This window comes from Chryseobacterium sp. AG363, assembly GCF_003610675.1.
Lineage (GTDB): Bacteria > Bacteroidota > Bacteroidia > Flavobacteriales > Weeksellaceae > Chryseobacterium > Chryseobacterium cucumeris.
In genome coordinates this window covers 1,333,545-1,794,917 of record NZ_RAQF01000002.1, presented here as the reverse complement: position 1 = coordinate 1,794,917, position 461,373 = coordinate 1,333,545, and the positions used below count along the sequence as shown (strand labels likewise).

General features: G+C 35.9%; 444 protein-coding genes, 6 tRNA genes, 1 other RNA gene and 2 pseudogenes (2 of these 453 running past the window's edge). 240 read left to right on the top strand and 213 right to left on the bottom strand.

All coding sequences use genetic code 11. The annotated features are described in order from the left end of the window. Positions 1-2,237: the 3' portion of an aminomethyl-transferring glycine dehydrogenase gene (gene gcvP / locus DEU39_RS08170; RefSeq protein WP_120231578.1), read on the top strand. It extends 622 nt beyond the left edge of the window; only the last 2,237 of its 2,859 coding nucleotides appear in the window; its start codon lies beyond the left edge, outside the window; the stop codon is at positions 2,235-2,237. A gap of 87 nt (positions 2,238-2,324) precedes the next feature. On the opposite strand, the gene DEU39_RS08165 is transcribed toward gcvP, so the two are convergent. From DEU39_RS08165 to DEU39_RS08155, 3 genes are all read right to left on the bottom strand, one after another. Continuing rightward, on the bottom strand, positions 2,325-3,149 hold the full coding sequence (locus DEU39_RS08165) for a hypothetical protein (RefSeq protein ID WP_120231577.1): 825 nt from the start codon (positions 3,147-3,149) through the stop codon (positions 2,325-2,327). A gap of 1,008 nt (positions 3,150-4,157) precedes the next feature. Continuing rightward, positions 4,158-4,898 (bottom strand): YggS family pyridoxal phosphate-dependent enzyme, encoded by a 741-nt coding sequence (locus tag DEU39_RS08160; protein ID WP_120231576.1) that lies wholly within the window; start codon positions 4,896-4,898, stop codon positions 4,158-4,160. After that, positions 4,895-5,614, bottom strand: coding sequence for an AAA family ATPase (locus DEU39_RS08155; protein WP_120231575.1), 720 nt, complete (start codon positions 5,612-5,614; stop codon positions 4,895-4,897). The genes DEU39_RS08160 and DEU39_RS08155 overlap by 4 nt, the downstream gene beginning before the upstream one ends. 1,102 nt (positions 5,615-6,716) lie before the next feature. Between DEU39_RS08155 and DEU39_RS08150 the strand changes: the two genes are divergently transcribed. Beyond that, positions 6,717-7,052: a DMT family transporter gene (locus DEU39_RS08150; protein WP_120231574.1), complete on the top strand. Its 336-nt coding sequence runs from the start codon at positions 6,717-6,719 to the stop codon at positions 7,050-7,052. Here DEU39_RS08150 and DEU39_RS08145 read toward each other — a convergent pair. The 3 genes from DEU39_RS08145 to DEU39_RS08135 form a co-directional block, all read right to left on the bottom strand. Continuing rightward, positions 7,049-7,705 carry a glycosyltransferase family 32 protein gene (locus DEU39_RS08145; RefSeq protein ID WP_062675250.1) on the bottom strand — a complete coding sequence of 219 codons (657 nt, stop codon included), beginning with the start codon at positions 7,703-7,705 and terminating at the stop codon, positions 7,049-7,051. The genes DEU39_RS08150 and DEU39_RS08145 overlap by 4 nt on opposite strands. Positions 7,706-8,065: 360 nt before the next feature. Then, a complete protein-coding gene (locus DEU39_RS08140) occupies positions 8,066-8,290 on the bottom strand; it encodes a hypothetical protein (protein ID WP_120231573.1) in 225 nt (74 codons plus the stop codon). Positions 8,291-8,297: 7 nt separating this feature from the next. After that, positions 8,298-8,669 (bottom strand): hypothetical protein, encoded by a 372-nt coding sequence (locus tag DEU39_RS08135; protein ID WP_228436703.1) that lies wholly within the window; start codon positions 8,667-8,669, stop codon positions 8,298-8,300. Positions 8,670-8,918: 249 nt separating this feature from the next. On the opposite strand from DEU39_RS08135, the gene DEU39_RS08130 reads away from it, so the two are divergent. Both DEU39_RS08130 and DEU39_RS08125 read left to right on the top strand, forming a co-directional pair. Continuing rightward, on the top strand, positions 8,919-9,995 hold the full coding sequence (locus DEU39_RS08130; protein ID WP_120231571.1) for a sensor histidine kinase: 1,077 nt from the start codon (positions 8,919-8,921) through the stop codon (positions 9,993-9,995). After that, the gene (locus DEU39_RS08125; RefSeq protein WP_120231570.1) at positions 9,995-10,717 is read left to right on the top strand and encodes a LytR/AlgR family response regulator transcription factor; all 723 of its coding nucleotides are present in this window, start codon (positions 9,995-9,997) and stop codon (positions 10,715-10,717) included. Before DEU39_RS08130 ends, DEU39_RS08125 begins: the two co-directional genes overlap by 1 nt. A gap of 188 nt (positions 10,718-10,905) precedes the next feature. Here DEU39_RS08125 and DEU39_RS08120 read toward each other — a convergent pair whose 3' ends face one another. After that, positions 10,906-11,640 carry a DNA-formamidopyrimidine glycosylase family protein gene (locus DEU39_RS08120; RefSeq protein WP_120231569.1) on the bottom strand — a complete coding sequence of 245 codons (735 nt, stop codon included), beginning with the start codon at positions 11,638-11,640 and terminating at the stop codon, positions 10,906-10,908. A gap of 89 nt (positions 11,641-11,729) precedes the next feature. Then, positions 11,730-12,359 carry a class I SAM-dependent methyltransferase gene (locus tag DEU39_RS08115; protein WP_120231568.1) on the bottom strand — a complete coding sequence of 210 codons (630 nt, stop codon included), beginning with the start codon at positions 12,357-12,359 and terminating at the stop codon, positions 11,730-11,732. A 203-nt stretch (positions 12,360-12,562) separates the two neighbouring features. On the opposite strand from DEU39_RS08115, the gene DEU39_RS08110 reads away from it, so the two are divergent. Then, on the top strand, positions 12,563-13,918 hold the full coding sequence (locus DEU39_RS08110) for a deoxyguanosinetriphosphate triphosphohydrolase (protein WP_120232222.1): 1,356 nt from the start codon (positions 12,563-12,565) through the stop codon (positions 13,916-13,918). A gap of 7 nt (positions 13,919-13,925) precedes the next feature. Here the strand turns inward: DEU39_RS08110 and DEU39_RS08105 are convergent, their stop codons facing one another. The 6 genes from DEU39_RS08105 to DEU39_RS08080 all read right to left on the bottom strand — a co-directional run bounded on the left by DEU39_RS08105 (position 13,926) and on the right by DEU39_RS08080 (position 17,698). Beyond that, on the bottom strand, positions 13,926-15,017 hold the full coding sequence (locus DEU39_RS08105; RefSeq protein WP_228436701.1) for an NAD(P)H-dependent flavin oxidoreductase: 1,092 nt from the start codon (positions 15,015-15,017) through the stop codon (positions 13,926-13,928). Between the two features lie 12 nt (positions 15,018-15,029). Continuing rightward, positions 15,030-15,482, bottom strand: a complete 453-nt coding sequence (locus tag DEU39_RS08100; protein ID WP_120231567.1) for a nuclear transport factor 2 family protein — start codon at positions 15,480-15,482, stop codon at positions 15,030-15,032. Continuing rightward, positions 15,479-16,213, bottom strand: coding sequence for an SDR family NAD(P)-dependent oxidoreductase (locus tag DEU39_RS08095; protein ID WP_120231566.1), 735 nt, complete (start codon positions 16,211-16,213; stop codon positions 15,479-15,481). Before DEU39_RS08095 ends, DEU39_RS08100 begins: the two co-directional genes overlap by 4 nt. Positions 16,214-16,220: 7 nt before the next feature. Further along, on the bottom strand, positions 16,221-16,439 hold the full coding sequence (locus DEU39_RS08090; RefSeq protein ID WP_120231565.1) for a tautomerase family protein: 219 nt from the start codon (positions 16,437-16,439) through the stop codon (positions 16,221-16,223). 27 nt (positions 16,440-16,466) lie between these two features. Continuing rightward, entirely contained in the window at positions 16,467-17,000 is a 534-nt protein-coding gene (locus tag DEU39_RS08085; RefSeq protein WP_120231564.1) for a YceI family protein, read from the bottom strand. A 107-nt stretch (positions 17,001-17,107) separates the two neighbouring features. Further along, positions 17,108-17,698, bottom strand: a complete 591-nt coding sequence (locus tag DEU39_RS08080; RefSeq protein WP_228436699.1) for a Crp/Fnr family transcriptional regulator — start codon at positions 17,696-17,698, stop codon at positions 17,108-17,110. Between the two features lie 181 nt (positions 17,699-17,879). Between DEU39_RS08080 and DEU39_RS08075 the strand changes: the two genes are divergently transcribed. After that, positions 17,880-18,818, top strand: coding sequence for an SPFH domain-containing protein (locus DEU39_RS08075; RefSeq protein WP_062675312.1), 939 nt, complete (start codon positions 17,880-17,882; stop codon positions 18,816-18,818). Between the two features lie 120 nt (positions 18,819-18,938). Here DEU39_RS08075 and DEU39_RS24680 read toward each other — a convergent pair whose 3' ends face one another. Beyond that, the gene (locus DEU39_RS24680) at positions 18,939-19,553 is read right to left on the bottom strand and encodes a DUF4377 domain-containing protein (protein ID WP_228436696.1); all 615 of its coding nucleotides are present in this window, start codon (positions 19,551-19,553) and stop codon (positions 18,939-18,941) included. A gap of 156 nt (positions 19,554-19,709) precedes the next feature. On the opposite strand from DEU39_RS24680, the gene DEU39_RS08060 reads away from it, so the two are divergent. The 3 genes from DEU39_RS08060 to DEU39_RS08050 all read left to right on the top strand — a co-directional run bounded on the left by DEU39_RS08060 (position 19,710) and on the right by DEU39_RS08050 (position 22,786). Beyond that, on the top strand, positions 19,710-21,719 hold the full coding sequence (locus tag DEU39_RS08060) for a hypothetical protein (protein ID WP_410493184.1): 2,010 nt from the start codon (positions 19,710-19,712) through the stop codon (positions 21,717-21,719). Between the two features lie 122 nt (positions 21,720-21,841). Then, positions 21,842-22,297: a lipocalin family protein gene (locus DEU39_RS08055; protein ID WP_120231561.1), complete on the top strand. Its 456-nt coding sequence runs from the start codon at positions 21,842-21,844 to the stop codon at positions 22,295-22,297. Between the two features lie 24 nt (positions 22,298-22,321). Beyond that, the gene (locus DEU39_RS08050) at positions 22,322-22,786 is read left to right on the top strand and encodes a hypothetical protein (RefSeq protein ID WP_120231560.1); all 465 of its coding nucleotides are present in this window, start codon (positions 22,322-22,324) and stop codon (positions 22,784-22,786) included. 335 nt (positions 22,787-23,121) lie between these two features. Here DEU39_RS08050 and DEU39_RS08045 read toward each other — a convergent pair whose 3' ends face one another. From DEU39_RS08045 to DEU39_RS08030, 4 genes are all read right to left on the bottom strand, one after another. Further along, positions 23,122-23,460: a DUF962 domain-containing protein gene (locus tag DEU39_RS08045; RefSeq protein WP_120231559.1), complete on the bottom strand. Its 339-nt coding sequence runs from the start codon at positions 23,458-23,460 to the stop codon at positions 23,122-23,124. A 161-nt stretch (positions 23,461-23,621) separates the two neighbouring features. After that, entirely contained in the window at positions 23,622-25,304 is a 1,683-nt protein-coding gene (locus DEU39_RS08040) for an APC family permease (RefSeq protein ID WP_062675235.1), read from the bottom strand. Positions 25,305-25,408: 104 nt separating this feature from the next. Further along, positions 25,409-27,673, bottom strand: coding sequence for a CocE/NonD family hydrolase (locus tag DEU39_RS08035; RefSeq protein WP_120231558.1), 2,265 nt, complete (start codon positions 27,671-27,673; stop codon positions 25,409-25,411). Positions 27,674-27,854: 181 nt separating this feature from the next. Continuing rightward, positions 27,855-30,092, bottom strand: coding sequence for a CocE/NonD family hydrolase (locus DEU39_RS08030; RefSeq protein ID WP_120231557.1), 2,238 nt, complete (start codon positions 30,090-30,092; stop codon positions 27,855-27,857). A 257-nt stretch (positions 30,093-30,349) separates the two neighbouring features. Here DEU39_RS08030 and DEU39_RS08025 point away from each other — a divergent pair, with 257 nt between their 5' ends. The 9 genes from DEU39_RS08025 (at position 30,350) to DEU39_RS07985 (ending at position 40,131) form a co-directional block, all read left to right on the top strand. Then, on the top strand, positions 30,350-33,313 hold the full coding sequence (locus DEU39_RS08025; protein ID WP_120231556.1) for a tetratricopeptide repeat protein: 2,964 nt from the start codon (positions 30,350-30,352) through the stop codon (positions 33,311-33,313). Positions 33,314-33,316: 3 nt separating this feature from the next. Beyond that, on the top strand, positions 33,317-33,808 hold the full coding sequence (locus DEU39_RS08020) for a hypothetical protein (protein ID WP_120231555.1): 492 nt from the start codon (positions 33,317-33,319) through the stop codon (positions 33,806-33,808). A gap of 35 nt (positions 33,809-33,843) precedes the next feature. Next, entirely contained in the window at positions 33,844-35,607 is a 1,764-nt protein-coding gene (locus tag DEU39_RS08015; protein ID WP_120231554.1) for a TonB-dependent receptor, read from the top strand. A gap of 69 nt (positions 35,608-35,676) precedes the next feature. Further along, positions 35,677-35,748: transfer RNA gene (locus tag DEU39_RS08010), tRNA-Arg, on the top strand. A 700-nt stretch (positions 35,749-36,448) separates the two neighbouring features. Then, positions 36,449-36,721 (top strand): hypothetical protein, encoded by a 273-nt coding sequence (locus DEU39_RS08005; protein WP_131797530.1) that lies wholly within the window; start codon positions 36,449-36,451, stop codon positions 36,719-36,721. 88 nt (positions 36,722-36,809) lie between these two features. Continuing rightward, entirely contained in the window at positions 36,810-38,078 is a 1,269-nt protein-coding gene (locus DEU39_RS08000; protein ID WP_120231552.1) for a hypothetical protein, read from the top strand. Between the two features lie 121 nt (positions 38,079-38,199). Continuing rightward, positions 38,200-38,640, top strand: coding sequence for a transposase (locus tag DEU39_RS07995; RefSeq protein ID WP_120231551.1), 441 nt, complete (start codon positions 38,200-38,202; stop codon positions 38,638-38,640). A gap of 10 nt (positions 38,641-38,650) precedes the next feature. Next, a complete protein-coding gene (locus tag DEU39_RS07990) occupies positions 38,651-38,977 on the top strand; it encodes a hypothetical protein (protein ID WP_062675227.1) in 327 nt (108 codons plus the stop codon). Positions 38,978-39,147: 170 nt separating this feature from the next. Beyond that, positions 39,148-40,131, top strand: coding sequence for a helix-turn-helix transcriptional regulator (locus DEU39_RS07985; RefSeq protein ID WP_228436694.1), 984 nt, complete (start codon positions 39,148-39,150; stop codon positions 40,129-40,131). Between the two features lie 542 nt (positions 40,132-40,673). Here the strand turns inward: DEU39_RS07985 and DEU39_RS07975 are convergent. The 3 genes from DEU39_RS07975 to DEU39_RS07965 form a co-directional block, all read right to left on the bottom strand. Continuing rightward, positions 40,674-41,309, bottom strand: coding sequence for a response regulator transcription factor (locus DEU39_RS07975; protein WP_062675225.1), 636 nt, complete (start codon positions 41,307-41,309; stop codon positions 40,674-40,676). Beyond that, positions 41,302-44,292, bottom strand: coding sequence for a two-component regulator propeller domain-containing protein (locus tag DEU39_RS07970; RefSeq protein WP_120231549.1), 2,991 nt, complete (start codon positions 44,290-44,292; stop codon positions 41,302-41,304). Before DEU39_RS07970 ends, DEU39_RS07975 begins: the two co-directional genes overlap by 8 nt. Before the next feature lie 548 nt (positions 44,293-44,840). Next, positions 44,841-45,263 (bottom strand): lipocalin family protein, encoded by a 423-nt coding sequence (locus DEU39_RS07965; RefSeq protein ID WP_120231547.1) that lies wholly within the window; start codon positions 45,261-45,263, stop codon positions 44,841-44,843. A gap of 467 nt (positions 45,264-45,730) precedes the next feature. Between DEU39_RS07965 and DEU39_RS07960 the strand changes: the two genes are divergently transcribed. The 3 genes from DEU39_RS07960 to DEU39_RS07950 all read left to right on the top strand — a co-directional run bounded on the left by DEU39_RS07960 (position 45,731) and on the right by DEU39_RS07950 (position 49,501). Beyond that, positions 45,731-47,254 (top strand): catalase, encoded by a 1,524-nt coding sequence (locus DEU39_RS07960; protein ID WP_183037393.1) that lies wholly within the window; start codon positions 45,731-45,733, stop codon positions 47,252-47,254. Between the two features lie 5 nt (positions 47,255-47,259). Further along, positions 47,260-47,769 carry an ankyrin repeat domain-containing protein gene (locus DEU39_RS07955; RefSeq protein WP_120231546.1) on the top strand — a complete coding sequence of 170 codons (510 nt, stop codon included), beginning with the start codon at positions 47,260-47,262 and terminating at the stop codon, positions 47,767-47,769. A 592-nt stretch (positions 47,770-48,361) separates the two neighbouring features. Then, positions 48,362-49,501 (top strand): hypothetical protein, encoded by a 1,140-nt coding sequence (locus DEU39_RS07950; protein ID WP_147367569.1) that lies wholly within the window; start codon positions 48,362-48,364, stop codon positions 49,499-49,501. A gap of 134 nt (positions 49,502-49,635) precedes the next feature. Here the strand turns inward: DEU39_RS07950 and DEU39_RS07945 are convergent, their stop codons facing one another. Continuing rightward, the gene (locus tag DEU39_RS07945; protein ID WP_062675219.1) at positions 49,636-50,274 is read right to left on the bottom strand and encodes a response regulator transcription factor; all 639 of its coding nucleotides are present in this window, start codon (positions 50,272-50,274) and stop codon (positions 49,636-49,638) included. Beyond that, complete coding sequence (locus DEU39_RS07940; RefSeq protein WP_120231544.1) at positions 50,267-53,257, bottom strand: two-component regulator propeller domain-containing protein; 2,991 nt, start codon at positions 53,255-53,257, stop codon at positions 50,267-50,269. Before DEU39_RS07940 ends, DEU39_RS07945 begins: the two co-directional genes overlap by 8 nt. Before the next feature lie 423 nt (positions 53,258-53,680). On the opposite strand from DEU39_RS07940, the gene DEU39_RS07935 reads away from it, so the two are divergent. The 4 genes from DEU39_RS07935 to DEU39_RS07920 all read left to right on the top strand — a co-directional run bounded on the left by DEU39_RS07935 (position 53,681) and on the right by DEU39_RS07920 (position 55,957). Next, positions 53,681-54,613: a hypothetical protein gene (locus DEU39_RS07935; RefSeq protein WP_120231543.1), complete on the top strand. Its 933-nt coding sequence runs from the start codon at positions 53,681-53,683 to the stop codon at positions 54,611-54,613. A 111-nt stretch (positions 54,614-54,724) separates the two neighbouring features. After that, on the top strand, positions 54,725-55,195 hold the full coding sequence (locus DEU39_RS07930) for a hypothetical protein (RefSeq protein ID WP_062675216.1): 471 nt from the start codon (positions 54,725-54,727) through the stop codon (positions 55,193-55,195). 34 nt (positions 55,196-55,229) lie between these two features. After that, on the top strand, positions 55,230-55,649 hold the full coding sequence (locus tag DEU39_RS07925; protein ID WP_062675215.1) for a helix-turn-helix domain containing protein: 420 nt from the start codon (positions 55,230-55,232) through the stop codon (positions 55,647-55,649). Continuing rightward, positions 55,625-55,957 carry a hypothetical protein gene (locus tag DEU39_RS07920; protein WP_062675214.1) on the top strand — a complete coding sequence of 111 codons (333 nt, stop codon included), beginning with the start codon at positions 55,625-55,627 and terminating at the stop codon, positions 55,955-55,957. Before DEU39_RS07925 ends, DEU39_RS07920 begins: the two co-directional genes overlap by 25 nt. A 321-nt stretch (positions 55,958-56,278) precedes the next feature. Here the strand turns inward: DEU39_RS07920 and DEU39_RS07915 are convergent, their stop codons facing one another. Together DEU39_RS07915 and DEU39_RS07910 are read right to left on the bottom strand one after the other, a co-directional pair. Beyond that, on the bottom strand, positions 56,279-56,764 hold the full coding sequence (locus tag DEU39_RS07915; RefSeq protein WP_120231542.1) for a hypothetical protein: 486 nt from the start codon (positions 56,762-56,764) through the stop codon (positions 56,279-56,281). A 293-nt stretch (positions 56,765-57,057) separates the two neighbouring features. Further along, positions 57,058-59,451, bottom strand: coding sequence for a DEAD/DEAH box helicase (locus DEU39_RS07910; RefSeq protein ID WP_120231541.1), 2,394 nt, complete (start codon positions 59,449-59,451; stop codon positions 57,058-57,060). A 793-nt stretch (positions 59,452-60,244) separates the two neighbouring features. Between DEU39_RS07910 and DEU39_RS07900 the strand changes: the two genes are divergently transcribed. After that, positions 60,245-62,044, top strand: coding sequence for a hypothetical protein (locus tag DEU39_RS07900; protein ID WP_120231538.1), 1,800 nt, complete (start codon positions 60,245-60,247; stop codon positions 62,042-62,044). Positions 62,045-62,252: 208 nt separating this feature from the next. Next, a complete protein-coding gene (locus tag DEU39_RS07895; protein ID WP_131797528.1) occupies positions 62,253-62,822 on the top strand; it encodes a hypothetical protein in 570 nt (189 codons plus the stop codon). Between the two features lie 80 nt (positions 62,823-62,902). On the opposite strand, the gene DEU39_RS07890 is transcribed toward DEU39_RS07895, so the two are convergent. The 7 genes from DEU39_RS07890 to DEU39_RS07860 all read right to left on the bottom strand — a co-directional run bounded on the left by DEU39_RS07890 (position 62,903) and on the right by DEU39_RS07860 (position 71,894). After that, a complete protein-coding gene (locus DEU39_RS07890; RefSeq protein ID WP_120231537.1) occupies positions 62,903-63,361 on the bottom strand; it encodes an organic hydroperoxide resistance protein in 459 nt (152 codons plus the stop codon). A gap of 48 nt (positions 63,362-63,409) precedes the next feature. After that, positions 63,410-64,708, bottom strand: a complete 1,299-nt coding sequence (locus DEU39_RS07885) for an epoxide hydrolase family protein (protein ID WP_120231536.1) — start codon at positions 64,706-64,708, stop codon at positions 63,410-63,412. Between the two features lie 271 nt (positions 64,709-64,979). Further along, on the bottom strand, positions 64,980-65,786 hold the full coding sequence (locus DEU39_RS07880) for an SDR family NAD(P)-dependent oxidoreductase (RefSeq protein ID WP_120231535.1): 807 nt from the start codon (positions 65,784-65,786) through the stop codon (positions 64,980-64,982). Positions 65,787-65,877: 91 nt separating this feature from the next. Beyond that, positions 65,878-66,465, bottom strand: a complete 588-nt coding sequence (locus tag DEU39_RS07875) for a TetR/AcrR family transcriptional regulator (protein WP_062675205.1) — start codon at positions 66,463-66,465, stop codon at positions 65,878-65,880. Positions 66,466-66,707: 242 nt separating this feature from the next. Continuing rightward, the gene (locus DEU39_RS07870) at positions 66,708-67,301 is read right to left on the bottom strand and encodes an outer membrane beta-barrel protein (protein WP_120231533.1); all 594 of its coding nucleotides are present in this window, start codon (positions 67,299-67,301) and stop codon (positions 66,708-66,710) included. Between the two features lie 7 nt (positions 67,302-67,308). Beyond that, positions 67,309-68,541: a PKD domain-containing protein gene (locus DEU39_RS07865; protein ID WP_120231532.1), complete on the bottom strand. Its 1,233-nt coding sequence runs from the start codon at positions 68,539-68,541 to the stop codon at positions 67,309-67,311. Positions 68,542-68,894: 353 nt separating this feature from the next. Further along, on the bottom strand, positions 68,895-71,894 hold the full coding sequence (locus DEU39_RS07860; RefSeq protein ID WP_120231531.1) for a reprolysin-like metallopeptidase: 3,000 nt from the start codon (positions 71,892-71,894) through the stop codon (positions 68,895-68,897). Positions 71,895-72,089: 195 nt separating this feature from the next. Between DEU39_RS07860 and DEU39_RS07855 the strand changes: the two genes are divergently transcribed. Next, positions 72,090-73,529 (top strand): helix-turn-helix transcriptional regulator, encoded by a 1,440-nt coding sequence (locus DEU39_RS07855; protein ID WP_062675201.1) that lies wholly within the window; start codon positions 72,090-72,092, stop codon positions 73,527-73,529. A 785-nt stretch (positions 73,530-74,314) separates the two neighbouring features. On the opposite strand, the gene DEU39_RS07845 is transcribed toward DEU39_RS07855, so the two are convergent. Genes DEU39_RS07845 through DEU39_RS07835 form a run of 3 tightly spaced genes read right to left on the bottom strand, consistent with a single transcriptional unit; the run spans position 74,315 to position 82,161 of the window. Then, on the bottom strand, positions 74,315-74,752 hold the full coding sequence (locus DEU39_RS07845) for a hypothetical protein (protein ID WP_147367568.1): 438 nt from the start codon (positions 74,750-74,752) through the stop codon (positions 74,315-74,317). A gap of 27 nt (positions 74,753-74,779) precedes the next feature. After that, entirely contained in the window at positions 74,780-77,602 is a 2,823-nt protein-coding gene (locus tag DEU39_RS07840) for a T9SS type B sorting domain-containing protein (RefSeq protein WP_120231528.1), read from the bottom strand. Positions 77,603-77,652: 50 nt separating this feature from the next. Then, positions 77,653-82,161, bottom strand: coding sequence for a GEVED domain-containing protein (locus DEU39_RS07835; protein WP_120231527.1), 4,509 nt, complete (start codon positions 82,159-82,161; stop codon positions 77,653-77,655). 774 nt (positions 82,162-82,935) lie between these two features. Between DEU39_RS07835 and DEU39_RS07830 the strand changes: the two genes are divergently transcribed. Further along, the gene (locus DEU39_RS07830; protein WP_062675197.1) at positions 82,936-83,661 is read left to right on the top strand and encodes a response regulator transcription factor; all 726 of its coding nucleotides are present in this window, start codon (positions 82,936-82,938) and stop codon (positions 83,659-83,661) included. 161 nt (positions 83,662-83,822) lie between these two features. Here the strand turns inward: DEU39_RS07830 and DEU39_RS07825 are convergent, their stop codons facing one another. Further along, positions 83,823-84,182: a hypothetical protein gene (locus DEU39_RS07825; RefSeq protein ID WP_034696561.1), complete on the bottom strand. Its 360-nt coding sequence runs from the start codon at positions 84,180-84,182 to the stop codon at positions 83,823-83,825. Between the two features lie 252 nt (positions 84,183-84,434). On the opposite strand from DEU39_RS07825, the gene gndA reads away from it, so the two are divergent. The 5 genes from gndA (at position 84,435) to DEU39_RS07800 (ending at position 90,770) form a co-directional block, all read left to right on the top strand. Then, positions 84,435-85,853 carry an NADP-dependent phosphogluconate dehydrogenase gene (gene gndA / locus DEU39_RS07820; protein ID WP_062675196.1) on the top strand — a complete coding sequence of 473 codons (1,419 nt, stop codon included), beginning with the start codon at positions 84,435-84,437 and terminating at the stop codon, positions 85,851-85,853. A gap of 13 nt (positions 85,854-85,866) precedes the next feature. Continuing rightward, positions 85,867-87,348 carry a glucose-6-phosphate dehydrogenase gene (zwf, locus tag DEU39_RS07815; RefSeq protein ID WP_120232218.1) on the top strand — a complete coding sequence of 494 codons (1,482 nt, stop codon included), beginning with the start codon at positions 85,867-85,869 and terminating at the stop codon, positions 87,346-87,348. A 28-nt stretch (positions 87,349-87,376) separates the two neighbouring features. Beyond that, complete coding sequence (gene pgl, locus DEU39_RS07810; protein ID WP_120231526.1) at positions 87,377-88,087, top strand: 6-phosphogluconolactonase; 711 nt, start codon at positions 87,377-87,379, stop codon at positions 88,085-88,087. A gap of 690 nt (positions 88,088-88,777) precedes the next feature. Then, a complete protein-coding gene (locus DEU39_RS07805) occupies positions 88,778-89,416 on the top strand; it encodes a TetR/AcrR family transcriptional regulator (RefSeq protein ID WP_120231525.1) in 639 nt (212 codons plus the stop codon). Between the two features lie 715 nt (positions 89,417-90,131). After that, a complete protein-coding gene (locus tag DEU39_RS07800; RefSeq protein ID WP_062675193.1) occupies positions 90,132-90,770 on the top strand; it encodes a TetR/AcrR family transcriptional regulator in 639 nt (212 codons plus the stop codon). Between the two features lie 63 nt (positions 90,771-90,833). Here the strand turns inward: DEU39_RS07800 and DEU39_RS07795 are convergent, their stop codons facing one another. From DEU39_RS07795 to DEU39_RS07780, 4 genes are read right to left on the bottom strand one after another with little or no spacing between them, the layout of a single operon-like run. Beyond that, positions 90,834-92,360, bottom strand: a complete 1,527-nt coding sequence (locus DEU39_RS07795; RefSeq protein ID WP_120231524.1) for a peroxidase, FMP-type — start codon at positions 92,358-92,360, stop codon at positions 90,834-90,836. A gap of 18 nt (positions 92,361-92,378) precedes the next feature. After that, positions 92,379-93,833 carry a ferritin-like domain-containing protein gene (locus DEU39_RS07790; RefSeq protein WP_147367567.1) on the bottom strand — a complete coding sequence of 485 codons (1,455 nt, stop codon included), beginning with the start codon at positions 93,831-93,833 and terminating at the stop codon, positions 92,379-92,381. Between the two features lie 4 nt (positions 93,834-93,837). Further along, positions 93,838-95,913, bottom strand: a complete 2,076-nt coding sequence (locus DEU39_RS07785; RefSeq protein WP_120231522.1) for a GMC oxidoreductase — start codon at positions 95,911-95,913, stop codon at positions 93,838-93,840. Then, complete coding sequence (locus tag DEU39_RS07780; protein WP_120231521.1) at positions 95,910-96,356, bottom strand: hypothetical protein; 447 nt, start codon at positions 96,354-96,356, stop codon at positions 95,910-95,912. The genes DEU39_RS07785 and DEU39_RS07780 overlap by 4 nt, the downstream gene beginning before the upstream one ends. 449 nt (positions 96,357-96,805) lie before the next feature. Here DEU39_RS07780 and DEU39_RS07775 point away from each other — a divergent pair, with 449 nt between their 5' ends. Further along, positions 96,806-98,122 carry a M20 family metallopeptidase gene (locus DEU39_RS07775; RefSeq protein WP_120231520.1) on the top strand — a complete coding sequence of 439 codons (1,317 nt, stop codon included), beginning with the start codon at positions 96,806-96,808 and terminating at the stop codon, positions 98,120-98,122. On the opposite strand, the gene DEU39_RS07770 is transcribed toward DEU39_RS07775, so the two are convergent. Then, complete coding sequence (locus tag DEU39_RS07770) at positions 98,119-98,535, bottom strand: RidA family protein (RefSeq protein WP_120231519.1); 417 nt, start codon at positions 98,533-98,535, stop codon at positions 98,119-98,121. The genes DEU39_RS07775 and DEU39_RS07770 overlap by 4 nt on opposite strands. A 157-nt stretch (positions 98,536-98,692) precedes the next feature. Continuing rightward, positions 98,693-99,295 (bottom strand): FMN-dependent NADH-azoreductase, encoded by a 603-nt coding sequence (locus DEU39_RS07765; RefSeq protein WP_120231518.1) that lies wholly within the window; start codon positions 99,293-99,295, stop codon positions 98,693-98,695. A gap of 118 nt (positions 99,296-99,413) precedes the next feature. On the opposite strand from DEU39_RS07765, the gene DEU39_RS07760 reads away from it, so the two are divergent. Both DEU39_RS07760 and DEU39_RS07755 read left to right on the top strand, forming a co-directional pair. Continuing rightward, positions 99,414-99,770, top strand: a complete 357-nt coding sequence (locus DEU39_RS07760; protein ID WP_120231517.1) for a winged helix-turn-helix transcriptional regulator — start codon at positions 99,414-99,416, stop codon at positions 99,768-99,770. Positions 99,771-99,880: 110 nt separating this feature from the next. Continuing rightward, positions 99,881-100,477: a Crp/Fnr family transcriptional regulator gene (locus DEU39_RS07755; RefSeq protein WP_120232217.1), complete on the top strand. Its 597-nt coding sequence runs from the start codon at positions 99,881-99,883 to the stop codon at positions 100,475-100,477. A gap of 29 nt (positions 100,478-100,506) precedes the next feature. On the opposite strand, the gene DEU39_RS07750 is transcribed toward DEU39_RS07755, so the two are convergent. Both DEU39_RS07750 and DEU39_RS07745 read right to left on the bottom strand, forming a co-directional pair. Next, positions 100,507-101,349 (bottom strand): universal stress protein, encoded by an 843-nt coding sequence (locus DEU39_RS07750; protein WP_120231516.1) that lies wholly within the window; start codon positions 101,347-101,349, stop codon positions 100,507-100,509. Further along, positions 101,346-101,822 (bottom strand): MarR family winged helix-turn-helix transcriptional regulator, encoded by a 477-nt coding sequence (locus tag DEU39_RS07745; protein WP_062675183.1) that lies wholly within the window; start codon positions 101,820-101,822, stop codon positions 101,346-101,348. The genes DEU39_RS07750 and DEU39_RS07745 overlap by 4 nt, the downstream gene beginning before the upstream one ends. Positions 101,823-102,088: 266 nt before the next feature. Here DEU39_RS07745 and DEU39_RS24675 point away from each other — a divergent pair. Continuing rightward, positions 102,089-102,178, top strand: a pseudogene (locus DEU39_RS24675) (DUF488 family protein); the annotation flags it as partial. Between the two features lie 12 nt (positions 102,179-102,190). On the opposite strand, the gene DEU39_RS07735 reads toward DEU39_RS24675, so the two are convergent. The 3 genes from DEU39_RS07735 to DEU39_RS07725 form a co-directional block, all read right to left on the bottom strand. Continuing rightward, positions 102,191-103,396 (bottom strand): MFS transporter, encoded by a 1,206-nt coding sequence (locus DEU39_RS07735; protein WP_120231515.1) that lies wholly within the window; start codon positions 103,394-103,396, stop codon positions 102,191-102,193. An 88-nt stretch (positions 103,397-103,484) separates the two neighbouring features. Then, positions 103,485-104,399, bottom strand: coding sequence for a helix-turn-helix domain-containing protein (locus DEU39_RS07730; protein ID WP_062675181.1), 915 nt, complete (start codon positions 104,397-104,399; stop codon positions 103,485-103,487). Between the two features lie 169 nt (positions 104,400-104,568). Beyond that, positions 104,569-105,084, bottom strand: a complete 516-nt coding sequence (locus DEU39_RS07725) for a hypothetical protein (protein ID WP_120231514.1) — start codon at positions 105,082-105,084, stop codon at positions 104,569-104,571. A gap of 117 nt (positions 105,085-105,201) precedes the next feature. Here DEU39_RS07725 and DEU39_RS07720 point away from each other — a divergent pair, with 117 nt between their 5' ends. The 4 genes from DEU39_RS07720 (at position 105,202) to DEU39_RS07705 (ending at position 110,226) form a co-directional block, all read left to right on the top strand. Continuing rightward, complete coding sequence (locus DEU39_RS07720; protein ID WP_120231513.1) at positions 105,202-106,617, top strand: PLP-dependent aminotransferase family protein; 1,416 nt, start codon at positions 105,202-105,204, stop codon at positions 106,615-106,617. A 306-nt stretch (positions 106,618-106,923) separates the two neighbouring features. Next, positions 106,924-107,100 carry a histone H1 gene (locus DEU39_RS07715; RefSeq protein ID WP_002978882.1) on the top strand — a complete coding sequence of 59 codons (177 nt, stop codon included), beginning with the start codon at positions 106,924-106,926 and terminating at the stop codon, positions 107,098-107,100. Between the two features lie 217 nt (positions 107,101-107,317). Then, complete coding sequence (locus DEU39_RS07710; RefSeq protein WP_120231512.1) at positions 107,318-108,466, top strand: carboxypeptidase-like regulatory domain-containing protein; 1,149 nt, start codon at positions 107,318-107,320, stop codon at positions 108,464-108,466. 188 nt (positions 108,467-108,654) lie between these two features. Then, positions 108,655-110,226, top strand: coding sequence for a M28 family peptidase (locus DEU39_RS07705; RefSeq protein ID WP_120231511.1), 1,572 nt, complete (start codon positions 108,655-108,657; stop codon positions 110,224-110,226). Positions 110,227-110,520: 294 nt separating this feature from the next. Here the strand turns inward: DEU39_RS07705 and DEU39_RS07700 are convergent, their stop codons facing one another. Next, positions 110,521-110,859 carry a hypothetical protein gene (locus DEU39_RS07700; protein WP_062675177.1) on the bottom strand — a complete coding sequence of 113 codons (339 nt, stop codon included), beginning with the start codon at positions 110,857-110,859 and terminating at the stop codon, positions 110,521-110,523. A 497-nt stretch (positions 110,860-111,356) separates the two neighbouring features. Between DEU39_RS07700 and DEU39_RS07695 the strand changes: the two genes are divergently transcribed. The 4 genes from DEU39_RS07695 to DEU39_RS07680 all read left to right on the top strand — a co-directional run bounded on the left by DEU39_RS07695 (position 111,357) and on the right by DEU39_RS07680 (position 114,755). Further along, positions 111,357-111,551 (top strand): hypothetical protein, encoded by a 195-nt coding sequence (locus DEU39_RS07695; protein ID WP_120231510.1) that lies wholly within the window; start codon positions 111,357-111,359, stop codon positions 111,549-111,551. Positions 111,552-111,641: 90 nt separating this feature from the next. Continuing rightward, positions 111,642-112,061, top strand: a complete 420-nt coding sequence (locus tag DEU39_RS07690; RefSeq protein WP_120231509.1) for a hypothetical protein — start codon at positions 111,642-111,644, stop codon at positions 112,059-112,061. A gap of 87 nt (positions 112,062-112,148) precedes the next feature. Continuing rightward, entirely contained in the window at positions 112,149-112,823 is a 675-nt protein-coding gene (locus DEU39_RS07685; RefSeq protein WP_120231508.1) for a hypothetical protein, read from the top strand. 93 nt (positions 112,824-112,916) lie between these two features. Next, positions 112,917-114,755, top strand: a complete 1,839-nt coding sequence (locus DEU39_RS07680; protein WP_120231507.1) for an acyltransferase family protein — start codon at positions 112,917-112,919, stop codon at positions 114,753-114,755. A gap of 11 nt (positions 114,756-114,766) precedes the next feature. On the opposite strand, the gene DEU39_RS07675 is transcribed toward DEU39_RS07680, so the two are convergent. From DEU39_RS07675 to DEU39_RS07585, 20 genes are all read right to left on the bottom strand, one after another. Then, positions 114,767-115,918: a hypothetical protein gene (locus DEU39_RS07675; RefSeq protein WP_120231506.1), complete on the bottom strand. Its 1,152-nt coding sequence runs from the start codon at positions 115,916-115,918 to the stop codon at positions 114,767-114,769. Between the two features lie 3 nt (positions 115,919-115,921). Continuing rightward, positions 115,922-117,289, bottom strand: a complete 1,368-nt coding sequence (locus tag DEU39_RS07670; protein WP_120231505.1) for a hypothetical protein — start codon at positions 117,287-117,289, stop codon at positions 115,922-115,924. Positions 117,290-117,291: 2 nt separating this feature from the next. Further along, a complete protein-coding gene (locus tag DEU39_RS07665; RefSeq protein WP_120231504.1) occupies positions 117,292-118,053 on the bottom strand; it encodes a hypothetical protein in 762 nt (253 codons plus the stop codon). Then, the gene (locus DEU39_RS07660) at positions 118,040-118,507 is read right to left on the bottom strand and encodes a hypothetical protein (protein WP_120231503.1); all 468 of its coding nucleotides are present in this window, start codon (positions 118,505-118,507) and stop codon (positions 118,040-118,042) included. The genes DEU39_RS07665 and DEU39_RS07660 overlap by 14 nt, the downstream gene beginning before the upstream one ends. Then, positions 118,497-119,336 (bottom strand): nucleotidyltransferase, encoded by an 840-nt coding sequence (locus DEU39_RS07655; protein WP_120231502.1) that lies wholly within the window; start codon positions 119,334-119,336, stop codon positions 118,497-118,499. The genes DEU39_RS07660 and DEU39_RS07655 overlap by 11 nt, the downstream gene beginning before the upstream one ends. Beyond that, positions 119,333-119,629, bottom strand: a complete 297-nt coding sequence (locus DEU39_RS07650) for a hypothetical protein (protein WP_120231501.1) — start codon at positions 119,627-119,629, stop codon at positions 119,333-119,335. The genes DEU39_RS07655 and DEU39_RS07650 overlap by 4 nt, the downstream gene beginning before the upstream one ends. Beyond that, on the bottom strand, positions 119,607-120,149 hold the full coding sequence (locus tag DEU39_RS07645) for a phage holin family protein (protein WP_120231500.1): 543 nt from the start codon (positions 120,147-120,149) through the stop codon (positions 119,607-119,609). The genes DEU39_RS07650 and DEU39_RS07645 overlap by 23 nt, the downstream gene beginning before the upstream one ends. Next, positions 120,146-120,433: a hypothetical protein gene (locus DEU39_RS07640; RefSeq protein WP_120231499.1), complete on the bottom strand. Its 288-nt coding sequence runs from the start codon at positions 120,431-120,433 to the stop codon at positions 120,146-120,148. Before DEU39_RS07640 ends, DEU39_RS07645 begins: the two co-directional genes overlap by 4 nt. Before the next feature lie 2 nt (positions 120,434-120,435). Then, positions 120,436-120,639 (bottom strand): hypothetical protein, encoded by a 204-nt coding sequence (locus DEU39_RS07635; protein ID WP_120231498.1) that lies wholly within the window; start codon positions 120,637-120,639, stop codon positions 120,436-120,438. Further along, on the bottom strand, positions 120,639-121,133 hold the full coding sequence (locus DEU39_RS07630) for a hypothetical protein (RefSeq protein WP_147367566.1): 495 nt from the start codon (positions 121,131-121,133) through the stop codon (positions 120,639-120,641). The genes DEU39_RS07635 and DEU39_RS07630 overlap by 1 nt, the downstream gene beginning before the upstream one ends. After that, on the bottom strand, positions 121,109-121,642 hold the full coding sequence (locus DEU39_RS07625; protein WP_147367565.1) for a hypothetical protein: 534 nt from the start codon (positions 121,640-121,642) through the stop codon (positions 121,109-121,111). Before DEU39_RS07625 ends, DEU39_RS07630 begins: the two co-directional genes overlap by 25 nt. Continuing rightward, positions 121,572-122,648: a hypothetical protein gene (locus tag DEU39_RS07620; protein WP_120231495.1), complete on the bottom strand. Its 1,077-nt coding sequence runs from the start codon at positions 122,646-122,648 to the stop codon at positions 121,572-121,574. The genes DEU39_RS07625 and DEU39_RS07620 overlap by 71 nt, the downstream gene beginning before the upstream one ends. Further along, positions 122,648-123,265, bottom strand: coding sequence for a DUF6046 domain-containing protein (locus DEU39_RS07615; RefSeq protein WP_120231494.1), 618 nt, complete (start codon positions 123,263-123,265; stop codon positions 122,648-122,650). The genes DEU39_RS07620 and DEU39_RS07615 overlap by 1 nt, the downstream gene beginning before the upstream one ends. Then, on the bottom strand, positions 123,265-123,405 hold the full coding sequence (locus DEU39_RS24325; RefSeq protein WP_183037391.1) for a hypothetical protein: 141 nt from the start codon (positions 123,403-123,405) through the stop codon (positions 123,265-123,267). Before DEU39_RS24325 ends, DEU39_RS07615 begins: the two co-directional genes overlap by 1 nt. Before the next feature lie 41 nt (positions 123,406-123,446). Next, positions 123,447-123,770: a hypothetical protein gene (locus DEU39_RS07610; protein WP_120231493.1), complete on the bottom strand. Its 324-nt coding sequence runs from the start codon at positions 123,768-123,770 to the stop codon at positions 123,447-123,449. A 68-nt stretch (positions 123,771-123,838) separates the two neighbouring features. Further along, positions 123,839-124,252, bottom strand: a complete 414-nt coding sequence (locus DEU39_RS07605; protein ID WP_120231492.1) for a hypothetical protein — start codon at positions 124,250-124,252, stop codon at positions 123,839-123,841. Then, a complete protein-coding gene (locus DEU39_RS07600) occupies positions 124,252-125,493 on the bottom strand; it encodes a DUF2586 family protein (RefSeq protein WP_120231491.1) in 1,242 nt (413 codons plus the stop codon). Before DEU39_RS07600 ends, DEU39_RS07605 begins: the two co-directional genes overlap by 1 nt. Beyond that, positions 125,481-125,816, bottom strand: a complete 336-nt coding sequence (locus tag DEU39_RS07595; RefSeq protein WP_120231490.1) for a hypothetical protein — start codon at positions 125,814-125,816, stop codon at positions 125,481-125,483. Before DEU39_RS07595 ends, DEU39_RS07600 begins: the two co-directional genes overlap by 13 nt. 11 nt (positions 125,817-125,827) lie before the next feature. Further along, positions 125,828-126,751 carry a hypothetical protein gene (locus tag DEU39_RS07590; RefSeq protein WP_120231489.1) on the bottom strand — a complete coding sequence of 308 codons (924 nt, stop codon included), beginning with the start codon at positions 126,749-126,751 and terminating at the stop codon, positions 125,828-125,830. Positions 126,752-126,753: 2 nt separating this feature from the next. Further along, on the bottom strand, positions 126,754-127,923 hold the full coding sequence (locus DEU39_RS07585) for a head maturation protease, ClpP-related (RefSeq protein ID WP_120231488.1): 1,170 nt from the start codon (positions 127,921-127,923) through the stop codon (positions 126,754-126,756). Positions 127,924-128,046: 123 nt separating this feature from the next. Here DEU39_RS07585 and DEU39_RS07580 point away from each other — a divergent pair, with 123 nt between their 5' ends. The 7 genes from DEU39_RS07580 to DEU39_RS07550 are packed head-to-tail and all read left to right on the top strand — an operon-like array spanning position 128,047 to position 136,159. After that, positions 128,047-128,490 (top strand): hypothetical protein, encoded by a 444-nt coding sequence (locus tag DEU39_RS07580; protein WP_120231487.1) that lies wholly within the window; start codon positions 128,047-128,049, stop codon positions 128,488-128,490. Continuing rightward, positions 128,490-130,085: a hypothetical protein gene (locus DEU39_RS07575; RefSeq protein ID WP_183037390.1), complete on the top strand. Its 1,596-nt coding sequence runs from the start codon at positions 128,490-128,492 to the stop codon at positions 130,083-130,085. Before DEU39_RS07580 ends, DEU39_RS07575 begins: the two co-directional genes overlap by 1 nt. Before the next feature lie 3 nt (positions 130,086-130,088). Further along, positions 130,089-130,508 carry a phage protein Gp36 family protein gene (locus tag DEU39_RS07570; RefSeq protein ID WP_120231486.1) on the top strand — a complete coding sequence of 140 codons (420 nt, stop codon included), beginning with the start codon at positions 130,089-130,091 and terminating at the stop codon, positions 130,506-130,508. 56 nt (positions 130,509-130,564) lie between these two features. Further along, positions 130,565-133,081: a DUF935 family protein gene (locus DEU39_RS07565; protein ID WP_120231485.1), complete on the top strand. Its 2,517-nt coding sequence runs from the start codon at positions 130,565-130,567 to the stop codon at positions 133,079-133,081. Positions 133,082-133,085: 4 nt separating this feature from the next. Further along, the gene (locus DEU39_RS07560) at positions 133,086-135,086 is read left to right on the top strand and encodes a phage tail tape measure protein (RefSeq protein WP_120231484.1); all 2,001 of its coding nucleotides are present in this window, start codon (positions 133,086-133,088) and stop codon (positions 135,084-135,086) included. A 6-nt stretch (positions 135,087-135,092) separates the two neighbouring features. Continuing rightward, positions 135,093-135,647 carry a phage virion morphogenesis protein gene (locus DEU39_RS07555; protein ID WP_120231483.1) on the top strand — a complete coding sequence of 185 codons (555 nt, stop codon included), beginning with the start codon at positions 135,093-135,095 and terminating at the stop codon, positions 135,645-135,647. Further along, positions 135,647-136,159 carry a hypothetical protein gene (locus DEU39_RS07550; protein ID WP_120231482.1) on the top strand — a complete coding sequence of 171 codons (513 nt, stop codon included), beginning with the start codon at positions 135,647-135,649 and terminating at the stop codon, positions 136,157-136,159. Before DEU39_RS07555 ends, DEU39_RS07550 begins: the two co-directional genes overlap by 1 nt. Here the strand turns inward: DEU39_RS07550 and DEU39_RS07545 are convergent. The 21 genes from DEU39_RS07545 to DEU39_RS07445 all read right to left on the bottom strand — a co-directional run bounded on the left by DEU39_RS07545 (position 136,156) and on the right by DEU39_RS07445 (position 146,335). After that, positions 136,156-136,467 carry a hypothetical protein gene (locus tag DEU39_RS07545; RefSeq protein WP_120231481.1) on the bottom strand — a complete coding sequence of 104 codons (312 nt, stop codon included), beginning with the start codon at positions 136,465-136,467 and terminating at the stop codon, positions 136,156-136,158. The genes DEU39_RS07550 and DEU39_RS07545 overlap by 4 nt on opposite strands. 11 nt (positions 136,468-136,478) lie before the next feature. Continuing rightward, a complete protein-coding gene (locus DEU39_RS07540) occupies positions 136,479-136,808 on the bottom strand; it encodes a hypothetical protein (protein WP_120231480.1) in 330 nt (109 codons plus the stop codon). Then, positions 136,786-137,151, bottom strand: coding sequence for a hypothetical protein (locus DEU39_RS07535; RefSeq protein ID WP_147367564.1), 366 nt, complete (start codon positions 137,149-137,151; stop codon positions 136,786-136,788). Before DEU39_RS07535 ends, DEU39_RS07540 begins: the two co-directional genes overlap by 23 nt. Positions 137,152-137,155: 4 nt before the next feature. Next, positions 137,156-137,629 (bottom strand): M15 family metallopeptidase, encoded by a 474-nt coding sequence (locus DEU39_RS07530; RefSeq protein ID WP_120231478.1) that lies wholly within the window; start codon positions 137,627-137,629, stop codon positions 137,156-137,158. 4 nt (positions 137,630-137,633) lie between these two features. Continuing rightward, positions 137,634-137,873: a hypothetical protein gene (locus DEU39_RS07525; RefSeq protein WP_120231477.1), complete on the bottom strand. Its 240-nt coding sequence runs from the start codon at positions 137,871-137,873 to the stop codon at positions 137,634-137,636. Between the two features lie 66 nt (positions 137,874-137,939). Further along, the gene (locus tag DEU39_RS07520) at positions 137,940-138,407 is read right to left on the bottom strand and encodes a hypothetical protein (RefSeq protein WP_120231476.1); all 468 of its coding nucleotides are present in this window, start codon (positions 138,405-138,407) and stop codon (positions 137,940-137,942) included. Positions 138,408-138,448: 41 nt separating this feature from the next. After that, on the bottom strand, positions 138,449-138,715 hold the full coding sequence (locus tag DEU39_RS07515) for a DUF1145 domain-containing protein (RefSeq protein WP_120231475.1): 267 nt from the start codon (positions 138,713-138,715) through the stop codon (positions 138,449-138,451). Then, entirely contained in the window at positions 138,712-138,921 is a 210-nt protein-coding gene (locus DEU39_RS07510) for a hypothetical protein (protein ID WP_120231474.1), read from the bottom strand. The genes DEU39_RS07515 and DEU39_RS07510 overlap by 4 nt, the downstream gene beginning before the upstream one ends. A 58-nt stretch (positions 138,922-138,979) precedes the next feature. Further along, a complete protein-coding gene (locus DEU39_RS07505; protein ID WP_120231473.1) occupies positions 138,980-139,324 on the bottom strand; it encodes a hypothetical protein in 345 nt (114 codons plus the stop codon). A gap of 23 nt (positions 139,325-139,347) precedes the next feature. Next, positions 139,348-139,551: a hypothetical protein gene (locus tag DEU39_RS07500; protein WP_120231472.1), complete on the bottom strand. Its 204-nt coding sequence runs from the start codon at positions 139,549-139,551 to the stop codon at positions 139,348-139,350. A gap of 10 nt (positions 139,552-139,561) precedes the next feature. Further along, complete coding sequence (locus DEU39_RS07495; RefSeq protein WP_120231471.1) at positions 139,562-139,813, bottom strand: hypothetical protein; 252 nt, start codon at positions 139,811-139,813, stop codon at positions 139,562-139,564. A 67-nt stretch (positions 139,814-139,880) separates the two neighbouring features. Beyond that, positions 139,881-140,468, bottom strand: a complete 588-nt coding sequence (locus tag DEU39_RS07490) for a hypothetical protein (protein WP_120231470.1) — start codon at positions 140,466-140,468, stop codon at positions 139,881-139,883. Between the two features lie 17 nt (positions 140,469-140,485). After that, on the bottom strand, positions 140,486-140,809 hold the full coding sequence (locus DEU39_RS07485) for a hypothetical protein (RefSeq protein WP_120231469.1): 324 nt from the start codon (positions 140,807-140,809) through the stop codon (positions 140,486-140,488). Between the two features lie 66 nt (positions 140,810-140,875). Further along, positions 140,876-141,145: a hypothetical protein gene (locus DEU39_RS07480; RefSeq protein WP_120231468.1), complete on the bottom strand. Its 270-nt coding sequence runs from the start codon at positions 141,143-141,145 to the stop codon at positions 140,876-140,878. A gap of 185 nt (positions 141,146-141,330) precedes the next feature. Continuing rightward, the gene (locus tag DEU39_RS07475; RefSeq protein ID WP_120231467.1) at positions 141,331-142,047 is read right to left on the bottom strand and encodes a DUF3164 family protein; all 717 of its coding nucleotides are present in this window, start codon (positions 142,045-142,047) and stop codon (positions 141,331-141,333) included. A 2-nt stretch (positions 142,048-142,049) separates the two neighbouring features. Further along, the gene (locus tag DEU39_RS07470) at positions 142,050-142,256 is read right to left on the bottom strand and encodes a hypothetical protein (RefSeq protein ID WP_120231466.1); all 207 of its coding nucleotides are present in this window, start codon (positions 142,254-142,256) and stop codon (positions 142,050-142,052) included. Beyond that, positions 142,253-142,534 carry a hypothetical protein gene (locus DEU39_RS07465; RefSeq protein WP_147367563.1) on the bottom strand — a complete coding sequence of 94 codons (282 nt, stop codon included), beginning with the start codon at positions 142,532-142,534 and terminating at the stop codon, positions 142,253-142,255. Before DEU39_RS07465 ends, DEU39_RS07470 begins: the two co-directional genes overlap by 4 nt. Further along, positions 142,509-142,880: a hypothetical protein gene (locus tag DEU39_RS07460; RefSeq protein ID WP_147367562.1), complete on the bottom strand. Its 372-nt coding sequence runs from the start codon at positions 142,878-142,880 to the stop codon at positions 142,509-142,511. Before DEU39_RS07460 ends, DEU39_RS07465 begins: the two co-directional genes overlap by 26 nt. A 3-nt stretch (positions 142,881-142,883) precedes the next feature. Continuing rightward, positions 142,884-143,807 (bottom strand): AAA family ATPase, encoded by a 924-nt coding sequence (locus DEU39_RS07455; RefSeq protein ID WP_120231463.1) that lies wholly within the window; start codon positions 143,805-143,807, stop codon positions 142,884-142,886. Positions 143,808-143,810: 3 nt separating this feature from the next. Then, on the bottom strand, positions 143,811-145,940 hold the full coding sequence (locus DEU39_RS07450; protein WP_120231462.1) for a DDE-type integrase/transposase/recombinase: 2,130 nt from the start codon (positions 145,938-145,940) through the stop codon (positions 143,811-143,813). A 212-nt stretch (positions 145,941-146,152) separates the two neighbouring features. Continuing rightward, complete coding sequence (locus DEU39_RS07445) at positions 146,153-146,335, bottom strand: XRE family transcriptional regulator (protein ID WP_120231461.1); 183 nt, start codon at positions 146,333-146,335, stop codon at positions 146,153-146,155. A 120-nt stretch (positions 146,336-146,455) separates the two neighbouring features. On the opposite strand from DEU39_RS07445, the gene DEU39_RS07440 reads away from it, so the two are divergent. From DEU39_RS07440 to DEU39_RS07430, 3 genes are all read left to right on the top strand, one after another. After that, positions 146,456-147,208, top strand: coding sequence for an XRE family transcriptional regulator (locus tag DEU39_RS07440; protein ID WP_120231460.1), 753 nt, complete (start codon positions 146,456-146,458; stop codon positions 147,206-147,208). A gap of 172 nt (positions 147,209-147,380) precedes the next feature. Next, a complete protein-coding gene (locus DEU39_RS07435) occupies positions 147,381-148,238 on the top strand; it encodes a helix-turn-helix transcriptional regulator (protein ID WP_228436692.1) in 858 nt (285 codons plus the stop codon). A gap of 151 nt (positions 148,239-148,389) precedes the next feature. Continuing rightward, a complete protein-coding gene (locus DEU39_RS07430; protein ID WP_120231459.1) occupies positions 148,390-149,133 on the top strand; it encodes a hypothetical protein in 744 nt (247 codons plus the stop codon). Positions 149,134-149,325: 192 nt separating this feature from the next. Here the strand turns inward: DEU39_RS07430 and DEU39_RS07425 are convergent, their stop codons facing one another. Further along, positions 149,326-149,763: a transposase gene (locus DEU39_RS07425; protein ID WP_120231458.1), complete on the bottom strand. Its 438-nt coding sequence runs from the start codon at positions 149,761-149,763 to the stop codon at positions 149,326-149,328. 1,052 nt (positions 149,764-150,815) lie between these two features. Between DEU39_RS07425 and DEU39_RS07420 the strand changes: the two genes are divergently transcribed. Continuing rightward, on the top strand, positions 150,816-152,156 hold the full coding sequence (locus tag DEU39_RS07420; protein WP_183037389.1) for a LuxR C-terminal-related transcriptional regulator: 1,341 nt from the start codon (positions 150,816-150,818) through the stop codon (positions 152,154-152,156). Positions 152,157-152,241: 85 nt separating this feature from the next. Here DEU39_RS07420 and DEU39_RS07415 read toward each other — a convergent pair whose 3' ends face one another. Together DEU39_RS07415 and DEU39_RS07410 are read right to left on the bottom strand one after the other, a co-directional pair. Then, on the bottom strand, positions 152,242-152,877 hold the full coding sequence (locus tag DEU39_RS07415) for an HAD family hydrolase (protein WP_183037388.1): 636 nt from the start codon (positions 152,875-152,877) through the stop codon (positions 152,242-152,244). Positions 152,878-152,923: 46 nt separating this feature from the next. Continuing rightward, positions 152,924-155,047, bottom strand: coding sequence for a Tex family protein (locus DEU39_RS07410; RefSeq protein ID WP_120231455.1), 2,124 nt, complete (start codon positions 155,045-155,047; stop codon positions 152,924-152,926). Positions 155,048-155,359: 312 nt separating this feature from the next. Between DEU39_RS07410 and DEU39_RS07405 the strand changes: the two genes are divergently transcribed. Both DEU39_RS07405 and DEU39_RS07400 read left to right on the top strand, forming a co-directional pair. Continuing rightward, positions 155,360-155,557: a hypothetical protein gene (locus DEU39_RS07405; protein WP_120231454.1), complete on the top strand. Its 198-nt coding sequence runs from the start codon at positions 155,360-155,362 to the stop codon at positions 155,555-155,557. A 112-nt stretch (positions 155,558-155,669) separates the two neighbouring features. Continuing rightward, the gene (locus DEU39_RS07400) at positions 155,670-156,347 is read left to right on the top strand and encodes a YceI family protein (RefSeq protein ID WP_120231453.1); all 678 of its coding nucleotides are present in this window, start codon (positions 155,670-155,672) and stop codon (positions 156,345-156,347) included. Positions 156,348-156,436: 89 nt separating this feature from the next. On the opposite strand, the gene DEU39_RS07395 is transcribed toward DEU39_RS07400, so the two are convergent. Continuing rightward, entirely contained in the window at positions 156,437-156,793 is a 357-nt protein-coding gene (locus DEU39_RS07395; RefSeq protein WP_120231452.1) for a hypothetical protein, read from the bottom strand. 204 nt (positions 156,794-156,997) lie between these two features. Here DEU39_RS07395 and DEU39_RS07390 point away from each other — a divergent pair, with 204 nt between their 5' ends. The 7 genes from DEU39_RS07390 (at position 156,998) to DEU39_RS07360 (ending at position 164,483) form a co-directional block, all read left to right on the top strand. Next, a complete protein-coding gene (locus DEU39_RS07390) occupies positions 156,998-157,252 on the top strand; it encodes a DUF1294 domain-containing protein (RefSeq protein ID WP_120231451.1) in 255 nt (84 codons plus the stop codon). Between the two features lie 106 nt (positions 157,253-157,358). After that, positions 157,359-157,565: a bacteriocin-like protein gene (locus DEU39_RS07385; RefSeq protein WP_062675163.1), complete on the top strand. Its 207-nt coding sequence runs from the start codon at positions 157,359-157,361 to the stop codon at positions 157,563-157,565. Between the two features lie 136 nt (positions 157,566-157,701). Next, entirely contained in the window at positions 157,702-159,507 is a 1,806-nt protein-coding gene (typA, locus tag DEU39_RS07380; RefSeq protein ID WP_062675162.1) for a translational GTPase TypA, read from the top strand. A 130-nt stretch (positions 159,508-159,637) separates the two neighbouring features. After that, positions 159,638-161,254, top strand: a complete 1,617-nt coding sequence (locus DEU39_RS07375; protein WP_120231450.1) for a glycoside hydrolase family 10 protein — start codon at positions 159,638-159,640, stop codon at positions 161,252-161,254. Positions 161,255-161,497: 243 nt separating this feature from the next. Continuing rightward, positions 161,498-162,049: a ferritin gene (locus DEU39_RS07370; RefSeq protein ID WP_120231449.1), complete on the top strand. Its 552-nt coding sequence runs from the start codon at positions 161,498-161,500 to the stop codon at positions 162,047-162,049. Positions 162,050-162,228: 179 nt separating this feature from the next. Further along, positions 162,229-163,320: a redox-regulated ATPase YchF gene (ychF, locus tag DEU39_RS07365; RefSeq protein ID WP_062675159.1), complete on the top strand. Its 1,092-nt coding sequence runs from the start codon at positions 162,229-162,231 to the stop codon at positions 163,318-163,320. 83 nt (positions 163,321-163,403) lie between these two features. Then, positions 163,404-164,483: a hypothetical protein gene (locus tag DEU39_RS07360; RefSeq protein WP_120231448.1), complete on the top strand. Its 1,080-nt coding sequence runs from the start codon at positions 163,404-163,406 to the stop codon at positions 164,481-164,483. Between the two features lie 344 nt (positions 164,484-164,827). Here the strand turns inward: DEU39_RS07360 and DEU39_RS24320 are convergent, their stop codons facing one another. Genes DEU39_RS24320 through DEU39_RS07345 form a run of 3 tightly spaced genes read right to left on the bottom strand, consistent with a single transcriptional unit; the run spans position 164,828 to position 165,439 of the window. After that, positions 164,828-164,986 carry a hypothetical protein gene (locus DEU39_RS24320; RefSeq protein ID WP_167348781.1) on the bottom strand — a complete coding sequence of 53 codons (159 nt, stop codon included), beginning with the start codon at positions 164,984-164,986 and terminating at the stop codon, positions 164,828-164,830. 36 nt (positions 164,987-165,022) lie between these two features. Then, positions 165,023-165,220, bottom strand: coding sequence for a hypothetical protein (locus DEU39_RS07350; protein ID WP_062675157.1), 198 nt, complete (start codon positions 165,218-165,220; stop codon positions 165,023-165,025). A gap of 30 nt (positions 165,221-165,250) precedes the next feature. Continuing rightward, positions 165,251-165,439, bottom strand: coding sequence for a hypothetical protein (locus DEU39_RS07345; protein WP_120231446.1), 189 nt, complete (start codon positions 165,437-165,439; stop codon positions 165,251-165,253). Positions 165,440-165,716: 277 nt separating this feature from the next. Here DEU39_RS07345 and DEU39_RS07340 point away from each other — a divergent pair, with 277 nt between their 5' ends. The 3 genes from DEU39_RS07340 (at position 165,717) to cls (ending at position 169,056) form a co-directional block, all read left to right on the top strand. Beyond that, positions 165,717-166,655 (top strand): helix-turn-helix domain-containing protein, encoded by a 939-nt coding sequence (locus DEU39_RS07340; RefSeq protein WP_062675155.1) that lies wholly within the window; start codon positions 165,717-165,719, stop codon positions 166,653-166,655. Positions 166,656-166,744: 89 nt separating this feature from the next. Beyond that, positions 166,745-167,509: an SDR family NAD(P)-dependent oxidoreductase gene (locus tag DEU39_RS07335; RefSeq protein WP_120231445.1), complete on the top strand. Its 765-nt coding sequence runs from the start codon at positions 166,745-166,747 to the stop codon at positions 167,507-167,509. Positions 167,510-167,589: 80 nt separating this feature from the next. Further along, positions 167,590-169,056, top strand: a complete 1,467-nt coding sequence (gene cls, locus DEU39_RS07330) for a cardiolipin synthase (RefSeq protein ID WP_120231444.1) — start codon at positions 167,590-167,592, stop codon at positions 169,054-169,056. Positions 169,057-169,147: 91 nt separating this feature from the next. On the opposite strand, the gene DEU39_RS07325 is transcribed toward cls, so the two are convergent. Beyond that, positions 169,148-170,296, bottom strand: coding sequence for a methionine aminotransferase (locus tag DEU39_RS07325; RefSeq protein ID WP_120231443.1), 1,149 nt, complete (start codon positions 170,294-170,296; stop codon positions 169,148-169,150). A gap of 224 nt (positions 170,297-170,520) precedes the next feature. Here DEU39_RS07325 and DEU39_RS07320 point away from each other — a divergent pair, with 224 nt between their 5' ends. After that, the gene (locus tag DEU39_RS07320) at positions 170,521-171,060 is read left to right on the top strand and encodes a DUF2867 domain-containing protein (protein WP_120231442.1); all 540 of its coding nucleotides are present in this window, start codon (positions 170,521-170,523) and stop codon (positions 171,058-171,060) included. Positions 171,061-171,156: 96 nt separating this feature from the next. Here DEU39_RS07320 and DEU39_RS07315 read toward each other — a convergent pair whose 3' ends face one another. The 4 genes from DEU39_RS07315 to DEU39_RS07300 all read right to left on the bottom strand — a co-directional run bounded on the left by DEU39_RS07315 (position 171,157) and on the right by DEU39_RS07300 (position 176,923). Continuing rightward, positions 171,157-172,872, bottom strand: coding sequence for a hypothetical protein (locus DEU39_RS07315; protein WP_120231441.1), 1,716 nt, complete (start codon positions 172,870-172,872; stop codon positions 171,157-171,159). A 116-nt stretch (positions 172,873-172,988) separates the two neighbouring features. After that, positions 172,989-173,186 carry a hypothetical protein gene (locus DEU39_RS07310; RefSeq protein ID WP_147367561.1) on the bottom strand — a complete coding sequence of 66 codons (198 nt, stop codon included), beginning with the start codon at positions 173,184-173,186 and terminating at the stop codon, positions 172,989-172,991. Positions 173,187-173,295: 109 nt separating this feature from the next. Then, positions 173,296-174,027, bottom strand: coding sequence for a LytR/AlgR family response regulator transcription factor (locus DEU39_RS07305; protein ID WP_183037387.1), 732 nt, complete (start codon positions 174,025-174,027; stop codon positions 173,296-173,298). Then, the gene (locus DEU39_RS07300) at positions 174,017-176,923 is read right to left on the bottom strand and encodes a histidine kinase (protein WP_120231438.1); all 2,907 of its coding nucleotides are present in this window, start codon (positions 176,921-176,923) and stop codon (positions 174,017-174,019) included. Before DEU39_RS07300 ends, DEU39_RS07305 begins: the two co-directional genes overlap by 11 nt. Positions 176,924-177,065: 142 nt before the next feature. Here DEU39_RS07300 and DEU39_RS07295 point away from each other — a divergent pair, with 142 nt between their 5' ends. From DEU39_RS07295 to DEU39_RS07265, 7 genes are all read left to right on the top strand, one after another. Then, positions 177,066-178,952, top strand: coding sequence for a DNA topoisomerase IV subunit B (locus tag DEU39_RS07295; RefSeq protein WP_062675146.1), 1,887 nt, complete (start codon positions 177,066-177,068; stop codon positions 178,950-178,952). A 112-nt stretch (positions 178,953-179,064) separates the two neighbouring features. Further along, the gene (locus DEU39_RS07290) at positions 179,065-179,571 is read left to right on the top strand and encodes a hypothetical protein (RefSeq protein WP_065119656.1); all 507 of its coding nucleotides are present in this window, start codon (positions 179,065-179,067) and stop codon (positions 179,569-179,571) included. Next, positions 179,546-182,137 (top strand): DNA gyrase/topoisomerase IV subunit A, encoded by a 2,592-nt coding sequence (locus DEU39_RS07285; RefSeq protein ID WP_120231437.1) that lies wholly within the window; start codon positions 179,546-179,548, stop codon positions 182,135-182,137. Before DEU39_RS07290 ends, DEU39_RS07285 begins: the two co-directional genes overlap by 26 nt. A gap of 44 nt (positions 182,138-182,181) precedes the next feature. Continuing rightward, positions 182,182-182,823, top strand: coding sequence for a rhomboid family intramembrane serine protease (locus DEU39_RS07280; RefSeq protein ID WP_034696498.1), 642 nt, complete (start codon positions 182,182-182,184; stop codon positions 182,821-182,823). Positions 182,824-182,854: 31 nt separating this feature from the next. Further along, positions 182,855-183,943, top strand: coding sequence for a helix-turn-helix domain-containing protein (locus tag DEU39_RS07275; protein WP_120231436.1), 1,089 nt, complete (start codon positions 182,855-182,857; stop codon positions 183,941-183,943). 159 nt (positions 183,944-184,102) lie between these two features. Beyond that, a complete protein-coding gene (locus DEU39_RS07270) occupies positions 184,103-184,888 on the top strand; it encodes an SDR family NAD(P)-dependent oxidoreductase (RefSeq protein WP_120231435.1) in 786 nt (261 codons plus the stop codon). Further along, positions 184,885-185,874 carry an NAD-dependent epimerase/dehydratase family protein gene (locus DEU39_RS07265; RefSeq protein WP_120231434.1) on the top strand — a complete coding sequence of 330 codons (990 nt, stop codon included), beginning with the start codon at positions 184,885-184,887 and terminating at the stop codon, positions 185,872-185,874. The genes DEU39_RS07270 and DEU39_RS07265 overlap by 4 nt, the downstream gene beginning before the upstream one ends. Positions 185,875-185,890: 16 nt before the next feature. Here the strand turns inward: DEU39_RS07265 and DEU39_RS07260 are convergent, their stop codons facing one another. The 7 genes from DEU39_RS07260 to DEU39_RS07230 all read right to left on the bottom strand — a co-directional run bounded on the left by DEU39_RS07260 (position 185,891) and on the right by DEU39_RS07230 (position 191,878). After that, the gene (locus DEU39_RS07260; protein ID WP_228436690.1) at positions 185,891-187,432 is read right to left on the bottom strand and encodes a lectin-like domain-containing protein; all 1,542 of its coding nucleotides are present in this window, start codon (positions 187,430-187,432) and stop codon (positions 185,891-185,893) included. A 7-nt stretch (positions 187,433-187,439) separates the two neighbouring features. Next, positions 187,440-188,012, bottom strand: a complete 573-nt coding sequence (locus DEU39_RS07255; protein WP_062675138.1) for a hypothetical protein — start codon at positions 188,010-188,012, stop codon at positions 187,440-187,442. A gap of 535 nt (positions 188,013-188,547) precedes the next feature. Beyond that, entirely contained in the window at positions 188,548-188,907 is a 360-nt protein-coding gene (locus DEU39_RS07250) for a DUF4180 domain-containing protein (RefSeq protein WP_062675137.1), read from the bottom strand. Between the two features lie 15 nt (positions 188,908-188,922). Next, the gene (prmC, locus tag DEU39_RS07245) at positions 188,923-189,771 is read right to left on the bottom strand and encodes a peptide chain release factor N(5)-glutamine methyltransferase (protein ID WP_120231433.1); all 849 of its coding nucleotides are present in this window, start codon (positions 189,769-189,771) and stop codon (positions 188,923-188,925) included. Beyond that, complete coding sequence (gene yaaA, locus DEU39_RS07240; protein ID WP_120231432.1) at positions 189,772-190,530, bottom strand: peroxide stress protein YaaA; 759 nt, start codon at positions 190,528-190,530, stop codon at positions 189,772-189,774. A 4-nt stretch (positions 190,531-190,534) separates the two neighbouring features. Further along, positions 190,535-191,239: a CPBP family intramembrane glutamic endopeptidase gene (locus DEU39_RS07235; RefSeq protein WP_120231431.1), complete on the bottom strand. Its 705-nt coding sequence runs from the start codon at positions 191,237-191,239 to the stop codon at positions 190,535-190,537. A gap of 27 nt (positions 191,240-191,266) precedes the next feature. Next, the gene (locus tag DEU39_RS07230) at positions 191,267-191,878 is read right to left on the bottom strand and encodes an L-threonylcarbamoyladenylate synthase (protein ID WP_034696488.1); all 612 of its coding nucleotides are present in this window, start codon (positions 191,876-191,878) and stop codon (positions 191,267-191,269) included. A gap of 101 nt (positions 191,879-191,979) precedes the next feature. On the opposite strand from DEU39_RS07230, the gene DEU39_RS07225 reads away from it, so the two are divergent. The 5 genes from DEU39_RS07225 (at position 191,980) to DEU39_RS07205 (ending at position 192,496) form a co-directional block, all read left to right on the top strand. Then, positions 191,980-192,052, top strand: a tRNA-Met gene (locus tag DEU39_RS07225). Positions 192,053-192,090: 38 nt separating this feature from the next. After that, positions 192,091-192,163: transfer RNA gene (locus tag DEU39_RS07220), tRNA-Met, on the top strand. 38 nt (positions 192,164-192,201) lie between these two features. Then, a tRNA-Met gene (locus DEU39_RS07215) sits at positions 192,202-192,274 on the top strand. Between the two features lie 38 nt (positions 192,275-192,312). Then, positions 192,313-192,385 (top strand) — tRNA-Met (locus DEU39_RS07210). A gap of 38 nt (positions 192,386-192,423) precedes the next feature. Further along, positions 192,424-192,496 (top strand) — tRNA-Met (locus DEU39_RS07205). 58 nt (positions 192,497-192,554) lie between these two features. On the opposite strand, the gene DEU39_RS07200 is transcribed toward DEU39_RS07205, so the two are convergent. Next, entirely contained in the window at positions 192,555-192,794 is a 240-nt protein-coding gene (locus DEU39_RS07200; protein ID WP_120231430.1) for an Ada metal-binding domain-containing protein, read from the bottom strand. An 18-nt stretch (positions 192,795-192,812) separates the two neighbouring features. Beyond that, positions 192,813-193,526, bottom strand: coding sequence for a 2OG-Fe(II) oxygenase (locus DEU39_RS07195; RefSeq protein ID WP_120231429.1), 714 nt, complete (start codon positions 193,524-193,526; stop codon positions 192,813-192,815). Positions 193,527-193,717: 191 nt separating this feature from the next. Here DEU39_RS07195 and DEU39_RS07190 point away from each other — a divergent pair, with 191 nt between their 5' ends. After that, positions 193,718-194,164, top strand: coding sequence for a GNAT family N-acetyltransferase (locus DEU39_RS07190; protein WP_120231428.1), 447 nt, complete (start codon positions 193,718-193,720; stop codon positions 194,162-194,164). A gap of 345 nt (positions 194,165-194,509) precedes the next feature. On the opposite strand, the gene DEU39_RS07185 is transcribed toward DEU39_RS07190, so the two are convergent. The 7 genes from DEU39_RS07185 to DEU39_RS07155 form a co-directional block, all read right to left on the bottom strand. Then, positions 194,510-195,091, bottom strand: coding sequence for a hypothetical protein (locus DEU39_RS07185; protein WP_062675130.1), 582 nt, complete (start codon positions 195,089-195,091; stop codon positions 194,510-194,512). Positions 195,092-195,365: 274 nt separating this feature from the next. Then, positions 195,366-195,932 carry a glutathione peroxidase gene (locus tag DEU39_RS07180; protein ID WP_034695630.1) on the bottom strand — a complete coding sequence of 189 codons (567 nt, stop codon included), beginning with the start codon at positions 195,930-195,932 and terminating at the stop codon, positions 195,366-195,368. 33 nt (positions 195,933-195,965) lie between these two features. After that, entirely contained in the window at positions 195,966-196,184 is a 219-nt protein-coding gene (locus tag DEU39_RS07175) for a helix-turn-helix domain-containing protein (protein ID WP_228436687.1), read from the bottom strand. A gap of 149 nt (positions 196,185-196,333) precedes the next feature. Continuing rightward, entirely contained in the window at positions 196,334-197,101 is a 768-nt protein-coding gene (locus DEU39_RS07170; RefSeq protein WP_120231426.1) for a LytR/AlgR family response regulator transcription factor, read from the bottom strand. Continuing rightward, on the bottom strand, positions 197,076-198,128 hold the full coding sequence (locus DEU39_RS07165) for a sensor histidine kinase (protein ID WP_120231425.1): 1,053 nt from the start codon (positions 198,126-198,128) through the stop codon (positions 197,076-197,078). The genes DEU39_RS07170 and DEU39_RS07165 overlap by 26 nt, the downstream gene beginning before the upstream one ends. A 217-nt stretch (positions 198,129-198,345) precedes the next feature. Next, complete coding sequence (locus DEU39_RS07160; protein ID WP_120231424.1) at positions 198,346-198,819, bottom strand: hypothetical protein; 474 nt, start codon at positions 198,817-198,819, stop codon at positions 198,346-198,348. 3 nt (positions 198,820-198,822) lie between these two features. After that, positions 198,823-199,773 carry a heme-binding domain-containing protein gene (locus DEU39_RS07155; RefSeq protein ID WP_120231423.1) on the bottom strand — a complete coding sequence of 317 codons (951 nt, stop codon included), beginning with the start codon at positions 199,771-199,773 and terminating at the stop codon, positions 198,823-198,825. 463 nt (positions 199,774-200,236) lie between these two features. Between DEU39_RS07155 and DEU39_RS07150 the strand changes: the two genes are divergently transcribed. The 4 genes from DEU39_RS07150 (at position 200,237) to DEU39_RS07135 (ending at position 204,173) form a co-directional block, all read left to right on the top strand. Then, positions 200,237-200,602: a BlaI/MecI/CopY family transcriptional regulator gene (locus DEU39_RS07150; RefSeq protein ID WP_034695620.1), complete on the top strand. Its 366-nt coding sequence runs from the start codon at positions 200,237-200,239 to the stop codon at positions 200,600-200,602. 5 nt (positions 200,603-200,607) lie between these two features. Further along, entirely contained in the window at positions 200,608-202,491 is a 1,884-nt protein-coding gene (locus DEU39_RS07145) for a M56 family metallopeptidase (RefSeq protein ID WP_120231422.1), read from the top strand. 64 nt (positions 202,492-202,555) lie between these two features. Next, positions 202,556-203,446, top strand: coding sequence for a GLPGLI family protein (locus tag DEU39_RS07140; RefSeq protein ID WP_120231421.1), 891 nt, complete (start codon positions 202,556-202,558; stop codon positions 203,444-203,446). A gap of 163 nt (positions 203,447-203,609) precedes the next feature. Further along, positions 203,610-204,173: a sugar O-acetyltransferase gene (locus DEU39_RS07135; RefSeq protein ID WP_120231420.1), complete on the top strand. Its 564-nt coding sequence runs from the start codon at positions 203,610-203,612 to the stop codon at positions 204,171-204,173. A 79-nt stretch (positions 204,174-204,252) separates the two neighbouring features. Here DEU39_RS07135 and fsa read toward each other — a convergent pair whose 3' ends face one another. Continuing rightward, on the bottom strand, positions 204,253-204,906 hold the full coding sequence (fsa, locus tag DEU39_RS07130) for a fructose-6-phosphate aldolase (protein WP_120231419.1): 654 nt from the start codon (positions 204,904-204,906) through the stop codon (positions 204,253-204,255). Positions 204,907-205,122: 216 nt separating this feature from the next. Here fsa and DEU39_RS07125 point away from each other — a divergent pair, with 216 nt between their 5' ends. After that, on the top strand, positions 205,123-205,611 hold the full coding sequence (locus DEU39_RS07125; RefSeq protein ID WP_120231418.1) for a YdeI/OmpD-associated family protein: 489 nt from the start codon (positions 205,123-205,125) through the stop codon (positions 205,609-205,611). Between the two features lie 237 nt (positions 205,612-205,848). Here the strand turns inward: DEU39_RS07125 and DEU39_RS07120 are convergent, their stop codons facing one another. Further along, positions 205,849-206,379 (bottom strand): tetratricopeptide repeat protein, encoded by a 531-nt coding sequence (locus tag DEU39_RS07120; protein WP_228432525.1) that lies wholly within the window; start codon positions 206,377-206,379, stop codon positions 205,849-205,851. 196 nt (positions 206,380-206,575) lie between these two features. Here DEU39_RS07120 and pepE point away from each other — a divergent pair, with 196 nt between their 5' ends. The 4 genes from pepE to DEU39_RS07100 all read left to right on the top strand — a co-directional run bounded on the left by pepE (position 206,576) and on the right by DEU39_RS07100 (position 210,784). Further along, a complete protein-coding gene (gene pepE, locus DEU39_RS07115; RefSeq protein ID WP_120231417.1) occupies positions 206,576-207,268 on the top strand; it encodes a dipeptidase PepE in 693 nt (230 codons plus the stop codon). Then, positions 207,268-208,119, top strand: a complete 852-nt coding sequence (locus DEU39_RS07110; RefSeq protein ID WP_120231416.1) for a hypothetical protein — start codon at positions 207,268-207,270, stop codon at positions 208,117-208,119. The genes pepE and DEU39_RS07110 overlap by 1 nt, the downstream gene beginning before the upstream one ends. Before the next feature lie 109 nt (positions 208,120-208,228). Next, positions 208,229-209,602, top strand: a complete 1,374-nt coding sequence (gene dacB, locus DEU39_RS07105; protein WP_120231415.1) for a D-alanyl-D-alanine carboxypeptidase/D-alanyl-D-alanine-endopeptidase — start codon at positions 208,229-208,231, stop codon at positions 209,600-209,602. Between the two features lie 6 nt (positions 209,603-209,608). Next, entirely contained in the window at positions 209,609-210,784 is a 1,176-nt protein-coding gene (locus DEU39_RS07100; protein WP_120231414.1) for a sensor histidine kinase, read from the top strand. A gap of 141 nt (positions 210,785-210,925) precedes the next feature. Here the strand turns inward: DEU39_RS07100 and DEU39_RS07095 are convergent, their stop codons facing one another. The 6 genes from DEU39_RS07095 to DEU39_RS07070 form a co-directional block, all read right to left on the bottom strand. Further along, positions 210,926-212,782 carry a PDZ domain-containing protein gene (locus DEU39_RS07095; protein WP_062675115.1) on the bottom strand — a complete coding sequence of 619 codons (1,857 nt, stop codon included), beginning with the start codon at positions 212,780-212,782 and terminating at the stop codon, positions 210,926-210,928. Between the two features lie 134 nt (positions 212,783-212,916). Continuing rightward, on the bottom strand, positions 212,917-214,548 hold the full coding sequence (locus DEU39_RS07090; RefSeq protein WP_120231413.1) for a M1 family metallopeptidase: 1,632 nt from the start codon (positions 214,546-214,548) through the stop codon (positions 212,917-212,919). Between the two features lie 132 nt (positions 214,549-214,680). Beyond that, positions 214,681-217,641 carry a reprolysin-like metallopeptidase gene (locus tag DEU39_RS07085; RefSeq protein WP_120231412.1) on the bottom strand — a complete coding sequence of 987 codons (2,961 nt, stop codon included), beginning with the start codon at positions 217,639-217,641 and terminating at the stop codon, positions 214,681-214,683. Between the two features lie 225 nt (positions 217,642-217,866). Beyond that, positions 217,867-218,694 (bottom strand): twin-arginine translocase subunit TatC, encoded by an 828-nt coding sequence (gene tatC, locus DEU39_RS07080; RefSeq protein ID WP_183037386.1) that lies wholly within the window; start codon positions 218,692-218,694, stop codon positions 217,867-217,869. Between the two features lie 66 nt (positions 218,695-218,760). Further along, positions 218,761-219,288 (bottom strand): hypothetical protein, encoded by a 528-nt coding sequence (locus DEU39_RS07075; protein WP_147367559.1) that lies wholly within the window; start codon positions 219,286-219,288, stop codon positions 218,761-218,763. A 69-nt stretch (positions 219,289-219,357) separates the two neighbouring features. Further along, positions 219,358-220,317, bottom strand: coding sequence for an SIS domain-containing protein (locus tag DEU39_RS07070; RefSeq protein WP_120231410.1), 960 nt, complete (start codon positions 220,315-220,317; stop codon positions 219,358-219,360). Positions 220,318-220,475: 158 nt separating this feature from the next. Between DEU39_RS07070 and recQ the strand changes: the two genes are divergently transcribed. The 7 genes from recQ (at position 220,476) to DEU39_RS07035 (ending at position 228,337) form a co-directional block, all read left to right on the top strand. Next, entirely contained in the window at positions 220,476-222,680 is a 2,205-nt protein-coding gene (gene recQ, locus DEU39_RS07065) for a DNA helicase RecQ (protein WP_120231409.1), read from the top strand. A 196-nt stretch (positions 222,681-222,876) separates the two neighbouring features. After that, entirely contained in the window at positions 222,877-223,962 is a 1,086-nt protein-coding gene (locus DEU39_RS07060; protein WP_062675108.1) for a glycosyltransferase, read from the top strand. Between the two features lie 76 nt (positions 223,963-224,038). After that, on the top strand, positions 224,039-224,383 hold the full coding sequence (locus DEU39_RS07055) for a hypothetical protein (RefSeq protein ID WP_062675107.1): 345 nt from the start codon (positions 224,039-224,041) through the stop codon (positions 224,381-224,383). Between the two features lie 30 nt (positions 224,384-224,413). Continuing rightward, the gene (locus DEU39_RS07050; RefSeq protein ID WP_120231408.1) at positions 224,414-224,800 is read left to right on the top strand and encodes a cupin domain-containing protein; all 387 of its coding nucleotides are present in this window, start codon (positions 224,414-224,416) and stop codon (positions 224,798-224,800) included. A gap of 130 nt (positions 224,801-224,930) precedes the next feature. Further along, positions 224,931-226,334 (top strand): dihydrolipoyl dehydrogenase, encoded by a 1,404-nt coding sequence (gene lpdA, locus DEU39_RS07045; protein ID WP_047429636.1) that lies wholly within the window; start codon positions 224,931-224,933, stop codon positions 226,332-226,334. A gap of 120 nt (positions 226,335-226,454) precedes the next feature. Continuing rightward, on the top strand, positions 226,455-227,318 hold the full coding sequence (locus DEU39_RS07040) for a DUF4476 domain-containing protein (protein ID WP_120231407.1): 864 nt from the start codon (positions 226,455-226,457) through the stop codon (positions 227,316-227,318). Positions 227,319-227,512: 194 nt separating this feature from the next. Then, the gene (locus tag DEU39_RS07035) at positions 227,513-228,337 is read left to right on the top strand and encodes a S1 RNA-binding domain-containing protein (RefSeq protein ID WP_120231406.1); all 825 of its coding nucleotides are present in this window, start codon (positions 227,513-227,515) and stop codon (positions 228,335-228,337) included. Between the two features lie 40 nt (positions 228,338-228,377). On the opposite strand, the gene DEU39_RS07030 is transcribed toward DEU39_RS07035, so the two are convergent. Next, entirely contained in the window at positions 228,378-231,443 is a 3,066-nt protein-coding gene (locus DEU39_RS07030) for a T9SS type B sorting domain-containing protein (RefSeq protein WP_183037385.1), read from the bottom strand. A gap of 288 nt (positions 231,444-231,731) precedes the next feature. On the opposite strand from DEU39_RS07030, the gene DEU39_RS07025 reads away from it, so the two are divergent. The 4 genes from DEU39_RS07025 (at position 231,732) to DEU39_RS07010 (ending at position 238,034) form a co-directional block, all read left to right on the top strand. Further along, positions 231,732-232,325, top strand: coding sequence for a TetR/AcrR family transcriptional regulator (locus DEU39_RS07025; RefSeq protein ID WP_062675102.1), 594 nt, complete (start codon positions 231,732-231,734; stop codon positions 232,323-232,325). An 89-nt stretch (positions 232,326-232,414) separates the two neighbouring features. After that, positions 232,415-233,767 (top strand): TolC family protein, encoded by a 1,353-nt coding sequence (locus tag DEU39_RS07020; RefSeq protein ID WP_062675101.1) that lies wholly within the window; start codon positions 232,415-232,417, stop codon positions 233,765-233,767. Between the two features lie 9 nt (positions 233,768-233,776). Continuing rightward, complete coding sequence (locus DEU39_RS07015) at positions 233,777-234,838, top strand: efflux RND transporter periplasmic adaptor subunit (protein ID WP_120231404.1); 1,062 nt, start codon at positions 233,777-233,779, stop codon at positions 234,836-234,838. 7 nt (positions 234,839-234,845) lie between these two features. Then, complete coding sequence (locus DEU39_RS07010) at positions 234,846-238,034, top strand: efflux RND transporter permease subunit (RefSeq protein WP_062675099.1); 3,189 nt, start codon at positions 234,846-234,848, stop codon at positions 238,032-238,034. A 311-nt stretch (positions 238,035-238,345) separates the two neighbouring features. Here the strand turns inward: DEU39_RS07010 and DEU39_RS07005 are convergent, their stop codons facing one another. The 12 genes from DEU39_RS07005 to DEU39_RS06950 form a co-directional block, all read right to left on the bottom strand. Continuing rightward, entirely contained in the window at positions 238,346-238,792 is a 447-nt protein-coding gene (locus DEU39_RS07005; RefSeq protein WP_047429652.1) for a KTSC domain-containing protein, read from the bottom strand. 148 nt (positions 238,793-238,940) lie between these two features. Continuing rightward, positions 238,941-239,837: a retropepsin-like aspartic protease gene (locus tag DEU39_RS07000; RefSeq protein ID WP_120231403.1), complete on the bottom strand. Its 897-nt coding sequence runs from the start codon at positions 239,835-239,837 to the stop codon at positions 238,941-238,943. A gap of 186 nt (positions 239,838-240,023) precedes the next feature. Next, entirely contained in the window at positions 240,024-240,788 is a 765-nt protein-coding gene (locus DEU39_RS06995; protein ID WP_120231402.1) for a hypothetical protein, read from the bottom strand. Positions 240,789-240,997: 209 nt separating this feature from the next. Further along, positions 240,998-241,378 (bottom strand): VOC family protein, encoded by a 381-nt coding sequence (locus DEU39_RS06990; RefSeq protein WP_120231401.1) that lies wholly within the window; start codon positions 241,376-241,378, stop codon positions 240,998-241,000. 284 nt (positions 241,379-241,662) lie between these two features. Next, positions 241,663-242,325 carry a DUF2306 domain-containing protein gene (locus DEU39_RS06985; protein ID WP_120231400.1) on the bottom strand — a complete coding sequence of 221 codons (663 nt, stop codon included), beginning with the start codon at positions 242,323-242,325 and terminating at the stop codon, positions 241,663-241,665. Between the two features lie 13 nt (positions 242,326-242,338). Next, entirely contained in the window at positions 242,339-242,797 is a 459-nt protein-coding gene (locus tag DEU39_RS06980; protein ID WP_120231399.1) for a DUF2750 domain-containing protein, read from the bottom strand. Positions 242,798-242,836: 39 nt separating this feature from the next. Beyond that, on the bottom strand, positions 242,837-243,211 hold the full coding sequence (locus DEU39_RS06975; protein ID WP_228436685.1) for a hypothetical protein: 375 nt from the start codon (positions 243,209-243,211) through the stop codon (positions 242,837-242,839). Positions 243,212-243,298: 87 nt separating this feature from the next. Continuing rightward, positions 243,299-243,880: a GDP-mannose pyrophosphatase NudK gene (gene nudK, locus DEU39_RS06970; RefSeq protein WP_120231398.1), complete on the bottom strand. Its 582-nt coding sequence runs from the start codon at positions 243,878-243,880 to the stop codon at positions 243,299-243,301. Positions 243,881-243,945: 65 nt separating this feature from the next. Continuing rightward, the gene (locus tag DEU39_RS06965) at positions 243,946-244,851 is read right to left on the bottom strand and encodes a TIGR01777 family oxidoreductase (RefSeq protein ID WP_062675091.1); all 906 of its coding nucleotides are present in this window, start codon (positions 244,849-244,851) and stop codon (positions 243,946-243,948) included. Positions 244,852-244,875: 24 nt separating this feature from the next. Next, positions 244,876-245,220 carry a hypothetical protein gene (locus DEU39_RS06960; RefSeq protein ID WP_062675090.1) on the bottom strand — a complete coding sequence of 115 codons (345 nt, stop codon included), beginning with the start codon at positions 245,218-245,220 and terminating at the stop codon, positions 244,876-244,878. 5 nt (positions 245,221-245,225) lie between these two features. After that, entirely contained in the window at positions 245,226-245,819 is a 594-nt protein-coding gene (locus DEU39_RS06955) for an HPP family protein (protein WP_062675089.1), read from the bottom strand. Continuing rightward, positions 245,820-246,725, bottom strand: coding sequence for an arginase family protein (locus tag DEU39_RS06950; RefSeq protein ID WP_120231397.1), 906 nt, complete (start codon positions 246,723-246,725; stop codon positions 245,820-245,822). It abuts the gene before it with no gap. 317 nt (positions 246,726-247,042) lie between these two features. Here DEU39_RS06950 and DEU39_RS06945 point away from each other — a divergent pair, with 317 nt between their 5' ends. From DEU39_RS06945 to DEU39_RS06935, 3 genes are all read left to right on the top strand, one after another. After that, on the top strand, positions 247,043-247,834 hold the full coding sequence (locus DEU39_RS06945) for a hypothetical protein (RefSeq protein WP_062675087.1): 792 nt from the start codon (positions 247,043-247,045) through the stop codon (positions 247,832-247,834). Between the two features lie 428 nt (positions 247,835-248,262). Then, positions 248,263-248,463 (top strand): hypothetical protein, encoded by a 201-nt coding sequence (locus tag DEU39_RS06940; RefSeq protein ID WP_120231396.1) that lies wholly within the window; start codon positions 248,263-248,265, stop codon positions 248,461-248,463. Between the two features lie 61 nt (positions 248,464-248,524). Next, a complete protein-coding gene (locus DEU39_RS06935) occupies positions 248,525-249,310 on the top strand; it encodes a GLPGLI family protein (protein WP_120231395.1) in 786 nt (261 codons plus the stop codon). 73 nt (positions 249,311-249,383) lie between these two features. On the opposite strand, the gene DEU39_RS06930 is transcribed toward DEU39_RS06935, so the two are convergent. Beyond that, positions 249,384-249,758 carry a helix-turn-helix domain-containing protein gene (locus DEU39_RS06930; RefSeq protein ID WP_228432521.1) on the bottom strand — a complete coding sequence of 125 codons (375 nt, stop codon included), beginning with the start codon at positions 249,756-249,758 and terminating at the stop codon, positions 249,384-249,386. Between the two features lie 350 nt (positions 249,759-250,108). Here DEU39_RS06930 and DEU39_RS06925 point away from each other — a divergent pair, with 350 nt between their 5' ends. From DEU39_RS06925 to DEU39_RS06890, 8 genes are all read left to right on the top strand, one after another. Continuing rightward, the gene (locus DEU39_RS06925) at positions 250,109-250,441 is read left to right on the top strand and encodes a single-stranded DNA-binding protein (protein ID WP_047429680.1); all 333 of its coding nucleotides are present in this window, start codon (positions 250,109-250,111) and stop codon (positions 250,439-250,441) included. Positions 250,442-250,455: 14 nt separating this feature from the next. Further along, a complete protein-coding gene (locus tag DEU39_RS06920; RefSeq protein WP_228436683.1) occupies positions 250,456-250,911 on the top strand; it encodes an HRDC domain-containing protein in 456 nt (151 codons plus the stop codon). Between the two features lie 122 nt (positions 250,912-251,033). Beyond that, positions 251,034-252,404, top strand: a complete 1,371-nt coding sequence (gene hisS / locus DEU39_RS06915) for a histidine--tRNA ligase (RefSeq protein WP_120231393.1) — start codon at positions 251,034-251,036, stop codon at positions 252,402-252,404. Positions 252,405-252,592: 188 nt separating this feature from the next. Next, a complete protein-coding gene (locus DEU39_RS06910) occupies positions 252,593-253,453 on the top strand; it encodes an SHOCT domain-containing protein (RefSeq protein WP_120232213.1) in 861 nt (286 codons plus the stop codon). Between the two features lie 11 nt (positions 253,454-253,464). Beyond that, positions 253,465-254,313: a PH domain-containing protein gene (locus DEU39_RS06905; protein ID WP_120231392.1), complete on the top strand. Its 849-nt coding sequence runs from the start codon at positions 253,465-253,467 to the stop codon at positions 254,311-254,313. An 18-nt stretch (positions 254,314-254,331) separates the two neighbouring features. Then, positions 254,332-254,925 carry a GNAT family N-acetyltransferase gene (locus DEU39_RS06900; protein ID WP_228436681.1) on the top strand — a complete coding sequence of 198 codons (594 nt, stop codon included), beginning with the start codon at positions 254,332-254,334 and terminating at the stop codon, positions 254,923-254,925. A gap of 115 nt (positions 254,926-255,040) precedes the next feature. After that, on the top strand, positions 255,041-255,577 hold the full coding sequence (locus DEU39_RS06895; protein ID WP_120232212.1) for a PH domain-containing protein: 537 nt from the start codon (positions 255,041-255,043) through the stop codon (positions 255,575-255,577). 60 nt (positions 255,578-255,637) lie between these two features. Next, positions 255,638-256,429, top strand: coding sequence for a class I SAM-dependent methyltransferase (locus DEU39_RS06890; protein WP_120231391.1), 792 nt, complete (start codon positions 255,638-255,640; stop codon positions 256,427-256,429). Positions 256,430-256,525: 96 nt separating this feature from the next. Here DEU39_RS06890 and DEU39_RS06885 read toward each other — a convergent pair whose 3' ends face one another. The 3 genes from DEU39_RS06885 to DEU39_RS06875 form a co-directional block, all read right to left on the bottom strand. Further along, on the bottom strand, positions 256,526-256,762 hold the full coding sequence (locus DEU39_RS06885; protein ID WP_034695510.1) for a YtxH domain-containing protein: 237 nt from the start codon (positions 256,760-256,762) through the stop codon (positions 256,526-256,528). 99 nt (positions 256,763-256,861) lie between these two features. Further along, positions 256,862-257,704: an isoaspartyl peptidase/L-asparaginase gene (locus DEU39_RS06880; protein ID WP_120231390.1), complete on the bottom strand. Its 843-nt coding sequence runs from the start codon at positions 257,702-257,704 to the stop codon at positions 256,862-256,864. A gap of 257 nt (positions 257,705-257,961) precedes the next feature. Continuing rightward, a complete protein-coding gene (locus DEU39_RS06875) occupies positions 257,962-258,852 on the bottom strand; it encodes a cyanophycinase (RefSeq protein WP_034695508.1) in 891 nt (296 codons plus the stop codon). 198 nt (positions 258,853-259,050) lie between these two features. On the opposite strand from DEU39_RS06875, the gene cphA reads away from it, so the two are divergent. The 3 genes from cphA to DEU39_RS06865 all read left to right on the top strand — a co-directional run bounded on the left by cphA (position 259,051) and on the right by DEU39_RS06865 (position 262,869). Continuing rightward, a complete protein-coding gene (gene cphA / locus DEU39_RS06870; RefSeq protein WP_120231389.1) occupies positions 259,051-261,681 on the top strand; it encodes a cyanophycin synthetase in 2,631 nt (876 codons plus the stop codon). A gap of 396 nt (positions 261,682-262,077) precedes the next feature. Next, positions 262,078-262,227: a hypothetical protein gene (locus DEU39_RS24315; protein ID WP_157885777.1), complete on the top strand. Its 150-nt coding sequence runs from the start codon at positions 262,078-262,080 to the stop codon at positions 262,225-262,227. Between the two features lie 228 nt (positions 262,228-262,455). Further along, positions 262,456-262,869 (top strand): N-acetylmuramoyl-L-alanine amidase, encoded by a 414-nt coding sequence (locus DEU39_RS06865; protein ID WP_120232211.1) that lies wholly within the window; start codon positions 262,456-262,458, stop codon positions 262,867-262,869. A gap of 242 nt (positions 262,870-263,111) precedes the next feature. On the opposite strand, the gene DEU39_RS06860 is transcribed toward DEU39_RS06865, so the two are convergent. The 10 genes from DEU39_RS06860 to DEU39_RS06815 form a co-directional block, all read right to left on the bottom strand. Then, positions 263,112-263,570, bottom strand: coding sequence for a hypothetical protein (locus tag DEU39_RS06860; protein ID WP_062675078.1), 459 nt, complete (start codon positions 263,568-263,570; stop codon positions 263,112-263,114). Positions 263,571-263,593: 23 nt separating this feature from the next. Next, entirely contained in the window at positions 263,594-264,772 is a 1,179-nt protein-coding gene (locus tag DEU39_RS06855) for a hypothetical protein (protein ID WP_120231388.1), read from the bottom strand. A 227-nt stretch (positions 264,773-264,999) separates the two neighbouring features. Beyond that, entirely contained in the window at positions 265,000-265,833 is an 834-nt protein-coding gene (locus DEU39_RS06850) for a type 1 glutamine amidotransferase (RefSeq protein WP_120231387.1), read from the bottom strand. A gap of 32 nt (positions 265,834-265,865) precedes the next feature. Then, positions 265,866-266,987, bottom strand: coding sequence for a carboxylate-amine ligase (locus DEU39_RS06845; protein ID WP_062675075.1), 1,122 nt, complete (start codon positions 266,985-266,987; stop codon positions 265,866-265,868). A gap of 31 nt (positions 266,988-267,018) precedes the next feature. Then, positions 267,019-267,972: a RimK family alpha-L-glutamate ligase gene (locus DEU39_RS06840; protein WP_120231386.1), complete on the bottom strand. Its 954-nt coding sequence runs from the start codon at positions 267,970-267,972 to the stop codon at positions 267,019-267,021. 56 nt (positions 267,973-268,028) lie between these two features. Next, positions 268,029-268,742 (bottom strand): alpha/beta hydrolase-fold protein, encoded by a 714-nt coding sequence (locus DEU39_RS06835; RefSeq protein ID WP_120231385.1) that lies wholly within the window; start codon positions 268,740-268,742, stop codon positions 268,029-268,031. Between the two features lie 27 nt (positions 268,743-268,769). After that, positions 268,770-269,048 (bottom strand): hypothetical protein, encoded by a 279-nt coding sequence (locus DEU39_RS06830; RefSeq protein ID WP_110010302.1) that lies wholly within the window; start codon positions 269,046-269,048, stop codon positions 268,770-268,772. A 2-nt stretch (positions 269,049-269,050) separates the two neighbouring features. Continuing rightward, positions 269,051-270,265 (bottom strand): acetyl-CoA carboxylase biotin carboxylase subunit family protein, encoded by a 1,215-nt coding sequence (locus DEU39_RS06825; RefSeq protein WP_120231384.1) that lies wholly within the window; start codon positions 270,263-270,265, stop codon positions 269,051-269,053. Between the two features lie 141 nt (positions 270,266-270,406). Continuing rightward, positions 270,407-271,822 carry a M17 family metallopeptidase gene (locus DEU39_RS06820; RefSeq protein WP_062675070.1) on the bottom strand — a complete coding sequence of 472 codons (1,416 nt, stop codon included), beginning with the start codon at positions 271,820-271,822 and terminating at the stop codon, positions 270,407-270,409. A gap of 91 nt (positions 271,823-271,913) precedes the next feature. Continuing rightward, positions 271,914-273,035, bottom strand: a complete 1,122-nt coding sequence (locus DEU39_RS06815) for an alpha/beta hydrolase (RefSeq protein WP_120231383.1) — start codon at positions 273,033-273,035, stop codon at positions 271,914-271,916. Between the two features lie 199 nt (positions 273,036-273,234). Here DEU39_RS06815 and glgB point away from each other — a divergent pair, with 199 nt between their 5' ends. The 8 genes from glgB to apaG all read left to right on the top strand — a co-directional run bounded on the left by glgB (position 273,235) and on the right by apaG (position 284,419). Further along, positions 273,235-275,181, top strand: coding sequence for a 1,4-alpha-glucan branching protein GlgB (gene glgB / locus DEU39_RS06810; RefSeq protein WP_183037384.1), 1,947 nt, complete (start codon positions 273,235-273,237; stop codon positions 275,179-275,181). Positions 275,182-275,184: 3 nt separating this feature from the next. Continuing rightward, a complete protein-coding gene (locus DEU39_RS06805; protein WP_120231381.1) occupies positions 275,185-276,591 on the top strand; it encodes a glycogen synthase in 1,407 nt (468 codons plus the stop codon). Positions 276,592-276,595: 4 nt separating this feature from the next. After that, positions 276,596-277,132: a hypothetical protein gene (locus tag DEU39_RS06800; RefSeq protein WP_147367558.1), complete on the top strand. Its 537-nt coding sequence runs from the start codon at positions 276,596-276,598 to the stop codon at positions 277,130-277,132. A 14-nt stretch (positions 277,133-277,146) separates the two neighbouring features. After that, positions 277,147-278,415 (top strand): glucose-1-phosphate adenylyltransferase, encoded by a 1,269-nt coding sequence (locus DEU39_RS06795; RefSeq protein WP_062675062.1) that lies wholly within the window; start codon positions 277,147-277,149, stop codon positions 278,413-278,415. Positions 278,416-278,673: 258 nt separating this feature from the next. Beyond that, on the top strand, positions 278,674-279,714 hold the full coding sequence (locus DEU39_RS06790; RefSeq protein ID WP_120231379.1) for an SRPBCC domain-containing protein: 1,041 nt from the start codon (positions 278,674-278,676) through the stop codon (positions 279,712-279,714). Positions 279,715-279,839: 125 nt separating this feature from the next. Beyond that, positions 279,840-282,656: a 2-oxoglutarate dehydrogenase E1 component gene (locus DEU39_RS06785; protein ID WP_062675058.1), complete on the top strand. Its 2,817-nt coding sequence runs from the start codon at positions 279,840-279,842 to the stop codon at positions 282,654-282,656. A gap of 39 nt (positions 282,657-282,695) precedes the next feature. Continuing rightward, positions 282,696-283,949 (top strand): 2-oxoglutarate dehydrogenase complex dihydrolipoyllysine-residue succinyltransferase, encoded by a 1,254-nt coding sequence (gene odhB, locus DEU39_RS06780; protein ID WP_110010291.1) that lies wholly within the window; start codon positions 282,696-282,698, stop codon positions 283,947-283,949. An 80-nt stretch (positions 283,950-284,029) separates the two neighbouring features. Further along, positions 284,030-284,419 carry a Co2+/Mg2+ efflux protein ApaG gene (apaG, locus tag DEU39_RS06775; RefSeq protein WP_062675055.1) on the top strand — a complete coding sequence of 130 codons (390 nt, stop codon included), beginning with the start codon at positions 284,030-284,032 and terminating at the stop codon, positions 284,417-284,419. A 67-nt stretch (positions 284,420-284,486) separates the two neighbouring features. Here apaG and DEU39_RS06770 read toward each other — a convergent pair whose 3' ends face one another. The 3 genes from DEU39_RS06770 to DEU39_RS06760 form a co-directional block, all read right to left on the bottom strand. After that, the gene (locus DEU39_RS06770; RefSeq protein ID WP_120231378.1) at positions 284,487-285,041 is read right to left on the bottom strand and encodes a 3'-5' exonuclease; all 555 of its coding nucleotides are present in this window, start codon (positions 285,039-285,041) and stop codon (positions 284,487-284,489) included. A 205-nt stretch (positions 285,042-285,246) separates the two neighbouring features. Continuing rightward, on the bottom strand, positions 285,247-286,224 hold the full coding sequence (locus DEU39_RS06765) for a glycosyltransferase family 2 protein (RefSeq protein ID WP_120231377.1): 978 nt from the start codon (positions 286,222-286,224) through the stop codon (positions 285,247-285,249). Positions 286,225-286,230: 6 nt separating this feature from the next. Beyond that, positions 286,231-287,115, bottom strand: a complete 885-nt coding sequence (locus tag DEU39_RS06760; protein WP_062675049.1) for a lysophospholipid acyltransferase family protein — start codon at positions 287,113-287,115, stop codon at positions 286,231-286,233. An 80-nt stretch (positions 287,116-287,195) separates the two neighbouring features. Here DEU39_RS06760 and DEU39_RS06755 point away from each other — a divergent pair. Next, a pseudogene (locus DEU39_RS06755) lies at positions 287,196-287,769 on the top strand (thioredoxin family protein). 106 nt (positions 287,770-287,875) lie between these two features. On the opposite strand, the gene DEU39_RS06750 reads toward DEU39_RS06755, so the two are convergent. Next, positions 287,876-289,237 carry an aldehyde dehydrogenase gene (locus DEU39_RS06750; protein ID WP_120231376.1) on the bottom strand — a complete coding sequence of 454 codons (1,362 nt, stop codon included), beginning with the start codon at positions 289,235-289,237 and terminating at the stop codon, positions 287,876-287,878. A gap of 190 nt (positions 289,238-289,427) precedes the next feature. Here DEU39_RS06750 and DEU39_RS06745 point away from each other — a divergent pair, with 190 nt between their 5' ends. Then, positions 289,428-291,107: a hypothetical protein gene (locus DEU39_RS06745; RefSeq protein ID WP_120231375.1), complete on the top strand. Its 1,680-nt coding sequence runs from the start codon at positions 289,428-289,430 to the stop codon at positions 291,105-291,107. Positions 291,108-291,124: 17 nt separating this feature from the next. Further along, entirely contained in the window at positions 291,125-291,634 is a 510-nt protein-coding gene (locus DEU39_RS06740; RefSeq protein ID WP_120231374.1) for a hypothetical protein, read from the top strand. A gap of 2 nt (positions 291,635-291,636) precedes the next feature. Here DEU39_RS06740 and DEU39_RS06735 read toward each other — a convergent pair whose 3' ends face one another. The 3 genes from DEU39_RS06735 to DEU39_RS06725 all read right to left on the bottom strand — a co-directional run bounded on the left by DEU39_RS06735 (position 291,637) and on the right by DEU39_RS06725 (position 295,856). Then, positions 291,637-293,199 carry an MFS transporter gene (locus DEU39_RS06735; protein WP_120231373.1) on the bottom strand — a complete coding sequence of 521 codons (1,563 nt, stop codon included), beginning with the start codon at positions 293,197-293,199 and terminating at the stop codon, positions 291,637-291,639. Positions 293,200-293,469: 270 nt separating this feature from the next. Beyond that, positions 293,470-294,516, bottom strand: coding sequence for an HlyD family secretion protein (locus DEU39_RS06730; RefSeq protein WP_120231372.1), 1,047 nt, complete (start codon positions 294,514-294,516; stop codon positions 293,470-293,472). Positions 294,517-294,521: 5 nt separating this feature from the next. After that, a complete protein-coding gene (locus DEU39_RS06725) occupies positions 294,522-295,856 on the bottom strand; it encodes a TolC family protein (RefSeq protein WP_228436679.1) in 1,335 nt (444 codons plus the stop codon). 136 nt (positions 295,857-295,992) lie between these two features. On the opposite strand from DEU39_RS06725, the gene DEU39_RS06720 reads away from it, so the two are divergent. After that, positions 295,993-296,796: a helix-turn-helix domain-containing protein gene (locus DEU39_RS06720; protein ID WP_120231370.1), complete on the top strand. Its 804-nt coding sequence runs from the start codon at positions 295,993-295,995 to the stop codon at positions 296,794-296,796. A gap of 292 nt (positions 296,797-297,088) precedes the next feature. On the opposite strand, the gene rplI is transcribed toward DEU39_RS06720, so the two are convergent. The 7 genes from rplI to DEU39_RS06685 form a co-directional block, all read right to left on the bottom strand. Next, on the bottom strand, positions 297,089-297,586 hold the full coding sequence (gene rplI, locus DEU39_RS06715) for a 50S ribosomal protein L9 (RefSeq protein WP_047429787.1): 498 nt from the start codon (positions 297,584-297,586) through the stop codon (positions 297,089-297,091). Positions 297,587-297,696: 110 nt separating this feature from the next. Continuing rightward, positions 297,697-297,999, bottom strand: coding sequence for a 30S ribosomal protein S18 (gene rpsR / locus DEU39_RS06710; RefSeq protein WP_002979091.1), 303 nt, complete (start codon positions 297,997-297,999; stop codon positions 297,697-297,699). A gap of 32 nt (positions 298,000-298,031) precedes the next feature. After that, a complete protein-coding gene (gene rpsF / locus DEU39_RS06705; protein WP_034695444.1) occupies positions 298,032-298,373 on the bottom strand; it encodes a 30S ribosomal protein S6 in 342 nt (113 codons plus the stop codon). Between the two features lie 100 nt (positions 298,374-298,473). Further along, positions 298,474-299,859 carry a chloride channel protein gene (locus DEU39_RS06700; RefSeq protein ID WP_120231369.1) on the bottom strand — a complete coding sequence of 462 codons (1,386 nt, stop codon included), beginning with the start codon at positions 299,857-299,859 and terminating at the stop codon, positions 298,474-298,476. 41 nt (positions 299,860-299,900) lie between these two features. Then, entirely contained in the window at positions 299,901-300,536 is a 636-nt protein-coding gene (locus DEU39_RS06695) for a hypothetical protein (protein WP_147367557.1), read from the bottom strand. A 260-nt stretch (positions 300,537-300,796) separates the two neighbouring features. Continuing rightward, positions 300,797-302,104 (bottom strand): dihydrolipoamide acetyltransferase family protein, encoded by a 1,308-nt coding sequence (locus tag DEU39_RS06690; protein WP_120231367.1) that lies wholly within the window; start codon positions 302,102-302,104, stop codon positions 300,797-300,799. A 63-nt stretch (positions 302,105-302,167) separates the two neighbouring features. Then, a complete protein-coding gene (locus tag DEU39_RS06685) occupies positions 302,168-302,995 on the bottom strand; it encodes an S-adenosyl-l-methionine hydroxide adenosyltransferase family protein (RefSeq protein ID WP_062675025.1) in 828 nt (275 codons plus the stop codon). A 133-nt stretch (positions 302,996-303,128) separates the two neighbouring features. Here DEU39_RS06685 and DEU39_RS06680 point away from each other — a divergent pair, with 133 nt between their 5' ends. The 6 genes from DEU39_RS06680 to DEU39_RS06655 all read left to right on the top strand — a co-directional run bounded on the left by DEU39_RS06680 (position 303,129) and on the right by DEU39_RS06655 (position 308,094). After that, positions 303,129-304,088: a PhoH family protein gene (locus tag DEU39_RS06680; RefSeq protein ID WP_002979097.1), complete on the top strand. Its 960-nt coding sequence runs from the start codon at positions 303,129-303,131 to the stop codon at positions 304,086-304,088. A gap of 117 nt (positions 304,089-304,205) precedes the next feature. Further along, positions 304,206-304,868, top strand: coding sequence for a porin family protein (locus DEU39_RS06675; protein ID WP_120231366.1), 663 nt, complete (start codon positions 304,206-304,208; stop codon positions 304,866-304,868). A 133-nt stretch (positions 304,869-305,001) separates the two neighbouring features. Then, on the top strand, positions 305,002-305,502 hold the full coding sequence (locus DEU39_RS06670; protein WP_079241869.1) for a hypothetical protein: 501 nt from the start codon (positions 305,002-305,004) through the stop codon (positions 305,500-305,502). Between the two features lie 459 nt (positions 305,503-305,961). Then, entirely contained in the window at positions 305,962-306,618 is a 657-nt protein-coding gene (locus DEU39_RS06665) for an outer membrane protein (protein ID WP_062675019.1), read from the top strand. Between the two features lie 75 nt (positions 306,619-306,693). Next, entirely contained in the window at positions 306,694-307,356 is a 663-nt protein-coding gene (locus DEU39_RS06660) for an outer membrane beta-barrel protein (RefSeq protein ID WP_120231365.1), read from the top strand. A 75-nt stretch (positions 307,357-307,431) separates the two neighbouring features. Continuing rightward, the gene (locus tag DEU39_RS06655) at positions 307,432-308,094 is read left to right on the top strand and encodes a porin family protein (protein WP_120231364.1); all 663 of its coding nucleotides are present in this window, start codon (positions 307,432-307,434) and stop codon (positions 308,092-308,094) included. 72 nt (positions 308,095-308,166) lie between these two features. Here the strand turns inward: DEU39_RS06655 and ffh are convergent, their stop codons facing one another. Next, positions 308,167-309,528, bottom strand: coding sequence for a signal recognition particle protein (gene ffh / locus DEU39_RS06650; RefSeq protein WP_120231363.1), 1,362 nt, complete (start codon positions 309,526-309,528; stop codon positions 308,167-308,169). A 177-nt stretch (positions 309,529-309,705) separates the two neighbouring features. Here ffh and DEU39_RS06645 point away from each other — a divergent pair, with 177 nt between their 5' ends. The 31 genes from DEU39_RS06645 to DEU39_RS06495 all read left to right on the top strand — a co-directional run bounded on the left by DEU39_RS06645 (position 309,706) and on the right by DEU39_RS06495 (position 338,264). Continuing rightward, positions 309,706-310,077 carry a hypothetical protein gene (locus DEU39_RS06645; RefSeq protein WP_041461471.1) on the top strand — a complete coding sequence of 124 codons (372 nt, stop codon included), beginning with the start codon at positions 309,706-309,708 and terminating at the stop codon, positions 310,075-310,077. A gap of 59 nt (positions 310,078-310,136) precedes the next feature. Further along, positions 310,137-311,234 (top strand): F0F1 ATP synthase subunit A, encoded by a 1,098-nt coding sequence (gene atpB, locus DEU39_RS06640; RefSeq protein ID WP_120231362.1) that lies wholly within the window; start codon positions 310,137-310,139, stop codon positions 311,232-311,234. A gap of 47 nt (positions 311,235-311,281) precedes the next feature. After that, complete coding sequence (atpE, locus tag DEU39_RS06635) at positions 311,282-311,476, top strand: ATP synthase F0 subunit C (protein ID WP_002979108.1); 195 nt, start codon at positions 311,282-311,284, stop codon at positions 311,474-311,476. An 83-nt stretch (positions 311,477-311,559) separates the two neighbouring features. Continuing rightward, positions 311,560-312,057, top strand: a complete 498-nt coding sequence (locus DEU39_RS06630; protein WP_002979110.1) for a F0F1 ATP synthase subunit B — start codon at positions 311,560-311,562, stop codon at positions 312,055-312,057. 2 nt (positions 312,058-312,059) lie between these two features. Further along, a complete protein-coding gene (gene atpH, locus DEU39_RS06625; RefSeq protein WP_062675009.1) occupies positions 312,060-312,599 on the top strand; it encodes an ATP synthase F1 subunit delta in 540 nt (179 codons plus the stop codon). 16 nt (positions 312,600-312,615) lie between these two features. Continuing rightward, positions 312,616-314,193, top strand: a complete 1,578-nt coding sequence (gene atpA, locus DEU39_RS06620) for a F0F1 ATP synthase subunit alpha (RefSeq protein ID WP_062675006.1) — start codon at positions 312,616-312,618, stop codon at positions 314,191-314,193. Positions 314,194-314,269: 76 nt separating this feature from the next. Further along, positions 314,270-315,133 (top strand): ATP synthase F1 subunit gamma, encoded by an 864-nt coding sequence (gene atpG / locus DEU39_RS06615; protein ID WP_062675004.1) that lies wholly within the window; start codon positions 314,270-314,272, stop codon positions 315,131-315,133. A 272-nt stretch (positions 315,134-315,405) separates the two neighbouring features. Beyond that, a complete protein-coding gene (locus tag DEU39_RS06610) occupies positions 315,406-316,764 on the top strand; it encodes a hemolysin family protein (protein ID WP_062675002.1) in 1,359 nt (452 codons plus the stop codon). A gap of 10 nt (positions 316,765-316,774) precedes the next feature. Then, positions 316,775-317,080 (top strand): ATP-dependent Clp protease adaptor ClpS, encoded by a 306-nt coding sequence (locus DEU39_RS06605; RefSeq protein ID WP_099049883.1) that lies wholly within the window; start codon positions 316,775-316,777, stop codon positions 317,078-317,080. 209 nt (positions 317,081-317,289) lie between these two features. Next, positions 317,290-317,904, top strand: coding sequence for a uridine kinase (gene udk / locus DEU39_RS06600; protein WP_120231361.1), 615 nt, complete (start codon positions 317,290-317,292; stop codon positions 317,902-317,904). Positions 317,905-317,907: 3 nt separating this feature from the next. Beyond that, positions 317,908-318,264, top strand: coding sequence for an FtsB family cell division protein (locus DEU39_RS06595; protein WP_002979124.1), 357 nt, complete (start codon positions 317,908-317,910; stop codon positions 318,262-318,264). Positions 318,265-318,368: 104 nt separating this feature from the next. Further along, positions 318,369-319,532, top strand: a complete 1,164-nt coding sequence (locus DEU39_RS06590) for a methylmalonyl-CoA mutase family protein (protein ID WP_120231360.1) — start codon at positions 318,369-318,371, stop codon at positions 319,530-319,532. A gap of 15 nt (positions 319,533-319,547) precedes the next feature. Then, complete coding sequence (locus DEU39_RS06585; RefSeq protein ID WP_120231359.1) at positions 319,548-319,997, top strand: hypothetical protein; 450 nt, start codon at positions 319,548-319,550, stop codon at positions 319,995-319,997. Positions 319,998-320,006: 9 nt separating this feature from the next. Next, positions 320,007-320,447 carry a DinB family protein gene (locus tag DEU39_RS06580; RefSeq protein ID WP_120231358.1) on the top strand — a complete coding sequence of 147 codons (441 nt, stop codon included), beginning with the start codon at positions 320,007-320,009 and terminating at the stop codon, positions 320,445-320,447. Between the two features lie 144 nt (positions 320,448-320,591). After that, the gene (locus DEU39_RS06575; RefSeq protein ID WP_228436677.1) at positions 320,592-321,752 is read left to right on the top strand and encodes a class I SAM-dependent methyltransferase; all 1,161 of its coding nucleotides are present in this window, start codon (positions 320,592-320,594) and stop codon (positions 321,750-321,752) included. A gap of 137 nt (positions 321,753-321,889) precedes the next feature. Next, the gene (locus DEU39_RS06570) at positions 321,890-322,162 is read left to right on the top strand and encodes a hypothetical protein (protein ID WP_120231357.1); all 273 of its coding nucleotides are present in this window, start codon (positions 321,890-321,892) and stop codon (positions 322,160-322,162) included. A 158-nt stretch (positions 322,163-322,320) separates the two neighbouring features. Continuing rightward, positions 322,321-323,700, top strand: coding sequence for a dipeptidase (locus tag DEU39_RS06565; protein ID WP_120231356.1), 1,380 nt, complete (start codon positions 322,321-322,323; stop codon positions 323,698-323,700). 200 nt (positions 323,701-323,900) lie between these two features. Further along, positions 323,901-324,821, top strand: a complete 921-nt coding sequence (locus tag DEU39_RS06560) for a T9SS type A sorting domain-containing protein (RefSeq protein WP_120231355.1) — start codon at positions 323,901-323,903, stop codon at positions 324,819-324,821. A gap of 211 nt (positions 324,822-325,032) precedes the next feature. After that, on the top strand, positions 325,033-325,956 hold the full coding sequence (locus tag DEU39_RS06555; RefSeq protein WP_062674989.1) for a T9SS type A sorting domain-containing protein: 924 nt from the start codon (positions 325,033-325,035) through the stop codon (positions 325,954-325,956). Positions 325,957-326,035: 79 nt separating this feature from the next. Next, positions 326,036-326,743: an SDR family oxidoreductase gene (locus DEU39_RS06550; protein ID WP_120231354.1), complete on the top strand. Its 708-nt coding sequence runs from the start codon at positions 326,036-326,038 to the stop codon at positions 326,741-326,743. A 150-nt stretch (positions 326,744-326,893) separates the two neighbouring features. Further along, positions 326,894-327,640, top strand: a complete 747-nt coding sequence (locus tag DEU39_RS06545; RefSeq protein WP_034697635.1) for an electron transfer flavoprotein subunit beta/FixA family protein — start codon at positions 326,894-326,896, stop codon at positions 327,638-327,640. Positions 327,641-327,680: 40 nt separating this feature from the next. Then, positions 327,681-328,628 carry an electron transfer flavoprotein subunit alpha/FixB family protein gene (locus DEU39_RS06540; RefSeq protein WP_062674983.1) on the top strand — a complete coding sequence of 316 codons (948 nt, stop codon included), beginning with the start codon at positions 327,681-327,683 and terminating at the stop codon, positions 328,626-328,628. Between the two features lie 191 nt (positions 328,629-328,819). Continuing rightward, the gene (locus DEU39_RS06535) at positions 328,820-329,419 is read left to right on the top strand and encodes a bifunctional nuclease family protein (protein WP_062674981.1); all 600 of its coding nucleotides are present in this window, start codon (positions 328,820-328,822) and stop codon (positions 329,417-329,419) included. A gap of 22 nt (positions 329,420-329,441) precedes the next feature. Next, the gene (locus tag DEU39_RS06530; RefSeq protein WP_062674979.1) at positions 329,442-330,824 is read left to right on the top strand and encodes a nucleoside permease; all 1,383 of its coding nucleotides are present in this window, start codon (positions 329,442-329,444) and stop codon (positions 330,822-330,824) included. Positions 330,825-331,122: 298 nt separating this feature from the next. Next, the gene (locus DEU39_RS06525; protein WP_062674976.1) at positions 331,123-331,527 is read left to right on the top strand and encodes a hypothetical protein; all 405 of its coding nucleotides are present in this window, start codon (positions 331,123-331,125) and stop codon (positions 331,525-331,527) included. 2 nt (positions 331,528-331,529) lie between these two features. Further along, positions 331,530-331,940, top strand: coding sequence for a hypothetical protein (locus DEU39_RS06520; RefSeq protein WP_062674975.1), 411 nt, complete (start codon positions 331,530-331,532; stop codon positions 331,938-331,940). A 57-nt stretch (positions 331,941-331,997) separates the two neighbouring features. Beyond that, complete coding sequence (locus DEU39_RS06515) at positions 331,998-333,176, top strand: acetyl-CoA C-acyltransferase (RefSeq protein WP_120231353.1); 1,179 nt, start codon at positions 331,998-332,000, stop codon at positions 333,174-333,176. Positions 333,177-333,473: 297 nt separating this feature from the next. Continuing rightward, positions 333,474-334,964, top strand: coding sequence for an MFS transporter (locus DEU39_RS06510; protein WP_062674972.1), 1,491 nt, complete (start codon positions 333,474-333,476; stop codon positions 334,962-334,964). 203 nt (positions 334,965-335,167) lie between these two features. Next, positions 335,168-336,094: a mevalonate kinase gene (locus DEU39_RS06505; protein WP_062674970.1), complete on the top strand. Its 927-nt coding sequence runs from the start codon at positions 335,168-335,170 to the stop codon at positions 336,092-336,094. A 10-nt stretch (positions 336,095-336,104) separates the two neighbouring features. Continuing rightward, on the top strand, positions 336,105-337,034 hold the full coding sequence (locus DEU39_RS06500; RefSeq protein ID WP_120231352.1) for a UbiA family prenyltransferase: 930 nt from the start codon (positions 336,105-336,107) through the stop codon (positions 337,032-337,034). A gap of 63 nt (positions 337,035-337,097) precedes the next feature. Then, on the top strand, positions 337,098-338,264 hold the full coding sequence (locus tag DEU39_RS06495; protein ID WP_120231351.1) for a proline dehydrogenase family protein: 1,167 nt from the start codon (positions 337,098-337,100) through the stop codon (positions 338,262-338,264). Between the two features lie 446 nt (positions 338,265-338,710). On the opposite strand, the gene DEU39_RS06490 is transcribed toward DEU39_RS06495, so the two are convergent. Beyond that, positions 338,711-339,247, bottom strand: a complete 537-nt coding sequence (locus DEU39_RS06490; protein ID WP_120231350.1) for a helix-turn-helix domain-containing protein — start codon at positions 339,245-339,247, stop codon at positions 338,711-338,713. Positions 339,248-340,215: 968 nt separating this feature from the next. Here DEU39_RS06490 and DEU39_RS06485 point away from each other — a divergent pair. Next, positions 340,216-341,325 (top strand): M14 family zinc carboxypeptidase, encoded by a 1,110-nt coding sequence (locus DEU39_RS06485; protein ID WP_062674961.1) that lies wholly within the window; start codon positions 340,216-340,218, stop codon positions 341,323-341,325. Between the two features lie 52 nt (positions 341,326-341,377). After that, positions 341,378-341,782: a hypothetical protein gene (locus DEU39_RS06480; RefSeq protein ID WP_228432515.1), complete on the top strand. Its 405-nt coding sequence runs from the start codon at positions 341,378-341,380 to the stop codon at positions 341,780-341,782. 203 nt (positions 341,783-341,985) lie between these two features. On the opposite strand, the gene DEU39_RS06475 is transcribed toward DEU39_RS06480, so the two are convergent. Further along, positions 341,986-342,483 carry a DUF4920 domain-containing protein gene (locus tag DEU39_RS06475; protein ID WP_062674957.1) on the bottom strand — a complete coding sequence of 166 codons (498 nt, stop codon included), beginning with the start codon at positions 342,481-342,483 and terminating at the stop codon, positions 341,986-341,988. 142 nt (positions 342,484-342,625) lie between these two features. Between DEU39_RS06475 and DEU39_RS06470 the strand changes: the two genes are divergently transcribed. The 7 genes from DEU39_RS06470 to DEU39_RS06440 all read left to right on the top strand — a co-directional run bounded on the left by DEU39_RS06470 (position 342,626) and on the right by DEU39_RS06440 (position 351,566). Continuing rightward, a complete protein-coding gene (locus tag DEU39_RS06470) occupies positions 342,626-344,038 on the top strand; it encodes an APC family permease (RefSeq protein ID WP_120231349.1) in 1,413 nt (470 codons plus the stop codon). A 162-nt stretch (positions 344,039-344,200) separates the two neighbouring features. Next, complete coding sequence (locus DEU39_RS06465; RefSeq protein WP_120231348.1) at positions 344,201-344,641, top strand: GPW/gp25 family protein; 441 nt, start codon at positions 344,201-344,203, stop codon at positions 344,639-344,641. Positions 344,642-344,665: 24 nt separating this feature from the next. Further along, complete coding sequence (locus DEU39_RS06460; protein ID WP_062674952.1) at positions 344,666-346,549, top strand: type VI secretion system baseplate subunit TssF; 1,884 nt, start codon at positions 344,666-344,668, stop codon at positions 346,547-346,549. Positions 346,550-346,632: 83 nt separating this feature from the next. Continuing rightward, positions 346,633-347,520: a class A beta-lactamase, subclass A2 gene (gene bla / locus DEU39_RS06455; protein WP_120231347.1), complete on the top strand. Its 888-nt coding sequence runs from the start codon at positions 346,633-346,635 to the stop codon at positions 347,518-347,520. A 289-nt stretch (positions 347,521-347,809) separates the two neighbouring features. Beyond that, entirely contained in the window at positions 347,810-350,641 is a 2,832-nt protein-coding gene (uvrA, locus tag DEU39_RS06450) for an excinuclease ABC subunit UvrA (RefSeq protein WP_120231346.1), read from the top strand. A 271-nt stretch (positions 350,642-350,912) separates the two neighbouring features. After that, positions 350,913-351,317 carry a hypothetical protein gene (locus DEU39_RS06445; RefSeq protein ID WP_120231345.1) on the top strand — a complete coding sequence of 135 codons (405 nt, stop codon included), beginning with the start codon at positions 350,913-350,915 and terminating at the stop codon, positions 351,315-351,317. A gap of 114 nt (positions 351,318-351,431) precedes the next feature. Next, entirely contained in the window at positions 351,432-351,566 is a 135-nt protein-coding gene (locus tag DEU39_RS06440) for a bacteriocin-like protein (RefSeq protein WP_120231344.1), read from the top strand. A gap of 31 nt (positions 351,567-351,597) precedes the next feature. Here DEU39_RS06440 and DEU39_RS06435 read toward each other — a convergent pair whose 3' ends face one another. After that, a complete protein-coding gene (locus DEU39_RS06435; protein WP_120231343.1) occupies positions 351,598-352,143 on the bottom strand; it encodes a DUF3828 domain-containing protein in 546 nt (181 codons plus the stop codon). Between the two features lie 117 nt (positions 352,144-352,260). On the opposite strand from DEU39_RS06435, the gene DEU39_RS06430 reads away from it, so the two are divergent. From DEU39_RS06430 to DEU39_RS06415, 4 genes are all read left to right on the top strand, one after another. Beyond that, positions 352,261-352,773, top strand: coding sequence for a DUF421 domain-containing protein (locus DEU39_RS06430; RefSeq protein ID WP_120231342.1), 513 nt, complete (start codon positions 352,261-352,263; stop codon positions 352,771-352,773). A 5-nt stretch (positions 352,774-352,778) separates the two neighbouring features. After that, positions 352,779-353,270 carry a GNAT family N-acetyltransferase gene (locus DEU39_RS06425; protein ID WP_120231341.1) on the top strand — a complete coding sequence of 164 codons (492 nt, stop codon included), beginning with the start codon at positions 352,779-352,781 and terminating at the stop codon, positions 353,268-353,270. A gap of 208 nt (positions 353,271-353,478) precedes the next feature. Beyond that, positions 353,479-353,658 (top strand): quinol oxidase subunit 4, encoded by a 180-nt coding sequence (locus tag DEU39_RS06420; protein WP_120231340.1) that lies wholly within the window; start codon positions 353,479-353,481, stop codon positions 353,656-353,658. 75 nt (positions 353,659-353,733) lie between these two features. Then, on the top strand, positions 353,734-353,994 hold the full coding sequence (locus DEU39_RS06415) for a hypothetical protein (protein WP_081906509.1): 261 nt from the start codon (positions 353,734-353,736) through the stop codon (positions 353,992-353,994). Positions 353,995-354,036: 42 nt separating this feature from the next. Here the strand turns inward: DEU39_RS06415 and DEU39_RS06410 are convergent, their stop codons facing one another. Continuing rightward, positions 354,037-354,351 carry a DUF4286 family protein gene (locus tag DEU39_RS06410; RefSeq protein WP_062674931.1) on the bottom strand — a complete coding sequence of 105 codons (315 nt, stop codon included), beginning with the start codon at positions 354,349-354,351 and terminating at the stop codon, positions 354,037-354,039. A gap of 150 nt (positions 354,352-354,501) precedes the next feature. On the opposite strand from DEU39_RS06410, the gene gyrA reads away from it, so the two are divergent. The 6 genes from gyrA (at position 354,502) to DEU39_RS06380 (ending at position 361,569) form a co-directional block, all read left to right on the top strand. Next, positions 354,502-357,102 carry a DNA gyrase subunit A gene (gyrA, locus tag DEU39_RS06405; protein WP_120231339.1) on the top strand — a complete coding sequence of 867 codons (2,601 nt, stop codon included), beginning with the start codon at positions 354,502-354,504 and terminating at the stop codon, positions 357,100-357,102. Positions 357,103-357,131: 29 nt separating this feature from the next. Then, a complete protein-coding gene (locus DEU39_RS06400; protein ID WP_120231338.1) occupies positions 357,132-358,163 on the top strand; it encodes a tetratricopeptide repeat protein in 1,032 nt (343 codons plus the stop codon). A gap of 299 nt (positions 358,164-358,462) precedes the next feature. After that, positions 358,463-359,299, top strand: a complete 837-nt coding sequence (locus tag DEU39_RS06395) for a 1,4-dihydroxy-2-naphthoyl-CoA synthase (protein ID WP_034697698.1) — start codon at positions 358,463-358,465, stop codon at positions 359,297-359,299. 72 nt (positions 359,300-359,371) lie between these two features. Continuing rightward, positions 359,372-360,301 carry a 1,4-dihydroxy-2-naphthoate octaprenyltransferase gene (menA, locus tag DEU39_RS06390; RefSeq protein WP_062674924.1) on the top strand — a complete coding sequence of 310 codons (930 nt, stop codon included), beginning with the start codon at positions 359,372-359,374 and terminating at the stop codon, positions 360,299-360,301. A 16-nt stretch (positions 360,302-360,317) separates the two neighbouring features. Next, positions 360,318-360,764 (top strand): SRPBCC family protein, encoded by a 447-nt coding sequence (locus tag DEU39_RS06385; protein WP_120231337.1) that lies wholly within the window; start codon positions 360,318-360,320, stop codon positions 360,762-360,764. Between the two features lie 118 nt (positions 360,765-360,882). Continuing rightward, a complete protein-coding gene (locus DEU39_RS06380; RefSeq protein WP_062674920.1) occupies positions 360,883-361,569 on the top strand; it encodes a metal-dependent hydrolase in 687 nt (228 codons plus the stop codon). A gap of 117 nt (positions 361,570-361,686) precedes the next feature. Here the strand turns inward: DEU39_RS06380 and ffs are convergent. Beyond that, positions 361,687-361,784: signal recognition particle sRNA small type (gene ffs / locus DEU39_RS06375), an RNA gene on the bottom strand. Positions 361,785-361,914: 130 nt separating this feature from the next. On the opposite strand from ffs, the gene DEU39_RS06370 reads away from it, so the two are divergent. The 14 genes from DEU39_RS06370 to DEU39_RS06305 all read left to right on the top strand — a co-directional run bounded on the left by DEU39_RS06370 (position 361,915) and on the right by DEU39_RS06305 (position 373,904). Beyond that, a complete protein-coding gene (locus DEU39_RS06370) occupies positions 361,915-362,517 on the top strand; it encodes a DUF4199 domain-containing protein (RefSeq protein ID WP_062674918.1) in 603 nt (200 codons plus the stop codon). Positions 362,518-362,534: 17 nt separating this feature from the next. Then, positions 362,535-363,485, top strand: coding sequence for a glycosyltransferase family 2 protein (locus DEU39_RS06365; RefSeq protein ID WP_120231336.1), 951 nt, complete (start codon positions 362,535-362,537; stop codon positions 363,483-363,485). After that, positions 363,485-363,877 (top strand): hypothetical protein, encoded by a 393-nt coding sequence (locus tag DEU39_RS06360; protein ID WP_120231335.1) that lies wholly within the window; start codon positions 363,485-363,487, stop codon positions 363,875-363,877. Before DEU39_RS06365 ends, DEU39_RS06360 begins: the two co-directional genes overlap by 1 nt. Positions 363,878-363,990: 113 nt before the next feature. Further along, positions 363,991-364,380, top strand: a complete 390-nt coding sequence (locus DEU39_RS06355; protein ID WP_120231334.1) for a hypothetical protein — start codon at positions 363,991-363,993, stop codon at positions 364,378-364,380. A 187-nt stretch (positions 364,381-364,567) separates the two neighbouring features. Continuing rightward, positions 364,568-365,269, top strand: coding sequence for a GIN domain-containing protein (locus DEU39_RS06350; RefSeq protein WP_120231333.1), 702 nt, complete (start codon positions 364,568-364,570; stop codon positions 365,267-365,269). A 65-nt stretch (positions 365,270-365,334) separates the two neighbouring features. Continuing rightward, positions 365,335-367,050: a phospho-sugar mutase gene (locus DEU39_RS06345; RefSeq protein WP_120231332.1), complete on the top strand. Its 1,716-nt coding sequence runs from the start codon at positions 365,335-365,337 to the stop codon at positions 367,048-367,050. Between the two features lie 17 nt (positions 367,051-367,067). Continuing rightward, entirely contained in the window at positions 367,068-367,979 is a 912-nt protein-coding gene (locus DEU39_RS06340) for a hypothetical protein (protein WP_120231331.1), read from the top strand. Positions 367,980-368,001: 22 nt separating this feature from the next. After that, on the top strand, positions 368,002-369,255 hold the full coding sequence (locus DEU39_RS06335; RefSeq protein WP_062674905.1) for a pyridoxal phosphate-dependent aminotransferase: 1,254 nt from the start codon (positions 368,002-368,004) through the stop codon (positions 369,253-369,255). A 121-nt stretch (positions 369,256-369,376) separates the two neighbouring features. Continuing rightward, entirely contained in the window at positions 369,377-369,967 is a 591-nt protein-coding gene (locus DEU39_RS06330) for a hypothetical protein (protein WP_120231330.1), read from the top strand. A 127-nt stretch (positions 369,968-370,094) separates the two neighbouring features. Further along, positions 370,095-371,081: a phosphatase PAP2 family protein gene (locus DEU39_RS06325; protein WP_062674903.1), complete on the top strand. Its 987-nt coding sequence runs from the start codon at positions 370,095-370,097 to the stop codon at positions 371,079-371,081. A gap of 139 nt (positions 371,082-371,220) precedes the next feature. Next, positions 371,221-371,943: a 3-deoxy-manno-octulosonate cytidylyltransferase gene (kdsB, locus tag DEU39_RS06320; RefSeq protein WP_062674902.1), complete on the top strand. Its 723-nt coding sequence runs from the start codon at positions 371,221-371,223 to the stop codon at positions 371,941-371,943. 98 nt (positions 371,944-372,041) lie between these two features. Beyond that, the gene (locus tag DEU39_RS06315; RefSeq protein WP_062674900.1) at positions 372,042-372,704 is read left to right on the top strand and encodes a hypothetical protein; all 663 of its coding nucleotides are present in this window, start codon (positions 372,042-372,044) and stop codon (positions 372,702-372,704) included. Between the two features lie 34 nt (positions 372,705-372,738). Continuing rightward, on the top strand, positions 372,739-373,314 hold the full coding sequence (locus DEU39_RS06310) for a glutathione peroxidase (protein WP_062674898.1): 576 nt from the start codon (positions 372,739-372,741) through the stop codon (positions 373,312-373,314). A 74-nt stretch (positions 373,315-373,388) separates the two neighbouring features. Continuing rightward, a complete protein-coding gene (locus DEU39_RS06305; RefSeq protein ID WP_317041204.1) occupies positions 373,389-373,904 on the top strand; it encodes a VOC family protein in 516 nt (171 codons plus the stop codon). 109 nt (positions 373,905-374,013) lie between these two features. Here DEU39_RS06305 and DEU39_RS06300 read toward each other — a convergent pair whose 3' ends face one another. Beyond that, positions 374,014-374,670 carry an NAD(P)H-binding protein gene (locus tag DEU39_RS06300; protein ID WP_120231329.1) on the bottom strand — a complete coding sequence of 219 codons (657 nt, stop codon included), beginning with the start codon at positions 374,668-374,670 and terminating at the stop codon, positions 374,014-374,016. Between the two features lie 115 nt (positions 374,671-374,785). Here DEU39_RS06300 and DEU39_RS06295 point away from each other — a divergent pair, with 115 nt between their 5' ends. Beyond that, complete coding sequence (locus DEU39_RS06295) at positions 374,786-375,139, top strand: MmcQ/YjbR family DNA-binding protein (protein WP_062674894.1); 354 nt, start codon at positions 374,786-374,788, stop codon at positions 375,137-375,139. Between the two features lie 82 nt (positions 375,140-375,221). Beyond that, entirely contained in the window at positions 375,222-375,713 is a 492-nt protein-coding gene (locus DEU39_RS06290; RefSeq protein WP_228436674.1) for a hypothetical protein, read from the top strand. A 39-nt stretch (positions 375,714-375,752) separates the two neighbouring features. On the opposite strand, the gene DEU39_RS06285 is transcribed toward DEU39_RS06290, so the two are convergent. Next, positions 375,753-376,673, bottom strand: a complete 921-nt coding sequence (locus DEU39_RS06285) for a bifunctional riboflavin kinase/FAD synthetase (protein ID WP_062674889.1) — start codon at positions 376,671-376,673, stop codon at positions 375,753-375,755. A gap of 289 nt (positions 376,674-376,962) precedes the next feature. Between DEU39_RS06285 and atpD the strand changes: the two genes are divergently transcribed. The 3 genes from atpD (at position 376,963) to DEU39_RS06270 (ending at position 379,738) form a co-directional block, all read left to right on the top strand. Further along, entirely contained in the window at positions 376,963-378,471 is a 1,509-nt protein-coding gene (gene atpD, locus DEU39_RS06280) for a F0F1 ATP synthase subunit beta (RefSeq protein ID WP_120231328.1), read from the top strand. Positions 378,472-378,559: 88 nt separating this feature from the next. Further along, on the top strand, positions 378,560-378,841 hold the full coding sequence (locus DEU39_RS06275) for a FoF1 ATP synthase subunit delta/epsilon (protein WP_062674884.1): 282 nt from the start codon (positions 378,560-378,562) through the stop codon (positions 378,839-378,841). A 78-nt stretch (positions 378,842-378,919) separates the two neighbouring features. Then, a complete protein-coding gene (locus tag DEU39_RS06270; RefSeq protein WP_120231327.1) occupies positions 378,920-379,738 on the top strand; it encodes a hypothetical protein in 819 nt (272 codons plus the stop codon). 340 nt (positions 379,739-380,078) lie between these two features. On the opposite strand, the gene DEU39_RS06265 is transcribed toward DEU39_RS06270, so the two are convergent. From DEU39_RS06265 to DEU39_RS06245, 5 genes are all read right to left on the bottom strand, one after another. Beyond that, positions 380,079-382,268: a B12-binding domain-containing radical SAM protein gene (locus tag DEU39_RS06265; protein WP_120231326.1), complete on the bottom strand. Its 2,190-nt coding sequence runs from the start codon at positions 382,266-382,268 to the stop codon at positions 380,079-380,081. Between the two features lie 157 nt (positions 382,269-382,425). Then, positions 382,426-383,187, bottom strand: a complete 762-nt coding sequence (locus DEU39_RS06260; protein ID WP_120231325.1) for a hypothetical protein — start codon at positions 383,185-383,187, stop codon at positions 382,426-382,428. 215 nt (positions 383,188-383,402) lie between these two features. Continuing rightward, positions 383,403-384,281 (bottom strand): DMT family transporter, encoded by an 879-nt coding sequence (locus DEU39_RS06255; protein WP_120231324.1) that lies wholly within the window; start codon positions 384,279-384,281, stop codon positions 383,403-383,405. Between the two features lie 66 nt (positions 384,282-384,347). After that, on the bottom strand, positions 384,348-385,619 hold the full coding sequence (locus DEU39_RS06250) for an aminotransferase class I/II-fold pyridoxal phosphate-dependent enzyme (protein ID WP_174525202.1): 1,272 nt from the start codon (positions 385,617-385,619) through the stop codon (positions 384,348-384,350). Positions 385,620-385,707: 88 nt separating this feature from the next. Then, a complete protein-coding gene (locus DEU39_RS06245) occupies positions 385,708-386,745 on the bottom strand; it encodes a PLP-dependent cysteine synthase family protein (protein ID WP_062674872.1) in 1,038 nt (345 codons plus the stop codon). A gap of 222 nt (positions 386,746-386,967) precedes the next feature. Here DEU39_RS06245 and DEU39_RS06235 point away from each other — a divergent pair, with 222 nt between their 5' ends. From DEU39_RS06235 to DEU39_RS06200, 8 genes are all read left to right on the top strand, one after another. Beyond that, on the top strand, positions 386,968-390,453 hold the full coding sequence (locus tag DEU39_RS06235) for a DUF2723 domain-containing protein (protein ID WP_062674869.1): 3,486 nt from the start codon (positions 386,968-386,970) through the stop codon (positions 390,451-390,453). An 89-nt stretch (positions 390,454-390,542) separates the two neighbouring features. Beyond that, positions 390,543-392,036 carry a hypothetical protein gene (locus DEU39_RS06230; RefSeq protein ID WP_120231323.1) on the top strand — a complete coding sequence of 498 codons (1,494 nt, stop codon included), beginning with the start codon at positions 390,543-390,545 and terminating at the stop codon, positions 392,034-392,036. Between the two features lie 133 nt (positions 392,037-392,169). Then, positions 392,170-392,694: a DUF1697 domain-containing protein gene (locus DEU39_RS06225; RefSeq protein ID WP_120231322.1), complete on the top strand. Its 525-nt coding sequence runs from the start codon at positions 392,170-392,172 to the stop codon at positions 392,692-392,694. Positions 392,695-393,142: 448 nt separating this feature from the next. Continuing rightward, complete coding sequence (gene kdsA / locus DEU39_RS06220; RefSeq protein WP_120231321.1) at positions 393,143-393,952, top strand: 3-deoxy-8-phosphooctulonate synthase; 810 nt, start codon at positions 393,143-393,145, stop codon at positions 393,950-393,952. A 43-nt stretch (positions 393,953-393,995) separates the two neighbouring features. After that, on the top strand, positions 393,996-396,233 hold the full coding sequence (locus tag DEU39_RS06215; RefSeq protein WP_062674861.1) for a TonB-dependent receptor plug domain-containing protein: 2,238 nt from the start codon (positions 393,996-393,998) through the stop codon (positions 396,231-396,233). Positions 396,234-396,366: 133 nt separating this feature from the next. Further along, positions 396,367-396,747 carry an HYC_CC_PP family protein gene (locus DEU39_RS06210; protein ID WP_228436673.1) on the top strand — a complete coding sequence of 127 codons (381 nt, stop codon included), beginning with the start codon at positions 396,367-396,369 and terminating at the stop codon, positions 396,745-396,747. A 115-nt stretch (positions 396,748-396,862) separates the two neighbouring features. Further along, positions 396,863-397,336, top strand: a complete 474-nt coding sequence (locus DEU39_RS06205) for a DUF3347 domain-containing protein (RefSeq protein WP_120231320.1) — start codon at positions 396,863-396,865, stop codon at positions 397,334-397,336. Positions 397,337-397,425: 89 nt separating this feature from the next. After that, complete coding sequence (locus tag DEU39_RS06200) at positions 397,426-400,083, top strand: multicopper oxidase domain-containing protein (RefSeq protein WP_228436671.1); 2,658 nt, start codon at positions 397,426-397,428, stop codon at positions 400,081-400,083. 180 nt (positions 400,084-400,263) lie between these two features. Here DEU39_RS06200 and DEU39_RS06195 read toward each other — a convergent pair whose 3' ends face one another. The 6 genes from DEU39_RS06195 to DEU39_RS06170 all read right to left on the bottom strand — a co-directional run bounded on the left by DEU39_RS06195 (position 400,264) and on the right by DEU39_RS06170 (position 405,878). Next, positions 400,264-402,297, bottom strand: a complete 2,034-nt coding sequence (locus DEU39_RS06195; protein WP_120231319.1) for a S9 family peptidase — start codon at positions 402,295-402,297, stop codon at positions 400,264-400,266. 21 nt (positions 402,298-402,318) lie between these two features. Beyond that, a complete protein-coding gene (locus DEU39_RS06190) occupies positions 402,319-402,528 on the bottom strand; it encodes an FAD-dependent monooxygenase (protein WP_228436669.1) in 210 nt (69 codons plus the stop codon). A gap of 22 nt (positions 402,529-402,550) precedes the next feature. Next, complete coding sequence (locus DEU39_RS06185; protein WP_120231318.1) at positions 402,551-403,051, bottom strand: GNAT family N-acetyltransferase; 501 nt, start codon at positions 403,049-403,051, stop codon at positions 402,551-402,553. A gap of 13 nt (positions 403,052-403,064) precedes the next feature. Next, positions 403,065-403,673 carry a hypothetical protein gene (locus DEU39_RS06180; protein WP_120231317.1) on the bottom strand — a complete coding sequence of 203 codons (609 nt, stop codon included), beginning with the start codon at positions 403,671-403,673 and terminating at the stop codon, positions 403,065-403,067. A gap of 187 nt (positions 403,674-403,860) precedes the next feature. Then, positions 403,861-404,727: an RNA polymerase sigma factor RpoD/SigA gene (locus DEU39_RS06175; RefSeq protein WP_002979276.1), complete on the bottom strand. Its 867-nt coding sequence runs from the start codon at positions 404,725-404,727 to the stop codon at positions 403,861-403,863. A 359-nt stretch (positions 404,728-405,086) separates the two neighbouring features. After that, positions 405,087-405,878, bottom strand: a complete 792-nt coding sequence (locus tag DEU39_RS06170; RefSeq protein ID WP_120231316.1) for a S1/P1 nuclease — start codon at positions 405,876-405,878, stop codon at positions 405,087-405,089. A gap of 461 nt (positions 405,879-406,339) precedes the next feature. Between DEU39_RS06170 and DEU39_RS06165 the strand changes: the two genes are divergently transcribed. The 4 genes from DEU39_RS06165 (at position 406,340) to DEU39_RS06150 (ending at position 410,680) form a co-directional block, all read left to right on the top strand. Beyond that, complete coding sequence (locus tag DEU39_RS06165) at positions 406,340-407,281, top strand: type VI secretion system baseplate subunit TssG (protein WP_062674851.1); 942 nt, start codon at positions 406,340-406,342, stop codon at positions 407,279-407,281. A gap of 54 nt (positions 407,282-407,335) precedes the next feature. Next, positions 407,336-408,238: a TssN family type VI secretion system protein gene (locus tag DEU39_RS06160; RefSeq protein ID WP_062674849.1), complete on the top strand. Its 903-nt coding sequence runs from the start codon at positions 407,336-407,338 to the stop codon at positions 408,236-408,238. 26 nt (positions 408,239-408,264) lie between these two features. Beyond that, positions 408,265-409,404 (top strand): hypothetical protein, encoded by a 1,140-nt coding sequence (locus tag DEU39_RS06155; protein ID WP_062674847.1) that lies wholly within the window; start codon positions 408,265-408,267, stop codon positions 409,402-409,404. A 100-nt stretch (positions 409,405-409,504) separates the two neighbouring features. Then, positions 409,505-410,680 (top strand): aminotransferase class V-fold PLP-dependent enzyme, encoded by a 1,176-nt coding sequence (locus tag DEU39_RS06150; RefSeq protein WP_228436668.1) that lies wholly within the window; start codon positions 409,505-409,507, stop codon positions 410,678-410,680. 52 nt (positions 410,681-410,732) lie between these two features. Here DEU39_RS06150 and blaIND read toward each other — a convergent pair whose 3' ends face one another. Together blaIND and DEU39_RS06140 are read right to left on the bottom strand one after the other, a co-directional pair. Next, complete coding sequence (blaIND, locus tag DEU39_RS06145) at positions 410,733-411,461, bottom strand: IND family subclass B1 metallo-beta-lactamase (RefSeq protein ID WP_062674843.1); 729 nt, start codon at positions 411,459-411,461, stop codon at positions 410,733-410,735. Between the two features lie 362 nt (positions 411,462-411,823). Next, entirely contained in the window at positions 411,824-412,477 is a 654-nt protein-coding gene (locus DEU39_RS06140; RefSeq protein ID WP_062674841.1) for a metal-dependent transcriptional regulator, read from the bottom strand. 85 nt (positions 412,478-412,562) lie between these two features. On the opposite strand from DEU39_RS06140, the gene DEU39_RS06135 reads away from it, so the two are divergent. Beyond that, positions 412,563-413,591 (top strand): threonine aldolase family protein, encoded by a 1,029-nt coding sequence (locus tag DEU39_RS06135; protein WP_120231314.1) that lies wholly within the window; start codon positions 412,563-412,565, stop codon positions 413,589-413,591. Positions 413,592-413,750: 159 nt separating this feature from the next. On the opposite strand, the gene DEU39_RS06130 is transcribed toward DEU39_RS06135, so the two are convergent. Then, positions 413,751-414,254 carry a hypothetical protein gene (locus DEU39_RS06130; protein WP_120231313.1) on the bottom strand — a complete coding sequence of 168 codons (504 nt, stop codon included), beginning with the start codon at positions 414,252-414,254 and terminating at the stop codon, positions 413,751-413,753. Positions 414,255-414,575: 321 nt separating this feature from the next. On the opposite strand from DEU39_RS06130, the gene DEU39_RS06125 reads away from it, so the two are divergent. Further along, positions 414,576-415,820 (top strand): site-specific integrase, encoded by a 1,245-nt coding sequence (locus DEU39_RS06125; RefSeq protein ID WP_120231312.1) that lies wholly within the window; start codon positions 414,576-414,578, stop codon positions 415,818-415,820. A 14-nt stretch (positions 415,821-415,834) separates the two neighbouring features. Here the strand turns inward: DEU39_RS06125 and DEU39_RS06120 are convergent, their stop codons facing one another. From DEU39_RS06120 to DEU39_RS06110, 3 genes are all read right to left on the bottom strand, one after another. Continuing rightward, a complete protein-coding gene (locus DEU39_RS06120; RefSeq protein ID WP_062674832.1) occupies positions 415,835-416,119 on the bottom strand; it encodes a helix-turn-helix domain-containing protein in 285 nt (94 codons plus the stop codon). A 4-nt stretch (positions 416,120-416,123) separates the two neighbouring features. Then, on the bottom strand, positions 416,124-416,399 hold the full coding sequence (locus DEU39_RS06115) for a helix-turn-helix domain-containing protein (RefSeq protein WP_120231311.1): 276 nt from the start codon (positions 416,397-416,399) through the stop codon (positions 416,124-416,126). 642 nt (positions 416,400-417,041) lie between these two features. Next, positions 417,042-417,539, bottom strand: a complete 498-nt coding sequence (locus DEU39_RS06110; protein WP_120231310.1) for a DUF421 domain-containing protein — start codon at positions 417,537-417,539, stop codon at positions 417,042-417,044. A gap of 373 nt (positions 417,540-417,912) precedes the next feature. Between DEU39_RS06110 and DEU39_RS06105 the strand changes: the two genes are divergently transcribed. Next, on the top strand, positions 417,913-418,686 hold the full coding sequence (locus DEU39_RS06105) for a helix-turn-helix domain-containing protein (RefSeq protein ID WP_120231309.1): 774 nt from the start codon (positions 417,913-417,915) through the stop codon (positions 418,684-418,686). A 90-nt stretch (positions 418,687-418,776) separates the two neighbouring features. Here DEU39_RS06105 and DEU39_RS06100 read toward each other — a convergent pair whose 3' ends face one another. Beyond that, positions 418,777-420,078 (bottom strand): chloride channel protein, encoded by a 1,302-nt coding sequence (locus tag DEU39_RS06100; protein WP_120231308.1) that lies wholly within the window; start codon positions 420,076-420,078, stop codon positions 418,777-418,779. 625 nt (positions 420,079-420,703) lie between these two features. On the opposite strand from DEU39_RS06100, the gene DEU39_RS24825 reads away from it, so the two are divergent. Both DEU39_RS24825 and DEU39_RS06095 read left to right on the top strand, forming a co-directional pair. Beyond that, positions 420,704-420,898: a hypothetical protein gene (locus DEU39_RS24825; RefSeq protein WP_341456377.1), complete on the top strand. Its 195-nt coding sequence runs from the start codon at positions 420,704-420,706 to the stop codon at positions 420,896-420,898. 1,173 nt (positions 420,899-422,071) lie between these two features. Continuing rightward, positions 422,072-422,515, top strand: coding sequence for a RadC family protein (locus DEU39_RS06095; protein ID WP_120231307.1), 444 nt, complete (start codon positions 422,072-422,074; stop codon positions 422,513-422,515). Between the two features lie 114 nt (positions 422,516-422,629). Here the strand turns inward: DEU39_RS06095 and traN are convergent, their stop codons facing one another. From traN to DEU39_RS06050, 9 genes are read right to left on the bottom strand one after another with little or no spacing between them, the layout of a single operon-like run. Beyond that, positions 422,630-423,511: a conjugative transposon protein TraN gene (gene traN, locus DEU39_RS06090; RefSeq protein ID WP_120231306.1), complete on the bottom strand. Its 882-nt coding sequence runs from the start codon at positions 423,509-423,511 to the stop codon at positions 422,630-422,632. A gap of 35 nt (positions 423,512-423,546) precedes the next feature. Then, positions 423,547-424,839: a conjugative transposon protein TraM gene (traM, locus tag DEU39_RS06085; protein WP_120231305.1), complete on the bottom strand. Its 1,293-nt coding sequence runs from the start codon at positions 424,837-424,839 to the stop codon at positions 423,547-423,549. Continuing rightward, positions 424,820-425,110 carry a hypothetical protein gene (locus DEU39_RS06080; RefSeq protein WP_120231304.1) on the bottom strand — a complete coding sequence of 97 codons (291 nt, stop codon included), beginning with the start codon at positions 425,108-425,110 and terminating at the stop codon, positions 424,820-424,822. Before DEU39_RS06080 ends, traM begins: the two co-directional genes overlap by 20 nt. Positions 425,111-425,120: 10 nt before the next feature. Beyond that, the gene (gene traK / locus DEU39_RS06075) at positions 425,121-425,744 is read right to left on the bottom strand and encodes a conjugative transposon protein TraK (protein ID WP_120231303.1); all 624 of its coding nucleotides are present in this window, start codon (positions 425,742-425,744) and stop codon (positions 425,121-425,123) included. Between the two features lie 15 nt (positions 425,745-425,759). Beyond that, on the bottom strand, positions 425,760-426,752 hold the full coding sequence (traJ, locus tag DEU39_RS06070) for a conjugative transposon protein TraJ (RefSeq protein WP_120231302.1): 993 nt from the start codon (positions 426,750-426,752) through the stop codon (positions 425,760-425,762). 1 nt (position 426,753) lies between these two features. Continuing rightward, a complete protein-coding gene (locus DEU39_RS06065) occupies positions 426,754-427,386 on the bottom strand; it encodes a DUF4141 domain-containing protein (protein WP_120231301.1) in 633 nt (210 codons plus the stop codon). A 24-nt stretch (positions 427,387-427,410) separates the two neighbouring features. After that, a complete protein-coding gene (locus DEU39_RS06060) occupies positions 427,411-429,921 on the bottom strand; it encodes a TraG family conjugative transposon ATPase (RefSeq protein WP_120231300.1) in 2,511 nt (836 codons plus the stop codon). Continuing rightward, positions 429,918-430,250, bottom strand: a complete 333-nt coding sequence (locus DEU39_RS06055) for a DUF4133 domain-containing protein (protein WP_120231299.1) — start codon at positions 430,248-430,250, stop codon at positions 429,918-429,920. The genes DEU39_RS06060 and DEU39_RS06055 overlap by 4 nt, the downstream gene beginning before the upstream one ends. A 10-nt stretch (positions 430,251-430,260) precedes the next feature. Then, positions 430,261-430,557: a DUF4134 domain-containing protein gene (locus tag DEU39_RS06050; protein WP_120231298.1), complete on the bottom strand. Its 297-nt coding sequence runs from the start codon at positions 430,555-430,557 to the stop codon at positions 430,261-430,263. Positions 430,558-430,863: 306 nt separating this feature from the next. Between DEU39_RS06050 and DEU39_RS06045 the strand changes: the two genes are divergently transcribed. After that, a complete protein-coding gene (locus tag DEU39_RS06045; RefSeq protein ID WP_120231297.1) occupies positions 430,864-432,246 on the top strand; it encodes a T9SS type A sorting domain-containing protein in 1,383 nt (460 codons plus the stop codon). A gap of 305 nt (positions 432,247-432,551) precedes the next feature. Here DEU39_RS06045 and DEU39_RS06040 read toward each other — a convergent pair whose 3' ends face one another. From DEU39_RS06040 to DEU39_RS06030, 3 genes are read right to left on the bottom strand one after another with little or no spacing between them, the layout of a single operon-like run. After that, positions 432,552-433,184 (bottom strand): conjugal transfer protein TraD, encoded by a 633-nt coding sequence (locus tag DEU39_RS06040; RefSeq protein WP_120231296.1) that lies wholly within the window; start codon positions 433,182-433,184, stop codon positions 432,552-432,554. A gap of 3 nt (positions 433,185-433,187) precedes the next feature. Continuing rightward, the gene (locus DEU39_RS06035; protein WP_183037383.1) at positions 433,188-433,586 is read right to left on the bottom strand and encodes a DUF3408 domain-containing protein; all 399 of its coding nucleotides are present in this window, start codon (positions 433,584-433,586) and stop codon (positions 433,188-433,190) included. Between the two features lie 15 nt (positions 433,587-433,601). Next, positions 433,602-434,366 (bottom strand): ParA family protein, encoded by a 765-nt coding sequence (locus DEU39_RS06030; protein WP_120231294.1) that lies wholly within the window; start codon positions 434,364-434,366, stop codon positions 433,602-433,604. A 599-nt stretch (positions 434,367-434,965) separates the two neighbouring features. On the opposite strand from DEU39_RS06030, the gene mobA reads away from it, so the two are divergent. Both mobA and mobB read left to right on the top strand, forming a co-directional pair. Beyond that, the gene (mobA, locus tag DEU39_RS06025) at positions 434,966-435,397 is read left to right on the top strand and encodes a conjugal transfer protein MobA (protein WP_120231293.1); all 432 of its coding nucleotides are present in this window, start codon (positions 434,966-434,968) and stop codon (positions 435,395-435,397) included. Positions 435,398-435,404: 7 nt separating this feature from the next. Beyond that, on the top strand, positions 435,405-436,688 hold the full coding sequence (mobB, locus tag DEU39_RS06020; protein WP_120231292.1) for a conjugal transfer protein MobB: 1,284 nt from the start codon (positions 435,405-435,407) through the stop codon (positions 436,686-436,688). An 18-nt stretch (positions 436,689-436,706) separates the two neighbouring features. Here the strand turns inward: mobB and DEU39_RS06015 are convergent, their stop codons facing one another. Continuing rightward, positions 436,707-437,714, bottom strand: coding sequence for a YhcG family protein (locus DEU39_RS06015; protein WP_120231291.1), 1,008 nt, complete (start codon positions 437,712-437,714; stop codon positions 436,707-436,709). A gap of 179 nt (positions 437,715-437,893) precedes the next feature. On the opposite strand from DEU39_RS06015, the gene mobC reads away from it, so the two are divergent. Beyond that, positions 437,894-439,891: a conjugal transfer protein MobC gene (gene mobC / locus DEU39_RS06010; RefSeq protein WP_120232206.1), complete on the top strand. Its 1,998-nt coding sequence runs from the start codon at positions 437,894-437,896 to the stop codon at positions 439,889-439,891. 172 nt (positions 439,892-440,063) lie between these two features. Here the strand turns inward: mobC and DEU39_RS06005 are convergent, their stop codons facing one another. The 4 genes from DEU39_RS06005 to DEU39_RS05990 all read right to left on the bottom strand — a co-directional run bounded on the left by DEU39_RS06005 (position 440,064) and on the right by DEU39_RS05990 (position 444,831). Beyond that, on the bottom strand, positions 440,064-442,136 hold the full coding sequence (locus tag DEU39_RS06005; RefSeq protein ID WP_120231290.1) for a type IA DNA topoisomerase: 2,073 nt from the start codon (positions 442,134-442,136) through the stop codon (positions 440,064-440,066). Positions 442,137-442,160: 24 nt separating this feature from the next. Beyond that, positions 442,161-443,561 carry a DUF3945 domain-containing protein gene (locus DEU39_RS06000; RefSeq protein WP_120231289.1) on the bottom strand — a complete coding sequence of 467 codons (1,401 nt, stop codon included), beginning with the start codon at positions 443,559-443,561 and terminating at the stop codon, positions 442,161-442,163. 241 nt (positions 443,562-443,802) lie between these two features. Next, entirely contained in the window at positions 443,803-444,021 is a 219-nt protein-coding gene (locus DEU39_RS05995) for a hypothetical protein (RefSeq protein WP_120231288.1), read from the bottom strand. 30 nt (positions 444,022-444,051) lie between these two features. Next, positions 444,052-444,831 carry an XRE family transcriptional regulator gene (locus DEU39_RS05990; RefSeq protein WP_120231287.1) on the bottom strand — a complete coding sequence of 260 codons (780 nt, stop codon included), beginning with the start codon at positions 444,829-444,831 and terminating at the stop codon, positions 444,052-444,054. A gap of 61 nt (positions 444,832-444,892) precedes the next feature. On the opposite strand from DEU39_RS05990, the gene dinB reads away from it, so the two are divergent. Genes dinB through DEU39_RS05975 form a run of 3 tightly spaced genes read left to right on the top strand, consistent with a single transcriptional unit; the run spans position 444,893 to position 449,749 of the window. Further along, positions 444,893-446,041, top strand: a complete 1,149-nt coding sequence (dinB, locus tag DEU39_RS05985; protein WP_120231286.1) for a DNA polymerase IV — start codon at positions 444,893-444,895, stop codon at positions 446,039-446,041. Positions 446,042-446,057: 16 nt separating this feature from the next. Then, positions 446,058-449,111: a DNA polymerase III subunit alpha gene (locus tag DEU39_RS05980; protein WP_120231285.1), complete on the top strand. Its 3,054-nt coding sequence runs from the start codon at positions 446,058-446,060 to the stop codon at positions 449,109-449,111. A 29-nt stretch (positions 449,112-449,140) separates the two neighbouring features. Next, a complete protein-coding gene (locus DEU39_RS05975; RefSeq protein WP_120231284.1) occupies positions 449,141-449,749 on the top strand; it encodes an alpha-ketoglutarate-dependent dioxygenase AlkB family protein in 609 nt (202 codons plus the stop codon). A 100-nt stretch (positions 449,750-449,849) separates the two neighbouring features. Here the strand turns inward: DEU39_RS05975 and DEU39_RS05970 are convergent, their stop codons facing one another. After that, a complete protein-coding gene (locus DEU39_RS05970) occupies positions 449,850-449,990 on the bottom strand; it encodes a bacteriocin-like protein (RefSeq protein ID WP_110010354.1) in 141 nt (46 codons plus the stop codon). A gap of 420 nt (positions 449,991-450,410) precedes the next feature. On the opposite strand from DEU39_RS05970, the gene DEU39_RS05965 reads away from it, so the two are divergent. The 10 genes from DEU39_RS05965 (at position 450,411) to DEU39_RS05925 (ending at position 457,627) form a co-directional block, all read left to right on the top strand. After that, a complete protein-coding gene (locus tag DEU39_RS05965) occupies positions 450,411-451,841 on the top strand; it encodes an exodeoxyribonuclease VII large subunit (RefSeq protein ID WP_120231283.1) in 1,431 nt (476 codons plus the stop codon). Positions 451,842-451,855: 14 nt separating this feature from the next. Beyond that, entirely contained in the window at positions 451,856-452,218 is a 363-nt protein-coding gene (locus tag DEU39_RS05960; RefSeq protein WP_120231282.1) for a hypothetical protein, read from the top strand. 353 nt (positions 452,219-452,571) lie between these two features. Further along, positions 452,572-452,757, top strand: coding sequence for a hypothetical protein (locus DEU39_RS05955; protein ID WP_047433500.1), 186 nt, complete (start codon positions 452,572-452,574; stop codon positions 452,755-452,757). Between the two features lie 252 nt (positions 452,758-453,009). Continuing rightward, the gene (locus DEU39_RS24670) at positions 453,010-453,231 is read left to right on the top strand and encodes a Crp/Fnr family transcriptional regulator (RefSeq protein WP_228432241.1); all 222 of its coding nucleotides are present in this window, start codon (positions 453,010-453,012) and stop codon (positions 453,229-453,231) included. Between the two features lie 73 nt (positions 453,232-453,304). Beyond that, the gene (locus tag DEU39_RS24665) at positions 453,305-453,607 is read left to right on the top strand and encodes a Crp/Fnr family transcriptional regulator (RefSeq protein ID WP_228436666.1); all 303 of its coding nucleotides are present in this window, start codon (positions 453,305-453,307) and stop codon (positions 453,605-453,607) included. Between the two features lie 199 nt (positions 453,608-453,806). After that, on the top strand, positions 453,807-453,986 hold the full coding sequence (locus DEU39_RS05945; protein WP_120231281.1) for a hypothetical protein: 180 nt from the start codon (positions 453,807-453,809) through the stop codon (positions 453,984-453,986). Between the two features lie 251 nt (positions 453,987-454,237). Continuing rightward, on the top strand, positions 454,238-455,065 hold the full coding sequence (locus DEU39_RS05940) for a helix-turn-helix domain-containing protein (RefSeq protein ID WP_120231280.1): 828 nt from the start codon (positions 454,238-454,240) through the stop codon (positions 455,063-455,065). Between the two features lie 211 nt (positions 455,066-455,276). Further along, complete coding sequence (locus tag DEU39_RS05935; protein WP_116032918.1) at positions 455,277-456,098, top strand: alpha/beta fold hydrolase; 822 nt, start codon at positions 455,277-455,279, stop codon at positions 456,096-456,098. A 116-nt stretch (positions 456,099-456,214) separates the two neighbouring features. Further along, complete coding sequence (locus DEU39_RS05930) at positions 456,215-457,123, top strand: alpha/beta fold hydrolase (RefSeq protein ID WP_120231279.1); 909 nt, start codon at positions 456,215-456,217, stop codon at positions 457,121-457,123. 63 nt (positions 457,124-457,186) lie between these two features. Next, positions 457,187-457,627, top strand: a complete 441-nt coding sequence (locus tag DEU39_RS05925; protein ID WP_120231278.1) for a Rid family detoxifying hydrolase — start codon at positions 457,187-457,189, stop codon at positions 457,625-457,627. A gap of 368 nt (positions 457,628-457,995) precedes the next feature. Here DEU39_RS05925 and DEU39_RS24660 read toward each other — a convergent pair whose 3' ends face one another. Both DEU39_RS24660 and DEU39_RS05915 read right to left on the bottom strand, forming a co-directional pair. Next, positions 457,996-458,286: a hypothetical protein gene (locus DEU39_RS24660; RefSeq protein WP_228432237.1), complete on the bottom strand. Its 291-nt coding sequence runs from the start codon at positions 458,284-458,286 to the stop codon at positions 457,996-457,998. Between the two features lie 77 nt (positions 458,287-458,363). Continuing rightward, positions 458,364-459,080 carry an NADH:flavin oxidoreductase gene (locus tag DEU39_RS05915; protein ID WP_228436664.1) on the bottom strand — a complete coding sequence of 239 codons (717 nt, stop codon included), beginning with the start codon at positions 459,078-459,080 and terminating at the stop codon, positions 458,364-458,366. 379 nt (positions 459,081-459,459) lie between these two features. Here DEU39_RS05915 and nrdD point away from each other — a divergent pair, with 379 nt between their 5' ends. Both nrdD and nrdG read left to right on the top strand, forming a co-directional pair. Then, the gene (gene nrdD / locus DEU39_RS05910; protein WP_120232205.1) at positions 459,460-461,253 is read left to right on the top strand and encodes an anaerobic ribonucleoside-triphosphate reductase; all 1,794 of its coding nucleotides are present in this window, start codon (positions 459,460-459,462) and stop codon (positions 461,251-461,253) included. Continuing rightward, on the top strand, positions 461,240-461,373 hold the beginning of the coding sequence (nrdG, locus tag DEU39_RS05905) for an anaerobic ribonucleoside-triphosphate reductase activating protein (RefSeq protein WP_120231276.1). It continues 337 nt past the right edge of the window; only the first 134 of its 471 coding nucleotides appear in the window; the start codon lies at positions 461,240-461,242; its stop codon lies beyond the right edge, outside the window. The genes nrdD and nrdG overlap by 14 nt, the downstream gene beginning before the upstream one ends.

Genomic DNA, 461,373 nt, shown 5'->3' with positions numbered 1-461,373 from the left:
ATTACGGTATTTTATTACAGTATCCTGGTAAAAACGGAATCGTTTTAGACTATACAGAAGATATTGTAGAATATAAAAAACTTGATCTTCAGGTAGCGGTTGCTTGTGATCCGATGGCTTTGGTTAAGCTAAAGTCTCCTGCAGAAATGGGTGCTGACTGTGCCGTAGGAACTACGCAGAGATTCGGTATTCCATTAGGATACGGAGGTCCTCACGCAGCTTTCTTTGCTTGTAGAGAAGATTATAAAAGAGATATTCCTGGAAGAATCATCGGGGTTTCTCAGGATATGTATGGAAGACGTGCTTTAAGAATGGCATTACAGACAAGAGAGCAGCACATCAAAAGAGAGAAAGCTACTTCAAACATCTGTACAGCTCAGGTTCTTTTAGCAGTAATGGCCGGTATGTATGCTGTTTACCACGGACCAAAAGGATTAAACTATATCGCTGATCAGATTCACTTTAAAGCAAATGCTTTGAAAAACGGTCTTAAAGCATTAGGATATCAGGTAGTAGAAGAGCCAATATTCGATACTGTGAAAATCACTATGGCTGAAGATGAGAAAGCAAGATTGGTAAGACTGATGCTTGATCACAGATTAAACTTAAACTATTTCACAGAAGGAGTAGTAAGCATTGCGATCAACGAAAGTACAACATTAGAGAAATTAAACTATCTGATGGCTTCTTTCGCTCAGTTCAAAGACAAGCAGACTTTCAAATTAGAAATCAAAGAAGGATACAGTATTCCGGAAGAAAACTTAAGAAAAGACGAAATTCTTACAGAATCAGTATTCAACAAATACCATACGGAAACAGAATTGATGCGTTACATCAAGCGTCTTGAGAGAAAAGATTTATCATTGACTCATTCAATGATTTCTTTAGGATCTTGTACCATGAAACTAAACGCAGCCACTCAGATGTTACCACTTTCATGGGAAAACTGGGGCGCAATTCACCCATTCGTACCTGTAAACCAGGCTGAAGGATATCAGGAAATGATCCGTGAACTGGAGAAAGACTTAGCAGAAATTACAGGTTTTGCAGGAACTTCACTTCAGCCAAACTCCGGAGCACAAGGAGAATACGCAGGATTAATGGTGATCAGAGAATACCATATTTCAAGAGGAGACCACCACAGAAATGTAGTATTGATTCCTCAGTCTGCGCACGGTACCAACCCGGCTTCTGCTGCAATGGCAGGAATGAAAATCGTAGTGGTGAAAAACCTTGAAAACGGAGAAATCGACTTCGAAGATCTTAAAGCTAAAACAGAACTTCATTCAGCGAATTTATCTGCTGTAATGATCACTTATCCTTCTACGTACGGATTCTTTGATGCTAACATTAAAGAAATTACCAACCTTATCCACGAGCACGGAGGACAAGTATATATGGATGGTGCAAACATGAACGCTCAGGTAGGATTTACAAGTCCTGGAAACATCGGAGCAGACGTTTGCCACCTTAACCTTCACAAAACTTTCGCAATTCCTCACGGAGGCGGAGGTCCTGGAGTAGGTCCAATCTGTGTTGCTAAACACTTAGTACCTTTCCTTCCTTCTAACGCGAACATCAGAATCGGTTCCAAAGAAGCTATTGAAGGTATTTCTGCTGCACCTTACGGTTCAGGATTAATCCTTAATATTTCTTACGCTTACATCAAGATGTTAGGAACAGAAGGTCTTAAAAAGGCTACAGGACATGCCATCATGAATGCTAACTACCTGAAAGAAATTTTAGCAGAGCATTTCCCAATCTTATATTCCAACGAAAACGGAAGAGTAGCTCACGAATGTATCGTAGACTTCCGTCAGTTCAAGTCTTTAGGAATTGAAGTAGCTGATGTGGCGAAGAGATTAATGGATTATGGTTTCCATGCTCCTACCGTTTCTTTCCCGGTTGCAGGTACATTAATGATTGAGCCTACAGAATCTGAAAGCAAGGCTGAAATTGATCGTTTTGCAGAAGCGTTGATCTCTATCAAAAAAGAAATCGATGAAATTGCAAACGGTGAAGCAGATGCTACCAACAACGTATTGAAAAATGCTCCTCATACAGAACAGCTGGTAATCTCTGATTCTTGGGATAAACCATACAGCAGAGAAAAGGCAGCTTATCCGTTAGAGTGGGTAAGAGACCACAAATTCTTCGCTTCTGTATCAAGAGTAGACGAAGCATACGGAGACAGAAACCTGGTATGTACTTGTGAGCCGATTGAAGCTTATATGTAATCTCAGTTTTTTAACGATAAAAAAATCCCTTTCAGTAATGAGAGGGATTTTTGTTTTTATAGTCATTGCGAGCGTAGGGAAGCTGTCTCAATTTTCTATTTCTCTATAATCTCCTTTTGGCTTAAAATGTCCTGTTTTTTGATCGTAAAGAAAAATATATTCTATAGGAATTTTTTTGTAAGGATTATCAACAGAATATTTGATTTTTCTGCCATCTATTGTTAGATTGTCATACCAGAATCCATCCGGTGTTCGCCTCTGGATCAATACAAGTTTTCCTGTGAAAGCAATATCATTAAATCCGTCATTATTGTAGTCTTTAATTTTTAATTGCAGCTCATACGGTTCATAAATTTTGTTGTCTTCATGAGCATCATATGTTCTGACGTTACCCCTATAGATATCTTCTAAAGAGTCTGCTGTTATTTTGTAAATTTCATGACCTCCGTTTCCATGTGCTGTGACCGAGGTTGCCAGTAAGTATGGATTTTGTTTTGGGAAAATAGAAACAAATTCATACCGTTCTGCTGATAAAATTTTAACAAGCTTCCCTTCTTGTGTCAATAAGAGTTGATTTTTCCAGGGATATCCAGAATTTGGTCCTGTCTTCCAGTCGTATTCAACAAAGTAATACTCCTGATCTGAACCATTGATTTTCACCTTTTTGAATACCGTTATCTTTTCAACTTTTTTCTGAGCAGGACTTTCATGAACATGGAGATCAAAAGCTTGCTGAAGATTTTTGATAAATTTTGAAGAGTCTTTAATTAAAGGATAATCCACAAGATATTCAAGCGGGATAGACATTGTAAGGTTGGGATTCTCTTTGTCTGTCTGTTGAACATTTTCTTTTTTGTGAGTACAATTTAAAATGAGCAAAGGTAAAAATGCTGATAGGAATGTTCTTTTCATTAGGGTTATTAGTTACGAAAGAGAAATTTTTTGAAATTTATTATATTTTAATGAAATGCCAATCATTTAATTAAAATTTTTAAAACAAAATCACCTCCCAAAAATCGAGAGGTGTCTTAGTATTTAAATTCCGGTTTGTTATCTTCTTTTAAAGCTATAAGCAAGCAAAATAGCTACGCCCATAGTAACGCAGGTTATAATTGAAATGGTTTCAATGGAAATTCCACTTTTCATCTGTGTGTTTTCTTTTTCACATGAAAAAAAGAATAATAATGTCATGAACAGACATACCGATAGTAATTTTTTATCCATAAATGTATTTGTTTGGTTACGAAATATTTACAGCAAAAAGTATACCGAATTTGTAGACTAAGGAATGGGTTTATTGACTTGTCCTTATAGTTAATACCTGGGATTAATGAGTAACAAAGGTTTTTCTTATTACTAGCCCTTCGACAGGCTCAGGGGGACAACTGAATACCTACCGAAATTTTTAAGCGTTGTCAGACTGAGCCTGTCGAAGCCGGTATTTTACTAAAGAGATAGGTTTTTACTGCTTAATTTTCGGTTAAATTTTGGAAACGTTATCTATTACCAAAATATAATGACAATAATGTATAATGATACCGGCAATGAAAAGAAGAGAAGCTATTAGTATCTCAGTAGTCAGGTGATTTAGGATAAAATGCAGGATCAGGAAAAGTACAGCGGAATAGATCAGGGAAAATACTATAGAATAAAATGCTTTTGTTTTGTAGGTAAGAATTCTTGTATGTTCGTTGTAGTAGAAGTATTCTTTGCCAGGTGAGAAAACTAATGGGGATTTGTTGGCAAAATCAAGTTTAACATTTTGTTTTCACCTATGATGGTGCCGTAAGCAGGAACAATATCAGTTAAGCCCCTTTCTGTGATTGAATGACATACTGCATCAGTGACATTTTTAAACGTTTTGCTATCTTTTATTTCTCTCTCAAAAGTATAAGTAAATGGGAACATGTAGTTGTAAGCTTAGTTATTTGTTTTTCCTTCATCCCAATAATAACTGTCCGGGTAGATTCTCGCTCCAAAAACGGCAGTTCCCACCCGTACAATGGTGGCGCCTTCTTCAATGGCTGTTTCCAGATCGCCGCTCATTCCCATAGAAAGTTCCTTCATTTCTACGTTGGGGATATTTTCGGTGATGATGTCCTGCTGAAGATTTTTCAGGATTTTAAAGCATGCTCTTACTTTATCGGTCTCAGCACTGAACAGACCGATGGTCATCAATCCCTTTATCTTTAAAGTAGAGTAATTGGAAATCTTTCGGGTAAGTTCAATAGCCTGATCAGGATCAACTCCAAATTTGCTTTCTTCATTGGATGTGTTCACCTGAATTAAAACATCCATCGTTCTTTTTTCACTCAAAAGTCTTTGATGAAGTTTTTCAGCAAGTTCCAGTCGATCCAGAGACTGGACGCAGGTAACATCGTATTTCAGGATATCTTTGATTTTATTGGTCTGAAGATGGCCGATAAAATGATTTTCATGGGGAATGTCTTTCAGGTTTTCATATTTCTCCTTCAATTCCTGTACCTTATTTTCTGCGATTAATTCCTGTCCGTTTTCCAAAGCAATTTTGATACGGTCTGCAGAAACAGTTTTCGTAGCCAGTAATAATCTGACTTCATTACTGTTTCTTCCGGATTGCTCACAAGACTTTCTTATTCTTTCATTGATCAAAGCGAGATTGTGGAAGATATCTTCTTTCATGATGAGATGGTTTCTTTGGCTTCCAGTTTTTTAATTAAAGCAGCTTTCACGGCTGTTAAAGCATAATCTTTAGCTTCAGCAAAAGAAATAGCGTATTTTCTTTCAATCGTTCTCAAGTCTTCCGGAAACTGTGCTAATAATTGATTGTAGTACGAATCCAGAATTTCTGCGGAAGGCATTTCATAATTAATTTTTAGCTGGAAACGTCTTAGAAGAGCGGTGTCAATAATCTCAGGATGATTGGTGGCACAGATTAAAAGCGCATTTTCAGGATAATAATCAATCAGCTGAATCAAAGTATTAACCAATCTTCTCATTTCGCCCACATCTTTATCATCGCTGCCCCTTGCTTTCCCGATCTGATCCAGTTCATCAAGAAAAAGTACCGATCTTTCTCTGGCGGCTTTATCAAAAATCATTTTAATATTCTGTGACGTTTCTCCAATGCGAGACGAAACAATATTACTAAGATTTAAAATAATAATATTTTTTCCAAGGGCATTAGCAATTGCTTTTGCCGTCATTGTTTTTCCACATCCGGAACTTCCTTCAAGTAAAATCTTATGGTTAACCGGCAAGCCATACTCCTGGAGCTCTTTAACGTAATTATGCTCTTTAATGAGCTGTACTAGCTGTTCTCTGTTGTTGGCATTAAGAAATACTTCGTTAAGATTTACCTGTTCTTTATCTTGAATAATAAGGTTGTACAGATTCATGATGATTAATGATTATTGAATAAACAAAGATAAAGCTTTATTGAATGTTAAAAAGAATCCTGAAAAATAATAAACACCTGGTCCACCGGATACTGAATGATAAATAATAAATAATAAATGATGCTGGTATTTGGTATTAGAAACAATCTGTGAAATCTGTGGGAAAAAGACTATATAAAAAAGAAAAGCCGGACTTGCGACCGGCTTTTCTCATTGGATATTAAAATTTGTTATGAAACTAAGATCTTTCTGCTTATGTTTTTGGGCCCTTTTACCCGATGGTAAAAGAGCAATCCGATCTCTCAGACTAAAAACATAAAACAATATAATTAGTATAGATATTCTATAGGCTTGTTTTATTTTAAGATTAGTTTCTTTCTCTTCTTACTGTCATAAAATATGAAGTGATTACTACTAAACCTGTTACGATACCGATATAAGTTACCATTTTGTATTATTTTTAATTATTTGACTTTTTTTTATCAATCTTTCAATTGCAATATTACTACTTTCAAATCATGTGCCAAAGTAAAATACTATGATGTTTATCAGTGTATTACGGGGTTTTGTGTTCATGTATTAGTGAATTTTTGTTTACAATAAATTAATGTATTATTTGAAATTTATTAATACTTTTATTATTCTATCTGTAAAATCATGTGAATGTGTTAATCGTTTGTTGACTTCTATATTGGAGTTGATAAAACAAATAATAAATAATGCGTAGCATAATATTAGTGTAAGGTGTAATTTTTGAACTTTAATTTTTCACTTTAAATAGATGTTTATGTTAATAAAATTTATTTTTAACACTTGTTTTTACACTGGAATTTTTGTCAGTTGTCACATTTCATGTCATAGAGAAATATTATTTTATGCCAGAAATGAAAATAAAGTTGTCTGCTGACCGATTATTTTGAGGCAGTAGAATCCAGACAATGAGAATAAATGGGTTTGAAAATAAGAAGCTTATGAAAATTATTGAAGTTTCGAAGGAGCTGGATAACAAAACATTGCTTATCCCGGGAATAGAGTGGTGTGAAAGAATTTTCTTTTTGAATTCCCCGGGGGCTTTTACTACTTTTGCAGAAAGAATGAATTTATGGGACGCAGTTATATTTTTCTTGCACTGGCAATTGTATTTGAGATTATTGCCACGACTTTTCTGAAAAAGTCTGAGGAATTTTCTAAACTCTGGCCATCAGTAGTGACAGTTGTTGGTTATGCCTGTGCATTTTATTTTTTGAGTCTTACCCTTCGCCACATCCCCGTAGGAATTACCTACGCCATCTGGTCCGGAGTAGGTATTATTTTTATAACGATGATTGGAGTGATAGCATTCAAGCAGGTTCCAGATCTGCCTGCCATTATCGGGATTGCCCTGATTGTAATTGGTGTGATTATTATTAATGTGTTCTCAAAGATGGGAACTCATTAAAAAATAATTTCCTGATGCTTCTGCTTCTGTTTCCAGTGCTGGGATCTTGTTTTGTATAAAAAGAACTTTCCCAGTTTATATTTGAATTTTAAATATCCTCTGAACTCAATGCCGTTAAATAATGTAAAAGGAATGGTCGGATTTTCCTTTAATGATTCCCTTATTCCTTTACTGAATACGGTAGGACCTGTAGTAGCATGGATATTATGTGGATAGCGGTGAGTGTCTATGTTATCAATCATCAATTCTAATGTCTTCTTAAGAAAAGGATGGTTTTTATTGAAAATAAGAGCCCATTGAACATACAGGTTTTCGTGTCTTTCTACACTGATCACAGCTTCATCATCTTCCTGAATAAGTTTTTCAAACGGTTTGATAGTGCTGCTGTCTATATCCAGGTATATTCCTCCTTTTTTATATAAAATAGCATACCTGAAGAAATCTGCTTTTGCCGCTCCAATAGTCAGTTTACGGTAGCTTTTGATATATTCTGGAGGAAATTCTTCGGTGATAAACTTCTCTATATCCTGGTCATCATAGAAAAAATAGCGGTATTCCGGATTTTTCCTTTTCATATTCCAGATGTGATACCTTGTAATCAAAGGAAGTTTTTTAGTTATAAAAGTCTGAAATATTTGTTTGGGTACTGCCATTTTCTTTTTTTAAAGTATATTCTTATGTAAAAACCGAAATCATTTTTTCATCAGCAATGTGTAGCAGTAATAAGATTTTTCCTGAAATAGAGAGTTACCTATCTTTGAAATAGCTTATGCTTAGCTGGAGATTTGATTCTATTTTAGACGAATGGTTAAATAATGTGGAGAATAATTTTAATTTTTTTTTAATCTCTCGATGGAGGAAGTTCAGGAATAAGGTGTGATATTGTAAAATCGGATGGTATTTTAAATTTATTTTGCCCTCGGTCTTTCAAAAGGGTTATAAGAAATTCCAATATTGAAATAGAGTGAAGGTTTCGTTCCTGATCGAAGTATAACGGTAGCTCAATGCAGTACTCAAAAACCAGCCTCCGGCAAATCCTGACCTTGTAACTGTGAAGAAAAAGAAGATGGGGTTATCAAAGTCAAAGTATATTCAATATTGAAGTTCCGTGACTGCGGGATTTTATCCGCAAAGAATGCACGGACCTTCAAAAGGAATACTATCCTTTTTTGAGCATAAATAATGTTTTTAAAAGGAAGAATTGCCAGGGGAACAATTACTCTTCTCAATGTTTTCATCGGTAGTTTATTTTAAAGGCTGAATAATAGATTGGAAAAAGCTGAAGGTAAAAATTCTCTCATAGAAGATATCCAGACTGTTTTCAATAATGGCATCCGTATAGCACGCAGTATCCTGAACAAAGGTTTCCTCTACAAAAACAAACCAGAGTTCTGACAATCTGTATCTTCTTCTAAACTCTTCAGAGGCATTGCTGTCAGGTACAGCAGAATGTTTAAGGTCACAAAACAGAATACCTTTTTTCTCTCCTTCATGTTCTACAATATTAATAGAATGGTGGAGGTAGCTGAGAATTTTCATTTCCGAATCAAAACATTCTATAAAATGATGCAGATCAATGAGCTGTATTACTTTTTCTTCCTGTTGAGATTCTGTCATAAAAAAGCATTCTAGAGATATTTCCTGAGTGAGTTCTTGAAAGACTGTTAATTCCATATGTGTCATTTTATGGTACAAAGGAATAGAGAAAAGAAGTGTGTAAATTTGTTTTTATACAAAATGGCTGGTATTTTATACAAAATCCCCGAGTGTGATAATTGGTATAATAAAATACAGGTTTTGTATAATAAAATAGTTGTAATTTACGTTATTGACTATTTTTGTTAATCATAAAATGAGCCTAATCATATGAAATACAGTCCGTGGAAATTTGAAGAAACCTTTGTCATGGATTTTCTGGTGGAAGCCAAGTACGGACTCCGAAGACATCTGCTGTTTCTGATCTTCTTTTTCATTTTGATCTACAGTGCAAGGTTCTGGCATTGGTATTCAGGGATCTATCAGTATTATGTTTTGTTTTTTGTGTATACGATTCTGATTGCGATGGTATACATTAATATATATGTATTGGTTCCCAGATTTTTCTTTAAAACCAAATATGTCACCTATCTGGCATTGCTTGTTCTGATGGGGGTTGCAGGACTCAATTTTATCGGATATGGCTTTAAAATGTTCTTTGAAGAATTCAGAGTGAAAAATATTCTCAGAGAAAATGAAAAGGGAGGAATCTATGAAGGGGTTCTTATGTGCATACCCATTATTATGACAACAACTACGATCAAGCTTCTGCAGAAATGGATCAGTGATAATAAAAGGATCAATGAGCTGAGCAATCTTACCCTGAAGATGGAACTGAATGAACTGAGAAATCAGATCAATCCGCATTTTCTGTTTAATATGCTGAATAATGTAAAAGCACTCATCAGAACAGATCCGGCAAAAGCTTCAGTAGTACTTGTAAAACTTTCAGAGTTTCTCAGATACCAGCTCTACGAAAACAGTGAAGAGAAAACGTTGCTGACTTCAGAGATTGATTTTCTGTCCAATTTTTTAAACCTTGAAAAAATAAGACGTGACAATTTCTCTTTTGATATTCAGGTCAATGTGGAGAAAAGAATAATGAGCAGTATTTTTATTCCTCCCAATCTGTTTACCACTTTTGTGGAAAATGCGGTGAAGCACAGTGTAGATCTCAGTGGAGGAGAGTCTTATGTAGAAATAGACATCAATATTGAGAATAAACAGCTTTATTTCAGGTGTGTGAATTCACGGAATGCAGGTTATGTAGTTTCAGACCGTAAAAATAGCGGGTTGGGGCTTGCTAATATTACCAGAAGACTAGAGCTTCTTTACGGTGATACCTTTGATCTGAAGGTGGAATCAAGTGATAAAGAATATGTTATAAATTTAAAAATTCCCGTGTGATGAATTGTATTATTGTTGATGATGAACCGCTGGCAAGAGCCGAAATGAGATCGCTGATCGCTGAAATTTCCAGTATGGATGTCCTGGGCGAATTTTCCAATGCTCCGTCTGCCCTTGAGTTTCTTAAAGATAATGAGGTAGATCTTATTTTCCTCGATATAGAAATGCCCATGGTGACAGGTCTCGAATTTGCAGAAATGCTTCCGAAAAAATCACTGATTATTTTTACCACCGCCTATTCTCAATATGCATTGAAAAGCTATGAACTGGAAGCAGTAGACTACCTTTTGAAACCTATTGATCCCCAAAGGCTGAAAAAAGCAATTGATAAAGCGGTACTTTATACAGAGCTTTTATCTAAAGATACCGTTAAAAATACCGTGGAATCTAATACGGCAGACTTTTTATTCATCAAAGCAGAACGAAGATTCTATAAAATCAGTTTTTCGGATATTAAATTTATTGAAGGGCTCAAAGATTATGTCGTTATTCATACAAAGCAGCAAAAGCTGATCACAGCAATGAATTTAAAAACCATTCATCAGAAGATTTCCGGGGAAACCTTTATCAGAGTAAGCAAATCCTACGTAGTGAACATGAATTTTATAGATTCATTCGACAATCATAATATATACATTGAAGATTCCGAAATTCCTCTTGGTGAAGTATACAGAGCAGATTTTTTTACAAAATTTGCCGGAGGACTTCTCAACTCAGACTAATACATGAGTACTAGGTAATGAATAATGAGTAATAATCAATATCAGTCAAATGATTAGAAAATCTGTGTAAATCCGTGTAATCAGTGGGAAAAAATATAATACTATGATTCAATAGCAACGGGCTTTAGCCCGTTAAATAAATAAAAACAATCAACGGCTTCAGCCAAAACATGAGAATAGCGGTTTATTCAATAAAGCTTCTGATCCTTTTCACAATAAAAACTTCTTCTTTTTCCCACACCCGTTTGTTTCTTGACCAATTTTTGTCCACAAACCGGGCACACCGATTTTGTATGGACCAGCCAGTGCTTTTTCAAGACAAATTCTCTTTTCCATTTCAAAAAATCAAAACTGTAATTCCTGGCTTCAGCAATGAGCTCTTTTCTTTTTTTAGCAGGAAGATTACCCAGTAAACTTTCAGGCTGCACACCAATTCTGAAAAGAACCTCATTCTTAATAATATTGCCTACACCTGAAAAAATATCCTGATTCATCAATGCATCACAAACCATCATTTTCGGATTGGATTTTAATTTTTCTTCGGCTTTTTTGGGGTTCCATTGGTCGCTCATTACATCAGCTTCCCAATCAATTGCTGAAAGATATTCAATAGGTACGGATTTTACGGAACAGGTATAAAAATAAATGTTTCCGGTAGAGAAAAACAAGGCCAAACGCAAACTTTTATCCGGTTTGGTCTGCTCATCAACACTGTAAGAACCGAACATTAATAAGTGAATTCTGATAGCTGCCTTTTCAAAAACTAGGTAAGTCTGTTTTCCAAAAGTACGGATTTCGAGAAGAGTCTGGCCAATGAAAGAATCTTTCTCAAACTGGGCATTCCCTGAAACTTCTGTCACTTGCTGCCCTGCAAATGGCTGCAAGGTTTCTTTCATTAATATGATGGATGGACCTTCAGGCATACGTTTGTTTTGAGATAAAGATTCAAATAATATTCCATAGCTGCATAAAACCTGATTTTTATCCCAAAACAACCCTGTTTAAAATATTTTTAGGCCAGTTTTTGTCCTACAAAACGAATGACGGAACCTGTCCCGTTATGGAATAGTCCCTCATTGAGCTCTATTTCTGTTTCAGCTAATTCAATAATATCATAATCCGGAAAATCAGCTTTGATTTCTTCAATAGAGAATAAAGACTCAATATCTTTTGGACCACCTACTTTTTCGTTTTTTGCAATATATTCAATATGATTTTTGCTGAAAGCTTCGAAAATAATGAAACCACCTTTACGGAGATATTGATTTAACATCTGATGAATAGAAGATTTGATCGCACCCGGAAAATGAGCGTAGATAAGCGCAATGGCATCAAACTGCTCTTTCTGATAATCCAAAGTGGAAAGTTCTCCCACCTGATAATCAATAATAACCTGCTGTTGCCCTGCCAATTGTAACGCTTTATCTCTTCCGTTTGCACTGATGTCGAAAGCAGAAACCAGCCATCCTTGTGTGGCTGCAAAAACAGCATTTCTTCCTTCGCCTTCTGCGGGGAAAAGTATTTTACCTGGAGTTAATTGTGATAATTGTTCTCTTAGATAATTGTTGGGTTCTGTTCCATACGCAAATTCTTCGCTGCTGTACCTTTCGTCCCATCTGTTGAGCCATGTGTTGTCTGTCATTATATTAAGAATTTAAAATTGACATGAAGAAGAATCATTCATAATCTTCAATGTATTAGTTACACCAAATGTAAAATATTTCATCAAGTTTTCCGATCCCTAAAAAACGTTTACTGTCATAGATTTTTTGAATGAAAGATCTCACTAATAAAAATCTAAATACTATTCCATACAATTAAAATTTGGAGTAATTTTGAAAAATGATGAATTTAAACCAGATTTTCACCAATCAACGTACAGGAAACAATCCACAGACCAAAGCTTCACGAACTGATTTTCAAAGGGATTTCGACAGAATTATCTTCTCTTCTGCCTTTAGAAGACTGCAGAATAAAACGCAGGTTTTTCCTCTTCCGGGAAGTGTTTTTGTGCATAACAGACTTACGCATTCTCTGGAAGTATCATCCGTAGGAAGAAGTTTAGGAAGTATTATCGGTGAATTTATTGCTGAAGATTTTAAAAATGAACTCACTGAAGACTCAAAGAATTTTTATCTCTATAATTTAGGAAATGTAATTGCGGCAGCCTGTTTGTGTCATGATGTGGGAAATCCTGCATTCGGACATTCCGGAGAAGATGCCATTGCAAGCTATTTTGAACGAAATGAAAAGGATCTGAAATCAAAATTCAATGAAAAGGAGTGGGCAGATCTGGTTAATTTTGAAGGAAATGCAAACGCCATCAGAGTATTGGCACAGCAGCAACAAGGAAAAGATGCAGGAGGTACCCAGCTGACATTTTCTACACTGGCAAGTATTGCAAAATATCCGTGTGAAGCGGTTGCAAAGAAAAAAGGAGTCATTCACAGAAAGAAATTCGGTTTTTTCCAGAATGAGAAAGATATATTCCTGGAAATTGCTAAAGAAACCCAGCTTATTTCTGAAAGTGAGGAACCTCATATTTTCAAAAGGCATCCTTTTGTGTGGCTGGTAGAAGCGGCTGACGATATCTGTTACAACATCATTGATATGGAAGATGCCCACAGATTGGGAATTGTTTCTACAGCAGACTGTAAAAACCTGTTTTTCGAGCTCGTAAAATCGGAAACGGATGATGTTCAGAGAATTGAAACAAAGTTACGTTCTATATCCAATGAAAATGAACAGATATCTTATCTGAGAGCAAAAGTTATCAATGCATTAATCAACAAATCGATTGAGATGTATAAGCATAACTTTGAAACAATTCTTGAAGGAAATCTTAGTAATGGATTACTTGATATTTATAAAAAAGAAAATAAAGCACTGCAGGATATCGAAAGTTTCTCGGTAGAAAAAATTTACAATCATAAAGCTGTTGTTGAGATTGAAAATGCCGGTTACAACGTAATGTATGAATTGCTGGATCACTTTATTCCTTCCATTCTGAAACCTGATGACCAAAGAAAATCCTATGATGTAAAAGCTTTGAAATTAATTCCAAAGCAATTTATTTACAATGACGGAACCGATTATCAGAAAGTTCTTGGGGTGATTGATTTCGTTTCCGGAATGACAGACAATTACGCTACCGATTTATATAGAAAAATAAAAGGAATAGACATCGGAATGACCGTGTAGATTCTATTTATTGTAATAATTCAGAAGCCTCTTCGATTAATGACTGCATTAAAGTGGAGGCTTTTTTATGCTTTAAAAGAGGCGCAATCTGACCGGACCAGAAGAAAACCAGATCATTTTTTTGCTGTTCCAAAGCCGCTTTTCTTAATGCCCCCATAAAATGCGTCTGCAATGGGAACGGTAATGTTTTTTCTGTTGCAGCTAATAGATCTCTTGTGATTTTTGTCGTAATTCCACGTCCTAATCTTCCGGTATAAGCTCTGGTTAAAGTAGTGGATTTAGCAGCTTCAGAAAATAAAAACTCTTTGTGTATCGGTAACGCTCCGGATTCTTCAGTTGCCAGAAATGCCGTTCCGATCTGTACAGCATCAGCGCCCAGTTTGAAAGCCCCCGCAATTCCACGGCCGTTGGCAATACCTCCTGCAGCCACCACAGGAATTTTTACACGATCTTTAATTAATTGAATCAAAGCAAATGTTCCCGTAGTAGAAAGTTCTGCCTGATCCAGAAATGAAGGTCTGTGACCACCGCTTTCAAAACCGGAAGCCACAATAACATCCACGCCTGTTTTTTCCAAAGCAATCGCTTCATCAAGTGTTGTTGCATTTCCCAAAACAACCGTTCCCTGACGATGAAGATCTTCGATGAGGTTTTCACCAAGCAGTCCAAACATAAAGCTGAAAACTTTAGGCTTTATATCCAAAACCACCTCCAGCTGATTTTGAAATCTCGATTCAAAAGGGAGTGGTGTTGAAGGAATATCCGTCTGCAGAAGATCAAAATAAGGTTTGAAAGTCTCAACAGCCTTTTGATATTGTTCTTTTGTATATTCTTCGTTAATGATATCGTGATCACTTACCCAGAGATTGAGATTGTAAGGTTTATCCGTTTTGGATTGTATCGCTTTGTGAACGTCAAAGATTTCCTGCGGTGACAAAGTATACGCTCCGAAACCTCCCAATCCGCCAAGATTACTCACTGTTGTTGTCAGTTCAGCGGTGGAAAGGCCTCCGCCAAAAGGTCCCTGCAGAATAGGATATTCTATTCCCAGTAATTCCGTAATTCTATTTTTATTCCACATGATTGTATTGGTTTTCATTAAAAATCTGAATTAAGGCTGTACATTGGTCAAAGTCTTGTTAACGATCATCCATTGCCCGTCTATATGATTGAAAGTTATGAAATTATAATAATTAAAATCATACATCCTTACATTTAATTTTGCAACAGCAATCGAATTAATGATATCTATTGAGATAATTACAGCATTAAATTCCTTTCCTGATTTTTCCGGGCTTACACGGCTTCCGACTCCTTCAATATATTGCTTAGCAGTTTTGAAATAGGGAACTCCGTTAACGTCTCCGAAAAGCAAAGCATCTTTATAAAAAGCTTTGGCAAGAATATCGGTATTTCCTTCATAAATCCCTTTGAAATAATAATTCTCTATGACATTTCTTATTTCAGTTTCTGAGGTCTGATTGGTTTTCATATCCTTTAGATTTTGTGCAAGGCTACTCAGCGGAAAGCTGAGCAGCCATGCTATAATTAATGATAGTTTCATGATAAATGATGCCCGGCACCCATTCCGCCGTCAACATTGATGATGGCTCCTGAGATTAATGTGTTCTTAGCAATCGCATGAATCATCTGAGCAACTTCTTCAGGTTCTCCAATACGATTGATCAAATGAATTCCTGAATTATTGTCAAGGTCTGCACCATGCATTGGAGTTCTGATCAATCCCGGAGCAACGGTATTGACTCTGATATTATCTTTTCCAAACTCTGCAGCCAGCTGTAAAGTCAGTGCATGAATCGCTCCTTTACTCGAAATTGGTGCTGTAGAAGGAGACTCTGCAATGGCATGATATACCAATGGCGTTCCTACATTAATTACCACACCGTCTTTTTGTTTGATCATTTGAGGAATAACAGCCTGTGTAGTGAAGAATGTTCCTTTCAAATTCGTTGTTAAAAAACGATCCAGATAATCTTCGGTAACGTCCAGAAATGCTTTATTTTCATAAATTCCTGCATTATTAATAAGAACATCAACAGATCCGAATCTTTCTAAAGCTGTTTTTACCAGCGCTTCACCTGTTGCTTTGTCTGAAACATTTCCGGCAACCATTGCCAGATTTTCACCGGCTCCAAGTTCATTATAAACATCCTGTAGTTTAGATGCCGTTTGGGAATTGATTATGACATTATCATCTCGGTCTAAGAAATAACGTGCTGTTTCCAATCCTATTCCTGAAGAGGCTCCTGTTATTATTACGGTTTGTTTTTTCATTGATGATTTATTTTTTTCCTGTTGAAAATCCCTGTTCTTTTAATATTGAAACCTGTTCTCCGGCATATCCCCAGTTATCATCTTCAATCTTGTTAATGACAATATGGGTTAAGTGAGGATCCTTATTCAAAACTGAAGTGACAGCTTCACTTATTTTTCTGATTAATTGTTGTTTTGTTTCGCGGTTAAGATCTTCGCGAAGCACATCTACTTTGATGAATGGCATGATGGTAAAATTTTTAAGGTTATAGAATTAATAAGCTTCCGCTACAAGATGGATGTTTAAGTCAAAATTGTTGTAGATCAGCGTATCACCAAGGTTGGTGAAGAAATTGGAAGATCTGAATTTGATGTTGAACTTTGTTCTGTCAACCACTATTTTAGTATCCAAAACAGCAACGTTTTCCGTTTTTACAATGTGTAGACTTGTATCGATAGGATGGGTAATCCCTTTTATCGTAAGATCTCCTTTTGCATAATAGAGGTTTTCATCACCCGGTTCAGCATGCGTGATTTCGAAATAAGCTTCAGGAAACTGTTCAGAATTAAAGAAATCATCAGAAGCCAGATGATTGGCAAACTGGGTGTTGGTCTCAGTATCCTCAATATCAAGGATTTTGATGGCTCGGGTATCAATGATGAACTTTCCGGAGACAGGTTTCCCTTCTCCAAATGTGAAGTTTCCATCTTTTATACCGATAGTTCCATTGTGAGCACCGGTTACTTTTCTTCCGATCCAGTCGATAGTACTGTTTTCTGTATTGACTTTAAAATTTTTTGTGTCCATTTTTATTGGCTTTAAATATTGACACAAAGTTCAGCCGACTGGAGGAAAAAATTACGTGATGTACCTCACAAAATAGAGGAAGAGATTAATTGTTTTAAAGAGGTTGATTACTGGTGCAGCCTGCTCAAAGTTTCTCTGGTTACTCCCAGATAAGATGCAATCAGATGTTTCGGAACCAGATTGTACAATTGAGGATACATGGATAGAAGTTCTTCATACCGGAATCTGGCATCATTATTCATAAAAGATAACAAACGTTTCTGGGCGGCTACATACCCTTTATTGGTTCTCCATCTGAAAAAATGTTCAACTTCATGAATTTCATTACAGATCTTTTCCCTGTCCTCGTTGGAAATAGAAAGGATGCTGGCATTGGTGATACAGTCTACATTGATGGTTGCCCTTGTTTTACTGTAAAGTGCATCAAAATCTGTCACCCACCACGTAGGCATGGCAAACTGAAGGATAAACATTTTCATGCTGTCATTAAGATAAAAAGCTTTCAGACAGCCTTCCAGAACAAAATATTCATGATTCACAAAATCGCCTTCCGAAATAAGACTTTGCCCTTTTTTTAAAGAGATCAGGTTAAAATGTCTGAAAACATAATCCAATTGCTCTTCAGTAATTGAAGTGAATTTAGAGATGTGATCTTTTAATATTTCTTTTGAATTGACCATGATGTAATGAATATTCAAAAGTAAGTCTTTTTCAGAATAATTTTGGTTTTAAAAAAAAATATGATATCATCAAGTCTGATTTCCCGGGGATTATATTCCGGATCTTACATTTATTTTTCTTATATTTAAGCAGCTACTTACAAAAAATGTTTTTAACAAAAACAGGTGGTGTAACGACATATTAATAAAAATTAAAACTATGAGTATATATTTTGCACCCGTTATTTTCTTCGGGCTTATCATTTTATTCGCTTCGTTTTTTGTCGTTAAGCAGGAAACAGCAGCGATTATAGAGCGTTTCGGGAAATTCCGTGCGGTAAAGCATTCAGGTCTTCACCTTAAGTTACCCATCATAGATCAGATTGCTAAAAGACTTAATCTGAGAATTCAGCAGTTGGATGTACTGATTGATACCAAAACATTAGACAATGTTTTCATCAAAATGAAAATTTCTGTTCAGTATCAGGTCATTAGAAGTCAGGTGGGAGATGCTTATTATCGTTTGGAAAATCCTGAAAATCAAATTACTTCTTTTGTTTTTGATGTGGTAAGAGCAGAAGTTCCCAAGTTGAAGCTTGATGATGTTTTTGTAAGAAAAGATGATGTGGCCATTGCAGTGAAAAGCGAGCTTCAGGATGCCATGAACAGTTATGGTTATGATATTATCAAAGCTTTGGTAACAGATATTGATCCGGATGAGCAGGTAAAACATGCCATGAACAGGATCAATGCAGCAGAAAGAGAAAAAACGGCTGCTGAATACGAATCTGAAGCACAAAGAATCAGAATTGTTGCGGTTGCAAAAGCAGAAGCAGAATCTAAGAAATTACAAGGGCAGGGAATTGCCGACCAGAGAAGAGAAATTGCAAAAGGACTTGAAGAGTCTGTAAGAATGCTGAATAATGTGGATATCAATTCTCATGAGGCTTCAGCGCTTATTGTAGTAACACAGCATTATGATACTTTACATTCTGTGGGCGCCAGCAACAGAAGTAATCTTGTACTCCTTCCCAATTCACCCACTGCAGCCAGCGGAATGCTGAATGATCTTGTGGTAGCGATGACTACAGCCAACACAGTAGGAGAAGCTACTAAAGGAAAATATCCTGATCCTCCACAAAAAGAGACTGGGTTTTAAGATAAAAAGGAAAATGAAGATATAATGGTTAACTTTTCCGGATTGACCAAAAAGTAACTTCTGACTTCCTTCTTCCCGCAAAATAAAAAACCGCTTCTGAATTTTCAGAAGCGGTTTTTATTATTTCTTCGTTTTAGAAACCTGTTCTACCAATGTATATTTGATGGAAGAAGCATCTGCCGGAGGATTTTCGATTTTTTCTGTTTTTACTTTTAAAACATATTCGTAACCCGGCTCATAAGTAAAGCCTTCAATGTGGCTGTAGAAATTCGTCCAGGCTGCAGAAGCGCTTTCTTTTACCTGCATGCATTGCATACGACCGGCTCCAGCAGAACACTCTACGGTTTGCGGCCCTACGATAATTGTCTTTTCATTGGCTGCCATTTCTGCTTTTTTCGTTTTAGAAACCTGCTTTACCAAAGTGTATTTTATGGAAGATCCGTCAGCCGGCGGATTTTCAATTTTTTCTGTTTTTACTTTTAAAACATATTCATACCCCGGTTCATAAGTAAATCCTTCGATATTGCTGTAGAAATTGGTCCAGCTTGCGGAAGTGTTTTCTTTTACCTGCAGACATTTCATAGGAGCTACTCCTGTACAATCTGCTGTTTGTGGTCCTACGATGAATGTTTTTTCATCACCTGCGGATGCATTGGCTGTGGTTGTACATTGCGTCATTGCGAATAATGCTAATGCGGGTGCTGCCCCTTTTAGAATTGTTGCTATACTTTTCATAAACTTGATTTTCCCCATACCTCGCAATTACTGTGCCGAAAAAAAATACTGAATTTGTAGTACTTCTGCTATTGTTTTTTACTTTTTTAATTGTTTAATTTGAATTTCTTAAACACTAACCAAAATATAATTCTTATAATAAATATGGATAATCAAATGCAAGTTGAAAATTACAGGATTCAAAAACCTGAAATGTGGGCAGGAAATATCGGGGATGAGGAAATAAAAAACCGAATCAAAGACTCCGAATTTGCCAGAAGACAAATTGATGAAGGTCGCGATTACTGCTATTTTTTAGACAAAAAATACTATACAAGCAATACGGAAAACAGTGAGTACGTATGCATGGCTTATACTCTGAACGAACCGGGAAACCTGGAAAGGGCTTCTGTTTCTGATGTGATTGTTGAGGAAAATGAAGTTTACCAGATTCACAGGATCAGTGTGTTGAGGGATGGAGTGCTGATCGATAAGATTCCGGACACAAAAATAAAGGTTCTTGACAGTGAAAACCAAAGCAGTGGAGGGGTTCTAAGCAGTAATAAAAAAATCAATATTACCATTAAAGATCTCAGGCTGTATGATGTTCTGATTTTAGAAGATTCAAGAATCAAAGAATTTACAGACCGCGATTTTCTTAGAAAGGAGTTCTCAAAATATGTCTGGGTAAGTCCGGATAACTATTGGGCTTATGGCAGTTTTAAATTCACGTTTATCAATGAGCGTGAAGAGACTATTGCTTACAAAAAAACATTTTTCAGAGATGAACAGGGCAATGTTCTTGAGCCGGAAATCAGTTATCTGAAAAAAGGAGACAGATTTGTCATTGAAGAAGAGAATTATATCAACCCTGTAGATTCAGGCCGTGAAATTTTCCCTTATGTAGATTTTGCTACAGAAAGCAACTGGAAAGATCTTTCCAACTATATTGTACCGTTCTATGAGGAGATTTTCAACAAATCTTCTTTAAAGGATTTTGCTCCCAACCTGGTTGAAAAACTGGATGCCATTGCTGATCAGGATGAAAAACTGCAGTTTGCCATAGAATATGTACAAAATCATATTTATTACGTCTTCAATGCAGATGAAATGAATGGACATAAACCACAGGAGCCGTCAGTAACCTATGAAAATAAACAGGGTGATTGTAAGGCAAAATCGGTTTTATTGAAAGTAATCCTTGATTATATAGGAGTAGACGCCTCTGTAGTTCTGGTTAATTTTAATACGGATTATTATATTAAATACTATCTGCCGTCCCTGTTAAGTTTCAATCATGTTGTCGTAAAAGTGAATTATAAAGGTGAAGAATATTTCATTGATGCAACCATTCGTGATGAATTCGGATTGATTGAAAACAGAGGCTTTATCTATTTTATGCATTTTCTGGAAGTTAAGAAAGATCAGGAGCTTCAGGTAAGAAAATCTTATAAATTCCCTTACTTCTGCATTGATGAAAGAGTTGATTTAAATGCACAGGGCAATACAGGAAAGCTTACTCTGTCAACGACTTATAAAGGAAACAGAGCCAATGCTATGAGAAGGTATTTTAAAAGTACCAATAAAAGAGAAATCATAGACAGCTGGAACAGCTTTCTTTTCTATGCGCTTAATTATTCAGGTGACCGCAATGGTACAGATGTTCGAAACGTATTCAAAGATGCTGCTATTGATGTAGTCAGTGATGATAAGAAACTGAATGAAGTTAAGATCCAGTATACCGCAACCATTGAAAATCCTTATTTTGTGGATCCGCAGAAAAACCGTTTTCTAATGTACTTTGACCGAAATGTAGTGAAGGCGAGTGCAAGAGATTTCATCCACAAAGATTTACCTTTCTGGCATAATTTCGACAGTGAGAAATATGAAATCAATTTGCAGACGGATCAGAAAATTGATGTTGAAGAAAAATATACAGTTCAGGAAAGTACAATATCCAACCCATATTTTGATTATAAAAGTCGAAAAAAAGTAAACAAAAATGGGGCAAGTGTGTACATTGAATACAATCCTCTGATTAATATTGAAATTCCACAAAGCGAGTTTGAACAATTCCGAACAGATCATCATACTGTTGCTGACAGTAATTTCGGACTGGGAATTGATATCATTGAACCGGGACTCATGAATATGCTTAAATTCAACTTTAAGAAAAAATTCAAATAGAATCCTTTAAGTTCAAAGTTCAAAGTTTAAGGTTTAGAATTACGGCGGGCGGCGAAGCCGCCCGCCGTAATTCTTTACTATGATTATTATATTAGTTTACAATCAAAAAACACAAATTCATTATGTCTAAAATATTTTTTCTCGCTTCCTGTATGACCTTTTCTCTGGTCAGTGCCCAAAAACTAACCAAAGAAAACGTTACTGGATTCTGGAAACTAAAGGAAGCCGGATTTTATGAAGGTAAAAAGAAAGTGATAAAAGAGTTCGATAACTGCCGCCTGATGAGAAATTATGCGATCAGGGAAGATGGTTTCGCCATTTATAATTATGTAGAAGGGAAGTCGGGTGACTGCAGTCCATCTGAACCAAGACTTTCTTTCTGGAGAGTTGTAGAAAACAGGATCCAGTTTTATGTAGATGATAAAAATATCCTTGAAGAAGTGGAAGTAACAATCAATAAAGATCATACGATAACCTTTTCAAGCTATATTCCTGAACCGAAAAAAGTAGATGGAGACATCCTTGCAGAGAAGATAGTAAACACGGTTCATTACGACATACTTGAAAAACAATATTAACCGTAAACACAAAATTTTTAAGGTATGAATTATGTAACGGTCATCTATCTCGGAAATCAGGTATTGTATGCCATGTATTTCTTTGGAAGAATGGGTAGTGAAGTTGATGTTTCAGGACTGGATTATACCGTTTCCGGAATTTTATCTTTATTTCTGATCTTCGCCGGATATCTGAATGCAAAAAAAGGAATGATCTACAGAACCGTCCTATGGATGTTTTTTGTGAATGTCTTCTTATTCGTTTGCTCCGGTTTGTTTGATCAGTTTGGAAGCGATTTTAATATTCTTTCTACAGGTAATAGTGACAGTTTTCTTTTTACATTGGCACTGCTTGTTTATAACGGATATCTTTTTCCTTTAACGATTATCCTTGACGGATCAGGTCTGGCTTTGATAGTTCCGGTTGTATTATCATGTATTCTGCCTTCATTGGGTTATCTGATTGGGAAGAAACTCCCTCAGAATAAACAGAATTCTACCAACATATAGTCATTGCGAACCGAAGGTGAAGCAATCTCAATCTAAAAGTAAAGGTCGGAAAACGCAAAGGCGCAAGTATTATTAGAAGGAATGCTTTTAAGGCGCAAAGATTTTATCTCCGATAAAATTTCAAAACTCTGTTTTGTCATTCCGGGAAAAGCAAGGAATCTAAACTTTAATATCCTCTACAGCTCTTGAAAACTAGGCAGATATTATTAAAAAAAATCTGCGAAATCTCCACAATCTGCGAGAAAAATAATATCATCATTTGCTGAAAATCTCACATTGTGCTAAGTCGAAATGCTCTTGCGTCTTCAAAATTAAGAAAGAAAAGAAACTAAAGGCTATTCCTGATTTTGAGGCTGGTTATTGGACGTAAAGAATTTCTGCTTCCCGATCAACAGTTCAAAAAACAGTCTGAAATCTGAGATTAAAGACCATAAAGGATATTTAAAAGTAGCCGGCTTATTCTTCTCAATCACGGCGTGGCTGAACCAGGCAAATCCGTAGCCTACAATTGGAATATACCATAGAAATCTTTCTTTTCCGGAACTGATGACATAACATATTACGAAAAATACGAGAAACGTTCCGATGAAATGGAAAATGCGGGTACCTGTTTTACTATGCTCAGTAAGATAAAACTGATAAAACTCTCTGTATGTTTTGATTCTTTCAGACATGGCGGGTTAGTTTATTGGTTCAATTGAGTTGAAAGCAATAATTCTGCCGATTTTTAAAAGAGCCCAAAAAAGTAAAAAAGCAAAATAACAAATCAGGTCTTTCCATCAGGTGTAACCTATTTGCTATTTTGCCTTTCCGCAATTTTATTAAATGCTTATATTTAGCTGTCTTTTAACTCTTTTCCAAGCTTACTGTTTTTGTATCCGTAGCAGAAATAAATAACCATACCGATCAGGAACCACATTCCGAACCAGAACCAGTTCTCATGGCTCATTCCTGTAAGAAGATACAGACATGAACTTAAACCAATCAATGGAATTAATGATAAATTCTTGATAAAAGCTACAATACATAGAATCAGGTTGATGATGATAAAAAAGAAAATAGAAGCTCTGAATTCTCCTTCATTAGGATCTGACCAGTTCATCAGATTATCAAAAAACTCAGGCTGCCACTGGTAGAAAGCCAGTAAACCTCCAATGAAAATGACAGGGAAAATGATTTTACCATTCACGTAAGGAAGGTGGAATCTGCCTTTAATTTTTTCTTTAGCTGGAAGCATTAGTACTCCGGCACATACCAGTACAAAAGCGAAAATAGTTCCGATACTTGTAAAGTCAAGAATAAAAGTTTTATCTGTAAACAGGATAGGAATACCTACCACAATCCCAGTAACGATAGTTGCGTATGATGGTGTTTTATACTTAGGATGTACTTTTTGAAATCTTGCAGGCATCAGTCCGTCACGGCTCATGGCATACCATATTCTTGGCTGTCCCATCTGGAAAACCAATAATACGGTAGTAATGGCAACAATTGCAACGAAGGAAACTACAAGCTCCATCCAGGCTACATTGGCATTCGTTTTTTCAAATATAAATGAAAGCGGATCTCCCACACCATCAAATTTTTTGTAATCTACCATACCTGTTAATACCAATGTCAGAGCAATATAGATCACGGTACACAATACAAGGGAGATAATCATTCCTTTTGGTAAAGTCTTTTGTGGGTCTTTAGTCTCTTCAGAAAGAACACTTAAAGCATCAAATCCGATATAAGCAAAGAATACTCCGGATACGGCACTCATTACCCCTGCAAAGCCATTTGGCATAAAGGATGGTGTTCCCGTTGTAGGACTTACCGGAGTCCAGTTTTCAGTATTGATATACGCAAAACCAACCAGTATAACCAATATAATTACTCCAAGCTTTAAGATAACCAGAGAGTTATTGAAGTTTTTACTTTCTTTTACTCCTACATAACAAAGCCATGTAATTAAACCATTGATCACCAACGCCGGAATATCTACAATGAATTTCAAACTTCCGATTAATGGAGCGGTCTTCCATGCATTTAAGAGTTCCTTGTTTTCTGAACCATATTGAACGGCTTTTCTGGCTTCGGTATAGCTGCAGGTAAGATAATCAGGGATATGCATTCCGAGACGTCCTAAGAAACTGGTGAAATAATCTGACCAGGAAAAGGCTACGTAAATATTCCCGAAAGAATATTCCATGATCAGAGCCCAGCCGATAACCCATGCAATCAATTCCCCAAAACTGGCATAAGCATATGTGTAGGCAGAACCTGCCGTAGGAATTCTGCTGGCAAATTCAGCGTAGCATAAAGCGGTAAACCCACAGGCAAAGCCACAAATCAAATAGAGTAGTATTACACCGGGACCGCCTCTGAAAACGGCTTCTCCCAAACTGCTGAAACTCCCAGCTCCAATAATGGCCGCAATACCAAAAAATACAATGTCCCATACCCCTAAGACTCTTAAAAGCCCTGTTGATGTATCTGTATCTGAATAGATTTTTCTTCTAAAAAGTTGACTCATTCAATAACTATATTTGATTTGAAAAAAAGCAAATGTAATGATTTTTTATTTTGATGTTAACAGTTGTTAAAAACATTTGGGGAAAAATGCGCAAACAAAAGAATTTACTCTTTATAAATGGGAATTTCCACATAACTGTCGTTGTACCATTTTATTTCCAAAGGCTCACCTGCATCTTTTATAGTTTCATCACTTACATTTTTTCCTGTGCCATAATTGACCTGCCAGTTCTTATTTTTATTAACTCCTACCAGTAAGACCAGTTTACTTCCTTTTTCTATTTTTTTGCTGATGAAAAATGAATTTTTGATTGGGATCTGCTCCTTTTTGCCAGGTTTAAGCAGATGACGTTTGGAATTGTTTTTTGCATAGCTGGCTCGGGTAAGATGTGTAGACAGTAAAAATATCTTACCATCAGGCTGTACCTGATATAATAGGGTTTTGGGATCAAAATCCTTTTTGTTGATGGAAACGTTGAATATTCCGGATAAATTTCCGCTTATTGTAATATCCTTTTCCAGAATTTCACTTTCAAAATAAACAGAATTGGTTACATACACACTATCCTGTTTGCTTACTGTATGATAAAGATATTTCGGATTTCTGTCTTTAAAGTCAATGGTCTGTTGGGTAAATTGTTCAGTTCCGGGTTTCTCAAAAACTGAAGAACCGTTTTTACGGTCCTGAAGATAAAATTTAAGAGAAGATGAGTGCATTTTATCAAGAGTAGGAACATGTTTCCATGTATTACTGTTCATGATCTGAAAATTGACTTTATCTTTCAGAAGGTCCGGTTTTTTGCCATCCTTCAGAATATAATCGAACCATGAAAAAGCAAGTTTATCAATACTTATTCTGGCTACAGGATCTATGAGTAGATTCCCATAACCGAAAACATAAACATAATTATTTCCATAGCTTTGAGCTGCTGCATGATCATAAGGTCCTATCACTAAATAATGGTTAGGATTTTTGTTGTATTTGTGATGTTCTTTATAATAATACAATGCTCCGATCTGATCAGCATCATAATAGCCTGTAGTCGTTAAAACAGGAATGTTTATTTTGGCAAATTCTTTTTTGTAAGGGACCATGTTTTGCCAGTATTTATCATAACCGGGATGATCCAGCCATCTTTGGAATATTGTATTGGGCTTCCCGCTTAAAGAATCAAGGGCTCTGAATGATCTGCCGCTTTTGTACCATGCTGTATTGATAGAATCCCATTTTGTATCATTATTAAAGCTTGCTTCATCAGTCAGCTTATTATTGGTGACATATTGAATCCACTGGAGCATATAGCCCTTGAAGACATTATTCTGAGAAGGATAATCTATTCCGATCCCTACCGAAACCTGAGGCACAATGGTTTTCAAAGCCGGGTGCAGTTTTTTGGCAGCTGCCCATTGGCTGAATCCTAAATAACTTCCGCCTATCATTCCTACTTTACCATTGCTCCACGGTTGCTTGCTTACCCAGTCTATGACTTCATAAAGATCCTGCGCTTCATCTTCAAATGGATGATTGGGGTCATTGCTGTCTCTCTTTCCCCGAGTATTAACCACGGCTCCTACATAATTGTAAACAGCTGCTCTTTTCCCCATCCCTGCATCTACAAATTCTCCGGCATAAATATTATTGGTAAGTATAACAGGAAGAGGAGACGTGTTTTCTTTTTTTCTTACAATTGTAATGGTGAGTTTTGTTCCTTTTTTTAAAGTAAGGATTTTGGATTCGATGATGAATTTCTCCTTCTCCTTTACTTTAAAAAGCTGCATAATCTGGGGTTTGATGCTGGAGTAGGTCTTATAATTGGCATAGTTTTTACATAAAGCCAGAGCGGAAGCATAGTCAATACTATCCTTATCTTTTTGTTTGTCAAGTACTGTTTTCAGTCTTTTTTTATGATCCCCTACATCTGAATCAATATCCAGGGTGGGTCCTACTTTGGCCGTCAGTGGCCCGGATAAACTTTCATATCTTGTAGTAAAGGCCGCTTGAAGAGCATCTGGAAACGGAATATTTTTATCCTTTTCAATCAGCCTGGCTATACTGTAGATTTCATGAGCAAGATATTTGTTCCCTGCCATATTATGATCTGCATATTCCTTACGGTAATCGGTTAAACTTGTAATGGAATTTTTGTAATCCTTTGCCGCAAGTTGTAAACGGAACAGATTATCTAAAAACGTGAGTATATACTTCGGTTTGTTCTTAGGAGACTGATATTCAGTAATCACCTTTAAAGCAAGTTCGGGAATTTGTTTTTCCAAAATCACAGAATCTGTAGTTGCTGCTTTCGGAAAGTAAAACTTCTGTGCCTGCATTATATTGACAAAAAATAATGCTAAGAGTATCTTAAATTTCATTAATGGTATTTTTTGAGCTGGTGATGAAAAGTATCACATCAAAAAATGTTCTTAATCATCGTATTGCTCAATTGGTTATTTTTTAGCGGGCTAAATTAAGAATTTTTATCAGTAAAGAATGAAATGATCTTATTATTATTTTATTGCATAAAGCCCGCTGAAATATATTTAGAAAAGGTTTTTAGTCTTTATAAACAGGAATTTCCACATAGCTGTCATTGTACCATTTTATCTCCATGGGTTTACCGGAGTCCTTTACTGTTTCATCACTTACATCTTTACCGGAACCATAATTGATCTGCCAGTTAGGACTTTTATTCACTCCGACCAATAAAAGAAGTTTGCTTCCTTTCTCTATCTTTTTACTCATGAAATAGGAATTGTTAATCGGGATTTGTTCCATTTTATTCGGTTCAAGAAGCTGCCGTTTTTCATTGTTCTTCGCATAGCTGGCCCTAACAATGTGAGTGGAGAGTAACGAAGACTTTCCATCCGGTTGAATTTGATATAAGGAAGTATCCGTATCAAAATCTCTTTTATTGATAGAAACATTGAAGACTCCGGAAAGGTTTCCACTCATGATGATATCCTTATCAAGAACTTCACTTTCAAAAGCGACAGAATTTGTCATTTTTATGCTGTCTTTTTTACTGACTTTATAATAAGTGTCTTTCTGGTCTCTGTTTTTAAGATCAACAATTTGTGTTGTGAAATTTTTGGTTTCAGGCTTATTAAATACAGAAGATGTGTTTTTTTTGTCCTGAAGGTAGAATTTCAAAGACGAATTATGCATTTTATCAAGATGGGCTACATGCTTCCATGTATTGGTGTTCATTACCTGAAAATTGATTCTGTCTTTTAAAATTTCAGGTTTTTTTCCTCCTTTAAGAATATAATCAAACCATGAGAAAGCAAGATCATCGATGCTTATTCTGGCCACCGGATCAATAGGACTGCCATTCACGTAAGTAAATCCGAAACTTTGTGCACCGCCGTGGTTATAAGGGCCTATTACCAGATAATGATCTGCGTTTTTATTGTATTGATGATGCTGTTTAAAATAATACAATGCGCCAATCTGATCATCATCATAATATCCTGTCGTGGTAAGAACAGGAATGTTAATTTTAGAAAAATCTTCTTTGTAAGGAACCATTTTCTGCCAGTACTCATCATATCCCGGATGATCCAGCCATCGCTGGAATATTTTGCTGGGTTTCCCGCTTATTTTATCTAACGACCTAAATGATTTCCCGCTTTTGTACCATTTTGTAAAAATAGAATCCCATTTTACAGCATTGGTAAAATCTGCTTCATCGGTAAACTTATTATTGGTAACATACTGTATCCACTGAAGCATATAGCTCATGAAGATATTATTCTGAGCCGGATAATCAATCCCGATTCCCACGGCAACCTGAGGAACAATCGTCTTTAATGCCGGATGCATTTTTTTTACGGCTGCCCACTGGCTGAAGCCTAAATAACTTCCTCCGATCATTCCTATTTTCCCGTTGCACCAGGGCTGTTTGCTGACCCAGTCTATCACTTCATAGATGTCTTGCGATTCATGTTCAAAAGGATTATTGGCATCATTGCTGTTTCTCTTGCCTCTCGTATTCACAACAACCCCTACGTAATTGTATGTAGCAGCTCTCTTTCCAAAGAAACCATCAATAGGGCCTGCATAGATATTATTGGTTAAAATAACAGGAAGCGCGGAAGTATTTTTCTTTTTGCGGACTATAGTGATCGTTAACGTGTTTCCGTTGATCTTAAGATCTTTCGTTTCGGTAATGAATTTTTCATTGTCTTTTGAAGCCAGCAGCTGCATGACCTGAGGTTTGATGCTGGAGTAGGTTTTATAATTCAGATAATTTTTACATAGAGCCAGTGCCGTTTTGTAATCGATGCTGTCCTTATCTTTTTGTTTATCAAGAAGATTCTTCAACAGTTTTCTGGATGCGTTCACATCTCCGTTAAGAGCGAGTTCCAGTCTTGGAATCAGTTTTTCCGGAAGGCTTTCGTATTTTTGATTAAATACTTTTTGAAGGGCATTGGAAAATGAGGTATTGTTTTCTTCTTGCTCCATTTTTGCAAGGGCATATAGTTCAAATCCGATGTATCTGTAGTCTCCCATATTGTGATCTGCAAAGAGCTTACGGTTTTCGAAAAGGGAGGCCAATGAATTTTTATAATCATGAGCCACCAGCTGCAAGCGGAAAAGATTATCCATAAGGTCAACCGTATTTTCAGGTTTATACTTTGCAGGCTGAAGGAGGGGAATCACTTGTTGCGCAAGTCCTGGAATCTGTTTTTCCAATATAACAGAGTCATTTACAGCTGTCTTTGGAAAATAAAACTTTTGTGCCTGCAGGAGGTTTACAAAAATTAATGCTAAAAGAATCTTAAATTTCATGAGATGGTGTGTTTATGGTATGTTTTTAGCTGCTGTTGAAAAAGTATCAAATTAAAATATGTTTTTGATAACTGTTTATTAAAATTGTTTATATTTTATCAAACGAATGTAGTAAATTTTATCATTGTATGGTGAGAAAATTTACATTGTTATCAAATAAGAATTAACTGTCATTAACACTGTTAAAACTTGCTTAAACAATAAGTTTTTAATATTTTCGTTAACTTATTTAGACTAATTTTCTTATATCAAGAAGAATGAAATCAAAAAAAATACTTTTAGCGGCTGCTGTAATTTATTTCGGAATCTCCGATGCTCAACAGTCCCAATATTTTACCCAGAAAGAAAATTACAGGTTCAATCTAGCCGAAAATCTTTATCAGACCAAAATATACAATGCTTCTCAATACGAATATGCAAGACAATATTTCTACAATCAGAATTTGTCCCGTTCGAAAAAGGAAGGCGCCCAGTTTTTTGATAATGTGATCGGTGTGATTCTTCAGAAAAATCATGCTGAAGAAGGGTTAACGGCTTTCATGAAAGAATATCCTAATTCTGCTTATTTTGCTCAGTCTAATCTTCCACTGGCAGATTACTATTTAGCAAAAAAAGATTTCGATAAGGCGCTGGAGACTTTGAAAAAAGTAAACCAGTATCAGCTTTCGAAAGAGGAGAATACCGAGTATATTCTGAAGCTTGGATATGCAAAATTCATGACGGGTGATTCCAAGGGAGCTACTGATGCCCTTGAAGAAGCTTATAAATCAGCAGATCAGTCCCAAAAAGGAGATATTGCTTATATGCTTGGGCATTTGTATTACAGCAACAGACAGAATGATAAAGCTTTCCAGTATTTTGATTCGATAAAGGATCAGGATAAGTTCTCCAAACTGGTACGCCCTTATTATGTACAGATGTATTATAATGATAAGAATTACGACCAGGCGATCACGGAAGGAACAGCTTTGTTGAACGAAAATATTTCAGATTCTTATAAAGCAGAAGTTCATAAGATCATTGGGGAGAGTTATTTCATGAAGAATGATTACACTTCTGCCTATCCACATTTAAAAGATTATCTGAGTGTACAGCAGAATCCATCTGAAAACGATTTGTATGAGATGGGATTTGTGGCTGCACAGCTAAAGAAATATGATGAAGCGGTTTCTTATTACAACCAGCTTCTGAACAGTAATTCTGCTTTAGCTCAAAATGCTTATTACCAGTTAGGAAATGCTTATCTGGCCGTAGATAAAAAACAGGAGGCTCTTTCTGCATTCCGCTCTTCTTATCAGATGGATTATGATGCGAAAGTGAAAAAACTGGCTCATGAGCAGTACGCTAAATTAAGTTACGATATCGGTAACCCGTTTGAAAGTCCTTCGGCGGTAATTCAAAGTTATATCAACGAAAGTCAGAACGGAGCCAATGCCACAGAAATGAGGTCATTATTGGTGAAATCTTATCTGTATTCCGGAAACTATAAAGAAACGCTGAATGCGATTGACAGATTACAGAGTTCAACTCCTGAGATCAACAAAGTAGACCAGGAGGTTTCTTATTTATTAGGAACGGAGGAATTCAACAAAGGAAACTATGACGAAGCTGAGAAATATTTCTTAAGAAGTCTAGGCTTTAATATCAATAAAGAATTCAACAGCAGAGCTTTATACTGGCTGGCACAGGTATATTATCAGAAAGGAAATTATCCATCTGCCATTGTTCGTTATGAAAAGCTTCTTACGGAAAACTTCCCTGAAAAGCAGCAGCTTCCTTATGATTTGGGATATGCCTATTTTAAATCTAAGAAATTTGATCAGGCGGCTACTTATTTCAAACAATATCTTGCCAATCCGAAACCGGAATTTAAAAATGATGCAGAACTTCGTCTAGCAGATATCCATTATGCCAACAATGATCTGAACGAAGCCATTGCTATCTATGATAAAAACGAAGATGCTACGGATTATACTTTGTATCAAAAAGCAATGGCTCTGGGATTCAAAGGAGATACACAGGCGAAGATTAACAACCTTAAAAACCTTTTATCAAAATATCCGGATTCAGAATATTATGATGACGCTCAGTACGAAATAGGAACAGCCTACGCTGCTCAGGATGATTTTGCCAACTCCAATGATTATTTCGGAAAAGTAATCAAAGGTTCTTCTGACAAAGATCTGATTGCTAACGCATCTATTTACAGAGCACAAAATTATATAGACCAGAATCAGAATGATAAAGCTCTTTCTGAACTGAAATCTCTGGGTGAGCAGTATAAAAATACGGCCTATGCTCAGAAAGTAGTTCAGGCTGCAAAACCTATCTTTACGAAAAACGGAGACGTTTCAGGTTATGAGACTTTCGCTAGAAATGTTGGGGTAAATGTAGATGCTGCTGAAATTGATGAGATCAATTTATCTACAGGGAAGCAGCTGTTCGCGAAGAAAGATTATAAGAATGCAATTTCTTACTACGAAAAGTATCTGACACAGAATCCTACAGGTGAAGGATTGTACCAGGCTAAGTACGAATTAGGAGAAAGTTATTATCAGACTAACAATTCAACTAAAGCTTTACTTGTTCTTCAGGAAGTTGCTGTAATTCAGAATGATTACCAGGATGATGCACAAACTCGTTTAGCTCAGATCTTCCTTGCACAGGGGAATACTACAGAAGCTAAAAAGTACCTTGAAGGCATTAAAAATTCTTCCAACATCAGCATTAAAAACTATGCGAATGTGGAATTGATGAAACTGTATGCAGAAGAAAATAATTTCTCTGAAGCGGAAAAATTAGCCAATGCAGTGATTGCTAATTCTAAAAACTCGGCAGCCGTTATTGAAACTGCGAAAGTGATCAAAGCAAGAAGTCTGATGAACTCAGGAAAAGATAAAGATGCACAGACTGCCTATTCTTCTCTTGAAAAATCATCCAATACTTCGGTAGCTGCAGAAGCTTTATATGCAAAAGCCTATTATCAGAACAAAGGAAAAGCTTTCAAGTCTTCTAATGAGACGATCTTTAAGCTTGCCAACAACTATGCTTCAGAAGAATTCTGGGGAGCAAAAGCGTTGGTATTGATGGCTAAAAACTATATCGGCCTGAAAGATAACTACCAGGCAAGCTATACCTGTGATCAGATCATTGCAAACTATAAGGACTTCCCTCAAATTGTTGCAGAAGCAAAAGAAGTTAAAAAACAGATTAAGAAATAGTACATGAAGGTTTTTAAAATTACCATATATTCTTTTTTAATTTCTGCTTCACTCTGGAGCTGCATTCCTTCGTACAGTGCCTATCCAAAAGAGTATAACCAAGCAAAAGCTGACTTCCAAAAACAAAAGGCTTTTGTAGTGAATAAGGATCTTAAGAAAGAATTTGAGATTTTAAAACATTCTGATATTTATGAAATTGTAGAAGACAGTACCAATGTATCTAAGATAACACTGCATCCGATGAAAACCTATACTCCTCCTTGCGGAAACCCAATGATTGGAAGTATGATTACAGTCGGGTTACTGCCTTCAGCATTTCCTTATGATATTTTTTACAGTTATGATGTAGCTGAGAATAGTGCAACAAAAAATTATCAATACAAATTACAAGTTTATCAAAGCCTTTGGCTGTTTAATATATTCAGACTGGGGAGAACTTTTTCAAAACAGTCGGGGAAAGCTTTATTAGGCAGTTATATTGCTTCCAATAAATAAAAGCCCGTTATATATTTTTTTCAAATAAAGAAAATATGAACAAGAAAATTCAATTATTATCCATATTATTTTTAGGGTTCTCGTCGGTGGCGTTTTCCCAGATCAAGGAGGAAAAGCTGGTTCTTAACAAAAAAAGAGAGCCGGAAGTGAAGAAGATCGAGAAGAAAAAAACTTCTGTGGAAACTATCAAGAATTATCCGCCGGAAGAGAAATCGCAGACTCCTGTGAAGTATACCATCACGGATGTTCCTGCTGTTTCAGATTTTAAAACTTCAACTATTCAGGGAGAAGATGTAGCACCCAAATTTGACGGAACCGCTCAGAATAACTATTTTCAGTTTGGAATGGGTAATTATGGAAAAGTTCTGGTAGACGGAAACGTTTCAAAAACCCTTGAAAATAAGCTTGAAGTAGGAGCTGATGTTCATGTTTTGTCTACGAATGGTCTTAAAAAAGATTATGACTGGAAATCCGGGCAGACTTCTGCTAATATCGGAGCTTTCTTAAACTCTTACGGAGAAAAAGGGAAGTTTAACCTTAACGCTGAATATGGTTTAGACAGCTATAATTATTATGGAATCTACGCCATGCAGCCTACGGGAGAGCTTGATCTTAAACAAAAAGTAAATCAGTTTAAAGTAAACGGGTACTATGATTTTTATTCCAATGAAATCTTAAATGATGTAAGGGTAAAATCATCATTCCTGAAAGATCATTTTGATGCTTCGGAAAACCAGGTTTCCATTCTTGCAAACTTCTCCAAGCATGCTGTTGAATTAGGAAAATCAGGAATCAACCTGAATGCAGATTTGGGAGTAGGATTGGATGCTGTGAAGACAGATTTTGCCATCAGAGATAAAAACTCTTCCAACTTCTTCAATACCAGCCTGACCCCGAAAGTAACATTCAGCAAAGGAGATTCTTATTTGATGTTAGGATCTTCATTCTCTTTCCTGAATGCTAAAAATTCAGCAGAACTGGTTTCTCAGCAGAAAAACAATAAAACGTATTGGTTCCCGCAGGCGGAGTTCCAGTTTGCAGCTGCCAAAGAATTTAAATTCTACGGAGGGGTAGACGGAGGTCTGAAGCTGAATACCTATGGAGATATGTTGCAGACGAATCCATTCATCCTTTCTGACCAGTTTTTAAAGCCAACGGAGACGAAATATCATTTTTATGTAGGATTGAGAGGAGATATTGATGAAACGTTGAAATACGACTTCTCTGCAGGTTATGGAAAGATGAGAGATATTATGTTCTTCAAGGGCAACGGTCTTTTCGATAATACATCTGTAAACCGTTCTGCATATAATTTTGCCAATACATTCTCTGCAGTGTATGATGATGGAAACGTAAGTGATATCAAAGGGAGTGTACAATATTTCCCATTGGCCAATCTTATTATTGATGGAGAGTTAAGGTTTACAAAGTATGATCTTAAGAACTATGAAAATATTTATAACGTTCCTTTATTCAATGCAAGCATCGGGGCAAAATATACAATGCTTGACAAAAAGCTACTGTTAGGATTTAAAGGAATCTTTGCAAGTGACAGAACGACAAACTCTTATGCGATTGAAGGAGTAGGTGCTCCGAATGTAATTTACCAATCTACGGAGAATACAAACGATAAAGTAGGTGGATATGCTGATTTAAATCTTTCTGCAGAGTATAAAATTCACAAAAATTTCAGTATTTTCGCACTCGGAAATAATCTTCTGAGCTCAAAATACCAGACGTACAAAGGATATAAAGTCCTGGGTGCACAGATTCTGGGAGGAGTGAAAATTACTTTCTAAAACATGAAAGGCAATGATGATAAGTAATCAGGTATTACTTATTACTTATCATTCATTACTTATGAATACGGCTGCATAGTTTAATGGATAGAACTTCGGATTTCGGCTCCGACAGTGAGGGTTCGAATCCTTCTGCGGTCACAAAGCTCCTTTTTTAGGAGCTTTTTTTTATATTATGCCCTACACAACCCCTACTTACTATTTAATATAGATACCCTCAGAATTAGGGTGCTTTTGGTAATCCAGCCTGTTACTATTTTTATTGCTATTATTTCATCGTTATCTCTAATTCCTTTGTCTTTTATAGGTTTACCATTTCAACAACCGCTATGAACATCAAACAGTATTGAGAAACATGACAAACAAAATTTACACGACTGTAATTTATATCTACAGAATTGCTTTGTTATTGTTAGCATATCATTATAAATTGCACCATACAACAGACTCATTTTTATTTGAGTTTTCATGGTTATTAGTTTTTTTTCCTCAGAGAGATCTGAGGATTTTTTTACGGGTTATTTTCAATATAGAATTAGACGTTTTGTAATGTATTGTCAGATCATTGTAGGAATTGACAAGAGAACTTCTGTTGTTTATATCATCTTTAAGAGTGTATTAAATATTCAGAATTAAAAATGAATCTTACTGTTTTAATGGTTTAAAAATCAGCTTTTTATATTTGTTTTGTTGATGTTGATGGTATCTATGTCGTATGCTACAGCATACTGATGAGGTATCTGTAGCGTATATAATTTCTTTATTTCAACTTAAAATAAGATCAATTTTACCACATAATTTCAATGAGGTGAAAATGTATTTTAAGAACATCCGTTACACTATGGCAAAGGCATCAGGTATGTTTCTTTTGCTATGTTGTTTTTCTAATATGTATGCTCAGTTATACTTTGGGAAAGGTTATGATCTCAATATCAAAGACAGTGGTTCTTTCAAAGAAAATCAGGGCATATTACGAACTAAAGATAAGATGCTTGTCCCATTCAAAAATAAAATTTATCCAGAACAATCTCTCAAATTAAAGGAATTGGAAATGGCTTCTCTAATAGGAATGCAAATTCGGTCTCCTCCTTCTTTCAAATATATTTTATACTAAAATAATATAAACACAAATTTAAAATATAGTAACTCAGGAAAAGAGTAATTATAAGACTCTTTTCCTTTTTTCCAAATTATTGAACAAAATGAAAAGTAAATTTTACACAATTTTTGCCTTGGCAATTGGTACATTATCCTTCGCTCAAGTAGGCATTAATACACAAAATCCACAAGGAGTATTTAATATCGATGGTGGAAAAAACAATGCAGTAACAGGAGTTCCAACGGCAGCACAGTTAGCTGATGATTTTATTGTCACGACATCAGGATCTGCAGGCATTGGTGCAATTCCCGACGCTTCTGCTATTTTAGAGCTTAATGTAAGCCAGCTTGCATCAGGGAGCCAAAAGGGATTTTTAGGTCCAAGAGTAGCTTTAACAACGTATAATGATGCGTCTACAATTCCCAATCCTGCACTTGGTTTATTAGTCTATAATCTGGGAACTCAGGCTACCTTTACTTTTAAGGGATATGTTTATTGGGACGGAACCCAATGGAGACCTTTGGACGGCCGTTCGTTACAGACGGGAACAATAAGCAGTTTGAGATGTACTGACGCAACACTAAGCCCACTTACCTATACTGCCGGAACTCCTTACCAAGGTACCATGTCGATTCCTTATTCAGGAGGCAATGCAGGAATATATGGTTCACAAACGATAGGACCTGTAAACGGTCTTACTGCAACACTTCCACAGGGTAATTTTGCGCAAGGATCAGGTACTTTAAACTATACTGTTTCCGGAACACCAACAGTATCCAGTCCCACTACAACAACATTTCCCATTTCGATAGGAGGGCAGAGCTGTAGTGCAACAGTAGGCGTTGGGAAAGTTCTTGCACCTGGAGAATATCAGTTCTTTAATTATACATTACCAGCGACGTATGTAGGATTGCTGAGCACACAGGTTGGCGGAACTTATGATGCTATTTTAGGTGGAAAATTAAAATTAGACCTTAATTTTAATGCAAGTTCCAATCAGGGTTCAGGAGCTGTTACCTACAATCCTCGTTTGGTAAATGCCTCCAGTTCTAATATTAAAGTATGGTATTCTGCATTATCAAGTGTAGACCGCTTCCGCCGTTCGAACGTTTTATTAGCGCCTGGAGGTTATATGGAAACGGATAACGGAATTTATCTTAACTGGGGAGACAATATGAATAGTAGTTCTACTCCTGTAGCAGCTACCAGTTCCAGTGATGATTCTCAGGAGATAGAAACGGTAGATGTAATTGTTGATGGAATCTGGTATAGAATAATCGTTTTTGTTTCTGTAGATAATTTAAATGATACTGATCCCAACAATAATATCCGACGTGTTTTTATGACAGCACAAAGAATGTCTGCCTATTGATTTGATATGAAAGTATAAAATAGAACAGATGAATGCACCTTAATTCATCGTATCCGGCAGATGATTCTGTCTGCCGGTTTATAAAATATCCTCAATTCAACGATTCTAACAATACAGACTAATGAATTTTAAAGAGATTCCAATAGGACCATTAATTGAAAAAGAAGTTGCAGAGTGTGATATAGAACTATCCCGTATCTGTAGCTTTATGAAATGTACAGAGCAGGAAATACGAAGAATGTACAAGGCTACAAGCATAGAAACAGAAAATCTGTTGAAATGGAGTAAATTATTAGAATATGATTTTTTCAGACTGTATTCACAACATCTGATATTATATGCTCCTGCAATAGCAGGTAAAAACACAGAATATAAACAGAACAAAAAAACAGGTTTACCCCAGTTTCGTAAAAATATTTATACGAAAGAAATCATTGATTTTATTCTGAGACAAATAGAGTCGGGAGAAATGTCAAAAACAGAAGTAATAGAACATTATAAAATTCCGAAAACAACACTGTATAAATGGATATGGAAGTATAAAGACGAAGAAAATAAATAATAAACATCTTATGGGAAAATTAATACCTGATTATAAAAGAATCTATAATGATATCATTGTAAAAGAATTTCCGGAAAAAAAAGATTCCTGTCAACGGTTATTACAGAAAGAAAGCTTATCAGTTGTGGATATTATGGAACTGAATGAAAAAATTTTTGGAACTCCGGATAGGGAAGCTTTTGCTGCCAGCCAGAGACATCGGTCATTTAGAAAAAAGGATATACTTAAAATACTTGATTATCAGAAAAAAAATAAACTCAACAATATCCAGCTTGCCTCTCACTTTAAATTAAGTCGTAACACAGTAACTAAATGGAGAAAAAATTTTCTAATCTAGAAATGTGTTATAACAATAGATCAACCCAAAATATGTTAGCTTTTTAGCTATGAGAGATATAAAAGATAATAATAGGAGGTCTGAAAAGGAGCTCCTTTTCTGTATACCTAAAAACTTATCGTTTGTTTTTTTGTTGTTTTTAAGAGTAATTAAAAAATATTAATTTTTATATGGATAATTATTATCTTTTGAGTAATTATTTATTAGTAATGTTGCGTAAAATATTGAATTATATAAAAGACCTGCATATTGATCCTGATACGGACATGCTTAAGTGTATTGATGCTCAGAGATTAAATTTGTTTGCATTTTCTATCGGAGTTGTTTTGCTTCTGAGTGGATTAAGAGATTTGTTATTTGGCTTCAAAGCTTTTTTTGGAGGACTATTTGTGCTCGGTGGAATTTTTCTTCTTCTTTTCTTTTTTACGAAAGCACGCCAGAATATTTTGATATGCTTTACTGTTATTGAGCTTTCTATGATATTGGTTTTTTATTTTTCATCCACATCAGGCTTCGAAAATGGTTTGTCTTTATATTATTTTTTGCTTCTTAATACTTCATTATTTGTTTTTAATACAAGGGAAAACTCGAAGTATATCGTCGTGGTTTTTGCTACTGCATTTATTCTTTTTCTGATAAGCCATTATTATGATTTTAGGATATTCAGGGTTGCAGGAACGGAAAATTTAGAGTTTTCAAAAAATCAGAGATTCTTTACTTTTATCAATGTGTTTGTATGGTTTGGAATTCTTGGCTATTTTATCCTGTCAAAGCACTTTATGATTTTGAAATTATACCAGAAGGTCCTTCATGGTGAAAAAATAATGGCGGGTATGCGTGAAAAGCTCAACAGAAAAGATGATATAGATTTGGAAAACCTGGTGAAATTTGCCATGAATGATGATATCGCTTTTATACCCAAAATGAAATCTTCATTTCCCAACTTATATGATAGCCTTACTGAGATAAACCCGGATATTACAGCAGATGAGTTCAAACTATGTGCTCTTCTTAAGCTGGGTTTCACTACAAAAGATATAGCGGAATACAATTGTATTTCGGTGCGGACAGTTCAGACGAGAAAAAGCAGACTTAGGAAATCATTCAGAATATCTTCTGATACAGATCTTTATAAATGGATAGATACTTTATAGTGGGAAATATATCAGTAATTTATAAAATCATAATGGAATGAAAAAAGAAAGATAAGCATATTGCCCATCTTTCATTGTACACTTAAATACAAATAATACTCAATATCGCTAAAAAAGCTACTTGATTATATCTGGTTTGTTGTATCCTTCACTACCTTTCTCATTTATTAAGATATAGTTTCTTGAAGTGACTGCCTTTACTATCGGAAGAGCCTGTCGCTGATGCCTGATCATGAGCTGAAACACTTTTATGATTAGATTTGAATAACCACATCCCTGCTACTATCATCCCAATGGGGATGAAGAAAAATAAAACCAATCTTTTTACATTATTCTTTTTCATAAAGCAAAGCTATACAATAAGGTAACTTGAAAAATCATCACAGCTGTAGTAATTAAACGATAGGACTGACAATTTTTATTGTGATTAAGAAGGGTTCATAGCCAAAAAAACTCTTCTTAAACTTTAAAATACCACCAGGACAACATATCTCAAAACAGCAAAACCCCTGCAAATTGTTAACTACACAATAATTTTTAATTTATTTTTTATGTACCTGATTTCGATCTCCTAACCTGACAAGATCAACAGTGTTTTTAATATTCAGTTTTTTGTAAATTCTTGCCTTGTAAGTGCTTACTGTGGAAAGATGGAGGCTTAATTCATTTGATATTTCAATATTCCCATACCCCTTAACCAGCAGATCAAATATTTCCTTTTCTCTTTCGGATAAAGTTTCCAATGGATTTATTGGGGCATCTTTTTTAGCAGAAGAAACCAGTTTTTTCACAATCTCAGGAGAGTAGTAGGTTCCGGTTTCAAAGATTTGCTGAACTGCTTCCAGAATATTGTTTTCATCTGATAATTTATTGATATATCCATCGGCACCTTCAATGATATACTGTACTGCGATATCATTGTCATATACAGAGAAAACCAGAATTTTAAGATTGGGCTGTATTTTTTTTAATTCGCCAATCATGCTTAGATATTTGCTTTCCGGCATATTGATGTCCAGGATAAGCAGATCGAATTCTTCGGCATATAATTTATCCGTGAGTTCTGTATAAGATTCTGCACATGAGATTTTTACGTCTTTGTAGTGGGATTCCAAAATCAGAGTTGTACCTAGTCTTACCACAAAATGATCATCAGCAATAATAATTTTTCTAGTCATATTTTTGTTTTTTTATTTTAATGGATACAATGGTTCCATTGGGGATGTTATTTTTAAATTCAATTTTACCATTGATCATCATAAGGAGCTGAAGGATGAGGTGCAATCCTAAGCTGTATTTTTGCAGCACGAGCTTCTCATTTTCGATATTATCCTGAAGCTTTTCATAATAGGTCATCTGTTCTTTACTCATTCCTTTACCGGTATCCCTAACTTCCAGAAAGAAGATACTCTCATCCTCAATGGTAGAAAGCTCGATCATTCCATTGGTGGTATTTTTAATCGCATTGTCTATGAGGTTATGGATGATAACGGCTACTACATTCTGATTGATCTTTGAATAAGTGGGATCTTTAATATTGCTGACAATAAGAGTATTTTGTTCTTTGGCAGCCACTTCAAAAAGTGCTTTTTTGGCTTCTACAACTTCATAAACATTATAAGTTTCATTCTTTTCAGAAATATTATAAATTTCTGCATACTCCTTTAAGGTTTTCACGAAATTGTAAAACTCTACTGAAGATTTGTAGAAACTTTCAAAATGTTTCTTTTGAATATAACGGTCATGCTCATCAGTTTCATACAGCTTTTTGGCAGTTATAGACAAGAATTTGATGGGCGTAATAATATCATGACTGATTGTTTCCAGGAGTTTTTTCTGTTGCACGCTTTCTTTTCGAAGCTGTTCTTTGGTATATTCTAATTTTGAGACTGTTTTTGATAATTTCCGGGTCCTTGTTTCAATGATGTCTTCAAGTTCCTTCTTTTTTAATATTTGTCTTTTTATTCTAAGCTTTATCAGCTTTAATGCAAAGACAGATATAAACAGAATAGCAAAAAACTTAAAGATGAGTATCTGATAAAACAGGTGTTTTACATTGATATTAATTGATTTATAAATATATTTTCCCTTCGGAGAAGTTAACACCCTCACAATAAGCTGATAGTGGCCTGGGGCAAGATTTGAAATACTGTATTTGCCATCACTATTTACTCTTTCCCATTTTTCATTCTTAGATCCCTTCAGTTTTGCTTCGATTACCAGATTGGCCCTGTTGGCATAATACGGTACATCTACCCAAATTGTTGCTTTATAGAAATTATTTTCCAGGTTAATATTTTGCCCCTCTATACTGCTTTTTGAATCATAAAAAACAACCCGTTCCAGAAAAAAGTTTTTAGGATAATAACTTCTTATTTTCTGGGGGTCGAAAAATACCAGGCCTTTAATGGAAGGGAATACAAAATTTCCATTCTGAATAACCGAAGCACTGGGTGAGCATCCTCCGTTAAATTCATTTGTATTAAAGCCGTCTTCCTTGCTGTATCGGTAATAGTTGGGCAAAGTTTTTCTGTCTTTGGCATATTGCAGAAGATTGTTTTTCAGTACCTGAAACAGTCCGTTATTAGTGCTGATCCAGAGAAATCCTCTTGGGTCCTCCAGAATGGTATGTGAAAATAGAAGATAGTCGTTTTTATCTTCGGGCATTGTAATAAGCTCTTTATTCTTATAAAGGAAAAATCCATTTCCCTGGGTCATGATCCATAAATTGCCATCTTTTGTTTTTGTGATTTCTCTTACATGTAAAGAGCCGACAGATATCTTTTTAGGAACAAAAGTAGGAGCTTCTATTAAAAACAGTGCGTCTCTTGTTCCTACCAGCCATTTATCATGCCGATATTGATATACAGTGGTTACAATATTAGGGAAGGAAAATTGTAAGAATGGGGTTTTAAAATCTGAGTCTCTGTAAAAGGTAAGGAGAGATTTCAGAGTAGGTTTGTGAAATGTTACCATGAAGTAATTTCTTACTTTCCATACATAAGAAGGTTCATTTTGGAAACTGAGGTTTTCTTTTTTAGAATAATCAGACCTCTTAAGAAAGCGTAGTAAACCAGATTCTCCCTGAACAAGAATATTCTGTTGATGATCATACAAGGAAAAAAAGCTGCTTGTGGTATTAAAATGATACTGCTTTACCAATCCGTTTTCATTGTATACATCACCTAAGGAAGTGATTACCTTATCATCTTCAAAAGGAAGTATTGAATAAAAAATATTTTCATAGGATTTATCTGATTTGTTGGCAACATGAAAATTGTTGAATTTTATTACATTTAACCCATCAGATAATGTTCCAAGGTAGAGTTTATTGTTTACTTCATCATGATAGATGGCAGATAGGGAGTTTTTATTAAGGTCATAATCTTCTAGTTTTTTTAAACTAAAAGTATTACGTTCATAGCCTATTTTATACAGTGTATGATTCAGGATAATAAAAGATTGGTTATTGATCTGACTCCAGTACACTTCTATACCATTTTTAAAGAAAATATCAGGAGCATCCAGATAAGTTATTCGGGTAGGAGAGATTTTAATTATTTTTTGTAATGATCTTGAAATGATAAAAATAGTCTGATCAAAACAAAATGTATCTGAAATATAGTTTTTAGGCAGGTCCTTCAGTGTTGTAATTATATGATCCTTGTACTGTACGGTTCCGTCATGCAATAAGTGATAATAGTTTTTTTTATCAAAATAAATAAAGAAATCTTTATTTTCAAACTGATCTGATAAAGCATTCTTTGTAAAAATAAAGTTCGATTTGCTTTCACGTAATACCCTTTGCAGGCAGCCTGATTTACGAGTAAGAACACTTACATTTCTTTTAGATATTAATGCTGTATTTTCATCAAAAGCTGTGTTATTGTAAATTGTATCTTTCTTTGAATTTCCAAAAAAAGAGGTAAACCTGTTATTCTTAAAGTTGAGATGATTATAAGTGACAAAATTATTTCCGTCATACCTCACCAATCCGTTTTCTGTACTGATCCAGATAAATCCGTATTGATCCTTGGTAACGTCTTTTACACTGTTCTGAGGAAGTCCTTTATCTGTATCATACCATATAGAAGCGGACTGCTGGCTGTTGTACAGTTGTATATTGATAAGAAATAGGAATATAAGTTGCTTATAAAACATTTTTAATACTTGTAATTATAAAGTATTCATGGAATTAGTATTCTAAAGATTATCAAATTTTAACAGCCGGCAGAAGTGTTGAGCATCGTTTTAAAACTACATGCTTTTACATTTATAATAATAGTTGTGTTAATTATCAGGGCTGTCAGAATGAGCACGATGTGTAAATCAAATGCTTGCCAACCTTTGTATTGTGTAATGAATCTGAAAGTATTTGTGCTGAAAGGAATTTTGTTAATAATGATATGATAAACAGTATTTTTTCTCTTTATGATAAAAGAAAAATAAGTAGACGTCAGACGAGTATAAAAAGCTGATTTTTATATTCTAAAGAACGGGTAGAGTTCTTAAATATACCATCGGAAATATCAGGATCATGAAACAATTTGTAATTTCTAATTATAAACAGTTGAAATAAAATAATATGAACGGACCAATTATCAGTAGGAAAAATGGACTTGAAAATCTATTTTCTTTCTTATAAGCTTCTTCAATAGTAGAATTATACTAAAGAAGAAACTTTACTGTTGATGATCAGGGTTGAGAACTTATTTTTCCTTGTTGTAAGTTTGGGCAAGGTTATTTTTTTGATCCCCAATTAAAGAGACTACTGTTAACGATTTATGATCAAGCTTTTGAATAAGTAATGTATCAATATCGCTACTGGCAGAGGGTTGTGCTACTCCTACAGTGCGGCTCCATAGAAATAGGGTATCATGGGAAACTTTCCATTGTTCATATAACAACGTGTGCATATTTATTGATACAGCAATACCATTGTCACGAAGCTCAATACCTTGCTTTTCATTTTCCTGCCCTGGAATAGGCTGTACCCATTTTCCTATAAGTTCCGCCCTTTTGGAATTAGGGTCTGATGTTGTGTTGGGATCTGTCTTTATATTTTCCTTTTTTGGAGAGGTACATGCTGCCAAAATACTAAGGATAATTATTGAAATTGTCTTTTGCTTCATAATTTTATGTCTTTGTTTTACGTATGTATATGTTTGTTATATAGGTTGTTATGTGTGATATCGGTGTGTGATCTGTAACTGATTCTCTCTATATATTGGCTGAGCCTTAAAGTTGCTGCTATAATGGATTTTAGTAAATAATAAGTTAATTTTTTTTCAAAAATTAATATCGTATTTCCATTATTTTTACTAATATAAGGTCAATAAAATATTATTCGCAAAAGTACATAAATGTTCTTAATAAGAGGTTTTTAAATCTGTAGTTATAAAACTACATAAGCCACAATTTTAATTGGCAGACAGAAAGTTGATGTATATTTCTGCAATATTTATTTTATAAAATATAGTAGATGTTGTCTATTGATTATTGCGTTAACGATAGATTAGGTAAATTTAAGTGATTGAATTTATTAAGATCAATTCAGTAAATCATCTTTCTATATTTGCCCCACTATAAAAGAAAAATTATGAAAAAAAATGTTTTACTAGTGGGTATTCTGATCACATCAACACTTTACTCTCAACAGTTGACAACCAATACAGGAAGCCCTGTTGGGGATAACCAGAATTCTAAAACAGTTGGTAATAATGGACCTGTATTGTTGGAGGATATTCATTTAATTGAGAAATTGGCTGCTTTTGACAGAGAGCGAATTCCTGAAAGGGTAGTGCATGCAAGAGGAGCCGGAGCCATCGGTGAATTTGTTGCAGATGCCGATTTTTCTGATGTTACAATGGCTGATTTTTTATCAAAGGCCGGTAAGAAGACGCCTGTATTGGTAAGGTTTTCTACTGTTGTACATCAGCAGGGATCTCCGGAAACCTTCAGAGATCCAAGAGGATTTGCTGTTAAATTTTACACAGATCAAGGGAATTATGATTTGGTAGGTAACAATTTACCGGTGTTCTTTATCAGAGATGCCATTAAGTTTCCAGATATGGTTCATGCATTTAAACCTTCTCCGGTTACCAATAATGCTTCGGATAATAACAGGGTTTTTGATTTTATGGCTAATATCCCGGAGGCTACCCATATGCTGACATGGTTGTTCTCTGACAATGGAATTCCTGCCAATTACAGAGAGATGCAGGGAAACGGAGTACACGCTTTCAAATGGGTTAATGCAAAAGGAGAAATAACTTATGTGAAATATAAGTGGGTTCCAAAACAGGGAGAAAGAAATCTTACTCAGGAAGAGGCTGATAGAATCCAGTCTACACAAATAGAACATGCAACAAGAGATTTATATAATTCTATCCAGAATAAAGACTTTCCAAAATGGGATTTATATGTGCAGATGTTGAAAAAGGATGATTTTGAAAAGCTTGATTTTAATCCGGTTGATGTGACCAAAGTTTGGCCGGAATCTATCGCAAAATCAGTGAAAGTAGGAACGATGATCCTTAATCAAAATCCGACAAATTATTTTCAGCAGGTAGAACAGGCTGCTTTTTCTCCCGGAACTCTTGTTCCTGGAATTGAGCCGTCAGAAGATAAATTGCTCCAAGGAAGACTGTTCTCCTATTTTGATACCCAAAGACACAGAATTGGCGGAAATTTTCAGCAGTTACCAATTAATGCTTCAAAAAATAATGTGACAACATATAACCAAAACGGTTATATGTCTATGAGAGCTCAGAATGGAGAAGTAAACTATCAGCCTTCAATCGCTAAGTCTGAAGTTATCGACAATAAAAAATTCAAATACTCCCAAACTGTTTTCCCTGCTGGTACAACAACAGTACAGGCTAAAATAGACAAGGAAAACAACTTTAAACAAGCTGGAGAACTTTATCGTTCTTTCTCAAAAAAAGACCAGGATAACCTGATTAAAAACCTGGGTAGTGCTCTGAACAGTGTAGAAAATAAAAAAGTAGTGGCTAAAATGATCTCTTATTTCTATCAGGCAGATGCAGAATACGGAAAACGACTGGCACAATATGTTAAAATGGATCGTCAGCAGTTGGAATCTTTATTATCTTCAAAATAGAAATAATGAAGTATCTTTTTTCTACCATCATGCTGCTTCTGATGACGAGCAGAGTGAGCGCACAGGATATTTTTGCTTATGCAAAGACAGATAATGTAGAAGCTATTGCTCAATTCAAAAAAGAAATTAATTCTAAAAATGAGGAAGGCTATACTCCTTTGATACTTGCGGCATATCATAATCAGGAAAAAACGGCAAAGTGGCTTCTTGAAAATGGAGCTCTGCCTGATCTGCAGGATAACAGCGGGAATACTGCACTGATGGGCGCTACCTTTAAAGGATATAAAGAAATGATTGTACTGTTGATTTCTCATAAGGCGAACATAAACATCAAAAATTATAATGGTGCAACGGCTCTTATTTATGCTGCGGTTTTTGCAAGAACAGAAATTATAAAACTGCTTTTAGACAATGGAGCAGATAAAAATGTTAAGGATAGCAGAGGCAATACAGCTTTGCAGCATGCTGTGATGCAAAATAATGAAGAAGCTGTAAAACTGCTTCAGCCATCATAATTTCATAAAAGAGTTTTTATTTTTTGTCAACTTCCGTAATAATCCTTCTGTCAGTATGATAGGAGGATTATTTATAATGTGTTGTCAGGCTGTGCAGCAGTAAAAGCCGGTTTATTTATATTTTCACGATTTACAGAGATTTGTAATTTTTAAACTACATAAGTGGGATGCAATACTACACGCACGGCAATTTGTTTTTACACGGTAAAGCTGAATTTTTCACATCTTGTATTTTAAATTTGTACCATCAAAATGAATAAGTTCAATTCTTGAAAATTAGAGAACTATTAATTTGATAATGATAAAATGCAAATAAAGAATAATAAAATATATTTAGACTCTCAAACAACGTAGTAATGAAAAATCATCCGTAGAAGAATATATTTATCTCAGACTGTACAGCTTCTATGAAGATTTTAATTGTGCTTTTTGTTTATCCTTAAACAAAAAACATCATTTTCCTATTCCATTTTTAAGTAAAGGAATATTTATCAGTCTTGTGCCATCTGTGCACAAGTGGATATGAGAATCATATTTGCTGGATTATCCCATGTTTTTCACTTCAAAAAGTTTAAATACTAAAATTAAAATAATGAGAAAAAATTTAACAACCTTATTAACAGCAGTCCTGTTGGTAACTTCTGCGGGTATTTTTGCACAAACAGCAGGTGTAGGGATTGATACTACAACACCTAATTCCACACTGGATGTCAATGGAAAACTGGGGGTTACTGATATTGATGGGCTTCAGGCACCGAGACTTACCCGCGCTCAGCTTTCTGCAAAAGGAGATGCTCTTTATGGAGCCAGTCAGAAAGGAGCATTGATATATATTACAGATATTTCAGCGGGTGACAACACAGGACCAAGAGTGAATATTAATGATGTTGGATACTATTATTTTGATGGAACGATATGGCAAAAACTGATTAATAATTTTAGCAATCTTTATAATGCAGACGGAACTCTTACCAGTAAGAGAACAGTTACACAAAATGGAAAGGATTTAAAATTTGTGAATCAACAAACTACAACTATTAATAATAGTGTGGGGCTGGGTATCGTACAGGATTCAGGAACGGGAACAAGATCTTCAATGGGATTTTCCAATGGTGGAAATTATTCATTGTTTATTTATTGTGATACCAACTCAGAATCACAAATTTCAGCTACAGGAAACAGTACCGGACTTTCTATTGGAACAGGTTTTACAAATTCACCTACAGGTATTAATTTTGTGACTACCCCAGTGGCGGGAGCTAATGGAAGTGCACAAGTAAGTATTGAACCAAATGGGGATACCTTTTTTGTTAAAAATGTAGGTGTTGGATATTCTACTACTACTTTTGCGCCAGGTGAAAAATTAAAAGTAAGCGGAAGTATTACGACAGCAACAACTACCTATCCCGATTATGTATTTGATAAGTATTATAATGGAAAATCTTTATTGAATTCTAAATATAAATTTTTAAATATTTATGATACAGAAAAATTTATTAAAGAAAACAATCATTTACCTGGGGTAACTTCTATTAATGATTTAGCAAAAACGGAAAATGGACTTTACTCATTTAATTTATCAGAACTTTCAACCCAGACATTAGAGAAGGTTGAAGAACTTTACTTGCATGTTATAAAACAACAAGCGCAGATTGACGCTCAAAAAGAACAGATCAATAAACTACTTGACTTAACCCAAAAATTACAAATAAAAATAAAGTCCAGAAAATAATAATTGTAACCAGAACTTGACGATTCTGATAGAATACAGATGATTAAAAAAAACGGAATATATTAATTCCGTTTTTTTAATTTTACCTACATTAATAGGTGTGTTGATATTTTTTTATACCAATTACCAGTTGATTACTTGTGTTTGTGTGTTTGGTTTTTATCACCTAACCTTACAAGGTCAACAGTATTTTTAATATTCAGTTTTTTATAAATTCTTGCCTTGTAGGTACTTACTGTGGAAAGGTGAAGATTTAATTCATTTGATATTTCAATGTTTCCATACCCCTTAACCAGCAGGTCAAATATTTCCTTTTCTCTTTCGGATAATGTTTCGAGTGGATTTACGGGATTATTTTTTTTAGCTGAAGAAACCAGTTTTTTCACAATCTCAGGAGAGTAGTAGGTTCCGGTTTCAAAGATTTGCTGAACTGCTTCCAGAATATTGTTTTCATCCGATAATTTATTGATATATCCATCGGCACCTTCAATGATATACTGTACTGCGATATCATTGTCATATACAGAGAAAACCAGAATTTTAAGAGTGGGCTGTATTTTTTTTAATTCACCAATCATGCTTAAATATTTACTTTCCGGCATATTGATGTCCAGGATGAGCAAGTCAAATTGTTCAGTCTGTAATTTTTCTGTGAGTTCTGTATAAGATTCTGCACATGAGATTTTTACGTCTTTGTAGTGGGATTCCAAAATCAGGGTTGTTCCTAATCTTACTACAAAATGATCGTCGGCGATAATAATTTTTCTAGTCATTTTTTTGTTTTTTTATTTTAATTGATACAATCGTTCCAATAGGGGTGTTATTTTTAAATTCAATTTTACCATTGATCATCATGAGCAGCTGAAGGATGAGGTGCAATCCTAAGCTGTATTTTTGCAACACGAGTTTTTCATTTTCGATATTATCCTGAAGCTTTTCATAATAGGTCATCTGTTCCTTACTCATTCCTCTGCCGGTATCTCTTACTTCCAGAAAGAAGAAGGTGCTATCCTCACTAGTAGAAAGTTCTATAACTCCATTGGTGGTATTTTTAATTGCATTGTCTATGAGATTATGGATGATAACGGCAATCACATTCTGATTGATCTTTGAATAAGTAGGATCTTTAATATTGTTAACGATCAGGGTATTTTGTTCTTTGGCAGCAACTTCAAAAAGTATTTTTTTTGCTTCTACAACTTCATAAATATTATAGGTTTCATTCTTTTCAGAAATATTATAAATTTCTGCATACTCTTTTAAGGTTTTTACGAAATTGTAAAACTCTACCGAAGATTTGTAGAAACTTTCAAAATATTTCTTTTGAATATAACGGTCATGCTCATCAGTTTCATATAACTTTTGTGCTGTAATGGATAAAAATTTTATAGGCGTAATAATATCGTGGCTTATGGTCTCCAACAATTTTTTCTGTTGGACACTCTCTTTTCGAAGCTGCTCTTTGGTATATTCTAATTTTGAGACTGTTTTTGATAGCGTTCGGGTTCTAGCTTCAATTATTTTTTCAAGTTCTCTTTTTTTCTGTTCCTGTCTTTTTATTCTTATTTTAAGGAGGGTAAATACAATGAGAGCTAATAATAAAACAATACAGGATTTAAAAATAAGCGTCTGATAAAATAGATGTTTTACGCTGATATTGAGTATTTTATAAATGTATTTGCCTTCAGGTGAAGTTAACACCCTTACAATGAGCTGATATTCTCCGGGCTCAAGATTTGCTATATAATATTTACCATCATTGTTTACTCTTTCCCATTTTTCATTCTTGGAATTCTTTAATTTTGCCTCGATAACCAGATTGGCCCTGTTAGCATAATAAGGAATATCGATTAAAATAACCGCTTTATAGAAGTTATTTTCCAGATTAATATTATGACCTTGTATACTGCTTTTGGATTCTGAGAATACTACCCGTTCCAAAAAGAAGTTTTTAGGATAATAGCTTCTTATTTTCTGAGGATCGAAAAATACCAGGCCTTTGATGGAAGGAAACACGAAACTGCCATTTTGAAGAGCCGCTGCACTTGGCGAACATCCTCCGTTAAACTCATTCGTATTAAAGCCGTCTTCTTTGCTGTATCGGTAATAGTTGGGTAAGACTTTTGGGTCTTTAACAGATTGAAGCAGATTGTCTTTGAATACCTTGAATAAACCGTTATTAGTACTGATCCATAGAAACCCGTTTTTATCCTCCAGAATAGTATGTGAAAATAAAAGATAGCCGTTTTTATCTTGAGGCATTTTAATGAGCTGCCCATTTTTATAGAGGAAAAAGCCGTTTCCCTGAGTCATAATCCAAAAATTTCCATCCCTTGTCTTTGTAATTTCTCTAATATGTATGGGGCTTACAGATATTTTTTTAGGAATAAAAGAAGGAGCTTCTATCGAATACAAAGCATCTCTGCTCCCTACCAGCCATTTATTATGACCCAGTTCCTGTACTGAAGTCACAATATTAGGAATCGAAAAATGTAAAAAAGGATTTTCAAAACTGGAGTCTTTATAGAAGGTGAGTTCAGATTGTAACGAAGGGATGTGAAACGTTATAATATAGTAATTGTTGATATTCAGTACATAAGACGCTGTTTTGTCAAAATGATGTGATTCGTTTTTAGTATAATCAGAACTCTTTAAAAAACGGACTAGTGTCGTGCCATTTTGAACAATAATATTTTTTTGGCTGTCATACAGTAAGAAATATTTGGTTGTTGTATTAAAATGATACTGCTTTAGCAGTCCATTTTCATCGTACACATCTCCTGAAGAGGTAATTACTTTATCATTATCAAAAGGAAGTATTGAATAAAAAATATTTTCATAGGATTTATCAGATCGGTTGGCTACATGGAAATTGTTAAACTTAATGACGTTCAATCCATCTGATAAAGTGCCGAGATACAATTTATTGTTGATCTCATCATGATAAATGGAAGCCAAAGGGTTTTCATTAAGATCATAATTGATCATTTTTTTTAATCCGATCACATTGTCTTGATAGGAAACTTTGTACAAAATATTATCATGTAGGATAAAACATTGATTATTGATCTGGCTCCAGTAAATTTTGACATTCTTTTGGAAGAAAATGTCTGAAGCATCCAAATAACCAACTTTACCTGACGAAATTTTGATAATCTTTTTTAATGTTCTGGAAACAATAAAAATATCTTGCCCAAAACAAAATGTGTCTGCTATATAATTATCATGCAATTCCTTTAAAGCAACTGTGCTGGAATCATTATACCATATGGTTCCATTGTTCAGTAAATGGTAGAAATTCTTTTTGTCAAAATAGATAAAAAAATTTTTATTATTTATTTTTTCCGGGGTTCCGCTTTTTACAAATAATCCATATGATTTACTTTCATGCTGCACTTTTTTCGTACAATTGGTCTGCTGATGCAAAACATTTATATTTCTTTTAGTAAGGAGAACTATGTTTTCAGTATATGCTGTTATATTATAAATAGAATCCTTTTTTATACTTCCAAAAAATACTGAAAACCGGTTATTCTTAAGGTTGAGATGATTATATGTTACAAAATTATAGCCGTCATAGCGTACTAATCCATTTTCTGTACTGAGCCAAATAAAACCATATTTATCTTTAATAATGTCTTTTACACTATTCTGTGGAAGGCCGTTATCTGTGTCATACCATACAGAAGCTGCCTGTTGGCTATAACAAAACTGTATACAGACCGAGATTAGGAATATGAGGATTTTAGAAGACATGGGTAGGTTATTAAAGATAATTTTTCATTCCGCATTGAATTATTAGTAACATAAATGTAGTAAAAATTAATGATTGTTAAAATTTTAAAATGTCGTTTATAAACTACAACAAAGCCAATTAAAAATGACAATATTGATAATCTATCTTTACAGTAATTATTTTAGTGTTTATCAAGGTTATCAGATCTTTGCACTATAAATTTATTACTTGATTTTAACCATTAAAGTTAAATATGTTCCCAAGCATTTTAAACTTGACTTCAAGGTCATTTTATACAGGGGAGTAGCTTCTCCTCTGTATTTATAGAGATAAATAAATCTATTTTATACAAGTTTTTTAAGTGAAAATTATACAGATTTTCATTGAAAAATATTTTACATAAATAAATTATGAATTAAATATCTGTTTCTAAAAAACAAAAGATGAATAATAAACAAATGAATGTGAAAAAATTAAACCCAAGTGCTATTAAAAACACAAAAATTACATCTTTAACAGCAGTTCTGTTAGGCTTATCATCCAGCATTTTTGCACAAACTGGAAATGTAGGGATCAACACAACATCACCAACAAAAACGCTAGATGTAAATGGTCAGTTACGTGTGAGAGATTTACCAATTATTCCAGCCGGAACTCCTATGGTTGCTGATGGTAATGGAAATATAGGAATGTTTAAGACTGTTGACCCAAACGATTTTATTTTGTACAATGTTGATAGTAATGTTAGACAAAATACGAGTGTAAATGTACCCTTAACATCTATATTAAACCCACTGCAAACGAATGCACAGGATGGTGGCTCAGGGACTACTATACAGCCAGCTAACTGCTGGGTGATACCTAATTCACAGGTTATATTTAAGTTTCCTGCAGGCTCCATAAGGAGAGGTACAGCAACATGGAGTACCTGGTTTGAAATGGCCTATGGATTTGACTGGTCTCAAATAAATATAATTGGAGGAACTGGGAGAATTAGATTGCCCCTTTTTTTTCATAGCAGAGCCTATGCCAGACTCTATAAAAAAACGGGAACTACGTGGTCTGTTGTTGACGTAGTTACAGTAACAATGCAGACCACTCAGATTTCACCATATCTTCAAGAATCGACAACCAGAGATAATACAGGAAATCTATACACAACACCAGGGAGTACCAACCAGAATTTCAGATATTTTTTATCTGCTTTTTATAGTATCGGAGATGGTACGACAGTGAATGTTGATCCTGATAGCGAATATAAAGTAGAATTGTTATATGGAATAGAAAACTTTTCATCAAGAGAAACCCTTACGAATCCTGGTCTTTTACAAAACTGGGGAGTACAATCCGTAGGATATAGTTTTTATAAAAATTAAGATTATTAATTACATTTTTGAATGAGCGGGATAGCGATATTCCGCCATTTGAATTCAAGGATGTATGCGGATAAAATGAATAAGAATAAACACTTTTAATATTGGAGAGGAATGAAAATAAATAATAAGAAAAAAGTAAGCCGATACATGATTTTTCAGTTAGTTGTATTGGTGCTGCTTTTTTTGAACATTATTATTCTTATGTATTTTGGTTACCCTTTATTTTCAGGAATATTTTTCGTGACAGCCTTAGCTGTGCTCGCATACGGAGCATTGAAAAAACGTTTTGTATTCGAATATGAGAATTCCGGGCAGGTGGTTTCCATTAAAAACTATCAATGGTTTTCAGGTGGGAAAAAATTGCCGGTCTTTGAAATGCCTCAAAAAAAAATTGTACGGATAGAAGTAAAAAAAAGAGGCTTTCGAAAATATTTAATTATTCTTTTTTCAAATTCTTCAGGAAAGGTATTAAGACGAAATATTGATATTACTTTTTGTAATGAAAATGAAACCTGCCAGCTTTTGGGAGATATAACCAACAATTTGGTAAAGAAAGACCAGAAACTTTCTTCTGATCAATAATGTTGCTTTTTGAATAAAGACAAATTAGTTTAAGATGGAAAATTTAAAAGATATTCATATTGGTGCTTTGGTATATGAGCGTGTAAATGAACAGGATATTGATATGGGCAGAATCTGCAGATTCTTGCAATCGACAGAAAAAGAGATCCTGGAAATGTATTCTATGAAATCCTTAGATGTGGATGTACTTCTAAAATGGTCAAAGTTATTGGAATATGATTTTTTCCGTCTCTACTCCAATCATTTAATATTATACGCTCCCGTTGCCAGTCAGAATAAAAATGTGGTAAAATCAAAATTACCCCAATTCCGGAAGAGTTTATATACAAAAGAAATTATAGACTATATGCTGGAGCTCCTCGAAAATAAACAGAAGACTCAAGTTGAAATCATTAATCATTACGGAATTCCCAAATCAACATTGAATAAATGGATAAGCAAGTACAAGCAATAAATACGGGACCTAATTATAAAAGAATTTACCATGATTTCATAGAATCTAAATGTCCGGATAAAAGAGAATATGTAAAGAAATATCTATCAAAAGATACCCTGTCTTTATCCGATGTTTTGAAGATTAATAATATTATCTTTTTTGATGGATTCTCTGAAAGTCAGAAATTCAAATCCTATGATAGACAGACTATTTTTGAAATTCTTGATTATCAGAAAACACATAAATTAAATAATAGCCAGCTAGCCAAACATTTTAAATTAAGCAGAAATACGGTTACAAAATGGAAGAGGATATTTTTAGTATAATCTGCATTTTTCCATTATAAAAAAGTAGTAAGGGGAGTATTACTTCGTTTTTTTTCTAAGTTTTTAAGAGTATATCCATCGGATATACTCTTTTTCCTCTTAATTCCCAAAAGTCTGATATAGAATGCTTTCTGTGGAATGTAGTTTTTTATCTACAAATATTGGTTTTTATTATATCTGTGGTCTTTTATCTTTGCGAACTATTTTTATCTACGGTAATAATTATGGGAAGTTTAAATCCGATTTATTCTTTAGAGATTAAAGCATTTCTGAAACAAGAGGTAAACGTTTTTTTATGAGTAAAAAATAAAGCTAAAGTCTCTATTTCTTTGCCTGTAGATAAAAATTATCCATATAAACCGCCTGATGTACTCCACTTAGCATAACTTTCAAACCTAAATGTGAATCTTTTTTCAAAGAAACAGTAAATGTTTTTTTGTCACCTGTTATTTTGGAAGGTTTAGTAATTGAAACATAGGTTTTTACATCAGAAGGGTTGTCTACTGAAAAAAGTTCTAAGGTAGTTTCTCCTCCATTATCAGAAAGATCAAGAGACAGTGTATAGATTCCAGCTTTGATTTCCGGTGTTACCAGATACATGTTTTCTCCAGGATTGTTCATTGAATAGAATATAATTCTTTTATCACTTGCATAAAGCATAGATTTTCCGGGTTGAGCCATCCAGCATTTATTGATGTCTTTCCAGGTATCAAAACTTTCTCTAAGAGTGGCTACAGGTTTACATTGTGCATGTGCTGTTAGAAACCCTCCTATAACTGCTATTCCCGTAAGTACAATTTTTCTCATGTGTTATTTTTATTTATAATGAGTAAAAATAATTAAAAAAGTTTAGACCGGATGCTATTCTTTTATGATTTAAGTTAGCTTCCACTAATAATTGGTGCAGAGAAAATCAAAATAAATTCATAAAATGCTGTAAAATAGTTTGATAGAGGGTGTGCGTTTTGCAGAATTTATGATTTAAAATTAAAATAAGCTTTCCGATGGCAGAAAGCTTATTCAGTTTTAAGCAAAATATAATTATAAACAAGACTTAAAAATAAAATAATTCTATTCCTTCGGTTATGAGTGAGATCATATTAATTTTTTATCTCTTTTCCGCAATTGATAAGTTCGGTGACAAGCTGCCCACTTTGCACTGCCCAATAATTTTTGTCACACACTACAATTAAATTCCGTTTAGCTCTACTCACAGCAGTATTAACCAGATTAAGGCCTTTGGAAACAGGAATAGTAGTGTCAACAAACCATTTATCATAGGTGTCAACAATACTTAAAATTACAGTATCCCATTCTCTGCCCTGAGAACCGTGAACAGTGAGGATTTTCAAATCATTTCTTTCTTGTGGCAAAGAATTGTTGAGTAATCTTATTTGTTTTTTATACGGGGTTAAAATGACAAAATCCTCCGTTCCATTTTTTTTAAGGTTATGAACAAGCTTGCTTATTTCTGAAACTTCATTCATTGATACTCTTGATTTTGGTCCTTCATTTTTTTTAGCATTAATATACTGTATCTGGGTTTCTCCTTCCGGATTATTGGAGCTAAAGTTGTTTTCATAAACATATTTAGATAGAATCTGAGCCAGATTATTTCCGAACCTATAGGTAGCATTTAAAGAAGTCTTGGAAATATGTTCAGATTTGAATTCCGAATTGTCCAGGTACTGATTTCTGGAGAAATCCTTTGATTTCGAAAAAAGAGTGTCCAGGAAAATGGCTGACTGAGCCCATAAAAACATATTATAAAACTTGCCATCCCTTTCAATACTGCTGTCGTTAATTTCACAAACCGGAGGTAATTGCTTGTGATCCCCCAGAAATGAAATGGGCGTTGAATGATTAAACAATGTCAAAGCTTTAATAATATTGGCATATCCTGCTTCATCCAGAAAAATATGCTCAACATTTAACTTTGATTCTGTGTAACGTCCAATATAGCCATCTAAAGTGCATCCAATGATATTGACGGACTTCAAACGTTCTTCAGTAGAGGAAATAGCTAGTTTAGCTCTTAAATCAACATATCTTTCCAATTCAGATTCTATTACGCCCGGGCTGTGATTTTTGTATTCTGAAAATAGATGCGTGTCAACTTCTAACTTATCTCTTTTTTGAAGGAGTATGGTATCTGCCTTTTTTTTAGTTTCTTTTATATTTGTGACAGACAGTTTAGAAAGAACAGACTGAACTTCCGGAAGAAATTTGGTCTGGTTAATCAGATTAGTGATTTTTATAGATACTTTTTTCTGAATCTCAGCTAAATCTCTCTCTTGAACCGTTCTTTTCTCACTGATTTCAGAGAGTTCATATTTCAAATATTCCAGATCTTTATTGAAATCATAAATTCTCTTTCTACTCTCATAAACTTCCTTTTCTGCACGCGTTGGTTTACTGCTGAATGCTTTGATAATCTTATGGGAAATAGAATTTATTTTAGCAATATTTTTTTCCAGCTGTTGAGTTTCTTTAATGCTGTTTTCAGAGAGTAACTTAACCTCTATCTCCTTTTTTCTGAATATGATATTCACCTCAGCCAATGAGTCTGTATCTCGTTTTATACGCGCAGAAAATTCAATTAAATCATCAAATTCAGGAGTTAAGTCTATAAATCTGTCAATGGCTTGCTGCTGATTTTTAAAATTTAGCATTCGTTCCAGAATATCAATTTGTTTATCTATTTCAGCCAGCTTTTTTTGAACCCCTTTTTCTTCACAGACTTCGGGAAATTCTTCCGCAAATTTTTTGGAGGGCGTTCCCAGGCGTATAATTTTTTTTCTGTCGATCCCAGCCTTATCAGTCATTTTAATGATCCCTTTTAAAACTTGCTCAATCGCATTATTGGTGGGAGCTAAAATGGCAATTGTATCCCCTTTTCTGATATAATGGAGCACTGCATAGGCAAGAACAAATTGGGTTTTCCCTGTGCCGGGAGCTCCCCAAACATAAGAAAAGGGATTCGTGAAAATATTTTTTAATGACTGTTTTTGGTTTTCGGAAGGCAGAAGATTTTTCTCAGGAAAAAAGTCAATATTCTGAAAGTCCTCTGAGTATTTCGAAGTTCTCGTAGGTAGGGAGAGATTGCTTCCATTATGTACGTACCAGTATTTCACTCTTTCAACCAGGAACTTCAGATCAGAGACCACTTTAAGGTCATTTCTTTGTAGCCCAATGAAATCCGGGGATATTTTGTCAGAAGGTTTAATTAAAAGTATATTTTTATCATTGTCGTATTCAATAATTTTAATTTCTGTGGAATCATAATCTTTACCATTGCGGAAATTCCTGAAAAAAACAGCTTCTGTATCAAAAAGCTTTGCAGACAAACGAAGCTTAATCACAGTATACCTGCCTGGCAAATATTCTAAATCAAAAACATCAACTTCCTGGATGCCTTTATTGTTATTCTGTAGATATTCATAATAGTTTTGGCAACTGTCTATTGCTATTTCTCTTATTTCTTCTGCTGTCATTTATTTGACATTTATAAATATTATTCTGCTATTTGCGGGTTGGTGTTTGTAAAATTAACTTGTAATGGGGTTATCTCATTATGGTTTTCCGTAAAAACAAAACTAATGATCTTCTTAAAAGTAAGAATAAGTATTACTATATTTATTAAGGTTCTGGAGTTTTTTAAAAGAATTTGAACGAGTTAAAAAAAAGAAATAGAAAAAATAATATTCTTTATAATCACGGTTACAGAAAGATTGGGTGGCAGTGATTTATTTCTTTTTTAAGCTATAGAAGGAAAATTTTTATAATTTTAGCTTATTATTTTATAATCTGAATGGAATACACCTATAAAACAAACACTTTTTTTCTTTTAAAAACTGTAATTTATACCATTGGATTTCTAAGCTTAATAGCAATGTCAAGACTTTGGATAGGGTCAAATGAAAATTGGAATCAAATGATAGAAAATGATTTTATTCCGGCATTAATAGTCAGAAGTATTTTTTTTACATTGGCAGGATTACTATTTTTAGGATTATCTTCAATAGTAAGCAAAATTTACAGGAAAGAAAGCCCTTTTTTGAAAGAACTGGTTATTCTGCTGTTGTTTTCTTTCACGCTGAATGTAATACTGATGTTAGGCTTAATCTGACATGAATTTATAATAAAATACAGACACTCTTTTATTTATAAAATGAGACTATCGAATAAAGTGGGCTTTATATAGAAAAATTTCTGAAATGTGGTAGGTATTGAAGCTTTATTGGCGTATTAATTGATACAAGAAACTTTATTGAATTTTGATGACTAATGGCTAGAACGACTGTAACTCTGATTTTCCTTTTAAGTGGTTTTTTCTTTTTAAATGCACAGGAAAAGAAAGATTCGCTGTATTACAAAATAGAAGAATTTTCAGATAAGAGAAAAGTTACTAAATTCATTCACCGTTTTATATTTCGTAGAGAGCCGGATTCCACTTCCGTGAAGTCCAATACTGAAAAGCTTTTACAAAATACTTATAACAAAAAAATTATCAGAAATGTCAGGATAGAAACCATTGACCCTTTTGGATACAGTTCTAAAGACGGTAAGGAAATAGGCAAATGGTATGATTGGGTAAAGGATCACCTTCATTCCAGTACCAGAAGATCAACAATCAATAATTTTTTGCTTTTTGAGGAAGGAGAAGAGTATAACGCCCAAAAGCTCTATGAATCAGAGCGTTTGTTGAGAACAATGCCTTTTATCAACAGAGTTAATATCAGTGTTTCCGACAGCACTTCCAGTAAAGATTCTATAGATGTTGTCGTAAAGGTATTGGATTCCTGGAGTCTGAAGCCGAGAATCAGTTATTCCGGAAGTAAAATTGGTTTGGGAGTTACTGAAGAGAATGTACTGGGACTGGGACACACCCTGGATTTCCTTTACAGAAATGATTCAAAAGAAAAGCAGGATTATCTCTTAGGAAGCTATACCACTTATAATCTTTTTGGTACTTATATCAATGCCCAGATTCTTGGAGAACGGGACTTTTCGAGAAATGAGAGAATTAATTTCAGCCTCAGAAGAGACTTTTTCTCTCCTTTAACGAAATGGGCGGGAGGTTTTACATTTGAATATTTTATGCGAAAGGTTTTACTTCCGACAGAAACGGATACTGCTTTTCCTGAAGTTCAGATTAAAGTATACAGTCAGGATTTATGGGGAGGTTATCAGATTCCGGTTTCATCTGATCCCCGTGAGAAGGTATCCAGCAATATTGCCATCATAGGAAGATTTCAGAACTATCAGTACAAAGACAGTCCGGGAATTGATCAGTATCAATATTTCAGTTCTTACAACAGTTTTCTGATGTCTGTCGGATTTATTCAGAGAAACTTTTCAGTTCAGAAGAATATTTTCCAATATGATTTGCCGGAGGATGTTGCTTATGGCAATTCTGTAAACGTCATTGCCGGAGGATTATCAAGAAATAAAGAAGTGAATCCGTATGTGGGAATTTCAGCATCTTATGGGCGTTTTACAAAACTGGGATATTTTACAGTGAAAGCACAGTTTGGAAGGTTTTTTAATGAAGACAGTCAGAACAGGGAATCTTTCCGCTTTGATGGAACTTATTTCACCAACCTTATGGACTGGAAATTTGCCAAAGCAAGACATTTCTTTTCTCCAACATTAGCCTTGGGAAATCCACAGCATAATTACTCGTATAAGGATAGGATCAACCTTTCTTCTGCAGATGAATTTCCTGTTTATAATTCTGATTATATTGGCACAAAAAAAATAGTGTTAAGGTATCAGCTTCAATTGTTTATCAATAAAACCTGGAAGAATTTCCATTTCAGCCCTTATTTAACTACTGCAGTGGGTTGGCTGGGAATGCCCGATGATAAACTATTGAAGACCAAAGCCAATACAAAAATCGGAATAGGTGTTTTAATTAATAATCCCTATCTTGTTTTCAACAGGATTCAGATTTCTTTCATGTATTATCCGCGTGTTCCTTTTGATAATAATTCTGTTTTTGATTTTAACAGTAACAGAAATAATCTTTTACCAATGAACAGTTTTGCAACGGATGTTCCTCATTTTGTCAATTTTGGAAATTAATAATAGAAGATCAATTGGTGCTTAATATCCTGAAAATAAGTCGTTTTTCAGATATTATATACGGTGATTCTTTTTGATATAATATTACCCATTTGGGTAATTGACAGGTTGTTATATTATCACAAAATTTGTGATAAATAGACTGTATGCTGTAAAGTATATTCAGATGTAGTTTAAAAAAATCATAACAACTTCAAAACTAACCCCTATGAGACCTTTGAATTTTCTTTTATTATTGACCGCACTCTTTACATCTGTTGTGATGTATGGACAGCAGACTAACACGATACCGACTGTACCAAAGCCAATTCCTATAACCGATGCTGAAAAATGGATTGCAATTTCTCCTATTCTGCTCTTCCTTTTAATTACCTGTCTTGTCTTTTTTAAACTTAAAAAAGATAAAGTCTCTTTAAAAGATCTCCTTTTGGATAAGGATGCGAATGTTCAGATAGAGGTAGAAAAAACAAAACAAAGAGTGGCTTTTTTATCTGCTTCTACTGAAAGTCAGCAGGCAATGAAGGCCGCAGATGCAACAGCTGGCAATGGTGAAGATCCCAATGCCTCAAAACCTAATACGAGTGTAAGCCGTTTTCTTGCATTTATAAGCGGTTTGGTGTCTGTAGGTCTGGCATGTGTTCTCACCACCTTTGCCATCTGGAATTATTTTGATGTAAGCAATTTTCCCAACCTGAATAATCTCGTTGGTGTTTTACTGACCCTGGGGATTGGAGTGGTGCCTTATGCGTTTAACAAAATCACTACAGCAGCTAAATAGACAGATTTTAAAACAATAAAAAACCTTCCTTGCTTTTGACAGGGAAGGTTTTAATCAAATTGCAATAAACATTCTGAAAACTAAACTACTACATCTATTTTTACATTGATATTTCCACGGGTTGCTTTTGAATAAGGACATGTTGCATGGGCTGTTTCCACAACTTTTCTGGCTTCGTCTATTGCAAATCCCGGTAAAAGTACCTGTAAATGGGCTTGCAGGAAAAATCCATTATCATTGGTGGCCAGATCTACAGAGGTATTGACAGATAAGTCCGGAGGAAGGGTAACTCCCATTTTTACCGCACCTAAATGCATCGCACCGATAAAACATGCCGACCATCCTGCTGCTAACAACTGTTCCGGATTGGTTCCGTTTCCCTTTGAACCGGGAGAAGTTAGTTCAATACTAAGTTTGCCATCACTGCTTTTTGCTTCTCCGTTACGGCCTCCCGTTACAACGACATTACCGGAATACAGCACTTTACTGATATTGACTACGGTTGTATTTTCTACTTCCTGAATGGTATTTAATTCCATATTTTTATTATTTAGATTAAACGATTCTGTTGATTGATCCTATTATTCTTAAAGTTTTTTTCTTAAATCTTTGAAAGCGGCTCTAAGCTCTTCTGTAAAGATCTGCGGCTGTTCCCAGGCTGCAAAATGTCCGCCTTTTGAAGCTTTATGATAATAATATAAAGTAGGATAAGCTTGCTTCGACCAGCTTTCCGGAGCCTGATAAATTTCGTGAGGAAATACCGAAACAGCTACAGGAACTTTAATGTCTTTGGTCTTCTGCGCCTCCGCACTGAAATTATTCTTGTTATTTTCCCAATAGAAACGTGAAGAAGACGCTCCGGTATTGGTAAGCCAGTAAAGGGTAATATCATCCAGGATGGCATCACGGCCAATGATATTCTCAGGATGAAGATCACTTTCACTCCATTCGGCAATTTTTTCGTAAAGGAATGCTGCTAAGGCTGTTGGAGAATCAGAAAGCAGATATCCTGTTGTCTGTGGACGTGTTACCATCATTTCCCCGTAAGCTGCATTTCTTCCAAAGAATGTACTCATTGCATTGTATGCTTTTGCTTCTGAGGCAGAAAGTCCTGACGGGGCGGGATCACCGGCATTGATTGGTTTTACAAGTTCGGCAGGAATGGTAGCCGGCATGGTAAGGTGGATTCCCAAAAGACCTGAAGGAGCCTGTTTTGCTAATGCATCAGAAATAACAGAACCATGGTCACCACCTTCAGAAACATATTTTTTGTAGCCGAGTCTTTTCATCAGTACATCCCATGTACGGGCAACGCGGTCAGGGTTCCAACCAAGCTCAGCAGGAATCTCTGAAAAACCATATCCCGGAATGGCAGGTATAATTACATCAAAAGCATCACTTGCTTTTCCTCCGTATTTTACAGGATCAGTCAAAGGATCTATTGCATTGATAAACTCCAGCGGAGAACCAGGCCAGCCATGGGTAAGAATTACAGGCATTGCATTAGACTCCTTTGAACGTACATGGATAAACTGGATATCAAGTCCGTCAATTTTTGTTACAAATTGGGGAAGCGCATTCAGCTTATTTTCTACTTTTCTCCAGTCGTATCCGTTGCCCCAATAGGTGATAAGTTCTTTTAACTGCTCAAGCTGGATTCCCTGAGAAGCATCTTTCACAGTCTCTTTATCCGGGAAGCGGGTTTCGGAAATACGTTTTTTAAGATCATCCAGCTGAGATTGTGGAATATTGATGTGAAAAGGACGGATACTGGTATCATTTTTTGATAATAGAGTAGCAGTATCATTTTTTTGCGCCTTAGAAATAGCAGGTGTACCTAAGATAAAAGTTGCTGCTAAAAGAATTGTTGAAATTGTTGTTTTCATTGCTTTACTGTATTAGATTTTAAATCTGTTTTTTCTTTTTGATGAGACAAAATTATACCCTGAGATACACCTGGGAAACGAGTAATGTGTTCAAGTAGTCATATTTCACAGTGAAACAGACATTGCAGATGGTGAACAGGAAACAATATGAAGCAGATGAAAAGTAATGCTAAGAAAAGTGACTGAGATATTGATCTCAAAAAGGATAAAAAAATAAGCTCCGTTCTTCTATAAAAACGGAGCTTATTTTGTGAAAACATTTTTTTCGATGTTATCCGTGAGCTTCTACAGATACATCATTCCATTCTTCCCATACTTTTAAGCGCTGTTCGTAATTTTGTTTTACGAAAGGAAGTGCTACTTTTCCAAGCAATAAACGCAATGGAGGATTTTCAGTTTCTGCTAACTTTATCAATGCAGGAGCTGTAGCTGCTACGTCACCAAAAGAAGTTTCAGATTCTGAGAAAGCCTTTTTAACACCATCGTAAACAGGATTACTTTGTGTATTAATTCCTGTATGCCAGATATTGGAAGCATAGCCATTAGGTTCTACCAAAGTTACATTAATTCCAAAGCCTTTTACTTCTGTTGCTAAAGTTTCGCTTAATCCTTCCAGTGCAAACTTAGATGCATTATAAAGTCCCATGGTTGGTAAAGTAGCCAATCCTAAAATAGAAGAAACCTGAATGATATGACCACTTTTCTGATCTCTCATAATGGGAAGCACCGCCTGTGTAAGCCATAAAGTTCCAAAGAAATTCGTTTCAAACTGTGCTCTTGCTTCCTGTTCGTTGGTTTCTTCCACCGCACCTGTTAGTGCATATCCTGCATTATTAATCAGAATATCAATGCTGCCGAAGTGTTGGTGTACTTTCTGAACTACTGATAATGATTCCTCTCTTTTATCTACATCTAAGGTTAAAGGCAATACGGAATCTCCATATTTTTCTTTTAAATAATCAAGCGTTTCTACATTTCTGGCTGTTGCAGCCACATTGTATCCTTTGGCTAAAAAGGCTTCTGCCCATGCTTTTCCGAAACCTTTTGATGCACCTGTAATTAAAACTGTTTTTGACATTGTTCTGTTTTTTAAATTGTTATGATTATATTTTTTAAAAGAATTATTTCATATGTAAATGACCGATCGGTCATATTTTGGATAAAAAAAATTACACTGTATTTTCTTCAATCATTTTTTTAAGATTTTTGACGATAGTTATCATTTTATCGTTATTACCAGCCATTCTTGACATTAAGTGTCCACCTTCAAGCATGGCAAACAAAACTGTTGCAAAACCTTCCGCATCCCATTCCGCTCTGAATTCTTTATTGGAAATTCCTTTTTCTATAATACCGGAAATTAATTTTTCTCCCTGTTTTATTCCATTGTTTATTTTTCCTTTAACGACTGGATTGGTATCATCAGCTTCTGTTCCAAAGTTTAGCAGGGGACACCCGCCAACTACAGGCGGATGATTGGGATCACTAAAAAAATCAATATAGGCGAATAACTGTTCCCTGGAAGTTTTAAATCTGCTTAAAGTTTTTTGAAGTTGATCAGTCAGCATTTGCATATTATGCTCAACAGCAGCACAGGCAAGTACTTCCTTATTTTCAAAATGAACGTACATACTGCCTTTAGACAACTTGGTGGCCTCCATAATATCACTCATAGAAGTAGCTGCAATCCCTTTTGTATTAAAAATAGGTGCTGCTTTTTCTATAATGAACTGTCTGGTTTCCTCCCCTTTTGCCATAATAATAGTAAATAATGATGCAAATATATGACCGATTGGTCATAAAAACAAATTTTCTTTGATTTAATTCTGAAAAAATTATCAGTTAATAACAATAAAACAGCCAGAACCTCTATGATAAGACATTTTGTTTCTATTTATCATACATTTATCTTTACTATTTGTTTTTAACTTGAAATAAGGTATACAAGGTTAAAATCTTATTCTGTTTTACTGATGATACAACAGAATAAGATTAACAATTAAAGCTGATAGCTGATCCCTAAATTAATTATACCTTTATATCCAAAGCCTAATTCTGCAAACCCTGCAATTTTTCCACCTATTCTTACACCTGCTCCTATCACCTGAAAGTTGAAAGAACTGCTTTTGGAAGATACACTTTGAACATCTGACTGATTAGGACTAAGTTTTTCATTTGAAAAAGTATATCCTAAACCAACCCCTGAATACATTCTGAACTTGGGTTTCGAGATATAGGAATAAGTACTATTGACAGCGAGTGTATATATATCATTCTTCTGGCTCGCTACAGTAAGGTTTTGTTTATTAACAGAAGCTGTATATCTTTCATAAACAAGATCTGTACCGATGGTCCAATTATCTTTAACTGCATAATTGTAACCAATAAAAAGAGCTCCGGAATGTTTTTCATCAGTAGTTTTCGTTTCAGTAAATGGTGTTATTATAATATCTGTGAAGACTTTGCCGATTTCGTTGGAAGAAAGAACACCATAACCTGCCTTGATCTCTGAAGTGCCTTTTTGCTGGGCATTGAGCAGAACTACATTAGAAATTAAAAAGCAAATTAGAGTTTTGTTTAGATTGTTTGTCATAAAGTTATTACTTAAATATTTTGATGTTTTTTTGTTGATTGTTTTGGAAAATGATGTTTACGATATACATTCCTTTCTGATACTGTGAAAAATTTATCTTATGATCAGCGATTTCCGTACCTGAGATGCTGGAAACCCTTCTTCCTTCACTATTGTAAATGATTATTTCTTTTACCTTTTCCTTACTTATGATATAGGCAACATCTTTCACAGGATTAGGGTAAAATATAAGCTCAGGCTGTACATTCATATCCGCAGTTCCCAAAGACCCAATAGTAATTGTTTTGCTGAATGTTTCTGCACAGGAGTTTTTGCTGACCGTAAGTGAGACTGTATAAGTTCCCGGGGCAGTATATTGATGAACAGGATTCAATGAAGAATCGGTGATGCCATCGCCAAAGTTCCATGATACAGATGTGTAATTGGCGGAATGATTGGTGAAATTTACAGTTGTTCCGTTAATTCCTGCTATAAAATCCGAATGAAGGTGAAACGTATTACTATTCCATTGTGGCGGATTATTAAAAAAAACAAGATCTGCAATATTCTGAAAGTTTTCGGCCGTATTTTGAGGCATTCCGTTATAAAAAGTGGATGGAAATACATGATCCTGAAAAATTGCAGAATACATAGTGGCTGCCACAAGATAACTTCCTTTAGGTCCAGGATGAATATCGTTATAAGATCCGTGAAGAGCCAGATCCTGGGAAGAATTGTAGTAATGTCTTGCAGATTCTCCGGCAGGAACCATTTCCACCTGCATCAGGTTAGACATCTTCGTAATGGAATCCTTAATTTTTTTCTGAAAAGCAAAATAGGTGTTGTATTCATTGGCAGATGGAACTCCATAGGGAATTTCATACAGAAAAATCTTAGAACAAGGACTGTATTTACGAATAGAATCCCTGATTTTACGGCCGCGTTCAGCGGTTACAGAAACAGGGTAAGAATGACCTGCAGATTCCGCAGTTCCGGGCTGCATGATCACGTATTTATAGTTTTTAGATCTTATCTTTTGATACAATGAAACATCATCTACATGATTCACAAATCCGGTTCCTCCGGGAGTATGTGTTGTTACAGATAGATTTTTCCCTTTTGAAGCCGCTATATTTTTAAAAATTTCAGGCATGTCATTAAAATAGGTGACGCTGTTTCCTATAAACAGAACCTTATCAGACTGGCAGAATGATAACACTGAAAAACCAGTACATATAAGAAAGAGTAGTTTTTTTATCATAGAGTATTTTTTTGAGAGTTATTTAAAAAAGGTACCTGCAGAAAACCACTTATCATGCAGGTACACAACACAAACGATGATTAAAAATGTTTTTTTATCAATATAGAGCTATATACTTTTCTTTATCCGTTTTTTAATTATTAAACCTTTTAAAAGTACCTGCAGGAAACCCAATCTATACTGCAGGTGCTGCATTAAAAGGTGTTTAAAATGAAAATGTTAGTTTATTTACTTTGTTAGAGATTTTGATTTACTATGAGTTAATGACTGGGTTTATTTTTTTAATTGACTTAGAAAAGTACCTGCAGGCATCACGTATAACCTACAGGTACACGGTACACTAATTATTACAACTATTTCTTGATTAGTTTTGTATGATAAGTCGCCTTATCATCTTTTATCGTGATCACATACACTCCTTTGATCAATGAGGCAACACTGATTCTTTTTCCGTCCGGTTTTCCTTCCTGAACAAGTCTTCCGCCTGCACTGTAAATTTTGTAATCAGCTTTACCTTTCAGATTTTTTACCTCTACAAATGTATCCGCAGGATTAGGGTAGATTTCAAGATCAGAATATGACTGAACGGACTCCTTAACTCCTAGTGCTGCATTGATCTTTACAGAAAAATCCCATACCGAACCATGAGAGATAATATCACCATTGGCATCTACGAAAGGACTTGCACATGCATCAGCTGAAGCATTGAAAAATCCGCTGGCTACTCTCATTCTTAATGTTTTGTCACCATTGTAAGCATTGGCCGGAACTGCAAATGCAAAACTTCCCTGATGTCTTTTATTGGCATCCGGAGCTGCGCCGTTAATCCCAATTCTTTCTGAAGCTTCAAATACTCCGTTTCTGTTGTAATCAATCCATGCCTGTACCCAATCCTGATAGTTTCCTCCAGCACGGTTAGCATACACAATATAGTTCATATTATATTGCGCACCCTGAGTAAGCTGAATCAGTTTGGCAGGGTCTTCCGAATAATCTTTATAAGCGTGCTGAACGGTTGTCCCATTTCCAGCTAAATCCACATTGGCTAAAGTCACTCTTAATATTCCACTGAAATATGGACTGATTGTAGTGTTTCCTCCTGTAGTCATCAGGCAGTAATCATATCCGGTGCGCAATCCTTTTGTTTTAAAATTATACACAGGAGAAAATGCTCCGGGAACATTATTAATCACAGTGGCTACACGAACTTCATAAGAGGTTTCATCTTCAAGATTATTTAATAGCACAGAACTAACCGGGCTGGCAGCATTGGACCAGTTTGCTGTTCCTGCTTTCCTGTAATTCACGGAATAGGTTGCTCCCGGTACATGATTCCATGAAACAGTTGCTGAGGTTTTTAATATATCATTATCGAACGCGGTAAGTCCCGTTGGTGGATTATTTAAAGAAGCGGGAGCATTTCCTACGGTCACTGTAGGAGAAACGGCATAAAATATATTTCCTACTGCTGAAATTCGCAGTTTAATATTTCCCTGAAGCGCAGCAGGCATCTGTATTTCAAAACTTCCGTCATTAGGCGTTGAAGCCACCAGTTCTGTCCATGCTGATCCGTTAACCAGATCGGTTGTATATTCAATCTTTACATTGGCAGCATTATAGGGAGCAAGGTTGGTATTGGCAACATCCCAGGAAATGGTATTGGAAGCATTATTATACAGCGTAGTAGAAGGAGTTAATCCTTTGAATTTGAAAGGTCCGTCATTTCCAACGGTTACTGTATTTTCTGCAGAAATCGTTAAAGGTCTGTTCGGGTTATTATCACGTACTGTTACCGCGTAATGTAATACTCTGGGAATGTATGAAACTGTTTCCCATGTGTCTTTATTCGTCAGTTTACCACTCATTACAACAGGCAGGCTAGGGAAATATCTTCTTCCCGAAGCCACTGCAGGAAAAGAACGGGTAAGTGAACCTTCAGGATTGAATCCCCAGCCGCTGTCTCCTGAGATTGAGCTTGTAGAGCCTACGCTGTCATACTGTTCCCAGTTATAGGTAAACTGATCCCCGTTGGCATCTACTGCATTGGCATCCAGGTAGTAGGCTGTGCCTTTGGGAATAGTATAGGAAATCAGCGGGGTAATAGCTGGTGCATTATTGGCAATATTTTCAGCTACGCCGCACCCAACTTTACCTTCAAGGTTGTTAAGGATTTGATTGATGGACGAATAGTGGAAATAGGCATCACTGTTCATCTGAACATTATTGGCTGTGATCCCTGCATAGGCCATAATGGTTGTTCCTCCTCCCGGTTCTATATTGACATCTGAGCTTTCAGTAACTGTAGAAAAAGTGTGGTTACCTCCAAGCTGATGTCCCATTTCATGAGCTACATAATCAATATCAAAGGTGTCTCCCACAGGATTCTGATTTTGTGTAAACGCAGAACCTTTACCTAACGGTTCTGCTGCGGTAGGGTTGGTACATATACATCCTATGCATCCTGCATTTCCATTTCCTCCGGCGGCATTAAAGACATGTCCTATATCATAATTGGCATTGCCTACCTGAGCAGTTAAGGTTTGTTGAAGCTGCCCGTTCAAATCATTGGTGTATGGATCATTAGCCGGATTGGCATAGATGATATTGGGGAAATTCTGTATGGTAAGATGGATTGCAAATTCTTTTTCAAAAACACCATTGACACGAGTCATAGTAGCATTCATCTGGGCTACAGCTCCTGCCATCCCTCCGAAATGAGTAGTATATTCACCCGTTGCAGACAAGGCAAGTCTATAGTTTCTGTATCTTGAGGCAGCAGGTCTTCCGGTAATATTGATTCCGGCAAGTTTATTTTTTCCGGAATTCTTTAAAGATTTGATGTCCAGTTCCTTTTTGCCTTCCATACTGCAGCTAAAGCCATGCTCAGACTCTGTTCTTTCGGTTTTATAGAATACTCCATAGGTTTTTTTATCTGTTGTGACAGGTTCTATAAACTGGAAGATACCGTCTTTAATAATCATTGACTGTATTTCTGTAGGGGATGTACTGAATCTTACATATTTTGAGGGGTCATCAATTCCCACTCCTACATAAGATCCTAATCCATATTTTTCAGCCAAGGATTTTTCCATCACAGGATTGCTGTACACCGCAAACTTTTCTATGGTTCCTTCTGCCGTTGGTAATTGAATCGTTACTGCTCTTGCATTGGCGCCGGTCTCCTCAGCGTTTTTTAATAACTGTATTAATGCATTAATATCAGTTTTGTAAGCATACTTGATTTTTACCTCTCTTCTGATCTCAGACACTTTTTGTGAAGAGGTTTCCCATCTTTGGGCATTGGAAAGACAGAAGCCTGATATCAAAAATAATGATAATAGAGTTTTTCTCATTTTAAAAATTAGGTATTTAAATAGTGGTATTGCGAAGAATGAATATAATATTCGGGTATTCAAAAGTAATTGCTAATTTTGTATTACAAACAATGATATTTTGAGATTTTCATACATTGTGTATGTAATACGTATGTATTTTTTATTATATAGTAATAGTGTAGTATAATATTGTATTTTAATTCTGATCATATTATGATGAAAAAACTGACTGTTTTATTCTTTTTTATTTCTTCCTTTTTCTATTCACAGCATACAGAAGAAGAATTAAAGAATGTGCTGTTTGATATCGAATTTTCTACTGCCGGATCAAAGGAAATTGAGAAGATTGACAGTCTTATTAAGGTGTGTAAGAAAAATTCTTATAATGATTGTGTTGCATTAGGGTATCTTAAAATTGCCAATATCTACAACCGGAACAGTGATATGAAAAGGTCTTTTTATTATACTGATAAAGTGGAAAAAGAAAACCTTATCAATTCAGATACAGATTTTGAGGTTATATTTTATCTCCATCTTCAAAGGTCACTGCTATACCAGAAATTAGGAGAAAGAATGACTTCTCTGAAACAATTGGACGAAATATATGATAAGGTGAACGAAACCGATAATGCTTATTTTATTTATCTGATTAACTGGCAGTACGCAGGAATATACAATGAAATTAATAAAAAAGAATTAGCACTAAAACATTATAAAACAGCATATAAGTATTCTAAAATTTACAGAGAAAACAAAAATAATCTCTATAGGATAGACAAGAACAGATTGAGCAACAGTTATAAAACCTCACCGTATCTTGGCGGAATGTATCTTGAGCTCAACAAACCTGATTCCGCAAGAATATATATTGAGGAAGCCATCCAGAATGGGAAAAAGATCAATGAAATAGGGATACAATACATTACCTCGTATTATGCTTCCAGGTACTTTAAATCTCTTAATAAAATTCCTGAAGCCCAGCATCATTTATGGATCTGTAAAAATATTGCTGATAATTATTATAAAAGCGAGAATTATCAAAAGTCGGTCGCAATGGAGTTGAAGAACCTGTATGAAAGCACAGGACAGAAAGACAGTATCGCTTATTATGCGAATTGGCTGTTGGATATAGAGTCTTCAAACAGCAGACAAAAACAAACATTGAATGATGCTGTAGATAAACAGAATGAATTGGAAAATAGCAATAGAAAGAAGGAAACAAAAAAACTTTTCTTCATCCTGTCGTTGAGTATTGCCGCATGTCTTCTATTTATATTTCTTTTCCTGTATTATTATAGAAAGCACAAAAGTAAAAATCTGGATAAAATTGATATCCCTCATCAGCCATCTGTAGATGAAAGTGCTTTTAAAGAACTTATACAGCTTGCCAAAGAAAATAATCCTGAATTTTTAACCCGTTTCAATGAGTATTATCCGCACTTTTCAGAAGAATTGCTGAAAGTTTTTCCTTTAAAAATATCAGAAATAAGATTCTGTGCCTACATCTATCTGAATTTTTCTACTAAAGAAATTGCTGAATATACTTTTACTTCAGTGAGAACCGTACAGACCAAAAAATATAATCTAAGGAAAAAACTGAATATTCCCGGTGATATGGATATCTATGTATGGTTTTCCAAATTGCTGAAATAAACCTTTAAATAGTCATAAAAAACAGAAGCTATCTCATTAATGAAATAGCCTCTGTGCAAGTAAAATGTGTTTTGAACGTTTCGTTTAAAAATGCCTGCAGAAAATAACACAAACCTGCAGGCAGAAGATATCCTAAATATTAAAAACTATTTTCTGATTCTGAAAAAAGTGCTATTTCTTAATTGTTTTAATCGTTTTTGTAATTACGTTTATCATTTTTAAAGTAACAAGATATAATCCCGTTTTAAGTCTTCAGATACAACTGAGATGAAGGCTGTTCAATCGTTTTAACTGTTTTTCCGGAAGCATCAAGAACCTAAACCGACAATAAATTTTTCATATTATGTATGGGGTTTTTAGGGGTTATGTGATAAGATTTTATAATGGGCTATCTTTTAAACTTTGATCAATTTTCTACTTTATTATAAAAGCATAGAATAATTTTCGGACAAAAGTAATTGGTAATTCTGTAATTTAAATGGTTTTTGTTTGCGCTTTTGCTATGTTGTGTATGTGATACGTAGGTGGTTTCAGTGGTGTGGTAGTAGGATAGTATTCATATTGTAATTAAGATATTGCTGAATATACCCACACCTCAGTAAGAACTGTGCAGACCAAGAAATACAATCTAAGGAAAAAACTGAATATCCCCGGTGATATGGACATTTATATATGGTTTTCAAAACTATTGAAATAAAGATTAAGAATATTGTGAAAAGCAACAGAGACTATTTCATTTCGAAATAGTCTCTGCTTTTAAATTAACTTCCGATTGATATCAGTAATTAATTTCTTATAGTTGAAATATGGATGTTTTTCTGTCCGTTGGAATCTATAAGTTCAATGTTGTCAATCATTTCATTATAAACTAAGGTAGTGGTATCATTAAACTGATATCCTTCAATAAATACAGGTCTGTCTTTGGGCAGATTGTTCTGCTCATTCAACATTTCCAGAGATAAACTATCTGGATAGCCGGCATTTTTTTTAAACTTTATTTCTATTAGGCCGTTATCAGCCAGATAATCAAACTTCTTTAAATGAGGAGGTAAACTGGCTTTGGTTTTAAAAGCGTTTACCTTTTCAATACTGTCCTTATAAAGATCAAACATACTGGCAGTTCCGATGGCATTATTGTAAACAGCAAACTTTACATAGGTGTTTTTCTGTGCGATGAACATACCTGAAAAGAACACGAGAAATATATATAATAGCTTTTTCATAATTAAAATTGATATTTAAATGTTTAATTAATTTCTGTTTTTTACCATAATCCATCCTGTGTATTTTATCGGAGTCTGTTTTCTGTTGGTCTCATTCCAGCCCATATCAAACCAGTAGTTGCCGGTAGATACTTTCTTACCGCCAATGCTGCCATCCCATTGATATCCGTTTAATTTGCTTCCTTCGTGGATCTTGCTTCCATATCGGTCATAAATACTGAATGTGAAATTAGGTTTCCCGGCCAAAGCAGAATAATCCAGTACATCATTTATTCCATCACCATTAGGCGTAATGATATTAATAAGATTGGGAACTGTAATTTCTACCTCTACAGGAGTACAGTTATAAGCATCTTTTACATAAAAAGTATTGCTGCCACGCGGAACATTGGTAAATACATTTTCATTCTGCCAGTTGATATTATCCATCGAATACTGATAAGGTGTTGTTCCTCCAATGGCAGTCAGGGTAACCGTATTATTGCTGATGTTAATATCTGAAATTACAGGATTTTCTGATGGATAAACCTTTACGGTTTGTCTTGTCGTACATTCTCTCGTTTTCAGATCTACCCAATAAGTTCCCACTCCCACATTGCTGATGGATGGTGTTGTTGCTCCCGTACTCCATAGATAAGAAGTATATCCGGGTCCGGCATCCAGTGTGGTGGTATTTTCCATACAGATAATTTTATCCTTTAGTACCTCTGAATAGGTAGGAGGGATAACGGTAAGCGTTACTTCGGCAATTCTGTAACATCCGTTGGCATTGCTTACCTTAATATAAACCACTCCGTCTGGTGCTGGATAATTAGCTGGAGTCAGAATTTCATTGGTTCCGTTATGGGCATCAGCAGGAGAAGGATAATATTGTTTAATAGTTCCAGGTTGTACGTTTACTCCTGCTGAGGTTAAGTTGAATACACCCAGTACAGGATTAGATGGTTCAAAACAAGATCTTAGAGCAGCATCTTTAACGATAGGGCTTTCAGAAACCGTTAAGGTTAAGGTTACCTGTTCACAATCTGTAAAATCAGGATTGTTTCCACAAAACTTATAAACAATAGTGTCTGTACCCATATAGCCGAAATTAGGAACATAAGTAATTACTCCCGCCGGATCAATGGTTGCGGTACCGTTTGCCGGAGGTGTAATAATAGTTACTGTACTCGGAACATAACTTTGAGTTGAATTGGTAAACTGAGGGACTATAGCCTGATAGCCTTCGCAGACAGTCATTGCTTTAGTAGACTCTTCAAGACATGTAAACACTTTGTAAACCGGGGTGATGGCCGGAGTACAAGATCCTACTGCTATTTTTACGGTATAATTTCCGGAAACCAGAGGGGTGTAAGTATTTGCATTGGCTCCTGTAATAGGATTGCCATCCAAATACCACTGATAGCTATCATAGCTGTCATCCACTTCCAAAACAATACCAGGAATACATTCTCCTGTCTGTTTTGCAATTAATGGAATAGAAGAGAACCCTGCAAAATATCCTCCATATCCGGACGTGCTGTATCCTCCATTAATCCCTGCAGTTACAGCTTTATCCGAAATAACCGTTACATTTCCGGTGATAGAAGGGATGGCATACGTTACCCAGCTGTTATTACCTGTTAAGGGAAAAGGACCTTCTGAAGCGAGTGGCGGAACTCCGTTTACGGTTACATTGGCTCCCGCTTCAGTTAAAATATTCAGTTTTACTACAGTTCCGTTCGGAACAGTACTTGTGGTACCTGTGCCGGTTGGCATTTCATTGATCTTTCCGATTTCATCAATTTTTCTGGGTAAAAAACAGTTTAATGGTGGGATGTAGTTGTAACCACAGGTAGCACTGCTGTTATTTACTGAAACCAATTGATACAGATAAACATTTTTTGAAGTCGTTATAAACATATTAAAATGTCCGGAATTTCCCTGCTGAACATAATTGTTTCCTGTGATCCTGTAAAAATCACCACTGTTGATCGTTGCGATAGGTGTAGTAGAACCATTAATGAATATCTGGGTATGGTCTTCCGTTCCAATAATGATACCTCCTTCCAGATCATCAGAGGAAGATCTGGTTCTTACCATAGCAAAAGTACTTCCAAGCCTTTCTGTTGGTACAGATTGATCAAGGATGGCATCAGATCCGGAACTTGTATTATTTCCAAAATTTCCATTGACATTTCCATTGGTAAGCGTAATGGGTTTGTCGGAAACAATTTTGGCTCCAATAAAAGCAGACTGGTTTTGACCTCCCGTTCCAGGACCTCCTGCAAAAATAAAAGACTGTCCTTTATTAAGAGTAATAGTCTGTGTATTGGTAGCTGGTGCTGCTCCAAAGAACGTCACGTTTCCACTCCATGTAGCAGTTACTACAGTATTGTTTTCAGTAGCCAGTATTCCTGCTGTGAAATTATATCCGGTAAGTGATGAGGTTGTAGGAGTTCCGGCCACGTAAAACTCTTTACCAATCCCGGCTTTCCCTTTACTGGTTATAATTTCGGCGTGTGTAGTGTTGCTTACTATTCTTAATGAACAGTAGAACGGCTTTGTCCCTTGTACATGTAACCCTTTAGTGATAACACTATAAGCGTCTGATGTAACATTGGCGGCGATAGCAGATATGGGTACAACAAAGGTTTGCGGAGCATTTTTGCTGATTGTGACAGTGCCAATCGGAGTATTGTTATTATTAATTGTAACAACAAAAGGGGTGGCAGAGTCGGTAGACAGATATAATGCCTGCGTATAACTTGTGGAGGCGTAATAAGGTGCAAACCAATGGTCTGTATCCCTTTGAGCCGAAATAGGAATGCTCATTAGGATAAATAATAAACTAAATATAATGTTTTTCATGAATTACAGAATTTTGATTCTAAAAATTGAAATTTCATTGACAAAAGAGATTAGGATTCTTTAATAAACTTCTTCTGAACGGTTATTCCTCCATCTTCTATCTCGATCATATACATCCCGTGGATAAGATTGCTCACATCAATAGCATTGTTCAGAATGATTCCACTTGATATCAATCTTCCGGCAGCACTGTAAATTTTATATTGAGCTTTGAAACTTATGTTTTTTACATACAATACTGAACTTACCGGGTTGGGATAAATGTGGATATCTGCCTGATTTAGAGAGTTTGGTACAGTTTGTTTAGATATTCTGACCGTATAATCTTCCACCTCACCTTCTTTGAAATTCGTACAGTTCACAGGAATACCGTCCTTCTGTAAAGCGACTCTCATCACAACATATTTATAATCTGTCATACTTATGAAGGCATTGTCAGGAACAGAGAAAGTTGTACTTGCTGTTGGGGTTCCATTAGGTCCGTCTGCCAGAATTCTTTCATTGATGTCAAATTCTCCGTTTCTGTTGAAATCGATCCAGACTGCAACACCAGCGTTAGTTCCTGAACTTAAAGTTTTATCAATGGTAATCTGATTACCTTTTGATCCTTGAATTAAATCAATAAACTTTAAAGGATTTCCTGTGAAATTTGAATACGTAGAGGCAAGAGATTCATTAATCATTTCCTTATTGCCATTAGGTTTTACATTAACCTTTGAAATAAATTCTGTTGTAGAATTGGCTGCTGACATCGGGCAGTAGATGACGGTTGGAGTTGTAAAATAATACAGTTTTGTAAAATTTCCCGGTACTCCGTTACAGATATTGGCTACCTGCATTTCGTATTTAGTGAGCTCCAGCAAAGCAGTAATGGTGTAAGTATTTGTAGGAACTACAACCTCTGTCCAGCTCGGAATACCTACTTTTCTGTACTTCAGTATATAAGTGGCTCCCGGAAAAGGATCCCATACAACCTCTGCCGTTGTTGGCATAATCTGAGTGATCATAAGCCCCGGAGGAGGAATTTCACATATTCTTTCTGTGGTAAATACTTTTGGATTAGACCACGGATTTGCTGTTGTTTCTCCATTACAGATATTGGCAACCTGTACTTCATACGTTTTAAATGAATCAAGATTTTGAATCGTGTATGAATTTGCAGGTGGTTGAGGGATCGTTGGTGTATTCCATGGGCCGGTACCTACTTCACGCCATCTTAAAATATAAGAGGCACTTGGAACAACCGGATTCCAGGTGATCAAAGCTGAGTTTGACGTTACATTACTTATCGTTACAAATGGTGGAGTAGGATCACATCTTGTTGTAAATGTTTTAATAGGCGTGTAAACTCCGATTCCTGTACCGCCACAAACCGCTGCAATTCTTACCTCATAAGTCGTAGCAGGAGTTAAAGCGTTGATTGTTACAGGTGGATTCCCTCCTAAAACAGAAAGGTTTAAAGGAACCCATGCAGAAACAGGGTTTGTAACAGGTCTGTATTCTAAAATAAAAGCATTATTATTAGTAGCAGTTGTCCAGTTGATATTTACAGAGTTATGGGTAATATTGGTGAATACGGGATTTCCGGGTGTTGCATTACTGCATGGTCTTAATCTTACCGCATAATCTTCTACTTCACCATTGGCTGCATCTGCACACATTACAGGAGCACTGGTTCGTTTCATTACCACTCTCATCGTTGTTGTTAAAGATCCTGTATAAACTCCTGTTGAAGGAACATCAAAAGTTGCTGTTATTGGAGTGGTGGTGCTGGCAGCAGACGTCATTATTTTCTCAGCATCTGTGAAAACTCCATCTCTGTTCCAATCGATCCATGCATTGACAGCATCGGCATATTGAGTTCCTGCCCATTCTTTAGAGACTGACAGTTGATTTCCCTGAGAACCGATTTCAAGATTAATAAGGGTAGCAGCAGATGTGTAACTGATATAATTTGTTTGAACTGATGGGTTATCCATTACCGGGAAGTTGACAGGGGTAACTTTCACATTTGAAATGTAATCGTTAATTCCTGTTCCGGTCATACTACAATACGTTAACGGTGGAGTTGTAAAACTTACGCTTGGAGAAAAAACTCCCTGGTTTCCATTACAGATGGTTGCAATTTGCACCTGATATCCGGTTTGCTCGGTGAGTCCTGTTATGGTATAAAAGCTTTGTCCTGCCGGAAGTGTCTGTCCTGTTGCAGATGGAAGCCATGCTCCTGTATTTCCTTGTCTCCATCTGATAATATAAGTAGCATTAGCAGTAGGAATCCATGATACATAGGCAGAATTATGAGTAAGGTTATTCACCGCAATAGTAGTAGGAGCAGCTGTAGTACAAGGCTGTAAATCTATAAATTTTACATAATAATCTTCCACTTCTCCATTGCTGGTGAAAGGTCCGCAGGCATTGGCTGGAGTGAGAGAATATACAATAACACGCATTTTCACTTTACTTGTTCCCAGATAGGCATTGGCAGGAACATCAAATGTAGCAGTAACGGGAGTGGTGCTTGAATAGCCAAGATTCATGATTCTTTCTCCTCCGGGACTCGTTGCCGGATTATTATCAAAAATACCATCCCCGTTAAAATCTATCCATGCATTGGTAGAATAAGTTCCTGATATAATTGACCTTCCTACAGACAGTGTATTGTTAACTGAATTTCTCAGGAGTGTAATGGTCTTTGTAGGATCTGTAGAATAATCCGTATACGTTGTTGGCCCTGAGTTATTACTGGTTAAAGGTACATTCGTACCAATCATGGTGATATTGTTGATATAACCGTTCGTAACTGTTGCCGTTGCTCCATTACAGTAAGTCAGTGCAGGTGTTGTAAAACCTACAGGAGCAGAAAATGTCCCTTGCGTTCCACAAATGGTTGCAATCTCTACCTCGTATTGGGTCTGTTCAGTTAAAGAGGTAAGCGTTACACTATTAGTAAAAGGAGTTGTTACATTGATTGTTTGCCACGTAAGGGAAGGAGGTATTCTGTATCTTACAACATATGTGGCATTGGCTGTGGCAGTCCAGGTAACATTGGCTGAAGTTGCTGTAATATTATTTACTGCAATATTGGCTGGAGGAGTGTTGGTACAACTTGGTAACGTTGTTCCTGTCAATTGTAACCTCGGTAATACAGCATATCTGCTTGTTGCAGTTGGAAGATTTGCCGGATCCGGATTGGTCGTTGAATTATAATAAATCATCCCACGGTTATTTCCTGCAGAATAACTTCCCCAGTTGGCGGTACATGATGTTCCTGTTGAATTTTCATCAACACCTATCACTACATTGCTTACACCATCCCATAAGAATGGTGTGCTTAGAGGAATTTCAACCCATGTCCCAGCTACCATTGCCGGTAAAGTGCCAGAATATACCTGTGTTAAAGATGGGGTAGAGATCCAGCTTGAAGTGGTTGCAAAATCTGTTTGTGAAGTATTCCCCATATACACTACCCATTGATTGTAATTAGCTTGGGTTGCTGCAGTTGTGGAAACAAAAAACCTGATGGCTGTTATATAATTATTGGTTCCTACTGCGGCTCCAATCTCTGAAGCCAAATAAATCTGTTGGGAATAATTAAATCCTGAACAGGAATATACAGGTAAAAAAGCATGAGTAGCCGTACCTCCTCCAATCTGCCCTGGAGTAAAAGGAGCGCCTGCAACCCATGGTGATTTATCCGTTGCAGAACAGACAGATCTTATCCACCAGTAATAGGTAGCACCCGAAGTCAAAGAGCTGATGTTAGCACTTGTTCCGGGATTGGGTGTGCCTGGTGTTGCAGCTGCAGGAGGGGTACTGTTTGTACTGTAATAATATTCATAGCCATTGGCCGGAGCTGGTGCAGGAGCAAGGGGAGCAGCCCAGTTCAGTGTTGCAGAAGTAGGTGCAATATTAGATACAGGCAGAGTAACAGGTTCAAAACATGTAGGAGCTTGTATTACCTGAACTTCATCTAATAATACATCATCATAAAAATCACCATTTCCTGCTACATCCTTATCAACGGTAAATTTTAATTGAATGGTTGCACCCACATAGCTTGCTGCCAGAGGAACACCAACTGTTCTCCATTCAGGAGAATTGGTATCACCAGACCAGACCTGTATCCATCCGGAGCCGTTATTTACAGCAAGTTTTAGCTGATTGTTGTCGGCAGCAGGTACTGTACCGTTGAGTCCGGTTAAATGATCTTTAAACCATTCAAATTTGATATAAGGATTGGTTAACCCCGCTAAGTTGATCTGAGGGCTTATCAGTTCAACTGTGTGTTCACCTGCATAAGGTGAAGATGCATCAACCCATGCAAAAGTTCCGGCAGGTTTCCCTCCGTTTCCGGTGGCTCCATATCCGGCTGATCCGGAAAATTTCCACTTAACATTAGCGTTTGTAGAAGTGGAAGAGGGGTTTTGGCTGATCCAGCATGTGGGAAGTGCTCCACTACTGAATGACTGTAAGAACGGCACTGGAACTGGTGCACAGGTTTGCCCCCGGGCATGTGCAAAAGTCATTAAAAATAAGATAATGGGTAGAATTTTTCTCATATAGTTTCATTTTAAGTTAGAGTCTGTTATTCAATTTACTTAAGTTCTTCTTCGAAAGAAATGGGGAATCCTTCTATAGATTTGGTTCAGAAATCAATAGAAAAATCCTCAGTTTTTCAATCACAGAGACAATAATTGGTTTAAAGTGTATTATCATGTTTCCTTATCACCTCTTTTTATAAAAAGTGATCAACGGATAAACAGAAAAGTAGTAGGGTCTAAGTAGGTGGGAATAATGGCAGCTGCAGAGTTGGTGGTCTTTTTATATTTTTTTATAAAAATCACTCACTTTACTGCACGGGTTGTTGTATTTTTTAATGTGTTTTGATTTCTTTCATTTTTATATAGTTTTCTTAGTTTAGTTTTTATGATTGTGACTTGGGTAAAAATAATTTAATAAAAACTTAATATGACTATACTTTTGTATAGTTTTAAATCAAATATTGATGAATTAATAAGAAACTGATCTTCCCAAAATGCTTTCAAAACAGAAAAATACAAGTTTCATTTAAAAATAATGATTTATATAAATATTTTTCTTCCATTCTTTCTCTTTTTTTATCTCCCTACAAGTGCGGAAATGTAATTTTCCGGGTATTGAAAATGTAATAAAATGAAGTTGTATAGATTTTTTTATTATCAAAATAAATGATTTGTAGTTTTTAGTTTAATTATAATTAAGTTTTGATAGATTTTTTATTTAGCTTAATTATGAATATGTTTGCAAAAGTCACCTAATAAAAAAGTTTTATATCTTATTATCATGTCAAAAATATGAGTGATAAAAATAATTCATTATATGCCGGAAAGGCATCAGAGAAGTATCTTAATGTACTAAAAGCGGTATCGGAAACCAGTCTGGGCTGTGTTTATATTGCAGATCTTAAAACAAGAAAATTAGAGTTTATTTCTGAGAATCCTCTTCTTTTTTCTGGTTTAAGTGCTGCTGAAGTTGAAAAGATGGGTTATAATTTTTTTCGTAAATACACCAAGAAGGCAGATCTTGACATATTAAAGAAAGTAAGTACCAACGGATTAAAGTTTTTTGAATGCCTTTCACCTGAAGAAAAAAAAGTACATACCATTACCTATGATTTTCATCTTAAATATGCCAACAGTGTAGATGTGCTTGTCAATCATAAGATTACACCTATAGAACTCTTTGATGATGGAGAAATCTCCAAAATAGTCTGTGTAGTGTCCTATTCTCTTAACCGGTCTGCGGGAAATATCAGGATCGTTTCTAATACCTCAGAGACCTATTGGAAGTATAATCTCTTCACTGGAAAATGGACAGAAGAATCTAAAGTTGCCCTAAAATTAAGGGAAATAGAAATAATACGGCTTTATCTTCAGGGATTAAAAATAGAAGAAATTGCAGAACAATTGTTTGTGTCACCAAGTACCATAAAGTTTCACAGAAGCAAATTGTTTGAGAGAATTGGAGTGAAGAATATCATCGAGGCAATATCCTACGTAATAACGAATAATTTGATTTAAACTATACTTTTTTAAATATTTCCAGCTCGAAATGGCTGAGAATCAAAATAGAACGCTCAGTATAACTTGCCGTTTTTAATTAAAAACCGGTTGATTTCTGTGTATTGTTTTCTGAACATTCTCCCTCTGCAAAATGATAGAAGGAGAATGCCCGGAACAGCTTAATTAAGCTGATAATTTGTAATTACTAAACTCAGGATGAAATGAACATAATTCTGTTCCACCTCTTTTCTGTTAATCAGTTTGTTTTTGTATTCATAAGAGTTCAGGTCTCTGGATAATTTCTGATATGTTTCAAAATCATCACCCTTTATCTTTACTCTTATATTACCGTCTTTTCTGTTGATAATGACATTATCTAAAGTTCTTACTTTAAATAAAACCTCGCATAATGTAGGACGAGCCTTCATTGACCCGATATATCTTTCAACTATATTAATCTTGAACGAATCAAATATGATATTATTAAAAACGATTTTAGAATTAGGCTCCTGAGTGTTGAGTTCAAGTTTATAGTTCATTACTTTATAAATTTTGGCAAATATAAGTTTAATTATGCCAAAAAACAGACTGTTTTAATAGATCATTCCCATATTAATGATCGAATTTTATTCTGTAAACACAAAATCATGTGAAAATGTGAATATTAGGGCCTTATAAATGAGAGAAAAACAAAAGTGCTCTCAACTTTTTATTTCCTTTTATTTTTTTCATAATAGGCATTTCCGTAATTTTATTGTCTGTATAACAAAATTCATATTAATACCAATATAATGGAAAGATATAGTTATGGGATGGTTGGCCTTGGAGTAATGGGGCGGAATCTGCTTTATAATATTGCTGACAACGGGTTTTCAATCGCAGGATTCGACCTTGATCAGGAAAAAGTGAAAGAATTAGAAGGCGGAGCTGCTTCAGAAATGAAGGTAAAAGGTACAGGCTCTTTAGAAGATTTCGTATCCGCACTGGAAGTTCCAAGAAAAATTATTCTTATGGTTCCTGCAGGAAAACCTGTAGATGCTGTGCTGGAAAATATTACCCCACTTTTAAGTGAAGGTGATATCGTGATTGATGCAGGGAATTCTTATTTTGAAGATACCAACAGACGTGTGGCTGATCTGGCATCCAAAAAACTGCATTTTATGGGAATGGGAGTGTCAGGAGGTGAAAAAGGGGCCAGAAAAGGACCAAGTATAATGCCGGGAGGTGATCCGGAAGCCTTCAAACTTCTGAAACCAATGCTGGAAGCTATTGCTGCAAAAGTAGATAACGAAGCATGTACAGCATACATGGGAAAAGGATCTGCCGGAAACTATGTGAAAATGGTACATAACGGTATTGAATATGCAATTATGCAGCTGATCAGTGAAGCCTATGATCTTCTTAAAAGAGGAGCAGGTCTAAATAACGAACAGCTCCATCAGGTTTTCAAAGAATGGAATAATGGTGAAATGAACTCATTCCTTATTGAAATCACCAGAGATATCTTTACCCAAAAAGACTCATTAACAGATAGCTATCTTGTAGATCAGATTTTAGATAAGGCAGGAGCGAAAGGAACAGGGAAATGGACTTCTGAGCAGGCTATGGAAATAGGAGTTTCTATTCCTACTATTGATATTGCTGTAACTTCAAGAATTTTATCTGCCTATAAAACCGAAAGAGTTCAGGCTTCAAAAATATATGCCGATAACGAAATTACAAAGCCGGAAAATACAGAATTATTCATTAAGGAAGTAGGCGATGCGCTTTTCCTTTCTACCTTAATCAGCTATGCACAAGGTTTATCTTTACTGGTAAAAGCATCTGAAGAATACGGCTTTGAAATTCCATTGAAAGATGTTGTGAAAATCTGGAGAGGAGGATGTATTATCCGTTCAGTTTTGCTGGAGAAATTCTATTCTGCTTATACCCAAAACCCTAACCTTTCTAATATTCTGCTTGATAAAGAAATTTCAGAACTGGTAAAATCAAAAATCAAAGCTTTAAGAAAAACAGCAGGATATGCCGTTGCCAACGGAATCTCAAGTTTGGGAATCCAGACGGCTTTGGGATATTTTGATGCCTATACTACAGAATCTCTTCCTGTGAATCTGATCCAGGCTCAGCGTGATTATTTCGGAGCTCATACGTATCAGCGTATTGACAGAGAGGGAGTTTTCCATACTTCTTGGCAAAGTGCAAACAATTAAAAATTCGGAAGAAATGAATCAAAATAGAATCTTGCAGCCAACAACTATCGTTATTTTTGGTGCTACAGGAGATCTGGCAAAAAGAAAACTTTTTCCGGCATTTTATAACTTATATATCGATGGCAGAATGCCCAAAGGCTTTAATATTGTAGCATTGGGAAGGGCAGAAAATACCAACGAAAAATTCAGAAATTATATCAGAGAAAACCTTGAAAGTTTCTCAAGAAAAAAAGTAACTTCTGAAGACTGGGCAGGTTTTCAGGCTCATATTACTTACTTTCAGCATCAGCTGGATGAAGAAAGTTCTTATCAGAATTTACAGCAAAAATTGCAGGATTTTGATTCCGTGTATGGGATAAGAGCAAACAGGTTATTTTACTTATCCATCGGACCTAATTTTATTACCACGATATCCAATCATATCAAAACCACATCATTGGCTTCTGATCCGAAAAGAGATCGCATTATTATTGAAAAACCTTTTGGTCATAATAAACAGTCAGCCATTGAATTGAACAGTCTTTTGGCTAAAACTTTTGAAGAAGAACAGATTTATCGTATCGACCACTATCTGGGGAAAGAAACAGTCCAGAATATATTAGCATTCAGGTTTGGAAACTCAATTTTTGAACCGTTATGGGATCATAAATACATAGAATCTGTACAGATTACAGTAGCGGAAGAAGTTGGGGTAGAGACAAGAGGAGCTTTCTATGAACAGACAGGAGCATTAAGGGATATGATTCAGAACCACCTGTTGCAGATTCTCTGTATGGTGGCTATGGAACCACCGGCTTCATTGCAGTCTGGTGAAATCAGAGACCGGAAAGTTGATGTTCTGAAATCTATCCGTAGAATATCTTCCGATCAGGTTGACCATTATGCGGTAAGAGGTCAGTATGCCAAAGGAATCATAAACGGAGTGGAAGTGAAAGGCTACCGCCAGGAAGATGGAATTGCTTCGGATTCCAATACAGAGACTTTTGCAGCCATCAAATTTTATCTGGATAACGAAAGATGGCAGGATGTTCCTTTCTATGTCCGTACCGGAAAGAAAATGAAAGAAAAGCACTCTTACATTACCATCCAGTTTAAACCGCTTCCTCATTCAACGTTCTCAGACAGTCCGCATCATTTATCAGCAAACAGGCTTATTATTAATATTCAGCCCATGATGGATATCAGGCTGCAGTTCATGACCAAAAAACCTGGACTGACACTGGATTTGAAACCTGCAGAAATGATTTTTGATAATTTTGCCTGTAAAGAAGATACTCCGGAAGCTTATGAAACCTTGTTACAGGATGCTCTTTTAGGAGATCTTACTTTATTTATGCGTTCCGATCAGGTGGAAGAAGCCTGGGATGTTGTCACAACTATCCAGGAAGCCTGGGAAAACAATAAAGATTTATCTTTCCCGAATTATAAAGCAGGAAGCTGGGGGCCGGAAGACGTTAATGCTTTGGTGGAAAGACAAGGGCATAGCTGGGTATAAAACAATATAAATTTAAACAGACAAAAAAATGAATATTACAGTATTTGACGATCTGGAAAAACTGTACAAAAAGGCTGCAGATGCATTTGTTGACCTTTCAAAAAAATCTATTCAGAAAAAAGACCGTTTTGTTGTGGCGTTAAGTGGAGGTTCTTCACCTAAAGCCATTTTCAAATTACTGGCAACACCGGAATATAAAGAACAGATAGAATGGAATAAAGTCTACTTTTTTTGGGTAGATGAAAGATGGGTTCCTTTAAACGATGATAAAAGCAACTTCCGGATGACGGATGAGGCACTTCTTAATCAGGTTCCGGTAGATCAAAATCATATCTTTCCTATGTATGCTGAAGGAATAACTCCTGAAGACTATGCCAAGGCTTATGAGCAGCAGATCAGAACTGTTCTTGGTGATGAAGGTATTTTTGATTTTATCCTGCTGGGAATGGGTGATGACGGTCATACTGCTTCATTATTTCCGGGAGAAGAAGTTTTAAATGAAAAAGAAAAATGGGTGTCTGCCTATTATCTTAAGCCTCAGGAAATGTTCAGAATCACGTTGACTGCTCCTATTATTAATAACGCGGATCATATTCTGGCTATTGCATTTGGTGAATCCAAAAAACATGCGCTGAATGAAGTTTTGAATGGCGAATATAATCCTTCATTATATCCAATGCAGCTTATTGAGAAGAAGGATGGTTTTCAGTTTTTTACAGACGAAAAAGCAAAAAGTTAATATAACTTCTACCTTAAAAAATAAGAGACTGTCCACGGACAGTCTCTCTTCATATCAACTATTCTAATACCGGCTTCCCGGTAAATACAATTTTCTCTACATTAAAACGAAAATAACGTACGCTAAATGAAAACAGCATCATTAGAGAACTCATGACGCTGCAGCATTTAGTGTTTTTACCTTAGTTGCTTTTGTTCGAAATTTTTAATTTTTCCAACTCCAATGGTGCTTCTATGTAAAATGGTTATTAGTTTTAAACAAATATACAAAATAAGACACTTCATAGTGTCTAAAAATTAAAAAAAATGAAAAATATTTTGATCAGCAATTCGAAACCTTAAGAAAACCCTTACGAATACGGCATTATAAGAAAATAATAAAATTGTAAAAAATAGATGGAAGTATATAAAGACGACAAGATGATAAGCGACCGCTAAAAATTTCATCATTACTAAAAGCAACACCATTACATAAATAATGATGCTGCTGAAGTAATGTTTTACCTCAGTATTGAATAGTAAAATACGTATACTGAGGGAACTAACGGTGCAATCTGATCTCTCTCAACCTCACAACTCTGATTGTCTGTTACAAAAATGGTTATTAGTTTATGCAAATATATAAATTTAGACACTAAAAAGTGTCTAAAATGAAAAAAAATTCATAAACTTGTACGATTGAAAGTTTATCATGGAAAGAAAGTCTGTAGCAGGAAGTATACGGAACAAGGAACGCAGTAAAAAAAAGTTTTTGGATGCAGTGGGAAAGATACTGAGAACGAAAGGGTACACTGCCTTGAAAGTGAATAATATTGCTGCTACAGCAGGGGTGGATAAGAAAATGATTTATTCTTATTTTGAAGGTATAGACGGCTTGATTGATGAGTACATCCGGTCACAGGATTACTGGAGCAAAGTAAACATTAAAGAGATTGAAAAAATAAAGCCCAAATTGGATGATGGAGGAAAGTCTTTCATGGAAGAAATGCTTTTATCTCAATTTGACCATGTTTATTCCAGTAAAGAAGCGCAAAAATTCCTTCTATGGTGTTTATCGGAACCCCGCAAATCTTTAAAAAAACTTACAGAAACTCAAGAAGAAAACAGAGAGCATATTTTTAAACTTTTGATGGATTCACATTTTAAAGATAATGCTGAAGATGTACGCTCTATTGTGGCCATTATGGTTTCAGGACTTTATTACCTGAATATGTTTTCCTCTCTTAATGGAAGTATTTTCTGTGGGATAGATGTCAACACGCCTAAGGGAAGGGATCAGATCAAAAAAGCCATTACTTTCATGTTGCATCATACCTACGAAAATCTCTAGAATTCTTCAATTTGAAAATTAAACTTCCTTTAAAAAAACAAAACCATTAGAAATCTAATGGTCTGTCTATAAGTTGTGTTTCTACCTTAGTTGTTTCGTGTTTGAAATTGTCTTAAAGTATGGGAACTCAATAATACAATTTGATTGTCTTATTTTTCAACCTAATAGTGTTTTAAAATATATAGTTGGTTTTAGTTTGTACAAATATATAAAATAAGACACTGTGTAGTGTGTAAAATGATGAAAATTTTCTTAATTTTATTTAATGTTTTGAAATTCAGTATTTTATTTTTTGTTGTAAGAGTAAAAATTTCTTTTAATTAATCTTTTTCAATAGGTTTAACCTGTAATTACAACAGAATTTCTATTTTATAGAAAGTATATGCTTCCTAAAAAGAATAAATGGTAAGAAATATCTATAAAAAAGTATTTTATTTAATATCATTCCATTTTTTTGAGATGAAAAAACAGCATCACTATAGAAAAATGATGCTGTTGGTTGTGTTTTTACCTCAGTCGTTGATGTTCGAAATATTTTAAACTGAGGGAACTAACGATACAATCTGAATAGTTTTTAATTTTTCAACTTCAATAGTGTTTTGTATATAGAATGGTTTTAGTTTTTGCAAATATATACAAATAGATTAAATTAGACACTTGTTGGTGTCTAAAATGATAAAAAAAATCCTTAAACTTGTATATTGAATGTTTAGTCATGGAAAGAAAGTCAGCATCAGGTAGTATTAGGAATAAGGAACGCAGCAAGAAAAAGTTTTTGGATGCCGTAGGAAAAATACTGAAAACGAAGGGATATGCAGGATTGAAGATTAATGATATCGCTGCAACTGCCGGGGTAGATAAGAAAATGATCTATACCTATTTTGGCGGGATGGATGGCCTCATGGACGAATATGTTCGTACACAGGACTTCTGGGTAAAAGTAACCAGCGAGGAAGTGGAAAAGATGAAACCGAATCTTGAAGATGGAGGCAGAGAATTTATAGAGCATATGCTTCTTTCACAGTTTGATTACGTATACGCCAATAAAGAAGCTCAAAAACTATTGTTGTGGACTATTTCTGAGCCCCGAAAATCATTAAAAAAACTGATTGATACTCAGGAAGAAAATGGAGAATATATCTTCAAATTATTAATGGAATCACGTTTCAAAGATAAAATGGATACCTACCGTTCTATTATGGCCATCATGGTTTCAGGACTGTACTACCTTAATATGTTTGCATCTCTGAATGGCAGCCTTTTCTGTGGTATAGATACCAATACACCTGAAGGACGGGAAAAAATCAAAAAGGCAATATCTTTCATGGTAGAACAGACCCATGATAATCTATAAATCTATTGTAAATAACATAAAAAAAGGGGCAAATTATTGTCCCTTTTTTTATGATACTGTAATCTATCCTTTATGATAAGGGCATCCTGAGGCTGTATCAGAATTTCCGTTGGTATTATAAAACTGTTCTTCAATAACCTTTCTCTGATCCTCAGGAATGTCCTGTATCTTACGAAGGGTATTAACCTGAATGTGAGGCCAGCTTGTAGTACCTCCGTCGTTCCCGAAATCAAATTCAAAGAATACAATTTGTTCATATTGAAGCTGAAGAATTTCTTTTCCATCTTCAATTACTGTTTCAATCCACATGTCCATATCTACTTCAACAGTCGGGACGAAACGGTTGACAAAAGGAACATTTAAAACTCCTCCCTGTGCTCCGGTTTTCATTTTGGAAGACATTCTTACATGAACATAATTGCTGACGTGTTGACCTCTTAGCGTATCTCTTAATCTCAAATCAGGGCGCACAGAGTAAGGATATAAATCATCAGCCAGTATCCTCTGGGTATAAATTTTGTTTGAACCCTCATCATTCTTATCGTCTAGAGTTTGATGAACCCACTCAGGCGCTGGTTGATCAAGATCAATGATTTCCTGGGGAGTTACTCCTGCATTACCCATTGTACGTGAAATTGAAAGATGATTGGTTTCCCAGGCCTCTTTACCGTAAGGGAATTGGGGAGAACCTTCAATTAAATAATACGTTTTTTTATCTTTATTTTGAGGGATGATATCTCCAAGCAAAGTAATAGTGCTGCCATGAGGAATTACTCCGCTTCGGGAGATAGAGTAGTCCGGGATAAAATAAGGACCGTCAAGCCCAGCTCCCGGCTTTATTTCCTGTGCCGGAATAATCTCATAATAAGGTTGTCCCGGTTGCAACTGGCTTTGAAGAATATATTGTGGATTGGCTTCTCCGTCTGGTGTTATCCTTAACAAAGGCTCATCTCTGTATTCGCCGGTATATCCATATTTAGCATCCTCTGTTGAAATGGCATGAATACCACGGTCTCTTTCAATAGATTCTTTCGTTGCTGCATGATTATAGACATCACTCAGCCATAGGTACATTCCATTTTCTTCGTGGATAGGTGTATATTTCAGGGCCTCTGGTCCTGGGACAGCATTAACACTTTTAATGCTTTGTTCATATTTAACTGCTCCGCAGAAAAGTTCACTGGCACCGCCGCGGTTGCGTACTCCTCCGGGAACGATGGAAAATGTCAGTTTCTCAATATATTCTTCACAGGTAAAAGCAAATTTTCCAGGTATCGTTCCTGGATTGGTTCCGGGGGAAGGCATAATGGTAGTATGTACTCCGCTTGCTAATGATGGTTTTGGAACATCTTTATTGTAATTGACATTATAGCTTACCCAGGTACCCTCCAGTGCAGCCAGAATTCCATAATCTACATTGTTTTCAATGGCCTGCAGCTTGTCTTCTCTGAATGGTCTTACCGGATCATCAATAAGAAGTTTAGAATATCCATCCATTACTTCAGCCAGATTAACTTCCTTCTGACCCGGCATTTTGCGGAATAACTGTTCTCCTCCCGCTTCCGGACTTTCTTTTTTTCTTTTAAGCATGATATATCGTTTTTATGGTTATAGGTTGATGTATTCAAATGTTGGCCCGGCGTTAGTCTGCGCATCCAACGGTTGTTTCATCAGATTAACAGCCTGCTCTTTCAGGGCATACATATACATAATAGATTTTTCCAGTTCTCTCTGATTTCCTTCCACAGCACTTTGAATGGCATCTAATAAACGTCTGTAGGTTTTATTAAACTCAACAGCCTGTGCATGTAATTCTTTATTTTTTACATAGTCTTCCAACTTCGGATTAGGTTTCATAGGATAGGCTTCATTCCAGTCTACAGGAAGGTCTTTTCCTGTGGGTGGAGTTGTTACAGGCATCATTCCGTTTTCATCCATGAAAGGCTCATAGTTTCCTCCCAGATAGAAATGCTCATGGAAAACTTCTTTGAATCTGAAATAATGTGCCAGTTCTACTCCTTCTTCAAACTGGGAGGGGTCAACATCAAAAATAGAATCATCAGCACCTTCACCTTGCCCTTTGATTTCCTGGAAAACAGCAATTACTCCGTCCAAAGACTCTACAGAATGTAATTTTCCTCCACTTCCGTAATATTGTTCCGGACGGATCTGTTTTGCCGGATTTCCGGTGAAAATTCCTCCGGTATTTAATTCCTCAAAATTTGTCGGAAGTTTTCCATGATCTTTGAAATAAGCAATGATTTGGAAAATAACTATATAGAAGAATAAGACATCATAATATTCACCAATGGTGTGTACATTTTCCATGATGAAACCCTTCATGTTTTCAAGCGTCCAGAAGTTGTTTTCCTGTACGGCAGTTCTTTGAGAATATAATGCAGAAGTATCCGCTTCGTGATCATATTTCGGAGCTTTTACCAAAGGTTGGCTTGGACTTTCAATCGCAATAAATGTGGCAATGCTGTTGCTTGAGAATGTTTCCAGTCCTACATAGAAATCAACGTTCATCGGTAATTTCATCGGATAAGTAGGATAGTTTTCCTGTTTGTTGACAGAAGGCTGGATGTCAATTGCATTCAGAACATTACAAACCATAATCAGGTGAAGCATCTCTTCTACAGCAACACTTCTGATAATTTGTGAAGCCAGAGCATTAGTCCCATCCTTGATCGAATACAAAGCCGTAAGGTAAGGAGGAATTGTAGAGTGTTCGATAAGAATGGCCGTTTGCAATAGGTCTTGTAAAACCGGTTTATAATCAATTTCTGTTATCCCTCTTTTTAATTCTGAAACTCCAGAACCCAACTCAGATTCCAGATAAGCATTGAAATCTTTGATCTGATCATTAAGCAAAAGATTCGTTAAGGTTTTACTGTGATGTTTTAACCCTTCTATCCAATCTTCTTTGCTAAGTGTTGAATCAAATAATAGAGAAGGTAATGAAACGGCTTCAGTAACAACGGCGCTTCTCGCTGCCATTCTTCCTTCGGTTAATAACGTTTCCTGGGGTTGTGCTGTTTTATTGATAAGTCTTTGTCTCATGGTGTTATTTTTTAAGTTGAATTTCAAGATCAGCCAGAATAGATTCTACTGAACGGATCGTGAATGCTGATAAGGTTAAAGTAGGGTTTGAAGTTCCCAGAGTCGTCATATTTCCTGCTCCTACGATGTATAAGTTCGGGTGATCCCAGGCTTTGCAATAGCTGTTGGTTACAGAATCTTCCGCTTTAGAACCCATTCTGTGAGTTCCTACGATGTGGCCGGCTCCATTATAAGAATATCTTTCTCCATTGTACACCACAGAATTCTTGTCTTCTGCAGTATATTTTGTGAAATCCTTAATGTTTAATTTGTTAAACATTTGATCGGAAGCTTTTTTTGCCTGCTCCATCGCTTTCATTTCATACTCTGTCAGTTCATAATGAATAACAGGACGGGGAATTCCCATTACATCCAGATATTGATCGTTAATGGTAACTCTGTTATTGGGATTGGGTAACTGTTCTATTTCAAAATGGAATAAAACCTGTTTTGAAAGTCTGTCGGTAAGCTCTTTTCTTAATTCTGCCCCAAAAAGATTCTTTTCGATAAAGTAGGCTACATCTGAGCCTGGAGAAAATGCCGGCCATCCCCATCCCCAATTATCAAGCGGAGAAATCCATGCTGAGAATTCACCTCTGAAGCCTCCGTCACGGAAAGACGAAATGTTTGTGGTAGAACCAGGGCCTCTGTAAGGATAAACCGGTTCAGGGAAAAGTCCCCAGGTAAGCATTACCATGTGATCCATTAGGTTTCTTCCCACCTGATCACTGCTGTTGGCCGCCGTTTTAACAACATTGTTAACCGTATATTTGGAGTTCAGTAGAATTTTTGGATTTTCAAAAGCATTAGCAGCCAGAATCACGATGGCATCTGAAGTATCAATGGATTCTTCAACAAAATCTGTTTTCTCTTTTGAAGTGTATCTTCTTAAATGAACCTTGGAGATTTTATCTTTATCATTTTGGTCTATGCTTAACCTGTAAACCACACTCTGCGCCTGGATCTGCATGTATGGATTACGCTTAAGATTTTCGTTGTCATTAAGTTTATATAAAGCTTTTTTCAATGTTTTTAAAGCATTATACTTCGCCTGAACAGGGCAGATCGGAACACAGGAAGCATTCCCTTCACAACGTTCTCCCATATAAGGATTCCAAACAGAACCAAGCGCTTTGTATTCTTCTTTTTCAGAGCTGTCTAAAACCAGTTGATATCCGGAATCTTTTGACTCAGCTTTGATGATCTTTGTTTTCCCGTATTTTGGATTCGGAATAGAATTTCTTCCCTGTGGAGAAGGCACCATCATTAAAGGAATCTCTCCGGAACTCAGCTTTACACTTGTCCCTTTAAGTCCCTCAATAATCTTATGATCCATATAACTCTGAGGAATTTCTTCCATCGGAAATACATAGTCTCCATAATATTCTTGCGTCTTCTCTGTAATTGGATACTCCTGTCTTGAAACATCCCCGGAAACCCCGATTTCAAACTCAGCCATCTCATAATAAGGCCTTAATTCTTCATAACTTATCGGCCAGTCGACAGGGGTTTTCTCATCAGAATCTGGTTTTGGAATCTTGATACCATATTTTTCGGTAAGTTTAAAATCGTTGGGAAGCATTCTGGGTGTAGTTCCCAGCCAGTGAAGGGTTGTTCCTCCACCTACTCTTATCGCATCACTAGCAAAGGGCATTGGTCCAAATTGTACAAGATATCCTTTTTTATCTGGATAAGGCTGAACAATGTGTTCCATATCCAGAACGTTGGGAGAAGGAGCCTGCTTTAAGTTAGGATAAGGAGAGTTGGGAACTTTGGCTTCTTCTCTGTAAAAAGTACGGATATATTCATTATAAGTGGTCATTGAGGATACGGAATCCAGTTCAATACCTGCTTCCAGTCCTGCCTCATACATTAGGATTGATATTTCCCTGATGTTATCGGATTTTCCGGCATCTGCACGATGGATCATTTTTCCTTTGGTTATGTCAAATACATGATCGGACAATAGCTTTGCGATCAATGATCCTGCGATCCCTGTTCCTACAATGATCACATCTTTTTTGTTGGTAGTCTGGCTCATGAGTTGCTGTTTACAGGTTTAATATTCCATGATTTATATCCCGGCTGCTTGGCTCCCGGAGGATGGGAGTGCATCAGATTCCATACAAGCCCTTCCTTATAAGAGAGATCATTGATATAGGCTCCTTCCCAGGTTCCCAGATACCACATAGTGATTACTTGTCCGGCAATGTCATTCATTCCCGGGTTGCTGATAATTTCAGATTGAATGGCCTTTTTTAATTCCTCTTCACCGGAAGAACTTTCAAGGATATTTTTAGAAACGGTAAGGAATTCTACGAATGTTGCTGCTTCCAGGCTTTTTAAAACATAAGTGTAATACGTTTCTGCAAGCCCTGTTGATTGTAGTTCGTTTACCGTAAATCCGGCAAGTGCTTCCGAGATAGACATAAACACGTCGAAATAATAATCGTCGACGTTGAGAATTTTGTTAATAATATTCATTTCGTGAAAAATTTGGGGTTAGATATCTTCATCTCCTTTTAAATGGAGGTTATCATGCCGATCGATCTACAGTTGCAGGATTCTTCAGGTAGCACCTCTTTTTCAGAAATGATTGAATGTATTTCAAGCGATCCATAGTTATCAATTTTGTTTATTCGAAATTAATCAGAACTCAGCAGATGAGATTCAGTATTTCTACGTAATTTGTGCTTATTTAAATTTACTTTTTTGTAAAAAATCCTTTCTATTAAGCTGTTTCAAGAGGTTTTGTTTTCACATAGTTTAGAATTATTTTAAATAATGTGGTATTGAATAGAGAATTAGATTTCACTGTTGGTAAAGTCAATATTCTAAAAAACAATAATAAATTGATGATCAGAATGTAACGAAAGTGAAACGGCAAATGTCTAATCTGTATAATTGAACTTTTTACCCAATTATCACTGGCCATGAAAAAAATTACCGTAACTTTATTATGCTTTGCTTCCTCTGTTTTGCCCGCACAAGGATTTAATACCAAAAAAGAAGAAGCTATTCTTTTCAAAAATTTGAATGAACAAACAGTTCATCAGTCTATTCAAAAGGAAACAGATAAGATATTCAATAAGTTGGTGAATATCAGACGGGATTTTCATGAAAACCCGGAGTTGGCAGGGAAGGAGAATCAAACTCAGGAAAAAATTAAAAAATATCTCCTGGATCTTGGAATGGAAGTTCAAACAGATACGTACGGACATAGTGTTGTAGGAACTCTGAAAGGAGATAAAAAAGGTAGAAAAATTGCCTGGAGATCCGATATGGATGCCCTTCCGAATGATTATCCCGATCCTGAAACTTTCAAATCAACAATAAAAGGAATTCAGCATGGTTGTGGTCATGATATCCATATGGCGATTGGATTAGGAATTGCTGAGGTTCTTGCAAAAAATAAGCAATCATTAAAAGGAACCGTCTATTTTATATTCCAGCCCGAAGAGGAAACTTTCAAAGGAGCAAAAGAAATGCTTCATAATGGATTACTTTCCAGAATAAATCCTGATGAAATCTACGGGTTGCATGTGACTGCTACACCAGTCGGGCAAATTATGGTGAAGGCCAATGAAATGTTTGCTTATCAGAAAAAAATAAGAATTCAGCTAAAAAACGGATTATCAGAAGACGAGCTCAACGGCCTGGGAAAAAAGATCAGCAATTCATTATTCCGGACTTCCAACGGAGGCAAACCCTGGGAATTACAATCTATCGTAGATCCTAAAACAGGACTGACAAATCCTGATACCATTTTTAAAGATTATCTGTTCACAGACGGAAAATTCAATAGTTATTCCAAAAATAACGAGTCTTTTCTTGAAACTTACCTGTATGAGACGAATTCCTTTAATTTGGACAAAATAATTCCTACCGTTCAAAAAATTATTCAAGACAGCGGATATAAAGATCATCTTCTTTCCGTTTCATTTGTCCAGGGAAATCCAACTGTTGTTAATGATGAAAAACTGACCCGTTCATCAACAGAAATACTTCGGAATCTGTATGGCAAAAATGCAGTTGCTCCGGATTATGGTCAGGTTCCGTTTTTTAATGATGATTTTTCTTATTTTCAAGAAAAAATCCCAGGAGTATATTTCTTCCTGGGTGGTTCCAATTTTGAAAAAGGCGTGATCGCCATGAATCATTCTCCCAATTTTCAGGTGGATGAAGAAAGTATCAGAACGGGAGTTAAAAGTTTTGCATCCTTAATCGTTGAGCGTCTTAACAGAAACTAATTTTTCACTGCAATGGCATCAATCTCAAACAACATTCCGGGTAAAGCCAGTTGACTTACAGGAATAAGAGTACTGGTTGGCAGCCATGAAGACGTCCATGTCTTTTTAGCTTCCTCTGCCCATATCTCAAGTTTTTCCTGATTGTGGTCCACAATAAGCAAGGTGATTTTAATAACATTTTCAAATTTCATTGAATGGCTCTGTAAAACGATCTGTAAATTTTTTAAAGCATCCTGAACCTGAGTTTTGAAGTCGGCTGCCAATACATGATTTTCACCTACACCGCCGCTCTGTCCGGATATAAAACACATTCTGGAAGGAGATTCCACAGAAATACTGTGAGAAAAACCATAAGGACCGGGATTAAATAGCCCGGTAGGATTAATCAGTTTCGGTTGTTTATTATTTTCCATAATCTTTCATTTAATAAAGTAAAAGTGAGAGAAAAAAATCGGAAAAGTCTTTACATATGTTGAGAAAAATATTCTTTTAATTCTGTAAATATCGCTTGCATTGATCATGAGATTCCAATACAAAAAATGCTGTTCCTCTGAACAGCATTTTTAATTTTTACTCTACAACAATACTTTCAATTCCTTTCTGCAGAGCGGTATCCTGAATAACCGGAACAGAAAGCCCTTCTGCACGGACAACAGAAATGTCCGTCATTCCCATAAACCCAAGAGTTTTTTCTAAGTAAGGAACTACAAAATCATAGGCCTGTCTTTCCCCCTCAGAATACACTCCTCCACTCGAAAAAGCAAGATATACTTTCTTATTTTTTACAAGACCTTCAGGACCATTTTCACTATAGCTGAATGTTTTTCCTGCTCTGGCGATATGATCGAGCCATGATTTCAATGTTGAAGTAATACTGAAGTTGTATAGAGGAGCTTCAATAATGATAATATCAGCCTCAAGCAATTCATCAATGACGGTATCCGAAAGTTTTACTGTTTCCAACTGCTCAGAAGTACGGTTTTCAGCTGGAGTGAAAAATGCATTGATATGCGTTTCTTCTAAATGAGGAAAAAGAGGATTGGCCAAATCACGTTTCTTTAAAACACGGTCAGGATATTTGTCCGTAATTTTTTCTACAACAGCATTTCCCAGCTTTTTACTGATGGATGACTCGCTTCTTGGGCTTGAAGTAATATGAAGTACTCGTTTCATTTTTTTATTTTTTTTAAAATTGATGTTTCAAAATTATCTATATTTACTAATAAAAAGATAGTAGTTACCAAAAGGTTAGTGATAACATTTAGGTTAGTAATCAGTGAAAACAGAAACAATGGAAGAAGAAAAAATAGTGTATTCAAAGCCGCAATGCAGTAATCATCTGTCTGCTACAGAGGATGCTTTGTATGTTCTGGGAGGTAGATGGACCATCCGGGTGATGATTGCTATTCTGGGTGGACATACACGCTTCAATGAACTCCAAAGAACCATCAGTGGCATTTCAGCAAGAGTATTATCCAGTGAATTAAAAAAACTGGAGGTTAATCATTTGGTTGAAAGAACCGTTATCACAGACCAGAAGCCGGTGTTGGTAGAATATGTTCCCACGGAATACAGCGAGTCATTGAAAGATGTGATTGCAGCACTGGCAGATTGGGGCGCAAAACATAAAAAGAAAATTACAGCCTGATAAGTGGGTAGAAGAGTGGTGTTGAAATTAGAAATACTGTGTTTTTGTGGTATTTGATAAGTTGTAGCATTGCTTGCACTTTAAGTATTTTTGCTCAAATTAGTAACAAGATGGTCATAAGCGAAGATTTATTATTTTCTCACGAAGCCACTCTGGAAAATTATGAAGCAGGAGATGCTGTTTTTCAGGAAGGTACTGCAGCGAAATATTATTTCCAGATCAGACAAGGCACCGTGAAACTGAATACGTTTTTGGAAGACGGAAAAGAATTTGTTCATGGGTTCCCCTTTGACGGGCATTGCATTGGTGAAAGCTATTTATTTACTGATCATCATTATGCCATTAATGCCATTGCTGTGACCCATTGTGAAATTATTAAAATTTCCAAAACCAAAGTTCTCGAAATACTGCTGGAAAAGCCCGAATTAATACTTGAGATTAATAAATATATGGCTGACAGAATGCATTTCAGGTTTATGATTTCAAGTTTTCTGGCCATTTCAGATCCTATCGTAAAGCTGATGAAGCTGTTTGATCATATTAAAAAATATTTCGGATTTCAAGAACCTTATTCATTTCTGGTTCCCTATACCAGACAGCAAATCGCAACCTTAACCGGTCTTCGGGTGGAGACGGTGATCCGGTATGTCAAGAAAATGGAAGAGCAGAAAATGGTTAAAATTGAAAGTACTAAAATTTATTATTAACTTTCCGTTATTCACTTTCCGTTAGCTTATTATTTTAAAATTAAAACAGGCTGATGGGTATTCTGGTAAATTCCCTCGGAAATACTTCTGCTTGCCAGATAGTACAAAAAGCTGTGTTTACCGGGCAGTGCTATAATAAGGTCTGCTTTATCGGATGCTGCAAAGTTCAGGATACCCCTGATAATATTTTCATCATGAGAATAATGAATGCTGCTTGGAATCTCTGTTAAATGTTCGCGGATATAATCTTCCAGTTCCTTTTTCTGGCTTTCGTCCTCTTTTTCGCGGCTATTGATATTTAAAAATGAAAGACGAACATCTTGTTTGTGAATAACAGATTTGTGATTAAACAGTCTTTCCAATCTTTTAATACCCTTGATATCACAAGGAATAAATATATTCTTAACAGGAGTATAATGATAGCTGTGCGGTACAATTAGTGTTTTTACAGGGCTTGTTCTGGCAATACTAATAATATGCTCCGAAACAAAACTCTCAGTGGTAGAAGTCTGATCATCACTTCCCAGAATAATCAGTTCTACAGACGGCTCATTTTTTAAAAGCTCATTAATACTTCTGGTTAATGTCCAGTCACTCAATACCTTGGAAACCTTTATTTCTGCTGATTTTTCAGCGACAATTTTCATCAGCTGAGCGAATAGCAATTCTGTCCTTTGCAAGAGATTATTCACACTTTCTTCATTCACAAATGAATGCCCTTCTGCGATATGCAGATAATCAAATTCAGATTCTCCTGCGGTTTTGAGCAGGATAATATTTTGATATTCGTAGGCTTTTGCCCAATCTGCTGCAATTCTTACTGCATTTTCCGTAGTTGATGTAAAATCAAGAGGTACAAGGATTGTTCTCATATTGTATGATGTTTTGGTCCTGATTCTTCCAGGTTTGCGGTCATTTTTTTTACCAAAAGCAGAGCTTTGATGATTTCTTCTTCCTGAATGTCATCAGCTGCCTTTTTATAAAGATCCAATGCCCAGGGATAAACAGTTTCTACAATCTGTTTACCTTTTGGAGTTAAAAAGATCTGTTTATTTCTGCGGTCATTTCTATCAGCTATCCGTTCAACAAGATTTCGTTTGACAAGACTGTTGATAAGATAAGTAATACTTGACTTGTCTTTGCTTACTTTGTTTCCTATTTCCTGCTGGTTGATACCACAATTTCGTGATAGCAAGCCGAGGATTTCAATCAGTTCAAAAGACAAATCCGAATCATATTCATTAATAATGGTCTGAATTTTCTGTCGAAGACGGCTTTTCATTTCACTCATGGCAAGGCCAAGTTCCAAAGCAAGTTCTGATATGTTATTCTGTTTTACGGACATCCTTTTATAATGATATAGGAGGCTAAAGCGCCTTTCCAAAGGGTTTTTAGCATGACTTATTATAACAAATATACGAAAAATTAGTTTTAATTGAAACTAATTAATTATGAAATATTACATTGTAAACAAAGGAAACGTGAATCTACAGGAACAGGTTTTGCACTCTTAAATGTAGTAAAAGGTGTTAATTTAAAAATCTTACTCCGTCAACAGGATTAAGACTTCATGAAAGTAATCTTGAGAATGATTTCCTAAAACAACATGAAAAAATTACCTTGCTATATGCTGCTAAAGACGATGAGCATTGTCATGCGATTATTTTGAAAAAATACCTTGAAAGTATACAACAGATATAAAAAAAACAGAGACTAGTTCTCTGCTTTTTCTTTTTTAACGGCCTTGTGCATAATAAGAATGATCCCCAAGAGGAAACATGCAATAATCAGATAACGCCATGAAAGCCCTTTTTGATCCGTTACAGTTCCGCTTACCGAGATGATAAAACTTGTTACAGAAGTGATCACATACACCAATCCGCCCATCAATCCACCGGCAGTACCTGCATTTTTCGGAAAGTAAAGCATACTTGTCGTAAAAAAGGAGGTAAATAAAATTCCGGAACATATATGAATAAAAAAGGCAAATGGAATCATAATAAAAAGGCTTTCTGCAAAATAGCTGGTAGTGATCAACCCTGCAATCAGAATCAGCTGAAGAAGGATAGGTTGCAATATTCTTGGTTTAAAATCAAGAGTCAGCCTGCGTTTTCCTATAAAACCTCCAATCATCCACGAAAATCCTAAGATTAACGTACAGTATCCAATGACTACCGGTGTAAAATGAAAAGTGTTTTCAATAATAAATGGTCCGGTAATATTAAATAACATTACGATAGAGTAGCTGAGCCCCAAAATGAAAATACCCAGCATGAAAATTCTGTTCTTAAGCATCATTTTGTAAAGACTTATATTCTCTGAAAGATCCAGCTTCTTTTTTTGGGGAAGGCTCTCTCCGCTAAAAAACCACTCAAAAAGAAACAAAAATCCGGCATAAGCTGCCAGAAAATAGAAATTAGCATGCCAGTTAAAGATTTTCTCAAGATATCCACCAAGGAAAGGCGCCAGAATAGGACCACAAGACCAGACAATAGTAAAATAACTCAAATAATGTTTTACCCTTTCCGCATCGTAAATATCCACAAAAATAGCACGCGTTGCCACAACAAGTACTGAAACCGCAGCTCCCTGAAGAATACGAAGCAGACAGATCAGTAAAATACTGTTTGTCATCGTAATTAAAATACTGGTCAGAATCAACAGGAATAATGCTATTAATTTGGGACGGTAACGACCAATGCTATCAAGAATTCCTCCTACAAACAATTGGGAAATTCCGTAGCTCAACAGATATGAAGTCAGGGTAATTTGAATATCTTTTTCCGAAACCATCATTTCTTTGGCCATAGAAGGGAACGATGGTAAATAAATATCAGTGACAAACCCTGAAAGCGGGATAGACACGAAAGCCATAATGGTAATTAATCTGATTCTTTGCTCAGATGCTTCTCTCAACATATTCATTCATTTTTTACATTGCAAAAATAAGTCAAGAAATACAAAACCGGATTTTAAAAGACAAAGTAAAAATTACAAAAATCAAATATTAAGATAAATTCTTAAACTTTAAGGGTGAAGTGCGGGCATACTTTTTAAAAAAATTATTAAAATGAGCAGGCTGGTCAAACCCTAAAGTATAGCCTATCTGGGCAATATCCCAATTGGTATACTTCAGCAGGTTTTTAGATTCTTCAAACATCTTTTCTTTAATAATCTGTGTTGTAGTAAGGTTCGTTACAGATTTCACCGAGGAATTCAGATGATTGACATGCACATTCAGATGCTCGGCAAAATCAGAAGGTGTTTTTAATGCCAGTGGATAAGCAGGAGAGTCCAAAGGAAACTGTTTGTTGAGCAACTCATCGAATAACTTGTATAAACGAACATTTGCAGGAAGTTCATGGGGATTGATGTCTTCCACGCGGTTTTCCAGCGCCAAATGCATTACAGAGGCTAGATTGCTTTTAATGCTGCTGCAACGGAAAGGATAGGGAGAATTGTTCATTCTGTAAATCTGATCAAAATAAAGAGTAGCCAGCTGAGCTTGTTCTTCTGTCAGGAAAATAACAGGCTTGCTCCATTCCTTGAACATTGATGTTTTTTTAAACAGGTTAAATTCTGAATTTCCATTAAAAAACTCCTGGTTGAACAAACAAAAATATCCTTCCTGTACATCGCTTTCACACTCCCATGAATACGGAATACTGGGAGAAGGGAAAAATAAAGCAGGACCATCTATATACAGTTGATGCGCACCATAATGAATAGTGCCTTTTCCAATGATAAAGCTTATTTTATAATAATCACGACGGTTGTAAGGACTTTTGAAACTACAGTATCTCCGCATAGAGATATTGAAGTGGGATTTTCCGGTTTCAAAATCCTCAGAATCAAATATTTTAATCTGATCTTTACGGATGCGTCTGTAATAATCTTCTATCGTTTCCAGCTGATCACTCATAGGTAAAAATTATAAAAATCAAAGATAAGTAAACTATTGTTTGCTTAAAATAATTTTAAATGAGATAATAGAAATAGTAATTATAGCTTTGCTCAATAGTATCAATACTAAGGTAACAAACTATTTATTATAAACTATCTGTGCAAATCTGTGGGCGAAAATAATTAAATCAACTTTTATTAATTTCCATTTCTAAAATATGAGAAGGAAGTTGAAAAGGTCCGGCCTTTGAACTGCTTGCTGCCACAAATCCGGATTCTTTTAAAAATGCTGCAAGCGGATCATGATCAAGCATATTGATCCAGATGATATCTGTGAAACTCACTGCGGATCTGCATTTCTTCCAAAGAGACTGTCTTGTTTCCGGAGAATCAAACTCTGATAGAATTACAAAGCTGATTTCTGTAGCTCTTTTCCCTTCAGGGACTCCTGGGTGTAAAGAACCACTTTTTATAATGCTGTATCCGATTGGCTTCTGGTCAGCATAGGTCATAATCAGTTGATTGGAAAGATTGTTCAGGTCATTGATCATTTTTCTCGGATCAATTTCGTGCTGAATATATTTTTTGATGTCTTCCTCACTTACAAACTCTTTGTACAATGTATAAACGGAAGAATCGATAATGGTTATAAGATCAGAAATTCCCTCTTCAGAACCCACTGTAAATTTTGAAATGATATCCATAGAATTTTTTTTATTCAAAATTATAAGATTAATCTATTCAAAAAGGATACAGTTCACTAAAATATCATCGGTACAGAAAGGTATTTTAGTAAATTTGTTCAGTACAGTTGTTGTGTTATGATGAAATCTTATAAGTACGAAATTTTTACGGCTGAAATAGAGAAGCAGATCTACAGTGGAATTTTACAGGAAAATGACAGACTTCCCTCCGTTCGTGATATCAAAGAAAAATACAAACTGAGTACAAGCTCTGTGCAAAGTGGATTTGAATACCTTATGATTAAAGGATTGATCAGAAGCCATCCACGGTCTGGCTATTTTGTCACAGGAATTCAGGAGGAGAATATTCCGGAAATAAAGACTCAACTTCCGGCAGTGGTGAGGGATGAAGTATTTATGAAAAATATGATACTTACTTCCAAAAGAACTTCAGAATTCAGCTCTTTTAACACGGCAGTGCCCGGAGATCTTCTGATTCCGCAAAAGCTTATTCTCAGAACAATGCAGGAAGTCATTCGGGAGAAAGGAGCATCATTGCTCAGGTATTATCCTTCAAACGGATTGGAGCCATTAAGGAAATATATTGCAAAACAAATGGGAACTTATGGCTGTATATTAAATCCAGACGAAATAATTATCACTGATGGCGCTCTGCAGGCCCTTACAATTGCTTTGAAATCGGTTACAAAAGCACGCGATGTAGTGGCTGTTGAGAGTCCATGTGTGTTTTCTGTATTGGAAGTCCTTGCTCATCTCGAACTGAAAGTCATTGAGATTCCTGTGCATTATAAAACAGGCTTTGATGTTGAATATTTTCAAAAAATCTGTAAGGAAAATAAAATCAGCGCTCTTGTCACTACTCCCAATTTTCACAATCCCACAGGTGTTATAATGAATGATGAAACTAAAAAAGAAATTCTGAGTATAGCAGAAATTCATCAGTTCTGTATTATTGAGAATGATATGTATTCCGATCTTTATTTTGAAGAACAAAGACCGCAAAGTATAAAAAGCTTTGATAAAAAGGGAATTGTGATGACGTATTCATCCTTTTCAAAGACGTTAGCTCCAGGAATTCGTTTAGGCTGGTTGCATGCCGGAAGTTTTTATGCAAAATCCGAAAGAGTAAGATTTGCTTTAGGGCGTTCGGTTTCTCCCATTTATCAGGAACTGGTTCTAAAGCTGCTACAGGGAAACAGTTATGAAAGACACCTTCGGGTATTCCGGAAAAAACTCAATAAGCAGGCTGTTCAGGTATTGGATATTTTAAGAAAGTCCTTTCCTGAAGGTTCTTATTTTCACAGACCGAGAGGTGGTTACAGTATTTGGGGAAAGCTTCCTGAGAATACGGATATGAAAAGATTCTATCAGTATTGTGAAGAGCATCAGATTTTGTTTACTCCCGGAAATACCTTTTCGTTCACTGACAGATACCATGATCATTTCAGGATTGTTTTTGCCGAAAGAATTACTTCTGAAAGCATTGTTTTATTAAAAAATGCAGGTAGGAGAGCGAAAGAACTGCAGTCTTAAACCATTAAAAATAATTAACTATGATAAGGAAATCAAATGGCTTAGTCAATAAGCTTTTTTAAGAAAATCTTATTTATTGTTTTTTTGATTCTTATTGATTTTGAGTGGTTTATTTAAAATTTTACGTTGGCTGTATATAATACCCAACTATATGGCTGATTTTCTACAATAATTTGATTTTATTTTAAAAATTAAATTGAATTTAGGAAAGACTCAGAAAAAATGATTAAATCCATTATTTTTTTTCGACACAATTAGGCTGGAATCACCATAAAACCTATATTTGCAGCCTAAATTTTTAAATAAATGAAAGAACTAATTGAAAAAATCAACGCAGAATTTGAAGCGTTCACAACTGAGGCAAACCAACAAGCGGAAAAAGGAAACAAGGCAGCTGGTACAAGAGCTCGTAAAGCAGCTTTGGAACTTAGCAAATTGTTCAAAGAATTCAGAAAAGTTTCTGTAGAAGAAGCAAAGAAATAATTCACCTTTAGCCGGCTTTTGAAGCCGGTTTTTTTATTTCCGAATACAATAACTGTTTTAGCGTGAAATATGTTAAAAATTCCCAGTTTTAGAATGTGTTTTGCTGAATTTAAATAGTTAGTGTTAAATAGTATTAAAGTGTATTAAATTTCTATTCTTCTATACGCTTCCAGGTTTATATTTGTGGTATTAATTAAAACTAATATAACAAATAACCATGAAGCCTTTTTATCTTCTATTCATTTTCTTTTTCGGTTTTTTTTCTGCACAGAAATTAAGAGTAGTTGATTCCGAAAATGGAAATCCTATTCCCAATGCAAGAATTATCCTTCAGGATCAAATCATTTATACCAATGAAGATGGTTTTGCTCCAGTAAATCCAGATGCTGTTAATTTTGAAGTTTCTGCTTCGGGTTTTCAAAAAGAGAAAATACAAGCCTTTAACGCTCAGGTAAAACTTAAACCTATCTATAAAAATATCGATGAGATCAAAATCATCAATGTAGACATTAAGAAAATATTTGAAGACATCAATAAAAATTACCATAAAAAATATTATGATGATCCTTCTCTTTATGACGTTGTATACAAGGAAAAAGGTTTTGATAACAATAAACTCTACTTTCTGGTCATTGCAGAAGCGAAGTTCTGGAGTAAAAATAACCAATATAATTTTAAAGATGGTTTTCGTAAAAACTATGATGAAATCCTCCAGATGCAGCTGAATAACGTTAAATATCTGAAGAAAGTAAATACTGATAGTGTTTTCACGGGAAAAACCAATGAGTTTTCTCATGAATACCTAGGAAACCTTTTCCTGAATTATGAACTTTACAGAACACTCCAGCATTTAAGAATGAAGGACTGTAAATATAACGGAAGGTTGATTTTTGAGGAAGGTGATGAACAGTTGATTACCTTTAAAATAGAGTCGGGAAGGGGAATTCAGATGAACGGGGAATTTAAATATAATAAAGCAGACAAAGTGATTACTTATTTTGAAACGCATTATTTTCAGACAGATTTTCCTACCATGAAGAAAATGACCACAGATGGAAGAGAATTTCAGTACAAACTTGGGGATGCCACGCTGATTTTTGATTTTTATAAGAAAGACGGTGTCTATGTACCTGCATTGACGAAGTTGGAAGGAGATGGTTTTACCGTTTTTTATAAAGATGAGACCCATGTAAGGAAATTCAGTCGTGAAATTATCTTTACTACTTTTACCAAAACTGATAAGAAAGGACTTAATCCGAAGGTTGATTTTAATATCAGTATCTGGAGTAATGTTCCTGTAAAAGAAGAAAAAGCTGGAACAACAATCCTTTCCAAGGAGGAACAGGCGTTTCTCAATGAAAAATAAAGTGTCATCTCTAAAGGCCATAAGACTGTCATATTGATGGTCTTTTTTATTAATTATAGCTTCTTTCGGAATTTTATTATTTCTTTTGAACGAAAACATTGATTATATAATTAAAAAACCTCTTTTTTAGGCTTAATCCTTCACTATCTCCCTAATTTCTTTTATCTTTAAACCAATCAATAAATAGTATGAGGATAAATAGATTTTTTGCAGTGCCTGCGGTAATGCTGGCCGCTCAGTTTTCATGGGCTCAGGTAAAGGTTGACTCAAAAGAAAGGCTTAGCCCTATCGTAAAAAGTTTTGTAGATGAAGTAAATAATAATTCCCAGCTGGAAAATCTGGCCTCTGAACTGCTGGATGGGATCGGACCTCGCCTTGTAGGAACTCCCGAAATGCTGGCCGCAAATGAATGGAGTGCCAATAAACTTCGTTCCTGGGGAGTAGATGCCAATCTTCAACAATTCGGAACCTGGAAAGGATGGCAAAGAGGGACGACTCATGTTGATATGACATATCCGCGCATAAAATCCCTTTCCGCAACGCAGCTGGCATGGAGTCCGGCTACTAAAAAAGCAATTGAGGCGGAAGTGATTATCCTTCCAAAAGTATCTTCTAAAGCTGAATTTGATCAATGGCTTCCTTCTGTGAAAGGGAAAATTGTATTGATGGCACAATATCAGAAAATAGGACGCTCTGATGAGCAGATTAAAGAATTTGCCACTCCTGAATTGTATGAAAAACTTAAAGCTGAAAAAGAACAGGCTACCAAAGATTTTACCGCTTTTATAAAGAACATAGGTTATGATAATAACACGCTGCCGGAGGCATTGGAAAAAGCAGGGGCGGCAGGTATTGTTATTTCAAACTGGACCGGTATTATGGGAGCTAACAGGATCTTTGGAGCGAAAACAACCAGAATTCCAATGATTGATATCGACGTGGAAGACTATGGAATGCTTTATAGAATGGCGGAAAAAGGGACTCAGCCTAAAATCAAAATTGATGCTCAGTCAAAAGTGCTTCCTGAAGCCAAAAGCTTTAATACAATCGGAATGATCAAAGGAAAGGAAAAGCCTGATGAATATGTGATTCTTTCAGCTCACCTTGACTCATGGGACGGAGCTCAGGGAGCTACAGATAATGGAACCGGCACAATCACCATGCTGGAAACCATGAGAATTCTAAAAAAATATTATCCGAATAATAAAAGAACTATTGTCATCGGACTTTGGGGAAGTGAGGAACAGGGATTAAACGGTTCGAGAGGCTTTGTAATGGATAATCCGCAGATTATTAAAGGGGTACAGGCTGCTTTTAATCAGGATAATGGAACAGGGCGCGTTGTCAATATCAGCGGGCAGGGATTTGTAAAGGCCTATGATTACGTAGGAAGATGGCTTGATGGCGTTCCAAAAGCAGTAAGAAGTCATATTAAAACTGACTTTCCGGGTATGCCTGGCGGAGGAGGTTCTGATCATGCTTCGTTCGTGGCAGCAGGAGTACCAGGAATTTCTTTAGGTTCTCTGAACTGGGGCTATTTTGGATATACCTGGCATACAACGAAAGATACTTATGACAAGATCGTTTTTGATGAGGTCAAAAATAATGTGATTTTAACTGCGGCATTAGCTTATATGGCATCCGAAGACCCTGAATTCAGCAACCGAGAAAAAAGAGTAATGCCTCAGGATGAAAAAGGAGAGACTGTAAAATGGCCGGAAGTAAAAGAGCCTAGAAGAAGCTCTAAAGATTATAAATAGTTTTCTTTATTTGAAAACACGAAAAGAATAGATGTGATATTCTGATATACTATTCTTTTTTGACCGTTATTAGCTAAAACATTTATTTTATAGTTAAATAATATCTGTTGTTAGCCAATAACGGTTTTTTTATTATGAATTTTCTAAGAAATAGAATGTTTCTCATAACCTAAACCTAATAGTGATAAGATTTTGTTATCTTTAATATGAGATATACTTTAAACGGGCTATAAGAAGTATATTGTTTTAATCAGAAATGGATTTCATAATAAATGTATAGAGGATGCGAATTGATTAAATATTAAATAAATTTTTCCATTTTGCAACGGTATTGCGACTCAGCTTAAAATGTAGAGCCAATTGCGTATTATTAAGATAATTCTTTTTTTGATATTCAAGAATTTTATAGATGGTTTCCTTATTGTAAGAGCGGTGTGACTGATTAGCCTTAATGTTTTGGCTATAGTTAAATATGATGCTGTTAATTTCTATTACATCAAACGCTGACAGATTCTTCTTCGATAAAATTTTTGCGCATTCCTGCTTTTTTTCCGGATATTTCATGTCAACAAGATCACTGTAAATTCTTTTGTAATCAGGCGTCATTGAGGGCGATTGTTTGTGATGATTCATGATGTAGATTTATCAATTTATAGTCCTTTTTTTAGTAAGCTGTTTTTTGAATACAAATAAATACTAGAGTTCATAAATTAATTAAAGAGGGTGTCTCAACCAATCATAAGAATGCCTTCAATATTTGAAAATAATAAAGTAAACTGCTTTTCAGCTTTACAATAGCTTTATTCTTTAATGCTGCTTACGACTCTAGTATTTGGTCTTAATATTAACTCAACAATAAAAAGTGTATAACATTTGTGTTTTAATGTAAATGTATATTTCTATTCTAAATATTGCAAAATTTTATATACATCATTTATACATCTTTTTTTAAATGGCAAAAACAGACCAAAATCTATCACCAGTATAAGCTAATTAATTCCTAAAATAATTCAAAGGTATTTACTTGAAATCATGCATGTTTCATTGTGCTGTATCTGTGATGTATGTGTTATTTAATACATCGCAATGCTTATTTTATACTTTTACGACGAAACAAAAAGCAGTATAGTATGGAAAAAAAGAATGTATTAACCTTGTTAGTATTGTATTCTCCTGATACGTATTCCCAAATCGGGATTAATACTACTGATGCTAGAATTACTCTGGATATAGCAGGAGCTCCTACACAACCAGCTATACTGGTTAATCCCTTTTCCAATGCAAGAGTAAAACTCGGAGTTAATTCCAATGGCTCCACCACGTAGACAGCAAAATCCAAATTTGTTGATCAGAATAATGTTATCTAAAGTTTTGATATGTGAGTAGTACGGGCTTTTACATATAACAAATAAACAATGAAAAATATCATCATAATTTTAATAAGTACACTACTAATCTCTTCGTGTACTGTAAATAATACGCAAAAAAATATTTCTTATAAATCAGCAAGGAAGTATTTTGCTAAAAATACCTATGATAATAAAGATTTTACTGAAAAAATAATGAGTTCACAGGAGGAGTTCGAACGACTTTTTAGAGCTGCAGCAACAATGGGTACCGATGGGAAACCAACGCCTATTGATTTTTCAAAAGAAAATGTACTTGCTCTCATTTACCCTAAAACCAATTTGGAAGTGAAAATTATTCCTGTAAGTCTTCAGGAAAATAAGCAGAATACAGTGTATTCTTATAAAGTGCTTGAAGGTGCTCCAAATGGTTTTATCACTATTCCCAACACAATTATTATCATTCAAGAACCAAATTCAAAAAAATAATTTTTCATAAAATAAAAGAATGATAACGGGAAATATTTCCGTATCAATTCAATCTAGTATTGACAGAACAGTATTTGAATATACAATATGATCAGAGCGAGTATAAAAAGAATATTTCAATTTTTAATGATGGTATTTACCTGTCTGTCTATTTTCACTGTCTTATATTCGCAAAATTATACTCCAGGGCAAATAGACAATGCATTAATAATTAAATCAGAGAATCTTAGAATAAGAGGTCAGAAAAAAGAATTAATTTCTTTAAATGAAAAATATATTACTATTTCCAAAAATCAGAATTATCTAAAAGGGGAGATTTTAGGTTATATCAATATTGCTAATATTTATGGAACTATAGGTGATTACAAAAATTCTTTTTATTATTTACAGAAAGCTGAAAAGAAAATTAAAAAGATTAATAGTGCTTATTTATCTGCAAAGCTTTACCAGGAGTATGGACAGGTGAATTATGTTATTGGTTTATACGTAAAAGCTTTGAAATACAATGCGCAGTCTATTTATTATGGTAAGATGATTTCTAATCATAGCGAAAAGGAAATATTATCAGGAATTTATGCAAATAGGGCAGATTTTCTGCATAATGTTCACCAGGATGACTCCTCACTTATTTATTTGCACAAAGCATTAAAAATAAAATCAAGCCCGGTAATTAATTCATTCATAATCGGCGAAACCAAAAGTAAAAAAAATTGTGGCTATGCATCCCAATATATAACTGAAATTTCTCTCAGTTTTAAATAACATTTAAAGACTATTTAAAGGGCGTAAAAAACACACTCATTTGAGTGTGTTTTTTATCTTACTTTTAATTCTTAAATTTGTGAAAACATAATTATGAAGTTCCGCAATGACATTTCTTTCCTAAGAGCATTCTCTGTATTAGCTGTTTTATTCTATCATTTTGGTTATAATTCTTTTAAAGGCGGTTTTATAGGAGTTGATATCTTCTTTGTCATATCAGGATATCTAATGACTAGAATAATCTTGTCCGGATTTGAACATGATAACTTTAAACTTGTTAATTTTTACAAAAAAAGGGTTGAGAGAATATTTCCTGCTATGCTGTTCATGATAGTGTCTGTATGTATAGCAGTATATTTTTTAATCCCCACTCAGTTCATTTACACTATCAATAATGCGTACAGCAGTACTTTGTTCTTTTCTAACATTTATTATTATATAAACACAGGATATTTCGATCAATTTTCAAAGTTTAATTTCTTCTTACATACTTGGTCACTATCTGTTGAATGGCAGTTTTATATGATATATCCTTTAATATTAATGTGCTTCAAAAGCTTTTATAAATCTAAAAAGAACTATTTCACATGGATTTTTATTGGATTTATAATTCTATCATTTTTATTAATGTTACTTCACAATTATACAAACAACACTTTTTCTTTCTTTATCACTTATACTAGGGCATGGGAAATGATGTTTGGAGGGTTAGCGTTTATCATAAAAATTGACTTAGATAAGATCAGTGGTTTTATAAAAAAAAGTATAGTATATCTATCTATAGGTATTTTAATGTTTCTTGTTTATTTTATTGATCACAACGTTTTTAATTGGCCTTCATATTTTACCTTACTACCTGTTATTTTAACGACTATTATATTAACTCTTAATGTTGAATCAAATATCTTTAACAATAAGCTTACAAAGTTTCTTGGAGATATCTCATATTCTCTATATTTATGGCATTGGCCACTGTATGTTATGTTGATTTTTTTTGATGCAAATGAAAGGCTTAAGTACAATGTTTTATTTATGATTTTATCTGTATTAACAGCGACTATCTCATATTACATTATTGAAAAAAGGAATTATAACAATAAACTAAAATTTGTTTTAAGCTTTACATTAGTTTTATTTTCAAGCTGCTTTGCACTTGCTAAATTACCTCTATATTATTTTTTTGACGATAAGTTAGCAAGTTTATTATACTACAATTCAAAGTACAAGGATACTGAAAATGTCAAAAAACAATTTAGCATTGGTAAACATCACATGAGTGATGAAATGAAGTACGAAAGCTTTGATATTGATTTCCCTAAAAAAGGAATGAATAATGTAATTCTTTTGGGTGATTCTCATGCAGGAGCATTTTCCAAAACACTTAATAATATTGCGAAGGAACAAAAATTTAACCTTATACAATTTACTGGAGATGCTACATTTCCAATAATTAATTCTAAATCAAATTTTAAAAATCCTCCAAGACTGTTCAATTATTTTTACAACGAGTATTTACCAAAAAATCACAACAACATTGACTTGGTAATTATTTCAAGCTTTTTCAGTGCTTACAATTTAGACTTCCAATCTTTCAAAGAAATTAGAGAGATTGAAAATTATTTTAAAAAATATAATATTCCAACCCTATACATCGGACAAAGCCAGAGATATTCAATAGATTACGCAACAGTTTTAACAATGAATGAGAAGTATGGAGTTAATTATAAATACGACAATAAATATTTTGAAATGGACAAAAAAAATAATGAGTCCCTCAAAAAGTTTTTAGGTAAAAAATATATAGATATCTTCAATTATAAAGTTAAAAATATTGATTCTGATTATACACCATATATTTATGATTCAAACCATTTCTCCTTTTTTGGAACTGAACAATACAAAGAAAAAATAATGCAAAAAATTAATCTTTAATCCTTATTTTATTATATAGGTTCGCTATTTACACTGATAGTTCCATATTCATATGTGTAACCTCCTGCAGATGCTAGTTTAAAAACCAGTGGGTTTTCTGTGCCTGTCGGTGAAATATTGGTTGCTGTAAGATTCTCAATTGAACATGAAAGATTTATCTTACCTTTATTTACTGTAAATCCAGGGTCTTTTGTTGGCACTATAGTTGTCACATTATCAATTGTCACAGTTCCCACATTACCTTTCCCCGGCTTGTCCAAGTTGTTAGGTAATTGCCAGTAATTATCAACTAAAATCGAATAATTGTAAGTTACTCCACTAATATTCTTAATCGAAATATTGTCTATTCGACTTTGTCCTGATAGAATTCTAATACCAAAAAGCGAGACATTGAATATAATATCTTCTATAACGATATTGGATATTGGGCCATTCGCAGCGGTTGGAAAAAAACCTAAAGCTTCAGATCCGGAAGCATTTAACAAGTCATCTGCATTCATACCAATACCATCATCATAACTTCTTATATTTCCTCTTTTAATTGAACAATCTTTGCACCAACCATCCCAATGCACTCCATCCATATTAATTGCTGGATTTGGACCCACGTCTACAACAAAATCAGATAAATGACCATTAACCACGTTAATTGCATGCTGAGCGTACGTTTTTGGAGTATACATTTTATGATTTTTCAGTACCAGATTGTTCACACCATACCAGGAGAATATGTTATTAAAACCAAATTGAGGGGTTCCCTTTTTCGTTTGACCAGCAGAATTGCCATTCCAAATTCCACCGTCTATTTCAATGTCATGATCTATGATATTAGCGTTGTTTGAAAAGACATGGTTTTTATTCGTAAACATCGGCCTATTAACAGCATTTCGCATCACAGCACCTTTACCGGATAATACTTTTATTTTTGTAAGGCTCTCAACAAACAATGAATTGCTTAGACTTACCGAAACATCCCACAGTATTTTTTTGTTTCCACCATTAAGCAAATTTTGAATTTGTGTAGTAGCATCATCACCAATTACAATACTATTTAATCCAATCTTACTTTCGAGAAAATTAACTGGAAGGATGCTGCTCAATTTAATATATCCAATGAATACATTAGAGGCTTTTTTTTTAATCGCAATAATAGTTGAACTCATAAACTATAACTTTTCAATTTTAAATGATTTTACTCCATCTTCCTTCTTATTTAAGATGAAACTGAAGTAGTTTCCTGTATTTGGGTTTGTGTATTCGACAATGAAATTCCCATTACAAAAGAACTTCACTTGAGATCCATTGACCACAAATTCCCATAAATACCAATCAAACTGAGGATATGGAATATTAGGAGTAGTAGCGATTGTTGTACCTGTAGGATTAGAAGCGGAAACCCATACTACATCTGATGCTGGAGACTGAGCTCTTATATTAATATAATTGACATAGTTATCATAAGTATTTCCGCCAATCAATACATCTAACATACTATAGATGCTCATTATGAAAGTTGCTTTATAATTAATTACGCCACCAGTATCAACGGCAATCGCTGCTGCTCCGCTTGTAGCTGTTGTAAGTCTTCTAAGAAACTGTCCGTCTGTGCTAATGCTGTGATCTGATATGTTTCCAGTCAAAACGGCTCCTATATGCGGAATCGTACTTAATGCAGCATTTGGCGACCTGTTTTGAAAATTATAGGATGTGATAATATCGTTTGTGGGTAATGGTTCTAATGCCGATATTTCATTAAAAAATCTTATCTTATCATACTCTTTCCAAAAGGCAATAGTATTAGTTTTTGTTGGATCATAATCCGCAGTACCAAGTTGAGGAACAAAATCAGACGGGAAGGTCACATTACCTCCTGTTAACTTAACATATGCGACTTTTCCGAAGAGACTCCCTGAACCTTCAGAAAATGTTATAGTCCCTATTAACTCAGTATATTTTCCGAAATTATCCTTCGAAAAATCCAACACATAATTAAAAGGTTTTGAACTAAAATTTATATAATCAGCAATCTGTTTTCCTCCTTGTGCTTTTTCAGAATCTAGCGGATCAAAAACAGGAGATACATTTACTCCAGGAATAGGAACTGTAGTTTTTTTTGCAACCCCATTTGTCATGTTTAGAAAGACAAACTTTTTATCTATATCAGTAAGGGTTACTTCAATAGGTAATCCATTTGAACCTTTGAAATTTGTATAAGTTCCGACTGTAGTTGCTTCCCATTTCTCGTAAAGATCTGGTGATCCTGGCAGCCAAGCCGTGGGGGAACTGGTGGGAGTTGCTTCACCTTTTAATATAGAATTTACATTTGATACAGCATCATTAAATGCATTTAATAGAGTTGTTTCAACACCTTTATCCAGTTTGTTTGCTAAGGTTGATTCAAGCCCTTTTACAGCAGCCTGATCAATCTCTTCATCTTTATGCCAATAACTATCAATCCAGTTCCAAAAGGCTTCTTGATTGGGTTTTTGACCTTTTAAGAATAAGTTTTTTAAATTTAATTTTGGAATTTTCATGATTATTTTTTAAAAATTATATATTCAATAGTTATACTCTGAGTATCCATTGAAAGCTCCCTAACAGAGAGTTGAAAGCCTGTATTTGTTGGAATAGATGTAGTAACAATTACATCATTATTAGAAACATAATTGCCTGTGTATCGAATCGCTGTAAAGATTCTATAATTGGCATCTTCAAGAGGGGTATTTAAAGTAACCTGATACAAATCATCGCCGCCACTGCCGCCTCCACCAGTATTGTTAATTAGTTTAACTTTATAATCAGAACCTATATACTCCCATCCAATTGCTTTACCGTTCACATCTCCAATGAAAATTTCACCTTTACGTAAAAAGCCCATTGCATTGATGAAACCATCAATTTTTGTATTTAATGCGTTAAGCTGAGCCGGAATTTCATTAAGTGGCGGAACTCGTTTGAATGAATCCCATGAAATAGCATTAGGAGCAGATCCAAAAGTAACATATCTGTAGGTCTCAAATGGTCTCATAACCCCATTTTCATACTCCCTTTGTGTATCCTCCTGTTTTATTACTACTGTTGTTTGCTTAATAGAACCTTTAAACTCTAAAAATTCACCATCAATCACTACAAATCCATCGCCTACAGTTGTACCTAAATCTTCACATCCGCTCACAATAGCTTTATTTCCTGCTATTTTTGATAACTGAGAGTAAGTGAGATATGCTTCTTGCAAATTTGAAAGAACCGTAACTCCAAAATTAAATCCTTCAGTTTCATTTAAATTATATGTTTTCATCTATTAAAATTTTAAATTTTTTACTTGCTAGTTTATAAAAATTGACAAGTGAGGTTATTTCGACTTTATAATTTTTTAATTCTCCTGGGATTATGACCGTAAAATCGACCCCGTTTCCTTCTGTTTCTGAGTCCGGATAAATGATTATCTCACCCAGCCATACGGGCTTTTGCTCAGCATCTGTATATATATATTTAGGTTTTTTTAATACCCCTTCTACAACTTTAATCCTGCGTTCATAATCAAACGTATCATTGAGGATCTTCCTGAGCTTACAAACCTGAGAGTTATGAGAAACTTTAGAAATTGAAACGTTTCTATTAGCAACCAAAGCATTATTTAAGTCGGTCAGTTCTGAAGCTGCTAATGCCAGCAAAGAGCTTATAGACCCTCTTCGTAAAAATGTCGGAAGACATTGTAGAACTAAATTCTGAGCTTTAAGATTATACCACATATTCGATACTGCTATTTTGGTAATCAATTTCAAAATATCCACTAACCGGAATCTTTGAGATCTCAATATTTTCCCAGTTTCCATAATCTCCTAAACTCGGATCAATCCAGGACGTTTTAGCAGCAATTAAATGAGGGTTCACAATCCCATCTATCACCTGCAAACGGTCAACAACTGTGTTGAGAACTAATTCTCCGTTAAAAGGAAGTTCTTTTAACATCTTCTGTAAAGCATCCTTTACCGGTTCATTACCATTCAAAATTGAAACCCCATTGGAATCAATAACATTCGGATCTCGTTTGATTTTTAGAAAAAGCTGTAATTTATCCGGAAGGAAATTGATAACTGTTGTTTTCACTCCTGCATCTTTAATTTCAGACAGGTAATATTCAAAAGCCTGTTTTTGATCATCAGTGATAGGTTGTAGTACTCCTCCGGATTCTGTAGCTATTTTGATGATTAACCGGCTTTGATCTTCACTTTCTGTAACTGCTGAGTACTTAACAATTTTTGAAGCTTCAATCTGTGCATCTGTAAACCCTGAGTTTTGAAACTGATCATCATCAGGAAGTAGGGAGAACCCATATTGAAAGGCAAGAGCTTTATTTCTGTACCATCTTTGTGTATGGCTTTTCTCTTCCTGGATCATCAGTGCTATTTCCTTTTTGTACTCTTCAAAAATCCTTTCATGGATATAGATAGCAAAAGCAAACACCCATAACAAAAGCCGCCATATTGATACTTTGGAGGTTGAATTCAAACCGTCCAAATCGGGATAAGTAGCCTTTTTTTCAATTAATGAATTGTAAATTTCTTCTACTGTTCTCATTCTACTGTAAATTCGTTTTCTATTTCCCAATATCCGATTCCGGACAGTGGGGTTATTGTAATTAAATCAGGATCTATTTCTGTGGCCGGTTGAAGTTTATTCACCAAATAATAAGTAACAACATCTGCATCAGTTTCAATATTGTCAGGAATAAGAATGCTTGTTCCTGGTGTTAATGAATCAGATACTGCAATACCATTATACACCGCAATATCAAAGCTGTTTTTAACTATTCCGGTGTATTGTATGGCAATATCCAAAAGGGTCTGATTATGGAGTACTGTTACTGTCATCTTTGGTAATATCTTTGATGGTGCTTATTCCGGATTTTATCTTTGAAGTCATTTTCTTGAAATAGCTCCAGATATCAAATCCGGCTTTAGGAAGATTTTCAAAAAATATTGAGTAAAACTCTATAGAACATGCAAATGCTATGGCCAAAAGTGATATTGTTAATTCATGATCTGTGTAGCTGTTAGATCCAAAACTTTTAATTCTGAATATTACCTCAATCCAATAGGAGCAGATAATGAGTAGGAAATAAGTAACACTTTTTGCAATTGACAGCCGGATCCTGGAACTTGAAAAACCATATTTCCAAAAGTTACTTTCTATTTTTGAGTTTTTCCACATATTCCAGGATGCAAGGACTCCAGTAACAAAATCCAAAGCCATAAGCCCCAATAATAGAAAAACGCCTAATGTACAATCTGAAACTGTCAGAAATCCCAATGTGGGAACAATAACAGCCGGTTTTTTTGAAGCTGCCAATATTGCAATGACAGGCTTTTTATATATTAATAATTCTTTCATATGTTTATTTTCAGGTTTTCATATCCTCCTGAGAGATCAATGTCCGGGTTGTTGTAACCGTCATACTCCAATTGAATCTTTAAATCACGTTTAAACTGATTAGGATCCGGATTTTTCTTTATTTGCAGAATCGCTCCAAATCCTATTAATGGATAAGCTTTGTATTCCCCCGGATGAGCAAAAGTGATGTCTATTACATGTTGTCGGTCAGATTCACTGATCACAAAGTCACCGCCTTCGATAACGGCTTCATGGTTATCATCAACCTTAATATCTTTTCTCATGGTTATGTAATTTTCCCTGTTCCTGTAAAAGCTCCCTGATTACTTGTGCCGGTGATGTCAATCGAAGCACTCTTTAAATATTCTTTAATAAGCTTTAAAAGCTTTTCAGCATATTGCTGTCGTGCTATATTCTTATCTGTTTCAACCTCCATTTCTACCTGTAGGTTAACAGCCTGTTGAATAAATTGTGTGTCGTTTAATGGCATTACTTAAAAAGATTTTCGGTGTCATTCTTTAGAGTTTCAAACTTTAGTTTATCCTTGTCAGAAAATTGCCCTGGTCCTGAAGACGTTGTAATGATTGCATTTTTAAGCTGGTTAAATCCATCTGTTAAAATCTGCTTTAAATCACTCGTTTCATTTTTAAACTCAAACTTTCCACCTGACATTTCAAAGCGTGCTCCACCTATTGTAATGATCACTTTGTCAATTTCTGTGTATTTGACTATTGCTGTTTCTGCCGGTTCATTTTCCACCACCAGGCAAAGAACCTGAGATCCTACAACCGGGTAAATCAGAATGCAGTTATCAAAACTTTTATCAATCGCATTAAAACGAACATCAAATAAAGGTGGAAGATCTTCTCTTTCTACAGTACAAGTCATTCCGGTTATTTCCATAACAGTTCCGATCGATGTTGAACGGTTAACCGGCAATGACTTTTGACTTTGTTTTGCTACAACCTCAAGAAACTTCTCCACGGTATTTTATATAAGATCCAACCAATCAACCCAAAAAAGACTATTTTACCAAGCCAGATAAAAAGGGTCTGGAAAAATGAAAGTTCAGCCGGAACCGTTACGGTTTTAATAACCGGATACGGGACCGGTATTTTTTGAGTTCGATCTTTTGTTGATTCAATATATTGTTCCTTCCAGGTGTGAAAAAGTTTTTGCGCTTCAGTATTCACCAAAATTTTAAGTTTCCCATCCGTTAGGTTAACATCTGATTTTACTCCTGAAGTGTTTTTCTGTTTTGGACCTCTGAGCACCGGTTTATTATTAACACAATCGATATAAGCTTCATAATACAGGCTGTCCGGCTCTGAAACTAAAACGGTATCTCTTACCGTAACAGTGACAGTTTTTGTTTCTGTAATACTGTCTTTCTGAATTAAAGGAGGTGGTAAATCAGGGAGGTTATTTTTTACTGCGCTGCACCCTGGGAGTAACAGCAATATGACCATAAGCAGGCCGATTAAATTCTTCATTGCTTTTTATTTTAAATGCTAATTTGTTTTGTCTTTTTATTCCGTCAGATTCATTAATCAGTGTTGTTACACCATCAATGAAATATTGTCCGTCACGATATCCTGTAGGATAGTTTGGATCTTTGATATTGGCACTGTCACCCACTTCAGTACGGGGATAAAACCAACCGTCTATACTGCCTTCATAACCGTCAAACACCATTGAGTAATAGTATTTCTCGGTCCATTCTTTCAGTTGCTCCTGGGTTAAATTCAGTGGAGCATGCAATGAAATTTCACTTTCTCCAGGTTCACCATATTCATAGGTGACTTTTTTGTCTGTTCCACCTCTTTGCATGGAAACGGCTTTTATCAATCGTTTCCGGCTTGCCTGTGTTTTGTACTTCAGATCCGTACTTCCGCGGATGTTCTTTCCAAAAGTAAAATCATGTACCGTTTGCGGTTTAAAATCTACTGTAAGCCCTGCATAAAGTACTTTCCCCTTAAAAAAACAGCGAATGCCGAATTTCTCCTTAAGATCTTCTATGACTTTGTAAGGTGTGGCCCGTTCAATCATATATTTTCCCACCGGCATATCCAGTGCATTAACTTCGTATCCGGGAGCGATAAACTGTAGTACTTCTTTTAGGCTTGCAGCCTTGAAAGTATGGTTAATAAGAGGCATCTTTTTAAGTTTATACATTTCATCCTCACACTCAAGTATGATCGGGATTTCAGCCCCTACGTTTGAAATATAACCAGTAAACTCTGTAAAAAGTTCCCCGTTGTAACCGGCTTCAATAACAATTGAATCATCTACTTTAAGGTAATCAAGCAAGTTTTTGCGTTCCAATGATAACCGCTGATTATTATCTACAGCATTTTTAAACTCCCTTGGTAATTCGATTGTTGCAGTATCTGCAAACTTTTCAATGGTGCTCTCAATTTTGATAGATTTTACGATTGAAAACTGAATGCGTTCGGCAATGGTAATCCTGATACCAATGGTATAATAGTGTAAAGCCATTATTCATTAGGTTTTATTAAGGTGAAATTCACTTCATTGATACTGGAAGCTGATAATGTAAATTGTAATGTATCCTGATATCCCTCTACAGCTGTAATACTTACTGATTTTAGGTAAATACTTTTAATATTCTTTTCAATGAACTGCTGTCCTGTAACTGCTATGACACTATTGTTTTCAAAAAACCGGCATAAGGCATCTACTTTATCAGTTGGATATCTCCTGTTTTCAACATCAATCAAAATCCCACGGATATCAATTTGCCAGGGCTTTGTACCCCAGCGTTCAATCACTACAGCATCACCACCAGAAACCTCTGTTTCAATAAGGTTTTTTTCACGGCTGAAACCCATCATCAGCGGTGGAGCATAGATTGAACCATCCCCGGAACTTTCCAGCATTTTGGCAAATTTCAATTCAATATTTTGATCGCCGGATCTATACGACATTGTCACAGCTTCAAAATCAGGGTCAAAGTCTTCGTAAACATCCACATTGTATTGATTTTCCTCACGGGTGACAACTGCCTGATTGATCTTATTGCTTACTGCCATTATTCCAAAAGCAGCTGCATATCTGGCCGCCAAATTGATCACTATTGATTCACCGTTTGTCATTACTGAAGTTTTTTAACGCTTAATATTCCCATATCTGTTAACCATCCTATCTGTGCCCATTTTAACGCCCAGGTATCATCATCAAGGTTTTCCGGGAAAGGGACATGAAGGAAATGACTGATCAGTGCATCTGCCTTCATGTATAAATCACTTCCCTGGTTATAGCTTAGACCTGAGCCCTCTAAACTTTCCCAAACTTTCCCTGTCTGATCGGGATAAGCTCCGTTAACAGTCCGGCAGCAGCATAGAACATCCCGTCATCATCCAAGACAAGCTCTTTGCTGGTCAGAATACAATTCTTCACAAGAATTTCCTGACCTTTTTTAGGGTCCGAGTTCATATATTTCATAGATTGTCCTACAACGGATCTGGAGGGAACTACTGCCAGGACTTCGAGTTCTTCTGTTGATTCGTCATTCATTGGAAGAATCAAACTTTTTAATTTATCGCCATGCTCTTTTTTAAGTGCATCTTTTGTTTCTTGGTTTACTTCTTGTAAAGACATTTTTTTAATGTTTATGATTAATTTAATTTTGATTTGTTGTAAAGCTGTTTTAAACAGCGTTTAAAAGGCTATAGTACGTTAAGAGCTACGTTTAAAGCAAATAGATCAAACTGCTTTTCCAGTCCCATATCGCCCGTAACTTCTCGGCCTTCACTTTGAAATTTTGCAATGATCTTATCTACAACAATGATATTATACTCATTAACAAATTCAACAGTCATTGTAAAGGGTTTGAGCTTTAAAAGGCTTCCGCCTGCCGCTACTTCCAGGGGAACAGAATCTGCCATCATCAGAGTTACTGATGCTGAGGGCGTTATATTCCCCATTGACCAGGATGTTGCTTCAGCTCCTAAAGTATGGTTCAATTGGTGCTCCTGCTCGTTTCCGTATGACAATGACTTTACATTGATAGGAACGCCATTGATTTGCACCTTAACATCAACGCTGTCATAGGCTTTACCATTTCTGATAATTTCGCTCATTATAATTGTGTTTTAAGGTTAATTGTTCCGTTAATTTCACCAATGTTTCCTTTAGGGATGACCTTAAAACCAATGTTTAAAACTTTGGCTACAATGACATCACTGTTAGGATCTACATAGGTTTTTCCACCTGAGATTTCTCCAGCTCTTTCCATGTCAGCAAAAACCCCATCTCCCAAAGCTTCAAAAGCCACTACAACACCAGGAAGCATTTTTCCCGTTTCCGGGTTAACAGCCGGATCAGTTTTAACTTTAGGCAGATACACTGTTCTTAGTGCTCTTCTGACTTTTTTAGCAGTTCTGCCATAAGCAACAGTATGCTCATTGATGTTATTGTTATCATCCAAAATAATCGGGCTGCATACGTGGTCATTATTAAGCCTTACACCTGCAAGACCTGTATAAGTAAGACCAAATACATAACCCTTATTTTCGAGGGTCTGAAGGTCTGAAAACTGGTCTTTGGTTAGTTTGTGATTGGATAATCCCGGATTAATAAGGAGTTTCCTTGACTCATGGGTAAGGTTTTTGGTTTCATTTTCTCCAATATTCTGATTAACAGAACACAAAGCGCAAACCCCTAAAACAGTACCTATAAATGCATATTTCTGAGCATGTCCGGTTTTGTTTTTTGCAACATCGAAATCCTGACCGATTACAAGGGTTACACCCTCGGCTGAAAGGTTCTCAAGATCTCGAAGGTTTGCAGAACTGGCAGCATTACCACCGTAACTGTAACCTTCTAGGAATACAGATACCGGCATAAAGTTTTCTTCTGACCATTCCTCCAGTGCCTTTGCTGTCGCAATAGAATTGTAAACATCATCCGGTACACCGTTAAGCATGGTAATGGTTGCAGATGCTGCAAGGTTAAGACCGACCGCAATCTGATTGATTTTACCTTCAGCAAAAACCAAGAGCTTTTTTGCCGGATCTGCGCAAAGATCTACAAGTTTTTTTGTCTGTTCCTCCATGATAAAATACAATGCTGTACCTACAGGAGCAAATCTGAAAAACTCAGATAAATGCTCATAAACATGGACGTTGTTGGTAGAATCGTAATCTTTGGTAATTCCCAGGCTCTCTACATCCTCAATATTGTATACCGTTACCGGGGTATCAAATTCAAGGTTTGTCGGTTTCGGCCCGGTTAAAATGATACCGCTGACAGCATCATTAATCCCGAGCTTGTTTGTTCCGACTTTGCCCTTTTTAAAATTTACGCCGTTTATATTTGCCATTTTGAAGTTGATTTTATTTGGTCATCTTTATCTGCATTACTGGCATTAACAGCACTGTCAGCATTAGTTTCTACATTATCCTTATCTACACCATCTGCATTAGCATTGGTATTTGTAGGATTCTCTACAACATCTATATCAGTTTCCGGACATGTTACAGTTTCAATTTCCCCTATAACATTTCCCTCTTTATCCTTTTTCAGGCTGTTCTGTGCGTAATCGTCATCAGTGAACCATTCCCCTTCAGGGTTCAGGTGAAGTTTTTTAACATCTGGATGATCTTTAAAAAACTGTGTTGAATATTCTTTCTGTTCCTTTGTCATAACAGTAGTTTTTAAGGTGTTGCATTTTCTGAAATGATCGCACCAAACCCATGCTCCTGCTTTTTCTCACAAAGGCCATAAGTATGCAATCTTAATTCTGACTGTGGATCTTTTGATCTGGTATCATTTTTCATTTCCTTATACAGTACTGTTACTGCTTCAATGTGATAAACAGTATTTGGTGCATAATAGAAAATAGATCCCCTCTGATCAGTTGGAGCCGGAACAGATCCTAAAGATTTTAGATCTCCTGAAGCACTATACAACGGAGTATCGTTATTTTCAAAGAACTTCATTTTGAAAAATCTCTTAATTTCGCCTGTTTCTTTATCGAATTCCAGGTCACGGTAATTGGTTGTGTTTGCCCTGTCTTCCAATAAATCAGCTCGGTGATCATCACCTAAAACCATATACCATCCCGATTTATCGGCAAGGTTCAATTTTCCAACTTTATTATAAAAATTAAGTAAATCGGAATACGTTAAACGCTTACGACCTTCAAAAGCGGCCCCAGTAGTTCTGATCACTGGCATTTTTGCGTTATTACTGTTTGCAGGTGCGAGTTTGTTAAGTACGTAGTCTCTAGCTCCAATTTTAAAGGTGTTAGTATGCTCTACTCTGATGGCTGCCTGCTTGTCAAAAGCCATTCCTCGAAGTTCCTTGTCTGTACACAATGTTGGAGTGGTATCCAATTTATCCCAATAAACCAACCCTTTCTTTCCTGTCATTGGAACAGGTGTAAAATCAGTATTTGCGTTAACTTTAAAACCAACATTATTAATTAGTTTATTAAATAAAATTCCGTCTTCTCCGATAGCTGCAGGATTAGGAGCTTTTAATGTTCCTATAAAATCGTCATTGTAGTTCCTGAAGTCTTCAAGCAACTGGGGCTCTAAATACTGGATCGCCCATAATCCATCTTGTAATTCTGGCATGATTATTTACTGTATTTTGCGTTAAACAATGCCTGGAATTTTTCAGCTTCATCAACTGCCATTTTTTCCAGACCTTTAGGATCTTCTTTTTGCCACTGAGCAAAATCCCAATTATCCCTTCCAGCAATCACCATATTTTTCTGTTCTTGTGTCTGAATTGCTGCTAAAATATTAGGTGGCTGAGGCTTAATTACGTTCTTAAAAACCAATTCAAGAGCATCAATCCCGGAAGTAGCACCGATGGACTCGTATGTTTTTCTTTCGTCCTCTGTGAAGGTTTTTCCAAGGCCGGAAGCAGCACCATCAATAATTGCTTTAATTCTTCCATCCTCAAATTCCTTGAGTTTATTCTCGGCAGTGGTTTTGGCTGTTTCGGCAGTGGTCTTTGCTGTTGTTAAGTTTGAAAATTCCGTCTGTAATGCTTCTACTACAGCTGTGTCGGAACTTTGTGCGGTTACGCCTTTTAGCGCAAACGCTGAAATTAATAACTGTTTCATATTATCATTAAAATTTAATTGTTCTGGTTGTTGTGCTTGAATCTTCGGAAAACCCATAAAGGCATTAGCCGCTGGTGTAGGAACAGAAGTAAGTAAGGCTGCATACATATTGAAAACCTCAGTTTCTCCCAGCTCTTCAGGATCAAAAGACGGATATACTGTTTCTATAGATGCAGGGATAATTTCTGAAACCAGTCCAAGATCTAAAGCCTCCTGAGCACTCAGCCAGGTATCCGTATTAAGCCATGCTCTCACTTCTTCTTTTGATTTGCCGGTTCTGAGTATTAATTTGTGTTCAAAATTTTCCTCCATCAAGCGTAAAAGCTTTGCGCTGGATTCATGATCTTTTGCATTGCCATAGGAGCCACTTGAGGGTGCGTGAATCATCACGTATCCGTTGTTTACGATTTTTACTTTTTTGGAGGATAGTATGAAAATCGCACCCATCGAGGCGGCAAGCCCATCTATTATAATTGTAATGTCTGCGTTGGATCTCTCAAGAGCGTTACACATTAAGTTTCCGGCGAATACACTCCCGCCTAACGTATGAAGTCTGATTGTTATCTCTGAATATTTATTCTCAAGATAGTTCAAGTAATAAACGAATTCCTGACCATCATAATCCCAGATGGTTCCGTACATCGTTAGCGTGTTTTCATTAATACCGAATATCATGTGTCCGATTGATTTTTCAGCAAACTTAAAGCACTGAAACAATGGTTTATAAATCCTCGGCAAGGGTTGCCACTTTTTAAAAAAACCGTCCTTTTTGTTTGGAAGTTTGCCCAAAAGTGTACAATGGCAAAAAGAGTAAATAATGAGCCTTTACGTGCATTAGCTGAGAAAATGTTTGTTGAGGAAGGCATGACGGCAAAAGCAATTGCCGCTACGATTGACGTAACGGAACAGACTATTGGTAGATGGCGTAAAGGAATACAGGGGGATGTTTCCTGGGATGATAAAAGAAAGCAATATTTAACCGCTCCCAATAACATTAAAAAGGTCTTAATGACTGAACTCGGAGATCTCGCAGAAGGCAAAGATCCAAATGTTGATGTGAAAGCACTTATGGCGGTTACAAAAGCAATTGAACTCCTTTCTGATAAAGTCTCAGCTCAGATCGCTATGGCTGTTTTAAAAGAGTTTGATTCGTGGATGGCTGTTCAGGATCCTGAAGCGGCTGTTTCATTCCTTGAATGGCATAAAATGTTTCTCCTATACAAAGCACAACAGGAACAGTAATGAGTACTACAGATTTTAAATTAACAAAAGCCTTTGAAAAAATGCTCCAGGATTATGATGAGCATTGCAAAGGCATTAAACAATCTACAGGCTCGGGACTTAATCCAAATGAAACTCCAACAGAGAGGAGAAAAAAGCGTTTAGAATGGGAAAAAGATTATATCACCTGGTTTGAAGAATTTTTCCCCCACTATGCAAAAGTAAAATGTGCCTGGTATCATAAGAAACTTGCAGATCTGATCATTAAAAATCCGGTGTGTGATGTCTTGGCGGAAATTTACCGCTCAGGCGCAAAGTCTGTGCATATTGATTTAGGAATCCCCTTATATCTCTATGTTACCGGTGAATTAAAATTCATGCTTTTATTTGGGCAAACGGATAAGAAAGCCAAAAAGCTGATTTCTGACATTCAGGCTGAATTTAGCTACAATCAGAAGTTTGTTCACTATTACGGTAAAAAGTTTAAATATGGGGACTGGTCTGACGGTGATTTTACCACAACTGACGGGGCAAAGTTTATGACTTCAACCCCCGGACAATCACCCAGGGGATTGCGTGAAGGATCATCCCGTCCGGATTATATCGTTTTTGATGATGTGGATACCAGACAAAGGGTAAACAACGATGATCTTTCAACAAAACTTTTTGATTTTGCCTGGGAGGATGCCAAAGGAACATTTGATGAAGGTTCTCCTTATCGCAGATTTGTGGTAGCCAATAACAACTTCCATAAAAACACCCTGATTAACCAACTTAAAGAGGAATTTAAGATTATCACCAAAAAATTAAAAGAGGCTGGTCTTAAATCCACATTCTTTACCCTGACAGTTCCGGCTGTTAAAAATTTAACAACGTTTGAACCGAACTGGCCGGAAAAAACTACTGCTGAATACTGGAAACTGAAATATCTGTCTACACCTTACAGATCATTCATGCGTGAGTATATGCACGTGCATATTGTGGAAGGAAAACTCTTTAAAAACGAATGGATTCAATATAAACCACGATTGAAGTTTATCTCATATGATGCCCTGGTTTTTTATGGTGACTTATCATACAAAAATGAAGGAGATTTCAAAGCAATGATTTTTGCCGGAAAGATAGGACGTGAATTTCATGTTCTGAATTCTTTTGTGAGACAGACTTCAAGATATAACGTTGCTAAATGGCTGTATGAATTTGTGCAGGATAATAGCCTTCTCAATTATAATATTTCCTATTTCATCGAAGGGCTTTTTGCTCAGGATGAATTTGTGAGTGACTTTGATGCTGTGGGGGATGAACTAGGCTGGTACATTCCTGTAGTAGCTGACGAAAAATCGAAATCCGGAAAGTTTGACCGTATTGAAAGTATGCAGGGATATTTCCAGCGTGGTAATATCTGGTTCAATGAAAAACACAGAGAATCTACAGACAATCACGAGCTCGTTAATCAGCTCCTTGCTTTTTCACAAGGAAGTGGGGCTCATGATGACGGACCCGATGCCTTACAATCAGCCATCAGCAAATTGAATGTTGCGGCTGCAATCAATAAAATACCTCCCAGAACTACAAGCCGGGAGGAAATCAATAACCGTAACCCTAACAGATTTTAAATTATGTTTATTACAGATGACGACTACAGCGTATTAGTACGCACAGAGATAAAAAATATTCTCCTTGAGAATTATTCAGAGACTAAAATAAAAGCAGCTGAACAGATGGGAATATCCCAGGTTAAAAATTATTTATCCGGGAAATATGATGTTGAGAAGATCTTCTCCAAAACAGGAGATGAAAGGAACAGCCATATTGTGATGATTGTCCTGGACTGTTCCCTTTACCATCTATACACCCCAATCCCCAGAAAGATGCCGGACATAAGAGCTCAGAGATACCAGGATGCCATCGACTGGCTGAAGCTGGCGGCCAAAGGAGAAAACACCGCAGATTTACCACCTATTACAGATGACAGTGGAAACAGTATGATTGATATTAAAATCACCTCAAAGTATCCGGCGGAAACTAACAGATGGTAATTACATTGTTTAAACAGCGTTTAAACTCATTTTAAATACAATAAAAAATAATTCTTATGAGAATATTAGGTTTTGATATTACACGCCCCAAAAACCCCGTTTCTGCCGTTCCTGAAAAAAAAGCAACAGGAAGGAGAAATCCCAAAATAACCCAGGTTGTAGAATCATTTAAAGATAACAGTCGTAAGAACATCCAGAAATGGCGTCAATCGACAATAGCTGCCACAAATCCGGAAGATCCTAAATTCAGCCTTTACCATGATCTGGTTGATGACCTGATGACAGACGGACACCTCCAGTCACAAATAGAAATGCGTAAATCTTCAACATTGAACACCGATTATCAGGTGATGAATAGAAAAACTAAAAAAGTTAATGAGGAAATAACATTCATTTTGCAACAGCAGTGGTTCTATAAATTCCTGGATGGATCTATTGACGAAACAATAAGGGGAACCAATGTTGCAGAATTCCTTTCATTCCAGGCAGAAAAAATTGAAATGAACTTTCTCCCACGTAGAAATGTTGTTCCTACTAGAAAAAAGATTTTCCCAGATATCACAAAACCTGCTTTTATTGATTACAGTAATCCGGCATTTGATCCGTGGCTATTACAGATCGGTGAAAATTTTAATCTTGGAATTATTAACAACATCATTCCTAACCTTATCTGGAGACGTAATGTCATGCAGGCATGGGCTGAATTTTGCGAAAAATTCGGAATGCCCTTGATCACTGCTACAACCAACACAACAGATGCGAAATCAATTGATTTAGTACATGAAATGCTCTTGAATCTGGGACAGGCTTCTGTAGGTACATTTCCAAATGGCACAGATATTAAGTTTCAGGAAGCTAACAGACAAGATGCATATCAGGTTTATATGCAGTTTATGCAGGCCAATTCAAACGATATCTCAAAAGTCCTCGTAGGATCAACCATGCTGAGCGACCAGGGAACCAACAGATCACAAACGGAAGTTCATGAAAGATCTTTAGATAATCGTATTGCCCAGGCTGATAAAAGAAAGATCCAGTTTATTGTAAATGATCAGTTATTCCCATTGTTAAGAAAGCAGGGATACAACATTAGTGATGATGATGTGTTTGAATGGAAAACAGCCGAACAGGAAAGCTCCTTGACTGAGTTATGGAATATCACATCAGGACTTATAACCAATGGATATGAAGTTCAGCAGGAGTGGATTTCACAAACCTTCAATATTCCAATTGAAGGCAAAAAAAAAACTCTGAGCCCTGATAGCGGGGCAAATGTAGCAGCAGGGTTTTTTCCACAGCCTATGAGCTCAGTCCGTCCAAACAGGTATAATTTTGAATGTACCTGTGGAAAACACAACACGCCTGTAGATTCAATTTCTGAAGACAATATTCGTAAAAAGGTTAAAAAGCTTGTTCGTGCAGTCTATGATAACAAAAACATTCCAGGCGCAAAGGGAGATCTGATTGCCTCTGAAGCTTTGCTCATGGTCAAAGGTTTAAGGGATAATTTTAAAACTTATAATCCTTATACCGGACCTGATCAGCTTGTTTTGCAAATGATGGAATACAACGTCTTTGAGTTTTCAGCAAGCAAGACAGAAGCACGTTACGCCTCAATGACAGAACTATTAACAGATGGGGAAAACGGTATCCGGGAATATGGGGAATTTGAAAAATTATGCCTTGAGAAAACCGATGATCTTAACACAGCGTACCTGCAAACTGAATACAATCTTTCTGTTGCAGTAGGACAGAATTCAGCAGCTTATGTACGTTTCATGGCAGAAAAGGACACTGTAACCCATTTGGTCCAGTATCAGACCGTTGGTGATGAAAACGTGCGTGAAGCACACGCCATCCTGGACGGAAAAATTTTCGATCTCAACGACAAAGAAGCCATGAAACTATGGCCGCCAAATGGGTTTGGTTGCAGATGTGAAATGCTTCAGTACATCGGTTCCGGCAAAGCGATATCCGGCAAAACTGCTACAGAGCTCATTTATTCCCGTGATGTTAATTATAAAAATTCACAATTTGAAATCAACCGTGGAGATCTGAAACAGGTCTTTACAAAAAAACAGTTTTATAGTGACAATAAGGGGCTTCCTGCTGATTTAAACGCCATGACCTATGACAAGTATGGTTTAAAGAAATGGAGCGATTTAAAGGCAGATTTAAAACCTCTTGTCCTGGACAAAACAATCACGGCTGATAATGCAAAAGAACTGTTCAAAAAAGAAAAGGATTCTGATTACATGGGATTCTCTGATTATTTGAACAGAAAAATGATTCTTCAGGAAAAGACATTCAACAGCAATACTTCAGGAAAAGCACTTAAGGAAGACAAACACCAGGTATTTCCACACCTTAAGGATATTCTCAACAGCCCGGATGAAGTCTGGATGAATGGTTTGGATAAAAGCAAATTCACCTCCAATTATGTCAAATTCTATCAGGATAGAGCTGTTGTTGTTAAAGTAAATCTTAACGATCAGATGGAAGGATTGGAGATTACAGACTGGTACAATTTAAACAATGATGCCAAACAAAGAACCGGCATCAAAATAAAATGAATTTATGGCTACTTCAAAATTAATGATGCTAGTAGACCTTTCAGCAAAGCTTTTTAATAATGCTTTGCAAAGGTTACAGAGCAGATGGGATCAGGGAGTTGACAGAATGAAACAGAAGTTTCAATCCTTGATCGACATGGTTCCGGGGCTTGATGGGGCCCTGGACTCGCTAAAAAATCCATCCTTGGTTTTTGGGGCTGCATTTATGGCCGCCATGGGATTCCTGGGCAAAGCCACAAAGATGGCGGATGACTGGGAGCAGAAAATGGCGGAAATTAATGTCACCGCCGGACTCTCAAAAAAAGAGCTCCGGGGGCTCTCAGATAATCTCCTTGATATTGGCTCCCGGAACGTTAAAGATCTGGACGAAGTTCCCAAAGCATTTACCCGGATCATATCTGCCGGCTTGGATGTGGATCAGTCTTTAAAAGCCCTGGAGCCAACCATGAGGGCAGCAAAAGCAGGTTTTACCGATGTAGAGACTGTAGCAGGAGCAGGAATTGCAACAATGATGTCATCAGGTCAGGATATCAACAAGGTGTATGATGTCCTCTTTGAGACCGTAAAGGAAGGTAACGCAGAATTTAAGGATATCGCCCGATATCTTCCTAAAATCATTCCTTTGGCCAGAAGTATTGGTTATGATCTGGAATCAACCGCGGGGGCTTTTGCATCCTTAACTACAAAATTGAGTGCTGAGCAGTCCACTACAGCGTTAGAGGGTATTATGAGAACCCTTTCCAATGCTGACGTGGCAATGGGAAAAATAGATTCTAAAACCGGTAAATACATCAGTGGTTTCAGGGCTTTAGGAATCAATATTTTTACATCTGCCGGAAAGATCCGTCCTTTAATTGATATCGTTTCTGAAGTAAATAAACAAATGGACGGTTTAACCGATGAACAGAAAATCAGAAAGCTAAGTTCTTTAGGTTTTGACCAGTCTACAGCGTTAGGATTTCAAACACTTGCTCAGGATGTTGAGGGACTGAAAAAAGCAACCATGGCCACAACAGACTCGCAGGGATCATTGAATCAGGCTTACATCGATTCATTGACTCCAATGGAACAATATCAGCTGATACAGAACAATATTAAAGCATCTATGATTAAACTCGGACAGGCTGCATTACCGTACATTACTGCCGGGCTTGAAAAATTAGCTCCTTTATTTCAATGGATGTACAGGAATGTTGATGTAATGATCCCTGTTTTTCTAAGCTTTACGGCTGTTCTTGGAGTCCTTACAGTAGCTACATGGGCGTGGAATTCTGCATTGCTGGCGAATCCGGTAACGTGGATCATTCTCGGAATTTCGGCTCTTATTGCCATCATTGTCCTGGCTATTGCCAAATATGAAGAATGGGGGGCGACTTTGCTTTTATTTATGGGGCCTATTGGTAGGGTTATTTCTGCTCTTAAATTATTGTATGACCATTGGGATAGTATTAAAACAGCCTTTAAAGACGGTGGAATTATTGCCGGTTTAGAACGTATTGGGATTGTTCTTTTAGATGTCCTGGTACATCCTATTGAGCAGCTGCTTGGAATGCTGGCCTATTTACCCGGATCTTTAGGAAGAGCAGCAAAGGAAATGCAGGGAACTGTTCATAAGTTCCGTGAAGACATGAACCTTACTGATACACCTGAGGAAGCATTAGCTAAAAAAAGACCTGAATACCTGGATGCAATGAAAGCTCATTCGGAAAAACTTCTGAAACCCAACAAACCCGCAAATGCAAATCCGCTGTATGGAACGGAAGGCGGTGACTTTAAGAATCCACTGGCATCAGGAAAAGACAAACATACGAAGTTGAAGGACGGCGTTAACAGAGTTGCAGGGGAAACAAAGCAGGTCCGAAACATTACTGTAACAATCGGATCTCTAAATAGTGGTGGTATTAATGTCAAACCTGAAGAGTTCAAAGGTATGACAAAACAAGATCTTGAGGACTGGTTCAATGAGGCAATGATGAGACTAGTGAGAAACCTGGAAACAACATAAATCAACATGAGTGTAGAATTTAACACAGATTTTTTTGAAAGACTGAGAAGCGTTAACAAAGCGGCTTTTCTTAACCGGTGTATTGGCCAGGTGGGTGTAATTGCTGTTAATTTTTCAAAAGAAAGGTTTGTACAGAAAAACTGGATAGATAGAAACCGTGTAGCCTGGAAAGAACGAAAACGGCCGGCACGGGGTTCTATCCTGGTAAGAACCGGAAGACTAAAACGAAGTATCCGGAAGATCTCACAGGGGAACTATTATGTATATGTCGGAACTGATGATCCTAAAGCACAAATACATAATGAAGGCGGTCAGATTAATAAAACAGTCAATGTAAGAGCTCACACCCGGCGAATGTCACCCCAAAGGACAAGAGACTCAAGAGGAAGGTATCAGCAAAGCCGATCAGGGGGAACAATGAATATCAGAGCTCACACCAGGCGAATGAATATTAATATGCCAAAACGCCAGTTTTTAGGTGAATCAGCAATTTTAAACAGAAGGATTGAAAGATTCTTATCACGGGAACTAGATAATGAAATAAGCAGAAACGGAAACTAATGAAAGCATTTTACAGCAAATTAATAGAAACCTTTGAAAAAGAAGAAATAAAGGATCAGTACAGAGTAAAGGGGATTTTGCCCCCTCAATTTATTGACCTGTATGGCGGTCAGGATATCGAACCGCAAAGTTTTGATATTTATCCACAACCGGCAATATTTGTTAGCTGGAGCATTGATCACCGGCAGAAACCCCCTGTAGTTTCAGTTACCTTCAGATTGTGTTTTGAACAGCTCAGAGATACCAGTAGTTTAGGGAATAATACTGCTGAAGCTTTGAAATTTATTGATTACAAAGAGCAAACAGACGAGATCCTGAGAAAATTTGAAAGTGATGACACCGGAAAATTAACTCCAGCTACTGAAGATCTCAACACTGAACCTGTCATAACAGATCAGTTTATTTTAGTCTATACATGCAGCTATAAAAATAAATTCACCTCTGAAAACTCAAAAGGTGAATATACTGACATCACTATTAATAGTGGATTACGGACTAAATTTTTTGATTAAATTTCAATATTATCAACGTACCATTTACCGCGTTTCTTTTGGATCCGGATCTGGTACGTTTTTAATTCCGTATATCCGTTTAAATGACGTTTAAAGAATTTGTCAATACGATTTTTCACTTCTGAAGATAATTGTTTGTCCTGAAAATTCAATCCATACATTGACCGCTCTACTACTACCAATCCGGAATAATTTGTATTTTCATATGGTATTTCAGGCCGATGTTTAAAAACTTCTCCTTTGCCTCTTGCCGGACTGATCTGTGCGCTTAATAAAGCAGATAGAAAAACAAAAATTAATGATTTCATAGGCTTAAAGTTTACTGTAATTGTTGATGTAATTGATTTTTAACCATGATCAGGGTATTACCCGCATAACTTCCCGGTGAAGCTTCAAAATAAATCTCAAATTCTACCAGATAGTTAAGCAAAGCTTCTGCCATATAATATTTTAACTTGAGTTTAAACGCTTTTTTACTGTTTCTGGTGGATATCGCTTTTTTAAGAAGCTTTTCTCTCAGATCAAAGCAAATTGAAACGATGGTTTTAAGGTTTCTTTTTAATCCTGAAAAAGTGATCTGATCAAGCTCAGACATTACGGAGTTAATCACACATAACTGACCATAGTCAATATTGATCGTCACATTCATTTTTAAATTTTATATTAGTTAACTCGGTCTCTTTTCCCCTCAGTTTTACTTTCATAATTCTCAATTGAGTTTTATTTTGAAGGATATTCTCACGGTTTGCAATCTTTGCTGCCAGGTCATCAATTTCGTTTTTATAATCCTGGATATCTTCTTGAAGTTCCTGGCATAAATTCCGGATGGATTTTTCTTTTACTTCAAAATCCTGAATATTAAACGTTACTTCAGTGGATCCGTTTTCTGTTCCAAAATCAGCAAAAATACTTATACCAGTATTTTCTTTCTCGAGATCATCTATACAGATGATTTCCGGTCTTAACATATCAGATCTAGGCGGTATTTTCATAAGTTTATAGAATTACATAGTTATTTTTATCTCGTAGTTTAGAAGAAAGCCCCCTCCAGGTGAGTCCTTTCTTTTCAAAGTGTGGAAGATCCTTGAAGGTTTTCCAGTTTCCACCCCAGTCCCATCCATGACGGGCAAAAATTTTCACGCACTCAAACCAATCTGCAACGCCATCATTGTCCCAATCCTTGGCTGTATCCCAGCTTGCTGATTTTCCGTCAATGATCAGTACGATATCAACTGCAAAGCCGTAATTATGGATGCTTTGCCCGGCTTTTGCATTGGTTACTTTTTTACCGGTTTTCGTTCTTCCTATAGCATAAAGCTGGTTTTGCTCTTCAAAAGTTCTCAGACCCTGGGAAATCCTGACCTGAGCACGACCCGTTAAACTGGCGTTACATTCGTTAATGATTTTTGTTACTTCTTCTCTTACACTTGGGTGTAGTTTTGAGATTCTTTCTTGTGTTACTTTGTCCATTGTATTAAAAATTAAAGGTTAGTTGATTTCCGTTGTTGCACTCTTTTTCCTGTAATTTTCTCAGTTCCCGTTTTGCCGGTATTCCCAGATAGGTTCCAAAGGTTCGCCGGGATATGTGGAACTGTGGCTCTATATAACTGTAGAAAATCTCTTTATAGGTCAAACCCTGGCGGAATCTGTATTCCTCCGTGATCTCCTGGATTTTTACAATTTTCTTGTAGTAGTTAGTTTTGTTATAAGCCATACAGAATTATGAGTATATTTGCAATGTTCAAGTTGCAAGCTCGTGGTCTATATGGCTATGGGCTTTTTAATTTTTAGAAGGAAACGGCAGTTTATTTTTGTGATGCCATTCTTTTGTTCCTGGTATTTTAGCCGATTTGTTGTATTTTGTTCTGAGGCTTTTAAACTGTTTAATTAAGGGTTCAAATTCTTCAGCAGTATAATCTTTCAAAGCTTTTTTTGAAGGGCTTAATTCAAGCATAAAGCGGTTGAATGGAGTCCAGTCACCCGGATCATACAATCCGATATACTGAGCATCTTTTAAAACAATAGATCTAAGGCTTTTTAAATGCTTCTCAGCATACTGATTGTTTAGTTCTTCATAAACTGTCAGGTGCTTTGGAAAGAAGGCGTAATAAAGACTTTCCAGTTCATCCGGTGTAAGTTCATCTATGTTACCAGTTCTTGAGTTGGTATGCAGCCAGATGGCCGGTTCCAGTTCGGATTTCGAAAACTTCTTTTCAAGATGGGTTCTCATTACAGCATTTGTGATCATTTGGTTTGTATTTTGTGTTTAAATGGTATTTAAATGAAGTTTTAAGGCTTTTTCTTTTCAAAATATTTCATTGAAATATGATGCATCACTAAGCTTCCTATAACAGATCCAACCAAGTACACCAGCATCATTTTTGTATTATCAAAGTTCTGGACCACATTTTTAATAACCAGCAGCCAAATTCCATTACTTGCTACGCTGGCAATAGCATGAAAAGTCAAACTATTGCTATTTCTTGCCCTGCTCACAAGCGTAAAGCTTGCATTCTGTAGCACTACAAGGGCAAACATTTTTAAGATTTCTATCATAATTTGTTAATTAAGAGTTTTAATGCCTTTTTATAAGCTCGTGTAAATTCTGCATCTGTAATCTCTTCCATGTTATCATCTTTTAGATCAGTCCCTTTCCAAACTGATATTTCAGTACAGAAAGGATATGTTTTAACTGTTGTAACACAATTTTTGCCTTCAAAACACAGAAATACATGGTCATATTGTTTAAAATACTTTTTCATTGTTTATAAATTTTGTTCCCAGGAGCGGAATCGAACCACTCCAAAAAACCGTTTGGGACTAATAAACCTCCAACCCTCCGACAATATCGGCCTGATCTTCAAGGCTAATGAGGTCAAGACTCCATAAAAATGTTTTCAGATCTGCACATCTTCTTAAAGCATTGTCCCAAATGGGAGCTAACCCCCCTTTAATTGTGACATAAACTTCATTTTCCGTTCCATCATAGCTCCCTTCTCCAACCTCGAAGTATTGGAAATCTTTTTTTTCATTAATAAGGGGTACAATTTCCCCCTGAAAAAAGGAAATGAAATTACTGTCATATTCCTTTTCAAACTTTTCATTGCTTTGCGGGTGTCTAAGTTTAAAACCTATCCCGTAATTTGCTGAGTAGTCTACTCCCATGATATTTATATTTAAAATGTTTGTTAATCTTCTATGATTGAACTAATACTTAGCAATTCATCCATTCTCCTGCGTAGTGCAGCTTTAGATTTAAAATCTTTCTCCAAAGTCTGCCATTCGTAGTTTTTAGCTGTTTTATGCTTTATTTTAAGATTCAGATCATCAGCCCTGATAATCGTAAATCCCTTTTTAAGCAGTTTTAATACGTCTCTTGAGTGTAGTGGCATAATGCTAATTTTAATGTTCAAAAAGTATAGCTGCATTAGCTTCAAAATCAATATCAACAGTGTCATATAAGATTCCTAAAAGATTTCCCACAGCACACTCAAATCCCATTGCCTGGAACTCTATGACCTCTGTTTCTTCTCCAACTTTTCTTTCTCCAGATCCTTGATATTCAACACCGGTATCAATTCGATCTAACTCGACTTTAATGTTTTCAAATCCTGCAAGCTTCAGGATCATTTCTAAAAATTGTGTCTTTGACATAATGTAAATTTTAAGTTATTGTTCCCAGGAGCGGAATCGAACCGCTCCAAAAAAACCGTTTGGGATATCAGTTAAGCAATAATGCTTTCTTTTCTCTATATTTTTTTTGGTATAGACTTATCTTTTCTTTGTTTTTCAGACGATATTCTTTTTGATATTCATAGAGTTTGGCTTTATTCTTTTGGTAGTACTTTTTTAAGCATTCCCGTACTTTAGCTTTTACCCTTTCTTCATTTTCTGAGCGATACTGCTTTTGATACTCCTTTCTTGTTTCAGCATGTTTCCTGTAAGATTTTTTGTTACTCTCTTTTACTTTTTCTCTGAAATCTGGGTTATTATTATACCTATCACGGAAGTAAGACAGCCTACAATCATCACAGGTGTTAGTCAAAAATTTACTTCCATTATTGGATATTACTCTAAACATTCCAGATGGCTTTATTTGGTTACATTTCTGACATGTATTAGAGGTGCCTACATCTAGTGTAAAGTCATTTTCAGCAGTTGATTTATAGTCAAACTTTATCCCCTTCATAGGTTTTGAAGTAAGTAGGTGATCATGAACTATATCCAGATAATTTACTGGATCAATTGTTTTAGCAATTTTGATTAAGTTATTATAGTCGAAAGATTTGCCATCAATTTGAATATCCATAATAGAAACACTTTAAGTTATTTTTGATGATTTAATTCTTCAATTTTTCCATTTTGAAGATTTTTAGCTTCAATAGGTTCATTAAAAGTTTTATTGATAAAATCTAAATCTGATTGAAACACAATAGGCGATTGAAGCTTTATAAACAGATTCCATTCATCATTTATGTATGCATATCTATTGCAGTCTAAATACATAAAATCGTTTTGTCTGCTGTGAAACTGCTCCATTGCTTTGTATGTATTAAATTCTTTAGATTTTAATTCAGAGCCTCCATCATAATACTCAAGCTTAAAGAGCTCTGCATTTTCAATGTTTAATTTTCTCTTGAACTTTTTCATATTGTTTAACAATTTTCATTTGTTCTCAGGAGTGGAATCGAACCACTCCATAAAACCGTTTGGGATTTACATATAGTCTACACAAACTATTTTTTCAGCGATAAAAACCGCTTCATCAATACTATCCGGATGAATATAAACCCTCACACCATCCATATTTTCATCCTGAAAATCTTCATCCTTGCACCATACATATACTCCAGGTTCTGGAGAAAGTTCAAATACAAGATCATTCTGATCGTTAATTTTCTTTTTGTAGTTCACAATGATGTTTCCTTCATTGTTTAGAATAAATCCTTTGTTTTCTAACTCTACGTGATCTAATTCAAAAGGCATAATTTTTAATATTTAAAAGTTTGTTCCCAGGAGCGGAATCGAACCGCTCCAAAAAACCGTTTGGGATTAATGTTTTCTGTTTCCTAAGGCTTCTATTACTGCATAAACCAACATTCCTAATAAGAAACCAACCATGAAGCAGCCTGAACCCACATAGGCTATTAAAATTTCACTATCTGTCATTGCTATGCGTTTTCGATTGGGAATATTTCTTCTATGTTCGTGCCTTCAGGGAAATCAACTGCTGTAATAGATAAGGGAATAAAGACCTTTTTACCCATTGCATTGGTTGTATATGCTTCGATAAAAAATGCTGATCTTACAGGCTTGTAAGCATCCTGAATGATTTCTACAGCATCCTTGAACTTATCATCATTGAATTCCTCAGCTAATTGGCGTAATTCCAATACTCTCGAAGATTTTAAATTCCCTTTTGCATCCTTTTTCAGAAGCTTGTTGATGGTTGTGACAAGCTTTGCACTGTTATCGTCTTTTGCCATGCTGTCAATAACTTCTTTGATCTTGTCAATTCCGGCATTAACAGTGTCGTCCCACCCATCAACTACACGGAAACCATAAGTAATGCCGTTCCCCTGATCATCACTAAAGGAGTGCCCCTGCTGCCCCTGTTTGATGTCATAAACTTCAGATTTCATTTCTAACAGAATGTTTAAGCCCTGGAATAGGTCAAATTTTGCTTTTGATAGCGTATTAGAAATGCTTAATAGAGTTTGAATAAATTCCGGAACAGAATCTTTTACTGTTTCTTTGTAGGCTGCTCTTGCTTCGCTTTTGCTGGCTTCTGCTACTTTGGCCGCTGCTTTTAATTCTTCTGGTGAAACACTCTGTAATAGCTCTTTTCTTTGCTCAGGTGTAAGTGTGTTAATGTTTATTGTATCCATTTTTAATTTTGATTTTGTTGTTTTTTTATGAAATTTTCTTTAGTCTCTTTAATTCCGTCTTCTTTTCCTCTGTTATACTTATCATTCAATTCCTTTTTTAAAAGGCTTAAGGCCTCCGAATACGCCTTGTTTGTTTCTGATAAAGTTGGTTGCGGTCCTATACTTGTTAATGTCTTGAATATTTCATCAAGTAATTTCACTTCATTCATTGTGGTAAATATTCTGTTGGAGCCTGATATTTGAAATCGTAAATCAATTCTTTCAAAGCTGGATAATCATCCAGTTCAAACATTACAGGCAGTTCAATCACTCTTTTTCTTACATGGAGTTTTACGTCCTTCAGTGCTAACTTTCTGACTTTTCTATGAAGCCTGTACCGTCTGTTATTTTCTTTCTTTGAAAAGAGAGTGCATTTGCGCCTCTTTTTCCTTACTTTGGCCGGTTCCTGAATCCTTGGGAGGTCAGGAAACATTTCTAAGAGCTCCACGTCTTTTTGATTTTCTGTATTCTTTGAAAGAGTTCCCTGTAATTTCCCACACACGGCCGTTTTCATCGTCTATAACTTTTGTAAAGTATTCTTCTTTCAGTCTCAAAAACTCACCAATTTCCTCACGGTCCAGAACACGTGAAACAATTCCTTTCGGGTTCTTTTGGTTATCAGGGATGTGAAACCCTTCATTTCTGGTAAACCTTTTTACAAGATCTTGGCTGTCTTTCTCTAATGCAATGATTTCAAACTCTTGATTTTGCATTATTTTCGCTTTGGTTAGAAAAGAGTTGCTTTGTATGATTGCAAAGCAAACTCCTGATTGTAAAAGTGTATTTGTAATCATTTTTTAAATATTTTGAAGTTTGATTTTTTCTCTAATTACCATTCGTTTTAATCTTCTCAGATCTTCAACTACTTTGACGTTCTGAACCTGTTGTCTATCAATTGGGATTTCTTTAAAAATTGGTTTTAAATCATCGAAAATCATTTTTTGTGTGGCAGGATCATTAACTCCATTAGCAGCACAGATTTTTTTTACACAATTCAAAGTTGCTCCAATCAAATTGATGTAAGCACGGCCAAAACGGCTATCCAGTTCATCAAATCCTAATTTTTTAAGCCTTACACCTCTTTTGATTTTTTCTTCCAGGTGTGGAGTTCCGGCAATGATAAGTCCCATTTCGTCCTCGTTCTCATTATAAAGGTGGATGAACCATCTTAAGGCTGAATCTTTCAATTTGTCAGCTTCATCAACAATTAAAAGAGGTTTAACAGAGTTTCTCTTGCGGAAAAATTCACATACTTTCATTCCTAATTTATCTATGTGGATGTAAGATTTTCCTGTGTCTATCCCTAGCATTGCGGCCAATTCGGTTAAAAATTCTCGTTTTGCCCATTCACGACAACGGATATAGAATACCCCGGATTCTGCATTGCTTTGAGAATATGATTTCAATGGTGCACTTTTTCCAATACCGGCTTTATCACTGATGATCATAAATAAAGAGTATGCTTTTGCATCGTTGCAGATGGTAGAAACTTTTCTATAGTTGATTGTTTCAGCGATCTGCCATTCCGAATCATCCCAGCCACAAGCTTTACCAACCTTTAGCCATAATTCATCTTTTATCAGTTCCCATTTACCATTTACCATTTGGGAAATTGTAGCTGTTGAAACATCGGCTTTTGTAGCTACTTGACCGTAGCTACCAAGCCGTTCTTTTTCTGTATTAATTGCAATAACTATTGCAGATTTTTGTAAGTTTGTCATATCTTAATAAGTTTGAGACGTATTTTTTAAAATTGCGTCCTCGATATCTTCAGGAGAGTAGTCATCTCCTGAAGCTTTTTTAAGAGGAATGCTGTAACCGTCATTTAGGTAGTTATCCTCGAACGCATTTGAAATTTTCTTTTCAGAGTACTGACCCATCAATTGAGAATCTTCACCGATCATATTAGCTAGATCCTGATCTCTTAGTTCTGCAATGGCTTTTGCCCTTGCTTTTGCTTTTCCAACTGCTGAAAGGTCTTTGTTAGGTCCTTTTGTAATTGGTTTTTCAAACAATTCAGCTTCACACAGTGATACTAATAGGTCATTAACTTTATTCCATAGGAAAACAATTGAAAGGTCATTGATATCATAAGTCATTACGATCTCTTTACCATGATAATTTTTGATGACATCATAGTATGCAGGACTGATCATGTAGGTAAATTCTACGCCTACAATCTCAGTGGTAATCTGACCGTTATTAGTCAATGTTAATTTTTTACGAGCATCAAATAATTTTGATACAGTAGCCCCTGAAAGGAATGTAACATGTGGTTTTTCACTATTATCATGCAGTTCAGAAGGTGACTGATGTACTTTTGAGTGTTTTCGTGAATATTGTGAATAAGGCGTAGTCCTGTATTTTTCGATATGTACTGAAGATTCTTCAATGCTTTTTTCCAAATTCCAGCCTTGATTTTTAGCCTCTTTTTTAATTCTTTTAAGATATTCAGCAGATCTATGAGCATATTTAGCTCTTGACTGGATTCCTTCACCATAGAAATATTTAGAATCCATAAAGAAGACAGATTGTAGAGTTCTGAACCATCTTTCCATTTTTGCCTTATCATTCGCTTTAGATGTGAATGATATTTTAACTCCTTGTCCCTTCAGTCTTTCAAATAGGTCTGTCATCTGTGGAGTGTTGTGCCCCGGAAAGCGGTCAGTAATCCATTCATAAGGCAAATAACCCGCATTTTGTACAGCCATTTTCATTGCCTCAGTATATACAAAATGATTTTCTTCATAATCAAAAGAATATCCAAGGATATCACCGGAATGAACATCACGAACAGCAACAACAATAATGTACTTTTCAACTTTTTTAGTTTTCGGTTTTCCATTTTTGTCAATCACAGTGATCTCACCTTCATGAGAGATCATATTGACTCTTGTTGCATCCATTTCCCAGCAGTCACCCGCATAAAGTGCGTTTTGAGTAGGGATATAAGAACGGTGCATGTATGATTTTCTGCTACCTGCTCCGAACCGTTTTAGACCTGTTAAAAACTGAGTTTTTGACTGTTCAAATATTGTTTGCCCGTACCATCGGCGTGAAGGTGCTTTTTTAAGCGTTAATTCACACATTTGAGTAACTTTTCTGATGATATGTTCCTGTGAGAACGTGCTATCATCTGCATACATCTGCATAACCCAGCTGAATACTTCAGGATCATTGTAAAGTTCAGCATTATTATTACCTGCACGAGGTAAACGAATGATATCAACAATCGCCTGATCCGTTGTTTCAAGGATGGTTATTTTTTCCTTTAACTTTAAATAGTTATGTGGAATATATTGGAGATCCAGTTCCGACAGAATCGGGCTTAAATCTTTATATAATTTATTGGCAGTTCCTGGATACTCATCTTTTTCATCCAGGATAAAATCTAAAACAGCGCACGCCTTTGAAAGAGCAGCTCTTTGAACTATGCTCACATCATTATAGAATTCAGAGTATTGCTGTGATGCAATTTTTAAATGTTTTTTAAAACGCTCTTCAAGACTTGTATCCTCTTTTGATTGACAGGCTGTCTTATAAGCATCAAGTAACGCCTCAGCATCACCAAACATATTTCTATAATGTTTTGGGGCTTTGTTTGGGATATTATTCAGGCAGTAGTAGAACTGGCCCGATTGCTTACCCCAACGCCATGACTTTCCTGAGTCCGGCATGAAATCCTTTGCTTTTGCAAGATCACAGGCACGTACCGTTTTTTTATATCGAACCCTTGCAACCTTTAGATAGGTTTCATCTAAATTACAAACATCAGTAATCAGACGTTCTGAAAGCCATATGCTCTCACTTCCGCCGGATTGTCTTGTTAGTATGTCTGTAGTTTGAAGGTTCATATTTTATGAAAGTTATTTTGTTCCCAGGAGTGGAATCGAACCGCTCCAAAAAACCGTTTGGGATTTATTTATTTGAATTAAGTCTTTGGTATGTTATTTTGAATGGAATTCCAAACAACATCTGATAACAGGCTAACTCTGAACATTTGGTATCTGGATCAGTTACCACAATATTTTTATAGCTGTAAATTGATTGCAGAATATTTTTCATATTATTTATTTTGTTTAGTTAATGCTTTAAGTTCATTAAGGATTTTAAGCCCTTTTCCTCTCACGGGTCTACGTTCACCTCTTGCGATTTTTCCCACATATTCAGCATCAGTATTGTGTTTTTTCGCAATACTTTGATATACTGTTTCGCTTTTTAATTTTAATTTTTTGGCTAACGTTTCCATTTTTTAAGTAGATTTGTACCGTTTAATAAGTACAAATATAAAACATTGTTGCGAAATATTGCATATTATATGGCAAAATTTTGCAAATAAATTGCAATTTTCCGCATTATAATTATTAACATGTTGAGAATCAAGGAAATAAGAGAAGATAGAAACATAACTCAGGATGAAATGGTTCTGAAAACGGGTATTCCGAAACGTTCTTATGTGGATTATGAGAACGGGAAAAGCGATATTCAACTTAGCAAGTTGCAGAAAATCGCAACCGCTTTAGATGTTTCTGTGGGTTATCTGATCGGTGAAACCAAAAATGAAACTTTGGTTATCAATAAAAATGATAACCTAAATGATAACTTTTTTGATAACAAACCAAAAGTAAAAAATAAGTTATCATTAGAAGCGGATGCCATTTCAATATCTAATGCAAATACTGAATATGGTAAAGTAATGAGAAAGTTGAAATTTGCAGAAGGTATTAACGTTACAGATCATGGAGCACCTTTTTATGACTTGCCTGTAAGTGCCGGGCGAGTACATGAGCTTATAGATATGCAGGAAAACCCCACGGGCTATATAAGTATGCCGGGGGTAAATTGTGACGCTTTTTTTCCTATTACTGGAGCATCCTTTGAGCCTTTTATTAGAGCTGGGGATATAATAGGAATTAATTTTATTGATAAATGGGAAAACTTAGATCCTGACTGTATATACTTGATTGTAACTTATGATCAAAGAATGCTAAAGAGACTAATGGCCCATCCTACAGAAAGCACCCTGCTAGTATGCATATCCCCAAATTACAAAGAATTCAACATTGACAAGTTTACTATACGATATATCCACAAAGTTACATTTTGTGGGCGTCCAGTGTAGTTTTGATTAAAATATTAATATGATAAACACCTCACAAATTAACATGATTAGCATTTCGCCATTTCCAAAATGAACATATAATTAACATATAAATGCTACAAATTAACCTGTTTTAGGCGTTAAGCCCTTTACTTTTGGTTTTACCGTCTAAGCATTGATAGCAGATCATTATATGGTTTATAAAAAAAATATAGATTCTTCTTCATATTATTTAAATAATGCATTGAAGCTATTGCAGAAAATGAATTACTGGAATATTCAAAGAGGACAGGCCTATTACTATTATGGAAATTTTTTAAATAAGAATAAAGAGCCTGAAAAAGCATTGTTGTATTATGAAAAATCTGTTGCCATTCTAGAGAAAACCAAGAGAGTATATAATATTCCTATGCTTTATAAGACAATTTCAAGTACTTATAGTGAATTAAATGATGAGGAGAAAGAAAAGGAATATCTTGAAAAGTATACCAAACTAAAAGATAGTTTGAGCAGAGTCTGCAACGAAAGTGTTAACACTTCAATTGATGAAATTATAAGAGAAAAAGAATCTGAAAATACTTCAAAAAAGAATTTGTTTTTATTTTATAATATTGTGGTGTTTTGTCTTATTGTTATTTTGCTTTTTGTTTATATCCGTTATCAGAAGAATAAAAGCATTATAAAACAGAAGGAATTTGAGGCTCATGTTTTAAAAGAAAAACTCACTCACTCTTACGATTGTATTATTGATCTGGCTAAAAAAAATGATCCTAATTTTCTCAATAAATTTCAGGAAGCATATCCGGACTTTGTTAAAAAGTTGTTTGCAATAAATTCTAATTTGTCGAAATCTGATTTAACGTTTTGTGCAATGATATGGTTAGGATTTTCATCAAAAGAAATTGCACAATATACTTTTGTGGAACATCGATCTGTTCAGAATAAAAAGAACAGGCTTAGAAAAAAATTAAATATTTCTTCAGATGTTGATCTGTACCTTTTCTTTAAAAATCTTTCTGATGGTCACGCTGAAAATAGTATATCAACATGATGTGTTATTTCTTTAAAATAAAATATGTAAACACTGTTTTTTAGCTTTATAGCTGTTGTTTCTAAATGATGTATTTGTGATGTAGGTGGGCTTTGCCGCAAAAGCAGTATTGTGTTATATTTTTGTAAAAGTTTAAAATACAATACTAATTATGAAAAAGAAGGTTATACTTATTACAAGTATTTTTTGTTCCTTATGTTATTATTCCCAGGTTGGAATTAATACCTCTACTCCTATGAAGACTCTGCATGTTAACGGATCTTTGCAGGTTGTAAATGAACTGAATGTGGGAGGGACTGCTTCTACTGCCGGTTCGGCAGGAGTTGCCGGACAGGTTCTTAAGTCTAACGGACCAGGAGCTGCTCCCACATGGCAAAATTTCGCAGGGGTTCCCACTTCTACAGGGACGGTTATTGTAGTAAATGGACAATTTCTGGTGGCTCAGGAAATTATTGTACAAATGACTAATGATTTTACAGTTATAGGTGGTTCCAATGGGGGTATTCCGGTTGCTATAGGAAGTTTAAATAATGAGATTGTGGATAATGAAAACCAGTATACGGGTTCAGCCGCAGGTAATTCATTTAGAGTGTCCGCTGACGGTGTTTATCAGGTGACAATGAATGCGCAGTTATCAACAGTTAACGGATCATCTCCTGTACTAGGTATCTGGGATGATACAACCGGTAACTGGGTTGCCCGTGTTAATGATTTATATGCAATAACAACTGGGAGTTTACAAACGTATACGCTTCTTACTTCTATTCCTATGTTGGCTGCTCATACTTATTCATTCAGACTCTATAATACAGATAATGTAACGATTAAGTATTTAAGCTCTGGGACTACAGGGTCTGGTCCTGTTACCCAAATGTCTTTACGAAGATTGAAGTAGAGTCTTTTATTTAAATTACTATTACTATATAATAAAAAAAACAGACTAAAAAATTTAGTCTGTTTTTTATATATCTTATTCTTTTTTTTCATTCATTGCTTTTTTAACAATTTATCGCATGAGTATAAATGATAGATTTAATTTATCTATGATAAATTGATATTAAAGTATAATTATACAAAAATTGAGTTCTTACTTGTTTTTATCTGCATACTTTGCAATCCATTTATAGAGTGTCGTTTTGGGAATTTTATAATCATTTATTATTTCCAGTTTTGTTTTCTTTCCTGTTTCAATTTGTTCCAGGATAAATTCTATGATTTCCTTAGTGTAGATATTTTTCCTGAATTCAGGTAAAGACGATATTTTTTTATGAGAAGCATTAGAAGAAAATTCCTTTTTAGGTGGAGAAAATAGAATAAGATGTTGTGAGTAGGCCCGGAAAAAATCATACTCTAACAGTTTGCTCCATCTCAATAATTTATCAGTTGTCAGATCTTCTTCAAGGAACATTTTTTCAATTTCAGATTCAGTACATTTCATAAAATTACATGCTCTCTGCATGTCCAATGCTTCTTCCAGAAACTTAGCTTTAATAATGCTGCCAATATGTATTTGTTTAAAGTTCAAAATAAACGGTATTATATGATTAAAATTATTTTCGCAAAATTGTAAACCTTAGGGAATTTATTGTGTCGATGTTAAAAAGAGTCTGAATTATAATGAATATCATCATAATTATAGATAGACAATCTTAATTCCTACTTGAGAAGATAAATAAGAGTAAAATTTTTCATCATTTTTGTTTTGTTCAAATTTAGCATGGATTATTTTTCTTTTATCAAATAGTCATACAACATAAGTACATCATTTTTTATCAAATGTTTATGGATAAAAAAAAACTCCCGAAAAACGGGAGTAGCAACTTTGATCAGTATTATAGATCTCTATAAAATCAAAAATGAAAACTGATTGTGTTATTAAAATATTAAAAGAGTTTGTTTTTTTGTGGGAATCAAACACTTTAGCCAGGTTGTTAATCTAACAATATGTATTTGTGTTTATGTGTCAAATAGTGTTAAAAAATTTTCCTGGTTTAAATTTATGTCTGATATTTTAAGTAAACAAAATTTTAGATACATCAAAGGTACATCAATTAATTTTTGACTTGATAATAGAGGGATTCTAGATGATGAAAGATCTTTCCTGAGAATGATCATAGAGTTTTATACAAGAGAGAAATTTATCAGATTGTTTCCAATATCAAATAGTTTGTATTGTGTAAATCAAGCTATAGTGAATTTTATATATTTAAATATTATTTCATTAATGATTTTTATATTAATTATTATATAGTGTTTATTTTAGAGAATATATTTGTATTTTAACTAAATTTGGGAATAATTTATGATTGTTTTTGTTAATATTTTTATTTTATTTAATTTTGTGGCAACGAAATTGTAATTGTATAATTTGGATGGGAAATTTATTATCATATTCTGTTAATTTATTTATGTTAAGGATTGATATTATTTTTTTGTCCCTTTGAAACTTATTATTAATTTACTATGCAAACACTAAAGCTTAATCAATTTTTGAAAATATTGGTAAGCATTCTGATATACCTTTCATTTTCTACGTTGCTTTATTCTCAGGCATATACACATAAGTATATAGACAGTATGCTGATAAAAGTTAATGAGGATTTAAGAATAAGCGGTAGAAAAAAGGAATTGATTGACCTTAATAATAAATTTTGCAATATCAGTAAAAAACAAGATTACAAAAAAGGGGAGATACTTTCATATATTAATTTGGGTAATATTTATGCTACTGTTGGAATGTATGAAAAAGCATTCAAATATCTACAGGTTGCTGAAGAAAACCTTGAAGGGATTGATGATTATTATTTGCATACGAAATTATATCAGGAGTATGGTCAGGCTAATTATGTAATAGGACTTTATAAAAAAGCAGTTAAGTATAATTCGAAATCCATTTATTATGGTAAGCAAATAAAAGATCAACATGATCGAGAAATTTTATCTCTGGTTTATGCTAACAGGGCTGACTTTTTAAGAGAAAGTAATTCAATTGATTCTTCTTTAATCTATTTACAGAAAGCTTTAGAGATAAAGCCTACACCGGTTATCAATTCCACGATTGCTAATCACTATATGCTTTTTGCTAAAAATGAAGATTCAGCACAAATGTATTTTAACAGAGCGTTTTCTCTTTTAAAACAAAGAGAGTACTGGGATCCTCAAAGAGCTCTTACTTATTTCTATTATGGCAATTTTTTATTTGAAAGACAGGATTATACTTTGGCTTTAGACTATTACATTAAATCAGTGGAAATACTCAAAAAAACCCGAAGAGTTTATCAGATTCCTATGTTATATCAAACTATTGCCAAGACCTATAAAAAATTGAACAATGCCTCCAAGGAAAAAGATTATCTGGAGAGATATGCTAAATTAAACGATAGTCTGGGAAGGGTGAGGGATGAATCCATAAATAATTCTGTTGATAAAATAACTCGGGAAAAGGAGAAAGATGATGTAGACCAACAGAACTCAACCATACTGTATAACGTAATCATTTTTTCATTATTTTTCATTATTATTATTGTATATTATGTCTATAATAAAAGGATTACTAAAAAACGTAAAATCATAGAGGAGAAAGAATTAGAGACAGAACTTTTAATGAAAAAAATGTCTGTTGATGATGAAAGGCTTGTGTCTTTAGCCAGAAAAAATGATCCTTTATTTTTTAATGAATATCAAAATGCTTATCCTGAGCTAGTTGGAAGACTTTTAGAAATTAACCCGAAACTATCAACCAACGAACTTTCATTTTGTGCTATGATACAACTGGGCTTTTCTTCTAAAGAAATTGCTCAATATGGATTTATGCAGCACAGATCCGTACAAACAAAGAAAAACAGGTTACGAAAAAAATTACATATTCCATCCGACGTGGATATATATTTTTTCTTACAAAATTTAAATTCAAAATGATGCTTTTAACTGCACATACGGTATCTTACAGCAGCTTATCTGAAAATAAAAAGGCTTCCATGAAAAGAAGCCTTTGTGTTATAATTTAAATATGAACTTTCAGTTGTGAAAAGGTAAGAATTGCCGGTTCATATAATGGATCAGCCAGTTTTCCAAACCCATATTGGCAGAAAATAAATGATAGTCCATTGGATGTTGCTGAATCATAATCGGTTTGAGTATCGCCAATGTAAACGGAATCTTTGGTAGATAACTGATTTCTTTCCATAAGAAACTGTATGTTTTCAGATTTATTTTTTTGGGTTCGTCCGTGAGACTCAAAATCAACAAACAGATCATTGAATTGATAATAATCTAAAAATGATTCAATATATCCATCCTGACAGTTGCTCACTATGAAAAGTGCATAAGTATTGGCCAGATTCTTTAAAGTTTCTTCTACGCCATCGTATAAAGTCCCACCTTCTAAGTGAAGTGTTTTATTTTCTTCGGCTACAATTTCAGAAAGAATTTCTTTAGCTTGCAGATCCGAAATGCCGGGAATAATATCTTTTACAATATCATGGGCTAACAGTCCCATATACTGATCCATGTCTTCGGGTTTCAGTTCTCTTTGGATTAACTCATGTTTGATCAATATCTTATTCCATATTTTGATGATGGTAGCTCTGGAATCCCATAATGTTCCATCCAGATCGAAGATTAGATTCTTTGTTTTCAAAATGACTAATTTGTGGTTTAAATTTAAGTAGGGTAACGTTTAAAAATTACAAAATCATAGTCAGCTGGACTCTTTTTCTTGCTTCATCTACTTCTGTTACTTTTACACGAACATGTTGATGAAGTTTTACAACCTCATTTACATCTGATACGAATCCTTCTTTCAGCTGGGAAATATGAACCAGTCCGCTTTCTTTGATTCCAAGATCCACGAAACATCCAAAAGCGGTAATATTATTGACAATTCCCGGAAGAATCATTCCTGCTTTTAAATCTTTAATGCTTTTGACATTCGGGTCGAATTCAAATACTTTTGCTGCTTTTCTTGGATCTAGTCCCGGTTTTTCAAGTTCTTTTAAAATATCCTTAATTCCTAAGATTCCAACTTCACCTGTAATGTAGTTTTCGGGTTTTATCAGGGCTATTTTTTCTTTATTGGCTATCAGTTCATTGGTTTTAATACCCAAATCTTTTGCCATTTTCTCTACAATTCCATACGCTTCCGGATGTACTGCAGAGTTATCCAGTGGATTCTTGGCATTGGTGATTCTCACGAAAGCTGCGGCTTGCTGGAAAGCCTTTTCTCCAAGTCTTGGAACTTTCTTTAGCTGTTTTCTATCTTCAAAAGCTCCGTTTTCAGTACGGTAATTCACAATGTTTTCTGCCATTTTTTCTCCGATTCCGGAAACATAACTTAATAGTGATTTGCTGGCAGTATTTAGATTAATTCCCACGGAATTTACACATTTCATCACGGTAGAATCCAGCTCATTTTTCAACTGGGTCTGGTCTACATCATGCTGATACTGTCCAACCCCGATGGATTTGGCATCAATTTTTACCAATTCCGCCAACGGATCAGAAAGCCTTCTTCCGATAGAAACTGCTCCACGTACTGTTACATCATATGATGGAAATTCATCTCTTGCAATTTTACTTGCAGAATAAACGGATGCTCCTGCTTCTGAAACTACAAAAACCTGCAAAGGTTTATCAAAAGCAATTTTTTTTATGAAGAATTCTGTTTCGCGGCTTGCTGTTCCATTACCAATAGAAATCGCTTCGATATGATACGCATTCACCATAGAACGGATCTTTTTCATAGCCATTCCGCTTTCATTTTGCGGAGCATGAGGGTAAAGGGTTTCGTTGTGTAATAGATCACCCTTTTCATCCAGGCATACTACTTTGCATCCGCTTCGGTATCCGGGATCTATTGCCAGAATCCTCTTTTCTCCTAAAGGCGGAGCAAGAAGGAGTTGGCTTAAGTTATCAGAGAAAATTTCAATGGCTTTTTTGTCTGCTTTTTCTTTAGCTTCCTGTAAGGCTTCATTTGAAATAGCAGGTTCCAGAAGTCTTTTATAACTATCTTTTATGGCCAGTGCAATTTGTTCAGAACTTTCATTATTAGATTTGATAATGGCCTTTTCAATAAAATCAATGGCTTCTTCCTTGTCTATTCCTACATTTGTTTTTACAAAACCTTCTGCTTCTGCTCTAAGCATGGCTAAAAGCCTGTGAGAAGGAGTTCTGCTAAGGCTTTCTTCCCATTCAAAATATTGGGAGAATTTCTGGGCTTCTTCTTCGTCTTTTTTAGCTTTTACAACCTTGGAGGTAACTACTGCTTTGCGCTGAAATAGTCTGCGAAGGTTTTTACGGACATACATGTTTTCGTTAATCCATTCTGCCATGATATCTCTTGCGCCTTGAAGCGCTTCTTCTTCAGAAGCAACTTCATTGTTCAGGTATTTTGAAGCCAGAAACTGAATGTCATTACTTTTCTGGCTCATAATGATTTTAGCTAAAGGTTCCAGGCCTTTTTCCTTGGCTGTATCAGCTTTGGTTTTCTTACGCTTTTTATAAGGCAGATAAAGGTCTTCTAGCTCCTGGATGTCAAAGCTTTCTTCTATTCTCTGTTGAAGTTCAGGAGTCAATCCATTCTGTTCTTCTATTGATTTTAAAATAGATTCTTTTCTCTTAACAATTTCATCAAATTGCTTACTGATTTTTGAGATCTGTTCGATTTGTGTTTCATCAAGGTTTCCGGTTTTATCTTTTCGGTAACGGGAAATAAAAGGAATGGTACAGTCTTCAGATAATAGTTTTAAGGTATTGTTGATGCTCTTTTCAGAAATATTGAGCTGTTTCTGTATAAATTCTACGGTCGTCATTGTTCTGTTTTCGGAAAGCTAAAATAGGGTTTTGGAATGAGAAAATGTAAATCGAAATGTATTAATCTCTTTTCTCCGGTTTATTAAAGATATTTTAATGGATTGATAACTAATGTTTAATTTTTTGTTTGCGATGTGATCATGTTTAAATATTTACTTATTTATGCTTGCTAAAATCTAATAACCGCAATAATAAACATGAGAAAAATATTTGCATTATTCATTTGTTATTCTTTTATTATATCTTGTACAGTCACGGAATATGAGGAGCCTAAAAAGTGTAATTGCACAGTACAGAAATATGAGCGGACCGTGATTTTAAAAAACGGGAATGACGGTACTTATAGTGATTATTCTGACACAGGATGGGTAGTTAAGGGAAACCCACAGAAAGATAATTCTGCTGAATGCTCAAGAAATGGAACTCAAAAGGATACGGAATTCTACAGTAGTTACGATTCTCAATACAGATGGGATGTATATCGTAAATGGGTGTATGATTGCAAATAATTTGAATAAATTTATATTTCTTGATATATGTTAAGATGATGCAAAGCAGGTTTTTCTATTTTTGTACCCGAAAACAACAAAATTTCAATAAACTTTTTTAAAACAGTTCAATATGAAAAAAATTAGCGTAATTGCATTAGTAGGAGTAGGATTGCTTTTGGCATCATGTGATAAAGGAAAAACAGCAGAAACAGCAGCTACGGCTCAGGAACAAACTGTAGCAGAGAGCAAAGGAGAAACACTGGCAGTAGATACAGTAGGTTCTGTAGTAAACTGGAAAGCTTTCCACAAAGGAGGAATGGCACCTCGTTGGGGAACACTTACAGTGAAGTCAGGAGATATTAGTGTTGATGCAGGTCAGGTTTCTGCAGGAAACTTTGTAATTGATATGAATTCTATCAAGGTAGATCCGGCTTCAGTAACAGAAAAAGATAAAAAACCGGCTGATCTTGAGGCGCACTTAAAAAATCCTGATTTCTTTGATGTGGCTAAAAACCCTACTTCAGATTTCAAAATTACAAGTGTTACAGATTTGAAAGAAGCACCAAAAGATGCTGTAGCAGGAGCTAATAAAACGGTAAGCGGAAACCTTACTTTATCAGGAAAAACAATGAATGTTACGTTCCCTGCGAAAGTAGAGGTGACAGAAAATTCAGCAGCGATTCAGGCTAAATTCACTGTAAACAGAGCCGATTGGGGACTTAAATTCGGTACTTCTGAAGCAGATCCTGCAGAATGGATGATCAGCAAAGACATCGAGATTGCAATTGACGTAAAAGCTAAAAAATAAGTTATTTAAACTTTAATAACTACAAGAGCTGTCTTCATGAAGACAGCTCTTTTTATTTGAAAATTTTTTTGCTCAAATGGAAAAGGAAATTAATTTACAATCTTGGAGTTCTGGATTCTTACACAATATTCACTTCCCAGATATAAAGGATTTCCGTGCTTCTCAGACCAGAATCCATCCAGTACGTCTCTATTTAGGCACCGGTACACAGCAACTCCTTTATAGGTTTTATCATCTTCTCCTTCGTAGTTGAAATTAATCACTAAAATTTGGTCTTTATAAAATCCTGTCCCGTTTTGCTGATGGTCGCCAATCATCCATTGAGCAATAATGCGATTATTTTCATCAACAGATAAGGTCAATATACCATGATAAGTTGGCAGGAAAGATTCCTCCTGATTGCTTCCTTCAATAGAGTAGCTTCCCGCCAGATCGTGTACTGTCATCGATTTATTTTTTGAGAGCAAATTTAAAACATTAAGATCATATTGAATAATATTCATTGTACATTTAAAAAATTAGAATGATCGACCCTAACTAGAGTAAATATACTTTACTTTGTAAATCTTCCTTAATGGTTTAAAAATAGTGAAGGTGTAAGTATATTTTTTATAAATTAAGCTCTATTTTTGCGGCAAATTAAATGAAGAATGATTCCTTTTCTGTTGATAATAAACGTGCTCGCATTAGGTGCTTTTGGTTTTGATAAATGGCAAGCCAAAAAGCATCAATGGAGAATTTCCGAAAATACCCTTTTAGGAATTTCTCTACTTGGCGGAATTATAGGAGCCGCTGCGGGAATGATTTTCTTCAATCATAAAGTTTCCAAGAAATCTTTTCTCATGAAATTTATACTGGTTGTTTTAATTGATCTTGTTATGTTTTACAGGTTGCTAAGGCTCTGAGTGTGAATGTTAAAATAGTTCTCCGAAATGTTAAATATTTGAATAACATATTAATTATTGTGTTTTTTTTATATTTTTATCATGCTAATAACATAAACAAAACAACATGAGAAATCTTAGAAAAATTTCCAGAACTGAAATGAAATCAGTTCAGGGAGGAATCGTTAAAGGAATGGTAAGATGCAAAGATGCCGACACATGCGCCGTAAGATGGGGATGGGCAACCGGATTCTCCAGTAATTGCGCAGAATTTGACATCATATGCGGTGAACCGCCTGTAATAGATCCATGCGAAATACAAGCTTGTGTATAAATAATTTAAAGAGTGTTTTTCGGACACTCTTTTTTATTGTCTTGTAAATAAGTATTTTAAACAAAATATTAAATATTTGTATAACTAAATATTTTTTCATTAAAAATCACTACTTTTGCACCCGTAAAAATCTTTTATGCAAAACATTAGAAATATTGCGATTATCGCACACGTTGACCACGGAAAGACGACTTTGGTTGACAAGATCATTCACGCTACCAATATTTTCAGAGAAAATCAGGAGAGTGGGGAGTTAATTATGGATAACAACGATCTTGAAAGAGAAAGAGGGATCACGATCTTATCCAAGAATATTTCTGTTACTTATAAAGACACAAAAATTAACGTAATCGATACTCCTGGTCACGCCGATTTTGGTGGAGAAGTAGAAAGAGTATTGAAAATGGCTGATGGGGTTATTTTGTTGGTGGATGCGTTCGAAGGACCAATGCCGCAAACAAGATTCGTACTTCAGAAAGCTTTGGAATTAGGATTGAGACCATTAGTGGTTATCAATAAAGTAGATAAACCAAACTGTCGTCCTGACGAAGTTCATGATAAAGTATTTGACCTGTTCTTCAACCTTGATGCTACAGAAGAGCAATTGGATTTCCCTACATTCTACGGATCTTCAAAACAAGGATGGTTCAACACTTCATTAGAGCAAACTGAAGATATCTTACCATTATTGGATGGTATTTTACAATATGTTCCTGAACCGAAAGTAACAGAAGGTAATCTTCAGATGCAGATTACTTCTCTAGACTTCTCTTCTTTCTTAGGAAGAATTGCAATCGGGAAAGTGACAAGAGGTGAGATCAAAGAATCTCAATGGATTGGTCTTGCTCAGGCAGATGGTAAAATTGTAAAAGGAAAAGTAAAAGAACTTTACGTTTTCGAAGGATTAGGAAAGAAAAAAGTAACTGAAGTACAAGCTGGAGATATCTGTGCTGTAGTAGGATTTGATGCATTCCAGATCGGTGATTCTTTCGTAGATCTTGAAAATCCTGAGCCATTGGAAAGAACTGCAATTGATGAGCCTACGCTGAATATGACGTTCTCTATCAACAATTCACCTTTCTTTGGTAAAGACGGTAAATATGTTACTTCTAATCACCTGAAAGAAAGATTAACAAAAGAATTAGAGAAAAACCTTGCCTTAAGAGTTCAGCAGACTGATGATGCCAATACATTCCTTGTATTCGGTAGAGGTATTCTTCACTTATCAGTTTTGATCGAAACAATGAGAAGAGAAGGTTACGAAATGACAATTGGTCAGCCACAGGTTATCTTCAGAGAAATTGATGGTGAGAAATGTGAGCCTTATGAATCTTTGGTTGTTGACGTTCCTGAAGAATTTGCTTCAAGAGTTATTGACTTGGCAACTCAGAGAAAAGGTGACCTTCACATTATGGAAACTAAAGGTGAAATGCAGCACATGGAATTCGAAATTCCTTCAAGAGGTTTGATCGGATTACGTTCTCAGATGTTGACAGCTACGGCTGGTGAAGCTATTATGGCACACCGTTTCACAGAATATAAGCCTTTCAAAGGTGCTATTCCGGGAAGAAACAATGGTGTTTTGATCAGCAAAACAACTGGTCCTGCTACAGAATATTCTATTGCTAAACTTCAGGATAGAGGTAAGTTCTTCGTTGATCCGGGTGAGGAAATCTACACAGGGATGATCATTGGTGAACAAAACAAACCTGGAGACCTGGTAGTAAACATCGTAGAAGCAAAACAGCTGAACAACATGAGAGCTTCAGGAAAAGATAAAGATACCGGTGTTGCTCCGAAAATCTTATTCTCACTTGAAGAATGTATGGAATACATCCAGGGTGATGAAGCAATTGAGGTAACTCCGAACTTCATCAGAATGAGAAAGAAAATCCTTTCTGAAGAAGAAAGAAAAAGAGTAGAAAGATCTGCGAAAGCATAGTAAAAATCTTATACATAAAATCAAAGCCTCGATTTTCGAGGCTTTTTTTCTATACCTACCCATTAAAATGCTTATTTTGGCATAATAATCTCTAAGAATAAAAAATAAATTTTAATGTAGTTTTGTGACTATGAGAATGAATAAATTAAAACTTATCGTTTTATTGGGCGTTTTTGCATCTTACGCTACCTCCTGTTCCGTTCAGAACAACGTTGTAAAAACACCTTCCGCGAAGAATCCGACAAAACCAACCAACAATACAAATCCTCCAAAAGTAATTCCGGTAGCAACAAAACCAACAACAGGAACAGCAGCTTCAACGGAAGAAAATTTCAGAACCAATCTTCCGGAAATCAAAAGAGAATTCCGCGGAGCATGGATTGCCAGTGTTGCCAATATCAACTGGCCTTCAAGAAATGATCTTACAGTGGAACAGCAGAAAGCAGAAGCAATCAGCATGCTTGATATGCTGAAAGATAATAATTTCAACGCTGCTATTTTCCAGATCAGACCTTCTGCAGATGCACTTTATACAAGTAATATCGAACCATGGTCTTACTTTTTGACCGGAGAAACAGGAACTGCACCATATCCCAATTATGATCCGCTTCAGTTTTGGACCGAAGAAGCTCATAAAAGAGGATTGGAACTTCATGTCTGGTTGAATCCTTACCGAGCACATCATACCAACGGAGGAGCTGTGAATAAGCTGTCAATGGCAAACAAACTCTCTGATATAGTTGTCAGACTAAAGAATGGAATGTATTGGTTTGATCCGGCTAATCCGAAAACACAAGGCCATGTGTCCAATGTGGTAAAAGATATTGTAAAAAGATATGATATTGATGCTGTGCATTTCGATGATTATTTCTATCCTTATGCTACTTACAATAAAGGAGCAGATTTTCCAGATAACGCCAGTTGGAATGCTTACTTAAGCAACGGAGGGACTTTATCCAGAGCAGATTGGAGAAGAGATAATGTGAATAAATTTGTAGAACGTATATATAAAGAAATTCACGCAGAAAAAAATAATGTAAGATTTGGGATCAGCCCGTTTGGAATTTGGAAACCCGGATATCCGATGGGAATTATAGGTTCCTCTCAATATGACGAGCTTTATGCAGATGCTAAATTATGGTTAAATAAAGGCTGGGTAGATTATTTCTCTCCACAGCTTTACTGGCCCATAGATTCTAAAGGACAAAGTTTTGAAGCTCTGTTAAGCTGGTGGCAGTCCGAAAATACAATGAATCGTCATTTATGGCCGGGATTGAATACTGTTGAGATTAAAGTATCAGACCGTCCAACAGAAATCAAAAACCAGATTGCTATTTCCAGAAATATCCTTAAAAATGATGCAGGAGAAATTCACTGGAGCATTGCAGGGCTTACCAAAAACCCCAATATGCTTCCCGCTTTGAAAAACGGTCCATACAATGAGAAAGCACTAGTTCCGAAATCTCCATGGATAAAAGCTGTTCCATTGCAGACGCCTACCTTATTTATTGCTGATAACGGAAGCTTTGCTCAGACAAGCTGGAGTACAAAAAATGCTGCCGATGTCTTTCTATGGGTGCTTTTTACTCAATATAACGGAGTATGGCAAACAGAAATTTTAACGCTTGATACCCTTTCAAAAGACATTCCTAAATCTAAAGATGGGAAAAAACTGAACGCAGTGGCCATCAAAGCCATCGATAGATTAGGAAATGAAAGTGATTATATAGCAAGAAGGATTAAATAGTAGGAATACAATCCATTATAAATTGGTCATTGCGAACCTTTAGGTGAAGCAATCTCAATCATAAATTAATAAAACCGGTTCTGCCTGAGAACCGGTTTTATTTTAGAATAACTATAAATTATTAGCTTAAATGATTGTAAACCAGTACTATTTTTAAGCGTGGTATGGGATTTTATAGCAAATAATGAACTTATCGGAACTGTTTTTGCATGATTCATTCTATAATCACCAAAATATAACATTATGAATACTAAAAGACTTTCCACCAACATGGAAAAGGCATTAAGTGATCAGATGAACAAGGAAATTCATGCATCACACGTTTTTTTATCCTACGGAATTTGGGCTGATGATAAAGGTTATCAGGGAATTGCCAACTTTCTTTACCGCCATGCTCAGGAAGAAAGAAATCACTCGATCAAATTCATGGAATATATTTTAAACAGAGGAGGAAAACCAAAGGTAGACGCTATTCCTGCTCCTCCCACAGATCCCGAAAGCCTTACTGCCTGCTTTGATGGTGTATTTAAACATGAAGTTGACAATACCACTGCTATTTACAGAATCGTAGATCTTTCTATGGAAGAAAAAGACTGGGCTACATGGAATTTTATGCAATGGTTTGTTCAGGAACAGATTGAAGAGGAAACATTGGCTCAAAACTTAATAGATAAATTGAAAATCGCAGGAGGTGACAGAGCTACTGACGAATCTTTATTTACTTTAGATAAAACTTTAGAGGAAGCACCGAATGATGTTCCGCTGGCCCAGAATGCTACGGGAGCTAACCCATAAAACATCCGGTGAATCCAAACCTTTTGAAAATCTGTCAGAATATTGGCAGATTTTTTTATTATGAAACTCTGCCAAAAATCACTATCTTTGCACACTCGTAATTCAAGGTTCTGAGTTCAATGTTTAAAGTTGAAGATTCCTTGAGTTACCCCTAAACCTTAAACTTTGAATTTTACAATATGAAATGTGGAATCGTAGGCTTACCGAATGTAGGTAAATCAACTCTTTTTAACTGTCTGAGCAACGCAAAAGCTCAATCAGCAAACTATCCTTTCTGTACGATTGAACCGAACCTTGGAACGGTTTCTGTACCGGATCAGAGATTGTTTGAACTCGAGAAAATCGTAAAACCTGAAAGAGTTTTACCTGCTGTAGTTGAGATTGTTGATATTGCAGGTCTTGTAAAAGGAGCCAGCAAAGGAGAAGGATTGGGGAACCAGTTCTTAGCTAATATCCGTGAGTGTGAAGCGATTATTCATGTTTTAAGATGTTTTGATAACGGAAATATCGTTCACGTAGAAGGTTCAGTAGACCCATTAAGAGATAAAGAAATTATTGATATAGAGCTTCAGCTGAAAGACCTTGAAACCGTAGGAAAAGCAGTTGAGAAAGCTAAAAAATTCATCAAATCAGGGAAGAAAGAAGATATCCTTACTTACGAAACTCTTCAGAACTTACAGAAATTCCTTGAAGATGGTAAAAATGCAAGAGAATTTGCCACTGATGACTTTACAAAATCAATCATCGGAGAAGTTCAATTGTTGACAAATAAGCCGGTTCTTTACGTTTGTAACGTAGATGAAAACTCTATCAAAAACGGAAATGAGTGGATTGCTAAGATTGAAGAAATGGCTAAAGGCGAAGGTGCTGAAGTAGTCGTATTAGCCGCTCAGATCGAAGCTGATATCAATGAGCTTGAAACTTTCGAAGAAAGAGAAATTTTCCTTGATGAGCTAGGGCTTACAGAACCTGGTGTTAACCGTTTGATCAGAAAAGCGTATGATCTTTTGAAACTTCAGACGTATTTTACAGCTGGGGTAAAAGAAGTAAGAGCCTGGACTATCGGACAGGGATGGACTGCTCCACAAGCTGCAGGAGTAATCCACACAGACTTTGAAAAAGGATTTATCCGTGCAGAAGTAATCAAGTATAACGATTACGTAAACTATGGTTCTGAAGTAAAAGTAAAAGAAGCTGGAAAGCTTTCTGTAGAAGGTAAAGAATATATCGTACAGGATGGCGACATCATGCACTTTAGATTCAACGTATAAGAAAAGTATTAAAGTTAGTTATAAAAAAAAGCGTTTCCATGAATTTGGGAGCGTTTTTTGCTTTTATACATCAAACTTTAACTATGAAAATCTGTTATTTTACAATTCTTATTTTATTTTTTTCATGTTCTCAATCTGTTGAGAAAAACTGTTTTACCAACAGAAGAGATCAGGTGTTTGAAGTTTATAAGGAACAGAAGCCTTATACTGTGAAACAGATACTGAATAAAAAGGTTGATTATTTAGAAATTACTAGCCTTAAGAAATACCGCAGTTTTAGGCAAGACAGTGTTGAATCTTTTACCCATGCAGGATCTGAAGTATATGAAAAAATGGAAAAAAGGCTGGAAAGTCAGTTTAAAGTGTTCAGAGAGAAATTTTCAGATCAGTTTGTGTTTTATTCTTCACAGCAGGTAGGGAATGTTTTGTATGGTTTAGGACGAAACAGACTTGGCTTCTGGCTTCTGACTATTGAAAATGAGAAAACTAAAGCATATTTTCTTGGATTGAGTTTCAGCCATTATTACATCAACGAAATTCAGGAATTGCCTATTATCAAAGATGGGTTTCTTCAGTTTGAAGGAAGTCTTGTGAAAATTGTAAAGGTAGGAGGGCTTCCCGGATATGATGATTATTCTGCAATGGAAGACGGGAAACTTTTTAAAATGAACCTGAAAGATGTAACGAAGGATTCTGATCATGATGGTTATAATGATATCTTTGAGAAAAGTTTTGGACTTAATCAGATGGATAAGGATACAGATGGAGATGGCATTAATGACTTTGAGGATATGAATCCTTTATTTAAATCTGAGAAGAACAAATTTACTCAGCTTTATGAGCTTTTACAGCCCAATAATGGAATGATTAATATGAAAAAACTACATTATACATTTCAGATTTATGAAACTGATTGTGACTATTTTCATCACATTAACCCTGAGGCAAGAGTACTATTTGTTTCGGAAGATAAAAATAAGCAAACTCCTTATCTGAGGATTACGGATGTAACAGACAGGAACATTTCCAAAATTCAAACCAATGATAAAGATCCGAATATATTCTATATCTATGTTTCAGGAAGTGGATTTACTAATGATTATGCTGCAGAGTATATAAAGGGAAAATGGATGCTAAAAGATCTAGGTGGTACTGTGAGCTAAATGAATACAAATTAAAAATCGCTTCTTTTTAAAGAAGCGATTCATTTAATATCATTATAATATTGGAGGCTCTAAGTTTGGCCAACATGGTGGTTCTACACAACTAAAGGATTTTTTAATACAAGTATTTGATGTTGGCATACATACTTCTGTTACTCCTGGACGGCATTGTGGCTCATAGCATGATGGATGAGTTTGTGTACATATTGTTCCATTCTGTATACTACATATCATTACGCCTCCTTTAATGGTTTTCAACTCTTTTTTATTAAGTTTTTTACCATTATTTAAATGTTGGTTTCTCATTCGTTTAAGTTTTTTTATGGTTTAGTTTTTTTTTGCTTTTACAATTCAATACCAGGCTGGCATTGAATTTCTGCACAGGCAAAAGAATATTTCTTACAAGTAAGGTCTGGAAGCAAGCACATTTCTTTTCCACCAGTAATTACTCTTAATTGTTTTTTATTCAATTTTTTTCCGTGATTTAAATCTTGATTTTTCATGATGTTTAATTTTTGGTTTAGTGAAGAATTCTATCTTTATGGTTGTGGTCTGCAGATTTTTTGGGCGCATCCCACAGAAATTTTAGTGCAGTTTCTGACATCGTCAGGGGGATAAGTTTCACAAGGAAATTCTGTACATGGTCTTGGTTCCATACAATCTAACATACCTCCTAAAATAGTTTTTAATTGTTTTTTTTCAAGCTTTTTACCTTTGCTTAATTCTACCTTTTTCATAATTTTTTTGTTGATTAAATGATGTTTTATTTATAATTGAGGTCTGCACTCTTTTTGTGCACATTTTGGAGAAATGATTGTGCATCCATATGGATCAGAAGAAGGCTCGCAAGGGGTAGGACAAAGAACCGGTTCCATACAGTTGATAAGACCACCTTTAATGGTTCTTAATTCTTTTTTGTTTAATTTTTTTCCGATTTGATTGATTTGATTTCTCATTGATTTGATTTTTAATGGGTTAGTTGAACGAAAATAATAAAAATAAATGAGTTATATCACTGTATATAGAAAAAAATGAAAAAAATATAATGTTGCATCTGTAATATTGTGATAAATTTTCAATAGAATAAGTGATTCCATTGAAATTTTTAATAAATCCATATGGTGTGTTTTTTTGAAATTTAAAAAAGTCTTGAGATCGGACGAGCAATCTGTAATCATTTCAAAAAAGGTTGATTGATAACTTCGTATATTTGAATTTTACAAATCATCTGCGATGGAAAAAATTGCACATACCTCACTGGAAGATTTTTACAAGGAGATGGCTGCCAAACTGGGCAAGGATCTTGAAAGTATTTTTCCAAAAGGACTTCATAAAGACATTGGTCACTTTAATGTTTTTGATATTGCCCAAACGATAGAAAGAGCTAAGACTACTTCTGAAATGCCTTATAATAGAAGAAAGTACTATAAAATAAGCTTTATAAAAGGAAGAAATAGAGCAGAATACGCAGACAAAGTAATTTCAATAAAGCAAAACGCTCTATTGTTTGCTACACCTAAAGTTCCCTATCACTGGGTTCCTGAAGCCCCGGATCAGTCCGGAAGTTTCTGTGTTTTTACGGAAGATTTTTTTATTAAGGATAAGTCTTATTACAATCTGGAAGATCTTCCTATTTTTCAGCCAGGCGGAGTTCCTGTTTTTGAAATTGATGGTGAGCTTGCAGAAGAGATTGAAAGCCTCTTTAAAAAGATAAAAAAAGAAATAGATTCAGATTATGTCTTTAAATATGATCTGATCAGAAACTATGTTCTGGAGCTGATTCATTATGGGCAGAAATTACAGCCTGCATCCAAAATTTCGGCTTCAAATGATGCATCCATGCGAGTGGTTTCCTTGTTTATAGAGCTGTTGGAAAGGCAGTTCCCTATTGAATCATGGGAACAGAGACTACAATTGAAAACGGCAAAAGATTATGCAGACCGATTGGCTGTTCATGTCAATTACTTAAACAAAAGATTAAAGGAAAGCACCGGAAAGACAACCACAGAATTTATTTCGGACCGGATTATTCAGGAAGCTAAAATACTTTTAAAACAGACAAAATGGAATGTTTCAGAAATATCTTACGCCCTGGGATTTGAAGAGATTGCCCATTTTTCCAATTTTTTTAAAAGGAAAACAACGTTTACTCCATTGGAATTTCGTTCCTGATTTGAATTTTGCAAATTTCAGATTGATTCAAGCAAATACTACAGTCTGAAAATATCCCAACTTTGTATCATCAAAATAATCAAAATACAATGAACACAAAAACAAATATTGCACTGATAACCGGAGGAAGCCGTGGATTAGGGAAAAATTCAGCACTTAAAATTGCTCAAAAAGGATTAGATGTTATTATTACCTACAGAAGCAACAAAGAAGAAGCTGATGCTGTTGTCTCTGAAATCAAATCAATGGGAAGAAATGCTACAGCATTTCAGCTTGATACAAAAGATATTAAAAGCTTTGATGCTTTTGTAAAAAACGTAACAGATCATTTGCAGCAAAATACAGGAAGTACTCACATTGATTACCTGATCAATAATGCAGGAACAGCCTTATATTCCCCGATTACGGAAGTAACGGAAGAACAATTGGACGATGTGGTAGATATTCATTTTAAAGGAGTGTTTTTCCTGACTCAAAAATTATTGCCATTTATCAACGATGGAGGAGGTATTATTAATGTCTCTTCAGGGTTGGCGAGATTTGCAACACCTGGATCCTCTGTTTATGGATCTATAAAAGCTGGAGTAGAAATGCTTACGAAATACATGGCTAAAGAGCTCGGTTCAAGAAAAATTAAAGCCAATGTTGTGGCGCCGGGAGCTATTGAAACAGATTTTGGCGGCGGAAGAGTAAGAGACAATGAAGAGATTAATGCCATGGTAGCAGGTGCAACGGCACTGGGAAGAGTAGGTCTTCCGGATGATATTGGTGGAGTGGTGGCATTCCTGTGTACGGAAGATGCAAGGTGGATCAATGGACAAAGAATAGAAGTTTCAGGAGGAATGTTCCTATAGAACTTTTAAAGGCCAAAAAGCGAAATTTTTAATTTCCTTTTTGGCCTTTTTTATTATCTTTAATCTAGAGATCAGTTTATATGATTAAAGAATTTCTTGATCAGTACCCATACCTTCTGCTGGGACTGGAGGCCCTTTATCTTCTCGGGGTTACTTTCCTTGCGGGTAAGATTATTATGGATACCAGAAATACAAGCAAAACACTGGCTTATCTTCTGCTTATTATTTTTCTTCCGGTGGTGGGTATCATTATTTATTTTGTTTTTGGGGTCAACTTCAGGAAGAATAAATTTTACACCTTCAAAATAGAACGTAATGAGCAGATATATCAGAAAGTACAGCAATATATTGAAGAAACCCATCATAAAACACTGAATGGTCATCAGGAAGAATTGCAGAATTTTCTACTCACAGTTAATTTTCTTTATAATGCCGGAAATGCACCCATTTCTCATGGAAATCATACTGAAGTTCTGATCAATGGTGAGGCTAAATTTGAAAAAGTTTTCGAAGTACTTGAAAAGGCAACCCATCATATCCATCTGGAATATTATATTTATGATAATGATGAAGTAGGGAACAGGCTTGCTGATCTATTGATGAAGAAAGCAAAGCAAGGTGTTAAAATACGTTTTCTTTATGATGATCTGGGAAGTGGGAAATTAGGCCGGAAGTTTTTAAAAGGATTACAGAAAGCTGGGGTAGAAGTATCTCCTGTTAACAAAATTACTTTCAGGCTTCTTGCCAACAGAGTGAATTACAGAGATCACAGAAAGATTATTATTGTAGATGGTACTGAGGTTTTTACAGGTGGCATTAATGTTTCGGATAAATACATCAATCCTAATCCAAAACAGTACTGGAGAGACGTTCACCTTTATATTAAAGGAGAAGCCGCTTTTTATTTTCAATTTTTGTTTTTCAGCAACTGGGTTTTTGCCACTGAAAAATTTCCTGAAATCTCAACGTCTTATTTCGGTTATAAAAAAACAGAAGCAGGAAGTTCCCTCGTTCAGGTTGCTGCAAGTGGACCTGATACCAGGCCTTCTATTATGTTGAGCACCAGTTCGGCAATTCTTTCTGCGAAGAAAAGAGTATATATTGTAACACCTTATTTTATTCCTGTTGAAACGGTATTGAATGCTATAAAGCAGGCTGGTCTTTCGGGAATTGATGTAAGGCTTATGGTGCCAAAATCAGGAGATTCGGTAGTGGTGAATGCCGCTGCCTATTCCTATTATGAAGAACTTCTGGAGAACAAAGTGAGGGTGTTCTTTTACAAGAAAGGGTTTATTCATGCCAAAACAATGATTGTTGATGACCATTTTTCGTCTGTAGGAACAGCGAATATGGATGTCAGAAGTCAGGAACTTAATTTTGAGGTGAATACATTAATCTTTGATGCTGAAATTAATCTTAAACTTAAAAATCTTTTTATTGAGGATATGAATGATTGTGAAGAAATCTTCCTTGATACCTGGAAAAAAAGGTTAAAATTCAAAGTTTTTTTTGAACACCTGGCCAGACTGCTTTCTCCGTTAATTTAAAATTCATCTGTGAATAGAAAATAAAAACTCCGGAAACATTTCCGGAGTTGTATGCATAATCTCTTTGCCTCTTTGTTTTAATCAGGAAGTATTAAATCTTTGATAAATTCTCAAGAGCTTTTTCCAGAGTTTCCTGCTTCTTGGCAAAGCATAACCTGATTACATTCTCATTCAGCTTGTTTTTATAGAAAGAAGAGAAGGGAACGCTGGCCACCTTATGATTGATGGTAAGTTCTGAAGCAAAATCAAAATCATTTTTATCAGAAATCTTATCATATTTCAACGCCTGAAAATAAGTTCCTTCACAATCCATAAGTTCGAATGATGTACCTGCAAGACCTTTTCTCAGAAAGTCTCTTTTTTCCTGGAAAAACTGATTCAGATAAGTATAATGTTCGTCATTCTTCATGTATTCTGCCAAAGCCAGCTGAATAGGAGTGTTTACACAAAAAACATTGAATTGATGCACTTTCCTGAATTCTTCTGTTAAACTTTTAGGTGCTGCACAATAGCCCACTTTCCATCCGGTAACATGGAAAAGTTTCCCAAAAGAGGCTACAAGAAGGCTTCTTTCTTTCAATTCCGGATACTTACAGATGCTTAAGTGCTGTTTTCCATCAAAAACAATATTTTCATACACTTCATCACTCAAAATAAGAATGGAAGTGCCTTTTACCAGATTAATAAGTTCTTGTAAGTCATTTTCTTTCAGGATTTTTCCTGAAGGATTGTTAGGATTATTAAGAATGATCATCCTGGTTTTTTCACTGACAAGATTCTTTACTTCCGCCCAGTTGATTTCATAATCCGGAGCTTTCATTTCAAATCGTTTTACAATACCTCCGAAAAGTTCTACCGTAGGTTCATAACAATCATACGCCGGTTCAAAAATAATCACTTCGTCATCCTTTTTGATAAATGATGCAATAGCCGTGAAAATGGCCTGTGTGCCGCCTGCAGTAACTGTTATTTCAGATTCCGGATGGTAAACTGCCTTATGGCTGTTTTCAATTTTTCGTGCAATTTCTTCCTTTAAGCCAATCATTCCGCCAAGAGGAGCATATTGGTTGAAGCCTTTTTTAATAAAATAATCTACATGATTTAATAATTCTGAATCTGGCATAAAATCAGGAAAGCCTTGAGACAGATTGATGGCTTCATTCTCATTGGCAAGCTGAGTCATCTGGCTGAAAATAGTAGTTCCTACATTGGAAAGTTTTGATAAAGGAAGTTGTATCATAAAAACAGTTTTGTTGACCGAATTTAATGAAATAATTAAAACAGATTGAACTTATAGTAATAAAAATTAGAAAATAGCATTTTTAAAAAGAATAATGAAAAATTTTAAAATTAAATGTCAGTTTCGGAGTATACAACAAATCTAAACATTTGTTTAAATTTCCCTTTTAAATCAATGAAAAGATACTTACATTTGTTAGACCAACAACCATAAAAACAATGACAATGAGGATTACAAAGACAGAGTTTCCTGAAAAGTCTATTTTATCTCAAGGGAAAAAAGATTTTGATTATATGGATAGTTTTGAGGGAGAACTTGCCAATGATGGAGGAAACATCGATATCTCGGAAATAGGAAAAGCTTTCTTTACAAGCGGACCAAAATGGGGAAAGAAAATGTTTGCTTTCAGAAATAAAATAATGGGATTATTCGGATTAAAAACCGGAAATGAAGCAGAAAAGCAACCAAAAGAGAAGGATTTTCAATGTGAAGTAGGAGAGCGTGTAGGGCTTTTTAAGGTGTTTGATAAAACCAACAACGAAATTGTTCTGGGAGAAGATGACAAGCATCTGGATTTCAGAGTTTCTCTTTTCATAGACAAGAATAAAAAAGAGATCAATAAAAACTCCCTTACCATCTCCACTACTGTAAAATTTCATAACTGGCTGGGAGTGCTGTATTTTTTACCCGTTCGGCCTTTCCATAAAATGATTGTGCCAGCGATGCTGAAAAATATGATTGGGCAGCTGGAAAATAAAAGGTAATGTTTGAATCCTTACATGAAGTAGGACTGAAATAAATTAGTTATATAAAACGACCATCCTGTTGTAAGGATGGTCGTTATTTTTAATGGAATAAACTTAATAAAAGCTCAATAATAAATCAATCTGTGCATTGCTTACTCCTGCGGGTCTGTTCGCTTTAAGCTGAGTGCTTAAACTGCTTAATCCATAACAATATTTTAGAAGATTAGTTTCAATATTGGCTAAAGTATAGCCGGTAACCTGATCATTGACTGTTCCCATAGGCTGAGAGCTAAATGACTGTCCCAATTCGTTGAAGTTATCCACTAAGTTAATAAATAAGCTTGTGTAGTCAGAACTTGTATTCAAACTCCAGAACTGATATCCGAAACGATTAGGGAATACAGGTGGATTAGAGGGATTATAATTTGGAGTTCCGTAATTTGCAATACCTCTTTCTCTATATTCTATTCCTGTTACAAACCATTCTACAGCGCATGGCCAACTTTCTTGCAGCATCGAATTAACCTGTGAATACTGAACTGCCCCGGTGTTCATTTTGATAACATGCGAAGTATGGGCAAGTTCATGTACAGTCGTTGAAAAATAATCATCAGACTGATATTCTGTTGTTGACCCAGGTCGGAATCTTGCTATCTTCAGGTAAGGAAAAACCACGTAATTGATTCCCTGCCAATCTTTAGCTGTATTCTTCGCTATAATATGTGAACGGTTTCCACTAGGTCTGACAGGTCTTTGTAAGCCTCCAATATCTTTATAAAAATAACGGTAGGCTGCTCTAAACATATGGCCCTGCATATTTTCATAGCCAGGCATGATGTCATGGCTCCAATGATTACTTTTGATATTATTCCGGCTCACATTGGAAGGGCTAATCTGGTTATCTTTAATTACAAAATGCTTTCTATCCATATGCAGCTTGAAGTCTACTTTTTTGTTGTTTGGGAAAGGTGTACCGTCCAGTCCGTACTGGCCATTTGCATTGGTGATTCCTTCTCTTGTTCTCAAACCCCTTTTAGCGGTAACTTTGGCGCCTTCAAAAGGGATCAGTGTATTTAACCTTGTATCAAAGATTCGAATGGTACCATATATTGGGGCACCACCTCCGCCTCCTCCGGGATTCGGGTTTGGATTGGGATACCATTGCCCGGGTTCTCCTATATTATCCCAGGGCTTATAGTCGCTAGGCTCCCAAGGAGTGAAACCGGATATGTTTTCTGCTCTATTGACCAGACTATAGACGAATTTATAATTCATATTACCAGTGCCTAAGAGTTCAATATCCTCTTCAGGAAGGTACACCTCCTGAAGAATTTCATAGCTAATACCGGCAGGTAAGGCTGTTTCATTCCTCACAGTTGCATATTGCGGTGTAGGCTGGTCGGCCGGAACATCAGGATCGTGATAGAATTTACCGACCACCAATACTTCTTTATCAAGTGGATAATCATAAAGAATAAGATCGGATTGCTGTAGTGTTTCCAGTTCATCTTCCGTTGCCGGATTGAATTTAATGTATTTGTGTGTAGAGCGAATATTTACAGCTGTTAATGATCTGTTGCCTTCTGCTTTTGGCTCAGCCAGCAATGATTTGTAAGCAGTCATCATGTTTTCAATTGTGTATGGAATAGGAAGCTGTTCTCCTAATACGGTGGGTTCTCCTTCTTCCGCATATTTTGTTTCATCCTCTGAAGTGAGATCCCTGTTCATGAGTTGGGAATTGGAAGCTTCAGTTTCATATTGTTCTATCACATCAGAACAGGATACGGATAAAAGAGAAACCAAAGCCATGTAGAATACTATTTTTTTCATGTTTTAATTTTTAGTTTTTATATTATTTTCTGGTCCGGAATAAGACTGTTCCGAAACTTTTTCTTTTAAAAACCACATTCCAATCGGTAGACTGGAATGTATTTTTAAAATCATTATTATTTAGGCTCAATCCATGGTAATCCATTCCATGGCATGGTATAAATAAAGGGAAGACCTCCGATAGGTTGCGGATTAGACGCAATAGGAGGCTGGGGTTGAGGGATTGTTCCAGGGTTACTTGGGGTAATAAACGCTGTTCCTCCGGCAATGGATCCCATTTGATTTCTCTTGAGTACTTTTCTAGTGATTTTCATGATAATTTTTTTTTGTTTAACATGACGAAAGTAGAGAAGAGCCTTAACAAAAAACAGCTCCAACTAATAAGTGCGGAGGTTGAATAAGTAAGTGCGAAAGAAAATATTTTTATTCGGGTTTTCCTATGGTGGAAAGGAAGTCATTCTTCTTGCGGTAGGAGACATCCAGAACGGATCCATCGCTCATTACTACCTGTCCGCCTCTGCCTTTAATATATTCCTGAAGATGGTTAATATTAATAAGATGCTTATGATGTATTCTGAAAAAATGGTGTTCCATCAGAATGGGTTCAAACTCATGAAGCGTTCTGGATACCATTATTTTTGATTTATCAGCAAGATAAAAAAGAGTATAGCTTGAATCTGCTTCACAGCGGATGATATTGGATATTTCTACCAACTTAAATCCCTGAAGAGTAGAAAGAACGATTTTGTTATCTTTAAGAAGAGGATGATTAGGAGTCTGTATTTTTTTGATATTGTCCAGGGCTTTATTGACAGCAATAATAAAATCTATTTTTTTTATAGGCTTTAAAAGGTAATCTGTAGCCCCGTTTTTAATCGCCTGAATAGCAAAATTTTCGTGTGCTGTGATGAAAATAATCTGAGAATGGACTTCATTAAACTTTGACAGTAAATCGAAAGTGGTTCCGTCACCCAACTGAATGTCCAGAAACAGAATTTCAGGAGAGTTTTTGATAAGATAAATATAAGCCTCTTCAACGGAGGAAGCCTGGAATTCTATGTTGATTTCAGGAAATTCATTTCCCATAAGTAATGCAATATAATCTCTACCATCTTGTTCATCATCAACAATGCATGCCTGTATTTTATTTCTCATAAGGTTGTATATAAAGTTTAATTTGTGTCCCCTGTCTGTTGTTTTCCGGAAACGCATTGATTTCTAAAAATATATTGGTATCAAAAAGCTGTTTGAAAGTCTCAATTCTTTTATGAGAAAGTTTTACCCCAAAGGAGTTGTCTTTTTTCAAAGATTCCTGATTGGAAATTCCTATACCATTATCTTCAATGGTGATGCGTAAAGAAACATTCGTATAATCAAAGCTGATAAGAATTTCTCCTTTTCTGTCCTTTAAGCCTGAAATGCCATGTTTTATTGCATTTTCCACAAAAGGCTGGATCAGTAAAGAAGGAATCGTCCAGTTTTGATCTACCTGTTCAGAAATAATAATTTTATAACCAAAAAGATCTTTTACACGGAGCTTTTCCATATCAAGATACAATGTGAGATATTCTACTTCATCTTTTATAGGCATGAAGGTTTTTTCTGAATAATAAAGCGTTTTTCGGATCATCTTGGCAAAAATATCCAGATAGTTTTCTGTTTCGAGGTAATCTTTTTTATACAATAAAAATTGGATGGAATTGAGACAGTTATAAATAAAATGAGGGTTGATCTGAGCCTTAATAGCCTGGAGTTCAAGTTCGGCAATCTTCTTTTCATACTCCATTTTTTCCATTTTCTTATTCTTTTTTTTGTGCAGATAAGAAGAGATGATCATCAAGAGAGTTCCGATGATGACGATGGCCAATATCAACCTGAACCACCATGTCTGCCAGAATAGAGGTTTTATATGAAAAGTGAGATCGGAAGAAGCGTAGGATTGTTTTCCGTTATATCCCAAACCATAAACCCGGAAGGTATATTTACCTGGGGGAATAGAGTTGAAGATGACTTTAGAAGAATTATTGATCTGCCACGAGTTATTAAGGCCTTCCAGCTTATATTTATAGCTTATTTTTCCCAGTGAGGGATAATCAAGAAAGCTGAGATTGAAAATAACAGTATTGTGGGGATAAGCAGTCAGGCTTTTCTGCAGGTCGTAATGCTCATTATTTTCAATAGATACCGAATTAATGACGACCTTTTTATGAATGAATTTTTCCTGTGTCAGTAGTTTTTTGATGGAAAATATTCCAAGTCCTTTAGAAGTTCCAATGAATATGGTATCATTTTTTATTGCACAGCCGGCCACTGCATCAGAGGGAAGCCCGTCTGTCTGGGTGAAGTTACTGATATGTTGATTTTTTGCTGTCAGTTCAACTCTGGATATCCCGGAATTGGTGCTTGCCCAGAACGTATTGTTATTTTCTACTTCTATTTTTTTAACCTGGTCATTGATTAATCCATCATTTTTCCCGATTTTTCTTATAATTCCTTGAGTATTAAAAAGAATAATCCCGTTGAGGTTAGTAGCTCCCAAATAGGTGTGATCATCTAATTTTTTAATGTCCGTAAAATAATATCCTTTCAAGAATAAAGTCTTTTTTCGGGTTCTGATATTGTATTTGTACAGATCGCTGAAGCTGCCGGTAAACAGATTCTCTTTGTCGTAAGGGAAAACGGTGTACACCCGTTCCGGAAAAAGGGTAGTTGTTTTTTTACTTTTTAAACTGTAGGTCAATAAACCTCCAGATGTACAGAAAAATAAGGAATCCTGGGTGTAAGGGACAATGTTTTTTAAGGAACAGTATATTTTGTTAGAAGTATTATTGGCTATATCATGAACAATCACTTTACCTGATAAACCGAAAATGGAAATATTCCCTTTTAAATAAACAGAGATGTTTTCATCTTTATCACCTTTATCAAGGATGATATTTTTTATCCTATTGTCTTTGCTGATAAGAGCTCCGGCAGATTGATTGTAGCCGAGAATAATATTTCCGTTATCTTTTGCAATGGCTTTTATATAATCAGAATTACTTTTTACAGGCAAATTGATATGATTGGCAAAAAGGGATTTTGAGATGAAAAATACACCATTATTCCTTGAATTGAACCATACGTTATCGTCCTTGTCTACCAGAACATTATTGATCACATAGCGTTCCAGTATTTTGATGGGAGTACCAAGGTTTCTCTTCTTTTCAGTAAGTGATTGGTTGAAATATAAAACCCCTCCATTACTTATATTCAGCCACAGTTTATTGTTTTTATCAATAAGTCCGTAGAAAACATTCTCTTGTGGGCTGCAATCGTAAGAACTGATCTTTTTTATACCTGAAGGAGCAGAAAGCTGATACACTTCAATTGTATTTTTATTTAAGAAGACAAAAAGATCATCTTTTTCACAGATCATGCTTCCGGTTCCTGCTTTCAAATGCTGCTTTTTTCCGGTAATGATGTTGTAGACAAGTATATCTTCCTGATGAGGATCATGCAAATAGAGATTGTAGGTGTGTGGTTCAAACCTGAGCGTTGCAAAATATCTTTTCCCGTACTCTAATGGGATAGGGATTTTTTTAACTTTTCCATTTTCATAGATGAAAATATTCTGAGGATTTAAATTGCCATAAAGATAAAGCCGGTTTCCATCACGGGTAACTTTCGGAATTGAGCTTGAAAATTGATTTTTTACGTACTCATTAATATTCAGATTGATAACGCGGCTGTTTTTTAAATAAGCAAAATCATTCAGAAAGGGAAGAATGAATACCTCTCCGTTGGGCAAAGGTTCACAGGAGATAATATCAATATTCTTTAACCCTTCTTTCTTACCGTATTGTTTAAATTCTTTTCCGTCAAATCTGAATAAACCATTATCGCTGCCTATCCAGATGAAACCATTTTTATCTTGTCTCAGATGATACGTATAAGAACAATTTAATCCTTCCTCATCGCTATAGTTCACCATCCCGGGGATCTGTGAAGGAAATAATGAGGGAAAGAATAAAATTACAGATAATGTGAGGAAAGTAAATATATTTTTCACATGATAATGATAATTTCGTAAATATATAATTTGATTAAGAATAATACAATGGTTGTAGTAGAATATTGAAAAAAAACAAGAGGAAAAAAATTCGGATAATTTTGGACAATTTTGTACTTTTGTATGTTTGCTGAAATCATATATGTCACAAGAAATAAATCCAACCTACTCCGAAGATAATATCAGAACCCTCGATTGGCAGGAACACATCCGTTTACGCCCCGGTATGTACATCGGGAAGCTCGGTGACGGTTCTTCCGCTGATGATGGTATTTATATCCTGTTAAAAGAAATCCTTGATAACTCTATTGATGAATTCAGGATGAGATCAGGGAAAAGAATTGAAATAAAACTGGACGATGGCAAAGTTACCATCCGTGACTTTGGACGTGGAATTCCACTAGGGAAAGTGGTAGACGCTGTCTCAAAAATGAATACTGGTGGTAAGTACGACAGTAAAGCGTTTAAAAAATCTGTAGGTTTGAATGGGGTTGGTACTAAAGCGGTAAATGCCCTGTCAGATTACTTCAGAGTTCGTTCTTTCCGTGATGGAAAAATGAAAGTTGCTGAATTCTCCCGTGGAATGATTACAGAAAACTTTGATGAGAAAGAAACCTCAGACAGAAACGGTACTGAAATTTCTTTTATTCCTGACGGAGAAATCTTCCTGCATTTCAAATACAGGAAAGAGTATATTGAAAGAATGCTCCGTAACTATGCTTACCTGAATCCAGGACTTAAAATTCTTTTCAACGGAGAAACCTATTATTCTGAAAACGGTCTTAAAGACTTATTGGAAGAAGAACTGGAAAGCGATATCCTTTATCCGATCGTCCATTTAAAGGATGATGATATTGAGGTGGCGATTACCCATTCTGACAAATCACAGACAGAAACCTATTTCTCATTCGTAAACGGACAGAATACAACACAGGGAGGAACACACCTTAATGCATTCCGTGAAGCGTATGTGAAAACAATTCGTGAATTTTTCAATAAAAGTTTTGATGCTTCTGATATCAGAAAGTCTATCATTGCTGCCATCTCGATCAATGTAGAAGAACCTGTTTTTGAATCCCAGACCAAAACAAAATTAGGATCTAATGACATGGGACCGAACGGACCTACCGTAAGGACATTCATTATTGATTTCCTGAAGAGTAAACTGGACAATTTCCTGCACAAAAATCCGGAAATAGCAGAAGCAATTCAGAGAAAAATATTAATTTCCGAAAGAGAAAGAAAAGAACTTTCCGGAATTCAGAAACTGGCCAGAGAAAGAGCAAAAAAAGTATCTCTTCACAATAAAAAACTTCGTGACTGCAGACAGCATTATAACGATCAGAAAGCCGAAAGAAAAGGAGATACGCAGATCTTCATTACCGAAGGAGATTCCGCATCAGGATCTATCACAAAATCCAGAGATGTAGAAACTCAGGCCGTATTTTCACTGAAGGGTAAACCACTGAACTGTTATGGTCTTACCAAGAAAGTGGTGTATGAAAATGAAGAATTTAACCTTCTTCAGGCCGCTTTAAATATTGAAGAAAGTCTGGAAGACCTGAGATACAATCAGGTAATTATTGCTACCGATGCCGATGTGGATGGGATGCACATCCGCTTGCTGATGATTACTTTCTTCCTGCAGTTCTTCCCGGATCTGATTAAAAACGGACACCTGTATATACTTCAGACTCCGTTATTCAGAGTAAGGAATAAAAAAGAAACAAGATATTGTTATACTGAAACAGAAAGAATAAAAGCCTTAAACGAACTGGGGAAAAATCCTGAAATCACCCGATTTAAAGGATTGGGAGAAATTTCTCCGGACGAATTTAAGCACTTCATTGGTAAAGATATCCGTTTAGAACCTGTAGTAGTGGGAAAAGACCAGACGATTGATCAGCTTCTGGAATTCTACATGGGGAAAAATACACCGGACAGACAAACCTTCATCTTAGAAAACCTAGTAGTGGAAGATGATACTGATATTGATAAAAAAGAAATACTGAATGAAGTAGAAAATTAAAAAAAAACTTATAACTTAAAAAACTGATTGTAAGAGCTATTGCAGACTGGAAAAAAAGCACAATTTTGGATGAAGTAGGAAATTATAATACTTACACAGCCAAAAAAATAAAATGAGACTAAGTAACCGTAATAAAGCATCAGTTTATAACTCTTTGAGTACACTGCTTTTAATGATTGCAGTGTTTGGGATAACTGTATTTGCAGCCAATGAATACAGATTTCATGCGATGGATAAAGAAAGTTATTTATTAATTATTATTCCTGTGTTGCTGCTGATTGTCTTTTATATCAGCGGAAGACAGATTTTTGAATACGACAGTGATGGAGAAGCTTTGAATTTTAAAAACAGGAATGTTATTCCTTTTTTAAATAAACCTCTTCATGACGAATTTCCAAAATACAAACTGATAAAATATGATGTGGTCAGTATTTTCTTTTTCAAAAGATTATACATTACCGTTTCCAGTAAAAATAATGGTTCTACCATACTCAAATACCAGATCTCTTATTTGAGCAACAAAGAAGTAAACGATTTAAAACTCTCTCTGAACAAAGTAGTGAAAGCTAATAAAGAGAAAAAAGATAAAACAGATGACGACAGAAGAATATTCGCATGAGGGTGAAAGCTTAAAAAAAGTTTCCGGGCTGTATAAAGACTGGTTTCTTGATTATGCTTCCTATGTAATTCTGGATAGAGCGATCCCTTCAATATATGACGGTTTAAAACCTGTTCAACGAAGAATTATGCACTCCATGCGGGAGCTGGAAGACGGCCGTTACAATAAAGTGGCCAATATTGTGGGAAATACCATGAAATATCACCCACACGGTGATGCTTCCATTACAGATGCCATGGTACAGATTGGGCAGAAAGAACTGTTAATAGATACTCAGGGAAACTGGGGAAATATTTATACAGGTGACTCTGCAGCTGCTGCGAGATATATTGAAGCAAGACTGACACCTTTTGCCCTGGAAGTAGTCTTTAATCCTAAAACTACAGATTGGACAAAGTCTTATGACGGAAGAAACAATGAACCTATTGATTTACCGGTAAAATTTCCCTTGCTTCTTGCACAGGGAGTAGAAGGTATTGGAGTAGGGCTTTCCACAAAAATACTTCCTCATAACTTTAATGAACTTATCAATGCCTCTGTAGCTTACTTAAAAGGTAAAAAATTTGAACTGTTTCCGGACTTTTTAACTGCCGGTTATCTTGACGTTTCCGAATATAACGATGGTCACAGAGGAGGAAAAGTAAGAGCAAGAGCCAAAATTACCCAGACGGATAAGCATACATTAGTCATTTCTGAACTTCCTTATTCCAAAACAACAACGGACCTTATTGACTCTATTCTGAAAGCCAATGAGAAAGGGAAGATCAAAATCAAAAAGATTGAGGACAATACTTCAGATAAAGTAGAAATCCTGATTCATATTCATAATGATGTTTCACCGGATAAGACTATTGATGCGCTGTATGCATTTACAGACTGTCAGGTGACAATCTCTCCGAATGCCTGTGTGATTGTAGGTGACAAACCAATGTTTCTTACAGTATCCGATATTTTAAAAACGAATACAGATCATACCGTTTCATTACTGAAGAAAGAGTTGGAAATTGAGCTTCATGAACTGCAGGAAAGCTGGCACTTCTCTTCATTGGAAAGAATTTTCATCGAGAACAGGATTTATCATGATATTGAAGAAGTGAAAACCTGGGAAGATGTATTAAAGACCATTGATGCAGGATTAAAACCTCATACCAAACATCTTTTAAGAACCGTTACAGAAGAGGATATTTTAAAACTGACCGAGATCAGAATCAAGAGAATTTCAAGATTTGATTTAGATAAATTTAAAGAAAATATTGCATCGCTGGAAGGTAAAATAGAACAGGTAAAATATAATCTGGCTAACCTGATTGCTTATGCTATTGATTATTATTTAAATATTCAGAAAAAATACGGTAAAGACAAACAAAGAAAGACCGAGCTTAGAATCTTTGATACGATTGATGCAACAAAAGTAGCCGTAGCCAATGAAAAATTCTATGCGAATTTCGAAGAAGGTTTCATCGGAACATCCCTGAAGAAAGACCAGTATTTGTTTGACTGTTCCGACATTGATGATATCATCACATTCAGAAAAGACGGAAGTATGAAGGTAGTAAAAGTGGAAGCAAAAACTTTCATTGGTAAAGACATTCTTCATGTTGCCGTTTGGAAGAAAAACGATAAGAGAACCGTCTATAATATGATCTATCGTGAAGGAAGGGAAGGACCTTATTATATGAAACGATTCTCTGTAACCGGAGTAACCCGAAATACAGATTACCCGTTAGCTTCAGATAAAAAAGGATCAGAAACATTATATTTCTCAGCCAATCCTAATGGAGAAGCAGAAACCGTAACTGTGCTTTTAAAACCTAACCCTAGAATCAGAAAAAACAAAATGGAGATCAATTTCTCCGATCTTGCCATTAAAGGGCGTGATTCCAAAGGAAATCTGGTGACTAAGTACGCTGTAAAGAAAGTAGATATGAAGGAAGAAGGAGTTTCTACGCTCGCTCCCAGAAAAATCTGGTTTGATGATACGGTAAGAAGACTAAATGCCGATGCAAGAGGTACATTATTGGGAAGTTTCAAGGGAGATGATAAAATCCTGACCATCAATACCAATGGTGAAGTAAAGCTGGTGTCTTTTGACTTGGGTAATCGTTTTGATGATGAATATCTGGTGTTGGAAAAATGGAGACCTGCACAGCCGATTACCTGTATCTATTACGACGGAGAAAAAGATATTTATTTCATTAAGAGATTCTTACTGGAAAATACAGTGAATGTACAGACTTTCATGCCTTCTGAACACCCGAAATCATTCATCGAAAATGTAATTGTTGCCAACGATGTTACTGCAGAAATTATTTTTGCAAAAGATAAAGGGAAAGAACGCGATCCGGAAACTATTAATATTGATGAGTTTATTGCGGTAAAAGGAATAAAAGCTATTGGAAACCAGTTTACGAAATTCAAAGTAAAAGCCATCAATATTACCATTCCTGAACCTGTAGAAGAAGAGCCTGAAGTATACGAAGATCCGGAACCAACAGGCGAAACGGATGAAGATGGAGGAATTATTGGAGATTTGTTCCAGGGTGACGGAAATAATGAAAATGAATAGACTAAACTAAGATGTCTGTTCAGATATAACATAAAAAGAACACAATGGATATAGTTGTTATCATTATTATTGCAGCCACATGTATTTTTAGTTACATGGGGTTCAATAATACAGCATTATTTGAGAAATATAAATTCAATGTCGGAGCGATTGCGAATCGTAAAGAATATGTAAGACTTATCAGTTCTGCGTTTTTGCATGCAGACTTTATGCACTTATTTTTTAATATGCTTTCTCTGTATTTTTTCCAGGGAGTCGTTATTAGTTTCTTTGGAGAAATAGGATTTTTGATTCTATATTTCGGATCAATGATTCTGGGGAATTTATTCAGCTTACAGATTTATAAAAACCAACCTTGGTATTCAGCAATTGGAGCATCAGGTGCGGTTTCGGGAATCATTTTTGCTTCCATAGCCATGGCTCCGAATGAGATCAGTGTCAACTTCTTACCAGGATGGTTATTTGGAACACTATATTTCGGGTACTCAGTATACATGATGCTTAATCCTAAGCAGTGGGATAATCTTGGGCATGCTGCTCACCTTGGAGGAGCGTTTTTCGGATTGGTGTACTCTATTGTCATGCATCCGCAGCTGGCCATGAGCAATATCCTTTTCTTAGGAATCATGTCACTTCCACTTATCTATTTAGGATATGAAATTTTTGTAAGGAAGCGAATAGGATAAAAGACTATTTTTAATCAAAATATCAAAACCAATGAACACATCAGAGTTAAACAGTTTCATCGTGATACTTATCTATGGTTCATTGGTTTTGCTTTCTCTGTTAAAGCTTGCCAACCCTTTAAAAGTAAACCATAAAGCTAATTTCTGGTTCGGGATATTTCTCTTTCTGTGGTCTACTTTTTGGCTGGATGAAGTACTGTTTCTCATCACCGGTTCAATCATTGAGTTTCATTCCTTGTTTTGGGTTAGACTTATTCAGTTTTTTACCCCTATTGTTTTTTACTTTAGTGTGCTGTTTTATACCAATCCTTCCTTTACTTTTAAACTTACAGTTGTTAAGTTTTTAATCCTTCCGGCTGCTTTTCTGGTTTGTCTTATATTGATCAAACTGGGATATAAAAAGCCATTTCAATATCTCAGTATAATTCTGATCCTGATTCAGGCCCTCTTCTATACGGCTCTTTCCTATATTACCATCAGGAAACATCAGAAAAAGATCCAGCAGTTTTCTTCCAATACCGAAGGAATCAATCTGAACTGGCTGGAATATATTATTCTTGTACTTCTTATTGTGAATATCATCTACGTGATTTATAATCTGTTCTATGATCCGAAATCACTGAATTTCTTTATCAATGCCGTCTTTTTGTCGGTTATTTACTGTGTAGGATATTATTCTCTGAAACAGAAGGAAATTTATCCTTTAGAAGAAAAACAAAGACATGAACTGATCTCTATGGACGAAAATTCGGATCCGGAAGAAGTTAAAAGAAAACTTATTTCTGATGAAGAATTAGTAAGGATTAAAACTTCACTGGAAGGGATTATGGACTTACAAAAGCCGTATCTTGACAGCGAACTTAACCTGATCAAACTGGCTGAAATGCTTTCCGTTTCTACCCATCATCTTTCTTATGTCATCAACACAGGCTTTGGAAAAAACTTCTTCCAATATGTGAATGAATATAGAGTGGATTATGCCAAAAAACTGCTGAAAGAAACCAATAGTAAATTATCCATTTTGGGAATTGCCTACGAATCCGGATTCAATTCTAAGACCTCTTTTAATACAACTTTTAAAAAAGTGACCGGACAAACACCTTCTGAATTCAGAAAATAAGTTCAGGTTTATAAACTCTTACTTTTTATTTGTTTTAAATTTTTGATTTTCAGTGATTTATTTATTTCAGCTTCCCGTTCTTAAAATCAGTTCGTTCAGATAATCCGGAACATTCAGACATCCCCCTTACGATAGCTTTGTACCATACAATTTAAACTTATGGATACCAAAGAATCATATGCAGTCGTCACGGGAGCAAGCCAGGGACTTGGAAAATCATTTGCTGAAAATCTTGCAAAACAAAAAATCAATGTCATTCTTATAAGTCTTCCGGATCAGAATCTCAAAGAATTATCTGTAAAGCTCGAGAAACAGTATGATATAAAAGCTCGTTACTATGAAACAGACCTTTCTGTGCATGAAAATGTAATGAAGCTTACAGAATGGCTCAACTGTTCTTTTGATGTTCATATTCTGATAAATAATGCAGGGCTTGGAGGAACGAAAAAATTTACGGAAGCTTCTTCGGATTATATCAACACGATTTTACAGGTAAATGTAGCGGCCACCTCACTGATGACACATCAGCTGCTTCCTAACCTTTTAAAACAACCCAAAGCCTATATACTGAATGTGTCAAGTATGGCTGCTTTTTCTCCCATTGGTTTTAAAACTGTATATCCTGCTTCTAAAAGCTTTATTCATTCATTTTCAAGAGGACTGCATGAAGAATTGAAAGATACCAATGTTTTTGTAAGCGTTGTTAATCCGGGAGCAATGAAAACCAATAAAGATGTTTGTGAAAGAATAGAAAAACAAGGTTTTATGGGAAGATTAACACTTTTGAATCCTGATAAGGTAGCTTCATACTGCATCCGGCAATTATTTAAAAAAGATTCCGTAATTATGGTGAACCCAATCAGCTGGCTGGTGATGAAAATTTTACCCATGTGGATCAAGTTACCATTAATGACCCAGGCCATAAAAAGAGAAATCGAAGCATGAAAAAAGTGTGTGTAACCGGAGCAACAGGGCTTCTGGGAACTAATGTTATCCTTAAATTATTACAAAATGGTTATTCTGTTACTGCTCTGGTGCGCCAAAAAAGCAGCTGGCTGGGCGAAGAAAACGAAAATCTGAAGCTTGTGGAAGCAGACCTTCTGTGCGATATTTCAGTGTACCTGACCGATATGGACTGTATTATTCATGTGGCGGCAGAAACACGCCAGAATCTTATCCGCTATGATGAATACAGAAAAGTGAATTACGAAGCTGTTGTGAATCTGTTTACCCATGCAGAATTGATGGGCGTAAAAAAGTTTTTGTTTGTGAGTACAGCCAATACCTTAGGATTTGGAAACACTGCATTTCTAGGAAGTGAAAAAGCACCCCAAATCTATCCTTTTACCCATTCTTTGTATGCACAAAGTAAGCTGGAAGCGGAAGAATATCTTTTAAAAAATAGTAAGAATACGGATGTTATCATTGTTAATCCCACCTTTATGATCGGAGCATATGACAGCAAGCCAAGTTCCGGGAAAATCATCTTCTGGGTATGGAAGAAAAAACTGATTTTTTATCCGAAAGGAGGGAAGAACTTTGTGCATGTGGAAGATGCAGCCAACGGAGTAGTAAATGCCGTTGAAAAAGGAAAGAATGGCGAAAAATATCTTCTAGCTAATGAAAACTTAAGCTACAGAGAGTTTTTTAAGAAAGTGAACCGGATTACCAGGCAAAATCCAATCATGATCCCAATTCCCAACAAACTTTTAAGTTTCCTTGGATTAATTGGTGATGTTTTGAGAAAATTTAAAATTAAAACAGATCTGAGTTCTTCCAATATGAAAGCTCTGCAGATTAGTAATTATTATTCTAATCAGAAATCAATAGAAGAGTTGGGAGTTCAATACCAGCCTATTGATAAAGCGATCAAAGATGCTGTTCAGTATTTTATTGAAAATCCTGTTAAAAATAAAAAAACCAGCTCCTAAAAGCTGGTTTATCCAATTATCTTGTGATTTTCTGAGTTACATTTTTATTGGAAATAACACAGGCTTTGCTGCAGTTATTGGCACTTGAAATATTAACCTGTACCAATGCCGGCAATGACCTGTACTCTTCCTTGTTGTAAGGCGCTTCAGTACCACTGCTTCCACCTCCTTTAATATCATATTGTACCTGGGCTACTCCTGTGAATCCTGCCGCAGGTTTGAAAGAGAGTGCTCCGGTAGTAGGGAAATAGGTCCATGTTCCCTGACTGTTGGTATAAACCCCTCCTGTGATATTAGGAATTACAGCTCCATTGTTATCCAGAAAACGGAATGAATTAAAATCAAGGTTGTTATACGAAAGGGTTGGCGGGTTTTGTCCACTTGCAGACGAATAAGCTGCATCATTAAGTAAAGGGTAGTAGATTGACTTTATCCCCGGGCAACCTGCAAACAAATCATCTGTTACTTCAGCAGCATAAGGTCTTGTAACCCCTAAATTTTTCAGTAAATGTATATTTTTAGCAGCTCCGGTAGATGCTGCAAATCCAATTCTGAAAGTAGAAGGAGGCGAAGTATCCAGAGTCCTTACCGTAGTGTTGGAAATAGTAGTCTCGGTATATTTCAGTGAAGTAGGGTAGTAATAATTGTCAATCACCTTTTCTTTCACCGTTCCGTGCTGGATTTCCAAGGTTATATTATAACCGCCTGCCGGATTGGGAACAAGGGTAACATATGCTTTCCGGAATCTTGCATCATTTTCATTCTGAGGAATTGTAGTTCCGCCACTTTCAATGCTGAACTGTTGAAGTGCTGTATTTTTAATACCTATATATTTTCCTGTTGCCGTATCCAGATAAGCAGATCTGTTGCTGCTGGATGGTAAAGCATTGGTTGCGATACTGTAAAGCAGCGGATAACCGTTATATCCTGCGGGCTCAGCTGAAGACAGATACTGGTTTCCACGTTTTCCTCTTAAAGAGACATTGCTTCGTCCATCGGCTAGGCCTACTCCAAATATTCCGTTTCTAACCCTTTCACCTTGGTTAAAGCTTGTCTTAAAATTTCCGAATTCATCCAGACCTATTCCCAGATAGCCTCCTCTCAGTCCTTCCGTAGATTCTCCACCACGTACAAAACTATATCCTAATCCTCCACCAAAATATCCGAGATTAAGCTGGTCTTTCGGAATAGATCCATCTACCAGGAATATGGAAATTCCATCTCCTCCGTTGGTATTTCCTCCATAAATGGCAAATTCAAACTCGAACTTGATTCCCTGGTCACTTTTGAAAATTTTATCAGCAAGTATCACTCCTCCTGAAATATTATTGACACTTCGGGTAAGTCTTAATCCGTCCGTAGTAAAGGTAGCGTCATTCTGAACACCGCTGGTAGCCACCTTATAGGCTTCCTGAGGCTGTAATCCCTGTGTGAAATTAACAAAGTACGGATAACCGGTTCCCTGTTCATTTTGTGCCTGAATATTTTGTGAGAAAATAAATAAGGAAAAAATAAACAGATATCTTTTGTATCGAAAAATTGAGCTGTTTTTTATCATCACTCAATTATTTAACAACGAAAACAATATTGATAAAAGAACAGTCTGTTGCTGCAGCTTTTACATCATAAGTCATTACTCCATCATCAGAAATAGAAATATTACTGAATACATTAGGATCTGCATCTGTTACATAATAGTAAAGATCTTTACTGGATGGGAAAAAAGGAATTGAAGCGGGAGCACTGGTACTCTTTGCTTTTGGAGATCCAAACTGAGTTTTATACAATGTATATAAATCTTTGGTTCGACCATTGGCTGTTGTGGAAGTGTCAAAAGAAACACTAGGCATATAAAACATTTTTACGGCATTGCTGCTGATACAAAGCCAATCCGGTTTGAGAGGAGTACCGATATTCTGGCTTAAACATTTCTTATCTGTATCGTAGATAAGAAGCGAGTTGGCAGGATTGGCAATAGCATCTCTTTGTACTGTAGTCAGTCTGGGTATCAGCATACCTTTATTTTGGCTGTAAACATCCAGAATTGCACTTTGATCAGGTGTGGCTATGTTAATCCCTACTTGAGCGAAAGAAAATGAACTGGCGAAAATGATTGGTAGAAATAATTTTTTAATCATGATGTCTTAATAATTTTTTATCTGTGTGTATGTTTTTTTGGGGAAAGAATATTTTTAGGCTTAATTCTACAAAGGCAATAGTTATTACTGACACATTCATTAAAACAATGAATTGTTCTGCTCAAATAATAGCCAAATGAGACCTTTTGTTCAAAAGCTCACCAACAGATATAGCAAGTAATACTTCATAAAGAAATATCTTATGCCCACCTGAGCGGTTAGTCGAAAAAATAAATTGATTATGTAGCCGTATAAGCTCTTAAATAAGTAAGATTCATATTCCCTCGTGTTTTTTGCAAATATACAAAGAAATATTCATGTGTTTGTGTTTATAGAATTAATTCTAAACTTCTCTTAATAATTAACATATTTTGGTTTAAATTTTTACATAATTTACAAATCAATAAGATGGTTTTTATTATGCAAATCTTTCTATTCTACTAAGAAATCTTAAAATATGATGATATTGAGGTGTAGATATTTTAAAATAACGAAAAATATTAGTATTTTTAATATTAAAGGATTGAGAAAGACTCTACTTTGAAAAATTATTCAATGCATCATTCAGAGTGCTTACAAAATTAACATGTCCTGTTTTATTACTTTCAAAAATAAAATCCTTCATGCTCTTACTTTCATGTTTACTGAAATCACCTATAATAGCTAATCCTATACGATAGTTTGAGAACTTTTGAAGAATCTCTCCCGCCATTTTTGTTTTTAAATCAAAGAATTCAGAGGTAATGTTTTTTTCATGAAGAATAACTTTATCAAACCCTTGATAATAGATATCTCCCATAAGATCCAGTCCGTCCTGTGCAGACTGGATAATGATGTCATCAGAAATAATTTCTGCAATTTTTATCGTGTTGATTTCGTGTGATTTGATGAACATGGTATGGGTAATTATTTATTTCTTTCCATAAATGAATCTATCGTTTTCAGATAAATCCTTTAATAATTGAGCGTTAGAAAAATCCAGATATAATTCCAGCGTTTCAGGACCCAGTTTCTGATTGATTTCCAGAAACAGAAGTCCATTCTCATTTAAATACTTTTTAGCATCTTCCGCAATTTTTCTGTAAAAGATCAAAGCATCTGAAGTAGGAGAGAATAGAGCCATTTTAGGTTCAAACTCTTTTACAGAATCAGCAATTTCGATCTCTTCTTCAATCCCGATGTAGGGAGGATTTGAAATGATGATGTCGTAATTTTCAGCCAGTTCAAAATTGAGATAATCAGCATGAATGAATTGGATTTCCAATTGGTGGTACTCTGCATTTCTTTTGGCTGTTTTCAATGCGTTTTCAGAAAAATCAATAGATGAAACTTCAGCTTCCGGAAAATGTTTCTTTAAAACCAGAGGAATAATTCCGCTTCCGGTTCCTATATCCAGAATCTTTAAACCTTGAACCTTAAACTTTGAATCTTTAATCTCCCTGATAGCCATCTCCAACAGCTCTTCAGTTTCAGGGCGGGGAATCAGAACATTTTCATCCACAAAGAATTTCATTCCGTAAAATTCTGTTTCACCCAATATCTGCTGATAAGGCCTTCCGGTTTTAAGTTCCGAAACAAGGTGATACAATTTTTCTTCATCGTCAATCAAAAGTTCCTTTTCAGCGAATCTTCTTTGCTGAAATGAATCAAAACCTACAATTTGCTGAATGAATAAAGATGATAAAAACATACTTTCCGACTCTGTATAAAGATCGGAAAGTTCTGTCTTGAAATATTTTTTAAATGCTGAAATTGTCATTTATCTTGTAAAAACCAGTTTTGTATCCGTAGACTTTTCTTCATCAATTCTGTATCCTTCATAGTTGAATGCTTTTACATCTTCCAGTGTTTTGGCATTGGTTTCTGCACAGAATCTCACTACAAGACCTCTGGCATGCTTGGTATACACAACAATGGTCTTCAGTTTTCCATCTTTTAATTCATAGAAATCGAAATCGATCACGGTATGGTTCAGTTTCTTTCTGTCGATTACTTTTCCATACTCATTGCTGGCAAGCTGAAGCAGGACTTCTCCTTTTTTCATTTCAGAATTCAATTGTTCCGTAATCTTTTCTCTCCAGAATTCATAGAGGTTTTTGTATTGCTCAAATTCAAAAGGACGACCCATTTCAAGCCTGTAAAGCATTACTTTATCAGAGGGTTTCAGTAAACCGTAAAGCCCGGAAAGTATTCTATAATTTTTCTGCAGGTAATCTACAGCATTCTTATCCAGTGTTTTGGCATCCAGTCCTCTGTAAACCTCTCCTGTAAAGGCAAACATTGCGGGAGCAGATTCTTTCGCTGTAGGTTTGGATTTCCATTTTTGATTTCTTTCCCAGTTTTCATCAGCAAGCTTAGGTGAAATTTCCATCAACTCAGAAAGATATTTAGGCGATTTTTCTTTTAAATAAGATTGTATCAATGCTGCATCTTCAATGAATCCTGGAGTAGAAGATTTCAAAAGATCTGTTGAATTTTCCACGTTCATTAATTTGGCAGGAGATGTTATAATTTTCATAATGTTAAAATACAGATAAGTGTTTCATATCAATAAAATTCATCATCATCATGGCAATAAAATCAATCATAAAATGACAGATGATCAGAATTTTAATATTTGAATAGCGTTTATAAAATATAGCAAACACGATTCCGATAAAGAAAGGTCCGAGAACCTGGCTTATGGTACCGTAAGTACTATGTAAAATTCCAAATAACACCGATGAAATAACAATTGCAACGGTGGGGTTGTTGTAGATTTTTTCAAGCCTGGACTGTACATAGCCCCGCATCAGCAATTCCTCTACAATAGCAGCGGTAAGGCATGTAAAAATAACTAAAAAATAGTTATTTCTAAAAATGGGAACAAGGTTGAGAAGCTTATTGCTTATTTTTTCCTCTATAAAAAACAGGATGACTGCATTCAGAATTCCTCCGCCAATCAAACAGATAAAATATAAGCTCAGTACAGTTTTGACATAAAATGCAGCTGAATATTTTGTCTCTTCCTTAAGTAAAAAAGCACTTTTTTCAACAAAAATAGTGTAGAGAAATACGAGAATGAGAATTATCCATAACGTAATTCTGCTGAGAAAGAAATTGACTTCTGTAATTCCTTTTATTCCGGTTATCCTTGTGACAGCCGGAAAAGCATACAGCATTGCTGCAGCTAAAATAGTAAACGTGAGTAAAATCCCTACAGCATATTTCCCGGTAAGACTCATCATTAAGTATCCTAAACCTTGAACTTTGAATTAAATGATCCCTTTTCCCTGACGGATAATCTCCGGTTCTCCTGAAGTAAGGTCTACAATAGTAGAAGCCACATTATCTCCATATCCTGAATCAATAACAATATCTACCAGATGATCATATTTTTCTGCAATAAGTTCAGGATCGGTAGAATATTCGATAATTTCATCATCGTCTTTAATGGAAGTAGAGGCAATCGGGTGACCTAGTTTTTCAACAATAAGCTGAGGGATCGGATGGTCAGGAACACGGATACCAATTGTTTTATGTCCTTTATATGCTAAAGGTAAACTTTTATTGGCTTCGAGAATGAAAGTAAACGGTCCGGGAAGATGACTTTTCAGAAATCTGAAGACAGAGGTATCGATAGGTCTTGTAAAATCCGAAAGATGGCTAAGATCATTACAGATAATTGAGAATTTTGACTTCTCAAGCTTCATTTTTTTGAGCTGAGCCAGTTTTTCCATGGCTTTGATATCAAAAATATTACAGCCTAAAGCATAAATCGTATCAGAAGGATAGATAATCAGCCCGCCGTTGTTTAAAGTTTTAATAACCTCATTCACAAGATTTTCCTGTGGGTTGTCCGGATAAATTTTTAATATTTTTGCCATAAAACAAAGATACAAATAATAAAATAGTTTTCATAAAAGTCCTTTATTTAAAAGAAAAATTAGGATTTGTAAAAAATATTCGTACCTTTGCAATCCAATATCGCGGGATGGAGCAGTAGGTAGCTCGTCGGGCTCATAACCCGAAGGTCATCGGTTCGAGTCCGGTTCCCGCTACTAAGTAAGTACTTTCGGTAAGTACTCTAAAAATATACCGCGGGATGGAGCAGTAGGTAGCTCGTCGGGCTCATAACCCGAAGGTCATCGGTTCGAGTCCGGTTCCCGCTACTAAGCAAGTGCTTTCGGTAAGCACTCTAAAAATACACCGCGGGATGGAGCAGTAGGTAGCTCGTCGGGCTCATAACCCGAAGGTCATCGGTTCGAGTCCGGTTCCCGCTACTAAGCAAGTGTTTTCGGTAAACACTCTAAAAATATACCGCGGGATGGAGCAGTAGGTAGCTCGTCGGGCTCATAACCCGAAGGTCATCGGTTCGAGTCCGGTTCCCGCTACTAAGCAAGTGTTTTCGGTAAACACTCTAAAAATATACCGCGGGATGGAGCAGTAGGTAGCTCGTCGGGCTCATAACCCGAAGGTCATCGGTTCGAGTCCGGTTCCCGCTACTAAACGAAAGAGAAGCAGTAAGTATTGCTTCTCTTTTTTTATTCATTTCTCATCGTTTCATTTGTTTTTCCATTGCTGATAAGCTTCTCTCATACAATGACCACACGGACGATAGCCATTTTCTAAAGCTTCTTTCTCACCTGTAAAGAAAACCCTGTTTTCCATCTTCATTCTTTTTCCTGATCGACAGCTGAGTAATCCGTAGATTTTCAATTTTTTATTCCCTCCAAAACAAATGTCTCGGTGGTGGATTTTACTTCTAAGACTTTCGGCTGTGATCTGAGAATGCTGAATCATAGTTCACTTATTTAATAATTAGCTGGTTGCATCATGGAAGATAATTCCTAACGCATATCGATTTCCTTCTCTCACTTCACTTACTCCATGTTTCATATTGACTCTGTGGTACCCCTTTGTTCCTTTTTCCGGTTTAAATTGAGTTGTAAAAATAAGCACATCCCCTTTTTTAGGTTTTAAAACAATGGCTTTTGACTGTGCTCTCGGAATCTGTTGGGTAAGCACAAACTCGCCACCCGTAAAATCTTTGTCAGGTTCACTGAGCATTAATACAATTTGAATAGGAAAGTAGATATCTCCATATAGATCCTGATGTAAGGTGTTAAATCCACCTTTTCCATATTTCAAAATTAAAATCGTAGCTTTTTGCTGGCCGTTAAGATGACACAGGTTCAGGAACTCCTGATGATCTGAAGGAAATTGAGTGTCAATATGTAAAGCTTTAAACCATGCATTGGCAATAGAAGCCAGATATGGGTAAATGGTTGTCCGTATGGTTTGAATAATTTCGGGTAATGGATAAGTAAAATATTTATATTCCCCCAAACCAAAACGATGTTTGGCCATGACGACTGTTTTACGATAAAGAGAAGAATGATCGTAATCTGATTTTAATAGTTCACATTCTTCCTCAGACAGCAGATCAGGAATGATGGCATATCCGTTTTGATGTATTGTTTCCGTAATGTGTTGCCAGTCTGTATTTTTGATGATATGAACAATGTTTTTCATTGGTTTGATTTTATTCTGCAAAAATCTATAGTTCCTCAGAACAATACAATCCGAAACATGCGGTATTCATTGCGAAATTTAATAAAGATCAGGGTAAGTCTGTCTGGACTATGGTTTTAATATGATTCTGGATGATACCACTGGTCCTGTTTAAAGTTATTTTTGCCCTGTTAATAAAAATAGATATAACGATGAATTACATGATTAAAAAGGCAAGTCTTGAGGATCTTGATGAAACGGCTGAATTGTTCAATTTTTACCGTATTTTTTACAGACAGGAATCGGATCTTGAAAAAGGGAAGGCTTTTCTCAAAGAACGGTTTTTAAACAGTGAGTCTGATATTTTCCTTGCTGTAGCAGACGGAAAAGCCGTAGGATTCGTACAGCTTTACAAATTATTTCATTATACCAGATTGCAAAAACAATGGCTGTTAAGTGATCTTTTTGTTCATCCTGATTATAGAGGGAAGGGGCTTTCTGTGGCATTAATTGACCGCAGTAAACAATGGTGTGAAGAAACAGGAGCGTGTGGACTGATGCTTGAAACCGAAAAAACAAATGATATAGGAAACACGCTGTATCCACGCTGCGGGTTTGAATATGACGGACTGCATAATTACTACCACTGGTGGAAATAGAATAAAGTAAGTCAAACGTAATTGTAGAGTACCTTTTTTGAGGTGCTTTACTTCTATAATGAGAAGTAGTATTAGTTCTACAGTTTTGAACATTTAATTCTACAGGTATTTTCAGCCAGCAGAAGGCTATAGTCCTATTTTTGTAAAGCTCTTACAGATCATGGGTAGGACAGTTGATCTGTAGAGTGTATGCAAAAAAATCTCTGCCTAATTTTCTACTTTTTCCCCAAGGGTTTTATGATTAGTACCACAAAACTGCTTTTTCCGGCGGAGATTTTTTGCTTTTGAACAAAAAAGAGAACCACAATTGCGGTTCTCTTTTTTATTTTTAATATGATTTAGATGTTATTGTGCCAGTTGAGCGTAAGGAGTAAGCTTGTTGTCATCAGACATTGTCTGCCCTAAAAAGTCTCTTTTCTGATCCGCTTTCATTCTTCCCGCAGCATCGTTTGCATTGAAGTAAGCTTCACTTAGTTTTGTAGCAATATCAGCAGGTTTGAATTCAAATTTTGTATCTCCTTCAACACCCAGATATCCGTTCTTTCTTGTAAGGTTAGTAATATAATTATTATAATTGATCATCGTACCTCTCAACATATTGTTGTGGTATTCCATACATTTTTTAGCTTTTTTAGAAGAATTGTTCAGGATACAGTTTTTCATATTGTTTCTGTATAAAAACCATTCAGACTCTAAAATGCCATATTCTCTACCCAAAGCAATCTTTCCGTTATTCAAAATATTATTATCGCCTTCTTTTGTAGAGATCGTTTGAAGATGCTGAATAACCAATGGAACGGTAGCTTCGATTTTTGATTTTGTATCTTTTAATATACTAAGATCGGCAGCAGGAGAACCTTTCTTTTGTGCTGTCGTAACATTGAAAATAAGCAGTAATAGTACAATCAATAAATTATATCTTTTCATGAGAAATTTTTAAAGCACTAAAATAAATATAATTTCCCGGTTAAAACAAATACATTTTAATATTTATTTAATAAAATTTAACAATTCTATAATGTATATGAACCATTGTTGTAAAAATGACGTCTTCAAGTTCTTTATTGACATGATTTTTGCAATTTAAATTGTTAATACAACTCAATTCGTGCATCCGAATGGACATTTAGTGTGAAAAAATATTTTGTAGAAGGATAAAAAAACATTACTCATAATGATAGTAGTGTTTTGTAAAGATTATTTATTTGAAATAATGAGTGATTTTATCACTTTCAGGAACCACTTTAGAGTCGAAATGTTCCAGTAATTTTCCTTCCGGGCTGATCAGAAACTTGTTGAAATTCCAGCTTATGGTGGCGTCCATTACTCCATTTTGAGATTTGTGAGTAAGATAATCGAATACAGGAGTGATTTTTGAACCTTTCACATCCACTGAAGTGGTAAGTGGGAAAGTGACTCCATAGTTCTTTTCGCAGAAAGATTTGATATCAACATTGTCATGAAATTCCTGATCTGCAAAATTATCAGATGGAAAACCTACTACAACCAGTTTATCACCATAATCCTTGTAGAGTTGCTCCAATCCTTTGTATTGAGGAGTGTATCCACATTTGGAGGCTGTGTTTACAATAAGAATGTATTTTCCTTTGTATTCAGAAAAATCAATTTTTCCGCCGTCGATAGATTCAATTTTAAAATCGTAAATTGATTTTGCAGGTTTTGTACCTCTTGAATCATCCGATTTAATAAATGACGAAAGGCTTATAATCCCTATAAGCACCATTCCGATAAAAAGTATTTTTTTCATTTAGAAAAGATTTTAATATTAATGTATATGTTATTATTTATTTAATGGTAAAAGCATTTGATCTGCAGCCCATATTTTACCTTCTTCATCTTTAAAGATTTTTCCTTCATTTTCAATTTTTTTCAGGACTTTGCTTACCACTTCCCGTGAAGTTCCCAGACTTTCTGCTATTTCTCTGTGTTTGAGTTTTAAGCCCTTCCAGAAAGTCCTCACCAAGAAAATCAAATTTACAGCGAATAAATTCGTCTGCAATAATATTTTTTTGATCTATTTTATTTATTCTTTATTTTGAGCGGTAGTTGAGCTCGTTTTTTTATTGCTGTGCAAAAACTATTTCTGATCGGGCAAAATATTAGCTTTCGAGATTAAATTATTTTATATACTGCTTTTAGTTAGTTGTTTTATCGCTCTTCCAGCCACTGAAGAAAACGGTAGGCTTTATCTTTGGTGACCAATGGCTTTTCTGGGGTGGTAATTTTCAGACTGACAAGAAGTTTTCGTGAAAAATAATGTTCCACTTCAACAATAGCTGTAAAGTTGATCAGATATTGTCTGTTAATCCTGAAGAACTGAGCTCCTGAAACCAGCTGCCCGATCTCATCCAATGACTGTGGAACTGAATATTCTTTCTGATCGAAAGTCACCAGTACAGTACTTCCAAACTGGCTGTAAAAGCAGGCAATTTTGTCAACAGGAATATTATTGTATTTATTATTGGAAAAGACCAGAAAATTGGTTTTTCCTCTTCCTGTTGTCAGATTATTCAGAATATCTTCCAGTTTCCGGTCGGGAGAAGGAGTGTTTTGAAAGAAGTTTTTAAGGTTATTGATCTTTTCAAAAGCGGACTGAATATCTTTTTTCTCAAAAGGTTTCAAGATATAATCCACTCCATTACTTTTAAAAGCTTCTATTGCATACTCGTCAAAGGCCGTACAGAAAATGACAGGCACTTTTATTCTGACCTGGCTGAATATCTCAAAACAGTTTCCGTCTGCCAGTTGAATATCCATAAATATGATGTCCGGAGTTTCAGTACCAGAAAGATATTCAACAGCCATAGCAACACTTTCAATATACTGTACAATGGTAGCTTCCGGTTGTACTGCAGCGATCATCCGTCCCAATGCCTTTGCGGTTTTTATCTCATCTTCTATTACTAAAACTTTCATCTACTATGGGTAATTTTACTGTGAAATTATGATCATTATGCAATATGGTAAGTTCTTTTTCAGCAAAATGCTTGTAACGTTCTCTGATATTTTCAATTCCTATTCCTGCGGATTCCTGGGGAATATTCTTGGGCTGGAAATTATTTTCAATAATAATATATTCGTTATCACTGTATAATTTTATGATTAACGGATGGGCCAGCGATACAATATTGTGTTTGATGCAATTTTCGCACAAAAGCTGCAGCGTAAACGGAGGAATGTAAGAATTTAAGATCTCTTCCGGAATATCTATTTTAAACTCTATGCCATCTTCAAATCTCGATGTCAGAAGGAAAACATAGGCATCCAGAATTGTGAGTTCCTTTTTTAAGGGAATAAGATCCATTTTTCTGTTGTCTAAGGTAAAGCGATAGAAATCCGCAAGCCTTACCACAAAATCTCCGGAACTTTCATCTTTTATGTCAATCATAGACTTCAGTGTATTGAGACTGTTGAATAAAAAATGAGGGTTAATCTGCTGCTTCAGTAATTCATATTGGGCATTGAGATTATCCGTTCTGATTTGTTCAAGTTCAAATTTAATCTGTTGAGAATTATAAGTCTGATACAAAAGATACAGGAACATATAAATCGTCAGATTGATCAATACGCCCCGGAATTCGTACATCAATACCATGGTATTAAATCCATACTTGGGAAATATAATATGATGAATGAGCACTATGGATGCCATGACAACTACTCCGATGGATAAGCTGATCACCAGTTTTTTATTGAAAAATCTCGTAGATATATTCTGAATAGAAAATTTCGGCAGACTGTAGATATTAAAATACCATACAAACAGTGAGAATAAAAAGGAGATGGAAAAATCTATTGTCAGCTCTCCCAATGTAATATGCATACGCAGTATTTTGGGCACTGAAGCAAGAATCCCCATAAAAAGAGCACTGAAGAGAATGATTCTCGGATCAATCCTGAATACTTTTCTTCCGTTGGTATTTATATATTTTGCATAGATCATAAATAAAAATCAGGCAGTTAAGCAGTCACAAAGATACAAAAGCTAAATAACGGCACGGCAGCACGTCCGTTATTTAGCACTGAGATTTCTATAAAAACACAAAATAGCGCTGCAGAAAGACATCCCGTAACCAGGCTTGAACCGAATGTAAATTTTTCCATTTTTTTAATAGTTTTTAATGAATACTATTTTTTATATGTGATTTTAAAATCCTGTGTTAAGGCATGATTGAAGGTTTCATACTTAGAATTGTAGAAACTCTGTTTGCAACATCTGCGTTCACCTTCTTCAATTCTTTCCCTTCATATTTTTGATATAGAATTTCTGAGTTTTCTGAGAAAGGCAGTTTACTTTTGATAACTTCTACAGACAGAAGGTTATTGGGGACTTTAGCCCCATACCAATAAGGATCGTCCTTTTGCGACCAGGTAACCAATGCCAGTATTCTTTCTTTACTATTGACTTTTCCAGCATTCTCCTTCAAATCATCAATTGCTGAATCGGTGCCGTAGAGCGTCATCATAGTCTGTTTTTTATGATTGATCGAAGAGGTTACAACCCTTAAGTTCATGGCATTAAAATCAAAACTTTCGGGAAGGGACGCATTTTGATTCACAGGTTCATATTCTTTTTGGGAATTGCAGCTCACAACAAATACGCGCATTATTAAATAAACAATCAGATTCTTCATAGCTTAATGGTTAAGAGGAGAGGTAAATACAAAATCATTGTCTTTCATAGGGCGGTGGCAGCTGATGCACTCGTTGGCGAAATTTGCTGTCTTTCCATAGGGTTCAAGTTTGGGAGATAAAAATCTTGCCCATCCCCATCCTTTTGTAGAAGCGAATTTTTTGGAATCCTTAATCATATATTCCACTTGTTTAAAGGCTCCGGTAGTGACATTCCCATCACTATCTATTATCTGGTCCCATGCTACTTTTGCAATTATGGTTCCATCCGGCCACGGATTTGTTTTATGTTCTTTTGCCGCTTTTACAGCAATATCATTTCCGAATATGATACGCATGGTTCCATTATCAAACCTTTCTGTAGAACTTATCGGTTTCCAGTTTTTATAATCAGGAATATAGCTGATCCCATTCGGTGCAGTAGGGAATGATACTTTGGATGCCTGAGTATGGACGACTTGCTGAAGCTGTTTGTTATAAGCCGAAACCTTTGCAGTATCTGGTTTTTGTTTTGGAGCAAGAGAAGTCACATAGTTTTTCAGGATGCGGATATCATTTTCAGAAAGTTTTGCTTCGGGATGAAGTAATTCGTAGCTTTTTAGAGGCATTGCTTTCAGATTAATCTGGTTAAAAGCTTCCCAAAGTTTTGCATTTTGTGCAGGAGGAGCCAGTTTATCCCATTCAGAAAAATTGAGTCCTTCTTTTCCTTTTTTTATATGATCTGCCACCAACCAATAAGCAGGTGCAATCTGATCAAACCACTTCAAATTTGTCTGATTAGAATGACAATCGAAACACGAACGCTGCAGGATCGCTCTAACTTCAGTAGGCACATGAATCTCTCCTGTTATGGGCTTTTGTACAATTTCAGGTCTGTAAAACTGAATCCCAATAAAGACAAACAGTACTATCACCAGGATGTTTTTTGTTTTTAATTTTTTCAAAAAGCTATTCATATCTCTTTGTTTTTATTCAAATTTCAGGACTTTTTGAGATATGTTTTTCTTAAAATCTGATCAATCGGACAAATTTTACTTTGAATCTGACATTTGTGATTATGAATTTTTTTTAACCTTATTTTTTGATCTGTACTTATCCTTGTTAAGGTTTTAAATCTTAACAAGGATTGCTACTAAAAGAGTTGAAAATCTTTGAGCAATTGGACCTGTTTAGTGTAAAAAAGCAATACAATTGAATAATTTTCTGTAAAATAAACAGCAAGTATTTCCATCCATTCAAAATTTAATAAATTTTAACTATTTTTATTGCATTGATTTTCAGTCGGTTAGTTTTTAAAATGTTTTATCACTAAAAAAATAGTTGTTTGATTCATTTTTATTTCTACATTTGTATAACTAATTTATTAGTGATATAGAATGAGATGATTGTATATCACTTTAATTGATAAATGAACGGAATATGAAAATTCAGACTCTAACAAAAGCAGAAGAACAGGTAATGCAGTATTTATGGAAATTAGAAAAAGGCTTCCTGAAGGATGTGCTTGATCTTTTTCCGGAGCCAAAACCACACACAAATACTGTTTCCACCATTTTAAAAGTATTGAAGGATAAAGAATTTGTAGACTATCATGTATACGGAAGGCAGCATGAATACTTTCCGCTGGTTTCAAAAGAACAGTATTCCGGGAAAACCATGAAGAGCCTTGTGAAAAACTACTTTAAAGGTTCTTACAAAAGTGCCGTTTCATTTTTAGTTGAAAAAAATGAAATGACAGTAGAAGATCTTGAGATGTTATTAGATGAACTCAAAAAGAAAGACTAAGACCTATGGAAGCAATACTTTTATACTTTGGGAAAACTATTTTATGTTCAGGTGTAACATTTTTGTACTATCAGTTGTCATTAAAAGACAAGACATTCCATCATTATAACAGATTTTATCTCTTGGGTGCCATTGTGATATCACTTTTGTTACCACTCATCAGAATAGATGATTTTACGATAGAAGTAAATAGTGATATGTATATGCTTCTTGACAAGATTCAGAATTTTAACACAGAAAAAAACATAGACAATGGTAACCTTTATTTTAACATTATTTTTTCAGCTCTGGGACTGGTTTCTCTCTATTTTTTAGGGAAGCTGTTGTTTGGGATTTTCAAAATCCAGCAGTTTAAAAACCAATTTCAGAAAGAAAGTTTTGACGGGATCAATTTTTACCGTACAGACCTTACCGAAGCTCCATTTTCTTATTTTAAAAACCTGTTCTGGAAGAATACAATCACATTGAATTCTGATATCGGAAAACAGATTTTAAAACATGAAATGGTACATATTGAGCAGAAACATTCTTTTGATAAGATCTTTATCGAGATTATAACCTCTGTTTTCTGGTTCAATCCGTTCTTTCATCTTATTAAAAGAGAAATTAATCTAATCCATGAATATCTGGCTGATAAAAAAGCCGTAAAACAATCGGACACCAAAGCATTTGCGCAGATGCTTTTAGCAAGCCACTTTTCCGGAACACAGTTGCCTGTTACCAGTCCGTTTCTAAGTTCAAACCTTAAAAAAAGACTTAAGATGTTACAAAAACCAAAAACCAAGTTCGGATATGCGCGAAGAATTTTTGCCTTGCCGGTTGTATTCTCTATCGCTTTTGCTTATCTGGTAAATGCTAAAAACAGAGAAATTGAAGAAACAAACCTTTCCATTAAACAAGTCGTTTCAGAAATCAAGAAAGATACGATAAGACCTGAAAAATCAGGTCAGGAAAAAATTGCAGAACTAAAAACCGTATCGCCTGAAGACCATACAAAAATTTCAGGACTTGAAAAGAAAATAAAAGAAAAAGAGAAAGAGCTGGAAGGTTTGGATCCCGAAAGTGATCTCTTCAGCGATAAAATAGAAGAAATAAGCAATCTTGCTTCAGAGATAGGAGAAATTGCTTCAAAAGTTGAGGTTGATAAGTATTTCAATTCTGTTGAATGGAAGAATCAGATGAAGGAGCTCGAGAATATGGAACCTCTCAGTAAAAAAGAGCTTCGAAAAATAGAAAGAGCAGCAAAAAAAGCGGAAAAAGCAGCTGCGAAAATAGGAGAATTGCCCATTCCTCCAGCCTCACCTAAAGCGCCAAAAGAACCCAAAATAACCTATTTTAAAACAAACAGAATTGTTAATTATAAAGATCTGAGCGATCAGGAAAAAGAAGAGGTACGCAAAGCAATGGCCGAAGCTAAAAAAGCAATGAAAGAAGCCACTAGGGCCAGAATAGAAGGAGAAAAAGCACGGGTAGAAGGTGATAGAGCACGTGCTGAAGGTGATAGAATCAGAGTACAGAGTGAAAGAATCAGAATTGATGCGGATAGAATAAGAAAAGAAGCTGAAAAAGCACGCGTGGAAGCAGAAAAAACAGTACAAAATTTCAGAGGAGGTAATTTTACGATGGTAAGTTCTTCTCCTAATGTGATGGTAATGCATGCTGACTTTATTAAAAAAGACGGGAATGGCAATATTTCAATGAATGGAGTTAAAAAATTCAATATAAGCCCCGGTGACGATTCCAGATACAAATACTATATAGACGGAAGAGAGAGTTCCAAAGAAGATATTAATACTTTGAAACCTGACAATATCGCAAGTATGCGAGTTATTAAAGGAAGTCTTGTAAAAGGGACCGAAGGGGAAATAAGAATTGAAACAAAGAAATAAAGTTCCATCAGGCTTTGTCAGTTCCAGATTGGCAAAGCCTTTTTAATACAATTTAGCATAGATTATGGGAAAAAAATATTTGATTTTACTAGCATTTTTAGGGGTTTTTGCCAATGCACAAGTCAACAGATTCTTTTATGACTATAAATACATCGCTGATTCTACCAATAAAGCAGATGTGAAAAGTGATATAATGTTTCTGGACATTGATAAAAACGGATCTAAATATTACAGTCGCGAAAAGTTTGTTGCAGATTCAACAACAAAAGCAGATATTGCAAAGCAGATGAAAGGAGGATTGGGGAGCAGCATTAATATCAAAAAAAATATAAAACCCGGTACAATTTCCTCAACGGTTACAAAAAAGTATCCGGATTACAGTGTTTCATTCTCAGAAAACATTGGGAATACCAGCTATAAAATGCCGGAAGATCAAAAGCCTGAATGGAAAATACTTCCTGAAAAGCAGAAAATCGGAGAGTATAATACCCAAAAAGCAACTACCAATTATGGAGGAAGAAGTTGGGTAGCATGGTTTTCTACAGATATTCCTTTTCAGGATGGTCCTTATAAATTCTATGGATTGCCGGGACTTATTGTTAAAATTGAGGACATTACAGGCTCACATATAATAACCCTGATCGGTAATAAGAAAACGGAAGCTGCATCGCAGGAAGATATTCAAATACCTGGTCTCATTACAATAGGTTTGGGAGGAAAAGAAATAGAGATCAGCAAAAAGCAGTTTAAAAAAGCCTGGAAAGATTATCTTGCTGATCCTACAAAAGATATGAAGCAAACCATGAGCACGCTTCCGGCAGGAGCTGTAGTGCAAATGAAGAATCAGGATGGTAAAAGCATTGATATGAATGAAATGTACAGGAATATTGAAAAAAGAGCAAAAGAAGACCAATTAAAAAATAACAATAAAATAGAACCGGATTTGTTCAAGTAAAATTATATATTTTCTAATATCTGCAGGATGGCATTTTTGTCATCCTGTTTTTTATTTTAACAAAAGACATTGAAGAAAAAAATGATAAATATCAATTCATCATGTTATGATATATTTAGTATCTTCAATGAACAATAAGTAATAGCAACCAAAGTTATATCTCATGACAGAAAAGGAAAAATGTGCAGCAGGGCTTTTATACAATGCCAATTATGATAAAGAACTGATTCAGGAACGTATTGCCTGCAAAGATCTGTGCCAGGAATACAACGGTCTGAAAAACTCAGATACAGAAAACAGATACAGACTTCTTAAGCAAATTATTGGCAGTATAAAAGAGAATATCTGTATAGAACCCAATTTCTGGTGTGACTACGGATATAACATAAAAGCAGGGGAGAACTTCTATGCCAATCATAATCTCGTTATTCTGGATTGTGCTAAAGTAGAGTTTGGTGATAACGTTTTTATCGGACCCAACTGCAGTTTTTATACTGCAGGCCATCCGCTTGATGTACAGCAAAGGAATGAAGGTCTGGAATATGCACATCCGATCACAGTTGGTGATAATGTGTGGTTGGGAGGAAATGTGGTTGTACTTCCAGGTGTTTCTATCGGAAATAACTCGGTGATTGGAGCTGGAAGCGTGGTAACGAAAGATATTCCCGAGAATGTAGTGGCCGTGGGGAATCCGTGTAAGATTGTGAAAAATATCCTGAAAGAATAATATACAGACCACCATAAAAATAATATCCCGGAACGCTACATTGTTCCGGGATATTTTATATCTAAATAAGGATCAGTGATTATGCTAATTTCTGAGAATCTGCAACAAACTGAGCCAATCCGCTGTCTGTTAATGGGTGCTTCAATAAGCTCAAGATCGGAGGAAGTGGAGATGTGATAACATCAGCTCCGATTTTAGCACAGTCGATGATATGCATTGAGTGACGGATAGAAGCTGCCAGGATTTCAGTTTCGTACATATAGTTATCGAAAATCAATCTGATTTCCCGAATAAGGTTCAAGCCGTCTGTAGAAATATCATCTAATCTTCCTAAGAAAGGAGAAACATAAGTTGCTCCCGCTTTAGCCGCCAAAAGAGCCTGCCCCGGAGAGAAGATCAATGTACAGTTTGTTTTGATTCCTTTATCGGAAAAATATTTTAAAGCTTTGATTCCGTCTTTGATCATCGGAATTTTTACAACGATATTCGGGTGAATAGCAGCCAATTCGTCTCCTTCCTTAATCATTTCTTCATACGTTGTAGAAAGAACTTCTGCAGAAATATCTCCGTCTACAAGTTCGCAGATCGTTTTATAATGGTTTTTGATCGCTTCAGCTCCCTGAATTCCTTCTTTGGCCATTAATGAAGGATTGGTTGTTACACCATCTAAAATTCCAAGGTCTCTTGCTTCCTTGATTTGCTCTAAATTAGCTGTGTCAATAAAAAATTTCATTTTGATAAATAGATTTATTGATACAAATATAGGGAATTAATTGGGTTCTGAGGTATGAATTTTAAGTTACGGAGTGACTGGGTTAGAGGGTTTGGGGTCGGGAGAGTAAGTGAGTTTGAGGGTAATTGTTTTATAAAATAATAAAAAAGAAATTTTATACCTATTCCTTAAACTATTATTTTTGCTTCTAGCCTAACTGGTTTAAATTTATCATCCATGAAAAACAAAAGCTTCACTGTCACATTGGAAATCATAGGAATTAATCCCTTTGTATTTGTTCCGGAAGAGATTCTTGAAGAAATTTTTAATGAATCAGGGAGAAATAAAAGTCCTATTGCTGTAAAAGGGACTGTGAATGGGAAAGAATTTAAGCAAAATCTGATGAAATATCTGGGAGAATGGAGGCTGTATGTGAACCTGATAATGCTGAAAAACTCTCCGAAAAGAATAGGAGAAGTTATTGAAGTTGTTCTGGAATACGATGATTCTGACAGAAGTATTTCTATTCATCCCCAATTAGAAAAGGCGATTAAAGAAAGTGCAGTGGCAACAGCAAATTTTGAGAACCTGATTCCTTCAAGAAGACATGAGCTGATCCGGTATATCAATAATTTAAAAACCGAAGCCAGTATTCAGAGAAATATTGATAAAATTATCAGACATCTGCATGGCGAAGCAGATTTTTTCGGAAAGATGATTGAGTAGGATCATAGCCAGACAAAATTTCAAATTTATGTGTTAATAATCCACAATGTTGCTGATGAAGCTTTATGATATACATACGCTTAGAAAGAATCAATGAAATTGATTTCATCTTGGCTTCCTCAAAAATTTAACAATAGTTACTTAATGTTTGCGTTAAATCCAGGCCATGATTTTTGATATTTAAACATATTTACATAAACAAAAATGCCGGAAAAACTTTCCGGCATTTTATTTTTACTAAGAATTTAATGTTTTGCTAAGTTTTACAGCATCTTCGTTGGTTGGGTCATACTGTATAGATTTTGCAATGTGTTCTTTTGCTTTATTAGGATCAGTCTTCTGTTCTGTAAAAGCAAGATAGAAATAAGCGTATGCCAGATTCTTCTTATTTTGCTCTACTTCTTCAGGTTTTACTGTTGCAATATATTTTTCATAAGCAATTTTTGCATTGGCATCATCTTTTGCAGACTGATAGGCGTAGGCCTGGCTGTAATAAGATGGAGCCCAGTCCGGTAATAAAACAGATATTTTTTTCCAGGTATCAATGGCATTAGGCCAGTCTGAAGCATCCTGATAAGCTGCTGCTAATTTTGCTAAAGATTCTGTGTCCTTTGGATTGGCCTCAATCTGTTTTTTAAGACTTTCAATAGTTGGATTCGCTGTTTGACTCGTTGCTGCCGAAGTTTCCGGCTGAGTCGTTTGTGCATTTACAAGACTTACACTTCCTGCTAGTATTAAACCTAAAAATAGGCTATTAATTTTACTCATTTTCATAATCTTATATTTTAAATTCATAATCTAAAATTCAATAATAATTCCACAAAACCTAAAATTTTAGAGGCTTTAAGTTTTTTTAGAAAATATTAACGGGATTGATGTTTTTTTTAGTTTAATTTTTGATTCGTTCATCTTTGAAGCTATCTTTGTAATTCATTTTTTTTATTAATACCTATAATTTCGCCATATGAACATTATATTAGCTTCAACATCCACCCTTTTTGGTGGAGAATATCTGGAATACTTAAGAGAAGAATTAATCCAATTATACAAGGGAATTGACGAAATTGTGTTTATCCCTTTCGCAAGACCAGGCGGGATTTCCCACGATGACTATACGGCTAAAGCACGTTCTTTCTTTGAAACCATCAACATAAAAGTAAAAGGGCTTCATGAATTTGAAGATAAAAAAGAAGCCATTCATCAGGCAAAAGGGTTCTTTACAGGAGGCGGAAATACTTTTTTATTGGTTAAAACTTTACATGAAGAAGGGCTGATGTCTGTCCTGAAAGAAAATGTATCTGAAGGAAAAGCTTATCTTGGATGCAGTGCAGGAAGTAATATCGGAGGTCAGAATATGAAAACGACGAATGATATGCCGATTGTATATCCGCCAAGTTTCGATTGTATGGGATTGGTTCCTTTCAATATCAATCCACACTATCTTGATCCCAATCCGGATTTGAAACATAATGGAGAAACCAGAGAAACCCGTATTCAGGAATTTCTTACTCAAAATGATATCAAAGTGGTAGGGCTTAGAGAAGGAAATTGGATCCGAAGAACAAATGATTCCATTACTGTAGAAGGAAGTGAACTGACAAGAATTTTTGAAAAAGGGAAAGAGCCTTACGAAATAGAATCAGGAAGCAGTCTTTAATGAATAAAGAAGAAATCAACCATTTCATAGAACATAATCTCATTAATTTTTCAGTGAACAGCACCGGATGGAATGATCTGATCCGGAACTTGCTGTATGAATTTGCTGTAGCAGGATGGAATATGGATCATCGTGTCTTTGGAAAAGAAAAGTTTGGTGAATTGAGATGTTATACCTATTCTGAAGATGAAATACTCAATACCAAACTTAAAAAGATTAAAAGTAAATATTCAGAACTTTCTGTCAGGACGTGTGAGATCTGTGGAGAAGAAGGCAAGATGAGAACAATCGGCTCATGGCAGACCACATTATGCCTGAATCACTTTCTGGAACAGCAGCCCGTTATTGAAATTGATGACAAGCAGAATATCAAAAGAAACAATGAGACTGTTCTGAATATTAAAAATATTGTTAAAGCTGAGATAGAATATGATCTTCAGAGATTATGGCTTTTTATAAATAAAACGGAGTCGGTGTATTTTTCATGGCAGGAGCCTAATTATTATCTGCTTTTAAGAACAATTCCTTTATCATTGTTTCCGAAAGACAGACAGCGGGAAATTTCAACATTGTTTCAACACTTGAATGATTGTGAAATATGCGGTTATAAAGCTATGTACCAAAGAAATTGTCTGCGCTGTCATCATGAACCGTGGAATGACTCCGGATATTTTATTCAGGATTACGGAGAACAATCAAATTATATCAAAGAATGCCAGATGGATATTTTCATAGATGAAGATGATTATGAGAAATATTTCAAACATGATTGTTCATTTGAAAAATCTCCTGACCATCAGATTCTTTTCACTTTCGATGACCTTATTGAGTATAAAAAGCTTTTATTTTAACTATATTTGATTAGAATTAAATAGAGCAAAAGGTTCAGCTGCCGGCCAGCATCAATAGTTTTGCGAACTGTATCTGATACCTGCTTGCTTAGATCCAAACAACAATGCAATGAAAAAAACACTTGCTGTTCTTGTGCTTTCTGTACAGATAGTTGCTGCACAGAATATAGCCCAAAAATTAGATAAAGTAACAAAGGATCTTATGGATTCTTCGGGAGCAGTATCTTCCGCTTTATCTTTTTATGTTTCCGATGAAAATGGTAATTTTATATATGAATATCAAGGAAATAAGGGGCTTTCTACTGCTTCTACGCAAAAGATTTTTACAGCAGGAGCAGCACTTGAAACATTAGGGAAAAACTATACCTTCACCACCACTTCAAGCTATTCCGGAAATATCTCCGGAGGAACGCTGAACGGAAATCTTTTTATCAGCTCCAACGGTGATCCTACATTAGGAAGCTGGAGGTATGATGGGTATAAACCTGAAAATTTTAAAAGGAAACTGATTGATGCCATTAAAAATTCAGGAATCACAAAAATATCAGGAGACCTTGTTATTGACGATTCTTATTTTGACCATCAGACGATTCCGGGAGGCTGGCCGTGGGACGATCTTGGGAATTACTACGGAGCAGGAGTTTGGGGAATCAATTGGAAAGAAAACCAGTTTGACATCAATATCAACGGAACTGATTTTAAAAACTTTTCTTATCCTTTAGAAGGCGTCAAGTGGCTTAATGATCTTAAGGCAGGAGGGAACTCGGATCAAAGCCTGATCTTTACTGCTCCTCATTCTGATGTGGCATTGATTAACGGTATGCTTCCTGCTGGAAAAACCGTTACTGTTTCCGGTTCTACTCCTAATCCACCACTCCAATTAGCAACAGAAGTAAAACAATGGCTGAAAGAATCAGGAATTGAAATTTCAGGAAAAGCAATCACGAATTCTCAACTTGAAATAGAGGGAAAGCAGGCTTTAACAGCTCCTAAAAATAATATTCTCCTCACTTATCAGTCTCCGACTTTAGATAAAATTGTCTATTGGTTTTTAAGAAAAAGTGTCAATCTGTACGGAGAAACGTTAATTAAAACTTTAGGCAAAGAGAAAAAAGGTAATTCAAGTTTCAAAAGCGGAGTTTCTTATCTGAAAGAATTCTGGAAATCTAAAGGAATTAATCCTAATATGATCAATTTTGCTGACGGAAGCGGGCTTTCTCCACAGAATTATGTAGCGGCAAAAGCAGAAGTTCAGGCCCTTTTATATGCTAAAAAACAATCATGGTTTGAGGCTTATTACGACGGATTCCCGGTTCAGGATAATGGAATGAAGATGAAAAGCGGGACGATGAGAGATACCAAATCTTTCGCAGGATATCACACCGCAAAAGATGGGAAAAAATATGTATTTTCGATTATCATCAACAACTATCAGGGAAGTGGAAATACAGAGCTGCAGAAAATCCTGAATGTTTTAAAATAAAATACTTTGAGAAAATCCATACTCACCAGACTCAATAACTGGATCATTTTTGTTGTGATGACTACTTTGGTGATTGCTATTGTAGTAGCATCAACATCGCTTATTAATTTTCTCAGAAAAGAGGAGATCAAAAGGATCAGTCTTCTTTCTAAAGCAATTAGAATACAGCAGGAGGTAAAGACTCCGGATACCGATGTGTTGGATCTGCTGCCGGATATTCTGAATATTAACAATACCATTCCATTCATTGTAACAGATAAGTTCAAAAATCCAATTCTTGATCTCGGATACTACAGAAATATTCCTGAAAGTACGATTAAGGATCCTGAGAAATTGCAGGATCTGATCCGGAATATGGAGAAAAATTATGACCCTATTGAGATCAAAGTGCCGGATGGAAATAATCAGTTTGTCTATTATGACAACTCACGTCTGCTTAATAATCTTCGGTATTCGCCCTATATTTTAGGACTGTTTATTTTACTGTATTTTGGTTTTTCTTTCTGGTTTTTCAGAACAATAAAGAAAACAGATGAAGGCTATCTTTGGGCAGGTTTGGCTAAAGAAACAGCACATCAGATTGGAACACCTTTGTCTTCTATGATTGGCTGGATAGAAATAATGAAGCTGGATAATCCGGATTCAGACGGCGTACATGAAATTGAAAAAGATATTGAAAGACTGAGAACAATTTCAGAGAGATTCTCAAAAATTGGTTCTATTCCTGAGCTGAACGACAGAAATTTTAATGAAACCATTCAGGAGAATTATGACTATTTGAAAACAAGAATTTCAAGGAAAATCAATTTTACACTTAATCTTCCAACATATACTGTTCTGGTTCCTCATAACAAAATTCTGATGAGCTGGGTGATTGAAAATCTGGTGAAAAATGCAGTGGATGCGATGAAAGGTGAGGGTTCCATTACTATGTCGGTCTTTGAAAGAAATAAAAATATTTTAGTTGAAGTAAAAGATAATGGAAGCGGAATGACCAAACAGCAGGCCCGAAATGCTTTTAATCCGGGATATTCTACCAAGAAAAGAGGCTGGGGATTAGGGTTGTCACTGGCAAGAAGGGTTATTCATGAATATCATAATGGAGATATCAGGATTTCTCAGACTGAAATAGGAAAGGGAAGTACCTTTAGAATAACGATTAAAAAAGAGGAAATTCTTTAACAACTACTATTTACCATTAAGAAACCTAACAGGTTTTCAAAACCTGTTAGGTTTGAATGTTAAAAATAAAGATTTAAATAAAGAATAAAAGATTAGCTTGAAGAAAAATAAAAAGCGGGGAAATTTTCCCCGCTTTTCTCTTTATTTTTTACCAGTAAGCCACTGGGTCTGTAATTTCAGTTCTTCCGGAGTCGGATTCGCCTTGAATGAAGGGGTTTCCATGGTCATTTTATCCAGAATCGCTTTTCCTTTCAATGTCATTTTCTCTTTCTTACCGGCATTATCTCTTAAAATAGTTACCGTAACTTCCTGTCCGTCTTTAATGGTTCTTGTATAACCAATAAAATCCTGTACTTTTTTGATGTCTACCGTTCTTCCGTCTAAAGCAAGTACCTGGTCAGTGATTTTGAATCCGATACTTTTTGCAAATGGAGATAGTGCAGAATGGTCGTCAAAAGCAAAAGCATTCGTCTTTTCATCAAAACCTGTCTGGTTCGGGTCTTTGATAAACCAGAAAAGAGGCTGGCTTTCCTGCTTTTTAATATCGACACCTACCATGCTCAGATACTGGGCATAAGGTGTTGGCTGGTTTCCTGCAATATATTTGTTATAGAAATCTTTTACCTGAGGATATCCGGTTACCGTTACCAGTTCGTCAATCAGTTTGTCATCTTTGAAAGGTTTGTTTTCACCAAATCTTTGAGACAGTTTTCTGATCATATCACGGTATCCCATTTCCCCGTTGGACAATTTTCTAAGCTCGATGTCTAAGCACATTGCTAAAAGAGCTCCTTTCTCATATACGTTTCTGTACTGATCTTTGTAAGGCTCTACCAATACATTTTTACTCATTACTGTAAATGGCATCGTATCATCATAGCTCTTGGAGTTGGCAATTTTTTCACCAATTCTTTCAAGGAACTGATCTTTGTTGATCAATCCTTCCTGAATCTGGAATAAGTTGGCAAAATATTCCGTTCCGCCTTCGTACATCCATAAGTGCTGAGACATTTTCGGATCTGCATAGTCGAAATAGTGAATCTCTTCTGAATGGGTCTTCAAAGGGTTTACAGTATGGAAAAATTCATGGGAAACCACATCAGTAATGGTATTGTCAATAGCATCTTTCGGCATTGCTTCCGGAAGAACCACACTTGTAGATTCGTGGTGTTCCAAGGCTCCAAAACCTTTTACTTTAGGCCCGTCACCACCAGAAAGATAAAGCATGATGGCATACTTTTTATTGGTGTTCATATCCCCAAGGAATTTCTTTTGGGCAACAACCATTTTTTCAAGATTGTCTTTGAAATCTGCTGCTTTATATTTTCCTGTTGGAGAATATACACCCAGTACAAGATCCATTCCTCCTGCATTGAAGGTAATATAGTCCGGTTTGGTGTACATTAACGGAGAATCTGTCACCTTAGCATAGTTAGCCAGAGTAAACGTATCTGTACTCTCAGATTTATCCTGATCCACCAACGCTGTGGTTCCGTAAAAATCAGTTGGTTTCTGAACCACCAGCTGATAAGGAACATCCTGCATATTCTCAATATACCCAATGAATCCATGAGTATTGATCATGTATACTTTTCCTTCTTCAATATCAGTTCCTGAAGGAGAAAATACGGCTTTATGCTTTGATGTATCCAATTCATCATCAAAACTGTCATTCACAAGATATGAGATTTTGGAAAGTGCCTGAGCATTTTTCAAGGAGTAAGTATTGTCATTTACTTTAGTATAAGTAAGTTCCTTTCCTTTATTATCGTAAAATTTGATTCCTTCGATGAATCTTCCATAGTCGTCTACAGAATAAGTCCCTGGAACCGTTTTGGGGAAATGAAATTTAATATCTCCGGATTTCATTTTTGGAAACTCCATGGTAACGGCTACTTTATCATCTTTTACATTAACAAGGTCAATGGTGGTTTTTATAGACTGAGCATTTGCTAAAAAAGCAGCAAAAATACCAAGGCTAAGTACTGTTTTTCTCATTAGGTTTAAATTAATAGTTAAATAGTTGCTTTTTTTCTGAATTTGTTACGAAGAAAGTATTAAACTTTTCTTAAAATTTCAAGGTTAAAAAAGCGAAAAGGCAAATCTGCTGATGTGCGGATTTGCCTTTTTCTTTATTTGGTTTCCTTATAATTGATATAATAATTCGGGTTTAGCTCAACCGGAGTGCTCTTTTTAAGCTTTACAGTCTGCCATTCTTCCGTTGGAGTTATGGTGTGATCACCATTGATGATGATTGGTAATTTCAGGTTTTTTACCACATCGATATACCGGAACTTTAAAGTATCACCATCCTGGGCATACTCAAGGGTTGGAATTTTTATTGTTCTCAGATACTGATCAAACACTGTTGAAAAATCGATTCCTGATTTTGAGGAGATATAATTTTCTATCTGCTGTGTGGTAACAGTCTGCTGATAAAAGTCTTTATTTAGACCTCTCAGGATTTGTCTGAATTTTTCATCATTATTGATCACCTGTCTTATCGTGTGAAGCATGTTGGCACCTTTCGGATACATATCTCCGCTGCCTTCATTTCTTACACCATACTGGCCAATAACAGGAATGTCATTGTCTATCAATTTCCTGATCCCCTGAACATAGATGTCAGCAGATTTTTTGTCCATATATTTTTCGGTGAAAAGAGTCTCGGAATAGTTGGTGAAACTTTCATGAATCCACATATCAGCCTGGTCTTTTGCGGTAATATTATTGGCGAACCATTCGTGCCCGCTTTCATGAATAATAATGAAGTCCCAGTTTAACCCAACTCCTGTCCCAGAAAGGTCTCTTCCAAGATAGCCGTTCTGATATTTGTTTCCATAGGCTACATTACTCTGATGTTCCATGCCAAGGTGAGGAGACTCTACAAGCTTGTATGAATCTTCATAGAATGGATACGGACCAAACCAGTATTCAAATGCGGAGAGCATAGGTTTCACCTGCTCAAACTGTTTCTTTGCCTTGTCCAGATTATAGTCAATTACCCAATAATCCAGATCCAGTTTTCCTTTTTCACCCTCAAATGTATCTTTGAAGTTTACATATTTTCCTATGCTTGGGATAATGGAGTAGGCGTTGATAGGATTTTTAACTTCCCAGGTATAAGTAGTTTTATTTCCGGTTGTTTTTTTATCGGTTAGTCTGCCATTACCTACACCTACCAGATCGTTAGGCGTTACAATTTTCATAATGATCCCGTTATCAGGTTCATCACTCCAGATATCTTTGGTAGGAAGCCATATGGAAGCTCCTATTCCTTCGTCAGCAGCAGTCATCCATGGATTCCCTTTTTCATCTTTCGTGAAAACCCATCCGCCATCCCATGGTGCTTTTTTTGCTATGGTAGGCTTTCCGGAATAGGTAACGTTAATGGTATATTTTTCGCCTTTTTTGAATTTCTTATTCGTTGTAATGAAGATAAAGTCTCCATCTTGTTTATAATTGGCAATAGGAAAATTCCCTTCCACCTTATCCGCTTTCATCGGCTGTTGAAGGTCAATCTGGAAAACAGGATTGGTAACATCTTTTATGATCTCAAAACTGATTTTATTATTTCCTTTAATGCTTTTCTGTTCAAAATCAGGTTCTACAGAAAGATCATATTTTTTGACATCCCAAAAATTTCTGAATTCAGTATTAGAACCTTTTAAAGTATCCTGTTTAGTGAAAACCTTATCCTTTTCAAAGAACTGTCCGAAAACCAGTCCTGATGCAAATAAGAGTGTATATGACAATTTTTTCATTTAAACTTATATTAAATCTTTTCAAAAGTATAAAATTAAATTAATAGCACATGCCGGAAATCAAATTAAATACAGATTTTAAGAAGGTATAAAAAAAGCCCGGTCATTGCCGGGCTTTAAAACTGATTAGTTTTATTTTTTGATGAATTTCAGATTTGAAGTCGTTCCTTTATCTTCAATTGAAATAATATAAGCTCCTGTACTTAGGTTTGATACAGAGATTTTATTATCATTAATCTGGCCATTCATTACTTTTTGACCAGCCATATTTGTAATGATAAATTGAGCTTTAGATGAAATCTGAGTTACGTTCAATACATCACTTGCCGGGTTAGGGTAGATCTGGATTGAACTCTTATCTTTCACTGTCTCACTGGTAGAAAGCTGTTGCTGAATCAATACCGGATAATCCTCAACTTCACCATACTGCTGGTTGCTACATCCGCTACTTGGTTGACTTTCATATCCTAATACAACTCTCATAATTACGTTTCCTCCGGTATAAGCGTCTGCAGGTACAGAGAATGTTCCGGAAACAGGTGATACGATACTAGGTGCGCTGGTATAGATGACTTCAGAAGAAGAGAATACTCCGTCTTTGTTAAAATCTATCCATGCTGTTACTCCGTCGTTATACTGAGAACCTGTCCATCCTTTGGTGATACTTACATTATTTCCTGTAGATCCGGACATCAGCGTAATCAATTTTGAAGGATCTGTAGTATAGTCTGTATAAGGTGTATTGCTGCTGCTGTTTGAAACAGCGCTCATACCCGCACCAGTTACTGTAACATTGGAAATATACTCGTCAGCAGCATTTGTTCCTGTGATTGAACACTTAGCAAATGGAGAGGTTGTAAAATTCGTTGATGCTGAATAAGAACCAACAGAAGCACTACAAACATTAGCTACCTGTACTTCATATTGAGTAGCTTCAGTAAGTCCTGAAATGTTATAGGAGTTTGTTGAAACAGGTACTGTAGTCCATGTTGCTGTTCCTACTTTTCTATACATTACAGAGTATGTTGCTCCTACTAACGCTGTCCAGTTTACAGATGCTGAAGTTCTTGTAATACCGGTTACAGTAATTCCTGTTGGAGCAGATGTTGTACAAGCACTCGCAGATGCGGATACAGTAGCATTTCCAATAGCGTAGAATACATTATCAATGGCGCTTACTCTTATTTTTACACTGGCACCTGTTGCCAAAGAGGAGAACGAGAACGGCTCAGATCCGTCATTCGCTGTAGATGGACTGATAACGGTCCATGTAGTTCCATTGTCTGTAGTATAATCTATTTTAACGTTTTGTACATTATAAGGAGCGTTATTGGTGTTTACCACATCCCATGTAACCGCTCCAGGTGTATTATTGTAAACCGTAGTTGATGTTACTTTGAAAGGACCTTCATTTCCTATATCTACTTTCATCAGACTGCTTTGTGTCTGTTGTTGTGCAGCATCCGGATTATTATCTCTCACGGTTACTTTGAAATTCATTGTTCTTGGTATGTTGGATACTGTCTCCCAATCAGAAGCACTGGTAAGAGTACCATTAAGAACATTAGTGAATTTAGGGAAATAACGGGTAGGGGAGGTTGTAGGCATTAGAGATCTGAAATTCGCTCCATTATTTCTGGTTGCACTTACGGGCCCAAAAGCAGATGTAGCCAGATCATATTGTTCCCAGGTATAAGTCATTGGATCATTTTGTGTATCTGTTGCAGAAGCTGTTAACACAAAGGCTGTTCCTTTAGGGATCATTTTATTAGCCATTGGCTGAATAGAAGGAGGTGTATTGGCTACATTCGTAATAATTCCACAGTCCTGAGCATTGACATATGCACCTACTTCTTCAATATTTTTAGTATGAAAATAAGCATCCGAATGCATCTGGACATTGTAGTTTGTAATACCGGCATATCCCATAATGGAAGATCCGGATCCCGGTTCCATATGGGCACCATGTAAAGCAATAGACATAGTGTGTGCTGCACCGAACTGGTGGCCGATCTCATGCGCTACAAAATCGATGTCATAATTATCTCCAAAAGGCTGATCCGGAGTAGAAGGAGAAGTAATTCCTGCCCCTTTAGAAGTTGCATCATTATTATTTGCAGGGTTTCTGCAGACATTTCCTACATCTCCGGCGCTTCCACCACCACCTCTGTGGCCAAAGAAATGTCCTATATCATAGGCGGCATTACCTACACCGGCAGTATTGGTAAGCGTTTGCTGAAGCTGCAGGTTCCATGCTCCAGGAGCGCTATAGGTTCCGTTTGAATTGGTGATTACATTTGAATAAGGGTCCGTAGCCGGATCTGCAAATATAAGTTGTGGAAGATCCTGTACAATCATATGGATTCCAAAATCTTTTTCAAAAACACCATTTACACGGTTCATTGTAGCGTTAATGCGGGCTGCTGCTGCAGGAACACTTCCGGCAAGTTGCGTATATTCACCGTTTACAGAGATCGCAATTCTGTAGGTTCTGTATTTTTGTTCATTACTTTTATTAGCGCTTCCTAAACCCTTTAAAACATTTTTTGTTTTAAGCAGTTTATTCATTTCTTTCTTTGCCTTTTCAGGCTCAGAAGTTCTACATTCAAAAGGATCTTCATGAGATTTGTTGGATTTGAAAAAAACTCCATATACATCCTTTTCTTTATTGATCGGTTCTATGAATTCGTATTTTCCTGTATCAGTATCGAATGTCATAGACTGAAAATCGTTTGGTGCTGTACTGAACCGGATTTGCTTATGCGGATTATCCAGCCCGATACCTGAGTATGCTCCCAATTCATATCTGTCCGCCATAGATTTTTCTACTACCGGCGAACTGTAAACAGAAAATCTTTCAATTCTTCCATCTGCTGTAGGGAGAGAAACGATTACAGCGCTTCCTCCTTTTCCTGCTTCAGGAGCATTCTTTAGTTGATTTCTTAATGCAGAAAGATCAAATTTGTAGGCATATTCTACTTTTACTTCTTTTCTTACGGGCGTAACTTTTTCCAAGACTGGTTCCCAGCGTTGTGCCTGTAAACCACTTAGACTTAAAGCCAATGCACAGACGAAAATAATTCTCTTTTTCATATTTTTTTATTGTTGTTATTGAAGTTTTAAATATAGTGTATTTTTTTAAATCTTTAGTTAGTGATAGATTGTTAATTACTCCCAACTTTATAATTTTAGTTGAATTTTATTGTTGTTTTTAATTATATTAAGAATAGATATAATTAAGGTTGATTTTTTTAAATAAAAAAAGTGCTACCATTCAATTGAATAGTAGCACTTAAGCTTTATTAGTAAAAAATACTTTTATTTCTGTACTGCAGGAAGATTTCCGTTGCTCTTCTGTACTTTTTTATAAGTGAACGTACACATCATAATACTGAATTCATATAAAATAAGCAGCGGGAATGCAGCCATCAACATACTCAGAACATCTGCCGGGGTAATAATTGCAGCCACTACCATAATCAGAACAATAGCATGACGACGGTAGGTTTTCATAAATGTAGGCGTCAGAATTCCGATGCTCGTAAGGAAGTAGATCAAAATCGGGAAAAGGAAAATAACGCCCATACCCAAAACCACCTGTAAAAATAAAGTGGTATAATCACTTAAATCATAAAGCGGAACGATAATGTCTGAGATTTTAAAAATAACCCCGAAATTAACGGCGAACGGAAGTATAAGGAAATAACCGCATAATACTCCGGTCATGAAAAGAATCCATACCGCATTAATAATATAAATAGAGTTTTTTCTTTCTCTCGGATGTAAAGCTGGGCCAATAAAACGCCACAGTTCCCAAACAATATAAGGAAAAGCAGCCACCATTCCTCCAAAAATTGAAACAGCCATCATTACATTGAACTGCTGATACAACCTCTGTACACGAACTGGGAAGTCCTTTGGGAGATGAATACTGTCTTCCCCCAAAATCATTCTTGAAAAATGATTAACCACTCTGAAAGTCGGAAAATCATTTCTGGTAGGCCCAAAAAAGATATGGTCCATAATCCAGTTGATATTAAAACCAACCACAAAAGCCGCAATTATGATAGCAATAATCGAACGGATCAGATGCCCTCTTAATTCTCCTATATGTCCAAGGAAGGACATGTCTTTACCATCACTCACAGAATAAAATTTTAAAGCGCAAATTTATAAAATATTTAATTAAATGACGGATGTTGGTTTTTAAAATTATCGAGGTACATATAAAGCAAAATCAAAATCCCTTTCTTTAATATCCATTTCTGTTAAAAGGTCTTCTGCGGCTACGTTGATTTTTTTCCACCTTTCATCATGGCTAAGATCTATTGATTCGAAAACCCATTCTTCTTCTGTGACTTCATCCGACACCTTTTTAAAATCTGATATTTTCTGTCTCAGTGATTCGTTGATGAACTTATTCCTGAATAACGATTCTATTTCTTCGCTGTATGAGAATATACGCAAATCATCTCCGATATCTGTCAGAGACAGGCAGTCTGCAACAGAATGAAACTTTTTATCATCATAAGTACAGAAGATCAGGCATCGTATGACACGATCAAAATAGTCCTGACTTTTTTGATCATAGTACGAATTTCTATCATGAGTAGAATATTCAGGCCTATGATCAGGTTCCAACGGAAAATGATGTACCTTATTACTTTGTGAATCCTGATAGTCAAGATATTTTTTCAAAAATATTGGGAATAGAATCAGTAAGTAAAGAATAATCATCATAATACCTTAAAAATATTTAATTAAATTGCTGATCCGAAGGTATAATGCCTGAAATCTATTATTTGAATTCTAGTTAATCCCTTCGTCCAGCAGTTTATGCAGGTCTATAATCCCGAAATATTTTCCGTTTTCCGTTACTACAAGTTGACCGATGTTATTTTCTTTCAGAACTTTCATGGCTTCTTTAGCCAGAGCTTCCTTTTCAATTGTTCTTGGATGGGCAGACATGATATCTTTAGCCAATACTTTACTGATATCTTCTCCTTTCATCAGCATTCTTCTTAAATCTCCGTCTGTGATAACACCAATAATCTGATCTTCATTGGTCACGACTGTAATTCCGTGGCTTGAAGCACTGATGGAAATGATGACATCTCTTATCGAAGAATCTTCTGTTACCTGAGGTTTTTGGGAAGAAAGAAACTGTTCTACTTTAGACGTAAGATTCTTTCCTAGGCTTCCTCCAGGGTGAAATTTGGCGAAATCATTAGCTTTAAAATCGTTCAGTTCCATTAAAGCAACAGCTAAAGCATCTCCCAAAGCCATTTGTATAGTTGTAGAACTTGTAGGAGCCAGTTTATTCGGGCACGCTTCAACGTCCACATGAGTATCCAGAATAACTTCTGAAAACTCAGCCAGTTTACTGGATTTATTTCCAGTCATTCCGATCAAAGCAGAAGAATAATCTTTTAAATAAGGAACCAGATTGGCAATTTCAGGAGAATTTCCGGAATTGGAGATGCATAAAACAACATCCTGTTTCTGAATAACTCCAAGATCTCCATGAATAGCTTCCGAAGCATGTAAAAACTGAGAAGGTGTACCTGTAGAATTTAAGGTAGCCACAATTTTGTTACCCACATGGGCAGATTTCCCTATTCCTACTACAATGAGCTTTCCTTTTGCCGAGTGAATGATCTCTACAGCCCGGGCAAATTGGTCATCAATTCTGTTTTTTAATTTTTCAAGTTCAGAAATTTCTATTTCTAAAGTGCTTTTTGCAATTGATATAATGTTGGTTCTATCCATTTTACGATGATAAGGTATACAAAAAAGTTTATAAAAAACGTTATATTTTAAAAAGAATATTTAATATAAATTTTATTTTTTATAAATTCGTTCGCTTTTATTTTAAGCAGAATTTTTATAACTTTGGGTGAGATGCAAATTTAGCAATAGAAAATTAGATGAGCGCAAAAAAAGCCAATTTATCAGGCGAATTGAAAAAGTATTTTGGGTTTTCTACATTTAAGGGCCAGCAGGAACAGATTATAGATAACCTATTGAATGGGAAGGATATATTTGTTTTAATGCCTACAGGTGGCGGAAAATCATTATGTTACCAGCTTCCGGCTCTTATTTCGGAAGGAACAGCAATAGTAGTTTCGCCCTTAATAGCGTTGATGAAAAATCAGGTAGATGCCGTGAACGGCCTTTCATCTGATGATGGGGTAGCACACGTACTGAATTCATCATTAAACAAAACGCAGACCAAACAGGTTTTTGACGATATCAAAAGCGGCAAAACCAAACTTCTGTATGTAGCTCCTGAATCATTAATTAAAGATGATTACCTGGATTTTTTGAAAGAAGTGAAAATTTCTTTCTTTGCTATCGACGAGGCTCACTGTATTTCAGAGTGGGGACATGATTTCAGACCGGAATACAGAAATCTGAAACAGATTATCGACAAAATCGCCAATGTACCGGTGATTGCTTTAACGGCTACTGCTACTCCTAAGGTTCAGGATGATATCCAGAAAACTTTAGGAATGACCAATGCATTGGTATTTAAAGAAAGTTTTAACCGTCCTAATCTATATTATGAAGTATGTCCTAAAATCAATGTAGATAAGGAAATCGTTAAATTTATCAATCAGCATAAAGGGAAATCAGGAATTGTTTATTGTCTGAGCCGTAGAAAAGTGGAAGAATTTGCCCAGCTTCTGCAGGTAAATGGCATCAACGCTCTACCTTATCATGCCGGTCTTGACCAAAAAGTGAGAGTAGCGAATCAGGATAAATTCCTGATGGAAGAAGTAGATGTAATTGTGGCTACCATTGCCTTCGGGATGGGAATTGATAAACCGGATGTCCGTTTTGTCATTCATTACGACTTCCCAAAATCATTGGAAAGCTATTATCAGGAAACCGGAAGAGCGGGAAGAGATGGAGGCGAAGGTCATTGTCTGGCATTCTATGATCCGAAAGACATTGAAAAACTGGAGAAATTCCTGGCTCAAAAACCCGTTTCAGAAAGAGAGATCGGATTACAGCTTTTGAATGAAGTTGTAGGCTATGCGGAAACTTCCATGAGCAGAAGACAATATATCCTATACTATTTTGGAGAAAGTTTCGATCCGGTAAACGGAGACGGAGCCAAGATGTGTGACAATTCATCCAATCCACCAAAATTAAAGGATGCTACAGCAGATTTAAAAAAGGCGCTGGAGCTGATCAGTGATACAGGAGAAAAATTCAAATCTAAAGACCTGATTTCCGTTATCGTAGGAAAAGAAAATGCGGTAACAAAATCTTATAAGCTGGAACAAAGTTCTCATTTTGGTTTTGGGAAAGACGAAAAAGATAATTACTGGAAAACAATTTTGAGACAGGCCACTGTTCAGAATTTTTTACAGAAAGATATTGAAACCTACGGGGTTTTAAAAATTACAGAGAAAGGAAAAAGTGTCCTGAATGGTAAATCTAAAGACATCTTTTTAATTGCTGAAGACCGTGAATTTGATCTTACTCAGGCAAAAGCTGAGAGCGACCAGGTACAGCAGCAGGCTGGAGGAGGGCTGGATCAGAACCTTTTCAACCTGTTGAAAGAATTAAGAAAGAAAGTAGCCAAAAAACACGGAATTCCACCATACACCGTATTTATGGATCCAAGTTTGGAGGATATGACGGTTCAGTATCCAATAAGTGTAGATGAGATCACCAAAATCTATGGTGTAGGTGAAGGAAAAGCCAAAAAATACGGTAAAGAATTCGCAGATTACATCAAAACATACGTAGAAGATAACAATATCGAACGTACTCAGGATATGGTATTAAAACAGGTGGCCAATAAATCCAGCCATAAAGTTTTCATCATCCAGAGCACTGATAAAAAGATTGACCTTGAAGATATAGCAAGAGCTAAAAACCTTTCTATGGATGAACTTCTTAAAGAAATGGAAAGAATTGTCTATCAGGGAACAAAACTGAATATCGATTACTATATTGAAGATAATTTTGATGAAGACATTGTAGACGGATTCATGGAATTCATGAACGAATCTGAAAGCGACAGTATGAAAGTATTGCTGGATGAATTCGGGGATGAATTATCTGATGAAGAAGTAAGAATGTTGAGAATTAAATTCATCAGTGACGTAGCAAATTAAGAAAATATTAATTAAATAAAGTAAGCTTTTCATTAGAAAGGCTTACTTTATTTTTATAGCGTATTAGGTGTATAATAGATAGTAAATAAAATAAGATTTTAAAGCTAAGTTAATTTCTGTTAATTGCTATCAAAACAGTAATCTTCATCCTTCCGATATTTGACTTTTAACCAAACTTTTTAGTAACTTTGATAAGATGAAAAAAATATCTGTCATATTTATTCTGCCGGACTTAGAAACCGGGGGCGCAGAAAGGATTGTTACCACAATAGCGAATCATCTTTCCAGAGATCGGTTTGAGCCTAAGATTTTGCTGTTACGTAAACAAGGCGGATATTTGAATTTTCTGAAAAAAGATGTAGAAATTATCGATATCAATACCGAAAGAATAAGACATTCTTTAAAACCCATTTTAGGAGAAATCTATAGAAGGAAACCAGATATTGTATTCTCCGGTTTTGGTGAAGTAAATGCTTATTTGTCCCTGTTCATAAAACTTTTTCCAAGAACAAAATTCATTGCAAGGGAAACTAATGTGGTGACTCAGCATGTAACCCGCAAAGAGATTAAGTTTTTCTATAATTTTTACAATAACTATCAGAGAATCATTGCTCAAAGTGATGATATGATGAAAGATCTTGTGGATAATTTTAATATTAAAAAGAAAAAAATTATCAAAATCAATAATCCTGTAGACTTTGATTTTATTGAAGATAAAATGGCTGTTTCTTTAAAACCTGAATGCTTCAAATACAATTATAAAAATGTAGTGGCCATTGGAAATCTATCTTCCAGAAAAGGGTTTGATAACTTGCTGAAAGTTTTTTCAAGGCTGAAGAATGAAAACATTATGCTTCATATTTTAGGAGATGGAAAAGACAAAGATCTTCTGCTTCAGACAAAAGAGCTTTTAGGATTGAAAAAAGTGATTTTCCACGGCAGACAGGAAAATCCCTACCAATATCTGAAATATGCAGATTTATTTGTGCTTTCTTCACGATACGAAGGTTTTCCCAACGTTCTTCTGGAAGCAGGAGCGTGCGGAACTTATTCTTTAGCCAATAACTGTCCAGGCGGAATCAATGAAATCATCCAGCATAATGTAAATGGTGAAGTTGCCAATATTGAAAACTATGATGGCTTTGCCCAGCAGATTGTAAAGGTACTGCAGAGCAATTATAACAGAGATGCCATAAAAAACTCTATTAAATCAAGGTTCTCGAAGAATATTATTCTGGATAAATATGAAAAGGTTTTGTTGGATCTGATCAAACCTTCATAGCCCTATTTGCTTTATAGGCTGTTAATTTCTTACTTTTGGAGTTATAAATTTTATCTGAAAACCAATTTTTTCATTCATGAATAAAATCCAAAAATTAGGATGCGCCTGCGAGAAACCGAACTCCAGCTATACAGAATATAGAAGCTCAGCATTAGGAATTGATCATACCAACGGAAGATATGGAGAAGTAACGATTCAACAGTGCAAGTTGTGCCAAAGAATATGGATTCATTATTTTGTGGAATATGAGCATTATCCTAAATCAGGGAGATGGTACAAAGGAATTGTTTCGAAAAAAGACCGTCCTCAGATCACTCCTGAAAATGCAGTAGAATTTCTGGAAGGCCTTGAATGGTATGTGTATGGTGGTTCATTTTTTGAAAGTACAGGCGAATTCGGACAGGGAAAATTGAATCTGTAATATTTGTATTGATTTAATAATATCAAATCCATGAAACCATTTATCATTGTTATTTTGATGCTGAATACTGTTGTAATGACGGCTCAGCAGAAGTCCATTTCCAGAAAAGGATTGTTAAAAACAGCTCTTGATCAGAAAATGAAATCTACCGAAATTCAGGAAATAACAATGGCCGCCGGACAAGGAGCTCCTGAACATCTGCATCCCTGTCCCGTTTTGGGAATCATCAATTCCGGTGAAGCTGTTTTTCAGATCCAAGGAAAAGAAAAAGTGATACTTCATGAGGGAGATGCTTTTTACGAACCTAAAAATGTGAAAATCCTTCATTTTGACAATGCATCATCTGACAAACCTCTTGTGTTTACCGCAATTTATCTCAAAAAAGGGAATGAAGAAAATATAAAGTTCATAAAATAATACTTTTCATCAAACTAAAGCATATAATTATCATTTTTAAAATTGATAAAACTCACTTTGGTGCTTGGTAATTTATATGTAAATTTGTGAGAATTAAGATAGATAATAATAAACAAATTCATACAATAACATGAGTCAATTCGATGTTACCGTAATAGGTTCTGGTCCCGGTGGTTATGTTGCTGCTATCCGTGCAGCACAATTAGGTTTCAAAACAGCAATTATTGAAAAATATTCAACTTTAGGCGGAACTTGTCTTAACGTTGGATGTATTCCGTCAAAAGCGCTTCTTGACAGCTCTGAGCATTTCGAAAATGCAAAACACAATTTTGCAGGTCACGGAATCATCATTAACGAGCCTCAAGCAGATATCGCGAGAATGATCGAGCGTAAAAACGAAGTGATCAAGCAGAATACAGACGGAATCAGCTATCTGATGAACAAAAATCAGATTACTGTTTTTGAAGGAGTAGGAAGCTTCGAATCTGCTACTCAGATTAAAGTGACAAAAAACGACGGTTCTTCTGAAACGATCGAGTCTAAATATACCATTATTGCAACAGGTTCTAAACCATCTACATTACCTTTCATCTCTTTAGACAAAGAAAGAGTGATTACTTCTACGGAAGCTTTAAACCTTAAAGAAATTCCTAAGCACTTAGTAGTAATCGGTGGTGGAGTTATCGGTCTTGAACTAGGTTCTGTATACCTTAGATTAGGAGCTCAGGTAACTGTTGTTGAATTTATGGATAAAATCATCCCTGGAATGGATGGAGCTTTAAGCAAAGAATTGACTAAAGTTCTTAAGAAACAAGGAATGAAATTTATGCTTTCTACTGCGGTTTCTGCAGTTGAAAGAAACGGAGATACTGTAAAGATCACGGCTAAAGATAAAAAAGGTGAAGAAGTAGTTGTAGAAGGAGATTACTGTTTGGTTTCTGTAGGTAGAAAACCTTACACAGACGGTCTTGGTCTTGAAAAAGCAGGTGTTGAACTTGACGAAAGAGGAAGAGTAAAAGTAAACGACCACTTACAGACGAATGTTGCTAATATCTATGCAATTGGTGACGTTATCAAAGGTGCGATGCTGGCTCACAAAGCTGAAGAAGAAGGAGTTTTCGTTGCTGAAACATTGGCAGGACAAAAGCCTCACATCAACTATAACCTGATTCCTGGTGTTGTTTATACATGGCCGGAAGTTGCTGGAGTTGGTAAAACTGAAGAGCAGCTAAAAGAAGAAGGTGTTGCTTACAAAGTAGGATCTTTCCCGATGAGAGCTTTAGGTAGAAGCCGTGCAAGTGGTGATATCGACGGTCTTGTGAAGATTATTGCAGACGAAAAAACAGATGAGGTTTTAGGAATGCACATCGTAGGAGCAAGAGCTGCTGACCTTATTGCTGAAGGAGTAATTGCTATGGAATTCCGTGCAAGTGCTGAAGACATCGCAAGAAGTTCACACGCTCACCCAACCTATGCAGAAGCGATCAAAGAAGCTGCATTGGATGCTACGGCAAAAAGACCTATTCATATGTAATATCTGATTAAAAGATTTAATCATTTAAATATTTAAAATTAAAGGCTGTTTCTTATGGAAACAGCTTTTTTTGTGGTGCTTTTGGCATGAAAATGGAGATCGTATTTGAAAATTTCATGTATGAAAAAGATTTTTATCAGTTTGATGCTTTTGGCAGGAATCAGCTCATGGGCACAGGAAGCAGGAAAGGCAGGAGAATTATTAAAAAATGAGGCTTCCACTACGGAAATGAGAACCTCTAAAAGCCCGGATGAAAGAAATAAAACTTTTGATCAACCGAGATCTGGAAATAATACAACTCTGAAAAGAGGAAATGAAAATAGAATAAAAAATCCTAATTATCAATGGAACAGAAACTACGGTTATGCAGAAGTTTTTCTGAGAATTCCTGAACAGGGATTTTTTACTGTGGAAGTTGGTGATCAGATGATGGCAAACGGTTCAGGAAAGTATAGGTTCTTTGATTTATCATTAGGGAGAATGCCCATTTCAATCTATGAGAATGGCCTTCTGATCTATAGAACAACATTGATGCTTCGTAATAACAACAGAATGGTGCTGGATTTCTTTACCAACGAAGGTCTCTATCTTCTGGATTCTTATCCTGTGCAAAATCAATATGGATTTAATGACTGGAACGATATCTGGAACAATCCTTACGGAAATCATTCCGGAGACTGGTCTCTTCAGGGAAATGTGATGGATAATCATTCTTTCCGCCAGTTTTTTGATATGATGATGAACAATGAGAGTTTTGATGAAGGGAAAATTAAGATGATCAATCAGCAGATGCGTACCTCTATGTTTACTTCAGTACAAATAAGAGATCTGGTGAAAGCGCTCAGTTTTGATAATAAGAAATTGGCACTCGCTAAATCGATGTACCAGAATTGTGCAGATAAAGACCGTTATTTCTTGGTTTATGATGCTTTTGATTTTGAAAGCAGCAAACGTGAGCTGATGGATTATATTTCGAACTTATAATGTTCAATAGAAACGGGCTTTAGACCATTTATTTTATACAATCAATTCATTGGCTTCAGCCCAAACATATCTTTAAAACATTACATTTTTCATAGTTTCATAACTTTTTGTAAAGCAATTAAAACAATTATAATTATATAGATTAGGATAGCATCTTCAAATTTACGTACCTTTGTCAGCTAATTTTATCATCAATGCAACTCGGAAAAACTCAAACTTTAACAATTTCAGAAAAAATTAATTCAGGATGGATCCTCGTAGATGAATCCGGTGAAAAGGCTTTTCTACCCAAAATCTTTATTCAGGATGAAAAAGAAACAGGTGAGGATGTTGAAGTTTTTGTGTATCAGGATGACGATAAATTAAAAGCAACTACTGAGATCCCATTGGCGGAAGTAGGTGAATTTGCAGTAATGAGCTGTGTGCAAAGTCTTCCGAGCGGAGCTTTTATGGACTGGGGAATCATTAAAGATTTATTTATTCCTTACAAGCAGCAGAAAACCAAAATCATCGAAGGCAAAAGATATCTGGTTTATATTTATGTAGACGAAGATATGGAACTGATTACCGGTACCACGAAGTTCAAGAGAAATCCTCAGTATGATGAACTTCCGTTCAAAAAAGGGGATAAGGTAGATCTGATTATGATGAATGAAAGTGAACTGGGCTGGAATGTGATCATCAACAAACAATACATTGGTTTGATCTATGCTTCCGATGTTTTCAAAAAATTATATCCGTTGTCAGAAGAAACAGGATTTATCAAAGCGATCCGTGAAGACGGTAAAATAGATGTTTCTTTACAGCCAGAAGGATTTGAAAATATTGACGAGTTTAAACAAAAGATTCTGAACAAACTGGAAGAAAACTACGGACTTCTGTATGTTTCTGATAAATCATCTCCCGAAGAGATTAAAGATGAACTTCAGATGAGTAAGAAAAATTTTAAAAAAGCAATCGGAGGACTTTATAAAGATAAGATCATCGATATTTCAGACGATAAGATCAAATTATTATAAAAACAAAAAACGAGCAGAATTTCTGCTCGTTTTTATTTTACTATCTGTTCTTAATCAGAAGCCATCCGTTGTAGATTCTTCCATCAGAAACTTTTATGGTATACCAGTAATTTCCTGTAGAAATAGGATGGGATTCATATCTTCCGTCCCACTGGAAAGGTTTATTTCTGATAATCTCTTTGTAGATTACAGCACCTCTTCTGTCATATAAACTTACCTCCGTTCCCGGATAGTTTTCCAATCCTGCTATTCTCCACGCATCATTGATTCCATCACCGTTGGGACTGATTGCATTGGGTATATTGAAAATCGAGAAGTTCTTCTGCCCGATAATACATCCGGATTTTGTTCTCACATACACAGTATATTCTCCCATATTTAAATTAGTGAATATATTAGAATCCTGCCATGTGAGATTATCTAAAGAAAACTCATAATTTCCGTTCTGAGAAAGAATTACACTTGCTGTATTGTTTGTAATATTCACAGAAACAATATGTGCTAAAACAGAATAGCTTACCTGGGTAGAGCTTGTACTTTCACATCCGAAAACGTTGGTTACTTTAACAGTATATGTCCCTGGAGTAGATACTGTAATCGTTTGAGTGGTTGCTCCGGTACTCCATTCATAAGACTTAAATCCAGGGCCTGGATCTAAAACAACCGACTTTCCTTCACAGAAATCAAGCATATCAGGAAGCAGAACAATAGGTTTTGGATTAAGCGTAAGGTTTAATCTCACCACCTTAAAACATCCGTCAGGAGTTGAAACCCTTACGTGGATAAGGGTTGTCCCGACATTCAAAATATAAGCAGAAGGATTAGAAATAGGGTTTCCTGAAGTGTCAGTATAAGTGAAAATATAATTCCCTGGATTATTAATAATACTTGCTTCATATGAGTGAAGATTAACAACCATTGAATTAGCAGTAGTTGTATTACATTGTACCTGCGTAATGTCTTTTGCGGGCACATTATTGGTAGATAAAGTTACTGTAATTGCCAGTTTTTCAGATTCACAGTTGTTTATTGTCTGGGTTACAAAGTACGTTTGTCCGCTTACAAGAGGAGTGGTCACCGGGATTACATTTCCTGCTGCATCATAGAATTTAAGGGATGTTCCTGTTACAATGATCTTTTCTACTGTAGGATTTGCAGAAGCACAGAAATCCTGATCTACATTTCCTGTTGGTTTAGGTGTGTTATTTACTGTTACCTGGATAGCTGATTTATTACTCTCACATCCATTAATAGTCTGAGAAGCATAATAGGTTTGTCCATTGATAAGGCCAGCTGTTACAGATAAAATATTTCCTGCTGCATCGTACCATTTGATGTTTTGTCCTGTGATCTGAATATCAGAAATCTTAGGATTATTGGTAGTGCAGAACGTTTGCTGAGCGTTTGCAGTTGTCGGAAGAGGTGGAGATGATACGATTACATTTTGATTCTGAGTTGTTGTATTACCATTTCCGTCGTTATAAGTCCAGTGGATAATATAGTTTCCAGGGATTGAATAGGATAAAGGATCTGTTGTTGTTGCAGTAATTGGTCCTGCACAGTTATCAGTAGCAGCAGGAATAGTAGTAACCGTTGTATGGCAATCTCCGGTAATGTCCGCCAGAGCAGGAATATTCGGAACAGGGGCGATATGATCACCTACAACAACATTTATGGTAAATGTCCCACTGCAAGTTCCTCCTGAAACCTGACAAGTATAAGTTCCTGCATTATTAGCATTAGCATTAGGTATGATTGGGTTCTGCTGATTTGAGATAAAGCCATTTGGACCTGTCCAGCTATAGGTTGTGCCACCAGAGGCATTAAGTTGAAGAGTGGAGCTAGTACAAACAGGAGAGTTTGATGAGAGTGTATTAGAAGAGTTGGTTGTACTATATTTATACAGTAACACATCCTCAGCACCATTTCCACTGTTGTTATTAATTGTTGTTCCGTTCAGTATTATCGGTATATTTCTAAAGTTTGATGAAAGATAGACATTATCATTATTGATGAAGATTTCGTTTGCTGCATTTAAGTTTTGATAAGGAGTATTTTGTGGAGCATCAGATTTGAACAGATATTCAGCTTCAAAATTGATTAAATTAATTTTAAAGAAAACCAAATCTTCACCATAATAAGTGTTATTGGTATTAGAACTGGTAATTGTAGTATTGCCCAGTGTCATCGTTTTTGAAAAGGTTCCAAAGGTGTATAGGTAATCATTGGTTTCAGCAAAATAGGCATTATTTAAAGTTCTCGTATTATTATTGGATTCGTGAGGAATTTGTAAAAAGCTGTTGTTGTAAAACTTTAAATACCGGAGAAGATTTAAATTATTAATATCAAACTCAGTAATAATACTTTGCTGCACCCCATTACTGGTACTGCCTGTAGAAAATAAAGTGTTGTCTACTTTTGTTGAAATAGCAAAAGTACCATAAACATACATTTTATCATTAATTTTATTATAATGAAGATTTGTGGGGCAATATGCCCAGTAAACTCCCGTATTGTTGGAGATCTCTTTAGAAAGGATTAACTGTAGGTTATGATCAAATTTTTCAATCTTACTATATGCAAAATTCGCATGAACTTTTGATATATAAATATTACCGGCATTATCCATTTCAGAGTCTTTAAAAAATTCCATATCCTGACCTAGCTGGATCGCATTGTAGAAATTTCCATTGGTGTCGAATTTGGCTAGGAATCCTCTGCGATAGGGCTGTGTAAGACCGCTGTTATTAGTCAATGAAACCTGACTAAAAAAGTCTAGTGTATAGCTGAAAACTCCTGTTACAATAACATCATTTTGATGAACAAATATATTTTTTGCCAGTCTTCCTATTTCTCCTGAGAATTGTTTCTCCCAAATTAAAGTACCATTGGCACTATATTTTTTTAGTTTGTTGACATAGTTCATATAATAACCAGACGTCCCAAGCGTGTAGATGTTCCCGGCATTGTCTACTGTTAAAGCCTGAATTACATCATATTTTTCCCAAATCAGATTACAGTTAAAATCATATTTGAGCATTTTGGCATACGTGTAAGATTGGTCAGCCTGATAAACATATAAAAAACCATCATTTGTTTTTTTCATGCCTACCATATTATCTTCAATCCAGCCTCCAAAATTTTTTGCACAGTTATTACATTGTGAATAACACAGAGTTGCTATCAATAGAACGAATAGCAAGAGAAGTTTTCGCATTGGGTTATTAATTTGCGGCAAAGATATAAAAATAGCTTTCTCATTAAACATTAAGTAATAACAAACTTATGTGAACAAGCATGACGGATGTCATGACAAATGTGTTTAATTTTTTTGTTTAACAATTTTGTCAAAAATAATTTTTACTATAAATTTGCACAAATTTGTTTAACAAAAATGTCAAATCAAGCAAAAAAAGACCAAACACAGGAATTGATCAAGGAGACAGCGAAGAATTTATTCTTTGTGAAAGGAAAGTTTGATGCTACTACGCAGGAGATTGCAGATGAAGCAGGAGTGAACAGAACGCTTATTAATTACTATTTCCGTTCAAGAGATAAGCTTATCCAGATCATCTTTGATGAAGCGCAAAGAGTAGAACAGGAAAAATCGAAGATCATTCAGAATTCAGCTCTTCCTTTTAAAGAAAAGATCAGCAAATTCATAGAAAGCAGTCTTTCCACAAGCCTTCAGTATCCGTATCTGGAAACGTATATCGTGTCACAGATCAATAAAGGAACCTGCCATCACAGAGAAATTGAGGAGGATATCCTGAACGATATGTACAAGGATATTGAAAAAGAAATGGAATTGGGAAATATTGAGAAAATGGCTCCGGTTCAGTTTATTCTGAATATGGTTTCATTGCTGGTATTTCCAAGTGCAATAAGACCATTATTTATGGAAAATCTTTTAATTAATGATGAAGAATATGATAAAATTATTTCTGAAAGAAAAGAGATTATTATCAATATGTTGTTCAAAAACTAAAAAAAACTAAAGTATTTCTGAAAATGATTCGTCAAATAGAAATAAATAATGAATGAAAATTAAATAAAAAATAAACGAAGTATAAAATTATGAATAGAAAACGTATAACTGCTACAAAGCTAAAAATTGGGATAGCTTCAGCATTTATGATTTTCGGCTCAACACTGATGTCTGCCCAGCAGCAGGTTTCCCTGCAGGAAGCGATTAAACAGGCACTTCAAAATAAAGCAGAAGCTAAAAAAGCTGCTTTACAGGTGAAAAAAGCCGAATACAAGATTGATGAAGCCAGAGCCGGTGCCCTTCCTCAGGTCAGTGCTACGGCAGGTTTAACCTATAATCCGATTATTCAGGAATCTTTGCTGGAATTTGGAGGAGAGAAAATCAGAGCTCAGTTTGGGCAGCCTTGGGGTTCAACAGCTTCTGTACAACTTCAACAGGCGATTTTTGATCAGAGAGTCTTTACAGGATTGAAAGCTGCAAAGTCAACTAGAGAGTTTTATGTACTGAATGCTCAGTTAACCAATGAACAGATTATTGAAAATGTTGCAACAGCTTATTATCAGGTGTTCGTACAGGAGGAAAACCTTAAAACGGTAACAGCCAGCTATGCCAATACTGAAAAAGTAAGAAATGTTATTAAAAGTTTGGTTGATAACGGTTTGGCAAAAGCAATCGATTTGGACAGAACCAATGTTCAGCTTACCAATATCGGTTCCAACAAGCAGGCTTTAATCAACTCTGTTGAACTTTCAAAAAATGCCCTGAAGTTTTATATGGGAATCCCGATTTCTACAGACATCGAGCTTGAAGAAAAACAAATCGAACCAAAACCTGAGCTGATTGCGAGCAACGTAAATCTTAATGATCGTACAGAGCTTAAAGTTTTAAATAAAAACAGGGAACTTTTGGTTTTCAATAAAAAAGCGACTGAAGCTTATCTTTATCCATCAGTAAATCTTACGGCGAACTACGGATGGGGAGCTAACGGAGCAAAATTCCCATTGACCAATGGCCTTAGTAAAGGCGTTCTCTGGAGCGATTTTTCAGCAATTGGTTTGAATGTCAATATTCCTATTTTCACGGGTGGAGCTACCAAAGCGAAAATCAACCAGGCAGAAATTGATATTCAGGATCTTGATGTTGATATTGAAAACACTCAGCTGAGCTTAAGTTTAGATTATAAAAATGCCGTTACCAATATGGAAAATGCATTGATCAATCTCGAAAGCATGAAAGACAATGTAGGATTGGCAGAAAGAGTTCAGAAAAATACCCAGTCAAACTACCAGTATGGGCTGGCAACACTTACGGAAGTGCTGGATTCTGAAAATGCTCTTACGCAGGCAAAACAGAACTATTCCAATGCATTGCTGGATTATAAACAGGCAGAGATCAAGCTGATAAAAGCTAAGGGTGAACTAAACACACTACAAAACTTATAATAAACTAAAATGAAAAAAACTTTAATATATATCATCGTAGCAGCTGTACTGGTTGGTTTAGCCGCTTACAAGATTGCCGGTAACAAAGAAAAACAGACGCAGGAAGTAAAAGAAGTTGCCAAGCAGGTAGATAAGATCAATGTTAATATTGTAACCGTTACAAGAGAAAATATTGATACAGACTACTCAGCCAACGGAACTTTTATTCCTAAGCAGGAAATGAACCAGTCTTCTGAAATATCAGGACGTATCGTAAGCGTTCTGGTAAAAGAGGGGGCAAGGGTAGGAGCAGGACAGGTTTTGGCAACGATTAAAAAAGATGCTATCGAAGTGGATGTTACCCAGGCTCAGAACAATCTGCAGAATGCTATTATTGATAACCAACGCTATGAGAACGCATATAAAACAGGCGGAGTTACAAAACAACAGCTTGACAACTCAAGACTACAGCTGAAAAATGCTCAGGCTGCAGTAAGAGCACAGGGTGTAAAAGTAAATGATACTAGCATCCGTGCAGGAATCAGCGGTACCATCAACAAGAAAATGGTTGAGCCCGGAACGGTGGTTTCTCCTGGAACATCGATGTTTGAAATCGTTAATATCAACAGTCTGAAGCTTTCTGTTTTGGTAGATGAAAGCCAGATCGGAAAAATCCAGTTAGGTCAGGAAGTTCCGATTAAAGTAAATGTTTTGCCTGAAGATTCTTTCGTAGGTAGAATTACTTTCATTGCTCCTAAAAGTGATGCTTCTCTTAATTTCCCTGTTGAAATTGAAGTACAAAACAGAGGAAACCTTAAGGCTGGTATGTATGCAACGGCTAAATTCAGTACAAACAATGGCGCAGAAACTCAGAATATGCTGACCGTTCCTGCAGAAGCCTTTGTTAACGGAGTAAGCTCAGGACAATTATTCGTTGTCCAGAATGGTGTTGCTAAATTGATCAAAGTAACCATCGGAAAAGTTTACGGAGATAAAGTTCAGATTTTAAGCGGATTGAATGGAGGAGAGCAGGTGGTTACCAGCGGACAGATCAATCTGGACAACGGATCTAAAGTGAACATTATAAAGTAGCAGATCTATGAAGTTAGCAGAAATATCGATCAAAAGACCCTCGCTGGTAATTGTATTATTTACAATTCTGACGTTGGGAGGTATCCTGAGTTATACGCTCATGGGATACGAATTGATTCCAAAGTTTGAAACCAACATGGTAACCATTTCTACGGTCTATCCTGGAGCTTCACCTGCAGAGGTGGAAACCTCCGTGACCCGAAAGATTGAAGATGCCGTAGGTTCTTTGGAAAACGTTAAAAAAGTAGAATCTTCTTCATACGAAAGCTTATCCGTAATCATGGTTCAGCTGAACGATGGAGCCGATGTAGACTACGCTTTGAATGACGCACAGAGAAAGGTAAATGCGATTCTGGCAGACCTTCCGGAAGATGTAAAAGCACCGTCTCTGAATAAATTCTCTTTAGATGACTTACCGATTATCACGATGAGTATTTCATCGGATAAACTGAACAGTAAGGACCTTTATGACTTATTGGATAAAAAGATTGAACCTATTTTCTCCCGTGTAAATGGGGTAGCTCAGGTTGACCTTGTTGGTGGACAGGAGAGAGAGATTCAGGTAAATCTTGATGAGAAAAAATTACAGGGGTACGGACTTTCAATCGGAGACGTGCAACAGGCCATTCTTTCATCAAACTTAGATTTCCCTACAGGAAGTTTGAAAACGAGAACTACAAAATCTACGATCAGACTTTCAGGAAAGTATAAATCTACAGAGGAAATGAACAACCTTGTTGTTTCCAATAAAAATGGAGCTCAGGTACGTTTATCTGATATTGCAACAGTTTTCGACTCTCAGAAGGATGTTGAAAAAGTAGCGAGATTCAATCAGTTTCCTACGATTTTGATGCAGGTTAAGAAACAATCTGATGCCAATGCGGTAGCAGTATCTGAAAGTGTTCAAAAGACCATTAAAACAGTAGAAGAAGCCTATAAAGTTCAGGGAGTAAAAGTGAAAATCGTAAACGATACGACAGAATTTACCCTTGAATCAGCCAACCACGTTATTTTCGACTTATTCTTAGCGATTATCCTCGTGGCAATTGTAATGTTACTATTCCTTCACAGTATCAGAAACGCATTCATCGTAATGGTTTCTATCCCGGCTTCATTGGTGGCAGCGTTCATCGGAATGAACCTTATGGGATATACTTTGAACTTAATGAGTTTACTGGGACTATCCCTTGTGGTAGGTATCCTGGTGGATGACGCGATTGTAGTTCTGGAAAACATTTACCGTCACATGGAGATGGGGAAAAGTAAGATCAGAGCTGCGTATGACGGAGCTTCAGAGATCGGATTTACCGTTGCTGCGATTACCTTGGTAATTGTGGTGGTATTCTTACCGATTGCGATGAGTTCAGGTCTTGTAGCCAACATCCTGGCACAGTTCTGCGTCACGGTAGTTATTGCCACCTTGTTATCATTATTGGCTTCATTTACCATCATTCCTTGGTTATCATCAAGATTCGGTAAACTGGAACATTTAACAGGTAAAAACTGGTTTGAGAAATTCATTCTTTGGTTTGAAGGATTAATTGACAAGTTTACACACTGGATCACAGGAATTCTTGAATGGTGTCTGAAAACGACATTAAGAAGAATTTCAACTGTAGTGATTACATTTATTGTTTTAATCAGTTCATTCATGCTGGTAGCATTCGGGTTCATTGGAGGTGAGTTCTTCCCGCCAATCGACCGTGGCCAGTTCCTGGTACAAATGGAATTGTCAAAAGATGCAACCGTTGAAAAGACAAACCAATTAACATTAGATGTTGAGAAATTCTTAAGAAATGATAAAGATGTTGTAGATCTTATCACAACAGTAGGACAGCAGTCTACAGGTTTTGGTGGAGCTCAGGCAACTACTTACCAATCCGAGGTTCAGGTGAACTTAACAGATAAGTCTGAACGTTCTGAAAGTACCAATATCAAAGCTGCAAAAATAAAAAGACAGCTGGAAGAGAAATTCACAGGAGTTGAGTTTAAAACAGCTCCAATCGGTATCATGGGTGCTGAAAATGCTCCTATTGAAATGGTTGTAACCGCTCCGGATAACGCTACCGCAGTAAAAGAAGCAACAAGAATCCTTGAGCTGTTGAAAAAAGTTCCTGGAGCAGTAGATGCAGAATTGTCAACAGATACAGGTAGCCCGGAAGTTCAGGTAAGTATTGACAGAGATAAAATGTCTGCTTTAGGTTTAAACCTTTCAAGTGTAGGACAGACGATGCAGACCGCGTTCAACGGAAATACTGACGGAAAATTCAGAGCCGGAGAATATGAATATGACATCAATATCCGTTTCGGAGATGTGAACAGACAGTCTATTGATGACGTTAAAAACCTTATGTTTACAAACCCTCAGGGACAGCAGGTTCGTTTAAGCCAGTTTGCTAACGTGGAAATGGGTTCAGGACCAAGTTTGCTTGAACGTAGAGATAAGTCTCCTTCCGTAAAAGTAAGAGCGAAAGCTGTTGGTAGACCGGTAGGTGACGTAGCTAATGAGTGGGCAAACCAGTTCATGAACAGCACCAAAAAACCTGTAGGTGTAGATTACATCTGGAGTGGAGATATGGAAAACCAGCAGGAAGGTTTCGGTACGTTAGGAATTGCATTATTGGCTGCTATTGTATTGGTATACCTGGTAATGGTTTCACTATATGACAGTTTTGTATATCCTTTCGTGGTATTGTTCTCAATCCCGCTAGCGATGATCGGGGTAATGGTAATCCTTGCCTTAACTGCCAACTCACTGAACATCTTTACCATGTTAGGGATGATCATGTTGATTGGTCTGGTAGCGAAGAATGCGATCCTTATCGTTGACTTTACAAATGCAAGAAAAGCAGCCGGAGCAAACACTCACGATGCCTTGGTACAAGCCAACCACGCCCGTCTTCGTCCGATCCTGATGACTACCATTGCGATGATCTTCGGTATGTTACCGATCGCATTGGCAACAGGGGCCGGAGCTGAGATGAACAAAGGTCTTGCATGGGTAGTAATCGGTGGTTTGACATCATCACTATTCCTTACATTGATCATTGTACCGGTAGTATACTCTCTATTTGACTCCGTTCTAAGAAGAATGGGTAAAGATACTAAAGTAGACTACGAAGCTGAAATGAAAGCGGATTACGTACACAGAGAACTGAATGAAGACGGATTTACTCCGAAGCATTTAGACAAATAAATTAAACCTTTAATTAACCGAAAGCGCCTCAGATCTTCTGAGGCGCTTTTTTGTTGATATTTGATGATTTAAAATTTAGTTATAGAGGTTTGGGCTAAAGCCATTGGATGATTTTTATTATTGTAAATGGGCTAAAGCCCATTTCTATTGATGATTATTGTGCATTAAGAAAATATTCAATAGGAGTGGGCTTTAGCCCGCTTAAATTTATAACAGCCAATATTGGCTTTAGCCAAAACATAACATCCGGTTTTGGCAACAAAAAAGCTCCCAGTAAAACTGGAAGCTCTTCTATATTGTTGTAGAAAAAATTAATCCGCCATAGCCTCTCCGGATTTTCTGTAAACGAAGTTTCCGTAGATATGTCTTCTTGCAAAACGGCTTGGTGAATCAGCATTGATCATTTTGATATAGGTATTTCTTGGAACCCCCATATATTCATACATATTTCCGTTTAAGTGCTGAACCGTTAAAATTGATTTCTCCAGATAAAAATCCTGAATATTAGATTTTGTAATGGTTTCAGTATATTCTTCTTTATATTTTTCCTGTGTTTCAGGATTAATACTTACCAAAAAGTGGTAGGCTTCAATCACAGACTTGCTTTTTTCTTCTGCTTCCTGTTTTCCTGCTTCATCATTAATGAATTTGTCAGGATGGGTATCTTTCATCACATTTCTGTAAATCGTCTTTAATTCTCTTAAAGTAACGTTTTTATCAACTCCAAGAAGTGTTCTGTGTTCACCAATTTTTTTCATATCTCTAATCCTTATTTTCGGGGTGCAAAATTACGGATTTAAATCTGATAAACCATAACTTATTCATTATTAATTTATTTGAATGTTTTTTTGTGTTGAATTTATAGTATGTAGAGGAAGGTAGAATGTGTAAAACTAACTTTTACAGCTAATTAAACTCTGAGTACAAATTTTTATTCAGTTTAAAATAAATAAATCCATTCTTGAAATCAATCACTGTATTGAACCTTTTTAAAAACTGATTACCAAAAAATCCCACCATTTTTTCTGTAGAATCAATTCCTTCAGTAGAACCGGAAAGGGTAACCGGGAGATTATAAAGATACTTCTGAGCGAATTGAACAGCTGGGCAAAGAACAACAGGCATTTCATATACAGATCCATCGGAGCCTTGTGCTGTGGCTTTACCTATTGTTTTCATGGCTGTTACCAGAACATTCTTATTTGCAAAAGGAGAAGCAATCGTAAGTACATCATCCGCTCCGCTGTCGAGCCCAAAGAATCCTGAGTATTCTTTGTCATTGACCATGATAATGCTTTCTACAGCAGGGTAGTTGTCGATCATATGAAGTTTTACCTTTTCATATCCTGTTAAATCCATAAGCAGATCATCTTCGTCATAAAACCGGATTTCATTTCTATGATAATCTATTTCAATGAGATTGCCCTTCATCAGATCCGTTCCGAAAACCCCGTCAAAACGAACAGATTCATAAGGAATAAGCGTAAATCGTATTTCTTTTTTCTCAATATCCCCAAACTGTATTGTGTTGTGGCTGCTGTAATCTACAGTATTTACTCCGTTGGAACCTCTGTTCTCAGATTTTCCGTCAATTTTCAGCGGAATCTTTTTCTTAGAATTACTATTAATAACAGAGCCATCTGCACCGGTATCAAAAAGGAACTTAATACTGTCCGTTTTATTGACTTTACAATATACATACACAGAATTGTTTTCCAGAAAAAACGGAAGAACAGAGATAGGTTTTTGAGCTGATGCTGCTATGCAAAGTAGCAACGTCAGGAAAGCAACAATGTATTTCATGGAATAGTTTTAGAAGTACGAAAATAGAGGTAACGAAGCCTTTCTCAAAGAAATCATAAGCCATTAACCCACTTTTAACCATTCCTTAACCGTTCTGTGAAACTTTACCAATAAAAAAACAACACTCAATCTGAGTGTTGCTATTCTATTTTTTTAGGATTAAATCTTTCAAACTATTTAATAAGCCTACGGCTGATCACAAGTTCTCTTCAGCTTGGTGAAAATCTTATCAAAATCTTTATAAGAGGTCTCTTCATTATTACGCTTTTGTCTGAAACTGCTGTTGGCACAGTTGTGAAAACCCAGACCAATCATATCAATTAATGCGTAATCTTCTTTTTGAGGGTCATTCATTTTGGCATCAAATCTTGCCATTACACCCTTTGGATCAGCATTATTTTTGCTTTTAAGTTCAGTATACGCTCTCCATGCTGCAAACATCTTTTCTCTGTCGGGAGAGGAGATAGCATCAATCTGTTCTCTGCAGGTATCGTAATATTTACTGTTTCTCAGTGTGGTGGGATCAGAATACGCAAGGATTTCTTCTTTATTAAGCTGATATTCATTCTCAAAAGAATCAATAGTTTCTTCCATTAATTTTTTCCATTGAGGAAGATCAATTACTTTAAGGCTGTACAGTTCCTTTTTCTTTTCTTCATACTGTTTTTCCAGTTCCTGTAAATACGTTTCTCTGTTTTTACGGATTTCTTCAAGCTGGGCAATTTTAAAAACAGGTTGGGTGTCAAATACCACGCCATTGAACTGATACAACAGTTTATTTACCCCGTCTATTTCTTCTTTTTTATATTTAGCCGGGTCAAAATACCCTTTATTGTCACAGTTAAAAGTCTGATAGCTGTAAGGGGTCAGATTGTTTGCTTTTGCAGGAGTTTTTTGCCCCCAAATAGTGATGGATAAGGCCAAAGCAAGCCCGATCATCATTTTTTTCATGTACATAACCTGTTGAAAGAATCCGAATTTTCTGAATTTCTATGCAAAATTAAGGCTTTAAATTCGAAATATAAAAGATTAAATAGATTTTCTCAATGGTTTTTGCAAATTTTATACGAATTTTATACTGACAATTTTGTATTTCAGAAATCCAGGAACATTAAATTCTAAAAAATGGATAGTAATAAACTGATACAGAGCTGTTTTTGTTAATAATAATTACTTACTTCAATAAGATTATAATCCGGATCACGGAAGTAAACTGATTTGATTTTTCCTACCGCTCCGGTTCTGTCTACAACCCCTTCAATGATTTCTATATTTTTCTGTCTGAGCTCTTCCATTATCTCATGAAGACCTGTCTCTGCAATGAAACAAAGATCAGCAGAGCCACAGGTTGGAGTCTCTGCTTTAGGCTCCAATTCATATCCTTTCTGATGCAGATTAATCTTTTGATTTCCAAAGATGAGTGCTTTTCTGTCCTCTCCAAAAGTAACGACTTCAAAGCCCATAACATGAGTGTAAAATGCAATAGTCTTTTCAATATCTGCCACCGTAAAAACAAGATGGTCAAGGCTTTTAATTTTCATACATTAATTTTTAGATAATAACGTTGATCAAAATTAAGGCTATTCAGAAGATTGTAGTCCTGTAATTGATTGTTTTTTTAGATTTAAAATAATAGATTTACACACATTAACACGAAACCATGATTTATTATTTTTTTCTTCTTTTTATTATTGCCGTTTTGGGAGGAATTTCTTATCTGATAATGCGTTTTTTCGGCAAATGGACCCGGAATACTCAATATGAAGCATTTTTTAATACTTTGATATTTATTGCATCATTTTTTCTGGTGTCATTTATAAGTCTTTTAATCTTCTTTTCTAACGTTGACTTTTCCAGGTAGTAATGATTCTTTTCTGAGAATCAGATAAGCTATAAAAAGATTGATAAAAAGGGCTGCCCAGACATTCAAACCATAAAAAAGTTGGTAGTCATGACGGGTTTCATTATAAAACAGATTTTTAACAATTCTGAAGGTAATGGCTGTGGTGGTGACCGCATAGCTTAAGATCATATACATCCTGTGTCTGTTCACATTTCCTTTTTTGATAAAAAGTATGGCGGAAGCAGTGAAATATGCCCAAAGGATATCCTGTATCAGAAATCCTGTGATTCCGATAATGCCACCATTGGAAAAAAGTCCCAGAACAAAGCATGCCGGAACATTGATAATAAGGATGTTGTAGACATATATTTTCCCAATTATCTTATGAAGGCTTCTGTTTTCAGTCAAAAACCGATTTGAAAACTGGGTCAGACCTGCCAGAAGACAAAGCGTTATGGAAAAGATATGAATGTAGAAAAAAATCATCCAGTACGGATTATCCACAACCTGCTGCTTAAAAGCCAGAAATCCTATATTTTTTTCAAGAGAAGTATACTGGGAAATGGTTTTCAGCATAAGAATACTGAAAAGAATGACCAAAAATAAAGCACTTGCTTTAAAGATCTTTATTCCCAAAGACTTCATATGAGCTAAATTATTAATCTTCCAGCACGGCTCTGATCTGTTTTTCTAGATCTTCCATGTTTTCAAACTTTCTCAATTCCAGTGACTTTCCTGAAGATCTGAGCTCTTCAATAATATCAATGATTAATTCTAAAGGTTCAGCTTCGTAGCCAAACAGATGGCTGTCGAAATTAGTTCCTACCAATAATCCGTCGATATTCATTCCCAGACACCAGTTTTCTACAAACTCGTTGAGAGGAATAGGAGAAGGCTCGTAATGATTCCATGCGTTTTCTATGCATGATTTTGCTCTGGCAGCATCAGACCAGAAACAAATGATCTGTACCTCTTCACCGTCTTCATATTCTGACTCGTTGGAATACGAAGTTGCATAGCCTTTGCCATCTTTTAAAGCGTATACTGTTTCTGTTTCAGTGATTTTTCTAATAAAGTCCTTATGGCGGTTCTCCACCGTAATATGATCTTGAAGCATTGTATTTAATTATGAATAATAAATTATGAATGGTAGGCCTTATGAAATTTCACTCCTGTTGATATGAATAATTTCAGGATTTTGACCATCTGAATCTCTTTTAGATCTGCCATAAAGTCCTATTTCAAGATCGTTTGGGGATTCACTGTCCAGTTCGGAAGGATGTACATAAGTATACATACCATAACCATGTCCGGAAACCAGCCATCCTTCTGTAAGGTTTAAATGAATTACATTGAAATCTCCGGCAGGACCTCCGGCATAAACCGGACCGAATTCTTTCATTAATTGTAATGCTTTCTCTTTTACATTTTTGATAATACTGATGTCATCGAAAATAATATAAGTGCCATTTTCAAAAAGAACCCAATCCTGAAATTTGGGATTAATGGCAAGTTTCACATGTTCAATCATCTGTTAATAGTTTAAATATGAGTTATAAGTTAATGTTTTTATTAGATATGCAGTTTTCAATTATCAATCATCATTGATATTTTATTTCTACAGTATTCCTTTGATCCTCAAATGTTGCAGAAGCATGATGGTTTTTGCATCTTTGATTTCTCCTGTATCAATCATTTTCAGACTTTTTTCAAACGATAATTCCAGAACTTCGATATTTTCACCTTCTTCTTCCAATCCACCTCCGCGGTTGATTTTCATTTCATTTGAATACTCTGCAATGAAGAAATACAGAATTTCCGTTACAGATCCGGGCGACATATAGGCTTCAAATATTTTCTCAACCTTGGAAATTTTATATCCGGTTTCTTCTTCTGTTTCCCTTTTGATACAGTCTTCCGGATTATCATTATCCAACAATCCTGCACAGGCTTCAATGAGCATGCCTGTAGAATTTCCGTTGATATAAGTAGGTAATCTGAATTGTCTGATAAGAATAACGGTGTTTGAATCTGTATTGTAAAGAAGGATTACTGCACCGTTTCCGCGGTCATAGGCTTCTCTGCTTTGAGTTTCTGTAGTTCCGTCTTTTTTCAAAACAGAGTAGGTGACTTTGTTTAAAGTATACCAGTTATCTGAAAGGATTTCTGTGTTTAATAATTTGATATTCGGGTTTTTCATGAGAATATTTTCTGTGTTATAATAAATAGGTATTAAAATATTTTTCTAATTAATTTTTCCTGAATTTACTTCTTTAATAAGTCTTTTAAAGCGTTCTCCAGATCCGGAAATTTAAAATGGAAACCTGCATCCTGAAGTTTCTTTGAGGAAGCTCTGGAACCTTCCAATATAGCAGTAGCCAGCTCTCCGAATAAGAGTTTCAGTACAAATCCGGGAACATTAGGCATAAATAGTGGTTTTTTAAGTACCTGGGCAATCTTTTTTGTAAGTTCTTTATTGGTGGCATGTTGTGGAGATACAGCATTATAAGCGCCATCTATTGCTGGGTTTTTTAAAGCAAATTCATAAATAGAGCAGATGTCTTCAATATGAACCCATGGCATATATTGCTGCCCGCTTCCCAGTGGAGAGCCGATATAATATTGAATAGGGGGGATCATTTTCTTTAATGCTCCGTCTTTTTCAGAAAGTACTACAGCAGTACGTATTTTCACAACTCTTTCTGCGAGATCCTGTTCCTTAAAATCGTCAGCAGCTCTTTCCCATAAGACAACCACTTCACTTAGAAAATCGTTGCCTGGTGGATCTGTTTCGGTATAAATTTTTTCTGAGGTTTCAGTACCATAAAAATTAATTCCGGAGGCTGAAATAAAAGACTTTAGCTTAATCTTGTTTTTTCTTAAAGTTGTTCGAAGTAATTCTGCAGAATCTACACGGCTGGAAATCAATTCTCTTTTTCTTTCCGAAGTCCAGCGCTTTTCTGAAATATTGGCACCTGCAAGATGAATGATATGAGAAACATTGTCAAGGGCTTTTTCATCTATAGTTTTTTTTTGGACATCCCATTCATAGTCATGATCATGCACTTTTTTTCGCGTCAGAAACCTGATTTCATATGCGTAACTTATTTTTTTTGCCAGTTCTTTGGCAATCATGCCGCTGGCACCGGTGATCAGAACAACTTCTTTCATAATATTATATTTGTGATGGGTAGGTTATGCCTGATTTTTTACTATCAGTACAAAATCATCATCCAGAAGTTTATACCCGTAATCATAAATGAATTTATATTCAGATCCGTTTTTATAAACTTTCAGGTTGGTAAAATAATCGAAATCAAAACCTAAGCCATCCAGTCTGGATTTTGGGACTTTTGTTTTACCGTCGGTATTTATTTCCATCAGGATACGGTAATTTTTGCGAAGCTTGTTATTAACATTCCGCATCAGATTACTGGAATCCTTATTCTGCTTATTGTTATAGGCGTTCCGACAGGCATCGTTGCAGAATTTTTTATCTGATCTTCCGATGATTTTCTCGCCACATTCCAGACAATTCATGATTTTTATTTTAAGTGATGGTTGTGTCTTTTTTTCAGCAGCCTTTTGAACATGCTGTGGGTAGGATAGCTTCTGTTGGGTGTAATATTATTAAAAAATAATGCAACAATCAAAAGAATAATGCATCCGGAAAGAACAGGGGAGAGAACATACCAGTATCCCAATTCCGGAATTTTACCTGTAGAACTTACTGCAATCAGAGCTGTAGCTCCACCCGGTGGATGCAAAGTTTTTGTATACTGCATCAATACTATAGAAAATGATACTGCCAAAGGTGCCGAAAGCCAGATGATATCCGGAACAAACTGATAAACAGTAACACCTACCAATGCCGACAGAACATGTCCGCCGATAAGATTTCTTGGTTGTGCCAGAGGACTCTGTATTGCTCCATAAATAAGAACACTTGATGCTCCAAAAGAACCGATCAGAAATATGTTTTCAGTTTCTGTAAGTGAGTGAGACTGGATAAATGCAATAATCCCAATCCCAAAAAATGCGCCTAAAAATGACCAGAAATGTTCCTTGTAATCAACAAGCGTCTCCTTATAGATCACATATTTTGAAACCCTGAATGTTCTTTTGATTGTCTTCTTCATTTACTCTTCTTTATTTTTTATAATTTGAATTAAGTTATCTACAAATGGACGGGTGTATATTCCGTTTTTATCATAATCAGGATCTAAAATGGTAATCTCTATTCCAAAGCACAAAGGGTTTGCGAACAAAGGTTCCAGCATTTCCCTGAGATCCTCATAACTGATTCCGTCTTCCATCCTGCTGTCTACGGCGGGCATGAATTCATCTTTCAGAATATCTACATCAAAATGAATGAAAAACCCGTCTAACCCTTTATCATTCACCATTTTCAAAAAGTCTTCAGCCGTTTTTCCGAAACCATTTTGTCTCAGACGGTATAAATCAAAATAATGAATCTCGGAGTTGGTAATCTGGTCAACATATTGTTCATCATCAATTTCTGCATTCCCACAGCAAAAGATATTTTCTTCTGACAGATAAGGTTTTAAACCATCAATATCAGTTAGTTTTTCATGTCCGGTACCGGTAATGATGGCGAGATCCATTCCTGCCGCCCCTCCCGTTTCAGAAAGTTCGGGGGGGATGAAGTCTGTGTGCCCGTCAAGATAAAAAAGCCCGAAATCTCCCACTTTTTTCAGAGCCATTGCGTTTCCTATAAGAATGCTGCAATCGCCTCCAAGAATAATATTGAATGAATTCTTTTCGTAATTCCGGAGAATACAATCGGCCTGTTGTTTAGCATATTCGATAATCTGAACTGCATTTCTGACTTTTGATTCCTCATCAAAGTCCATAGAATATTCAGGAGCTTTCAGTCTGAAAACGTTGGCAGGATTAATTCTGCTATGAAAACCAAATTTTCTGAGCCATTCCGGAAGCTTCCGAACTCCGGGTTCTGTCTCATATTCCTTTTTGGTAAGTCCCAAATTGAGAGGAAACTCAAAAATATTGATGTTCCTTTTCATAGATGAATTTTCACAAAGATAAGGAATTATCCGTTTGTAAATGGATAATTGGGAAAATGCCAATCAGTATTACAATATATTTTACAGAAAAGGGATGGTTCATTAACTAAATGAATTTTTAGAACACGACGTCTATGTTTGTTTAATTTTCTGTGTTTTGAAAAATATAATATTCATCGGTATTTTAAAAGAAATTATTACTCATAAAGTTATATTGTTGAATATAACTGTCTTATTTTCATGTAAATAAATTGATTTTTATTTCACAGTATTGTGTTTTTTTGTAATTTTGATATCAACATTCAAAAAAACAAACCATGAAAAAATCTAATTTATTACTCAGTTTTCTGTTTTGTCCTTTTATTTTTGGACAGGTAGGGATTAATACAACGTCTCCACAAGGAGTTCTAGACGTTACCTCAGCTAATTCAGCAGTTGTACTCTCCAGAAATGCCAATCCTCCAGCTAATGTAACTACACCCACTGCGGGAATGATCATCTATGATTCCACCAATAAAACTTTAAGATATTATAATGGAACCCAATGGAGTACCGTAATTTCTTCAGTAACATTAACAACAGCCAACGAGGGAGTCGTTAAATTAAATAGTGGAGCAGGTGTAAAGCCTTTCTTTGCATTCAAATCTTCAGGAGGAGTTCCTTTGATGACGTATCAGAATATTGTTTATCAGACACCGATGAACATTGTGACAGACTTTGCAGCACCACCTACCACCACATGGCCTGAAAATATTATCAATCCGGTGCCTGGAGATATATATGATCCGGCAACGGGACGATTTCTGGAAAACCCTATTGCCGGGCAAGTTCATATGTGGAGGGTTATTGTAAGTTATGCCAATAAGAATAATGGTTCTGTGGCCTTTGTAACAGTGAATCTTTCAAATCCTGTTCCTCCTTCAACATTCTCCATAGATCAGACCGCGGTAGCTCCTAATGGGGTAACCTCAGGAGATCTTGTTTTTTATCTTGTGAGTGTTGCCGATCCTTTATCTATTGGTAGCGGATATCTTATTAAAATAAAATCTGATACTTCATTGGATGCCACTATCAATAGTATAACCAGGATTTCTCAAGCTAAAGATTAATCTCATTATTAAGGAGGCAAAAAGCATTATTGAATGTGAAAAAATATAAGTTTCAATTTTATTTTTAGTTGCATGATTAAGTAGGAGGCGCTCAACAATTTTGTTGAGTGTCTTTTTTTATTTCAATCTAGATAAAAGTGGAAAATATTCTGCTTTAATTTTGAATATTTTCCGATTTATATATGCTGTCTCAATAATTTATTTATTTTCTCAAAATTTATAATTTATACTCTGATATCATTATAATGAAAATTATATTTTACAGATATTATTTAAAGCTGTAATTTTTTTTATATATACGATTTTGTTGTTTAAAATATTGTTTTTCAATAATTTAACATAATAAAATAATTCACACTACTTTTGATTTATTTAATAAATTTAAAGTGTTTATTTTAAATTTATTACTAATCATTAAAAAAACAAATATGAAAAAAACAATTTTATTAGGTGTTATTTTATTAGCTGGTGTGGTATCTGCTTTCCCTTTTAGAACATCTTGCGGTACTGTTGTAAATGTTACGCAGACAGAAGGATATACAATGGAGCAAATAACCAACTTTTTACAATTTGTTAATTATAATGAATGTGGTACTAAGCCCAAAGGAATAACTCTTTATATTCATTAATTACTCTAATTCAAAATTTCAAGCAAGGCATTATTTATGCTTTGCTTGTACTATTTAAACTATGAAAATTTACTACAGTCTATTTTTCTTTTTCTTTATAATCATTATTAAATCTCAAAGAGGGTTTAATGTTGTATATGAAGCTGATTACAAATTAGTTTATAAAAATCAAACCAAAAATGCTATTATCCAGGATGCCGCGTTTGCTCTTTTGATGAACGAAAAAGAATCTTACTATAAAAATATTAATCAATATATTGGAGACTCACTGCGTTTAGAAAAAAAACTTCATGAAAATAGTCCGATTGACGAGCAAATGAAATATATTTCCGACTTTCCGGAAAATCTAGGAACAACAACAGGAAAGATTTATGTAACTTTTAAAACATCTAATGAATACTTTAAATACGAAGAAACAAATAATATCAATTGGCAACTTACAAATGAATTTAAAACAATTGGGAAGTATAGATGCCAAAAAGCTATAACAAAAAAATATGGTAGAACCTGGATTGCGTATTTTACAAAAGAAATACCTTTTCCTTTTGGTCCATACAAGTTTAGTAAATTACCAGGGTTGATTTTGGAAGTGTTTGATGAAAAAGATGATTATCATTTTACAATGTATAATTTTAGAAAAAGAAAATATTATTGTAGTTCTGCTAATTTGCATCCTAATGCTAAACCAGTGAAGAAAGAAAAAATATTTGATTATCAACGAAAAGAATTAACCGATCCCACTCTTTATAACAAATTCATTGAAGATACTGAAGAGCGTCGCTCTCTCCTTAAAAAAGCAGAAAATAGAGCAAAAAATTACAATCCCATCGAATTAAGCATATACTAAAAAAACATCTCTAAAAGATGTTTTTTTTATTAAAAGAATTTATTTAATCTTTCAAATTTTGTTTTGATGCTTTTTATTTTTTTAATCTTTCAATTTCCTCTTTCAGCAGACCAATATATTCCTGCATCGTCTTGATGATTTCTATGCTTAATTCATTTGTGATATATCCCATATTATTGGCTGAAAAACCAGTATTACCAACATTCGAACCAGGGCTGTCATTAAAAACAGGATTTTCAATAACAATTTTAGCATCATCGTCTTCGTAGATTTCTTCTACAGGAACCTCTAAAAATTGAGCAAGCTTATTCCATTCTGTCTGTGTTATAGATACAGTACCGCTTTCTTTTCTGCTATAATTGGAAACATCAGTGGGAATCACCTCAGCCATTTGCTGTTGAGTGAAACCTTTCATCTTTCTTACTGTACGGAGTTTTTCTTTTTGCATATCAGACATTTTTACAAATTTGCAAAAAAAAATTAAATTAAAAAGAAAAAAAATCCTTGTCATACATCTATTTTTCAATGTTTTTAAAAGAAGAATTTTATTTTAGTATAAGGCTTTTCATTGTTTAATTTTTACTTTAAAAGTGAAGATTATTGCTTTTTAAGCTTGAGAAATATTGTTTCATATAGAATTCTATTTATTTCCTTATCCGTTTACAAACGACTACAAATGGATTTAAATGGTTTATAACCGACTGTGAATAGAAACCATAGCAATCTTTGCAACAGAGATTTGAGAAAAACAGTGAACGTCTCTTATCTGAATTTATTAATCTTTAAAATCTAAAAGTTATGTCACTAAGAAACAAAGTAACATTAATTGGTTACACAGGTAAAGAAGTTGAAATGGTAAACTTCGATAATGGAAACGTAAAAGCAAGTGTATCTTTAGCTACCAGCGATCACTACACGAATGCGAAAGGAGAAAAAGTAGAAGAAACACAATGGCACAATCTGATTGCCTTTGGGAAAACAGCAGAAATCTTTGAAAAGTATGTATCGAAAGGAAAAGAAATTGCCATAGAAGGCAAAATCACCTACAGATCCTATGATGATAAAGATGGGGTTAAACGGTATATCACAGAAATTCGGGTAGACGAGATTCTTTTATTAGGAGGTAAATAATTCTAAAAACACAAATGATGAAAGTAAAAGTTTTTAAAATCAGGCTTCCGGAAGAATTTCTCTACAAAGATCAGAAAATGCTGGATGATTTCCTGGACGCCAATGAGATTATGAAAGTAGAAACAGCTTTTGTGAACGAAGAACGTTATTGGTCTGTCATATTGTATTTTGAGGAATTAAAGCCCATAAAAAGTACAGTAAAAGAACCAAAGGCAGTAAAATATTCTGCAGATACTGATCTTTTGAATATCGATGAAGAAAAAATTCTGGATGCTCTGAAATTCTGGAGATCGGAAAAAGCCAGAGAACAGAACCTGCCCACTTACTTCATCGCGAGCAACAAAGAACTGATATCTGTAGCCAAGTATAAGCCTGCTAAGAAAGAAGAATTGCTCGAGATCAAAGGGTTCGGAAAGCATAAGATTGAAAACTATGGTGAAGAGATCCTTGAAATCCTGGAAAGCGTATGATTTTTTGGAATAATTGATAGTATTAAAGGAAAAGCTGAGGGAAGTCCTTCTTCAGCTTTTTATACTATGAAAAATTCCTTTCAATTCCTTACTTTTGCATTTATCAAAATGACATACAACAAATGAAGCCAAGTTTAGCAAAAGGGACGAGAGATTTTACGGCACAGGAAGTTTCCAGAAGAAAATATATCATCAATATTTTACAGAATAATTTTGAATTATTCGGGTTTCAGCCTTTGGAAACACCTAGTTTTGAAAACCTTTCTACATTGACAGGAAAATACGGAGAAGAAGGTGACCGCTTGATTTTTAAAATTTTAAATTCAAGTATCAATGAAGCAAAAGAAGAGAAAAAGAATCAGATGCTTCATGACTTTCAGAAAGCATTAGACAAACCTTTCAGTGCGGAAAGTCTTACAGATAAAGCCCTTCGTTATGACCTTACTGTACCTTTTGCAAGATTCGTAGCAATGAATCATGGTAAACTGACATTTCCCTTCAAACGTTCTCAGATCCAGCCGGTTTGGAGAGCAGACAGACCTCAGAAAGGAAGATTTAGAGAGTTTTATCAGTGTGATGCTGATGTTGTAGGAAGTGAGAGTTTATTACAGGAAGTGGAGCTGGTTCAGTTATATCTGAAATCTTTTGCAGATCTGAAAGTTCCTGTAACCATTCATATGAACAACAGAAAGATTCTTTCCGGATTGGCAGAATATGCAGGAATCACAGATAAACTGATTGATTTTACTGTTGCTCTTGATAAACTGGATAAAATTGGGAAAGATGGAGTTGTAAAAGAACTGTTGGAAAGAGAAATTTCTCAGGAATCTATTGATAAGCTGGATTTCCTGTTCAGCCAGTCGGATGATGCATTGGAGAATCTTCTTCAGTTAAAAGAAAAATTTGCAGGGAACGAAATCGGACTAAAAGGAGTGGAAGAACTTGAATTTGTTCTTACACAATCTCTGAACCTTGGTGTTGATATTCAAAACCTGGTCTTCAATATTACCTTGGCAAGAGGCCTGGACTATTACACCGGAGCGATCTTCGAAGTGAAAGCAGATGAAGTTGCTATGGGATCCATCGGAGGCGGCGGTAGATATGATAACCTTACTGAAGTTTTTGGAGTGAAAAATATTCCTGGAATTGGAATTTCATTCGGATTAGACAGAATTTATCTGGTAATGGAAGAATTGAACCTTTTCCCTGAAGAAGCATCAGCCAAAATAGAATATCTGTTTGCTAACTTTGGAGGTGAAGGAATCACGGATGCATTAAAGCTGATCATGAAGCTAAGAGCTAAAGGGATTTCTGCAGAACTATACCCTGAAAATGCAAAGATCAACAAGCAGTTTACCTATGCAGAAAAGAAAGGCATAAAGAATCTGGTTTTCCTGGGTGAAGAAGAAATTAAAAATAATACCGTTACTTTTAAAGATATTGAAGCCGGAATACAGAAAACGGTTTCTTTAGAAGAGTTTTTAGGAGAATAATACGATACATCTATAAAAAATAAAACAACCGCAAAAGTAATTTTGTGGTTGTTTTGTTTGATGGATGCTAAGATTTAAATACTTTTGATCTTTACAATCGGTTCAGAATTTGTAATTTGGAGTCGACGTTAAGACAGGGTAAAAAATGATGCTCTGTATTCATAAAAACTTTTAAACATAAAAACCAGATGACTATTATTTGTGCATTGTGTGGAACACCGCTGACGCCTACCGACATGTCTGTAGACAAAAATAAACTTGCTGATGGCGGTTATTTGTGTGCAGAATGTTTTACTAAAGCCATTACCATCAATAGAGACCTTATCAATAATCTTGACCAATTCTATTTTGCAGAAATTACAGGAATGATTCTGAAAAGTAAAATTGATGCCAGCCAGAATTCGGGATCTCAATCTATGGCTAACAGCCGTTACCAATATGATGCACCTACCAGACTGGATGAAATAAAAGATCAGATCGTTGGCCTTAATGCAAGATTGAGCGTTTTTGCTAACGAAGAAGTGAATGAATTGGCTAATGTATTGGACAGAGATGAAAAATTATTGGCTATCGCAGAAGGCATAGACGTTCAGAGCAACAGAGAAGGAATTATATTTTCAACTCAAAAGAGAGTTGCTTTCATCGATAAAAAATTTCTGGGTGGCGTTGTAAAAAACGAATTTCTCATTCAGGATGTCTCTTCCATTGATCTTGATGAAAACCTTTTATACTCAATACTTAAAATCAATACTTACCGAGGTTCAGCGGAGTTTAAGCTGCATAATAAAAATGACGGACGAGCATTTTCCAGTGTTCAAAGCAGAAGTACCACTTATACTGAAAACGAATTCATGCAAAATTCAAGTCCATTTCAAGCATTTACTCAAAAGATTCCTGATCTGGTGCAGGAAAATGTCTATTCTAAGGATCAGGTTGATTCAGATGCAATTTTTGAGCAGCTGGAAAAATTGGGGAAACTTAGAGAGGTTGGAGTTCTAACTGATGAGGAATTTGCAGAACAAAAGAAAAAACTGCTTGATAAATTATAAAAGAAGAAGAAATGAACAATAATTGTGCATTGTGTACTACAGAGTTAACATCCATGGATACGCTTTTGGGAGCCAATAAGCTTTCAGACGGTAATGTTTTATGCAATAAATGTTTAAATAAAATAAGCGATATCAATGATGAGTTGCTTTATAATCTTAATGCATTCAGCATTGACGATATCAATAATATGCTGAATACAGAAGACACTGAAGCAACTCAGACAGTCATGACGGTAGGAAAGACTCTTCCTGCAGCCATAGATTCCGGTTCTCATCAAATCTCAAAAGAGGTTTATAAGCGAAGACACCAAAAAATAAAGAATGAACTGGAAAGGCTTCATGCTAATCTCTCCGTCTTTACCAAAGGAGAAATCAAGGAACTTCCTTATCTTATCTCTGAAGAAGAACAGATCATTGCGATTACAGATGCTCAGTTTGTCAATACACTGGATGCCGGAGTATTGGTAGCAACGCCCAATAGGATGATTTCTGTATCAAAAGGCATGTTTGGTGCAGCAAAAATCAATATTTACCCTAATGAAACCATAAAGTTGTTGAGCTTTGTAACCCATCCTCGATCTCCCATTATTAAGCTGCATCTGGAAGAAAGAACAGTTGAGTTTGAATGCTATATGGATAAGGAAGATGCTGAGAAGTTCTATGATACAATAAAAAACATTTATAATAATCCACAGGAACAATCTTCAAAACAAATCGGCTCTGCAAAGAGAAGTGTTTCAGTTTCATCAGAAGAAATTTTTAATCAGCTTGAAAAGTTAGGAAAACTGAGAGAAAATGGAATCTTAACCGATGCAGAATTTACAGAGCAAAAAAAGAAATTATTGGAGCAACTAAAATAAAATTTTTGACACCAAAACATGAAGGATAAAGTATCTTCAAAAATTGTAGAAAGCTGGTTGAAAGGATGGTGCCTGTCAAGAGAAACATCTTTTCCTGTATCTTATAAATCCGGATTTCATGTGGTTATAGGAGATGAAAAACAAAAAGAACGTTTTGTATTTCCTGAGCTTAATGACGATTTTTTTCAGCTTGCCAATTCAATTACCGAGCCCTGGATTTATCTGAAAGCATCTGTTCCCCCTGATCAAATTACAGATCAAATTCCTGAAAGGTGGAAATTGCAACCGCAGGGATATATGATGACCTGTTTTCATCCAATGGAATTTCCGGATACAAGTCTTGCAGAAGGATACCATCTGGAATTTTCTGAGTACAATACAACCTTTGTTATCACGATTGTGGCGGAGAATGGTGAGCAGGCTTCTATAGGACGTATCTCTCTTATAGATGATGTTGCTGTGTATGACAGGATTATTACCGAAAAAAGTCATCAAAGGAAAGGGCTTGCCCGTTTTTTATTGAAAGAACTGGAGAAGATCGCTTTATCCAAAGGTTTTTACAAGAATATTTTAGTGGCAACGGAAGAAGGAAAGCGTTGTATGAAACCTTAGGCTGGAAGCTATACTGTTTGCATACTTCCATTGTAATACCATCAGAAGACTAATATTTTTATTGAATTAAATTTAATTACTTATAAAGAGTAATTTAGACCCAAAAACTAACGCTATGAGTGAAAAATCAAGACTTGACGAAATAAAAGAAGAACTTAAAAAACTGGATATCAGCCCTACCATATTTGCCCGGAAAGAAATTCGTGAATTACCGGATATCCTTTCACCGGACGAACGAATTGTCTATCTCGTAGAAGGCAGAAATAAACTGAACAACCATCATATCATCCTGGTAGCCACAGACAGAAGACTGATTTTTGTGGATAAGGAGTTCATGTACGGATTGAAAGTAGAAGACTTTTCTTACAGCAAAATAAGCTCCATACAATATGAAACAGAATTTTTATTAGCTTCCATAGATATTCAGGTGACTGATGACGTGGTAGAAATTGATGGAGTAGGAAAGTACCATGCTGAACTGTTCTGTGAAAAAGTAAGAGATTTCATGTCCCGTCCGGAACAACATTTTCAGAGTAAATCCGAACCTAGTATTTTAGATCAGCTGGAACAATTGGGAAGATTAAAGGAATCCGGAGTTCTAAGTGAGGAAGAATTTCTGGATCAAAAGAAAAAATTAATGGAGAAATTGTAATCATTGTGTTGAATAATGAAATTACTTGATGGGTGGAACTCCCATTTTTAAACTAAAGCAATGGAAAATTATTTAGAAATTAATAAAAAATCATGGAATGCCAAAGTAGAACCTCATCTGAAATCGGATTTTTACTTTGTAGATGAGTTCTTAAAAGGCAGGACTTCGCTGAACTCCATAGAGCTGGAGCTTCTTGGAGATATAAAAGGAAAAAGTATTCTGCACTTGCAGTGCCATTTCGGACAGGATTCTATTTCCCTGTCAAGAATGGGAGCAAATGTGACCGGCATTGACCTTTCTGATAAAGCGATTGATACCGCCAGAGAACTTGCACAGCAATGCGGTACAGACACAGAATTTATCTGTTCAGATGTATATGAGCTGCCCAATGTTCTGGATCATAAGTTTGACATCGTTTATACAAGTTACGGTACAATTGGATGGCTTCCCGATCTTGAAAAATGGGCTGGAATTATCAATCATTTTTTAAAACCGGAAGGTAAATTCATTATGGCAGAATTTCACCCTGTTGTCTGGATGTTTGATGACGACTTTACAAAAGTCGCTTATAATTATTTCAATGAGAAACCGATTGTAGAAACCTATGAAGGTACTTATGCAGATCAGTCTGCACCTATCGTACAGGAATATGTCATGTGGAACCACTCCTTAGCAGAAGTTCTCGATAATTTAATAAAAAAAGATTTACAACTGAATGTTTTTCGGGAAATTGACTGGTCTCCATATCCTTGTTTCAGACATGTAGAAGAATTTGAAACAGGAAAATGGAGAATACCGCAGTTCGGAAATAAAATACCTCTTGTATATGCGCTTATAGCACAGAAAAAATAAAACATTCAGGGTTGCATTACAATAAAAAGTCACCGAAGTATTACTACGATGACTTTTTTCCTATATATGAATGTTAAAAAAACTGCTCTGTGTTGATTAGCTTAGGGAATCCTCAGCTTTTGTCTTTACTTCGTCTACTTTATTCTGAACCTGGGAAGCAACATCATTGGCTTTGCTCTTAAGGTCATTTCCCCATTTGTTAAGATTATCTTTAGCTGTATTGATCTTATCTTTTACCGCTTGTTGATCTTCAGGGCTTGAATTCTTATATTTCCAGTAAGCTAATGCACCTAATCCTAGTAAAGCTAATAAGCCTTTTGTCTTGTTTCCCATGATTTCTATTTTTTTAAGTATTAATATTAAAATTTGTTGTTATGAATAATGTAAAATACGTGCCAAAAAAATAAATGGACTTATAAATAAATGTTAAATTTAGGAAAAGACTTCAAGTTTTTCACCATCAAAACTGGCGAAAACCATAGTAGGATAGGAATCCTGATGATATATATTTCCCTCTTTATCAATTGCGATGGCTCCTGCAAACCCATCAATGACTGCAAGTTCATCAAATGTCTTACTGAAAGCCTGTTGAAGCCTCATTCCATCGGTAACTCTCGTTACAATTTTTGCTGCAGTAGCATTACTGACAATATCTTCACCTACACCGGTACAGCTTACTGCACAAAAAGCATTGGCATAATTTCCAGCCACAGTGGCAGAATCCGAAATTCTCCCGGGGATTTCAAAACCTTTTCCCCCAGTAGAGGTGGCAACAGCTAGTTTTCCTTCCCGGTCAATCGCTACACAGCCTACAGTTCCTTTTCCTCCATTGGCCAGTTTGGCTTCGTATTCTTTTCTTCTCTGGGGAATTTCTGTAGAAAAATTTTCAAAACCATTTTCCGTAGCATAAATTTTAGCACCATTTCCTCCTAAAACCCTATCGTCTTCATTGATAAGATCTTTAGCCACAAAAATAGGGTTCTGTACATTTTGAATATTAATCACACCACTAAGTCTCTGAGTATTTCCGTTCATAATGGCAGCACTCATACGGATAACACCATCACTCTGGATCTGAGAACCGATTCCTGCATTGTATAAAGGATCATCTTCAAGTAATGAAACGGCATAAGCAACCGTATCAAAAGCCGAATGTGTCTTAAGATAATCGAATGCCTTTTGAGCAATTTGTTTTAATGACTCCTGTTTTGCTGTTTTTACTTCATGGCTTTGATCGCTTTCAGAGAAAAAACCGCCGTGGATAATTACTTTCATAAAATTAAAGATGATGGTTGATAAATGATTTCTTTTACGAAGTTAATTAATAAAAGATAAAAGATAAAAGATAAAAGATAAAAGATGTTGTTGTTAAGCAACTATTATGCATCTGGATATCAACATCAAATGGGGGCGGGCTTTAGCCCGCCTTACAATAAACGTTTTAAATCCATTGGCTTTAGCCCAACTTGAAATATGTATGCTAAATAAAAAAACGGAACCGAAGTCCCGTTTGTATAGCTGTATTTGTTGTTCTATTTATCCTGTGGAATAGGATTAAACTGCGAATTCTCAATTGTCAGTGTTTTTGTCGTAAGATCATAATGATCATTCATAGACATGACATGTACCGTTAAATTATCAATAGAAATAGGCTCTCCAAGGTTGATATTGGTAAGGTTGGTATCTTTGATAAACCTTCCGTCTACCAGAATAACAAGACCTGAACCAACAGCAGTCATTACATCATTATGAATGAAAAGACCTGTATCTTCACCCAATCCGATTCCCAGAGTTCTCGGATTGTTGACTACTGCCTGGAAAAGACGCCCGATTCTTCCCCTCTGTACAAAGTGAGTATCAATAATAACATTATCAATCAGACCCAATCCCTGAGTGGTTTTGATTTCTCCTTTCAATAAGGCTTCAGAGCTGCTTCCCTGGTAGATCATATTTTCAGAAGCTGCCGCTGCACCCGCAGAAGTTCCGGAATAAATAAAATCCTGCTCCTGGTATTTTAATAAAACGGTATCATGAAATCTTGTTCCACCAAGAATAGAAGTCAGTCTCAATTGATCTCCTCCGGTGAACATCATGACATCGGCAGCGTTGGCCCTTGCGACCATTGCATCAGAATTGGCTTCCTCACGGTTGTGGATGTCCAGAACATTTACATTTTTAGCTCCAAGAAATTCGAATGCTTTTTTGTACTCGGAACCTACGATCTGAGGGATTTGAGAAGCGGTAGTAACAATTTCAATGACAGAATTCTCCTTTAGCTTCGATTCGTTGATGATCTTTCTTAAGATCCCACGCTCAAAAAAATTAAGATTCTTTTCGATATTCTGATCATAATCGGTTTCAGCAAAACTTCCTTTGTTTACAGCGCCTCCGATAACTATTAATTTTCCAACAGGTTTCGTCATGGTACAAAATTAAAAAATAATTAACATTCTTTGGCGAAATTCATGCCATCTTTAGTTGATTTTTAATGTTTTAAGAATGTTAATTAAAATTAATTTTTTTTTAACGAATCTTTAAATGTGGTATAGTTTCGTTTAGGGTTTTGCATTATCTTTGGCTTTGAAAGGAGTTATTGTTAACTGTTAAAATGCCAATAGACTATGAAAATCGAAAAGATTCAGGCACTAAGAGGTCCTAACATCTGGAGCATCAGAAGAAAGAAGCTGATACAGATGAGGTTGGACTTAGAAGAAATGGAGAATTATCCTACCAATAAAATCGAAGGATTTCGGGAAAGGATTGAAAAATTAATCCCATCATTGATGACGCACCGATGCTCGGAAGGAGTGGAAGGAGGTTTTTTCCATAGAGTGGAAACAGGAACCTGGATGGGACATGTCATTGAGCATATCGCTTTGGAAATACAGACCCTGGCAGGAATGGATGTAGGGTTTGGAAGAACCCGTGAAACAAAAACTCCCGGAGTATATAATGTAGTATTTAATTATATCGAAGAAAATGCAGGAATTTATGCTGCAGAAGAATCTGTAAAAATTGCAGAAGCACTGATTGAAGGCAAAGATTATGATTTGAATGCTTGTATCCATAGATTAAAAGAAATCAGGGAACGCGTTCGTTTAGGACCTTCCACAGGAAGTATTGTAGAAGAAGCTGCGTCCAGAAGAATTCCATGGATAAGACTGGGAACAAACTCATTGGTTCAGCTTGGTTATGGAGTAAACCAACAAAGATTTCAGGCAACAATTACCGGAAAAACAAGTTCTATTGCGGTAGATATTGCCTGTAATAAAGAATTAACCAAAAGAATGCTTCACGATGCTGCTATTCCCGTACCGATTGGAGATTTGGTAGTAGATGAAGAAGATTTAAACGCGGTGATCAGAAAAATCGGATATCCCATTGTTATTAAACCTCTGGATGGAAACCATGGAAAAGGATCTTCTATCAATGTCAACGACTGGGATGCCGCCAAGATAGGTCTTGAACATGCTCAGAAATATTCCAGAAAAGTAATTGTTGAGAAATATATCACAGGATATGATTTCCGTGTACTGGTGATCAATAATAAAATGGTAGCTGCAGCCAGAAGAGTTCCAGCCCATGTTGTGGGAGACGGAGAACTGAATCTTCAGCAGCTTATTGAAAAAGAAAACAAAGACCCGAGAAGAGGCTATGGCCATGAAAATGTTCTTACCGAAATTGAAGTTGATAAAGACACTTTAGAATTACTTGATAAACTTCAATATACTTTGGAAACAATTCCTCAAAGAGGAGAAGTGGTTTATCTTAAATCAACGGCCAATCTTTCAACCGGAGGAACTTCCATTGATGTAACAGATATGGTGCATCCGGAAAATATCACAATGGCTGAAAGAATTTCTAAAATTATCGGATTGGATGTTTGCGGTATTGATGTGATGGCAGAGAACCTTACCCAGCCTTTAAAGGAAAGTGGCGGAGCAATTATTGAAGTTAATGCTGCACCAGGGTTCAGAATGCATCTTGCCCCAAGTGAAGGATTACCAAGAAATGTGGCTGCTCCGGTGGTTGATATGCTCTATCCTCAGGGAAAACCTTTTACCATTCCCATCATTGCGGTAACAGGAACCAATGGAAAAACCACCACCACAAGGCTTATTTCTCACATTGTAAAAAGCAATGGGTACAGAGTAGGATTTACGACTTCGGACGGAATTTATATTCAAAATACCATGCTGTCAAAAGGAGATACAACTGGACCACTTTCCGCAGAGTTTATCTTAAAAGATCCTACCGTAGAATTTGCCGTTCTGGAGACAGCCAGAGGAGGAATTTTACGTTCCGGACTTGGTTTTTCACAATGTGATATCGGAGTTTTGACCAATATTGAAGAAGATCATTTGGGAATGAATGATATTCACAGTCTGAAGGATCTTACCAAAGTAAAGCGTGTAGTACTGGATAGCGTGAAAAAGAGCGGCTGGAGTGTTTTGAATGCCGATAATGAATATTCCATGAAGATTGTGAGTGATCTCGATTCTAATGTGGCTATTTTCAGTATGGATGAAAACAATCCTCATATTGTAAAATTTGCTAAAGAAGGAAAGATAACCTGTGTATATGAGGAAGGTTTTGTAACCATCAAAAAAGGTGACTGGAAAATCAGAATAGGAAAAGCCAAAGACTTCCCGATTACGATGGAAGGAAAGGCCAGGTTTATGATTGAAAACGTATTGGCAGCCAGTTTGGCGAGTTACCTTTACGGATTCGGGATTGAGGATATTTCCAATTCTTTGAGAACCTTTATTCCAAGTGCCCAGCTTACACCGGGAAGACTGAATGTCTTTAAGTTTAAAAACTTTAAGGTGCTGATCGACTTTGCCCATAATCCTTCAGGATACGAAGCCATTGAAGATTATCTGAAAAACATAGAATCTACAAAGAAAATCGGTATTATATCCGGTGTCGGAGACCGAAGAGATAATGATATCAGAGAATGCGGAAAAATTGCCGGAAGAATGTTTGATTATATCATCATCCGAAATGAGAAACATCTTCGTGGAAGAACGGAAGAGGAAATCAACGGATTGATTATTGATGGGATTAATGCTGCAGGCAGAGACGTTAGTTATGAGATTATTCCTAAAGAGATTGAAGCTTTAAAGCATGCAATAGGTATGGCAGAAGAAGGAACATTTATCACGGCTTTAAGTGATGTTATTTCCAATGCCATTGATCTGGTTCAGGAATACCAGGCCAGGGAATTGCTGGAAGACGATAAAAACGTGTAAAGACATCTTTATAGAACTTATTACAATTGCAATACGGAATAAAAAACGTATTGCAATTTTTTTATCTATTTTGCTGTAGCAGATCGAAGTTTGTTTGATTAAAAACAGAGGTATGTTACCAATGACTACTGTACAAACAATTAAAAGTTAATCCTTACGGTTTCCCGTAGAGTATACCTACAGTCTCTCCGTATATTTACAGCGTTTGTATAAACTAAAAGTACAAGTCAAGTTTTTTTAATGTCCTCCTGTTTGGGAGGATTTTTTATTTGGTGTATTCAACAGTTATTTTTAAACCTTCTTTGTTTACGGAAATCCGTAAAGATTATTTTTTTATGTTAAATCTCCAAATGGAGAATATTTTATATATTTAATTTCTAAACTAAAATCAAAACCATGAAAAATTTAAAGAAAATCTCTAAGGAGAAATTAAGAGGTATTAACGGAAAAGGAGGATGTCCTCCAGGCTGGCATGATTGCCCGGTGCCATGGAATGAAAAAGTCTGCATTCCGCATGATAATGAAATGGCATGTCCCGATTTATAAAAAACAATCCCTCACTAAGAGGGATTTTTTGTTCTCATATTTCAAAATTTAAACATTCGCGCCCAAACTTTATGGGCTTCTTCCAGAGATATATTGTTTTCTAAATAATTTTTATCAGCTTTCCCTGGTTTTCAGCTGTCTTGCCTGTCAATTTTAAATAGGGTGTTTTTCCTTCACTATTTTGGGAGTTACAAGTTTAATTTTGCTCAAAATAATAAAATGAAATCCATGAGAACAATCAATTACATCGTTATACATTGTACAGCCACACAACCAGATGTTACAATAGAGAGCATTAAAAGGTATTGGAAGGAAAACCTGAAATGGAAAAATCCAGGATATCACTATATGATAAAAGCTGATGGAAAAATAGTAAACACTTTGCCCATTGATCAGGTATCCAATGGCGTTGCAGGGTGGAATTCTCAAATTATCAATATATCATACATTGGCGGCATTGATAAAAGCAACCATCCAAAAGATACAAGAACGGAAGAGCAAAAAAAATCTATGGTAAAGCTGTTAAGAGAATTAAAATCAATATTTCCTAAAGCTAAAATTCAGGGACATAGAGATTTTCCAAATGTTCAGAAAGCTTGTCCAAGTTTTGATGCTAAGAAAGAATATGCTGAGTTATCATAAGCTGAAGTACTGCAAGATTGTTTTTAAATAGCTTTAAAGAAAGCCTAATATACAAACGATTCAAAATCAATCATTACGGTTTCCCGTAGGGTATGCTTGCAGTCTATCCGTATATTTACAATGTTTGTAAAAAAACATAGCGTACATGTCAATTTTTTATCCTCCTTCTTGGGGGATTTTTTATGTTTTGAGAGGTCTTCAGGAGTAAAAAATAAAACCTCCGATACTTCGGAGGTTTGTTTCTATAAGCTTTCCCAGGTTGTCTTTATGCTCTGCATTTTTTTAAGATAAAAATACAAAGGAATAAGTTCTAATCTGAGGGTAAAGCTGATTGATGGGTACATAAACGGAATAATGGCCATCATAATAAGGCAAACAGCAATCCCGATAATGGCATCTGCTATGGCAGCCTGTGGTGCCCATTTTTGTTCAAACCAAAGTCCGTAGGCTACAATACCTTTGAACAGGAACAAAGAACAGATCAAAAGCCCTGTCATTGAGTACGGATGATTGGCATTCATCCCGTATAATGATAAAGAGGTTTGAGTGATCAGAGACCCTGCTATCAATAAACCCGCAGCTACTGCGCCTCCGATTAAAAAGATCCATAGGAAAATTTTAATCCAGGTAGGTAATAAGTCTCTTCTTCGTGTTAAAACGTTGTTGTCAAATTCTGCGAAAGGTGTTGATCTTTCTTCCATGTAGTATTAGTTTTATAAGTTTTTTATCCGAAAAAAGCATTCGAACTACCAATCCAGATGGCATCTTTTTTATTAAAGTCTACATTCACCATGGCGGCTTTAGTCATTCTTCCCAGATTTTCCAATAGGATAGGGCGTTCGTCGTTTTCCCGCCAAATATACAACAAACGGATCTCCGCTTTTGCAAAATCTCCGTTGATATCTTCAAAAATTGGTTCATAGAACACTTTTCTCTGCAAAATATAGTTTTCCTTATCCTGAATAGAGTCGGTAATTTCTTTCGTAGGATTCAAATTAACTCCGCTTCCTGCGAATGAAAACAATGGTTTTAGTACAAAATTTTCAAGATTTTCATGCTCCGGGAATTCATGCAGAAAATAACTCTTTGGAACAAACTCATGCTTCAGTAAAGGCAAAAGGAACTTTGAAATTTTAAAGAACCAGTTTGGGTGGGTAATCCATTTTACATCCACTTCCTCGCGGAAATCAAATTCTGTATGCAGATCCGGAATATTGTCCAGTTCATCAAATATAACCCGGTTGTAGATCCTTTTGATTTCGGTTAGCTTACCATTATTTTCATAATACAGTTTTCTACCCTGTTTTTTTACTTTCGTCAGACATACTGTTTTGATGCCTAGCAGTTTCTCGGTCAAAGCAAAATCAATAGCCGTTTTTTGTCTTTCCGGAAAGATTTCAAGCAGGATTACATTTTCAGGATGTTCATCACCTACAATCAGTTCCTTCAAATAGTTTTTAAAAGTTTCATGCGGCATAGGATTTCTGATCTCCGAAAGGAAAGGGTAGACTTCACAATACGTTTCCTCATATACTTTCTGAAAACCATACAAAGAAGGAAATGCCTGAAGTTCTATCAGCTGAGGTTCTATTGCTCCGTCTTCACTTTTGCAGACTCCAAAATCTATGGTGAAAAAATGAGGTTGATAGGTATCATTGGGAACCCTGCAGTTTTCAGGAATGGCTTTTTGAAGGAGTTCTGCCGGCATTGCTTTAATCTGGCTGATGATACTTTCACTGGCGTCTATCAGTTTTTTCTCAAACTCTTTAGTCAGAAAAATAGGACTTTCTGAAACTCTGAAACCAGGTGCTGTTCCACCTTTTTCAGTCAGTATATTTTTGAGTTGATGGTATTTTTCATCTGAAAACTCCTGATTGAACTGTTTTCTGTATTCTGGGATCATATTTTTTTTCTTTTGTGATGGTAAAGAAACCGGACGTTTATGCCCAATTTGATTTTACCACAAAAGGCACAAAAGTTTTTAGAATATAAAAGTTTACAATAGACTTTTATAAAATACCTATTTAATTGGGAAATCTTTGATTTTCAAGAAAGCTTATGTCTTCTTCTCAACAGCTTTTATGATTGTAATACCCAAATCCCTTTTGTGACTTTTGTGGTTTGTATTGATTAAACCAAAGATTCAGCTTCTTTCAAAATGTTTTTTTTTGCAAACTGAAGGAATCTCGGAAGAATCTGATGTCTGGTAAGAATGATTTTATCTTCATCGTCTATTCTGTCTATCGTTTCAAGATACTTTTCCATCCCGAAATTTTCGATCATGGCTTCCTTGTTCTTTTCATCCTTCAGGTTTTCGATCAGAGATTCAGGATTGGCTTCCGGGTGAAACTGTGTTCCGAATATCTCCTCCGAAAAACGAACGGCCATTACCGCTCTTTCCAGGTTGATATGAGGACGGAATTTTTCAATCGCCATGATGGTCATTCCCAATTTTTGGAAACGGTCGTGATCCGGTTCTATAAACTGGTAGGCCCTCGAATCTACCGCATAAAAAGGATCCTGAAGATTTTTGAATAAGAATTCTTCTTTACCTTCCTCTGTTTTATGAACAGGCATTACCCCGAAGGAATAAGACTTTCTTTTGCAGATATTTCCCAGATTCCAGTGAATACTTGCCAGCTGGAATGAATGGCAGATCAGGAAAAGGTACTTTTTATCTTCATGGTATTGATTATGCTCGAAAACAGCATCTAAAAAATTTGCAAAACGGTTTTCCCATGCAAGGCCTTCACGATGTGGGTTTCCGGGGCCACCGGAGGAAATGAAAATATCAAAGTCTTCTATTTCAGGTATTTCATCCTTATATCTTACATCAAACGTTTTGATCACCACATTTTCTTCAGAGTTCTGCTGAAAAGTTTCGGAAATTTCTTTTATATTTCTAAAACCTTGATTCACATGATTGTTGTTCATGTCCAGCAGAGCAATTCGAATATCTTTCATTACATCATATTTTTTGCAAAGTTACCAAAATATTATGAAGCAGGTTCACCATGGGTGATGCCATACTCCGTTTCAGAGATCATATAATCAACTACTTTCGTCAGATCACCTGTTTCCTTAAAGATCTGAAGCTGCCGGTCTGCACCGGTTCCGTTTTCAAGGATTTTCCAGGCGTATTCCACTTCGTTACGGCATCCCAAATCGTCTACCACATCATCAATAAACTCTAAAAGTTCTTTCAATAAATGAGGATAAGGAACGGATTCTTCTTTCCCAAAATCGATGAGATGGGCTTCGATACCACTTTTGGAGGCACGCCATTTATTTTCGTTCAGCAGTAATCTTCTATAGCTTCTGAAGCTGAGATTTTGCTGGTGCAGTTTATAGATTTTGGCAACAAGACTCTGCATTATGGCCGCAAGACATACGGTTTCATCAATTCTTAACGGCATGTCACAGATTCTGAATTCGATAGTTGGATAGAACGGATGTACGCGTAAATCCCACCAGATTTTCTTGGCATTGTCGATGGTTCCTGTTTTTACCAGAAGATCCACATAGCTGTCAAATTCTGCCAGCGAGTTAAAGTAACTCGGAATACCGGTTCTTGGGAATTTGACGAAAATTTCCTGTCTGTACGATTTAAAACCTGTATATCTTCCGATCCAGAAAGGGGAGTTGGTAGAAAGGGCATAGACGTGAGGAAGGAAATATCTCATCACATTCTGAATTCTGACACCTTCTTCACGATTAGGAATTCCAATATGAACATGCAGTCCGAAAATAAGATTTTCACGGGCCACATCTCCCATATCATCTACGATTTTAATGTATCTTTCTCCCTGAGTGATATTGTTTTCAGACCAGTGAGAGAATGGGTGAGTACCACCTCCGGAAACACGAAGTCCCTGTTCATGGGCGATATTGATAAGATGGCGCCTTAAATTCGTTAATTCAGCTCTGGCTTCCTGAATATTCTGGCAGATTCCCGTTTCCATTTCAATCATGGATTCGTGCATTTCATGCTTTAAGTTTTCACTTAAAACCGCTTTGCCGCCTTCAATGATTTTTGAAACGTGAGAAACCAGATCCCTGCTTTCCACATCGATGATCTGATATTCTTCTTCAATTCCAATAGTAAACTGATGATGCATTTATTTTGTGTTTTTTAATTCTTTTTCAATGTTATTTTATGGAATCCTTCACGAAGGTTCCCCAGGCAATGTTAGGTTTCCCCGGAACATATTCTTTAGCTTTTTCAATAGCCAGTTTGGCAGCATGTTCTATGATCCATGCAAAGTTTTCTTCTCCTACAGAATTGCGGTCTGCATCAGGAGCCGGGTTGCAGAAATCAATCGCATAAGGAATACCGTCTCTTACAGCAAATTCCACGGTGTTGAAATCGTATCCTAAAGCTTGATTCATTTTAATCGTATAATCATGAATAGTCTTCAGTAATTTTTCAAGTTCTTCACCTTGGGTCTGATGCGTGGTGGCGTATCTCAAGTGAGGTGCATTTCTCGGCTCATATGGCATGATGTGGACATATTTTTGGCCCAGACAGTAAACTCTGTAATAATCATCAAAGATAATTTCCTCCTGTACCATCATCACCAGCTGCTCGGTTTCTCTCAGTTTGTTCCAAAGATCATCCGGATTTTCTACTCTGTACACATTTTTCCAGCCGCCGCCATCATGAGGCTTCATATAGGCAGGAAACCCTACATAATTGAAGATATATTCCCAGTCATGAGGAAATTTCAGGTTTCTGAATGAAGTTTCTGAAGTATTGTCCGGTCTTTCGTGTGATGGAAGCAAAACCGTTTTAGGAAGTGGAATTCCCAGTTTTGACATCAGGGCATTGTTGAAAAACTTCTCATCAGCACTCCACCAGAACGGATTGTTGATGACATAAGTGCCGTTAAGGGCAGCATTTTTTAAATAAGCTCTGTAAAAGGGAACGTCCTGTGAAATTCTGTCGATGATCACTGCATAACCATAATCTGCACCCTGTTCCAGTTTATCAATAGTAACGGGTTCAGCGATGATATCGCCACCTCCCATTTCATTTACTTTTTCTATAAATGCCCAGGGAAACGTGTCTTCCATACCGAAAAGAATTCCTACTTTTTTTGTCATAATTTTTGTTTTTAAGGTGGGTGTATATTTTTTCTATTTGTCTTTTTTTATTGTTTTTAAGAGAAAAATGCTCCTATGAAGGTAGGGAAGACCATTCTCCATAGCGGCCAGTCGTGACCTATCCATTTTCTTTCATCGTACCAGAAATCTATGCCTTTTATCCTGAGGATTTCAGCCATTTCAACATTTTTATCCCTGCAGATATCCTGATCAGAAGTGCTCAGTACAATATGCATGTGTTTATACTTCCAGGCTTCATCATTTCTTACAAACTCTCTCGGACAGTTAAAGTATACCAGATCATCAGAGTAGCCATCCATAAAATTCCTTATACTGAAGGCGCCGGAAAGACAAAACAGATGAGAAACCAAATCCGGAAATCTGAAAGCAAAATTAGCGGCATGATAGCCCCCGAAACTTGCTCCTGCAACGGCAACGCGGTGGGTTTTGTGAAGTTTTTGGATATAAGGAACGAATTCCTGGACCAGGAACTGTACATACCGTTCATAATTCCTTATTCTTTGCTGAGGCGAGATTTTTTCATCATAAAAACTCCAGCTGTCGATGGTCTGTACATTGTAAAGTTTTACTTTCCCTTGTTCTATAAACCAGTTGATGCTTCCATTAAGGTGAAAATCATGATTCTGGGTATATTGTCCCTGGGAAGTTGGGAACATAATGATAGGATGGCCGTAATGCCCGGTCACTTCTACTTTGAGACTTGTTCCCAATATATTTGAATAATACTCTGTATGTTCTATGTGAGGCATTTTCCTTGTTTAGTTTTAATTTAGGTTTTATAGTAATTCATAAAATTCAATTCCTCCAAGTTGATCTTTTTCTAAAATATCCAGTACGAGTGTTCCTAATTTCGGATGTTCGAGGATTATATTTTCTTTAAAGATCCATTTTGATCCTGGTGTATTGGCATGAGTTGAGTCAACGAACTGATAATATGCTTTGCTGTGCCATTTTCCGGGACTTATGTTCTCTAAATTACATTTTAGGATGGAATCTTCGGGTAGGCTGTATATTATGAATTCAATAACATTTTGAATGTCAATGTCAAGTTTCATTGTTAAGAACTCAATTTATTACCTTTCGGAGGCAGAATATTCAGCATATCCGCATGAATCATTTCAGCAGCAGAATCCAGCCTGTCCTGTACAACAGAGGCGTCTCCGGATTTATAGACAATTCCGACATGATAGTCTATCGGAAGAAATTTGACAACTTCTTCGCATTCAAAACTGCTGTAATTCGGTTCTTTATCTTTAATCAGGGCAACGATCAGACCTGAATAATAGCCTGTGGGGGGAGAAACGCTGTAATCATTTCCTCTAAGAAGAGCATCTTCAATTTTGGCCCATTCTCTCCAGATATTGATTCCGCTTGACGCTTCAACCAGGTCCGGAATATGAGCACCGCCAACCCTCGATGAAGTTTCAAGGAAATACCATTTTCCATCTTCTTTTCCACGGATAAATTCTGTATGGGTGGCTCCGTTGATAAGTCCGAAGTTGGAAAGAACTCTGGCATTTATATCTTCCAGTGCCTTAAACTCCTCGGAATATCTTCCTAATGTTTTGGATCTGAAAACCCCGCCTTCGTGAGAAACCTGCATAGGAGGAGCAAGATATTTTGAAGCAGAAGTAAAAACAATTTTTTTATTAAAAGTAAGGCTGTCTACATGGTAAACGTCTCCGGGTTTAAAACTTTCCAGTAAAAAAAGATGGCGTTCTTCTCCCAGTATTTCCAGGGCTTCAAGAAGCTGTTCTTTGGAGGTTATTTTCTTAATGCCCGATGCTGATGCTTCAGACCTTGGTTTCAGTACCCATGGAGCAGGAACGCGGTCTGTAAATTCATCCACTTCGTTATCATTGAACACAGCGGTGAATTCAGGAACGCTGATCCCGGAATCCTTTGCTTTTTGCCTCATGGCAAGTTTATCTCTGAAATACCGGTGGGTTGTCTGTCCCATACCGGGAATACGGAAGGTCTCTCTGATTAATGCGGCTTTTTCAACATCATAATCATCCAAAGCCACCACAGCATCTACTTTTCTGGTCTTCATCAGGTGGGAAAATCCCTGAATGAGATGCTCTAGATTCCATACGGAAGGCTTGAGCTCGGGCATATAGAATGTTTCATCAATCGCGTGCCAGGGCCAGTTTTTTTCTTTGAGATTTTCGGAGGTTACAAGGATGATTTTATTGCCGAGCTTCTTCATTTCGTCCATAAAATCGTAGCCTTTGTAATAGCACGAAATACACACAATAGTTTTCTTCTCCATATAATGTTTTTTAATATTTAGTGAATTTTCAAAAATAAAAGCATTTATATATTATTTTATTAATATCAAAAAATAAAATATTGTGCGTTTTTGAAAATCCACTAATCAATTATACAGAGTTTTTTTGTAAAAAACTAATTTTTAGTGATAATTTTCAATTAAATTCACCAGGAGCTGAACACCAAAACCTGTTGCTGCTTTTTCTTTTGCATAGCCCACACTTCCAAAGGCTACTCCTGCAATGTCTAAGTGCGCCCATTTAGGATGGTTCTCAATGAATTGCTCTAAAAATTTTGCAGCAATAATACAGTCTCCCACAGGCTTTAGAGAGATGTTTTTTATATCGGCCACATCAGACTGGATATCATCTTTCCAAACATCCCATAAAGGAAGATTCCAAACCCTCTGATTGGTCTGGTCACCGGTTTTGATTAAGTTGTTTTTCAGTTCCTCGTTATTGGAGAACATAGCAGCACAGGTATCTCCGAACATTCTCACTGAGCTTCCCGTTAAGGTAGCCAGGTCAATAAGGAAATCAGTTTTGTAGTTTTTAGAAAGATAAGACAAACCATCTGCAAGAATTAATCTGCCTTCTGCATCAGTATCAAGTACTTCAATTGTTTTTCCGTTGTAGGCTGTAATCACATCACTTGGAAGCAGGGCCTTTTCAGAGACCGCATTATCAGTAATAGGGAGAACAGCGACGATGTTTACAGGAAGCTGCATTTCTGCGGCATAGATTAACGTTCCCAAAACAGCCGTTGCTCCGCCCATATCGGACTTCATATAATGCAGATTGGCAGAGCTTTTTATTGATATTCCTCCTGTGTCAAAGAGAATACATTTTCCTACCAGACCGAAAGTCTTGGCATTTTTCGCTGTCGTTTTATACTCTAAAATAGTGAAGGCTGCATCGTAAGCACTTCCCTGGTTCACAGAAAGATATGCGCCTAATCCAAGTTCTTCACATTTCTTTCTGTTAAAAGCAGTGTATTTTAAATCATATTTTTTAGCCAGATTTTTAAGGTATGCGCTTAAGATATCCGGTTTTTTAAGATTGGCTGGTTTGTTAAGCCAGTCCTGGCAGGCAGTTTGCCCGTTAACCAATGCTTCTGCTTTCTGGCTGATATGATCTAATTTTTTCTGGCTTAAATTTTCAAAGTGCAATTCAAATTTCGTATTCCAGAAAGCGTGTTTTTTATCAAAAGGGTAGTTGTAAGTTCCTGTTAAAAGTCCTTTTACAAACTCCTCGAACTGCTTTTCATTCAGGAAGTCAGCAAGGGCTAATGTAGGTACGGCCAGCAGTTTTTCTTTCTGTGTCTGTGAAAATTTAGCCGCCACCTGCTGGATCTCGAAATTTTGTAAGGCGGATTTTCCTAATCCAATGAAATACGTAATTCCTTCTTCATGAGCATTGACAAAAACTTCATATTTCTTTCCGGTGAAAAAATTGGAAATGTTTTTGTTGAAATTTTTACTGGTTTTCGTCCATTCTTCCTCCGTAAACAGTTGGAAAACCTGAGTGTAATTTTTGTTTTTTTTATTGATTAGTTTCATAAATAGATGTTATAATTTCTAAATTCATAAAGAGTGCCGCCTTCATTTTGTCCCTGTCCGGCTTACATTTTCTGCAGTAGTTTTTATGCATTTAGTTTCTGATGCTTTTTTGTTGTGGTTTTACTTCTACAGGATTTTCTGTGTTGTCATAGAACAGCCATTCTATAGCCCTTGGGAACTCCTGAGACCAGTAAAACTCATTGTGGGTGCCTTCAGGATTGATATTGGTTTTGAATTCAAAATCAAAAAGCTTTTTCTCTTCCCATCTTTTCAGATATTCTTCAAAAATATGAATTCTTTTGACCATTTTAGAACCTTCCTGGCCGCCGCCGTAGAGATAGATCTTCGTTTTAAACGGAACCCGGAAATTCATCATCGGAAAGTTGTTATTGGGTTCTACCCATAGAGAAGGTGAGAATATCAGTAGTTTGGAGTACACTTCAGGATAAAGAAATCCACTATAAATACTGATCAATGCTCCTAATGAACTGCCTCCGATTCCGGTGTTGTCACGGTCTTTTTTGGTTCTGTAATTTTCGTCCACAAAAGGCTTTAAAGTATCTGCAATAAAACGGATGTACTTTTTTCCTTCAGAACCGTTGGCTACATGATCATTATCAAAAATATATTCTTTAATTCTTTCCTCGCTGCCATGTTCTATCGCAATGATGATAAGATCGCCGCGCCCGTATTCAGCAAGGATGGATAATTTTTTGTCGATTTCCCAATTCCCGAAACCGCTTCCTTCATTGAAAAGATTTTGTGCGTCCTGAAGGTATAAAACTGGATATTGTTTATCCGTTGTATGATAATCATAAGGAAGCAGTGCCCAAATCTTGCGGTAACGGTCAAGCTGCGGAATGTAAAAATTTTCGGAAATAACTTCTGCTATAGGATAATATTCTTCTTTGAACGGTCCCCAGTTCAGTCTCCATTTGTCTACAGAGTCGGACGTTTTACCAGCAGATTTTTTCGCTTTCCGGTTGGGAGTGATATTTCCATATTGATCCAGTTCTACGTTTTCCCAGCCTCCTTTTGTGAATTTGTATTCAATATCATCAGGAAGAAGCTGATCTTCGATTTCTATAAAATAACCGGAAGGATCAATTTGTTTAAGCTGGAAATTATAATCTTTGGGATTCCAGCTATTGAAATTTCCCGTAATAAATACCGGTCTGTCGTCTTTTTCTGCTGTATAAAGTTCAAACCTCATCGTTGTGTTTAATAAAATATTGATGTTAAATTTATAAAAAAGATTGTTTTGAAATCATAAAAAATGTGAGTTAAAAAATGATATATTTGATAGATAGACAAAACATGAAATGATCTTGATAATTATTTGATGAATAATTCATCGCTATTGTCAGTATTTTTCGTAGTTTCAGGGAAAATATAAATATAAACTGATCTTGATGAATTCTGTTAAGACCTACACGCTTTTCACCGATCATGATGTGTATCTTTTTAAAGAAGGTAGGCATTATAAGCTGTATGGTAAATTTGGAGCACATTCTGCAGAAAAAGAGGGTGTAAAAGGCGTATATTTTTCCGTATGGGCTCCTAACGCAAAGAAAGTTTCCGTGATCGGAAATTTTAACAACTGGAATCATAAAGATCATATTTTGTTTCCACGATGGGATGAATCCGGGATTTGGGAAGGATTTATTGAAGGGTTAACCTGGGGAACATTATATAAATATGCTATTGAAACGCAAGGAGGCGAAATTCTGGAAAAAAGTGATCCCTATGCGTTGAGCTGGGAACAGAATATTCAGGCGGCTTCCCTGGTTTCCACCACCTGGTACGAATGGAATGATCAGGAGTGGATGGATAACCGCTGGAAAAAAAACAGGCTGGAAGCTCCGCTATCGGTATATGAATTACATTTAGGTTCCTGGGTAAGAGAAGAGGATCAGCCCCAGCGTTTTTTAAACTATAGGGATATTGCGAAAAAGCTCGTTCCTTACATCAAAGAAATGGGATTTACCCATGTAGAATTCATGCCCGTGATGGAGTATCCTTACGAGCCGAGCTGGGGATATCAGATCACAGGTTTTTATGCAGCAACCTCGCGCTTTGGCTCACCACAGGATCTGATGTTTCTTATTGATGAACTTCATAACAATGACATAGGCGTTATTCTGGATTGGGTTCCGTCCCATTTTCCGGGAGATGCTAATGGGCTTCACCGATTCGACGGTTCTTATCTGTATGAGCATGAAGATCCGAGAAAAGGCTTTCATCCGGACTGGAAATCGCATATTTTTAATTACGGAAGAAATGAAGTGAAATCCTTTCTGATTTCAAATGCCATGTTCTGGCTGGATCGGTATCATGCTGACGGATTGCGTGTGGATGCCGTGACTTCAATGCTTCATCTGGATTATTCAAGAAATGAAGGGGAGTGGGAACCTAATATATATGGAACCAATGTGAACCTGGAAGCGAAAGCCTTTCTACAGGAATTTAATACAGCTGTCTACAAAGAATTTGGAGATAATATCATCACCATCGCGGAAGAAAGTTCAGATTTTCCCATGCTTACAAAACCTGTTCATGACGGCGGTGTAGGATTCGGAATGAAATGGATGATGGGTTGGATGCATGATACACTGGATTATTTCAAAGAAGATTTTATTAACCGTAAATTTCATCATCATAAACTGACCTTCGCTTCCATGTATATGTATAATGAAAATTATATGATGCCTTTGTCACACGATGAAGTCGTACACGGAAAAGCAAGTCTTATTTATAAAATGAAAGGGGATGAATGGCAGAAATTTGCCAATCTCCGTACCCTGTATGTATATATGTATACCCATCCCGGAGCCAAGCTGCTTTTTATGGGCGATGAATTCGGGCAGACCAGTGAATGGAATTTTACAAGAAGCCTCGACTGGCATTTGCTGAAATATCCTGTTCATAAAGGAATGCAGGAAATGGTGAAGGAACTGAACCACTTGTACCGGTCAGAAACTGCCTTTTATGAAAATCAGTTTGATAGGAATGGTTTTGAATGGGTGGAAGCAGATGATCTGGAAAACTCGGTGTATGTCTACCTCAGAAAAGGAAAAAAGAAAGAAGATGTCCTGATGGTAGCTTTAAACTTGGCACCCAACGTATTGGATTATAAAATCGGGATTCCTGCAGGCACCCACTGGGAAGTTGTTTTGAATTCCGATGATGAAAAGTACAGTGGAAGCGGAGTGGAGCCTGAAATCCTGGAAGAGAAGTATGAAGAGTGGAGAGGATACACCAAAACAATGACCGTGAAGCTGCCGCCATTGGCTGGAATAGTTTTACGTCAGAAAAGAGATAAAAAATATAAATTACACAGAATTAAACATAAGAGATAAAGAATGGTTATTTATCATTTAAGTACAGAATGTTATCCCGTAGCAAAAGTAGGCGGTCTGGCAGATGTGGTGGGAGCGTTACCAAAATATCAGAATAAAATAGCAGGAGTAGAAGCCAAGGTCGTAATGCCGTGGTACAACAAATCCTTTGTATATGATCATGAATTTGATCTGGTTTTTGACGGATTTATTCATCAGGCAGCCAATATGCTGCAGGTTCAGGTATTGAAAGAGAAGACCAATGTTCTGGGATTTGAGCTGTATATGGTAAGAATTCCGGGATTATTAGACAGGGACAACCCTTATGGGTACCAGGATGAAAGCTTCCAGTTTCTGGCTTTCCAGCATGGCGTTTTGCATTGGCTTTCTGCGATGAAAATCCGTCCTGATGTACTGCATTGCCATGATTATCATACCGGTCTCGTTCCTTTTATGGTAGAAAACTGCTATGAATTTGAATTTTTAAAAGGAGTAAAAACAATAGGAACTATTCATAATGGCGAATATCAGGGCATGATGAGCTGGAGTATGGCACAGTATATGCCTTCTTTTGATGGGTACAAATGGGGACTGATGGATTGGAACGGACTGATGAATCCTCTGGCCAGCATGATTAAATGTGCTGATGCTTTTACCACTGTTTCGGAAGGATATCTTGAAGAACTCTTTATCAGCTTCCGCGGACTGGAAAGCCTCGTTCGTCAGGAATTCGGAAAGGCATATGGAATCATCAATGGTATTGACACAGAAGTCTGGAATCCTGAAACCGATCCGATGCTTGATTTTAATTTTAACAGTACCAATGCAGTCGCTCAAAAGAAAAAAAATAAAGAAAATCTCTGTAAAGAATATGGATTAAAACCTGAACTTCCTTTATTCGCATTTATCGGAAGATTCGCAACAGAGAAAGGAGCAGATCTGCTGCCGGATGTTGTATGGAGAAGCATTAAGCAGAGTTATGGCGCTTTAAATATTATGATTCTCGGATCAGGGAACACCTATATAGAAAATAAACTGAAAGAATACGATTATACGTACACCAATTTTGCATTGGATCTCGGATATAAAGAGCATCTTTCCCATAAGATATATGCATCGGCAGATTTTCTTCTGATGCCTTCAAGAGTAGAGCCATGCGGACTGAACCAGATGTATTCTATGAGATATGGCACCGTTCCTGTGGTAAGATATACAGGAGGGCTCAGAGATACGGTGGAAGATATTTCAACCGGTGGAGCAGGACTGAACTTTACTTATCCGGGTGTAGATGATGTTGTACATGCCATGAACAGGGCATTGGCGATTTATAATCAAAAAGGAGTTATGGAAGATCTTATCCATGCCAATATGAATTTTGATTTTGCATGGGAGAAATCTGCAGAAAAATACATAGCTTTATATAATAGCTGATAGAGTGAAGATTTTCGGATTTCTTTCTGTGATAATGTTTATGCTGTTTTCATGTAAAGAAGACAGAGGAAGCTATCATGGAGGTTATTATTGGATCTATGGCTACGGTCTTCCGGCAACGGAAAGGTATGAAGCGATGGCTGCTATTTCCGAAAAATGGAAAATAAAGCATTACTCTGTAGGTGGTTGTCTGGTAGAGCCTGACGAGATGAAGAGAATAGATGCTATTAATAAAAGGACTTATAATGCCATAGAAAGAAAATATGGGAAAGGCTGGAGAGAAAAGTATCGTAAAGATGTTGACGGCTTTGTAATGAAGAGTGCTGATGTGATGGATGTACTTATTACAAATCCGTTCTTCAGAAATGAACTTAAAAAATATAATATTGAAATCTATAACCTGGATAAAGAGGTTTTAGTATTGAATGATAAAGATGAGTTTCGGGTGACTGTTTATAAAAACGAACTCCAATATGAAAACAAAGAATGCTTTAAAGTAGCAGTAAACACTAAGAACAGAACAGTAAACTTAATAAAATAAAACGCAAGATATTTATGAATCGAAATGTAATCTCTATTGTTTTAGGAGGAGGCAGAGGAACAAGATTATTCCCGTTAACGTATACGAGATCCAAACCGGCTGTTCCTATTGCAGGAAAATACAGACTGGTAGATATTCCTATCTCAAACTGTCTGAACTCAGGATTGAATAAAATTCTGGTGTTAACGCAGTTTAATTCTGCTTCTCTCAATTCACATATTAAAAATTCTTATCACTTTGACATCTTCAGCAAAGGCTTCGTTGATATTCTTGCAGCCGAGCAGAATGTGGAAAATGACAGCTGGTATCAGGGAACAGCAGATGCTGTCCGCCAGTCGATGAAGCATCTTGAAAAATATGATTATGATTATATTCTGATTCTTTCAGGAGATCAGTTGTATCAGATGGATTTCAGGGAAATGCTCGACTTTCATATTGAAAACGGAGGTGATCTTACCATTGCTACCATTCCGGTTAATGCAAAAGATGCTACAGGTTTCGGGATCTTAAAATCTGATGATGAAGGAAATATCACTTCTTTTTATGAAAAACCGGATTTTGACACGCTGTCAGGCCTGAAATCTGAAGTTTCAGAAGAAAATAAACATACCGGAAAAGAGTTTCTGGCTTCCATGGGAATCTATATTTTCACTAAGAATATCCTTAAAAAGATGTTTGATGAAGGAGCTGGTGATGATTTCGGAAAAGATATCATTCCGAGTTCTATCGGAAAATACAAAACATTAAGCTATCAGTACGAAGGCTATTGGACGGATATCGGAACCATAGAGTCTTTCTACGAAGCGAATCTGGACCTTTGTCTGGATCTGCCGCAGTTTAACCTTTTCTCTTCATCACCGATCTATACCAGAGCAAGAATGCTTCCACCGTCAAAAATCAATGGTTCCTATGTAAGTAAAGCTGTTTTTGGGGATGGATGTATCATCATGGCAGATAAAATTGAAAATTCCGTGATCGGAAACAGAACCAGAATTGACAAGGGAAGTACCATCGTAAACTCCTACGTTATGGGAGCAGATTTCTACCAAAACACAACGGAAATTGTTCTGAACGACAGAGGTGGCCGTCCTAATATGGGAATTGGAAAATACTGCTATATAGAAAAAGCAATCCTTGATAAAAACTGTTATATTGGAGACAATGTGAAAATCATCGGTGGAAAACATATTCCGGATGGTGATTATGGGACGTATTCCGTACAGGATGGGATTGTCGTAGTTAAGAAAGGAGCTGTGATTGCTCCGGGAACACACATCGGGTAAGAGAAAGGAAGTTGGATGCTGGAAGATGGAAGTTATTGAAGGGCGGAGTAACGCTACAAATCTTATCATGTAAATTCAGGTTTATAAGGTAAGATGAAATGTTTTAAATCAGAAAACTACTGGTGATCATCCGCCAAATAGTATCCTGCAGTTTCCCTCACCCCGCTTCCAGCCTTTAACAGGGTTAATTATTGTTAAACATACAACTAGAGTGATCAGCATATTGTTCACTCTTTTTATTTGTATTATTTTTGTGCGATGCGTATTTTTAAAATCTTAGCGGTAATCATTATTCTTTTGGGAGGAGCGTATGCTGCTTCCATGTATTATTTTGTAGATGAAAGTAAAAACTTTACGATTGAAAAAGAGATCGACTATCCTGTGGATAAAGTTTTTTCCCAGTTTAATAACCTTCAGAATTTTACAAGATGGAATAACTTTTTTACCAGTTCACCCTCTATAGACATTGATTATTATACGCCTTACGAAGGGCAGGGAAGTGCCATCAGCTATGTAGATCCTAAAAATGATACCGACGGAGAAATGTTCATCAGGTACGAGAACCTTAATAAAACGTTGAAATATCAGCTTTTTGAGGATGAAAATGAAAATCCGACATTGGTTGATGTTAAATTCAAACCTGTTTCTGCAGAAAAAACAAAAATCATATGGTACGTACACACTCCGAAACTGCCGGTCTGGAAAAGAGTGGAAAACTTCTGGACTGAAGACCGTTTTGCTGAAAATATCAATAAAAGTATGGTGAATCTTAAAAACTCTTTAGGTAATAAAGTGGAAAAAGATAACCAGATGGCAGCCATCAAATATGATAGTCTCATGGTAGAAAATGAAGAGGACAAATTGTTGTTGGGGATCAATGTAAGTACCTCAAACAAAAAAGATGCGCTGTACAAAAATATCGTGATGAATTATAACAAAGTCTATAATTTCGTAACGATGGATCTTGGTAAAAGAGATGATGAATTCGGATATCCGGTTCTCATTACTGATGCGGATAATTACAAAGACAAGGAGGTTTCTTATTTCCTCGGAATTCCACTTTCTAAGAAAATAGGAGTGTCTGATAATAATTTCAATTTTAGGTCCGTAAATCCGTCTCAAAATTACGTAATGTACTACAAAGGGAATTATGAGGGACGAATTCGGGCAATCCAGCAGCTCATTCAGAAAGCCAAAAAAGACGAGATGCGCTTCGGAGATATCCGTCAGACCTTTATTGAACGTCCGATGGAAGGTCAGGAGGTAAACGTTAAGCTCTCATTATCAGTGTATAAGTAATTTTTTTTTATTTTATTTTTTCTTAAGTTTTTTTAACGGTTTCAGACTGTTCTAACTCGGTTTTTTTTATTAAATTTGAAGATTAATTCTACAAATAAATTTTAATAAATAGATAAACTGTAATAATGGACAGATTTTCATTCCTAAACGCAGCTCATTCTCAGTTAATTGAGGATTTATACCAACAGTACTTAAAATTCCCGGACTCTCTAGAACCATCATGGAAAGCTTTCTTTCAAGGCTTCGATTTTGCTTTGGAGAACTACGGAGATGACGATAACACTCAATTTATTCAGGCTTCAGCCAATGCTGCCCCGGCAGTTCAACAACAGATTTCTCAGGCAGTATCCAATGGAGAAGTTCCTGAGCATATCAAGAAAGAATTTAAAGTAGTAAACCTTATTGAGGCTTACAGAACGAGAGGACACCTTTTTACAAAGACTAACCCGGTTAGAGAAAGAAGACACTATACCCCTACTTTAGACATCGAAAACTTCGGACTTTCTAAAGAAGATTTAAATACAAAATTCAACTGTGCGGTTGAAACCGGAATGAAAGAGCCTGCTACGCTGGCAGACCTTATCAAGCACCTTGAAAACATCTATTGTGATTCTATTGGGGTAGAATACATGCACATCAACAACGTTGAAGAAAAAGATTTCATCAAAAGATGGCTTCAGGTAAATGAAAACCACCCAAGTCTTTCTGCCAACGAAAAAACAGAAATCTTATTAAAATTAAATCAGGCGGTAGCTTTTGAAAACTACCTTCACACAAAATTTGTAGGACAAAAAAGATTCTCATTAGAAGGAGGTGAAACATTAATCCCTGCTTTAGATCAGCTGATCTCAAGATCTTCTCAGTTAGGAGTAGATGAAGTAGTATTAGGGATGGCTCACAGAGGTAGACTAAATGTTCTTACCAACATTTTCGGAAAATCTTACAAGCAGATCTTCTCAGAATTTGAAGGAAAAGAATTTGAAGAAGATGTATTCTCTGGTGACGTTAAATATCACTTAGGTTCTTCTAAAAAAATCAAAACTGCTTCAGGAGAAGAAGTTTGTATCAACCTTACGCCAAACCCGTCTCACCTTGAAACAGTAGCTGCTTTGGTAGAAGGTATCTGCCGTGCAAAAGTAGATGACAAATACAAAGACTATTCTAAAGTATTGCCAATCATCATCCACGGTGATGGAGCTATTGCCGGACAGGGTATTGCTTACGAAGTGGCTCAGATGATGACTTTGGAAGGATACAGAACTGGAGGAACAGTTCATATCGTTGTGAATAACCAGGTTTCATTTACAACGAACTATATGGATGCAAGATCTTCAACATATTGTACAGACATCGCAAAAGTTACAGAATCTCCGGTAATGCACGTAAATGCTGACGATGCTGAGGCGGTTGTTCATGCCATCCACTTTGCTGCTGACTTCAGAGCAAAATTTGGAAAAGATGTTTATATCGACCTTTTAGGATATAGAAAATATGGTCACAACGAAGGGGATGAGCCAAGATTTACTCAGCCTAACCTTTATAAAACCATTTCAAAACACCCGAATCCAAGAGAAATTTATAAAGATAAATTATTAAAAGACAGCGTTACTTCAAATGATGTAATTGCTAAAATGGAAACGGAATTCAAAGCTCTTCTGGATAAAGATTTTGACGCTTCTAAAGAGATTGAGAAAAACGTAATGGATGTGTTCATGGCTGAAGATTGGGTAAACTATCCAATTGGTAAGAGAGGAGCAGTTCAGTTACCGGTAGATACAAAATATGATTTAGCGAAGCTGAAAGAATTGGCGCTTAAAATGTCTACACTTCCGGCAGATAAAAAGTTCATCAATAAAATTACAAGACTTTTTGAAAACCGTATCAAAGCTATTGAGGCTAACTCATTAGACTGGGCGTTAGGAGAGTGGTTAGCTTATGCAACACTTCTTGTAGAAGGTCACAATGTAAGAATCTCCGGAGAAGATGTGGAAAGAGGTACATTCTCTCACAGACATGCTGTAGTAAAAACAGAAGATACAGAAGAAGAATACATCCCGTTAAGACACGTTTCTGAAAACAGATTTGATGTATTCAACTCTCACCTTTCAGAATATGGTGTACTTGGTTTCGACTACGGATATGCAATGGCTTCTCCAAATACATTAACCATCTGGGAAGCTCAGTTCGGAGATTTCGTGAACGGTGCTCAGATTATTGTTGACCAGTATTTAGCAGCTGCAGAAGAAAAATGGAAAATCCAGGACGGATTGGTGATGTTATTGCCTCACGGTTCAGAAGGACAGGGAGCAGAGCACTCTTCGGCAAGATTGGAGAGATTCCTTACCCTTTGTGCTAATGAAAACATGGTAGTAGCCAATATTACTTCACCTGCCAACTATTTCCACTTATTGAGAAGACAGTTGAAATGGGCGTTCAGAAAACCATTGATCGTAATGAGCCCTAAATCTCTGTTGAGACACCCTAAAGTGGTTTCTCCGCTTGAAGATTTTGCAAACGGTGCATTCCAGCCGGTATTAGATGATCCTGCTGCAGATCCTAAAAAAGTAGAGAAATTAGTTCTTTGTTCAGGTAAACTGTACTTCGAATTATTAGCGAAGAAAGAAGAACTGAACTGTGAAAACATTGCTTTGGTAAGATTCGAGCAGTTATATCCGCTTCAAACAGATGCTATTGAAGCGATCTTCAACAAATATGAAAACAGAAAACAACTGGTGTGGGCTCAGGAAGAACCTGAAAACATGGGGGCATGGTCTTATATCCTGAGAAACTTCAGAGATACAGGAATTCAGGTAGTTGCGCCGGTACCAAGCGGTGCTCCGGCTCCGGGTAGCCACAAAATGTTTGAGAAAAACCAAAATGCAGTGATCAACAGAGTTTTCGACAGAGATGATGCTCCTGCAAAAAGACCAGTAACAGCTTAATTTAAATAATAATCAATTAAAAAATAAAAAATACTCGATATGTCAGTTTTAGAAATGAAAGTTCCTTCACCGGGCGAATCAATTACAGAAGTTGAAATTGCAACTTGGCTTGTAAAAGATGGTGATTATGTAGAAAAAGATCAACCTATCGCCGAAGTGGATTCAGATAAAGCAACTCTTGAATTGCCTGCAGAACAAAGTGGTGTTATCACTTTAAAAGCAGAAGAAGGTGATGTGGTACAAGTAGGTCAGGTAGTTTGTTTAATTGATATGGATGCTAAAAAGCCGGAAGGTGCTGCACCTGCTGCTGAGGCTCCAAAACAGGAAGAGGCTCCGAAAGCTGCTGAACCAGCTAAACAGGAAGCTCCAAAACCTGCTGCGCCGGTAGCTGCGCCACAAACTTATGCAACAGGAGCTCCATCTCCGGCTGCTAAGAAAATCCTTGACGAAAAAGGAATGGATGCTGCACAGGTTTCAGGAACAGGAAGAGACGGAAGAATTACTAAAACTGATGCTGAATTAGCAGCAGTACCTGCATTAGGAGGAAGCCCTCTTACTGCAACAGGTTCAAGATCTACTACAACGACTAAACTTTCAGTTTTAAGAAGAAAAATCGCTCAGAGATTAGTTTCTGTGAAGAATGAAACAGCGATGTTAACTACCTTCAACGAAGTTGACATGTCTGAAATCTTCAGATTGAGAAAACTGTATAAAGAAGAATTTGCTCAGAAACACGGAGTTGGACTTGGTTTCATGTCTTTCTTCACAAAGGCTGTTACAAGAGCATTACAAATGTATCCTGATGTAAACGCATCTATCGATGGTGATTTCAAAGTAAACTATGATTTCTGCGATATTTCAATTGCGGTTTCAGGGCCTAAAGGATTGATGGTTCCTGTATTAAGAAATGCAGAAAACATGTCTTTCAGCGCTGTTGAAGCAAACATCAAAGATCTTGCTACTAAAGTAAGAGACGGTAAAATTACAGTTGACGAAATGACGGGTGGTACTTTCACCATTACAAACGGTGGTACTTTCGGATCTATGATGTCTACACCAATCATCAACCCTCCTCAATCTGCAATTTTAGGAATGCACAACATCATCCAGAGACCGGTTGCTGTTGACGGACAGGTAGTAATCAGACCAATGATGTACGTTGCAATGTCTTATGATCACAGAATTATCGACGGTAAAGAATCTGTAGGATTCCTTGTAGCGGTAAAAGAAGGTATCGACAACCCTGTTGAAATTTTAATGGGAGGTGACGAAAGAAAAGGCCTTGGATTATAGTTTTTAATAAAATTATAACATAATATATGATCTCGCCTTAAAAAAGGCGAGATTTTTGTATTTATTAAGAAAATACTACAATGATGTTTTCAAAAATGACTTCCAATATCAAAGTTTCAGTAATACCTGAATATGATAGTAAAAACAGTTATCCATCCGAAAACCGTTACGTTTTTAAATATAATATTACGATAGAAAATGACGGAAGCTTTCCTATCAAAGTATTGAAAAGAAAATGGTTGATTTTTGATGTGGGATTCGGGTACACAGAAATTATAGGCGACGGAGTGATCGGATTGACTCCCGAGATAGGAACCAATGAAAATTTTGCTTATTTTTCCAATGTGATGCTTCGTTCCGGAGTAGGTAATATGAGCGGAAAATACCTGGTTAAAAACATGGAGACACAGGAAACTTTTGAAATTGATATTCCAAAATTCAATCTGTTGTCTGAAGTGTTGAGTAATTAATAACAGATGTCCTGTCAGAAAGTACAGGTTTTTACAAAGAACCCGGGTTCTATTGTTTGTAAGATAACTAAAGCTTTTTAATTTTTGCTTTCATATACTCATTTACTTCATCATTACTGTTGAGGAAGAGTTTTTCAAATGCCAGTAAAGATATTTTGGCACATACCTCGGCATCAGCTCCTGCTCTGTGATGGGTAAAATCAATTTGATGATATTCTGCTAATGGCTTCAGCCCATATTTTGGAAGATAATTCCATGATTTCTTGGCAAGCTGAATACTGCAAAGATAGTTCAAGTTGGGAGTAAACATTCCATAATGCTGCAGGCATCCCCTTAAAACAGAGGCGTCAAACCCTGCATTATGAGCAATCATAAGACTTCCGTACATCATATCCTGAGCTTCATACCATATTTCATCAAAGGTAGGTGCATCTTTTACATCTTCCGGCTGAATTCCATGCACCGCAATGTTGAATTTACTGAAATAGGGAAAACTCGGAGGTTTGATCAGCCAGGTCTTTGTTTCTACAATTTTAGAATCCTGTACGATACAAATCCCCATCTCACACGCTGAACTTTTCTCGTGTGTTGCCGTCTCAAAATCTATTGCACAGAAATCCATTGTCTTAAAATTATAATTAGTTGTGGGATTGCGGGTTGTTTTTTGTTGTTGGTTCTCTGGTTTAAGGTTTTGAACTTAAGATTGATTAAAGTTATAAATTTTTACTCTATTAAATCCTTAGTTCACAATAGGTAAGAAAGTCGTAATTTTTAATCAATCCCTAATCCCTAATCCCTAATCCCTAATCCCTATAACCTATAACCTCTCATCTGCCACCTAAAAAATGCTTAAAAATCAGCCATTTTGATTGATAAAAATCCTTCTTCTGATGGCTTTGACGAAGTTTCCAAGTTCCCGGAATGTGACTATAAAATGCAAAGTGAGCTCTCAATACAGCCCACAGATGGGAAATGCCATACTTAATTCCAAAATACACTCCGGCGATGCCATCTAAGCATAGTCTGATCAAAATTATCAAAATTACCTGTGGAAAGGGAAGGTTTTTAAGCATCATGGAAAGATTATTTCTCATGTTTAAATAAGTCTTCTGTGCACTCTGCTTGTTGAGTGTTCCACCGCCTACATGATAAACTTTGGAGTTTCCTGTATAATAAATCTTTTTTCCTGAATTAATAAGCCTCCAGCAAAGATCAATTTCCTCCTGGTGAGCAAAAAATCTGGCATCAAAACCATTCTGCTCCCAAAAATCTTTTGAACGGATGAAAAAACAGCATCCTGATGCCCAGAAGATCTCTGTTTCATCATTATATTGGCCTTTATCTTCTTCCAGATCATCAAAAACTCTACCCCTGCAATAAGGATATCCAAGATTATCTATCAAGCCGCCGGCAGCTCCGGCAAATTCGAAATAACTTCTGTTATGATAAGATAAAATTTTGGGCTGTATTGCGGATATAGCTGGGTTGTTTTCTAACAATTCCAACACAGGTTCTGTCCAGTTCTCAGTAACTTCTACGTCAGAATTGAGAAGACAGTAATATTCATGTCTGATGGATTTTAATCCTTCATTATAGCCGCCTGCAAACCCATAGTTCTTATCATTTTTAATAATATGTACTGTAGGAAAATTCTTTTGTAGAAACTCAACAGAATCATCTGTAGAAAGATTGTCTATCACATAAATATCCGCATTCTGAGAAAATTGTACTACCCCCGGAAGAAATTTCTCAAGCCAGTTTCTGCCGTTCCAGTTTAAGATGGCAACTGCCAGTTTTTTCTGCATGTCAACCTATTTTTTTTCGGAATCAAAATTTTTGATAGAGTCCTGATATTTCCATTTTCTGTGTGACCAAAGGTAATTGTCAGGATATTTGTGTAAAGTGTTTTCCAGTAATTTATGAAATTTTCTCACGACCTCATTTTCTGTAAACTTTTCACCATCCGGATATATTCTGTGATAATTAACCTGATAATAGCCTCGTTTTACCTTTTTCATTTCACAATAAATGAATACAAGATCCATTCTTGTGGCCAGCCTGTCATAGCCTATGAAAGCAGGAGTACGTTGATTTAGAAATTCTAATCCGTAAGTGACATGAGCATGGTGAGGCGTTTGATCGGCTACAAACATATACGCTGAATCTCCGTTGTTTTTAGATCTGAAAATATTCAAAATAACCTCATTGGCTTCCAATGCTTCGTTTCCAAATTTGTTCCGGACTTTCTTCATCTGATTCTCCCAAAAATCACTGTTTACTTTTCTGTAAACGGGATGGCAGTGTGCCTGAGGAATAATTCTTGCCAGTGCATTGATCCATTCCCAATTGAAAACGTGGCCTGCCAAAAGAATAATATTTTTTCCTTCCTCTTTAGCTTCGTGAAATAAATGCTGATTGATATGCTGCATTCTCACTCGGGATTCTGTTTCCGAAATGCTGAAAGATTTGATGGTTTCTACCAGATAATCTGAAAAATTGAGGTAGAATTTTTTTCGGATCTCTTTGATCTCTTCTTCAGATTTGTTGGGAAAAGAGTTTTTAAGGTTTTGAGTAATAACCTCTTTTCTGTATCCTACAATATAATAATTAAGGAAGAAGATGACATCCGAAAAAACATATAATATTTTCAGCGGAAGCTTGGAGATCAGATATAATATTTTGATTAGAAAATTCATAAAACACGCAAATTTAGTGATAATAAAATTATGGTTCTATTTTTGCAGAAGGATATATATTATTTTTTTACTTTTATATTATGAAAAAATTGATAATATTCGCTTTCCTGGGATTAAGTACTTTCGCTTTTTCACAAAATGCAAAAAATTCGCCCGAAAAAGGAAAACAAAAAACAGCTCTTATAGTGCCTGCTGAGGAGGCTAAATTAGAAGCTCAGAAAAAGGCAGCTGAAGAAAAGGCTAAGCTTCCTAAACCTTACGATCCAAAAGCTGACGCTCAGGCAGATATTAATAAATTAGTTGCCCAGGCTAAGAAGGAAGGCAAAAATATAATGATCCAGGCAGGTGGAAACTGGTGTATCTGGTGTCTTCGTTTTAACAATTATGTACAGACGACTCCTGAACTGAAGGAATTAATAGATAAGAATTATGTATACTACCATCTGAACTTTTCTCCGGACAATAAGAATGAAAAGGTTTTTGCCCAGTATGGAAATCCGGGTGAAAAAATTTGGTTATCCGGTTTTTATCGTTTTGGATAAAGATGGGAAAATGATTAAGGTTCAGCAAAGTGATGTTCTGGAAGAAGGAAAAGGGTACAGTAAAGAAAAAGTAAAAGAATTCTTTACTACCTGGGCCCCAAAGAAAGGATAAAAATATAAAACTGCTTCAGAAATGAGGCAGTTTTTATTTTTATGCATTGATTTATGAATATTTTATAATACAAATAGTTAAATCTTTACAAATATAACCTTCAGCATTACATTAATTTCTTTATCCAGCTTAATTTTTTCTCTGAATAAGGCGGATATTTGATATTCGGTTCTCCCCAGGTTGCTTTTTCAAGAACTGCTTTTGGGTGTGAAAAGGTTTCGAAACCATATTTTCCATGATAATTCCCAATTCCTGAATTACCTACTCCTCCAAAAGGAAGATGATCATTGCTTAAATGCATCACGGTATCATTGATACAGCCTCCTCCGAACGACAATTTACGGGTAAAGTTTTCTTTTTCTTCAGAATCATTGGTGAAAAGATAAGCGGCCAGCGGTTTTTCAAGTTCTAGAACAGAATTAAGAGCTGCATTGTAATTTTGAAAACTGATGACAGGCAAGAGAGGTCCAAAAATTTCTTCCTGCATGATTTCGTCATTCCAGTCTATATGATTCAGAATTGTAGGCTCGATATAGAGTTTTTCTTCATCAAAATTTCCTCCTGAATAGATTTTTTCTTTATCAATTAGACGTACCAGGCGTTGAAAATTCCTTAGGTTAATAATTCTTGTATATTGTTCAGAGCCATGATCATATTTGAATTCTTTAATATATTTTCTGAGCATTTCCAGAAACTGCTCCTGAATGGTTTCTTCCACCAGGAGGTAATCGGGAGCTACACAAGTTTGCCCGGCATTGAGAAATTTTCCCCATACGATTCTTTTGGCTGCCATTTCGAGATTGGCATTTTTTGTAACAATAGCTGGAGATTTCCCACCGAGTTCCAGCGTTACAGGGGTAAGATGCTCTGCTGCTGCTTTGTATACAATTTTTCCGACTTTTGTACTTCCTGTAAAGAATATTTTATCAAACCTTAGTTTTAAAAGAGCGGTTGTCTCCTCAATACCTCCTTCATACACATACAGATATTCAGGCGGAAAGTTTTCATTGATGATTGCTGCCATTGCTTTCATTGTATTCTCTGCTATTTCACTAGGCTTCAGAATACAACAATTTCCGGCAGCTATTGCCGCAATAATTGGAGAAAGGGATAATTGATAAGGATAATTCCAGGCTCCGATGACGAGTATACAGCCAAGCGGGTCAGCGTAAATTTTACTGCTTCCCAGTTGGTTGACAAGATTGGTTCTGACTTTTTTAGGCTTTGAAAGGGATTTTAAATTTTTGATATAATAATTAATATCATTCAGAATAAAAGATAATTCTGTAGTGAAAGTATCAAATTTTGATTTTCCAAAATCTTTATTAATCGCTTCATACAGCCTATTTTCATTGGAAATAATAAGGTTTTTAAGCTTTTCAAGATACATTTTCCGGAAAGCTAAGCTTTTGGTTTGCTGTGTTGCAAAAAAATCTCTTTGCTTCAATAGAATACTCTCAATTTCCATCGGTGACTTTTATAATATTAAACGTTCTTATTTTCAGGATCGTATGGGTTAGAAATTTATTAATAATACTTAAATATTGATTTAAATAAAATCATTTTATGTTATTTTTTAATTAATATAATGATAAATATTATAAAACTCATTATTTGGTGATAAAAATTTTGTAATTTTATTTATATAAAATTTAAGGATGAGAAAATTACTCTATTTATTCCCTTTATTCTTTTATTATTTCAGTTACGCACAATGTACAGGTTGCGATGTTCAAAATCCTACCGATCCCAATTATCATTTTCCTGATAATACAACAGTCTGCTTTACTTCCGACATGACATTCAATAATCCGACGTTCGGGACAAATGCTAAGATTTGCATTGCATCTGGTGTTACCTTGCAGTTTCAGAATAGTATAAGCGGAGCGGCCAATGCTCCTGCAAGACTTGAAGTACATGGAACACTCAATTTTAATCAGACCATAACGAGCGTTGCCAATCTCAATGTTCATGTTTTTGATACCGGGAATATAACAGTAGGCGGAGGGAATGGAAATCTCACCATTGACGGACAGATCAATGAAATTGTCAATGAGGGGCTCATAGAACTGGGAGTTTTGCAATTAGGAAATAATTCCAACAATAAGATTGATAATTTTGGAAATCTGAATATTAACGGAAACCTGAATATGAGCAGCTCTGCTACCACTTTATTCAGGAACGAAGGGGGCGGATTGATATTTATTGGCGGTAATTACGGGAATAACGAACAGAGTGTGTATGTCAATTGTGGAACCATTATCTCTCAGAACGGATTTAATATTAATGGCGGTAAAATTATCAATACTGGAATTTTTACAGTTGGGGGAGATATTAATTTGTCCGGAAGCAGCAGCGAAATTTACAATTTTGGACTTTTTACCTCTACGGGAAATATGAATAATGCCCCTTCTGATGCTGTTATTTATAATGAAGGAGAACTGGCGCTGAACCAGTATCAAGGTGGAAATGCTGCCATTCAGGGACCTGCTTCATCCACAAAAAAAGGATATATCGTTTTGCAAAATCCTATTCAGGTGGGAAATGTGGCTGTGGGGCCCAATCTTGATTTCAGAAGAACAACAGGTGTTTCTGACCCAGGCACGGTTTTCATGAACAGTAATCCAAGTTTTCTGACGAATGTTACCTATGATTGTGCTTCTACCAACAGCTGTAGTGCACCTTTGATCATTAATCCCGGATTTTGTCCTGCCATTAATGGAGATTTGCCGCCAATGGCGGTAGATGACACCTATACTATCGTTGCAGGAGGATCTTCTGCAGGAATTGTTCTGGATAACGACTTTGAAACGTATGGTGGAGCACAAGCAACCCTTTCCAATGTTATTTTATCTCAGGTATCCACCTCAAATTCCAATATTTCATTGAATACTACGGATGGACATATTCTGGCAGCTCCGGGAACTCCTCCAGGTAATTATACTTTAGTTTATCAAATCTGTCAGACCGCTTCCCCGTCAAATTGTGATACAGCAACGGTAACCGTTACGATTCAGGGGACTGTACCTTGCTATAAACCTGCTGCTACAGCAGGAACTGTTCTTACTCCGAATTTTGGAATTACTTCATTAAGCAGGGCTGATAAAGGAGGAAACAACTGGCCTGGTGTAAGAAAAGGAGCTTGGGCTGTACTGGAATCAAAGAATAAAGGTTTTGTTCTTAACAGACTTACCGATGTTCAGGTAGCAGCTATCCCACAGGCAGACCTTAAAGAAGGAATGATCATTTATAATACGACACAAAATTGTCTGCAGGTTAATATTGACGGAACTGCCACAGGCTGGAAATGTTTCAATACCCAAACCTGTCCGGATTAATAAAAACCTAATTCCTTATGAAAAAAATAGTCTTAATCATTATAATAACAGCATCCGGAATCTTTAATGCTCAGGTTGCTTTAGGAAAAACGACATTAGAATCAGCTTCATCATCTATTGAGTTTGGAAATGAAAACCGTGGTATTGTTCTTCCTTGGGTAACTAATACCTCGGACATTCAGAATCCTGTGAATGGTACTCTGGTTTTTGATACTTCGGATATGAAGGTGAAAGTGTATCAGAATAACCTTTGGAAAGATCTTTCAGTAGACACAACTGGTACTGCTGACACCAGTCTTCAGGATAGTTTGACAGATCAGCCTGAAGCAAAGGTTTCTGTAGGAACACCGTCATCCGTTTCCGGAATTCTGGTGCTTGAAGATAGTAATAAAGCCATGATTTTACCAAAAGTAACTTCTCCTCACCTTAATATTATCTCACCTGCTGCCGGTATGATGGTTTATGATACTCAGAAAAAGCAACTGGCTGTTTTCAACGGAACAGTATGGTCTTTTTGGGGAGAGTAATTCTACATAATATTTCGTACTGCTATTTTTACAGGATGATACAATAGTAGCCCAATTGCAGTAAGAAGAGCCAGCCAGAACAGGCCCGTGAAAATTTCCATATTGGAAAGTAGAATAGACTGAGCTGTTATTTTAGCTTTAAAAGCGCCTGTTGTCATGGATAAAGAATCATTAACCGATAGTTTGGAAATATTGGCTCCAAAGATTTGACTCCACTGATTGTAAAAAACAGGATTGGTGTCTGTTAGGTTAGCGCTGAGTGCATCGGAATGTTTTAGTGTTAAAAATAGCATCAGGTTTTGCATCAGAGCATATCCGATAGCGGTTGTCCAGAAACGGGTGGTTGTTCCCAGCGCAGTAGCATTGGATAAATATTCTTCCGGAGTTCCTGAAATCAGAAAGAAAACAAGAGGTGTAAATAATAATCCCTGAGCAACACCCTGCAGAAATAAAGGAGGACAGATGGTAGAAAGGGTAGTGTCAGGATAAAAAGTATAGGTAAACCAGGCACAATCTATGGCCAGTAAAAGAAATCCGGTGAAGAAAACAATTCTTGATGATACTCCGCGAACCAGACAGATTCCTGATAACAAAATACCCAAAAGAGTTCCTGCCACATTCCAGTACTGGATGTTCACAATATAATCCCAGGGCCATTTCCATACGGTAGCCATGATGCTGTAGACATTATTCAACCCGGAACGGATCAGATAAAAAATGAAAAACAGGATCATTCCCACAATGACATTTTTGGAACTGAAAACTTCGAAATGGAACAACGGTCTCTTGGAATTTCTTTGCTTAAGCATAAATAAGCCTCCGGAAAGAAGAAATATAAACAGACACATGATAATGGTATCAGACTCGAACCACATCAGTCTTTTACCATAAATAATGGCATAGCCGCCAGCCTGCAGGCATACCCAAAGAAGAAACCAGCTTGTAATATCCAATTGATACAAAGGTTTTTTAGGAAAAAATCTGTTTCTGTTGAACAGAGCAATACCGATGATCAGTACAAACACATGGAAGTAGACCATCATCAGAACCATATGTTGGAAATCGTAATCTTCAATACTTGATTTTAACAGGGAAGTCGTAATAGTTCCTCCGGTCAGCATAATCGTATACATAAAAAGATATGCTAAGACTTTGGCGTGCTTTGTTTTTAATTCTGCGATAATTAAAGGCAGGAAAATGGCACCTTCCAGCAAACCGAAAATTCCTTCCAAAAACCGGATCACCAATATCACATGATAATCATTGGTAACTGATAAAATATAAAGAATAATCACCGAAATAGAGGCCATCAGCAAAACATAGTATTTCACGCTGAAATAAGCCATAAATCTCTGTAATACTAAAAGGGTAACCACAAATGTCCCATACATCAAAATCATTAAATACTGGATGTCATCTGAATCTACATCCATAAAAGAAGATGTGAAGGCGCTGTTAGAATGTAAAAGCGACAACAACATCAGGTGGGGAAACAATGCCAGTATAAGAAGAGGCAGTTTCAGCCATTGTGGTACCCATTTATGATAAACTGTATTATGTTGCATAATTTTTATGGTGATAAAAAGCAAAAAATCGTTTTTCTGCTGTTTAATCTGAATGAAAAATGCGAAAAGACAAAGGGCAAAAGGGTGTAAAAGTAAAAGGTAAAACGGCAAATATGCTTGAAGAAAAAATTGGCAGATTTGCTATTTTGCGGTTTGCCTTTTCGCTAAAAAAATAATTTAATTTGAAAATTTGAAATTGGGAGAATTTGAAAGTTAAATTAAACCGAATATTTTATACTCTAATACTCTCAAACACTCCCACTTTCAAACTTAAATCTTCTTCGCGCTCACCAGAACATTCATTCCGGAAAGCAGCTTTTCATTGTTTTTGTTATTATCCAGAATAATTTTTACGGGAAATCTCTGTTCTATTTTTACAAAATTTCCGGTAGCATTATCCGGTTTTACCAAAGAAAACTGAGAACCTGATGCAGGAGAAACGGAAAGAATTTTTCCTTTAAACTCAACATCGGGATAAGCATCCGCAGTAATAATTACTTCCTTGCTCTGATCAATCTGTCCAAGTTGTGTTTCTTTGTAATTGGCAATGATCCATTTCTCTTTGCTCACGATTTGTACCAAAGCCTGTCCTTCTTTAATCAACTGTCCTTCCTGAATGGTCTTCTTTCCTACCCATCCGTCATAAGGAGCCGTAATTATCGTATAAGAAAGATAAAGCTTCGCATTGTTAAGACTGGCAGAACTCTGCTGGATCTGGCTTTTTACAGGGGCTACTTTGGTTTGTTGTTCGTTCGCTCCGGCTTTTACTGCATTTTTCTGCTGTTCCAATGCCAAAAGATTGGCTTTTGACTGTTCATAAGAAGCCTTTACATTTTCAAATTCCTGTTCTGTGGCCGCATCTTCTGTTAACAGGTTTTTATATCTTTTGTAATCCTGTTCTGTTCTCCAGATGTCAATTTTTGCTGAAGCAATTTTAGCATCAATAATCTTTGTATCACTTTCTTTGGTGCTGACACCGCTTTCGATAGTACTGATGGTTGCAGTGTTAGCGTGAAGATTGGCCTCAGCCATATGTACCTGATTCACAAACTCTCTGTTGTCAATGACGATTAATGTATCACCTTTATGTACAAACTGGTTTTCGTTAAACTTTATCGTTTTGATAAACCCTGAAACCTTACTGGATACAGGCGTAATATATTGCTCGATCTGCGCATCATTCGTCGTCACATTTTTTCTCGAAAAAAGATAAAAGCTTACCATTCCTGTGATTCCACTGATGATCAGGATCCAGGCCAGTAAAGTAATGGACTTGTTGATTCTTTTTTCCTTTTGTGTCAATTGTTTCTGTGCCATAGTTTTTATAAATTTCCAATCGTATATTGGAGTTGGTAATATTTAAGTTGTCTGTTGATTTTAACGGAAATAAGATTAGATTCAGCTTCCAGATACGTATTGTCTGCATCTATCAGTTCAGTAATAAGGCTAAGCTTATTGGCATACTTTGTTCTTACAATACGATAGTTTTCTTTAGCCTGATTAATTGCTTCTTCAGCAATTTTTACCTTCTGGTCTGTCTCTTCAAACTTTTTATAAGCCTCATAAACATTGTGTCTTACATTTTCCTCATTTTCTTCAATCTGAAGTTTGGCAAGATCAATATTTTCCCGTGCTTCCTGCATTCTGTATTTATTTTTGTACAGATTCTCGATAGGATAGGTAAGATTTACCCCTACCATTCCCAGACGATATGCATAGGGTTCGGGAGGAAAGAACATCATATTCGGATATTTTAAAAAATATTCACCGCCAGCTGTAATTTTAGGTAAATAATTAGCTTTGGTAATCTTTTGATCCAATTCTTTCAGGGAAAGATTCTTATGGGTAATTTCAACAGACTCATTTTTGTTTAAAGCAGTTTCTGTAAGCTCATCAACATAAGGAATGGCAACATTGTCTGAAATAAGATCTTCTGTGTTGACATGTATTTCCTGATTTTCAGGAAGCGAAAGAATTGTTTTCAGTTTGTGTTCTGCGATCTGAATATCATTATCCAGTTCCGTCCAGCTCATTTTGTGATTGGACAACTGAAGTGATGTTCTTAAGACTTCATTGACCGTTACAACACCATTAGCTTTCAAAGCTTTTACCTGCTTGATGTTGACGGAATCTTCCTTCATTTTATCATTAATCAGACTCTGCTGCTCTTTTAAATGATGGATCTGTAGAAAAGCCGTAATGATGGTCATTTTAAGCTGTCTCTCATCGAGATGGGTTTTTAAAGCAGAAATTTCAGTGTCAATAGCCGCTTTCTTTTCTGTATTTTTAATTTTTCCTCCCATATAAACCGGGATCGATGCTGATAATGTAAAATCATACATTCCATTGATTACATCATACTTGGTGGCTTTATTAAATACACCATTCTGATGCTGGAAAAGGTTGGTGACCTGATTATAGCTTGTATGAAATTCAATATCCGGAAGTTTCTCCATCTTGAGGTCTTTCTCTTTGGTAACGGACATTTCCTGTTTCAGATGACTGATCTGTATGTTTTTATTATTTTTCAAACCAATTTCTACAGCTTGCTGTAAGCCGAGATGCTGGTAATCGATCATCTGTGAATGTAAAAAACTGCTCAATAATAAGCACAACGCAATGCACATATACCGGCATGCGTTCAATATGATATTCATAAATTAATTAAAGGATTTTTGCTAAAATGATTTTGATGCAGCAAAGTTACGGTGAGAAGCCACAGACCCTATTTGTGAAAACAGAAAAAGATTTTCTCATTTACGCCAATTTGTAAATTCTTCTTACCTTTATGGAATGAACAACAGCCATTTTAAAGCGGTAGAAGAAGATGATGCCGAATTTTACGTTTATCATGTCCTTACCGGAAATGTAACCACAGAGATTCATTATCACAGTTCAGCACAATTAGTCTATGCAGAAGGCGGTATTGTGCATGTTTTTACGGATCAGAAACACTGGTATCTTCCTGCCAGATGCTTTATGTGGATTCCTGCCGGTACACCACATTATATTTTTTCTACCAGTCCAAAGGTTGATTTGTATAACTTTTATTTTAAGAAAGAAGAAAATGAAAGTGGCTTTTTTGATGAAATCAATATTTATTCTGTCAATAATCTCCTTCGTGAGATGATTTTCTATACTAAAGACTGGGATGGGAAAATCACAAAAAATGATACCTCAAAATATTATTTTCTCAAAGCTCTTAAAGGAGTTTTACAGGAAAAGAAACATAAACATCTGGCATTTCCGATACAGCATCCTTTCCCAAAAGATGAAACATTGCTGAAGATTGCAAGATATATTCATGCTAACCTTGAGAAGCCTCTTACGATTGAATCTACGGCAAAAGAATTTGGTATGAGTACAAGAACCCTTTCCAGGAAATTTAAAGAGATTCTGGGCATGAATTACGTTCGCTTTCTGAGAGCGTTGAGAATTACCCGTTCCCTTGAGCTGATGCTGGAAGGAAAATACAATATGTATGAGATTGCCATGATGGTAGGGTACAACAGCCTCTCGTCTTTCAGTAATATCTTCAAAAAGGTAATTGGAATGGCCCCTACGGAATATCAGCATAAATTGAGAGGGGATAAGTAGTGAGTTGGAGGGGTTGAGAGTTTGAGATTCGGGTTACGGGGTGTGAGGTAACGGTTTATAGTGTGGAATAGATTTTCCTACCTGTTCTTCGTACAGGTTATTAAAAAGATAATTTAACGAGTAATAGCTGTTAAGATTTCCTATATTCCCCTTCCCTGAAGGGGTGGATTTTTGCAAAGCAAAAAGACGGGGTAGTTAATATCAATCTTACTTCAAAGTCACCCTATACAAAAGAAAAACCACCTCAATAAATTGAAGTGGTCTTGTATTGTGAGAAATTCTCAGTTGCTTATTAAGCTTCTTCAGTTTTAGCTTCTTCTTTTTTAGGAGCTGCTTCCACTGGAGCATCAGATACGATATCAAACTCGTAGTTGTACTCAACATTTCTGTGAAGTCTGATAAGAGCTGCGAATTTACCAGTTCTCTTGATCGTGTTACCAGGAATTTTGATGTATTTTTTCTCTACAGAAACACCAGCTTTTTCTAAAGCAGCAGATAGATCAGCATTGTTGATAGATCCGAATAATTTGTCACCAGCACCTACTTTTGCTGGGATCGTGATAGAAGTTTTCTTCAATTGCTCAACTACAGCGTTAGCAGCAGCGATTAATTTAGCTTCTTCTTCTTTTCTAGCTTCTAATGTAGCTTCTAAAGCAGCTTTGTTTTTAGGCGTAGCTAAAAGAGCAATTCCTTGAGGAATTAAGAAGTTTCTAGCATAACCTGGCTTTACGTTTACTGTATCAAACTCAAGTCCTAAGTTTTCTACGTCTTTTTTTAGGATAATTTCCATTGTTGTTGTCCTTTTTAAGATTTTAGGTTGTATCTAAAATCAAGTTAGAATTAATGATGTATTCAGCAACAAAAGAAGAGGAAAAACCTCTTCTCTTATTTATTTTTGTCTTATTTCAATAAGTCAGCTACGTATGGTAGTAAAGCAAGGTGTCTTGCTCTTTTGATAGCAGCAGAAACTTTTCTTTGGTATTTTAAAGATGTTCCAGTGTATCTTCTTGGTAAAATTTTACCTTGCTCGTTTACAAATTGTAATAAGAAATCAGCATCTTTGTAATCAACGTGCTTAATTCCGTATTTTTTGAATCTACAATATTTCTTTTCAGATTTTGTATTGATATCAAGTGGAGTAAGGAATTTTACTTCTGATTCTCCTCCTGCTGAGGCTTGTTTAGCCATTTCATCTATTGCCATGTCTTGTCTTTTTTAAAAAATAGGGTTAATAATTAAGCTTTAGCTGCTTTTACTTTAGCTCTTCTTGTTACAGCGTACTCTACAGCGTGCTTGTCAAGTTTTGTAGTAAGGTAACGGATTACTCTTTCGTCACGCTTAAATGCTAATTCTAAATCAGCAACTACAGTACCTTCTCCTTTAAATTCGATTAAAGTATAGAACCCATTCTTTTTCAATTGAATTGGGTAAGCTAATTTTTTTAATCCCCAGTTTTCTTTAGCAACGATTTCGCAGTTCTTTTCTTTGATTAGATCTACATACTTGTTCACTGCTTCCTCTACCTGTGCCTCAGATAGAACGGGAGTTAAAATGAAAACAGTTTCGTAATTGTTCATAATGTTAAAAAATTTGTTAATTATTTCGAGGTGCAAAAGTAGAAAATATATTTCTTATATGCAAGAGATCTGTGAAATAGTTGATGATTCCTGAGATTAATTATTCCCCTTTGCTATGAATTCCTGCATTCTGTTCATCCTGGCTTCTTATTTCCGTCAGAAAATTCACCTTCAAAACATCATACAAAGAATGTCTGCTTACCAGGATGGAAGCAATAGAAGAGATCATTCCGGCAAGCATCAGATGGAATATCAGGGAATGTCTGTCCGTCATTTCCAGTACAATAATGGCTGAAGTAAACGGAGCCCTTGTTATGCCGGTAAGAAAAGCAACCATTCCTGCCAGAATCACCACATTGGTTTCGTTGGGTGTTAAATGAATAATTCCTGAAATAACAGAACCTATACTTGCTCCCGCAGTAAGAGCCGGAGCAAAAATTCCGCCGGCACCTCCGGAAGTAAAGGAAAGGGCAGGACCCAGCATTCTGAGGATAGGAACATACCAGTCTTCGTGCTTATCTTTGGTAAAAAGGACACGCTCCATAATTTCTTTTCCCGAACCCAGAATTTCTCTGTTGATAAAATAGGCGATGGAAGCGATAATTAAAGCACAAATGATCAGAAAGACCACGTTGGCTTTATCTGTTTTCAGTTTTTTCTTCTTCCAGCTATTGATTGTAAGCATGGTAACAGATAGCTGGCTGGCCATAATGCCAGCAGTAGCAGCAACTAGTATGATCGGAAGCATAACCATTAAGGAAACATCATTGGTCTTCGGATATCCCAGATATAAATAAGACCCTGCCAATGTTTGTGCTGTAAGACCTGCAATGATTACCGCCGTAAACAAGGCTGTTTTGAAGTAATTGATATGGGTTTTTGACAGCTCTTCCACAGCGAAAACAATTCCTCCCAACGGAGTATTGAACGCTGCAGCAAGTCCTGCTGCCGCTCCCGTCATAATCATATTTTTTTTGGAAATCTTTGGCCACCATTCGGGAAGATATTCATTCACTTTTCTGAAAACAGAGCCGGCAATCTGAATGGTAGGGCCTTCACGTCCTACAGCGCCTCCTCCGATGACCAGAACAACAGAAGAAAGTATTTTGAAAAAAATAATCTTAATACTTAAAAGATTCCGGATTTTCCTATGTTCTTTCGGGTTAGCCAGTTCTACAGCTGCCATCACTTGCGGAATACCACTTCCTTTGGCATTGGGAGCAAATTCTTTCACCAGCCACCACGATAATATAAATCCTATGGGAGCAATAATGAAAATCATCCATGCATGCCAGTCAAAAATAAAATTCATCAGATGTTCGCCCCATGCAAATACCTGTGCGTACATCACAGCAAAAAAGCCTGTTATGACAGATCCTATCCAAAAGGGAATGGCCTGAAGCAGATTATGCTTAAGCTGTTCATTCCGGATATTGTCGAAAGAATTTTTGAGGGATCTTTTTATGAGGGTAAAAATTTTCAGCATCTGCAGGTTTTGAGGGATGAAATTACGGTAAATTTTGGAAATTATATTTCGTTTAAAAACTTTGAGGTGATTTCAGCATTTTCAACCGTAAGAATATCAGGTATACCAAAACTTAAAATGCTGTTTCTGACTTCAAGCTTAAAGCCTTCATCAGAGAAGCTTTTTATTGTTTCTTTTCTTTTTTTGGTTAAAAAGCTCATGGTTTTAAACGAATCACTTCCCACGACATAAAAATCTTTAAAGTCAGGATCTTTAAAATTAATAGAGAAACTGTTGAAGATTCCTGCAATCTTATCCATTAGCTTCTTTTTATTAATGGAAATATACCCAAAATCTTCTTCAAGTTTTTTTAATCCCCAAAGCTGGATAGTGTCATATTTACGATCTAAACGTCCGCCTTTGGAATTTATTCCCACTTTACTGACGATAAAAAGATAGAAAGAGTTATTGCTGTTATTCATATCCTTCACCAGGTAACAGATGCGTGGAATAAATAACGGATACATATCAAAAGAGCTGAACTGTTCATATGGGGACTCTTTGACATCAATGACAGTAATATCATACGATAGAGAAAGCAGATCATAGATTTCAGTAATGAGTTTTTCATCCTGTTCTGTGAAATCAAAAAACCTTGTGACATCATATTTCCTGTAATCCGGATCCATTTTTCTCAATAATATTTTGTTTAAAAATAATGCTAATCAATCTAATTTCCAAAAAATTAATACAGTGTATAAATATTTAAATAATTGATGATTTGACAGGTGATTGTTGATTTTGTTGAATATTTGGTATTTATTCAATAGGATATTTAGTGTTTAGACGTTGTTAAGCTTAAGTAGTAAAAAAACAAAAAACCTTCGATTTAACCGAAGGTTTTCATTTTATGTGATCGACAATAAGTAAAATTACTTATTACTGATTATTTTATTACTTATATTTCTGTGTTCAGATCCCAGTTTTCAAGGTAGTCGTGAACATGCTTCAGCATCATTCCTCCTAGGGAACCGTCTACCACTCTGTGGTCATAAGAGTGAGACATGAACATTAAGTTTCTGATCGCAATTACATCTCCGTCAGCTGTTTCAAGAACTGCAGGCTTCTTAACGATTGCTCCGATGGCTAAAATAGCTACCTGAGGCTGAGGAATGATCGGTGTTCCCATAAGGTTACCGAAGCTTCCTACGTTAGAAATTGTATACGTTGCACCCTGAGTATCCTCTGGTCTTAATTTCTTGTTTCTTGCTCTGTAAGCTAAGTCATTGATTGCTTTTGCAAGCCCTGAAAGTGATAACTGATCTGCATTTTTGATAACTGGAACGATAAGGTTTCCGTCCGGAAGGGCAGTAGCCATACCGATGTTGATGTTTTTCTTTTTGATGATATTTTCACCATTTACAGAAACATTGATCATTGGGAAATCCTGGATTGCCTTCACTACCGCTTTTACGAAAATAGGCATGAAAGTCAGTTTTTCACCTTCACGTTTTTCGAATACAGCTTTGTTTTTATTTCTCCATTTTACCACGTTGGTAACGTCAGTTTCAATGAAAGAAGTAACGTGTGGAGCAATTTGTTTTGCTTTCACCATGTTTTCAGCGATGATCTTTCTCATTCTGTCCATTGGAATGATCTCATCACCTGCACTTACCGGAATAGTAGCTGCCGGAGCTGATACTGCCGGTTGTGGAGCTGAAGCTGTCTGTACCGGAGCAGCCTGCTGAGCTGGCTTGCTTCCTCTGTTAGCAACATATGCTAATATATCTTCTTTGGTAATTCTTCCTTCTAAACCGCTTCCTTTGATAGATTTCAGTTCAGTTTCAGAAATATTTTCCTGTTGTGCGATAGATTTTACAAGTGGAGACAGATAAAGATCTCCTGAGAATTCTACGTTTGAAGCAGCTACTGTTTGTAGAGGCTCTTCAATCGTTTTTAAAGTTTCAGCATCCGGAGTAGCCGCCGGAGTTTCAGTTTTTACTTCTTCTGAAGCTGCGCCTTCTCCTTCAATTTCTAAAATAGCAATGGCTTCACCTACTTTTGCAACTTCATCTTTTTGCTTTAAAATTTTTACAATTTTCCCCGAAACTGGTGTCGGTACGTCTGAATCTACTTTATCTGTTGCAATTTCTACTACGGAGTCATCCTCCTTTACGTTATCACCTTCATTGAATAACCAAGTGATAATTGTCGCTTCCATAACACCTTCTCCCATGGAAGGAAGCAATAATTTGTATTCTGCCATTTTTGATTTTTAGATTTTGACAAATATATAAAAAAAATCGGTTTTTTTAAGAAATATATAATCTTAGCTGAATTCGATATAAATATTTTCTCCCACATTCAGTCCAAACAGGCTTTTAGCACCGTTTTTCTTGCTTCCTTTGTAGATGGTAAGCTCCAATAACTGACTATCATTGAATATTGCCGCAGACTGTCCGTGGAATTCGGTCTCCCTTTTCCAGTCTGAAACAACTTCTGTATGGCTGGAAAATATTCTTGAAAGGCTTAAATTTCTGAATTTTATGGTAAAACTGTTGTAACCTTTACTGATGTTCTCAAAAAAATCTTTATTGATATTTGATATTATATTTCCGAAATTATCAATATAAGTCACTTCACCAATAATCATCCCTTCCGATTCATTATAAACCGCTCGTGGAAACATAAGTTGTTTTGCGGTGCTTATTTTCCTTCCTATGACTTCAGGAAGTCCGCCATTGGCAAGATGCACTGCTGCAGGAACAAAAATGTCTGTAGAAGTAAAGTTGATAACGTCATCAAAACGATTGTTCAGCGTAAGTTCGTAGATGGCTTCCGGTTTAATATCAAAAAATATAAGGCTCAAAAGGCCGTTGTCTGCCGCCAGGAAGTAAGATCCGTCTGCTTTATAGAGGATATTCTTTCTTGATTTGCTGTAAAAACTGTCTACGGAAAGAATGTGAATGCTTCCTTTAGGGAAATATTTATAAGCATTTCTTACAATATATGAAGTCTGTATAAGATTGAATGCCTGGATTTCGTGGGTGATATCAATAATATTAACCTCAGGGTTTAGAGACAGAATTTTGCCTTTTACAGCAGCAACTCTGTAATCTAAATTTCCGAAATCCGAAGTAAGGGTAATAATTGACATGAGCAATTTATAGAATAGTGTAGTATTGCAAAGTTATTTAAAATAAAAAGAAAGCCCGAAAGATTGTTGAAAAGAATTTGATATAAATTTGAAAAAAAGCTTTAATTTTAAAATCTAAAAATAAAAATACTGCATGTTTGAATTAACATATGATTTGGAAGATATCGATGCGAAAATCTTCTATGGAGTTAATAACCAATATTTCAACTTAATAAAATCAAGCTTTCCAACCATTAAAATTACAGGAAGAGATCATTTTATCTTTGCCATGGGAAATCAGGAAGCTTTAGACATACTGAAACAAAAACTGGATGATATTGTCAGTTTTATCTCCAAAAACAATTCAATAGGGCTGAAAGATGTTGAAAATATATTGAATATTAAAGACGAAAATGAGAAGCAACTGGTATTCGATCAGGATATCATTGTAAAAGGAGTCAACGGAAAAGTTATTAAAGCTAAGACGACCAACCTTAAAAAGCTTGTAAAGGAAACGGAGAAAAAGGACATGGTTTTCGCCATTGGACCTGCAGGTACAGGAAAAACATATACCAGCGTTGCGTTGGCAGCAAGAGCTTTGAGAGATAAAGAAGTAAAAAGAATTATCCTGACAAGACCGGCTGTAGAAGCAGGGGAGAGTCTGGGATTTCTTCCAGGTGATCTTAAAGAAAAGCTGGATCCATATTTACAACCTTTGTATGATGCGCTTCGTGATATGATTCCGCATGAGAAACTGGAAGGTTTCATGGAGAAGAAAGTAATTGAAGTGGCACCATTGGCCTTCATGAGAGGGCGTACACTGGATGATGCTTTTGTGATTCTTGATGAAGCACAGAACACCACCCATGCTCAGATGAAAATGTTCCTTACCAGAATGGGAATGAATGCCAAGTTCATTATCACAGGAGATCCAAGCCAGATTGACCTTCCGAAAAATCAACAATCCGGATTAAAAGAGGCCATGAGAATTTTAAATGGGGTAAAAGAAATCGGATTTGTACATCTTACAGAAGAAGATGTGGTAAGACACCCTGTAGTAAGAAAGATTATCCTTGCTTATAACGACGAAGAGAAAAGACTAAGAAACGACTAATAAAAATGAGTAAAAGTTTCCATTAACCTTTTATTAACCTTAAATAAGTCGGTTAAAATTTGTTAATTTGAAAAAAATAGTTAGTTTTGCACACCTTAAATGTAAAACTAACTAAACATGAAAAAACTTTTACTTGTTGCAGCGGTCGCTGCTATGGGAATTTGTGCCAACGCACAGGAATTTCGATTTGGTCCAAAAGCCGGTTTCGCAATGTCTACTATTAAACTAGACGATAAGCAAGATGATCTTGACGGAAGAAAAATGTCTCCTAAATATACCTTCTATATCGGTGGAATGGCTGAGTACAAATTCAATGATAACTTTGCTGTTCAGGGAGAGGTTTTGTATTCACCGCTTGGAGCTAAAGAAAAGATTGACGGAGTAAACGCTGGAGGAATGTATTTTGGGGAGTCTACTAAAGTAACTTTCGGGACTCTTTTAGTTCCTGTTTCTGCAAAATACTTTATTACAGAAGGTTTCTCTGTAGCTGCAGGTGTTAATGTAGGGATCATTCTTACCGCTAAACAAAAGACTGTCATCGGTTCAGATTTCCTTGATGTAGAAATGGAAGGTGAAGGCGGTGATGTAGATATTAAAAAAGATATCAAATCATTGAACCTTGCTCCGTTCTTAGGTGTTGAATATATGCTGGAAAACGGACTTTTCTTTGATGCAAGATACAGTTTAGGAGTATCCAACCTATCCAATGACAACAGCGGAGGATCTGTAAAAAACAGCTTTGCTCAGGTGGGTGTAGGTTTCAAATTCGGAGGAAACTAATTCTGAAATTTTAGAACCAATTAATAATATAAAGCAGGACAAATTTTGTTCTGCTTTTCCTGTTATAGGGCAGTTTATTCTGATGATAAAAATAATTAGTACTTTTGCACAGTAATTCAAAGCTACTAAAAAAATGAAAAAACTATTATTACTAGGTGCTTTTGCACTTTTAGGAGGTGCTGCTCAGGCGCAGGAAGGTTTTAAAATCGGTGGACATATTGGTGTTCCCGTATCAGATGCAAGTGATGTATCTTCGTTTACATTAGGAGTAGATGCAGCTTATATGTGGAATATTGCTAAAGGTCTTGACCTTGGGGTAACCACAGGATATTCTCATTTCTTCGGAAAAGATCACTTTGATGATTTCGGATTTGTTCCTGTAGCTGTTTCCGGAAAATATAGATTTAAAGGAGCTCCAATCTTTGTAGGGTTAGATCTTGGATATGGTATTTCTACAAAGGATGGAGTAGATGGCGGTTTCTATGCACAGCCTAAATTTGGATATCAAATGTCTAAAGGGGAGTTGTACATTGGTTACCAATCTATCAGCAATAAGCGTGACCTACCGGGATGGGGAAGCTATAGCTGGAATGTAGGAGCTGTTAACATTGGTTATAATTTCTTCTTGAAATAAGAAAAAGCAATTGCATATGAAAACTCCGGCCTTTGGCCGGAGTTTTTGATTACTTATATATAGACTATACGGATTTCTGATCAGAAATTTTTAATAGAGTGGATGTATAACGATTAGAAATAGGTGAAAATAGTCTTAAATAATAAACGATTGTTTAAATTTTAAGAGTTAATAACTTTAAAATTAGTAATTTAGGTTAATTAATTTTATCATTTTTCCAGGATTCATGAGGTTTTAGAAAAAATCAGAAAATTTAAAAAAGTAAATATATTTGAGTGTTGTTGAAAAAAAATAATTTTTTTATTCATAATATTGTGAAAAACTCAATAACATCTCTTAACTATGATTTATTTTTACAAAACCCTAAATTTTAACAATGATATTAATCACATTAACAAATTTTAATATTAGTGGTGACCACTGTAAATTTGCCCTCAGAAAGTATTAAAATTTTTTAAAATGAAAAAAATATTATTAGCGGGTGCTGTTGCACTTTTCGGTTTGTCAAACGCTCAGATTGCTAAAGGAACTACATATTTATCAGGATCTGTTGGTTATTCTCAAGTAGAAACTAACAACGGTAACCTTAAAACTGAAAACTTCAACGTATTACCTACAGTTGGATATTTCGTTAACACTAACTTAGCAATCGGATTAGGTGTAGGATACCAAACTGAAAAAACTACAACTACTACGACTACAACTATCGGAAACGCTACAACTGTAAGCGAAAATGTAATTAAGCAACCAGCTTTCGTTGTTGCTCCATTCGTAAGAAAATACTGGACTTTGTCTGACAAGTTGTATATTTTCGGACAATTAGCAGTTCCAATGCAGTTTGGAAAAACTGAAAATGAAAACAGCTCTGTAACTACAGCTGGAAACACTACAATTTCTAACTCTACTTCTACTGAAGCTAAATACACTCAAATCGGTGTAACTGTTAAGCCAGGTTTAGATTATTTCTTAAACAAAAACTGGTCTATCGAAGCTACTATCGGTGAGTTCGGTTATAGCAACTACAAGCCAAAAGATGGTGATGCTACAAACAACTACAACTTCGGATTGAATTTATCTTCTGTAACTTTCGGAGTTAAATATGTATTTGCAAAATAATAAACAAAGCATATAGCAAGAAAGCCCTGAGAAACTCTTAGGGCTTTTTTGCTATACAAAACTAATATAATAATCATGAAAAAAATCGTATTGATGGGTGCTGTGGCGCTTTTCGGTTTATCTAATGCACAGATTGCAAAAGGAACTTCTTATCTTTCAGGTCAGGTAGGATATTATCACAATGAGAAAAACGAATTTGAAACCAATATAAAGGATGATGTGATCAGAATCCTTCCTACAGCAGGGTATTTCGTTACTAATAATCTAGCCGTGGGACTTGGTATAGGCTATAAAAGTGCTGTTACAAAATACAAATTGGGAAATCCTGCCATAAGTAATGTATTTGAAGTTAAATATACAGATAATGCTTTTGTGGTAGCTCCATTCGTGAGAAAATACTGGACTTTGTCTGATAAATTATACATCTTCGGACAGTTACAGGTTCCATTGGAGTTTGGTAAGGAAAAAATGAATGCAAAAAGTAATATTAACGATGCAGACCCTTTACTTACAGCTGCCTTGAACAGCGAAAATAACTATACCAATATTGGAGTGAATATTAAACCAGGTCTGGACTATTTCCTGACTAAGAACTGGTCAATTGAAGCTACAATAGGAGAATTCGGGTACAATACTCACAAAAGAGATATTGACGGGGCAAAAAGAACTGATGATTACAAATTTGGAATCAGTTTGACTTCCGTGACTTTTGGAGTTAAATATGTATTTGCAAAATAATAAATAAAATAGATATATTAGCCCTGAGATAGATGTCTTAGGGCTTCTTTACTATAAAACTAATTAATAATAATCATGAAAAAAATCTTATTAGCATCAGCGATTGCTTTATTTACAGGCTTAAATGCGCAGACGACATTCGGGGTAAAGGCCGGTTATGCCTTATCAAAACTGAATTCCAATGAAAATGATTTTGAAATGGGAGGAATAGAAGGAGGTTTGAAATCCAAATCAGGCTTTTATATCGGCGGTTTGGTTGAGCATAAATTCAACAACAAATTTGCCATTCAGGGAGAGGTAGAATATGCTAACCTTGGAGGAAAAGCAGAGGTTTCAATGCCGGGTATTACCGTAACTGAAAAAATGAACCTTAACAGAATTGTAATTCCTGTGTCTGCAAGATATTATGCAACCCCTGAATTAGGAATTTATGCAGGTCCATACGTGAGTTTTAAGACCAGTAACAAGGTGAAATTTGAAATGAGCGGCCCAAATGCAGGTATGGCAGATCCTTCAGGAATCAGAGAAGGAGAGCGTTATGTAGAAAGATATTTGAATGATACGTTGAAGTCTACAGACTTTGGTTTGTTCTTAGGAGCAGATTACGCAATTTATAAAGGATTATTTGTGGATGCACGTTATAGTTTCGGTCTTACCAATATGATCAAAAATCCAGTGGATGGTGAAACTTTAAAAATGAATTTCTTTCAGTTAGGCGTAGGATACAAGTTTAAATAAACAGATCCCAATATAAAAACAAAAAACTCTCAGAAATTCTGAGAGTTTTTTTATGAATGATTTTTGATTTTCTTATTTTCCAAACATTCCACCCATTCCAGGCATATTCGGCATTTTGCTCATCATCTGCATCATTTGCTTTCCTTGAGGTCCCTGCATCATCTTCATCATTTTACCCATCTGATCGAACTGTTTCATCAATTGGTTCACATCTTCGATTTTTCTTCCGGAACCTTTAGCAATTCTTCCTTTTCTCTGTGTATTGATGATAGAAGGTCTTCTTCTTTCTTCAGGAGTCATAGAGTAGATGATCGCTTCAATATGCTTGAATGCATCATCACTGATTTCTACGTCTTTAATCGCTTTTCCAACTCCAGGAATCATTCCCATCAAATCCTTCATGTTACCCATTTTCTTGATTTGATTGATCTGCTTAAGGAAATCGTCAAAACCGAACTCGTTTTTAGCAATTTTTTTATGAAGTTTTTTAGCTTCTTCTTCGTCAAACTGCTCCTGAGCTCTTTCTACTAAGGAAACAACGTCTCCCATTCCCAGGATTCTGTCTGCCATTCTTTCCGGATAGAAAAGATCCAAAGCTTCCATTTTTTCTCCTGTAGAGATAAACTTGATTGGTTTTTCAACAACAGAACGGATCGTTAAAGCCGCTCCACCACGAGTATCACCATCTAGTTTCGTTAAAACAACTCCGTCAAAGTTCAAAGCATCGTTGAATGCCTTTGCTGTATTCACAGCATCCTGACCTGTCATGGAGTCTACTACGAAAAGTGTTTCCTGAGGTTTGATGAAATAATGTACGGATTTGATCTCGTTCATCATCTGCTCATCAATAGCTAAACGACCTGCCGTATCCACAATCACAACATCATGACCGTTTGATTTTGCGAAATTGATCGCGTTTTCAGCAATAGTAGATGGATTGGTAGCGCCTTCTTCGGTATAAACAGGAACTTTGATCTGTCCACCCAATACTTTCAGCTGGTCAATTGCTGCAGGACGATATACGTCACATGCTACCAATATTGGTTTTTTATTTCTTTTTGTCTGTAAATAATTAGCAAGCTTTCCTGAGAAAGTCGTCTTACCAGATCCCTGAAGACCGGCAATAAGGATTACAGTAGGTTTTCCTGAAAGATTGATTCCTTCCTGAGAACCTCCCATTAGGTCTACCAGTTCATCATGAACAATTTTCGTCATCAGCTGTCCCGGAGTAAGGGAAGTAAGAACGTTTTCTCCTAATGCTTTATCCTGAACTCTCTTTGTAAGATCTTTCGCAACTTTATAGTTAACGTCGGCATCTACCAATGCTCTACGGATCTCCTTTACGGTTTCCGCCACATTGATTTCAGTAATTTTTCCTCTTCCGGAAATATTGTGTAATGCCTTGTCTAATTTATCCTGTAAACTATTAAACATATTTATTGTAAATTATAGGTTTGCAAAAATAAGGAATTTTTAGGATATCCAAAGTGTTTGAACACGTAATATTATATATATACGTAATATTATTACAAAGAAGAAAAAATGATAAATATCAAATCATAGTATAATACGATAGAAAAAGTCTATTTTTGCGATCAATTAAAATATAGAATGAAAATTAATCCCAATATTCTTGTTGTCGTTTTATTCTTTCTGACCTTCCTGGTGCATTTTTCCCTATGGAAATTTGTTTTTCACCTGGATGAGATAGTGATCATTAAATTTTACCTTTTTCTAAGTGTCATGTTTATGATGATGATCACCCTTATTATCTTAATCAATAGAGTAGCACCGGAATTTTTAGGATTGTCTGTTATTGGTTTGATCCTTTTAAAATTCGGTTTGATGTACTTAATCAGAAAAAAACTGAACTTTGAAGTGATTCCTGGCTACAAATTCCATTTTATCATGCCTTATTTTGTCCTGACAGCACTGCTTACGTACTATGCAATCAAGCTGATTAATCATGATAAAAAACAGTAAAATTATTTATTGAAACTAGAAAAAATATCATATTTTTGCACAACGAAAAAAACCTATCAATGTTTAAGAAATTCGCAGTTTTATTCTACAGTATTTTTGTATTAAACTTAGTGTCTGCACAGCATGGTGAAGCTACTGCTGGGGCAGCTCCTGCTCAAGAGCTTTCAGAGAAAGACAAAGTAAGCAAAGAAAACAAGGAGTTCATCGATCATCACTTATTAGATGCACATGATTTCACATTGATGGTTGATAAAGATGGTCACCACATCGGTTTCCCTCTTCCTATTATTATCTATGATAACGGTTTTCACTCTTTCATGAGTAACAAAGAAGGGTTTATGCATGGTGAGCCTACTGAAGTGGATGGTTCTTTTTATGTGTTGCACCATGAGAAAATCTATAAGACTGATGCAGCTGGAACTTTAACACTTGGTGAAGACGGTCATCCAACTAACGTGAAACCTTTAGATCTTTCTATTACAAAAAGTGTATTGATTATTTTATTAGTGTCAATCTTTATGTTTGTGTTATTTGTTGGAATGGCTAAATCTTATAAGAAGTCAGCAGTTCCTACAGGAGCAGCAAGATTCTTAGAACCATTAATTATCTTTGTAAGAGACGAAGTTGCTATTCCTAATATCGGACATAAGTATAAGAGATTCATGGGGTATTTATTAACAGTGTTTTTCTTTATTCTTTTCCTTAACGTTCTTGGATTAATGCCTTTCGGAATTAATGTTACAGGTAATATTACAATGACATTCTTCCTGGCTATTCTTACGTATTTGATTACGACATTCTCAGCGAACAAAGATTACTGGAAACATATCTTCTGGATGCCAGGAGTACCGGTTCCGATGAAGTTGATCATGCTTCCAATCGAATTATTAGGAACAATCACTAAGCCATTCGCATTGATGATCCGACTTTTCGCCAACATGACAGCAGGACACATCGTAGTAATGAGTTTGATCGGATTGATTTACGTATTCAAGAATTTTATCGCAGGTGTTGCATTCCCATTCTTAACATTAGTAATTTATTTACTGGAAGTATTGGTAGCATTCCTACAGGCTTATATCTTTACTATGTTATCTGCGCTGTTCATTGGAATGGCAGTAGAAGAGCACGAGCACGAACATCATGCAGCTCACTAATTGAAATTATAAATTAAAGTAAAACAAATTTTTTAAAATTATATATTATGGAAATCCCTAAAATTGTAGGTGCTGGTATCGTAGTACTAGGTGTAGGTATCGGTCTTGGTAAAATCGGAGCTGCTGCTCTTGAAGCTATCGCTAGACAACCTGAGCAATCTGGAAAAATCCAAACAGCTATGCTTATCGCAGCTGCACTTGTAGAAGGTGTTGCGTTTGCTGCTCTATTTGCAGTAAACTAATTAAAATCAGACCATTATCTGTGACGGTTGGTTACAGGTAATGGTTCTTTAAAAAAAGTAATAATTATTTATACATTTATATAATGGAATTAATTCATCAGTTTTCATCAGGATTATTTATTATCCAGTCTGTTATTTTTCTAGCATTATTATTTTTGTTAGGTAAATTCGCTTGGAAACCTATTTTAAAGTCTATCAATGACAGAGAAACATCTATTGTTGACGCTCTTAATCAAGCTAAATTAGCTAGAAAAGAAATGGAAACTTTAAAAGAGGATAACGAAAGAATCATTCGTGAAGCTAAAATCGAAAGAGATGCGATCCTTAAAGAAGCCAGAGAGATTAAAGACAGAATCGTAGGGGAAGCTAAAGATGTTGCTAAAGCTGAAGGAGACAAAATGATCGAAGCTGCTAAACAGACTATCAACGCTGAGAAAAATGCTGCAATGGCAGACATCAAAACTCAAATCGGTACTTTATCTGTAAACATTGCTGAGTCTATCTTGAAGCAAAAGCTGGACAATAGCGAAGCTCAAAACGAATTAGTTCAAAATTATTTAAACAAATCAAACCTTAACTAAGAATGCTTACATCTAAAGTAGCTAAAAGATACGCACAAGGTTTACTTGACTTCACCAACGAATCAGGTCAAACGGCTACTGTATTTTCTGAAATGAAAGATGTAGTAAAGATCATGAAAGAGTCTGCGGACTTAAATAAATTTTTCATGACTCCTTATATCGATTCTAAAAAGAAAATAGAAGTAGCAAACGAAATTTTCAAAGGTTTATCTGTTTCTTCTCAGAACCTGATCAGATTGGTTATTAAGCACGGACGTGAAAACCAATTGAAAAATATCGCTCAGGAATTCATCAACAAAGTTGAAGACCTTAGTGGTATACAGAGAGTGACACTTACAACAGCAACTCCGCTTTCAAAAGAAAACCTTGACCAGATTTTAAGATCTACCCATCTTGTAAATGCTGATTCAAACTTTGATCTGAAAGTAAATGTGAAGCCTGAAATTCTTGGAGGATATGTTCTGAGAGTAGGTGACCAGCAGATAGATGCATCTGTGAAGACAAAATTGAACCAAGTTAAAAAAGATTTCCAATTAAATTAAGAAAAACAACCATACAATGGCAGAAATAAATCCGGCAGAAGTATCTGCGATCTTAAAACAGCAATTGGCCAACTTCGATACTCAATCCAACGTTGAGGAAGTAGGTACAGTTTTAACCATCGGTGATGGTATTGCTCGTGTATACGGGTTAGAAAACGTACAATACGGAGAGTTGGTGAAATTTTCTAGTGATGTAGAAGGTATTGTACTTAACCTTGAAGAAGACAACGTGGGGGTTGCTCTACTTGGTGAAAGTAAATTAGTAAAAGAAGGTGATACAGTAAGAAGAACAAACAGAATCTCTTCTATCAAAGTAGGAGAAGGTATGTTAGGAAGAGTAGTAGATACTCTTGGTAACCCAATCGATGGTAAAGGTCCTATTACTGGGGATTTATATGAAATGCCATTGGAAAGAAAGGCTCCTGGAGTTATCTTCAGACAGCCGGTAACTGAACCTTTACAGTCTGGTATCGTGGCAATTGATGCGATGATCCCTGTAGGAAGAGGTCAGAGAGAGCTTATCATTGGTGACAGACAAACAGGTAAAACTACTGTTGCTATCGATACGATCATCAACCAAAAAGAATTCTTTGATGCTGGTAAACCAGTATATTGTATATATGTTGCTATCGGTCAGAAAGCTTCTACTGTAGCACAAATCGTTAAAACACTTTCTGATAAAGGAGCTTTAGCTTATACGGTAATCGTTGCAGCTAACGCATCAGATCCGGTTCCAATGCAGGTATACTCTGCAATGGCAGGAGCTTCTATCGGTGAGTTCTTCAGAGACACTGGTAGACCGGCACTTATCGTTTATGATGATTTATCTAAACAAGCTGTTGCTTACCGTGAGCTTTCTCTACTATTGAGAAGACCACCGGGCCGTGAAGCTTACCCTGGAGACGTTTTCTACCTTCACTCAAGACTATTGGAAAGAGCTGCAAAAGTAATCGCTGATGACGAAATTGCTAAGCAAATGAACGATTTGCCAGAATCTCTTAAGCCAATTGTAAAAGGTGGTGGTTCATTAACAGCCCTTCCAATTATCGAAACTCAGGCTGGTGACGTTTCTGCATATATCCCTACAAACGTAATCTCTATTACTGACGGACAGATCTTCTTGGAGTCTGATCTATTCAACTCAGGGGTTCGTCCTGCAATCAACGTAGGTATCTCTGTATCAAGGGTAGGAGGTAATGCTCAGATTAAATCAATGAAGAAAGTATCTGGTACATTGAAGCTTGACCAGGCTCAATATAAAGAACTAGAAGCGTTTGCTAAATTCGGTTCTGACCTTGATGCTTCTACTTTAGCAGTAATCTCTAAAGGAGAAAGAAACGTAGAAATCCTTAAGCAACCGGTAAACGCACCACTTCCTGTAGAAAGTCAGGTAGCGATCGTATACGCCGGAACAGAAAACTTAATGAGAAACGTTCCATTGAACAAGATTAAAGAATTCCAACACGAATATATCGAGTTCCTTAAGTCTAAGCACCCAGATACGATGGCTGCGCTTAAGGCTGGAAAAATCGATAACGATATTACAGGTGTTCTTAAGCAGGCAGCTAACGATTTAGCTTCTAAATACAACTAAAAAATTCAATGTTTAAGGTTTGAAATATAGTGTTTTAAACCTTAAACTTTAGACCTTAAACTTTGAACCCAAATTAATGGCAAACTTAAAAGAAATACGAGGCAGAATTACGTCAATTTCATCTACGATGCAGATTACACGTGCTATGAAGATGGTTTCCGCAGCGAAACTTAAAAAAGCACAGGACGCAATCGTAATGTTAAGACCTTATTCTGAAAAATTACAGGAGCTTATCCAGAATGTAAATTCTAGCTCTGATCCTGATCAGATTTCTGTATATGCTCAGAAAAGAGAGGTTAAAAGAGTATTATTCATCGCTGTTACTTCAAACAGAGGTCTTGCGGGAGCTTTTAACTCTTCTATCGTAAAAGAGCTTAACCTTCAGTTTCAGAACAACGCCCAGTACGAGGTTGAAGTTCTTCCTGTAGGTAAAAAAGTATATGATGCTGTAAGAAAAAGCCGTACGGTATATACTAACGGAAGTACTGTATATGATAATCTGAACTTTGATGCTGTTGCTCATATCACTGAAGGAGTAATGACAAGCTTCAAAGAAGGTAAATTTGACGAAGTTTATGTTATCTATAACAAATTCGTGAATGCAGCTACTCAGGAAGTAACTACAGAACAGCTTCTTCCAATCTCAATGCCGGAAAACACTGAGCCACAGGTTGAAACAGATTATATCTTTGAACCTAATAGAGCTGAAATCCTGGACAATTTGATTCCAAAGTCTATCAAAACTCAGGTTTTCAAAGCCATCTTAGATTCAGTAGCATCTGAGCACGGAGCGAGAATGACGGCAATGCACAAAGCAACAGACAACGCTCAGGCTTTAAAGAATGATCTAGTGATCTTCTACAACAAAGCAAGACAGGCTGCAATTACCAACGAAATCCTGGAAATTGTTTCCGGAGCAGAAGCTTTGAAAAATTCATAAAGAATTATTTTATCATACAATTAAAAGCACCGATCATTTCGGTGCTTTTGTGTTTATAAAGGGCCGAAACAGCCATTGGCTATTCAAAAATCCCATTTTTATCGGAAAATGAGTAGCTGTTTCAATTATTTTTTTTATTTAAAAATAGCTGTATTATATCAAGCCATATTTTCTTAAGAAAATTCCTTCATCGAAATAATCAATCCCAGATTCAGGCAGGTTATTTTTATTTTACATATCTTTGTAGCTAATAAAATTTATACAACCTCTAAATGGACTCGGACATAGTCAGGCTTTTGCTGGCCTTATTTCTTGTTTTACTAAATGGCTTCTTCGTAGCCGCAGAATTTTCAATTGTTAAAGTTCGTTATTCACAAATTCAGTTAAAAGCTGCAGAAGGAAACTCTATGGCTAAGCAGGCAGAACATATCATCAAACATCTTGATGAATATCTTTCCGCTACACAATTAGGAATTACATTGGCATCCCTTGCCCTTGGTTGGGTAGGAGAAAGTGCCCTGCATCATATTGTCGAAAATATTTTCACGTCTTTAAGCATTAATCTTACTCAGACAACCATTACTACCATTTCGGTAGTGACAAGTTTTGTATTGATTACCATCATGCATATTGTGTTTGGTGAGCTTATACCAAAATCAATCGCTATCAGAAAATCTGAATCAACGACAATGGCAACAGCAGTTCCGTTGAGAGTTTTCTATACGATTTTTAAACCGTTTATCTGGTTAATGAACTCCATGTCAAATGGTTTCTTAAGACTCGTAAAAATTCATCCCGCTTCCGAACAGGAAATTCACTCTACGGAAGAACTTCAGCTTCTGGTAAAACAAAGTGCAGACAGTGGTGAGATTGAAGAAGAGAACTATGAGATCATTAAAAATGCATTTGATTTTACAGATCACTCTGCCAAGCAGATCATGGTTCCAAGACAGAATATTACTTCCATAGACTTTGAGGAAGATGTCAATGATATTATCAACAAAATAATGGACAGCGGTTACTCACGAATTCCCGTTTATATTGATTCCATTGACAATGTGATCGGAATTTTCTACACAAAAGAAATTATAAGAGAATTTGTGAAGAGAAAAGGGGATCTGGATCATGAAGACCTTAAAGATTTAATGCGTGATGCCTTCTTCGTGGTGGAAAGTAAAAAAGTTTCAGACTTACTGAAGACTTTCCAGCTTAAAAAACAACATATTGCTATTGTTATCGACGAATTTGGTGGAACAGAAGGAATTATTACACTCGAAGATATTCTGGAAGAACTTGTGGGAGAAATTCAGGATGAAGAAGATGATGAAGAAAAAATTGTTGATAAAATAGCGGACAATACCTATTGGGTACAGGCTACTCAGCCTTTGGACGAAATCAACGAATTCCTTCCTAAAAAACTTCCTCTTTCCGAAGAAAGCGAGTACAACTCACTAGCAGGATTTATTCTTTATGAGCTTGAAGAAATTCCTGAAGAAAACCAGGAGTTTGATCTTGAAGATTATCACTTCAAAATTCTTAAAATGAATAACAAGAGTGTGGAACTTGTGGAACTGATTTATCAGGAACCTAATGCTATAGATAATCTGGCAGACAAAATAGGAGAAGTTTAAAAGAATGAGAATGAATTTTTATAACAGCATAAAAGATTACGAAAACCCGAAACGTCAGTACGAAGAAGAAGTTCTCGTTTTAGATGATACGGATGAAGTTTATAAACTGGTACTGCATAACGATGATATTCATACTTTTGATTATGTAATAGACTGTCTGATCGAAATATGCAAACATACCCTGGAACAGGCTGAACAATGTACAATCCTTGTTCATTATAAAGGCAAGTGTACCGTAAAAACCGGCTCAATGGACGTTTTGAAGCCTATGCACGAAAAATTAATTTCGCGTGAATTAACAAGCGAAATCGTATAAAATAAAATCCGACAAAGTAATTGTCGGATTTTTTTATTAAATCAAGAGCGTAAATTTGAGTAATAACAATAAATCATAAAGACTGACAGCTTTCCCGAAAATATTTTAATATTTAAATGCTTTAATCTTTTAAATTCTCAATACTCTTACATTGTCACATTTTATCTAAAATAGTATATTTGTACCAACTATAAAGAAACAAAAAAACAATGCTTGTAATAGGAATTGCCGGTGGTACAGGATCCGGCAAAACTACAGTTGTTGATAAGATACTTCAGCAGCTTGATATTGAGGGAATGAATATCCTCTCTCAGGATAATTATTATCACGACAACCAGGGTCTTACATTAACGGAAAGAGAAGCTCTAAACTATGACCATCCGAAATCTATAGACTTTGACTTACTGATAAAACATGTAAAAGCTTTAAAAAATAATGAGTCTATTGAACAGCCGATTTATAGCTTTGTTACCCATTCCCGAACAGGAGATCATGTCACTGTAGAACCTAAAAACGTATTGGTAGTAGAAGGAATTCTTGTTTTAACCAACAAAGAATTGCTGAAAGAATTTGATCTGAAGGTATTTGTTCATGCAGATTCTGACGAAAGGCTTATCAGGAGGATCAGAAGAGATACCCAGGAAAGGGGAAGAGATCTGAGCGAAGTATTGCACCGTTATCAGACCACATTGAAACCAATGCACCAGGAATTCATCGAGCCGTCTAAAAATGAAGCCGATCTTATTATTCCCAATATGAAACAGAATTCCGTAGCCATTGATTTTTTAACTACTGTTATTAAAAACTCGTTGAAAAAACATTAAAAAATGGAAGAAAACAACCTTATCAAAGACATTCAGCCGAAATCTGAAACATTCAAACTTATCCAGAAATATGTTTTGAACAAGTATACCATTACGATCTGTCTGTTTTTGGTATGGATGATTTTTTTCGATAAAACTTCATTTCTTGTTATTAATGAACTGAATGGTGAGATTCATAAATATGAAGAGCAACTGGATTACTATAAGAAAGAGTACGAAAAAAATGATGCTTTTTATAAGAAACTGATGAACAACAAGTCAGAAAAAGAAAAATACGCAAGAGAAAATTATTTTATGAAAAAACCGAATGAAGAAATTTTCATTTTGGTGGTAGACAGCACAAAAGTGGCTAAAAAGTAATAAAAGTTGAATAGAATTACGTTAATGATGAAATTAATTTTTAGTTTTTAAAAATTCACTTGCAAAGCAAAATTCACCATTAACAATTCACAAATAAAAAACTAATGTCAAATACAGATATACTTTCAAACTGGGAAAACCTGGTCAAAAAACAACTTAAAACAGAGGATATTTATCCCGTTTTAGAAAAACAGAATCTGGAAGGAATAGAAGTGAAGCCTTTTTATACTGAAGTTCAGAAGCCTTTGGTAAACCTGCCAAGAGTTGAAGAAAGTACCCATCTGGTTGCAAGATACCACGAAAGTCTGGAAGAAGAAGTATTTGCATTTATGCTGGATCAGAATGTAGAAAATCTGGATCAGAAAACCATTTTTGTGAATAATAAAGATCTTGCAGGTCATATCAGTCCTAAAGAAGAAGACCAGTATTTTTCACTGATTGATGTTTTTAATGAAAAAGAAGGAAGTATTGATGATCAGCTGGTAAAAGAATTACTTTCAAAAGATTTTAAAAGAAATATCTGCGTAGATATCTCACTGCATCAGAATGCCGGAGCTGCCATCTATCAACAGCTTGCAATTGCCCTTGCAAAAGCTAAGGAATTAGCAGAAGTTTATGGAGCTGAAATTTTAAATAAACTGATTTTCAGAATAGCTGTTGGAGGAAGTTATTTCTTTGAAATGGCTAAGCTGAGAGCTTTTAAGATTATTTTTAACCAGCTTTCAAAAGAATACGGACTGGATGAAGTTCCTTATATCTTTGCTGAAACTTCGTTACGAAATAAAGCCGTTTCAGATAATGAAAATAACCTGATCCGTTCTACGTTGGAGCTTGCTTCTGCCATGATTGGCGGAGCAGACGCTGTTTTCTCAAACAATTATCTTGTAGACAGAAGTACGGATAACTCGGAAGAAATTTCTTTCAAACAACAGATAGTTCTGGCGTATGAAAGTATCATCAATGTATTTGAAGATGCTTCTAACGGAAGTTATTATATTGAAGATATCACCCGGCAGTTCGCAGAAAAAGCATGGACTTTATTTGTTGAGATTGAAGAAGCAGGAGGATATCTTGAGCTGTTGAAACAGGGAGTTATTCAGAAAAAAATCTATGATCATGCGATTGAAGAGCAGCAATGGATTGAAGAAGGGAAAATAAAGCTGATCGGAGTGAATCTGTACCCTAAATTAGACGTTAAAAAGTCTATCACGGATCTTTACAGCGAAAAAGAAATAAAAGCTGTCCGCTGGGCTGAAATGTTTGAATAGAACATCCATAACATCATGAAAAAAAGTTTCCTAATTTTCCTTTTATTGTTTTTCGGATTATGTTTTTCTCAAACTGAGAAAGATTTGTATGGAAGATGGGTAGGAACAGATGCGGGGAGCGCTGGCTCATTTACATTTTTTTCAGACGGTTTTGTAAAAGTAGAACTTGATGGATTGAATATTGACGGTAGAAATCATATAATTCCTGACGGACCCAATAAAGGTAAAGTTGCACAGGTAAAATATGCTGCGGATTTTTCAAAAAAAATTATAAAATTTAGTTTAATTGCATCGTACAATGATTTTAATAATAAACTTGAAGAAAGTAAATTTTTAAACGGACTTATTAAATTTGTTAATGAGAATGAATTTCTAATATTTTTCGACTTTGAAAATAAAAACCCTACAGATATTGATATTACATCTCCAAATGTGTTGACGCTATATAAAGAAAAAAGCTTATAGTTTTTAGTAATGAAAGAAAAACTGATAGATTTATTTGAATACACCTATCATTTCAATATTGAGATGATTAAAGTAATCTCTGAAAACAGAGGACTTGTAGATGATAAAACAATCAATCTCATTAATCATACTCTTAATGCACAACAGATCTGGAATGCCCGGATATTGGGGGAGAAAACCTTTGAAGTATGGCAGATCAATCCCTTTGAATCTTTGGTAGAAACCAATCACAAGAACTTTCTTAAAAGCATTGATATTATTAACAATTTTGATGTGGACACAAAGATAGAATATCAGAATTCAAGAGGAACAAAGTTTGAAAATACCATTTTTGAAATGCTTTTTCATGCAGTAAATCATTCTACCTATCATAGAGGGCAAATCAATTCTTTGCTTAAACAGAAAGGTATAACACCGGTATTGACTGACTATATTTTTTATAAAAGATAATTTTAAGATAGTGATACTTTGACTCCGTTTAGTATGACACGGTTAATTATACTGTCTTAATCTCTCAATAGTAAATTAGGCATTTAGCATTAGCATTGTCATGCTGAGCAGAGTCGAAGCATTTTAAACACATGAATATAAGAAGTGGCAGAATCTGTGGGAAATAAACTGTTAAACAAAGACGTTCAAAACTATATCAATGCAAATCTAAAAACAGATCTGCACTCATTATTACTAAAAAAATCCCCTTTTCATGAGGTTTCCATGCATGAAATTGTACAACAGATCAAAGGAAAACAGGTGGCAGAGAGAAAATTTCCGTTTCTCTTAAAAGAGGGTATTCTCTTCCCACCACAGCTTAATCTTGAACAGTCTTCATCAGAAAAAACAGCGCTTTATAAATCAGGATTTCTAAAAGGAAATAAATTCATTGACCTTACAAGCGGTTTTGGGATTGATGCCTTTTATCTGTCTCAAAATTTTGAGAATGTCACTTTAATAGAGCAGAATACAGAGCTTTTAGAGATTGTTGAAAATAACTGGGGCATTTTACATCGTAAGGCGAAATTTATCAATCTTAAGCTTGAAGATTTTCTGAATGAGAATCAGGAACACTTTGATGTCATTTATCTTGACCCAGCCAGAAGGGATGAGCAAAAAAACAAAGTTTTTCTTTTAGAAGATCTGTCTCCTGATATTCTTGAAATTCAGGAAAAGTTATGTTCAATATCCGATCTTGTGGTGATAAAGCTTTCCCCGTTGATTGATCTTAAATACCTTGTTTCAGTATTGCCGGATATTTCAAGAATGGATATTATTGCTCTGAAAAATGACGTGAAAGAGGTTGTCGTATTTCTTTCTAACGAAAATAGGGATAAGATCATCTGTAATTGTGTGAACCTTGAAAGCAATGAATCTGTCTTTAGCTTTACTTTTGGGGAAGAAGAAACTGCGCAATCCGAATATTCTGAACCTGAAAGATACATTTACATCCCCAATCATTCCATTCTGAAGGCTGGAGTCTTTAATCTGATCTCTCAGAAATTCGGGTTAAAAAAGCTTCATCCCAACAGCCATCTTTACACTTCCAGCGAAAGAATTGAAAACTTCCCCGGAAGAATTTTAGAAATGGAATCTGTTGATTCTAAAAGCATTAAAAAGAAAGAACAGTTCAATATTATTACAAAAAATTACCCTCTAAAACCTGAAGAAATTAAAAAGAAATATGGTTTAAAAGACGGAGGGGACCGGTATCTTATTTTTACCCAATCCAAAAAAGGGAAAATAATATTAAAATCAGTATAAAAATGTTGCCGAAAAAAGCAGGATTTCTTACTTTTGGGCAATCAAAAATTGAAGCATGAAATCGTTTGCTGTTTGGAGATCAAATAAGTTAAAATAGTGCGGTTTCATTTTACCTTTTAAAAAAAATAATTTTACATATGAAAAAATTAGTTATATGTTTAGCGATTGCAACGGTAGCGGTAAGCTGTAAGAAAGTTCCACAAGGAGGAAACAGAGGTACTTTGAAACTTGAAGAAGGAGTAGAAAGATATTCTGACGACCCTCAGGGAGAAGCTCACGGACATGAAGCCGGAGCTGCAGAACATAAAGAAGAGGCTCATGCAACACCAGAAGCAGATGCTCCAAAAGCTGACAGTACTGCGGCTGCAAAACCTGCTGAAGCTGATAAAGCGCCAAAAGCTGAACACTAATTAGAAGTACAAAATATATAAGTGCCCTGTTTCTGCAGGGCATTTTTTTATTAAAAAAGAGGACTATAAGGTTCATTAACACGAGGTTGGGAAAATCCTTTCTTTTTGTTTGTTCCTGCCGGGCATTTTTTTTAATTTTAACAAAATAAATTTTTACAATGCAAGAGACATTAAATTACATTAACGAAAACAAACAGCGTTTCGTGGATGAATTATTTGAGTTATTGAGAATTCCTTCTATTTCTGCAGATCCGGCGTATAAAGATGACGTTTTGAAATGTGCAGATGTAGTGGCAGCACACCTTAAAAATGCAGGCGCTGATAATGTGGAAGTTTGCAACACAAAAGGATATCCAATTGTTTTCGGGGAAAAGATTTTAGATAAAAATTTACCTACAGTTTTGGTATACGGACACTATGATGTTCAGCCGGCAGATCCATTGGAATTATGGACAAAGCCACCTTTTGAGCCTTATATTGAAAAAACTGAATTACACCCTGAAGGAGCTATCTTCGCAAGAGGTTCTGCTGATGATAAAGGACAGTTCTTCATGCATTTGAAAGCCTTTGAAGCGATGATGAAGACCAATGCTCTTCCTTGCAATGTTAAATTTATCTTAGAAGGAGAAGAAGAAGTAGGATCAGTAAGCTTAGGCGACTGGGTCAATGAAAATAAAGAGAAATTAGCTTGTGACTGTATCTTAATTTCCGATACTCACATTTATAGTAACGAACAGCCGACTGTAACAACAGGTTTAAGAGGTTTAAGCTACGTAGAAGTAGAAGTGGAAGGCCCGAACAGAGACTTACACTCAGGCCTTTACGGCGGAGCAGTTCCGAACCCTATCCACGTTCTTTCAAGAATGATCGCGAATCTGATTGATGAAAACGGGCATATCACCATTGACGGATTCTACGACAATGTTGAAACTGTTTCAGATGCGGAAAGAGCTGAAATGAACAAATTGAAAGACAATCCGGAAGAATTCAAAAAATCAATCGGATTGGGTAATATCGAAGGGGAAAAAGGATATACAACTTTAGAAAGAACATCTATTCGTCCTACTTTAGACTGCAACGGAATCTGGGGCGGCTATACAGGAGAAGGAGCAAAAACAGTAATTCCTTCAAAAGCTTTTGCTAAAATTTCAATGCGTTTGGTACCTTATCAGACACCACAGGAAATTACGGAGAAGTTTACAAAATATTTTGAAAAGATTGCTCCGGATACAGTAAAAGTTAAAGTTACTCCTCACCACGGAGGTATGCCTTACGTTTTACCAACAGATACCAAAGAATTTGCGGCAGCAAAACAGGCGATGGAATCAGCATTCGGAAAAGAAGTTCTTCCTTACAGAGGAGGAGGAAGTATTCCGATTACAGCAATGTTTGAGCAGGTTTTAGGAGCTAAGTCTGTATTGATGGGCTTTGGGTTGGATTCTGATGCGATTCATTCTCCAAACGAACATTACGGACTGTTCAATTTCTATAAAGGGATTGAAAGTATTCCGTTGTTCTTTGAGAATTATTCAAAATAATTAATCGAAAACACGATATGATAAGGTATTTCTGTAAAGAAATACCTTATTTTTTTGCTCTTTTATCAATTGTTAGCGAAGTATTTTCAAGGTTTTGAAAATTAAATTCACTGAAAATAAATGGGTTAATTTTTTATTTGCAATAAGTTATTTCACTATTCATTGAAAGTTTATATTTTTAATACAAAACTTGATTTGCTATGAAAAAATACTACTCAATTGCATTTTTGCTATCATCATTCTGTGTTTTCGCCCAACAAGCCATATCCTTTGAACCTATTGAGGGGTTCAACGTTGGAGATGTCAATGGACAGGCAGGCTGGATCAGTACTCCCACAGGAGGTGTACCGGAAAATGTTACCCATCAAACTATCAGTTTAGATAAAGCAAGTGATGGAAGCCGTTCTCTGAGAATTGTTAAAGAAAATACGTATGGAACGCAGGCTGAGCCAATCATCGGAGGTTTTTATAATCTGTTCGTTCCCCTTGCTCACAATAATTTTTCTGTATCATTCGATATCAATATGTCACAACTCAACGGGTCTGATTTTGGTTTTCAGGCTGTAAACAGTATTGATGACCAGTTTGTCGTAAGGGTAGATTTTGGAAAAACCGGGTCAGTAAAGATCCTGGATATGTTATCTGGTATACAGAACCTTATTGTTGCACCTTCCATCTGGCTGTCAAATACCTGGTATCGGTTAAAAGTAGTGGGAAGCGCTACGGATGTCCGGTATTATCTTAATGATTTGCTGATCTATACGGGTGTAGCAGCAAGTTCATTGAATATAAACCAGCTTCGCTTTGTTCATAATAATTCTTTGGGGTCAGCTTATATTGATCATATTAAAATTAATAGCGAGCTGGGAACAATGGGTGTTCAGGATTCCAATGCAAATATTAAAAAAATATCTCTTTATCCTAATCCTGCAACGGATTTCATCCATATTAATGCTGCTGCCAAAGTAAAAAATATAGAACTCTACGACGAAACTGGTAAGCTGATAAAGACTGAAATAAACCATAATAAAATAGAGGTAAAAGGCTTACCCAAAGGAATATATATGGTTAATATAAAAACTGAAGAAAGAAATTTTACTGAAAAAGTGATCATCAGATAAATTATTTCATACCTCTGAAAACATGTGCTCTTTTTAGCGTTTTAGTGTATTTGTGGATGATTTTTCGGAATTATTGTTTGTTCTTGGATTTAATATCTTTATTATTTTTAGTTAAAAATATTATGTTAATTTTGTAATATGTGTAAAATATTCATATATTTTGCTTTTTAGATTTAAAACGTATATATTTGCTTGAAACTAAAAAAATATCATGAAGAAACTTTACATTTTCGCAATTTCGTTGATCTCGATATCATCTTTTGCTCAACAAACTATTTCTTTTGAAGCCAGTGAGGGATATACTGCAGGAAACATTAACGGGCAGCAGGGCTGGGTTACTACTAATAATGGAGCTACACCGCCAGTATATCTGACAAGTCAATTGGTATCCGCTGAAATGGCAAGCCAGGGGTCAAACAGTTTTAAAATAACAACAGACGCAGCTTACGGACCACAGCAGAGTCCTGTAATGGGTGGTTTCTATACCTTCACTACACCATTAACATACAATAGCTTTACCCAATCATTTGATGTGAGACTTACCCAAAAAAGTACATCAAGTTCAGATTTCGTTTTTAGAACAGTAAATACCGTAGGGACAGGAGGAATTGTTACTTATATTGATTTTTCTTATGATGGAAGCATTCTGATTGCAACAGCGGGTTCAAATAATTTAGTCGATACCAATCAAACCTGGAATGCCAATACATGGTACAGGGTAAAAATAGTTTCTACGGCTACAGGAATCCAATATTACCTGAATGATGCTCTAATTTATACAGGACAGCCATTCAGTAATAACAATATTAACAGAATGGATTTTGTACATGATAATTATGGAGGTTCTGCCTATATCGATAATATCAAAATTAATAATGAAGCAGCCTTGTCTACAAAAGACGCCGTTAAAAATGACGTAAAACTTTCTATTTATCCAAACCCGGCTACGGATGTTATAAAAATCACAACGCCTAACAAAATCAAACATGTTGAAGCATATGATATGTCTGGAAAGAGAGTGGATGTAACATTGAACGGAGATCAGGTAAATGTTAGAAATCTGTCTGCCGGAGCTTATTTGCTGAATATAGAAACAGAAGGAAGAAACTTCACAGAGAAGTTCATCAAAAAATAATTACTGATAAATCTTAGGATCAGCAAAACGCTCCAATTGGAGCGTTTTTGTTATTTTAGAGAATTAAAATTTCAACCATATGTCAGATCATAAAACAGCTTATATAACAGGAGGAACCAAAGGAATAGGTTTCGGGATTGCAAAAATTTTACTGGAAAATGGCATTTCTGTGGCATTTTCAGGAAGAAAAAGAGAAGATGTAATGAGGGCAGAAGAAGAACTTAAGCAATATTCAGAAAATGTTTTGGGGATTGTTTCTGATGTAAGAAGTCTGGAAAGCGAACAGGAAGCTGTAAAATATACCGTTGAAAAGTTCGGTAGACTGGATTATATTATTGCCAATGCAGGATTGGGTATTTTTAAGCCCATAGATGAACTAACGGCAGAGGAGTGGAATGATATGATAGAAACGAATCTTACAGGTGTTTTTTATACCTTAAAAGCCTCTGTGGAAGAACTTAAAAAGACAGAAGGGTACTATATTACCATTTCCAGTCTTGCTGGAGCGAATTTCTTTGAAAATGGTACAGGATACAACGCTTCAAAATTTGGAGTGGTAGGTTTCACACAGGCTGCAATGATCGATTTAAGAAAATACAATATTAAATCTACGGTGATCATGCCAGGGTCTGTGGCCACTCATTTTAACGGAAATATTCCGTCTGAAAAGGACAGTTGGAAGATCCAGCCCGAAGATATGGGGAATCTTATATTGGATATTTTAAAGATGAATCCAAGAGTTTTGCCAAGTAAAATAGAGTTTAGGGCAACGAAACCAGCTAAGTAACTACATCTAATGTATTGAATAATAATTTAATAAGTATTATGCATGCATAATATATTTTTTATTTATATTAGCAAAAATTAATTCAAACAAAATCTCTGCATAAACTGTCATGATTTTATGCGCCAAAAGGGAAAAAATAAAATAGTACACATGAAAATATTAGTTTGTATTAGTAGTGTTCCGGATACTACTTCCAAAATTAACTTTACAGCAGACAAATCTGCTTTCGACAAAAACGGAATTCAGTGGGTAATTAATCCTCTAGACGAATTTGCGTTGACAAAAGCGGTTAAACTTCAGGAATCTCAGGGAGCAACAGTAACAGTAATCAACGTAGGTGATGCTGCTACAGAACCTGTAATCAGAAAAGCTTTGGCAATTGGTGCTAACGATGCAGTAAGAGTAAATCTTGATCCAAAAGACAGCTATTCTACAGCAAAAGAAATTGCAGCTGTAGCTCAAAACGGAGGATATGATCTTATCCTTTGCGGAAAAGAATCTATCGATTATAACGGAGGTTCGGTTCCTGGAATGGTAGCTCAGTTATTAAACCAACCTTTCGTAAACGCTTCAGTAGGATTAGACGTTAACGGAAGCGAAGCTACTGCAGTAAGAGAAATTGAAGGAGGAAAAGAAACTATTTCTGTAAAATTACCGGCAATTATTGCAGGTCAGAAAGGATTAGTAGATGAGAAAGATCTTATCATCCCGAATATGAGAGGAATTATGTCTGCAAGAACAAAACCTTTGCAGGTAGTAGAACCTTCTTCTTCAGAAGTAAAAGTTCAGGGAGTATCTTATGACAGCGTTCCGCCAAGAGCTGCTGTGAAAATGGTTTCTCCGGATAACCTTGATGAATTGGTAAGATTACTTCACGAAGAAGCTAAAGTAATCTAATCTTTAAATTTTTCAATCTTTAAATTTTAAATGTAAAACAATGGCAGTATTCGTATACGCAGAAAATATAAACGGAGTTTACAAAAAAGCAGCTTTTGAAGCAGTTTCTTATGCTAAAGCTATCGCTGATAAAGCAGGAGATACCGTTACGGCAATCTCTGTAAACCCAACAGATTCTTCAGATTTATTGTACAAATATGGAGCATCAAACGTAATCAATATCAAAGACGAAGGTCTTAAAAATTTCTCAGCAAAAGCTTTTGCACAGGCTGTAAGTGAAGTAGCAGACGGAAATATTATCGTTTTCCCTCACACTACTGACGCTTCTTCCATTGCTCCTATGCTTGCGGTAATGAAGAACTATTCTTTAATTACCAATGCATTGGAAGCTCCTGAAAGCCTTTCTCCTTTCCAGGTAAAAAGAAGAGCATTCTCAGGAAAAGGTTTCATGCATGCAAAAGCAGAAGGGAACGGAGTAATCGTTACTGTTTCTCAAAACGCTTTCGGTGTTAAAGAAAATGCAGTATCAGGTTCAGAAGAAGTGAAAAACTTATCGGTAGCGAATGAAGATACTAAAGTGATCTCTCACGAGCAGAGCTCAGGTAAATTAGACCTTAAAGAAGCTGAAATTGTTGTTTCTGCAGGTAGAGGGATGAAAGGACCTGAAAACTGGGGAATGATCGAAGATTTGGCAAACGTTTTAGGAGCAGCTACAGCATGTTCTAAACCAGTTTCTGATATCGGATGGAGACCTCACACAGAACACGTAGGACAAACAGGTAAAGCAATTTCTCCGAATCTTTACATTGCTGTAGGGATTTCAGGAGCGATTCAGCACCTTGCAGGGGTTAACTCTTCAAAAACTATCGTAGTAATTAACAGTGATCCTGAAGCACCGTTCTTCAAGTCTGCTGACTACGGAGTAGTAGGAGATGCTTTCCAGATTATTCCTGCACTAACAGAGAAAATTAAAGCAATTAAAGGATAAGAAAGTGAATTGTGAATAGTCAATTCTCGCTTTGCTCGTCGATTTTTAATTAAATAAATCACTTGCGAAACAAAATTCACTATTGACGTTTGACAATCATCAACTATACAGATAAAAGCTCGGCTTTCCGGGCTTTTATTTTTGCGTAAAAAAGTGAAAACACAATAAAAAATTAATCTATATTTGTAGCTATGGATTATAAGCAGCTAATTATTCGCGGAATATCGTACAGCCAGACCCAGTCGGGGGCTTATGCATTGTTATTGGAACATGAAGAAACACACATAAAATTACCTGTTGTTATAGGAAATTTCGAAGCCCAGTCTATCTCTCTCGGATTGGAAAAAGATATTCATCCACCGCGTCCTCTTACTCATGATTTATTTACAAAATTTATAGTTTCTGCCAATTATGAGTTAATTTCTGTCATCATCTATCAGATTGTAGACGGAGTTTTCTTTTCAAATATTAACTTTAAAAATAAAGTAACAGAAGAAGAACTGATCCTAGATGCCAGAACTTCAGATGCTGTTGCCATGGCCGTAAGATTTGATGCGCCAATATTTACAACGCAGCAGGTTTTAAACGAAGCAGGAATTTTACTGGAACTGGAAGACGTTTCAAAAGAAGAACAATCATTCTCAGAAACTGTACAGACAGAAGATAACTTAAAATCTCTTTCTATGGAAGAGCTTCAGAAACTATTGGATGAAGCCGTTAAAGAAGAAGACTATGATACCGCTCTTGAAATCCAGGAAGAAATCAAGAGGAGGAAAAAGAAAATTGATTAAAGAGATACTTTTTATATAAACTATGAATTTAAAATTACGACTGACCATCCTCAGTTTTCTCCAATTTTTTGTTTGGGGAGCGTGGCTGATTACGATGGCAAACTTCTGGTTTGGCACAAAACATTGGGATGGAACTCAGTTTGGAGCTGTGTTCGGAACAATGGGAATTGCTTCTATCTTTATGCCAACCATTACTGGAATTATCGCTGACCGCTGGGTAAATGCGGAGCGTATATTTTCAGTATTACACATTCTTTATGGGGTTATTCTTTTTATACTGCCTCATTCTGCAGATCCGAATTCCTTCTTTTCGGTAATGCTTGTGGCCATGTGTTTCTACATGCCTACCATCGCATTGGCCAATTCAATTTCTTATACAATCCTGAAAAATAACAATCTGGATGTAGTGAAAGACTTTCCACCGATTCGTGTGTGGGGAACTATTGGTTTTATTGTTGCCATGTGGATCACCAACCTTAGTGGAAATAAAGCAACAGAAGGTCAGTTTTATATCGGAGGTGTTGTAGCCATTTTCTTAGGCATTTATGCCCTTACACTTCCAAAATGTCCACCTCAAAAACTGATTGACAAAAATTCGCCGTTATCCGAGCAATTAGGCTTAAATGCATTTAAGCTTTTTGGAAACTATAAAATGGCATTATTCTTTATGTTTTCAATGCTTTTGGGAGCTGCTCTTCAGCTTACCAATGCCTATGGTGACGTATTTTTAAGTGAATTTGCTAATTTCCCTAAATATGCAGACTCATTCGTAGTACAGAGATCTACCATTATCATGTCAATTTCTCAGGTTTCAGAAACACTGTTTATTTTGGCAATTCCTTTCTTCCTGAAGAAATTTGGAATTAAAAAAGTAATGCTGATGTCTATGCTGGCCTGGGTGTTAAGATTCGGATTCTTTGCTTATGGTGTTCCGGACGGATTTGGACTTTCATTAATCATTCTTTCATGTATTGTGTACGGAATGGCTTTCGATTTCTTTAATATCTCAGGATCCCTTTTCGTGGAAACAACTACTGATAAAAAGATACGTTCTTCGGCTCAGGGATTATTTATGATGATGACCAACGGTTTTGGAGCGGTTTTCGGAAGTTATGCCGCAGGATGGGCTATTGATAAGTTCTTTACCCACAAGTTTTCTACGGCTTCAGATCTTTCTGCTTACCTGCAGACAACCCCTGATAATCCTACTTTCCTGAACATTTTAAAGAAAAGCTTCAATGCAGCTGTCAATTCAGATGGAACCCTTTCCTCTGTGGTGATGGTAAAAGACTGGCAGCAGATATGGCTTTCTTTTGCAATTTATGCGTTAATACTGGCGGTTTTCTTTGCCGTACTGTTTAAACATAAACATAACCCGGAAGATGTTTCATCAGTGAAACACTAATTGAAACTTATATTTACTAAGATATTAAATTGCATTTTTGAAAAAAAATGCAATTTTTTTATTTTCAGATATCCTTTTATGCGATAAAGCTTTGCAGAAGAAAAATATGGAGTTCTATCGTGATATAAACTGCAAGTGGTTATTTTTAATTTGATAATAAATTTTGTTTTTATTTGTAAAATAGTTAAAAATACTGAATTTTTTTTGTAGCTAACAAGTGTTCGGGAACGGAATTTCTATTTTTAAAACACCCTATTTAAAAGTGTGTTTTTTTTTGTATTTTGGCACTTTAGTAAATATGAAAAATATTCAGTTATTAGGATTACTGTTAGTAATTATAGGTAGTTTTCTACCCTTGGTACATGTGCCTGTAATAGGGAACTGGAACTATTGGAAGCTTGATCATTATCTGGCTATAGCATGCTGGATTTTTTCTGCTTGTGCTGTTTTTGGAATTGTAAATAACAGTTCCAAAATAGTAAGGTTTTTTGGTATTCTGCTTATTCTTTTATTCGGATTTACCCTGGTTGCTGTAAAAATGCAGTCGCTGCAATATTTTAGTTTTTTACCATTCAAATCCTGGCAGGAAACTTTTGCCGGAATTGTTAAACTGAAATGGGGTTGGGCTGTAGAATTTTTAGGCGCTTTTCTGATGGTTTTTGCAGGAGGAAATAAAAAAGTTAACAACAGAACACAAATATAAACATGAACTTCTTAACACTTTTTTCAGCAGGAATTTTGTTGACAGCAGCTACACAGATTCAAGCTCAGGCAACGGGACAGAAAAAACCGGATAATCCGCCTAAATGTACAAATATAAAAGAAGGAACGTTTGTAAGGCCCAATTACCCGGAAGCAATATGGTATATGACCATTAAAGATAATGTTCAAACCGAATATTTCAATAATGGAAAAGACTTTATCAAATCGACATTGGTTTTTGTGGATGACTGCAATTATAAAGCAATCGTATTGGAGAAATCCGATAAAAATGACCCCGCACAGATAGGAGATGTCTTCAATAATAAAATAGTAGCTACTCAGGATAATATTCTGAAAGTGAATACCAAAATTGAAGGAACTCAATTTGATATAGTATACGTAAAAGTAAAATAAATTCTAACTATAAAAACGGAATCCTTATTCCGTTTCAGCTAAATAAAAATTATATACATGAAAGAAGTATTCATTGTTTCCGCAGTAAGAACGCCTATGGGGAGTTTTATGGGAAGCTTATCAACAGTTCCGGCTACAAAACTGGGAGCAACTGCTGTAAAAGGAGCATTAGATAAAATCGGTTTAGATCCTAATCAGGTTCAGGAAATCTATATGGGAAATGTTCTTCAGGCAGGAGAAGGCCAGGCGCCGGCTCGTCAGGTTGCTTTAGGAGCAGGTCTTTCAATCAATACACCTTCTACTACAGTCAATAAAGTTTGTGCTTCAGGAATGAAGGCTGTAACAATGGCAGCTCAGGCTATTAAAGCTGGTGATGCAGAAGTAATTGTTGCAGGAGGTATGGAAAACATGTCTTTAGTTCCTCATTATTACAATGCAAGAGTGGCTACAAAGTTAGGCGATATCAAAATGCTTGACGGAATGGTACTTGACGGACTTACAGACGTGTACAACAAAGTACATATGGGAGTATGCGCAGAAAAATGTGCTACAGACTATAATATTACAAGAGAAGATCAGGATAACTTCGCTGTAGAATCTTACAAAAGGTCCGCAAAAGCTTGGAGCGAAGGTAAATTCAACGAAGAAATTGTACCGGTTTCTATTCCTCAGAGAAAAGGAGAGCCAGTAATCTTTGCGGAAGATGAAGAATACAAAGCAGTAAACTTCGATAGAATTTCAACACTTCCTACGGTATTCAAAAAAGAAGAAGGAACTGTAACAGCAGCAAACGCATCTACTCTGAACGATGGTGCTTCTGCGTTGGTCCTTGTTTCCAAAGAAAAAATGGAAGAACTTGGATTGAAGCCTCTAGCAAAAATCGTTTCTTATGCTGATGCAGCACAGGAGCCTGAAAACTTTACAACAGCTCCGGCAAAAGCTCTACCTATTGCTCTTAAAAAAGCAGGATTAGAAGTTTCAGATATCGATTTCTTCGAATTCAACGAAGCTTTCTCAGTAGTAGGATTAGCTAACAACAAAATCTTAGGATTAGATGCTGCTAAAGTAAACGTAAACGGAGGTGCTGTAGCATTAGGACACCCACTGGGAAGTTCAGGTTCAAGAATCATTGTTACATTGATCAACGTATTGAAGCAAAATAATGCGAAATACGGAGCTGCAGCTATCTGTAATGGTGGTGGCGGTGCTTCTGCAATTGTGATTGAAAACTTATAATTGAGACATACAATTTAAAATATACAAATCGGGGTACAAAGACCCCGATTTTTTGTTGCAGAATAGAATGATATTGTCTTCAATCATACATTCAGATTGATCATATGAACCGTCTGGCCTTTAAGGACACAGACGAAAGCATTGATTAATACCTTATCACCTTTAAAAAGTATAAAATAAGATTAAAACTTTGCTGAATTATTTCAATACCCTACAATTATTATTTTCAAAATAACATTAAAAACCGTAGAATATTCAGTAGTTTTTCTATTTTTGTGCTACTAATATATATTTGAAATGTCTGAAACTGAGAATCGACAGCCTAAAAACATAAAGAATAATCCGAAAATTATGAAAGCCTGGGCTGTATATGACTGGGCAAATTCTGTTTATTCCCTGGTGATTACCTCTACCATTTTCCCCATTTATTACTCTATCCTGACCACTGCTTACGAGAAGAAAGAATATGTAGCGGAAACAAAAACATGGATTGATGTTCCGGTGAGGCATATGATCAAAATTTTTGGCGAAGAATATCAGCCGGATGCGGTGTATGGGTATTCCCTTACCATATCATTCTTTATCGTAGTATTGCTGTCTCCATTTTTATCTTCATTAGCGGATACCATAGGAAACAAAAAGTCTTTCCTGCAGTTTTTCTGCTATCTTGGTGCAACATCTTGTATGGGATTGGCCATGTTTACGGGAATGCATAATGTATTTCTGGGACTTTTATTCAGCATTACAGCCAGTGTCGGTTTCTGGGGAAGTTTAGTTTTTTATAACTCTTTCCTCCCGGATATTGCAACACCGGACAGACAGGACGCGCTTTCTGCAAGAGGGTATGTTTACGGATATATCGGCTCGGTAGTTTTAGTAGTCATCTGTTTGGTATTGATTCAGGTTTTTGCCAAAGGAGCAGCCCAGCAGCTACTGTTTACAAGAATCAGTTTCCTTTTAACAGGAGCATGGTGGTTCGGGTTTTCTCAATATACATTCAAACATCTTCCTCAATTTGGGGATGTGAAAGATAAACTTCCTAAAGATTTAGTACTCCTGAACTATAAGAATATCTTCAAAAAACATGAAGAGCAGGGTGGTTTCTTTGAGGTATTTAAAGATAACCTGAGCTTCTATAAAGATATTGCAAAAGAAAGTTTTCACGAACTGTTTAAAGTAGGCGGAGAGCTTTTCAAAGATCGAAATCTGAAATTCTTCCTTTCGAGTTTCTTCTTTTACAGTGTAGGAATGCAGACTATTTTCCTTATGGCTACATTATTTGGAAAGAGTGAAATTAACCTTGCTCAGGATAAACTGATCGGAACTCTTTTGGTGATTCAGATTGAAGCAATCATTGGGGCGGTTATTTTCTCACGGTTATCAAAGAGAATTGGAAACAGAAATGTTATTTCAATTGCGATTATCCTGTGGATTGTAGCTTGTCTTTGGGCTTATTTCCTGAACAAAGAAAATCCTACAGTAGAATATCAGTTTTATGGAGTAGCAGCTGTAGTAGGTTTGGTAATGGGTGGCCTTCAGGCAATGTCCAGATCCACCTATTCAAAATTACTTCCTGAAAACTCAATGGAAAACACTACTTACTTCAGTTTCTATGATGTTTTGGAGAAAATTGCCATCATTATCGGAACATTTATCTTTGCAACATTGATTGAACATTTCAATAATATGCGTATTGCAGCCTTATCAATGACCATATTTTTTGGAGCAGGATTAATTTTAATACGATTCCTGAACGTTAAAATGAGAAAAGACAGAGAAACATTATAATTTTAAAAGACGTTATTTTTAACGTCTTTTTTTTGTCAAGGTAATTCATTGAATTTTATCTATGAAATTATATTTATTTACCATTTTTTTTTCGTATTTTTAATAGAAGAACTGAAGAAAGTAAAATAGGAGACAATTCGGCCTGAATTTTGCTTATATTCAGCGGAATAATTTTTAACTTTGCAAAAAGATTTATTGTCAATATGACCAACCCTTTATTTTATGCAAAAATAATCCTGTTTGGAGAATATGGAATGATTGAAGATTCCCAGGGGCTTGTAGTACCCTACAGCTTCTATAAAGGAACTTTGAAATTTTCAGATTTGAGTTCTGAATTTGAACTTAATTCCAACAGACATCTGCAGAAATATTCTGAATTTCTTACAGCACTCGATCTTTCCGACGATTTTAAGTTGGATATCGAGAGCTTCAAAAATGATATTTCAAACGGACTTTTCTTTGATTCCAATATTCCTCAGGGATATGGAGTGGGAAGTTCCGGGGCTTTGGTAGCTGCTATTTTTGAAAAATATTCAGTCAGCAAACTGAACCCTGAAAACATTTCAAAAGATAATCTTAAAAAATTAAAAGCTGTTTTCGGTGAAATGGAAAGCTATTTCCATGGAAAAAGTTCAGGAATGGATCCGCTGATCTGTTATATGAATCTGCCAATCCTTATCGAAAATAAAGAAAATTTAGACAGGGTAGATATTCCGGAAGGTGAAGAAGGAAAGGGAGCCATTTTCCTGATTGATTCCGGAATGACAGGAGAAACAGGTCCTATGATCCAGATTTTCTTCGAAAAAATGAAAACAGAAGGTTTCCGTAAAACCCTGAAAGAAGAGTTTATCCGTTATAACAACGCATGTATCGAATCTTTCCTTAAAAAAGACATGAACCCTTTCTTTAGAAATCTTAAAAAGCTTTCTCACTGGGCTTATGAACATTTCCGTCCTATGATCCCTGAAAGTATTTTTAATATCTGGAAAAAAGGTCTGGATTCTAACGCTTATTATCTGAAACTGTGCGGTAGCGGTGGAGGCGGCTATATCTTAGGATTTACCAAAGATTATGCAAAAGCAGAAAAAATGCTTGATGGCTTCCAAAAAGAAGTGATTTACAGATTTTAAATAGATTGGAATGAATTCTGAAAAAGAACCTTTCCAATCTAAAAATTATCTCTCAAAATCTCTATTTTACAGATTTTCACAATTCGTGGGCTTTCTCCTCGGAGCACGTTTTTTTGTAGCCGCTCTTTTGACGTTTGCTCTTTATGTTTCTACTTTTTTCCTGTTCAATCAGGATGAATCTTTCAGAAAATTTGTCTTTGATTTTAAAGTTCACGGTATTATTTTTTGCACCGTCCTTACGATTCTGGCAGGCGGTATTATCAATCAATTCTATGACCTGGAGAAAGATCATTTGGTAAAACCTTTCAGAACAAGGTTACAGAGGTTCATCAAACAGAAATATTTTCTTTATGCATACCTGGCTCTCAGTGCTATTTCTTTAGGGGTAGCCTGGATGATTTCTCATAATGTATTTGCCTTTTTTGTGGTATATCAGTTCTTTATGTGGTTTTACAGTCATAAACTGAGCAGAATACTGATACTGAACAATCTCACTTTTGTCAGTCTCACCCTGTATCCGTTCTTTGGAATGATGGTGTATTACGAAACCTTTTCCAAAAAGGTTTTCCTGATGGCTGTCTTTCTGTTTCTTATCCTTCTCTGTATTGATATTGTGAAAGATACTCTTACCAGAAGTGTGGATAAAACATTCGGATACACTACAATTCCCAATTATTTTAAAAGCAGAAATACAAAAATTATTCTGACTTCTTTACTCATCATTACCATGGTAGTTTCAATGAAGATTATTACAAAAACTGGTATTACCGGGTTTATGGCCTATTATTTTGCCGGAGGGCTTTTTGTTATGATCGTATGCATTTATCTCCTGTTAAATGCTTCCCGAAGAAGTAACTTATTTACATTGAATATATTACGTTTCTGGGTTTTTATTGGAATCATTGCAATGCTTTTAAATGGAATAGAGCATAAATTGTAAAAAAATTCTTTAAATAAACTGAGGTTATTATTACCTTTGCATAACTAAATTTAATAAATAGGAATGCCCATTTTTAATGATACTAAAATTGCATTTGCAGACAAGTCTGATGCACAATTGAGAAAGGCTTACTGGATGTTTAAAATGATTGAACAGCCCGCTCTTACAAGCCTTGGAACATCTGTTCTGAATTTCACAGTACACAATAACTTTCCTTTCGTAACCGGAATTGTAAAAAATACCTTATTTGCACAGTTCTGTGGTGGTGAAACCCGTGAAGAAAGTATGAAAGTGGTGAAGCAGCTGTTCAAAAGAGGAGTTGGAAGTATTTTTGATTATTCCATTGAAGGGAAAGAAGATGAGGAAACCTTTGATGCGGTTTGCAAAGAAATTAAGGACATTGTAAGATTCTCAGTAGGAAATCCGGCAATTCCTTTTATTGTTTTTAAACCTACTGCTTTCGGAAGAATTGATCTGTATGAAGCTGTTGGAAAAGGAGCAGAACTTACTACCAGCCAGAAAGAAGAATGGGAAAGAGTCGTAAAAAGATTTGATGAAGTATGCAGTCTTTGTCATGAACATGATAAAAAAGTAATGGTAGATGCTGAAGAAACCTGGATGCAGGACGCAGCAGACCATCTTTGTGAAGAAATGATGGAGAAATATAACCAGCAAAAACCTATCGTTTGGAATACCATCCAGATGTACAGAACCGGAAGACTGGAGTATATGGAGGCACATCTTCAGAGAGCAAGAGAGAAAAATTACTTCATCGGTTACAAAATCGTTCGTGGTGCTTATATGGAAAAAGAAAGAGCCAGAGCAGCAGAAAAAGGGTACGCAGATCCGATTCAGCCAACCAAAGAGGCTTCAGATAAGAACTATAATGCAGGAATTGATTTTGTGATGGATCATCTGGATAAAGTGTCAGCATTCTTTGGAACCCATAATGAAATCTCTTCTGAGCTGATTATGGATAAAATGAAAGCAAAATCTCTGGAAAGCAGCAATCCGCACGTTTATTTCGGACAGCTTTACGGGATGAGTGATAATATCACCTTCTATTTGTCTGATAAAGGCTACAATGTGGCTAAATATCTTCCGTACGGACCTGTAAAGGATGTTGTGCCATATTTGACGAGAAGAGCCCAGGAAAATACCTCTGTAGCCGGACAAACCGGAAGAGAGCTTGGACTGATCAAAAAAGAATTGGAAAGAAGAAAGAAATAATAATATTGTCCACAATATATATCGGGCCTGCAGTTTTGCAGGTCTTTTTTATTGAAATTAAGCGACTGGGAAAATATATAAATTAATAATAATCGAAAAAATTGTCTGTTGTTGTGATTATATATTAAAATAATTTTATTTTTATTGCTGATTTGATTTTAAATAATTATATTTGATAGAGCCATAAAACGAATGCAAAAAAAAATAATTTCAATTACTGTTATAATTCTGTTTTAGAATAGAATCTCAACAATATAATAATCCAGTACTATTACCCTTTTAAATAGCCCAAATTGTAAAAACTATAATTATAGGAACAGATGATCATAAAAAAGAAAAACCCTATCAACTGTATCCTGTAAAAATTTTAAAATAAAATAAAGCAATAGCTTTAGTTTTCTTCTTCAAATATTTTTTAACCTGATCATCTTCTTTGATCAGGTTTTTTAAGGCTCAAAACTTTCGAATTTTCCGTTTTCGTAGAAGAGAACGATACGTTTTATTTTACTTTGCTGATTACCAAATAGTTGACCTAAAATATGATTGTCGGAATTTTCTAATCGCTGAGAATCCGATATTTTTTCCGGAGCTTTATCCTGGGCTGGTATAAACGATTCTCCAGGACTTGACGCTGGAGCTTCTGCTTCCGTTTCATCACTTCCAAATTCATCATCGTCATTCATCATGGTGAAAAGGTCGGGTAGTGGAGTTGTTTTTATTTTTTCCTCTTCAGTATTTCCTTCGCTAGTTTCTGATTCGGGAAGTTGAGATTTCAGCATCTCACCTTCACCGGTAACAAGCCAGTCCCAAAGAAGTTCCGGGAAACGGGATTTTATTTTTATGATAAATTCAAGAGACGGTTTGTTTCTTCCTGATGTGATATGAGAAATAGACGAACGCTGTACATCAATCTCATCTGCAAACTCAGAAGGAGTAAGACGAGAATACTCTATAATTTTGGAAATTCTTTCATTTAAACTCATAAAAATAAGCTATTAATTATTTTACAAATGTAACACATAAAATTTACAAATGCAAAATACAAATGTAAATAAAATAAAATTTCTTTTGTATACATTTGTAACACGCTTTTAATTATTTTAAAATCAGATAATTATGCATAAATTACAAATGTATCTACTTATTATCCAATCTATTATTACAACGCTCAACAGATTATTTATATCTATTAAAAGACTGATATTCTTCCAAAGCAATGGTTTAAAAATGTAATTTTAATCCATTGACGGAGTTATTTTGTCTATTAAATATCCTTAAAAATAGAATATACATTATTAAACTACTTAAATCATTTCCGGAAACAGAATTATAGATAAATACCATTTATAAAGCATATAAAAGTACTTTTGGTAGAATTACATTAGTAAATTACTGATGTAAACATACTATTTTAAGTTTATATTAGGCGAAGTTGAAAGAAAAACAATAGTCCTGTTAAACAACAAATTTTACTAAAGAGTAAAGCTCTTAAAAAAAGTGTTATTTGAGTCATTTTCAGAAATCTGTTTGATTGTTTACTTATTTTACATATGTATACAACGATAAACAACAAGGTTATCCACAATTTAAATGTTTAATAAAATAACTCTTAAATGATGAATTAAAGCCTTTTAACCACTTAAAGTGATGTTATAAAAACAATTGAGATGGATTTTATAAATAACTGGTTTTTAATATTTTAAATATATTTAATTAAATTATTCGCAATCCACAATTTTATCCACAGACAATTTGTCTTTCGCTGTTGTTTAATAAGGTTACAATTGTTAAACCGTATTCATAACTCAAAAAATGTCTAATTTAAACCTTGTAAACAATTTTAAAACCAGATGGCAAATGTAAATTTGTAAATTTTACTAGTATTTACAAATGTTAATTTAAGTTTTTGACTAAAAATGGCTAAATTTGATTCTTGTAAACTATTCCTACAATGAATTTTGAACAGATCTATTCACAAAACCCCGATTTCTCAAATCGCTATATTTCCCCTGAAAAATTATTTTCCTATCTACAGGACAATCTCAGCGATTATATTCAGGAGATCGGAACATCCTATTTAGATAAACCTATTTATCAGTTAAGCATCGGAACCGGAAACATTCAGGTATTGGCCTGGTCACAAATGCACGGAAATGAATCCAATGCAACCCATGCTATGCTTGACCTTTTGATAAGTCTTGATAAAGCTCCCGAAATGAAAGAAGATTTGTTCAGTAAAATAAAACTTGATTTTATATTCATGCTGAATCCGGACGGATCTGAAAGATGGACCAGATTAAATGCAGCCGATATTGACCTGAACAGAGATTTTCATAATGAAGCAAGTAAAGAGATTAAATTCCTGAAGAAAGCAGCTGCTTCCAAAAAATACGATTATGCTTTAAACCTTCATGAGCAGAGAACCATTTTTACTACTGATGGTATCCATCCTGCTACACTTTCCTTTTTAGCACCTTCTGAAAACGTAGAACGTACGGTTACTGAAAACAGGAAAAAATGCATGGCAGTTATCGGAAGTGTATACAATCATTTAAAAGAAATGATTCCCAACCAGATCGGAAGATATTCTGATGAATTTTATCCGACTTCTACCGGAGATAACTTTATCAAAGCAGGAATGCCAACCATCTTATTTGAAGGCGGGCACTTTGTTGAAGATTATACCCGGAAAGGAACAAGAAAATACTATACAATTGCTCTTTATTATGCATTAAAAGCAATCAGTGAACTGAACTCTGATACTACAGGCTGGGAAACTTACCTTGAAATTCCCGAGAACCAGGAAACGCATTATGATGTTATTTACAGAAATGTAAAGCTGAATACAGAGCATGAATGTATTTTGGATATTGCCGTTCAGTACAGGGAGATCAAAGAAGAAGGAAAGAATGAAATTTCTTTTATTCCTTTTGTGATGGAAGCAGGGGACGTAAAACAAAAGAAAGGCTGGCTGGAAATAGACTGTACCGGAAAGAAATTTATTTCTGCAACTAAATATCCTAAACTGGATGCTGTGGTAGAATTTAAAATTGAAGATTAAAACAATGGTGTAAAGATAATCTCCGTTACTAAATTAATTAATAAGGATTATTATGATGAAAAATTTTCTGACCTTAATTTTATTGATAAGTATGGGATCGCCTTTGATGGCACAAAATCAGTCTGCCATTCCCTATAAAGCAAATGATAGTGTAATGGTGACCGTAATCCTCCGCCACATGCAGGAAAATCCTGTGGACTCAATCCAGGCAAGAGTGATGAAGCAAAAATTTTATCAGAAGCTCAATAAAAGTCACACCCGTATTGTATCCTGGAATGTTGTGATGGGAATAGGACAGATTATTACTTTAAGATTTAAACCTGAATACACAAGAGAAGTGAATCAGGTTTTTGAAAGCGGAGCTTGGGGTGGATTCAAGACAGAGTTTTATCCATCGTATGATTTTCTACCTGTTTATCCGGTAATGTTAGAAAAAGAAAAGAAACTGAGTAAATAATAAGATCAGTTAATATCATCTTATAAAAAATTCGGCAGGCCTTTAGGCCTGCCGAATTTGTATTTTTATATCTGATTTCAGAATTTGACTAGTAAATAAAATTTATATTCAATAGAAATGGGCTTTATCCTATAGAATGTTAAAAAATATTCATCCGGTTTTAGCCAAAATCTAATTTTATAGATTTTATTCAATAATTAAGCTTACTTAACCACTTTAATTCCATTCGCCACAAATCTGATCTCTTCTTTAGGTTGAGTAATGGCATCAATTTCAGACTGTGGCTGTTTAGCATCTTCTGCATAATGTTTCTGCTCATTTACAGAAATTACTTTTCTTTCTGCATTACCATCCAATACTACATTTTTTCCTTTTAAAGCTGTAGGTACGAAGAAAGCATAGTCTTTCATTTTTACAAAAAACTTAGAATTATCTTCTGTCTGGATTGTAAGCCAGCAACCTTTTTTGTCACATACGTCAGTTACTTTTCCTTTAATAGATACATTCTCAACTTTTTTGTTGTCTTTTTTAAGCTGCTTATTCAATTTATCTACGCTGATCGCTTTGGATACAGCAGATGAAGTTACCTGGCTTCCATAAGTATCACCTACCAAAGCTTTCCCTTCTGGTGGTCCGGATTGAGCAAATGCTAATGAAGAGCCTGTAAAAGCGGCAGCAAATAATAAAACTTTAAATTTCATGTTTAATATTTTTTTCAAAAATACTAATTAAAATTGAATCATAAAGGAATAAAAAATGACAAAAAACAGGTGTTTTGATGAATTTTCAACAAAATTGAAAATCAAAGACAGATTTGATTATATTTGACTCCTATACTTGACTATGCAAAAAAAACTGAAACTATGGGATGCCATCATGCTTGTGATGGGATCTATGATCGGAAGCGGGATCTTTATTGTAAGTGCTGATATGATGCGAAACCTGGGATCAGGATATTGGCTCATTGTGGTGTGGGTGATCACAGGAATAATGACAGTAGCCGCAGCCATAAGTTATGGAGAACTGTCCGCACTGTTTCCGAAAGCCGGAGGGCAATATACTTACCTGAAAGAAATCTTTGGTAAAAGAATGGGATTCCTTTACGGATGGGGATTGTTTACCGTAATACAAACCGGAACAATTGCTGCCGTAGCAATGGCTTTTGGTAAATTTACAGCGTATTTGATTCCTTCATTAAACGATGCTGCCCCTATTTTCCAGAGTGGTGAATTTAAAATTACCTGGATACAGATTCTGGCAATTGCTGTGATTCTGTTGCTTACGTATATCAACACCAGAGGAGTAGAGAGCGGAAAAATTCTTCAGAATATCTTTACCGGTTCCAAAATTATTGCATTACTGGGACTGATTGCCGCCGGTTTTATATTGGTAGACATTTCTAATTTAGCAGAAAACTTCAGCTGGGGAACAGATTCTTTTAATAACCTTAAAAAAGATTTGAGCGGAAATTTCCTTAAAGAAGGCTGGGAACCGATTGGAGGAATGACTCTTTTAGGAGGAATTGCTGCTGCCATGGTAGGTTCTGTCTTCAGCTCTGTAGCGTGGGAAAGTGTAACATTTGTTTCCGGAGAAATTGAAAACCCTAAAAAAAATGTAGTAAAATCAATGATTTACGGGACTTCTGCTGTAATGATCCTTTACATCGCGGTGAACTATGTCTACTTAAATGCTCTGGACAGAGATGGAATTGCATTTGCTGCCAATGATAGAGTGGCGGTAGCGGCATCCCAGAATATTTTCGGAAGTGCAGGAACGATCATCATTGCTTTATTAGTTATGATTTCTACATTTGGATGTAATAACGGATTGATTCTGGCGGGAGCAAGAGTTTTCCAGACGATGGCAAAAGACGGAATGTTCTTTAAATCGGCAGAAAAAAATAATAAAAATGAAGTTCCTGAAAATGCCTTATGGATGCAGGGAATCTGGGCATCAATTCTATGTCTGAGCGGGCAGTACGGAAATTTATTGGATATGATCTCTTTCGTGATCGTTCTGTTTTATATGATTACGGTTTTTGGGGTTATTTATTTAAGAATGAAACAGCCGGAGCTGGAAAGACCTTATAAGACATGGCTTTATCCTGTAACGCCGGTTATTTATCTTGTCATAGGAACATGTTTCTGTATCCTGTTGCTTATTTACAAGCAGCAATATACATGGCCTGGTTTTGTTTTGGTATTGCTGGGACTTCCTGTGTACTATTTTATCAACCGAAAAAAAGCAAATGCTTAAAATAAAATAAAATAAAAATGTAACAGATTAAAGGGCTTTCAATTCAATTTGAAGGCCCTTATTTTTGAATAATATTTAAAGTATTGTCATCATTATTTGCCGAAAATGCGTATTTTGGTATTTCGTTTTTAGAACAGGACCATGAAGTAAAAACAATAAGTTATGGATACACCAAATTACAGAATGCCTTTCGTACCGTCTACTTTAATGACTGAAGGCGGAAGTATCGATACCTGCGATATGGGGGAAAGTATTGCCCACAATATTATGCTGCTGATCACCACCAAAAAAGGGGAGAACAGATATGATGAAAACTATGGAAACGATGTCTGGAACCTTGAATTCGATAATGGAGTTACAAGTGCCATCTGGGAAAGCGTTTTTATCAAAAGCTTAAGAAGACAGATTCAGGAATATGAACCAAGAATCGTAAACCCGCAGATTGATGCTCATATACAATTCGTAGAGCACAGCTACGATACTAAAGAACACACCGAAATTAAAAAGAAAGTAAGAATTGCCATCAATGCAAAAATGGAAGCAACAGGAGAACGTTTTAGTTTTTCAACAGAATTGTTTCTAAGCCCGATGTCTATTGATTAATATTTTTAACAGCGAAAGAAAATTATGAATTTAGATCAGAATATTTATTCCAAAGAATCTGTAAAAGCAAGAATGCTGCAGAATGCAACTAAAGTATGGGGACTAAGAAGCCCGCAGTCTTTAGATCCTTTTGTAAAACTGCTGATAGACGCATTCAGTACAGAGGTCTTCAAAGCGAATAATGAAATACAGACGGTGAATGCCCGTATATTGGAAAAACTGGCAAAACTGCTTACACCGTCCATTTATACCCATCCTATTCCGGCTCATTCTGTAGCTTTTACGCAGCCTTATGAGTCTTCTGAGATCTTATTGGAACACACGGAATTTTTCTTCCGTAAACAGATGACTTCCACGGTAAAATCAGAATCAGACAAGCAGCTGAACATTCCTTTTACTCCTGTAGGAAATGTGAGAATCAATAAAGTTCACACTTCAATCATGTTTGTAGGAAATACCTGCTACAGCATCGATGACAGATTCAACAAAATTCCTATTGCAAGATTTCAGGGAAGACCTGAAGATTACAGAAAAATAACAATAGGGGTAGATGTAAGCAAATATGTAAGTGAAAACTTTCCCAAATACCTGAGCATATTCTGCTCCAATCCTGCTTTCGAGCACCTTGATTTCGTATACAAATTATTACCGTATATCACGGTTTCAAGTAATGGGAATCCTCTGTTTGTAAGAGAAGGATTGAGCTATCTTACAGAAAGTCAGAATGATGGTTACGAGCAGATGTTCAAAGAACAATCCATCAGAAATAAGGTGATTGAGGATATTAAAAGTATCTATCGCCATAAATTTATTGAAGTAACAGGAATCTCTCAAAGTCTGTTCTCAGAACCGGGACAGCTTCCACAGAACCTTGATTTCCTGACTGGAAAAGAAGAAATTACTAAATTTCTGGATAATAAAAGTTATCTGTGGCTTACGTTTGAGTTTCCACCACAGTTTTCAGCAGAAATCCTGGATAATTTCTCATTTGTACTGAATGCTTTTCCTATCTACAACAGAGGTTGGAAAAAAACAGAATACAGCCTTGATATCATGGGAAATAATATTCCTTTGGTAACAGACGAAGGCGAGCATTTTCTTTATGTGGATGAGGTACAGGATGGTGACGGCAGAAGATATACCGAAATTCCTTTCACCCCGGCCGATGATCTTAAAAAAGGGTTGTATACCGTAAGAAAAGGAGGAATGGAGCGTTTTACCAGCCGAAATGCAGTAGATATGATTGCCAATGTTCTGGAACTGACAAGAGATGAAATTGCTGCATTTTCCCTTTTGAACAGAGATAATGTAAAAGGAGTCTTAAGTGAAATGTCTGACAAAATGAAATCCATGGTGCAGAAAGTAAATAATGCCAAAAGGAATATCAGACAGGAGCTGAATTACGTAATCATGGAACCGGTGGAAAAAACCGATCATACCTACGCTTCTTTTTGGGTAACACACTGTACGCTGGCCAATCATATGCGTCCGGGAACTGAACTTTCCAACCAGTTGAAATCCCAGACTGTGGTACTGCTTACCGAAACGTTAGGTGGAGCTGAGGAACAAAAAGGAACGGATAGTATTCAGGCGTATAAATATGCCCTGACAACCAGAGATAAGATCATTTCTTTGGAAGACGTTAAAAACTACTGCCGCATGATTCTGAAAGATGAGGTAAGAGAAGTAAGGGTAAGAAGAGGAACGATGATCAGCAACAAACCAAAAGAAGGTTTTGTAAGAACTGTTGAGGTAGAAATCATTCCGCAGAACTATTCTTTCTACGGAAGAGCCTATTGGGAAAATATGGCCAATATTATAAGAAATCAGATTATTGCCAAAGCCATTGATGGAATCGAATATATCGTAAGGATTACCAATGAAGATGTTGATTTCCAGGATATGTAGTTCTTATAAAATAAGTTGAAAAAATAAATGCCGTACCCGCTACGGCATTTTTAATGTAATGTTCAGAATAAGATCAGAATTCAATGAAAAAAATATCACTTTTAATACTTCTCCTCCTCTTTGGTGCTCATTTAAAAAGCCAGACTATTAAAGATCTGAAAAATAAAATTAATCAGATAATCTCTACAAAAAATGCAACTGTTGGAATATCTTTAAAAGGAATAGAAGATAAAGATACACTGAGCATCAACGGAAATAAAGAAACTCCAATGTTGAGTGTTTTCAAATTTCACATTGCCTTAGCTGTTTTAAACCGGGTTGACGAAGGTATATTAAAACTGGATCAAAAGTTTTTCATCAAAAAAGAAGATCTGCTACCCGAAACCTGGAGTCCGATCCGGGAAGAATATCCTCAGGGGAATATGTATCTTACCTTAGATCAGTTATTAAGATATACCGTTTCCCACAGTGATAATAATGGTTGTGATATTTTATTGAACATCATTGGCGGAACGGAGACAGTACAGAAATTTATTAATAAGCAGGGGATTAAAGATTTTACCATAAAAGTAAATGAGAAGGAAATGTCCTCGTTTGAAAAATGTTATCTGAATACAACAACGCCTTTGGCAACCACAGAACTTTTAGAAAAATTCTATAAAGGAAAAGTGTTGAAAAAAGAAACTACAAAATACCTGTATCAGGTGATGGTAGAAACTTCAAGAGGGCTTACCTGGATGAAAGCGGGACTGCCTGTAGGTACAGAATTGGCCCACCGAACAGGAATTTCCGGAAGAAATGAAAATAATCTACGCGCTGCAATGAATGATGTAGGAATTATAAAACTTCCAAATGGAAAACATGTGATTTTATCCATTTATCTTAAAAATATTAAAGAAGAAATGGCAGATACGGAAAAAATCATCTCAGATATCAGTCACGCTGTCTGGGAATACTATACGTGCAAATGAAAATTTGTAATTATGATTATACCTTTTTTAATCTCAATATATTTTATCATATCAATAGGAACGGGCTTTAGCCCGTTTTTTAATAAATGAGCTTCCATTGGCTTCAGCCCAAAGATAATGATCTGAAAAATATAAAATCATTCCGGAAAAATTCAATAACATCGGGTTCAGTGTCTTAACAAAACCTAAGAATTTTTTATGAAACTTTTATCCCATTTATATTCAAAAAAAGTCTATAAAATTTCGTATTTTTGCACGTTGTGATTTTCAGGCAAAGTCACTCCAAATTATGAGCAAATCAACAGAATATATAGAAGTTTACGGAGCACGTGAACACAACCTGAAAAATATTAATGTAAAAATTCCACGCAATGAATTGGTCGTGATTACCGGCCTTTCCGGAAGTGGAAAATCGTCATTGGCTTTCGATACTATTTTTGCGGAAGGCCAGCGTCGTTATATCGAAACATTCTCTGCCTATGCCCGTCAGTTTTTAGGTGGATTGGAGCGTCCGGATGTAGATAAAATTGAAGGACTTTCTCCGGTTATTGCTATCGAGCAGAAAACAACCAATAAAAATCCGCGTTCTACTGTCGGAACCGTTACTGAACTGTATGACTTTCTACGTCTTTTGTATGCAAGAGTTTCAGATGCGTACTCTTTGTCTACAGGGCAGAAGTTGGTAAGCTATACCGAAGATCAGATCCTTGAAACCATCAAAGAAAATTATAAAAAAGAGAAAATCATGCTTTTGGCGCCAGTGGTACGTTCCAGAAAAGGACATTATCATGAGCTCTTTGTTCAGATGGCCAAAAAAGGTTACGGGCAGGCAAGAATTGATGGTGAACTGCAGGATATTGAATATGATTTAAAACTTGACCGTTATAAAACCCACGACATCGATATCGTTATCGACCGTTGGATCATCGGTGAGAATGCTTCAGAAGGAAGAATGGAGAAATCATTGCGTACAGCAATGGAAATGGGAGAAGGAATTATCGGAATTCAGAAATTGGGAAGTACAGATATCGAATATTTTTCCAAAAACCTGATGGATGCTGAAACCGGACACTCTCTGGCACTGCCGGAACCCAATACCTTCTCATTCAATTCTCCAAAAGGAAGCTGCCCGAATTGTAAAGGTTTGGGAACTATTAAAAAAATCAATACCGATTACTTTATAGACAATCCGAAACTATCTATCAATCAGGGAGGATTACTGCCGTTGGAAGATATTAAATCCAACAAATGGATTCTGTCACAGATCAAAAACATTCTTGAGATCTTTGGATTAGGATTAACAACGCCATTGCAGGATATTCCTGAAGAAGCATTGGATTATATCTATAAGGGATGTCATAAAGAGTTTAATAAAGACCTGAAATACGCCGGAATTACCAAAAAAATAAAAATTGGTTTCGATGGTCTGATTGCTTTCATGGAGGAGATTATTGAGGATAGAGACTCATATGAAGCTGTTTTATTGGAAAGACATTTTACTACAGAAGAAATATGCCCTGAATGTCACGGAACCCGTCTTCAGCCTTCAAGCTTAAGTTTTAAAATTGATGGAAAGAACATTGCTGAGGTTAATGCTTTAAGCTTAGCGGATTTAAAAGACTGGCTGGCTGATGTTAAAGATAAATTCTCCGAAAAAAATAAAATCATTGCTCATGAGATCTTAAAAGAAATTGAAACCAGACTTCAGTTTTTGCTGGATGTAGGATTGGATTATTTAAGTTTGAGCAGAAGTTCAAAAACACTTTCCGGAGGAGAATCGCAGAGAATCCGCCTGGCAACACAGATCGGATCTCAGTTGGTAAATGTGCTGTATATTCTTGATGAACCAAGTATCGGGCTTCACCAGAGAGATAATGAAAGACTCATCCATTCCCTGAAAAACCTGAGAGATATTGGAAACTCTGTATTGGTGGTAGAACATGATAAAGACATGATTCTTGAAGCTGATGAGGTGCTGGATATTGGTCCGAGAGCAGGAAAATTCGGTGGAGAAATTCTTTGGCAGGGGAAACCAAAAGATTTATTGAAAGCCGATACCATCACTGCTCAATACATCAATGGAAAAAGAAAAATTGCAATTCCTGAAGAAAGAAGAGCAGGAAGTGGTAAAAATATTGTTTTAAAAGGAGCTACTGGGAATAATCTTAAAAACGTAACCCTGGATATTCCTCTTGGAAAACTGGTTGTAGTAACCGGAATTTCAGGAAGCGGAAAATCTTCTCTGATTAACGGAACATTGTATCCGATCCTTAACAAGCACTTCTACAGAGCGGTTCAGGAACCGTTACCATACAAGAAAATTGAAGGGTTAGAAAATATTGATAAAATTGTAGATGTAGATCAGACTCCAATCGGAAGAACGCCACGTTCGAACCCTGCAACCTACACCGGAATGTTTACCGATATCAGAAACCTTTTTGCAGAGCTTCCGGAAAGTAAAATCCGTGGATATAAACCGGGAAGATTCTCTTTCAATGTAAAAGGCGGAAGATGTGAAACCTGTCAGGGTGGAGGATTGAAAGTGATTGAAATGAATTTCCTTCCGGATGTATACGTGCACTGTGAAACCTGCAACGGAAAACGTTTCAACAGAGAAACCCTGGAAGTTCGTTACAAAGGAAAATCAATTTCTGATGTATTGGATATGACGATTGATGAAGCCGTAGATTTCTTCCAGCCAATTCCTAAGATTTTTGCAAAAGTAAAAACATTACAGGATGTAGGTTTAGGGTATATTACCCTTGGACAGCAGTCGACAACCCTTTCAGGAGGTGAAGCACAACGTATCAAGTTAGCAACTGAATTAGCAAAAAGACAAACCGGAAATACCCTTTATATTCTTGATGAACCAACTACAGGACTTCATTTTGAAGACGTAAAAATCCTGATGGATGCCATCAACCAATTGGTAGAACTTGGAAACTCATTCATCATCATCGAACATAATATGGACGTGATCAAATTAGCAGACCATATTATTGATGTAGGTCCAGAAGGAGGAAAACATGGCGGACAGATTGTAGCACTGGGAACTCCCGAGGAAATTGTAAAGTCTAAGAAGAGCTTGACTGGAAAGTTCCTGAAGAGGGAACTGGAGTAAGTATTCATAAAATTTATAGAGCATTTTTAAAATAAGAAAATCGAGATAATAATTGGCTAAACTCATAAGGTTTAGCCTTTTTTATGCTTAAAATACCTTTCCAATATTAAATTTTCAATTATTTTTAAAATTTATCAAACTGATAATCAATTAATTAATCTTTAATGTTAACCCAATGTTAACTCAATGTAAAATTAATATGAATTATTTTTAATAACTTTGGTTAAGAGATACAAAAATAGGTTAGTATAATATTTAAAACCAGTTAGTTATGAAAAATAGAATTCAAATAGTAATGGCTTCACTTTTCGTTTGCGGATTTGCTGCTGTTTTGAACACTGCTAAAGCTCAGACTACAGATCATAATACCATTCAGGAAATTCAACTGAGCAAAAGTGAAACGTTTAACGATATCAGAAATAAATTAGAAGCCAATTTTGACCTTACCAATCCTGATTACAAGCAGGGAACCGTAAACTCAGTGGTGAAATTTGATATCGCAAAAAACGGAAAAATTGTAAACGTTCACTCCAGTGGAGACTGTAAAACCGTAAGTAAAGAAATTGAAACCGTGTTAAGTGATCTCGACTACAGGGTAGATCGCAAAAAACTAACTGATAATATGGTTGCCTATACTTACGTAATGCCAGTGACAGTAGAGATCCACAGCAGATAGTATTCATAGCATATTATTCAATAATATGTGAATAATGAAAACTTATCAGATTAAGTTGTAATAAACAAAATAGTATAAGATTTTAATTTTGGGCTACCATAAAATTAAAACTATATGAAAAATTTAAAAAAGCTGACAAAATCAGAGTTGAAGTTAGTGAACGGAGGAGAGCCTGTAAAATACTGTACGTTTTGCGAGTGGGCAAATAAAGTAATCTGCAGCGATATTCCAATCGTTCAATGTCCGTAAAAAATAAAGCCGCTTTTTGTAAGCGGCTTTTCTATTGTTGTGTACTCTGAACAAACTGTTTTAATCTTGCTTTAAGATCTTTAGAATTCCCTATTGTATCAAAAATAACATTATCTATTCTCCATCCTTTCTCTGTATTGATAAGATGCACGGTGTCCATCCAGGTTTCTTTGGGGGAAGCTGCATTATATTCGAAGGCTACCAATGCTTCAGCAGTCTTATCCTGTATCTTAACAGACTTGATTTTATAATCTGTAAATCCTTCATACAGACTGGAAAAAATAGCCCCTTCGAATATTAAAGGTTTCTCATCAGGATGATCACTATTTTTTACCTTTTCAATATCAGCCTTTGATGCATTGATGGCCTCGTCTAAAACTTTTTTTAAGTCCTGAGAAAATAAAGTATCCGTAATCGGCTGGTTGTAAATAGCCTCGTTGGATTTACCGTATCGAGTATACAGTTCATTAACTTTTTCAATAATGGCAGTTTCTGAAAACCGGGTAGGTTGAGGTTCATTCTTTTTGCAGGATACAAAAAACAGAAATATTCCTAAACAGAGAAAAAAATTTTTCATTGGTGTTATTTTGTGGTATTATTTGAATTTCAGGCTCAAAATGTATACCAAAATCTGTCCGTAAAATATTTCTCACGAATCACAAAAATCAATACATTTGAGTAGATAAAAAAAATTGTGGATCCTATTCTTAACGTTGCTGTCCGTTCCCTTTGTGTTTACCTTTTCATGGTAATTGCAATCCGTTTATTTGGTAAAAACCAACTTTCTCAGCTCAATGCCGGGGATGTCGTATTACTATTACTTATTTCAAATGCTGTTCAGAATGCAATGGTAGGTCCCGATACTTCTCTTCAGGGCGGAATTATTGCGGCATTGGTTTTGTTTGTTGCTAATTTCATTGTGAAGAGATTCATGTTTTCCAGCCGCTCCTTTCAGATTTTTATGGAAGATGAGCCGGTTATTCTGATCAGGGATGGGATTGCAGATCAGGCAGCCCTGAATCGGGTAAAGATTACAGAAAGCGAATTGGAAGAAGCGATAAGAGAACACGGAATTGAAAACATAAACAATGTAAAGCTTTCCGTTCTGGAAGTGGATGGAAATATCAGTGTTGTTTCTCAGGATGAAAAAAGCAAGCAGACACACTATTCAAGAATTAAAAGAAAAATCAAAAGAAAATACCATTAAATACGATGAATTACGAATTAAGAGAAATGCTTCCCACTGATGAAGCCAGGGTTCTTGAAATTTTCCGCCAGGGAATAGACGGTGGGATTTCCACTTTTGAAACAGAAGTTCCAACTGCTGAAGCCTGGAGCATGGGCTATTTTAACGACTGCCGCTGGGTACTGGAAAATGAAAATAATGAAGTTGTGGGATGGTGTGCCTTAAAACCGGTCAGCAAAAGAGAATGCTATAAAGGAGTTGCAGAGGTAAGCATTTATTTTGATAACGAATATCAGGGAAAGGGATTGGGTTCCGTATTGCTTAAAAAATTGATTTTGGATAGCGAGGATCACGGATTCTGGACATTACAGACCAATATCTTCTCCGAAAATGAAACTTCTATCAAATTTCATCAGAAAAACGGTTTCAGAATCGTAGGCGTCCGTAAAAAAATCGGAAAGCTCAACGGAGAGTGGAAAGATATTATCCTGATGGAAAAAAGAAGTGAAATCGTCTAGAGAGCTATAATTTATAATTGATGATTGATGATTGATGATTTTGTTTGGTAAGCATATGATTCTCCATAACAAAATTCACCATTGACCTGCGAAGCAAAATTGACCATTGACAATAATCATTGAAATTCAACCTTAATCCTCTAACTTTAACTTTTTTAACCTTTGGCACTACCATTGTTATATTAAATAAAGTTGAAAAATAGAAATAATGAAAAGTTTGGTTAAAATCACAGGAGTTCTTATCGTAGCGTTAATGTTATCATCATGTGTGGTGCATGACAATGGACGCCGGGTGAAAACAGTTCCGCCAGGACAGGCTAAAAAAGTGTTTGGAGGGAGTGCAAAAGACTATGCTCCTGGGCAGGTGAAAAAAAGAAGCGGCTACTAGGAAGTACAGAAAATAAAAATTAGCAGTAAGTTTTAACATATATTAGCTTAATTTCAATTTCTTTTGGCATTAACCTTGATATATTTCGCTATCGAAATTGAAAAAGTGAAAATAATGAAAAGTATGTTGAAAATTGCTGGGGTAGCAGTGGTTGTTTTAATGCTGTCCTCTTGCGTGGTACATGAGCATCATGGAAGAAGAATGCCACCCGGGCATGCCAAAAGGTATTATGGCGGAAGTGCAAGGTACTATGCACCCGGCCAGGTAAAGAAAGTGTATATTTATGACGATCGTGGTCATCATCACAAAGGCCGCGGTCATGGACATCACAGATAAAAAAGAAAAGCACTGAATTTTTCAGTGCTTTTTTATGATCTATTATAATCTCGATTTTTTCGGATTAAGGAAAGTGTTGAAAACCATCACTTCCTGTCCGAACTTTTTCTCAATTCTTTCAGAAATATTTAAAAGTTCACTTTTAATAAAATCTTCCCTCAGTTCATCATTATCAAAAATTAACAGGAGATTATAATTTTTGCCTTCCTCGATAAAGTCACTGTGTACCTCAGAAAGAATATATTTGTTGACATCCATCAGGTTTTCAGTCATTAAAACCAGTGTTTCATCAATATAATTTTCCCATTCTTCCAGGTTATCTTTTGTGCAGTGGAAAGTTATACTTAATACGCTCATATTTTTATGAATTTTTAAGATTTTTTTGGATAAATTCTACAGCAAAAATCGGCATTTTTTTCGTAAATTAGCCCGTTAATAAAAATTGGGAATAAATAATTTTCAGACTTACAGCTAAGAGTTTGAATATCATTACAATAAAATTTGTTTATGCAAAAAGAAGGAGAAAGACTAATTCCTATCAACATTGTTGATGAAATGAAGTCGTCTTATATCGATTATTCGATGTCCGTTATCGTTTCAAGAGCGTTACCGGATGTAAGAGACGGCTTGAAACCCGTTCATAGAAGAGTACTTTATGGTATGTATGGATTAGGGGTATTTTCTAACAGAAAATATTTAAAATCTGCGAGAATTGTTGGGGATGTATTAGGTAAATATCACCCACACGGAGATTCCTCTGTATACGACGCTATGGTAAGAATGGCACAGGATTGGAGCTTACGTTATCCTCAGGTAGACGGACAGGGTAACTTCGGTTCTATGGATGGTGACCCGCCTGCAGCAATGCGTTATACCGAGGCAAGATTGAAAAAAATCTCTGATGAGGTTCTTTCAGACCTGGACAAAGAAACAGTTGATTTTCAGAATAACTTCGACGACAGTTTACAGGAACCGACCGTAATGCCTACTAAAATTCCGAATCTTTTGGTAAATGGTACTTCAGGTATCGCCGTAGGTATGGCAACGAATATGGCGCCTCATAACCTTTCAGAATCTGTAGATGCAATCTGTGCTTATATCGATAATAAAGAAATTACGATTGACGAACTGATGCAGCACATCATTGCACCGGATTTCCCTACAGGTGGTATCATCTATGGATATGACGGAGTAAGAGATGCTTTCCATACAGGAAGAGGTAGAGTAGTTTTAAGAGCTAAAGTGAACTTTGATGAAATCGGAAACAGAAACGCGATTATTGTTACCGAAATCCCTTATCAGGTAAACAAAGCGGAAATGATCGCCAGAACAGCAGAGCTTGTTAAAGACGAAAAAATCCCGGGAATCCACGAAATCAGAGATGAGTCGGATAGAAAAGGACTTCGTATTGTATATGAATTGAAAAACGATGCAATACCGAATGTCGTTCTTAACCTATTATATAAATATACAGCACTTCAGACATCTTTCAGTGTAAACAATATTGCATTGGTACACGGAAGACCAGAGCAGCTGAACCTTAAAGATATCATCCATCACTTTGTAGAGCACAGACATGAAGTAATCGTAAGAAGAACTCAGTTTGAGCTTAAAAAAGCAAAGGAAAGAGCTCATATCCTTGAAGGATTCATGAAAGTGATCGGAACCCAGGATGCTTTAGACAGAGCAATTTCTATTATCCGTCACAGTGCCAACCCTCAGGCTGCGAAAGAAGGCTTGATTGAGGCGTTTGAACTTTCAGACATTCAGGCTCAGGCAATTCTGGATCTTAGATTGGCTCGTCTTACAGGAATGGAGCTTGATAAGATCCGTGATGAATACGATGCGATCATGAAAGAAATTGCTAATTTGGAAGACATCTTAGCTAACGAGCCAAGAAGATTCCAAATCATCAAAGATGAACTGATCGAAATCAAAGAAAAATACGGAGACGAAAGAAGAACTGAAATTGATTATTCGGGAGGAGAAATGTCTATCGAAGATATTATCCCGAATGAATCTGTAGTTCTTACGATCTCTCATGCAGGATACATCAAGAGAACTTCGCTTTCAGAATATAAAATTCAAAGTAGAGGTGGTGTAGGTAATAAAGCAGCAACGACAAGAGATTCTGACTTCCTTGAGTATATTGTTTCTGCAACTAACCACCAGTACATGTTATTCTTTACAGAAAAAGGAAGATGTTATTGGCTAAGAGTATTTGAAATTCCTGAAGGTTCCAAAACAGCAAAAGGAAGAGCTGTACAAAACCTTATCAACATTGAACCGGATGATAAGATTAAAGCCTATATCAGAACGAACAACCTTAAGGATTCTGAATATGTAAATCAAATGAGTGTTGTGATGGTAACCAAAAACGGTACAATCAAGAAAACATCATTGGAAGCGTATTCAAGACCAAGAGTAAATGGAGTAAATGCTATCGAGATCAGAGATAATGACCAGTTATTAGGAGCTTATCTTACCAATGGAACATCTCAGATTATGATTGCTACTAAGAATGGTAAATGTATCCGTTTCCCTGAGGAGAAAGTAAGAGAAGTAGGTAGAGGGTCTATCGGAGTAAGAGGTATCTTGCTTGAAGATGGTGACGAAGCTATTGGTATGATTGTTGTGAACGATGTAGAGAACGAAACAGTACTTGTAGTATCTGAGAAAGGATACGGAAAGAGAACTGCAGTAGAAGACTACCGAATTACCAACAGAGGAGGAAAAGGAGTTATTACGCTTAACATTACTGAAAAAACAGGAAACCTTATCGCTATTCAAAATGTAACGGACGAAGACGGATTGATGATTATCAACAAATCCGGTGTTGCGATTAGAATGGGAATGGATGAAATGAGAGTAATGGGTAGAAATACTCAGGGAGTAAAACTGATCAACCTTAAGAAAAATGACGAAATTGCAGCCATTGCAAAAGTAGAAATGGATAAAGATGTAGAAGAAGATTCTGAAGAATTTGGAGAAACAGAAGAAGGAGTTGTAGGATCGCTATTTGATAACCAGGAAAATGACAAGGTAACACCTCAGGCTGGAGATGAAAACCCGGCAGAGGAGAATGAGAATTCTGATTCTAAAGAATAAATTGTACAATTAAATATAGAATAGTTATTATGAAGAAACTAATTTTAGGAATGGCTATCGTGGCGTCTGCTTTTGTTTTCGCACAGAAAGATGCAAATGCCCTGAATGCAAAGCTTCAGGAAGCCAACAAATCAGCGATGGATGCGTATAATGCAAAAAATTATGCAGCAGCAGCACCTAAGTTTATTGAAGTTTATGACTTGTTAAAATCCAACGGTCAGGACAATAAAATATATATGTATTATGCAGGACTTAGCCACGCGTTAGCGAATAACAGTGAGCAGTCTATCAAAATATATACAGACCTTGTGAATTCAGGATTTACTGGAGTAGAAACTACTTACACGGCAAAAGAAAAGAAGTCCGGTCAGGTTGTAAATCTTGATAAAGCAACTTGGGAGCTCATGAAGAAAAACTCGGATTATACTGATTTCAAAACAGAACAATCTAAGAGTATAGAATCTGATTTATATGAGACTTTGTCATCATTACTTCTTAATGCAAAAAAAGGAAATGAAGCCCTTGTAGTTATTGAAAAAGGCTTAGTTAAATTTCCAAACAATGCAAAGCTTAAAGAAGCTCAAACCACAGCTTATCTTCAGTCAGGAAATACAGATAAATTTATTTCAGGATTGAAAGAGCAGTTGGCGAAGAATCCTAATGATCCAACAAACTGGTATAACCTTGGAGTAATGCAAGCTAAAAACCCAGCTACTGTTAATGATGCTTTAGAAGCGTTTAAAAAAGCAATTGAGCTTAAACCTGATTTCTCTGATGCATATCAAAATCTTGTTTACACTACTATTGGAGATGATGCTAAAGTTGTAGGAGAGATTAATGCATTAAGAAAAGATAAACCAGACGAGGCATCTAAACTGATTGATGCAAGAAGAGAAAGATTCGGAAAAGCATTACCATTTGCAGAAGGATGGTATAAAGCAAATCCAAAGAGTATTGATGCAGTTACTGCCCTAAAAGAAATTTATGTCGTAACTAAAAATATTGAAAAAGTTAAAGAAATGAAAGCTAAAGAAGCTGAGCTAAGCGCAGCTGCAAAGTAATCATTTTTTACAATAACAGATATGAAAACCGGAACAGAAATGTTCCGGTTTTTTCTATTGTAAGCAGAAAGTGTTGACTGAGCTCCTTATCCTGAATTTTTTTTCAGGAGTTTATAGATCTGTTATGACTTATAAGCCTAACAGGTTTAATTTATTCGACCCCGCTGTGTAGTTTCTGTTGAAAATTCTTCATGCCGAATTCATGCATTCAAAATTTCTGGTTTTTATACTGATGAACCTTAAATTTCAACCTGAGAATTTCTCTGTAATTCCGTATCTTTGAGAAAAATTTTTATAAGATGATCGAGTGGAAAACCGCCAAGGAATACGAAGATATTACCTATAAAAAATCTAACGGAGTAGCAAGAATTGCTTTCAACAGACCTGAGGTGCGTAATGCCTTCAGACCTAAAACAACTTCAGAATTATACGATGCTTTTTATGATGCCTATGAAGATCCTTCCATAGGGGTTGTATTGCTTTCAGGAGAAGGACCTAGCCCTAAAGATGGTGGCTGGGCATTTTGTAGTGGAGGTGATCAAAAAGCCAGAGGACATCAGGGATATGTAGGAGAAGATGGAAGACACCGTCTGAATATTCTTGAGGTTCAGCGTCTGATCCGTTTCATGCCGAAAGTAGTGATCGCGGTGGTTCCGGGATGGGCAGTTGGTGGAGGACACTCTCTTCACGTAGTATGTGACCTTACTTTAGCAAGTGAAGAACATGCTATTTTTAAGCAGACAGATGCTGATGTTACCAGTTTTGATGGTGGTTACGGTTCTGCTTATCTTGCTAAAATGGTAGGACAGAAAAAAGCCCGTGAAATTTTCTTTTTAGGAAGAAATTATTCCGCTCAGGAAGCTTTCGAAATGGGAATGGTCAATAAAGTAGTTCCTCATGCAGAATTAGAAGATACTGCTTATGAATGGGCTCAGGAAATATTGGCTAAATCTCCAACTTCTATCAGAATGCTGAAATTTGCCATGAACCTTACAGACGATGGGATGGTAGGGCAGCAGGTTTTCGCAGGAGAAGCAACCCGTCTTGCATATATGACAGAAGAAGCTCAGGAAGGAAGAAATGCCTTTCTTGAAAAAAGAAAACCTAACTTCGGAGAAGATCAATGGATATCCTAAAAATATAACTGATAATTGATAGATGATGATTCATGTATCATTTATCAATTATCGCTTATCAATTATAACTATATGACTGATTGGATAAAAGCCGCAAGGCTAAGAACTTTACCGCTTTCTCTAAGCGGGATTATTATGGGGGCTTTCATTGCAAAATGGAGACTTTACGGAGAAGGAGGAATCTGGGACTGGAAAATCCTTGCGCTTGCTCTTTTGGTTACACTTTTATACCAGATTTTATCAAATTATGCCAATGATTATGGGGATGGAGTAAAAGGAACCGACGCTAAAAGAATCAATGAAGCAGAAGCAAGAGCTGTCGCATCGGGGAAAATTACTGCAAAACAAATGAAGAATGCGGTAATCCTTTTCGCAGCATTATCTTTCATTGCCACTATTGCTTTGCTATACGTAGCCTTCATTCCAAACTATATGAATGAATTCTATATCTTCATAGGATTGGGAGTAGCATGTATTCTTGCAGCAATTGGATATACAGTAGGTAAAAAACCATATGGTTATATGGGCTTGGGAGATATCTTCGTGTTTATCTTTTTTGGATTGGTTTCTGTATGTGGAAGCTATTTCTTATTTACAAAAACTTTCAGCTGGGATATATTATTACCCGGAACAGCGGTTGGAATGATGAGTATGGCTGTTCTTAACCTGAATAATATGAGAGATATAGAAAGTGACAGATTATCTGGAAAAAATAGCTTTGCATTGAGAATCGGATTCAAAAATGCAATGATCTATGAAATGATCCTGTTACAGTTACCATTGGTGCTTATCCTTATCTTTTTAGGAGTAAACGGGTTTATACAGCAGCAAAACTACTATGTGTTTATTGTAATGATCCTGTTATTCCCATTAGCCAAGCTGAGAAGAAACATCATGTCGGTGAAAGAACCAAAAGAATTAGACCAGTACTTAAAACAGGTAGGAATCATGACTTTTGTAATGGCTATTCTTACAGCGGCTGGACTTAATTTATTTAACTAATCCAAAATAGTATATCATGAGTTCTAATGTCTATGTTGAAGCTCAAATGCTTATCAGAAAACCGATTGAACATGTTTTTGAAGCATTCATCAATCCGGAACTAACCACTCATTTCTGGTTTACCAAATCCACCGGAAAATTGGAAGAAGGTAAAACCATTATCTGGGAGTGGGAAATGTATGGCGTGAAATCCGAAGTGAAGGTTCTTCAGATCATTCCAAACCAGCTCATCAGAACAGAGTGGGGAGAGCCTTCAGCGAACGTAGATTATGAATTCAAAACCATGGAAAAAGGAACCTTAGTGATCATTAAAAGCTATGGATTCAGCCAAACGGGTGAAGATCTGCTAAAAGTAATTAATGACAATACAGGAGGTTTTACGACAGTTTTAGATGGATGTAAAGCTTATCTGGAACATGGGATTAATTTAAGATTGATTGAGGATAAATTCCCATCAAAATAACAAATTAAAGAAAACACAGATGGCACGAATGCTTTCACAAATGTCACTAATCTCATGGTGTTCTTTGTGAAATGATTTGAGTCATTTGTGTTTAATAATAATTGAAATTAAATTTAAAATGAAAATACAATTCTTAGGACAAAATTGTTTCCTGTTCACCTACAAGGACAAAACAATTCTGAGTGACCCTTTTTACAACTACAAAAAAGCAGAATCAGGTTTTGATATTGCTGCTCAAAAAATCGACTACATCCTGCTGACCCATGCACATGGTGATCATATTGCTGATGTGGCAGAAGTGTTACAGCATTATCCGGAAGCTACCATCATTGGGGTTCCAGAAGTATGCGGTTACTTCCAGCAAGCAAAAAATAAAGACGATGTGAACTTAGGAGGATCGGCAAAAATCGACGATCTTAAAATTTCCATGGTTCCGGCTCATCATACAAGTTCTTTCCCGGATGGAAGCTATGGAGGCGTTCCTGTAGGGTATATTTTCAGGCTTCCTGAAGGTAAGAACATCTATCTGGCAGGTGATACAGGAGTAATGGCTGATATGGAGCTGTTCCCGAGATTATACGGAAACATCGACCTTTCTATCCTTCCGATCGGAAGCCACTACACTATGTGCCCTAGAAAAGCTTCTTTTGCAGCAGCAGAGCTATTAAAAACACCGAAAGTAATCGGATGTCACTTTGATACTTTTCCTGCCATCGAAATCAATCATGAAAGTGCATTAAAGCATTTCGAAGATAAAAATGTAGAATTGGTTTTACCAAAATTAGGTGAGACTTTCGAATTTTAATCAATAACCGAACCGGAGGTAATCTGAAAATTGGAAAAATGAAAATGATGCGTAAGGTATTAAAAACAAAAAAAGATAATTATCAAATTACCTCTCTTCTTACTTTAAATCAAAAAAAAATGGCAAGCTACCTAAATCACACCGCTACGACCGATTACCTTTGCTGCGTTCCCACCCTGGAGGATTCTCAGGAGCTGGTTGTTTAGGACTTGCCGTTGCAAAGGTAGGAATATTTTATAAACTTCAAAACTTTATCAAAGAAAATTAGTTGAAAAAATGCAGTGGTAAAGCTAAACGCCTGACATTTAGAGGGAAAAATTTTCAACTTTTTTTAAAAATTTAAATATGACGAAAAGTCCATCAACACTAGGAATTATACTTTTTATCGCTACAATGATCGTTTTTTTTGTAGTATATACTTTTTTCTCAGGAATCAATTATTTTGATATCTCTTTGAAAGCCAATGCTTTTGTTTTGCCTCTTTTATATGCCGGAGCTGCTTTCTGGTCTGTAAAATCTTACTGGAACAACCATAGAGTGGTGAAATTTAAAGATGCTTTCAAAAGAGCATTCGTTCCGATGTTCATCGGAGGAATTCTTTCTATTTTTAGTATTTATGCTTTTTTAACTTTTGTAGATCCTGCAGCTAAAAGCCTGTTGAACTATCAATATGTTCAAAGACAAAAATCAGAACTGGATACAGAATATACTTCAGCAAGAAAAATTCTGAAGCATCAGAAAGATATTGATGAGCTGGATCAGAAATACAAAGAAAGATTGCAAAGCTTCACGCCAGAGGCCGTTAAAGGAAAAGATATGCTTACCGCAAGTCATTTTTCAGGATATTTTGCGGCAATTCTTATATTTTACGTAGTTTTGTCGGTATTTTTCGGAGCGTTTTTCAGAACAAGAACGATACATCAACCCGAAGAAACAAATCAAGCCTAATTCTTATTAAAATTTAAATGAATTTATCTATAGTTATTCCGTTACTGAACGAAGAAGACTCTCTGGAAGAGCTTTTTTCAAGAATCGACAAAGTATGCGCAACCAGCAATTTATCTTATGAGATCTGGTTTGTAGACGATGGAAGTACGGATTTGTCGTGGAGTATTATTGAGAATATGAAAGTTCAGTATCCTCAGATTCACGCTATTAAATTTTCCAGAAATTATGGAAAATCACAAGCGCTTCATGCCGCTTTTGAAAGAACAAACGGTGATGTAGTGATTACCATGGATGCTGATTTACAGGATTTTCCAGAAGAAATTCCGGAATTGTATAATATGGTGATTCATGATAATTATGATATCGTTTCCGGTTGGAAAAAGAAGCGTTTTGATAATGTGATGACGAAAAATATTCCGTCAAAATTATTCAATGCAGCGGCTAGAAAAGTTTCAGGAGTTTATCTTCACGACTTCAACTGTGGTTTGAAAGCATACAAAAAACAGGTGGTAAAATCTGTGGATGTTTACGGAGATATGCATCGTTATATTCCGGTATTGGCTGCCAATGCAGGTTTCAGAAGAATCACGGAAAAAGAAGTACAGCATCAGGCAAGACCTTACGGAACTTCAAAATTCGGAACTGAGAGATTTATCAGAGGATTTCTGGATTTGATAACGCTTTGGTTTGTAAGCCGTTTCGGAGGAAGACCAATGCATTTCTTCGGAGCTGTGGGTACTTTAATGTTTATTGTTGGTTTTCTTTCAGCACTTTGGTTAGGAATTTCTAAACTGATTGATGTAGCAAGAGGAATCTACGGACACTTAATCACCAATAATCCATGGTTCTTTATCGCATTAACCATGATGATTATGGGAAGCTTGCTGTTTGTGGCAGGATTCTTAGGAGAAATGATCATCAGAACCAACCGTGAGCATAAGAATTATAATATTGATGAAGTGATATAATGGAAGAAAAGCTGCCGAAAATTTATTCTAAGAAAGCCATTTTAGGATTTTCTATTTTTCTTTCCGCACTTTTCGGAGGTGTTTTGTTATACCAGAATTTAATAGAGGTCAACAAAAAGAAAGAAGCATACACTGTACTGGCAATTTCGGTTCTTTTAACAATTATCACAGGAGTTATTGTCAATATTCCGGAAGAGCCTAAAAGTTCACTTGCTTATATTTGCGGCCTTGGAGGGGGAAGTTTGCTTTCCTATTATTTTATGCCGAAATATTTTCCAGATGAAGAAAAGTATCCGAAAAAAGCAATATGGAAACCCTTAATTATTGGGGTCGCGATTGTTGCAATTCTTTTGACTTTAATCATTTATGGTGCTTCTGTTGAAAATAGTTAAACATAGAAGAGCTGTAATAAATCATCAATTTTTACAGATTTAAGAATAAATATAACGAAAAGCACTCTGTCAGCAGGGTGCTTTTTGTAATTTTATAAAAACTTTTAATCCGGATGTTTAAAATCAAATCTATTCTTTTTTACTTTCTTTTACTTTTCGCAGTCTCATGTTCATCAAATAAACTTTCCGGTTCTTGGGAGTTTATTGATATTTATGATGGAGAAATTTCTAATACGGATACGTTGAAAAATAAAACAAACAATTCCAGATATGGAACAGGAGTTCTGACCTTTTATCAGGATAAAACTTTCAGTTCAATGGGAAACAATGGAATTTATCAGATAGAAAATAATCTATTGAAAATGAAGTATAATGACGATGAAAATATAACCACAATGAAAATCTCCAGTGTAAGTAAAAATTATCTTCTTTTATTTTCAATGGCTGGCAGTCCTAAAACATGGTTTTATAAAAAAGTAAAAAGAATTGAGAATAAGAAATAGGCTCTTCTGAAAAGCAAAAAATTGAAAACTATCAGGTATTTTATTGTCAAAAGACAAAGTTTTTTAGAAATTTTAATCCTATTTTTGTTCAAAATAATATTGAAAGTCCCGTGAGGCCTGAGAAAAGCTTTCAGAGATTTTCAGTAAAGATCGTTGCGATTATAATATAGAATATTTAAAATTAAATATGAAAAAAGTTGTATACACATTGATGCTGATGGCAGTAGTTTCCTGCGGAAAAGTTTCTCCAAAAGGGAATATTGAAAAGAAAGATGTGGATGTTTCGGAATTCGTCAACCTTGATCTGGAAGGTAAATTCCGTGTATTTTATGCCAGAGGTCCGAAAAATTTTGTAGAAATAGAAACCTATCCAAATGTAGCAAGCAATCTGGATGTGGATGTAAAAGATAAAACCCTTTTCATTAAAGAAAAAAGAGGAACAAAAGGAGTCGATTTTTATAATGTAACGATTTATTCCAAATATAATCTTGAAAAAGTAGCTGTTTCAGATTCTGTGGAAGTGAATATTTCAAGCGAAATCAAAACAGATAATTTCAGACTTAACATGAAAAATAATGCAAGTTTCATGGGATCTGTAAACACAAGAAGAGCAGAAGTGGAAATGCATAACAGAAGCCGCGCCAACTTTTTGGGATTATCTAAAGATGCAGTGATAAAGATTTCAGATACAGCAAGTTTAATTGCACCTTACTGGAAAATCACCAATCTGAATATTGATTCTAAAAACGGTAATTATGCAGAAGTAAATGTAAAAGATTCTTTAAAAGGACATATTCAGAACACTGCAAAATTTATCTATTATAACGATCCTATCAGAGCGTTTAAAATTGATAAAACAACGAAAGTCGAAAACAAAAAGCTGGATTAAAAAACAGCATTATTTAAACTAGAAACTAGGAACTTTACAAATTATAAAAGAACAACATTACAAATATGAATACACTAGAAAAAGCGAAACTTTGGTTAAGTGATACCTTCGATAAAGAAACAAGAGATGCTGTACAGACGTTGATCGACAGCAATTCCCCTGATCTGGAAGATTCTTTCTACAGAGAACTGGAATTCGGGACAGGAGGTATGCGTGGAATAATGGGAGTAGGAACCAACCGCTTGAATAAATATACATTAGGACAAGCGACTCAAGGATTGGCTAATTATATGCTTCAGCAGTTCAAAGGAGAAGAGATTAAAGTGGCTATCGCTTATGATGTTCGTAATAACTCAAAAGAATTCGGAAAACTGGTAGCAGATGTTTTAACAGCCAACGGAATTAAAGTTTTACTTTTCAAAGATCACAGACCGACTCCTGAATTGTCTTTCACGGTACGTGATAAAAAATGTAACGGAGGAATCGTATTAACGGCTTCTCACAACCCACCAGAATACAACGGTTACAAAGTATACTGGAATGACGGCGCACAGATTGTTCCGCCTAATGATGAAGCCATTATCAATGAAGTGTATTCTGTGAAATTTGAAGAAATTAAATTCAACGGAAATGATGATCTGATCGAATGGATCGGAGAGGAGCAGGACGATGTGTATATCGATGCATGTATTGAAAACTCTACGTATCAGAACGTTGGAAAAGAAAATTTAAATATTGTTTTTACCTCTATCCATGGAACAACCTATACAACTGTTCCCAAAGCCCTTGAAAAAGCAGGTTTCAAAAAAGTAGATCTTGTAAGAGAACAGATGATCCCAAGCGGAAATTTCCCAACAGTAGAGTCTCCAAACCCGGAAGAGCCTGCAGCATTGGAAATGGCAATGGATCTGGCAAGAATTACCAATGCAGATATCGTGATCGGAACAGACCCGGATGGGGACAGATTAGGAATTGCCGTAAGAAATCTTGATGGTGAAATGCAATTATTGAACGGAAACCAAACCAATACCATCCTTACGTATTACATTCTGAATGAGTGGAGAAAACAAGGGAAAATTACCGGAAAAGAGTTCATTGGTTCTACCATCGTAACTTCCGATATCTTCTTTGATATTGCACAGAAATTCGGTGTAGAATGCAAAGTAGGTCTTACTGGATTCAAATGGATTGGAAAAATGATCCGTGAAGCAGAAGGAACTCAGAAATTTGTATGTGGTGGTGAGGAAAGTTTCGGATTTATGACCGGAGACTTCGTTCGTGATAAAGACTCTTGCGGAAGTATTCTTTTAGCCTGCGAAATTGCAGCTTGGTGCAAAGCCAATGGAAAAACAATGTATCAGTACATGATTGAGATCTATGAGGATCTTGGAATGTATTATGAAGGATTAATCAATATCGTTAGAAAAGGGAAAGAAGGAGCTGAAGAAATTCAGAATATGATGAAAGATTTCCGTGAAAATCCTCCAAAGGAACTGGCTGGTTCATTAGTGGAAGAAGTGAAAGACTTTAAAGAGCAGACAAGTCTTACCATTTCTACGAATGAGAAAAAAGTGATGAGTGATATTCCGAAGTCTAACGTTTTGATCTATTACACACAGGATGGAACAAAAGTATGTGTAAGACCTTCAGGAACAGAGCCAAAAATCAAGTTCTATGTTTCAGTGAAGGATTCCATTACTTCAGAAGCAGATTTCAGAGACAAATTAAAATCATTGGAAGCTAAAATAGGAGCCGTTAAAACAGATCTTAAACTGGATTAATGCGCTGAAAACAGCAGATGATAAAAAGAATTATAGCAATATACATACTCTCTGCAGCCGTAGTTTCCTGTAAAAAGGAAACTGCAGTTTCAGAAGTAAAACAGGTAAACGATTCGATTACCAAAACTGAATCCAAAGAAGATCAGTATAAACCCATAGACACAGCTTGTTCATCGGCTAACAAAACGGAAGATTATATCACATCTCTTCAGTGGTATCGCACCAAAATTGAAAAAGAGATGGCTGGAAACAGGCCGGAACAGAATGACCAAGTATACGAAGATTATTTAAAAATAAGAGGAAAGTATACCGAATGTCTGATGAGTCTTCATACTGGTGTTCTGGATAAATATGTGAATTATTATAACTATGAGAAGGATCAGTACAATTTTCCGGATAACGTTAAAAAAATAGCTTCAGAACTGAATAAAGCAGGTCTTGAATTCAGAGAAGTAGGAGAAGGAATGACCGAAATATGGACCATTCCGGGATATTATTCTTCTCTTTTTAAAAATAAACTGACTCCGGATTATGAAGCTTATGTTTCACAAACAGATAAAGAAAGTGAAACCAATTATGCCGCAGATGCTGGATTAATAATCAGCTGGGAGCAACTAGGCAACAGATTGATTTTCTGGGAGAATTTCATGAATAAATATCCTGAAAGCAAGCTGATAAAGACAGTAAAACAAGACTATAATTACTATTTGTCCGATTATCTTTTAGGAATGGATAATACGCCCACCTACGAAAGAGACCAGGATAAAGGAACCGGAAAACTAAACGATGAAAACAGAGCGGAATTCAACAGGATGATCAAAAAATATCCGAATTCCCATACGGCCAAGAAAGTAAAAGAGATTATGATTCTTTTTGATACACAAACACCGGTAGATCAAATAGATGAGAAGATTCATGGAGAACGATAATATAAATTTAAAATAAGAAAAAGTGAAAGTTTCAAAATTAGCAGCGAACCTGATCGGTTCTGAAATTGTAAAAATTGGTAACGAAGTAAATGATCTAAAAGCAAAAGGAGCGGAAATTGCCAATCTTACTATTGGTGATCTGAATTCTAACATCTATCCTATTCCGGCATTGCTGAAGGAAGAGATTCAGAAAGCATATCAGAATAATCTGACAAACTATCCGCCTGCCAACGGACTTTTATCTTTAAGAAAAGAAGTTTCCAAAGACCTGAAAAAAAGATGGAATCTTGATTATTCTCCAGAAGACATCCTGATTACTGCAGGATCAAGACCATTGATCTATGCCGTTTACAAAACAATCGTAGACGAAGGAGATAAAGTAGTTTATCCTACACCATCATGGAACAACAATCACTATGCTTATCTTACTTCAGCCAACGCTGTAGAAGTGAAAACAAAACCTGAAACCAATTTCCTTCCGACTGCTGATGATTTAAGACCTCACTTAGATGGAGCCGTTTTATTAGCTTTGTGTTCTCCATTGAACCCTACAGGAACCATGTTTACAAAAGAACAACTTTCTGAGATCTGTGAACTGGTCATTGCTGAAAACAAAAAAAGAGGTGAAGATCAGAAACCGTTATACTTAATGTATGACCAGATCTACTCTTGCCTTACATTCGGTGCTGAGCACGTAGATCCTGTTTCTCTTTTCCCGGAAATGAGAGATTACACCATCTATATCGACGGTATTTCAAAATGCCTTGCAGCAACCGGAGTACGTGTAGGATGGGGATTCGGACCTGCTCATATTCTTGATAAAATGAAGGCACTTCTTACTCACGTTGGAGCATGGGCTCCAAAACCAGAGCAGGAAGCAACGGCTAAATTCTATGAAAATTCAGAGAATGTAGATACTTTCGTGAATGATTTTAAAGCTAAACTTGAAAACAGCTTAAAAGTACTTCACAACGGAGTTCAGGATTTAAAAGGAAAAGGACTGGCTGTTGACAGTATTGAACCAATGGGAGCTCTTTATCTTACTATTAAATTAGATTATATAGGGAAAACAAAACCAGACGGAACTGTACTTGAAAATTCTTCAGACCTGGTATTCTACCTAATTAATGAAGCAGGAGTGGCTTTAGTACCATTCTCAGCTTTCGGAGAAGAAAAATCAGAACCTTGGTTCCGTGCTTCTGTAGGAGGATTAGCTGTAGATGAGATCAAGGTAATGCTTCCCAAACTGGAAAACGCTTTGAACAAATTAAAGTAATTTTCTAATAAAATTATAAGCTTCGACTCTGCCCGGCATGACATCGTTAAAATATATCTTTTAGGATTAGCAATGTCACGCTGAGCGGAGTCGAAGCGTTTTTTACACATTCTATAAAACCATGAAACTTCCGCAGAAATCCTTTCTTGAAACAAAATATGTGTTTTTTTCAACGCTGGTGATCATTACAGTAGTACTCTTAAGTGTTTGGCTTTCAGGAAAAACAGATCATCGTTCTCTGTTTCAGAATTCAATCTTATCAACCTCTGTTTTAGCTGGAGCATTTTTTCTGTTTATCAGTATAGGACTCTATTCTGGTTTAAAATTAAAAGATAATGTAGGAAATATTTTAAACAAAGAAAGAATACAAAGATATGCAGATAAAACACCAAAATTTGATGGTTTTGAGTTTGATCCACCAGCAATTGGTGATGGAATAGGAGGTGTTATTTTATCAGTTCTTTTATGGATTGTAATTTCAATTCTACTTATTTTTCTTTCGTATTTTTTCGGTCTTTTCTTTTGGTCTGCTGTATTATTATTAGGAGCTATTCTGTATTGGATTTTTTTCAGAGCTTTGAGATTGGTTTTCAAAAACTCCGGAAAATGTAAGGGGGATTTGCTAAAAAGTTTCGGATTCGGATTTTTCTATTCTTTTCTCTACATCTCCTGGATGTATGGAATTATTTTTTTGATCAAATATTTGAATTGAAATCTGTATTTTTTGATCAAAAAATTAAATAAATATTAAAAGTTAAACAACAACTTTGCACGATACTCAACAAGGGATTATCTTTGAAACTTTTACACACCCGAATATAAAAGTTGAAAATTACACGATGAAAAAACTGAGATTTCTACTCTTACCAGTTTCAATATTGGTATGCTCACAAGAGGTTGATACACTGAAGGTAAAAGAGCTTCCCAAGGAAACCGAATTGCCCAAAGTACAAACCTACACTTTAAAAGACGGATCTGTCCGCACTTATCCGAAACCTAAATTATTGGATTTTGTAACCAAATTACCCAGAAACTTTATCAATACCAATAAAGATTTCGTAGCCAAAGATCATGCTTATTATCTGGGAGGAGCTGTTGCCGCTACGTTAATACTCCTGCCGTTTGACCAGAAACTGATTGATAATTCAAGAGAACTGGCTGAACAATGGGGAATGGATAAAGATAATAACTACCATAAAGTGGGAGGTGTATTTAAAATTCCGAAAGATGTCGGATCTGCACTGTACCTTATAGGAAATGGCTCTACATTAGTATTATTAGGAATTGGTTTCGGAACCTATGGATTGATAAAAAATGACTACAGAGCCCAGGCTACCGCCAGTGGTTTAATGGAAAGTTTAATTCTTTCCGGAGTTTTCACCCAAACCCTTAAAAGAATTACAGGAAGAGAAAGCCCGTTTATTGCCGAAGAATACGGACACAAAGGAGGCGCATGGAATCCGTTTCCCAGTTTCTCCGCATTCAGTAAAAATACCTCGAATTACGATGCCATGCCGTCGGGACATTTAACCACCTTCATGGCTGGAATCACTGTGATTGCAGATAACTATCCGGATGCCAAATGGATCAAGCCTGTAGGGTATACACTGGCAGGAGCATTATGCTTTCAAATGATGCAAAGTAAAGTTCACTGGGCCTCAGACTATCCATTAGCCCTATTAATGGGATATTTTATAGGAAAAACCATATCAAAAAGCAGATACACTTCTTCAGAAGGAACAATCGGAAAGACAAAATATAGTCTCAACTTCACTGCATCCCGCCAATGGGAATACAATATGGTAGGCGTAAAACTCTCTTTTTAAACTCTGAAATCTTTGTTTTGTTTAGGAAATAAGATACTTTTCACTACATTTGGTCTCAGGATAAAAGGTGTATCCGGACTTTTATAAGTGTTGGGATGAAACCTCCTGATTTAAAAAGAATTACTTAATATTGTATTGAATGAAAATAATCGCTGTTATCCCTGCACGTTACGAAGCAAGCCGTTTTCCAGGGAAATTAATGCAGATTTTAGGAGAAAAAACCGTGATTACTACAACCTATCAGAATGTAGTGGAAACCGGACTGTTTGATGAAGTATTTGTCGCCACAGACTCTGAAATTATTCTTGATGAAATCGTAAAAAACGGAGGAAAAGCCGTCATGACGGGACAACATGAGACTGGAAGCGACCGTATTGCTGAAGCAGTACAGAATATAGAGTGTGATATTGTCATCAATGTTCAGGGAGATGAGCCTTTCCTTAAGTTAGAACCTTTACGTCAGCTGATTGAAGTTTTCAGAAATGATAATCAACAGGAAATATCTTTAGCTTCTTTAAAAATACAGCTGCGCGAAAAAGAAGAAATTGAAAATCCGAATAACGTAAAAGTAATTACTGATAACAATGGTTTTGCTTTATATTTCAGTCGTTCTGTAATTCCTTTTCACAGAGAAGTTTCCTTTGATGTAAGCTATTTTAAACATATTGGAGTATATGCTTTCAGAAAAGAAGCGCTGTTGCAGTTTTCAAAACTGGCTATGAAACCATTGGAAATATCAGAAAAGATTGAATGCATCCGTTATCTTGAATACGGAATGAAAATCAAAATGATAGAAACCAATTTCGTTGGAGTAGGCATTGATACGCCGGAAGATCTGGAAAAAGCCCGAAAATTAATTTAAAATCAGAAGAATCAGCAAAACAAATCGGCCTTTTAGTTGTTTTGCGTTTTTGCAATTTTACATAAATCCCCCTATATTTGAATTTATAAATAAAATTAATGAAGAAGTTATTATTAGTATTTGGACTGATATTTTCGCATGTGATATTCGGACAGACCGCAAAGGAAATTATTGACAAAAACATTGAATTATCCGGAGGGTTAACCAATTGGAAATTATTAAACTCGGTATTGCTTCAGGGAAAAGTAATCCTGGGAATTAAAGATGAATATCCGATAAGAATTTTTCAGCAACGTCCAAATCTTACTAAAACATTGATTACGACCGGAGGAAAAGAAACTGCAATTGAAGGTTTTGATGGTACCAAAGGGTATGCAATGAATTATGCTGCCAATAAACTTCAGGAATATCCTGAATATGTGCCGGAAAGTTTCGATAATGATTTCATTGATTGGGAAAATAAAGGATTTGATGCCAAATACCTTGGAAAAGAAAAAGTAGGAGAGATCTATTGTCATAAGGTAGAACTTACCAAGAATGTGAATAAGAATATGTATTATTTTGATACAAAAACTTATATGCTGATCAAAGAAGTGAAAAAAGATGAAACATTGATCTATTCTGATTTTAAAAAAGTTGGAAACCTAATCATGCCTTTCAGAATTGAGTCTTCAAGTGCTAAAAAAGACGGAGATTATGTGATGTTATTAAACAGAATAGACATCAATAAAGTTTTTCCGGCTAATATTTTTAAATTTTAATTCAATTGCAGTTCTCTGCATAAAATTATAAGACATGAAAAAGATTTTCTTACTGCTGCTTTCTTTCATGGCATTTCTGCAAAGCTGCACCAACCAAAAAAGTGAAATTTCTAAAGCTAAAACCACAGAACTTATGGGAAAAACAATATATGACTTCAAAGTAGAAGGTCTTGATGGCAAAGAAATCAATTTTGCAGATTTTAAAGGAAAAAAAATCCTGATTGTCAATACGGCTTCAGAATGTGGATTTACTCCACAGTACGCAGATCTTGAAAAGGTATATGAACAATATAAAGATAAATTGGTAGTGATAGGGTTTCCTGCTAATAATTTTGGAGGACAGGAACCTGGAACCAACACTGAAATTGGGGCTTTCTGCCAGAAAAATTACGGAGTAACATTCCCGATGGCTGCTAAAGTTTCTGTAAAAGGCGATGATACAGCACCTATCTTTAAATTTTTAACAGAGAAGGAACTTAACGGAGTAAAGAATACAAGCATCCTTTGGAATTTTACGAAATTTCTTGTAGATGAAAACGGAAAATTGATTGACACCTTTGTAAGCACTACAAATCCCACGGATGTGGCTATTACAAAGTATCTGAAATAAAGATAAAAACTATATTTTTACAAGTGGGTGTTTTACATCCGCTTTTTTTATTTTTAACTAATAAACCGTTTCCTATGAAAAAAGTAATTTTTACCCTTTGTATCCTGGCTTCTTTTATGTTAGGCTTCGCTTTTAAAGCTGTTACAGAAAACAAACCCAATGAGATGAAAAGAGTTACCGGTATTGGTGGAATCTTTTTTAAATGTAAGGACACTAAGAAAATGAGAGAATGGTATGAAAATCATCTAGGGCTTAGTACCAATGAATATGGAGCTGTATTTGAGTGGTTTCAAGGCGCTGATAACTCTAAAAAAGGATTCAGCCAGTGGAGTCCTTTCGGTGAAAAAACGAAGTATTTCCTACCGTCCGAGAAAGATTTCATGATCAATTACAGAGTTGATAATCTTGAAAAACTGGTGGAACAACTAAAGAAGGAAAATGTAACCGTTGTAGATAAGATTGAGACTTATGAATATGGAAAATTTGTCCACATTATGGATATTGAAGGCAATAAAATAGAGCTTTGGGAGCCTAATGACATTGAATATGAAAAATTAGGACAGAAAATGGGCAGCAAAACCACAAAATAGGGAATAGATAAAAGGTAGAAGCATTTAGGGGTTAGGGAATTAATAATGAGAACTTCATCTTTAACCCGAACCCAATCACCTCGCATCCCGAACCCCGTATTTCAATCAATCATTCATTAGTCTTCTCTGCAAAACAGAAAATATTCCCCAGTTTGATACTGGAGTAGCCATTACTTTTTATTTTTGAAGAATTGATCATTGCCTTTGCTAAAATATCTGTTGGCAGAGGTTTTTGACTTTCTAACAACCCAAGTTTATTCGCAAATTTAATGATGCGGCTTCCCAATACTTCTCCGGTTCTTTCAGAATCTTTGCGTTCAAGCATTCCCGGTTTAAAAATAGTGATCTTATTGAAATGCAATTGTTTTACAGCTTCTTCCAGTTCCCCCTTCATTTTAGAATAGAAAATTTTAGACTGTGGGTTCGCTCCGTAAGCCGATACCAGAATATAATCTTCCACTTCATTCTCTTTTGCAGCTTTCGCAAATTCATACTGATAATCAAAGTCTACTTTCTTCTGGGCTTCTTTACTTCCGGCATCTTTTAAAGTAGTTCCCAGACATGAAAACGCCACATCTCCCTTCACCATCTCTTTCCATTCCTCCGGTTTTTCAAAATTCACCACATGAACTTTCAGCTTATCATTCTGAATATCAATAGGTTTTCTGACGAAAATATCCACTTCATCAAACTCTTTGTCATTCAGTAACTGATTGACAAGATCTTTTCCTGTGGCACCTGTAGCACCTATTACAAGAGCTTTCATAATAATTGCGGTTTTGTAAGATTATTTCTTTCTTAAATTTACTAAATTTGAATTAAAGATTAAAGAATTAATTTGATCATTACCTATTACTTATCACTTATTACTTATATTGAACATGGATGCCAACGATATTTTAGATTACTGCCTGGCCAAAAAAGGAGTTACAGAAAGCTTTCCGTTTGATAACGAAACTCTCGTGATGAAAGTAGACACCAAAATGTTTTTACTAATGGGGCTTGAGAGACAGCCGTTGGCCATTAATGTAAAAACAGATCCTGAATGGAGCGCAGAGCTTCGTGAGCAATATCCGCAGATCACAGGTGCTTATCATATGAACAAAACCCACTGGAATTCCGTAGCAGTAGATGGATTGAAAAGAGATCTGATCTTTAAACTCATTGATCAATCCTACGAGCTGGTTTTCAAATCCCTGACTAAAAAAGCACAGAATGAAGTCAATTCATTATAGTACATCAAATAAATTGAGGTACGGGATTTGTTATCTATTACTGGTGAAATAATATATTTGACATTAATAAAATAAATAACAAATGAGAAATCACCTTTTATTATTCGCAGCAGCCGGAACATTGATGCTGTCAGGCTGCACCAAGCCGGTAAATAAGAACACTACAGAAAAAAACACTTCTGCTGTATCAGCCTCTGAAAAATATCCCGAAACTCTTAAATTAGAATTTTCAGGAACAGATGCATTTACCATTAAAAATGCACGGCTCAAAGTGAGTTTATGTGGAATGGACGAAAAACTGGCTGATGCTCCTGCTACTTTAATTACAGAACAGGAATATGAACAGAAATCAATACCCTTCACCATCAATCTGCCAATACCTGAAGATGCCGGAAGCAAGATCAATCCAAAACCTGCCGGTCCTGCAAAATATTATGTAACCATAAGCTGGGATTCTGATGGAAACGGAAAAGCAGATCAAAAAGGAGATATCTTTATTGATTACGACAAACAGTTCCCGAATGTGAAACTGAATAATGAAACCCAGAAAATCTACTTAAAAGTATTAAAATAAACAAAAAGGCTATTCCCACCGAATAGCCTTTCTCTATATTTAAAAATCAAATTTTTCTGTTATTCTTTTATCCTCATCCAGTCTTTCAATCAATTTGTCCAGACCTTCAAATTTGATTTCATCATGAAGAAAATCCCTGAAACTTACCGTAATCTTTTCATCATAAATGTCATCATCAAAATCAAGGATATAAACTTCCACAGTTAGTTTTTCACCGTTTACCGTTGGATTGGTTCCGATGCTCAGCATTCCTTTATATTGGTTGCCCTTTACAAATACTTCTACAATATAAGCTCCCTTTTTAGGCAATAGCTTGATTGATTCAGTATCAATATTTGCTGTCGGATATCCGATTGTTCTTCCAATCTTTTTCCCATGAACTACAGTTCCGGAAACAGAGTAGGAGTATCCCAGCATTTCGTTAGCTTCCTTAACATTACCTGTTAATAGAGCATTACGTACTTTAGTGGAACTGATATTATTTTCATGAATATTAATTGCTTCCATCTGTTCTACCTCAAAATCAAGTTCTTTTGATAATTTCTGGAGAAGCTCAAAATTTCCGCTTTTATTTTTTCCGAAGGAATGATCGTATCCTATAATAAGGTACTTTACATTAAGTTTGTCAATTAAAATCTGACGTACAAACTCTTCTCCGGTCAGATTTCTGAATTCTTCATCAAATTCTTTCAGGAACAAATTATCAATGCCATATTTTTCAACCAGCTGTTTCTTTTCTTCCAGTGTATTGAGAAGCTTTAAATCTTCATTAGGATTAAAAACAAATCTTGGATGAGGCCAGAACGTAAGAATTGCTGTTTCCAGATTATTTTCTGTACCTATTTTAGTCAGCTCATCGATAATACTCTTGTGCCCTAGATGTACCCCGTCAAACATTCCTAAAGACAATGCTAAAGGCTTCTGTGAGGAGTAATCTGTAAAATTCTTGAAAACTTTCAAAACGGAAAAATTTTGATTGCAAATATAAAACCTTTATTTTTAATGTAACGGAGGGAATCTGAAAATTTGAAAATGAAAAATTTTGAAAAAAAATCCTACATTATATAATACTATAATAATAACAATTTAGTGAATTGCCAATTTGCTGTTAAATATAATGATAAATATTGAATTTTACATAGTAAATGACAAACTCATCCATCTCTTCAAAAGCATGATAAAAATCTTTTTTTTACCAATTGCGGGTTTATGAAGAATCACTATATTTGCACCAAGAAAAAATTTAGCAATGGCAAACCAAATTAAAGGTAAAATTTCTCAAATTATTGGTCCGGTAATCGACGTTGTCTTCACAGATGTGGAAGCTGTTCCAGCAATCTATGACGCGTTAGAAATTACAAAAGAAAACGGTGAAAAAGTAGTTTTAGAGGTAGAACAACATATTGGCGAAGATACAGTAAGATGTATCGCAATGGACGCTACTGACGGTCTTAAAAGAGGGCAAGACGTAATTGGATACGGAAATCCTATTATGATGCCTATCGGAGAGGCAGTAAACGGAAGACTATTCAACGTTGTTGGTGATGCTATCGATGGACTTCAAGATATTTCTAAGGATGGTGGTCTTCCAATTCACAGACCAGCTCCAAAATTTGATCAATTATCAACTTCAGCAGAAGTTTTATTTACAGGTATTAAAGTAATCGACCTAGTTGAGCCTTATGCAAAAGGAGGTAAAATTGGATTGTTCGGTGGTGCCGGTGTAGGTAAAACAGTATTGATTCAGGAGTTGATTAACAATATTGCAAAAGGACACGGAGGTCTTTCTGTTTTCGCCGGAGTAGGTGAAAGAACGAGAGAAGGAAATGACCTTTTGAGAGAGATGTTGGAATCAGGTATTATCAAGTATGGTGATGATTTCATGCACACTATGGAAAACGGAGGTTGGGATCTTTCTAAAGTAGACTTAGAAGCTATGAAAGATTCAAAAGCAGCATTCGTTTTCGGACAGATGAACGAGCCGCCAGGTGCAAGAGCGAGAGTAGCACTTTCTGGTCTTACATTGGCTGAGTACTACAGAGACGGTGGAGAAAGCGGACAAGGTAGAGACGTACTTTTCTTCGTAGACAACATCTTCCGTTTTACACAGGCTGGTTCTGAGGTATCTGCACTTCTTGGTCGTATGCCATCAGCAGTAGGTTACCAACCAACGCTAGCTTCTGAAATGGGTGCGATGCAGGAAAGAATTACTTCAACGAAAAATGGTTCAATTACTTCAGTACAAGCGGTATACGTGCCTGCGGATGACTTAACTGACCCGGCTCCTGCAACTACGTTTGCTCACTTGGATGCAACTACGGTACTTGACAGAAAGATTGCTTCATTAGGTATCTATCCGGCGGTAGATCCACTTGCTTCTACTTCAAGAATCCTTGCTCCTGAAGTTATCGGTCACGATCACTACAACTGTGCTCAAAGAGTAAAAGAAATCCTTCAAAGATATAAAGCACTTCAGGATATCATCGCAATCCTTGGTATGGAAGAACTTTCTGAAGAAGATAAAGCTGTTGTATACCGTGCAAGAAAAGTTCAGAGATTCTTATCTCAACCTTTCCACGTAGCAGAGCAGTTTACAGGTATCCCAGGATCATTGGTAGACATCAAAGATACGATCAAAGGATTCAACATGATTATGGATGGTGAGTTAGATCACTTACCAGAAGCAGCTTTCAACCTGAAAGGAACTATCGAAGAAGCTATCGAAGCAGGACAAAAAATGTTAGCTGAAAACGCTTAATAATTAGACATAAAGATTACAGATACCAGACATGAGACTTTAAGGTTGTCTGAAATCTGAAATCTGAAATCTTCAAATCTAAATTAAAATGAATATAAAAATTTTAACACCAGAATACGTAGTTTTTGAAGGAGAAGTAGACTCAGTATTGTTGCCTGGAAAAAATGGTGAATTTCACATCATGAAAAACCACGCAGGAATTGTTTCTTCTTTAATCGGAGGTGATGTAAAGCTTTTTGCTAACTCTATTGATGAGGCTTATGCTAAAAATTTCACTAAAGAAGCCGGAAAAGACTCTGTTTTTGCTTATGCTATCAAAAGCGGTGTTGTAGAATTTAATCATAATAAAGGAATTATCCTTTGTGAATAATTAAATGAAAAGCTAAATATATTTTCAAGAAAGTGTAACTTTGTGTTACACTTTTTTTATTTGTAAAAGTCTGATTGTATGAAGAGAGGCATAATCATATTATTTACAGTTCTGGGTATTTTCCTCCATGCCCAGAATATCAAAACCAAAAGAGGAATTATTAATCTTGACGGTATTCCGGTAGCTAAGCTCTCCAACAAATCCAGCGAATATACGTTTATGGATCTTAAAGAGACCCCGATGTATACGATTAAATTCATTGATAAAAGCATCGTGGATTCTGTTCGCGACAGTTATATCATTGTCAACAGAGTATATAACAGGGACAAAACCATCGAAATTGATTACTCGTCACCTTCTGCATTTTCCGGAGAAGAAAAATCTGCAGTCTTTACTTCAGTTAAAGATCTTAAAATTATTGATACCAAAGGGATCAATGTTAAAAACCTGGATGAGCTTTTTTCAAATGTCCCGAAAAGGAAGCTGGACGCTAAGACAAAAGATGCTTATGCGATCAGAAAAAAAATAGACAAGATGAATATTGAGGTCAATAAAGTGGGAGAGATCCTTAGTAATGGCGTTCCGGTGGGGTATTTTACCAATCTGCCGGTAAGTTTTGGTTCGGAAGATACCATTATGGACAAAACACCTATTGATATTGAAATTTATGATGCTAAAAGTAAACTTATCGGAAGGTATATCACCACAACAAAACAGCTGAAAACAGCGGGAGGTAAGTCTTTTACGATCTATAGAGAAATGTCCGGAAGGGCTTCAATCCTGAAATTTCCGACCTATAAAGCACTGGCTGAGCGCATGGCAATTATGGATCCCAATTTTATCAAAATACAGGAAAAAGTAAACGTAGGTACTGTTTCAAAAGAGACCCCTAATTAATGTAATACAGATTTTATCAATAGGAACGGGCTTTAGCCCGTTTTTTTATTATGGATCAAATTCATCCGGCTTTAGCCAAAACTCTAAACCACCCCGTCAAAAATTCTTTGAATGTTTTGCCACCCCTCCGGAGGAGGGGAATATTTTGCCGGTTTATTTATGGCAGCTAGAAATTTGGATTAATCTCTTCTGAATGTGAAAATGGAATGTCTTATCCTTTCAAATCCAAATCAGCGAGAGATGATCATTCAATAGAAAAAGGTTTTATTCATATAGAAAATTAACAATTCATAGAAAATTGTGTCTTTTTAAAAAATCCCTGACAAAAAAGTGGAAATTTTTATAAACTTAAAATCACCCCATTTTCCTTCAATTGTTGTATCGGTTTTGAGAACCAGAATAACTCAAAATCATCAAAATTTTCTTCAAATTGATTTTTAAGTTGTTGAATTGTAGGTTTTTTAGAATTTTCAATAGCATTCTCTTCCAATACATTCATCAGCCATTTTGCTTTTTCCTGTTCCAGTTCCACCTTCACAATATTGGTTTTTAAGTGGAATGTAAGAAGCGTATACGTACCTGAATATTTCTTTTTATTTTTTACGCGATTCTCAGCGATTACATTTTTGGTCAAAAAGACAACTTTTGAATTTGCTTTCAGACTGAACTGCCCATCTTCCAAAAGACAGTCATGAATATAATCCGGGTGAATGGTAGTCCTTGGAATTTTAAAATCAAACCAATCCTGAAGCGGCAGTTCGAAATTGACTCCATGCATATAATTGAACAGAGACTTTTTTAATCCGAAGCTGAACTTATTGTGATCGATTCCGGTTTTATCTTTAAAGTCAATATCATTATTAGCAAACAAAATTTCTTGTTTTACCGGAACTACTCCAAAATCTTCCGGGCTCATTCCAACGGGTGAGTGAGCAGTCATTGCGAACTGATGCCAGAATCCACTTTGAAGAATTCCCATCTCAAACATTTGTCTTACCATTTCAAGGGAGTCTACAGTTTCCTGAATGGTTTGGGTAGGATAGCCATACATCAGATACGCATGAACCATAATTCCTGCTTCTGTAAAATTTCTTGTTACATTGGCAACCTGTTCCACAGAAACTCCTTTATCAATTAATTTCAGCAGTCTGTCACTTGCTACTTCAAGTCCACCGGAAACAGCCACGCATCCTGAAAGCTTCAGAAGATAACAGAGATCACGGGTAAAGCTTTTTTCAAAACGGATATTGGTCCACCAGGTAACCACCAGATTTCTTCGGAGAATTTCCAGAGCAACCTCTCTCATAAGGGCAGGTGGAGCAGCTTCATCTACAAAATGGAATCCTGTCTCACCGGTTGTACGGATCAGTTCTTCAATCCGGTCTACCAGAATTTTCGCAGAAATAGGTTCGTAGATTTTAATATAGTCTAAAGAAATATCACAGAATGTACATTTTCCCCAGTAGCATCCGTGTGCCATCGTCAGTTTGTTCCATCGTCCGTCGCTCCATAAACTGTGCATCGGATTGGCGATTTCGATAACGGAAATATATTGATCCAGTTTTAAATCTGTATAATCAGGAGTACCTATTTCAGACTGTTTGAAGTCGTGTCTTCTAGAATTATTCTTGTAAACAACTTCATTATTTTCTAGAAGAAAAGTTCTTTTAAATTCACCTTCCCCGGCGGTAATTTCTAAATTTTGGTGAAGAAGTTCCAATGGAAGCTCACCGTCATCTAAAGTAATAAAATCAAAAAATTCAAATACTCTCTGGTCTTTAACTTCTCTTAATTCTGTATTGGGAAATCCTCCTCCCATCGCAATTTTAATGTGAGGATAATGCTTTTTGATCCATTGGGCACATTTGAATGCTGAATACAAATTACCAGGAAACGGAATGGAAAAACAAACAAGCTTTGGCTGAAAAGTTTCAATTTTTTCCTTAAGAATTTTTAAAGTAAACTCATCGATAAATGTAGGTTCACCAGATAATTTCGAATATAATTCATCAAAAGAATTGGCACTTTTTCCAAGGCGTTCTGCATATCTGCTGAAACCAAAATCGGAATCGATATTTTCCACAATATAGTCGGAAATATCTTCAAGGTATAGAGTTGCCAGATGTTTGGCCTTATCCTGAAGTCCCATATTTCCAAAAGCAAATTCCATATCATCCAGCTGGTTGAAACGGGAAGCTTCGGGAAGAAAGTTCATGCTACAGATCTGTCTTGCTAATGTAGGAGTTTTATCCTGTAAAAAAGTAATGACCTGATCTATTGTTTTTAAATATTCTTCTCTTAAGGCATAGATTCTCTGAGAATTTTCAGAGGTGCTATGAAGGTCAATTTCTTTACTGAAAACCTTCTGAATTCCATCCTTTGAAAATAATTCCAAAATAACATCAATCCCCAAATCTACCTGATAGCTTGAAATATTCTTGGTATTTAAAAATCCTTTTATATAAGCTGTTGCAGGATAAGGAGTATTAAGTTGGGTAAACGGCGGAGTAATAAGAAGCAGGTCTTTCAACAGAAATTTTTTGCAAAGTTATTCCAAAGTTTTTTTAGAAAAAAATTTTTTCCCCTGATTATAAACAGTGAAGAAAAGTCTTTAGAGATATTGCATTTATTACTATTCGATTTTTTTGATTCTTCTTATTTCCAATCCATGGAAGCAGCAAAGCATTTTAGAATAAATTAGAAGGTTTATTAAACAAAGCATCTGGAGAATTGCTGTCAATAAATGTTAAGAAAGCATCTTCGTCAAAGTATCCGTCTACATCAAGAATTTCAGCTTTCAGCAATCCGATTTCGCCAGGTTTTTCAAGGCTTATATTTTCAATAAACTTTCCGGTCTTGCCTGTTATTTCATTATGGAAACTGATTAAGTATCTGGAATAAATATTACCTTCAGCCACCGTGTAATGTCCGTTTTCTGCAATGAGAGAAGTCATAATGCTTCCTCCGATGTATGTTTCATTATCATTCCCCGAAGCACCAAACAATACTTTTGAGGTCACATTTCCGGAGCAATATAATGAACCGTTGATGATAATATTTTCCGCCTGTATATTACCGGTAACAATAAGGACAATATAATCCTCCACAAAAAGTTTCTCCGACAAGTGAAGATCACTATCGATAAGAATGATTTTATACCCTTCATCTTCTGAAGTAATCAGTTCCAGAGAAGTGTTGCTTTCATTTTGTATAAGAACAATTTCAGGAGCATCGTTTTCATTATTGATGTACAGGGAAGCGTCCTTTAACTTTTCTGCTGTTTCATCGTCCAGCATTTCGAAAAATTTAGTAAGGCTTTCTTCATCTATGCCGCTTTCATTGAAGAAATTGTTTTCCAGGGCTTCGTGAGCAATGCTGTATAGGTTTTCTGATTTTTCTTTGAGTTGTTTGTATAATTGGTCTTTGGTAAGTTTTTGCAATTCTTTCATCGGTTTTTAAAAGTATATACATTATCTATTCAGTGGGGGAAACACCTGTTAATAGACTGATGCAATATAGTCAGATAAATTATGTTACGCCAGAAAGAGATGTATTTTTTCAAATATTTTTTTATCGATGATTTCCTGAGCTGCTAGATCAGATTATTTCATACAAAAACCGAACTCATAAAGAAGTCCGGCTTTTGTATGATAATTTATAAGGGTTAAACATGGCCTATTTTCTTTTGATCCCCAATTACATTCAAGGTAACTCCGAAAAGAATTAGAGTAATCCCGATGAGTAAATTAGGAGTAAATTTTTCATGAAATATCAGGACACTGATTAATACAGCGACTACAGGTTCCAAAGCTCCTAAAATAGCAACCGGAGTAGAACCTATATATTTAATAGCAAATACCAAACATAAGCTGGAAATAACTGTAGTCAAAAATGCAAAAATAAGAAAGTTAATAAAAATTTCTGTTGAAGGAATAGCAAAAGATTCATTAGCCATCAAAGCTTTGGTCATAAAGAACATTGAGGTGAAAAGCATAGAATAAAACGTAAGCTTAAATCCTGAAACCTTGATATTCGATTTGTTGACAATGACCATATATAATGCATAGAATAGTGAGCTGAGCATTACAATTCCCAATCCTGCAAAATTAATTTCCAGTCCGTTTCCTTTTAAACATAAAACAATGACTCCAGCGAAAGCAAGAAGTAATGATGCTCCCGATAGTCTGGTTAATCTCTCTTTGTAAAAGAAAAGCATGATGAGTGCTACAATAATCGGGTAAATAAATAAAACGGTAGAGGCAATTCCTGGCGTGAGGAAATCATATCCTAAAAACAGAAACTCCGAAGAAAGGGCATAGCAGATTCCAAGGATGGCCAGAATTAGGGCTTCTTTTTTATTGATTTTAAAACTTTCTTTGGAATACAGCAAATATCCTCCCACCATTAAAGCTGAAAAGAAAAATCTGTAAAACAGCGTGATATCCATTGAAAAGTGTGCCTGCTTAACAGGCAGGATAAAAATAGGAATCATACCATATGAAACGGCTGATAAAATTCCCAGCGTGTAACCTCTAAGTTTCATTTGCTTTTATAGTTATTAAACAAAAAAGCCACTGAATCAATCAGTGGCTTTTTTTATTTTTATGAATTAAATCGGTTTAAAACTTAATCCTTGTTCCTGCAGTAATTTTTGTTCCTGCTCTTTGTAGTAGCCACCTACTAACTTATCATGAATTGCTTCAAACGCTGCCAGAGTTTCATTGATCTCTGCATCGGTATGAGAAGCGGTAGGAATAAGCCTTAAAAGAATCATTCCCTTCGGAATGACCGGATATACCACCACAGAGGTGAAGATACCATAATTCTCTCTTAAATCTTTTACCAATAGAGTAGCCTCTACAGGAGTTCCCTGCATCATTACCGGAGTTACACAAGTATTCGTGTCTCCAATATTGAATCCTCTTTCTGTAAGTCCGTTCTGTAGTTTGTAAACATTCTCCCAAAGTTTAGCTTTGATTTCAGGTCTTGATCTCAATAGCTCCAGTCTTTTTAATCCTCCGATTACCATTGGCATCGTAAGAGATTTTGCAAAGATTTGTGATCTTAAGTTGAATTTCAGATATCTGATGATTTCTTTGTCACCCGCAAGGAATGCTCCGAAACCAGCCATTGATTTTGCAAATGTAGAGAAATAGACATCGATCTGATCGTTACAGTCCTGCTCTTCACCTACACCGGCACCTGTTTTACCAAGAGTTCCGAAACCGTGGGCATCATCTACTAAAAGTCTGAACTGGTATTTAGATTTAAGATCACAGATCTCTTTGATTTTACCTTGTTGTCCTCTCATCCCGAAAACACCTTCTGTAATCACAAGAATACCTCCTCCTGTTTCTTCAGCTACCTTGGTTGCTCTTTGAAGGTTTTTCTCAAGACTTGCCATATCATTATGCTTGTAGGTAAATCTTTTACCGGAATGAAGTCTTACTCCATCCACGATGCAGGCATGAGAATCCATATCATAAACAATCACATCATTTCTGCTTACCAAAGCATCAATGGTAGAAACCATTCCCTGGTAACCGAAATTCAATAAATATGCTGATTCTTTTTTTACGAAGTCTGCCAATTCTCTTTCCAGCTGAAGATGCTGGTCTGTTTCTCCGGACATTGCTCTTGCTCCCATTGGATAGAACATTCCATATTCTGCAGCCGCTTTCGCATCCGCTTCTATTACTTCAGGGTGATTACACAGCCCTAAATAGTCATTAGCACTCCAGAAAATTACTTCTCTCCCCTGAAATTGCATTCTCGGGCCGATAGGTCCCTCTAATCTTGGGAAAATAAAATACCCTTCACCATAATCTGCAAATTGTCCAAGTGGTCCTGGATTTTCTTTTATTCTTTCAAAAATATCCAACATTGTATCGTAATTTTTAAGTAATAAAGCCTTTTTTGTCTGAATACGCAAAAGGCTTTATTTATTTGTATCGTGATTTTATTCGTTCTTATTTGATAAACTCGGTTTTGAAAACTTCGTCATAGTTGTGAACACAGTTGTTAACAAATCCTTGTTCTGCCATCCATTTGTCACTGTATACTTTAGTGATGTATCGGGAACCGTGGTCAGGATAAATCAAAACAACTACGTCATTTTCTGTAAGTTCATGAGACTGGGCATACTGCATCAATCCCTGGGTTACAGCTCCGGTAGTATAACCTCCCATAATAGCTTCTTTCAAAGCAATTTCACGGGTTCTGTACGCCGACATTTCATCATTTACCCTTACAAACTCATCTACCTTGTCAAAAAGCAGGGCAGAAGGGATCAGGTTTTTACCCATTCCTTCAATCTGATAAGGATGTACATCTTCTTTGTGGATTTCTCCTGTCTCGTGATAGCTCTTTAGAATAGAACCATCAGCATCAACACCAATAATTTTGATATCAGGATTTTTTTCCTTCAAGAATTTGGCAGAGCCGGATAGCGTACCACCAGTTCCTGTACAAGCGAAAAGGTGAGTGATCTTACCTTCTGTCTGTTCCCAAATCTCGGGACCTGTTGTCTGATAGTGTGCATCAATATTAAGTTCGTTAAAATATTGATTGATGTAAATAGAATTAGGAGTTTCCTGAGCGATTCTTTTAGCTACTTCATAATATGATCTCGGATCATCTGCCGGTACATTGGCCGGGCATATATATACCGTGGCTCCCAATGCTTTCAGATAAGCAATTTTTTCAGGTTTTGTTTTATCACTTACTGCAAGAATACATTTATATCCCTTAATGATACACACCATCGCAATAGAAAACCCGGTGTTACCGGAAGTAGTTTCAACAACTACAGAATCTTCCTTTAAAAGGCCTTTTTTCTCTGCGTTTTCTATAATATGAAGTGCGATTCGGTCTTTGGTGGAATGTCCAGGATTATATGATTCTAACTTGGCATAAATGGTTGCTGGAATATCTTTTGTCACAGTATTTAGCTTCACCATCGGAGTGTGTCCTATCAGGCCAAGAATATTATCGTAAACATTACTCATTATTTGTTATTTTCAATAAAAATCTGACTGCAAAAATACAAAAAAATAAATAATTACTAAACTTTTGTTTGATTTCTAGGGCATAGTTTGTAAAAAAATATTTTAGTATTTTCAGTTTTGACACGAGTATAATCGCAAATACTGCGCCAAAATTTTTAAATTTTGTTAAAACCCGCATAAAATAAGATAAAAGCCTTATTTTCGCATAATTGATTTAATACTATGAAAAATTGGACTTTTAGGCAATGGAACACCGTTTCAGGATGGGTGATTTTCGTTATTGCTTTCTTCACGTACTTGTCCACCATAGAACCCAATTTCAGTTTTTGGGATTGTGGCGAGTACATTTCTTCTGCAGTAAAACTTGAAGTAACGCACGCTCCCGGAGCTGCTTTATTCCAGATAGTGGGTGCCGTGGCAGCCATTTTTGCATTAGGGAAAGGCGAAAACTATTCTATCGTGATCAACGCGATGTCTGCATTGTTCAGTGCGCTGACTATTTTATTTTTGTTTTGGACGATCACTCATTTTGTGAGAAGACTTTTAAACAAAGATTTTGAAGAAATTACAAAACATCAGGAAATCTCTATTTTATTTGCCGGAGCGGTAGGAGCACTTTGCTTTACGTTCTCAGATACATTCTGGTTTTCGGCAGTAGAGGGAGAGGTTTACTCTATGGCTTCTATGTTCATTGCGCTTTTGGTCTGGTTAATCACCAAATGGGAGAATGAGTATCAGGCGGGAGACAGTGAAAGATGGATTATTCTTATTTTCTTCGTTCTAGGACTTTCTGTGGGAGTGCACATGATGTGTATGCTTGCAATTCCTGCCGTATGTCTGGTATACTATGCAAGAAATTACAAGTTTACCTGGAAAAACTTTATCTGGGCAAACCTAATTACACTGGGAATTTTGATTATCGTTTTCAAAATTATCTTCCCTCTAATTATGACAATGTTCGGAAGACTTGAGATTTTCTTTGTGAATGGTCTTGGACTTCCTTTCCACTCCGGAACAATTGCAGCATTTGTTTTAATGGTAGCGATCTGCTATTTCTTAATCAAATATGCAAAAAAAGCAAAAAGAAATATCTACCAGACGGCTGCATTATCTGTAGTTTTCATGATGATCGGATTCTCCTGCTGGATGGTTATTCCTATCAGAGCCAATGCGAATCCGCCAATGAACCTTAATGATCCGGATACAGCAATCGGGATGTTGGATTATTATAACAGAGAGCAGTATGGTGACTGGCCAACAATCTACGGACAAAACTATACAGCATTTCTGGATGCTAACGGAATTGAGAAAAACGAAGACGGAAGCTTTAAGACACAAAAAACCGGAGAAATCTACGAAAAAGACGAAAAAACCGGAACCTACAGAAAAACCGGAGACCGTTTCAATTATGTATTCAACAAGTCTCAGGTAAGCTTAATGCCAAGAATGTTTAATGAGGATAAGGATGTAATGGCCAACTATATTTCTATGTATGGTGCTCCTGATTTTACATTCAACTATGCGAATGAAGATGTGGCAGACAATCCACAGGCAAAGCAGATTTTTGATGAACTGAGAGCGAAATATGAAGACAAATCCATTACAGCTTCAGATTATCTGAAAGTAAAACCTTATAACCTGATCAATGTTCAGAAGCCTTCATTCCTTCAGAATATGGATTATTTTATTACGTTCCAGAACGGATATTATTTTGTAAGATACCTGATGTGGAACTTCGTAGGAAGACAAAATGATCTTGAAGGAAACATGGAAAGCACAAAAGGAAACTGGATTTCCGGTATTCCTTTCATTGATAATGCTACTGTAGGAAATCAGGATAAAATGCCTGCTAAATTCAAGAATGAAAGTACAGTAAAATTCTTCTTCCTTCCATTAATTCTAGGATTGATTGGGTTCTTTTTCCAGTTGAACAGAGACTTTGGAAGATTCTATGCACTATTATCTTTATTTATTTTAACAAGTGTAGGAATTGTTTTCTATACAGGGGTAAAACCTTTTGAACCGAGAGAAAGAGATTATGCGATGGTAGGTTCTTTCTATGCATTTGCGATCTGGATCGGTTTGGGTGCCGGAGCTATTCTTTGGTTCTTACAATCTAAAATAAAATCAAACGGGGCCAATATTGCTCTGGGAGTGGTTTTATTAGGAGTACCATTCATGATGGGCTTCCAGAACTATAATGTTCATGACAGAAGCAACAGATATACTGCATACGACTATGCGTATTCAGTGTTGAAATCATTACCGAAAAACGATATCCTTTTCGTTTACGGAGATAACGATACTTACCCGGTTTGGGCTATTCAGGAGACAGAACAGTTCAGGGATGATGTGAAGGTAGTTAACTTTACCCTTGCTTCAACTCCATGGAATCTGGATCAGATCAAAAGAAGAACGTATAATGCAATGGGAATCCCTAGCCAGCTGACACACGACGACTATAGAGATGGGGTAAACGACCAGATCTATATGATGAAGAAGGAAGATTGGGAAGGTGTTTTCTCTATGTTGAAAGAACAGGGAGCTCCGGAAACAGAATTCCAGTCTTTCAGAAAATATCTTACTCAGGATTCTTTAACTTTGAAACAGGCGATTGAATTCATTAAATTCAAATCTCCTGAAAAAGACGAATTGTTGAAAATGTATTTCGGGGAAGAGAAATTTGAAAAATACAATATCCTTCCGGTAAACAAATTCATCCTTCCTGTTAATAAAGAAAATGCTTTAAAAGCAGGAATTATCAACAAAGAAGATCTTCCAAACGTAGCCAATCAGATTATGATTACTTACAAAGGAAATACGCTTTATAAGAACAACCTGATTTTGATGGATCTTTTAGCGAACTTCGACTGGAAGCGTCCGATCAACTTCTCGTCAGGAGGTATTTACGACAGTGAGAATATTTTCTATCTGAACGATTATCTTCAGTTTGACGGATTCAGTTACAGATTAATTCCTATCCAGACACCTCCGAGCGCTGATGGAGATATGGGACGAGTAGATGCCAATTCTCTTTATAATGTAGTGAAAAGCTTCAGATGGGGGAACTTCAAAAACTTAAATGCTCACTTTGATGAAACGGCAACTTCCAATATCATCAGCTACAGAATGTCAGCAAGCAGAGCGGCGGCAGCCCTTGCGTTAAGCGGACAGAAAGCTAAAGCATTAGAAATTCTCGATCTTGCAGCGAAAGAAATTCCAGCAGAGAAATATAATGATCCTCGTTCTTTAAGTTCAATTGTTTCAGGATACATCATTGCAGGTCAGGAGCAGAAAGGTCTTCAGCTTGCTGAGGTACTTAAGAAAGGAATCTTTGAAGAGTATGATTATTATTTAAGTCTTTCTAAAGCAGATCAAAGCTATTTGAGAAGACAGATGAGAACAAAACCCATGGAATATTCTCTTGTGGTTTCTGCGGTAACAGATGCTTATACCAAGATCGGACAGAAGGAAAAAGCATATGCTTATCTGGTAAAATCCATAGAGCCGATTGACAAGAAGTTCAATGTATTTATCAAAGATCTTCAGGAAATGGGAAGAGATAAGGCGATGAAAGAGTCTGAAAATGTTCAGCAGATCACACCATTCTATCAGTACTTATTTGATGTCATGGAACCTTATGATTCTACGTATTCAAAAGAAAAGGAAAGTCAGATTACCAACGCGATTATCAAAGCGACAAAATAAAAATACTTTAAAACGGAACTTCGGTTCCGTTTTTTTATTATTGGCAATCATGAATATTAAGGTTATATTTGTGAAAGTAAAAATACATAATGTCCGAAACACAAAATAGCAAATTCCCAATCTATGCCGTCATTGCTACGGTTCTTTTTAAGCTTCTTTTTTTATTAACGCACTACATTCAGGAAGATGCATTTATTACCTGGAGGGTTGCCCAGAATCTGTTGGATTACGGAGTCATTGGCTTCAATGGAGATACCAGGATTTCTGCTTCTACCACACATCTGTATGTATTTGTATCCTATATTTTCAATCTTATTTTTGGAAAAGAAAATTTTATTGAGCCCCTTTTGATTTTTAATTCTCTACTGTTTACTGTAGGAACGTTATGGCTGTCTCATTTGGTTTTAAAAAATCCATGGCATAAAGCAATTTTTATATTTCTGATCGGGATTTTGCCGCCATCCATTAAAATTTCAATCCTTGGAATGGAGTATGGAATCCTGTTTTTTCTGGAGATGGCATTGCTGTATTATGGTTTCCATAAAGGGAAAAAATGGGTGGTGACCCTTCTTCCTGTTTTAATTATGTTTACAAGGATTGATACAGTAATCTTCCTGGGAATTGTATTTCTTGTAGATCTATTCTGGAACAGAAAAATCAGATGGAATTATATTTTTGGCGGAGCTCTTGGAGTCTTAGCTACGGTTGCTTTCAACTGGTTCTACTTTGGCGAACTGGTGAACAATACCATTACTGCAAAAAAATTACTTTACAGTGAAAATTTTACGATTCAGCAGCATATCGGATATTTCTTTAAAAGTTTCGGAAACTTCTGGGGAATGCTGAAAGTTCCGGGAGATTTCAATCCTATGACGATTGTAGTGTTGATTTTTGAATTGCTTTGCTTTATCTATCTGATCAGACAAAGAGAAAAAAGAAACTACTTTTTGTGGATGATTTTTCTTTTCGGATGGGCAAAACAAATCATTTTCATTTCTCAGAAGAGCTTGTTTGACTGGTATTATTGGGTGCCGCAGCTTTTACTTTTTGTTCCCGTTCTTATTTTTGTACTGGAACAGAAAGAGAGGAGAAACCTGTGGCTGTCATTGCTTGTTATATTCTATATCTTCCCAATGCTTGTCTTCCAGACGGTTCACTGTATTGCGACAGGAAACGGAGAGTGGAACTACCGCAGAACAATTGGTACATTTTTAAATCAATATGAGAAGGATAAAAACCAGTGGATTTTATTGGAGCCGGCAGGTTATGTGCCCTATTTTTCAGGATTAAAAACGATTGATGAGGTTGGATTGGTTGATAAACAGATTCAGGAGGAAATTAAAAAAGATAAGGTCAATTACTGGATCAACACGGTAAAAAACAGAAAACCGAAATATCTTCTTTCTTATCAGAATTTATACGAAGAAAAGAATGCCAATTCAGAGTACTATAAAACTCATTATAAGCTTCTGAAAGAATTCCGTGTGAAAGATCATCTGAAAAGTGATCATAAAATTCTGGAAAAAATTTACCATCTTAAACCTTCCGGAACAGACTATAATTTGTACATTAGGGTTGATTAAAAGATTGAAATATTTAAAAATTGAAAGAATTCAGAAAAAAGTTTTATAATAACTCTTTCACACTAATACTCTCAAAACCTCCGACCCAACAATCACTGCAACCTAATATCTAAAACCTAAAACCTGAAAAAAAATGAAATACTGTGCTTTTCTTCGTGGCGTCAACGTAAAAGGAACCAATATGAAAATGGCAGATGTATGCCAGGTTTTTAAAGATGCAGGAATGAAAGAGGTAAGTTCCATACTGGCTTCCGGAAATATTGTTTTTTCGTCAGATAAAAATACGACAGAATTAAAAACTATTCTGGAAAAAGCGATGTCGCAACATTTTTCTTATGAAGCTTTTTTGTTTGTGAAATCTCAGAAAGAAACTGAGGTTTTCTGGAACAGTATTCCTTTTGAAAAAAAAGACGAGCTTCATATTTATGGGTTTGTCGGAATTCCCGGAGTGGAAAAGATTTTAATGGAAGAGTTTCAGAAAGCAGGTCAGGTAGAAAATGAAAAGGCTGCAATCGTTAATGATATATTTTACTGGCAGGTTCCGAAAGGAAATACCTTAGATTCTACCTTCGGGAAAGTATTAGGTAAAAAGAGCCTTAAAGATCAGTTTACCAGCAGAAATGTGAATACGTTTGAGAAGATTTTGAAAAAATTCTAAATATATCATTGCAGATGCTTCGACAAGCTCAGCATGACACCGCTAAAAAATAACGTTAATATGATGTGGCTTCGACTTAGGTTTTTGTACATTGATGGTTTATACTTTGTATTATAATTTTCACATTAATAAAACAGCTAGTATTAGGGTTGTCATGCTGAGCTTGTCGAAGCATCCATCAATTATAACTTATCCAGTGCCGATTAACAGTTAGTATTAGAGCTGTCATGCTGAGCTTGTCGAAGCATTTATCACTTATCAATTATCCAGTGCCGATTAAAAGCTAGTATCAGAGCTGTCATGCTGAGCCTGTCGAAGCATCTATCAATAAATAATAAGAAATCCAAAAGCCAAAAACTATTGCAACCATAGCCTGTTAAAGCAATCAAATAATTTCCATTTGTGAAACTTTCTCAGTATTTTTACTGAACTTTTTAATTACAACAAAATGATTCAGTATTTAGATAATATTTCGCACAAAGATTCAAAAAACTTTTTCCTTATTGCCGGACCTTGTATTATTGAAGGGGAAGATATGGCATTAAGAATTGCTGAAAAAGTAATCAGCATCACAGATAAATACAATATTCCTTATATTTTCAAAGGAAGTTTCAAAAAGGCTAACAGAAGCCGTGTAGATTCTTTCACAACCATTGGTGAAGAGAAATCTCTTGAAATCCTTAAAAAAGTAGGAGAGACTTTCAATATTCCTACCACAACAGATATCCATGAAAATGAGCATGCAGCATTAGCCGCACAGTATGTAGATGTTTTACAGATTCCTGCGTTCCTTGTACGTCAGACCGATCTATTGGTAGCGGCAGCCCAAACAGGAAAATGCGTGACTTTGAAAAAAGGCCAGTTCCTTTCTCCGGAAGCGATGAAGTTTGCGGTTCAGAAAATTACAGATTCCAATAACGAGAAAGTAGCCATTATTGAAAGAGGAAATTCTTTCGGATATACAGATCTGATTGTAGATTACAGAGGAATTCCTACGATGAGAGAATACGCTCCAGTGATTTTGGATGTTACTCACTCTTTACAACAACCTAATCAAAGCTCAGGCGTTACAGGAGGAAGACCGGATCTTATTGAAACCGTTGCCAAGGCAGGAATTGCAGTAGGAGCAGACGGAATTTTCATCGAAACGCATCCTACACCGGAAACCGCATTATCTGATGGTGCTAACATGTTAAGATTAGATTTATTAGAAGATTTGTTACAAAAATTGTCAAGAATTAGAGAATCGATTTTGTAATTGTTAAAAAAACATTAATTTTAGAAATTCTAAAACATTTCTTTTGAAAAAACTAGTTTTACCGCTAAGCCTTATGGTCCCTGTACTGTTTTTCTCCCAACAAAGGAAAAAAGATACAGCGACTACTAAAGTAACCGATATAGAGGAAGTTGTCTTCCAGAAAAAAGCAACAGGAAGAACCAATGACCTTACCAATGTAAGAATTTCAGCGAAAGAAGCGAAATCAGTAGCTTCGATTAATGGAGGAATTGAAGGATTGCTTAAAACATTACCTTCCGTAAACTCCAACACAGAGCTGTCCTCACAATATATGGTTCGTGGTGGAAACTATGATGAAAACCTTATCTACATTAATGATATTGAAATCTACAGACCTTTCCTGATCAGAAACTCTCAGCAGGAAGGGATGAGTATCATTAACCCGGATATGGTTTCCGCAGTGAATTTCTCTGCAGGAGGATTTGAAGCCAAATATGGTGATAAAATGTCTTCCGCTTTAAATATCTACTACCGAGAGCCAGAAAAATTTGAAGTTTCAGGTGAGGCCAGTTTAATTGGAGGAAGGCTGACAACTGGTTTGGCTTCCAAAAATAAAAAATTTACCGCCTTATTTTCCGGAAGATACAGAAATACCAATCTTGTTCTTAATACCTTAAAAGAAGATACCGATTTTAATCCAACATATTGGGATTTCCAGTCTTATCTGAATTATCATGTCAGTGATAAATTTACGATGTCATTCATCGGATATTATTCCAAGAATGATTATGAGATGATCCCAAGGGCAAAAAGTGTTACTTTCGGAAGTCTTCAGCAGCCTATTACCGTTAATATTGGATATGGAGGTCAGGAAAATGACCAGTATAAAAACATGATGGGAACATTCTCTATGAACTATAAGCCGGCAGATAAGTGGAAGCTTACTCTGGATGCCTTTGCTTATCAGAACAGAGAAAGAGAATATTACACGATACAGTCAGCATACGAGCTTCAGACCTTTGATCCTGTGACGCAGCAGCCTGTCACATCTTTCGATGTTGGAGGGCAGATAGAACATGCAAGAAATGATTTGTTTGTAAGAACATACGGAACACAGTTCAGAGCAAAATTCTCTCCCAATGTCAATACAGACTTTGAGGTTGGATTTAAATATGAAAAAGAAAATCTGAAAGATCTTACCAATGAATGGAAATTGGTAGATTCTGCAGGATACAGTATTCCAAGACCGGAAGTCATTGATCCTAGAACCGGAACTACAGGAGATCTCAAGCTTGCTTATTATATTGCCGGACAAAATAATATCGAACCGACAAGACTTTCTGCCTATGCACAGTATTCTCAGAAATTCTATTGGGGAGCCAGTAAAGTATTTGTGAATGCAGGAGTACGTGTGGCCAACTGGAGTTTCAATAAAGAAACCATATTCTCACCAAGAGCTCAGTTTGCGATCAAACCGGATTGGGACAGTGATATGTTGTTTAAAATTTCAGGAGGAATCTACTATCAGGCTCCTTTCTATAAAGAAATCAAGGATTTAGATGGTAATTTTAACTCCAATATAAAATCACAACGCTCTATTCAGGTCATTCTTGCCAATGATTACGAGTTCGAGATGTACGACAGACCATTCAAACTGACAACGGAACTTTATTACAAGAAAATGGATAACCTGATTCCTTATTATATGGATAATGTAAGGATTCGTTATTCCGGGCAAAATAATTCAAAAGGATATGCTTATGGTATCGATACCAGACTATTCGGAGAATTTGTTCCGGGTGTGGATTCATGGTTGTCTGCAAGTTATGCCAGAGTGTATGAAAATATTGATGGAAGAGGAGATATTCCAAGACCTACAGATCAGAGGCTGAGGTTTGCGATGTTCTATCAAGATTATATGCCAAGCTTCCCGTCTATGCGTGTGAACCTTACTTTAGTATATGCTATGGGATTACCTACGGGAGCTCCCGTAATGTTTAACAGCAACGGACAACCGGATTTTGGTTCAGCTTATAATTATCAGCAGACGCTGCCTTCTTATAAAAGAGTAGACTTAGGATTGACAAAGGTATTTATTGATCCGAAAGAAAAAAATAAGAGATCGGGTTTCTGGGGTAATTTTGAGGAACTTACATTAGGTGTTCAGGTTTTCAATGCATTTAACATTAACAATACTGTTGCGAACCAATGGATCACAGACTATAACAGTAATTATATGTATCCTGTTCCGGTACGTCTTACGGGACGTTTCTTTAATGTGAAGCTGGAATTCAAACTATAGAATTACTATCAAAAATAAAAATAGCAGAAAGCTTCCGAAAATCCGGAAGCTTTTTTGTTTACCCGAATTTTATAACAACATTACCAAATTCTATAACAACGGTTTCAGAGATATTTTTATCTTTGTCTTACCAATGAAAAAGATTCTTGCCATATTGTTTTCTATTTTCTACTTCGGGTTTTCTTCCGGAGCAGCTTTTAGCATTCATTATTGTATGAAAGAATTGGTTTCTGTAAGTCAGAAAGCGGATGATATCTGTGCAAAATGTGGTGTTAAGGAAAAAAAAGGATGCTGTAAAACAGAGATCAAAATCGTAAAAGTAGACGATTCCCAGAAATCTGATTATCTGAACGTTGATTTCTTAAGTGCAGTTTCAGAGATACCGGTGAAACATCAGTTTTCCGCTATTGATAAGTCTTTTTCTGCCACCAAATTTACTCAGATCCAGATCAATGCACCGCCTGAAAGCCGGCCGGTACCTATTTACATCAATCATTGTAATTTTAGAATTTAGAATTTGTCAGTCGTTTCTGGTATAATATATACTGTTATGAGCGACATGCTCTGACGCATTTACTGATGCGTAATCCATTATTCTTTATTAAAAATTAATTCTAAAATTTAAAACAATGAAAAAATATATCATCACAGCAGCTTTATCATTATTCTCAATCGTTTCATTATCTGCACAATCTAAAAAGGATGCTCAGGTTTCTAAGCTCTACCAAAATTATATTGCTATCAAATCAGCGTTAGCTTCAGATGATGTGGACAAAACTTCAAAAGCTGCAACAGAATTTATTAAAACAGCTTCTGTTATTGATTATAAAGTAGTTTCAGAAGGAAACCTTAATATTCTCAGAAAAGATGCTTCTGCCATTTCGGATGCAAGAACTATTGCTACACAAAGGGAAACTTTTTTAAACCTTTCAGACAATATGATTGCTCTGACCAAGGAGTTTAAACTTTCTGAAAAACCAGTCTACGTTCAATATTGCCCAATGGCAGACGGAAGCTGGCTAAGCGATGAAAAACAGATCGTTAATCCATATTACGGAAAGTCTATGCTTACATGCGGAAGTGTAAAGTCGGAGATTAAATAATTTCCGTACTATTCTTTAAAATAATGAGTTGCAGAGTTTAAGTTGTAATTAACTTTAAACTTTGCGACTTCTAAAAAGTTCGAAATATTATGAAAAAGCTGATAATGTTTCTGGTACTTTTATTCTCCGTATTGACTTTCGCTCAAACTACAAAAAACGTTTATACTTGTCCGATGCACCCAGAAGTGGTGTCTTCCCAACCTGGAGACTGTCCGAAATGCGGAATGACTCTGGAGAAGAAAACTGTTGCTGTAAAGTCAAAAACAGTAACCAAGTCGGAAGCGAAATCAATAACAGAAGTAAAAGGAAAATCTTCAGAAACAAAAAAAATACAACCCCATTCTCAAATTACCTATGCATGTCCAATGCATCCGGAAGTTGTTTCAGACAAACCAGGAAAATGTCCTAAATGCGGGATGGAACTTGAGGAAAAAGAAAATCATTCTTCTACAGATAAACCCAAAGAAGAAGGTTCTGTTTTGAAAAGAAACTCTGAAAACGGGAGAATTACTTTTGGAGGTAAAACAGTTCGTTATGACCTTTATGTAAAAGATACCATTGTTAATTTCACAGGAAAAAACAGAAGAGCAATTGCAATCAATGGTAAACTTCAGGCTCCGACTTTATATTTTACTGAAGGAGATACTGCAGAGATTTATCTGCACAATATGCTTAAAGAAAATACAGGACTGCACTGGCACGGTGTGATTCTTCCCAACGAACAGGACGGAGTTCCTTATCTTACCACCAAGCCTGTAAAACCTGGAGAAACCCATTTATATAAATTCAGAATTTCTCAAAACGGAACGTACTGGTACCATTCTCACGAAGCACTACAGGAACAGATAGGAATGAACGGTATTCTGGTCTTCAAAAAAAGAGAAGGAGAACCAACAATAAAATACAATGCTGATATTCCGGTATTACTGGGAGACTGGAGTGATGATGATCCTATGCAGATTGCGAGAAGGCTTCATATGGCGAATACAGACTGGTATGCGGTAAAGAAAAATGCTGTACAGAGTTACTGGGAAGCAATTAAATCAGGAAACCTGGGAACAAAGGTATTGAATGAATGGAAAAGAATGGAAGCCATGGATGTAAGTGATGTCTATTACGATAAATTCTTAATTAACGGAACTCCAAGCTCTGATTATTCTAATTTAAAAGCTGGCGATAAAGTAAGATTAAGAGTTGCCAACGGAGGCTCATCTACCTATTTCTGGCTGAATTATGGCGGAGGAAAGATAAAAGTAGTGGGAAATGACGGAAATGATGTAGTACCGATAGAAGTTGATCGTCTGATTGTCGGAGTTTCCGAAACATATGATATTGAGGTAATCATTCCAGAAAGCAAAAGTTTTGAGTTCAGAGCGACTTCTGAAGACAGAATAGGACATGCTTCCCTTTGGCTGGGATCGGGTGAAAAGATAGAAGCTCCCAATCTTCCAAGGTTGATGCTTTTTGAAGGAATGAAAATGATGAACGGTATGATGGAAATGAGTGGAAATATGAAACCGATGAATATGACGATGGGAAATCAAATGATGGATATGAACGAAGTGATGTATCCCGAATTATCTGAAAATCAAAGAAAAACTACTGCAAAGCATATCAATGAGATGATGGGAGTGAAAACCAAAGAAGATAAGAAAGAAGATCATTCTCAACACTCAGGAATGGAGATGAAGGAAGAGAAAACAATCAAGAGGCTGTCTTATAATATTTTAAAGTCTCCTGAAAAGACAATTCTTCCTACAGACAGTATTCGGGAAATGAAATTTACGCTGGAAGGAAATATGAACCATTATCTGTGGACGCTGGATAATAAAACGGTAACAGAGACGGATAAAATTCTGATCAAAAAAGGAGAGGTTCTTAGAATTAAACTTTATAATAATTCCATGATGCGTCACCCGATGCACCTTCACGGTCATGATTTCAGATTAATTAATTCAAAAGGAGAGTATTCTCCATTGAAAAATGTAGTGGATATCATGCCGATGGAAACAGTAACAATAGAATTTGCTGCTAACCAGGACGGAGACTGGTTCTTCCACTGTCATATTCTATACCATATGATGGCAGGAATGGGAAGAATTTTCAGTTATGAAAACTCAAAACCCAATCCACAGCTTCCGAACAGAAAAATGGCCTGGAAAAACTTCATACAGGATAATAAAATGACCAGTTCTATGGCAATGCTGGATTTAGCAAGCAATAAGATCCACGCAGAAACAATGACGATGTTTGGACCTAGATGGGCTAATCTGAATGAGTTTCATACCAACTGGAATTTTGATCATTTTGAAGGAAGTGCAAAAGTAGGACGTTTCTTAGGAAAATTTCAATGGGCATTACCTTATGCAGGAATTAGAGTGCAAAAAAATCATGAGATTATGGAGAGACAGATGGCAGAAGATCTCGGAATGGAATTTCATGGGAAAAAGACCTGGTTTGGACAGCAGAAGGCCTCAAAAAATAGATTTGCATTCATTGTTGGTATGCAGTATGTATTGCCAATGCTGATTACTGCTGACGCAAGTGTTGATCAAAACGGAAAAGTGTTATTGGAGCTTAGCCGTGAAGATATAACGCTTTCCAGAAGGCTGAGAGGAAATTTTAGCATCAATTCAGATGGAGAATTTTCTACAGGACTTCGGTACATTGTTCAGAAATGGTTATCCCTTTCCGGAAACTATGATAAAGAAATAGGCTGGGGTGCAGGTGTTACTTTAACTTATTAAATTTAACTAAATTATATTAAAAAAAGCTGTCTCATTGAGGCAGTTTTTTTGGTTAGGTAAATGCTTGTATAAAGAATTTTTTTGTAAAGAATATATGATTCTACAAATGATATGAGTTTATGTAAAGACAAAAGCCACCTCATTTTCACGAGATGGCTTTATGTAATATATAGGATGCTTTTATTTAGAAGCTCCTACTGCTTTTTCAGTCTTTACTGGTGTATAAGTAACTTTTGAAATATCAACCGTCATTTCTTTCAGACGTTTTGCCACATTTTCAGGCATTTCTTTCTGATATCTTCCTCCGATTACTTCAGCAAGGAATTTTTCGGTTTCAGCATACATCGCCATACTGTTCACAGGTTTACGGAATCCGTGGCCTTCATCATCAGCAAGAATGTAGTTTACCTTTTTACCTTTATCACGAAGAGCGATGACAATCTGATCCGCTTCAGCCTGCTTTACCCTAGGATCATTAGCTCCCTGAACAATCAATAATGGTTTATTGATTTTATCTACACTGAATAATGGGCTTGCATCATGCATACGTTTTTTACCTTCCTCCGTTTTAGGATCACCTACCATACCATAAAGGAAAGCACGTGCAGCTTCCCAGTAAGCAGGAACAGAATCCAGTAACGTAAATAAGTTACTTGGTCCTACGATATCTACTCCTGCAGCATATACATCCGGAGTGAAAGCCAGACCGGCAAGTGTTGCATAGCCACCGTAGCTTCCTCCCATAATCACTACTTTATTTTTGTCTGCAATTCCCTGATCGATCAGATATTTTACGCCCCAGGTAATGTCATCCTGCATCAGTTTTCCCCATTGAAGATCTCCACCATTCTGGAACTTTTTACCATATCCGCCACTTGCTCTGAAGTTAGGCTGAAGCACGGCGTATCCTCTGTTGGCTAAAAACTGTACGGTTGAGTTATATCCCCAGTAATCTCTCGGACCTTTCGGGCCTCCATGAACCAACACCACTACAGGAACATTCTTACCAGATGAACCTACAGGTAAAGTCAGGTAAGCCGGAATTTCAAGTCCGTCACTACTTTTGTAGCTGATAGGAGTCATTGCTGCCAGATACTTTTCAACCTTTTTCAATTCTGTTCTTGGGGTATACTGGAAAATCAGCTGTTTTGTCTTGGCGTCGAAGAAATACGCTTCTGAAGCATATTTATCACCACCCACAGAAACCAGAAACTTAGAATAATCATTGGTAGAACTTGCAAAACCGACCTCTCTTCCAGGGAATTTACTTTGCAGGAATTTGTAATTAGCTTCCCAGGCTTTATCTTTCCAGTAATATTCTGTTTTATCTCCTGTGTAAGAGGTGTAAATCATTTTTCTTGTATTTCTGTCCATAAATAGTCCTCCGAAGTCCACTTTATCTTTAGGATCACTTTCTATTTTTGTAATTTGTTTTGTTTTCGGATCCATCAGGAATAGTGCGGATTTATCCAGATCTCCTTTGTTAGTTACCAGATAAAACTTAGAATTGTCTTCGTTCCAATTGGAGATATAAGCACTTTCCGTTACCAATGTTTCGTAAATGGGAGTCAGTTTATCACCTTCTTTATAAAAAAACTGGGTAGTTCCTTTATCATCCGTTTTGGAAAGAACTCTCAATTTTTCATCCCAGTCAAATTCATAGCTTGTGATACGGTCTGTATTTTCATAAATCTTTTTCAGCTCACCTGTAGAAATTTTCACCGAATATAGATCATGCCATGCTTTATCGCGGTTATTCAATCCAATCATCAACAAATCAGGATTTTTTCTGCTTGCCAGATAAATACTTGCAGTTACGTCTTTAAGCGGTGTAATATTTCTGGATTCAGGAACTCCTTTTGTTACTTTTGCCATTGGATCTACTGCAAAAATATTCATGTTTTCATCACCGTTATTATCTTTTACATACAGAATGTATTTTCCGTCTTCTGTCCAGAAATATCCATTCAACGGGCGTTTACTGTTTGTTAAAGGACGTGCTTTCTCAAAAGGCTCATCAATTTTTTTTACCCAGATATTCATAATCCCTTCATATTCTTTTGTAAAGGAAATCCATTTCCCATCGGGACTCAGTTGTCCTCCGGAAATTTCCGGGTTACCAAAGAATAAAGCTCTGTCCAGTACCGGGACTTCCTGAGCTTGTGCCGTATGAACTCCTATGAGCAGGAGCAATACATAAAAAAATTTTTTCATGTTGTTAATTTTTAGTTGTTATTAATAAATTGTTGATGATTTTTTAATTTTTTCCTTTAAACCTAATTTATCGAATATCTGCATTGCATTGACGGCCATCATAATTCCTGCTCCTACCGGTTTTATTTCAGGCGCAGATTCATAGATCGTGAAATCATACTGATGCTGTTTCAGTACATTTCCGAGGATAAGTCCTCCGATTCCGGCTCCGATAATAGAAATGGTGCTCATAAGTTAGGACCTGAATTTTAATTTATAAACTTAAAATATAACTCTCCGACACTTTTTTGAAACCGTACTTACTGAAAAAGTTGTGAGCGCCATGATTGTTGACTCCACTTTCTAATAAGATAAAACTGATATTCCAGCTTTTAGATTCATGAATAGCTTTCTCCAGCAGTTTACTTCCAAGAGACTGGCCTCTCACTGACTGATCCAGAAGCATATCCTCCAGAATGGCATACTTTTTAAATGGACTGTTGATGAGGTTGAAAACCATCATACCGACAATTTCTCCATTTTCATTTTCTGCAACCAGAATATTCAGTTTGGAACTGCCATCGGAATTAAAATCGGTGATCAGCTGTTCTGTCAGGATCAGTTCAAGATCAGGATTCCAGTGGTGTGAGTCTATGGCTCTGCCGGACATCATTTCGCCATGAGAAATATAAGCATCTGTTTTATGCGTAATGAAAAAGTCTACAAGTTCTTTCACGCGGCTTTTATCGGTAAGCCATTGGGTAGTATATTTCATGAGGTGATGGTTTTTATTTCAGATTTTTCAGCTCTTCCAGCAGTTTATTCTGTTTATTGATGAATTGATTGAGACTGTCTGTTTTCAGAGGATGGGCCTTTTGATATTTTTCAATTTCAGGAAGTGTTTTTCTGATTTTGAATACAAGGTATTGATCATGAAGTGTGGTCCTGTTTGCTTTTATTTTGGCGATGAGGTCTCTGATCGTCTGTGTTTTTACATCATATTTTTCAGCGCTTGCTTTTATCTCTTTTTCAATTTGTTTCTTGGTAATGGAATCTGTAATGGAACCGGATAATACAGTCGCATCATTATAGTATGTTTCCGATTTTTGAATAACATCATCATATTCCGAAATGGAGGTTTCCGTTTCCTTTTGAATATTTTCTATTCTTAAGTCAAGATCCTGTAAAGTTTTATCATTTTTTATAAGCTCCAGATAGATTTCCTGAACAAGATTTCCTTCACGTGAGGAGTATCTGGTATTTTTTTTAATAGCACCGGAAACTGAAGATTCAGCATTGTCAACTGCATTTTCTACCACAGGAGCGTGCTGCGATTTGTTTTCACTGCAGGAAAATAGAGACAAGGCAAGGATAGAAGCGAAAAGTATTTTTTTCATAGTATGTTTTGTTTTAGTTGAAAATCAGCATCATATCCAAAGCTATTAAAGTTAATCATTTCAATGCTAACGCAAGTGGATTAAAGGATATGATTTTAATTAGTTGAACAAACCCTGAAAAATGTTACATGAATAAAAAAACGGAGCCTGAAAACAGACTCCGCCTATAAAATTTTTTACGCTAAAATTATTTACCCAGATAAGATTTAAGAATCTTGCTTCTGGTATTGTGTTTTAGTCTCTTAATTGCTTTTTCTTTGATCTGACGAACTCTCTCTCTTGTAAGATCGAAAGTTTCACCAATTTCCTCTAAAGTCATTGGGTGTTTTCCGTTCAGTCCGAAGTACAATCTTACCAGATCAGCTTCTCTTGGCGTCAAAGTATTCAATGCTCTTTCAATCTCGATTTGCAGAGATTCAAGCATCAGATCTTTATCAGGACTTGGAGATTCTCCTGAACGTAATACATCATAAAGATTAGAATCTTCACCTTCTACCAAAGGCGCATCCATAGACAGGTGTCTTCCGGAGTTTTTCATAGATTCTTTGATATCTTCCTCGCTCATGTCAAGAACTTCAGCCAATTCTTCCGGAGAAGGTGGTCTTTCATTTTCCTGCTCAAGGTGAGCGTATGCTTTATTGATTTTGTTGATAGACCCAATCTTGTTCAATGGTAGTCTTACAATTCTTGACTGTTCAGCCAATGCCTGTAAAATTGATTGACGAATCCACCATACTGCATAAGAGATAAATTTGAAACCTCTAGTTTCATCGTACCTTTTTGCCGCTTTCATTAATCCTAAGTTACCTTCATTGATCAAATCGGGTAAAGAAAGACCTTGATTTTGGTATTGTTTAGATACAGATACTACGAAACGAAGGTTGGCTTTGATTAGTTTCTCAAGTGCGGCTCTGTCGCCTGCACGTATTCTTTGTGCCAATTCTACTTCCTCGTCCGCAGTGATCAGTTCCACTTTACCAATTTCCTGCAAATACTTGTCTAATGAAGCAGTTTCCCTGTTGGTAACCTGCTTAGTGATTTTTAATTGTCTCATTTATTTTATCCTCAAAAAAGAGTTACTATAATATATACGTATGAAAAGGTAAAAAGGTTACACAGGATTTAATATTTTTGTGCAAAGTATACTATAAAATGTATTAATGATTTTTTAATAACAGATTAAATAACTGATAACTAAATTGTTGTGTGTTTTGGTTTATCATTTAAAAAAATAAATATAAATTCTAAAAGAGGTAAGTTCATTTACAAACTTTATAATTTCCCCAAATCCTAAATCCTAAATCCTAAACCCTAAACAAAAAAAACGAAACCGAAGTCCCGTTTTTATCTCTAAGAGTTATATTTTAAATTGTTTTGGGTTAAATAACCCGAGCTTGCAACCCGAAATTCTACTTAGAAAAGTTCATTCAATACTTTTGCCAGTCTCAATCCTCCGTACAACAATTGTCTTTCCATCGTTTCATTGAACTTGTACTGATAGTCGTAAGATAGCTTAGAATCGTTTGGAGTCTGTGCATAGATTTTGTTGGCGATTTTATGAGAATCATACAACCAGTCTTCCAGTGTTCCGGATTGAATCTGTGCTACTTCTTCTTTAGATTTGATATCTAAAAGCTTGGAATATTCAGTGTAGCTGTATTTTTGAGAATCTACTAATTTCCCATCCCATACAGAGTGTAAATTGGTTTTTTCCCCGAAATAGGTAACGTTGATTTTGTTTCCTCCTAAATCTTCCGCTCTCCCTACGTGAAGTGGCTGTGCAAGATCTCCCATAATGTGGATGAGGAAGATTAAAGCAATTTTTCTGTCTTTTTCAGAAGTGTTTTTGTCTTTGATCTGGCTTGACAATATATTTACCTGAGTGTAAAGACTTGGTCCTGCCTGTGCTTTTAAATTTTGTTCAAAAGCTTTAAAATCAGTCATCGGATCAATGTTTACATAATGCCATGATGAAGCCTGCTTCCATGCACCTGTAGTATCAGATTTAATGAAATCCGGCCAGTTTGCCCAGTAAGCCAGACGCTCTTTTCCCATGATCTTTTTAATCTCTCTTCTTGCTTTGCGGGAAAGGTGGTTTTGTGCAATATCTGCAATCACTCTGTGTCCCGTTAATCCCCACGCATAAGAATAAAGTGAAGAGGCCATGAATGCTAAAATCAGAATTTTAGAATAAATACTTTTCATTTTTTAATAACAATTTTCAGTCTGCAAAGATACGGCCCACTTTCGGAATGAGCATGCTTTATCCTGAATTTATTCCATATGATGATGTTAATAAAATTTAATTTAAATAAAAGAAGCAATTACAGTAGGTTTGACGCTTGGATTTTTCCGGTAATAAAGGTAACAGGATAGAACAATACGGATTACAGTTTAAAATCTGAATCACAATCTTACACTTTAAATTTTAAACCTTGAACTTTAAACTATAAATTAAAACCCTTTAATCGATTGATTCTGAATAGTTAATTTTAAATAATAAAAAACAAATAAATAGGGTATTTACCGTATTTTCACGGAATTTGTAGAAAATTATTCCTATTACTGTCAATAAATTACTACTTTTAGAATAAAATTGTTGTAAAAATATTTTTTCAAACTTATGAGATATATTATCTTTACAAGTCATAATCAGAGGAAACACTATGTATGAGAATAATATTGTAGATATGCATTACAATAAGCTGCAGACAGACTTTAAGGCTGAAGCTGTAGCTGTAAACCTCTTGAAATACCACCGTGCGGTAAGTAATATATTCATTGAGCGTGTCGGTGTGAACGACCGTGCTTACCTAAAAGACATCAAAAGTATTTCAAGCAGTTATTTAGGATTTGATGAGGAAGTTTTTACGATAGAGAGCTACAGAGAAGGTATTTACGACTATCTTCCGGAAGGCTTATTCCATCCACCGTCTCTGGGAGCTTCCAGAAAGAATGTAGATACGGTGGTAAGGGAAATCAGGAAGCAGAAAAGGGTAGAAGATGATGCCCGTAAGTTTTTCCGGCCTTTTGAGCTGGAAGTATTCTTTACGGAAATCAGTGCTTTGCTTAAAGAATCAGAATTTGATATTACAAGCAGCACCGATTCTTTACTGGACACAGTAAGTGAACTTTGGCCCATGATCAAAATGCTGGATAAGCAGAGTGCCTATATTTTTATGCACATTTTACCTTTTTTCCATCAGATCAGAGGAGATAAAAGATGGTTTGAAAGATGTTTGACTGCTTTTCTGCAGGTACCGGTACAGGTTACTTTTTCACCTAATATTATTGACGGAATCGAGAAAAATGATGATTCCATGTTACTGGGAAATTCAAGATTGGGAGTCACCTATATTCCAAGCGGACCTCATATGGACGGGCAACGAAACTGGGTGGTGAACATTGGACCAATTCCTTATGGGGATATGAAGAAGTATATTCCGGGAAGTCCGTTCAGAAATGTGCTTCAGTCATTGTATGACTATTTTCTTCCTGTAACAGTGGATGTGGAAGAGAATTTTGTCACAGAAAAAGAGGAATATTCATTCAGTCTTGAAGACGATGAAAGAAATGCCAGCCGCCTTGGATACTCTACATTCCTCTAAATTATTTTATTATATTTACAGCTACCAACAAAGTATAAATTCGAAAAGAAACAAATGGAAATTTCTTCAGTAAAAGGTATTTTTTTAAGGTATATCTTAATGCCTTTAATCGCAATTATTATGATGGTTATACTCGGTGTAATCAGGAGAAATAAACCTGCGATCAAAATTAAGGTGATCATTATATATGTACTCCTTTGCAGTTTGTGTCTGGCTATCCCGGGCGTTTTTGGATTTGCAGGGAACCTTTTTAATCCGTACTGGTATCTTATTGCACAGGTGATCTATCTTATTTTTGGGATTATTCACGTGAACTTACTGCATAAATATTTCAAAAAGCACATCGATTCTCTGGCAATGAGTATTCTGTTTGAGTCTATCCTTTCATTAACGTGTATCGCTTTGGGCGGATATCTTTTCACCCTGATCTTCAACTGGATGAGTAAAGGTACAGGATATGCTGTGATGGCAGCAACAAGTATGGTGATCTTTGTGGTTCCGATGGTGTTTTATTACTGCTATATTCAGTTTATCAGTATTCCTTTTGATATTTATAAAACATGGAGATATTCACCGGAGCAGAAGCTTCCTGATTTTGAAGGGGCAGATTTTGACAGATTAATGGTCCTGAATGTTGAACTGAGCAAAAAACTGGAAGATACCAACCGTTTCAGAATTAAAGCGAAAACACTTCCTACAGGGGTTACTTTCGGAGATTGGTTCTATAGAGTAGTAGATGATTACAACCACAAAAATCCAGGTTCCATTATTCATCTTTCAGACGAAGGAAATGAACCTTATTACTGGATCTTCTACACTAAAAAATCGTTTTTCAGCTTTAGAAAATATATAGATTTCGACCACGACATTACGACAAACAACATTTCTGAAAATGAAGTGGTGATTTGTAAGCGAGTTATTCAGCATGAAGAGGAGGGAGTCAAAAGAAAATCATAAACACAAAAAATTAAAAAGTATTAAACATGATACAGCCTATTAAACATTTTGCAATCAATTGGGTGGACGGGATGAAGGTTTCCCAGAGACACCTTAATGATCAGGATAATTTCTTAATTGATACCATCAGAGATTCCAATTCCCTTGGAATTACTACATATAACTACGGGCTTTTACCTATTTCGAACGAATTTACAGACCGTACCATTTTTGACGTTCACAACACGGCAACCAATGATGTACAGCTTGTAATTAAGCGTTGCAGCGCTGTGACAATGGCAGGATACCGTATTGAACTCACAGACAGAAGGATCAGCGTGAAATCATTGGCGAAATCAATGAATGAAGAACAGGCTGATGGTGAATATTATATTCTGATCTCTGTAAATCCTTTTGATAAAGTACCTTTTGGAGATATTGATCCTGAGGAAATTCCGCCACGCCACCCGAATGCACAGCCGAATCACCATATTGAACTGCTTCCCGTAACGTCTTTGAACAGCAGCTATTCTGGAGGAAATTATCTTATCATCGGTAAGGTAGATTTAAAAGGAAATATTGCTCAGGTGGATTCTAACTTTATTCCGCCTTGTACTTCTGTACAGAGTCACCCGGCTTTGGTGGATTATTACAGCAGCTATGCTAAGTCTATCGGAAATCTTCAGCAGTATGCTTTTAAAATTATTCAGAAAGCATCCCATAAAAATCAGAATACAGCATTGGCACAAAACGTTAAGTTCTTGTGTACTACCATGGTGAATACTTTTGGAGATATGTATTTCCAGTTCAGAAATGTTACCCCTTGGCAGCCGCCTGTATTTTTAATTGAGTCTTTTGCAAGACTGGCGCTTCATTTATACAATTCAACCCAGCTTCTTGTTCCTGCAGAACTGGAGGAAATGCTGAACTACAGTTTGGAATGGAGTGAGATTGCCCCTCATACCTTATTGAACCAGCTTTCTATTGTAGCAGAAACGAATTACGATCACCATAATTGTGGTGAACCATTGCTTTACATTCAACAGATGTTGAGAAGCCTTGAAATTATCTTCTCTAAACTGAGCGAGCTTGATTATATCGGTCAGAGAAAAGAAAATATCATTGTTAATGAGCAGGAAGTTTCCACAAACACGAATCCAAAAAGAGGTTGGAGTGTTTTAGATTAAAATTATTGAGTAAAAATAGAGTCCCGGATGAAAATTCGGGATTTTTTATAGGCCTATTTAGAAAAAATTAAAAGTAAATTTGTTGTAAGGATTGATAAAAATGAATTTAGAGGTTATAAGACAGGATACTCCGGGATGTTCGGATAAGATATTTTTAAACAGTGCAGGGGCTTCATTAATGCCTAAATCTGTTGTGGAGACTACCATTAAGTTTTTATATGAGGAACAGGAATCGGGAGGGTATGCAGCAGCGGTACGAAACCCGGGTATCATCAATCAGTTTTACGAAGAGACTGCAAAATTGATTAATACAAAACCTTCCCATATTGCATTTGTAAGCAGTTCTACAGATGGATATGCAAAAGCTTTATCTAGTATTGATTTTAAAGAAGGAGATTGTATCATTACTACTAATGATGATTATATATCCAATCAGATTGCTTTTATTTCTTTACAGAAAAGGTATCATATTGAAATCATCAGAGTGGCCAATCTTCCTGACCATGAATTGGATCTTGAAGATTTTGAAAATCTGATCAAAAAGCATAATCCCAAATTAATTGCGGTTACTCATATTCCTACCAATTCCGGTTTAATTCAGAATGTGGAAGGAGTGGGGAAGTTATGTAAACAGTATGATGTTCTGTATCTTGTGGATGCCTGCCAGTCTGTAGGGCAGATCGTGGTGGATGTAGAAAAAATCCATTGTGATTTTCTGACGGCAACCGGAAGAAAATTTATGCGAGGGCCCAGAGGAACCGGATTTTTATATGTTTCGGATAAAATATTGAACCAGAAAATGTATCCTCTGTTTTTAGATAGTTTTGGTGCTCAATGGACAGCATTTGATGATTTTCAGCTCCATGACACTGCTAAAAGATTTGAACTTTTTGAAAGACCTTACGCTGCTTTAGCTGGATTTGCAGAAGCTTTACGTTATGCCAATGCAATAGGAATGGATCAAATTGAGAATTACAACCGGAAATTGACCGATACTTTAAGAATTAATCTGCAGAATAATGGTTTCAGAGTTCTGGATAAAGGGAACAGATTAAGCAGTATTGTGACTTTCTGCCAGGCAGATGGAAAGGTTGAAAAGATTCATAAAGCTTTGAGTGATCATAATGTGTTTTTTAAGGAAAACCGCAGACAGGATGCATTAATTGATTTTACGTTTAAAAATGTAGACCATGCGATCAGATTATCCCCTCATTACTTCAATACCATGGAAGAAATTGAAAAAGTATCACAACTTTTAGAAAATAGTAATCATTAATATGATGGTTTAAAAATCGAAGCGCCCTGGCATTCGCCAGGGCGCTTCTAATTTATTTTTTATTCAGAAGATCAAGTGTATGTTCTACGTGCCCGCCTCCTTTCCATTCATCGTGTCCGGGGATAATCAAAGTTGCCTGTGAGTATTTGTTTTTCAGTTTTGTCATGGTTTGAGGCCATTGGGCAACATTGGCTTCTCCCGTATACCCAAGATCAACAGCTGCTTTGCTCTTGACAAGACATCCTCCGTCCAGTATTTTATATTTGGGAAACCATACCACTACATTATCGGCAGTATGTCCTTCCCCAAGAAAGTCTACTATAAATTCTTCTCCACCAATACGATAAGGTTTTCCTGTTTTAATAAGTTCAGTAGAAGTTGCTTTTCCATCCTTCTTCAAAAGCTCATTGGTTTTAGCTGTAGCGTAGGTTTTGATCCCTTTCTTATTATAAAAGCTTAAATCTCCGGCTCTGTCTTCATGCGAATGAGTTGCAAATACCGCAATAACAGGAAGGTTATGTCTTTTCTGAATAGTATCCAAAAGACTTTGATACTGTGTTTTCTGCCAAGGGACATCGAATAAGACAACCCCTTTTTTGGTCACCAGATAAACAGCATTGGTAGAATATTCTTTTCCTCCGAATACTCCGAAAGTTTTATAAATATAAAAATTGGGCTGAATCTGTGGTTCAATGACAAAATCTCTTACCTGAGTGGTTTGAGCCGTTGCCAATGGACTGAATAACATCGAAATAATAAAAAACGGAATGCTTTTTTTCATAATTTTTTTAAGTAATAATTAAAGGTTGGGTATTTGTCGGAAAGACAAAGTCTATAGAAAGTTTTGCAAACCTAGGTAAAAATAAATTTTCGGGTATTTAGGAAAGGAGAGTTTAACCGTTTTTTAACAGTTTGAGGAATAGAGTAAAAGTAGATTTATATGAATATCAAACCTAACAGGTTTTTAAAACCTGTTAGGTTTATTTGGGATATAACATTAAGTAAAGTTTCGCTGTAAGCTTAAAATCAGAATGATACGTCTTAACTATACTTTTCTCCTTAAATTTCTTAATCGTTTAAATTTTTAAAAGCCTAATTTTTTTAATGAAGATCTGTTCAGTTTATTTTTTCAGTGGTAATGGTTTATTTCTTAACAAGTATTTTCTCAGTAGCTTTTTTGCTTAGAATTTCTGTTTTGCCCTCAATTTCTATCGTCATGGATTTATCAAAACTTTCTATTTTTACAATTTTCACTTTTGTATCGAGCAGCAATTTTCTGTCGTTCAGATATGTCAGAAAAGCATCATCAGAAAGGGTAACAGAAGCAAAAGTTACATTTTCTCCTGGTTCACAACTGCTTAATTTTTGTAAATCCTGAGCGATAATATTACCATCTTTATCAGGAATAGGTTCTCCATGAGGATCGAATTTAGGATGATCCAGAATTTCGTCCATTTTATCAAAGAAGATTTGAGAATGCACATGCTCAAGCTGTTCTGCTATCTCATGAACGTTTTCCCAGCCGAAATTCATTTTCTTAACCAGGAACATTTCGGTAAGCCGGTGTTTACGAACCACCAGGGCAGCTTCACGTCTTCCACTTTCTGTAACGATTAAGGGTTTGTAGGTTTCATAAATGACCCACTTTTTTTCCGCAAATTTCTTCATCATATTATTGACACTCGGCATTTTTACATTTAAAAATTTGCTGAGCTCATTAATCGTAACCTTTCCTTCATTGTCAACTAAATGAAACAAAGCTTTCAGGTAATTCTCCTCTGTTAGGGTTGTTTTCAAAATGTTAGATGATTTTCAGTACAAATCTAACAAAATAAAATGAAAAGTTGACTCTTGTTATTCTAACTTTTTTTACTTTTACTCTATGAAATTTTCATTCAAAAACGATTATTCTGAAGGCTGCCATCCTAATATTTTACAGGCCCTTTCACGGTATAATCTTGTACAGCAGGCTGGCTATGGAGAAGATGAGTATTCATTAAAAGCGAAAGCATTAATTAAAAAAAAAATCAGCAATCCGGATTCGGAAGTTTTTTTAGTTTCTGGAGGAACGCAGGCTAACTTAATTGTTATTTCTGCAATTCTAAAACCTTATCAGTGTGTAATATCTGCTGCTCCCGGGCATATTCTGAATAATGAAACAGGAGCTATTGAAGCTACAGGTCATAAAGTACTTAGCATTGAAACGGCAGATGGAAAAATAAGACCTTCAGATATTGTTCCAATTTTAGAAGGACACAGTAATGTGCCACATCAGGTGATGCCTAAACTGGTTTATATTTCCAATTCTACAGAGCTGGGAACAATCTATCAGGCAAAAGAACTGGAAGAACTTTCTGCATTTTGTAAGGAAAATAAATTATACCTGTTTATGGATGGGGCAAGGCTTGGTCATGGACTGACAGCAGAAATCAGTGATCTTACCCTGGAAAAAGTAGCTGCTCTTACCGATATTTTCTATCTTGGAGGAACTAAAAATGGAGCTTTGATAGGAGAGGCAATCGTAATTAATAATCCGGTGCTACAGGAAGATTTTGCTTTTAATATCAAACAAAAAGGAGCGTTATTGGCAAAAGGAAGACTGTTGGGAATTCAGTTTATGGAACTCATGAAAGACAATCTGTATTTTGAGCTGGCACAACATGCCAATCAGCAGGCGATGAAAATTAAAAAAGCGTTGCAGGAAAAAGGAACGGCTTTTCTTTCCGATACCTATACCAACCAGATTTTTCCTATTTTAAATAACGATCTTATTGAGGTATTGTCTGAAAATTTTGAATTCTATGTCTGGAAAAAAATAGATGAAAATTTTTCAGCCATTCGTCTTATTACTTCATGGAGCACAGAAGATGAAGCTGTGAACCGTTTTATTGAAATTATTGAACAGAATTAAGATAGAATGAAAAGGCTGTCTCAAAAGTCCACTAGTGGATTTTTGTCATTCTGACGAAGGAAGAATCTCTATGACAAACAACTACATGAGATTCTTCACTACATTTTATTTCGTTCAGAATGACACTTTTGAGACAGCCTTTTTTTATTTTATAATGAATTATTTTTTCAAAGCTTCGTTGACTATTTTACAGTCTGCAGGTGTTAGCTTCTGTCCGTCTTTATAACTTATCTTTTTCTCATCAGCATATTTAGATTGTCCGTCTTCTTCTTTATGATCACCAATACCTTCCGTCAAAACATTATCCTTTTGAAGGAAGTAGATATCTCTTTTACTCTTTTTACCTTCAGAGCTGAATTCATAAGTTAGTTTCAGGGTATCTCCGGATTTGAAACCCGTTAGATCTCCTTTTGAACTATCTTTTTCACTGTTTTTATAAGATAATTTTCCGGTGATTGTTCCTAAATTGTCATCAATAGAAGCAAAAACACTGTCTTTCCCTGTTGTTCCGATATAACAGAACGATTTTGGTCCAAGAGTATCTATTACAGGTTCTTCCACAGCAATGGTATCTGCTTCTACTTTGGGAGCCGGAACTTCAGTTTTCTTATTACAATTGATTAAAAAAGCTGATACAGCGCCCAATAAGATTAATTTTTTCATATCCTTAATTGTTAAAAATCAAATTTCTATTCTGCTAAAATAATAATAGTATTTGTATATTAAAAGTCCTGAACTCTCAGAAAAATGTAAAAACGGGTGAAATCTCACATGAATAAAGGATTTTAAGAGAATAGTAAAATTGGAATGGTGCACCAAAAAGCTACTTAAAGAAGTTCTAAATGAAAAAGCAGGTTACCAAATCATTACCATGTTTTTCAGGTTTTGTTTTTTTAAAGTAATTATAATTCAGTGTTTTGCGTTGTGTTTCGTGCGGTCTCGTAACTCAATTAAATTTAATTTTAACTATAGAAACATTGAGTTATGGAAAGTTCAAAAAGGTCAACTTTTAAGTTATTATTTTATCTTAAAAAAAACGCACCTAAGAAAAATGGCACAGTAGCTATTATGGCGAGATTAACCATTAATGGTAATATCTCTCAATTTAGCACTAAGTTGGAAATTAATCCCCTACACTGGGATTTAAGATATGGAAGGGTAAATGGTAAAAGTAGGGAGGCAGTAGAAACCAACCAAAGACTTGATAAAATAAGAGTCCGTATAGAGCAGTGTTATTCGAGGATTTTAGATAAGGATGGTGCTGTATCTTCTGAAAAACTGAAAAATACTTTTCTAGGTTTAGATAGTAATGAACTTACATTGTTGCAATTCCTGGATAATTTTATCGTAGACTTTAAAAAGAAAGTAGCTAGTGGTACACGATCCAAAGGTACTTGTTCCACGTATTCTATACTTCGTAACAATTTAGCTGGTTTTATTATGTTCAATTATACCAAAAAAGATATGTTCTTAAAGGAAATCAATTGTGCTTTTGTGCAGGATTTCGATTATTATATGCGTAATGAAAAAAAGAACTGTCACAATACAATATGGGCATATATGGTATCATTAAGAACGATTGTAAAGCTGGCCATCAGCCGAAAGTTGCTGTATGATAATCCTTTTGTTGAGTATAGCAATATTCGTAAGGATGAGGATAGAAGTTACCTCATGAAAAAAGAACTGGAAGCGCTTATAGAATATCAGCCTATGAAAAAAAATATCGAGTACATAAAAGATATGTTCTTATTTAGTTGCTTTACCGGGCTATCTTACAGCGATATTAAAAGATTGGATAAAAGACATATACGCGAATTTTTTGATGGTAATTTATGGATCATTCTTAGGCGTAAAAAAACAACAATATCATCCAATGTTTTATTGCTTGATATTCCTAAAAAGATAATTGCAAAGTATGAAGGTACTGCAAAGAACAGTCTCCTCTTTAGTATGGTAGGCAACTATCAATGTAATCTTAATCTTAAAAAGCTAGCCGAGGAAGTGGAATGCCTTAAAGGGAAAAAAATATCCTTTCATACAGCACGACATACCTTTGCTACTTTGTTTTTAAGCGAAGGTGTACCATTGGAAAGTCTTAGTAAAATGATGGGGCATAAAAATATAACCACCACCCAGATTTATGCAAAAATCCTGAATGAGAAAGTGGGTCGGGATATGGAAGAAGTATCTCATAAATTTAAGGAGTTGGAAGCTGCTTTTAACTCGTAAGATTTTATGATATATCATTTTCTTTTGTAATTATTTTCCAACAGGTTCAAAATATCTGATTCCTTATATAATATTTTTCCCTGAATTTGTACAAAAGAAAATATGTGATCGTCCCGGTATTGTTGAAGTGTGCGCCTGCTAATATGAAGTAAGCGACATACTTCATCACCGGTTAAATATTTTTCTTCCTGATGGGAAGGCCTTAAATATCTGCTGATTTGTTCAATATGTTTTTTAATAGCATTCAAATCTTTAAGCCATGATAAAATTTCTTCGGTAGCGTTTTTTATAGATTGCATACTTTTAATTTTTTGATTGAACTAGTGCGATAACGTCATCATACTTAAAATAATTTTTCCTACTGATGCAGGTACATGGCAATAGACCTTTTTGCTTATAACTTTGTAGGCTTCTTTTACTAATATTCAAAAGCTGACATACCTCCTGATTATCCAGCCATCTATTTTTACTATAGTTGGATTGATATGGTGCAGCTATTTCTGAAAGCAATTTGTTAAGCCTCTGGATTTCATTATTCAAGGCTTCGTAGGCATTCTTTTCTATGAGTATAAATTCCATAATTCAATTTTTAATTATGAAGCTATGGGACTGTTGAAAATAAGTATTCAACCTGTCTTTCAATTGCAGTAGTAGGTTGTGAATGGCTCCTTTGGGTAATCTGTAAGATGTTATAAAAAAGCAGATTAATCAGATCAATATTTACAATAAAACCTTATTTAATCGTTTATTGCAGTTTGCATGATCTACTGGTCATTTTTGTAACCAATTTCACATTTTTTGAACATGTGGATTCGGAAATTAAAGTTTGAGGTCTTTTTATGCAGTACATATATATGATTAGGCTGCACAGTTGGATTATTAAAAAGTCAAATTGCCTTTTTGGGAGCCCCAACGGATGATTTCTCGAATTATTTTAAGGAAGATTTATTGCGTATAGAAAGTATATACCAATATTTTGATTCGGCGTATGAGCCGTTTTGATTCTAAAATTTATGCTAGTATTGATTTTTATAAAATACGTCTACATGTAAATTTATTCTTTAATCTCTAAGGCTACTAATAGGTTTGGTGTGCTTTTATTAGTTTTAATAAATATTTTCTATAATAAGCCTGCTAAAGTAATATTAGTGCCTTCAAAAGGCTGCACACAAAAGCGTTTATACTTAAAGAGACCGGCGATTATTTAGTATGCTGGAGAAATCATGCCTGTGTATCTTTTGTAACAACAGTAATTTCCCCAGTATATTCAATATAAACACTTCTGATTAAATTTAGATCATCAGTTAAAGCAGATTTCCTGATCCCTTGCATTATGTCTTCTTTGCAGATCTGAGCTCTGGACATGTTAGCATGCAAAAATTTACCATCATTAAAAACTATTATTTTCTCCCCATCCACAAGTTTGTTAAAAGAAGGACTTTTACTTTTCATCCAACTTACAAACCTATGAAGAAGTACGATTGCTAGACAAGTCACAATAACAGGGATGAAAGGTGAGGCACCCACCACTGCCCGGCTTAAAATGGCACCTAAAAGGATTACAATGATATTATCCAAAGGAGAGCCTATACCAAAAGACCTCCGACCGGAAATACGGATCAGTATCAATGCCGACATGAATACCGTTATACCACGTATACCCATTTGAAAACTATCTAGCGAAGTATCTATGTTCCAAATTTGTTCCAGAATATCCATGACTAAGTTTTTAATGTTGATAACCCAAATAATATGGCAAAAGCTGTTAAATGCATAAAATTTAAATGATTAAAGAGATTATAATTCCACATGTTCTATTGCATCTTCTATAGATTTAAACAATGGAATAGGATTGTCTGATTTTAATGACAGAATCTCTGACAGATTTTTCCCATCTTGAGATAAAGAAAGACCGCCTTTTAATATCATTTCGTTATTATTAAATATCGCTTTGCTAATTTCGGAACCTGCCCATCCGGTGGCTATAAATTCATCTAATTATAGAAAAACAGGAGCTGTATCTATTTGATAATACAAATTTACAGTTGGTATTTTTATTAAATTTGCCAGAATTATTATATAAAACGCCAAAATGAAATGTGGATTATTGGAAAAAATAAAAGGGGAGTTTGATGATGAAATTAATATCGATGCTTATGTCTGGTATGAGAAAGATTGGACACATGATGACTATGATCACGCTCACCAAAGATATCAGCTGACTTATGTTGAAGAAGGGTATCAATATTTTCACATTGAAAATAAAATCTATCTGGTTCCACAAAATCACTTAATCTGGATCCCTTCAGGCAAAAAACATCATACTCAGTCGGAAGCCAGTACAGTTAATCTTATGGTGATCTTATTCAAAACGGTTTTTGACAATGATTTTTATAATAAAGTACATGTTTTTGCAGCGCCTCCGGTTTTGAGAGAAATGTTGCAATATGCTTCAAAGTGGAATAAATTATTGGAGGAAGATGAAGAGCAGGGATATTTCCTGACAGCTTTATTGAATAGCCTTCCTCATTTCTGTACAGAGAAAGCAGGTTTACAAATCCCGATTCCAGCTGACCCAAGACTACTACCTGTATGTAATTATATTAATAAGAATTACATGGAACAGATAAATATAGATGACTTAGCTGATATATCCTTAATGTCTGTAAGAAGCCTTCAGCGTATATTCAAGCGGGAAACAGGTATTACTATCCAAAAATATACGCAGCTGATTCGTATTTTAAAAAGTATTGAACTCATTAATACAGGACAATATACTCTAAGTCAGATCGCTTTTATGATTGGTTATAAAAGTCTATCGGCTTTTACCAACTCCTACTTTGGGATTATGAAAGAAAAGGCATAAATTATTTAAAAATATTAAAATTCTGATTCAAACAAAGAAGATTTTATTCTTTTAATTTGATACATTTAAATATCCTTTGGTATTGTTAACTCACTTTAGTAGGTTCGGATTGCTGGAAAATTCTTTGTAAGTATACACATTGTAAGGATAGATTTTCTTTGCCAGTATTTTAGAAATAACACTACTGATGAATAAAGGAAACAGTAATAGATAGCCAGATGGTACTATACTGGAAATAATAAACATGGCAGTAAGAGGGGCATGAATAGCTGCGGAAAGCATGGCAGCGGCTCCAAATAACGCAAAGTTAATAACCACAAGATGAGTACCAAAATAATGGTTGCAGAATTGGGCAAAAAATACCCCTAAAAACGCACCTGTAACAATACTCGGGGCAAATACACCGCCGTCACCGCCTGCACCGAGAGTCAGGGAAGCCGCCAATGGCTTTATGAAGATGAGCAAAGCCAAGGGAATTAAATACGCGAGATTAACAATTTCCGACGAACTAGATTCGAGGATTTTACCAAGTCCATCATAACTGTCTCCATATAAAGCTGGAAGAAAAAAGATAAATACCCCAACAGCTATGGCACCTAAATTTACGCGGATGAAATTGTTGTTAATTCCACCAAAAAATGTTTTTGCGTAGATGACAATTTTCGTAAAATAAAGAGCAAGTATACCTCCGATTAAACTTAGTATCATAGCAAAAGGTATGGATTGCCACCGCCAGTCCTGTATCTTAAATGTAAATAGTGGAGTATAGTCATAAAAATGTATGAATAGATGAGCTACAATCATCGAACTTATTCCGCTGATCAATAAGGTTTTAGTGTATTTACGTGCAATAACTTCAAATGCAAATAGGAAACCGCCCAGCGCGGTCCCAAAGAGTACGGTTACACCCGCTATAATACCTGCACATATCAGTTCCGTCTTATAGGCCCATGCACTATGCAAATGTTTGTAGGCCTGATTACCAACTGTTGCAGTGGCAACTACTGTTGATACTTCCACTCCTGTTGATCCTCCTAAAATTACCGTTAAAAAGCCATTAATGAAATGAGAAGGTATTTTAAAAAATGGAAGATGATCTTTTCTTGTTTCCAGGGTTGTATATATTTCCTTAATTCCTTTATTTTTTCTGTTCTGAAAGAAATATTTACGTAGGAAATAGATGGCTGTAATGCCTACACTTGGTAAAAAGATTAACAATTTGTTTTCCGTGGCTATAATTTCTTCAAAGAGATATTCCTGTACCTGTCCTGTCAAATGTTTTAAAGTATAAGCTATAAGACAACAGATGATACTAACGATAATAGATATCCCGATTAATTTGACATAGCTGGATCTTATTATTTTCTTTCTATATGCTGTATTGCCCTGCATAACTATTTTAGTTTTAAAGAAGATGTAAAGGTAATGGTTATTTTTTGAAATAGTAAAAGTTGCTTTTTACTATATACTATCTGTTTTTATTATAATTTAATCTGCTTTTATTTAAACATTTCAGATGAAATTTAAATAAATCACTGATTCATAAACTGAAGGTCCAACCGATCAAGGCAACGATATACTTAATTTTTGTTTTACTTATCAATTCTGTCTCTTTGCAACGTTGGAATTTTAGATAACTGTTAAAAATGGATGTTTTTTGAGTTTGTGACGGATAGTAGATTGGTACTGCCCATTAATGGCACAACTGAACTATCCACTAATGATTACATTGAAATATTTGCACAACGTTATACAGGTTTAACAGGCGATATCGTAGTTCCTAATATGGCTGTAACTATTAAATAATAGTTATGTTTTGTTGAAAAGCCTGATATCTATTCTAAGAAAGCGTTAAACGCAATTAATTAATTAATAGTAAAATTGGGGCATCCTGCAGATTTGGCAATAACTGACAAAATCGTTTGGTGAAGCACTATATTTATAAGTAAAACGATCAACCTGCAATACCATCGAGCAGTTCCTGTTCACGGACCATAAAGGATAGAAAAGGGAAGATATATCTGGACTTTTACAGAACAGACCGCATGCTACCGTCGCAGCAGCTTATTCTGTCCGTCCGAAACCCGGTGCTACAGTTTCCATGCCACTTTATTGGGACGAAGTTAAAAAGGACTTGAAGATTGCTGATTTTCATATTTTCAGTGCTATAGAAAGAATGCAGAGCCAAGGAAATATTTTAAACCGATATTAGGTAAAGGAATTAATCTAAAAAAAATAGTGAATCAATTTTCTGATGAAATTAGGTAAAGGGAAATACTTGGATGAGGTATTCTTACATGGATAATTTTATTAGAGTATAAGAGAGTCAAGTAGCAGAACGAAATAATCTGAAACTTAATAATGTAAGCTTCCCTTTAGGAAAGCTTACATTTGGATGCAAATTATGATGATTAATATAACTCATTGCAAATTTAAAGCCTGATCATTGTATAGTATATGATTGCAATCACAAGCGCGGGATATATTTTCTGATTTTTATGTATTTAGGTTATTATATTGTGAATTGTTAATCTTTGAGACATAAATTAATTGCGTTTTCAGTTAAATTTGTGTGATTGTTACCTTGTCCTTTCATTATTTCCGATTAAATAACAACCTCATCCGTAGTCGCTGTCATAATCTCTTGTTGACAGAACGTTATGCTACTATTAGACCTATTTTTCACAGCAGTTAAATTTTACAGACATTACTTCACTTATAATTACAATGAGATTATAATTACTATGTCAGATCAATTACGCTGGGAAGACGAGGACGGTTTGTAGAGCTGGCTACTATATATGTCCAGTTAGCAGCAGATGATGCCAGTTTTGCAACAGGTCATATTTATGGAGCAGCGATAAGAAAATGACAGCCGTGGTTCTACACATACAAAGGAAAATTTTCCTTAGGAAAAGTTCAAAAATAAAAAGCTGATCTAACAAATGTTGTGAGATCAGCTTTTATTTTCAGTCCCGAATTTGCGTAATATCATATTGCAGAATTACTAACCATTTTATAATTGTGTTAATCTTCATTTCGACTAAATTTCTTCTCCGTTCAAAAAAAGTGTCAGAGGTATTCTTCTTTACAATTTTCCATAATAAACCGGTAAAAAGGCAGCCAAGTTGTAACGGACATCCTTTTTATCTTTACCCTTTCCAAAAGACTACGGCATAAACGGTTGCCTCCCTAAAGGTACCCTCCAGTTATTCCGTTTCCTTTTGCCTTTCACTTTGCCCGTAACAATAATCTGCTTTCTTTTTTCCGGTTTTTCTTTTGAAAAATATCAATAGAGTCTTGGGCTCAATGGGAAGAGAAAATTGATTTAATAATTAAGCAGGTACGGGAAAAGAAAGGCTCCGCCGTATCCGGAGCAAAACAAATGAAGTTTAATATTGTCAATGAAATTAAATTAACCTATTCAAGAGAAGGGAATGCTGAAAAGCTGATAACAAATTCACATGATGCGGTAGAAGTATTCAGAGCACATTTTGATAGTAGCCAAATTGACTATAGAGAATCATTTTATGCACTCTATTTGAATCATGCCCATAAAGTTTTGGGAATAAAAAGAATTTCTGAATCTGGAATTTCTGCAACACTAGTGGATATTAGAATTATTATGCAGGCCGCCTTATTGTGTAATGCGTCATCTATTATTGTAGCACATAACCATCCATCGGGAAGTTTAAAGCCGTCATCCGAGGATCTGAAAATGACCGATAAAATTAAGAATGCCTCTGAATTTTTAAATATTCAACTGCTGGATCATTGTATTTTAACATCGACAGAATACTTATCATTTGCTGATGAAGGTTTACTATAAGAGATTTTGTAAATTATAAATCATAAAAAACAGCAATTAAATATTGCCGTTTTTTTTATTTTTTGGCGAAAAGACAGATCTTCCTTTGGTCGAAGGTGTCTTTTCGCTGTAAATTTATATTGTACGGTTGGGAGCATATTTGATAATTTTTGCCCTGACCAGAACTCTGTTTTTTACCTTTAAACGCTGATGGCGGCCACCGTTCTTTTCAAATATTTCAATGTTCAGTATCTGGTCTTTCAGCAATGTAAATTGGTCAAAAAGATAAACGCTTTCAGCAGTGGCGTGACTTTCTACATTTGTTAATGGAGAATATATCCGTACAGGATACACAACTTTCTCCTGAACAGCAGTCCGTTTGAGGTTTTTTTTATCTGTTATTTTGAAATGAATAAAATCAATATCATAATTGATATTTCGGCTGTTCTTGATCTGAAGAACAAAATAGAACTTGCCCCTGAATGTACTCAACGATTTTAGTAAGAAATATATACCATTATTCTTTGTATGAATATTTGTTATGCTGAGTTTCGTACTTTTTTGCAATGTTTTCATTATATGATCTGTAACAGAGGATGAATCCCCTTGGAGTTCGTTAAATAAAACCTCAGGGCCATTCTCTCTTTCGGTATCCATCTGTAATTTTGAAAGATCATAGCTGAGTGTAGCAGGATAAGGATCGTATACAACGTCAAAACTATAAAACCTGCCATCTTTTGTGACCACTGAAAAATTAGTTTCTGTCTCAAAATCTTTTACTGCTGCTTTGATCCTTAAAACATTTCCTAAGTCTTCAGCCTTGCCAGCTGTAAGATAATCACTACCCAAATCAACATATTGTATTGGCGAAGGAAATAGGAGATGGGTTGTTTTATCATAAGTGACCTGCATTTTGTATGGATTCATTCTTGTATGATAGAGCGAGCCATCTTTTGCACTAGTCTGCGCCTTAATAGTATTGATCATAAGTAACAAAATAATTGTTAAAAGTTTCATATGAAGTATTATTTTTATAGTGTTATCATTATACGTTAGTTATTTTTTGGAACTAAGAAAACAAGATGTCCTGTCTTTACAGTTACTTTCTGATTCCTGACCTTTTTTTGAAAATATCCCGCTATTCCGTGGACAACCCCTTTGGACATATCGGCAGCAATCTGTTGTCCTGCAGACTGCGTCATCATAATGCTTGTTCCTGAATTCTGGCCCATGTTGGCGGCCATTTCACTGAGTGCACTTTGTTCGGAAGAGTAGGGAATATGCAATCCCAGCTGTCCGTCATTGTCATGAATATCAATGTTAACAGGCTCAATCATCCCTCCATGCTCTATGGTGGAGATATGAAGCTGTAATCTTCCGCCCTGAAATCTGCATTTGGCTTTCAAAAAAGTTCCCGAAGGGATTTTTATCTGTCCAAGCAGAATAGATTCCAGAATCCTCACTGGAATAACGCTCTCAGAAGTGACTGTTTTTGTTTCTGGAATGACCGCGCGGATACTGTTTCTGGGTTGTGACTCCTGGAACTGCCGTTCTTCAATTCCTCTAAATCTTTGAGGAAGGAGCCTGCTAAAAGTGATGCTGTCTGAGGTACTGCGGTACAGACTTGAAACTATAGGATGTATGACAGGCTTTGCAATAGTGATGCTGGTTTGAGCAGAAGCTGATATCTCTTTTATTTCACTTCTATTTTCTGAAACCCCCGGCTTCGAAGTTGGAAAATATTTGGCCGCCATCTGGTAAGATTTTTCCATCAGTTCCAGCTGGTTATTGATACTGGTGGTCGCTGGTATTGATTCCCGCTCTGCAGCTTCTGTTCGTAACCGATGGATTTCTTTTTTAAGGTGCTGCACTTCCTGATCATCCCTGCTGTAAAATGAGCCTAAGGCTTGCCGGGTATTCTGATAACTGTTCATCGAATTTCTGGCGGATAAGGCAGATTCAGATTCACTTTGTAAAGAAATCGGATCCGGGGGTAATGTTTCTGAATAAGCATTAGTCCAATAATCTGATAAGGTGGTAAGTGCGTTTTTCTTCTCTTCATTTTTTTGTTCAAGTAACTGCTGTTCATACGCTTTTTGCTTATCAGACTGCAACTGGCCGTCCGATGCTTGGGGAATAACTGAATTGAAACCTGCCTTTTCTGCGTTATCATTCTCTTTTTCCGGTTTAAAGACTAAGAACAGGAAACCCGCACATGCAATAACCATTAGCAGATAAATGAATGGTTTTTTCAACTTGTCAATCGTGAGCTTTCGGTCTCCTGTATTATTATTCTGGCCATCTTCTGTGACTTTGATACGAGTGTTATTTTGATCTTGTTTCATGACTATTTTGTGTGTTATTATAAGCTGGCCGTGAACCTTTATGGGGTTTGACTTTGAGATCTGCAGGTGCAGTATTGATATGTCTGATGAGTGGTATATCTTTGCCGTTGGGTCCTTTTGCCCATAGTCGAAAGATAATCAATAGGGTCAAAAGTGTATATCCTGTAAAAAAGAGTTTTGTCAGTACGCGCTGCTTTTTTATAGGAATTGCTTTCCACTGGCTTTCCGTCTTTTCTATCCACCGGTCAATTTGTAGGGTTAATTTTTTCATATTCTTTCAATTATCGGTTAACGGTTTCCAGATCTTTATTTTCAAGTACATTGAATTTTTCAATTGTAAATCCCTGTGGATTACTGTCAGATCGTACTGAATTAACAAGGAAGCAGTTGGTGATCAGGTTTCGGATTGTAAGGTTACTGGACCGGATGATAAACTGCCTGCCATAAGTCTTTACGGCATAAGGATAGCTGCTGAAATCCGCAGCGATACTGTCAACTTCAATTCTCTGCTGTATATTTCCGCTTATGATCCGGTTGTAATATCCTTTTTCAGAAAGGTCTTTGTAGTAGTTGAATGCAGATTGATCAGCCAGGTTAAATGCCCTTTTAACATTGCTTTCAATTGCATTTTTATCAGGGGCAATCGTAAAAAACAGTTCATGAAACCGCCTTACGTGCTCCCTTGCTTCTACGGGTCTGTTAATAGACATATCCTGAGACAGTGCAACCATAAGTGATTTGCCGTTATCCAGGACATATATTTTTTGCCTCTGTTCTTCGGCAAAGCTATATGATTGATAGACAACAATGCCAACCACCCCAAAGCATAGCAGAGCGAAAATGAAGGTGAATAGCCTGATCTGCTTAAAGCTGTTTTCTATATTTCTTAAGATTTTAAATTCCATGGTTTGATGATTTTGTTATTTAAGAAGCCTTCCTGATATATTACCCACTGCAGAACCCGCCGCCGCACCGGCAATATTTCCTGACCTTTGTGCCATCTGACTGACATTACGCATAAAGTTACCAGCGCCGCCAGCCTGAATGACCCAACCTGTCACAGTAGGTACCGTAAAATATCCTATAATACCAATAATCATATAGATGATATACACCGTATTGGATGTATCAGGAATGAAATTGGGATCAGCAAGCATTTCCATATCTTTTTTGATAATCAATGACTGGATCTTGGCAAGGATCGCACTGAACATATCTGCCACCGGAAGCCATAAATAAACACTGATGTATCGCGTCAGCCATTGCGTCAATGTAGATTGGAATCCGTCCCAGACGGATATTGCAAATGCAATCGGCCCGAGAATTGATAATACGATCAGAAAAAATGTCCTTATAGTGTCAATAACCAATGCGGCAGCCTGAAAGAGTATTTCCAGAAATTCACGGAAACCGTCTCTGATTTCCTTTTTGATAGCAAACATCTCTCTTTCAATATACATTCCAGACATCGTTACCAGATCTGATGGCGACCAGCCAAGCTCTTCCAGCTTTCTATCAAACTCCTCGTCCGAGATCAGATAGGCCATCTCAGGGTTTCTGAGCATCGCTTCTCTTTCCAAAAGATCTTTTTTCTGCTGCAATTCGTTGAGGTCTAAAACCTGGCCCTCCAACATTGCATGGCTTCCCTGGACAATCGGATTCAACACACCATTGATGCTTCCCAGTACAATAGTGGAAAAGAACATGATACAGATACCTATGGCAAATGGACGTAACATAGGAAAGAGGTCAACTGGCTCGGCTCTGCTTAATGACTGCCATACCTTTAATGAAACATAAAACAATGCTCCAAGCCCTGCCAGACCTTTGGCTACCCCAGCCATATCAGCACATAATGGCAACATCTCTTCATATACTGAGCGAAGGACCTCATGTAAGTTATCTGACTCCATCTTACCAGTATTTTTGATTAGCAGTTCCATACAGATCCAATACCCGCTTGGTATTATTCTGCTTTTTAGCTCTCAGATAGCTGACAGAGATATTCTTATTGGTATAATACCGTACCAGATTATGGTAGTCCTTCACTTCTTTATATACCCGGTCAATAATATCCATTCTTTCTTTGTCATTCAATGATAAATTGGTTGAAGTGACAATCTGCTTTAATTCTTTAAGCAGTTCTGTGCTCTCAGTGAGTAATGTGGAGTAGCCATTGGCAATAGCAGTCAGTTCCTGAGCATTGAAGTTGGGGTCGCTGAGCATTTTCCCGAAATTTTTCACATACATCTCAGAAACATCACCCACCAGTAAAACTGTCTGCTGAACCTTTCTGGCGTCCTTAACCAGATTGTTCACTGCTTTAAGCTTATCATAATATTCTTTGCCTTGCTCGTACACCTTTTTCACCTCGTTGAAGTTCTTCACCACATTGGATACTGTCGAGGAAGTCTGTACAATTTCATTGGCGGAATTTAAAATACCTGAGGCGAGGTTCGCAGGGTCAGTAACTACAAATTGTGCTTTAGCAAATGATGTTATGGTAAGTACCATAACCATAGCTGTTGTAATGATTGAATTTTTCATTTTTGTAAAATTTAAATTGATTTTTTAATCTTGTTTTTTGCTCGGTTTGATTTTCCTGAGCGCAATTCTCTTGATGGCATTTTCAATATTGCCGTCAAGCTCCACGGCAAGATTCATAACTTCCAATTTTTCAGTTTCTTCAGTAGTATAAGTAAGGTATTCTTCTGTAGATACTTCTGTAGCGTACACTGCGGAGTGGGTACCGCCTAATCCGATCCAGACTTCTTTATAGAGCCTTTTAGGATCATTGTTCATATTGATCGATAAAACCTGGGACTTTTCTTTATCAGTTAACCCCAGCATAGCCTGGATATCATCAAACTTGTTCATGTATTTACGTTGATCCAGAAGGATCTTACAGTCTGAATTATTGATAATACTTTCCTTAACAATAGGCGAATGAATGATGTCATCTACCTCTTGCGTTACAACAATCGCCTCCCCGAAGAATTTTCTTACCGTTTTGAACAGATACTTAATATACTCTGCCATACCTTCTTTGGCAATGGCCTTCCACGCTTCTTCGATCAGAATGAGTTTTCTGGTTCCTTTGAGTCTCCGCATCTTGTTGATAAAGACTTCCATAATGATGATGGTGACAACCGGAAAGAGGATCTTATGATCTTTAATAGCATCAATCTCAAAAACAATGAAACGCTTGTTCAGAAGATCCAGCTGCTTGTCGGAATTCAGCAGATAATCATATTCGCCGCCTCTATAGTAAGGCTCCAGAACATTGAGGAAATTAGCAATGTCAAAATCTTTTTCCCTGACCTTTTTCTCTTGCAGTACTTGCTGATAATCATTTTTTACATATTCATAAAAACCATTGAAGGAGGGATTCTGCTCATCGTTTTTGATCTGCCCGATATATCCGGCAACTGCATTGGATAAGGCAACTTCTTCGGAGCGGGTAGGTGGCTCATCATCTCTTTTCCATAGGGTCAGAATAAGCGTTTTAATGCTTTCCCTTTTCTCAATGTCAAAAACACCGTCATCGGTATAGAAAGGATTAAAAGCAATAGGATTGTCTTCAGTATACGTGAAATATACACCATCTGTGCCCTTGGTTTTTCCTTTAATCAGTTCACATAATCCCTGGTAGGAATTTCCGGTATCGACTAAAAGAACATGAGCTCCCTGTTCATAGTACTGCCTCACCATGTGATTGGTAAAGAAAGATTTACCGCTTCCCGAAGGACCAAGAATAAACTTGTTTCTGTTGGTAATAATTCCCTGTTTCATGGGAAGATCAGAAATGTCCAGATGAATGGGTTTTCCGGTCAGCCGGTCAGCCATCTTGATGCCAAAAGGAGAGGGCGAATTCTGATAGTTGGTTTCTTCTGTAAAAAAGCATAAAGCAGGTTCTATAAATGTGTAAAAGCTTTCTTCACTCGGGAAATCTCCCGCATTTCCGGGAATGCCTGCCCAGTATAAGGTGGCGGTATCGGTAGTGTTATGCCGGGGTTTGCATTCCATGAGTGCCAAAGCGCTCCCGGTATCATTTCTTAGCTGCCTGAGTTCAGCCGGATTATCCGACCAGGCCATGACATTGAAATGGGCACGGATCGATTGGAGCCCGTAAGAATGGGCTTCATTCAGATATTTTTCGATCCATTCCTTGTTGATCTGGTTGGCCCTGCTGTACCGTGCCAGAGAATGCATATTTCTGGCTGATTTTTCAAACTTCGAAAGGTTTTCATCGCTATCGTCAATGAACAGATACTGATTGTAAATGTGATTGCAGCTTAGCAGCAGTCCCAACGGAGATGCAAATGAAAGCAGACAGTCACTTCTGTCCGTGCTGAGCTTTTCATACCGGCTGTGAGACGAAACGGTTCCCGGAAGATCATCGGTATCAGATAAGGTATGCATACTGATGCGGTTGTTTCCAATTCGCATTTCTTCGGCCCCCAGATGTAAATCCTGTAAAGAAGGATTAACTTCTCTGGAAAGCGTAAGGTATTGTTCCAATAGTCCTGACTCTTTGTCTCTACCGGTAATTTCATCTGCAGTCATTCTTTCCAGAAATAGATATCCACTGTCGTTGATGATCCTTTCAAACTGATCCACGGCTTCCATAAACCGGCTGACCAGTTCTTTATCCCTGATTTCTTTGGGAATCAGGACTCCTTTGCATAGAGACGAAAAATTACTCTGTATTTTCATTCTTTCTTTAGTGGTTTTAGTAATGAACAAATAGCAGTAATGATTCAAAAAGGGTCTTTCATTAAAATGCCGCTCAAAAGATTTGGAAAGGAAGCTTTGATGATCACTGGACAAATCAGGTCGGTAGTTTTCTTTGATAAACCAGTCCTGCTTATGCACAATACTGTAGTCCGGTAATGTTTTTACGGCTTTGAACCAGGCTGAATGTATGGCTTCATATTCAGCTGAAGCAACGGTAAAAAGTTCTGGCAGCCTGACTTTAAAGCACGCCGTAACATCAGCATCTTTTGAGATAATACAGTTTTCCTCAACTGCCAATAGCGGAAACCTGCTCTCCAGTGTAGCTATTTTTGATTGGTTTCTCATAATAAAGCTTTTTGGGGGTTCACTTTCAGAAACCTGAAAATTGATTTTCTGCTGATGATATATCGGGGATGCTTCTTTTTCGCACTGAGTTTCATGAGCCCGTACTCTCCATATTTTCTGTTAAAAGAGAAGGTTAGCCATATCAAGATACCGGCGCCGGCACTTCCCAGAAAAAGACAGAGATACGTTTGTACACCAGCCATATACATGATCATTACCAGTACAAATACAGCCAATAATCCGCCTGCGAAAATAAACAGGTATTGCGCTTTCAGCCCTTTGAACTCAACGGTTCTTCCTATGCCTTTGTTGATGTGATAGGTATTCATTATTGATTGTTTAAAGGAAGAATGAGCGTAGGATTGTAGCTGCCACTATTAAGAAGATACATGCTCCGAACCAGCTTGCAGCAGTTTTACTGGTATCAGGATCTCCACTGCTGAATTTGTTGTAGACTTTGACGCCTCCGATCAGGCCTACCACAGCGCCAATAGCATAAATAAGTTTTGTGGCAGGATCAAAATAGGAAGTAACCATCTGCGTGGCTTCAGTGATTCCGGCGGAACCGTTGCCTTGTGCATTGAGACTCCAGCTGATTACCAGGAGCAATGTTGTGAAGATTCTTTGTCTTTTCATAATGATAGGTTTTTGATTTTGGAACCCGTGCTTTACGGGTGGTGAGACAAAGATCTAGGGTAGAAGAATAGTTTATCGGAATGTGGAGTTGGGAGGAACTGTTTAGCGTTGAAAAGCTTTAGAGTATAAAGTAGCAGAAAAATAATTATATGTGATGATTGTTTGATGCAAGCACATTAAATATTTAATGTTTTTTCTACAATATTTTATATATACATAAAATAGCATTTTGCTTTCAATGCTCATTCTTTGGCATAAATATTTATTTCGTTAATTTTGTAGTTGTATATAGTACATAATAATTATATGAAAAATAAATTTATCTATTTGTCTGTTCTATCCTCAATGGCTGTCAATTCTTTATTGTTTGGACAATGCTTTAAAAAAATATCTACACAATGGGAAACAGTAATTGCTTTAAATGAAGATGGAAATATATGGGAATGGGGAAGCAATAATGACGGGCAGTTAGGATTAGGAACCTACAACTATACAGATAAAAATATACCATTCCAATTGACGACATCCAATGACTGGAAAGATGTAATAAGTAGTCACAGCGGTACGATGGCTTTGAAAAATGATGGTACACTTTGGGGGTGGGGATATGGAGGACATGGCGAGCTTGGGAATAATTCAGCATCATATGTTTTTATCCCTTCTCCTACGGGAACTAATGAATGGGATAGGATATTTGCTGGGCTGTTTACTAATTGTGGCATCAAAACCAACGGAACTTTATGGATGTGGGGTACAGGCTTTAATGGGCAATTAGGAAATGGAGCTACACCAATTAATACATTAGTACCAGTACAAGTTGGAACAGACACAGATTGGAAATTAGTTGCAATGGGCCAATACCATACCATTGCTTTGAAAAATAATGGAACTTTATGGGCATGGGGAGGTAATGCACTGGGGCAACTGGGTATAGGAAATAATATAGATGTATCAATTCCCCACCAAATAGGAACAGAGAATGATTGGAAGGCAATCTCAACAACAATATACCACAATCTTGCCTTAAAAACCAATGGAACTTTATGGGCATGGGGAGGTAATGCCTACGGTGAAATTGGAGATGGTTCTACTGTACCTAAAAATATGCCAATACAAATTGGAAATGACAATAATTGGAAAGCTATTGAAACCTCATCATACGGTAGCTTTGCTATTAAGAATGATGGAAGTTTATGGGCTTGGGGCGACAATAGTTTGGGGCAACTAGGAGATGGAACAACTATATCAAGGTCAGTGCCAGTGAAAATTGGAAATTCTAATGATTGGAAAAGCATTGAATGTGGAGGTGGTAATTGTATTGGAACTAAACAAGACAATTCATTATGGACATGGGGTTTCAATGATGCAGGACAATTGGGAAATGGAACATTTGTTAATAGTGGTACACCTAGTATGATCATGAATGCCTGTTCTTTTCTAGGTACAAAAAATTCGATTTCCTCAGATCAAAATATAATAATTTACCCAAATCCTGTTTCAGATATTTTATATTTTTCTAAAGAGATTAAAAATCTTAAGATTTATACTGTGACCGGAATATTAATAAAAAATATTTTGAACGTAAATAGCCGTACTATAAATCTGCAGCCACTTCATTCAGGAATATACTTTATAGATGCACTTACCACTGAAGGAAATAATATGAAAGAAAAAATTATAAAAAAATAACGCTATATTCTCGCCATTCAGAGTTTCTTGACTTTGATCCAATAAATAAACAATATCTATTTTCTCTAATGAGTAATGGTTTATCAATGTTTCCGTAGGTTAATATGTAGTGATTATGTAAAGTTGAAACTTTTTATGTGCATATTATATTGTGATTTCAGATTTAATACAAGACGTATCATATTTTAAAATCTATTGATGGGAAGATGGATTTCTGCTTGCGGGCATTTATAACCATAAAATCTAGTAAATAAAAAATATAAATAAGTTTTATATATATAATTGTATCTAATAATATTGGAGAGCTAAAGAAACTCTCCAATATCAAAGTTCTTTATTTTACTTTTCCGCATATTGGAAGAACCGTTTACTTCTACATCATTAAAACTATAATCTAATAGTTCAGCTATTTTATGGGAAGCATTTTCCATAGAATTTTCCAGTAAGGTGTATAATTCGGTTCCGTATATTTTATGAGCTGCCGCTGCTGCTGGTCCCTTTTCAGACATTTCACAGACTTCCTGCTGTAAGAATGTTGTCACAGCGCTTAGCTCTTCAAAGGTAGCTCCCTGGGCAAAACCGTTATCTTTACCAATTATTCTATATTTCTTCCATTCTTCTTCCTCTTCAGTAAAATCAAGGCTGCTGCCAAAACCATATTCCGGTTCTTCCTGCGGATTTTGAATATGGATATTTTCACCGATATCATATTCTATCTCTAAAGTAAAAGGATCGAACAGAGGTTCTTCTTTTTGTTCTTCTGGAGAAGCTGTTGTCACTGCATGGCTTAGTGATGTTTTGGTTTCTCCCATAATAGGATAGGGTGTATCACTATTTTTTTGTTTTTCTATAGAAGGAGGAGGTCTTTTAATAACAATTTTATCTTGCAGTAATAACAAAATGATGACGATTAAACCTATAATGATGAGAATATCCATGGCTTATAAAATGGGTTTGAAATGTCTATTAAAATACTCGGTAATGTCATTTCCATATTCAAGGAAATGCTGTTCCAGAATATTGTCGATATAGGAGTATAACGTTGTTCTTTCCTCCCGGCTGAGTTGCACGATTCTCAGGAGTCTTTCATGATATTCCGGACGTATATAAACTACCTTTCCATTGCGTCCCGAAGGAAATCTATTGATAAGGAAAGTTTCTTCATAGCCCGCTTTTTTAGATGAACTGGTTTTTGCTTTTTCCCTCGGCTTTTGATGAATCGGTTCTTTTGTTTCATTGTTGTTAGCCTCAGAAGAAGGCTGTTCCCCACTGATTACCCGCATCAGGTACTCTTCGTCTACATAAGGCTTTTTAAAATCATTTTTTTTATCAGTTGTCATGATGTATTCGGGTTTTTATAATTGTGTGATGCTTAAAAATTCGTCAATAAACAGGTTCATTCTGGTCGCTTTTAATAATGAAAGATCTGCAGGTAATAGCGTAGATCTGAAAATACTATTTTGGATATCATCCAATTCCTTACGAAACCGTTTGCTGTCCATAATCCTGGTATCCATGATATTGAGCCGGAGCGCTGAAATAGCCTTTTCATAAATTTCATATAGACCTGTTTTTTCTCTTCCGTCGGTTTGATTCCAAAACAGCCAGATGCTTTGTTCTTTATGATTCGCAGAAGAAGGAAGCCCCAGGAATGCTTTGGTAAAGCCCAATGTACTTTCCACAACCAGCCGGTCAGCGGTTAAAGGGGCAAAAATAAAATCCATGTCTTTTAAGGTTGTCAGAACCCCTTTGGTATTGGCGGTACCCGGCAGATCAAACAAAATAATATCAGGAACCGCATCAGTTTCGTGTATGTATTCTGAACTTTCTTTGAGTGCATTCTCTGCTTTACACCGTATAATAGGATAAGCTTTCTTATTGATCAGATGAAACTGTTTCATGGCGGCCTTTTTATGGTATTCATTCAACATGATCGTTTTTTTATCCCGTTCCCTCATATTGCTTATACTGTACTGAGGAAAATCGCAGTCTATGACTACAACATCAAAACCTAGCCGGTAATGGAGCACACTGGCCATTAATGTGGTTATCGTTGATTTTCCAGCACCTCCTTTTTGAGTGGAGAAACTTACTTTTAAAGTTTTTTTTGTTGCTTTCATGATGCATATTTTTATTGTTGTTTTATAATTTTTATTGTTAAGAATCAGTATAAGTTGGTGTATATATAGGAGTATTCCTGTATTATCTTATCTAATGATGCACAGGTTTACATCATTTTAACTGGTCATATTTGCAACTGCTTTGTTGAGAGTATACCTTTTTTTGAACATGTTTAACTGCTTTTTTGCTTTTGCGCTTTTATAGTTTTAAAACTTTACATTTTTATGATTTGCCCGTTTTGTCATCAGCTTTATATTTTGCTATAAAGGAAAGAATCTTCAAAACCAGTGCTGATTTTCAGGTAATTGATGGTCTTATTTGGCAGCAATTGGAAGGCTGTAATATTGTATATATCCGGTTGCTTCTGTTTACCTTGTTATTGATTTTAAGGAGAGCTGATGTTTAATATAACATCTGAAATCTGTCGATCACTTGTTATAATAATTTTTGTAACGTGGTAATATGGTGTTCACCGGAACACGGCAAGTTGTGTTTTGAGTGCCTCATAACTGTTTTTTGTGCCTCAAAACAACTTGCCCTGCCGGGAGCTTTGAAACACTCTCCGAAGTCGAGGTTTATAAACTTTAAATGGATATCTATGAATGATCAGAAAAATAATAAGAGAAGTAAAGGTGGGCGAAAGCCAAAGATAAACCCTTGTAATCACCGGTATGTTTTTCGGCTGGATGATGAAGACAATAGCAAATTTCTGTCTTTATTTGAAGCCTCTGGAGTAGATAATAAAGCTAAATTTATAACTTCTGTATTGTTTTCAAAAGAAATAAAAACAGTTAAAATTGATAAAGGTACTGTTGATTTTTACATGAGGCTGACTTCCTTTTATTCCCAGTTCCGAGCAGTGGGCGTGAATTACAATCAGGTAGTTAAATTATTATACACTCATTTTACCGAAAAAAAAGCCGCAACATTTCTGTATCAATTGGAGAGACACACTGCTGAACTTTCAGCTTTGTGCCGGAAAATTATCGAATTGGCTAATGAATTTACTAACCGGAATATAGAAAAATGATGGTTCAATGATTGCAAAAATTGGCAGAAGCAGTAATTTATATGGTGTCTTAGCCTATAATCGTCATAAGGTGGAAAAGGGACAGGGACAAATTTTGTTGATGAATAAAATGGTGGAATCCACAGATGGGAAATATACTATACCCCAACTCATGAGATCTTTCGATCCTTATCTGGCTGCCAATCAAAAGACGGAAAAACATACTTTACATATATCGCTTAATCCAGATCCGAATGATAGGGTCAGTGATAAGGATTTTGTGAAGATGGCAGGAGAGTATATGAATGGAATGGGGTACGGTGAACAACCTTACATGGTTTTTAAACACACTGATATCGACCGTACCCATATTCATATTGTGTCTGTATGTGTTGATGAAAATGGTAGGAAAATATCAGATCGATTTGAGAAAAGGCGGTCGATGAATATGTGCAGAAAACTCGAAAATACATATGATTTATGGCGAGCTTCAGAAGGGCAGAATGTGAAAAACAACCTGGTTTTCAAACCGGTTGATTATCAGACCGGAAATATTAGACATCAGATCGCCTCTGTCATCATGAATATAGCTGATGTGTATTCCTTTAAAACACTTGGAGAGTACAATGCTCTGCTTTCACTTTTCAATATAGCAGTTGAAAAAATTGAAGGTGAATTGCATGGAAAACCACAGCGGGGGTTGGTGTATTTTGCATTGGATACAAACAAACATAAAATTGGAAACCCATTAAAAGCTTCAAGGATTGGAAAAGCGGCGCAATTGCCTGCACTGGAATCTCACTTTTTAAAAAGTAAAGAATCTATTCTTCAATCGAATAAAACTGAAATAAAGGGCTGGATTGATAATGCCCTCAAAGTGAGTCTTCATGAAAAAGATTTTGTTGAGAAATTAAAGTCTGTGGGTGTTAATACGATAATCCGCAGAAATGAAGCCGGACGTATGTATGGAATCACATTTATCGATCATAACACCCAAACAGTATGGAATGGTTCAAATTTGGGAAAAGGATATTCCGCTGCTGTTTTTAATGATTTATGGAAGAACCAGGAGCATTTAAATAAATTCTCTGATGTAAAGCAGGCAGAAGAGAAATCACTCCCAACAAATCAATTTTTGCCCCTTAAACTTCATCCCTTATTTGGATTTTTAAATGATGGCAATGATGATTTACGTGACACTGAATCAATGGACTCATTTCCCGGATTGTTGCCAACAGTCCAGAGAGAAGATGATGAAGAACAGTTTTTTTCACAGCAAATGCGAAAGTGGAAAAAGAAAAGAAAAAGATAGTCTGATGATTTCTTACCCTTAGCCTTCTTTTTGCATAATTGCCTGTACTTTTTGCTGTAATTCCTTTTTATCAGGTAAATACAACTGGTATTTGGAAACAAATATTTTATTAGAAATACCACCTGTTGCATATTCCACCAATACTTCATCTTTTTCCGCAGAAAGGATAATGCCTATAGGCTCATTATCATCCACAACATTTTCTTCAGATTTAAAGTAGTTCAGATATAAATTCATTTGTCCTATATCATTGTGCTCAACCTGTTTTATTTTTAAATCAATCAGCACAAAACATTTTAAGATACGGTGATAGAATACAAGATCAATATAAAAATGCCTGTTACGAAGTGATATCTTATACTGTCTTCCGACAAATGTAAAACCCTTTCCCAGTTCTAAAAGAAACATCTGCAGGTTATCGATAATTTTCTGCTCCAGTGCTTTTTCTGTAACCCGATGACTTTGAGGTAATTTGAGAAAGTCCAGTATATAAGGATCTTTTATAGCCTCTGTAGAATCGGTTACGATATGACCTTTTTCCGCCAGTTGCAATACTCCTTTTTTGTCTTTGCTCAATGCCAGTCTTTCAAAAAGGGAGGAGTTGATCTGCCTTTCCAGTTCGCGATAGCCCCAATTTTCCAGCACGGCCTGTTTTTCATAGAACTTCCTTGCCGTATCATCAGAAATACCGAGCAAAGTAACCAGATGAGTCCAGCTTAATTTGGCAGGCACTGCCTGCCATTTTTGATAAGCCAGATAAAATCTGCGCATATCTAAAATATTACGCCTGCCAAATCCTTTACCGTAACGCTGCCTAAGGTCTTTGGAAAGTGTTGCCAGTAAGTTACTTCCATATTCTGCACGCTCCTCACCGTGCTGCTCATATTCCACGATATGCCTGCCAATTTCCCAGTTGGCTTTCACCAGCTCAGTATTAACTGCCTTAACCGCATTTTGTCTTGCAACCTCAATAGCGGATCCTATGCTATCCAGTAATTCAGTGTATGTTGATTGTACAGGTTTCATTGATCTTTTGTTATAGAACAAATGTAAAAAATTCCTTGGTCAACAACTGCTATGATCCATGAGAAAATAAGTTTCAGTCCTGTGCCAAATGCTTCCTTATAATGCCTGACACAGCCAGTGTAGAAAGCAGACTTCTGTTACCCAATAAATTCATCATCCTAACTCTAAAAATAAATGATATGCAGGGTGAAGATGATCTACGGGGCTTAGCTAAAATTATGGCTTTTATGCGTGCCGTCAGTATTTTAATGGTACTGATGCATTATTACTGGTATTGCTATCCATTTTTTCATGAAAAAGAATGGACATTGGAAATCATTAACAGAATACTGCTGAATTTCCAAAGAACAGCAGGGTTGTTCTCTCACAATCTCTATACAAAAGTTTTCACCATTGTATTACTCTCTCTAAGCTGCCTGGGAACAAAAGGAGTAAAAGATGAGAAGATAACCTGGTCTCGGATTATAGGCTTCATGGCAGTCGGAACGGTGTTGTTTTTCTTCAATACTATTTTGCTGAGATGGGGCGGGACAGGCATTCTTTTATATATGCTTTCAATGTCAGTAGGATATATCCTCCTAATGGTGTCAGGGGCATGGATGAGCCGTTTGTTAAAACATAATCTGATGGATGATGTATTCAATAATGAGAATGAAAGTTTTATGCAGGAAACCCAATTGATGGAAAATGAATACTCTGTGAATCTTCCTACTAAATTCTATTACAGAGGGAAATGGAATCAGGGTTGGATTAACATTGTCAATCCATTTAGAGCAACTATTGTACTTGGGACACCCGGATCAGGAAAGTCATATGCTATTGTCAATAATTATATTAAGCAGCATATCGAGAAGGGTTTCTCCATGTATATCTATGACTTTAAGTTTGATGATCTTTCCACGATTGCTTATAATCATGTCTTAAAACATCAGAATAAATACAAAGTAAAACCGAAATTTTATGTTATCAATTTTGATGATCCCCGAAGAAGCCATCGGTGCAATCCTTTAAATCCTGATTTTATGACGGATATTTCAGATGCCTATGAAGCTGCCTATACCATCATGCTCAATTTAAACAGAACCTGGATTCAAAAACAAGGGGACTTCTTCGTGGAATCTCCCATTATTCTTTTAGCTGCTATTATCTGGTTCCTGAAAATATATGAAAATGGCAAATACTGTACTTTTCCTCATGCCATTGAACTGCTCAATAAAAAATATTCAGACGTTTTCACGATTCTAACTTCTTATTCTGATCTTGAAAATTATCTTTCTCCTTTCATGGACGCATGGCAGGGTGGTGCACAGGACCAGCTTCAGGGGCAAATCGCTTCTGCTAAGATTCCTTTGTCACGAATGATATCTCCTCAACTATACTGGGTGATGACCGGGGATGATTTTTCTTTGGATATCAACAATCCGAAAGAGCCGAAGATATTATGTGTGGGTAATAACCCGGATCGGCAGAATATCTATTCAGCAGCGTTGGGTCTCTATAATTCAAGAATCGTAAAACTTATCAATAAAAAAGCGCAACTCAAAAGTTCAGTGATTATTGATGAATTACCTACGATTTACTTCCGGGGATTGGATAATCTGATTGCAACTGCAAGAAGTAATAAAGTAGCTGTCTGCTTAGGGTTTCAGGATTTCTCCCAGTTGACAAGAGATTATGGAGATAAAGAAAGTAAAGTGATTCAGAATACAGTGGGGAATATATTCAGTGGTCAGGTCGTTGGAGACACGGCTAAAAATCTTTCGGAACGTTTTGGAAAAGTCCTGCAGAAAAGACAAAGTATGACCATCAACAGAAATGATACGTCCACTTCTATATCCACCCAACTGGATAGTCTGATACCGGCTTCCAAAATTTCAACGTTAAGTCAGGGAATGTTTGTAGGGGCTGTATCTGATAATTTTGATGAAAGAATTGAACAGAAAATGTTTCATGCAGAAATAGTAGTGGATAATGAAAAAGTAGCTGAAGAAACTAAATCTTATCAGCGGATACCGGAGATTTTATCATTTGTAAGTGATAGTGGAGAAGACCGGTTCACATCAATTATTGAAGAGAATTACAGAAATGTTAAGCAGGACGTTATGAGGATCATTGAAAATGAAATTGAGCGTATTAAAACTGATCCTGAGTTAAAGCATTTAATCCCAAAAGAATAAAGCAAAAATCCCCGAATACCGGGGATAAAAACTAATAACCATGAAAACTCAAATTAAACATGAGAATCAGATGCAAATCTACTGCAAATAAGTTTTTTTTACAATTCATATCATCTATAAGTTGTATTGTAAATACAGTTTGCTTCGTTTAAATAGAGTGAAAATTACTGACTTATTGGCTTTTTTCAAATTCAAATGAGATTTCAGCTTTGTCATTCAGTATAATATGAGCGTTAAAAATTTTTCCTGATTTACTTTTCATTCCTTTTATTAATGACGTTTTACGTGTGTTAACGAGGCTTTCGATGTCATTTAATGAGATTTGTATACCGCAGATATTTCTAAACAGCAACCAATTGCAACGAGTATCAGAACACTTCACAATATGGTCATGAATAACCAAATGCTGCGTTTTGCATTTAGGGCATATAATCTTGGGAATATGTGGCTGTTCAATATGGATCTGCAGTAATTCCTTGGTGACAGATGTTGTATAATTTTCGATTTGCTTTTGAAATTCGAATGCATTACATTCATTATTTTCTATACATTGCATTTCTAATTCCCACTCTGCAGTCAAGGAAACATCGGCTATTTTTTTATCTTTTACCAGATCATATACTTTTAATCCTTTATCCGTTGAGATAAGTGATCTATTTTCTCTTTTGATATAATCCCGATGAATCAATGTTTCAATAATAGACGCTCGTGTTGCAGGTGTCCCAATGCCTATATTTTTTAATATTTTTCGCTGTTCTGTTTCTTCAACATCTTTCCCTGCATTTTCCATTGCAGACAATAGGCTTTCCTCAGTATAAAGGCTGGGAGGCAGCGTTTTCTTTTCCAGAACAGCAAACATTTTAATCTTTAGATCCATTCCTTCTTTTAACTCAGGAAATTGCCGGATTTCTTCGATACCTTCAGAAAAATTGCCGTTGATATGGCGCCAGCCTGTTTGTAATATCTTTTGTCCCTTAGCTGTAAAATCATAGTGAAGTACCTGTAAACTGATTTCTGTGATTTCTTTGACACATGGCGGTGAGACGGCCTCAAATAGTCGAAAAGCAATCAGATCATATATCACCTTTTCTTCTGAAGTAAGTGCTGAAGGTATTTTTTCTGTAGTAAGAAGCCCGTGATGATGGGTAACATTAGCATCCTCGACAATGCTTTTATTAAAGTTTCCCCATGGAATTATGCTTGCTGCGGTTTTATAAGGTTCCCATTCCTGCAGTACTCTTATGAGATCTGGAATGTCCGGCCATAAATCTTCTGAAATATATTGGCTGCCCGTAAGTGGATAGGTAATGAACTTTTTTTCATAAAGGCTTTGGGCAATATCGAGTGTTCGCTCAGCACTGAAGCTGAATCTTTTATTAGCTTCCTTCTGAAGGCCGGTTAAGTCAAACAGAAGAGGAGCCTGTTCTGTTATGGGGTGTGAAGTAATAGCACTGACTGTTGCTATAGTTCTGTTTCTTTCCAGTGACTTTACAAAGTCCTCAGCTTGTTTTTTATCGCTGAATTTGAGTACTCCAAGACTTTTGAACTCCACAAAATCTTTTTGATGCATAAGCTCAATCTGCCAGTATTGCTGGCTTGTGAACTCTTTATATTCTCTATAACGTTTGCAGAGTAAAGCTAAAGTGGGAGTCTGCACCCTTCCAAGTGAATATAACCCGTCATCTGCTGCTATAGTTAGTGCCTGGGTCGTATTAATATCTAATAACCAGTCGGCTCTGTTTCTGTAGTGAGCAGCATGGAATAATCCATCATATAGGTGACCCGGCTTCAGATTTTGAAAACCGTGCCTAATGGCTTTTTCAGTGAGTGAACTGATCCATAATCTTTCAAATGGCAGGGTACAGTTCAAATACTCATAGATGTACCGGAAGATCAGTTCCCCTTCTCTTCCTGAGTCTGTAGCAACAATAATACTGCTGCATGATGTAAACAATTTTTCTATGATTTTTAGCTGTTTGGATACGCCAGGATCAGTTATCAGTTGTTTATCTTTTCTTACTTTTCTGATGGTTAATTTAAAAGGGTCAGGTAAAATAGGTAAAGTCTGCTTTTTACAAGCTGAAATGCCATAATCTTCTGGCATCCCGAGTGTAATCAAATGGCCAAAAGCCCAGGTAACGGCATAGCCATTACCGGTCAGATATCCATCTTTCTTTTCTGTTGCTCCCAAAACCATTGCTATTTCTCTGGCAACACTTGGCTTTTCTGCTAATACTGCTTTCATAATGATTATTAATTGAAATGGGTATTATAGGCGTTTTCTAGCGCGGAACTGGGCTTTGTCCTGTTTTAACTGCTGGCTTTTGTCTTTAGGTGCCTGCTGACCCTTTTGTAGAGGCTCCTTTAAATGCTTGGTGGCTTCGTTGGTCTTGCCTTCTGAATTCACTGCTGTCTGGGTTGTATGCTCCTCAGTAGGCTTTGTCTTATGTTGGATTTTATCAGGATTCTGAAATGAGAAATCGATTTTTCCGTTCTCCTTATTAAGAGTGATATATCCCTGATAGGGCTGATTCTTTTTATCCAGCAATCCGTCGAGATAAATCGTTTGGCCTGCTTTAAACTGACTATACTGCTCGTCACTTAATTCTTTGCCTCTGAATGATCTTGGTATCTCTGTCTGTGTATGGGTTTGAGATTGTTGCTGAATCTGCTTTTGATCAAAAAGAAATTCAACATACTTTTTATCAGCATTAAACTGGACATGGGCATTGAAAGGTTCCCCTTTAGTAGAGATCATCCCTTCCAGATATAATGCTTTGCCCTCTATAAGCGTCTGCTTTTGGGCTTCATCTAATCTAACACCCTTGATTTCATCAGGAATTCTGATGTTTTCTACTTTGTAGGCAACAAGTTCATTAGTCAGCCGGTCTCTGCTGATAAGGGAAGGAATGATTTCATCAGTCTTTGGATTGACAAGATCTACAACACGTCCCATATTTCCGGTTTCCATTAGATTTTTACGGTCTTCAGCAGTAAATTCATGACCTAGAAACTTAAAATTGAAATTAGGTTCTTTTCTGATGCCGTGGAGATTGATCATGACATTGCCGGCATCATTAGTGCTGAGTGAAAGACGAGCGTCTATCCGGATAAGCGCTGTTCCGAGATTAAGACTGATGGGAACGAGACCATTGGTTTTGAATCCTCTTAGCATGGGTTCCAGGGCATTGGCTTTTTCTAATTTTTCCTGCGTCAGCCCAAATTTTGACATCATATCCCAGTCGATCTGATCCTGGGAGTACTGATATTCTTTTTCTGATGATGGATTTGTACTCATTGTAATGGTGTTTGGGGTTACTATTTTATAGGTCTTCAGAAATTCTTCACCTTTACTGCTTGAATGCTTGAGGTAATGCTCAATCTGTTTTCCAATTTTTTCAGATTCTTTGAGAGGAGAGGTAAAAAAATTAAATGAAGTAGGGTTTTTGAGCTGGCTGAGGAAATTGGAAAAAAAGTTGGAAAATAAATCGCCCTGCTTATCAATTTTTAAAAACTGATTCTGGTTTTTCCGGGTATTGGATACTGTTTTCAGATCACCTTTTTCATCAACAGTTTTTACCACTTCTATTTTGTTGGTCTTAGGGTTTAAAACCAGCAGAGTATTAATTAATGCAGGATCAGGATTTTGGGTATTTGCTATATCTTCCATGATGTTAAGTATTGATTTAACATCGAAGTTAGACCTATTGGATAGGAAAAGTTAAAAGTGGAAGTAGATGGGGATATTTGGCTGGGATTGTCTGGAAAATACCAATAAGACATTAATTTTTTAACAGCTTTTTGTTGCTACTATGGTAAAAATAATTAATTTTACGCCGTCTCGATCGAGACGTTTTTTTTTTCATCATTTGTGTTTTTTGTCCTGTTTTATTATTGATAAAACAGGATTTTTATCTATAACTGGAGTGCTTTTCAAAAAGATTCATACCAATAATTTTATTATGCATGTTGTCATAGATCAGCTCTACCGAAAAATTTGAAATTTCATACAAAACATATCTTGATTGGGAAACCATTCTTTCACTGATGATGCGTCCATGAGTTAGTACAAGTTCATATTGTGTCTGGCGATCGGTTAAATTCTGAAAATCGTAATAGGAGATATTCATAGTTATAATAATGGGATAGTGTAAATTATTTTAATCTAATTTTTTTGAAAACTTTTCATCAAGTATCCGGATATCTTTTTGAATCCCAAGCAGTATTTCCTTCACATTATAGTTTTCAAAAAGCTCAGGTTCAAAATCTTCAGGAAATATTCCAGAAGCATACTGCCATACTTCAACGATTTCTCCGAAAGGAATATCATAAGGTGTATAAAATGAATTGTCAGCTGCTACGGTTATTGATTTTTCATTCAAAGAGATAAGTCTTTTATAAGAGATACCATCATTCAGGGTGACGAAAACATAACTTTTGCCGGACTTTAAATCCTTGATATTTTCTATATATTTCCCGACAATGTAAGAACCGTCTTTAAAGGGCGGCATGGAATCGCCTTTTGCCGGAAACGCTCTGTATTTTCCGTTGGTCAGAAAGGGTAGTGAAATTCTCTGTAAGCTTTCAATATATTCAGGATCACTGTATCCTGATAAATATCCCATGGAGGCTTTTTGGGGAACAATTTCAATACTGTTGTTACCTAATTGATCAACGACAACTGGTAGAACAATTCTATTATCCGGAAGTCTCAATACATCTTCTAAAGGATATTTCCTGATATCCACTGTCAAAAGAAGATCAATACTTAAATTGAAATACTTTGAAATTCTGATCAGTATTTCGTAGGGGGCTTCCGAACGCCCGTCCTCATATTTTGAATACCGGACCCTGCTCAGCAAAATTTTATCCGCCAGTTCCTGCTGGGATAATTTTTTCTGAGTTCTTAAAAACCTGATGTTATCTGAAAAAATTGACATTGATACAAATTGTATCTGCAAATATATGAAAAATGATACATATAGTATCTAATTTTGTGACGTGAACCGGGCGATTGTACATATGGATCTGGATACATTCTTTGTATCCTGCGAGAGACGTAATAATTCTCAGCTTGACGGAATTCCCCTGATTATTGGCGGAGGTGACCGTGGAGTGGTAGCATCATGCTCCTATGAAGCAAGGAAATTTGGAGTCCGTTCTGCCATGCCGATCCGAATGGCAGTCCGGTTGTGCCCTGATGCGAAAGTCATCCGGGGAGACCATGAGCTGTATTCCAATTTATCTCATACTGTGACTGAAATTATCCAGGAAAGAGTTCCGGTAATGGAAAAGGCGAGTATTGATGAATTTTATCTGGATCTTTCAGGTATGGATAAATTTTTCGGTTGCTATCAGTGGACCCAGGAAATTGCGGCAGCTGTTACCAAAGAAACAGGACTTCCTATAAGCTTTGCTTTATCTGCTAATAAAACTGTTTCAAAGATAGGAACGGGAGAAGCGAAACCGGTGGGCCGACTGGAAATTAAAGATTTGGAGATCAAACCTTTTTTAAATCCATTATCCATTAAAAAGATTCCGATGGTGGGAGATAAAACTTTTCAGTTATTATCAAGAATTGGAATCCGTACCATTCATACTTTATCTGAAATGCCCATGTTGGTATTGCAACAGATGATCGGCGTGAACGGAAAAGAGCTTTGGAAAAAAGCCAATGGAATTGATGAAAATCCTGTAGTTCCTTATTCGGAAAGAAAATCCATTTCTACAGAGAGAACTTTTACCAATGATACTACGGATGTCTTAGAACTGAAAAGACTGATATCGGGAATGGCGGAACAGTTAGCGTATCAGCTCAGAAAGGAAAAATGGCTGACATCCACAGTGGTTGTAAAAATACGGTATGCCAATTTTGATACGGAAACCAAACAATGCAAAGTTTCTTACACTTCTGCAGATCATACCCTGTCAAAAGTGGCTCTGGAATTATTCAATAAAGTATATACCAGAAGAATGAGACTTCGTCTGGTAGGGCTGCGCTTTACCGGCCTCGTACATGGGAATCACCAGATGAATCTGTTTGAAGATACTGAGGAGCAGATGAATTTATATCAGACCATGGATTATCTGAAAAACCGCTACGGTATGGGAGCAGTTGGGAGAGCTTCAGGTTTTGATTTTGAAAAATAATTTTAAATTTTTAATAATGTTTTTGAATTGTCATTCTTTTCACAGCCTCCGATATGGGACCCTATCCATAGAGGAATTGGTGAAGCAGGCTTATGCATCAGGGAGTACAGAAATGGTACTGACGGATATCAATACCGTTACCGGTATTTATGATTTTAAGAAAGAATGCGAACGGGTGGGTATTAAACCTATTGTGGGCGTTGAGGTCCGCAAGGAAGGCAAACTTCTTTATATTGCTGTTGCAAAAGAGTTTTCAGGAATAAGAGAAGTCAATACCATTATTACTCAGCATAACTGTGACGATAAGGAACTTTCAGAGACAGCGCCGGAATTTGAAAATATCTTTGTGGTTTATCCTATGAGTAATATCCCGGAAGTCTTAAAGGAAAATGAACGGGTTGGGGTGAGAATAGAAGAACTGAATTTTTTGATAAGACCTGAGTACCGGAAACTGATTTCCAGAATGGTAGTTCTGCATCCTGTTACATTCAGAACCGGTGAGGAGTATAAACTGCATAAAATTCTCAGGGCCATTGATCATAATACCTTATTGTCAAAGCTCACTAAACGGGATATATGCAGGGAATCAGAATATTTTATGACTGAAAAGGAGATTGCAAAGGCATTTGAAAGATATCCGGAGATTGTTACAAGAACAAAAGCAATGCTGGCACAATGCAGCTTTGAATTTGATTTTAAAAAGGTAAAGAATAAACAATTTTATACAAAATCAAAAGCAGATGATGTAAAATTACTTCGCAGGCTGGCATATTCAGGACTGGAAAAAAGATACGGAACTCATCATGAAATGGCCAGATTAAGAGTGGAAAAAGAACTGAAAGTGATCGATGAACTTAATTTCTGTTCTTATTTTTTAATAACCTGGGATATTATCCGTTACAGCAACAGCTTGGGGCTTATGCATGTGGGAAGGGGAAGTGGTGCTAATTCTATTGTAAGCTATTGTCTGGGAATAACCGACATCTGTCCTTTGGAATTGGACCTGTATTTTGAACGTTTCTTAAATCTTAACCGGAAGTCTCCGCCTGATTTTGATATCGACTGGAGCTGGCAGAACAGGGATACGATATTGGAGTATGTTTTTGACCGGTATGGAAAGGATCATGTAGCCTTTTGCGGAACCAATGTGGAGTTTAAATACCGGTCTATTTTCAGAGAAGTGGGAAAAGTGTTTGGACTTCCTAAAGAAGAATTGGATGATCTGGCGACAAAGCCTATGGAAGACCATGAAAGGAACAAGGTAGTGCGGATGGTACAAAAGTATGGTAAGCTGCTGGAGAAATTTCCCAATCAGAGAAGCATGCATTCCTGTGGAATTCTGATTTCTGAAGAACCCATTACAAGTTATACGGCACTTGAAATGCCTCCCAAAGGTTTTCCGATTGTTCAGTTTGATATGAATGTGGCAGAAGATATCGGGTTGGAAAAATTTGATATTCTTTCCCAGAGAGGACTGGGTACCATCAATGATACGGTAGCTCTTATTAAGAAAACAAAAGGAATCGCTGTGGATATCCGCGATACATCACTGTCAAAAGATGAAGAAAAGACCAATGAATATCTGGCGATAGGAAGAACCATCGGCTGTTTTTATATAGAATCTCCCGCCATGCGCGGTCTTTTAAGAAGACTTAAGTGTGATAATTACAGAACACTGGTCGCCGCTTCCTCCATTATCCGCCCAGGAGTGGCTCAGAGCGGAATGATGCGGGAATATATTTTCAGGCATAACCATCCGGATCAGTTTGAATATTTTCATCCGGTATTTGAAGAGCATCTGAAAGAAACCTATGGCATTATGGTATATCAGGAAGATGTGATTAAGATTGCCCAGTACTTTGGAGGATTATCATTAGCGGACGGGGATATCTTACGAAGAGCCATGAGCGGAAAAGGAAGATCGATTAAAAAGCTTCAGCAGGTGAAGGATAATTTCTTTGCATCCTGTAAGGAGAAGGGCCATTCGGAACTGTTGACCGCTGAGGCATACAGACAGATTGAATCTTTTGCCGGGTATTCTTTCTGTAAAGCACACTCGGCATCCTACGCGGTGGAGAGTTATCAGAGTCTGTATTTAAAGGTATATTACCCATTGGAATTTATGGTGTCAGTGATTAATAACCAGGGAGGTTTTTATAGAACTGAAGTCTATATTCATGAAGCAAAAATGTCGGGCGGAAATATCCAGGTTCCCTGTATTAATAACAGTGAGTATCAGACAACACTGAAAGGGACGGATATCTATCTGGGATTAATGCTTTTGGAAGGGCTGGAAACAAGAATTGCCCACGGTATTGTCGAGGAAAGAAAAACCAACGGAGTATATACATCATTGGAGAATTTTATAAGACGTATTCCCATTGGTATTGAAACCATACAGATCCTGATTTTTATCGGCGCCTTCCGGTTTACTGGAAAACCTAAAAATGAACTGCTTGTTGAGGCGAGAGTTCTGCTTGTTAACTTTAAGCCTGAAAACAGAGGGCTAATGCTGATTGAAGAACCGGTTCAGGAATTTAAGCTTCCTGAATTAAAGCGGGAACATTTTGAGGATGCCTTTGATGAAATTGAACTCATTGGGTTTCCTGTTTCATACAGCCCTTTTGATCTGTTACAGACCCGGTACCGGGGTTCTGTTTTGGTGAAGGATTTATTGAAGTTTCATAAGCAGCAGGTTAAAATGCTGGCGTATCTGATTTCAAGAAAACATGTACCCACGAAGAAAGGCACCATGTATTTTGGTACGTGGATCGATGTGAACGGAGATTATTTTGATTCCGCTCATTTTCCTGACAGTCTAAAGCAGTATGATTTTCAGGGCGGCGGATGTTATCTGCTCCTTGGAACCGTGGAAGTTGATTTTCATTTTCCTACCGTTACCATTCATAAAATGGCAAAGATGCCCATGATTCCTGATCCAAGGTATGCTTATGATAAAGAAAAACAATATGATATTCACAGGCAGATCAGGGAAGATGTAAGCATGACCTATAGAGAACCTTATCCGCAGGCCCATGAGATTGGATTGCCAAGACATAAGATACAGTAGCAATAGTAAAATTTTTGATAAGAAGAATTATGAATCAGTTAAGTTTATTCGATACAGAAGCTTTCTATGAATTTCCAAAGGATCTTTTGGAATACAGGGAGCATTTTCTAAGTAAAGAGCAAGCTGATCAGTTAAAAGATAAGCTGCTCAATACCGCGTCATGGGAACAGCGTACACAGAAAATGTATGATAAAATGATATTGACTCCACGGCTGACAGCATGGTATGGGGATTCAAAAGATTATGGTGCTCAAGAAAAAGAAAGGGCAAGAAATCCATGGACTCCTGAACTGTTCTTGCTCAAGGAAAGGATAGAAAAAGAGTTTAACTGTAAGTTTAATGGAGTTTTATTAAATCTCTACAGAGACCATAATGATTCTGTGGCCTGGCATAGAGATAAAGAAAGCCGGTATGGTAAACGGCCTGTGATTGCCTCTATCAGCCTTGGGCAAACCAGGAACCTTGATTTCAGGAAAAAAGACCACCATGCCAGTAAGTACAGTTTACCGCTTCCGCATGGTTCTCTGCTTATCATGAAAGGCGATTTGCAGGAAAACTGGGAGCATCGGATAGCTAAATCTATAATACCCATGAAAGAGCGGATTAATCTGACGTTCAGGTTAGTTCTTGATTCTTAGGTGTGTATAGATGTTTTTAAGGTAATAACCTGTTTTTCATGGTTTACTGTTATTGAAAGTATTTTGAAAATACGTATCTGAAAAACAGGTTATTCTTTTTTTATGGCTCAAGCCCAGGGCCGCCACATGAATTATACGGAACGCATGTTAATTTATCATTTATAAAACATAGTCTGGTACAATCTGCTCCGCCAACAATTGTTTTTAATTCTGCTTTGTTAAGCTTTTTTAAATTTTTCATATTAATATATTTTATGTTCACAACAAATCTCAAGAATAATTATTATATAATAGTTTAAATTAACGAATTTTAACGTTCAAACCTTGTTTGTTACTTTGCATTCCAAAATTGATGTTCTAAGAAATGATCGTTTTTTAACAATAATACTATATTCGTTGACCCCATACTTTTTCTCTATTCTATCAGATCTGGTAGTACAATAGTTGTTATAATTTATCAAAAAACTTCAACCGGCAGGGTTCCATTTTTCTAGGGATAAAATACGACATGTTTTGTCGTTTACGGAGTGTATTTTTGTAAAATAAAATGGTTGATAATGTGGATGCATATTATTGGGAATTCTAGCAATGCTAGGTTTGAAAAGTTAAATTAATAAAATAACAATACCTTTGAAGTCATTTAATTTTGAGTTTGAAAAACATGCAGGGAAATGAGTTGGCATATCAGGTTTATTCTCCGGGATCGGTACTTGGCCTTTTTAGTAATGCATTAAAACTTAATGCAACGGTTAATCTTATTTATCTTAAGGGAAGATACTCTTTTGGTGGTGGGAAGGCCTATGGAAATTATTACTATGATAATTTATTTTCAGAATCTGATACAATTTCTATTGGGGTACGGGTTTCTGCGTTACTGAGAAGTAAGATTGAAAATAATGAGATCTATATCCTTAGAGGATATATTGAGAAAAGTATTAAGAACTCTTCTGTGGAACTTCGCTTTGTAGTCGATGAGATTATTCAGCAGGAAGAACGCGCAATTTCGGAGGAAGAATTACAGAGATATGAGCTTATCCAGAAGAAGCTTGGGAAGGGCTCCAAGGACCTGGAAACTGTGATCAGAGAAAAGATTCTGAAAGATGAGCCGATCAGAATTGCTAACATTTATGGAAATAATGCGATTGTCCAAAGAGACTTTGCAGAAGGATTGGATGTTTCCCAGAAGTATTTCCAGGTCTCGGAATATACCTGCAGTATTACTTCATCGACCTCTATTGTTTCCAAACTTGAAGAAGTTTCAGCATTAGGCTACGATATCATAGCATTGGTAAGAGGTGGGGGAGACAAACAAAGTATGGAAACTTTTAATGATTTACAGCTTTCAGAATTGTTTATTACAATAGAAGCAGTGACTGTCACAGCAATAGGGCATACGGTAGATGAAACTTTGCTCGATAAGCTGGCAGATAAAAGATTTCATCTTCCTCATGATTATGGAGCAGGGCTTCACTCCATCGTTGAAAAGTTGTCTCATGAGAAATCAAATTCCCGGGCATTACTGATTGATGAAGTTAAAAAGGATGTAGGCAAACAGTTTGCAGAGCAAGTGTTAACACTGGAAAAGCAGCTTAAAACGAAAAATGACGAATTTACCGAAGCACAGAAAAACTTTAAGGAGCAGGCTGAAAACCAGGTAAAGATTTTTACGGAGCAGCTTAAGGTTCGTAATGAAGAGGTAGAGAAGTTAAAGAAGGATCTTACTGAAAAACATGGCCAGCAGGTAAAAACTTTAACAGATCAGCTTTCAAAAAGAACTGAAGAGTTCCAGAAATTTCAGGAGTCTTCTGCTAAACAGCTTCAGGAAACACAAAAGAGTTTTTCAGAACAGCAGAAACTAAGACAGCAGGAAATGGAAAGCTATAAAAAGGAACTCAATGTTTTACATGAGAAAAACTTACAGTCAGTTATTAATGAGAAGACAGCTTCTCTAAAGGTTGCAGTAGAATCTTTACAGCAGGAAAATGTAAGACTGAATACGGAGGTTAAAAATAGTAAAACAGATTATATAAAGATTGTAATCGCAGCTGTTATAGCTTTAGTAACAGGGTTTTTATTGGCAAAGTTATTTTAAAGCAGCATAAGATTATGGAAACTACTAAAATAACAGAAATTAATAATATTATAGATACTTATTTGATTTTTGAATCTCTTTCAACTATTGATGATGAGCAATATAAAAAGGTTGTAATTGAATTTTTTAAAGAGCTGGATCAATTAAAGAAGAAAGGAATACTCATAGATAATGAGCTTATACGTTTTATAAGTGAGAAGTATTCAGAGATATCAGAAAAATTTGAAGAAAATCCTATCTATGAAGAAAGGATTCAGAGGATACTTCCAGAAATAAGTGAGTATTGCTCACCTCCTTACTTCTGGGATACCCCATTACATGATTATATGAAAAATAAATGGGGATTAACTATTAATGCTTCTGGTCTACAACTATAATTCCAAGCGGAACTTTAACTCGATTTTTACATATATAAAGAACAAAATAGAATTCAATAGGATTGTTACTATGGCATTTCCCACTTGTTAAAGAATATTTTTATCCAAACGGCTTAATTTTTGCAATTTTTTTAACTGCCGGATATTAATCATATGATGGTAGTTAACAAACAAAAAAGAGAGGGAAAAGTAATCAGCCTTCCTTAAAGTTCGGAGCATAGTTTTTAATCTCGCATCTCAGTTAACTGAATAGGGGAAAACTGTTTTTAAGGCTGTGCTGATAATCTCAAAAATATCAGCGCAAGTAACTGGCAAAAAATTGTAGAGTACTATTATTAAAAAAAAATACTGTTATGAACGTTAAACGCACATTTGGAACAATACTGACTGTTTTAGGAATCGCAGGTTTGATTTATACAGGATATGAATTGATTAATAAAAGCTCAGCCTATACGACTTTAGGAGTGATCGGAGTTCTTGGACTGATATTCTTTTTTTCGGGGATTGGTCTCGTCAAAAATACTAAAGACGAGGCATAAATACGTTATTTTAAAGATGATTGAGAAGCAGTCTGAAAAATTAAAAAGCTACAGGTGCGGATATTGGAGCGTCTTTAGTAATTATTTGGGCAGCCAATAGATCGATATCTGATTTTTAGGAGTTAGACAGATGGTCATTGAGACATTTATTGAAGGGCTTTTTTGCATATGAATGGCCCAAAATTTGTATGTAACGTTACTGCCAATTTTTGCTAAGATATTCATTTGGAACCATAACAAAATATAGATAATATGATCATCGATGAAAATCTTTTGCTCGAAAATGGAGCCGTTTACGAGGATTATCCCGCAAAGGAAATTATTTTTGAAATGGGAGGTGTTCCCCACTATTATTTCCAGATTGTTAAGGGTACAGTAGAACTGAATAATTATCACGAGGATGGAAAAGAATTTACCCTGAATATTCTCTCGGAAGGTCAGAGTTTTGGAGAATCTTTACTTTTTGACAATTAAGAATTATCCGATGAATGCCATCGCTAAAACTGACTGCATAATTCTGAAATTACCAAAATCCAACTTTCTGAGTATGTTGAGTACCAATAGAGAATTGATGTTTACAATTTTCCGTCATCTGTCAGACCGTCTTTTCGATAAGTATGTGATGCTGTTCAACAATTCATCCACTGACCCGGTGTCGAAAATAAAATCATTAATGGATTATTATAAGGATAGTTCCTTAAAACAAAATCCTTACTCTTATACTGTTCCACTTACCAGGCAGCAAATTGCCAATTTGACAGGTTTGCGGGTCGAAACAGTAATACGGACGATTAAAAAAATGGCACAAGAAAAGATTCTGAAGCTTGATGGCCGAACGATTTTCTATTAATGTATTTTTATAGTAACCCTGGTTAGGTAAATCCAAAGTATCTACCAGATCTTCAACGATCTCTGATCATAATCATCATAATCCTGTGCATAGGTTTTTAAATGATTACAATCATTCGTTCTACCATATAATAAAAAGAATCAGAAAATAGTGTTAAATTTGATTTGAACAGATCTTTACTATTTGAAAAACTATAATTATGAATGAAGAACTAAAATTTAATCCAGTGGATCAATTTCCTGCCAAGGTAGAAGGAGAGCAATTTTCAAGAACTGTTTTATTGTACGATAAAGATTTAGATAATTTTGATCTGGGTTATTATGACTTTGAGGTTCAGAAATGGCAGGCCATGGGAGGTTTTCAAATGGATGTAATTTGATGGTCCTACATTCCTACACCTAATGAATTACAAGTTTCAGGATTTGATTCTGTTACTATTGATTAATTACGGAACTCATTAATTAAAGCCAGATAACCAGATTACTTTAGATACATGAAAGTAATTGGAACTAAAGTATAATGAACTCTTGGATAATAAAGAAATACTGTTGACATTACTGTTATATTATTACTTATTTTTACAGTAGACTTCTAATTAAGTTTATGTACATAGCAATTTTAAATCATTAAATGATAAAAGAATTTTCATATAAGAAATTTGGTAAGCTGGAATTCAGCAAAACCTCGGCTCAGAACGATTCCCTGAATAAAATACACGAGCATATTAAAGTCCTGTTTATCCCAAAAAATGCAATCATCCAGGTCGACTTTCAGGAGATAGCCATGAAAACCGATGCCTTATTGTTTATTAATCCACATGTGATTTTAAAGCCCTGTGAAACTATAGGTGGACAGCTGATGCATTTTAACAAAGATTTTTATTGTGTAGAAATTCACGATCATGAAGTTGCCTGCGATGGTATTTTATACAATAATGTATTTGAGATTCCTTTTATCAGTTTAAACGAAGAGCAGTCTGTTGAGATCCAAAAGATCATAAGCGATATTCAGTCCGAACTGGGGAACGAAGATTCTAGTACTGAAGAGATGCTGAGAACATTGTTAAAACTGATTATATTAAAATCGACAAGGATCTGGAAGCAACAGCACCAATTATCTGACAGCGTGCAACAGGCTGACGTACAGTTTTTGCGGAAATTCAGCAAATTGGTTGAACAGCATTTTAAAACGCATCACACTGTGGCCGACTATGCTGACATGCTCTGTATTACACCAAAGAACCTCAGCAAAAAAATAAGCATGGTCAGTAAAGAAACGCCAAATGATATTATAAAAAACCGGATAATTCTGGAAAGCAAGCGCCTTTTAGCACATACCACCATGAATGTGAAAGAAGTTGCCTACAGCCTGAATTATGAGGACGATGCGTACTTTGTCCGTTTTTTCACAAAACATACCGGAATATCACCAACGAACTTTAGAAAACAGTTTAAATAGAGCGTTATCAAATAATGCAAAAAGCACAACCTGTTGGGTTGTGCTTTTTGCATTATTATACCCTTTCGAACTGTAGATAATGCTATCTAACACCAAATAACCTTCGTCGGGGGAAAAAGTGCAATTCAAAGCGAAAACCATCCATTGATAGGCCCCTGAATTTACCCCAACTTTGCAATGTCAAAATAAAACAACATTAAATAATAAAGACATGAACAAGTTTACAGTAAAAGACGGAACAGAAATTTATTTCAAAGATTTAGGTGAAGGACAGCCGATATTTTTTCACCATGGATGGCCATTATCATCCGATGACTGGGATGCTCAGATGATGTTTTTCCTTGAAAAAGGATTTAGAGTAATCTCCCATGATAGAAGAGGTCACGGAAGATCCACTCAAACCTATAAGGGAAATGACATGGATACTTATGCAGCTGATGTTGCAGAACTGGTAGAGTTCCTGGATCTAAGGGATGTTATCCATGTAGGGCATTCAACAGGTGGTGGCGAGGCGATCAGGTATGCCGCCCAAAACGGAAAAGACCGGGTATCCAAAGTGGTTTTGATCAGCGCAATTACACCTTATATGATTGCTGATACCAATAATCCGGAAGGGGTGCCACTTGCAGTTTTTGACGATATTCGCCATAATACACGTCATAACAGACAACAGTTCTACCAGGATCTTACAGTTCCGTTCTATGGTTACAATAGGGAAGATGCGGTTATTAAAAAAGGAATACAGGACAACTGGTGGAGACAGGGAATGATGGGTGGTATCAAGGCGCAGTATGATTGTATCAAAGTATTTTCAGAGACCGATTTTACTGAAGATCTAAAAAGTGTAGAAATACCTGTGTTGGTATTGCATGGTGACGATGATCAAATTGTGCCTTATGCAACCACAGCTGTTAAAGCCGCTGAGCTTTTGAAAAACAGCAAGCTGATCATATATCCGGGCTTCTCCCACGGAATGCCCACTATTAATGCCGATGTCATCAACGAGGATATCCTATCATTTATAAAAGAATAGAAATCAAGAGAGGCAAAAAGTACAATTCAAAGCGAAAGCCGTCCATTGGAAGGCCTGAGGAATAAGAGCAACTTTGTAGTGTCAAAATAACAACAATAATAAATATTTAAAGAAACATGAAAAATTTAATTTTAGCAGTCGTATTATTTACAACATTAATTTCAAATACAGTTTTATCACAAACGAAGAGAACGCCTGCATCTTATGGCAGAGAAGAATATATTGAAGTAGAGAAAAATGTGAAACTACATGTGACCGACCTTGGTGAGGGAGAACCTATTGTCTTGATCCACGGATGGCCCTTGAGTGATGCCATGTACGAATATCAGTATGCCGATTTTATTCAAAAAGGATATCGTGTGATTGGTATCACCTTAAGAGGATTCGGGTTATCTGATAAGCCGGGAGGCAAATATAATTATGATGTATTTGCAGATGATATCAAGGTTGTTTTGGACAAATTGAATATTAAAAATGCGACTATCGGCGGATTTTCCATGGGTGGCGCTACAGTGATTCACTATGTGGCCAAATACAATGCTGCCCACGTTTCCAAGATGGCATTATTTGGAGCGGCAGCACCGATCTGGACAAAACGTGCAGACTTTAATTATGGCCTGTGGACTAAAGAAGATGTTAATGGTTTGATCAATCTGAACAACACTAACCGTCCAGAATTATTTGCTACATTCGGTAAGATATTTCCAGCCAATGAGACCAGCGTTTCTCAAGGTCATGGCGCTTGGTTGGGAGGCATTCAGGCTCAGGCATCACCTTATGCAATGGCTGAAGGATTAAAAACTCTGAGAGATAGCGATTTGCGTAATGATTTGAAGAAAATAACAATTCCTACTTTAATCTTACACGGTAAGTTAGATAAAATCTGTTCTTATGATCTTGCGGAACAAATGAATATTTTGCTTAAAAACTCAACTTTAGTTCCTTTTGAAAAAAGCGGTCATGCCTTGTTCATCGAAGAGTTGGATAAATTTAATACCGAATTATTAAACTTCATCAAAAAATAGGATAATTATAGTATGAGGTTAGTCTAAAAAGCTAACCTCTTTTTTAATATTAAATGAATTAAAATGCACAGATTTATATTACTTTTCTTAGCCCTGACATTGTTGTCATGCAGTACAAATAAACAGATTGTAGCAGTAAAACATACGGATTTACCAAAAGCCATAGGTCCCTACAGCCATTCAACCAGCTATGAAAATTTAGTGTTTGTATCGGGCCAGATAGGAATAGATCCAAAAACAAACCGCTTAAAAGAAGGTTTTGAAGAACAAATAGTACAGATTTTTGAAAACTTAAAAACTATTCTCAAGGACAATCATTCCGATTTTGATCATATTGTCAAAACCACCATATTCATTACTGATATGAAACAGTTTGAAACAGTAAATAAGATATATAATCATTATTTCAAAAACCGCTTTCCGGCACGCAGTACAGTTGAGATAAAGTCATTACCAAGAAATGCAAGCATCGAAATAGAATGCATTGCCACTCAGAAAAACTAATTGTTTTGATAGATTTATGAGATTTATATTAAGATTATGTTTATAGTTATAAAATAACTAGTGAACCCCCGACAATAAGATGTTAATGGAAAAAAATAATATCGTCATATCAGAAGATAATTACTTGTTTAAAGGTGGGTTTTGATAAAAGCTTCTTCCGATCCAGACTTTGGGTCAGAAAGAATAATAATTGCTGTCTTTTTCATTGTATAAAAATTTAATTTACACTGCAAAGATGTGGGAATAAAGTACGCTAAAGAATGGATAATTTCTACTTTGTAATGGAGATTTTTTTTAGTTGGTCCTTTAATATTCATAGAAAAGCGAACTTTAGTTAAAAAGTTCGCTCAAAGTAAAATTCAAATTTATTATGATCCGGGTTTTACAAAAGTTTGCCAGCCTCGCATCGTTTCAATAAAACGTTCACTCAGTCCGCCTTCACGAAGAAAACCGGCTGTTACAGGCAACTGTGGACTGTCATACAACGGATTCGCTTTTACCTGAAGCGGAAAATCCCTCTGAAGGATTCCAGCTCTGGCAATCAACACAAAATCACAACCTTCATCCAGTAATTCTCCGGCCCGCTGTGCGCTCATAATTTTTCCGGCTGCACCCAGGCGAACGCCTTTTCTTGGAAGCTCTGTAAAAACACTCAACATCGTTTTGTCTTAAAACTTCCTTCCCTTACAAGCTGAGCCGAATCCCAAAGTGCCAAATCCAGATAATCAATCAATTCTTAATCAAAAATTTCGGTGGTAATTTCACGTAATTCTTCCAAACGAAGTCCGTATCGTTCAATCGACAAGCGCCATCCAATCTGAAAATCATTTCCACAAGCTTTGCGAATTCCTTCAATCACTTCAATGGTGAATCGTGCCCGGTTTTCTATACTTCCTCCATATTTATCGGTTCGGTCATTCAGGTTTGGTGAGAGAAATTCAGACAAAATCCAACCAAAAGCACCGTGAACAGAAACGCCATCAAAACCAGATAATTGCGCCCTTTTTGCCGCTTCAATAAAACTGTCACGAATTCTTTCCACGTCTTCGGTTGAGATTGCTTTAATATCTTTCAATGTTTTGCTTGATGCAGGAGCCGGAATTCCTCCAAACTCTGGTTTGGCTCGGTGTCCAGCGTGATGAAGCTGTACAGCCGATAAAGCTCCCCCTCCACGAATAGCTGTTGCCATTTTCGTTAATCCAGGTAAATGTTTATCACTGTGAATTCCCAACTGCCGTTCAAATGCAATGGCTCCGGCTTCTACTGTAGATGCGCTGGTTTGGATTAATCCGTAGCCGCCCTTTGCCAATTGTTCCATCCATATTTGGTCGTATTTGGAGGCTGTACCATCAAAATCACTTTGCTGACTGGTCAGGGGAGCCAACATAAAACGGTTTCTCATCGGCGAACCGTGCAGAAAAGTGAGGGGTTTAAATAAATCAGAAACAGACATTTTGTATAAATTTTATGGTTTTACTTATCAATTTTATCTGTTACAAAGTTGGATCTTTACAAGGTCTTTAAAAATGGATTATTTTTACGTTGTAATGGATGTTTCTATAAGATTGGTTTATTAACACACTAGTTATACTTTAAATTAAATTCTTTTAATAATAATATATACAGATCGAATCTAAAGGATGCAAATTTTACTAAATTATCTAATGAAAATAGTTGTATTTTTATAGAGAGTATGTAAAACTATTTTATATTTTTGTTAATAGATTTTGGAAGTCTGTTTCATTTTTACTGGATTTTCCTGTTTGGCAATGTAACTTTCTTCTATCTAAATAAAAGACATTAACATCTTTATATCTTATTAAATGAATATTATGAAAAACAAATTCACAAGACTTACAGAACAACAGTTGGCCAGCAAATGCAATTTCATTGAAAACTATTTGGCATCTCAAAATGCCGCAAGTGGAGCAATATTTGACTCGAACGCGAATGTTTCCACCAAAAATATTGCAACCATGGAAGCAGAATTGAACAAAGATATCAACATCCAGATCAATCGCAATCTTATTGGTAATAAGATAGAAGAACTCTTTGGAGCAAGCCTTGCCAAAGAATATATAAGACAGTTGGAAGAACATGAAATCTATGTTCATGATGAAACAAGTCTAAAACCATACTGTGTAAGTGTATCCATGTATCCGTTGCTTTTGGACGGATTGACAAAGCTTGGTGGCGAGTCTAAAGCCCCCAAACATTTGGGCAGTTTCTGTGGCTCCTTTGTGAATTTTCTTTTTTCAGTATCTTCACAATTCGCAGGTGCTGTGGCGACCGTGGAATTTCTGCTGTATTTCGATCACTTTGCAAGAAAAGATTTTGGTGAAAATTATATTCAAACACATGCCGAAATGATTGAAAATGAGCTTCAACACGTTGTATACGCTATCAATCAGCCGGCTGCAGCCCGCGGTTACCAGTCCGTTTTCTGGAATATTTCCTTGTACGACAGACCTTACTTCGATTCAATGTTCGGAACATTCTTTTTTCCTGATGGAAGCAAGCCTGATTATTTCTTTTTGGACAGACTTCAGCAATTTTTCATGCAATGGTTCAATAAAGAACGTTGCAAAGCAGTACTCACATTCCCTGTAATTACGGCAGCAATGCTCACTAGGGACAAAAAAGTCTATGATGAGGCCTTTGCAGATTTCTGTTCAAAAGAGTTGAGCGAAGGAAATTCATTCTTCATTTATCAGTCCGAAAACGCTGATTCTCTGGCAAGTTGTTGCAGACTGAGAAACGAAATATCAGACAATACATTCAGCTATTCTTTGGGGGCAGGAGGAGTATCTACAGGAAGCATCAATGTAATCACCATCAATATGAATCGTCTTTATCAGAAAGAAATTCCGTTAGAGACAATGATTGATAATATTCATAAATATCAAGTGGCTTTCAGAAGTCTTATTCAGGATTATAAGAATGCGGGAATGCTTCCGGTATACGATGCGGGTTTCATTTCTCTTGACAAACAGTTCCTTACCATTGGGATCAACGGAATGGTGGAAGCTGCAGAATTTCTGGGCATTGAAATTTCAGATAATGAGCGCTACAAAAACTTCATCAATGAAAATCTTAAACTGATTTTTACGAAAAATAAAGAAGCCAAAGAAAAATATGGATATATGTTCAATACAGAATTTGTTCCTGCCGAAAACCTGGGTGTAAAAAATGCCAAATGGGATAAAGAAGACTGGCTGTACGTTCCGAGAGACTGCTACAATTCTTACTTCTATATTGTTGAAGATGAAAGCCAAAACCTAATCGATAAATTCTTCCTTCACGGAAACGAGTATATACAGTATCTTGACGGAGGCTCTGCTTATCATTGCAATCTTGAAGAATATCCTACCCAGGAAGGTTTTAAAAAACTATTGAATGTGGCTGCGTATACAGGATGTAATTATTTCTGCTTCAATATAAAAGTGACGGTTTGCAATAGTTGCGGTTATATCAACAAAAAAACGATGGATCACTGTACAGAATGTCAGTCTGATGATATTGATTACGCTACACGTGTGATCGGTTATCTGAAAAAAGTCACCAACTTCTCTAAAGATCGCCAGAAAGAAGAAAAAAGAAGATATTACGGGAATGCTGAAGTATGATAGCTATGATATTGTTCTGCAGGAAATTCCTGATGAGGTTTCACTATGTCTTACCATTACAGGCTGTCAATTAGCGTGTGAAGGTTGCCATTCAGAACATCTGTGGAATCCTGAAAACGG

Excerpts from the sequence above, each read along its gene's own strand:
- DEU39_RS07185 (WP_062675130.1), bottom strand. The coding sequence starts at position 195,091 with ATGAAAAGATATAATTTATTGATTGTACTATTACTGCTTATTTTCAAT.
- DEU39_RS08030 (WP_120231557.1), bottom strand. The coding sequence starts at position 30,092 with ATGAAATTTAAGATTCTTTTAGCATTAATTTTTGTAAACCTCCTGCAG.
- DEU39_RS07315 (WP_120231441.1), bottom strand. The coding sequence starts at position 172,872 with ATGAAAAAAATAGTATTCTACATGGCTTTGGTTTCTCTTTTATCCGTA.
- DEU39_RS06270 (WP_120231327.1), top strand. The coding sequence starts at position 378,920 with ATGAAGAGAGGCATAATCATATTATTTACAGTTCTGGGTATTTTCCTC.
- DEU39_RS07610 (WP_120231493.1), bottom strand. The coding sequence starts at position 123,770 with ATGTCTTTACAAGAAGTAAACCAAGAAACAAAAGATGCACTTAAAAAA.
- DEU39_RS07765 (WP_120231518.1), bottom strand. The coding sequence starts at position 99,295 with ATGAAACGAGTACTTCATATTACTTCAAGCCCAAGAAGCGAGTCATCC.
- DEU39_RS08000 (WP_120231552.1), top strand. The coding sequence starts at position 36,810 with ATGAAAAGTAAATTTTACACAATTTTTGCCTTGGCAATTGGTACATTA.
- DEU39_RS07565 (WP_120231485.1), top strand. The coding sequence starts at position 130,565 with ATGAGAATATTAGGTTTTGATATTACACGCCCCAAAAACCCCGTTTCT.
- DEU39_RS06825 (WP_120231384.1), bottom strand. The coding sequence starts at position 270,265 with ATGGAGAAGAAAACTATTGTGTGTATTTCGTGCTATTACAAAGGCTAC.
- DEU39_RS07275 (WP_120231436.1), top strand. The coding sequence starts at position 182,855 with ATGAACACATCAGAGTTAAACAGTTTCATCGTGATACTTATCTATGGT.
- DEU39_RS06125 (WP_120231312.1), top strand. The coding sequence starts at position 414,576 with ATGGAAAGTTCAAAAAGGTCAACTTTTAAGTTATTATTTTATCTTAAA.
- DEU39_RS07950 (WP_147367569.1), top strand. The coding sequence starts at position 48,362 with ATGAGAAAAAATTTAACAACCTTATTAACAGCAGTCCTGTTGGTAACT.
- DEU39_RS06955 (WP_062675089.1), bottom strand. The coding sequence starts at position 245,819 with ATGAAGAAGACAATCAAAAGAACATTCAGGGTTTCAAAATATGTGATC.
- DEU39_RS07965 (WP_120231547.1), bottom strand. The coding sequence starts at position 45,263 with ATGAAGCAAAAGACAATTTCAATAATTATCCTTAGTATTTTGGCAGCA.
- DEU39_RS07880 (WP_120231535.1), bottom strand. The coding sequence starts at position 65,786 with ATGTCAAAAACAGTTTTAATTACAGGTGCATCAAAAGGTTTCGGAAAA.
- DEU39_RS06740 (WP_120231374.1), top strand. The coding sequence starts at position 291,125 with ATGAAAAAAATAGTCTTAATCATTATAATAACAGCATCCGGAATCTTT.
- DEU39_RS06230 (WP_120231323.1), top strand. The coding sequence starts at position 390,543 with ATGTCCGAAACACAAAATAGCAAATTCCCAATCTATGCCGTCATTGCT.
- DEU39_RS07455 (WP_120231463.1), bottom strand. The coding sequence starts at position 143,807 with ATGACAAACTTACAAAAATCTGCAATAGTTATTGCAATTAATACAGAA.
- atpH (WP_062675009.1), top strand. The coding sequence starts at position 312,060 with ATGCTTACATCTAAAGTAGCTAAAAGATACGCACAAGGTTTACTTGAC.
- DEU39_RS07875 (WP_062675205.1), bottom strand. The coding sequence starts at position 66,465 with ATGGCAAAAGGGGAGGAAACCAGACAGTTCATTATAGAAAAAGCAGCA.
- DEU39_RS05970 (WP_110010354.1), bottom strand. The coding sequence starts at position 449,990 with ATGAAAAATTTAAAAAAGCTTAACAAAGCAGAATTAAAAACAATTGTT.
- DEU39_RS06690 (WP_120231367.1), bottom strand. The coding sequence starts at position 302,104 with ATGGCAGAATACAAATTATTGCTTCCTTCCATGGGAGAAGGTGTTATG.
- DEU39_RS06965 (WP_062675091.1), bottom strand. The coding sequence starts at position 244,851 with ATGAAAGAAGTTGTTCTGATCACCGGTGCCAGCGGCATGATTGCCAAA.
- DEU39_RS07235 (WP_120231431.1), bottom strand. The coding sequence starts at position 191,239 with ATGATGAGTCTTACCGGGAAATATGCTGTAGGGATTTTACTCACGTTT.
- DEU39_RS06760 (WP_062675049.1), bottom strand. The coding sequence starts at position 287,115 with ATGAATTTTCTAATCAAAATATTATATCTGATCTCCAAGCTTCCGCTG.
- DEU39_RS07480 (WP_120231468.1), bottom strand. The coding sequence starts at position 141,145 with ATGCCTTTTGAATTAGATCACGTAGAGTTAGAAAACAAAGGATTTATT.
- DEU39_RS07385 (WP_062675163.1), top strand. The coding sequence starts at position 157,359 with ATGAGAAATCTTAGAAAAATTTCCAGAACTGAAATGAAATCAGTTCAG.
- DEU39_RS07935 (WP_120231543.1), top strand. The coding sequence starts at position 53,681 with ATGAATAATAAACAAATGAATGTGAAAAAATTAAACCCAAGTGCTATT.
- DEU39_RS07150 (WP_034695620.1), top strand. The coding sequence starts at position 200,237 with ATGAAAATTCAGACTCTAACAAAAGCAGAAGAACAGGTAATGCAGTAT.
- DEU39_RS06720 (WP_120231370.1), top strand. The coding sequence starts at position 295,993 with ATGAACAACAGCCATTTTAAAGCGGTAGAAGAAGATGATGCCGAATTT.
- DEU39_RS07545 (WP_120231481.1), bottom strand. The coding sequence starts at position 136,467 with ATGAAATCATTAATTTTTGTTTTTCTATCTGCTTTATTAAGCGCACAG.
- DEU39_RS07700 (WP_062675177.1), bottom strand. The coding sequence starts at position 110,859 with ATGAATCATCACAAACAATCGCCCTCAATGACGCCTGATTACAAAAGA.
- DEU39_RS06940 (WP_120231396.1), top strand. The coding sequence starts at position 248,263 with ATGAAAAAAACAATTTTATTAGGTGTTATTTTATTAGCTGGTGTGGTA.
- DEU39_RS06855 (WP_120231388.1), bottom strand. The coding sequence starts at position 264,772 with ATGATCCCAGAATACAGAAAACAGTTCAATCAGGAGTTTTCAGATGAA.
- DEU39_RS07975 (WP_062675225.1), bottom strand. The coding sequence starts at position 41,309 with ATGACTAGAAAAATTATTATTGCTGATGATCATTTTGTGGTAAGACTA.
- DEU39_RS06545 (WP_034697635.1), top strand. The coding sequence starts at position 326,894 with ATGAAAATATTAGTTTGTATTAGTAGTGTTCCGGATACTACTTCCAAA.
- DEU39_RS07265 (WP_120231434.1), top strand. The coding sequence starts at position 184,885 with ATGAAAAAAGTGTGTGTAACCGGAGCAACAGGGCTTCTGGGAACTAAT.
- DEU39_RS05925 (WP_120231278.1), top strand. The coding sequence starts at position 457,187 with ATGCACAGATTTATATTACTTTTCTTAGCCCTGACATTGTTGTCATGC.
- DEU39_RS07325 (WP_120231443.1), bottom strand. The coding sequence starts at position 170,296 with ATGATACAACTTCCTTTATCAAAACTTTCCAATGTAGGAACTACTATT.
- DEU39_RS06645 (WP_041461471.1), top strand. The coding sequence starts at position 309,706 with ATGAAAATTAATCCCAATATTCTTGTTGTCGTTTTATTCTTTCTGACC.
- DEU39_RS06900 (WP_228436681.1), top strand. The coding sequence starts at position 254,332 with ATGAAGGATAAAGTATCTTCAAAAATTGTAGAAAGCTGGTTGAAAGGA.
- DEU39_RS06370 (WP_062674918.1), top strand. The coding sequence starts at position 361,915 with ATGACGAAAAGTCCATCAACACTAGGAATTATACTTTTTATCGCTACA.
- DEU39_RS08150 (WP_120231574.1), top strand. The coding sequence starts at position 6,717 with ATGGGACGCAGTTATATTTTTCTTGCACTGGCAATTGTATTTGAGATT.
- cls (WP_120231444.1), top strand. The coding sequence starts at position 167,590 with ATGATTAAAGAATTTCTTGATCAGTACCCATACCTTCTGCTGGGACTG.
- DEU39_RS07110 (WP_120231416.1), top strand. The coding sequence starts at position 207,268 with ATGAATAAAGAAGAAATCAACCATTTCATAGAACATAATCTCATTAAT.
- DEU39_RS07400 (WP_120231453.1), top strand. The coding sequence starts at position 155,670 with ATGAAAAAAATTAGCGTAATTGCATTAGTAGGAGTAGGATTGCTTTTG.
- DEU39_RS07855 (WP_062675201.1), top strand. The coding sequence starts at position 72,090 with ATGATGAAAAAACTGACTGTTTTATTCTTTTTTATTTCTTCCTTTTTC.
- DEU39_RS06470 (WP_120231349.1), top strand. The coding sequence starts at position 342,626 with ATGCAAAAAAAACTGAAACTATGGGATGCCATCATGCTTGTGATGGGA.
- DEU39_RS07555 (WP_120231483.1), top strand. The coding sequence starts at position 135,093 with ATGAGTGTAGAATTTAACACAGATTTTTTTGAAAGACTGAGAAGCGTT.
- cphA (WP_120231389.1), top strand. The coding sequence starts at position 259,051 with ATGAAAATCGAAAAGATTCAGGCACTAAGAGGTCCTAACATCTGGAGC.
- DEU39_RS07590 (WP_120231489.1), bottom strand. The coding sequence starts at position 126,751 with ATGCCAGAATTACAAGATGGATTATGGGCGATCCAGTATTTAGAGCCC.
- DEU39_RS08045 (WP_120231559.1), bottom strand. The coding sequence starts at position 23,460 with ATGTCTGAAAGAATCAAAACATACAGAGAGTTTTATCAGTTTTATCTT.
- DEU39_RS06925 (WP_047429680.1), top strand. The coding sequence starts at position 250,109 with ATGTCACTAAGAAACAAAGTAACATTAATTGGTTACACAGGTAAAGAA.
- DEU39_RS07520 (WP_120231476.1), bottom strand. The coding sequence starts at position 138,407 with ATGATCACAAATGCTGTAATGAGAACCCATCTTGAAAAGAAGTTTTCG.
- DEU39_RS06035 (WP_183037383.1), bottom strand. The coding sequence starts at position 433,586 with ATGACAACTGATAAAAAAAATGATTTTAAAAAGCCTTATGTAGACGAA.
- DEU39_RS06150 (WP_228436668.1), top strand. The coding sequence starts at position 409,505 with ATGAATTTAGAGGTTATAAGACAGGATACTCCGGGATGTTCGGATAAG.
- DEU39_RS06425 (WP_120231341.1), top strand. The coding sequence starts at position 352,779 with ATGAATTACGAATTAAGAGAAATGCTTCCCACTGATGAAGCCAGGGTT.
- DEU39_RS07955 (WP_120231546.1), top strand. The coding sequence starts at position 47,260 with ATGAAGTATCTTTTTTCTACCATCATGCTGCTTCTGATGACGAGCAGA.
- traJ (WP_120231302.1), bottom strand. The coding sequence starts at position 426,752 with ATGGAGTCAGATAACTTACATGAGGTCCTTCGCTCAGTATATGAAGAG.
- DEU39_RS07015 (WP_120231404.1), top strand. The coding sequence starts at position 233,777 with ATGAAAAAAACTTTAATATATATCATCGTAGCAGCTGTACTGGTTGGT.
- DEU39_RS06535 (WP_062674981.1), top strand. The coding sequence starts at position 328,820 with ATGGATTATAAGCAGCTAATTATTCGCGGAATATCGTACAGCCAGACC.
- gndA (WP_062675196.1), top strand. The coding sequence starts at position 84,435 with ATGGAAAGATATAGTTATGGGATGGTTGGCCTTGGAGTAATGGGGCGG.
- DEU39_RS06985 (WP_120231400.1), bottom strand. The coding sequence starts at position 242,325 with ATGAAGTCTTTGGGAATAAAGATCTTTAAAGCAAGTGCTTTATTTTTG.
- DEU39_RS07360 (WP_120231448.1), top strand. The coding sequence starts at position 163,404 with ATGAAAATCTGTTATTTTACAATTCTTATTTTATTTTTTTCATGTTCT.
- DEU39_RS06750 (WP_120231376.1), bottom strand. The coding sequence starts at position 289,237 with ATGGAAATTGAGAGTATTCTATTGAAGCAAAGAGATTTTTTTGCAACA.
- DEU39_RS06605 (WP_099049883.1), top strand. The coding sequence starts at position 316,775 with ATGAATTTTTATAACAGCATAAAAGATTACGAAAACCCGAAACGTCAG.
- DEU39_RS07200 (WP_120231430.1), bottom strand. The coding sequence starts at position 192,794 with ATGATTCAGCATTCTCAGATCACAGCCGAAAGTCTTAGAAGTAAAATC.
- DEU39_RS07155 (WP_120231423.1), bottom strand. The coding sequence starts at position 199,773 with ATGAATAGCTTTTTGAAAAAATTAAAAACAAAAAACATCCTGGTGATA.
- DEU39_RS08105 (WP_228436701.1), bottom strand. The coding sequence starts at position 15,017 with ATGAAAACCAATACAATCATGTGGAATAAAAATAGAATTACGGAATTA.
- DEU39_RS07005 (WP_047429652.1), bottom strand. The coding sequence starts at position 238,792 with ATGAAAAAAATTGGTGAACACAGAACACTTCTTGGAGTTGATAAAAAC.
- DEU39_RS06960 (WP_062675090.1), bottom strand. The coding sequence starts at position 245,220 with ATGAATTGTCTGGAATGTGGCGAGAAAATCATCGGAAGATCAGATAAA.
- DEU39_RS08020 (WP_120231555.1), top strand. The coding sequence starts at position 33,317 with ATGAAGGTTTTTAAAATTACCATATATTCTTTTTTAATTTCTGCTTCA.
- DEU39_RS06170 (WP_120231316.1), bottom strand. The coding sequence starts at position 405,878 with ATGAAAAGTATTTATTCTAAAATTCTGATTTTAGCATTCATGGCCTCT.
- DEU39_RS06785 (WP_062675058.1), top strand. The coding sequence starts at position 279,840 with ATGGACAGATTTTCATTCCTAAACGCAGCTCATTCTCAGTTAATTGAG.
- DEU39_RS07770 (WP_120231519.1), bottom strand. The coding sequence starts at position 98,535 with ATGGAAAATAATAAACAACCGAAACTGATTAATCCTACCGGGCTATTT.
- DEU39_RS07890 (WP_120231537.1), bottom strand. The coding sequence starts at position 63,361 with ATGGAATTAAATACCATTCAGGAAGTAGAAAATACAACCGTAGTCAAT.
- DEU39_RS07260 (WP_228436690.1), bottom strand. The coding sequence starts at position 187,432 with ATGATAAAAAACAGCTCAATTTTTCGATACAAAAGATATCTGTTTATT.
- DEU39_RS06670 (WP_079241869.1), top strand. The coding sequence starts at position 305,002 with ATGAAAAAACTATTATTACTAGGTGCTTTTGCACTTTTAGGAGGTGCT.
- DEU39_RS06660 (WP_120231365.1), top strand. The coding sequence starts at position 306,694 with ATGAAAAAAATCGTATTGATGGGTGCTGTGGCGCTTTTCGGTTTATCT.
- DEU39_RS06515 (WP_120231353.1), top strand. The coding sequence starts at position 331,998 with ATGAAAGAAGTATTCATTGTTTCCGCAGTAAGAACGCCTATGGGGAGT.
- DEU39_RS06015 (WP_120231291.1), bottom strand. The coding sequence starts at position 437,714 with ATGAAACCTGTACAATCAACATACACTGAATTACTGGATAGCATAGGA.
- DEU39_RS07145 (WP_120231422.1), top strand. The coding sequence starts at position 200,608 with ATGGAAGCAATACTTTTATACTTTGGGAAAACTATTTTATGTTCAGGT.
- DEU39_RS08090 (WP_120231565.1), bottom strand. The coding sequence starts at position 16,439 with ATGCCATTCATCAAAGTAGATGTGCTTCGCGAAGATCTTAACCGCGAA.
- DEU39_RS07885 (WP_120231536.1), bottom strand. The coding sequence starts at position 64,708 with ATGAAAACAACAATTTCAACAATTCTTTTAGCAGCAACTTTTATCTTA.
- recQ (WP_120231409.1), top strand. The coding sequence starts at position 220,476 with ATGAGCGCAAAAAAAGCCAATTTATCAGGCGAATTGAAAAAGTATTTT.
- DEU39_RS06585 (WP_120231359.1), top strand. The coding sequence starts at position 319,548 with ATGAAAAAAAGTTTCCTAATTTTCCTTTTATTGTTTTTCGGATTATGT.
- DEU39_RS08145 (WP_062675250.1), bottom strand. The coding sequence starts at position 7,705 with ATGGCAGTACCCAAACAAATATTTCAGACTTTTATAACTAAAAAACTT.
- DEU39_RS07470 (WP_120231466.1), bottom strand. The coding sequence starts at position 142,256 with ATGAATGAAGTGAAATTACTTGATGAAATATTCAAGACATTAACAAGT.
- DEU39_RS06565 (WP_120231356.1), top strand. The coding sequence starts at position 322,321 with ATGCAAGAGACATTAAATTACATTAACGAAAACAAACAGCGTTTCGTG.
- DEU39_RS06920 (WP_228436683.1), top strand. The coding sequence starts at position 250,456 with ATGATGAAAGTAAAAGTTTTTAAAATCAGGCTTCCGGAAGAATTTCTC.
- DEU39_RS06165 (WP_062674851.1), top strand. The coding sequence starts at position 406,340 with ATGTATGAGAATAATATTGTAGATATGCATTACAATAAGCTGCAGACA.
- DEU39_RS07690 (WP_120231509.1), top strand. The coding sequence starts at position 111,642 with ATGAAAAATATCATCATAATTTTAATAAGTACACTACTAATCTCTTCG.
- DEU39_RS06080 (WP_120231304.1), bottom strand. The coding sequence starts at position 425,110 with ATGAAAAAATTAACCCTACAAATTGACCGGTGGATAGAAAAGACGGAA.
- DEU39_RS07575 (WP_183037390.1), top strand. The coding sequence starts at position 128,490 with ATGAGTACTACAGATTTTAAATTAACAAAAGCCTTTGAAAAAATGCTC.
- DEU39_RS06995 (WP_120231402.1), bottom strand. The coding sequence starts at position 240,788 with ATGAAAAAAATGATGATCGGGCTTGCTTTGGCCTTATCCATCACTATT.
- DEU39_RS06890 (WP_120231391.1), top strand. The coding sequence starts at position 255,638 with ATGGAAAATTATTTAGAAATTAATAAAAAATCATGGAATGCCAAAGTA.
- DEU39_RS07665 (WP_120231504.1), bottom strand. The coding sequence starts at position 118,053 with ATGAAAACATATAATTTAAATGAAACTGAAGGATTTAATTTTGGAGTT.
- DEU39_RS06765 (WP_120231377.1), bottom strand. The coding sequence starts at position 286,224 with ATGCAGAAAAAACTGGCAGTTGCCATCTTAAACTGGAACGGCAGAAAC.
- DEU39_RS06685 (WP_062675025.1), bottom strand. The coding sequence starts at position 302,995 with ATGTCAATTATTACCCTTACTTCGGATTTCGGAAATTTAGATTACAGA.
- DEU39_RS07020 (WP_062675101.1), top strand. The coding sequence starts at position 232,415 with ATGAATAGAAAACGTATAACTGCTACAAAGCTAAAAATTGGGATAGCT.
- DEU39_RS07805 (WP_120231525.1), top strand. The coding sequence starts at position 88,778 with ATGGAAAGAAAGTCTGTAGCAGGAAGTATACGGAACAAGGAACGCAGT.
- ffh (WP_120231363.1), bottom strand. The coding sequence starts at position 309,528 with ATGTTTAATAGTTTACAGGATAAATTAGACAAGGCATTACACAATATT.
- DEU39_RS07335 (WP_120231445.1), top strand. The coding sequence starts at position 166,745 with ATGAACACAAAAACAAATATTGCACTGATAACCGGAGGAAGCCGTGGA.
- DEU39_RS06570 (WP_120231357.1), top strand. The coding sequence starts at position 321,890 with ATGAAAAAATTAGTTATATGTTTAGCGATTGCAACGGTAGCGGTAAGC.
- DEU39_RS08125 (WP_120231570.1), top strand. The coding sequence starts at position 9,995 with ATGAATTGTATTATTGTTGATGATGAACCGCTGGCAAGAGCCGAAATG.
- DEU39_RS05945 (WP_120231281.1), top strand. The coding sequence starts at position 453,807 with ATGAATGAAGAACTAAAATTTAATCCAGTGGATCAATTTCCTGCCAAG.
- DEU39_RS08130 (WP_120231571.1), top strand. The coding sequence starts at position 8,919 with ATGAAATACAGTCCGTGGAAATTTGAAGAAACCTTTGTCATGGATTTT.
- traN (WP_120231306.1), bottom strand. The coding sequence starts at position 423,511 with ATGAAACTTTTAACAATTATTTTGTTACTTATGATCAATACTATTAAG.
- DEU39_RS06360 (WP_120231335.1), top strand. The coding sequence starts at position 363,485 with ATGGAAGAAAAGCTGCCGAAAATTTATTCTAAGAAAGCCATTTTAGGA.
- DEU39_RS06845 (WP_062675075.1), bottom strand. The coding sequence starts at position 266,987 with ATGCATCATCAGTTTACTATTGGAATTGAAGAAGAATATCAGATCATC.
- DEU39_RS07475 (WP_120231467.1), bottom strand. The coding sequence starts at position 142,047 with ATGGATACAATAAACATTAACACACTTACACCTGAGCAAAGAAAAGAG.
- DEU39_RS07125 (WP_120231418.1), top strand. The coding sequence starts at position 205,123 with ATGAAAAACAAAAGCTTCACTGTCACATTGGAAATCATAGGAATTAAT.
- gyrA (WP_120231339.1), top strand. The coding sequence starts at position 354,502 with ATGCAAAAAGAAGGAGAAAGACTAATTCCTATCAACATTGTTGATGAA.
- DEU39_RS06485 (WP_062674961.1), top strand. The coding sequence starts at position 340,216 with ATGAATTTTGAACAGATCTATTCACAAAACCCCGATTTCTCAAATCGC.
- DEU39_RS07645 (WP_120231500.1), bottom strand. The coding sequence starts at position 120,149 with ATGAAAGAATTATTAATATATAAAAAGCCTGTCATTGCAATATTGGCA.
- nudK (WP_120231398.1), bottom strand. The coding sequence starts at position 243,880 with ATGAAAAACCCGAATATCAAATTATTAAACACAGAAATCCTTTCAGAT.
- DEU39_RS07865 (WP_120231532.1), bottom strand. The coding sequence starts at position 68,541 with ATGATAAAAAAACTACTCTTTCTTATATGTACTGGTTTTTCAGTGTTA.
- DEU39_RS06160 (WP_062674849.1), top strand. The coding sequence starts at position 407,336 with ATGGAAATTTCTTCAGTAAAAGGTATTTTTTTAAGGTATATCTTAATG.
- DEU39_RS06255 (WP_120231324.1), bottom strand. The coding sequence starts at position 384,281 with ATGAAACTTAGAGGTTACACGCTGGGAATTTTATCAGCCGTTTCATAT.
- apaG (WP_062675055.1), top strand. The coding sequence starts at position 284,030 with ATGATGTTTTCAAAAATGACTTCCAATATCAAAGTTTCAGTAATACCT.
- DEU39_RS07560 (WP_120231484.1), top strand. The coding sequence starts at position 133,086 with ATGGCTACTTCAAAATTAATGATGCTAGTAGACCTTTCAGCAAAGCTT.
- DEU39_RS07280 (WP_034696498.1), top strand. The coding sequence starts at position 182,182 with ATGGATATAGTTGTTATCATTATTATTGCAGCCACATGTATTTTTAGT.
- DEU39_RS07960 (WP_183037393.1), top strand. The coding sequence starts at position 45,731 with ATGAAAAAAAATGTTTTACTAGTGGGTATTCTGATCACATCAACACTT.
- DEU39_RS07085 (WP_120231412.1), bottom strand. The coding sequence starts at position 217,641 with ATGAAAAAGAGAATTATTTTCGTCTGTGCATTGGCTTTAAGTCTAAGT.
- DEU39_RS07550 (WP_120231482.1), top strand. The coding sequence starts at position 135,647 with ATGAAAGCATTTTACAGCAAATTAATAGAAACCTTTGAAAAAGAAGAA.
- DEU39_RS06580 (WP_120231358.1), top strand. The coding sequence starts at position 320,007 with ATGAAAGAAAAACTGATAGATTTATTTGAATACACCTATCATTTCAAT.
- DEU39_RS06735 (WP_120231373.1), bottom strand. The coding sequence starts at position 293,199 with ATGCAACATAATACAGTTTATCATAAATGGGTACCACAATGGCTGAAA.
- DEU39_RS06875 (WP_034695508.1), bottom strand. The coding sequence starts at position 258,852 with ATGACGAAACCTGTTGGAAAATTAATAGTTATCGGAGGCGCTGTAAAC.
- DEU39_RS05930 (WP_120231279.1), top strand. The coding sequence starts at position 456,215 with ATGAAAAATTTAATTTTAGCAGTCGTATTATTTACAACATTAATTTCA.
- DEU39_RS06610 (WP_062675002.1), top strand. The coding sequence starts at position 315,406 with ATGGACTCGGACATAGTCAGGCTTTTGCTGGCCTTATTTCTTGTTTTA.
- udk (WP_120231361.1), top strand. The coding sequence starts at position 317,290 with ATGCTTGTAATAGGAATTGCCGGTGGTACAGGATCCGGCAAAACTACA.
- DEU39_RS07295 (WP_062675146.1), top strand. The coding sequence starts at position 177,066 with ATGTCACAAGAAATAAATCCAACCTACTCCGAAGATAATATCAGAACC.
- DEU39_RS07515 (WP_120231475.1), bottom strand. The coding sequence starts at position 138,715 with ATGATAGAAATCTTAAAAATGTTTGCCCTTGTAGTGCTACAGAATGCA.
- DEU39_RS06495 (WP_120231351.1), top strand. The coding sequence starts at position 337,098 with ATGCCCATTTTTAATGATACTAAAATTGCATTTGCAGACAAGTCTGAT.
- DEU39_RS24325 (WP_183037391.1), bottom strand. The coding sequence starts at position 123,405 with ATGAAGGCAGATGCACTGATCAGTCATTTCCTTCATGTCCCTTTCCCG.
- DEU39_RS06340 (WP_120231331.1), top strand. The coding sequence starts at position 367,068 with ATGATAAAAAGAATTATAGCAATATACATACTCTCTGCAGCCGTAGTT.
- DEU39_RS06365 (WP_120231336.1), top strand. The coding sequence starts at position 362,535 with ATGAATTTATCTATAGTTATTCCGTTACTGAACGAAGAAGACTCTCTG.
- DEU39_RS07735 (WP_120231515.1), bottom strand. The coding sequence starts at position 103,396 with ATGTTGAGAGAAGCATCTGAGCAAAGAATCAGATTAATTACCATTATG.
- DEU39_RS07795 (WP_120231524.1), bottom strand. The coding sequence starts at position 92,360 with ATGCTTAAAAGAAAAAAAGAAAGTCCGGAAGCGGGAGGAGAACAGTTA.
- DEU39_RS07990 (WP_062675227.1), top strand. The coding sequence starts at position 38,651 with ATGGGAAAATTAATACCTGATTATAAAAGAATCTATAATGATATCATT.
- DEU39_RS07095 (WP_062675115.1), bottom strand. The coding sequence starts at position 212,782 with ATGAGAAAAACAGTACTTAGCCTTGGTATTTTTGCTGCTTTTTTAGCA.
- DEU39_RS24660 (WP_228432237.1), bottom strand. The coding sequence starts at position 458,286 with ATGTTGAGTGTTTTTACAGAGCTTCCAAGAAAAGGCGTTCGCCTGGGT.
- DEU39_RS05955 (WP_047433500.1), top strand. The coding sequence starts at position 452,572 with ATGAACGTTAAACGCACATTTGGAACAATACTGACTGTTTTAGGAATC.
- DEU39_RS06175 (WP_002979276.1), bottom strand. The coding sequence starts at position 404,727 with ATGAGACAATTAAAAATCACTAAGCAGGTTACCAACAGGGAAACTGCT.
- DEU39_RS07055 (WP_062675107.1), top strand. The coding sequence starts at position 224,039 with ATGAATAAAATCCAAAAATTAGGATGCGCCTGCGAGAAACCGAACTCC.
- DEU39_RS07635 (WP_120231498.1), bottom strand. The coding sequence starts at position 120,639 with ATGCCATTAAACGACACACAATTTATTCAACAGGCTGTTAACCTACAG.
- DEU39_RS06700 (WP_120231369.1), bottom strand. The coding sequence starts at position 299,859 with ATGCTGAAAATTTTTACCCTCATAAAAAGATCCCTCAAAAATTCTTTC.
- DEU39_RS06225 (WP_120231322.1), top strand. The coding sequence starts at position 392,170 with ATGAAATACTGTGCTTTTCTTCGTGGCGTCAACGTAAAAGGAACCAAT.
- bla (WP_120231347.1), top strand. The coding sequence starts at position 346,633 with ATGAAAAAAATATCACTTTTAATACTTCTCCTCCTCTTTGGTGCTCAT.
- DEU39_RS06520 (WP_062674975.1), top strand. The coding sequence starts at position 331,530 with ATGAACTTCTTAACACTTTTTTCAGCAGGAATTTTGTTGACAGCAGCT.
- DEU39_RS06540 (WP_062674983.1), top strand. The coding sequence starts at position 327,681 with ATGGCAGTATTCGTATACGCAGAAAATATAAACGGAGTTTACAAAAAA.
- DEU39_RS06525 (WP_062674976.1), top strand. The coding sequence starts at position 331,123 with ATGAAAAATATTCAGTTATTAGGATTACTGTTAGTAATTATAGGTAGT.
- DEU39_RS06510 (WP_062674972.1), top strand. The coding sequence starts at position 333,474 with ATGTCTGAAACTGAGAATCGACAGCCTAAAAACATAAAGAATAATCCG.
- DEU39_RS05940 (WP_120231280.1), top strand. The coding sequence starts at position 454,238 with ATGATAAAAGAATTTTCATATAAGAAATTTGGTAAGCTGGAATTCAGC.
- mobA (WP_120231293.1), top strand. The coding sequence starts at position 434,966 with ATGAATGATCAGAAAAATAATAAGAGAAGTAAAGGTGGGCGAAAGCCA.
- DEU39_RS06945 (WP_062675087.1), top strand. The coding sequence starts at position 247,043 with ATGAAAAAATCTAATTTATTACTCAGTTTTCTGTTTTGTCCTTTTATT.
- DEU39_RS06200 (WP_228436671.1), top strand. The coding sequence starts at position 397,426 with ATGAAAAAGCTGATAATGTTTCTGGTACTTTTATTCTCCGTATTGACT.
- DEU39_RS06345 (WP_120231332.1), top strand. The coding sequence starts at position 365,335 with ATGAATACACTAGAAAAAGCGAAACTTTGGTTAAGTGATACCTTCGAT.
- DEU39_RS06060 (WP_120231300.1), bottom strand. The coding sequence starts at position 429,921 with ATGAGAAACCAATCAAAAATAGCTACACTGGAGAGCAGGTTTCCGCTA.
- DEU39_RS07720 (WP_120231513.1), top strand. The coding sequence starts at position 105,202 with ATGATGAAATCTTATAAGTACGAAATTTTTACGGCTGAAATAGAGAAG.
- DEU39_RS06290 (WP_228436674.1), top strand. The coding sequence starts at position 375,222 with ATGAGAAATCACCTTTTATTATTCGCAGCAGCCGGAACATTGATGCTG.
- DEU39_RS06865 (WP_120232211.1), top strand. The coding sequence starts at position 262,456 with ATGAGAACAATCAATTACATCGTTATACATTGTACAGCCACACAACCA.
- traK (WP_120231303.1), bottom strand. The coding sequence starts at position 425,744 with ATGGAATTTAAAATCTTAAGAAATATAGAAAACAGCTTTAAGCAGATC.
- DEU39_RS08040 (WP_062675235.1), bottom strand. The coding sequence starts at position 25,304 with ATGAGTCAACTTTTTAGAAGAAAAATCTATTCAGATACAGATACATCA.
- DEU39_RS06380 (WP_062674920.1), top strand. The coding sequence starts at position 360,883 with ATGAAAATACAATTCTTAGGACAAAATTGTTTCCTGTTCACCTACAAG.
- DEU39_RS06820 (WP_062675070.1), bottom strand. The coding sequence starts at position 271,822 with ATGAAACTAATCAATAAAAAAAACAAAAATTACACTCAGGTTTTCCAA.
- DEU39_RS06680 (WP_002979097.1), top strand. The coding sequence starts at position 303,129 with ATGTTTGAATTAACATATGATTTGGAAGATATCGATGCGAAAATCTTC.
- DEU39_RS05915 (WP_228436664.1), bottom strand. The coding sequence starts at position 459,080 with ATGTCTGTTTCTGATTTATTTAAACCCCTCACTTTTCTGCACGGTTCG.
- blaIND (WP_062674843.1), bottom strand. The coding sequence starts at position 411,461 with ATGAAAAAAAGCATTCCGTTTTTTATTATTTCGATGTTATTCAGTCCA.
- DEU39_RS06295 (WP_062674894.1), top strand. The coding sequence starts at position 374,786 with ATGGATGCCAACGATATTTTAGATTACTGCCTGGCCAAAAAAGGAGTT.
- ychF (WP_062675159.1), top strand. The coding sequence starts at position 162,229 with ATGAAATGTGGAATCGTAGGCTTACCGAATGTAGGTAAATCAACTCTT.
- DEU39_RS06310 (WP_062674898.1), top strand. The coding sequence starts at position 372,739 with ATGAAAAAGATTTTCTTACTGCTGCTTTCTTTCATGGCATTTCTGCAA.
- DEU39_RS06910 (WP_120232213.1), top strand. The coding sequence starts at position 252,593 with ATGACTATTATTTGTGCATTGTGTGGAACACCGCTGACGCCTACCGAC.
- DEU39_RS07010 (WP_062675099.1), top strand. The coding sequence starts at position 234,846 with ATGAAGTTAGCAGAAATATCGATCAAAAGACCCTCGCTGGTAATTGTA.
- DEU39_RS07375 (WP_120231450.1), top strand. The coding sequence starts at position 159,638 with ATGAGAATGAATAAATTAAAACTTATCGTTTTATTGGGCGTTTTTGCA.
- DEU39_RS06465 (WP_120231348.1), top strand. The coding sequence starts at position 344,201 with ATGGATACACCAAATTACAGAATGCCTTTCGTACCGTCTACTTTAATG.
- rpsF (WP_034695444.1), bottom strand. The coding sequence starts at position 298,373 with ATGAACAATTACGAAACTGTTTTCATTTTAACTCCCGTTCTATCTGAG.
- DEU39_RS07340 (WP_062675155.1), top strand. The coding sequence starts at position 165,717 with ATGGAAAAAATTGCACATACCTCACTGGAAGATTTTTACAAGGAGATG.
- DEU39_RS07170 (WP_120231426.1), bottom strand. The coding sequence starts at position 197,101 with ATGAAAGTTTTAGTAATAGAAGATGAGATAAAAACCGCAAAGGCATTG.
- DEU39_RS07910 (WP_120231541.1), bottom strand. The coding sequence starts at position 59,451 with ATGACAGCAGAAGAAATAAGAGAAATAGCAATAGACAGTTGCCAAAAC.
- DEU39_RS06330 (WP_120231330.1), top strand. The coding sequence starts at position 369,377 with ATGAAACTTCCGCAGAAATCCTTTCTTGAAACAAAATATGTGTTTTTT.
- DEU39_RS08120 (WP_120231569.1), bottom strand. The coding sequence starts at position 11,640 with ATGCCTGAAGGTCCATCCATCATATTAATGAAAGAAACCTTGCAGCCA.
- DEU39_RS07230 (WP_034696488.1), bottom strand. The coding sequence starts at position 191,878 with ATGGCAAAAATATTAAAAATTTATCCGGACAACCCACAGGAAAATCTT.
- DEU39_RS06395 (WP_034697698.1), top strand. The coding sequence starts at position 358,463 with ATGATCGAGTGGAAAACCGCCAAGGAATACGAAGATATTACCTATAAA.
- DEU39_RS07440 (WP_120231460.1), top strand. The coding sequence starts at position 146,456 with ATGTTGAGAATCAAGGAAATAAGAGAAGATAGAAACATAACTCAGGAT.
- DEU39_RS06065 (WP_120231301.1), bottom strand. The coding sequence starts at position 427,386 with ATGAAAAATTCAATCATTACAACAGCTATGGTTATGGTACTTACCATA.
- DEU39_RS06000 (WP_120231289.1), bottom strand. The coding sequence starts at position 443,561 with ATGGAAGATATAGCAAATACCCAAAATCCTGATCCTGCATTAATTAAT.
- DEU39_RS07650 (WP_120231501.1), bottom strand. The coding sequence starts at position 119,629 with ATGACAGTAACAGTACTCCATAATCAGACCCTTTTGGATATTGCCATA.
- atpA (WP_062675006.1), top strand. The coding sequence starts at position 312,616 with ATGGCAGAAATAAATCCGGCAGAAGTATCTGCGATCTTAAAACAGCAA.
- rplI (WP_047429787.1), bottom strand. The coding sequence starts at position 297,586 with ATGGAAATTATCCTAAAAAAAGACGTAGAAAACTTAGGACTTGAGTTT.
- DEU39_RS06950 (WP_120231397.1), bottom strand. The coding sequence starts at position 246,725 with ATGAAAAGGAACATCAATATTTTTGAGTTTCCTCTCAATTTGGGACTT.
- DEU39_RS07050 (WP_120231408.1), top strand. The coding sequence starts at position 224,414 with ATGAAACCATTTATCATTGTTATTTTGATGCTGAATACTGTTGTAATG.
- DEU39_RS07030 (WP_183037385.1), bottom strand. The coding sequence starts at position 231,443 with ATGAAAAAAACAAATGATGGTTTTTTATATGTTTATCAGGCTGACCAA.
- DEU39_RS07675 (WP_120231506.1), bottom strand. The coding sequence starts at position 115,918 with ATGAGTTCAACTATTATTGCGATTAAAAAAAAAGCCTCTAATGTATTC.
- DEU39_RS07525 (WP_120231477.1), bottom strand. The coding sequence starts at position 137,873 with ATGGCTTATAACAAAACTAACTACTACAAGAAAATTGTAAAAATCCAG.
- DEU39_RS06830 (WP_110010302.1), bottom strand. The coding sequence starts at position 269,048 with ATGAAACTTGACATTGACATTCAAAATGTTATTGAATTCATAATATAC.
- dacB (WP_120231415.1), top strand. The coding sequence starts at position 208,229 with ATGAAAAAAACACTTGCTGTTCTTGTGCTTTCTGTACAGATAGTTGCT.
- DEU39_RS07450 (WP_120231462.1), bottom strand. The coding sequence starts at position 145,940 with ATGAACCTTCAAACTACAGACATACTAACAAGACAATCCGGCGGAAGT.
- DEU39_RS07165 (WP_120231425.1), bottom strand. The coding sequence starts at position 198,128 with ATGATCTATGCAAAATATATAAATACCAACGGAAGAAAAGTATTCAGG.
- atpD (WP_120231328.1), top strand. The coding sequence starts at position 376,963 with ATGGCAAACCAAATTAAAGGTAAAATTTCTCAAATTATTGGTCCGGTA.
- DEU39_RS06135 (WP_120231314.1), top strand. The coding sequence starts at position 412,563 with ATGAAATTTTCATTCAAAAACGATTATTCTGAAGGCTGCCATCCTAAT.
- DEU39_RS07835 (WP_120231527.1), bottom strand. The coding sequence starts at position 82,161 with ATGAGAAAAATTCTACCCATTATCTTATTTTTAATGACTTTTGCACAT.
- DEU39_RS06205 (WP_120231320.1), top strand. The coding sequence starts at position 396,863 with ATGAAAAAATATATCATCACAGCAGCTTTATCATTATTCTCAATCGTT.
- DEU39_RS06730 (WP_120231372.1), bottom strand. The coding sequence starts at position 294,516 with ATGGCACAGAAACAATTGACACAAAAGGAAAAAAGAATCAACAAGTCC.
- DEU39_RS05975 (WP_120231284.1), top strand. The coding sequence starts at position 449,141 with ATGAATCAGTTAAGTTTATTCGATACAGAAGCTTTCTATGAATTTCCA.
- DEU39_RS07775 (WP_120231520.1), top strand. The coding sequence starts at position 96,806 with ATGAAAAAAATTACCGTAACTTTATTATGCTTTGCTTCCTCTGTTTTG.
- mobC (WP_120232206.1), top strand. The coding sequence starts at position 437,894 with ATGCAGGGTGAAGATGATCTACGGGGCTTAGCTAAAATTATGGCTTTT.
- fsa (WP_120231419.1), bottom strand. The coding sequence starts at position 204,906 with ATGAAATTTTTTATTGACACAGCTAATTTAGAGCAAATCAAGGAAGCA.
- yaaA (WP_120231432.1), bottom strand. The coding sequence starts at position 190,530 with ATGAAAATTATAACATCTCCTGCCAAATTAATGAACGTGGAAAATTCA.
- DEU39_RS07310 (WP_147367561.1), bottom strand. The coding sequence starts at position 173,186 with ATGAAAATCACTAGAAAAGTACTCAAGAGAAATCAAATGGGATCCATT.
- typA (WP_062675162.1), top strand. The coding sequence starts at position 157,702 with ATGCAAAACATTAGAAATATTGCGATTATCGCACACGTTGACCACGGA.
- DEU39_RS06475 (WP_062674957.1), bottom strand. The coding sequence starts at position 342,483 with ATGAAATTTAAAGTTTTATTATTTGCTGCCGCTTTTACAGGCTCTTCA.
- DEU39_RS06325 (WP_062674903.1), top strand. The coding sequence starts at position 370,095 with ATGAAAAAACTGAGATTTCTACTCTTACCAGTTTCAATATTGGTATGC.
- DEU39_RS06975 (WP_228436685.1), bottom strand. The coding sequence starts at position 243,211 with ATGATTGAACATGTGAAACTTGCCATTAATCCCAAATTTCAGGATTGG.
- pepE (WP_120231417.1), top strand. The coding sequence starts at position 206,576 with ATGAACATTATATTAGCTTCAACATCCACCCTTTTTGGTGGAGAATAT.
- DEU39_RS05960 (WP_120231282.1), top strand. The coding sequence starts at position 451,856 with ATGGAAACTACTAAAATAACAGAAATTAATAATATTATAGATACTTAT.
- DEU39_RS06665 (WP_062675019.1), top strand. The coding sequence starts at position 305,962 with ATGAAAAAAATATTATTAGCGGGTGCTGTTGCACTTTTCGGTTTGTCA.
- DEU39_RS06185 (WP_120231318.1), bottom strand. The coding sequence starts at position 403,051 with ATGAAATATACTACCCAATGGCTTACCGATAAAAGCCGCGTGAAAGAA.
- DEU39_RS07745 (WP_062675183.1), bottom strand. The coding sequence starts at position 101,822 with ATGTCCGTAAAACAGAATAACATATCAGAACTTGCTTTGGAACTTGGC.
- DEU39_RS08055 (WP_120231561.1), top strand. The coding sequence starts at position 21,842 with ATGTCTAAAATATTTTTTCTCGCTTCCTGTATGACCTTTTCTCTGGTC.
- DEU39_RS07615 (WP_120231494.1), bottom strand. The coding sequence starts at position 123,265 with ATGACAAACGGTGAATCAATAGTGATCAATTTGGCGGCCAGATATGCA.
- DEU39_RS06130 (WP_120231313.1), bottom strand. The coding sequence starts at position 414,254 with ATGAAAAAATTAATCTTATTGGGCGCTGTATCAGCTTTTTTAATCAAT.
- DEU39_RS07060 (WP_062675108.1), top strand. The coding sequence starts at position 222,877 with ATGAAAAAAATATCTGTCATATTTATTCTGCCGGACTTAGAAACCGGG.
- DEU39_RS06040 (WP_120231296.1), bottom strand. The coding sequence starts at position 433,184 with ATGGATATTCTCATCATTATAGGTTTAATCGTCATCATTTTGTTATTA.
- DEU39_RS07540 (WP_120231480.1), bottom strand. The coding sequence starts at position 136,808 with ATGAATGTGACGATCAATATTGACTATGGTCAGTTATGTGTGATTAAC.
- atpG (WP_062675004.1), top strand. The coding sequence starts at position 314,270 with ATGGCAAACTTAAAAGAAATACGAGGCAGAATTACGTCAATTTCATCT.
- DEU39_RS07725 (WP_120231514.1), bottom strand. The coding sequence starts at position 105,084 with ATGGATATCATTTCAAAATTTACAGTGGGTTCTGAAGAGGGAATTTCT.
- DEU39_RS06770 (WP_120231378.1), bottom strand. The coding sequence starts at position 285,041 with ATGGATTTCTGTGCAATAGATTTTGAGACGGCAACACACGAGAAAAGT.
- DEU39_RS05980 (WP_120231285.1), top strand. The coding sequence starts at position 446,058 with ATGTTTTTGAATTGTCATTCTTTTCACAGCCTCCGATATGGGACCCTA.
- atpE (WP_002979108.1), top strand. The coding sequence starts at position 311,282 with ATGGAAATCCCTAAAATTGTAGGTGCTGGTATCGTAGTACTAGGTGTA.
- mobB (WP_120231292.1), top strand. The coding sequence starts at position 435,405 with ATGATTGCAAAAATTGGCAGAAGCAGTAATTTATATGGTGTCTTAGCC.
- DEU39_RS07410 (WP_120231455.1), bottom strand. The coding sequence starts at position 155,047 with ATGACGACCGTAGAATTTATACAGAAACAGCTCAATATTTCTGAAAAG.
- DEU39_RS07705 (WP_120231511.1), top strand. The coding sequence starts at position 108,655 with ATGAGGATAAATAGATTTTTTGCAGTGCCTGCGGTAATGCTGGCCGCT.
- DEU39_RS06560 (WP_120231355.1), top strand. The coding sequence starts at position 323,901 with ATGAAAAAATACTACTCAATTGCATTTTTGCTATCATCATTCTGTGTT.
- DEU39_RS07915 (WP_120231542.1), bottom strand. The coding sequence starts at position 56,764 with ATGAGAAAAATTGTACTTACGGGAATAGCAGTTATAGGAGGGTTTCTA.
- DEU39_RS07840 (WP_120231528.1), bottom strand. The coding sequence starts at position 77,602 with ATGAAAAACATTATATTTAGTTTATTATTTATCCTAATGAGCATTCCT.
- DEU39_RS06050 (WP_120231298.1), bottom strand. The coding sequence starts at position 430,557 with ATGAAAAGACAAAGAATCTTCACAACATTGCTCCTGGTAATCAGCTGG.
- DEU39_RS07135 (WP_120231420.1), top strand. The coding sequence starts at position 203,610 with ATGACAGAAAAGGAAAAATGTGCAGCAGGGCTTTTATACAATGCCAAT.
- DEU39_RS06055 (WP_120231299.1), bottom strand. The coding sequence starts at position 430,250 with ATGAATACCTATCACATCAACAAAGGCATAGGAAGAACCGTTGAGTTC.
- DEU39_RS06935 (WP_120231395.1), top strand. The coding sequence starts at position 248,525 with ATGAAAATTTACTACAGTCTATTTTTCTTTTTCTTTATAATCATTATT.
- DEU39_RS06850 (WP_120231387.1), bottom strand. The coding sequence starts at position 265,833 with ATGAAAGATATTCGAATTGCTCTGCTGGACATGAACAACAATCATGTG.
- DEU39_RS05965 (WP_120231283.1), top strand. The coding sequence starts at position 450,411 with ATGCAGGGAAATGAGTTGGCATATCAGGTTTATTCTCCGGGATCGGTA.
- DEU39_RS07435 (WP_228436692.1), top strand. The coding sequence starts at position 147,381 with ATGGTTTATAAAAAAAATATAGATTCTTCTTCATATTATTTAAATAAT.
- DEU39_RS24665 (WP_228436666.1), top strand. The coding sequence starts at position 453,305 with ATGTTGAGTACCAATAGAGAATTGATGTTTACAATTTTCCGTCATCTG.
- DEU39_RS07250 (WP_062675137.1), bottom strand. The coding sequence starts at position 188,907 with ATGTTCATCAAATCACACGAAATCAACACGATAAAAATTGCAGAAATT.
- DEU39_RS07985 (WP_228436694.1), top strand. The coding sequence starts at position 39,148 with ATGGATAATTATTATCTTTTGAGTAATTATTTATTAGTAATGTTGCGT.
- DEU39_RS06355 (WP_120231334.1), top strand. The coding sequence starts at position 363,991 with ATGTTTAAAATCAAATCTATTCTTTTTTACTTTCTTTTACTTTTCGCA.
- DEU39_RS07075 (WP_147367559.1), bottom strand. The coding sequence starts at position 219,288 with ATGATGATTATTCTTTACTTACTGATTCTATTCCCAATATTTTTGAAA.
- DEU39_RS07970 (WP_120231549.1), bottom strand. The coding sequence starts at position 44,292 with ATGTTTTATAAGCAACTTATATTCCTATTTCTTATCAATATACAACTG.
- DEU39_RS06745 (WP_120231375.1), top strand. The coding sequence starts at position 289,428 with ATGAGAAAATTACTCTATTTATTCCCTTTATTCTTTTATTATTTCAGT.
- DEU39_RS06880 (WP_120231390.1), bottom strand. The coding sequence starts at position 257,704 with ATGAAAGTAATTATCCACGGCGGTTTTTTCTCTGAAAGCGATCAAAGC.
- DEU39_RS06155 (WP_062674847.1), top strand. The coding sequence starts at position 408,265 with ATGATACAGCCTATTAAACATTTTGCAATCAATTGGGTGGACGGGATG.
- DEU39_RS07800 (WP_062675193.1), top strand. The coding sequence starts at position 90,132 with ATGGAAAGAAAGTCAGCATCAGGTAGTATTAGGAATAAGGAACGCAGC.
- DEU39_RS07160 (WP_120231424.1), bottom strand. The coding sequence starts at position 198,819 with ATGAAGAATCTGATTGTTTATTTAATAATGCGCGTATTTGTTGTGAGC.
- DEU39_RS07035 (WP_120231406.1), top strand. The coding sequence starts at position 227,513 with ATGCAACTCGGAAAAACTCAAACTTTAACAATTTCAGAAAAAATTAAT.
- DEU39_RS06835 (WP_120231385.1), bottom strand. The coding sequence starts at position 268,742 with ATGCCTCACATAGAACATACAGAGTATTATTCAAATATATTGGGAACA.
- DEU39_RS06930 (WP_228432521.1), bottom strand. The coding sequence starts at position 249,758 with ATGCAAAAAGAAAAACTCCGTACAGTAAGAAAGATGAAAGGTTTCACT.
- DEU39_RS08085 (WP_120231564.1), bottom strand. The coding sequence starts at position 17,000 with ATGGACACAAAAAATTTTAAAGTCAATACAGAAAACAGTACTATCGAC.
- DEU39_RS07655 (WP_120231502.1), bottom strand. The coding sequence starts at position 119,336 with ATGAGAACAGTAGAAGAAATTTACAATTCATTAATTGAAAAAAAGGCT.
- DEU39_RS07585 (WP_120231488.1), bottom strand. The coding sequence starts at position 127,923 with ATGATATTCGGTATTAATGAAAACACGCTAACGATGTACGGAACCATC.
- DEU39_RS08100 (WP_120231567.1), bottom strand. The coding sequence starts at position 15,482 with ATGAAACTATCATTAATTATAGCATGGCTGCTCAGCTTTCCGCTGAGT.
- DEU39_RS07530 (WP_120231478.1), bottom strand. The coding sequence starts at position 137,629 with ATGGACAAAGTAACACAAGAAAGAATCTCAAAACTACACCCAAGTGTA.
- nrdD (WP_120232205.1), top strand. The coding sequence starts at position 459,460 with ATGAAAAACAAATTCACAAGACTTACAGAACAACAGTTGGCCAGCAAA.
- DEU39_RS07570 (WP_120231486.1), top strand. The coding sequence starts at position 130,089 with ATGTTTATTACAGATGACGACTACAGCGTATTAGTACGCACAGAGATA.
- DEU39_RS06110 (WP_120231310.1), bottom strand. The coding sequence starts at position 417,539 with ATGGATATTCTGGAACAAATTTGGAACATAGATACTTCGCTAGATAGT.
- DEU39_RS07785 (WP_120231522.1), bottom strand. The coding sequence starts at position 95,913 with ATGAGCCAGACTACCAACAAAAAAGATGTGATCATTGTAGGAACAGGG.
- DEU39_RS07900 (WP_120231538.1), top strand. The coding sequence starts at position 60,245 with ATGGCTAGAACGACTGTAACTCTGATTTTCCTTTTAAGTGGTTTTTTC.
- DEU39_RS06630 (WP_002979110.1), top strand. The coding sequence starts at position 311,560 with ATGGAATTAATTCATCAGTTTTCATCAGGATTATTTATTATCCAGTCT.
- DEU39_RS07640 (WP_120231499.1), bottom strand. The coding sequence starts at position 120,433 with ATGAGAAAAGATATTAAGGTTGATGATAACCATGAAGCCGTTATCGAA.
- DEU39_RS08005 (WP_131797530.1), top strand. The coding sequence starts at position 36,449 with ATGGCAAAGGCATCAGGTATGTTTCTTTTGCTATGTTGTTTTTCTAAT.
- kdsB (WP_062674902.1), top strand. The coding sequence starts at position 371,221 with ATGAAAATAATCGCTGTTATCCCTGCACGTTACGAAGCAAGCCGTTTT.
- DEU39_RS05935 (WP_116032918.1), top strand. The coding sequence starts at position 455,277 with ATGAACAAGTTTACAGTAAAAGACGGAACAGAAATTTATTTCAAAGAT.
- DEU39_RS07625 (WP_147367565.1), bottom strand. The coding sequence starts at position 121,642 with ATGAAGAATTTAATCGGCCTGCTTATGGTCATATTGCTGTTACTCCCA.
- DEU39_RS07070 (WP_120231410.1), bottom strand. The coding sequence starts at position 220,317 with ATGGATAGAACCAACATTATATCAATTGCAAAAAGCACTTTAGAAATA.
- DEU39_RS07345 (WP_120231446.1), bottom strand. The coding sequence starts at position 165,439 with ATGAGAAATCAAATCAATCAAATCGGAAAAAAATTAAACAAAAAAGAA.
- DEU39_RS06300 (WP_120231329.1), bottom strand. The coding sequence starts at position 374,670 with ATGAAAGCTCTTGTAATAGGTGCTACAGGTGCCACAGGAAAAGATCTT.
- DEU39_RS07390 (WP_120231451.1), top strand. The coding sequence starts at position 156,998 with ATGATTCCTTTTCTGTTGATAATAAACGTGCTCGCATTAGGTGCTTTT.
- DEU39_RS06795 (WP_062675062.1), top strand. The coding sequence starts at position 277,147 with ATGAATCGAAATGTAATCTCTATTGTTTTAGGAGGAGGCAGAGGAACA.
- DEU39_RS06435 (WP_120231343.1), bottom strand. The coding sequence starts at position 352,143 with ATGAAAAATTTTTTTCTCTGTTTAGGAATATTTCTGTTTTTTGTATCC.
- DEU39_RS06885 (WP_034695510.1), bottom strand. The coding sequence starts at position 256,762 with ATGGGAAACAAGACAAAAGGCTTATTAGCTTTACTAGGATTAGGTGCA.
- DEU39_RS07750 (WP_120231516.1), bottom strand. The coding sequence starts at position 101,349 with ATGAGAACAATCCTTGTACCTCTTGATTTTACATCAACTACGGAAAAT.
- DEU39_RS07730 (WP_062675181.1), bottom strand. The coding sequence starts at position 104,399 with ATGAGTGATCAGCTGGAAACGATAGAAGATTATTACAGACGCATCCGT.
- DEU39_RS08015 (WP_120231554.1), top strand. The coding sequence starts at position 33,844 with ATGAACAAGAAAATTCAATTATTATCCATATTATTTTTAGGGTTCTCG.
- DEU39_RS08160 (WP_120231576.1), bottom strand. The coding sequence starts at position 4,898 with ATGAAAGAAGATATCTTCCACAATCTCGCTTTGATCAATGAAAGAATA.
- DEU39_RS07445 (WP_120231461.1), bottom strand. The coding sequence starts at position 146,335 with ATGGAAACGTTAGCCAAAAAATTAAAATTAAAAAGCGAAACAGTATAT.
- DEU39_RS06980 (WP_120231399.1), bottom strand. The coding sequence starts at position 242,797 with ATGCTTCAAGATCATATTACGGTGGAGAACCGCCATAAGGACTTTATT.
- DEU39_RS07870 (WP_120231533.1), bottom strand. The coding sequence starts at position 67,301 with ATGACAAACAATCTAAACAAAACTCTAATTTGCTTTTTAATTTCTAAT.
- DEU39_RS08140 (WP_120231573.1), bottom strand. The coding sequence starts at position 8,290 with ATGAAAACATTGAGAAGAGTAATTGTTCCCCTGGCAATTCTTCCTTTT.
- glgB (WP_183037384.1), top strand. The coding sequence starts at position 273,235 with ATGAATTCTGTTAAGACCTACACGCTTTTCACCGATCATGATGTGTAT.
- DEU39_RS06675 (WP_120231366.1), top strand. The coding sequence starts at position 304,206 with ATGAAAAAACTTTTACTTGTTGCAGCGGTCGCTGCTATGGGAATTTGT.
- zwf (WP_120232218.1), top strand. The coding sequence starts at position 85,867 with ATGAATCAAAATAGAATCTTGCAGCCAACAACTATCGTTATTTTTGGT.
- DEU39_RS07460 (WP_147367562.1), bottom strand. The coding sequence starts at position 142,880 with ATGATTACAAATACACTTTTACAATCAGGAGTTTGCTTTGCAATCATA.
- DEU39_RS06245 (WP_062674872.1), bottom strand. The coding sequence starts at position 386,745 with ATGAGTAATGTTTACGATAATATTCTTGGCCTGATAGGACACACTCCG.
- DEU39_RS06350 (WP_120231333.1), top strand. The coding sequence starts at position 364,568 with ATGAAAAAAGTTGTATACACATTGATGCTGATGGCAGTAGTTTCCTGC.
- DEU39_RS05990 (WP_120231287.1), bottom strand. The coding sequence starts at position 444,831 with ATGTCAATTTTTTCAGATAACATCAGGTTTTTAAGAACTCAGAAAAAA.
- pgl (WP_120231526.1), top strand. The coding sequence starts at position 87,377 with ATGAATATTACAGTATTTGACGATCTGGAAAAACTGTACAAAAAGGCT.
- DEU39_RS06895 (WP_120232212.1), top strand. The coding sequence starts at position 255,041 with ATGAGTGAAAAATCAAGACTTGACGAAATAAAAGAAGAACTTAAAAAA.
- DEU39_RS07500 (WP_120231472.1), bottom strand. The coding sequence starts at position 139,551 with ATGCCACTACACTCAAGAGACGTATTAAAACTGCTTAAAAAGGGATTT.
- DEU39_RS07255 (WP_062675138.1), bottom strand. The coding sequence starts at position 188,012 with ATGATTAAAAAATTATTTCTACCAATCATTTTCGCCAGTTCATTTTCT.
- DEU39_RS06305 (WP_317041204.1), top strand. The coding sequence starts at position 373,389 with ATGAAAAAAGTAATTTTTACCCTTTGTATCCTGGCTTCTTTTATGTTA.
- DEU39_RS06590 (WP_120231360.1), top strand. The coding sequence starts at position 318,369 with ATGTCAAATACAGATATACTTTCAAACTGGGAAAACCTGGTCAAAAAA.
- DEU39_RS06315 (WP_062674900.1), top strand. The coding sequence starts at position 372,042 with ATGAAGAAGTTATTATTAGTATTTGGACTGATATTTTCGCATGTGATA.
- DEU39_RS07595 (WP_120231490.1), bottom strand. The coding sequence starts at position 125,816 with ATGACAAAGGAACAGAAAGAATATTCAACACAGTTTTTTAAAGATCAT.
- traM (WP_120231305.1), bottom strand. The coding sequence starts at position 424,839 with ATGAAACAAGATCAAAATAACACTCGTATCAAAGTCACAGAAGATGGC.
- DEU39_RS06115 (WP_120231311.1), bottom strand. The coding sequence starts at position 416,399 with ATGGAATTTATACTCATAGAAAAGAATGCCTACGAAGCCTTGAATAAT.
- DEU39_RS07510 (WP_120231474.1), bottom strand. The coding sequence starts at position 138,921 with ATGAAAAAGTATTTTAAACAATATGACCATGTATTTCTGTGTTTTGAA.
- DEU39_RS06420 (WP_120231340.1), top strand. The coding sequence starts at position 353,479 with ATGAAAAGTTTGGTTAAAATCACAGGAGTTCTTATCGTAGCGTTAATG.
- DEU39_RS07940 (WP_120231544.1), bottom strand. The coding sequence starts at position 53,257 with ATGTCTTCTAAAATCCTCATATTCCTAATCTCGGTCTGTATACAGTTT.
- DEU39_RS07305 (WP_183037387.1), bottom strand. The coding sequence starts at position 174,027 with ATGAGAAATAAAATACAGGCATGCATTGTTGATGATGAACAAGATGGT.
- DEU39_RS08115 (WP_120231568.1), bottom strand. The coding sequence starts at position 12,359 with ATGACAGACAACACATGGCTCAACAGATGGGACGAAAGGTACAGCAGC.
- DEU39_RS07755 (WP_120232217.1), top strand. The coding sequence starts at position 99,881 with ATGGTCATAAGCGAAGATTTATTATTTTCTCACGAAGCCACTCTGGAA.
- DEU39_RS24320 (WP_167348781.1), bottom strand. The coding sequence starts at position 164,986 with ATGAAAAATCAAGATTTAAATCACGGAAAAAAATTGAATAAAAAACAA.
- hisS (WP_120231393.1), top strand. The coding sequence starts at position 251,034 with ATGAAGCCAAGTTTAGCAAAAGGGACGAGAGATTTTACGGCACAGGAA.
- DEU39_RS06105 (WP_120231309.1), top strand. The coding sequence starts at position 417,913 with ATGAAATGTGGATTATTGGAAAAAATAAAAGGGGAGTTTGATGATGAA.
- DEU39_RS06490 (WP_120231350.1), bottom strand. The coding sequence starts at position 339,247 with ATGAGTTTAAATGAAAGAATTTCCAAAATTATAGAGTATTCTCGTCTT.
- DEU39_RS07090 (WP_120231413.1), bottom strand. The coding sequence starts at position 214,548 with ATGAAAAAATTGTCATATACACTCTTATTTGCATCAGGACTGGTTTTC.
- odhB (WP_110010291.1), top strand. The coding sequence starts at position 282,696 with ATGTCAGTTTTAGAAATGAAAGTTCCTTCACCGGGCGAATCAATTACA.
- DEU39_RS07000 (WP_120231403.1), bottom strand. The coding sequence starts at position 239,837 with ATGAAATACATTGTTGCTTTCCTGACGTTGCTACTTTGCATAGCAGCA.
- DEU39_RS05995 (WP_120231288.1), bottom strand. The coding sequence starts at position 444,021 with ATGAATATCTCCTATTACGATTTTCAGAATTTAACCGATCGCCAGACA.
- DEU39_RS07495 (WP_120231471.1), bottom strand. The coding sequence starts at position 139,813 with ATGTCAAAGACACAATTTTTAGAAATGATCCTGAAGCTTGCAGGATTT.
- DEU39_RS06905 (WP_120231392.1), top strand. The coding sequence starts at position 253,465 with ATGAACAATAATTGTGCATTGTGTACTACAGAGTTAACATCCATGGAT.
- DEU39_RS07780 (WP_120231521.1), bottom strand. The coding sequence starts at position 96,356 with ATGAATATTATTAACAAAATTCTCAACGTCGACGATTATTATTTCGAC.
- DEU39_RS08075 (WP_062675312.1), top strand. The coding sequence starts at position 17,880 with ATGAGTATATATTTTGCACCCGTTATTTTCTTCGGGCTTATCATTTTA.
- DEU39_RS07760 (WP_120231517.1), top strand. The coding sequence starts at position 99,414 with ATGGAAGAAGAAAAAATAGTGTATTCAAAGCCGCAATGCAGTAATCAT.
- DEU39_RS07895 (WP_131797528.1), top strand. The coding sequence starts at position 62,253 with ATGAGACCTTTGAATTTTCTTTTATTATTGACCGCACTCTTTACATCT.
- DEU39_RS06860 (WP_062675078.1), bottom strand. The coding sequence starts at position 263,570 with ATGGAAGAAAGATCAACACCTTTCGCAGAATTTGACAACAACGTTTTA.
- DEU39_RS07505 (WP_120231473.1), bottom strand. The coding sequence starts at position 139,324 with ATGGGAGTAGACTACTCAGCAAATTACGGGATAGGTTTTAAACTTAGA.
- DEU39_RS07430 (WP_120231459.1), top strand. The coding sequence starts at position 148,390 with ATGAAAAAGAAGGTTATACTTATTACAAGTATTTTTTGTTCCTTATGT.
- DEU39_RS08110 (WP_120232222.1), top strand. The coding sequence starts at position 12,563 with ATGAATTTAAACCAGATTTTCACCAATCAACGTACAGGAAACAATCCA.
- DEU39_RS07395 (WP_120231452.1), bottom strand. The coding sequence starts at position 156,793 with ATGACAGTACACGATCTGGCGGGAAGCTACTCTATTGAAGGAAGCAAT.
- DEU39_RS07120 (WP_228432525.1), bottom strand. The coding sequence starts at position 206,379 with ATGAGTAAAATTAATAGCCTATTTTTAGGTTTAATACTAGCAGGAAGT.
- DEU39_RS06195 (WP_120231319.1), bottom strand. The coding sequence starts at position 402,297 with ATGAAAAAATTTTTTTATGTATTGCTCCTGCTCATAGGAGTTCATACG.
- DEU39_RS06095 (WP_120231307.1), top strand. The coding sequence starts at position 422,072 with ATGAAGTTTAATATTGTCAATGAAATTAAATTAACCTATTCAAGAGAA.
- DEU39_RS07860 (WP_120231531.1), bottom strand. The coding sequence starts at position 71,894 with ATGAGAAAAACTCTATTATCATTATTTTTGATATCAGGCTTCTGTCTT.
- DEU39_RS07620 (WP_120231495.1), bottom strand. The coding sequence starts at position 122,648 with ATGGCTTTACACTATTATACCATTGGTATCAGGATTACCATTGCCGAA.
- DEU39_RS06790 (WP_120231379.1), top strand. The coding sequence starts at position 278,674 with ATGCGTATTTTTAAAATCTTAGCGGTAATCATTATTCTTTTGGGAGGA.
- DEU39_RS07670 (WP_120231505.1), bottom strand. The coding sequence starts at position 117,289 with ATGAAAATTCCAAAATTAAATTTAAAAAACTTATTCTTAAAAGGTCAA.
- rpsR (WP_002979091.1), bottom strand. The coding sequence starts at position 297,999 with ATGGCAATAGATGAAATGGCTAAACAAGCCTCAGCAGGAGGAGAATCA.
- DEU39_RS06655 (WP_120231364.1), top strand. The coding sequence starts at position 307,432 with ATGAAAAAAATCTTATTAGCATCAGCGATTGCTTTATTTACAGGCTTA.
- DEU39_RS06235 (WP_062674869.1), top strand. The coding sequence starts at position 386,968 with ATGAAAAATTGGACTTTTAGGCAATGGAACACCGTTTCAGGATGGGTG.
- DEU39_RS07180 (WP_034695630.1), bottom strand. The coding sequence starts at position 195,932 with ATGAAAAAAATACTTTTTATCGGAATGGTGCTTATAGGGATTATAAGC.
- DEU39_RS06100 (WP_120231308.1), bottom strand. The coding sequence starts at position 420,078 with ATGCAGGGCAATACAGCATATAGAAAGAAAATAATAAGATCCAGCTAT.
- DEU39_RS06275 (WP_062674884.1), top strand. The coding sequence starts at position 378,560 with ATGAATATAAAAATTTTAACACCAGAATACGTAGTTTTTGAAGGAGAA.
- DEU39_RS06210 (WP_228436673.1), top strand. The coding sequence starts at position 396,367 with ATGAAAAAGATTCTTGCCATATTGTTTTCTATTTTCTACTTCGGGTTT.
- DEU39_RS07320 (WP_120231442.1), top strand. The coding sequence starts at position 170,521 with ATGAGGATTACAAAGACAGAGTTTCCTGAAAAGTCTATTTTATCTCAA.
- DEU39_RS06260 (WP_120231325.1), bottom strand. The coding sequence starts at position 383,187 with ATGAAAGAATTGCAAAAACTTACCAAAGACCAATTATACAAACAACTC.
- DEU39_RS06550 (WP_120231354.1), top strand. The coding sequence starts at position 326,036 with ATGTCAGATCATAAAACAGCTTATATAACAGGAGGAACCAAAGGAATA.
- DEU39_RS07695 (WP_120231510.1), top strand. The coding sequence starts at position 111,357 with ATGGAAAAAAAGAATGTATTAACCTTGTTAGTATTGTATTCTCCTGAT.
- DEU39_RS07190 (WP_120231428.1), top strand. The coding sequence starts at position 193,718 with ATGAATTACATGATTAAAAAGGCAAGTCTTGAGGATCTTGATGAAACG.
- lpdA (WP_047429636.1), top strand. The coding sequence starts at position 224,931 with ATGAGTCAATTCGATGTTACCGTAATAGGTTCTGGTCCCGGTGGTTAT.
- DEU39_RS06555 (WP_062674989.1), top strand. The coding sequence starts at position 325,033 with ATGAAGAAACTTTACATTTTCGCAATTTCGTTGATCTCGATATCATCT.
- DEU39_RS07825 (WP_034696561.1), bottom strand. The coding sequence starts at position 84,182 with ATGAACTATAAACTTGAACTCAACACTCAGGAGCCTAATTCTAAAATC.
- DEU39_RS06120 (WP_062674832.1), bottom strand. The coding sequence starts at position 416,119 with ATGCAATCTATAAAAAACGCTACCGAAGAAATTTTATCATGGCTTAAA.
- DEU39_RS08025 (WP_120231556.1), top strand. The coding sequence starts at position 30,350 with ATGAAATCAAAAAAAATACTTTTAGCGGCTGCTGTAATTTATTTCGGA.
- DEU39_RS07685 (WP_120231508.1), top strand. The coding sequence starts at position 112,149 with ATGATCAGAGCGAGTATAAAAAGAATATTTCAATTTTTAATGATGGTA.
- DEU39_RS24670 (WP_228432241.1), top strand. The coding sequence starts at position 453,010 with ATGATCATCGATGAAAATCTTTTGCTCGAAAATGGAGCCGTTTACGAG.
- DEU39_RS07580 (WP_120231487.1), top strand. The coding sequence starts at position 128,047 with ATGGCAAAAAGAGTAAATAATGAGCCTTTACGTGCATTAGCTGAGAAA.
- DEU39_RS06445 (WP_120231345.1), top strand. The coding sequence starts at position 350,913 with ATGAAAAATAGAATTCAAATAGTAATGGCTTCACTTTTCGTTTGCGGA.
- DEU39_RS07790 (WP_147367567.1), bottom strand. The coding sequence starts at position 93,833 with ATGAGACAAAGACTTATCAATAAAACAGCACAACCCCAGGAAACGTTA.
- DEU39_RS07715 (WP_002978882.1), top strand. The coding sequence starts at position 106,924 with ATGAAAGAACTAATTGAAAAAATCAACGCAGAATTTGAAGCGTTCACA.
- DEU39_RS06005 (WP_120231290.1), bottom strand. The coding sequence starts at position 442,136 with ATGAAAGCAGTATTAGCAGAAAAGCCAAGTGTTGCCAGAGAAATAGCA.
- DEU39_RS07270 (WP_120231435.1), top strand. The coding sequence starts at position 184,103 with ATGGATACCAAAGAATCATATGCAGTCGTCACGGGAGCAAGCCAGGGA.
- DEU39_RS07945 (WP_062675219.1), bottom strand. The coding sequence starts at position 50,274 with ATGACTAGAAAAATTATTATCGCCGACGATCATTTTGTAGTAAGATTA.
- DEU39_RS06030 (WP_120231294.1), bottom strand. The coding sequence starts at position 434,366 with ATGAAAGCAACAAAAAAAACTTTAAAAGTAAGTTTCTCCACTCAAAAA.
- DEU39_RS07845 (WP_147367568.1), bottom strand. The coding sequence starts at position 74,752 with ATGAAAAAGCTATTATATATATTTCTCGTGTTCTTTTCAGGTATGTTC.
- DEU39_RS06180 (WP_120231317.1), bottom strand. The coding sequence starts at position 403,673 with ATGAAAAAAATACTTTTCGCTTCTATCCTTGCCTTGTCTCTATTTTCC.
- DEU39_RS06530 (WP_062674979.1), top strand. The coding sequence starts at position 329,442 with ATGAATTTAAAATTACGACTGACCATCCTCAGTTTTCTCCAATTTTTT.
- DEU39_RS08165 (WP_120231577.1), bottom strand. The coding sequence starts at position 3,149 with ATGAAAAGAACATTCCTATCAGCATTTTTACCTTTGCTCATTTTAAAT.
- DEU39_RS07680 (WP_120231507.1), top strand. The coding sequence starts at position 112,917 with ATGAAGTTCCGCAATGACATTTCTTTCCTAAGAGCATTCTCTGTATTA.
- DEU39_RS07040 (WP_120231407.1), top strand. The coding sequence starts at position 226,455 with ATGAAAAAGATTTTTATCAGTTTGATGCTTTTGGCAGGAATCAGCTCA.
- DEU39_RS07930 (WP_062675216.1), top strand. The coding sequence starts at position 54,725 with ATGAAAATAAATAATAAGAAAAAAGTAAGCCGATACATGATTTTTCAG.
- DEU39_RS06190 (WP_228436669.1), bottom strand. The coding sequence starts at position 402,528 with ATGAGCACCATTTCTATTATCGGAGCCGGAATCGGAGGACTTATCCTC.
- DEU39_RS07025 (WP_062675102.1), top strand. The coding sequence starts at position 231,732 with ATGTCAAATCAAGCAAAAAAAGACCAAACACAGGAATTGATCAAGGAG.
- DEU39_RS07710 (WP_120231512.1), top strand. The coding sequence starts at position 107,318 with ATGAAGCCTTTTTATCTTCTATTCATTTTCTTTTTCGGTTTTTTTTCT.
- DEU39_RS07605 (WP_120231492.1), bottom strand. The coding sequence starts at position 124,252 with ATGAGCGAAATTATCAGAAATGGTAAAGCCTATGACAGCGTTGATGTT.
- DEU39_RS06815 (WP_120231383.1), bottom strand. The coding sequence starts at position 273,035 with ATGAGGTTTGAACTTTATACAGCAGAAAAAGACGACAGACCGGTATTT.
- DEU39_RS08155 (WP_120231575.1), bottom strand. The coding sequence starts at position 5,614 with ATGAATCTGTACAACCTTATTATTCAAGATAAAGAACAGGTAAATCTT.
- kdsA (WP_120231321.1), top strand. The coding sequence starts at position 393,143 with ATGATTCAGTATTTAGATAATATTTCGCACAAAGATTCAAAAAACTTT.
- DEU39_RS24315 (WP_157885777.1), top strand. The coding sequence starts at position 262,078 with ATGAAAAATTTAAAGAAAATCTCTAAGGAGAAATTAAGAGGTATTAAC.
- DEU39_RS07195 (WP_120231429.1), bottom strand. The coding sequence starts at position 193,526 with ATGAAAAACATTGTTCATATCATCAAAAATACAGACTGGCAACACATT.
- DEU39_RS06440 (WP_120231344.1), top strand. The coding sequence starts at position 351,432 with ATGAAAAATTTAAAAAAGCTGACAAAATCAGAGTTGAAGTTAGTGAAC.
- DEU39_RS07420 (WP_183037389.1), top strand. The coding sequence starts at position 150,816 with ATGCTGATAAAAGTTAATGAGGATTTAAGAATAAGCGGTAGAAAAAAG.
- DEU39_RS07485 (WP_120231469.1), bottom strand. The coding sequence starts at position 140,809 with ATGAAAAAGTTCAAGAGAAAATTAAACATTGAAAATGCAGAGCTCTTT.
- DEU39_RS07995 (WP_120231551.1), top strand. The coding sequence starts at position 38,200 with ATGAATTTTAAAGAGATTCCAATAGGACCATTAATTGAAAAAGAAGTT.
- DEU39_RS07490 (WP_120231470.1), bottom strand. The coding sequence starts at position 140,468 with ATGGATATTCAAATTGATGGCAAATCTTTCGACTATAATAACTTAATC.
- DEU39_RS06460 (WP_062674952.1), top strand. The coding sequence starts at position 344,666 with ATGAATTTAGATCAGAATATTTATTCCAAAGAATCTGTAAAAGCAAGA.
- DEU39_RS06595 (WP_002979124.1), top strand. The coding sequence starts at position 317,908 with ATGGAAGAAAACAACCTTATCAAAGACATTCAGCCGAAATCTGAAACA.
- DEU39_RS06385 (WP_120231337.1), top strand. The coding sequence starts at position 360,318 with ATGAGTTCTAATGTCTATGTTGAAGCTCAAATGCTTATCAGAAAACCG.
- DEU39_RS07660 (WP_120231503.1), bottom strand. The coding sequence starts at position 118,507 with ATGTGGTATAATCTTAAAGCTCAGAATTTAGTTCTACAATGTCTTCCG.
- DEU39_RS07140 (WP_120231421.1), top strand. The coding sequence starts at position 202,556 with ATGGGAAAAAAATATTTGATTTTACTAGCATTTTTAGGGGTTTTTGCC.
- DEU39_RS06840 (WP_120231386.1), bottom strand. The coding sequence starts at position 267,972 with ATGACAAAAAAAGTAGGAATTCTTTTCGGTATGGAAGACACGTTTCCC.
- DEU39_RS08135 (WP_228436703.1), bottom strand. The coding sequence starts at position 8,669 with ATGACAGAATCTCAACAGGAAGAAAAAGTAATACAGCTCATTGATCTG.
- DEU39_RS24680 (WP_228436696.1), bottom strand. The coding sequence starts at position 19,553 with ATGAAAAGTATAGCAACAATTCTAAAAGGGGCAGCACCCGCATTAGCA.
- DEU39_RS08035 (WP_120231558.1), bottom strand. The coding sequence starts at position 27,673 with ATGAAATTTAAGATACTCTTAGCATTATTTTTTGTCAATATAATGCAG.
- prmC (WP_120231433.1), bottom strand. The coding sequence starts at position 189,771 with ATGACAATTTCAGCATTTAAAAAATATTTCAAGACAGAACTTTCCGAT.
- DEU39_RS07830 (WP_062675197.1), top strand. The coding sequence starts at position 82,936 with ATGAGTGATAAAAATAATTCATTATATGCCGGAAAGGCATCAGAGAAG.
- DEU39_RS06990 (WP_120231401.1), bottom strand. The coding sequence starts at position 241,378 with ATGAAAATTAAAAGCCTTGACCATCTTGTTTTTACGGTGGCAGATATT.
- atpB (WP_120231362.1), top strand. The coding sequence starts at position 310,137 with ATGTTTAAGAAATTCGCAGTTTTATTCTACAGTATTTTTGTATTAAAC.
- DEU39_RS07285 (WP_120231437.1), top strand. The coding sequence starts at position 179,546 with ATGACGACAGAAGAATATTCGCATGAGGGTGAAAGCTTAAAAAAAGTT.
- uvrA (WP_120231346.1), top strand. The coding sequence starts at position 347,810 with ATGAGCAAATCAACAGAATATATAGAAGTTTACGGAGCACGTGAACAC.
- DEU39_RS07350 (WP_062675157.1), bottom strand. The coding sequence starts at position 165,220 with ATGAAAAAGGTAGAATTAAGCAAAGGTAAAAAGCTTGAAAAAAAACAA.
- menA (WP_062674924.1), top strand. The coding sequence starts at position 359,372 with ATGACTGATTGGATAAAAGCCGCAAGGCTAAGAACTTTACCGCTTTCT.
- DEU39_RS06500 (WP_120231352.1), top strand. The coding sequence starts at position 336,105 with ATGAATTCTGAAAAAGAACCTTTCCAATCTAAAAATTATCTCTCAAAA.
- DEU39_RS06400 (WP_120231338.1), top strand. The coding sequence starts at position 357,132 with ATGAAGAAACTAATTTTAGGAATGGCTATCGTGGCGTCTGCTTTTGTT.
- DEU39_RS08095 (WP_120231566.1), bottom strand. The coding sequence starts at position 16,213 with ATGAAAAAACAAACCGTAATAATAACAGGAGCCTCTTCAGGAATAGGA.
- DEU39_RS08050 (WP_120231560.1), top strand. The coding sequence starts at position 22,322 with ATGAATTATGTAACGGTCATCTATCTCGGAAATCAGGTATTGTATGCC.
- DEU39_RS06410 (WP_062674931.1), bottom strand. The coding sequence starts at position 354,351 with ATGAGCGTATTAAGTATAACTTTCCACTGCACAAAAGATAACCTGGAA.
- DEU39_RS06505 (WP_062674970.1), top strand. The coding sequence starts at position 335,168 with ATGACCAACCCTTTATTTTATGCAAAAATAATCCTGTTTGGAGAATAT.
- DEU39_RS06045 (WP_120231297.1), top strand. The coding sequence starts at position 430,864 with ATGAAAAATAAATTTATCTATTTGTCTGTTCTATCCTCAATGGCTGTC.
- DEU39_RS07920 (WP_062675214.1), top strand. The coding sequence starts at position 55,625 with ATGGATAAGCAAGTACAAGCAATAAATACGGGACCTAATTATAAAAGA.
- DEU39_RS07370 (WP_120231449.1), top strand. The coding sequence starts at position 161,498 with ATGAATACTAAAAGACTTTCCACCAACATGGAAAAGGCATTAAGTGAT.
- DEU39_RS07600 (WP_120231491.1), bottom strand. The coding sequence starts at position 125,493 with ATGGCAAATATAAACGGCGTAAATTTTAAAAAGGGCAAAGTCGGAACA.
- DEU39_RS06805 (WP_120231381.1), top strand. The coding sequence starts at position 275,185 with ATGGTTATTTATCATTTAAGTACAGAATGTTATCCCGTAGCAAAAGTA.
- DEU39_RS07925 (WP_062675215.1), top strand. The coding sequence starts at position 55,230 with ATGGAAAATTTAAAAGATATTCATATTGGTGCTTTGGTATATGAGCGT.
- DEU39_RS06725 (WP_228436679.1), bottom strand. The coding sequence starts at position 295,856 with ATGAATATCATATTGAACGCATGCCGGTATATGTGCATTGCGTTGTGC.
- DEU39_RS08060 (WP_410493184.1), top strand. The coding sequence starts at position 19,710 with ATGCAAGTTGAAAATTACAGGATTCAAAAACCTGAAATGTGGGCAGGA.
- DEU39_RS07535 (WP_147367564.1), bottom strand. The coding sequence starts at position 137,151 with ATGAAAATACCGCCTAGATCTGATATGTTAAGACCGGAAATCATCTGT.
- DEU39_RS06480 (WP_228432515.1), top strand. The coding sequence starts at position 341,378 with ATGATGAAAAATTTTCTGACCTTAATTTTATTGATAAGTATGGGATCG.
- DEU39_RS07290 (WP_065119656.1), top strand. The coding sequence starts at position 179,065 with ATGAGACTAAGTAACCGTAATAAAGCATCAGTTTATAACTCTTTGAGT.